Origin of the sequence: Bacteroides luhongzhouii, assembly GCF_009193295.2 — a bacterium.
Lineage (GTDB): Bacteria > Bacteroidota > Bacteroidia > Bacteroidales > Bacteroidaceae > Bacteroides > Bacteroides luhongzhouii.
In genome coordinates, this window is the sequence record NZ_CP059973.1 from 346029 (window position 1) to 807401 (window position 461373).

Below are 461373 nucleotides of genomic sequence, written 5' to 3' on the forward strand. Positions count from 1 at the left end.
CTCTGAACATCGGTGGAGAATATGCCATCACTTGCAGTCCGCGCTCTATCTTCGACCGGGTTGTATTCCAAGCTAATTATAACGCTGCAGGACGTATCTACTGGAGTGAACAAAACGATGTCAGTCAATCTTTCTATGGCACACTCAACTGGAGAACGAATCTGGAAATCGGCGACGCAATGATTAGTTTTTGGGCACGCAACTTCCTGAATAAAGACTATGCCGCCTTCTACTTTGAAACAATGAACAAAGGCTTTATGCAGAAAGGACGCCCAATGCAGTTTGGGGTAGATCTCCGCTGCCGCTTCTAATCATTCTCACTCATAGAGATATTATTTAGTCATTTTATTGTCAGCTAAAGATTTTATCCATATAGAACAATGATTATCAACTCATTGACACCTGACAATAAGTGCTGACAATAACCCAAAAACAGGCTGACAATAAAAGATTCAGACTTTTATTGTCAGCCTGTCTCTTATAGATTGATGGCATAAAATACGTGATAGAAGAACGTATGCCTCTATGAAGTATGTATTATAAAGCCGTTATACTTAATTAATCCAATAAGCATTGTTCTCTTAAACCTACGCTATCTTTACCTTTCCATGGCTGTGGTAACTTCTCTTCACGGCCGTGGAGAGATCTCGTCACGGCTGTGGGAAGAAGTCACCACGGCCGTGGGAAGGTAAAGATAGCGGTACCTTCACACAACTATACCGGCATCTTAACAGAACTATACCGGTGTCTTGGCATTACTTTACCTACAGTTTCCTATTGGGCACACGCATCATCTGATAAGCGATACGCTCTGTCCCGTTCTTTACATAAATGATGCCACAACGTTGAAAGCCATACTTCGTCAATATATGCTGCATGACTTTATTGTCCCGATGAGTATCTACCCGAACATTGGGCCAACGTTCGAAGCACCAGTTCAGGCAAGTTTCCGATACCCCTTTCCGTTTTCCGTTCGTTGCCAACCGGTGAACCACTCCATAAGGTTCATTATTAAGCCATGCTCCTTCATAAATTTGTTGATAAGTAGGATCTTCTCCCAAGATAAAACAAAAAGTCCCCAAGATTTCTCCCTGTTCATCTATGCAGACAAAGCTATGTCTATCCTCAATTTCCCGACGAATCAATCCTTCAGAAGGATAGCCGTCAATCCATTGGGTAGTATTTCCGGTTGCACGCATGAAAGCACGGGCATAGTCATAAATCTCCATCACCAAAGGGAGATCTTTTATTTCGGTAGACCTGATTTCCATCATTTAAAACGTTATTCAGCAATAAAACAGATAATAAAATCACTCATTGATTGCTCCACAATGGGGACATATACCTTTCTCTTTTAATTTCTCCCCACAACGCCCACAACGATACTTATACCCAATGTTCCGATAGACTTTCTTCGCAAAAACCAGCATAAAAAAGGCAAGGAACAGATAACCGATATAAATATGGGTCATCAGGATAAAGAAGAAATAGCAGAAAATACAGCAGGACATCAACCCCAGCAGATAAAAGATAGCTGCAGCGGGAGTCAACTGTCGGAACAAATCATCCAGCACCGCCAAAGCGACTATCAAAAACAACCAGATACTCAACAAAAAGACAGAGAGAATAAAAGGAACTTTGAACGGCGACAAAGTAGGATTGAAATAAAAATGCTCCCACGTTTCCGGCACAAAGACCTGCATCGATTCATAAATCGTTGCACTGAAAGCCATCAACAAACAGAGAAATAATGGATAAACACTATCTATATCATTAAAATAGACCATCTGCAACTGCTTTCGACGAAAAGCACGAAACAGATATACACCGACGAATAAAGCGAAGATGATAATGAAATAAGAAGCATGCGTATCACTGAAAAGATGAATGGCCTGCGAAATACTATCAGTCGGCACAAATGAATTTTTGAGTTCTTTTTCGCGTATCCAGCCTTGTTCTTCCTGTGTATGAGCCAACTTTACCCAAATACTGTCTACACTATCGGCCGGGTGAACCGCAAACTCTGCCACCACTACCCTATCTCCTTTATTCAACTGAATAAAAGTATCTTTTATCGGAAGACATTCCAAAGAGATGGAATCATCGACTACTTCCAGATTGGTATTCCATGTATAATGCCGCTCGTACAAGTAAGCCAACGAGTCTTTCGTCTTCTTCGACAGTTCTTCCGAATCCAAAGCCGGTGCTTTATAATAACAAGACGAAAACAAAAATAAACATAGTAGTAGGTTCATCACTGTTTTCATTGAGCCACTTTTACTTTCATTTGACAATTCTTACAATCAAATTCCAGACGAAAACGTTTGCCGTCATTTGACACCAGATAATAGGGTTCTTTATAAGGTGAACGCACCCGTTGATGGATAGGACACCACCCCATACTATAACGCAAACAATGTTTGCAGAACATCAGTACCGCATCTTCCACCGCTTCTTTTTCGTAAGCCGCCGCTATCTGTTGCACCCCATGTTCCTGATAGAAAGAAGCCGCACGAGTATTCATGACATTCCCCAAATAGGTTAGCGTCGTTTGTGGAAAAGCATGATTGGTTGACTTCCATACCGACAATTCCTGACGGTAATTAATTCGACGGGCAGTTATTAACCGGTCGATTGCCTGCCGGCGGAAATCGGCTAATACCGAAGCCGGCAGAAACCAGTTGTCGGTAAAAGAGATTTTTATTTCTTTTGCTTCGAAAGGCGTATTTCCCAATTTAGACAGTTGCGTTTTCAGGTTGTCCGTCTGTGGAGTTCGGGCCAGCTCTTTCTCACGTGGAAGGGTGATTGTGACGCTATTATTATCTTCGTCAGTCAATGTCAAAGAGAAACCGAAATTATTATCGGCAAGCAACATTCGCACTGCGATTTTCCTTTCGGCAGATTTACGGGAAAGCACTCGTTCAAATTCCTGGTCGAAATTACGATACAATGTGGTACGAGGCTTGATGCGAGGCATTTCCTGTGGATACAGTTTGTTACTGTCCACCCGATTGATGCGGAATCCCTGCAAACGTCCCTGCTCGTCGATATAACAAACACCGTCTCCATTATTAAAGGATTTAAGTCCAGCAACCGTCAGATAGTTGCCCCGAGCCTCTTTCATGGTTCCCATCTCTTCGCCCAACGACTTGGGAGTATCGAAAGAGAAAATCTCTTTGTCACGTCCATGCAGGAAATAATGTGTGAATCCACGACTGAAACTCTTATCCAATTGCGGCTTAAACTCGAAACTGCACGTACCCGAAGAAGCCCGTACATATTCCGGACGACGGGCAAAGATAGCATCCAACTTCTGACGATATGCAGCCGTTACATTCTTCACGTAAGAAACGTCTTTCAGTCGTCCCTCTATCTTGAACGATGAAGCTCCGGCATCCAGCAATTGCTCCAGTTCGTCACTTTGATTCATATCTTTCAGGGAAAGCAGGTGCTTGTCTTTGACAATCACTTTCCCGTCCGCGTCTACCAGACTAAAAGGCAAACGGCAGAATTGCGCACATTCTCCCCGGTTGGCGCTGCGACCGAAACAGGCTTGGCTGACGTAGCACTGCCCGCTATAGCTGACACAAAGTGCCCCATGCACAAATACCTCCAAAGGTACCTCCGGGCAACTTTCATGTATCTTCTTTATTTCACGCAATGATAATTCCCGCGCCAAGACTACTTGTCGGAAACCTGCCTCCCAAAGGAACTTCACTTTTTCCGGTGTACGGTTGTCCATCTGTGTACTGGCATGAAGCGGTATCGGAGGAAGATTCAACTTCGTGATTCCCATGTCCTGCACAATCAGCGCGTCTACGCCAATCCGATAAAGCGCATGAATCATCTCCTCCGTCTCTTTCAACTCTTCTTCTTTCAGAATCGTATTGACCGTGACATAAATACGTGCATTATACAAATGGGCATGCCGCACCAATGATTCAATATCTTCCAATGAGTTCACAGCCGCCGCACGGGCACCGAACTTCGGAGCACCGATATATACTGCATCTGCACCATGGTTGATAGCTTCAATGCCACATTCCAGGTTTTTCGCCGGAGCGAGAAGTTCTATTTTACGCTGCTTTATCATTTAATATCGTTGATGTTGTAAGGTGTTTCCTGATAAACGAAGTAGTTCAGCCAATTGGAGAACAACAAATTGGCATGAGCACGCCAACGTACCAACGGGCCTTTTTCAGGATCATTGTCTATATAATAATTGCGGGGCATCTCTATCGGCAAGCCTTTATCGAGATCGCGACGGTATTCCGTGTCCAGTGTCAGCGGAGAATATTCAGAGTGTCCCGTGACAAAGAATTCACGACCACCCCGTGCCATTGCCATATAGACACCGGCATCTTTCGATTCGGAAAGCAACGTCAGTTCCGGAACTTTCAGAATGTCTTCCCTGCGTACTTCCGTATGACGGCTATGCGGCACATAGAAACAATCATCAAAACCACGGAAGATGGAGTGGAAAGGTTCCAATACCTGATGTTCAAAGATACCGAACATCTTCTCTTTCAACGGATATTTAGGGACTCCATAATGATGGTACAACCCGGCTTGCGCAGCCCAGCATATATATAAGGTAGAAGTGACATGCGTACGTGCCCAATCAAAGATTTCCGTAATCTCATCCCAATAGGTCACCTCCTCGAAGTCCATCTGCTCTACAGGAGCTCCGGTGATAATCATGCCGTCATACTTCTCGTGACGCATCTGTTCGAAATCTGTATAGAACGTTTTCATGTGTTCTATCGGCGTATTCTTTGACGTGTGGCTCTTGATCTTCATAAATGAAATCTCCACTTGAAGAGGTGTATTGGAGAGTAAGCGCACCAAGTCTGTTTCCGTTGTAATCTTCAACGGCATCAGGTTCAGAATCACAATCCGTAGCGGACGAATATCCTGTTGCGTAGCGCGGGAAGCGTCGATCACAAAAATATTTTCTTCCTTCAAAAGCTCTATCGCAGGTAGTTTATCGGGTAAATTTAAAGGCATAATCGCTATATATTAGTAATTTGAGTGCAAAAATACGAAAAATATAGCAGATTATAGGGAGGTAGCTTATTTAGAAGACGTACAAATTAAGTCAATTTAAACATAGAAGCATAACAACCAATCAATAAAAGCCTTATTTTTGCCGAAGAAATTAGTACTAATAATTTAAATCTTAGAAAAATGGCATACGTAATTAGTGACGATTGTATTGCTTGCGGAACTTGCATTGACGAGTGTCCGGTAGAAGCTATCTCTGAAGGTGATATCTATTCTATCAACCCAGATGTATGTACTGACTGTGGTACTTGTGCAGATGTTTGTCCGTCTGAAGCAATTCACCCGGCTGAATAATACAAGTTACAAAAAGAGTATAGGCTGTTTTCTACGGAAGGCAGCCTTTTTTATTCTTCTACATTTTCTTATTTTCTCCACCACAGATGACACGGATGAACACAGACTATTTATATTCAACTAAAAAATGGAATGATGTGTGTCCACCCCCTCTCGAAAACAAAAAAAATTCCCTCACTACATTATGTTGTAGCAAGGGAATCACAAATTAAATAATTCTCAAACAATAAATATTCTTTTAATCTGTGTTCATCCGTGTAATCCACGGTGAACTCTTATTTCAACTTAGCCAATGCTTCTTTGATACGACGGATAGCCTCTACGATATTTTCATCGCTTGTAGCATAACTCATACGGATACATTCAGGAGCACCAAAAGAGGCACCACCTACGCAAGCCACGTGAGCTTCTTCAAGCAAGTACATTGCCAAATCATCTGAATCTGCAATCTTACGTTCACCGTTGCTCTTTCCAAAGAAAGCATCGCATTTCGGGAACAGATAGAAAGCACCTTGCGGAACGTTTACCTCAAATCCCGGAACTTCCTTAGCCAACTTCACAATCAGGTCACGACGGCGTTGGAATGCTTTCTGCATTTCTTTTACCGGTTCTTGTGTTCCTGTATATGCCACTTCAGCAGCTTTTTGAGAAACAGAGCAAGGACCTGAAGTGTACTGACCTTGCAACTTGTTGCAAGCTTTTACAATCCATTCCGGACCGGCAATGAAACCGATTCTCCATCCTGTCATAGCGTAAGCCTTGGATACACCGTTTACAATCACTGTGCGTTCCTTCATTTCAGGGAATTGAGCGATACTCTGATGCGCACCGATATAATTGATATGTTCGTAAATCTCGTCAGCGATTACTATCACCTGCGGATGTTTAGCCAATACTGCAGACAATCCGGCCAATTCTTCTTTTGTATATACAGAACCTGTCGGATTAGACGGAGAACAAAGAATCAATGCTTTCGTCTTCGGAGTAATGGCTGCTTCCAACTGTTCCGGAGTAATCTTGAAATCTTGTTCGATACCTGCCGAAACAATTACGGGAGTACCTTCTGCCATTTTCACCATTTCCGGGTAGCTCACCCAGTAAGGAACCGGCACGATAACTTCGTCACCCGGATTTACCAATACAAGGATTGTATTACAAACAGATTGTTTGGCACCATTTGCACACGAAATCTGAGCGGCTGTATATTCCAGACCGTTTTCTTTTTTCAGTTTCTCAACAATAGCATTGCGCAAAGCCGGATAACCCGGTACTGGAGAGTAACGAGAAAAGTTATCATCTATGGCTTTTTTCGCAGCTTCTTTGATGTGGTCAGGAGTATTAAAATCCGGTTCTCCTACACTTAAGTTAATAACATCAACACCCTGTGCCTTGAGCTCGTTGCTCTTTTGCGACATGGCAAGCGTCGCCGACGGCGACAAGCTGTTCAAACGATCTGATAATTGATTCATTCTGTATCTATTTTATTGTTGTTGAGTGAAATTCGTTGCAAAATAAGCGATAATATTTGATATATGAAAACAAATTGGTAATTTACTTATTAAAATGTAAAGTATGCCCCATTCTTTCTTTCTTTGTTCTCAAGTATCGTTCATTATACGGGTTAGGAACTGTTTCAACAGGTACATTTTCTACTATCTCCAATCCGTATGCTTCCAAACCAACACGTTTCACCGGATTATTTGTCAAAAGTCTCATTTTGTGTACTCCCAGCTCACGAAGGATTTGTGCGCCTACTCCATAATCACGTTCGTCGGCAAGGTGTCCCAAACAAATATTCGCGTCAACAGTATCCATACCGTCTTCCTGCAACTTATATGCTTTCATCTTTTCCATCAGACCGATGCCGCGTCCTTCCTGATTGAGGTAAACCACCACGCCTTTTCCTTCTTTTTCGATCATTTCCATCGCTTTATGCAGCTGCTCGCCACAGTCACAACGTTGTGAGCCAAGGATATCTCCAGTAGCACAAGAGGAATGGACACGTACCAAGATAGGTTCGTCTTCACTCCATGTTCCTTTAAATATAGCCATGTGCTCCAATCCGTTTGATTTCTGGCGGAAAGGAATCAGACGGAACTTTCCGTGTTCGGTAGGCATGTTTACTTCCACTCCTTTTTCTACAATGGATTCCTGTTTCAGGCGATAAACGATCAGATCATGGATAGAAATCAGTTTCAGTCCGTGTTCGTCTGCCATCTGACGGAGTTCGGGCAAACGTGCCATTGTTCCGTCTTCACTCATGATTTCCATCAAGGCACCCGCCGGGTAAAGTCCTGCCAGACGAGCCATATCAATCGTAGCTTCTGTATGTCCGGCACGACGAAGTACTCCTTTTTCTTGCGCGTACAACGGATTGATATGTCCGGGACGACCGAAAGTAGCCGGTGTAGAAGTCGGATCGGCCAACGCTTGAATAGTAGCGGCACGGTCGGAAGCGGAAACACCTGTTGTACAACCTTCCAGTTTGTCAATGGTAACCGTAAAAGGAGTTCCCAACACGGAAGTATTGTCACTTACCTGATGCGGTAAATCCAACTCCTTGCAACGAGACACTGTGACAGGTGCACAAAGTACGCCACGTGCATGTTTCAACATGAAATTTACTTTTTCGGGAGTTATCTTTTCAGCTGCAATAATCAAGTCGCCTTCGTTTTCGCGGTCTTCATCATCCACTACTATGACAAACTTGCCTTCTTTGAAGTCGGCAATCGCGTCTTCTATTCTATCCATTTTAATAGTCTCTTTCATAACACTTATTTATTGATTTTCTGTATGATGAATTGAATTTGTTCATTGTTCTTTATAATCCGTTCCATATCCTTAGCCAGACGAACACGGAACGCCCAGATACGGAAATAGAAAAATAAACCGATAGGGAAAATGACTCCGGCTACCAGATTCAACCAATATATATGGAACGGGCGCACATGAGCAGAAACGGAAATAACCGGATAATTGTTTAATGCACCGATCAAAGTGGCAGATTTCGTATTGGACATTTCTTCAACCAACGCTTCCAACTTTTCATTGATTGCCATCACCTCGTTATCATCCTCACTCGCCATCCACAACTTAAAGTAATTCGGTGCTTTTTCCAATCGTTTCCTGGCGGCATACGCTTTACACTCTGCCGATAGTTGTTCCAAATCACCAGTCAGACGTGCGTAATCAGGATCATGAATAATCACTTCTTTCTTAAATAAATGGCGTACACTACGAATTCCCACAATCTTTTTAAACCAGTTGATATAGGCGTCTGCATTAAGCACCACAGAGTCTTTATTCGATTTATAAGTAAGGAAGATTCCTAATGGGGCAAGAACCGCGCTACTCGTCCACATTCCCATCCAAACAATCCACTTACCATCGCGGGCCATTTTATATCCTGTATTATCAATGATATAGTAAATGATAAACACCAACACTGATACGATTACCGGCATTCCCAAACCTCCTTTACGGATAATACCCCCCAACGGAGCTCCGATAAAGAAGAACAGCAGACAAGAAAGTGAAATCGTTATCTTCTTATGCCATTCCGTCTTATGTTTTCGAATACTATAATCATTGTTCTCCATCGTGAATTTCTTGAACCCAAGATCGTTAGCCACGTTCTCCGCACGACTGACAGCAGAAGAAATCACCTTCTGTTTCTGCGTTAAAGAGGCTACTTCGTAAAGACTGTCTACATTATATTCATGAATATCCGCCTTTTCTATTTTGATCGTATCTTCCTTTGTCAATCCATAAGAAGGACGGAAGTTTCCTTCTGCCACTTCCCTGTAATACTGTCGCCCGATACTGTCGCCCACTACCGTCATTGAATCTATGGAACTCTGCAACTGTGCCATATCCTTAGCACTGGACTGCTTACCCATGATCTCACCGTCAACCATATTGAAATCGGAATTAAACTCAATAATGGTATGTTTTTCCCGGAATTCCTCGCGTCGATAAGGTACATTCTCCGATTTCATACTTTGGGCTTTCAGATTCTCAAATAAATCTCCGCTATACAAATGTAACCAAAGATGCTGTTTATCCGCGGTCATTTCCAAACGCCCGGAATCAGCATATATAATACGTGCTTTCTCAAAGCCATCTTTCATACTATAAATCAGCACATCATATAACATACCGGTCTTCCGGTTCTTTTTAGCTACCTTTAAATTATAGTCTTTGATTTCAGAATAGAAAACCCCTTCCGGAATATCCAGCTCCGGAGATTTTTGTTTCATCGAAAGGATCAGGGTTCCCAGCTTAGCCTGGGCGATAGGACCTACTACATTTTGGAAATAGAATGAGACACCGACAAGCCCACAAACGAAGAAAGCAAGCGGACGCATGATTTTAAGGAGGGAAATACCTGCAGCTTTCATCGCAAGCAATTCATAACGCTCGCCAAAGTTACCGAAAGTAATCAAAGAAGCCAGTAACACCGCCAATGGCAACGATACTGGCACTAGTGTTAATGCGGAATAAAAGAAGAATTGAGCCATTACGCTCATCTCCAATCCCTTCCCGACCAATTCGTCTACATATCTCCACAGGAACTGCATCATGAATATGAACAGACAGATGAAGAATGTACCAATAAAGAGCATCAAAAAGCTCTTTACGATGAATATATCTAATTTCTTTATGCGTAGCATCTTAATAGGTTCGTGCAATTAGGATGCAAAATTAGCACAAAAAAAGGAGCATCGAAAATTTTTAGTTGAAAGTTAACTAAAAACCACAAGTTCTTCTTAATTTAGCTACTTGTGACTCCCACAATTCTTTCATATCATCCACTTCATCCGGCTCTGCGAAATCGGTAATTTCCAACACATAGTCACTAGTCAGCTCATTATAAGTCATCTTGATTTCAAAATAATCACGTTCGTTTTCATCATCCTGCCAACGGAAGCGGATAAAAGAGAAAGAGCGAATGGCAATAATCTCTGCTTTCCTCAGTTCTGTCTTCCCCCAATGGAACTCTACTATTTTATCGTCAGAAACAACTTTGTCGGCAAACCAGTCCTCCAACCCGGTCGGTGTACTAATAGCTCCCCAAAGAATATTTTTAGACGTTGCATTCAACAAATACTCCAAATGAATCTTTTCCTTTTTCATAGCAATTTCGAATTGTTTTTACGTGTGCCAAGATAAATACTTTTTTCTAAATACACCGCATAAATCAGACACTTTATTTAATTATTCTTTCATTATCGAGCCTCAAACTCCCTGTTTATAGGGAAAATCAGGACCCTTCTTAAAGAAAAAACACAAAAAAGTTATGAATTGTTTTGGAGATTATAAAAAATCATCTATCTTTGCACCCGCAATCGAGAAATGATGGCGGGATAGCTCAGCTGGTTAGAGCGCATGATTCATAATCATGAGGTCCCCGGTTCAATCCCGGGTCCCGCTACCAAAGATACCCGTTAAACCTCTGACACAGAGGTTTTTTCATTTAAACAGGTAGCCAAAGGGTAGCCAAAAACAACATAACTACTACTTTTGGTATATAAGAATAACCGTTTGGGAGGCTTCCACTCTTGGGCGGTTTTTTATTTGTAGAACAACCAACAGACGCAAAAAAGAGGCTCACCGATCCGGTTGCCTCTTACTAATTTATCCTTACTTTGATATACCACCTTATTATATTACCGAACAAATAACCGAACCTTTCCCGCTTCCTCTCTATCACCCGGCGTACTTCCAGTTCTTTCCTCACAGAACTTTCTAAACGCTTCGACATTCCCAGATGATAGAATAAACTCGGTCGCAAGTTCCTTCGCTGTCATTTCCTCGATTACTCGCCTACGTAAACGCCTCATCTCTGCATCTTGATTAACCACCCGATAAAACAAACCTTGCGCCTCTATAACGTTATTATATCCCTGTAATATTAGATTGTGTATTTCGTCGTATGGATTATCAAACCCCGCCAACATAATAGGGGTAATGTCACACGCCGCACTCATGCACTCTTTTTGGTGTGCTTTCCGGTTCTTCGTGAAACGTTCTAACCGCTCCTGTTGTAATTCGATTACACTCTCCTTAGTACAACCCATATAGCCGCCGTTTGCTTCGCCTAGATGAATTGTGTTTCTATCAAGTTGCATACCTTTCACTGGGCGACCGTCCGCGTCCAAAATTACTACTTCTTCCATGATTTTATATTTTGTTAGATGTGAATAAATCGAGTTTGTAAGATGAGGCTACACACAACGCAAGCCCCGTTATATTCGGTGCGGCTGTCTCCGCTTCCGTGGCAAATAGCAGGACCGCGCCCGCTATTAATCCGAGTATATAAATCACTTTCATATTGAGTAACTTAATAGTTCGGCTTGTATACTAATTAACTTCATTACATTGGAAGTAAGCAAACCGGAACGAATTACGCCGTTATCTTCCCGTAGACACCCGAATAGATTCTTTATAATTCCCGCATTTGCTAAATTCGCCTCGCAACTAACAGCTATTCGCCACATGCCCGAATCCTGTTTAATACTGATTTCTAGTCCTTTCATTTGAATATGTATTTAGTTCGTTAATAATCAATCACCGCAATAATTTCCCCACCCGCTAAAAGACGAATAATGCTCGCCGCGACCGTAACCGTATGCCAGACATTCAGCCTCAACCTTTGCGGCACGTTCTTCACGTTCACGCTTTGCGGCTTCTACTTCCATTGCGATACGGGCGGCTAGCTCCTGCGCTTCTTGTTTCTTCGCTTCGTGATAAGCGATTGTTTCGGCTCTACGGTCTGCTATTTCTTTGTTGAACTTCGCAACTTTCCAAGCCTTTTTCAGTGCTTCCGAGAAGGTCGGGTACTTTTCCGGTCTAAACTTTCTCATCGTGTGGGCTGATTTCATTATTTCGCTTAAATTGTACCGTTTCATATTATAAATGTTTTATTATTTGTTTTACGATACAAACATAATATATATTATTTGTTTTCGAGCTACAAAATATAAAGTTTAACTTTTGTTTAACTCAAAAAGTAAATGCTATAATATTTGTTTTGTCGCTTTTTAAATATATCTTTGTACCATTAAAATAAATACTATATATTATGGAATTAAGAATCAAAGAATTATGCAAGGCAAAAGGTCTTTTGCAAAAAGAATTAGCCGAGAAGATCGGAGTAACAGATATAGCTCTCCGCGCTTCATTGAAAGGTAATCCAACTATTGGAACATTAGAAAAGGTAGCTAATGCGCTTGACGTGCATATTACGGAGCTATTCGACCAACCAAAGAACAATACAGCCGGAATCACGTGCCCGCACTGCGGAAAGAATATCAATATCAAAGTAGAATAAGGTGGAACAACTCGAAGTAATACAAAGTAAGATTTACGACATACGCGGCTGTAAAGTGATGTTAGATTTTGATTTGGCTGAAATGTACGGAACGGAAACAAAGTATTTAAAGCGGTCGGTAAAGAATAACCTTAAACGTTTTCCTAGTGACTTCATGTTTGAACTAACTAAAGACGAATGGGATTCTTTAAGGTGCAATTTTAGCACCTTAAACGGTGGGCGCGGTCAGCATCCTAAATATATGCCTTATGCTTTCACGGAACTAGGCGTTTCAATGCTTAGTAGTGTGCTCAACTCTGATTTAGCAATTGAGGTTAATATAAATATTATGCGTGCTTTCGTTGCGGTTCGTCAGTTGTTATTATCTCCTTCGACTAATCCAGTACAGGAACTACAAAACGAAGTCAAGGAATTAAAAGAGTACATCGAAGAAGTGTTTGCAGACTATAACGACATTAACGACGACACCCGGACACAGTTAGAGTTAATAAACCAGACGTTAGCCGAACTGCAGGCGCAAAAGGCTTTAGCAGATAAGCCGCGTAATCCTATCGGCTTTCCTATTCCGAATAAGGATAAGAAGAAAAAATAATTTGGGCTGTCTGATTGGCTGTCACATTGGCTATCTGATTGGCTGTAAATTTTACAGTAGTAGACGCTGCAACTATTACGGGCGTACTATCTACCGTAAAATTTACGGTAGTTGTTGCGGTAGTCAGTAGCGAAGTACGAAAAAATCGTAGTGGACTACTTTGGTGCAGGCTATCCGGTCGCCCGTTACTTGCTTCGTTGGTTGATTTGCGTGTCTGTCTGCGTTTCGTTTGTGTTTCCTTGCTGTTTCCTTGCTGTTTCCTCAACGCCTACAAGGTTGATGTTATATGATTGTATGTCATTCGCTTAAGGTGTTTCTTTACTGTTTCCTTTTGCGTATCGTCTGTCTCTTATCCTGTCCCTCGACCTGTCCCGGAATGTTCCATCTTAAAGCGGAAACACGTTGATAAATAGCAGATTAAAACGGCTGCAACCTGTCCCGTTTGCTGTCCCTCGCTTTGTCCCGGTTCGCTTCATGTTGCTACGCAAATACAAGCCCGTAGCGGAATTATCTTTCTTTGTGTGATAACTCGATAGACGGCGAGGCGTTCGGTTGTCTCATGGCTTCGTATTCGGTGATGAACGATACAAAGCGGGTGCGGACGCTTAGAGACATGGCAAAGGGGGTATGATTTTTATTTTTTGACGCGACTCTGTGAAACCCACTTCACCCCATCTTTTTACACGCGGGATATTTTTTCGGGTGGGGGTGACCGTTGGGGGTAGTAAAATTTATCATTACTCATCTTTAATTCAGTAGTTTAGATGTCGTTTCTTGATATAAATTAATAATAAAATATGCGCCTTTTTCCGTCCAATACATGTGCTCTATCGTTTTAATCTCACCTGTTCTTGAATCGGTGCGGGCAAATGTTTGATAACCTTCCAATCCCTTTCCGCGAAGGTCGGAGTAGAGAAAATACAAACCGCTTTGTTTATACTGTATTCCTGATTCACATAGGAATTTATTTAATCTCTGGGCACTTATTCCCAACTTTGCGGCTATCGTGTTAGTAGTAACTAGAGACGAAGAAGATAATACAGTATCGAAATACTCCGCTTTTGGCTGCATCGCTTCGATAGCTTTTGCGTTAGCCTCTCTTTGTGCACGGAGTAAGGCGTTTTGTTCCTGCTCGCTCTTTAGGGTGGTGAGCAACTGTATCAGGGCGTCCGGGTTCTGGAACATCTGCACAACAGTTTCGGGCGTCATATACGCGCCATGTTTGCGAATACTTGGCAATATCTCTTCACATACCCAATCTTGAAAGGCTTCCGCTTGCGGTAATTTGGATCGCATTATTAATCTAAGAACGTCGCCCTCATTGATAAATGACATCTCTACTACCTGATTCGTTACTACGCCGTGTTGATTGGTTGTGTGGGCGACCCCGTCGCGCTTTGTCACTCGCTTGCAATGCTTACTAATTGCATCCCTAGTATTTGCGTATCCCAATGCGCGCGCCACATCTACAGCCGCAAATAAAGGTTCTCCGCTTTCACTTGTTGCGGTTCTTACTTCTCCGAATCTCTCGTTTTTGAAAATAGTAATCTCGTTCATCTTAATTTGATTTTAAATTGTGTTTACTGCTGTTTAAAGAATCGTGATTCATGGAGCGTTTCGGCTTCACATACTCGAAATGCCTTTCAGAGTCGGACAAATCACTGAACATCATTTCGATTTCTTCCGGCACTGGTTCAATCTCCGTATCATTGTCCGGATCGGCAACACGAAGAAAGCAGGATAAAATATACTGCATGATTTCGTAATTGCTTTTAAACTTGAACTTTTTGCGGATTTCGTCGAGTCGCTCCCATTGCTTCGGGTCGATACGTACAGGAACTTTTTTTGTTTCTCCCATTGCTTTGCGCCGTTCGGCTTTCTTTATTGCATCCATAGTTTTAATGTGTTTTATTGAGTGAATATATCGTTTTGATTAATCTTTGGTTGTCTCATCCTGTATCGAATCCTTCCAGATCGGGCGGTTTTCCTCTACATTTTCCGGCGTTTGAATTGGTGTCGTACTTTTTCGCATTGAATAATGGCGGGTTGTTGGCGTTTGGCGGCGGTTCGTTTTCCGGTGATGAAAATGCAACCAAAACGCCCTTTATCTTAATTCCGTTTTGGTTGCACTTTTCACTATTTGATGAGGCATACAAAAACTCCGTTTCGGTTTCACTTTTGGCATTTCGTTCCTGTTGGATATTGTTGCTTTCATTTACTTTATCATCGAATTTTTCCTTTACAAAAACGCCGTTTCGGTTGCATTTTTCGTTATCCATGTCTCGCAGATACTTACATTCTATTGAAATGAGATTTTTTAAATTCTCTTTTATCTGTGTAGCTCCGATCCGTTCGGCTAATGCAATAAACTTCTTTTTCATCCTGCATCGTTTAACCTTGTCAAGTGCTTGCCAATCATCACCAAGAAATAACGCAAATAAATCTCGTTCTTTCTTGCTTAATCCTTCCAATGGTACAGCCTCAACAATTACAACATCTTCCAACGTATCGAGCAAAAGAGCCTCAAACCTTTCCCAAACATCGGCACTAAGCAAGTATCTCAACATTGGCGTATAGATGTGCTTTTTCTTTAAATATGTATTTGTTGCGCTTATCTCAATACGTAGAATACTATCAAAGCCCGATACGCCGCACTGTTTTCCCTTATCGTATATTTTTAGCTTATACGAATCGGCTTCGTAGATAAGCCCTATCTTTCCTATCGGAGTAAATGTATAACCCTTGTACATTCTTATCGCTTTCAATATTCGTTGCGGATCATAGGGTAGTTTTAAATTTACGCCAAATTCGACGCTATAAAGCCGCGTAATATCGGAATTAATCCCGTAGACTTTTTGCAATTCAGTAAATACACGGCACAAGTCAGACAGCCGGAAAGAATCGGCATTATGCAAACCGCCGTTAGCGTACTTATGTAGGCTACCGTGTAAATTACATAATTTGCGGATTTCTCCCGTAGTTACGTCTACTCTGTCAGTGAAACCAAATATCAGCCCCTCAATGTTGATATAAACCGCTTTAGGGCTTATATCAACACCTAGTTTATTGGCTAATTGGTGCACATCAAGGGCTAAACTGCTTGTTTTAAAGCCGTCGATCATTGAATAAAATACGTGTGGTTGTTATACTCTCGCCCGGTGATTCATTGTGTAGGTAGTCGCCTTCATCGCGATTTCTTCCGATGTAGACACGCGATTCTGTAAAAGCCATTCGGATAGCTCATCACGTTTAAAATAAATCATTTTCCCGTTTGGCTTATAGTGTATTACTTTTCCGCCGGACGTTAATTTATAGAGATGTGAACGCGTTACGCCCATAAATACGCACGCTTCATCAAAGGTTAATATTTCCTTTGTTCCTAATCCGGCTAATAAAATAGCCTGTTCTAATTTTGATAATCTTTCTTCTGTCGTCATGTCCTACTAATGTTTTATTTTGGTTCATTAATAGGCGTGCACGCCTTATATTTGGCTGTAATTACATGACAAAGATAGAGGAAGGAAAACAAATGAAATAATGTGTTAGATACTATTTTGTGTATTTTGCATGAATCTTTATAAAAGGGATACGATTACTATTAGCTAACCTTTAAAAATATATTTTTAGGTACCCATTTGTAAAGTTTACTACTATTTATTTTTGTTATACCACTAGTGTACAATAAATTAACTTATTCTATATTCAGTAGGTTATTTTTTATTTCGCCTAAATCATAATAGAATAGGCACATTTTTTCCTTTTTCAGTATTCCGCTCGCATATACATTTACATATTCAACATGCTGCGTAATGATACATATTTCTATAAATCTCAAAAGTGTAGGTTTTGAGATTTTAAGAATTTTCATGATAAAGTCTCTCTCTACTATAAAAGAGTCCATGTCTAATTTAGCTATTTCTTTTTTGGTTTCTTTATCTACTTTAATTATACAACAACTCCTGCGCCCAATCTTTACTCCCGCATGTGTTTCAATATACGATCTGATTTCATGTTTTTCTTTTCCGGCTTTAACATCATTAATGTAGTTAGAAATAGAATCTATCAGATTTTGCCTGTTTTTTATACGGACATTGCAGCCTTTTTCTAATTTTGGTTTTTTCTTTGCTTTTAGGTTTCCTATCTTCTTTTGAAAATCAGAGCGATTTATGAGCCCATTTATATCCTCCGTTTCATACAACAGCCTTAAAACGTCCTCTTTGTCTATATACGCGTTTAGCATAACATTACAATTTAAGTTTCGGTAAACTATTTATAGCTGCTTCTTTCAAGCTGTCAACGGCGCGCGTGTATTTCTCCGTGTGTTTTAATCCGCTATGTCCTAACAAGCTTGCAACGGTTTTAATATTAGCCCCATTATTCAGGATATTCACCGCAAAGGAATGGCGGGCACAATGCCATGTTATATGTTTGGTTATCCCCGCCCGCTTAGTCCAACGCCTTAGCGCTTTAAGGCACATTGTAGCACTTGGCAATCTGAAAATAGTTTCTTCCTCGTATTGTTCCGTATGAGGTTCTCCGATCAACTGTAACAAATCATCATTTAAAGGAATCACAACCCCACTATTTGCACTATGTCCCTTTGTTTTATTCTGCTCGAAACTAAGTATTTTATTTGAGTAGTCTACATTCGAGTATTTCAAATCCTGCACATCACAAAAACGAATACCCGTATATAAACAGAATATAAACGCCCGCCTTATTTCGGGATTCTCGTTATCATAATGCGTACTTATCAAAGCTTGCATTTCCTCTAATGAAAGAACATCCTTTCTTAAGACTTGTTTATCGCACTTGCAAACAACACCTTTGCACGGGTTCTTTGCTATTACATCGTTATCTATTGCGTAATTGATAACCTTTTTAAACTTGCTATAATAATCTAATGCGCCCTCGCCCTTGCTCCTACTCTGCAAGTATTCTACGAAAAGAGACACCATGTCTTTTGTAATTTGTTCGGGCTTAAGGTATGTACTATATTGTGGGTATTCTATTTTCAGGAAGTCAATAAAACGGGTTAATACACCTTTCATCATTCGAACATCTTTCTTTGTGTATCGGTCGTTATATGCTTGAAAATAATCAAGAAAATTAACCTTTCGCTCTTTCCTCAACCTGTATCCGGTAATGTTTTCTAACAATTCTTGACTGCGTTCAAACCGAATCTTTTTTGCCAGTTCTAATGTTTCTTTATTTTGCTGTCTTTCAAGTGGGGTTCTTGGAGCTTGCCAAAGATAAAGTTTTAAAGCCTCTCTCTTTCTGTCTTTCTTGGCTACCGTCTTATCTTTCGACTCATCATATACCATTATATATCCCAAATAATAATCAAGAAACAAGCTTTCTCGACCGTCAGAGAGTATCTTTGCCCCCAATTTCGGATTATCCGTATCGTCCGTGCTTATCATATAAGTATTATCAGACCTTACCACTTTCTTTGCTGCCATGTTTTATAAGTATTCAAGTTGCTTTTAGTTTCCTTTATTTGCAAAGATACATATTATTTTCTATCCGGGTAGCCAAAGGGTAGCCAAAAGAGCGAAAATAGATGAAAAATAAGGGCAACAAAGGAAAATTCAAAAATCATTTCCCATTGATTATCAAATACATACTATCTTTTATTTTCTTTTGTTTATTGGGTTTTGTAGCGGGTCCCGCTACTTGATAAGAATAAGGCATTTGAGAGGCTTCCACTCTTGGGTGCCTTTTTCTTTTATACATCAATTGGTGGCGGTTTACACTATGGTTTACACCAGCGTAAATCTACCCTGTTAGTTTGCATAATCTAAAAATATTTGTCTGCTCGTGTCCTGTCTGTCATTACTTGACGAAACACGGGCATATATTACGGCTGTTTTCATTTTATTCTTTGATTAAATTGATAATACGAAAGAATGTGTTCAAACCACCTTTGCAGGTTTATTTGAATACATTCCTGTTTTGAACACAATAAATAGTTAGTGACGTTTATCCGCTTCCTCATCATCCCATAAGCCAACTATAAAGAACGAGCAAGATTAACGGAACACAATCCTTATTCATAGCTGTACCCAAAAGCAATTTAAATCCGAAATCGGTATATGGATTTACGTATTTATCCTGAATTCCTTCTGTTCTTAATAGTCGTTTAAAAATCAAGTTATGGAAATGCCCTAATAAACTTTCCGCCCAGTTATGTATAAAAAAAACAATAATCAGGTGAAAGTCAAACGGAAAGGGATCTTTTAACAGAAGAATAAAAAATACAGATAGCCTCTTGTTGTATTATATAAAAAATGTAATATTAATTGTCCGTTAAGATGTTATTTAACGTAGGTCCGATATAAATGCATGTATAATCTGAAAACTGCAACATACCCGAAGTGATACAATAATAATTTGCATGATGAATCTCTCATTTTTTCTGGGGTTGTTTTCTTCTGCGGATGATATCTACAATGTGTTCATTTTCAATAATAATCATTCCATGCTTGTCATTAGTAATACCTGTTTCCAAACGGTATGTATAAGTCGGGACTTTCTCCTTCATTATAGTAGGTAAGTAGGAGAATGATACATTATTACATGATTTTGCCAAATCCTGTCCGACTTCTATGATATGTGTTGATATCATAAACGAACAAGTGCGTCTTTTTGCCAATGCGGCGGTCACGGCCAAAGTGGCATCATAGGCGTCTTTCACATTCGTTCCTTTGAACAATTCGTCGAAAATAACAACTAACCGTTTGGAAAGGCTCACTTCTATTGCCACTTTCTTTACCCTTAATACTTCTGCATAAAAATGACTGTATCCCATATTTATATTGTCCGGTACATTGATAGAGGTGTACATCCCGTCCTGCACTGTGAATTGCATGTTTTTTGCCGCTATGGGAAATCCCATGTGAGCCATATAAACCGCTATTCCGAAAGATTTCATTAAGGTCGATTTTCCGGCCATATTCGCTCCCGTCAGGAAAAATATGTTTTTGTTTCTCGTTATTTCCAAGTCGTTGGATATTGCTCCCGGTATGTGAGGATGGAATAATCCGCAAATGTTCACAGATACTTCATGATCAGCGTAAGCTGTTGCAAAACAGAATTTCCGTTCTTTAGCTACTCTACCCACCACGATAGCCACATCCAATTCATAAAACAGCTCCAATAACTTTAACAAAGAATCGTTCAGAGAGTATGACAATACTTTGTCGAGGATAAATAAATCTTTCAAATTCATATTCTCATTGGCATCTACCGATAGCAACCGGCGCATTTGACCGTTCCGCAGCAGGGTTATCCCATACGTTACACGTTCCTCTAAAGAAGTTCCTTTCACCACTTCGGGTAATGTTTCCAGATATGTCGACGCTTTTTTCAAAAAAGCAAGTGTGATGCTCACTTGTTCCTGCCAGATATGTAGGCGCGGATCGTTACTGAGCAACTTCATAGCTTCTAATTTACAAAGGCGAAAGAATGAATTTACCCAATGTCCTCCACCATTGGAGCCAGTAAGGTATTGCTCTACAATCTCAAAATTCTCATGATTTTCCGGAAACGTTGACGTATGGTCGCTAAAGCATTTGAAGACTGCACTTCGTTTATTTATTTCTTCTGCATTCGTTAACGGATGATTAAACATTTGTTCCAGCAACAATTCGCCGCCATGAGTAGTCGTATCGCAAAAAAGGCTATAAATCGAATTGTTTTTATATTTCCCCAGAATGTTTAAGTCATTCAAGGTTTGCTTGTCTATTTCAAAATTCTTATTCATCTTCTTTGCCGTTTATAATATCAATGATTTTCTCGTTATTAATAATTATCATTCCATGACGATCGTTTGTAATACCTTCTGTGAGATGGTAAGTGTATACAGGTTTATTACCGTCCATTGAAGTGGGCAGGTAAACAAAGCGAATGTTGTTGCAGCGCTCTTTCAATGTGGTTCCTACCTCAATGATATGGGTGGAAATGATGAAAGTACAATCCGATACTTCAGCAAAAGCTTCTGTCACAGCTAATGTTGCGTCATAAGCGTCTTTTACGTTTGTTCCTCGAAATAACTCGTCAAAAACAATAAACAGTCTTGCTCCTTGCTCCATTTGTTGCGCTACCTTTTTCAGACGCAGCACCTCTGAATAGAAATGACTGTATCCCATGTTCAGGTTATCCGGCAGGTTGATTGTCGTAAACATGCCGTCATATACAGAGAACTCCATTGATTCCGCAGGAACGGGAAAACCGACATGAGCAAGATATACCGCAATAGAAACGGACTTCATGAATGTTGATTTCCCGGCCATATTAGCACCGGTCAGAAATATTATGCTACTGTCCTTATCTACATAAAGAGTGTTGCCTACCGGATGGGACAGAAAAGGATGGAACACACCCTTCAAACTCAGGATATTACGTTCGGAAGGGTAAACTTGCGGATAAGTGAACTTTCGCTCGCCTGCAATCTGTGCCACTGTGGTATAGACATCTATTAAATAGACATAATATAACATCTTACGGATGCGTCCACCTTCTTCAAATCGCAAAATTTTGTCATAACTCACAGCCTTTTCATAACTAATCTTCTTCTTTCCTTTCTCATCCGGATACCAACTCCATTTTTCGTTTTGTAACAATTGACGCAATGTTGTATGTATCTCTGCTATATTTGTATACGTTTCGTCTTCCGGAGCCCTCAAAAAGTCGTCCAATGTATTGAATAGTTCCAGGCATCCCATGATTCCGCCATGTATCCATGAATATTCAGCATCTGTGGTAATGAAGCTTTTCACTTTGCGTTCCAGTGTATTGTCTTGCATCATCAATTGGCTTCTGCTGTCCGTGTTGTCAAGATAAAACTCAACAGCATCAAATATGCAGCTGCGGAACGGAAAAACTGTCTTATGCTCTCCGTAGTAACGAATCATATTCACTCGTTTCTGTATTGTTTTCACTTCAGCAAGTGGATATAGGAACATTTCCTCCAATAATTTCGCACCTCCCCGAGTCTTCACCCGATTGAATATCTCATATATTGTTTTTGTCCGTCCTGTCCCGAAAACGGCCAAATCATTCAATGTCTGCGTATCTATCTGAAAAACCATAAGTAATTAAATTCAAATGTTATTTTACCTTCCTCGTCTTCTCAGCCAAATAATGATGGAAATAATCAGAAGTATTCCCGGTAAAACCCATGTCAGAAGTAGCTTCCATGTTCCGATCTGGTGTTCGTTCAGATAAATTTCATTATCAGGGACAGCCGGGCGACGGACATCAATGGGCACTTCATTGTCCGACATCCAATAGAATCCTCCCATGAGGACAGAATAGTTGGATGAGGAAATTCCTTTACGGGTCATGCTTAATTCTCCATTACTGAAGCAATCGGCATCGCCCAATATCATTATTTTTTGTTCTTTGTCTTCTACTTTACGTGAAAGGGCCAATGCCGTTGCATGTGATTTCCGTACTTCTCCCTTATTTGCAGACAGCACAGGTTGTTCATCTACGAAGTTGGTTGTTTCCACCTCGTTCCATGCCAACGAGTCGGTTACAAACAAAGGAACAACTGTATATCCTTTGTCTTCGGTATATTCCAGTCCGGCAACACCGGGCATGACAAGGCTTCTTCCACTCTTTTTCATTTCGGAAAAATAGAAGTTCAGGTCTGTCGCTTCTTGGGTTGGATTGGCTACTATCAGGTCAGCCAGGAAATTCTCTGTCGGATTCACCAGAATTCCTTGAGATAATTTAACGCCGAGTTTATCCAATAACACGCTTGTAGCCATCGAACGGCTTGGTTCACATGTAATTAATAGATTTCCACCACGAGCTATATAATGATCCAAACGTTGTTCTTCCGCTTCCGTAAGAGGCTCTTTCATTTCGGCAATGACCATGATGTTTATATCATTAGGAATTTCATTGTCCAAGCTCACATTAGTTACGTCAAAACCTTGATTTATCAATGCATAACGGAATTTCTTATCTAAGGCAAAAGTACTGTAAGCTCTGTCCCCCACAAGGTTTATGTCTCTTTCGCCATGTCCGGTAAGGAAGCCTACGCTAGGCAGTTGCATTGCGATACGCTTAAACGCTGCAGTGATTTCAGATTCTCCCGGAAGGTGTTGCATATCATCAAATACACGCAAGAATGTTTTTTGCCCGTTCTCTCGTTCAAGTACGCGAACAAAAAGATTGCCTTCACCGGACAAATCAATTTGTTTACGGATTTGTGCCGGTGTCAAGAATAGGGTAGAATCCATGTTGTGAATGCGCATGATCTCTTTGGCGCGTTGCTCCGTATTCATGTTGGGGAAACGGTTGTTTTGCGATACGCTTTGGATGGTGTCATAATAGTATATGTATTCTAATTTTATATCCGGTTTGAAACGGACATACTGCCTGAAACGTTCCTGGTCGGTTTTAACCCGCGAAGGAGCCGCCGTCCATATATCCCGCTCATCTAGTGCGTTGAGATAACTTTTTATGGTCAACCCGCCATCCAGACGGCTGATGACATCCTGACTGTTGGGAGTCAAAGTATTTATTTTGGTGGCAGTGGAATCGTAATAACCCATTAACATAGGACGTGAAGATAAATATCCTAAAAAACAAGCTAGCAAGATGACTCCTGTATATTTGCCCAAAGTCAGTAACCATGGACTTTTCTGGCGGCATGCCTGTAGGCGTATGATGGCTAAAGTCAAGAACATGGTTATTACGATGATGAAGTAGAGAAGATCTTCACTGCATATCAACCCACGCACAAATTCGGTTGCGCGTCCTGAAATAGATAACCAATAAGTTATGTCGCGTACAAATTCAATATCCTGCCACATGTCTTTTACATAGTTCAGTGCACCCAGCATGGCCAACGTCAGCATGGCTGCCACTACCTGATATGAAGTCAGACTCGACATAAAAAGACCTACTGCGGCATAGGCGCAAATTAGAAGGTAGATACCCAACAAACCAGCAAAAACTTGTGGAAAATCAAAATCTTTTATCGAAAATGCGCCGAAAATCACAAATATGAGCACTAATGCAATCAACACCAGTCCATAAATCATCATAGACAAGAACTTTCCTAAAATGATTTGTATGTTTGTAACAGGCGATGAGTATAGCAATTTGATGGAACCGCTGCCAAATTCACGGCTCATCAACCCCATTGTTAACAAAGGAATATAAAGGAATAAGTACCCTTGAATAGCTGGAAATACGCCACCCCATAGATTAGCAAATGTATTTGCTGTAACAGCAGTCACTTCGTATCCCAACGATTGATTGCGTACCAACCCATCTATCATATTTGTAAAAGTCATGCCTGTCTGAAATATGAATATGACTATGACAAGCCAGGCCACAGGTGAATAGAACAGAGTTTGCAGCTCTGTTTTTGCTATTTTATATATCGTTCTCATGAATTTTTTGGATAATGATTTATTTCTTGGATAATTTAGCGAATATGTCATTTAGTGAACTTTTTTCTAAATAGATTTCGTTCAAGCGCCAACCTCGTGTGGAACTGATTTCTACTACCTTTTCCAGCATTTCTTGGGCATTGGTAAAATGAAGGCGGAATTTTGTTCCACCCAACTCTTCCACTTTGACAAGTCCCGGTATGGCAGAAAGCTCTTCTGTTGAAGGTCTTGCCAATAACGATACGCATACGGAACTTGGCGTAATGTAATTATCAAATTCGTCCACAGTTCCGACAAACACCAGTTTGCCTTGCTCGATCATACGGATGTGTTTGCAGGTGGCCTGCACTTCCGAAAGAATATGTGTGGAAAGCACAACGGTACGTTCTTCTGCTATTTCTTTTATCAAATGGCGAATTTCCAGAATTTGATTCGGATCCAATCCGTTGGTGGGCTCGTCCAATACTACAAAGTCCGGTTTATGGATAATAGCTTGTGCAATGCCCACTCTTTGCTGGTATCCTCCGGATAAATTGCGAATCAGTCGTTTTTGGAAATGAGAGATTCCGCATTTCCCCATTACCTCTACTACGGCCGCGTGAACCTGTTTAGCAGGAATTTGGCGAAGGCTGGCACTGTATTCAAGATATTCTTCTACAGTTAAATCAATGTGCAAAGGCGGTTGTTGTGGTAAGAAGCCAATATGCCGTTTGGCTTCCACCGGGTTTTCACGAGTGTTGATTCCTTTGATAAAAACATTACCTTGAGTAGGTTTCAAGACACCGCACATGATGTTCATTGTAGTTGACTTGCCGGCTCCGTTAGAGCCGAGCAAACCATAAACACCATTTTTAAGGATCTCAAAATTGATGTCTCTGATTGCCCATTGCACGCTATAGCGATGAGATAAATTTTCGACTTTAACAATAACTTCTTCCATTTTATATTTGTCTATTTTATATATTCTAGTCAGGCTGATTTTTTATTAACCTGTTACTTGCAAACGGTGTCGCCCACCTTTTGGATATCGAAACTATAAGTTTCCGAAATATAATTCCTCAATATATCATATTTCTGTTTTACTAAAGGATATTCCAAATCGGATATCCATTCTTCTGATGTCCGCCCTGCCATACTACCGAGATAAGCTTTCAGATCATTCATTTTATCCAATGACTTGGCTACCCACCATTCATAACCTGAAAGGATAGCCCATTCTTTGCCGTTATTAGCCACAAATCCCCGGGTTCTTGGATAATCAGGAGAATTGGGGTCGCTATTTCCATTTTTTGAATAGTCGCTCAATGTAAAGAAACCATTAGGTATCTCTAACTTATCCGCCCATTTATTCCATAAAGCTTGTTGTATGCTGCGTTTGAAAGTCATCTTGTCTTCCGCAGACATCTCTTTCAAAGCGGCGGAACAGTGGCTGATTGCTATTTGCCCCTGCGACACCCATACGTCTACAGGTTTGGCAGAAGAGCCCTCAAAAAGTTCTTTAGTCAGGAATATCTTGTAAGGCATATATTTTTTATGAAAATCTGCCGGATAAAGCGAAACCCAAGTATCCTCCAACAAATCCAGCATTTCGCCTGCATACTGTGGGTCGGCTTTCGTAAATGTATAATTGCTTGATGAACCTTCCATCTGGCTCCAGTTGAAATCGGTTTCTGTAAATTCGTACAGGACATAAGTTCCGTATTGGTTGTAGAAATCAACGATGCGGTTGTCGGCCGGAGACTTGCCTTGCGGCAAAACATAGTCAGGTTCAAGCGGCTCTATCTTTCCTAAATCATCTTCTTTAGAGCATGACAATAGAGATATGCTCAGTAATAAGGTGAAGTATATATTTTTTCTGTTCATTATATCTGTTTATTTAGGTTTATTTTTATTCATTGCCTTTGCGTGCTGGCTCATAAGCCGATGCATTCTGCTTCAAGCTGTTGTTATTGTTCATTACGATTGTAGAAAGAGGTATCGTGTAGAGCGGATCTTTTTCTTTCAGTGTGAAAGTCAACCAGACATCTTCCTTTTTGGCTTTATATCTATGGGTAATGCTTGGCATTCCGTAGCGGCGCAAGTCAAACCAGCGCTGTTCGTCAAAACAGAGTTCCAGCCTGCGTTCAACTCTGATTTCATCCAACAAGTTGGATATATCCGTGATGTCTTCATATCCCACAATACGGTATCGGCGTAATGTGTTCAAGTCCGCCAATGCTTTGTCTGTTTTACCTTCCATTTGTGCGTATGCTTCTGCACGGTTCAGGTAGGCTTCGGAAATGCGCAAGGTGTTTGTCGGTCCGGAAACCCCTTCGGAATAATCGGGATTTTTTTTAGACGTAGTAGTTCCTGTAAAACCGCCAATACTAAACCAGAATTTTTTCCGGCAATCATTGTCATCATAAAGGTCAAGCAATGTTTGTGAAGGACGATATCCTGTTTTTAATTGCCCTCTGCCATAGCGCCATTCCACTTCCGAATGTTTGTAGGTGGCTATGGTGAGACTGGTCATTGTTGTATAGTTGGTCAAGCCTTCCGCTGTTTCAATAGCCCTGCTTGCTGCTTTGGCTGCATCTTCCCACTGTTCCATATATAAGTAAACGCGTGACAGCATGATATAAGCGGAAGTCAAATTGAACCGGAAATTCTTTCCGCGTTTCGGATGTCTCTCAAACAATTCTGCAGAAACTTTCAAGTCATTTACAATCTGTTTATATACTTCTTCCACCGTGTTTCGTTCAATTCCATTTTCAGTCAGTCCTGCCGTTAACTTCAAAGGTACGCCTAATGCCTGTCGGTTGGAATGATAGGGCTCTCCATACAGGTTGACTAACAGGAAATAATAGAACCCACGCAACCCGTAAGCCTCACCTTTCACATAATCTCTCTCTATGTCAGATCCGGTAGCATCATCAATGCCGTCCAAGGTGGCATTCACACCTTTCAGTTGGCTGTAAATGTCGATGTATATATCGGTTAATTTAAACCACCTTTCCCACATGTCCGGCTGCCAGGTGAAATATCCGTAATAATTGATGGCATTGAGGTTGTCGCCACCGTAATATTGCTTTTCTTCCAACTCCACATCATCATCAAGCAAGTATAGCAGGTCGTAATACCCCATTCCGTAAGCAGAGCCTAATAAGAACTGGCTGTAGTCTGCAACTGTTTGCACAATCACTTCGTCTTGTGATTGTTCTTCCAGAAAATCGGAACAAGCACCCAGCGTCAACATTCCGATTAAACCTATTATTATTTTTTTTATATCAATCATTGTTCTTGTGTTTTTTAGAAAGAAACTTGTAAGGATAAAGACATAACTTTACGAACCGGCCAATTACCGGTTTCCGGATCCAATCCGTCCCATTTTTTATCTGATACCCACATAAATGGGTTCGTCATGCTCGCTTTCACTTGCATACGTCTGATAAATAAACGTTTCAACCAATCTTGCTGAATGAATTCATAAGCTAGAGAGATAGAACGGCAACGGATAAAGTTTGTGTTTGCCACTCTTGCGTCCGACATATTATACATGTGATATAAGTTTGTCGATATTTTTTGTGAAGTAGCTGTGATTGGCAGTTCAATGGTCTCATTGCCGGCTCCTGGCAGGGAAGGAATGTTGGTAAATGCTTCGTCTCCCGGCTTTTTCCAGCGGTTAATCAATTTTTTTGAGACATTTTGTTCCGGACGGGATAATCCCGACTGCGTGTCGGTGGCTCCGGAATAGAGTTTAGGCAAGCGTGCGTGGCCGCCCCATTGAATGGCAAACAATGCATATAGTGAAATGTTCTTATATTTAATCATGGTGTTCAATCCACCGGAAAAATCAGGTGTGAACTTTCCAGATTCGACTAAGAAGTCCATAGGGCTTTTTCCATCTTTTAAATCCATTTTATCGAACATAGGTAAACCGTTTTCCGGATTCAGACCGGTCAGTTTATACGAGTAAAATGTAGAATAAGGTCTGCCGTTTACAATAGCTGCGCCCGATAGAAAATCGTTCAGCGTGTTCACACGGTCGTTCTTGTCTATCTTGTTGCGTGAAACGGCCGTATTCAAAGATAACTGCCAGGTAACATTTTTTGTACGGACAGGAATTACGTCTATCACAAAATCATAGCCGTAATTCTTCATGGTGGAACCTGATACTATGCCGTTGGCAAATCCATTCTCGTAAGGAATGTTGCGAGAAGAAAGTACGTCGCTTACTTTCTGAAAATAGTTCACTGTAAAGTTTAAGCGTCCGTTCAGAAGCGAACCATCCAGACCAAAGTTATAGGTTCTTGTTTTTTCCCATCCCAAGTCAGGATAAGGTAATGATTTAATTTTCAGAATATATTCATTATACCGATTGTCCAAACCACCGTCATAAGCAATCAGATAAGGAGAAACCGCTGTTACGGCATTTCCTTGATAGCCCCAAGAGGCATAAAGATCCAAATTGTTGAGCCACCATGTTTTTTTAGCAAAACGTTCGTTGGCTATTCTCCATTTTAGTCCGGCTGACCATGTGGGCTCAAAACGCTTGTTCTTATCCTGTCCGAAACGATTGGATGCGTCTACACGGCCATTAAAATTAAACACATATAAATCATTGTATGTATAAACGGCTGACATATATTCGCTTAACGAATTGTTTCGTCGGTTAATAACGCTGGCCGCTCCGTTTGCAATCTCATTATTGATTGTTTCATTACCCTGAAATATATAGACAAGCGGTGGGGTGGCAAAAGTTTCACCACGGTCAGGGAGATATCCGTAGCGTTTGTTCGAATCGCCTTTTGTCTTTACCGAATTGGTTTCAATACCCAGCTGAAAGGTAAATCTATGTGTGTTCTTAAACAATTGGTCGTACACAAGACTATTGCGGACCATCACAGTAGACGTATTAGCCAAATCCGTTTCCAGAATACCACCGAAAGGTAATCGTGAAGCATTCATCTCCGGGCTGTTTGTTAAAGCGGTACCATATTCGTATCCGCGAAGTTGCGTAATATAAAAAGAACGTTCGCTTGCATATTTCTTTGAGTCCGAAGATGAACTGGCGTAGGAAACGATACCTTGATATTCCAAATAAGGCAGAATACGCCATTTGAGATCAATCGTTGAGCCAAATGTGCGGGTGTTGCCTTCACTTCCTGTATGGTTCATCTCATTCAAGATGTTGTAATTATACATATTCTTACCATTTTCCGGGTTGTATTCTCCGATCTTTTCATGGTAAAATAAAGTACCGTCGTTATTATAAGCAGGTATGGCGCGTGAAGTATTGTATGCGTAATCGAACGGGTTCACATTGTAGGCAAATCCGTTTACATCACGTACGCTTGCTTTCAATAGCATATTGACTATCAATTTAGAACTGAAGTTTATGGTTGTGTTCGAAGTAGCTGTAAATAAGTTCATATCATTTCCTTTTGCTTCTCCTTTTTCACCTGTATAGCCGAAAGAGGTACGATTCATTATTTTTTCGTTTCCTCCACTGATGCTGATATTATGCGATTGGTTAAATGAATTGCGGAATAATAATTTGAACCAATCCGTGTTCCGTGCGGCCATTGTCTGGTATTCCCGATTCATCTCTTCAAATGTGATTTCTTTGTTAAGCATCTTCTGTACCAATCCTGCGTAGCCGATAGGCAGGATCGGAGTTGTGTATGACCGTCTTTCATCATATATATCTTTCGATAGTTGCATGGATTCCGCTGAATTCATTTGGTCGTACATACCATATCTAGGACGCATGCCTATGGAAAAGTCACTATTATAATTTACAGAGATTCTTCCTTGTGAGGCTTTTTTGGTGGTTACAACAATGACTCCGTTGGCGGCTTTCGAACCGTATATGGCTGTTGCGGATGCGTCTTTCAGTACGGTAATCGTTTCTATATCATTGGGGTTCAGCCATGATATGGCATTTCCGGCCAGCTGGCGTATGTCATCAGCATCAACTGAAAATTTAGTGTTATCTTCCGGGTCGAAAGGCATCGGGTCTATTTGTACTACTCCGTCTACTACCCAAACAGGGTCCTGGCTACCCAGTAGTGTGGAAGTACCTCTTACCCTGATTTTAGGAGAAGCGCCGCTCATGCCTGTTTTGTTCATCACTAGCATTCCCGGAACTACCCCTTGTAACATTTGGTCAATAGATGAAACACTGGGCATTAAAATATCATCTGCCTTTATTGTTGTGGCAGCTCCCGTATAATTCCCTTTAATGACATTACCATAACCGGTAACTACGACTTCTCCTATAGCCTTGCTGTCTTCTTCCAAGACAATAACAGGAATTTCGGCCACATCTGGCTTTATTTTTACCGTTTTTTCTTTCATTCCTATGTAGCGAGTTTTCACAAAGTAGGATTTTCCGGCAGAGAGTTTTACGGTATATTCTCCATTGATGTCGGTTGGAAGCATCTCAACTTGTTTTCCCTGCATATCGGTGATAATTATATGGACACCGGACAAAGGAACGGCTTCCGAATCCGTCACTCTTCCTGTCACAGTCCTTATCTCTGGAACAATAGGCTCACTTGTACGAATAATTGTTATAAACTCCCTGTTTATACTGTATTTGAAAGGTTTATCGCCGATAACTTCTTTCAAGACATCTTCTATCCGTCCGTTTTGAATATTTAGACTGACTTGATAACCTTTTACATCTTCTGTGCTAAAATTAATCTTCATTCCGGCTGCATCTGCTACCTTATCCAATGCTTTGCCCATAGGCTCATTTCTTAGCATTAGAGAAACCCGATTCTGTGCGGATACAGTCAATGTCCCTAAAAGGAGAAATAGCAAAAAAAGAGAAAAAAGTAGTTTAAGAGGTCGCACTCCTTTCTTTCCTGAAGGAGAGATTTTTCGTTCTTTTTGCATAGTTTTGTATTTAAATGTAGTTAATAGTTGTAGAGGTCTTTGTTTATTTTACAATGATGACATTATCTTTTAACTCTGCCTTCACCTTTCCTATTTGGTTTAGCAATTGTAATACATCTTCAACTCCGTTGTCTTGGCGCGCCCAAAAGTTAAAACGTAAATGGGTCTTATCTTTATCGTTGAATTCGACGGTTAGATTATACCAGCGTCCTATAGAACGCATGATTTCACTCAGTTCAACATCTTTGAAATAGAAATATCCTTCACACCAGGCTATAAAACTGCGAATGTCGACAGAATTTACTGTTATCTTATGTTCTTTGTCTATTTGTATATCTTCACCCGGGTGAAGTAAAACTTGCTGTTGGCTGTTGGACTCAGTTACTACAACACTACCATTAATTAATGTAACATGGGTGTTCTCATAATCGTAGGCTCTAAAGTTGAACTTAGTACCTAAGACACGCGTCGTTGCAGTTTTAGTCTTTACAATAAATGGTTGCTTTTTATTGTTAGTAACATGGAAATAAGCTTCTCCTTCCAATTCTACAATACGCTCATTTCCAAAGAATTGATCTGGATAACGTAAACGGCTCTCTGCATTCATCCATACTTCGGTACCATCGCTTAAAACCACTTTAAAGTTCTTTCCCTGCGGGGTACTTAATGTGTGTATCTCAGCCGTTTTATCATTTGAAGGAGCAGGCAAGTAGCTAATTGCATCTTTTTTGATATCAATAGTCTGTGCTTTTTCCAATTCTTTCATAGCTGCTTGAGAGGACAGATTCAGGGAACGACCACTTGCTGTCTGCAAAACAACGTCAGTCTTTTCTGGAATAGCAGTATATACAACTACTTTTTCTGTTGTTAAATCTTGATCGTATATATATAAGAAAGAGAAAGCAATCAATAATGCAATAGTGGCAGCCGCAGCTCCCCACCAAAATGAATGGCGGGACGTTTTAGCAGGCATTACTTTATGGCGGGTATTAAATTGTTTCCATTCAGCTTTTACGTCTATCTTATTTTTATCGTTCGATAAGATAGATTCCCGCATGGCCAAAAGAGAATAATAAAGTTCTTTATGATCTGGATTATCCAACCATTGAACCGCTTCTTTTACGCATAATAATTCTGGTTGATTTAATAAATGAAGAGCATATTCCAGATCTTCATCCAAATATCTTTTTTCTTCCATAACAGTGTCTTTTATCTATAAGACGAGGAAGGGATAAAAAAAGACTATATAAAATGATTTTTTTTTCGAGTTTTCTGTTTCTTTTCGCATTTTACTCAAAGATTGGACGATATGATTCTTCACCGTATTCGGACTGATTCCCATCTGTTCCGCTACTTCTTTATAGTTTTTTCCTTCGACTAAACATGCATAAACCACTTCTCGGGCTTGTTTGGGGAGTGCATTAAGGCGTTTGAAGGCTTCATCCAATAATTCCTGGTATTGTGTATAGTAATCAATATCTTCTTCTGTAAATGCAAACTTTAAATATTGTATGTATTTATCTTCCACATCATAATGGCGAAGATGATCAATGCAGTGGTTACGTACGAGCGTATAAAGAAGAGAAAGGTATAATGTTGAGTTGGAAAAACGATCGAAGTTTTCCCAAAAAAATAGAAATACGTCATTTACTATATCTTTCGCAGTCTCTTCATCTTTCATAAAACTGAGAGCATGCTGATATAATTGCTGATAATGTTTCTCAAATAACATTTTGAATGTTTTCTCTTTTTCTATATCCATTCTGCTATTATGAATGCACCTTTAATTATTGCAAAATAAAGAAATTATTTCTATTTATGTGTAAGGTAATCACATCAAATTTTGAATAATCTTTTGAGATGCTTCATATTATCCAACAACACTAGATAGGATAGACTGCATGGACTTCGGGAGATTTGACTGGTTATTCATAAATATCTGTATATAAATATTGTTTTTAGGATTAAATTCCAACAACTTATCCCTACATCTGTTGGACAAAAGGTACGGTGAGGAGTTATAAAGCTGTTTGAATCTATTATATATTTCATAATCTTGGATAAAAAAAGGGGAATTCAAGATTTTGTGAAATGTATCGCCTTTCAAACCCGTCAGACGATAAGTATCCATGTGAAGCAACATATTCCTATTTAACGCATTATTTACATGACTTAGAAAAGTGCAACTACTTTTTTTGATCGCAGAAGGATAAAAATTACCGCCCTGATTATTATCTCTTTTTATTTTCGGTTCATTTTTCCAAATATTATATAATTGAAAAGATACTAAAGATGACGACAAAGTCAATCTGTCCAAAATCCATTCTACGAAGATATTCAGAAAGCCACTCTTGACGTTCCTTCATCTCGATTATAATATCGTAAACATTGATGTTATGGGCTCTGTTTTCTTTTTTACCCAAAAAGGTATGGGAAAAGTTTCTTGATTTTTTTAACATATATCCCAGTGGTGCATAAAATTTACGAGTAAACTATTCTATATTTTTAAAAGTGGGAAGCTTCGTTACATCTAACCATTGCTGAAACTTAGGATTTTCCAAAACATATTCATCTACAGTTTTTCCCATTCGTTCAACTGCCCAAACAAGATACTAAATGGTGCGCATAAGCTTCAAATAACATAAAACAATTTCCAAGTTGTTCCGAAATCAAATCCAATATAACATAGTTCAACAAAAACTCAATTACATTTCTGTCAGAAGCCAATGTTAAACAATAAAAATAGCCTCAACTTACTATAAATTGAGGCTATCGAAATATCATTTAAAAAATCTCTTTATTCCCATTCTATAGTCGCGTTAGGTTTCGGTGACATATCATAGCAAACGCGATTTACATTCTTCACTTCTTTCAGGATACGGTCTGTTATCTTCATCAGGATAGGCCATTCTATCGGTTCGATAGTAGCCGTCATAGCATCTACCGTGTTGACAGCGCGAATAATCACCGGCCAATCAAAAGAGCGGGCATTATCACGTACACCAACAGATTTAAAATCGGGTACTACCGTAAAGTATTGCCATACCTTTTTATCCAATCCAGCAATCTGAAACTCTTCACGCAAAATAGCATCGGACTCACGTACAGCCTCCAAACGGTCACGCGTAATAGCACCTAAACAACGTACGCCCAAACCTGGACCAGGGAAAGGTTGACGGTAAACCATCTCATAAGGCAATCCCAACTCCAAGCCACAAGCACGAACTTCATCTTTAAATAATTGGCGCAATGGCTCCACAAGCTCGAACTTAAGGTCTTCAGGCAGACCACCTACGTTATGATGAGACTTCACCATTTTAGCTGTTTTCGTTCCACTTTCCACAATATCCGGATAAATAGTACCTTGACCCAAGAAGTCAATACCATTCAGCTTACGTGCTTCTTCTTCGAACACACGAATAAACTCACCACCAATAATTTTACGTTTCTGTTCCGGATCTTCCACACCTGCCAGTTTATTCAGGAAACGATCGGTTACATCTACATAAATAAGATTTGCTTTCAACTGGTTGCTGAATACCTCAACCACATCTTCAGACTCTCCCTTACGCATCAAACCATGATTAACATGTACGCAAACTAGATTGTTACCAATTGCCTTCAGAAGTAAAGCTGCTACCACAGAACTGTCAACTCCGCCCGACAAAGCCAGCAAAACTTTCTTATCACCTACTTGACGCCTAATCAACTCAATCTGGTCATTAACAAAATTCTTCATGTTCCAGTTAGCTTCAGCTTTGCAAGCATCGAAAACAAATGATTTCACTGCTGCCTTTATAGCCTCAATATCATCTGTAAATTCTGCCAACTTCACTTCACAAGTTGCTTTATCGTGACCTGCAGCCATGACGGGAATCCCCAAAGTATAGATAGCCGGATTTACATCAATGGCAACGCCATCAATTACATTATTCGGGCCACCATTGATAATAATACCCTTTACATTGGGTAATGCTTTCAGTTCTTCCACTGTGATATCGTGAGGATAAATCTCACTATAAACTCCTAACGCACGGATGGCACGAGCCAATACCGTATTCTCATGACTACCCAAGTCAAGGATAACAATCATATCCTGCTTCATCTGATTCTGGTTATTTTAAGTTATTGTATTGTTTATTATTAGCTATTGCTTTCAAACTGTCTGCAAAGATAAAAAAATTAGAGAGACTATAATACATTGATTCTCTAAAGTTTCAGAATAGGATAACATTTTTTGCTGTTATGGCATTCCGAAAAAGTACAAGAATAACATATAATATCTCGAGTGGACAACAGAACTATCTTCCTTATCTTCAAAGCAAATAATAATCGTAAAACCACCTTATTTTACATCTACTTATCCCCCAATAGCCCCAATATATTCAGGAGAAACACGATGGCAACCTATGATATCCATAACAATCGAACTTGAGTTCAAGAATAATAACTCACATTTCATTTTTCACAATTCTCCATTAGTACATCAAAATTCCAATTATCATCTTCCTTCAATTTTACACAAGACAGTTTCGTTATACTACTTGTTTTATCAACCTTGATTTTTTGTTCTGTATAGCCTATATAACTAAAACACAACTCAGATCCTATTGGTAATGTTATTTCATAATGACCTTCTATAGTTGTAACTGTGCCAAGAAATGGCTTCCAACAATACACATTAGCCCCCATTAATGGTTCATTATCTGTAGCAGACACAACAACACCTTTTATTCTAATTTCTTCGGAACTAACTCCAGAACCCGAACCAGCTTCAGCTCCCGAGCCTGATCCAGAACCTAGTTTTTTTCCAACAGCAGTAAAATCTTTAATATTATAATTATTTTTATTATTAAGTATAATATTAAATAACTCAGAATAAACATTTCCTTTACGCAACCAATGACAAAATTCATAACCCAATTTAGGACGAGCAATCAATTCATAACTTTCATCATTTTCTTTAATGAGTATAAATGATATACCTTCGCCGCAATTGTCCATTGAAACGTATTCTCTAACGCTAGCACTTGCTCCTCCACTAGGTCTTTCTATTATTACAGAATGCGCAGCGAACTGTTCTGTTGAATTTAATGGTATCCTATAAGGATTACTATATATTTGAATATCATTAGGTCCAACCCACATCTTGAATTTATAGCCATCAATGGGAAAAGCCTCAACTTCTCTGAAATAATTTCCACAACTATCTAATACATCCCTTGTGACAACTTTATCAATACCTTTAGTTCCAACAGGAATAATTGCATTATTCACAAAAATTCTACTTCTCTTTGCATACATAGTTCCCAATCCAATATAGCTGATTTTCAATGTAAACATATTACTATATTTTAAAGGAATATCTAAAGTGAAATAACCATTAATATCAGTTATAACTCCAATTGTTGGAAGTTCCTCTAGTTGGATTGCAGCTCCTATGATTGGCTCTTTTGTATCATATTCTAAAATACGCCCAGATGATGGACCTGTAAATTGTACTTCATAGCTCCCATAAAAAACGTCATCTTCAACCTCTAGAGTCCTTGTACTTGGTTTATTCTCCAACAAAATTTCGTCATTTTCTGATGTGCAAGAAAATAAGCCCATAATCAAAAGATATACGATTAATAATACTTTCTGCATAATAATGTATATTCATTAGTAAAATTACGCTGTTAATAAAAATAGAATCAAGTTATACATATTTCTATTTTTAAGCTATAAATCGCATAATATTAATACAAATCCTTAACACATACAAGTTTTTTTAATAAAATTCACCAATAATATACTATTCCATCCGATTTCATAGTATCCTATCATTTTTTTATTTAAACTGTTTTCTCTATCTTCCATGAAATCGCATAAAATCAAAAATACAAAATTATTCATATTCCATTAAAAACACATTCAGGAAATCTATCAAATTCACCATACTATTATTATATAAACTAAGAAAAATAAGTGCTTGCGAATAGTATAGAGTTTGAAAGGCTTCTTTTATCCTAGATATTTTATACATTTGCTGCATAAAACATAATATTTCACCATGAACGAAGAGAAAAGTTCCTTTATAAAAGGTATAAATGAGCAACGCCCAACCGCTTATCATCAGCTTTATAATGAATATTATAAAGCATTGGTGTTGTACGCCATCAACTTTCTCTCTTCCCAACAAGCTGCCGAAGATATTGTACAGGATCTTTTTGCAACTATGTGGGAAAAGAAAATGAGATTCTTATCATTACCTTCTTTCCGGACTTATCTTTATAATTCTATACGAAACGCCTCTCTTAATTATTTAAAACATCAGAATGTAGAATCTCTCTATCTTGAACGCTTGACAAGCACTTATCGAGAAATCACAGAAGAAGAAGATACCAATGAAGAAGAAGTATACCGGCTACTATTTCGTGCTATCGATAAATTGCCAACACGCTGCCGGGAAATATTCTTATTGCATATGGATGGAAAAAAGAATGAAGAAATAGCTACTGCACTAGGAATTTCGATTGAAACAGTAAAAACACAAAAGAAAAGAGCTATACAATCTATCAAAGAACAGATGGGCACATGCTATTTTTTGCTCCCCTTATGTGACATTTTGTATAGTTCCAAGTTTTTTTCGTAACCAAAATAATCTTTTTTAGAAAGTTTGTACCTCTTTTTAATCTTCATATTGTCTTATTAACAAATGATAAGACAATAGATATATGAAAATAAAATCTGGTACAGAAGAATTAATAGCCAAATATCTCTTCGGTGATATTACAGAGCACGAGAAAAAACAACTTGACAATTGGATCAAGACCTCTCCACAACACGAAGAGTTTTTCAATCGTTTACGAACAAGCGCATCATTTCGTAAGCGCTACGAGGCATATACACAGATTAACTCACATCAGGCATGGAAACATTTCAAAAAGAAATATTGCCAAGTATCAGTCACATCAATTCTCCTGAAATATGCAGCTATTTTAATATTACCTATAATAATAACAACAGGAGGATGGTACTTTTATATTGCTTCCGAAAAACAAATATCTGACAATCTAGCCTTAGGAGATGCCATACAGCCAGGAATTCCTAAAGCTACATTAATTTTAGCCGGGAATGACAAACAATCGCTTACTCCAACATATCCAACACCAGTTAAAGTTAATCATTCCACAACTGCTATAGCTCAAAATGGTGCGCTCATCTATCCATCAACACCCAATATAAATATAGATATATCTCAAAAACAGCAGCCTGAAATAGTAGAAAAAAACACATTAACAACTGAACAGGGAAACGAATTCAGAGTAACCTTTGAAGATGGAACAACCGTACACCTCAATTATAATACAGAAATACGGTATCCTGTAAAGTTTAGTAAGACTAAACGCATGGTTTATCTAAAAGGGGAAGCCTATTTTAAAATAGCCAAAGATGCTCGTCCTTTCTACGTTGTCACTGACCAAGGAATAATCAAACAGTATGGTACAGAATTTAATGTTAATACATTCACCTCTGGACGAACAGAAGTCGCATTAGTGAAAGGGAGTATCAGTATTATTCCTCAAGGAAGTACACAAGAACAACTCATAGAGCCGGGCCAATTGGCACACATTGAACAGAAAGGTAACAATATATCTATATACAATGTAGACCTCACTCCCTACATAGCATGGAATGAAGGACGACTTATTTTCGAAAATCGTACTTTAGAAAATATTGTCGAAATTCTAGAACATTGGTATAATGTTAATATTTCCTTTGGCACTTCCGAGCTTAAACAACTGCGATTTACTGGTAATATGGATCGTTATGCCACAATCAGCCCGATATTAAAAGCAATAGCACGTACTACGAATTTACAAATAAAAATAGAAGGAAGAGAGATTTTAATCACAGACAATTAATTACTAATTAAACAAGAAGAAAGAATGAGAAAGACAAAAAGTAGAGAAAGAATCCGAATACTTTCTCTGGTAGTAGTATTATTACTATTACCCACAATGATGTTTGCCATTCCAGAAAGTGGCAAAAAAGTAACTTTAAATCTGGAATCTGTCACTGTCAAAGATTTTTTCGATGCTTTAAGACAACAAACCGGATTAAGCTTTGTCTACAATACAGAACAGACAAAGTCACTGAAACCCATCACTATCCATGTAAAAGATGAAACTGTGGATAACGTACTACGTACCGTACTCAATGGCACGGGTCTCACTTACAGCATGGAAAGAGATATTGTCACTATCTCTAAAGTGGAACAACAAGGAAGCAAACGTATCGCAACAGGTATCGTTTCGGATGAAGAAGGATATCCTTTGCCCGGTGTTAATGTTGTGATTAGTGATCTTCAACGCTTTGCCATAACAGATAATAATGGTAAATATAATATAGAGATTCCAGCTAATACTGCATGTACTATCACCTTTTCATATATCGGAATGTCTACTCAGCAAGTAATGATTAATAGTGGTCGGAATGATGTACGAAAAAATATTACTCTAAAAAGTGATACTAAATTAGATGAAGTTATCGTTACTGGAATTTATACTCGTAAAGCGGAAAGTTTTACTGGAGCAGCAACTACTATTTCGAGCAAAGATCTGATGCGTGTCGGAAATCAGAATGTGTTCCAGAGTTTGAAAAATCTGGATCCTACAATATACATTGCAGATAATCTCAATATGGGTTCTGACCCTAATACTACCCCAACAATGTCGATGCGTGGTACATCCAGTTTTCCTACGACTGAAGCCAGTTCGTTAAAAAGTAATTATCAAAATCAGCCTAATCAACCACTATTTATATTAGATGGATTTGAAACAACAGCCCAACATATCATGGATATGGATATGAATCGCATTGAAAGTTTAACGATTTTAAAAGACGCTTCTGCAAAAGCGCTGTATGGTTCCAAGGCTGCAAATGGAGTAATTGTTATTGAAACAAAACGCCTATCCGGTAATGAAACACGTATTGAATATAATGGGAGTCTGTCATTTGAGATGCCAGATCTAACCAGTTATGATTTATGTAATTCATCAGAAAAATTAGAAGTAGAAAGAATTGAAGGTGTCTATACCAGTAGTTCTCCCCAAGATCAAGAAAGACTAACCGCTCTTTATAACAGTCGTAAAAAATTGGTTCTTGAGGGATTAGATACCTACTGGATGTCCAAACCTCTCCGTACTGGCATTGGACATAAACATAATCTGAACATAGAACTTGGTGATTCTCAGAGCCTACGTGCAATATTGGATCTTACTTACAACCAAGTAACTGGAGTTATGAAAGGCTCTGATCGAAAAAACATTTCCGGTGATATAAATATCTCCTACCGACGCAAAAAATTTCTATTCAAAAATATACTATCAGTTATATCAAATAATAGCAGTGATTCCCCATATGGTTCATTTAATGATTATGTAAAAATGAATCCTTATTGGCAAGCAACTGATACAAACGGTAGAATTCTCCGCTATGCAGAATCTCCAACAGCCAATTCTTTATATACTGGCAAAAATATAGCCAATCCATTATATGATACAACCATAGGTACTAGTTTTACATCAAGCTATCTATCTTTTATCGACAATTTTTATACCGAATGGATTATTGCTCCAGATTGGAAAGCCACCTTGCGTATAGGAGTATCACAGAAACGGAATGTAGCTGATAGCTTCTACCCTGCAGATCATTCAGAATTTGTCACATATACTACGGCAGAATTAATTCCTCGACGTGGTAAATACATTTTAGAAAATGGCAAAAGTAGTTCTATTTCAAGTGACCTGAATATTAATTATAATAAAGCGTTCAAAAAACATACAATATTTGGAAATGCCGGATTTTTTATTTCTGAAAATCAATATTCCGCATATCAGCATACAGCTGAAGGATTCGCCAATAATCAAAAAGCAGATATTACTTTTGCTCGCCAATATGCAGAAAATAGTACCCCAATAGGCTACGCATCCATAAATCGTGAAGCCAGCTTCTTACTTTCAGCAGCATATGATTACGACAATCGTTATTTGGTAGATGCCACAGTGAGAGAAAGTGCATCTTCGTTATATGGCTCAGATAAGCGGTGGGCTAATAGTTGGTCATTTGGGGTAGGCTGGAATATTCACAATGAGCTGTTCTTTAAAGATAAAGATTGGATAAAACAATTAAAGATACGTGGCTCTATCGGACTTACCGGTAACCAAAATTTCAATACCAATGCAGCTATTGGTACATATAAATATTTTGCAGGTATCACATATCAAGGACTTTCCGGGGCTTACTTGAACAACTTACCTAACCACGGTTTAATGTGGGAACAAAAAAAAGATTATAACATAGGGGTAGATATGCGTATCGCTGGTCTATCTTTATCCTTTGATTACTACACGGCAGACGTAAAAAACATGTTGACAGATGTCACAATTCCCACTTCAACAGGTTTTAACTCTGTAAAAGACAACTTAGGGTTAGTGCGTAACTCAGGAATAGAAGTAAAAGCAACTTATACAGTCTGGCAAAGCAAAGAGGGATTTTTCAATTTATACGGTAGTCTGGTTTATACTAAAAACAGAATTGTTCATCTCTCGGAAAGCATGAGATCATATAATGAGAAAATGCGACAGCAAGCCACCGAAAAGACAAATTCCACACCAGTAGCCCTTTACGAGGACGGACTTTCTATGAATACAATCTGGGCAGTTCCTTCAGCTGGTATCGACCCACAAACCGGTAATGAAATATACATAAAAAAAGATGGTTCTTATACTTATGTCTATGATTCCAACGATATAGTACCGGCAGGTGATGCAACTCCTAAATATAGAGGAACAGCAGGCTTTTCAGCCGAATACAAAGGAGTCGGTTTAAATGCAACATTAAGTTTTCTGGCAGGTAGCCAAATGTACAACACCACACTAGTTAACAGAGTGGAAAACATCAATATGAATTATAATGTTGACCGTAGAGTATTAACAGGAAGATGGCAGACTCCGGGCCAACAGTCGCAGTACAAAAGCTTGTCCGACAAAAATGCAATAGATGCATATGGAAATCCTACAGAAATGACTCGCCCGACAACCAGATTTATACAAGATAGAAATGAACTAAGTATATCTTCCATCAGTGCGTATTATGAATTCCCCAAAACAATATATCAGAAACTTCATATGCAAAGGCTGAGATGCGCAGTTTATCTCAATGACGTTTATACATTCTCTTCTATTAAAATTGAAAGAGGCACCGCTTATCCGTTTGCGAGAACTTTATCATTCTCATTAACAGGAACATTTTAATATCATGCAGTTATGAAAAAGAAAATAGTAACCATATTATCAATAGCATTCTTCTTCACATCATGTAATAGCTGGTTTGATGTAACTTCAAGTGATGAAATCAGAGAAGAAGATCATTATAGTACAGAGATAGGATTTCAGCAATCTCTCATCGGGTGTTACATCGCAATGGCCGAAGACGATTTATACGGAAAAAATCTATCATGGTATGGATTAGAAAGATTGGGGCATCAGTTTTATCCACAAATTTATGCAGGTTCTGATGCAATACCTTTAGACCTGCATAAATTCGCATATAATAGTGTAGATTTACTCCCTTTCATCGAAGGAATCTGGGCTAAAGCGTATAATGTAATAGCAAACGCAAATGAAGCTCTAAAATATATTGATGAAAAACAATCAATAATGGACCCGATCAATTATCATGTAATAAAAGGAGAATTGCTAGCTATTCGTGCCTACATGCATTTTGATCTACTACGATTATACGGATATGGCAATTGGGAACAACGTTCTTCTGAGTTAAATAATAAATACACTATTCCGTATGCATTAGAAATTTCAAAAGAAGCACCGGCCCAAGTTACCGGAAATGAAGCGATACGTTTCATTTTAACCGACTTAACCGATGCAGCCAATTTACTAAGAGAATACGATCCTGTGACTCAAAAACATAATTTCTCAGAGTATGCAAATGTCAATACAGATGGTTTCTATAATACAAGAAATCTTAGACTTAATTACTATGCAGTGAAAGCTTTAGAATCCCGAGTAAGATTATGGGAAGGAAGTGATAGTAATAAAAGTAAAGCATTGGACGCAGCAGAAGAAGTGATAAAGGCTGCAGAAAATGATATTAATATGACTGAAAATAACCAAAACATCTATACTCTGAAATTTTTAACACCTGAAACCATTAACTCAAGCACTTATAATCTAACAGCAGAACAGTTATTTGGTCTCAGCATACAGAATCTAGATACTAAGATAAAAAATTATATAAAGCCATATTACACTAACAACGATTCCGAAGTAATGTATATAGAACCTGAAACGGCCAATCAAGTTTATGAAAATTCTACTACAGATGTACGTTTTACGACTTTATTAGACCAAAGCCTAACTTCTTCAAGTTTAGGATATGTTCCATTAAAAGTTTATCAACCCTCTACCATAAACCAATACTACAAAAATAAAATATCAATGATCCGTTTACCTGAAGTTTACTACATTGCAGCTGAATGTTGCGCAACGGGAACTCCAGCCAATTTAGAAAAAGCAATGACGTATTTAAATCATGTACGTCAAAAACGCGGATTATATGAAGATTTAAAAAATCTGGATGCCCCCCAAATCGTAAACGAAATAAAGAAAGAGTACAGAAAAGAGTTCCTATCAGAAGGAGTAATGTTTTATTACTACAAACGTACTGGTTCCTTAGAAATTCCTTATCGTTCAGAAATAATGGAAGATAAACAATATGTATTACCATATCCTACCTATGAAATCCAATCCGGTCGGGTACAATAAAAGAAAGGGAATAAACAATGAAAAAAATATTAACACAGATTATTTTATTAGCAATAGCATTTACATGTAATGTTAGTTGTGAAAAAAGTGACATACCATACTATAATAGTGAACATGATGCTGTACGATTTAGCAATAACTCCAAATTTGGTTACCAAAGCCAAGATTCATGTTTATATAACAGTTATAGTTTCATCTCTAATCCATTTGCTGAATATACTATTTTTGAGGTTCCACTTGTTCTAATAGGAAATCCTGTTGATGTTAATCGAGAAGTCAACTACACTATTGAAGAAAAATCTACAGCTCCTTCAGGTTCTTATGAGATTCTAGAGTCTATAATTCCAGCAAATAAAAACAGTGGATACATTCGCATCAAGTTATACAATAGCGAAGAACTAGCCAACTCAACATACGAATTATATTTTACATTGAAAAATTCCAAGAGTTTACCTGTTGGCCCTTCACCATATTTACGTGCCCGACTGTCGTGGAATAGCGCGATTGAAGAACCTACTGTAGTTCGACATATCCAAACCTATAACATGTTGATAGCCTCAAAAAAATCATACATAGACAGAACTAAAGCATGTTACAGTTCCAATGCTTTAAAAACAATTGTTGATGCGTTAGGATGGGATGATTGGGATGATCCAGATGTTCATGGAAGATATTATAATCCTCCCGGAACATATAAATCATATAAATACCTGCCAAGATATGATTTTATCTTATCAGACCTATCATATAAAGGATATGCAGCCAAACTAGGAGATTATATCAAAGCTTATAATATCGCTCATCCGGATAGTCCTCTTACACATGATGGTGGTGATCTAAAAGGACAACCTATAGAAGCTAGAAGTTACTAATTTCAAACTTTATTTTAAAAGATTATGAATATAAAAAATATATCAACAATAATAATGGGGATAATATGCTTCACGTCATGTTATGATGATAAAAGTGAATACGCTACTAATCCCATTGATGAAGTCAAAATTGAAGTTTCTGACGGAAAAACAATCTATATAGGTTATTTGGAGGAATTAAATATAGTTCCTACTATAACTCAAGGAGGAAAAACTGATGTAAAAGGACTAAAATATGAATGGGAATTAAGTATTATCGCAGATATGAATGCAGCAGAATACCAATCCATCAGTACAGAGCCAGAGTTACACGAAATTATAAATAGGCCAATAGCCAATGTTCCCTACTCATTACGCCTTACAGTAACAGACACAACTAACAAAGAAGACTTACAATATCAATATTATTGGAGTGTATATGTACAAAGTTCTTTTTTAGATGGTTTGTTAATATCTGAAACGACCAATGATCAAACATCTGATTTTACTTTAATAGAAAATAAAAATCTTACAGTAAACTATGGTAATAAGGAAGAAAGAATTTTTCGTAATATTCTAGAAAAAGCCAATGGAGCTCCTTATACGGGATTAATGAAGGGGTTAAGATACGAAATGATGGGATATGCCAATGTTGGTACACATACCAATCAAATTTGGGCAATAACAGATAATGGCTGTGTTCGGTTCGATACTGAAGCATTTAAAGAAAACGGGAACTTAGAAGATGGCAAAATCTTAACCTACAAACCAGAAGGCTTAAAAGTTTACAACTTCTTCAAAGCACAAACCCTTTTCTACATGAACACTAATAAAGGAATATACTCTTTCAACACTATAAACTCGAATAGTTTTGGTTGGATTGATGCCGCTGCAAGTCAATACACTATTAATAATACAATAGTAGCATGTAATACATCCGGAGCCCAATATTGCACAGGAATGTGGCTTGATAAAGATAAAGGCAAATTTGTATCCTATGAAGGGACTTTTGTATCACCAACTTATCAAGACTCTTATGCAGCAAACAGTCTATTTGATCCATGCGATATGAAAAATAAGTCAGCAATAGCCGGAGGTATGTCCACGGATAGAAAAACGCCGACTTTTCTTTTAAAAGATGATACATCCGGAGAATATGCTATCTATACCTTTAACCGCTATATTGCAGCTGAAGGTGACTATGATGATGACTGGAACTGGCATGAAACTGCACCTGAGATTCCGGCATCTGCCAAAATGAAGTATGACATACCTTCATCAGGAAAAGTTTTAATTGAAAAGGCCGTTTCTATATTCTTCGCACATAAAGAAGCCATTATGTATATCGCAACAAATGACGGGATTTATTGCATAAATTTTGCCGGTAGTACTGCTATTGTTGAAACATCTCCTAAATATACTCCTACTTCCGGAGAAAAAATTGCATTTGCAAAATTATATCAACAGGGGCAATATATCAATGACGAAAGTTCTGTTATCAGTGATTCTCATGTTTACCCAGAACTTGAGCTAAACAACAAGGCTATAATAATTGCCACTCAAAAAGATATATATGAAGGAAAAGTATACGTAGTCCCAATGACACAAATTGGTACAGGAAACCTGGATATTTCTAAAGCCCTAATCTATGATGGTTTTGGTAAAATCCTGGATGTAACAACAACCGGATATTAATCTAATTTCATAAAAATACATTAAAGAACTGATATGAGAAAGAAAATCCTCTTACTTGCAGCAATGGTGGTAGCTTCGTCTACCACCATTGACGCACAGCGTAAATTTCCATTCTTCTGGAAAAAAAAGAAGGCAAAAACAGAACAAACAACTCCTGCTAAAAAAGAAAGTGAATATGACAAACTATTCAAGAAAAAGCATGAAATAGCCAAAGGACTGATTACTCTCCATCTGCTGGATGGAAAAGTATATTTTGAACTTCCTGTGAATTTAATCAATAAAGATATGCTTATTGGTTCCACTGTCACCAGTATCTCTGATAATGGCAATGCAGTAGTCGGTTCTAAACCGACCGATCTTCTTCACGTAGTATTCACACGCAATAAAACACATGTACAGTTACGTCAGGTAAACACTGACTATATTACTGGTAACACACAAATTGATGAAGCTTTACGCAAAAGTACCCTGGGAGCAATTTTAAGCAACCAAAAGATTCAAGCATACAATAATGACTCTACTGCTATCGTTTTTGATATGAGCAGCGTCTTCCTGGGCGACAATAAAAAGATGAGTCCCTTCGACAAAAATTCTATTTATGGAATGTACAATCGTACAGAGAATTATCAATCCGACTGCTCGTACATTTCACAAATCAAGGCTTTCAAAGATAATGTTTCTATTAAAAGCTGTCTGTCATATACATTCTCTGTCAGCAATTCACAAGGGACATCACTCATAAAAGACCGTCCATTCACCGCAGAAATGACACGTTCCATCATGCTGTTAAAAGAAAAACCTTACCGTCCACGTATGGCAGATTACCGGATCGGTGTATTTTTTACCGGACGCGAACAACTAGGCGAAGGAGCTAAAACGACCGCACCCGTTTACTATGCCAATCGATGGGATATACAACCGTCCGACACCGCCGCCTACTTACGTGGAGAGAAAGTGAAACCCACTAAACAGATTGTCTTCTACATCGATAATACTTTCCCGGAAAAATGGAAACCATATCTGCGGGAAGGAGTCACCCAATGGAATGAATTATTTGAACAGATTGGATTCAAAGATGTTGTAGCAGCCAAAGATTTCCCGACAGATGATCCGGAATTCGATCCCGACAATATCAAATATTCATGTGTCCGCTATGCTCCATCAAGCATTGAAAATGCAATGGGACCATCATGGGTAGACCCACGAAGCGGAGAAATCCTGAATGCCTCCGTATATTTATATCACAATGTCATCAAACTTATCAGCAACTGGTTGTTCGTGCAAACAGCACAAGCCGATAAAGATGTACGCACAGTCAATATTCCGGATGAAATGGTTGGAGATGCGTTGCGCTATGTACTTTCACATGAAATCGGGCACTGTTTAGGATTTATGCATAACATGGGAGCTTCTTCCACCTTCCCGGTAGATTCTTTACGTTCACCGGAATTCACGCAGAAGTATGGTACCACTCCTTCCATCATGGACTATGCCCGCTTCAACTATGTAGCACAACCTGGCGATAAAGAACGTGGCGTTAAATTGACTCCTCCCCGCTTTGGTGAATACGACAAATACCTCATTAAATGGACGTATACTCCGGTATTCAATGTTAATTCTGCAGAGGAAGAAGCAATTATAACAGGCAAATGGATCAGTGATGCCATTAAAGAAAATCCTGTGTACCGATATGGAAAACAACAAGTATATGGAGTTGTTGATCCCCGTTCACAAACGGAAGATATTGGTGACAACTCTGTGAAAGCAACTCGATATGGCATCAAGAACCTTAAGTATATCATGAATAATCTGGAAAGTTGGATTTCTGAAGGTGACGATACATACGAATACCGTGAAGATTTATTTATTGGTATCGTAGAACAACTTGCAATGTATGTTACCCATGTAGCAGGCAATGTAGGCGGCTATTTTGTCAACGAAGTTAAGGAAGGAGACACAATGCCACGTTTTGCACAGATTCCGAAGGCACAACAAAAAGAAGCCCTGAATTATCTATTCGAGATTTATAACGATCTGGATTGGCTTGACAACAAAAACTTGTTAACTAAATTCCCGGTTTCCGGTTCCCCTAAACAAACTATTCAAAACTTCATGTTGAGATATATACTGCCTGTACCTTTCCAGGTATCACAATACGAAGGATTAGAAAAAGATTCATTTACTGCTGCCGAGGCTTTCAACATGATATACAATTTTGTATGGAAACCGACCATTTCCGGACGTACATTAACAGAATCCCAAATGAATCTCCAGAAACAATATATATACATGATGATGCAAACTGCCGGTTTCACAATCAAAGGAGCCGGGAAAGCATTGACCGGAGAAAAACCACTTGACATCAATCACCGCCAGTTCGGATACACTTGTTGTCAGGGACATGCTATCAAAGAGGATGTTATACACAACCCTGTAGCAGGTTTTGAATGGAGACCGTTGAATCGTTTTTCTATGACAGCCAAAGTTACCCAGGCAGATGTATACGCATATATAGCTAAAGCGAAACAACTGATGAAGCAAAAGACAGCCAGTGCATCAGGGAAAACTAAAGCTCACTATGAATTATTACTAAAGATGCTCGACATCAACTTAAAATAAAGGAGGGACAAAAGATGAAAAAACTATTTTTATGGTTGATGGCAATTTTGTTGATTATCGGATCAACAAATGAAGCCAATGCCCGCTCCAAAAAGAAAAAAGGAAAAGCAAAAACTGAGCAACAGACTGACAGTGTTCAAAAGAAAAAAAAGAGTGTCTACGACAAGCTTTTCAAAGATAAGAAGAAGCATACAGTCAATAAAGGGACAATCACAGTTCATCAGTACGAGGATAAGATTTATCTGGAACTACCGGTTGAATTAATGGGACGGGATTTTTTAGTAAACTCTGCCATCACTACTGCAAGTGACATTTCGCTGGCGGGCACAAAAGCTGCTCAAAGTAGGTATCTGATTATTGATAAAACCGATTCATTAATATTATTCCGAGATCCGAAATACAATGTTCGCCTCAACGAACAGGACGATAATCAAGAAGCGGCTTTTGCATTATCTCGTAGTAATGCCATTTACAAAGCATTTCCAATTGAAGGATACACCAGCGATTCAACGGCTGTTGTGTTTAATGCCACTTCCTATTTCTCTTGTTCCAATAAAGATGTACTCAATCTTAGCGGACGCAGTTATGGAGGTATGCTCACAATTGTAAGTGCTTCCCCTCAAAGTAAAACATCTTTTGTGGACTCTGCAGATGCATTCGACAATTGTATCAGTATCACTCAAAACTGTACTGCAAAGTTGAGCATCAGCATCATGGGATTCGTCTCCAAAGAACAACCGGAATTAACAATGTCAGTGCAAACAACATTAGCCCTACTGTCGAAAGAAAAGATGAATACCCGCGAAGCCAACCCACGTGTAGGAACAGGTTATATATCATACACAGACTATCGTAATGAAAAACGTTTCAAGAAAGGATACTATGTAACACGCCGTAATATAACGACACAACAACCTGTTGTCTTCTACATCGACACTCTGATTCAAGATAGCTGGGTAAAAGCCATCCAAAAAAGTGCAGATGAATGGAATATAATATTTGAAGACTTAGGAATAGGAAAACCAATCATAATAAAACCGTATGAGAAAGATTCAACTTTCCGTGCTAATAACCCAATGATAAATACGATTGCTTTCCTGAATAACAACAACTCGGAAGTTACCGCATACAATGTCACTGATTTACGCACTGGAGAAATCTTAAGTACCAAGATAGGAGTACCACGCGACCTTGCCGTCAGCGTACGTCGTAATGGAGTATACCAAATGGCAGAGATTGATCCGCGCTTCCGGAGTTATTACATTGCCGATGAGGTGATCTGTGAGAATCTGACAGCACGTATGCTAAAAGCATTTGGTCTTAGTTTGGGATTGGCAACTAATTTGGCTGGTTCTGCAGCATACTCCCCTGAGGAACTGCGTTCTCCTGAATTTACTCAAAAATATGGTATCACAGCTTCAGTCATGGACAACGTATTATACAATTATCTGGCACAGCCCGGTGATAAAGAAAAAGGAGTGGTATTGATTGTCGACAAACCGGGTGTATGTGATGCATTTACGCTCAAATATCTGTATGCCGCCACCAGTGAAAATGAATCAGACATGTTGAAGAAATGGGCTATGGAACACGATGGAGATCCACGCTATTTCTATGGAAAGCGTTCACCAGCTTATGCTACAGACCCGCGTTGCCAAAACTATGATTTAGGTAATGATCCGATAGCCTCTTTAGATGCACAAATCGCTCATGTGAAATATGTAGTTAAAAATAGTCCTGCCTGGTTTCACGACGATAATATCCCCAATGATTACCGGGAGCTATTTCCTGATTTTGTGATTATTGAATTAATCAATAAAACATTGTCACCTGTATCTTCTTATATCGGAGGTATTTATATCAATGAAGCCAACGAAAAAAGCAATGTTCCTTCATATCAACCGGTATCGGCAGATATGCAAAAGAAAGTCTTACAAAAGATATTCAGTACCTTCTATGATTTAAGCTGGCTGGACTCTAATAAGGATTTCTTGCGTTTAGGTGGTGTCAATCCTGATATGTCAACATGGATTTACAATAACGGGTACCCAATGATGTCTTTGATGTTTCGTTTGATGCGTATGGGATTGAGTGTAGAGAAATCAACTAAACCTTATACCCAAGAAGCATATTTGAATGATATAGAGAAACAATTATTCAAAGAAACTTTAAATGGGAAACCTTTAAGTGCTCCAATGATTGCACAACTGTCTGTATATATCAGTTCTTTAAAAGGAATGTGTCCGACATTAAAGGCTATTGACAAGGCTGTATCAACAAGAGTAACTTCCATTGCTCTCAACGAGCAAACTAATCATAAGTTACAATCATTAGGGTTGCTGACAACTTTTGCCTCTATATCTGCAACAGAAGAGCAATCGGGTATGGAACCTATGACTGCTGTCAATTTCTATGTCGGTACGGATATCGAAGCCATTTGCTATGATAAGTTGAAAAGTGCACGCCGCTATCTAATACAAGCCTGCAGTTTAGCTCATAATGATATTGAGCGTGGAAAGTGTAATTATCTGATAAAAATGATAGATCGAGTTTTATAAATAAAATATTAATCTTTTTAAATTATTGAATTATGAAAAAGCACTTGTTATTTTTTTTATTTTTAGTTCTTGGAAGTATGCTTTATGCACAAGGAATGAAAACTGTCACTGGAGTTGTTGTTGACGAATATGGAGAACCAATGCCTGGTGTTAGTGTGGTTGTTAAAGGAACAACTAATGGAACTGTAACAGATCTTGATGGAAAATTTACTATCACAGTACCTATTGGAAGTATATTAGTTTTTTCATTTGTAGGTTATCAAACAATGGAAGTCAAAGTTGGCGCAAATACAGGTAGCATTAGAGTGGAAATGAAGCCTAATTATCAAAATCTAGACAACACATTGGATTAATCACTCTCACATGAGGATTCTAAATTTATAATGTAAGTGTTATGAAAAGATCTATTTCTATAATCATTCTTTCATGTATACCAATACTCTTTTGTAATATACCTATTCTTTCTGCGCAGGAGGTGGCAAGTACAGATTCAATTATAACACCGAACAAGAGTATTAAATATGGAAAAGTAAAGCTGCGCACAAGTATTATGCAAGCAAGTCTTGATGCAGTCAAGGCAAATCTGATATGTGGTAAAGATACATTGAAAGAAGATTATAAAAGTTCAGATTTTTTCTTTTGGAATAAAGTTCCCGTCGGTATCGCACGAGCCATCGTGTGGGCCGACGGATTCATCGCAGATTCCGATACACTTTATGTACACGAGGGGCAAACTACACAAAAAGACTTTTATCTGACCGACCGCGTTATACAATTACAGGCCGTAACAGTAAAAGGTAAAATTCCCGCTATGGTATATCGAGGCGATACTATCCGTTTTAATCCACAAGGAATCAACATATTGGAAGATGATGTGGCACGAAATATTCTGGAACAAATGCCGGGAGTAGAAGTTTCGGAACAGAGTGTAAAAGTTGCTGGAAAAGATGTAGAAAAGGCATACGTTGACGGCAAAAAGATTTTTGGAGAGAATCCAATGAATGCATTGAATCACCTTCCTGCCAATGATGTTGTATATATATCCGCTTATGATGAAGATGAGCATAAAGAGCAAACACGTAAAAACAGAAAAGGTAAGAAACGCAGAGTTCTGAATATTGAGACAAAAAGCAAATTAGTAAACTCGAAGGAAGGGGATCTAATAGCAAGTATCGGAGGAAATATGGAAAAAAAACAACTTGCAGACCATGATGTACGCTATGGCATAGGAGGTACATTTAACTTCTTCTCCGAGAAAATGTTGGTAGCGATCAATGCCATGCACAACAATTTGAATAGAACAACCAATCAACCGCAAATGTTCCTCAGTACCAAGAATCCATCGCAAACTTACAGTGAAAATAGCTTTGGAGGCATCAATCTGTCCCGTCGTTGGGAAAAAGAGACAGGATTTTATAAAGAAATAAAAGGCAGCTATCAGTTTGCACGAAGCGCAACAGAAGCAAATGCCCGAACTGAACAAGAATACTTCGCTACAGATGCCTTCTGGCAAAAGAGCTATCTAAGTCAATATCAGAATACAAATCAGTATAATAAACATACTATGAATACCGGATTCGGTATGAATGATAAGAAATGGGGCAATTTGATTATTGATTATACATTATCGACTAATCATTCAAAACAACATACATTGCAACAAATAGCAAATAGCATAGATGAGATCCAATCTACCGGCATTTTACAACAAAATGGCAATGGTAAATCTCAAGAGATGCAAGGATCAGTTAGTTGGAATAAATTCTTCGGAGACTGGAACTATTCCGTCAACGCGAACTATTCAAATAGCTCGTCCAACGGAGAAGAAAACCGGGAAAACAAAACACAAAATGAGACTAGTGGAAGTCTACAAGAGATCATAGCCATTCCAACAAATGGAAGAGGAAATAAATGGGAAGCCAAAACAGGATTAAAGCGCATGTTATCAAAAGATAAATATTCATTCATCGAATTAATATACAATTTTGTATCGGACAATCGCCATATCAATCAGCTTGCATGGAACAAAATAACAGGAGAAATAGACCCTACAAATACATATAATTACCGAAATTCTCTGATAGAACATACCCCTGAAACGACAGTTATTCTACCTGATTTGGGAATCTTCAATATTGATATTTCAGCAGGGTGGAAACATTCCATTATTAAGGATAGAAAAGAAACGGCACAAACAATATTAAAAAAATCATTTAACGCATTGAAAGGAGAAGTACAAATCTCTTTAGGAGGAAGATTAAGTGAAAAAGCAGAACACACAATCAAATATACCATAAATAGCCAACTCCCCAATATAGCACAACTACGTTCAGAAGTCAACAACTCTAGTCCTTACTTTATCAGCAGTGGAAATCCAAATTTGAAAGCCAGTACCATACATAAAATTTGGTGGAAAGAACAGTATCGCTTTAATGACTACGGACATTTGATAAATTCGGAATTAACACTAGCTTTCATAAAAAACAGTATTTCCAATAGGAGCACTTATTTTAACAAAGCAACTTACTTGCCTGATTTTAACTATACGGCTATTGCAAATAGTACGCTCAGCAGTTACGACAATCTAAACGGAGCATGGAATACAGATTGGGATATTTCCTGGATGTATCCAATCGTAAAAATCAAATCTAATTTAGAGGTTAGTATTAATAATAAGTATGAACATCTGCCTTACTACTATAATGATATACGGGATATAACGAAAATAAGCACAACGAGGATAGGAGCCAGATTCGCTACCAATCTGATTCCTCGATTACGTACATCGGCCTACTGGAGCGTCCACTATCGGCAAGCCTCCAATAAAGTGAATGACCAATCGAACCGGATATTAACAAATCGTTTAACGGTAGACATGACGTGCACTCCCATATTGAAGTACTTCTTTGCAAAGGTATCATATACCTATCAACATCAGAACAACAAAACCTATCATCAAATTGATAAAGAAAATATCTTAAACATTTATGCTGGAGTGAAAGTATTCAATCGACGGGCAGAAGTAAGCATTACAGCATTTGACTTATTAAATTCATATCATAACCGTATTATCCAAATGAAAGATAACTATACCAGTTATATTGACCGAGAGAACTTCGGGCGGTATTTTACCATAAATTTCTCCTGGAAATTCAGAAAGATCAAAGCGAACCGGATGGATATTTCAAGAGGAGTTGCATGGTAATATGAATAAGAAATCTATTAATCATTTAAAATAAAAAATATGAGTAATCCTATTGTCGAAGTTAAACACTTATCTCATCGTTATAGTGTAGATTGGGCCATTCGCGATATCAATTTTTCTATTGAGAAAACAGGAATATTAGGTCTGTTAGGGTCTAATGGAGCAGGTAAGTCCACCACTATGAATATCATCTGTGGAGTTTTAAATCAAACGGAAGGGGATGTATTTATCAATGGCATCGATCTACGAAAAAATCCGGTTGAAGCAAAAAAACATATTGGTTTCTTACCTCAAAAACCACCTCTCCATCCGGACTTGACTGTCGACGAATATCTCATACACTGTGCCACACTGCGGAGAATGGAGAAATCAAAAATTCGTGAAGCTGTAGAAATAGCTAAAGAACGTTGCGCTATTGCCCATTTTAGCAAACGCCTGATAAAGAATCTTTCAGGCGGGTATCAACAAAGAGTAGGAATTGCACAGGCTATTGTACATAATCCTCCATTCGTAGTACTTGATGAACCTACAAACGGGCTTGATCCTAACCAAATTGTCGAAATACGCAATCTGATTAAAGAAATTGCTGAAGATCATTCTGTCCTACTCTCCACTCATATCCTGTCGGAAGTGCAAGCTACCTGCAATGATATTCGTATGATTGAACATGGTAAAGTCGTATTTTCAGGTAGCATGAAAGACTTTGATAACTATGTGGTTCCAAGTAGTTTCACCGTTACATTTGCCCTTCCCCCTTCTATAGAAGAACTAGCAAAGATAGAACATGTGTTGAATATAGAAGAACTCTATCCCGGTACATTCCGGATACGCTTTGATGACGATGACAACATAACTGAACGAGTAGTAGCCTTAAGCATACAAAACGGATGGCGGCTGAAAGAAATCACGATGGAACGCTGCTCTCTTGACATAATCTTTGCACAACTATCGGGAAAACTTAAAAATAATATCTAACATGACGGATTTAAAGATTATAATACGTATTGCCCGAACCGATCTGGCTATTTTATTCTATTCGCCGATTGCATGGTTCATATTGATTGTTTTCTCATTCCTGACAACAGCAAGTTTTACGTCATTGATGGAGAATATAGTGACCGACTATGATCTGTCAGGCGGCAAGGAAGTATCTTTGAGCGGTATCTGCTTCTTAGGTAGTTACGGCTTTTTGTCCTCCGTCGTATCAAACATATACATCTATATTCCATTGTTGACAATGGGACTCATCAGTCGCGAAACGGCATCGGGTTCAATCAAACTGGCATATTCATCCCCAGTCACCAGTGGTCAGATCGTATTGGGTAAATATCTTGCAGCCATCGGATTTGGTTGCTGTCTGATGCTTGTCCCGATAGCCAGTGCTATTTATGGCAGTTTGGTAATCCCTTCTTTTGATTGGGCTCCTGTACTAGTCGCCCTTTTAGGACTCTATTTATTAATATGTGCCTATTGCGCTATCGGACTCTTTATGTCCTCACTCACGACTTATCAAGTAGTAGCAGCAGTTGGGACACTTATTGTATTAGCCATACTGAATTTTGTAGGAAATATCGGCCAGGAATACGATTTTATACGCGAACTGACTTATTGGCTGTCAATAAACGGAAGAACAATTGATATGCTGAATGGAGTAATCCGGAGTGAAGATGTGATTTATTTCGTGGTCGTAGTAACCCTTTTCCTGACATTTACCACTTTCAAACTTACATCCGACCGGCGAACTATCAGTCGTTTCCGGCAAGCAACCAGCTATCTGGGATTTTTTGTCGCAGCAATGGCAATTGGCTATTTCACTTCACGTCCGGGAATGATCAAGGTATGGGATACAACACGCACAAAACTAAACTCACTTACCGAAAATAGCCAACACGTATTAGCAAAATTGACAGGACCGGTAACTATTACCAATTATGTTAACCTACTTGATAACAAATCATATCGCTACCTCCCTATCATGAAGAAAGCGAATGAAACAATCTTCGAACCTTATTGTCTCGCTAAACCGGACCTGCAAGTGAAATATGTCTATTATTATGATTTCGCACCCAACGGCGTTGCAAATAATCCTAAGTTTCAAGGCAAAACAGTAGATGAGATGCGTGATTATATGACCATGATTTATAACTTGAATCCTCATTTATTCAAATCCCCGGAAGAAATCCGCCAAATCATCGACCTGCGTGAAGAACAAAATACATTTGTTCGCATTATGGAAACGCAAGATGGAAAACGTACCTTCATCCGTGATTTTGAAGATATGGATGCAACGCCATCCGAAGCGGAAATTACAGCAGCCATCAAAAAGATGATTTCAACTCCTCCCACTGTTGCCTTTATCAAAGGAGACGGTGAACGTGAGGTGTCCAAATCCGGTGACCGCGATTATAGCAACTTCTCCATTGAGAAATATTCTAGAGCCGCCTTAATTAATCAAGGCTTTGATGTCTGCGAGATCGACATTTCTCACGGAGACACCATTTCTTCCCTAATCAATATCGTCGTCCTTGCAGAAATGAGAACCCCGCTTACAGAAAAAGGAGAAAATCAACTGGAGGCTTACCTGGCTCGTGGAGGTAATTTATTTATTCTCACCGATACAGGCAGGCAAGAAGTTATGAATCCTTTTTTAAGCAAATTCGGTATCAAAATGGAAGAATACCAACTGGCACAATCTTCCGTTGATTTCTCTCCTAATCTGATTCTAGCCAAAGCAACCCGTGAATCGGAAAAACTGACATTCGGATTCAAAGAAGATTTTCTCCAATATGACTTACGCGTCTCTATGCCCGGATGTGTAGCCCTTACATCCTCCGACAACGATTACGGCTTCCAATATACTCCGATTCTTGAAACAAACGCCAAAGGTGTATGGATTGAAAAAGAACAAACAGATTTACAGGAATTGCCAGTAGAATGTAATGCTTCGGCAGGAGAGAAAGAACAAACCTATATCACAGCCTATGCCCTTTCACGCCAACTGAAAGATAAAGAGCAGCGTATTATCATCTCTGGTGATGCAGATTGCATAAGCAACACCGAACTGACTCTTTCACGCGAAGGATATAGATCAGGAAACTTTAATCTGATTATCGAAAGCTTCCGCTGGCTTTCCGGAGGAGAATTTCCGATCGACGTACGCCGTCCCCATTGTACCGATAACAAACTTTCGATCGGAGTGAAAGATATTGGTACAATGAAAACTATTTTCATAATCATTATACCGGCTATCCTCCTATTTATAGGAGTTGGCATCTGGTTTTTCCGCAGAAGAAATTAATAAGAGAAAAAGATGAACTTAAGACTTATACTTAGAATAGCCCGTACCGAACTAGCGGTACTCTTTTACTCACCGGTCGCATGGTTGCTACTGATTGCATTTACATGCCAGGTAGGATTCGATTTTATGAATATCCTGACGGAAATAGTAAAAATAAAAGCATTGGGCAACACGATCACTTTCAGTGTCACAGCCGGTTTTGTCCTTGGTCTCAAAGGAATATATGAAGTAATCCAGGAAACGATCTATCTGTATATTCCTTTATTAACCATGAACTTAATGAGTCGTGAATATTCATCAGGCTCTATCAAACTACTTTATTCATCACCGGTAAATAGTGTCCAAATCATTACCGGCAAGTTTGTATCAATGGTGGTATTCGCCCTGATCTTTGTCATCATCCTTGCCCTACCGACAATCGTAATGTTTATCTCCGTGCCGCATGTCGATATTACACTTATCTTGGCGGGATTGTTATCCATGTTTCTGTTGATACTGACCTATTGTTCTATCGGTCTCTTTATGACCACACTCACATCTTACCAGGTTGTGGCAGCTGTCGCCACCCTTTCCGCATTAGCATTTCTCAATTATGTGGGAGGAATTGGGCAGGAGTCCATATTCTTTAGAGAAATTACTTATTGGCTATCCATTAAAGGACGTGCCAGTGAGATGGTTGGAGGATTGATATGTAGCGATGACGTTATCTATTTCCTTGCCGTAATTTTATTATTCCTCTGGCTATCGGTCATTAAACTGAACAACGAAAAAACACGGCGTTCACTCCTTTCAAAAACAATGCGCTATGCCTTAGCTGTATGTACCATTATAGTTATCGGCTTTGTCAGTTCACGTCCGGCAATGATGGGCTTTTATGATGCTACCCGCAGCAAACAACGTACACTTTCAGAAGAAAGCCAGAAAGTAATGGAGCAATTGTCCGGTCCTATGACAATCACAACTTACGTCAATATTTTCGATAAAGAATTTGATGTCGCTTCTCCAAAAGAGCAAAAAGAGGATATGGCACGCTTCAAAATGTACACACGTTTCAAACCGGAGATAAAGATGGAGTATGTTTACTATTACTCCACACCGAAAGACAGTGCCCTTTATCGCCAATATCCGAATAAGAACATTCGTGAGATAGCTTATGAAGTTGCCAAGAAAAAGAACTTCAATCCCCAAAAGCTGAAAAGTGCCGAAGAACTGAAAGAAAAAATAGACTTGGCAAAAGAAAACTACCGATTTGTGCGTGTTGTTGAGCGTAGATCCGGTGAACAAGCCCGCCTTCGCTTGTTCGACGATATGGAATATCACCCTTCTGAAACAGAAATCTCCGCAGCATTGAAGAAAATGCTTGTTACTCCTGTGAAGGTAGGCGCCATCACAGGACATCAGGAACGTTCCACCACTAAAAAGGGAGATCAGGATTACTCACTTTTTGCCACACATGGACGCTTTCGTTATTCCATGATTAATCAAGGTTTTGATTTGGTGGAACTGAATCTGAAGGATATGAATGATATACCAAGTAATATCAATATATTACTTATCGCTGAAATGCGTTCTTCCATGAGTTCCAAAGAACAAGAAATCATAGATCGTTTTCTTGAACGCGGAGGTAATATGATGATTATGGGAGACGTCGGACGTCAGGAAGTAATGAATCCTTTACTCCGGAAAGTTGGTTTAAAACTGTTGCCGGGAATCATTGCACAACCTTCTGATGTTAATCCCGGAGACCTCGTTCTCGCGAAAGCTACCCAGATAGCCGCCGACAGTATAGGAGGCTTCTACAAACGTATGGTTGACAGGCAGACGCATAGCGCAGTCACCATGCCATCGGCTGTTGCTCTGGAAGTTGTCGATACAACAAAATTCCATCCAATAGTTTTATTACAAAGCAACGCTCAACAAACATGGATTGAGTATCAAACAAAAGATTTTGTGAATGATTCCCTTTCTTTGGACTCTCTTCAAGGTGAAAAGCTAGGAGCCTATCCCACGGCAATAGCGTTAACCCGCAAGATAAAAGGCAAAGATAAAAAACAACGGATCATTGTGTTGGGTGATGCAGACTGTTTCAGCAATGCCGAACTACAAAAAAGCTCAAGGCAGGGTATCTATTCATTCAACTTCAATATGATTCCCGGTTCATTCCGTTGGCTATGCTATAATGAATTTCCGGTATCTTCTTCCAGAGCCCCTTATCTCGACAAAGATATCAGCCTGACTCCTATGGATCTATCCACTATCAAAATTATCTATTGCTATGGCATTCCATTTATTATTGGTCTGTGTGGCATTTGGATATGCTGGAGAAGAAGAAAACGATAAAAAGAAAGAATAGAGAAACTTCCGGCAAGCAGATTTTGTGCCTGTCGGAAGTCTAATTCTTTCATAAACTCCTTCAAAACTATGCCTTCAACCGCATCACAAACCGACTCCCCTTCCCCAATTCGCTCTCTACCGTCAGCGTACCGCCATGAGCTTCCACAAAATCCTTGGAAATAGATAATCCCAAACCACTGCCTTGCACTTTCGTTCCGGGTACACGGAAATAACGGTCGAAGATACTTTTGTGATAACGCGGGTCAATGCCTTTGCCAAAGTCCTGAACATACAGTTCGATCCAGTTTTCATCCTGCCTGGCACCGATAACCACACGCCCGTTTTCTTTTGAATAACGAATAGCGTTACTTAACAGATTCGTCAACACCCAGGCAATCTTCTCACTGTCGACAAAAAGTTTACCGATTTTCTCTTCCGGATATTCCACTTCTATCTGAATATTAAACTTATCCGCTTGCACCTGATTAGCTTTAATTGCATACTCAATCAATTCAATCGGTTTGGTGATCTTTGGCATCAATTGCAGTTTTCCAGCTTCCACCTGCGTCATGTTAAGCAACTCTCCGGTGATGCTTAACAAACGTTCGCTGTTCTCCTTGATACTCTTTGAAAGCTGTTCCTGTTCATCATTCAACGCACCGACACGTTTATCTTCAAGCAGTTGGAGACTCATCATAATAGCAGCAATCGGAGTTTTCAGTTCATGAGAGATGGTTGAGATAAATGTAGTCTTGGCAGAATCCAGTTCTTTGAATTCCGTAATATTCTTTAGTAAAATAACATCACCCAATTTGCGAGGTTCATCCTTTTCAGCCTCCGTATTAATGATGGGAACATAAGATGCCTTAAAGTAACTCTCTTTATCGTCTGCATATATTTTCAACGGTTCCTTCTGTTCGCCCGGTGTCACCAGTTCACGAATCAGCCGCCGCAGCAGATCATTCTTCAAAGCCAGTTCCTCCGCCGATTGACGAATCACATTCTCCCGTTTCAAATTCAGCACATTCAGTGCTTCCTCATTGATAAACAGAATCTCACGTTCCATATTCAGACCAATCACCGGATCATCTATACTATTGACAATGGCTTCAATAAACTTCTTGGCAGAAAGGATATCCGACAAAGTACTGGCACGATATTCGGTCAAACGTTCTGCCATCCGGTTAAAACTATCCGCTACATCCCGGAACTCTTCATTATTATCCATTTGCAGACGCTTCTCATAGTTATGATTGGCTATTTCAAGAATTCCTTCTTTCAACTCCTTAACCGGCTTGCTGATAGAACGGGGCAGCCAATAAAGCAATATCAGTCCAGTCAAGATACAGATTCCCCCCGTTATGGAGATCCAGAGCAATGCACGTTCCAAAGCGGGCATAGCAGCAGGACTATCAGGTTCTGTCGCAGTCAGAGTTTGAAGATTCACTACTGAAAGTGTTACCAACAAAATAATCATTCCGGCCAGCATTCCGATGCCAAGAATCAGTTTCGTTTTAATATTCATAACGTTCATACGATTAATATTATGCAAGTATAATCAAATCGACATTAGCTTGCGACAAATTATTTAAAAACTTTCTATATCCCAGTATAGAACAAATAGCATACGGTAGCCGCAAATTAGGAGTTCCCATACACACTGTCGATATCTGTTTCTCTTTACAAACCTTGACGATGCTTCCCAAAATGTCTTTCGACTGTACCTGGACAACTTCTCCCCCAAGCTCCGCCACAAGTTTAAAATGATTCAACAAATAGCGTTGACTGGCCAAATCAATTCGATCCATACTCTCTTTCGGAGTCTGAACATACAAAGCTATAAACGTAGTATTATACCGGGTTGCCAACTTTGCCGCCTTTCTGATAATCCGCCGGGGTGTTTTCTCGTGACTACTGATACAAGCCATAAACTTCTCATGCCGAAGTCCGACAGCTACTCCCATCACCACCTCATTCTCCACCTTTTTTTCTACCCGCAGCGCAACTTCCTTCAGAGCCAACTCACGCAATTGAAGAATATTCTCGGTTCTGAAAAAATTATCCAATGCTGTCTGAATCTTTTCCGGACGATAGATCTTCCCCGCTTTCAAACGAGCAATCAGTTCCTCTGCCGTCAAGTCAATATTCACCACCTCATCCGCCTCCTGAAGTACGCTGTCGGGCACTCGTTCTTTCACTTCAATGCCCGTGATCTCCTGCACTTCTTCATTCACGCTTTCGATGTGCTGAATATTGATTGCCGAAATCACATTGATCCCCTCATCCAGCAAAGTTATCACATCTTGCCAACGTTTCTCATTCATACTGCCTTCTACATTGGTATGCGCCAGTTCGTCCACAATTACTATTTCCGGATGGATACGGATAATCGCATCCACATCCATTTCTTCCAATTCTTTCCCCTTATAGAAGATTTTGCGGCGCGGAATGACAGGGAGTCCTTGCAGTAACGCTTCCGTCCCGGCACGTCCATGAGTTTCGATATAGCCGATTTGTACGTCCACACCGTTCTCCAGCAGTTCATGTGCCTCCTGAAGCATACGATATGACTTTCCCACACCGGCTATCATACCGATATAAACCTTAAATTTACCCCGGTGGGATCTCTTTATCAGATCCAAAAAATACTGTACACTTTGTTCTCTATCATCCATTATGTCAATCTGTTTTTTTAAACATCCTAACCCGTAGCAATCGTCACGATCACCACGGGTTCACAAAAATTCATGAGTTTATTTTATGGCCTTAAAGTTACGCCAAATACTAGATGGGCATCCTCCAAACGCGGATTCCATATAGCCTGCACAAATATAGGCAATGAAAACTTATCATTAAACTTTATAGCTTTCGTTGCTTTCAAAGCAAGGTTCGTCACTGCAAAACCATTCACATCATACTGCGGAGTTTCATAAGGAACCACTCCACAGGTAGCATTCAAGTCTACCCCTTCTACGTTGAACGGATAATTCAGTTCTACGTAAGAAGAATATGCCTGTTTTTCTTCCCCCTTGTCAGTCATCTTTCTGTCGGCACCGGCAAACATGGTATACCATGCGATGGACAATGGGAATTTCTCAATAGGAAGCGTATAAGCTAATCCTGCTTCAAAATGATGTCCGGTGTCGCCACTCTTAAAATGGAAATAATCATTTGTAAGTTCTCCATTGGCTACATCAGCTTGTCCGTTCCACCAAAGACTGGCCACTGAAAGTGTCGGTCCCGCTTCACCAAACTTATAAGCCGCAGTAAGGTCTATTTCTTTATTACTTTCACTCAAACTGGTTGATCCCCATGCAGTAAGCGAGAAATTTCCTATGCTAAATCCCAAAGTCGGTTGAAAAGAAGCGGCACCACCTTGATAAATACCGCGCCATACATACGAACTTACCAAATCACCTTGTATGGTAAACTCTTGCGCTTGTGCATCGTTAGTTCCCAACATACATACGGCTGCTACAGCCATTGTTCCTAAAATACTCTTTTTACTAAAAAAACTTTTCATACTTTTTATCTTATTCTATTTTATGTTCCTGTAAAAAAGCAGCGCCCCATCCAACCCTGTTAATTTGAACCGCTAGCATAACCCAAACGATTCGGACAGGAACGCTGCTCCTGATCTTCATTTACTTATTACTTTCTTCAAGAGCTATATTCAATTTCAGCACGTTCACCTTTTCTGTTCCCAAAAATCCCAGGAACGGTTTTTCTATGCTTTTATCAACAATCGCTCTTACTTGTTCTTCTGTTAATCCGCGTGCTTGCGCCACTCTCTTCACTTGTACGTACGCACATCGGGGAGTAATATCAGGATCCAGTCCCGAAGCACTGGCTGTAACCATTTCGGCAGGCACATCCGCACGGTCTAAATAAGGATGATGCACAAGGAAAGTATCGATACGCGCTTTCACTTCATCCAGATATTCCTGATTCGTAGGCCCTTTATTACTACCTGCGGAACTCGTAGCATCATATCCGTCTCCGGCAGAAGATGGACGTCCCCAGAAATAAATATCTTTTGTAAACATCTGACCCACATTGGCTGCTCCCACTACTTTCCCATCCAGCGTAGCTACCTCAGCATTTCCCTTATTAGGACCTGCAACCTGTGCAAACAGCCACAAGATAAGGATATAGAATACGGAGAAAAAGACACAAAAAGCAAGCGTTATTTTTAATGACTTCAATAAAGTTTTCATTGCTATTGTTTTTTTAATTAAAAGAATAAACCTACCAATAAATCTATCAACTTGATTCCCACGAAAGGAACAATCACACCACCCAAACCATAGATCAACAGATTACGGCGAAGCAAGGCACTTGCACCTATCGGTTTGTATTGCACACCACGCAAAGCCAGCGGAATCAGAATCGGAATAATAATCGCATTAAAAATAACCGCTGAAAGAATGGCGCTTTCAGGACTATGCAGGTGCATGATATTCAAAGCTGCCAGTTCAGGAATAGCAACCATAAACAAGGCTGGAACGATCGCAAAATACTTCGCTACGTCATTGGCGATAGAGAAAGTGGTCAGTGTACCACGTGTCATCAACAATTGTTTACCGATTTCCACGATCTCGATCAGTTTTGTCGGATCGTTATCCAGATCGACCATATTACCAGCTTCCTTTGCAGCCTGTGTACCGCTATTCATGGCTACACCTACATTGGCTTGCGCCAGAGCAGGGGCATCGTTCGTTCCGTCTCCCATCATTGCAACCAATTTACCGGCCTGCTGCTCCTTCTTGATATATTCCATCTTATCTTCCGGTTTAGCTTCAGCGATAAAATCATCCACACCGGCTTTTTCGGCAATATATTTTGCAGTTAACGGGTTATCTCCTGTCACCATGACCGTCTTCACTCCCATCTTACGCAGACGTTCGAAACGTTCCTGAATACCCGGTTTGATAATATCCTGCAACTCAATGACACCGGTCACTTTCTTGTTTACACATACTACCAACGGCGTACCACCATTGCTGGAGATAGAAGAGATGATCTCTTCCACTTCTTTCGGAAATTCATTTCCTTCTCCTTCCACCATCTTACGGATAGCGTCGAAAGCACCTTTACGAATCTGTGTTCCATCTGCCAGGTCTACTCCCGAACATTTGGTTTCAGCCGTAAATTTAATCATACGTGCTCCTGTTGTATTCAGGTTACGCATACGGATGCCCGACTCACGTCCCAGTTCTACGATAGACTTACCTTCCGGTGTTTCATCGGACAAGGAAGACAACAGACAAGTCTCCACAAAATCATGCAAATTAACACCCGGAGCCGTATGGAAATGAGTTGCCTTACGGTTACCGATTGTGATAGTACCTGTTTTATCCAGCAACAACGTATCAATATCACCGGCAGTCTCTACTGCTTTACCGGATTTAGTAATCACGTTGGCACGAAGCGCGCGGTCCATACCGGCAATACCGATGGCAGAGAGAAGTCCACCGATAGTTGTCGGAATCAGACACACAAACAAAGAAATAAGTGAAGCAATGGTGATGACCGTATTACTATAGTCGGCAAACGGTTTCAAGGTAACACACACTATGACGAAAACAAGCGTAAAACCTGCCAACAGAATAGTCAACGCAATCTCATTCGGGGTTTTCTGGCGGGAAGCACCTTCCACCAGTGCAATCATCTTATCGAGAAAACTTTCTCCCGGTTGAGTAGTCACCATTACTTTTATATGATCGGACAATACCTTCGTACCACCCGTTACAGAACTCTTGTCGCCACCTGCCTCACGAATAACCGGGGCAGACTCGCCGGTGATAGCACTTTCATCAATAGAAGCCAAGCCTTCAATAATCTCACCATCGGAAGGAATCACGTCTCCGGCCTCACAAACAAACACATCTCCTTTCTTCAACTGTGAAGAACTGACGATAACGATTTTATTACCTTCCACCTTCTTTGCCGGTGTCTCTTCACGAGTCTTACGCAAGCTGTCGGCCTGTGCTTTACCACGTGCTTCGGCAATAGCTTCAGCAAAATTGGCAAACAACAAGGTTACAAACAGAATGATAAACACGGCAATATTGTAAGCAAACGAACCTTGTGAAGAGTTTACAATGGAGTAGAGCGTTACAAGCAGCATGACCACTGTAGCCACTTCTACTGTAAACATAATCGGGTTCTTTATCATCATCCGCGGGTTCAGTTTCACGAATGCCTGTTTCAAACTTTCTATAACTTGCTCCTTTGGAAACAAAGAAGCTGATTTATTATCTTTCATATCTTCTCTAATTCAGTATTACAAACTTAAATGTTCAGCAATTGTGCTCAATGCATGTACCGGGAAGAATGACAGCGCAGCAATAATGAAGATAACCACAAATGTCATTACTCCGAAAGTCAATGTATCGGTCTTCAATGTGCCGGCACTTTCCGGAATGAATTTCTTCTGTGCCAATAACCCGGCAATGGCAACCTGTCCGATGATAGGAATAAAACGGCTCAAAATCAGAACGATACCGCACGTGTAATTCCAGAAATAAGTATTATCTCCCAAACCTTCAAAACCGGAACCGTTATTGGCAGCACAAGAAGTGTACTCGTAAAGTTGCTCACTTAAACCGTGGAATCCCAAATTGTTCAACCATCCACCTTCACTTTCCACAAAATCAGGATGGTACACATAAATATAACTTGAGAGTGCCGTAAATACCAAAATTACAAACGGATGAAGCAGAGCTACAATCGTAGCGATTTTCATTTCGCGGGCTTCCACTTTCTTGCCGAGGAATTCCGGCGTACGTCCTACCATCAAACCGCTGATAAACACTGTAATGATAATAAATGTATAGTAATTCATCCATCCTACACCTACACCGCCGAACCAGGTGTTAATCTGCATATTCAGCATCTCCATCATTCCGGACAGCGGCATAGTAGAATCATGCATACCGTTCACAGAACCATTAGAGGTTACAGTAGTTACAATACTCCATAATGCCGTTGCTCCGGCTCCCAAACGAACTTCTTTACCTTCCATCGCACCATTATCCTGCACAATTCCCAGTTCATCAATGCGTGGATTACCGCCCATTTCCTGACTGACATTAATACATACGCCTACCAGAAAAGCGAAAAGCATTACTCCGAATATACTGTAAGCCAACTTCTTTCTGCGGGTATAGAATCCCAGCGCAAATACCATTGCCATCGGGATAATCAAGATAGACCAACATTCTACCATATTAGTAAGATAAGTCGGATTCTCCAACGGATGAGAAGAGTTTACACCAAAGTAACCACCACCATTCGTACCTAATTGCTTGATAGGAACAATTGCAGCCGTAGGACCTTGAGAAACCATTTGTTCTTGGCCTTCCATCGTAGTCACTTTCATCTTACCGTCAAATCCCATCGGAGTTCCCTGGAGAATCAGAATAAAACCTACAATCAGAGAAAGAGGCAATAAAATACGTGTACAGCTTATTACCAGAAATTGCCAGAAGTTACCAATCGTTTTGGTTGTTTTTGCGGCAATACTCTTCATGATACCTGCCATAGCAGCCATACCTGTTGCGGCAGTAATAAACTGGAAGAGCATGATAACAAACAGTTGTGTAAAATAGGTCAAACCACTTTCACCGCTATAATGCTGTAAGTTACAGTTAACCATGAAACTGATACAGGTATTGAATGCCTGATCCGGTGTTTGAGGTCCGTTTCCATCCGGATTCAGAGGCAACCACCCTTGTGAAACCAAAAGTACCATTCCCCAGAAAAACCAAAAAGCATTCAATATTAACAATGCTTTCAAGAACTGTTTCCAGTTCATTTCTTCATTAGGGTCAATTCCACATACTTTATAAATAGCTCTTTCAATAGGAGCCATAAAATCGGACCAGGTCTTTTCTCCTCTGTAGACCTTGGCGATGTATTTTCCCAGTGGATAAGCCAGAATCACCATCAAGGCTATCTGAACAACCACGCCTAAAATTTCTGTATTCATATACTTTTTACCTTAAACTGTGTGTGTTACTTTAAAACTTTTCGGGTTTGACGAGCACGTACATCAAATAACCGAAGATCACAATACCTAATACGAATAATGCTGTGTACATAATCAATTCTCCTTTTTCTTTAAATATTCTCAAACCAGTCTACACATTTCCAAAATAGCCAGAAACAAGCGAAACCGCTTAACAGGCAGAAAATAAATGATAATGTTATTCCCATGTTTTTACCTTTTAAATGATTACTATTATTTTTTTACTTACCACCTTTCATGCCAAATGCGTGCCACAAAAAGCGGATAACAGATAATAAGCTAATATTCAAGAATATACGTATCACAAGGAACTTTCTATCCATCCAACATACCCTTCCATTTTGAAAAAAGGATTCTATTTTGACTCACTCTGCACCCGGCAGAAGCTACAAATTCTACAAAGAAATAAAGTGATTGAAATTAAACCGCCGGGAAGCTGTAGGAGAGGTCCGCAATTGGGATTATCGTTTTTGTTGCCTTCGGGATGCTTCCATGTCCATCGAAACCATGTTTCAGATCGGACACACGGGGGCAGCTAAACGTTTTATGAAATTTATCCAATCCACATTCGTTTCCAAACATGATTATCAAATTATATATGGCATCCGGGCCGAGAAGAAAAGAAAAGAAAAGAAAAGAAAAGAGAAGAGAAGAGAAGAGGTTATCTTCTCTTCTGGTTTAAACACAGAAAGCCCCTTGATTCCTGGTTGAATCAAGGGGCTTCTTAAAAACGGCGGCTACCTACTCTCCCACTGTTACGCAGTACCATCGGCGTGACGAGGCTTAACTTCTCTGTTCGGAATGGGAAGAGGTGGAACCCTCGTGCTATAACCACCTGAATAAGGTTATGACATGATGAAAAGTAAAATCGAAAGTATTACTATTATGTTTCTGTTTGCTGTTTCCAGTTTCCGTATCAGTAATCCGCTAAACGTATATACCCAACCGGTACATATTTGAAAGAAAGTGAACGGGCAATTAGTAATGCTCGGCTTTGATGTTACCACCTTTACACCTGCATCCTATCAACGTCATCGTCTTTGACGACCCTAAGAAATCTAATCTTGTGGCTGGCTTCGTACTTAGATGCTTTCAGCACTTATCCAATCCCGACTTAGATACCCAGCAATGCACCTGGCGGCACAACTGGTAAACCAGCGGTCAGTCCAACACGGTCCTCTCGTACTAGTGTCAGAGCCACGCAAATTTCATACGCCCACGATAGATAGAGACCGAACTGTCTCACGACGTTCTGAACCCAGCTCGCGTGCCACTTTAATGGGCGAACAGCCCAACCCTTGGGACCTTCTCCAGCCCCAGGATGTGACGAGCCGACATCGAGGTGCCAAACCCCTCCGTCGATATGAGCTCTTGGGAGGGATCAGCCTGTTATCCCCGGAGTACCTTTTATCCTTTGAGCGATGTCCCTTCCATACGGAAACACCGGATCACTATGCTCTAGTTTCCTACCTGATCGACTTGTCTGTCTCCCAGTCAAGCGCCCTTATGCCATTACACTCTACGGACGGTTACCAATCGTCCTGAGGGCACCTTTAGAAGCTCCGTTACACTTTTTGGAGGGCGACCACCCCAGTCAAACTACCCACCAAACAGTGTCCCCGCAACCACGGGTTAGAACTCAAATAATCAAAGGGCCGTATTTCAACAGCGACTCCACAAATACTGGCGTACCTGCTTCGAAGTCTCCGGCCTATCCTACACATCAATTACCCAAATTCAATGTTAAGCTATAGTAAAGGTTCACGGGGTCTTTTCGTCCCATCGCGGGTAATCGGCATCTTCACCGATACTACAATTTCACTGAGCTCACGGTTGAGACAGTGTCCAGATCATTACACCATTCGTGCAGGTCGGAACTTACCCGACAAGGAATTTCGCTACCTTAGGACCGTTATAGTTACGGCCGCCGTTTACTGGGGCTTCAATTCAATGCTTCTCTTGCGATGACATCTCCTCTTAACCTTCCAGCACCGGGCAGGTGTCAGGCTGTATACGTAATCTTTCAATTTAGCACAGCCCTGTGTTTTTGTTAAACAGTTGCCTGGACCTATTCTCTGCGCCCAACTCTCGTTGGGACCCTTTATCCCGAAGTTACAGGGTCAATTTGCCTAGTTCCTTAACCGTGAATCACTCAAGCGCCTTAGTATATTCAACCCGACTACGTGTGTCCGTTTGCGGTACGGGTACCTTAAAGATTAAGTTTAGCGGATTTTCTTGGGAGTATGCTTACACGCACTATTACCGTTTCCCGAAGGAATTGGTATACTATCAGGTTCGACTCTCTTTGTGGATTTGCCTGCAAAGATCAACATCTACACCCTTCAACGGACTATTCCGTCAGTCCGCGGCGTTGTCACGACTCCGTCTCCACGTCACTCCTTAAGGTAGTACAGGAATATTAACCTGTTCTGCCATCGGCCTCACCGTTCGGCTGAGCCTTAGGACCCGACTAACCCTGATCCGATTAGCGTTGATCAGGAAACCTTAGTCTTTCGGCGAGGGGGTTTCTCACCCCCTTTATCGTTACTTATACCTACATTTGCTTTTCCACACGCTCCAGCAAAGCTCACGCTTCACCTTCGACGCAGAGTGGAATGCTCCCCTACCGATCATTACTGATCCCATAGCTTCGGTAAATTGCTTGATGCCCGATTATTATCCACGCCAAACTCCTCGACTAGTGAGCTGTTACGCACTCTTTAAATGAATGGCTGCTTCCAAGCCAACATCCTAGCTGTCTTAGCAATCTGACTTCGTTAGTTCAACTTAGCAATTATTTCGGGACCTTAGCTGATGGTCTGGATTCTTCTCCTTTAGGACATGGACCTTAGCACCCATGCCCTCACTCCTGGGATCGAACTACTGCGCATTCGGAGTTTATCAAGACTTGATAGGCGGTGAAGCCCTCGCATCTTATCAGTCGCTCTACCTCACAGTAGTAATTCCCAAGGCTGCACCTAAATGCATTTCGGGGAGTACGAGCTATCTCCAAGTTTGATTAGCCTTTCACCCCCACCCTCAGTTCATCCGGAAGCTTTTCAACGCTTATCGGTTCGGTCCTCCAGTTAGTGTTACCTAACCTTCAACCTGACCAAGGGTAGATCACTTGGTTTCGCGTCTACTCCTTCCGACTAGTCGCCCTGTTCAGACTCGCTTTCGCTTCGGCTACACATTTTGAAATGCTTAACCTTGCCGGAAAAAGTAACTCGTAGGTTCATTATGCAAAAGGCACGCCGTCACTTCTTACGAAGCTCCGACCGCTTGTAGGCGCACGGTTTCAGGGACTATTTCACTCTTCTATTCGAAGTGCTTTTCACCTTTCCTTCACAGTACTGGTTCGCTATCGGTCTCTCGGGAGTATTTAGCCTTACCGGATGGTCCCGGCAGATTCACGCAAGATTCCTCGTGTCCCGCGCTACTCAGGATACCACTACGCTTCGTTTAGCTTCGAATACCGGACTATCACCGTCTATGGTTTCATTTTCCAAAGAATTCTTCTCACTAAATGTCTTGCGATATCGTGGTCCTACAACCCCAATATTGCCGTAACAACATTGGTTTGGGCTAATCCCCGTTCGCTCGCCACTACTAGGGGAATCATTATTATTTTCTTTTCCTGCAGGTACTAAGATGTTTCAGTTCCCTGCGTTAGCCTCTTGCTATGCAAGATGTCATTCCTTCAGAATGACGGGTTGTCCCATTCGGAAATCTTCGGATCAAAGGTTATTTGCACCTACCCGAAGCTTATCGCAGCTTATCACGTCCTTCATCGCCTCCGAGAGCCAAGGCATCCGCCATGCGCCCTTGCTTACTTTCTTTCAAACGTTTTATTCTTGTATTGGTACTGACGTTGGAATTGCTCCCAGCTATCAATATTGCATACTCGAACACGTACGGTTTGATATATACTTTTAGCTCTTACTTTTAATTTTACTTTTTGTACATCATGTCAAAGATCGTTTTCTCTTTTCAGAGAGAGTGGAGAATAACGGATTCGAACCGTTGACCCTCTGCGTGCAAGGCAGATGCTCTAGCCAGCTGAGCTAATCCCCCAAGAGGTTGTTCAAGAATATCGTTTTTTAGCTTTCAGCTTTCAGCTTTCGCTGTTCCTCATTCTTGAGCTTGGTAGTCCCAGGCAGAGTTGAACTGCCGACCTCTACATTATCAGTGTAGCGCTCTAACCAACTGAGCTATAGGACTAGTTCAACCTTGTCTACCTGTGCGTTAGACTCGGCTTCTTTTTTCTCTTGTTTATCTCTATCTATACTTCTATAGATGGTTGATCTATATATTATAAATAAACAAGTACCAGTAGTACAAAAAACAGAACCTTTAAAGTCATTATTTTTAACGATGGCCGTTTTACATTATTCATGTAGAGTTGCATCGTCTTACGACATCACTCCAGAAAGGAGGTGTTCCAGCCGCACCTTCCGGTACGGCTACCTTGTTACGACTTAGCCCCAATTACCAGTTTTACCCTAGGACGCTCCTCGCGGTTACGTACTTCAGGTACCCCCGGCTTTCATGGCTTGACGGGCGGTGTGTACAAGGCCCGGGAACGTATTCACCGCGCCATGGCTGATGCGCGATTACTAGCGAATCCAGCTTCACGAAGTCGGGTTGCAGACTTCGATCCGAACTGAGAGAGGTTTTTGGGATTAGCATCCTGTCACCAGGTAGCTGCCTTCTGTACCCCCCATTGTAACACGTGTGTAGCCCCGGACGTAAGGGCCGTGCTGATTTGACGTCATCCCCACCTTCCTCACATCTTACGACGGCAGTCTCTCTAGAGTCCTCAGCATAACCTGTTAGTAACTAAAGATAAGGGTTGCGCTCGTTATGGCACTTAAGCCGACACCTCACGGCACGAGCTGACGACAACCATGCAGCACCTTCACACCTGCCTTGCGGCTATACTGTTTCCAATATATTCAGGTGCAATTTAAGCCCGGGTAAGGTTCCTCGCGTATCATCGAATTAAACCACATGTTCCTCCGCTTGTGCGGGCCCCCGTCAATTCCTTTGAGTTTCACCGTTGCCGGCGTACTCCCCAGGTGGAATACTTAATGCTTTCGCTTGGCCGCTTGCTGTATATCGCAAACAGCGAGTATTCATCGTTTACTGTGTGGACTACCAGGGTATCTAATCCTGTTTGATACCCACACTTTCGAGCCTCAGTGTCAGTTGCAGTCTAGTGAGCTGCCTTCGCAATCGGAGTTCTTCGTGATATCTAAGCATTTCACCGCTACACCACGAATTCCGCCCACCTCTACTGTACTCAAGACTGCCAGTTTCAACTGCAATTTTACGGTTGAGCCGCAAACTTTCACAACTGACTTAACAATCCACCTACGCTCCCTTTAAACCCAATAAATCCGGATAACGCTCGGATCCTCCGTATTACCGCGGCTGCTGGCACGGAGTTAGCCGATCCTTATTCATATGGTACATACAAAATTCCACACGTGGAATACTTTATTCCCATATAAAAGAAGTTTACAACCCATAGGGCAGTCATCCTTCACGCTACTTGGCTGGTTCAGACTCTCGTCCATTGACCAATATTCCTCACTGCTGCCTCCCGTAGGAGTTTGGACCGTGTCTCAGTTCCAATGTGGGGGACCTTCCTCTCAGAACCCCTATCCATCGTAGTCTTGGTGGGCCGTTACCCCGCCAACAAACTAATGGAACGCATCCCCATCGATAACCGAAATTCTTTAATATCAATCTCATGCGGGACTGATATGCCATCGGATATTAATCTTTCTTTCGAAAGGCTATCCCCGAGTTATCGGCAGGTTGGATACGTGTTACTCACCCGTGCGCCGGTCGCCATCTTTAGTTTGCAAGCAAACTAAAATGCTGCCCCTCGACTTGCATGTGTTAAGCCTGTAGCTAGCGTTCATCCTGAGCCAGGATCAAACTCTTCATTGTAAAAGTATCTTGTCATCCGTTAAGATGATTTTTTGCTCTGTTCAGGACGCCGTAATTTTATTGACCTTATTTCAAATACCTGACATCCTAAATCGTATCGCTACAATCTCGGACAAGTATTGACGGTTCTATTTTTTACTTGTACTACTTGTATTGTTTATCAATATTTCAAAGAACTTGCTGCTTTCGTTTCAAAAGCGGGCGCAAAGGTAAAGACTTTATTTTTAACCACCAAACTTTTTCGGAAGTTTTTTTTCCAACCTTTCTCTTTACTCATTTCTCAGGCTCTCTATGCGAAAGGGAAAGAATGTATAAAAGAAAGGCTCCGGCCTTTTTCTTTGCGAATCGGAGTGCAAAGATAAGAACTTTATTTATTATCCTCCAAAACTTTTCGGAAGTTTTTTTGTTCTTTTCTTCAGGACCAATCACGCCTTTTCAACAAGTCAATTCCGCAAGGCTTTCTTCTCTTGGAAAGCGGGTGCAAAAGTACGCCCTTTTCGTATACCGTCCAAATATATTAAACTCTTTTTTCGAACTTTTTTTGAAGGAATTCCCTAAAGTGCTGATCCATAACGATGTTGTAGAACATATTTTTTAAGAACGAGTGGCTCGTGGTCGGAAACGATAAGGGAAATACACATTATTATATCACACGCGGGCGCATACGGGCGCACAACGGGAAAGTTATCCGCATGAAGAGCTGTCCGATGAAAAAAAAGAGGAAAGAGGGCAATGACTGGTTCCGCTTATTGCAAAAGGGAGACTAAAAGGATGAATTCACGGGGAAGGCCAAAAGGAAAATGAAAAGCGATTGTAGCAAAAAAATGCGCGGCCTGAAAACGATTTTATATTTTCATTTCTCATATTCTCATAGATTGTAGGGTAATTGGTTGTAAATCACTGGAATAGTACTATGAGAAATAAAACATAAAATGGTATTTCTCATAGCATTACCGGAGTTTTATGCTAGAAATGGCGCATTTCTCATTCCTTTTAAAGGTATTTCTCATAGTATTTTGGCTATTTATCCTATAAATTCTCAAGCTAGGTCCTAAACTAAAGACCAAGCTGAATACCAGACTAGACACTGCTTTACAAGATATTATCAGTGCTTATTGAAAGTATATAGAGTAGACATCCGCATATTTTCCTATCTGCATCTGTATCGTTCCACTACAGTGAACAGATCATTGCACTAGAGTAGAAAGAACCGTCTACTCGAGTGAAAAGATCTGTTCACTCGAGTGCAATGATACAGATAGTAGTAGGAAAAAATAGCAATGATTAAGGAAAAGCATAAAGATATAAGGTACATGATACACAGGAAAGCAATAAACAATAGGAAGTTGCTTAATAAACGACATAAAGAAAGGAATAATCGTAAAGTCCGAAGAGAGTCCGGGAAAAGATACAGACATAATGCATGAGAAAGGAGCAAAATAGATAAAAGGAGTATGAGAATAAGATAAGAAACGATTTAAAACCTATGAGAAATGCATCATTTTTAAGGATAAATGATAGAAACAGTATGAGAAATACCATTTTATACTTTATTTCTCATTGTGTTATATTGCTGTTTTACAGGAGATTATTGTATCATTTATGAGAATATGAGAAATGAAAATGAAAAATCGTTTGCAGAGAAAAGTGCGTAAGTAACCTGAATTCGTCTTTTGGAAAGAGCAAAAAAAGAAAAAGATAAATCCAGAAATCCGGTCGAATCCATATATCGTATGCCCACCGAGCAAAATTCCTTTTCAGTTGTTATTCATGCATAAACATATTCTATACAATAAAAATAATATCATGGAGAAAAATATTTTTCAGTTAGATAATGAGCAGCTCAAAGAGATTGCTCGCTCATTTAAAGCAAAAGTAGAAGAAGGTTTGAACACTGAAAATGCAGAGATACAATGCATTCCCACTTTCATCACTCCGAAAGCAAGTGGTATCAATGGCAAATCATTAGTACTCGACTTAGGAGGAACAAATTACCGGGTAGCAATTGTTGACTTTAGTAAAACTCCTCCCGCCATTCATCCTAACAATGGTTGGAAAAAAGACATGTCGATTATGAAAACTCCCGGTTATACCCGAGAGGAGTTGTTCAAAGAAATGGCAGATATGATAACCGGAATAAAACGGGAAAAAGAGATGCCAATTGGATATTGTTTTTCTTATCCGACAGCGTCCGTCCCAGACGGAGATGCCAAACTGCTGCGTTGGACCAAAGGAGTTGACATAAAAGAGATGATCGGAGCAGTTGTTGGAAAACCTTTGCTCGATTATCTGAATGAAAGAAATAAAATCAAGTTTACGAATATAAAAGTGCTCAATGACACTGTTGCCAGTTTATTTGCCGGACTTACCGACAGTAGTTACGATGCGTATATAGGTCTGATTGTAGGAACAGGCACCAATATGGCTACTTTTATTCCGGCTGACAAAATAAAAAAATTAAATCCGTCGCATAAAGTAGATGGATTGATTCCCGTTAATCTGGAATCCGGGAATTTTCATCCGCCGTTCCTCACTGCAGTAGACAATACAGTGGATGGAATCTCCGGAAATCCGGGAAAACAACGCTTCGAGAAAGCTGTATCCGGAATGTATCTGGGAGATATTCTAAAAGCCACTTTCCCATTAGAGGAGTTCGAAGAAAAGTTTGACGCACAAAAGCTTACCTCTATTATGAACTATCCCGATATTTATAAAGAGGTGTATGTAGAAGTGGCACAGTGGATATATAGTAGATCAGCACAGCTAGTTGCGGCTTCACTGACAGGGCTTATCATGTTGCTGAAATCATACAACAAGGATATACGGAAAATTTGCCTGGTTGCCGAAGGCAGCCTTTTCTGGAGTAAAAACAGAAAAGACAAAAACTATAACATGATTGTCATGGAAAAATTACGAGAGCTTTTCAATTTATTCGGCTTAGAAGATGTAGAAGTCGATATCAAAAGCATGAATAATGCCAATTTGATAGGGACAGGCATCGCGGCTTTATCCTGATACCTCCCGCCCATCCTATCATCGTCATTGCAGAGTGATCCTCCCATCGAGTTGTTTATAAAAATTCGACAGGAATGTGTGAAAACTCTCTTTTTAATGTAATAATCCTTATACATGCTCTTATTCAAATAACGGTATGAGAAGCAAGTTGTATATGGTTAGCCCTTGGACTGTACCTAATGGTATATGCCTTGGGCAAAAGAAAGTGGATGAAAAGTCTAACGAGATAAAAGCTATTCCCGAACTTATCAAACAGTCTGATATTGAGAGCAGTAAATCTTCAATAGGCAGAGCAACAACATCATATTACACTTTTCACAATAACAGAAAGACTTTTATTGATAGCCAACAGCAAAAAATGACATTAATACATTGATAATCATTTTTTTTCATATCTTTGTTTGTCAGGAATCAATAAAACATGATTTCTCTACTTATTTTAATCAGAAAAGACACAGGCCTCATCGCTACCCTCTCGCCATTTATTTTTCTACTTTCTGTTTTTCCTTATTCTAAAAATTACAAATTATGCGCAAACAAAAATGTATTTCATTTCCTGCTATACTATTATTGATAGTTGTTTGTAGCCTAACATCCTGCAAGCCAAAAGGTTCCAAAGCCATGCTTGCTGAAAATGCCGCAGTAAAGGTGTATGTAGCACCAGGTAAGTACGACGAATTTTATAATTTTGTCTCTGGTGGTTTCAGCGGCCAGTTGGCTGTATATGGCCTTCCGTCGGGGAGATTGCTTAAAGTGATTCCGGTCTTCACTGCTAATGGTGAAAACGGATACGGATATGATGAAGGTACCAAGGCTATGCTGAACACATCACACGGTTGGCTGCCGTGGGGAGACTCCCATCATACAGATGCCTCACGTACCAACGGAATGTATGACGGGCGCTGGGTTTTCATCAATGAAAATAATACGCCACGAGTGGCAAGAATTGACCTGAAAACATTCCGCACTGTAGAGATCATAGAGTTACCGAACAGTGCAGGCAACCATTCTTCACCCTTCTCTACCGCCAATACCGAATATATGGTCGCCGGTACCCGTTTCAGCGTCCCGGGAGATTACGATAATACGGATGTGCCTATTAGTTCATATAAGAAGAATTTCAAAGGGCACTTAAGCTTCATCAAAGTCGATCCGCAGACGGGGAGAATGAACATCGCTTTCCAAATTGTCACTCCGGGATTGAACTTCGACTTGAGCCGTTCAGGTCAAGGCAAGAGCTCGGACTGGTCGTTTTTCTCCTGCTACAATAGTGAGCAGGCACATACCAACCTCGAAGTAAATGCCTCACAAAATGACAAGGACTTTCTACTGGCCATAAACTGGAAAAAAGCCGAAGAACTAGCAAACACAGGAGCAGGAAAGAAGCAACCTTGCCATTATGCACACAATGTACTTGATGAATCGACCATGACAGCTACATCGGACATGATGAAAGAGGTGCTTGTGCTTGATGCTAAAGAATACCCGGATTTATGCTATCTCATTCCTTGTCCCAAATCACCTCATGGCGTCGATGTTGATCCCACCGGAGAGTATATCATTGCAAGCGGGAAACTTGCGACGAACATTCCCGTGTTCAGCTACGAAAAAATGCTGAAAGCAATAAAAGACAAACAGTTCGACGGCAAGTTCGGCGGCATCAACATACTGAAATACGAGGCTGTGTCTTATGGGGAAGTGCAAGAACCCGGCTTGGGCCCATTGCATACAGAGTTCGATGCAGACGGAAACGCCTATACAAGTTTCTTCATATCATCCGAAATCGTAAAATGGAACATCAAAACCCTTACAGTACTCGACAAGGTTCCTACCTATTATTCTATCGGACATCTTTCTGTAATGGGAGGTAACACTGTCAAACCCTATGGAAAATATATGGTGGCTTACAACAAAATCACCAAAGACAGGTTCCTTCCTACCGGTCCGGAACTGTGCCAAAGTGCCCAGCTGTATGATATAAGCGGCACTAAGATGAAACTACTGCTCGACTTTCCGACCATAGGAGAACCTCATTACGCAACAGCCATCCCCGCCGAGATACTAAAAGAAAAACAAATGAAATATTACAATCTCGCCGAGAATCAAAATCCTTATGCTACCAAGACAGATGCCGATGCCCGTATCGAACGTAAGAATGGAGAGGTTCATGTTTACCTCATCTCGATCCGTTCACGTATCGTTCCCGATAATATAGAAGGTATCAAAGTGGGCGACACGGTCTATTTCCATGTCACCAACATTGAGCAGGAATGGGATATTCCACATGGATTCGCAGTGAAGGGCAATGAAAATGCCCAACTGTTAGTGATGCCGGGTGAAACACAAACACTAAAATGGACTCCTAAAACAACAGGCATTTATCCATTCTATTGTACAGATTTCTGCAGCGCCCTCCATCAGGAAATGCAGGGATATGTACGCGTATCTCCGGCAGACAGTAATGTAAAACTAGTATGCAGTTTCGACGATAAACCTCTTAAAACAATCGTAAAATGATAAACTCTTCTGCACTAAACTTCAAAAACGAGAAGATTTCCTTGCTATCACGCATCCTGTTGGCGATAGCAGGATGCCTTCTTTTCGCCGCACTACTGTTTCCAATCTGGAAAATAGAACTTTCGGCTCCACAGTATCCCGAAGGGCTGAATTTGTATTTACATGCCGACAAGATAGCTGGTGACGTAAACAGTATCAATGACCTGAATCATTATATCGGAATGAAAGAGTTGTACACCGAAGACTTCATTGAGTTTACCGTATTACCCTATATCATTTCATTCTTCGGATTGCTCACATTGGCATGCGCCTTTATCGGCAAAAAGAAATGGGCGATTTTCACCCTGTTCCTCTTCCTCGTCTTCGGTATCGTTTCACTCTTCGATTTCTACAACTGGAACTACAACTACGGGCATGACCTTTCGCCCAAAGCCGCTATCCAAGTGCCGGGCATGGCCTATCAACCACCCATCATCGGATATAAACAACTGCTCAACTTCGGCGTATATTCCATCCCTGCACTGGGAGGTATACTAATGATTCTGTCGGGAGTGCTTATGGCCTTCGTAACGATAAAAGAGTGCAAGATATATAAACTGTTTTCAAAGAAAGCCAATGTTGCGGCACTGGTTGCAGGAATGGTATTCATCACCATGTCCTGCACAGGCAAAGTGGAACCACGCCCCATAAATATGAATAAAGATACGTGCGCCGGTTGCAAAATGACCATTACCGACTTGAAATTCGCAACCGAATTCATTACCGACAAAGGGAAGATTTATGTATTCGACGATTTATCTTGCATGATACATTATCTCACGAAACATTCGGATATAAAAGCAAAAGCCCTGTTCGTACCTGATTATCTGTTATCTAACGAACTGTTGAAACTTCAAACTGCTTTTTTTGTAAAAGGAGATGGAGTCCGAAGCCCTATGGGCGGCAATATAGCCGCATTCAAAACACAGGATGCAGCCGAAATGTATGCAAAAGAATTTCATTCGGAAGTGATGTCATGGACAGATTTAGACTTGCCTGCTGGTGTGCAATAATTCTTTTGTCCGCTGCGACATCCCATGCCCGGGTCATCAGAGTGGGTGCTGCCTATAATTTCAAGACTATAGGCAGTGCTATCATACAGGCTCATCCGGGTGATACTGTCGAAGTGTGGGGCGGGGTATACAATGAAAATGTAATCATTGACAAGTCTATTCAATTGAGAGGAATTCATTCTCCTTCGGTCAATGCACGCAATAAGGGAAACGTAATGCTGATCCAAGCGGATAATGTAATCGTTGAGGGCTTCCGGCTGGAAAATTCCGGTCGGTCATCGTTGCATGAATATTGTGGAATCAGAGCAGTAAACTGTAACGGAACGGTGATTAGAAACAATGTATGCCTGAACAACTCGATCGGGATCAATTTGCAGAAGTGTACCCGTGGCATAATTTCCGGAAATAAAGTGACAACGAATATCAACTATCTGCCCGTACTAGGCAATGCCATTCATTGCTGGAGTTGCGATACGCTGGCCATCATTCAAAATCAGGTGAGCAATCATCGGGACGGAATCTATCTGGAATTTGTTTCCGCCTCACAGATCAACAGGAATGTGGTACACGATTGTATGCGTTATGGCTTGCATTTCATGTTCTCGCATTATGACGAATATCATTATAACACTTTCCGCCGTAACGGCGCAGGGGTAGCAGTGATGTATTCGCATCAGGTGAATATGACATTCAACCTGTTCGAACTGAATGTGAGTGACATTTCCTACGGATTATTATTGAAGGATATTTATGACGGTATGATTGCACACAATACATTTCTGGAAAACAGTGTGGCAATCTATATGGATGATACACACGATGTGCAAATCAGAAACAACCATTTCGAGAAAAACGGAATGGGAATACGTATGCTGGCAAGCAGCTATGAAAACTGTGTCAGCGACAACAACTTCATCAGCAACACGTATGATGTGACAACCAATAGCAGCTCGACAAACAACAATACCTTTTCGGGCAATTATTGGGATAAATACAATGGCTATGATTTGAACAAAGACGGATATGGAGACGTCCCTCACCACCCTTTGAGTCTCTTTTCCATGTTTGTGGAACACAATCCAATGGCAATGCTCTTCTTTCGCAGTATCATCGCCAACATGCTCGACTTGTCCGAGAGAATTTCTCCAACGATGACTCCCGAAAACTTTGTTGATGAAAAACCTGCAATGAGAAGAAAGTTATGATTGAATTCAAGAACATAAGCAAAAGTTTCGGACGTTTACAAGTGCTGAAAGACATCAGCCTCTGTTTTGAGGACGGTGTTTGTGTCATCTTTATCGGTCCCAACGGTTGTGGCAAAACAACTCTTATCAAATGCCTGCTCCACATGGTCATACCAAATAGCGGAACTGTATGGATAGACAACAAAAACGTAAGTTTACATCCCGACAGCAGGAATCATCTTGGTTTCATGCCGCAAATCGGCTCTTTTCCCGAACACATGACTGTGAACGAAGTGATAAAAGCTGTACAGTCTATCCGGAATTACCGGGGAGAGATAGATAAAGACATTTATGAAGCCTACGATATTCCAGCATTGGGAACGAAGAAAATGAACACCCTCTCCGGCGGTACGGTGCAAAAGGTAAGCGCAGCAATCGCTTTTATGTTTCATCCTGATATTGTGGTAATGGACGAGCCCTTCGCCGGATTGGATATACAAGCTTCCTACATTCTAAGAAAGAAAATTATCAAAGAAAGGGAACATGGAAAAACGATATTTATCACTTCACATATATTAAGCGATATAGACAGTATCATTTCACACGTAGTCTTTATGGAAAACGGTTCGGTATTGTTCAATAAATCTTTAACCCAGCTGTATGCCGAGACAGGGGAAAAGAATATCAGTGAAGCTGTGATGCAACTTATTAAATAGTTAGACAGAATGGATATGATAAAAATCTTCAAACTCATTTTCAAAGATATACTGAAGAACAAAACGACTTTAGTCTTTCTGGTTGTTTTAGCGGTGATGTCGTGGGTATCCTTCTCCATGGAGGACGATGTGAACAAAGGTCTGATTACTATCATGAATGAAATCCTGTTTATCGTTCCCCTTATGTCGATATTGTTTTCTACGATATATCTTCATAATTGCAGAGAATGTATTGTACTGTTGCTGGGACACCCTATTCGTCGGGCTACTATCTGGAACGGCATCTATGCCGGGGTAGCTTCCAGTCTCTGTCTCGCGTATTTGCTTGGAGCAGGCATTCCTATCCTGGTGTATTCATTCAACATGGCAGGACTACTTATGATCTTTATGGGGCTCTGTATAACTCTTGTATTCGTGTCACTGGCATTTCTTATCTGTTCTTTTGTGTCTGACAAATCCAAAGGGATTGGTCTCGCATTGATTCTTTGGCTTTTCCTTGCATTGATCTACGACGGTATCATACTTTTCATACTGTTCCAGTTCAGCGACTATCCGATAGATCATTTTATGATCGGCACATTGATGCTCAACCCTATTGATTTGGCACGATTGCAAATGCTGATAAAACTGGATGTTTCAGCAATCATGGGATATGCCGGTGCTGCTTTTAAAGAGTTAGTAGGCAAAAAGGCAGGAATAATCGTATCCTTTCTTGTGCTCGTGTTATGGGTTGTGTTACCTTATCTCTGGTCTGTAAGATTGTTCAGAAAGAAAGATTTATAATTGAATATTAAGTAAGGTCTGAGATTCTTACTATGGAAGAAGAGGAAAACTCGTTCCGGAGCTTTCCTCTTCTTTTATCTCTTATTTCTAAGTGAAATAGAAAAATGTATTACTTTATTTTAAGGGCAAAACCACCTCCGGGTGCCAAATGAATCTTCAACTTAGCGTCATTTTTTATCCGGATGGATTCACATTTATAATCACGCCCGATCCGATGAGCATTTGCGCCATCTTTAAATAACGTAGCGTCATACGTCTTATCACCCAGAAAAGAACAATCCACTTCGATGTCACGTGCCGTCCAATCGGTGATTCCACCTACATACCAGACATTTCCACTCCGGCGTGCTGTTACGATATACTCTCCCATCTTACCATCAAGCACGATACTTTCATCCCATACTGTCGGAATATCAGCAATAAATCCGGTTGATTCCGGTTCGCGCATATAGTTGCTCGGCGTATCACACAACATATTGAAAGGAGATTCAAATACAATATACAGAGCAAGTTGGCGGCAACGACTCCCCTGACTCATCGGTTCAGAATTACAAGGGTAATAGTTACCTTTCGAAGCATTGCGCATCGCCCCTTGAGTGTAGTCCATCGGACCGGATACTTGACGAGCGAAAGGAATCATCACGTCATACTTCACCTGATCTACCGAAGCCGGACTCCATTTCATCTGTTCCAGCCCATTGACACCTTCAAAGTTCAACACATTCGGATAGGTACGATTCAAACCGGCCGGTTTGTGCGTTCCGTGTAAGTCGAGGATCAGTTTATATTTAGCACACATTTCGGCAGCCCGATAATTAAACGCAGTCATAAGCTGATCGTCACGATCCATAAAATCGACCTTAAAACCTTTTACTCCCATGTCGGCATAATGACGGCAAACGTTCTCCATATCACGTTCGAAAGCATAATAACCGGCCCAAAGAATGATGCCCACATTTTTGGAGGCTGCATAATCTACCAATTCTTTCAGATTAATCTCTTTCACCACTTGCATCAAATCCGCTTGCAGATTTACCGCCCAACCTTCATCAAGTATCACATATTCAATACCGTTTGCAGAAGCAAAATCAATGTAGGCTTTATAAGTCGGATTATTTACTCCGGTTACAAAATCAACGCCATCCAAATTCCAGTCATTCCACCAGTCCCATGCTACTTTACCGGGTTTGATCCATGAAAGATCCGTCAGACGGGAAGGGGCAGCCAATAAATAGCTCAAGTTGCTTGCTGCCAAATCCTTATCGGAAGTGGTAACAATGCTCATACGCCACGGGAAATTTCTGGGTTTATCAACTTTGGCAATGTAAGCTTCATGCTCTTTCACCAACATTTGAAGTTGATTGTGTCCGCCTTGCACCATCTTCTTGGGGTATGGCGCGAAACGTCCCGTCAACCGATTTTCTCCTTCAGCAGCAGACAAATAGAGACCGGGATAATTCTCCAAATCGGATTCTGTAATACAAATCTTAACACCTTCGCCGGCATCCACGACTAACGGCAAAAACATCAAACGTTTTTTATTCAGTTTTGACAATGGACCGGTAGTATAAGTATTCTCAAATGAATTGAAATATTGGGAGTCATAATCACCGTCCTTTCCTCCTCTTACGTACGGTACAGAAGCTACCATATCAGATGGGAAATGATAATCTACTATTTCATCTACCACATTGAAAGGTTTCTTCGCACGGCTGACAAAGCGGTAAGCAATACCATCATTGTACGCACGGAACTCTACATTCCAGTCTTTTTTAAACCGAAGAGTCAACTCATTATAGTGGTCTCTTAATTCACTGGCACGATAGAAAGGAGAAGGAATCATCTGATCTACTTTTTTCCCGGAAGTGCCGGACAACTTTGCTTTCTCTCCCCAGACTTCTCCGTTATCCAATGTCATCGAAATTGGAGAAGGAGCAAGGATCTGCCGTCCGTTACAGTAAATATCATAAGTCAACTTATCACCTACGGTAATCGTCGTTTGAAGCTTTCCATCCGGAGAGTTCAAAGTAAATTGTTTTTGCGCCTGTACCGTAAGCGTACATGCGACAACACACAAGAATAATAAAATCTTCAGTTTTTTCATGGTTTTAATTATAGTAGTTATCAAATTATAGAAGAACGATACAAAAATAAAATAATATATCATACTAACCTATATGAAAACTAAAAAACAGAGATAAAAAAGAATACGTGATTCTATCTTTTTCCTGTCAGAGATTGAATGCAATCGACTTCTTCCTGCTGATAAGGTACTCCGGTAGGACGATAAATATCATGAAACCATAATTCCGGTTCTTCCCCCGACGGAATAACGTCATCCCAGGCAAAAATAGTATTTGTCTTCCCTGCAACAAATCCCCAATTGATGGCGCCTACCTTTTCTTTTTTCATCAAAGGAAGAACATTGCAAAAGCGGCTGTCATTGCGACGAGCCATATATTCGGTACAAATCAACGGACGGTTAAGCATCTTCAGAAACTTGATGCATTCGCCATGCCGGACCTCATTATCGTAATTATGATAAGAGATGATGTCCGAATGATTCAACACAAACGCATTCAGAACATTCTTCCGGGGAGAATTATAGTCCCATACACCGGCAGTAATCGGTTGTGACGGATTACAATCCCGCACCCAACGAAAGACATTTGTCAATAAAGACAAAGAAGTTTCCTCGTGTTTACTATTCCCCGGTTCATTATACAAATCCCACATCAATATCCGGTCATCATTGGCATAAGTTCGGACAATATCTTTTACATACTCTTGCAGAAAAGGATACAAAGTCAGTGTGTCTTTACGCAAGCTACATGAAGGGTCCTGCACCCAACCAGAATTATGAACACCCGGCTTCGGTTCCGGTTGTTTACCATAAGCCGACTCCGGATTCCAACAATCATCAAAAAACACAAACATAGGGCGGATTGAATATCTCCCGCAAATATTCAAAAAATCATCCATACGCTTCTTCATTCCTGTCGCATCATTTTGCCATACAACACTGCTCAAGAAAACACGTAAGGTATTAAAGCCCAGTTCATGCGCCCATGATAGTTCTTTGTCTATCTGTTCAGGATCGAAAGTATCCGCACTCCACATTTCTATCTGATTGATTGCCGTTGCCGGAATATAATTGCAACCTACCAGCCAAGCTTGATTGTCATACCATTCCTGTATCTTCTCTTCCGTCCAACGGCTGTTGTTTGAAGAATTAGAATCCTGTGTACAGGCGCATACACATATCCCCACTAAAAAGAATAAAAACACCACATTAACACACCATTTATTTTTCATGCTATTTTCAATTGATTAATATACAAGATTACTTGTTCTTTTAATTCCCGTTTATTTGATTATTTATGCCTGTTGTCTGACTTTTCCTTCCACACCACTACTCCTGCAGGTTCGAGGCGTGCACTGCCGATCAAGATCTCCGCCTTGGCAGGAATGGCAATTTCTTGAATGTCCGATGTATAATTCAAAGCGATATAGAAACCATCTCGCCATTCCTTCACCACTCCATACGGTAAATCTTCAGTCGGTACACCGGCTTCCGCATATACACGGCGTACTACTTCTTTCTCCAATTTGCCGTCATCGGTATCCGTTCCGATATAAGTGACCGTTCCTTTACCCAGCCTACGGTGTATCACGGAAGCAGCTCCCTTATAAAACTGGTCCGCATACACAGCCCAAACATCTGTTCCGGCAGCCGGGGTTAGTACGTCCGCCCAATTGTTCCAAGCGTATTCCATGCCTCCGAAATCTACCTTTCCATACAGATTGTGAGGCAGATGGTCATAGTACAGGCTGGTTATTCCGGCCAGTTGGTGGATGGGAGCAGCCAAAGGAGCCTCCCACAGTTTGGCGTTACGGTCTTTCTGCCCGGTACGGCAGGTCAGAATCAGATGTCCTCCCTCCTTCACGTATTCAGTCCAGCGCTCTACCAAATTGTTGTCAAGCAACTGATAAGCCGGCGCAATCAGGAAAGGATAACCCGAAAAATCCTCCTTCTCCGAGATCACATCAACAGGAGCGGCAAAGGACTTCAACAGGTTGTAATACTTATGTATGTGTGACATCGTCCACCACTGGTTTGTCTGACGCTGGAACTCCATTTCCCAATAGTTGTTCATATCGAAAAGCAGTCCAATGCGCCGGGAAGCCAGCTGTTTGGACATACGGCTTTTCTTATCGTAGGCGGCATGAAGCTTTTTCATCTCCTGCACAATACGTACATATTCTTCACCGCCCGGAGAAAGAGTTACCCCGTCGGTCATTATCATGCCGTAATGGTATTGCTCACTGCCTTTCAGAGGTTGACGGAAACGGTAATTGCACACAAACTTCCCGCCACCTGCAAAAACATGATACACCCACATACGCACGGCACCGGGTAAAGGCTGGGGATTGTACACTCCCCAGTTCACCTGCCCGGGTTGTAGTTCCATCACTCCGAATGTTTTGCCGACACGGTTACGAAACTGGTCATTTGAAAACCCGAGATCTTCGGGAATCCCCATCCGAAAGCCTTGGCTGCCTATTCCCTGATTATGTCCGGTCACCAGATAGCGGGTGTAGGTCAAGAAGTCCGTATGATCGATCCGTACCGGATCAACCGGATTGAAAACAGGAATTAGGTTGGTAGTGATCCATTGATCTCTGCTGATATGCCGCCGGAGTATGTCTGCCTGCATATTAACAAAGCCCGCCAGTTCATCCGCCATGAAACGGTTCAGATCGAGCATGGCATGAGGATTGGGCTTATCGGGTACTTCTTGTTGACTGGGAAGGCGAATCTGGTTGAAGTTCTGATAGGTTTCACTCCAAAAAGAGGTCCCCCAAGTATCATTCAGCTTGTCGATGGTTCCATATTTTTTTTGCAGCCAAACGCGAAATTTCACCTGCGCATTTTCACTGTAATCCACTACTCCGTAATGTCCCGGCTCGTTGTCAATCTGCCAGCCGATAACAGCGGGATGATTGCCATAGTGCATTGCCAGGCGGGAAACGATGTTTTCTACATAACGACGGTATCGGTCGCTACTCCAGGAAGCATGCTGACGCCGTCCGTGTTGAATAGTCACTCCATTATCCCGCTGGATCAATATGTCGGGGTACTTTTTTGACAGCCAGACGGGAGGTGTGGGAGTAGGCGTACACATAATTACTTTCAGACCATATTTCTCCGCCAGGGAAACGGCACGATCCAGCCACTCAAAATCATACTTTCCTTCTTCCGGCTCCATCATAGCCCAGGCAAATTCTGCAAAATGGGTAAACTTGATCCCCATCTCCGACATTTTCTTCAAATCACGTTCCCATTGAGAAGGATTCCATTGCTCGGGGTAATAGTAAGACCCCAAAGCAAACAACTCTTCCGGAGGAAAAGATTTATCGACTGGAGATTGAGCAAAAGATACCAATGAAAACAATAGAGCTAAGACTAATAAGGATTTCTTCATGGATATTATTTTTAGAATCTATTATCTCTTTGTAAACGTGCAGGTATTTGTATCCATATCCAGCTTGACATGATATATACCGGCTCTGAAATTAGCTCCCGGTCCGAAGTTTTCTGTTTCCTGCCATTGATCTCCGTTCCAGTAACCGCCCCGCGCTATCAAATCACCTTCAGATACAATGGTCACATCAAATGAAGTAATTTCATTATTCCAACCTTTTTTCTTATAGAATCTGAACATAAAGTCATTCTTTAAAAATAGATTGGTTTCAAAAATACGCTCCCCAGTCTTCACGCAACAGATAAAATCTTTCGGATTTTCCCATCCCCAATTTCCAATATCATCAGCAAGAAGTCCGCTGATCCTAGGATGTCCGAAGGTAGCCCCAGTGATCCATACAGTTTCGGGGAATTCCGCACTGGCCGTTTTCTCTACATATATAAGTTCCCTATTCTTATTATATGAAATCTTATACTTGCCATCCGGGGCATTAAACTTGTATTGGCCATTTTCATTCGTAAAGTATTCCGGTTGAAGCATATAATCCAAATAACTAAATCCTTCAAAATCGACAGTTTGTCCTTTCGTGAAATTCAACTCTACACCGATATAATTGGGATCATTAGATTGAGTCAGTTCTGTACCGTTTATTTTATAAGATTCTTCTTCAAGCTGTCCTTCATCTACCTTATCAATAAACATACATATATTCTTATTCAAATCTATCCGGACACGGTATACTCCTGGCGTGAAATCCGGTCCGGCCACAAAATCACCGGTAAAATGTCCGCCACCAGTACCGCCCGTTGCCGGATCACTATAAAACCAGCCTTTACCTAATAGATTAATAGGATAAGGATTAACAGTGGTGCTAGCCAGTTCACCTCCCCACGGACGTTGCTTATAAAATTTAAACTGGAAATCTTTAACCAGATAAAGAGTTGTTTCAAAAACATTATCCGATATCTTCACGCACTGGAATGCATCACTCGGCAAATTGAAGGTCCATGTGGCAACAGTCACCCGTCCGGCTTGAGGATGCCCGAAATTAGAACCGCAAACCCATAAGCCATCCGGATAATTCACTGAACGATTTTCTAAATATATCAGTTTGTTTACCGGATCGTAAAACAGTTTATAGTTTCCATCCACCCCTATAAATGTAGCTTTATCCTTTGTTATATCTTCAAAGAAATCCGGTTGAAGCATCTTTCTCACATCACTGAAATTGCCGAAAGTCACTTCATCGCCTTCATGAAGTTCCAAAGCAATACCCAGGTAAGATGAAGCCTCTTCTAATATACCCATTTCATGCCCGTTAACAAGGAAGGTTTGCTCCTGAATATTTTCATCTTTTGCTTCAAAAGTACACGTGTTATTGTTCAAATCAAGCGTAATAAGATATACTCCGGGTTGGAACAACGGTCCAGGAATAAAATCTCCCCCACTCTTTCCTGCAACCAGGAATGGAGTAGTAAGTGTTATATTGTCCTCTGGTAAAGTGGTAATTTCATTATCACCTTCTCCCCAACCTCTATGTTTGAAGAACTTGAATGAGAAGTTATTAGCCAGATATACGGTGAGCTGAAAGACGTTGTCAGCACTTTTATAACAATAAAGTACATTGTTGGCTCCATCCATACTCCAGCCACTTGTAGTAACCACCCTCGCCTGAGGATGCCCCCAATTAGCACCACAGAACCATAATCCTTCCGGATAGGTTGCGCCAGCTTTTTCCACATACAGAAGTTCATTAACGGGATCATAAAGCACACTATAATCATCTGTCTCTCCTTTAAAACGAGCTTTATTTTCGGACAAGTATTCAAAGTAATCCGGTGAGAGAATTGATTCTATTCCGTCGGTTCCCGAGAATTCGATTTCCTGTCCCTTTTCCAAATGAAGCTTCTTCCCCTGAAAATTGGAGTAAATTTCTTCATCCAACACATTACCTCCTACGGAAAGAGGAGAGGCAAGTTTCCACTCCGGCCAATTATCCCATTTCTGTACGTCATCGCTACAGGATGCCGCCAACAGAAGGAGAAGAATCGTATATATATAATATTTCATAATACAGTCATATTAAGATTATACATTTATTTTTTATATGCTTTCAACAAAGCCTGATAAACCGCTTCGTTCACCTTCACAATGCAGCCGTGTCGCGCACCGGGTCTGTCCGTACCATCCTTTACATTAGGGCCGGAGAAGGTACGCTCTTTCCATGGTCCGTCCATAGAGGTCGATTGAAACAAATGATAGCCATAAGGTTTGGCGGCATAAGACTCCGCATAAATAAACCAACCGCTATGATTGGGGCGTTCGATAAAAATAGGTGCTTCACGCATCATATCATTCGGAGTGACAGGTGCTCCCGGATTGGTGTAAGGACCGGTCAGGCTGGAAGAGGTAGCAATACGGACTGTTTTCCCGGTTTCCGGAGCAACAGCCGGATCGCGTTCATCTTTCAAGATTGCATAATAAACACCGTTTACCTTCCGGATAATGGCATCAATAATAGACATGTTCTCATCTGTACCAGTGAAGTTGAACAGTTTCTGTGGTTCTGTATACGTCTCAAAATCTTTTGTCAGCACATAGAGAGTACGCATACTGTCCCAGTCATCCTTATCCGGATCGTTGCAGGCATGCCAACTTATAATGTATTGTCCGCTGTCCTTGTCATAAAACATCTTGGGTGCTCCCCAATAATAGGTAGTATAAAATCCCTGCGCATTACTACGATTAAAAATCATTTCATCCAACGGGGTAGACGTCCATGTCACCAAATCTTCTGACCGCCACAAAGCCAACGGATTGACTGCTATCATATAAAAAGCCCCATCATGTCCCTGACAAATATCAGGATGCCCAATGTAAGCACTATTGATTATCCGACCTTTATTCAGCGTCTCCCAATTTACACCATCCCGGGAAGCAGCATAATACAATTTTCCATAATTAGCATTCGTCATGTGGGCAAATAAATATCCGCCATCTGTTTCCACTGGAATTTCTTCTCTGCATGTTTCTGCCTCATCCGAGCATGCCCAACTCATTAAAAACAATAATAGACCAATTATATAGTAACTCATACGTTTCATATCTTTATATTCAGTTAATAGGTTTAATTTATATTTTGCTGCGCTTTGCTCTTATCTTCCGCCCAACCCGGACGTTCCCAAGTCTGCTTCAGCTCTTTTCCATAAGAAACCGCCTGTTCGACTGCATAATTAGGAATCGGCATGTACTGATGCGTCGGCATTACTCCCTTCGCTTTATACATTTCCTGCGCATATTTATTAAAACGAATCAAGTCAATCTTACGATTACCTTCATAAAAGAGTTCATGTCCCCGTTCAATCAGAATCGCATCCAGAAAAGCATCTTTGGTATTGGTTGCCACACTCGGTAAATCCAACAGTCCGGCTCTTCTTCTCACTTGATTAACTGCATTTATAGCTGCTACAGAAGGAACGGTTCCTGTTTTGCGCACTTCAGCTTCTGCGTACATCAATAATACATCAGCCCATCTTGCCAAAGGAATATCAGTACCCTGGAAAGTTGTCATGGTTTCCTGCGGAAATTTATTCATAATATATCCATTCCATCTCACCCCCAGATTGTCTTTATTGATGATAACACCATTCTTGTCCTTATAACTAGTCACAATCGTTTTCAGACGACCGTCGTTACTTTCGAAAGCATCATAGAATTTCTTATCCATACTGAAAGCCTGGAACCATCCGCCTCCCATTGGGAAAGGATCCCCTTTTGCCACATCGGAAGGTAAAGCCCACATCAGGAAAGGATTCGCATTTCCATGTTTCGGATTACCATCGGCAGTCGGGCTACAACTGACAGCCATAATGATCTCTTTATTGAATTTATTGGCATTCTTAAACAGGTCAACGTATGGTGTACTTCCGGTTTTAAACAAATCATATTTACCTGTATTGAGTTCATCGTACATATCCATTGCTCTCTGATAATAACCTTCCATGTGTTCACCTTCGTTCAGACAGTGTTTCATCAGGCAGAAACGGGCATAATCGCGCGTATAACGTCCCATATCCGGAGCTACCTCGGGAGCATTCTTTGCGGCAAATTCCAGATCATCCGTAATCCATTGAGTCATTTCATCCAAAGAAGGACGCACGGTATTCGACAACGCTTCCGGATCAATTACTTTTTCGGGGTCTAGGATGACCGGTACAGGACCGTAAACATGCAACAGAAAGTACATCATCAATCCACGACACAGACGTGCTTCTCCGAGCAGGTTATTCTTTTTTTCTTCTGTAAGAGCAGTCAGGGGAGCTTTCTCCAAAGTTCCAATGATTTCAGTCATACGGGTTATTTGAGCCGTTTTCGGGAAATGGTTGAGGTTACTGCCATCATCCACATTTCCACGCCAGTAATAAAAGCAATTACTGTAGTCTCCCCTAGTAAAGCGTTCCCAGTCTGCACCTACTGTGGTAGCCGGTGCACATATATCAGAAGCTGAATCAAACATACGTATTGCTCCTCCGGACTGTATATGAATGCCGTGTTGCAAACCGCCCGAACCCATATCATACGTCCAAACCGTGGTGTATGGCAAGTAGCAAATCATCATATAGGAAACATACTCCTGCTCTGTAGAAGGATACTCTCCCTGCAACAAAGCTCCATAAATATAAGGATCAAAATTATTCTCACAACTACCGAATAATAGTTGCAAGGAAACAAGCATCGGTAAAAAAATCTTCTTTTTCATACGACATAATTTGTTAGATTTCATAGCTTGAAGTTTAGAAGGTTAATTTTGCACCTATTGAATAAACTCTCATTTGAGGATATTGCCCTCCGGTCAAATTAGAAGAGGAAGTGTTGATTTCAGGGTCATATCCTTTGTATTTGGTAAAGGTCAAAGGATTCTGAAAATCGACAAACACACGTATTCCTCTAATATATCCTTTAAATACGGACAATTCTTTGGGACCTAAGTTATATCCCAGCGTGATGTTTCTTACACGTATATAAGAGGCATTTTCTCTTGTATAATCAAAGCCCAGATTTTCGGGTAAAGCCACTGACTTACTGATTGCGATACCCGGGAAGTGTCCGTTCGTGTTTGTCTGGGTATTCCAAATGTTATAAGAATAGATACCAACATTGTGCGCATCCACTCCTCTGGAGAGACCTCCGACATCTATACTATTGCCATATGCATCATTCCATTTCTTTACCCCCAATTGACCATACATAAATATATCCAAATCAAAGTTCTTCCATGTAAATGTATTCCCGAAACCAAAATATAATTTAGGTAACGTATTATCCATATAAGAGTCATTCACATCAATGATTCCATCCCCATTTTTATCTTTGACAATAGGATATCCCGGCATACAAGCAGCAGGACCTAACGAACGTTGCGATTCGGGCATATTACTCTTATCCACATTGATGATACCGGTCGTTTTATAATAATAGAATGCATTCATCGGTTCATTTTTCCTTTTCTGATATTTTTGATAATCATAGTTGGGCATACGTTCTATCCATACCGCGTTATAATGGGACATTGTAATTTGAGAGGTCCATTTGAAATCATGTGTCTGAAGATTCTGCGAATTCAAACTCACATCTACTCCAGTACGTTTATAATGTCCTCCATTAATAGGACGTGTTCCGTGCATTCCCAATAATTCTGTAGGTGCTGTACCCAGCAAATGGGTTACGTCATTACGGAATACATCTACACTACCCCAGATTCTATCTCTAAGAATGGAAAAATCCAATCCGATATTTTTCATAACCGTCTTTTGCCAGGTTACATCTTCATAGTTGGCACCGGACAATATGTAAGGAATATAGGTAACTGAATTATTATTGAACTTAACATCTTCACGGGTAGTTGTTACAATACCATATAGTGTTGTACCTAAGTTGTCACTACCAGTTTCACCATAACTGGCTCTTAGTTTCAACATATTAATCCAAGAGATATTCTTTATAAATGATTCTTCGTTCATTTTCCATGCTAGAGAAACAGATGGGAAGAGAGCATATTTCTTACTGGGAAAGAATTTATCCGTACCGTCACGGCGCAATGAAGCAGATACGACATAGCGACCCAATAAGTCGAAATTTCCTCTGACAAACTGTGACCTCTTTTCATTTTTATATTTATAAGAAGTCGGATAGAAAGGACCGTCTGCCATGCCTACACTGCTTCCCTGTATATGATCATTCGCATTTTCGTATGATATATCCGAACCATCGCCACTATCAAGATAACGTCCCATACCGGCCATCAGATTCATATCCAACAGCTCTCCAAATTTATGTTGAAATGTCAACGTACCTTCGAGAGTGCTTTGTTGTCTTTTTCCATATCCTAAGTTTCCTCTGGATTTACGTTGCAATGCGTAGTAAATATCAGAAGGTATGTATGAATCACGAGAGGTATTTTCCTTATTCAATCCATACAACACTTTTGCCGAAAGCATGTTCTTTATGATATCAACATCCAATGAGAAATTCATGTAGTAACCACTTTGCTCGGACTTATCATTAATTTCATGCATGGAAACAGGGTTAGGCGTCCGGCTAAATACATTATATTTCCCTTCGGCATCGTATACAGGAAGATAGGAAGGATAGAAAATTGCTCCGAAAAGTGCTCCGGCTCCCTGATCTCCTAAGTTCCCAACGTCCCCGCCAATAGTAGAGTTCGTGTAATTATTCTGATTCAAGTTGACGATCGTTGTCAGTTTCAAAAAGTTAGTCAGCTGTGAGGTGATATTTGTACGCAAAGAGTATCGCTCCATATCCGAATTATGAACGGTAGCATCTTCTTTATAGTAATTAACACCCAGATAATATTTAAACTTCTCAGAGCCACCGCTGATCGTCAGGTTATGATTGGTCACCGCACCTGTTTTCAACACTTTGTCCAACCAGTCCGTAGTCGGAGCATTGGCTATTTGCGTCGGTGTAAAAATAGGCGTCCACTTATCATCATAGGCAGCATTTCCATAAGGATACTGACCCTTGTCATACAAATAATTCTCTTTACTGAAAACATTGACCATGTTCATCAATTCGGGCCCGTTCAACACATCCAGATAAGGATAATGTTTCTGTATGGAATAGCTTCCTTCATACACTATGCTCGGTTTTCCTTCTTTTCCCTTTTTGGTAGTCACCAAAATAACACCATCGGCAGCTCCTATACCATAAATGGCGGCAGAAGCATCTTTCAGGATTTCAATAGATTCAATATCATTAGGATTTAATCCCGCCAATCCTGCACGGTTGACGGAGGAAGGAAGTGATGTGCTTCCCGTGCCGACTTCAAAAGAGCCGCTAGGCATAACCACTCCATCTACCACATAAATCGGTGTACCACCTCCACGAATGGAGATATTGATGCCTCCTCCCGGCTGGGGGCTGGCGACGGTTGCCTGCAAACCGGCAGCACGCCCCAACAACATCCCGGAAATATTACTGGTAGCTGCTTTCGATATTTTTTCTGTTTTTACCGTAGCAATGGAAGTTGTCAGGTTTTTGCGGGAGGTCGTACCATAGCCCACCACTACCACCTCATCTAATATTTGCTGATTTTCAGCCAAGGTCACGGATAAAGAGGTCCGGTCTCCCACTTTTACTTCCTGTGTCTGATAACCAATATAAGAGACTTCCAATACAGCTCCCGGTGATACTTCCAACGAGAACTTCGCATTCAAATCAGATGCAGTTCCGTTAGCTGTTCCTTTTTCCTTAATGGTAGCACCGATAATCGGTTCACCGTTGGCATCATTCACCACACCTGTAATTTTACGCTTTTTAGTGTCTTTAGAGGTGTTCTGCCGCGCTTGCCCTTTTTGGACAATAATATTCTTACCCTTTACCTCATAAACAACCTCTTGCCCGTACAATATCTGATCAATAGCCTCATTCAACTGTTTTGCCTTTACACTTACAATCTTCCTGGTATCTAGGTCTCCCACTTTATATACGAAAGAATATCCGCTTTTATTCTTCAATTGCGTCATTGCTTCTTTCACTGAAACATTATTCATTTTCAATGAAACGGCCTGGGCTAGCATTGCTATGTTAAGGCAAAAGAGAGCCACGACCATTAATATGGCCTTCTTCCTGTAATTCATAAAATAAACAAATTATTTAATTAAAACTTGAATAACTCGTTTTAAAAGAGATGTATTTTGCTAACTTTGCATAATCTCTTTTGAAAACATGCTCACGTTTGAAAGTTGTTGAAGAAGAGATTCAGGAGCCGGAAGATGTTCGAGATCTTCCGGTTTTTATTTTTCTCTCCTTATCATTCCCTAAAGACTATTCAGTATTATTTCTTTTACTCATATTCTTCAATTATAAGGTTAAACAATCATAGTATTATAATCTCTGGTAACCGGTTAATAGATAGTTATATTGCGCTCTTCAATTTTATATTGTATTTTCTCTGTAGATGCCAACGCATCCAACACTTCCTGAATACTTTGCTCCCGACGGACGAAGTTTCCGTAGAACCGGAAGGTATTTAAAGAATCATTGGCGATGTGAATAGTTACATTGTAGCTACGTTCCAATTCTTTCACGATGTCCGGCAAAAGTTCTTCATCAAAAAACAGATAACCGTCCGTCCATTGGGAGGCATTGGAGGCTGTGACAGTTTCTACTGTCATCAGTCCGTTCGCTTTGTTCAATATCGCTCTCTCGTCGGGTGCAAGGAAGGCTCCTTTCTCTTTTTTTAGTAAATTATTTAATTCTACTTTCCCTTCCAACAAGGATACTACGACTTCATGATCTTCCGGATAATCGCGAAAATTAAATTTGGTTCCCAATACCTGCAATTGCACATCTTTAGTCTTTACAAAGAAAGGGAGTTTTTCATTCCGCCGGACTTCAAAATATCCTTCGCCTTCTAATTCTACTTTACGGTTATCTACTCCGAAGCCTTGTGAGTAGGTTATTCGTGAACCGGCATTCAGCCAAACCAATGTACCGTCAGGCAAATAAAGTTTCGTTCTTGATCCTAAAGGAGCCTCTACGGATATATCTGCAAAAGTGTCTTTTACATTCACTCCCCCCTGCCAATATGAGAAGCATCCTACTGCAAGTATGACTGCGATAATCGCAGCATAACGCCACAACACCGACAAACGGAATTCCTGACGAGGAGCTTTCTCCACTTGCTCCCGGCTCCCGATACGATTCTTAAATGTATCGAATGCCTTGTCTTTATTGTATTTCGACGCAGCTTCACGGCTCACGGCAGAGAACCAGACTTCCCGTTGCTGAATAAAATAATCCTCATTGTCAGGTGATGCAGCTATCCATGCTTTCAGCTCGGCTAAAGCATTTTTGTCCAAACCTTCAGTCAGATAGGTTGAAATCAATTCATCAATATGTTTCTTTTCTTCTTCCATTTTTCTGCGTTCTATAAAGGAGACAGTAGATTTTTAATTGAGGGTAGTCTAAAAATGACTTTTTTTCGTTTTTATCCGAAAAAAAATAAAAGTAGAGTAATCAGATATTTACTTAAATTCGTTTGTAAAGATGCTAATGCATTCTTTATATGATATTTAACCGTATTGACAGAGATGCCCAACTCTTGAGAAATCTCTTCGTATGATTTTCCTTCAAAACGACTTTTATCGAATACACGACGACATTCGCTCGGCAATTTATCAATGGCTTTATATATTTCTTCTTCCAGTTCACGCTCCAGCAATGTCCCCAACGGATGCGAATCGGATATCGTCATTTTATTGTCTGTTATCTCATCAGGCATTAGAGATGAAAACGCGATCTCGCGCTTTTCCCATTCTGAATTAAGATAGTTGATACAACGATTACGGACGGCTCTCAACAAATAGCTACGGATGGAAACGGAAATCTCCAGCGTTTCACGAATCTCCCATAAATGAAAAATAGTATCTCCGACAATGGTTTCCGCCAGGAATTGATCTTTTACATAGCCATTCGCAACATGACACAGCAAAGCATAGTGACGGTCATAGATGTATTGATAGGCATCTTCATTGCCTGTCTTCAACTGCTCTACTATTAAAGTTTCAGTATGCTCCATGGATGTATTAGTCAAGTTAATGGCACAAATTTAAAGAAATTGCAGCAGACTACCTAATATCCATATTAATATCTTCAAGGACATCACAACCCAAAAGAATTATAAAAAAACTTCTCTCACTGATTTACGAAATATAGAATAAAAAGTTATTTTTGCACCGTTTTTTAATTTTTTCTTAAACTAGTATCATGTACAAGATTTTTCATGGCTTCCATCTAGTGGAAGCTTATCAGGATTTAAAGAAAGCCAAACGGTTAGCAAAAAATCAGACAGTGGCCAGATGTATAAAGTTAACCGTAGCTATTACCCTTTCCCTTATTTTATGGCTCCTCCCAATTGACACATTTGGTATAGAAGGGTTAACTGTTATAGAACAAAGACTTATTTCTATCTTTATTTTTGCCACACTTATGTGGGTATTCGAGGCTGTCCCTGCATGGACCACTTCCGTGCTGATTGTCGTTTTATTGTTACTTACCGTTTCCGACAGCAGTTTATGGTTCCTCATTCAAGGGGTTCCAACAGAAGAATTGGGACAGACAGTCAAATATAAGTCCATTATGCACTGCTTTGCCGATCCTATCATTATGTTATTTATTGGTGGTTTCATACTTGCTATCGCAGCAACCAAAAGCGGATTGGACGTATTGTTGGCACGCGTCATGCTAAGACCTTTCGGAACACAATCACGCTATGTACTATTAGGGTTCATTCTTGTTACAGCTGCATTTTCAATGTTTCTTAGCAATACGGCTACAGCAGCCATGATGCTTACTTTCCTTACTCCTGTATTAAAAGCACTTCCGGCAGACGGTAAAGGTAAAATAGGTTTGGCCATGGCTATTCCTGTGGCTGCCAATGTAGGCGGTATGGGAACTCCTATCGGCACACCGCCCAACGCTATCGCTTTAAAATACCTGAATGACCCGGAAGGACTGAACCTGAACATCGGTTTCGGAGAATGGATGAGTTTTATGTTACCCTATACTATTATTGTATTGTTTATCGCCTGGTTTATACTTTTACGATTGTTTCCCTTTAAACAAAAGAATATTGAGTTACAAATTGAAGGTGAAGCCAAAAAAGATTGGCGTTCCATTGTGGTTTATATCACTTTTGCCATCACAGTCATACTTTGGATGTTTGACAAAGTGACAGGAGTAAATTCAAATGTAGTAGCTATGATTCCGGTAGCCGTATTCTGTATAACGGGAGTCATCACTAAACGTGACTTGGAAGAAATCAGTTGGAGCGTACTCTGGATGGTAGCCGGTGGCTTCGCCCTAGGCGTTGCTTTACAGGAAACCGGGCTGGCCAAGCATATGATTGAAGCTATCCCCTTCAACACATGGCCTCCTGTATTAATGATTGTCGGCTCCGGGCTGATTTGTTATGCTATGGCAAACTTCATCTCACATACGGCTACCGCCGCATTGCTTGTCCCCATTCTTGCCATTGCAGGAAGCAGCATGCGCGAAAATCTGTATTCATTAGGTGGAGTCGAAACTTTATTGATCGGGGTAGCAATCGGTTCATCATTAGCAATGATATTGCCTATTAGTACTCCTCCCAACGCATTGGCGCATGCCACAGGCATGATTCAGCAAAAGGATATGGAGAAAGTCGGCATAATCATGGGAATTATCGGATTGATACTGGGATATACTATGTTGATTATACTTGGCTCCAACAAGTTATTATAAATAATCCTCTTCCCGTTAAAATGAGCCCTGTAGGAACAAGTCATTCCCACAGGGCTTTTTTGTTAACCATTCTTGTTTTGAAAACCGGAAAGTATCTTTTTCGACATCGCTATCCGCTGTTCAAGAAACTCCCGGACTTCTTCCCATCGATAATATGGAAAACGAGATGTTACCACGGGAATAGACACTTCTTTCTCATTCAAAAGTACTTTAATCCAAACCTGACTGTTTTCATCATGATAAAGAATCCATTGGACATTGGCAGCCATGGGAGCAATATCATAATCTTTCCAATAAGTGGATACAGAGTCGGAAGACGTTACCTGTATGTCAGTTTTTCCTATACCCATCAGGGCCACAAACGGAATAACAGTTTCCGCATGTGCAAAACGAAGATTTGCCCGGTTGTCCGATTGTCCGTTAATAGCCTTCTCTGTAGTTCGAATGAACTCCGAAAGTAACGGCCATGCTATTGCGACCGGCAACATATTTCCTATCGGCGCCGCACTTTTGGTCATATATTGCCGTAAGTTCTGTGTCTGCCAATAATTGTACCATTCTTCATTTCTAAAAAGATCTTTCATATCAAAAGGCAAGCCCGTATCGGGAAGTATTGCTGCTATTGAAAACAAAGCCATGACAAATTCCCGGCTTTCCTGTTCCGTTTCCTTTCCCGAGGTAAGAAAGATTCTATTCATGACCGGAGCGACCATTATCTTATCCCGGACAAATGATTCATATAATGGAATCCAGCCTCCTTTTTCCTTATAATGAAGATAAGGCTGGTTCAAATCAAAAAAACGAAGAAAAGTATCATATTGTTTTCCTGCATTTCGCTGTATGACCAGTGAAGAATCACGTTTCTTCATACCGGAAAGAAAAGCATCCATGCTGTTAATGCAACGAGGAACATAAGTAGCTATGGCTTCAATCCGAGCTGAATCAGCAAATAGTTCCGGATAACGAAATAACATACGTTCTGCAATTTCCTTTTGCTCTTGTTCACCTATTGGCGACAGTTCTCCCCATTGTCCGTCAAAAGCTTCAGACAGTTGTAATACCGTAGCAAGTAATTCCACCCCTTTTGCCGTCAACCTTTTCTCCTGTTCCGCCAAGACAAGCGCACCTTTAACTTTTTCCAAGGCTTTCCCGGAAGTCGGAAAACGTGCTCCGTGCCTCCCTAAATGGTTGATATAAAAAGGAGTCATACCCTCATGGTTCGAAGTGGACAAAGCTTTTATTAAAGGGTATGGCATAGCTGTACCCGCATATTTCTGAACTCCACTTTGTCCAAGTAGAGAAGTTACCGGGTAAAGCAAAACGGCTAAAAATATCAGTATTACTTTCATCTGGCAGAATCTGTTTCTTTTTATGCAACATAACAACCAGAGATAGAATAATGTTTATTCACCCTACATGCTATTCCATGTTTTTGAAATCGGTTATTGAAGAAGAAATTTCCTTTCCTGACTCCGCATACTTGCTTGGACTTACACCATAATATTTTTTAAATACTTCCCTGAAGTATTTCGCATCCGAGAACCCGACCATATCGGTAATTTCCGCTATTGTATATTCGCCCTGCTTTAGCAATTGCGCGGCATGTTGCAAACGTATCATCCGGATATAATCGGCCGGAGCATAACCTGTCAATGCCTTTAATTTATTGAAAAAGCTCGTACGACTCATATGATGCTGGATGCTAAGCATTTCCACATTAAAATTCGAATTCCCCATGTTCTTCTCTATACATTCTTTGACAGAAGCTATAAATTTCCAGTCCAAGGTATTAGTACAATTAGCCGGGAAACTCGGTTCTTCCTCTTCGATACTATTATAAACCTGGCGGAGCAAAGCACGATTCGTAAGTATATTTTTTATCGTTGCCTTGAGTATCCCTACACTGAAAGGCTTGGTGATATAAGCATCCGCTCCGATTTCCAGTCCTTCGAGCATATTCTTCTCATCTCCCAATGCTGTCAGCAAAACGACCGGAATATGAGACATCTCAAGATCGCCTTTAATCGCTGAACAAAGTTCATCTCCGCTCATTTCAGGCATCATTATATCGGATATAACAAGATCCGGATTAAATTCCCGGATTATGATAAGCGCATCCTTTCCATTCGGACATGCCTGAATATTATAACTCGTCTTAAGCATATCCACCAGATAATTGCGCAAATCATCATTATCCTCCACTATCAAGATACGTTGTAAGGAACTGTTTATCTGGGATATCTCCATAGTCGGCAAATCAGAAATACTACCCGGTATGATAGTCTCCGGACGTTGTTCTAATAGCTTGGGAGAAATAAATTTTGCTTTATGGAGATGAGTATTTCCTTTCGGGAAAGTAAGCCGTACGCAAGTACCCTGATGTTCGGCACTCTGAATCCGGATCTTGCCTTTATGCAACTTGACCAGTTTGTATACCAGCATCAGCCCTATTCCGCTACCTGTCACTTTGAGATTGACAACATTGCTGCCTCGAAAACAATTCCTGAACAATTTTTTCTGTTCACCCAAAGGAATACCGATTCCAGTATCTTTCACCTCGATGCTCCAGGTGTCTCCTTCCTCACAAGCGGAAATACAAACACTACCTTCTTCAGATGTATACTTCAAAGCATTCGACAAGATATTTTTCAATATGGATCCCATCTTGTCACTATCAAACCATACATTCAGATAGTCAAAATTGCTTTCATAAACAAACCTGACATGTTTCATTTCGGCATATTTGCGAAAAGCGGCACAAACATCATTCATAAAGGTATTCAGTTCATACTCGGAAACATAGAGCGTAGATGAATAGACATCTATCCGTTCGAAATTTATCAAGTTGGTCGTCAGTTGAAGTAATGTATTCACATTCTTAAGAGCCATATTCATATGGGGCAACGCCTGTTCAGCCACCATATGATTTTCTACCACTTCCTCCAACGGTGCTTTTATCAATGTAAGCGGTGTACGGATGTCATGAGCCGTATTAATAAAGAACTGTGTCTTTTCATCCGATATTTTCTTTTGTTTATGCAACATGATAATACGGAATATGATAACCATAATCAGCAGCAACAGAATTGCATATCCTACCATCGCCCATACACTGGCCCACACCGGAGGAGTGATAATGATCTGAATACTCCTCGTCTCATAAGTTTTGTATTTCTCTTCATTAGATATGGCACGAATTTGCAAAGTATAATTTCCGGGAGGCAAATTTCGGACAAGAATCCGGTTATCCTGACTCGGACGGCTCCACTCTTTATGATAACCGTCAATCTTCCATGAATAAAGAATATTGGAAGGATAATCATAATTAATGGAAGCGACATCAAAAGAGAAAGTGTTTTGCCCGTAGGTTAGTTCAAGCCGTTCTGTTTCGTCAATGTCCTTCTCCAAAGGAGATCCGTCATCACCCGGATAAACAGGATGATAGGCTATCATAAAATCGCGCAGCAACAGACGTGAGTAATGCGGCTCCGGTATCTGTATGTCTGTCGGAAATCTGATAGCACCGTCATTACCACCAAAAACAAGCGTACCATTGCTGTAAGTTGTAGCAGAGCCTGCATTAAAATTAACACTCATCAGCCCCTGTTCCCGCGTCCAGTTGCGGAAAGAGTGTTCCTTGGGCGAATAGATTGTAATACCGTTCTCCGTCCCCATCAGGAGGCTTTTGTCCTGACGTGGAAGAATCGTATAAATATTGTCGGAAATCAACGCACAATTATCGGTCCGGTACTGATGGATGAAAACCTCCTTATTGATATCATAAACAAGAAGTCCGGCTCCACGGGTACCAATATACAGAATACCGTCTTCTCTTTGGTATAATGCACATATATAAAGAGATTCAATGGGCAGGTCAATATACCGGTACACTCCGGTTTGCTTATCAAGCTGATAGAGTCCCATTCTCGTACCAATCCACATCTGGCGGGCATTTTTCTCCAGAATAGTAGTAATGGAACTTACCCCGGGATATAAACGGACGTTTTTAGTCTCAAGATTGATGCGTTTTAGGTGATAATACCCGCCAGACCATATATCACCACTCGAATCCTTTTTAATATCAAAAATATACTGGTCGGGACGTATTCCTGCCATAGTAGAAGGAGATAGAAGACTTATTTTAAGTCCTTTTTTTTCTATCTTGTAAATATTGGAAGTAAAGCCACCAGCCCATATCACACCGGGAGAAACCTCACACAGTGCTAAAAAGATGTGATTCTCATCATCCGGTACCGGATCAAAAGAACTAAAAAAAGAATGCCACTCTTTTGTATCGGTCTGGTAGAGACTGACACCATTGCTGGTTGCAAACCAAAGATCGCCGTCACTATCCTCCATTACATCATGAACCTGATTATTCACCAATGACCGGTTGTTACCAAGGGAATGCTTTATCAGGTCGTAACTCTGATAACGATTGTTACGGATTGTGATACCGGTTGGATAATTGGCAAGCCAGATACGTTCTTCTTCATCCACATAGATATCATTGATATTGTTTCCGTTCATCTTATTATAACTACTATAATCAGCCGTTATATAAGGTACACTCATGCAGGTATTCACATCCAGTTTGTATACCCCTTTTCCACCTGTAGCTATCAACAGTTCATGGGCATTCAATGAAACGATCCGGTTAATTTCTACATTGTTGGGTGAACTGCAGGAAGTAATTTTTCCCGCTTCACCAATATTATAGATCAGTATTCCCTCTTTATAAGTTCCTACAAACAATTGTTTGGAAACATCATGGTAATAGAGTTCATGCACCGGAGTACTGATATTATTCACCACTTCATCGGATATCAACTTAAATTCTCCCTCTTCTATTCCAACACTAAACAGGCCGCTTCCCGTACCGATAAAAAAATGGTTGCTATCCGTCTGTTCAATGGCAGTTATTTCCCCATGAACCGGCACCGCTTTATGCAACGTTTTTCCAGTACGGATATTATACCAAGTAATAGTGTCTTTATAGCATAACCACACATGGTCATTCTTGTCCAAATAACCGTAATCAAGAAATGCCTGCGACTTATTTCTGATCAGTTCCGGATGTACATAAGCCAGTTCGAATTTATCATGTTGAGAATCATACTTGAAAATACGCCCTTTTTGACCAATCACCCATAATACATCCTTGCTATCCATATAGAATCTGCTCAAGGCAACCCGTGAATCCAACTTCATGTTGTCGTCTGAAAAGGTATAATGCTTAATATATTTGCCGTCATAACGGTCTACTCCTTCCTGAGTCAGAAACCACATATACCCTCGCCGGTCTTTCTGGATATGGTATATTTTCTGATTGTTCAGACCGTTTTCCAGCCCTATATACTTATAAATCTGCCCCTTGCTTACAGTAGCATTAATGAGAAGGAATATAAACAACAAATATCTTCTCATTTTTACAAAACTATTCATGTCTTTCACAAATATTCAAAAAACTTCCTGCAAAAATATGAAAAAATTAATTAAAACACAACCCAACAAATGTATTCATATTTCAACTAATAATTAAAATCATTTTTTATATGCACAATTTTTAGTTTGTTGAATATTCTAAAGAAGAACCAAGAATCCCCGGCAGTTTTCGAAAAGATTAAGGTTTTCCCAAAAAATAAAAAATAGAAAGCTATCCCAATATTCTTAAAATAGCTTTCTATTCATATATCATCTATTAATCAACTCAATTGCTACGCTTTCTTTCCCTAAATAAAAAGCTTTAGCCTTTACCAATGGTGCATCACACTTTATCGGTTCTTTCCATACAACAGAGTTTTCATTTGGCTCACTACCATCAGTAGTATACCTGATTACTGCATTTGGATTGGTTGTATTAGCCAATAATAACCCATCCTTTACAATAATACCGGGAGGAGATACCCGGAAATTAATTCCTCGCCTTGCCAGCCGTGGCAACTCATAATCTACAATAGCGGCATTATATTTCCGTTTGGCATCCGTATATACTTTGCCGTCCGGAGATAAAGCCCACGATGGTTGAGCATTCCAGGCGCGTTCTGCCAATCCGAAAACTTTTGGGAAAAGATAATATTCTATCTGTTCAAAACTACGGATTGTCTCCGACCAGATTTGTCCGGACAGACCTTTGATATTCTGATAACCTTCCTTTGTTAAGAGCTGTTTACCGTTTGAGACTGTTTTCACATCAACAGGTTCACCTCTCAAATTCCGTCGTAAAGACTTATAAATATCAAAAGGCAACATATCAAACGTCACATACTCATCTACGTAACCGCCCCAACGCAATCCCGGTTCTTCCACATGATAGCAATAGGCCATATCCAAATAGAAATTGCCCACATTACAAAGTATAATCGGATAGCCCGCATTAGCTAACTTATACGGTACTTCATCCCCACCCTGCTCCGGGATGGTATTCCAGCAATAATTTAATACCTTACTGTTTCTGAAATGTTCGTTAACGGTATTATCAGGATTCATAACAATGTCCTGCCATCCGACTGCCTGTATGTTACGTTTGTCCAGCATTTCCAATATTTGTTCCAGAAAATAATCCTTCAAATCCCGTATCTTAGCCAGTCCGTTCTCTTGCATAAAAGTGCGGCAGATAGAAGAACCTTCCCAAATACCTTCCGGCACTTCATCTCCACCCACATGGAAAGCAGTCAGTTCTACTCCTGCATCCTGATACATCCGCACGATTTCATCAATTACTTTTTCAAGAAAATGATAAGTGGAGGGCATGGCAACATTAATCACATTGTCTGTGAAATTTTGTGCAGACAGATATTGGGAAGTATCCGCAAAGTCAACCAAAAGATATTCTTCCGCTTTCGGCCGGTCCGTATCTATATATTTCTGATAACGGGCATTCATGGCTTTAATCGCTGCACGAGAATGTCCGGGAATGTCTATTTCGGGAATAACTCTGATATGCCTTTCTTTCGCATATATCAAAATATCCATGAAGTCACTGCGAGAATAATATCCATTGGCCAATGAAGCAGTATCTGTCTCATTCCATCCCCAGGCATACGCAGGATAAAGACATGTCTGTTCATCTGTGGTATGTCCTCTGCGAGAAGCTATTTCTGTCAACTCCTCCAATCCGGGTATTTCCACACGCCAAGCCTCATCGTCACTCAAATGCAAATGCAGTACATTCATCTTATAGAATGACAATATATCGATCAATTTCAGCAGGTCCGCTTTCTTTGTAAAGTTACGGGCTACGTCCAACATAATTCCCCGATGCCCCATGTCCGGATAATCGGTAATATGAAGATTAGGAAGCGGAGAAGAAGTTAGTTCCATGTTATCTAATAAGGCAAGCAATGTCTGACAAGCATTAAATATGCCATGTGTATCATTAGCTTTCAGAGTCAACCGGTTATTCTTTATCACGATTTCGTAATACTCATCGGGATATTGACAAGTAGCAGGTACCTCCATTTTCTTCAATTCAATGATTGTTTCTTCATCCTCATCAGAAACGTTACATCTTAATAGTGAGGTCAATTGACTTTTCAATAAAAGAGCTTCCTCTTTAAATGTATCATCAAACTTCAGACAAACCTTTTGAGAGAAAGAAGAAACACCACCCGTCTTTTCCACTTTTTTAGGAGCAGGAAAAAGAGAAAGCATATCACAATCTACCGGCTTACTGAAATCATCATTCTGCTTATAAAAATAATTTCCATCTGCATAGGGAAAGCTATTCCTCGAGCTAATCCATTGGGCGTCGGGCTTAAAAAGCTCGATCTCAATGGGGACATTTTGCGGTTGTAACGGTTTTCCTTTTTCATCGGTAGTTACCACATAAGCCCCTTCAGGAATCGAGGACACATTAATCACATTTCCTTCACTCAATATAGTAAAAGTAAGTGTTTCACCCGGTGCCAATGCCTGGTAGTGCTCAGTGGGGTACATTTTATAGTAAGTCGAACCCAAACATTCAATTTCCAGCGGTGCATTAATAGGTTGCTGATAATAAATAGGTGTCTGATTAAAATAGATCACCCAATTATTAGTCAGAGATTTATTCCCATTATTCGTCAGGCAGAATGTATTCTTAAAATATCTGGCTTCCACACTATCTTTTTCCAGCTTCCATGTTAAGGATAGCTGTGAGGAAGGGGGTTGTTTACCAACCCCACAACCAAACAGGCATATTCCTACTATCATTACCCATATATTCCTCATAGCCATCATAAGAAAATTATTTAGTTAATGACCGGATACATTCTACTTCCTCTGCCGAATAAGGGGTCCCATCACTGCGGAATATATCGTGGAACCACAATGGAGGTTCAACAACATCAGGCAATGGAGTGTCCCATGCAAAGATCGTATTTGTTTTTCCGGCTACAAGTCCCCAATTGATTGCACCGATATTTTCTTTCTTCAGCAGTGGCATAATATCTTGAAAAGTACTATTTTGAGTACGTGCCATATATTCCGTACAAATCATCGGACGACCGTATTGCTTCAATGTATCAATGAGTTGCTGATGAGAATTCAAACCTTCATACGTGTGGTATGTTATCACATCCGAATTTTCCAATTGGAATTTATTCAGATTAGTCAGGCTCATATCCCAAACTCCGGCCGACAGAGGTTGTGACGGATTCACTGTTCGTCCCCACATAAATATTTTCTGCAATAACGGCAAACTTCTTTCACCGTATCTATATCCTCCCGAACCTCCCGGCTCATTATATAAATCCCATAATACGATTCTCTTATCATCCTTAAAGGTAGTCAGGATATCTTTCACATAGCTTTCCAATACCGGAAGTATCACTGCCGTATCACCTTTATAATACAGATCACCCGGATCACGCGCCCATCCCGAATTGTGTACTCCCGGCTGTGGTTCCGGTTGTTTGCCGGACTGATAAACAGGATTCCAGCAATCATCCAGGAAGACGAAGATGGTAGAAATATGATGCTTGTCGGCAATAGTAAGGTATTCATTGATACGTTTCTTAAAGCCTTCCTTGTCTGTTTCCCAAACCAAGTGATGTAAATATACGCGCATACAGTTCATGCCTATTTCTTCCGCCCAACCCAGTTCACGTTCAATAGTAACCGGATCAAAAGTATCTGCCTGCCACATCTCCATTTGGTTGATTGCCGTACTTGGAATAAAATCGCATCCACGAAGCCATCCCCATTGTTTATACCACTCATTAGCCTGCTCTTTTGTCCAGACTTCACGAACAGAAACTGTTTTCTGACTGCAGGCAATCAACATAATACCAATAAAAAATGAGAGTAATATCTTTTTCATATAATCGTTTTACTTTATCAAATTAAAAATCTTTTTATTTTCTCCATGTAAATATTACCATATCACCCGGTTCGACTGCTATCATAGAACCGTCCGGAGCTGTTGTTGAGCCATTTTTCAACACCCGGCTTACAGCACTATCCACATCAATAGACAGATTCATCACATTACGAAAATCTCTATTTACCACCACAAGATATTGATTACCATCTTTCTCCAGAACAGAGACAACAGCACCTGTATCACTCGTAGTCAATGATTTTATAGGAGTCGGCAGACTTCCCAAAGCTGTCGTTCCTTCAGGTATTTCACTTCCGGTGTGAGATACTGAAATAACCTGTGCTCCCAAGAATATACCCGCAAGTTGTTGTACTTCCTGATTAACTGTCTTGACCAAATCATAAACTTCAGTCGGTTCGTCATGTTGAAGTCCGCGATAGGTAAAATACTGGATTGCCTGCGCACCATAAGCCAAATCACTGAAGACTTGTAATCTCAACTCGGGCAATGTCGGTATCTTATAAAAATGAGTTTCATCAAGCTTATGGGAAAGTGCAAGTGCAAATGCCCAGAACGGCTTATTATTCTCTTTAGCTGCAGCCGATATTTCTTCCAGATTCCGATACCAGTCCGGACGGACAATGCTTGGAGCACCATTTATAGATACAATAGGATAATTGTCAAACGAAATAAACGGAACAGGAACTTGTTCTATAAATGATTTTACATTTTCTGAATAAAGCTCTTTTCCCCATGCCCAGTTAGGGTACAGATTTATATAACAAGGATGATGGCTGTCGATGGTTTTAATCTTCTTCACCAATTCGCCCAAACCCGGCAAATCATTCACTTCCGGTTCATCCTTCAAATGGTAGGCATACAAAGCCGGATGATTCATCATCGCTTTTACGACCTCTTCGGCAGTACCGACAGATAAGAGGTCCTTACAAGAAGTTATCATTTTCACTCCGGTCTTCTGTGCGGCGTCAAGCGCCTTCAATGTTGTCTCCAAATCATCATACCATCCCAGATAAATATTAATGCCGGATGCTTTCATCACCGGAAATTTCTCCAGCGACTTATCTGCTTCCACTCCGGTCCATGCTATAATCGGAAACTCTCCATCAGTTGTAGGAATATAAGAATTACCCTGTATGATCTCAAGTTCCTGTGTCTTCACTCCGTTAGGCACCACACGGAATACAGCTGTACGTCCGGTTCCCGTATTTGCACTTGCAGTAATTGTCACAGTTCCATTTCCGCTCCCTTTGGCCGGAGAAATGGTAACCCAGGACTGATCTGTCTCATTTACAAATTTCCATTCCGTATTAGACTTTATCGAATAAACCTCCGTAAAACCTTCATTACCGATCTGTAACTTCTCCAAATTCCCAGAAATTGAGAAAGAAGCTTTCTCCGGATCCATCGAACAAGACATCAACAACATTGGCAACATCGAGAAAAAGAATGTAACCAGAAATTTTTTACTATATGTTTTCATTGATATATACATAATTCTATTAAATATTAAATTAAAGACTATTAATATTGATTCTCCCTTAATTATAAGGAGACAATCGTATCACTTCTTTGGCTTTATCAATCTGTATCGTATAAAGTCCGGCTTTAAAATCAGGACCGGGAATCAAATCACCGGGAGCACTTCTCGTTATCAAGTTAGCAGGCTCAACTGTATATAAATTCTTTGTATCCTCCTCTTGTGCCCAACCATATCCTCTATAGAATTTAAATCCCATCGTCTGATCAATATACACAACTGCTTCAAAAGCACTTGCTCCTACCTTCTTAAAGAAGAACCATTGGTGAGGATATGCGAAGTCCCAAGCAAGCGTAGCCACATAAGGTTCGCGTGGAAATCCGACTCCAGTACCGACAATATACATCACCTCCGGATAAAAAACATCCCGCGGGCGTTCCATATACATGAAGCCATTTGATGTATTATATTTCAAGTTATAAAGTACCGACGGACCATCGAATTTTGCTTTGCTCCCTGAAACATCTTTAAAGAATTCCGGCCGGAGCATATTGGTGACATCACTACCAAAACCTATAAAATTAATCTTGGCACTTTCCACCAATTCAACATCCAATTGAACATATCCTCCTCCCACATCAAAGAAGCGGGACTTATCAATATCAATGCTGTATGTCAAAGTCTTATCAGCCTGGAAACTCAACATATCAAAAGTGATATTCTCCAATGTATAACTCCCTACCTTAGGAGTAGGAATCGAAGTTGCCGCATCATCAGCCACAACCGCAATCTTATTGTCTGAATATCCCCATACCAACCCGGAATAATCAGGTTTATTATTTATTATCTTTTCGGCAACTTTAAAATGGTCGCCAATCCCTGCCAAATCCGCCGCACTCGTCCGGAAACTATAATCCGTTTCATTCTGACTCTCCTTGTCCATTTCATACACATTTCCCAAATCATCAACAAGGTATAATTTGGAAGGTGTTTCCGGACGGGTCACCGCCACACTTGCGGCCTCATCCAAAGTCAGGGTCGATTCATTGCCACCTAAATCGTTTACAGCCTTTATAGTTACCACAGGACGGCCATTCTGGAAACCAGCAACAAAAGGTAAAGTAGCTTCCTCTTCAATAACCGCAGAACGTCCGCTCAATCCTTTAGACAAATTCAAGATTTCGGCTCCATCCATTGTCACTAATAATTGGAATGAAACCAAATCATTATATTCATCACTTACTTGTGCAGTGAACTTCACTTTATCACCAGCCGCCACAACCGTTTCACCATTCACTCCCCGCAACACGGCATTTTCTATTTTAGGTTTTGAAGGTGTAGGCCACTCCGGCCATTCACTTGGCTTACTAATATCATCTTTTGCACACGAAAGGAGCAGTAACGACGACATGAATAATACATATATCTTTTTCATTTTTCTTAAGATCTCTAGTTTAACAATAATGAATGATGACATTAATTGCGAGCTGCCGCAAGATCCGCTTTCCATCCCTCACGTTCAAATGTCTGTGCCAACACTTTTCCATAAGATTCCGAAGCTTGTTGAACCGCGTAATTAGGAATAGGCACATATTGATGTGTAGGAGCCACTCCTTTGATCTTCGCTGTACGTTGTGCATACTGATTAAAACGGATGAGATCTATTTTACGCATTCCTTCATACAACATTTCATGTCCTCTTTCCGTAAGTAAAGCATCCAGGAAAGCTTCTGCATTCGCTGTTGCCGATGACGGGAGATCTCCCAGTCCGGCACGCTTACGCACCTCATTGACCGCAGCTATAGCATCAGCGGACGGAGCTGCATTGTTTTTACGTACCTCGGCTTCCGCATACATGAGCAATACATCTGCCCAACGGGCTAACGGTATATCAGTCCCCTGAAAAGCCGTAGCTGTTTCAACCGGGAATTTATTAATGATAAAACCGTCCCATGTAGTAGTGTTCCGGTCAATCCAGGTTCCTGCAGTCGTATAATATTTGGTCAGGATAACTTCACGACGTTTGTCCGAAGGATCATATGTATCCCAAAATTTCGGAGACACGTTGAATGTTTGCCCCCATCCCTGCCCTTGCAAGTAGAAAGGAGTCGGATTCCCCTGATCGTCCACTCTGGCTGCATTATCGGGAGTAGCGAGCATCATCAGCGGGTTAAAGTTACCGGACTTATTCGTACCATCCGCCGTTTCATCACAACTGACAGCCATAATCACCTCCGAATTAAAGTTATTGGCATTTTTAAATTGCTCGATATAAGGATTATCCCCTTTTTTGAAAAGACTATACCGTCCCTTCAACTCATTATACATATCAATTGCTTTCTGATAATAACCGGACATATAATAGCCTTCATTCAAGCAATGCCGCATGATGCATACACGTGCATAGTCTTTATTGTAACGTCCCTGTTCCGGCTGCGTATCTGCAATATACTGATAAGCATAATCAAAATCAGCCATAATCCACTCCGTCATTTGCTGCAATGTCGGACGTACCAGATTTTCCAGCTTTGAAGGATTAATCAGATCGTTCGGATCGACAATCAAAGGAACAGGACCATATACATGTAATAAATAATACATCATCAATCCACGACAAAGACGGGCTTCAGCAATAAATTCCCTTTTACGCTCTTCGGAAACCACTTCGGTAGAAGCTTTCTCCAATGTTCCAATCACATTGGTGAAGTAGGAAATCTCACTTACTTTCGGAAAGTGGTTCGGCCTTTCATCATTCAACGCGCCGCTTGTGTAATAAACACACTGACTGAAATCGGCTTTAGAAAGGAAATAATATCCGCCTCCCCAACCATTATTCCACACGGCCATTTCATCTGTCGGATAATCAAAGAACTTCAGTACACCTCCGGCAGGAATATACCAACCGTGCTGATTGCCACTTGTTCCGGCACCGATCCAGTAGGTCCATGTTGTCGTAAAAGGCATATAGCAGGTCATCATAAATGATTCGTATTCGGATTCAGTCACCGGATAATTAGAAACATTCAACGTGCCATACATCTTCGGATCAAAATTATCCTCACAACTGCACATTATAAATGCAATCATGACAAACACCTTAAATAATTTATTCTTATTCATATTTTCAATCTTTTCTTTCGTTACAGGTTTTCTTAGAAACATATTTTTGCTCCGAAGGAGTATGTTCTCGTCATCGGATACTCCGCTTTGGAGCCGTCACCACCCGTCTTTATTTCAGGATCGACACCTACAAACTTGGTAAAAGTAAACGGATTCTGACAGTCGATAAAAACTCTGATAGAACTCACATAATCACCCACTTTTCCCAGCTTCTTTCCTGAAAGGTTATATCCTAAAGTGATATTCCTGACACGTACAAACGAAGCATTCTGATAATCTTCCTCAAAGCCTACGTTACCAGGTAAAGCGACAGCTTTTGTTGAAGCAATACCACGCCGGTTTCCATTCTGATTGGTTTGAGAATTCCAGATAGTATATACATATTTGTTCGAATTCTTGGGACTCGTATAATACACATCTCCGACAAGCGCCCAACGATATGCATAGTTATAGCGTGTACGTCCGAATTGTCCATACATAAATACATCCAGATCAAAATCTTTGTATACAAATGTATTTCCAAAGCCTATGTGAATTTTTGGAAGTGTATTTCGCATCTTTACATCATCAATCGTTATTTTATTATCCCCATTTGCATCCTTAATAATCGGATAACCGGGCTGTTGCGCGTCTGCCGGCAAAGATTTCTGCGATTCGGGCATATTGCTTTTATCTATATTGATAACGCCTTCCGTTTCATAGTAGTAATAAGCATTCACCGGTTCGTTCTTACGGATTCGATATTCTTCATAATAATAGTTGGGCATCCGTTCTTTCCAAACGGCATTATGATGTGATAAGGTCAATTGTGAGGTCCACTTAAACACACGGGGGATTTCAAAGTTAAGTGAGTTAATAGTCGCATCCCATCCGTAACGTACATAATGCCCATAATTCATCGGGACGGAAGATGTCATACTAAGCGGAGAGGCAGAGTCATATCCCAGCAAGTTGGTTACATCATTGCGGAACATATCAAAACTTCCCCAGATTCTATCTTTTAAAACTGAAAAATCTACGCCTATATTTTTCATGGTGGTCTTTTCCCAGGTAACATTCGGGTAATCAGGACCGCTCAGCAAATAGGGTACATAAGTCACTGAATTGTTAGAGAACTTGATATATTGGGCTGCCAGACTGAAAGTGCCATAAAGCGAACTACCCAGATTATCATTACCTGTCTGTCCATAACTGCCCCGAATCTTCAACTGGTCAATCCATGATATATGCTTCATAAACGGCTCGTTAGATAATTTCCAGGCTAATGATACTGAAGGGAAATAGGCATATTTCTTTCCCGGGAAAAACTTATCCGTTCCATCGCGGCGAATAGTGGCGGCAACCACATATCTGTCGAGCACATCCACACTTGCCCTGGCAAATTGAGAACGACGTTCATCGGCAGCTCTGAAAGAAGTCGGGTAGAAAGCGCCTTCCGCAGCTTCCACCTTATCAGCAGCAATGTGATCGTTAATCTGTTCGTAGTCAAGTTCAAGACCATTTGAATCGTTCGTATATCTTCCCATACCGACTACGGCATCGACACGTAACAAGTCTCCAAACTGCTTTTTGAAAGTCAATGTGCCTTCCATGGTCTGATTTCTACGTTCAACATATCCCAAATGCCCTCTTGATTTATACATATCCATAAAATAAATATCAGAAGGAATATACAAGTTACGATTGGCATTCTCCTTATTAATACCATACATCAAGCGGAAAGACAACATATCCTTGATTATATCCACATCGGCAGCAAAGTTTAGATAATAACCGCTTGTTTTAGTCCGGTCACTAACTTTTATCATTTCGGCCGGGTTAGGGTAATTTGAATATAAGGTAGGTTTTCCGTCCTCACCTCTGATCGGTAAATAAGAAGGATAAGTCAGAGCCGATTGTATGGCATCATACCCATTTCCACCACCCCCGCCACCGGAAGTTGAGTTTGTATATTTATTCTCATTTACATTGACAATTGCTGTCAACTTAAGAAATGGAAGCAATTGTGAAGATATGTTTGTCCGAAGAGCGTAACGTTCCATAGCGGAGTTTTCTACCGTACCTTCCTGTTTGTAATAATTTCCGGACAGATAATATTTCAGCAGTTTAGAACCACCCGTGATTGTGATATTATGATTATTGATGCTACCATCCTTTAATACACAATCCAGCCAGTCTGTTGTTTGAGCGGCAGCTATCTGTTGAGGTGAGAATTGAGGCACCCATTTATTATCAAAAGGTTTATCACCGTAAGGATACATACCGTTCGTAAATAAATAGTTTTCTTTATTGAAAATGTTGGCAACATTCATATATTCTTCCCCACTCAAAGGTTCCAGATACGAATAGTTTTTCACGATAGAATAATTTCCTTCATAAGTGATTTGGGGACGAGTCTCAGTACCTTTCTTTGTGGTGATCAATACGACACCATTGGCTGCGCCAATTCCATAAATGGAGGCAGACGCATCCTTTAATACTTCGATAGATTCAATATCTGCAGGATTAAGTCCGGCCAATCCCGAACGATTGATAGAGTTGGGCATAACCTGATTTCCGTTTCCAACTTCTAAAGAAGTGGAAGGCATCATTACTCCATCCACTATAAAGATAGGAGTACCTGCCCCACGAATTGAAAGGTCAACTGCTCCACCCGGTTGCGGGCTCGTCAACGTAGCTTCCAGTCCGGCAGCCCGCCCAAGCAACATCTGTGACATATTACTTGTTGCGGCTCGCGATATTTTTTCCGTTTTTACCGTTGCAATGGAAGTTGTCAGATTCTTACGGGTGGTCGTTCCATACCCTACCACAACAACTTCATCCAACTGTTTTGAATCCTCTTTCATCGTCACATTCAACGTCATTGGCCGGGTAATTTTCTGCGTATATGTAGTGTAACCTATTGAAGTAAATTTCAGTGTCGAGCCTTCCGGAACTTGCAACTGGTAATTGCCATCTATACCGGTAATAGTTCCTTGAGTAGCCCCTTCTATTATAACAGTCACTCCCGGAAGAACCTCGCCGGATTCGTCCACTACTTTGCCTGTCACCTTGACCGGCTGTTTGTTATCCTGTGATTGAGATGAGACTCTGTTTAATACAATCTGACGTTTTTCAATCGTATAAGATACTCCTTCTCCTTTAAAAAGTTTATCCAGTACCAGAGTCATCAGTTCATTTTTCACAGTAATGCTTACTATACGACTTACATCAACAATATCTTTGTTGTATAAGAAACGATATTCTGTCTGATTTTCGATACTAGTCAGGACCTCCTCTACAGTCACATTTTTCAGTCGCAATGTAATTTTGGCAGATTGTGCCAGGATAGGTATACTGATAGCTTGCAAAGCTATACAAAACAACCATATCGCACATATTCTTCCTATTTTTACATTTGCAGGTACATTAATTCTCTTTTTCATTTTTCTAATTGAAATAAGTTTCATACCTTTACATGTTTGGTTATTGGTTCTACAAATAAGTTGATTAACGAATAACTGAATCTTTGGAAAGGAAGGTGAGTCAGACCTTCCTTTTTTATCAGTTGTCGGAAGCTGAATTCACTGATTATGTCTTTCTCATGGCTTGTATTATTTAAAGGTTAATAAATGTGTTTTTCTCTCGTTTCTATCAATAAGACGTTTCTAAAAATAAAAGCCACATTGGATATCACATTATTTTTTCATCTGCACTATTTTTTCTTCAAACTATCGTTTATCCCAAATAATCTTTCTATTTTTACCCCCAACAATAGAACCTTTACTACAATACTATGCCGAATATCAAACAACAGACTTCCGACGACCGTATTCTGGTAATAGCACTGAAACAGGATGATAAACAGGCTTTTACCCGTCTATTCCATGCTTATTATAAAGACTTGGTATTGTTTGGTGGTACTTACATTCCAGAAAAATCTACTTGTGAAGATATTGTGCAAAATATCTTTCTCAAACTATGGAATGACCGGAAGTCATTGGAAATTGAGAACTCACTAAAGTCATATTTACTGAAAGCGGTCAGGAATTACTGTCTGGACGAATTGCGCCATCGCAGAATTATAGATGAACACATTGCTTACGAACTTAAATCAAGTGCTATACATACAGATACGACAGAAAACTACATACTGTATTCTGATTTATGCCGGCACCTTAAAAATGCGTTGGAACAATTGCCTCCTCAAGAAAGAGAAGTGTTCGAGATGAGCCGATTAGAAAATATCAAATATCAGGAAATAGCCAATCGCTTGAATATCTCTGTCAGAACGGTAGAAGTGCGTATCAGTAAAGCATTGAAGCAGCTTCGCATCTTATTAAAAGATTTTTATTTGCTACTTTTTTTCTTTCTTTGGCGCTAATGAATGTGGGATTTTTTTTCTGAAACGTCTATTATATATAAGGTAAAATGCATATGATAAATAAAGATTCAGACATAGAAATTGTAATCTCCAGATATCTCTCAAAAGAGGCTACACCAGAGGACATTAAGGTACTGGAAGATTGGATATCGGCTACTCCCGAAAACTATAAAAGCTTTTTGGCACAAAAAAACATATGGGAGATCAGTCACCCGGCCTTTAATCCGGAAGAGATAGATGTGGACAGTGCGCACAGAAAAGTAATGGAACAGATTCTCCATCAAAACCAACCGGTGTCCGTTCGTCCTAAGTTGTCCTTCCTGCACTATTGGCAGCAAGTGGCAGCTATCTTACTTCTTCCTTTACTGATATTATCTGCTTATCTTTATTTTAAACCCGCCTCTCAAATTGCAGAAACTTATCAGGAGTTATTCACTCCTTACGGGACTTGGTCGGTAGTTAATCTGCCTGACGGTTCTAAGGTTTGGCTAAATGCCGGAAGTTCTTTAAAGTATCCGACTCAATTCAATGATAAGCAAAGAGTTGTTTCGATGCAGGGGGAAGCCTATTTTGAAGTGGAATCCGATAAAGAGCATCCCTTCATCGTAAAAACGAAACAACTGACTGTAGAAGCTACCGGCACTGCATTCAACGTGAACGCATACGCTCCGGATCATGTAGCAGCAGTGACGCTAGTAAAAGGAAAGGTTGCAGTTACTCTTGACCAGAAAAAGACGATTTCCCTTTCACCGGGAGAGAAAATTGACTATAATCTAGCCACTTCTTTATATAACGTCAATAAGACCAATACTTATAAATGGTGCTCATGGAAAGATGGAATACTCATTTTTAGAGATGACCCGCTGGAATATGTATTCAAGCGTTTGGGACAGACTTATAACGTGGAATTTATTCTGAAAGACGCCGAATTAGGGAAGTATTCCTATAAAGCGACTTTTGAAGGTGAATCTTTAAATGAGATTTTGCGCTTGCTTGAAATGAGTGCACCTATTCGCTGTAAAGAGGTTAGCAACCGCCACACTAATAATGAGAAATTTGAAAAGCAGCGTATAGAGGTGAGCAGGACTATACAATAGAGGTAGTTTCAGTCTGTGTAAAAACGCCGTTTCCGTATGCTCTGACAAAGAATGATTCTCATTACTATGAGAATTAATTCTCATAGTAATGAGAAAAAGTTCTCACCGCAATGAGTATTTTTTCTCATTACGGTGAGGATGTTTGAGAATTACTTCATCTTATACACCAGTGTACCACCTTTTACAATATCTTCATGCGGGATTGTTTTCTTCGTATATGGTTCACCATTCAATGTAATACTATCCACATATTTATGTTCTTTCGATAAATTCTCTGCAACAATTGTGAAGGTCTTGCCATCAGCCAAGTACAAAGTCATCTTCGGCAACTGTGGAGCACCGAATACATATTCCGCACTCACCGGATCTACCGGATAGAATCCCATCGCACTAAGCATATACCAGGCAGACATCTGTCCGCAATCATCATTTCCGCAAAGTCCGTCGGGTTTGTTCTTATATTGAGTATCAAATATTTCACGAACTAATTCCTGTGTACGTTCCGGACGACCAGCCAATGCATACAAATAAGTAACATGATGACTTGGTTCATTGCCGTGAGCATACTGTCCGATCAATCCGGTAACATCTGATAAACTCTCGCCTTCTAGCTCAACTGTAAACAATGAGTCTAATTTATTCAGGAAAGGCTTTTCACCGCCAAACAACTGGATTAATCCCGGTACATCATGCTGTACATGCCAAGTATATTGCCATGCGTTTCCTTCCGTATAATCTCCACCAATACTCTCTGAATGCGCCAACGCACTTGGATTAAACGGAGCTTTCCAAGTTCCGTCCGCCTTACGCGGGCGCATGAACTTCGTCTCCGGATCGAATAGATTCTTATAATAGTCAGCACGTTTCGCAAAATAAGCGGCATCTTCCTCTTTGCCCATACGTCGTGCCATATCGGCAGCAGCATAATCATCATATACCGATTCTAAAGTAGAAGATACAGATTCTGCTTTTATCAGGTCTGTCGGGAAATAACCATATTTTGTATAAACTTCCCAATCAGACTTCAACGGATGAGATACGGTCTGCGTCTTCTTTATTATATTGAAAGCACGTTCAGCGTCAAAGCCACGGAAGCCTTTGCGATAAGCCTCGGCTATAACTGATACGCCGTGATTACCAATCATACAGAAATTCTCTTTACCCCACAATCCCCATATAGGTAGGAAACCTTGCACTTCGCCCTGTTCGATGAGAGAATTCACAAAACCGTCCACACGTTCGGGAATCACCAATGTATAAAACGGATGAGCTGCACGGTAAGTATCCCACAAAGAGAATGTAGAATAGAAAGTACCTGTTCCGGCTTTTACAATAGAGTCGGCGGCATTGCGATACATACCATCCACATCTGATATCTGATTGGGTTGAATCAACGCATGATAGAAACAAGTGTAGAAATTCGTTTTTTCATCATCGGTACCCTCTATTTCAATACGGCTCAAATAGTTATTCCATTCATTGTGGGCGGCAGTTCTTACTCCTTCAAAATCCCAAGCAGGAATTTCTGCCTCCAGATTTTTTTTAGCCCCATCTATGCTGGTGGTGGAAAGAGCCACTTTCATCACCAACTCGTCCCCCGGTTGCATGTCAAAAGAGGCAATGATGCGTTTTCCTTTTTCTGTTTCGCCCATCGGAAGATAAAGTGAATCGACTACCGGACGGTTGAATTTCATCACAAAGAAATAATCCTGATTGACCCATACCGTGTTATTGACATGTCCTGTCAGTGTTTGAGCATCTTCCCAGTTTACTTCACAACTGTTGACTTGTGAGTGATATTGCTCTTCTCTCCATGCAGGACCATGTTGCAAGTCAATCAATATAGAGGCAGAATCAGCCTTGTGATAAGTATAGCGGTGAAGGGCAGCATGGATGGAGGCAGTCAGTTCCGCTTTTACTAGTGGATCAGAAAGCTCTGCTGTGTAATATCCCGGAGTAGCCGCTTCTTTATCTTTAGAGAAATGACTGCGATAGGCATCCCACGCACGTACACGTGTACCTGTGACCGGCATCACCAAAATATCACCTAAATCCATACACCCCGTTCCATTCAGATGTGTTTGAGTAAATCCCCAAATCAAGGAATCCTCATAAACATATTCAGAACAATAGCGCCAACCGACCGCTCCCGTCACAGGACTGGTTTGTATCATACCGAAAGGATAGCATGCGCCGGGAAATGTATGACCATTATCAGCAGCCCCAATAAAGGTATTAACGTATTGAGTATAATCCTTTGTTTCCGTCTTTTCAGTCGGAGTACAGGAAGAATAAAAAAACAAGCCTGCTAAAACTGCGGCCATAAAAAGGTTTTTTCTTCTCATTATAATTAGATTGTTAAGTTAATGTCGCATTACATATGCTGATATTTATTTAATTTTTCACGATAATAGCTTTCTACATCTTTCCAATGATAATAAGGAGCTACATCTGTTTTTACCGGTTGCGGTAAGTTTGTTCAGAGAGTCAGCTTTCAATAAGGTCTGTTTTGGAAAACGATAATCATTCGGATCAATCAAATATCGTGAACCATGACGCATATAGGTGCTTATATAAAAAGGCTCGTACCCTTTAGGAGCAGCTGTCTGCTTGGCAGTAGGGGTAGGATATGCATAATAATTATTAGCGGATAAATATCGGTTTACGTTGATCTCTTCACGAGCAGTTTGCGCCTGTACCGTCCATACGAACAAGAGCAGTAAAAGAACAGAGGTGAGTTTTCTCATAATATGATTATTCTATGTATTAATAGTTGTGCCACAAAATTAGAGAATTCTTCTCATTTAAAAGGATTAGATACAGACAAATATACTTAAATCTTACAGAAAAGAAGCTCCTATTTATGTGGATTCGCTGTGATAAAACAAAAATTCGTACGACTTATTGAATAAATATCAACTCAATTATTTATCTTTGTTAGCTTAATAACAAGCTGACGCAAAAACAATAAGTATATAATGAAAGATTTCTTGAAATTTACACTTGCCACGGTGACAGGTATCATTTTGTCAAGTATTGTATTATTTATAATCAGCATGGTAACGCTGTTTGGCATCATGTCCGCTTCGGACACGGAAACAATCGTAAAAAAGAATTCCGTAATGATGCTCGACTTAAACGGAACGTTAGTTGAACGTACGCAAGAAGATCCGCTAGGTATTTTATCACAGTTGTTTGGTGACGAATCTAACACGTACGGGCTGGACGATATTCTCTCTTCCATCCGGAAGGCTAAAGAAAACGAAAACATCAAAGGAATTTATTTGCAAGCAAGTTCATTAGGTACCTCCTATGCTTCCTTACAAGAAATCCGTAACGCACTGCTCGACTTCAAAGAGAGTGGAAAGTTCGTCATTGCTTATGCCGACTCCTATACACAAGGGCTTTATTATCTTTCCAGCGCAGCCGATAAGGTGCTGCTCAATCCCAAAGGAATGATTGAATGGAGAGGTATCGCTTCCGCTCCCCTGTTCTACAAAGACCTGCTACAAAAAATAGGAGTTGAGATGCAGGTATTCAAGGTGGGAACTTACAAATCTGCCGTGGAGCCGTTTATTGCAACAGAGATGAGCCCTGCCAATCGCGAACAAGTGACAGCATTTATCACTTCCATCTGGGGACAGGTGACGGAGGGGGTTTCTGCCTCCCGCAATATTCCAATAGATTCTCTGAATGTTTATGCCGATCGCATGTTAATGTTCTATCCGTCAGAAGAGAGTGTAAAGTGCGGATTGGCTGATACCTTGATTTATCGCAATGATGTGCGCAATTATCTTAAAAAACTGGTAGAGATAGATGAGGATGACAATCTCCCGATAGTAGGATTAAGCGACATGATGAACGTAAAGAAGAATGTGCCAAAAGACAAGAGCGGCAATATCGTGGCCGTTTATTACGCATCCGGTGAAATTACAGACTATCCGGGTTCCGCGACTTCCGAGGACGGGATTGTTGGTTCAAAAGTCATTCGTGACCTGCGCAAATTGAAAGATGACAATGATGTAAAAGCTGTTGTACTCCGTATCAATTCTCCGGGAGGAAGTGCTTTTGCTTCAGAACAAATCTGGCATGCAGTGAAAGAGTTGAAAACAAAGAAGCCGGTCATTGTCTCTATGGGTGATTATGCCGCGTCAGGAGGTTACTATATCTCTTGCGTTGCCGACACGATTGTTGCAGAGCCTACTACCCTGACCGGTTCTATCGGAATCTTCGGTATCATTCCTAATGTAAAAGGGTTGACTGATAAAATCGGTTTAAGTTATGATGTAGTTAAGACGAATAAATATGCTGATTTCGGGAATATCATGCGCCCGTTCAACGAGGATGAAAAATCATTGCTTCAAATGATGATTACCGAAGGATACGACACCTTTGTTAGCCGTTGTGCCGAAGGACGTCACATGACAAAGGAAGCGATCGAAAAGATTGCCGAAGGCCGTGTATGGACCGGGGAAACTGCTAAAAAGTTAGGATTGGTAGACGAGTTAGGCGGCATTGACAAGGCTTTGGATATTGCCGTGGCAAAAGCCGGTATCGAGGGCTACACCGTTGTTTCTTATCCTGCAAAACAAGATTTCTTTTCTTCCCTGCTTGATACGAAACCAACGAATTATGTAGAATCGCAATTGCTGAAAAGTAAGTTAGGTGAGTTCTACCAACAATTCGGTTTACTAAAGAATCTGCAAGAACAATCCATGATTCAGGCGCGTATTCCGTTCGAACTGAATATTAAATAAACTGTCATACATGGACGAACACTTTATAAAGATACATAAGTGGCTCTACCCTGCCTCCTGGCTCTACGGAGCAGCGGTAATGATGAGAAATAAACTCTTTGACTGGGAAGTGCTCCAATCAAAGAGTTTTGATATACCTATCATCAGCGTAGGTAATCTCTCTGTTGGAGGAACAGGGAAAACTCCGCACACTGAATATCTGATAAAGTCTCTCTGTAATCAATATAATGTAGCTGTATTAAGTCGGGGGTACAAACGGCATACGAAAGGTTATGTGCTGGCGACTCCGGAAAGTACGGCAAGAAGCATTGGTGACGAACCCTACCAGATGCATCAGAAATTCCCGTCTGTCACAGTAGCCGTCGACGAAAAGCGTTGTCATGGCATAGAAAAGCTACTTGCATTGCAAAAGCCTTCGATAGATGTTATTCTGTTGGATGATGCTTTCCAGCACCGATATGTCAAACCGGGATTGAGTATTCTGTTAACGGATTATCACCGGCTGTTCTGTGACGACACCTTGCTCCCCGCAGGACGACTTCGTGAACCAATTAACGGCAAAAACCGGGCACAAATCGTTATTGTCACCAAATGTCCACAGGACATCAAACCTATTGATTATAATATTATCACGAAACGACTGAACCTTTATCCATATCAACAGTTATTTTTCTCATCGTTCCGGTATGGCAACCTGCAACCGGTATTTCCTATGATGGTTCCGGACACAGATACCACTTCGGCAAACAATGAAATTGATTTGTCCTCGCTGACAAATACAGATATATTATTGATGACCGGAATTGCCTCACCGGCTCCCATTCTTGAAAGACTGAAAGATTGCACCAAACAAATAGATTTGCTATCGTTTGACGATCATCATAATTTCAGCCATCGGGATATACAGCTTATCAAAGAACGGTTTCATAGGCTGAAAGGAGAACATCGGTTGATTATTACCACCGAAAAAGATGCAACACGCCTGATTAACCATCCGGCTTTGGACAAGGAATTGAAACCATTTATCTATGCCTTGCCTATTGAAATAGAAATATTACAGAATCAACAAGATAAATTTAACCAACATATTATTGACTATGTTAGAGAAAATACAAGAAACCGCAGCTTATCTGAAAGGTAAGATGCATACCAGCCCGGAAACAGCCATTATTCTTGGCACCGGACTTGGCAGTTTGGCAAACGAAATCACCGAGAAGTATGAAATAAAGTATTCGGATATCCCGAACTTCCCGGTATCTACCGTCGAAGGTCATAGCGGTAAGCTGATTTTCGGCAAACTAGGCAATAAGGATATCATGGCTATGCAAGGACGTTTCCACTATTACGAGGGTTATTCGATGAAAGAAGTGACTTTCCCTGTACGTGTAATGCGCGAATTAGGAATCAAAACCTTGTTTGTGTCCAACGCCAGTGGCGGAACAAATGCAGACTTCGAAATCGGCGATTTGATGATTATCACTGACCATATCAACTATTTCCCCGAACATCCGCTTCGTGGAAAAAATATCCCCTATGGTCCTCGTTTCCCGGACATGAGCGAAGCATACAGCAAGGAACTGATCCGTAAAGCCGATGAGATTGCCAAAGAAAAAGGAATTAAAGTACAACACGGAATATACATCGGCACACAAGGTCCTACCTTCGAAACTCCTGCCGAATATAAACTATTCCATATCCTTGGCGCCGACGCTGTTGGTATGTCTACCGTTCCGGAAGTAATTGTAGCCAATCATTGTGGCATCAAAGTATTTGGCATTTCCGTCATTACCGACTTGGGAGTAGAAGGAAAAATCGTAGAAGTAACGCACGAAGAAGTTCAGAAAGCAGCCGATGCCGCTCAACCGAAAATGACAACAATCATGCGCGAACTTATCAACCGTGCCTAAACAATCACCCCGATTTATGAGAACTGAAATAGCATCTCTCGGTGAGTTTGGTCTGATTGACCGCCTCACCGAGGGAATCAAACTAGAAAATGAATCCAGTAAATATGGAGTAGGCGACGATGCCGCCGTTCTCTCCTATCCTTCAGAAAAGCAAGTATTGGTAACAACCGACCTGCTTATGGAAGGCGTACATTTTGACTTGACTTATGTTCCTTTGAAACATTTGGGATATAAATCAGCAGTAGTTAATTTCTCCGATATTTATGCCATGAACGGCACTCCCCGGCAGATTACGGTATCTCTTGGCCTTTCCAAGCGTTTCAGCGTAGAAGATATGGACGAGCTTTATTCCGGTATCCGCCTAGCCTGCCAACAATATAATGTCGACATTGTGGGAGGTGATACTACTTCCTCCCTTACAGGGCTTGCTATCAGCATCACTTGTATCGGCGATGCTGACAAGGATAAAGTGGTTTACCGCAATGGAGCAAAAGAAACTGACTTGATCTGCGTCAGCGGTGATCTGGGAGCATCCTATATGGGTTTACAACTATTGGAGCGCGAGAAAGTCGTACTAAAAGGAGATAAAGACATTCAACCGGATTTCACCGGCAAAGAATACTTGTTAGAACGCCAGTTAAAACCGGAAGCACGTAAGGATATCATAGAGAAACTAGCTGCCGCCAATATTGTCCCAACCTCTATGATGGATATTTCTGATGGTCTATCATCAGAATTGATGCATATCTGCCGACAAAGCAATGCCGGTTGCCGTGTGTACGAAGAACATATTCCGATCGATTATCAGACGGCTGTTATGGCTGAAGAGTTTAACATGAATCTGACGACTTGCGCCTTGAATGGCGGAGAAGATTATGAACTACTCTTTACCGTTTCTATCGCCGATCATGAGAAAGTATCACAAATGGAAGGAGTGCGCCTCATCGGGCATATCACCAAACCTGAACTTGGCTGTGCATTAATTACCCGTGACGGCCAGGAATTCGAACTAAAAGCACAGGGTTGGAATCCATTAAAGGAAGATAAACAATAGATTTCATTATATACTTGAAATATTTTTCATTATATACAACACTGATAATAAGCCAACTAGCTTTTTATCAGTGTTTTTTATTTCCAGAAGGCTTGCAGAATCCAAAAGTTTCACTACCTTTGCAACCGCAAAAGAGATATTACCGGACCAAACAACTACAAGGTGCCATAGCTCAGTTGGTAGAGCAAAGGACTGAAAATCCTTGTGTCCCCGGTTCGATTCCTGGTGGCACCACTTTTCAAGAAAGAAAAACGATGTAAATCCCTGAATTTCAAAGAAGTTCAGGGATTTTTCATTTCCAAGAATAAGCAAAATAAGTGGGATTGAAGCAGGCTATACGTCCTTATTCGGGGTCAATGTAAAAAACAGGTTGAAGTGTTAAAAAACTACCCGAGTGTGAGATTCTTTTTAGGCGCATAGCTTGGAGAGTCTGAACAGAAAGAATGGGATATCAGTAACGCCTCGGAATTGACTTCTGAATGCCTTGACTTTTGCGTTGAAAGATTCAGCGCCGGCATTGGTGGAACGGTTGACAAAGTAATTCAGGATTGTGTCATAGTGGTTGCGGAATGTTTCTGTAACAGTGCGGAATTGGCCTCCGGCCATTTTCTCCACTTTGTCGTACCATCGGGCAAGATTCAGCCGGGCAGTGTCCTTATCAACTTTTTGGTTGAATATGCGGGTGAGGTCCATGGCAAGATCATACGCGTGTTTCAGCTCGGGATAAAATTCAAAAATGATGTCGGCTCTCCATTGCTGGGACTTCGTCCATTTGGAGGCATGTTTTGTCAGAATGTATTTGGCACGTGCAAGGAGCTGTTTCCGGGTGTCGCCGTTGGCATAACGGTAAGGAACATACGGAATGCCCTCCCTGCGACAGCGTGCAATCTCTTCGTTTTCAATATCCCTTGCCATCCACCGCAGAGATATCCGCAGCTCGTCTATGGCATCGTAGTAGAGTTTATGGACATGAAAACGGTCGTTGGTCACGATGGCTTTGGGGAATGACCGACGGGCTATGAGCATCATGGATGACGAAAGGTCGAGCGTTATCTCTCTTACCGTCTTTCGTCTGGCAGAAGATATCTTCTCAAGAACTGCAATGACCGTTTCAGCCCTGGTACCACGTATCGCCGCAACAAGCGCGCCCTTCCCGCCGTGAGCGTCACGGTTGGTGACAAAGGTATAGAGCTCGCCGCAGCTGAGCGAAGACTCGTCGATGGCCAGGTTCGGACCGATGTTCTGCGGATATAGCACGTACCCATCGGCGTGACACAGCTGCTTCCACTGCCTGTAGCCACTGAAAATCTCCTTATACTGCCGCGATAGGTTGGAGCCATTTACACCGTAATGAGCACCGATTGAGCGTATGCTCTCAGGGGTGGATTCAATCCTCCTCTTTTAAAAAAGCAACGAACTCAGGGGTCAGGCGGCTGCCTTCTTCCGTCAGATCGTAGTCATAGGTAAAGATACTCCCGTCTTCCATGTCGCGCCACTTACGCCGTCGCACATGCAAGTATACCGCCTTCCCGCGAATCGGAAAATCCTGTATCACACGTTCTTCGGTAAAGCCATATTCGCGGACAGTACCCTTCTTGTAATCTTCGCGAGACATATAACCACGCTCGTCAAGCCAGTAATCCAGCCGTTCGTACGTTTCCTCGTAGTTGACAAACTCAAAGTTGGCCGTGATAATCTCCGGAAAGATTGTTTTTAATATCTGCCATTGTTTCATACCGCAAAGTTAGCAAGACTATCACATTTTAACAACCTGTTTTTTACATTGACCCCTTATTCGGGGGACGGTTTTAGAAAGCCTCAAATGTTCCACAATAGAATAGCTACTTCATTCTTTTACAACCTGTTGCACTATTTTACATAACAGGGTTTCCGGTTCGATTTCCTAACTTTGTATCATTAAAAATTGGACAGGATGGAAAGAAAAAGATTCAGTGTTTTGTTCTTTATCAAGAGAAGCAAACTGTTAAAAAACGGAGAAGCACCCGTGCGTGTGCGTGTCACTTATGACCGCTTATATGTGGAACTTCAACTAAAACGGAGTATCAAAGTCCCACTTTGGTCGCAAGATAAAGAGAAGTCAATAGGCAAAGACCGTAATTCCGTAGAACTAAACCACTATATTGACGCTTTGCGTGTAAAGTTCTACCAAATTTACCAAGATTTGGAACTGGAGGGAAAGATTATCTCTGCCCGTGCTATAGTAAACCGTTATCAGGGGAAAGACGAGACATCCAAGACATTATACAATGTATTCAAAGAGCATAACGATAACTGCCGGAAGCTAATCGGAACGGACTATGCCGACATCACTGTAAGACGCTACGATAATTGCCTTAAATATCTCATGGAACTGGTTAAACGGGATTACAAGGTAGATGATATGCTACTGCGTGAGGTAAACGGGGAACTGGTGCGCAAATTCGATTTATACCTAAAGACGGAGAAACATTGCGCACAAAATACCGTTATCCGGTACATGAAATGCTTCAAGAAAGTGATAAACCTTGCCATTGCCAACGAGTGGTTAACGAAAAATCCGTTTGCCGGAATCAAGTTTCACGAAGTCGAAGTAAACAAAGAGTTCCTCACCCAAGCCGAGATAAACAAGATTTGGCACAAAGAGTTCAAGATAGAACGATTGGAACTGGTGCGGGATGTCTTTATTTTCTGTGTGTACACCGGGTTGGCGTTCATAGATGTGTATAATTTGCGTTCTGAACATATTTCAGAGGATAGCAACGGTAATTTGTGGATAGTGAAAGCCCGTGAAAAAACAAGCAACCTTTGTAATATTCCGCTTTTGAGCATCCCTAAACAGATACTTGAAAAGTATAGGGATAACCCGTACTGCCTTGACAAAGGGGCTTTACTTCCTGTGCCTTGCAATCAGAAAATGAACAGTTACTTAAAAGAGATTGCCGACCTTTGCGGAATTAAAAAGAATCTGACCACGCACACAGCCCGGCATAGCTTCGCATCCGTCATTGCGCTGGCTAACAACGTGTCGCTGCCGAATGTGGCTAAAATGCTGGGGCATTCATCCACGCGAATGACACAACATTATGCGAAGGTATTAGACCAAACGATATTAAGAGATATGCAAGCCGTTGAAAAGCACCTTTCAGTATAATCACAATCAAAGCCGGCAATACTGTTTTTAAATAAAACGAGATTGCCGGCTTTCAATCAACCTATAAATCAAGAAAACAAGATAGCAATATTTCAAGATGTCAAGCTATCACTATTTTAAACCTGGACTTCGGGAATGTCTATCCAACAATTCCATGATGTCACTTTCCCGGTAGATTATCTTTCCCGGAAGCTGTACATATCCCAGCATCCCCGTATCCCTGTAATCCTGCAAAGTACGTTTGCTGATACACAGCTTTTTGCAGACTTCCTCACCCGTCAGGTAGTGTTCGCCGTTCAACACCGGGCGATAGTTCGTTACCATGTTTTCCACATTTTCCAGCACCCTGTCAAGGGATGAAAACAATACCAGCGTGGCATCGGAATCTTTCGTAATCAAATCCATACGTTTTATTTTTTAGAATTGTTATTCACTTGGTTCTGTATAAAGGCATCCACATCCGAAGCCTTATAGTAAATCTTTCCGTTAATCTGCGAATAAGGCAGTTTCCCAGTATCACGGTAGGTTTGCATCGTTCGGGCTGATACGTTCAGCAAACGGCAGGTGTCGCAGTTATCCAGCCAATTAACCCGTTTCTTACGGGAACAGAGCGCATCCATACGCCGGATAAAGGTTTCAAACTTCTGCTGCCAAAGCTCGAATGTTTTCTTTTCAATGGTTACTATTTCCATATTCTGACTTGTTTTTGTTATTACTTCGTTTTTCTTATTTGATGCAAATATATATGCTTGAATAATAGCTTGTTGCTGCTTGTCCGCTCATGTCTTTTCATTTGTGCCATTGACCGGTATCAGTGTTCCAATGATAACGGAAACTGCAAGAAAATAAGAGAAAGAGCGAAATTTGCCGGTAGCTTTTCATTCTCTTAAAATAAATAAGGTGGAGAACACAAACGAACTTATTATAACCCGATATTAATGTGGTGCAGGGCGCAGCAAAGCGATTCCAAACGCCTGACGCTTTGTTTTTTACCGTTTTTTCTTATTTTATTTGTGGTGCTAATTCAAAAAACAAAGCACTATGAACAATCCATTCGAAGAAATTTTCAAGCGGCTGGAAAACATCGAAAAGATGATTTCTCCCGTAGTCGGCACACAGCCCAACGAACAGGTCGAAAAAGAGCCTGTGTTAGTCAAAATATCTGTTGCCAGCAGCATAACCGGATATTCCGTTAATTACCTCTACCATTTAGCTGCCAGCGGAGCGATACCATGTGTCAAGCGTGGACGTTCCTTGCGTTTTGATATGGACGAGTTGAAAAGGTGGATACAACAGCAATATGTTCCGGCTTCTAACAGGCTTTCCGATGAAAAAGAAAAGAGATAACGAAGCGGAGCGCATTGAGGGCAAACTATCCAAAAACGAGCGTATCGAAAGGCAGCTTAACGTCCTGTATGACTTCCGGTTTAATACCGTGAAAAGCCGGACGGAATACCGGGCAGCAAATACCTCCGGCTTGTACCAGCCTGTTACGAAGTTCGCTTTGAACTCGTTCAGGCGCAGGCTGGATGTTACCGCAGGCGTTTCCACCTCTGCCGACAACATCCGTATGATACTGGAAAGTGATTTTGCCGAGAAAGTGCATCCTATACGGGAATATTTCACTGCCCTGCCCTTACTGAATCCCGCCAAAGATGGATATATCAAAAGACTGCTCGATACGGTACAGGTAGCCAATCCCGATAAATGGGAAGAATATTTCACGAAATGGCTTGTCGGCGTGGTAGCCAATGCGATGAACGACACAGGATGTCAAAACCATACCTGTTTAGTCCTGACCGGTGACAGACAGGGACAGTTCAAAACATGGTGGCTGGATAACCTTTGCCCGCCCCCGTTAAAGAACTACCTCTTTACAGGTAAGATAGACCCGCAAGGCAAGGACATCCTCACACTGATAGCCGAATACCTGTTTATCAACATTGACGACCAGCTAAAGGAACTCAACAAGCAGAATGAAAATACCTTAAAGAACTTGATTACCACCCCGGCAGTCAAGTACCGCAGACCATATGATATTTACATAGAGGAATACCCGCACTTAGCCAGTTTCATGGCTTCGGTGAATGGCAACGAGTTTTTGACCGACCCGACAGGCAGCAGGCGTTTTTTGCCGTTTGAAGTCCTGCACATCGACAAGCCGACAGTGGAAAGCATCTGCATGGATAACGTCTATTCGGAAATCATGTACCTGTACCGGCAGGGTGTGCGTTACTGGTTCAATGATGCGGAGATTGAAAAACTGCATCTAACGAATGCAGCGTTTGAGGTGCAGACAATTGAGTTTGAGATGCTGATGCAGTATTTTGAGAAGCCAAGCGATGAAGAAGAAAGCCTTTTCTTTATGACAACGGCGCAAATCCTCACCCGTTTGCGGGAAGTATGCCCTATGCAGTTATCAGAAAAACGGTTAGGCGAAGCATTGCGTAAAGCCGGATTCAAACGGGTACAAAAACGCATTCATAGCAGCAATTATTCGGTATATGGGTACAGGATAAAGCATGTTTTAGTACCCTACACTGATAACGATTATGGTTAACACAATCGTTTTAAAGTTGGCTGCTACTGCATGCAGTAACTAGCTCAAAACATCTTACTGCGTTCTATTTATTGAATATCAGCAATTTATATAGCACGCAGTAAGCAGTAAGATAAAATCCTGAACTTTTGGGAATTTTTCAGAAAAAAGGAAATAAGAAAACAAAGTAGGTAATATTTCTATCTTTTATAGGGAAATAACTTACTTATCTTACTGCATAGAACATAATCCCTTGAAAAAAAAGAAAATAGGCGTAGTAAGCAGGTTGTTTTTCTTCTTACTCTTTTCTTACTTCATTACTGCAATTTACAAACATTCAAAAAATAAAGATTATGACTTATAAGGAAGCTAACGACATAAGTATCAAGGATTATTTGGAATCACTCGGCATTCTGCCCGTAGTGGACAAGTTTTATTACGGCATGTACCACAGCCCGTTCCGTCAGGATGATACGCCCAGTTTCAAGGTCGATTACGGCGTGAACCTATGGTGTGACTTTGGAACAGGCGAGGGCGGTTCGCTCATCGACCTTGTGATGAAGCAATACGGCTGCAACGCTTACGGGGCTATCTGCCGGCTGGAACAGGGAAACGGCAAATCTTTTTCTTTTCAAGGGAAAGAACTTTCGGAAAGAAATCCAACAGATGAAAGGAAGCGACCCGGCAACCCGGTAGAAATCCGCAAAATCCAGCCGTTGCAGAACCCGGCACTCATAGATTATTTGAAAAGCCGGAATATTCCCCCTGAAATGGCAGCGCACCATGTGCAGGAAATGTATTACCGTATCGGTGACAAATCCTATTTTGCGCTTGCTTTCAAGAACGATGCCGGAGGGTATGAGCTTCGCAATTCCCGTTTCAAGGGCAGCACATCCCCCAAAGACATTACCCACATACGACAGCCGGGGAAATCGAATGATACCTGTTTCGTATTCGAGGGAGTTATGGACTATCTTTCTTTTATAGCCATCCGGCAGAAGACCAACCCTGTCTATCCCTGTCTTGACTGGCAGGATTATGTTATTCTGAACTCGACCGCCAACGTGGATAAAGCTCTATACCCTTTAGCCGACTACGAGAAAATACATTGTCTTTTGGATAATGACGAAGCAGGACGCAAAGCCGTAGAAGCCATACAAAAGGAATACAGTTGGCATGTGCGTGATTCATCCTATCTGTATAGTGAATGCAAGGACTTGAACGATTACCTGTGCGGGAAGAAGTTCAGCCAGCAAACGGATAGGATGCAACAGGTAGCCAAACAATCACAACCGGAGAAGCAAACACAGCCAGTCAAGCATCAACAGCCGGAAGAGAAAAACAGACAATCTCCCGGTGAAAAAAGAAAAAGGGGCAGGCGATTGTAACCGGTAGGACAGGCACAATGTACCAACGACAAGCGGTGTGATTTTGGAGAGCAAGGTTATGTTTCGGTAGACCGAAACCCTTTGCTTTGCTCATCGCAAAGGGAAATTTCTCCCGTTGGTCGCAATTTCTAAGATACTACCTAAAAAGCAAAAACGTATGACAGAGATAAGACACAAGTCAGGAGGTCGCCCGGCAAAGAACCGGATAGACAAACAAAAACGGGTAGTCAGTACAAAGCTGACAGAGTTACAGTATTACGCTATCAAGAAGCGAGCCGGGGAATCCGGTCTGCCTATTAGCGAATACGTCCGGCAAGCGGTTGTTTCGGCAGAGGTAATACCCCGGCTGAACAGACAGGATGCAGACACTATCCGCAAATTGGCAGGAGAAGCCAACAACCTCAACCAGCTTGCACACCGTGCCAATGCAGGAGGGTTTGCGCTCGTGGCTGTGGAGCTTGTGAAACTGAAAAACAGGATTATTGAAATCATAAACCAGTTATCGGATGATTGGAAAAATAAAAAAGGGAAGCGGATTTAAAGGCTGTGTGAACTATGTACTTGGCAAGGAACAGGCAGCTTTGCTTCATGCGGAGGGAGTATTAGCCGAAAGTAAGCAGGACATTATCCGTAGTTTCTGTATGCAAACAGAAATGAATCCCGGTTTGAAGAAGCCAGTCGGACATATTGCGCTAAGTTATTCGGCAGTGGATGCCCCAAAACTAACAGACGAGAAAATGATACAGTTGGCACAGGAGTACATGCGTGAAATGAAAATCACCGATACGCAATATATTATCGTGCGGCATCAAGACCGGGAGCATCCGCATGTGCATATCGTATTCAACCGGATAGATAATAACGGTAAAACCATTTCAGACAGCAACGATATGTACCGGAACGAGCAAGTTTGCAAAAAGCTGAAAGAAAAACACGGACTGTATTTTGCCAAAGGGAAAGAACAGGTGAAACAACATCGTCTAAAAGAGCCGGACAAAACGAAATATAAGATTTACACGGCTGTAAAGAATGAAATCAGAAAATCAAGGAACTGGCAGCAGTTACAGGAGCAGTTAACGGAAAAAGGAATCAGCATTCAGTTCAAACACAAAGGGCAGACGGATGAGATACAGGGTATTTCCTTTTCCAAAGGTGAATACACGTTCAAAGGCTCGGAGATTGACCGCATTTTCAGTTTTTCCAAATTGGATAAATATTTCAGGAATGCAAGGTTGACAACAGCCGGAAGCAACAAGCAAACGATTACCCCACAAACACAGGAACCAGCAATAAACAAAAGTGATAATTCGCTACTGGTAGGTTTAGACGGTTTGTTTTCCGTTTCCTCCTCTCCGGTTGATGAAACGCCTGACAATCCCGATTTGAGAAAGAAGAAGAAAAAAAAGAAACGACAATTTAAGTTATAAGCGTATGGAAGAAAATTTGATTTTAGAGGGGCTTCTCTCTATGGTTACGGAACTGAAAGAGAAGCAGGAACAACAGGTGACACCAGCCAGCCGGGAGGAAACGATAAACCGACTGGATGTTATCGAGCAGCGTATTTTGGAACTACAGAGAAAGCCTGCCATTCCTGAAAACATAGTGCAGGAGATTTTAAGTCAAATCGCCAGTATCAAGCAAGGACAGTCCGAGAACCAAAAACAAGACCTTGAAGATATAAAGGGGCTTATCGTAGCTTCACACAGGTATTTCAAGGAGAAAGTAAAGATATTGTTTCCGGCTAACACACAACAATTGGAAAAGATAGAACCCAGTTCTTTATATGACAAAATTCTAAACCTGATTACTCCCTACTTAAAACCTAAATACTTTCTTTTTTCATCAGGAATACTCATTTGCCTTATATCGTTAGTCCTGAATATCCGCTTTGCGGAACGGATGCAGCAGTTACAAGACAATGATATAAAATACCGTTATCTCCTGATGAAAGGAAAGGCAGACGGAAGCAGCTTCGATTTGCTGGAAATGAATTTCAGCCGGAAACGGGATAATGCTTTTATTCAAAGCGTAACAGATACGGTTATAGATTTTGAATATCGTAGCCGTAAGCAAGCGGAAGCGTTGGAACGTGCAAGGCTGTTGGACGAGCAAGCCAAACAGTTAAAAAAGGAAGCGGATAAGTTAGGAAAACCATAGAAAAAAGAGAGCCGGAGTAAGTGATACCCACCACTCCGGCTTATCTGTCTTACTTCTTTTCCCCGAACTGCTTTTCAAAGTTACGGAGCATGACCGCATTAAACCGTTCCTTGATGAACTTCCGTACATCCGAAGCCCGGTAATAGACTTTTCCACTAATCAACATATAGGGAAGCTCGTTTTTGCTTCGCAGCCGTTGCAATGTTCTGATACTCACTTTGAATAACAGGCATAAATCCTGATTATCCAGCAGGTTATCATCTTCGGGCATCACCTTACCGGCATTACGCAATACCCGTACATCCTTGCAAAGCTCATCCAATTTATCAAATAGCTTTTGCATCCATTCTTTGAAATCGTAGTTTTCTATATACATATTTGCTTCATTTTTCAGATTATACATTCTCGTTTGTCAATCGATTGATGAAGCAAAGTTCAGAAAACCAGCGCAAAGAAATTACGGGGTAGTACATGGAATCCCCTATAAATTGAAACTAAGTCATTGATTATCTATATCCTTTTTTATCATGTTCGTTTCGGATAAGGTCAGCCAATCCATTAAGAAATTCGGTCAGCTTGCCCGGCTTTCGCTTTATTACGTCCTCATGCTTTTGGTGATAGTCTTTCAGTTGAATGTTAAACACCCATTCAAAGGCTTTAGACAAGTCGGACAAGAAAGCTGGTTTTCCATTTTTATAGACGATACGTTTGGAAAGGAATAAACCGCTGATAATTTCCATTATATCAATCAGATTTGTTTTGTCTGCCAAATAAAGAGGGGAAAAAGGTTGTTTGTTAAAGTGTGATTTGAATTGCTCCGGGTACTTGATACGCCATTCCACAAGGCGTATTTCATTGTTCAGTAGCCCAATCGCTTCATCAATAAGATACAAATAAGGCATTTTTTTCTTGCTCAAACCGCACATGATACGATTTAAGTCTATACAATCCGAAAGAAAGGTAGCGTAGTAAAACGCTATTATTCTGTTCATTGATACTAAAATCAGCCAAGTGAATAGCCAATTCCTCAATAGCTTCCATAAACTCTGATACGGAAACTTTACGTTGTGAGCATTCCGATAATAATCGAAAGAAACTCAAATCTGATATTTTGTTCATACAATAGAAATACTAAATGTTTTTTTATTAAGCACATATATTTGTCATCCCATTAAATAGCATTCAAGTGAAGCTATTGAATAAAAAACATTCCCAGCATTGTGAGCTTCTAATTTTTGTGCATCTAAGCAAGAAGTTACCCATGAAGCAGATAAACATCGTATTCCAACTTCCCTACAAGACACAATATCTGAAACTGTATCACCTATATATATCATTTCATCCGGTTGTAATTTATAATCTGCGAGCAGTTCCCTAAAATTCTCTGCTTTATTATTTTTGAAAGGATTTCCAGTTTTTACTTTATCAAAACACGTGTCCATATTAAATTGACGTAATGTTATCGCACAGCTCTTTTCTCCTTTTCCTGTAACCAAAGCAATAAGAATAGATTTCTTTTTTAACTTCTCAATCAGTTCTGTTATACCGTCAAAAGGACGAGGGCACATTATATGCATTTGTTCGTATATCACGTAGAAGTCATCCAAAGCATTTTCCCCATTATAACCAACAAGTTTTTTTATCATCCCTTTTTCATTTAACCCAAAAGTTTCTAAAATATCATTTTCGGATACATCATTAAGAGTAACATAGGGAGTTACTGCCTTTTTTAAGGCTTTGAGGCACATGGGAATTGTATCTCCGATTGTACCGTCTAAATCAAAGGCTACTAATTTAATCATAACCTTACATTTGATTGATTTTCCGTATCACCCGGCAAGGATTTCCTACCGCCAAGCTATTTGCCGGAATATCTTTGGTTACAACACTTCCTGCACCAATCACACATTTTTGCCCTATTGTCACTCCCGGTAAAATAATTACTCCACCGCCAATCCAGCAGCCATCCTCTATCATGACAGGGAGGGCAAAAGTTCGACGGACATATTTACAGCCATCCGGGGTTTCTGTCAATACAAGCCGTTCATTAAACTCTACTGGGTGAGTTGCCGTATAGATTTGCACATTAGGTGCTACCAGTACATTGTTCCCTATGGTAATCTTATTGCAATCGACAAATGTACAACCGGTATTTACAGTGACATTATCACCGATATGTATATTGCATCCATAATCACATATAAACGAATGACCGACAGAAACATTTGCACCTATGCTTCCAAACATTTCCTTTAGTAAGGCATATTTTTCAGTCTTTTGGTCATACGGCAAAGAATTGTATTTCATCAACAAGTGATGAGCTTTACTTTTCAAATCCATAAAAAATGGGTCGTGGCAATCATACCATTCACCAGCCAAACATTTTTCCATTTCAGTTTTCATAAGCTATAATTTTAAATATGTTGCAAAGTTATACCGATTGTTCGGCTGATTTCAGGTATTATTTTTCGTTATTTTGGTATTAATCCGTTTTTTAGGGCTATATTTATGGCATGAAAAGAGAAAACCTACATCAACCATTCGAAATTAGTTTTAGCGAGCTTGACGAATCCTTGCTAAAAGAGCATGAACATACCTTTTTTGAATTAGTATATATTCTTTCAGGAACAGGCATCCAATGGATTAACAACAATATGTTTCCTTATCATGACGGACATTTGTTTATGATTACTCCCGGAGATACGCATTCTTTCGAAATCCATACAACAACTAAGTTTGTCGACATCAAGTTTAACGACATATATATACATTCTTCTGTTTTCGGTGCTGAAAATATTCAAAGACTGGAGTTTATTCTTCAACATGCTAATCATCAACCCGGTTGTATACTAAGAAATAAAGTAGATAAGTTACTGGTGAAACCCATGATTGAAGCTATTATCAGGGAATATATTAACCGAAATTTATACAGTAAGGAGATTATAACACAAATAATTAATACGATTATTATTGTGGTAGCACGCAATATCGCAATGTTCTTGCCTGAACAGGTGGATGAATGCTCTGAGGACAAATCGCTTGACATATTACAGTATATTCAAGCAAACATCTATAAAACAGGTAAAATCAGAGCAAAAGATATAAGCCAACATTTTGGCATTTCGGAGAATTATTTAGGACGATATATCAAAAAACATACTAATGAAACTATGCAGCAATACATTTTAAACTACAAACTAAAGTTAGTAGAAAATAGATTATTGCATAGTCAAATGAGAATTTGTGAAATCGTTGAAGAATTGGGATTTACCGATGAGAGCCATCTTAATAAGTTTTTCAAAAAGTATAGAGGATGCAGCCCCTCTAATTTCAGAAAGAACAATTTGAAGTAAACCATATACATATCCTTGTTTTTAGAGTTATTGAAACAATAGAAATGACTATTTTTGCATTATATTTATAGATGTCTATGACAAATACAGAAACCATACAATCACTCATCGATAGCGGAGAAGGCTATAATGTAGAGTTTAAAGTTCGTGTACCTTCAAAAGTTCGTGAACTAACAGAGGAAATTTGCGCTTTTGCTAATGCGGACGGAGGATATTTACTCATTGGTGTAGATGATAACGGTCAGATTATTGGCACAGATTTAGAGAATGACAAACGTTCAGCCATTCAAGGCTCTATCAGTGAAATATCTCCGGCTTTTCATTGTGATATGTATGCGGTAAATATCGGTGATAAGACAGTTTGGGTAATTGATGTTCCGTCAGGGAAAGATAAACCTTATATATTTTCCGGTTCTATTTTTGTGCGTGAGGGAGCAAACTCACAGAAACTTCGTACTGTCGAAGAAATGCGCAGTTTCTTTCAGGAATGCAACAAAATATTTTTTGATGCTATCCCTTGTTCGTGGTTCAACATTTACACAGATGCGGACGAACAAGCGATAAAAGACTTTCGCACGGAAGCAAAGCTAAGTCCATCGACTGCCAACAAACAGATATTTGAGAATTTGGAACTGTTTACGGATAAAGGAGTAGCCAAGAATGGAGCAGCCATGTTCTTTGGGAAACAACCTGAACGAAAGTTTCCACACGCAGTAACAAGATGTGTCCTTTTCAAAGGAACAACCAAAGTATATATCATTGATGATAAAACCTTTGGCGGTCCACTATACCAACAATATTTGCAGGCTATGGCATGGCTGGAAAGTAAACTGCAAGTAGCTTATAAAATTGAGGGGGCAGGACCAAGAGAAGAAATTTGGGAAATTCCTCTTACTGTGTTCAAAGAAGCCATTATTAACGCTCTCTCACATCGTGATTATTACGAACAGGGAGCAACCATTACAATAGAAATGTTTGATGACCGGGTAGAGGTTTCTAATCCCGGAGGGCTTTTGCCTATCGTAGCTAAAGATTTCGGGCACAAGAGTATGACACGTAATCCCTTAATCTTTGGATTATTTACCCGCATGCATTTGGTGGAAAGGGTTGCATCCGGTATTCCCCGTATGCAGGAAGCCATGAAAGAAGCTAATCTTCCTGAACCTGAATTTCATACGGACGGGATGTTTACGGTTATATTCAAAAGAGGTATCAGTATCAAGAATGATACTGTAAATGATACTGTAAATGATACTGTAAACTCAAAAGAACAAGAAGTACTAAATATCATCAAGCAATATCCGGGACTTAATTCGTCTAAGATTGCAGGATTAATAGGCAAAAGTGTTCCGACTGCTAAACGCTACTTAAATTCTTTGGTTAGATTAGATTTGATAGAGTTTAGAGGGGCACAGAAAAATGGAGGATATTATTGGAATAGCCAAAAGAGATGAAACACCAAGTAAAAATTATCATCATATTTAAAATTAGTATTTACAAATTTGCCCTATGAAAAATGTCAATATTCTATCTATCACAGAAGCTTATCGAAAACTAAGTAATACACTATTCCAAAAACTTATGAATAGTTACGGAATAATCAGTGGAATAAAAGATTACGAGCTTAATGGTATAGAATCTTTTGTGAATGAATTATTAAAAATAAAAAATAACATCACCATTGTTAACAACTATTATTTAGGATATTCAATACCACAAATTGGAAAAGAATTTGATTTACTTAGATTTGGCGATAATTATATTATCAACATAGAAATAAAAACGGAGAGTTCAATAGACAAGATATTCAAACAACAGCAAAAGAATAGATACTACCTCGAGTTCTTGGATAAGGAAGTTTATATTTATACCTATATTTTAAATGAAAATAAGCTTTATAAACTCATAATAAAAGATAGCAATAATGAAATAAAAGAAGCGACTTTTAATGAGTTGTGCAACAAGCTGTTTCTTCAAGAAGTAGTAACATTCAACAATATTGATGATTTATTTAATCCATCCGACTATTTAGTTTCTCCTTTCAATTCTCCTGAAAAATTTATGGCAGAAGGATATTTTCTTACAGTTCAACAAGAACAAATATATAATGAAATCCGAACAAAGTTATCTGACGCAACAACAAAATTCATAGCTTTAACAGGTAGTGCAGGAACAGGCAAAACATTATTGACTTATCATATAGCTAAAGAAAGCATTCGGAAAGGCGAAAAAGTACTTATTTTACATTGTGCTCCACTAAATAGTGGTCACAAAATCTTAATGGAAGAATATGGTTGGAGCATACATATGCCTAAATATGCTCCGAATACGACAGATTTTGACTTAATTATAATTGACGAAGCCCAACGAATGTATCCATATCAATTTGATAAATATATAGAGGAAGTGCGCACTTTCAATAAAAAATGCATATTCTCATACGATGAAAACCAATACTTGCGTGATAATGAGAAAAATTACCATACCAAAGAAAGGATTGAAAAAGAATTATCATGTACCCCCTATAAGCTAACAGATAAAATTAGAACAAATAAAGAAATTGCATATTTTATAAGACAACTTTTCAATCTCAAAAAGAATATATCCAACATAGACTATCCCAACATTGAACTTACATATTGCAAAAATTATTTTTCTGCAAAATCATTGCTGCAAGAATTATCGAAGAAAAACTGGAAAGTGCCTAATTACACACCGGGAACGCGCTCAACCTTCCATTATGAAGCATACTTATCCGGTGATACAGAAAGCGCACATTCTGTAGTTGGTCAAGAGTTCGACAACGTTGTGATAGTCATAGATGACTCTTTTAAATATAATTCTCAAGGAGATTTAATTGCTGATAATACTTATTATTCGCAAAGACAAATGTTATATCAAATAATCACTAGGACAAGAAAAAAACTGCATATTGTAATAATTGACAATGAAGTCATGTTAGATAGATGTATAGATATTCTAAATAAATAATTTCATCGACTTACTAACAAAAATCTAAATTAAAGAATTTAATATCAGAAAATGTACTATCTTCGCATTCAGAAATCGTACCCAAGATACAAACTTGTGTTGAACGGTGCAAAGCTGTGAAAACCTTATTCAAGGGACTTACATCGTAGCAAAGATATAACTTACTGAAAGATAGTGCCATATCAAACCGTTTTCGGTTGCTGGTGGCACCACTATCGATTCGGTAACAAAAAATCCCTTGAACTTTTGAAGTTCAAGGGATTTTTTTATCCTTCTTTTGCATCTACAAGCACCTATACTTTGGAGCTATGTAGTTTTTTATAAACCTCTATACGAGCATCTATTTCTGCTTGAGTTAAATGTGCAGGAAGTTCAATGGTAGTCCGCGGAGTTATTGCTACCAGCACTACATCTCCCAAACCTTTTTTGTACTCCTTGATCACGTTTGCAGTAAACTGACTGGATGAAATAACATCACGCATTATATTACCTTTTTTCATATCTCAAATTATTTTTTTGTTTTTTTTATATACACAAGCAGAATACAGATCTCCTTATACAGGCTCAGCTTGAGCTAAATTTTCCGGCTTAGATTTGTTTTCCAAAGAGATATTGATCGCATTCATACCTTTCACTCCACGTTCAAGGTCAAATGTTACGATATTATTTTCTGCAATATTACCAACGACATTGTTTACATGAAAAAAGTACTTCTCAACACCGGAAAGATCTTTAATAAAACCAAATCCTCTTGACTCATTAAAAAACTCAACCCGTCCTCTCAAAATAGTTGGCTCTTCATCCTCTTTTTTAGGAGTTGCTATAACTATTTCATCCGGGTTAATCTCTTCTTTTCTGACATTCTCTGTCGGAGGAGTTGACGTTATTCTCCCGTTCTCATCAACATAAGCAATCATATCTTCAAAGCTGTTTGAGCTGCCCGATAGTTTCTTACTTTCTTTCTTCTTTAATTTTTCTTCGCGTTTAGCGATTCTTTTCTTTTCATTTTCACGTTTACCTACTGTCATGGATTTTGCCATAGAAATAATATTTAGTTTATACTATATTTTTAATGAATAAATAATGTAATTGCTTACTTTCAAATAGTGAAATCAGCTTTATTGAGTTTCTTACCGGTTAACTTTTGAATATCATTCACCAGTTTACGTTCTTCCTGCGAACAGAATGTAAGTGCAGTTCCCGTATTCCCAGCTCTTCCTGTACGCCCAATACGGTGCACATAGGTTTCGGGAACATCCGGAAGATCATAGTTGATAACCAAAGGCAATTCGTTAATATCAATCCCTCTGGAAGCAATATCAGTAGCAACCATCACCCGAGTCTTTCCCGATTTAAAGTTGCCTAATGCAGACTGTCTTGCCGCCTGGCTCTTATTCCCATGAATAGCCTGGCTGCCAATTCCAGCCTTACCCAGAATCTTCACAATCTTATCAGCATTATGTTTCGTACGCGAGAAGATAAGTACTGACTGATCTTCTGCCTTCGACAATATCGAAATAAGCAACAGACTTTTCTCCTTCTTTTCAACAAAATACACCAGCTGTTTGATAGAATCTACAGTAGACGATTTCGGTGTTATATAAATCTTCACCGGGTTCTTCAACAGAGACTTAGTCAAGGAGATAATAGAATCAGGCATTGTTGCCGAGAAAAACAAAGTCTGCTTTTCTTTCGGAAGTTTGGGCAATATTCGCTTAATGTCATGGATAAATCCCATATCAAGCATACGGTCAGCCTCATCCAATACAAAATATTGGATGGCGTCCAAATGTATATGTCCCTGATTCATCAGGTCAAGCAAACGCCCCGGAGTAGCGACCAGAATATCAATTCCTTTACGCAACAGATCAACCTGCGGGCGTTGATTTACACCACCAAAGATTACTCCATGGCGAATACGAGTATATTTTGAATAATCGTCAATACATTCACTGATTTGCAAGGCAAGTTCACGGGTGGGCGTCAATATCAAAGCTTTGATTCCCTGTCGTCTGGCAGCCTCTTTATCCAGTTGCAAATGCTGTATGATAGGAATAGCAAATGAAGCCGTCTTTCCGGTACCAGTTTGTGCACAGCCTAATATATCTCTTTTTGCCAGTGCAGCCGGAATTGCTTTTTCCTGAATAGGAGTTGGTACTGTATATCCTTTTTCTTCAATTGCTTTTAAAATCGGTTCGGTTATATTTAATTCTTTAAATGTCATAAATGTTATTTTTGCTGTACTCAAACAGCGATTAGTTTTATATATAGTGGGAAACTCAGACAAATTCAATCATGAAAATCCAGATTTTCAATCATTAAGCCAGTTTATGGGTTGCCCAAAAAAACTCGCGTTCCAGTGTAGCCATAACTTCTTTTACGCTACTGATTTTTTCTGCGAGAAAGGCGTTGCTACCAGCAAATGCATAGCCTTTTTTCATATTTCCTCTAGCTGCATTATATAGAGCCTTAATAATGCAATAAGGACTTTTTGTATAATCACATGTTTTTATACAATGGAATGAGCAACTTTTAGGCCTCTCCAAACCATTATTCACATTGTGAATAAATTCTCCATCAATAGCCCTTCCCGGCATCCCGACAGGACTTTCAATAATAAGAACATCTTCGGACTTGGAATGAATATATACTTCTTTGAATGTTTCTGAAGCATCACATTCAAGGGTGGTAACAAAAATACTCCCCATTTGAACACCGGAAGCTCCCAATTCCATAAAATGTGCTATATCCTCACCTGTCGAAATTCCACCAGCAGCAATCACCGGAATTTGTTTCTGTTCTTTATAACTGGATGCAATCATCACCACTTCCGGAATCAATGCTTCCAGAGCATAATGCTGATCCTGTATTTGTTCTTTTTTAAATCCTAAATGCCCGCCGGCTTTAGGTCCTTCCACCACAATTGCATCGGGCAGATAGTTATAGTTTTTTTGCCACTTGTCACAAATAATCTTGGCTGCTCTTGAAGAAGATACAATAGGAACTAACTTGGTTACACTCTCCGGAGTCAGGTATGACGGCAAATCGAGCGGGAGTCCCGCACCGGAAAATACCACATCTATCTTTTCCTCAATCGCAGTACGCACCATATCGGCATAATTAGATAAAGCAACCATGACGTTTACGCCAATAATACCTTCTGTTTTTGTACGTGCCTTGTGAATTTCTTCTCTCAGTCCACTTATACATTTCTCCAGATAAGTGCCTTTCCCTTTGGGGTACAACAATCCCAGACCCGCACATGATATAACGCCTACTCCTCCTTCATTTGCTACTGCTGACGCCAGACCGGACAGTGAGATTCCTACTCCCATTCCACCTTGTATAACAGGTGTTTTAATTTCAATATTTCCTATAAAGAACGATTTCATATGTTTTATTTTGTATCGGCAAAACAGACAGATAGAGGTGAGCATACTTTATTCAAGTGCTCAATATTTGGTTCTGTCACGAATGATTTACCTTGTTGGATAATTTATTAAACTATTAGCTCCTGACTATTTCAAGAGTATTGTATTACAAAAAAGCCTAATAAATCTATTTTCAGAATGGAAAGTACAGGATTAGAAATTCCAAATTTTGCATAGAAGAGCCAGAATTAGCAGAACTTAAATGTAAAATGATTTTTCGTCCTCCCTATTCAGTAGAGACTCCTCCGTTGAATCATGAAACGGAAACAGCTTTTAAATAAAAGCAGAAGACAGTATCTTCTGCTTTCATTCGGATATTAATATCTTCTAGAGTTATTATAACCACCACGGCCTCCACCGTTTGACGGTCTTTCAGTACGAGGGCGTGCAACGCTTACTGAAATAACCTTCTGGTCGTATTCAACTCCATTCAGTTCATCAATTGCTTTTTGTCCTTCTCCATCGTTCGTCATTTCTACGAAAGCGAATCCTCTGGATCTACCAGTTTCTCTATCAAAAATAACTTTGGCTGAAGAAACTTCTCCAAACTCTGCAAATAAATTTGTTAAGTCGGCATCAGTTGTGCCATAGCTTAAACCTGAAATGTAAATGTTCATCTAAAAATTTTATTAAAATAAATACTATTTTGGAGTGAGGAGGATAATTACAGAAGAGGACTACTTACTAATAATATATTAAAAAGAAGAACTACACAATAATGATTCGTAACTCAAACTCTGGGAACAAAGGTAACACAATAAATTAGATAACTATGTTTTTATTCTATATTTTTCAATAGAAGCTCAATTATTATCATTTGTTAGCATGTCAATCACACAAAACAGTCACAATTAGCAATTCTCTCATTCATCCTTGACCATTTCCCATAATATATCTACTTTTGTTCCGGAACAATCATTAAGATACACCCTACAAATATATCCGAGGATGAAACTAAACACTACAACTAGAGAAGAAATGTGGGCAAAACAACATTTATCCGCTGTCGACATTAACTATGCCGTATGGGAACGGGATAAATCCATGCTTCATCAACTCTCGAAAATGGGTCGTAATTGCACATTTGTTGTCGATGTGTATAAATGCAAATATGCTTACGCCTCTCCGAATTTTGTTGATTTACTGGGATACGACAGCCACAAGATAGAAACATTAGAAAAACAGGGTGATTATCTGGAATCGCGCATCCATCCCGATGATCGTGCACAACTGGTAGCATTACAAGTCACACTAAGCCAATTTATCTATAGTCTGCCTTTTGAACAACGGAATAACTATTCTAACATTTACAGCTTTCGTATGCTTAATGCGAAACAACAGTACATACGTGTCACCAGCCGACATCAGGTATTGGAACAGGACCGCAACGGTAAAGCATGGCTTATCATAGGAAACATAGACATATCACCCTACCAAAGAGCCTCTGAAACCATAGATTGTACCGTCCTGAATCTAAAGAATGGAGAAATATTCTCTCCTTCCCTATCGTTAACGCCTTCTACCAATCTTACTAATCGGGAAATAGAAGTATTACGTCTTATTCAAAAAGGCCTGTTAAGTAAAGAAATTGCAGACAAACTATGCATTAGTATTCATACAGTTAATATTCATCGACAAAATCTGTTACGTAAGTTAGATGTACAGAATTCCATTGAAGCCATTCGTTTAGGACAAGAAAATGGATTGCTAGGTTAATACATGCAATCTTTCTCTCCCCGCACAGTTATCCAATCCGGCTAGGGTATCCATTCTACCACGCCCGCAACCGGATGTAATCTTCTCCATTCCTCAAATTCCAGATAACTACGTACACCATCCTGAATCACAGCTTGATAATACTCCACTCCCATAATTTTTTCCGTATCAGGCGTTTCGTATTTTAAATTCAGAATAGCCAGTCTCATTTCATCTGTCAATACTGCAGAAATGCGTTCGGCTACCCTTTCAAAGTAGCCATCATAACGAGAGCCTTCTTGGATATGAATCATATCCATTTGCCAAAGTTCTCCTTCCATATCCTGATACCATGCATGCCACTCTATACACGCTTCTGCTGTATGTAATAAGTTCGTATATTCAATCTTCTTTACGGACGTATTTTCCGCCAATTCAGCCATCGCCCGAAAGCTGGCAGACAAATCCAAAGGAGAAGTGTAAATATGAAAGTCAATATCCCGATGCTTCATCAATAATCCCGTACGCAACGAACCTACCAGATTCACTTTGGCACCAATCCCCTCCCATATCCGGACGACACGGGTATCCTCTATAATCTCCCAAGCTTTCTGCTGGTTACGTTTTGCCAATTCAAGAATGTTCATCTTTCTCCTTTTTAAGCATGCAAAAATAGGAAAAAGGATACATATATAGCTATAAATAACTATTTAATCCTTAAATGGGTTGAGCTAACTTTGCCTGCAATTTCAATTCTTCATCATACAACTAAAAAAAGATTATGATATTCAATCAAACAGAGAAACAGGAAAAAGAGTATTTACAGCAAGTCATAACCACTATAAATGATACGATTAACACCACCAGTACTTCCGTCAAAGAGCATATAGACACCCTGCAAGAGTACAAGGATTATCTATGGTCAAACAAAGATATCGATCCGCACGAAATCCGTTCCATGCGCGAAAGCATATTAAATCATTTTGCATTAGGTGAAAATGTAATTGACAAACGCAGGCGGCTAAGCAAAATACTGGATATCCCCTATTTCGGACGAATCGACTTTCAGGAAAAGAAAGACAAAAGCCAAGTTAGTCCAATCTATATAGGAATACATACTTTCTATGACTTCAATCAAAAAAAGAATCTGATTTACGATTGGCGAGCTCCTATTTCAAGCATGTTCTACGATCATGAATTAGGCAAAGCGTCCTACTCCTCTCCGGCAGGCAAAATTAACGGAACGATCTCACTCAAACGACAATATCGTATTCGTAAAGGAAAAATGGAGTATATGATTGAAAGTTCCGTAACTGTTCATGACGATATTCTGCAAAAAGAACTATGTTCCAATGCCGACAACAAAATGAAAAATATCGTCACGACAATTCAGAGGGAACAAAATCAGATCATCCGTAATGAAAATGCTTCTGTACTTATTATACAAGGTGTTGCCGGTTCAGGAAAAACCTCTATCGCGCTCCATCGTATTGCCTACCTGCTTTATGCACAGAAAGGACAGATTTCCTCCAAAGACATATTAATCATCTCCCCCAATAAAATATTTGCCGATTACATTTCTAATGTACTTCCGGAACTTGGCGAAGAGACCGTCCCCGAAACCAGCATGGAGCAAATTCTCTCGAATGTACTTGATAACAAATATAAATACCAGAATTTCTTCGAACAAGTAACGGAACTATTAGAAAACCCAACACCCGACTTTATCGAACGAATACAATACAAAGCCTCCTTCGAGTTTATATCACTACTTGACAAGTTCATCCTTTACATGGAAAACAACTATTTCAAAGCAACAGACGTAAAACTCACCAAATACATCACCATTCCTGCCGAATTTATTAACGAACAGTTCAAACGATTCCACCGCTATCCCATACGTCAACGATTTGAGACTATGACAGATTACATTCTGGAAATGATGCAACTACAATATAATCTCACTGTCAGCACTCCGGAGAAAAACCAACTAAAGAAAGAGATAAAAAAGATGTTCGCGGGCAATAACGATCTCCAAATCTATAAAGACTTTTTTGAGTGGATCGGAAAACCGGAGATGTTCAAGACACGCAAAAACCGGATACTGGAATATGCAGATTTAGCACCTGTGGCTTATCTGCATATTGCATTAAATGGGAACAACGTCCAATCTTATGTCAAACACCTTCTGATAGACGAAATGCAAGACTACTCTCCCATACAATACAAAGTGATTCAAAAACTTTATCCGTGTCGAAAAACAATTCTTGGAGACGCTTCCCAATCCGTCAATCCTTATGGATCTTCCACTGCCGGTATGATTCAAAAAGCATTTGCAAAAGGAGAAATAATGAAACTTTGCAAAAGTTATCGTTCTACTTTTGAGATTACCAGTTTTGCACAAAAAATTCAACCGAACAATGAATTAGAACCAATTATGAGACATGGAGAGCAGCCCAAGATTCTTCCATTCAGAAATACAAAAGAAGAGATCCGAGGCATTACGGATTTAGTAAACTCCTTCAAAAATTCCCATTATACCTCATTAGGGATCATCTGCAAAACAGAATCCCAAGCAAAAGAACTTGTTCAAAAGCTCCAGATATATGCAAACGACATCTCACTTTTGTCAAATCAAAGTTCTGCTTATGTGAAAGGGATTATCATCACTTCCGCCCATATAGCGAAAGGACTGGAATTTGACGAAGTAATCATTCCACAAACAGATGATAAGAACTATCATTCCAATATTGATAAAAGTATGCTTTATGTGGCAGTAACAAGGGCTATGCACAAGTTGACTTTGACTTATTCTGTTTCTTCACCCGGTTGTCAATTCCTGTAATAGAATATAACATCGAAAATTAATTGAGAGAAAAAGAACAACCAATCTCCTATTATTTTCTATTTTTGTACAATGGAAAATAAAGGAATGAAATACGAGTTTACCGCAAAAGTATGGAACTACTCATCGACTGTTGGAACGGGCGGTTGGCACATAGCCTGCCTGCCGAAAGAGATGTCCAAAGAAATAAGAGAAAATCTCGGTTTTTTAGAGGAAGGCTGGGGACGGTTGAAGATGACGGCCCAAATCGGCAATACCCAATGGGAAACCGCAATTTGGTTTGACACCAAACTTGATACTTATTTACTTCCTCTTAAGGCAGAAATCAGAAAAAAAGAAAAAATCGTAACTGATAAAGAGATAGAGATTATGATTTGGATTTAAAACAAGCAATTTCTAGTTTTTCTAGTGTATTTTGCGATTTAGTCAACACCTCATTAAACCAACAACTATAAAACTAAATGCTTTCTCTTTATTGCCCCTATAATCTACTCCTATTATTCTATTTGCTGATCATTTTTCTAATGTAAGCATTCGATTAAACTCGTCTTCTTAATATAATTCTCTTCTTTTACTAGTTTTTCTATCTTTCTTGGAAAAACTTGCAAAAGATTCAGAAACGACTTAGAGCTTTGTTAGTAAATCTCATATATATATTTGATTGCCTTTCCTTTTTTCATCAACTTGCTGGAAGATTCCTTTCTTTTCTTCATATATATTATAAACTTAATATCCGTGGGAAAAGGATCAAGAAAAAACAGCCAGATTCATTTAAACAAAACACTATTAATCATTTATTAGGACAAAGCTTAATATTACAACTGCTTCAAATCAAACACATAACTACAACCAAGCTATGCTGTTTTTCACTTTGAGGACACGCTTCCTCAGCATGGCTCATTTCTGAAATTTCATTAACCTTACTCTACTCAAGACCCATAACTTATAGCTTGGCATTGTAACCCACTAATACCTTTACCATATTTCTTATAAGATAGAAAATCCGAATAGAATAATAATTTATTTAGTTTGTAAAAACACCCTGTAATGGAGATGCAAAAAAGGTAATAATCCGCTTAACCTTCTTCGAAATTACAGAAACATAACCACTCATGTTTAAACGTAAGAACATATTTGAGAAATATTAACATTAGTCTGAGATATTCAATTCATATCTATTTCCCTACCTTTGCAAAATTAAACATCATAAGAATTATAAAGATATGACGATTCCATGTTAAACTCGAAATATTTTTATTACATTCACAGCATGAAATGCAGAATTATACTTGAACTGTTAGCAATTCTCCTTTTTACAGGATGTTATAATAGAGAACAAATATCCCGGCTCGACGAGGCGGAAGCACTGTTACAAAATAAACCGGACAGCGCCTTAACAATATTACAACAACTAAAACCGGAAGGAAACCAAGCAGAACAGGCCAGATATGCGTTGCTTTATTCAGAGGCTTTAGACAAAAATCACATCAAAGTAACCAATGATTCGCTCATTCGCCGGGCTTGGAGCCATTATAAGCATCATCCCAAAGATTTACGCCGCCAATGCAAAACTCTCTATTATTGGGGACGGGTTAAACTGCGCGTAGGAGACAAGCCGGGGGCGTTACGTCTTTTCCTGGAAATTGAAGAGAAACTGAAGGATACCAATGAACCTTATTATACAGGGCTTTTATACAGTCAAATCGGTGAAGTGTATTATGACCAGATGAACTATAGCCGGGCTTATCATTATTTTCGTGAAGCTCGCAATAACTTCCGGCAGTCTGATAACACTCATGAAGAAACTGAGGCAACTCTCGATATGGCAGCCGCAACTTTCAATTCGAAAGATATGGAGAAAGCCATGCGACTCTATTCTGCCGCACTCGATTTGGCTGATGAGCACAAGTATGACAAGTTAGCCAAAGCCAGTCTCACCAATCTTGCTTCTCTCTACGTGGTGTCAGGCAAGAAACAAATTCCTCATGACCTACTGCAACGTATAGAACTCTCTGCCCGGCAAGATACATTATACGGATACCATACATTAGTAGATGTGAATCTCCTGAAAAACCGTATAGACAGCGCACGCTACTATCTGGCGCTCGCAGAAGCGCATACTACCGATATTCGTGATATGGCAGACCTCCAATACACCGCTTATCGGATTGAAGCGCAAGCCAAAAACTTCGAGAAAGCAACCGAGAAGATACACCACTATATCTATCTGACTGACTCTCTGACACGTTCGAATATGCAATTCTCTGCCGGTATGGTTGAACGTGAGTATTTCAAAGAACAATCGGGTTTTACCGAATACCGGATGAAAAACCGCATTATTTGGGAGACTGCCACAGCAGCCACAGTTCTCCTAATAATAGGGGTGGGCTACTATATCATTCGTCAACGTCTGCGCCTGCAACGTGAACGTACTGACCACTATCTGCTACTCGTCGAAGAAGCCAACTCCGAATACAAAAACCTGATCGAACATCTGGAAGGACAACGCAATGCAGAAAGTCATTTAAAAGGTTTGATAGCTTCGCGATTCGACATCATTGATAAACTGGGAAAGACTTACTATGAACGCGAAAATACCGCTTCTCAACAGGCAGCCATGTTTCAGGAAGTGAAGCAGATAATCACCAATTTTGCAGAAAACAATGAAATGCAGCAAGAACTAGAACTGATCGTAAATACCTGCCACGATAATGCCATGGAAAAACTTCGAAAAGATTTCCCGGCAATGAAAGAAGCTGACATCCGGCTACTTTGTTATATTTTCGTAGGTTTCTCTCCCCAAGTGATAAGCTTGTTTATGAAAGACACGGTCGCCAATGTGTACGCCCGTAAATCACGACTCAAATCGCGTATCAAATCGGCAGAAACCACCAATAAAGGCTTGTTTTTAACACTTTTCGGATAGGTGTTAGACGAGTGTTAGAAATCTTAGCATACAACGAATATAATCACCTGAATATCAACACACTTTAAAATAAAGTGTTAGATTTACAAGACCGCTTCATAACTCAAAAAAGATGTAATCTCACTACTTTTGTATTCGAAAAATTAGAAAAAAAGAAAAGATTATGAAGAAGATTGTTATTCTATTAAGCGCCATACTTTTCATGGTAGCTTGCGAAAAAGGAAACGAAGAAGCGAAAGAAGCAAAAGTAGTAGTATCAGTTTATGATGAAAATGGAAAAATTGCAACGGGCGTTCCCGTAAAAATGTATAATGAAAAAGATTATAAGATTTTTGAAAAAGATAATCTGACCTTGCCTACTGCAAGCGCCCAGACAAATGAAAGCGGTATAGCCACCTTTACCCTGCCACAAGAAGAATGGTTCGCTACGCAATCACAGCGATTCCTGACATTCGTGGTACAAGAAGGAGGTGGACCCGTCAACTACCAGATATGGTCTGCCGGCAAGACCGTAGAAGCCGGAAAAATCATAAAAATAGAAATACGTTTAACCCAATTCCCTAACTAAACTTTTATCACATGAAACAAACCAGACTTCATAGCATTACAGCACTTTGCCTGCAAATGGCTATAACACTTATATTACTAAGTTGCAGCACTGAAAATGACGAGTACAAAAAAGATTCGCCTTTGGAGCAACAACCATCCGCTCCCACAGGAGCCTTACTGGAAGATTTCTCCATCGAACAGTTACCCTCAAAAACAATTTATGCATTAGGAGAAAATATAGACTTAACCGGCCTTAACGTGACAGGCAAATATGATGACGGGAAACAACGGCCTGTAAAAATTACCCTGAAACAGATCAGTGGTTTCTCTTCATCCACGCCTGTCGATAAACAAGAAGTAACCATCACACTGGAAGGAAAACAGAAAAGCTTTTCTGTTCAGGTTTCACCCGTCCGTGTAGAAAACGGAGTATTGACGGAAGTATTGAAAGGATATAATGAAATCAGACTTCCCAATAGCGTGAAATCAATCCCGAAAGCTGCCTTCAGCAACAGCCAAATAGCAAAGGCAGTACTCAATGAAGGACTAAAATCGATTGGAGATATGGCTTTCTTCAATTCAGCTATTCAGGAAATAGTATTTCCATCAAGCCTGGAACAGATGGAGGAAAACATATTCTATTATTGTCATGACCTGAAAAAAGTAGATTTAAGCCAAACTAAGCTTGCCAAACTTCCCGCTAGCACTTTTGTATATGCGGGCGTTGAAGAAGTGCTGCTGCCTTCGACACTGAAAGAAATCGGAGCACAGGCATTCCTTAAGACATCTCAACTGAAAACGATTGAGATTCCGGAAAATGTAAAAACAATCGGATTGGAAGCATTCCGGGAAAGTGGCATTACAACCGTGAAGTTACCGAATGGTGTTACAACCATAGCGCAAAGAGCCTTTTATTACTGTCCGGAATTGGCGGAAGTGACCACCTACGGGAGTGCTTTCAATGATGATCCCGAAGCTATGATTCACCCCTACTGTCTTGAAGGATGTCCGAAATTGGCTCGCTTCGAAATACCTGAAAGTATCCGGATATTGGGACAGGGACTACTGGGTGGTAATAGGAAAGTGACCCAATTAACCATTCCGGCAAACGTCACACAGATTAATTTTTCGGCTTTCAATAATACAGGTATTAAAGAAGTAAAGGTAGAAGGGATAACACCTCCGCAGGTGTTTGAAAAAGTATGGTACGGATTTCCGGATGATATTACCGTCATTCGTGTTCCTGCCGAATCTGTGGAAAAATATAAGAACGCAAATGGTTGGAGGGATTTCACAAACAAGATAACAACGTCCTAACAGTTCTCCAGTTTTTCGATTATAATCGAATAAAGTTGGTTTAATATCGACTTTTCCGGTTATAATCGAAATAACTTAAGAAAAACACTGCATTTTTGATAATAGCCGGAAAAATCAGTACTATTAGATTATCTATTTAAATTTCCCCATTCACCCCTAATCCGAACAAGGCAAAATCGCCCAGACAAGGATCATCCGGAAAGACTTTAGCCAATGCTGCCGTTATCTGGCGGGCATTTTTCAAAGAAAAGGTTTCCGCATCCGTCAATTTAAAATAATGGGCTACCCGGCAGACATGTGTATCCAAGGGAACAATCAAATCCCTGCGATCAAAACTCTCCCAAATACCCAAATCGACCGCCGAGTCCCTGCGAATCATCCAACGCAAAAACATATTAAGTTTCTTTTGAGGACTTTTGGCAGAGACTTCAAGAAATGCACATAGCTTTTCCATCGGTATTCCGGGGTATGTCTTCAAGGCTTCTTCCAGACTTTCAAACTGTGTATAAGCAATGTATAATCGCTGGAAATATCCATAGAAATCAGCATGTGACAGCATCCGATAAAAACTACCGGTTGCCCCTGATGGAAAATCTTTCTCCCACTGACGGGACAATACATACTGATAAGGCGAATCTCCCATTAGCCCGTGCAATTCGTCCGCTTTCTTCAAAATCTGTTTGCGATTGCCAAAACTCATAATTGCCGTCAGCAAACCGCTGACTTCGATATCCTGTTTCAGCGTGTAACGATGGGGAAACTGCACCGGATCACTTTGTATAAAGTCTGCGCAGTGATACATCTCCGCACACATTAAAAGTTTATTCTTTATATCTTCAGTCATTTCGAGAAAGTATCAAGTATTGAGAGTACAAAAATACATATTCTAGTTGGATTTCCTCTTTAAGTAAATGATAGATTGCATCCCCAAGAGAATAACAAACAAATATTCTGCTGTCATAAACACAGTCAGGGAAGCATGAAAATATCCACTCAACAGATACAAATAAACCAGATATATCAAAATAGTGCTTAATTGAAAGACAAAAGCGAGTCTCGTCTTTCCCATACCGGTAACAGCGTTGACATAAACATATCCGGGCAATGCAAAAGCATAATTCAACAGCATGACTATAAAAGGATAAAAAGCCAGTCTCACCAGCTCCTCATTATTCGTATAAAATCCGATAATCCATTGGTTACCCCAAAGAGCTATACCTATCAATGGAAGCCCCACGACATACCCCAGCCTAAGAACTTTACGGCAAACGGGAAAAAGTTCTTTGCCTTCTCCCGCTCCTATCAAATTACTGACCAATGAGCCCGTGGTGGACGCAAAAGAATTGACTATTACAAAAAAGACAGTAGAAACACTACGGGTTATATTGGAAATGGCAAGTTCCGTCTTTCCCAGATGTTCGATAGCAACAAAGAACAAAAACCAGGGAGCAACGCTGATAAAAGCATGAAGCATGCTCCATACAGACAATCGCAATAACTTCATCAACAACTTCCCATCGTAGACGACCTTCAATCCATATTTCACTTTATCTATCTTCACCCACATATATAATAGGAATATGGCAAAAGCTCCAAACTCTGCTAAAGAAGAAGCCATAGCCGCTCCGGATATGCCCAGATTCAGTTTGAATATCAGTAAATAGTTGAAAGGAATATTGATGCAAACAGCCGTAGCAGCAGCTCCGGACAGTGCTTTGGTGGTTGTGATCCCTACCAGGAAAGAGCGGAAAGCTAAAAAAGGGAATGAGAACAACAGCCCGAAACTACGCCAATCCAGATACTGAATCACCGCCTGGTAGATTTCGTCGGAAGTAATCAATTGACACAGGATCAAGGGAGAAGCCCAATGGAGCAACAGGCAAAGAATGATTGCCATTCCCGACAGAAAGTATAACCCTTGAAAAAAAGTGCGTCCTGTCTCTTTATACTGCCGTTCCCCATTTCTCCGGGCAATCATCACCTGCATCCCGATGCTGAATCCGAAACCCAACATATAAACAGCCAAATAATAGATTCCGGCAAGTGCGGAAGCTCCCAGTTCTACCTCTCCCACGTGCCCCAGAAAAACAGCGTCGGTAATATTGATTAATTGTTCCATCAGAATGCTCATCATCACAGGAAAGTTGATGAGCCATATTTGCTTATATGTATAATTCATTGCTCAACTTAAAAATAACACGATACGGCATACCACATTCCCATGGCAGTACACAGTTTCGCAAGTTTATAAAAATGGATATAAAACTCTTTGACAGACGAGTAGTTGCCTGTCAGATAGCTGAATAGACTTATTAGAAATGATGCTATTCGTTGAGCGTAGCTAGATACAGAGTTTCATAAATGGATGAATATTACTGGTTTCTCAATCAATTACGCAACAAAGATAAGAAATCTTATTTTCATATCCCAATGTGGTATGGTATTGGCAGATTACTTATAGTAAGGAAATGCATCAGAAGCATCAATTACGATATTAACAAATTGATTTATAAAGATATACATATTTCGAAAGTAAAAAGAATGATGATAAGATATCTTTCTCTTTTGAAAAAAGCATATCATTTTGAAAAGAGTAGTAACCAATAAATAACCAGATAACAATGAAAATTTGCAAATTCGAGAAAATAAAAGATGAAGATGAAATAAGACAGGTAATCAATTGTATTCAAAACGAACATCCTTATGTAGCTGTAGTTCCTACATTGACACCATTGCAGGAATGGTTACAGTCTATTTCCGCCAGTTGGTTTCACGAAGAAGATGAAGTTTCCCATGCCACAGTCAATATCATCGGGGAGTATTGCTGCACCCTTGCCAATCATCTACTCACAGATCCGCAACTCAATCAGGAAATGAAAACCCGGATTCAAGAATGCATAAAGAAAATACATATACTTGTGGAGGACAAAGCAGATTTCCTGATTGATAAAATGATAAAAGCCAAGGTATACGGATTATCCGGCGATTTACTTACTTATTGCTTACGTCAACAAGGACTTCGGGCCCGGACTTTAGATACCGGCAAATTTATGCAGCTCAATCTGGAAAGAAAACCGGACATTCCATATATCCAGGAATCTATCCAATCATATATCGACGAAAACCGGAATGTAGATATTTTTATCGCCCCACTTTCCATTTGCAGAAACGTGTATGGTGAAATAGACTTCATGAACGAACAACGTAATGATTACTATGCCACAGTGCTTGCTGCCCTGTTCAAAGCCGACGAAATACTTTTATCTACTCCCATCAACCATATTTATGCAAACCTGAACTGCCGGAGGGAGCAACATTCTCTTACTTATACAGAAGCAGAACAACTGATTAACAGCGGAGTACATCTGCTCTATGCAGACTGCGTCACCCTTGCGGCACGCTCCAACATAGTTATCCGCCTGACCGACCCGCACGACCTGACAACGGAACGGCTCTATATCTCTTCTCATGACGCAGGAAACAGTGTCAAAGCCATTCTCTCACAGGATTCGGTTACTTTTGTGCGTTTCACCTCATTGAATGTATTGCCCGGCTATTTGTTTATAGGTAAAATATTGGAAGTTATCAACAAATATCAAATTAATGTCATCTCAATGGCCTCATCCAATGTATCCGTTTCAATGATATTGACAGCCAGTCGGGATACGTTACGAATCATCCAAAAGGAACTATATAAATATGCCGAAATGATTGCGGATGAAAACATGTCTGTAATACACATCATCGGCTCACTTCATTGGGAACGTACCCAAGTAGAAAGCCATATTATGGATACCATCAAAGACATCCCTATATCTCTCATTTCTTATGGGGGAAGCGATCATTGTTTCACACTATCCGTGCACAGCACATATAAAAATAAACTAATCAGTTCGCTATCCAAACAATTTCTCGAAAACCAGTGCGCGGCCTGATTCAAATAAAGTGCATCTCAAAAGTCTTGTTTCCAACTTTTGAGATGCACTTCATCCCCATATAGAGGGTGGTAAAGAGTTGTTTCTTTTTAGTCAACCACTTTATAAGGATCGGCCACCTTATAAGAAAAATATATTCAGATTTTATATTCCTCTATCTTTCGATACAGCGTAGTAAGTCCGATTTTCAACAAGCGGGCAGCTTCCGTTTTATTCCCTTTCGTATATTCCAACACACGCGCAATATGCCTGCGCTCCATTGCAGCCAGTTCAAAACCACCTGTACTATCGTCCGAACATTCATAATGAGTGTTCTGGATTTCCAAAGGAAGGTCGCAGATATCCAGTCGTCCACCTTCGCAAACAATCAGGCTACGCTCAATCACGTTTCTCAACTCACGGATATTCCCTTTCCACGGCTGTTGTTCCAGTGCTTCCAGAAAAGCAGGGGTCATCTCATTGACGGCATACGAGAGCTTTTCAGAGAAACTTTTGACGAAAGCAGTCGCAAGAATCCTGATATCACCGGTACGTTCGCGAAGCGAAGGAAGATGCACCTGAAAAACCGAAAGACGATAAAACAAGTCCTCACGGAAATGTCCGGCTTTGATCTCCTCCTGCAAATTGCGGTTAGTGGCAGCGATGATACGCACATTTACCCGTGTCGGCTTGGTATCACCTATCTTTATATATTCTCCTGTTTCGAGGATACGCAGTAACTTTGCCTGCAATTCGAAAGCCATCTCCCCGATTTCATCCAGAAAGATCGTTCCGTTATTGGCCTCTTCAAAAAGCCCTTTCTTATCTTTCAACGCACCGGTAAACGAACCAGCCTTATGTCCGAACATCTCGCTTTCGAGCAGTTCTTTGCTGAAAGACGAACAGTTGACTGCCACAAAATTCTGTTTGCTCCGCTTACTACTATAATGTATAGCTTGCGCGAAGACTTCCTTGCCCGTTCCGGTTTCTCCCGTCAGCAATACGGGAACATCTGTCACAGACACCTTCTGCGCCAAAGATACCGACTCTTTCAGCACTTTTGACTCCCCCAGGATAGAATCGAACGAATACATCTGCCCGACTTTCTTTTCTAGTTTTTCCAAACGGACATTCATTTTTGCTTTCTCTACGGCACGACTAATGAGAGGGATAATCTTGTTATTATCATCTCCTTTCGTTATATAATCAAACGCACCGTTTTTGATAGCCTGCACTCCGTCGGGGATATTGCCGTGGGCAGTAAGAAGAATCACCTCCACATTGGGAGCTATTTTTTTGATATTCAACACCAGATCCACTCCGTTTCCATCAGGAAGAAAAACATCGCATAAAGCTACATCGGGCGATTGAATTTCCAGTTGTCTGACAGCAGTTTTGCAATCACCTGCCTGACACACTTCATAACCCTCAAGTTCCAGCATACGAGCTAAAAGGCTGCGAATCTGAACTTCATCGTCAATAATAAGAATTTTATTCATACAATTTGTCTACATTAATATAGAAGAATGGAAAACAGGGTGCGCAAATATAGTTTTTTTATCTGAATCCATGAACATTTCTTCCATACAGTTTGTTATTTCCATAGGAAACTATTTACACTATAAACAGATGAAAATAATTATTATTGGGGGAGTTGCAGGAGGAGCCACCACTGCTGCCCGAATCAGACGAGTAGATGAAACAGCAGAAATTATCCTTTTGGAAAAAGGAAAGTATATATCATACGCCAATTGCGGCCTTCCTTATTATATAGGAGGAGTGATAGAGGAACGGGATAAATTGTTCGTGCAAACGCCCGAAGCCTTCTCTACACGCTTCCGCGTGGATGTACGTACAGAAAATGAAGCGATTTTCATTGACCGGAAAAGAAAGACAGTGACCATCCGGCAAAGCAGTGAAGACACTTATGAGGAGAGCTACGATAAATTAGTCATCTCCACCGGAGCTTCCCCGGTACGTCCTCCCCTTCCGGGAATCGACCTTAGCGGAATCTTCACGCTAAGGAATGTTACCGACACAGATCGGATCAAAGAATATATCAAGAGCCACGCTCCGCGAAAAGCCGTTATCGTAGGAGCCGGATTTATTGGTCTGGAAATGGCGGAAAACTTACATACACAGGGAGCGAAAGTGTCGATTGTGGAAATGGGCAATCAAGTGATGGCTCCTATCGACTTCTCGATGGCATCGCTCGTCCACCAGCACTTGATGGATAAAGGAGTCAATCTTTATCTGGAACAAGCTGTCGCCTCTTTTAGCCGGGAGGGAAAAGGGTTGAAAGTAACGTTCAAAAATGGTCAGTCCATTTCTGCCGATATTGTTATCCTGTCGATCGGAGTACGCCCGGAAACCAGTCTGGCACGAGCTGCCGAACTGACTATCGGCCCTGCAGGAGGTATTGCCGTGAATGATTACCTGCAAACGTCTGATGAATCGATTTATGCTATCGGTGACGCAATCGAGTTCCGCCATCCGATCACCGGAAAACCCTGGCTCAACTATCTTGCCGGACCTGCCAACCGTCAGGGACGCATCGTTGCAGACAACGTTCTCGGGGCAAAAATACCTTACGAGGGTTCTATCGGCACTTCAATCGCAAAAGTTTTCGACATGACCGTTGCTTCAACCGGTTTACCCGGCAAGCGCCTGCACCAGGAAGAGATAGACTATATGTCGTCTACCATCCATCCCGCCTCTCATGCCGGCTACTATCCGGATGCCATGCCAATGAGTATCAAGATCACTTTCGATAAAAAGACAGGAAGATTGTACGGCGGGCAAATCGTCGGTTACGACGGAGTGGACAAACGGATTGACGAACTCGCGCTTGTCATCAAACACGAGGGAACGATCTACGACCTGATGAAAGTGGAACAAGCGTATGCTCCTCCGTTCTCTTCGGCCAAAGATCCGGTAGCACTGGCAGGATATGTAGCGGAAGACATCATTACCGGCAAAACCAATCCGGTATATTGGAGAGAGTTGCGGGACATTGAAATGGAAAATAAATTCCTCCTGGATGTCCGCACCCCGGACGAATATTCTTTAGGCAGCTTACCGGGTGCTGTGAATATTCCACTGGATGAGCTTCGTGACCGGCTGGCCGAACTGCCGAAAGATAAAATGATTTATACCTTCTGCGCTGTCGGGCTACGAGGGTATCTTGCTTACCGGATATTGACTCAACATGGATTTAACAAGGTGCGTAATCTCTCGGGAGGGCTGAAAACTTACCGGGCTGCCACTGCTCCGATTATCATACGAGAAAATAATGGAAATGAAATAGACGAATCACCCGCACAACAGGGGAGTGCTCCCCAAGCCAAGCAACCTACGGTTGCTAAGGTTTCAGATACCACGGTTACTGCCGCTGCTGCCGTCACCGCAGACGCCCCTGCAAGCCCCGCTAAAACAGTTCGGGTAGACGCCTGCGGATTACAATGTCCCGGCCCGATTTTGAAAATGAAGAAAACAATGGATACACTGGCATCAGGTGAACGGGTGGAAATCACCTCAACCGATCCAGGATTCCCGCGTGACGCTGCCGCATGGTGCAGTTCAACGGGCAATCAACTGATTTCGAGAGACAGCTCCGGAGGAAAATCTATTGTTGTCATAGAAAAAGGAGAACCAAAATCATGCAATATTGTTACTTCATGTGAGGGCAAAGGAAAAACATTCATCATGTTTAGTGATGATTTAGATAAAGCTTTAGCTACCTTTGTGCTCGCAAATGGCGCAGCTGCTACGGGACAAAAAGTCACCATCTTCTTTACGTTCTGGGGACTGAACGTCATCAAGAAGTTGCACAAACCGGAAACCGAAAAGGATATTTTCGGAAAAATGTTTGGCATGATGCTGCCTTCCAGCTCCAAAAAGCTGAAACTTTCTAAGATGAGTATGGGCGGAATAGGTGGAAAAATGATGCGGTATATCATGAACAAAAAAGGGATTGATTCACTGGAATCCCTGCGCCAGCAAGCGCTGGAAAACGGTGTGGAATTTATTGCTTGCCAGATGTCAATGGACGTGATGGGAGTCAAACAAGAAGAACTCCTGGACGAGGTGACCATTGGCGGCGTAGCAACATATATGGAACGGGCGGATAACGCAAACGTTAATCTATTTATTTAAAAAATGAACGAATGAAATATTTAAATAATGTATGAAAACAATATGTGCAATGCGTGATGTATTCAAAGCAATAGGTAACTTTGAAACAGCATTTGAAAAAATGTACCAGATATCGCTCAATGAAGCAATGATATTGTGTGCCCTCAAAGAGGCTTCGGACAAAGTGACGGCTACCAACCTGTCCAAGCAAACCGAACTAAGCCCCTCACACACATCTAAAATGCTGCGGATACTGGAGGAAAAAGGGCTGATCGTCCGATCACTCGGAAGTGAAGACCGGAGACAGATGTATTTCCATCTGACTCAATTGGGTAAACAACGGGTAACTGAACTGGAACTTGATAAGGTAGAAATACCGGATCTACTAAAACCTCTGTTTTAATAAACGGATTTTTTCAAATAAATATCTGTAAATAATAAACGGTGAGCAAACTCCCTGATAATAGGGCAGAGCGCTCACCGTTTTTCTTTCCGCCGGGCCAAAGAAATATGTTAATTTTCCGGCAAAAGAAATTTCCACGCGAACCTTTTTCCACCTTTCTTGTTGTTTGTATCAAAAGCCCAAGGTACCTGGGCGTGATTTTTATATAACCTAAACATTATAAAAGATATGAAGAAATTAATTCCTATTTTATTGGCGGTCTTTGCACTCGCTTCATGTGAAAAAGACCCGGACATGGGTAAGCTGGATGACAATTATCTGGTATACACTAACTACGACAAGAAAGCCGATTTCAAAGTTCCTACATTCTATCTGGCACCCCAGATTCTGGTTATCAGTGACAGTAAAGAACCGGAATATCTCGAAGGTGAAGGCGCAGAACAAATTCTGGCAGCTTATACAGACAATATGGAAGCTAGAGGTTACGCAGCAGCACCTGACCAGGAAAGCGCAGATCTTGGTATTCAGGTAAGCTACATCGCAAGTACTTATTATTTCACCAGCTACACACAACCTGAATGGTGGTGGGGTTATCCCGGATATTGGGGCCCTGGCTACTGGGGTGGCAACTGGGGTGGTGGATGGTACTACCCGTATGCTGTAACTTATAGTTATAGTACCAATTCCTTCCTGACGGAAATGGTAAACTTGAAAGCTGAACAAGGCGACAATAAAAAACTGCCTGTTGTATGGACAAGTTATCTGACCGGATTTGAGACTGGTTCCAAAGCTGTCAACCGTACTCTTGCAGTAGAAGCTGTCAACCAATCCTTTACTCAGTCACCTTATCTTACTAACAAATAAACAACTACAACTGTTATGAAAACAAGAAAAAATATATACTTCAAGGTAGTAGCCTTAGCGGCTATTGCCATCGCCTTCGCCATGCCGGCTAAGGCACAGCTATCGGACAATGGATATGCGAATATCGACTGGCAGTTCAATGCTCCGCTAAGTAATCATTTTGCAGATAAAGCAAGCGGTTGGGGTATGAACTTCGAAGGTGGTTATTTCGTGACTCCTAACATCGGCTTGGGTCTTTTCCTCAACTATCACAGTAACCACGAATATGTAGGTCGCGAAACCTTCCAGATGGGCGCCGGTGAAGTGACTACCGATCAGCAACATACCATTTTCCAATTGCCTTTCGGTGCTGCCGCACGTTACCAGTGGAATCGTGGTGGATCTTTTCAACCATACGTCAGTGCTAAATTAGGTGCTGAATATGCTAAAATCCGTTCTAATTTCAGCATGCTGGAAGCAAGAGAAAACAGTTGGGGATTCTACGCTTCTCCTGAAGTAGGTATCAATGTATTCCCATGGGTTTACGGACCGGGCTTGCACTTTGCTTTGTACTACAGCTATGGTACCAACAAGGCTGACGTACTGCATTACAGTGTAGATGGATTGAGCAACTTCGGCTTCCGCTTGGGTGTATCCTTCTAAAAAGAACTGCAACTATCAGAATATTACGTTAATAATACAAAGAATGCCCTTCTACTTTTGCAAGTAGAAGGGCATTTCATTTGACATCCCATCCAGTCCGGAATCATTATTTCTTTTTCATCGCATCATAAATAGCTCCTTGTATTCGCTCACGAATGTGCAGTTGATTCAGCTTGCGATTTGTTACATCCGGATAAATCCGGTTGCTAAGAAATACATAGACCAGTTCATTGACCGGGTCTACCCATGCGCATGTACCGGTAAAGCCGGTATGACCGTACACTTCGGCAGGTGCGGCAGGAGCACAATTTCCTTTCTTCGGATCATCAGCATCCGGTTTGTCAAAGCCCAAGCCACGTCGGCTGATTTTTGAGGTTTCAGTAGTAAACAGCTGACAGGTTTCTTTGCTTAGATAGCGTTGACCGTCTATTTCTCCTCCATTCAGCAACATCTGATAAACACGGGCTACATCACGGGCAGTAGAGAAAAGTCCGGCATTTCCGGCCAACCCGCCAAAGAAAGCGGAAGCCTCATCATGCACAAATCCCTGCAAAGTCTCTTTACGCAAGAAACGGTCTTTGTTGGAAGGGACAATTTCCGATTTGGCAAAACGGCGTAAAGGCAAGTAGCCCGTATGCTCCAACCCCATCGGTCCGTAAAACTCACGTTGCAGATAGGCTTCCATAGGCATACCGGCCAGTTGTTCTACCAACATCCCCAACAGAATGAATCCGACATCACTATATACATAGCGTTTCTGCTTTAACGGAGCTTCTGCTATTTTCTCTTCTATCACCTTCCGGAAGGAGCGGTTTAGCCACAAGCTATCGCAGATTTGAACAGTGTAATCACCGGTCTTGACGGGAGAGACGTATTCACTTTTGAATTTGAATTTCGGATTCGCCCATGAAGCCGTTCCCAACTGTAACGGATGATGAGCGTCTTTGCGTGCGCTGAACAATCTTCCGTCATAACTATCTTTATCGATGGCTTCTTGGTAGAAAGGAATCCAAGAAGGTAAACCGGACTGATGATACAGGATTTCCTGAATCGTTATATCTTTCTTATCGGTATGTTGCAAAAACGGCAAATGATCCGAAATCTTATCTGTCAGATTGAAACGTCCCTTATCGTAGAGTTTCATGATGGCAAGCAAAGTGCCCGTCGTCTTCGAGAGGGAAGCCAGATCGTAGATATTCGTAGATTCGACACGCGGACTTCCTTTGCCCGTATAAGTGCCGAAAGACTTGTCGAACATGACATGGCCGTTTTTCAACACTACCACCTGGCAACCGGGATAAGCTCCCTGGCGAATACCGTCTAATGCGATGGAATCGACGCGCTTTAGATGAGTAGAAGAAAGCCCGTATTCTTCCGGCACGAAATGCAATGGCGTCTTGGGGGTAATGGTCACTCCTGCTCCCGTTGGAAACAGTTCTCCCAAGCTTGCCGACAACTGTCCGTCTGCGGATGCCTTGGCAAATAACACATCTGCTACCTGACGCTGCACGTCTCCATTATAACTGTGCCCCAACACGACTGCCGAAGCATGAGACACGGCCCGCTGAATCTGCAACATCATCTTCCCCGGAGTAAAAAACAGATAAATAGCCGGACTTTGAGGAGCAAACTTCGCAAAGAAAGGCTGATAAGAAGCCAACCGCTGTTCGCTAATGGCTACAATGATTCGTTTATAGGTAGACAGAGAATCACGCAACCGTTGATTTTCCTCTTCTGTCTGATTGGCGCGAAGGGGAAAACGTACCAAAGATGTATAACGGGAAAGTTGTTTGGCCAATACATCGGTTTCTCCGGGATCTCCCACTTCGAGCAGTGCAATCGCCTGCTCCTTGTCTGTATGTAGGGGGAGGATATGATTCTTATTGTTCAAAACGGTTATTGCCGCTAGATTCAACCGGCGAACCAAGTCACGTGTCTGCGGACTGTTAATGCGTTGTTCCAAACCGGATAATTGTACATACGATTTCTTCTTAAGTCCCAACACATATTTATAAGTCAAGACTTTGCGGCATTTGCTTTCAATCTCTTCACGGCTTAGTTCCCCTTTTTCAACAGCTTCCAGTACGGCTGGTATCTCTTCCTTTAGGTTCCGGGGAGACAGTACCATGTCATTACCTGCTTTCAAAGCTTGCAAACTGACATTTCCATTTCCTGCCACGCCTTTCATGGCAAGTGCGTCGGTAAATATCAGGCCTTTGAACGCTAGTTCATCGGTCAGCAAATCATACACGACATTGCGGGACAAGGAAGACGGAAGTCCGCCAATAGGTTCAATCACCGGCACTTGCAAATGGCCTACCATCATACCGCCCAGTCCGGCACGGATGGCCTCTTTAAACGGATAAAGCTCCACACTATCCAGACGCTCGCGAGTGAAAGGAAGTACCGGAAGCGCTTTATGCGAATCGACATCGGTATCTCCGTGTCCGGGAAAGTGTTTGCACACAGATAACACCCCTCCACCTTCCAAACCGGAAGCATAAGCGATTACCTTATCAGCCACTTGGATCGGATCTTCTCCAAAAGAACGGGTATTGATGACGGGATTTTTAGGGTTTATATTCACGTCCGCCACCGGAGCGAAGTTTACCTGTACTCCAATCTGCCGGCATTGACGGGCAACTTCACGTCCATACTCATAAAGCAGCCGGTTGTCGCGGATACATCCCAGCACCATATTTCGCGGGAAGACAGGCGTACCACGCAGACGCATGGCCAATCCCCATTCTCCATCAAAGGTAATCATCAAAGGGACTTTGGCTTGTCGCTGCGCCCGGTTCGTCAGTTCGACCTGGTTTTGCATCTTCCCTCCGGAAAAGAGAAGGCCGCCTACTTTATAAGTGTCGATGACTTCGCGCAGCAGTTCCAAGTTTCGTTTGGTGTCTACCGGAGCAATGGTATAGATGAACAACTGACCTACCTTTTCTTTAAAGGAAAGTTTATCCATAACCGAATCAACCCAGTGCTGACAGTCCTTGTCTTGAAGGGCTTTGTACACCAGCAGAGGTTCAACGGTTGTAGCATTCTGCGCCGGACTCGAAACTGTACCGACCGCGATAAGGAATAAAAGCGTTACTATTGAGGGAATTATCTTCATTTATGTTTCAATGTCAAATCGAGACGGCCTACACGAACACCATTTTTTCCTGTGTGCATGACAGGCACCTCCTTTCCGTCCATATTCAAGTATGTTTTGGGGCCTTCCATAAATGTATGGGAGTGTCCACCCAGAATCACGTCGATATTGTGCGTTCCGGCAACCAGCTGTTCATCCATCTGGATGCCCAGATGAGACAGGCATACGACCAGATCACAACCTTCTTCCTCTTTCAACAAGGTAGCTATTTCGTTGGATACACGGATCGGGTCTTCATAAACGACTCCTTCGCATTTATTGGCCTGAATCATTCCTTCCGGCTGGGTTCCGAGACCGAACACGCCGATTCTCAAGCCATATTTCTCCAGAACGACGTAGGGCTTGACTATATCTTTTAATGCCGTAGCATCCAGATTATAGTTGGCACAAACGACCGGAAAATCAGCCATCTTGAAAATGCGGGCCATATTATCCACATCGAAATCAAACTCATGGTTACCGATCGTCATTGCGTCATAGCCCATTTCATTCATCAGTTTGACTTCCACTTCTCCGCGGAACATATTATAATAAGGTGTCCCCTGGGAAATATCTCCGCAATCGAAAAGCAATACATTCTTATGCTCTTTGCGGAACTGTTCGAGAAAAGCCGCCCGACGGACAAAACCACCTTTGTTATAATATCCGTCACCCTTCTGATTGATAGGTTCGATACGGCTATGCACATCGCTTGTTTGTAAAATGATAACTTCTTTGGTATCCTGCGCAAAGATTGAAAAAGTGAAACTCAATGCAAGACATAGCAGGAATAATATCTGAAATCTTTTCATATTCAATATTTTTAGATTCTCCTTTTTTTATTTTATCGTAATACGTCCGTCTAGTTTGGAGGTAATCACTTTGCCTTCGGCTGTTTGTTTGCGTACATAATCAAGAAATAGTCCGCGTAAGGTAGCATTTTCGGGGCATACTCTCTTCTCTGCCTGCAGGAAAGCATCCATTCGTCCGTTTCCGTCTGCCAGATAGTCGATAGTAGCCACTGTGTAAAGCTGGTCATCTTTTAGCGGTTTTCCGGCAATAAATGCGTTCAGCAGCTTTCCGTCTTTTGTGATTTCAAGACGGACACCGCTCACTCCTTCGCCATGCAGAGACGCTATTGCTTCACAAAGATGTCTCAGGTCCGTCCCTTTCATAGTCAATACACAAAGGGAGTTCTCGAAAGGAAGAATTTCAAAAACATCTCCTACCGTGATATCTCCTTCGGGCAAGATACTACGCAAGCCGCCCATATTTACCAATCCCATATCGGCCGGTTTCCCCAATACCTGGGTTGCCGCTTGCTGTAGAACACCCGCGACAAGGTCGGATAGCAAGCTTTCAGGAACTCCTTTATCCATTTTCATCGCACTGGTGCCAATGACTTCATACATCATCGCATCCACCTTTTCCTTATAAGGTTTTAAGATTTCGGTAGCTTTCACGTTGGGATTGGTGTCCCAAACAGAATCAATCGTTATCATGCTACCCTCTACTTTGGTTACTTCATACTGTGCCGTAGTCTCGCGTGCGGTCCGGCAGGAAGTGAACAGGAAACCTCCTGCAAACGCCGCCACCATCAGATACTTTACATAAGTCTGTTTCATGTTCGCTATTTTTAGATATGCCACAAATATACAAAAACATTTGGCTATCTGGCAAATAATTCGTTACTTTGCACCGCTTTCGCGCAATCGCTGTCAAGAGAAGAGATACTTGGTATGTTGCGTTGTAACGATGAAACAATTTAATAATAACAACAATGGATTTAATTAAAATTGCAGAAGAAGCATTTGCTACCGGAAAACAGCACCCGAGCTTCAAAGCAGGAGACACTGTAACAGTGGCATATCGTATTATCGAGGGTAACAAAGAACGTGTACAGTTGTACCGTGGTGTTGTTATCAAAATCGCCGGTCACGGAGACAAGAAACGTTTTACTGTACGTAAAATGTCAGGAACTATAGGCGTAGAAAGAATTTTCCCAATCGAATCACCGGCTATCGATAGCATCGAAGTGAACAAGGTAGGTAAAGTTCGTCGCGCTAAATTGTACTACCTGCGTGCTCTTACTGGTAAGAAAGCTAGAATCAAAGAAAAAAGAGTTAACGGCTAAGCCGAACTTTTCGATTCGAAATAAAAAAGGGAACTTCATTATGAAGTTCCCTTTTTTATTGCTATTATTCCCGCAAACAATTCTCAAAGCATTCCACCATGATGAGAAAAAATACTCATCGCAATGAGTATTTTTTCTCACAGTAATGAGAATTTCTTCTCATTACTGTGAGAAAAAGCCCCTTCCTGAATAGGCTGGCAGCGAGGAAGAATATAAAACAAAGCCCCGAAAGTCATAAACTCCCGAGGCTTCATCACCTTTATTATAATAATGATATATTATTCTTTCAAATCTTTCAGTTCCCAAGCCAATGCACTGGCACCCAGTACAGCAGCATCAGAATCCTTCAATTCGGAAACAAGCAATTTCGTCTTACCTTTATAGATATTCAGGATATTATCATCAATTGCCTTCTGAATCGGTTTCATTATATAGTCACCGGACTTGGCCAAGCCACCGAACAATACAATTGCTTCAGGACTGGAGAATGCAATAGCGTCTGCCAAAGCTTCACCCAAAATATTACCTGTAAATTCGAAGATTTCCTGTGCCAGTTTATCTCCTTGTACAGCTGCATCATACACATCTTTTGAAGTGATGTTTTCTGCAGGAATATTACGAAGCAGGCTAGCATCCGTACGAGCGGCAAGGAATTCGCGAGCTGTGCGAGCCACACCGGTAGCCGAACAGTAAGTTTCCAGACATCCCTTACGGCCACAACCGCAAAGACGACCATCGCGACGAGCGATCACGTGTCCTAATTCACCTGCAAAACCGTCATGTCCATACACCATCTGACCGTTGATAACAATACCACTACCTACACCGGTACCCAGTGTAATCATGATAAAGTCTTTCATACCACGGGCAGCGCCATAAGTCATTTCACCAATAGCTGCAGCATTTGCATCGTTTGTCAAAGCAGTGGGGATACCCAGTCTTTCTTCAAACATGGCAGCCAACGGAAGAATTCCCTTCCAAGGCAAGTTTGGAGCAAACTCAATCGTTCCCGTGTAATAGTTACCATTCGGGGCACCGATACCGATACCTCTGATTTTATCAACGCCACCATTAGCAATAATCAATGGAAGCAGACTTTTACACACTTCATCAGCGTATTCTTCTACTGTGGGATAACCAGATGTTTTAATTGAACTGCTGGCAATAATAGTTCCGCGTGCGTCTACAATTCCAAAGACGGTATTTGTTCCGCCTATGTCAATACCTACTACGTAGGGTTTTTCCATGTTTGAATTCATGATACTTTTATTTAAAAGGGTTAGTTAATTACAAAGTTTACTGCACACAAATTACGTAAAGAAGATTGAGTCTACAAAATGTTTTTTGAAAAAAGTTCAACCTATTTGCAACTTTTCGTATCTTTCGCACGTCTAACAATAGAAAATTATCAGAAAACAAGAACTAAATAAAGAAAATTGTGATACAACTAACGAATATCAACAAGACCTACAACAACGGAGCGCCTCTCCATGTACTTAAGGGTATTAATCTCAACATCGAACAAGGAGAATTTGTTTCCATCATGGGGGCATCCGGGTCTGGGAAATCAACTTTACTCAATATATTGGGAATTCTCGACAACTACGATACCGGAGATTATTATCTGAATAACGTACTCATCAAGAACTTAAGCGAAACCAAAGCTGCCGAATACCGGAACCGTATGATCGGATTTATCTTCCAGTCGTTCAATCTGATTTCCTTTAAAGATGCCGTAGAGAATGTAGCACTTCCTTTATTTTATCAAGGAATAAGCCGCAAGAAACGAAATGCACTTGCCTTGGAATATCTCGACCGTCTGGGTTTAAAAGACTGGGCACATCACATGCCCAACGAAATGAGTGGCGGTCAGAAACAACGTGTGGCAATCGCACGGGCTTTAATCACCCAACCGCAAATCATTCTGGCAGATGAGCCTACGGGGGCTTTGGACAGTAAAACGTCTGTGGAAGTAATGCAGATTCTGAAAGATCTCCATAAACAGGGAATGACGATTGTTGTTGTCACCCACGAAAGCGGAGTTGCCAACCAAACAGACAAGATTATACATATCAAAGACGGAATCATCGAACGCATTGAAGATAATATCGACCACGACGCTTCTCCTTTCGGAAAAGACGGGATCATGAAATAAGTATGAAGTAATAAGTATTAATTCCATGTGGTCGCAGCACAGTCTAATACTTAATACCTAATACTTACCTATCACTTAATACTTAAAAAAATGATTGATATTTGGCAAGAAATATACAGTACCATCAAGCGTAACAAGCTAAGAACTTTTCTCACAGGATTTGCTGTGGCATGGGGTATCTTTATGCTGATCGTCCTGTTAGGCGCAGGCAACGGATTGATCCATGCATTCGAGCAATCGGCTTCCGAACGTGCCATGAACTCCATCAAGATTTTTCCGGGATGGACCAGCAAATCATACGATGGACTGAAAGAAGGAAGACGAGTGCAACTAGATAATAAAGACGTAGATGCCACCGACCATTATTTTCCGGACCATGTCATTAAAGCCGGGGCAACTGTGTGGCAAGGAAGTATTAATTTAAGCTTCGGACAAGAATACGTCAGTTTGAATCTTTCCGGTGTATATCCCAACCATACGGAAGTAGAAGTGGTGAAACTCTTCAAAGGACGTTTCATCAATGAAATCGATATTAAAGAGCGCCGGAAAGTAATTGTGCTCCATAAAAAGACCGCAGAGATTCTTTTCGATAAAACTCATACCGAACCTATCGGGCAGTTTGTCAATGCCGGCAATGTGGTTTATCAGGTAGTAGGGCTTTATAATGATAAAGGAGACAGCGGAGACAGCGACGCTTACATCCCCTTCACCACCCTGCAAACAATTTACAACAAAGGAGACAAGCTGAACAACCTTGTCATGACTACCAAGAACCTGGAAACGGTAGAAGCGAATGAAGCATTTGAGACTCATTACCGCAAGGTACTGGGGGCCAATCATCGCTTTGACCCGACAGACCATAGTGCTATCTGGATTTGGAACCGGTTTACCAACTACTTGCAACAGCAGCAAGGCTCGAACATGCTACGTATCGCTATCTGGGTAATTGGTATCTTCACGCTGTTGAGCGGGATTGTAGGAGTTTCCAACATCATGCTGATTACCGTAAAAGAACGTACCCGTGAATTCGGTATCCGTAAAGCTCTGGGCGCCAAGCCGATTTCTATTCTCTGGCTGATTATCGTAGAGAGTGTCACCATTACCACGATATTCGGATATATAGGTATGGTGGCGGGTATCGGAGTGACCGAATGGATGAATAACGCCTTTGGCAATCAGACAATGGATACCGGAATGTGGACGGAAACTGTTTTCCTGAATCCGACAGTAGATATAAGAGTCGCCATACAGGCTACACTCACATTAATAATAGCTGGTACGTTAGCCGGATTATTCCCTGCCCGAAAAGCAGTCAGCATCCGGCCAATCGAAGCACTTAGAGCAGATTAAGACTATGAGAATAGACATGGATACCTGTGAGGAAATCCTCATTACCATTACAAGAAATAAAACGAGAAGCCTGCTGACTGCATTCGGTGTTTTCTGGGGAATCTTTATGCTCGTCGCCCTGATCGGCGGCGGACAAGGACTGGAAGGCATGATGAAAAAGAACTTTGAAGGATTCGCGACCAACTCCGGCTTCCTTGCCGCACAGAAAACGGGTGAAGCTTACAAAGGGTTCCGCAAAGGCAGGTGGTGGAATCTGGAAGCTATCGACATCGAGCGTCTCCGCTCGAAAGTCAAAGATGTGGAGGTCATTACTCCTTCCATTGCCCGTTGGGGTTCCAAAGCCGTATACGAAGATAAGAAATACGATTGCAGCGTGAAAGGATTATATCCGGACTATCTCCACATCGAATCACAAGAAATGGCCTACGGCAGGTTTATCAACGAAGTGGATATACAGGAAGCGCGTAAAGTGTGCGTTATCGGAAAGCGTATCTATGAAAGCCTGTTCAAACCGGGAGAGGATCCTTGCGGTAAATACATACGTGTGGACGGAATTTATTATCAGGTGATCGGTATGTCTTCTTCCGAGGGGGACATGAACATACAGGGACGGGCTTCGGAAGCTGTCACCCTGCCTTTCACCACGATGCAGCAAACGTATAACTTAGGGGGACGGATCGATGTCATCTGCTTCACCGTGAAGCATGGAATCAAAGTGTCCGACGTACAACCGGAAATGGAACAGATTATCAAAGCTGCGCATTATATCGCTCCCAATGATAAACAAGCACTTATGTACCTGAATGCGGAAGCGATGTTCTCGATGGTAGACAATCTGTTTACCGGTATCAACATACTGGTTTGGATGGTAGGATTGGGAACTCTGCTGGCAGGTGCCATCGGCGTATCTAATATTATGATGGTAACCGTGAAAGAACGTACCACCGAAATTGGTATCCGCCGGGCAATCGGCGCACGCCCCAAAGATATCCTGCAACAGATTCTCTCGGAAAGTATGGTGCTTACCACCATTGCAGGAATGTGTGGAATCTCTTTTGCCGTCATGGTGTTGCAACTGGTAGAGATGGGAGCAAACGCCGACGGAGGAGACGTCCGTTTTCAGGTTACCTTCGGACTGGCAATCGGCACTTGCGCCCTTCTGATCGCATTGGGAATGTTGGCAGGTCTCGCACCAGCTTACCGGGCTATGGCTATCAAACCGATTGAAGCTATCCGCGACGAATAAAGAGGTGCAAGAGATTTCAATCATCAATCGTAAATAATAAAATCATAAATAAAGTCATGAAAAAGTATCTGAAAATCACATTATTGGTAGTCATTGCTATCATTCTTGTCGGAACATTCGTATTTCTGTATCAGAAGTCTAAACCCAAGGTAATCACTTACGAAATAGTAAAACCGGAAATCACTGATCTCCAAAAGACCACAGTAGCTACCGGAAAGGTGGAACCGAGAGACGAAATTTTAATCAAACCGCAGATTTCGGGTATTATCGACGAAGTGTACAAAGAAGCCGGACAAGCGGTGAAGAAAGGGGAAGTTATCGCCAAAGTAAAAGTAATCCCTGAACTCGGTCAACTGAATTCAGCAGAAAGCCGTGTGCGTCTGGCAGAGATTAATGCCACACAGGCAGAAACGGATTTTGCCCGCGTGAAGAAGTTGTACGAAGATAAACTAATCAGCCGGGAAGAATACGAGAAGAGTGAAGTAGCCTTGAAGCAGGCTCGTGAAGAGAGACAAACGGCTAAAGATAATCTGGAAATCGTAAAAGAAGGGATTACCAAAAACAGCGCATCGTTCAGTAGTACGATGATTCGTTCTACCATTGACGGGTTGATTCTGGATGTACCTGTAAAAGCCGGTAATTCCGTGATTATGAGTAACACGTTTAATGATGGAACCACGATTGCTACGGTGGCCAACATGAACGACATGATTTTCCGTGGTAACATTGATGAAACGGAAGTGGGACGTATCCACGAACAAATGCCGATCAAGCTGACAATCGGAGCTTTGCAGAATCTGACTTTCAACGCCATTCTGGAATATATCTCTCCGAAAGGAGTAGAAACCAACGGTGCCAACCAGTTTGAAATCAAGGCTGCGATTACCATTCCGGATTCCGTTCAGATTCGTTCCGGATATTCGGCTAATGCGGAAATCGTGTTGCAAAGGGCAAATCAAGTATTGGCAGTGCCCGAAAGCACTATTGAGTTTAATGGCGACTCTACATTTGTATACATCATGACAGATTCAGTGCCCGAACAAAAGTTCCAGCGTACACAGGTGACTGCCGGTATGAGTGATGGAATCAAGATAGAAATCAAGAAAGGAATAACTGCACAAGACAAAATAAGGGGTGCAGAGAAAAAAGACAAATAATTGAATTCAATGAAAATAATTCGTAAAACCATATCAGCTCTTCTGCTTGCCGGGATCGGAATCACTTCTATCCAAGCGCAGAACAACTCTCCGCAAGCATGGACATTGCGGCAATGTATTGACTATGCCATCGAGCATAATATAGAGATTCGTCAATCGGCCAACAGTGTTGAAGCCAATAAAGTGAGTGTAAACACTAGCAAATGGGCACGCCTTCCGAATTTGAGCGGCAGCGCCAGCCAAAACTGGAGTTGGGGACGTACTGCTTCTCCGATAGATAACTCGTATAGTGACATTAACAGTGCCAATACTAGTTTCAGCTTGGGAACCAACGTACCTATATTTACCGGTTTGCAGTTGTCTAATCAATATTCACTTGCCAAGTTGGATTTAAAAGCCGCTATAGAAGATTTGAATAAAGCCAAAGAAGACATTGCGATTAATGTCACTTCTGCTTATTTGCAGGTTTTATTCAACCAAGAATTAAGTAAGATTGCTCATAATCAGGTAGATTTAAGCAAAGACCAGCTTAAGCGTATCCAAGGACTTCACGGAGTAGGTAAAGCATCCCCTTCTGAAGTGGCTGAAGCGCAAGCCCGTGTTGCGCAAGACGAAATGACTGCTGTACAATCAGACAATACGTACAAGTTGTCATTATTAGACCTCACCCAACTTTTGGAATTACCTACGCCTGAAGGATTCGTGCTTGAAAGTCCTAAGGAAGAACTAGAGTTCGCCCCCCTCACTCCACCGGATGATATATACACACAGGCGCTTGCTTACAAACCAAGTATTAAGGCTGCAGAATACCGTTTACAAGGTAGTCTTAATAGCATTCGTATTGCTCAAAGTGCATTCTATCCACAATTATCCTTCAGCGCCGGCTTAGGTAGTAATTATTATACGGTGAGCGGAAGATCTGAAAACAGCTTCGGCAGTCAGATAAAGAACAACCTGAATAAGTATGTAGGGTTCAACTTGAGCATTCCGATCTTTAATCGTTTTTCTACACGAAACCGGGTACGCACCGCTCGTTTACAACAAATAGACTTATCTTTGAGATTGGATAACAGTAAAAAAATCCTTTATAAAGAAATTCAACAGGCTTGGTACAATGCTCTGGCTGCTGAAAGTAAGTATAACTCCAGTGAAGTGGCAGTGAAAGCCAATGAGGAGTCTTTCCGCTTGATGAGCGAAAAGTTCAATAACGGCAAAGCTACCTTTGTAGAATATAATGAAGCCAAACTTAATCTGACGAAAGCTCTTTCGGATAAGTTGCAAGCGAAATACGACTATCTGTTCCGGACTAAAATTCTGGATTTCTACAAAGGACAAGTCATTGAATAAAAAGAAATATATTTGAGTTTAGTTATAGTAGTTCCTTAAAACATATCCGTTGGTTCATTCGTTATTATAGAAAGAACTAACGGATATGAAGTATTTTATCATCATAGTGATCGTAATGATTAGTAATACATTTTTAGGAGTTGCTAAACCAATGAAAAATCAAGCTGAAATCTATTTTGCAGGAGGATGTTTCTGGGGAACAGAACATTTCCTGAAACAAATTCGAGGAGTAGAAAGTACTCAGGTAGGATATGCCAACAGCAACGTTGCCAATCCGAATTATGAACAGGTCTGTTCAGGAAAAACCAATGCTGCGGAAACAGTAAAGGTGGTTTATGATCCTAAAACGGTAGATTTAAATCTGCTGCTTGATCTGTATTTCAAGACAATTGACCCTACCAGCCTCAACCGTCAGGGTAATGACCGGGGAACACAGTATAGAACCGGAATTTATTATATAAATAAAGAAGATCTTCCTGTTATTAACCAGGCTATTAAACTATTGTCTGCACAATATAAGACTCCTATCGTCCTAGAAGTGAAACCATTGACTAATTTCTATCCCGCAGAGACTTATCATCAGGACTATCTGGATAAAAATCCGGGAGGATACTGCCATATCAATCCTGCTTTATTTGAAATGGCACGCAAAGCCAACGCACCGAAAACAAAAGTGTATCAAAAACCAGATGACTCAACCCTCCGTAAGAAACTGTCGGCAGAACAATATGCCGTAACCCAGAAGAATGCCACCGAACCGGCCTTCCACAATGAATACTGGAATGAGCATCGTCCCGGTATTTATGTTGATATTACCACCGGAGAGCCTTTGTTTGTCTCTACCGACAAGTTCGATTCGGGTTGTGGCTGGCCTAGCTTTTCCAAACCGATTCAAAAAGATATCATCGCAGAGAAGAAAGATACCTCGCATGGTATGATACGTACGGAAGTACGCAGTAAAACCGGGGATGCGCATTTGGGACACGTATTCACAGATGGCCCGAAAGAGAAAGGCGGATTACGTTATTGCATCAATAGCGCCTCCCTTCGTTTTATCCCGAAAGAGAAAATGAAAGAGGAAGGTTATGAAGAATATTTGCCACTCGTTAAATAGGTATCGAAAAGTAATATAAATCAATAAAATAGTTTATCTGAGAAACAAAACGGTGGATTATCCAATGAGGAAATCCACCGTTTTTTAATGCAGTTAAATTAAAAGAGAGAGAAGGAGTTTCACAACTCCTATTTATTTTTATCTGCTGGCGGTCAGCAGAGTTGCTTCATTCGTTGCGGGAGTAGCTACGTTCATAGCCCAATTCACACCGGATTCTTCAATCCACTTATCATTCCATTTATAGTTCATATAAGCTACCGGCATATTAGCGTCGTTCAATTCGTACACGCTCTTTTCAACAGCTGCATCGTAAGCTCTGTGAGAGTCATTCCAACGTGCGTATACCAAAGTGATTTCATTAGAAGAATAAATATAATCAATCTTGAAGTACGGCAGCCATTTGTCAGTGGAAGCATCCCATTTGAAAGCCTCTTTGGTAGCCATTCTCTTCTGATCGTCATAGGTAAAATCATATTTCATGTGACGATAAAGAGAACCATCCAATCTGTAAATCACTTTCGATACAACGAGATCATCTACTTTTTCTTCATTAGTAATGAAGTTATTGTTTTGTGCTTTCACTGTTGCATTAGAAATACCCGCAAATACCATAGCAACTAAAACGATCATTCTGAATAATACTGTAGTTTTCATAATTGTATATTTTTTATTTGTTCAACATTCAGTTTTTTGTTCTTCTGTTTATTAGACGGCTCAAGTGTCTCAAACGGTTGCAGCATTCTGAACTTTTTTCATTTTTCTTCGTTGTCCGCTTGCGACTATAGATATGCAACGAGCGTGCCAAAAAGATAACAAACTAATAATCAGGAAGATTACAAACAGAGTGGTGTACGAAAATGAACAGTTGTACGCTTAGAATCGAACAACTAATAAAAAAAACAGTTTATATACCACGAAACAGAATATTGTCTACCTTTGCACCCGATAAATTATCAAAATCAAACGATGAAAAAGAACAGTAAGAAACATATTCTTCTGCTGTCAGCCAGTGGAGGTATACTCATCTGTCTCATCAGTATTTATTTAAGTCGCAACGCTCTCTTAAGAAGCATAGTCGACAAACGTACATTTCATATTGAACAAACTCACGGGCTACGTATTCATTACGATAATCTGGAAATGAATGGATTGGATGAAATCATCCTCGAAGGTCTATCTGTTGTACCCGAACAACGGGACACATTACTGACACTCACATCCACCCGTGTCAAACTGAACTTCTGGAAATTACTAAGCAGAAAAATAAAAATACGTTATGTAGCCGCAGATGGAATTACACTTGCATTCACTAAGCGGGATTCCATCGCCAACTACGATTTCCTTTTTAGAAAGAGACCAGAGTATCTCACTCGAACGTCGCCACAAACGGACACCCAAACAAATTACGCAGAAAGAATCAACAAAATATTAAATTTATGTTATGGTTTTATGCCCGAAAACGGACAACTAAACAATATCTGTATCACAGAAAGAAAGGACAATAATTTTGTATCTCTCACTCTTCCCTCTTTTATCATTAAAGAAAATCATTTTCAATCCGTCATCACCATACAAGAAGACAGTTTAGCACAGCATTGGATAGCCGATGGTGAACTGCACCAACATTACAACTCATTAAAAGCAACGCTTTATTCATCTGATTCTCTAAAAGTTTCCATACCTTATATAACACGTAGATATGGTGCTAAGATAACCTTTGATACTTTATCGTATAGCCTGAAAAAAGAAATTGGGCCTTCCAAACAAATCTATCTCAAAGGAAAAGCGAGAGTGAACGGACTGGACGTATTTCATAAAGCCCTCTCTCCTGAAATCATTCATCTCGATCGCGGACAGCTCTGTTACGAGATGAATATAAACGGACACTCATTTGAATTGGACAGTACTACCATTGTTGACTTCAACAAACTCCAGTTCCATCCTTATTTACGTGCCGAGAAGGAAAAGGGAAACTGGCATTTCACTGCGGCAGTCAACAAATCCTGGTTTCCGGCAGACGACCTGTTCAGTTCTCTGCCAAAAGGATTATTCAGTAATCTGGAAGGTATCAAGACAAGTGGCAAGCTGGCTTATCATTTTCTGTTAGATATTGATTTTGCGCAACTGGATAGTCTCAAACTGGAATCTGAATTGAAAGAAAAAGATTTCCGTATCATAAGCTACGGAGCTACTTCACTCTCCAAGATGTCCGGTGAGTTCATTTACACAGCTTATGAGAATGGAGTGCCGGTACGAACCTTCCCTATCGGTCCTTCATGTAAACACTTTACCCCTCTGGACAGCATTTCCCCCATTCTAAGAATGTCTGTCATGCAAAGCGAAGATGGAGCATTCTTTTATCATCGCGGTTTCCTGCCCGATGCCTTACGGGAAGCACTGATTTACGACCTGCAAGTGAAACGCTTTGCACGAGGAGGAAGTACGATCACCATGCAATTGGTAAAGAATGTATTCCTGAACCGTAACAAAAACTTTGCGCGTAAGCTGGAAGAGGCATTGATTGTGTGGCTGATAGAGAATGAAAGATTAACTTCCAAAGAACGTATGTACGAAGTATATCTGAATATTGTAGAATGGGGACCGCTCGTTTATGGTATTCAGGAAGCTTCTGCTTACTATTTCAAGAAACGCCCTTCGCAACTGACCACGGAAGAAAGTATTTTCCTGGCTTCCATCATCCCGAAACCCAAACATTTCCGTAGTTCTTTTGCAGAAAGCGGACAATTAAAGGATAATATGGAAGGTTATTACAAGCTGATTGCAAAACGTCTTGCACAGAAAGGAGTAATAAGTGAAATCGAGGCGGATAGTATCCGCCCCGATATCCAAGTTACGGGCGACGCCCGGAATAGTCTAGCCGGTGAAAAACCGGAGTCTAGTTCTCCTTCCGCTGAGGAGCAATGAGATTGATATAAATAATAAAGGAATAGGTTATCTTCTTGAATTGCTGTTTCTTTCAGAGGAACGGGAAGAGCCTTGAGTGCTATTGCTTCTCGTACTTCCGGAAGAAGAACGTCTTTCTGTTTGTCCGCTGGAAACATTGCTCCGGGTAGAGCTACCACTGCTTCGAGTAGAGCTCGAACTACCGCTACTACGGTTAGAGGTAGTACTGCTGCTACGGCTAGAAGTATGGTCACTACTGCGACTGGAATTACTGCGGCTAGAGCTAGAGCTACTACGACCGGAAGAACTATTGTTTCTTTCAGAACTGTTATTTCTATTATAGGAACCACTACTATCGTTTCGTCTACTTGAACTTTCCCTTGAGCTGCTACTTGTTTTTCCACTTTCACGGTTGGAACCAGTACTTGTTGAACTTCCGCTTGTCGGTCTGCGGTTAGAGTTTGAAGAACCGGAACTTGTTTCCGGGCGACGACCTGGATTACGCTCCCCTTCTACTCTATTTGTATTCCCGTTTCTATTAGGAACAACATCTTTATTCGGTCTCCCACTTCCGGACGGTGTAGACGGTCTGACAGAAGTCGAAGGTCTATCTCCTGATTCCGGACGGGGACGAGTCGACGTACCAGGACGTGTTGTCGATGAACCCGGACGGGAAGAATTACCCGGACGTGTCGGTGCATTATGCGGACGAGTAGAAGTATTTGGGCGGAACCGGACAGAGCCGAAATCCGAACGACGATAAGAGTGATATACTCTCTGATCTCTCACCCGGTGCGATGCAGAGTAATGGTTGAAATTAGTATATCTTCCCCGATAGTAGCTTGTATGGTGAAAGTGTGGACGATAATGCGCTCCACAATAAGTACGGTAATGATAAGGCACACCGAAATAAAACAAGCTACGGTTTGGGTAATTGACGTAAACCCTGAAACTCCATTTCCCTCCGGTTACATAAATCGGCCGATAGAAATACTCGGCCCCCAGAAACCGGCGATACTGCGCATCACTCAATACCCATCGAAGATCGTCGTTACGGATATCCAAAGCTTCATAATAATCATCCAATGCCCATTCGTAACCACGCGCTACGTAATCCATTATATTACGGACAGAATAAATAAAATCGTAATTAATCTCATACGCATCATTATATTGCTGTGTACTCAAGCTCAATTCATACGCCATCTTATCGGTAAGAAAACGTGTTTCCTTACGTACCTTGCTAGTGCTCATTCCAGCCATTACGGTCATATTGGCGGTCAGACCGACAGCAAAGACTAAAAACAGTATTCGTTTCATAATTCAATCTCCTATCATTTATTATTCCGATGATATTCCTCAATAAACTTATGCATCTCATCCTTATATGCATTAGAAAATAAAATATCGATCACCTTATTAAAATTCCGTTTATCCCTTACATAAGGGTACAATTTCTTCATCATCTCTACCTGGTCAGGAGTATAAGAAATCTCTTTCACTATTTTCACGCATTGATTTGAAGTGACATCATACGTTCTCAACATCTGATTGATGAGTTTCTTCTGATCTTCATTCATGACCGTGAATTTGAGCTTATTGATGAACTCATCAAACTCCTGGTCCGTCATTAAACGAGGCTCTTCCGCCTGTTCGTGATTAGGATAAACCTCCACGGTAGTGTTTACAGCGGGGGGCACCATAACGGGATGCATCGGTGAAGGTCTGCCATACCCCCTGAACGTATCCATACTGACCACTTCTCTATTTACAAACTGGACGACTATTGTCATAGGCTCCGAGGTGAGTACAGGTGTACCGTTATCACGATGGAACTCCCATTCTTCCATATCACCGTCAAAACGCCGGAAATCAGGTTTTCCCAAAATGGACTCTACTTGTGATTGAGACATTCCCTGATGTATACCCATCACCTGTTTGGTAGATACATAGCTGGTAAAACAGCTACTAACCAATATCCCCAGCACCAAACACAGCATAAGATGTATCTTTTTCATAACCGTATCATTTTTAGTTAATAGTATCAACGCCTACCGTATTCTATCACAAAATCTTTCATCTTTTCCTTACTGGAACTAAATGTCAAGGTATTAATTACCAAAAGGAAAGCTTCTTTATCCACAATCCGGGGATACATCATCTTCATAATCTCCATCCGGTCGTCATCGAATGTATAAAGTTTGGTCAGTTGGAGACATTGGGCAGATGTAAAATCAGAACCGGCCAATGCAGCATTAAGCAACTTTATACGGTCATCTTTAAAAGGCTCCTTCTTCATCTCATTATAAAACGTTTGAAAGAGCTGATCGTTCATGACCCTGTTGTAACCATATCCCGGGCGGTGTTCTCCTTGTCCCGGACGATGTTCCCCCTGTCCGGGGCGGTCGGGTCTTTCCGGGTGCATGTTATCACGTCCGTCCACCCATATCTCTTTCACTCCCCGTCCATCAAAATAAACGTAGTCTTTATACAATTTTTCTCCTTTCCATACTCGCTCTCCCGGACGTGTAAAGCGGGTAGCAAACACTTCAACAGTATAATGTCCGGGATTCAAATTGGCTATAAAGCAGGTAGTAGTAGGCAAACAGATCTGGTTTCCTCCCAAGTAAACAAGAATCGGAGTATTTCCGCCGTCGATACGGATTCCTTTAACAGACTGCGCTTTTAAGGAAAGGGCAGCGAACAGGATGCAGAAACTTATTATAATCTTACGCATAGCTTATCTAGTTTTTATTATTTATATCTTTAATCTGATATCACAAAAATAGGGTGAGGAAACTCCCCACCCCAATGATTCTCTCTATTCGTATGTAGGGAAATCCCTATTCTGTTTAGGAATCCGCCAAAACAATGCCATCCTCGTGCAAGGTAATCAGACGTTTCTTATACAAGTCGCCCACGCCTTTCTTAAAGGTTTTCTTGCTGACACCAAACGTGTCGTAGATATCTTCCGCAGGACTTTTATCATTCAAACTGATTCGTCCCCCGTGCTCTTTGATATAGTCTAGCAGCGTTTTCGAAAAATCATCTATCTTTTCAAAACCGGGTTTCTGAAGAATCAAATCTACCTTACCATCTTCACGCACCTGTTTCACAAAAGCTTTCATCTCCATCCCTGTCTCCAACGGACAGAATATTTCATTTTCATACAATAAACCGCTATACTTGTCATCTATAATTGCTTTAAAGCCTAAGTCCGTCTTCTGCCAGATAAGAATATTCACCTCTGCTCCCGGAGTATATTCCGGCTTTTCTTTCGACAGATAACGTTCCACTTTTGCCGAAGCTACAATACGATAACTCTCTTCATCCACATGCGCATGAACCACATACTTCCGTCCAACCAGCATTTTCATCTTCTGCTCACGGAACGGCACAAACAGATCTTTCATCAATCCCCAGTTCAGGAAAGCTCCGTATTGATTTACCCAGGAGACTTCCAGACAAGCAAACTGTCCGACCTGCACTAACGGAGTCAGTGTCGTAGCAATCAGCCTCTCATCCATATCCAGGTAAAGAAACACATTCAAAAAATCTCCGATCTTACAATCCTCGGGCACATAGCGGGTAGGCAACAAAATTTCACCTTCTTCCCCACCATCGAGATATACGCCGAAATCGACTTCTTTCACGACTTCAAGCTGGTTGAACTTTCCTAATTCAATGCTCATATTCTTATCTATTTATTATATAGAATACAAAGATAATCTATTTTGAATAGATCTCTCAATCAGTCAGCTATAACTTTTCGTTATCGGGCAAAACTATTTGCAATGAACAATTTGCTTTCTAATATGTTAACTTTGTAGCGACAAAAAGAAAGAGTAAATTATTCACCTTTTAAACATATAAGATTATGGAATTTCTAACCAACGAGAAACTTACGATTGTGGGAGCTGCCGGAATGATCGGCTCCAACATGGCACAAACAGCCATGATGATGAAACTCACTCCGAATATTTGTCTCTATGATCCATTCGCACCTGCTTTGGAAGGAGTAGCTGAAGAACTGTATCACTGCGGTTTTGAAGGTGTCAACCTTACCTATACTTCCGACATCAAGGAAGCGCTGACCGGAGCTTCTTATATTGTTTCTTCCGGTGGGGCAGCCCGTAAGGCAGGTATGACCCGCGAAGATCTGTTGAAAGGAAATGCAGAGATTGCCGCTCAATTCGGAAAAGACGTTCATCAATATTGCCCGAACGTAAAACATATCGTTGTTATCTTTAATCCTGCGGATATCACCGGGTTGATTACTTTATTGTATTCAGGTTTGAAACCGTCACAGGTTTCTACATTGGCCGCACTGGATAGCACCCGCCTGCAAAACGAACTGGTGAGATACTTCCATATTCCTGCTTCTGACATTCAGAATTGCCGTACGTATGGCGGTCATGGAGAACAAATGGCTGTATTTGCATCTACCACCAAAATAAAAGGAGAGCCCCTGACCGATTTCATCGGTACTACCCGCCTTCCGTTGACGGAATGGGAAGCACTGAAAGTACGTGTCATCCAAGGTGGAAAACATATCATCGACCTGCGCGGTCGTTCTTCTTTCCAAAGCCCGGCTTATCTGTCTATCGAAATGATTGCCGCAGCTATGGGGGGACAACCATTCCGCTGGCCTGCCGGAACGTATGTTTCCAATGGCAAATTCGACCATATCATGATGGCGATGGAAACTTCAATCACTAAAGAAGGCGTCACTTATAAAGAAGTAGCCGGAACTCCTGCCGAACAGGAAGAATTGGAAAAGAGCTACGAACATTTATGTAAACTTCGTGACGAAGTGATTGAAATGGGGATCATCCCAGCCATTAAGGACTGGCATGCATTGAATCCCAATATTGACTAATCAAACAATATCAGCGAAAGCAGAAGGCCGAAACCTGACGATCTTTTTATCGTTCCGGGTTTCGGCCTTTTTATTTCATTGCCAATGTCATTCCCGCGGAAGAACACTCCGGACAAATGCCTTTCAGCACATAGTTTATACTATGCAAAGTAAATCCTTTAGGCAAATCAATCACCGGGATATGGGTACCTTCCAAGCAGAATGTCCGATGACATTTCTCACAATAAAAATGCGAATGTAAATCCTGCACCACACAATTGCAAGAGTTGTCGCAAACGGCATACTTCAACGAGCCGCTTCCATCGTCTATGCTATGTATGAGGTGATGAGACAAGAAGAGAGCAATGGTACGGGATATAGTCGATTTATCAACAGTGTCGAGTAGTGTTTCGAGGTCCAGCAATGACACTGCACGCTCTGCCTGCATCATCTCTTTTATCACCAAAAGCCTTATCGCAGTTGGCTTGATATCTCTTCTGACCAGCTTATCCAAATAAATATCTTCTTCCATCTTTCTCCTATTTTATCATTTTCTGTATTCTGACGGCATTCATTATAGCAAGTAACGCAACGCCTACGTCTGCGAAGACAGCTTCCCAAAGAGTAGCGATTCCACCGGCTCCCAAAATCAACACAAGCAATTTCACTCCAAATGCCAATGATACATTCTGCCAAATAATTCTTCGTGTCAGCCTTCCTACTTTGATAGCTTCAGCTACTTTCGACGGCTGATCTGTCTGTATCACAACATCGGCTGTCTCAATAGCCGCATCACTGCCCAATCCTCCCATAGCAATACCGACGTGACTTAAAGCAAGCACCGGTGCGTCATTCATTCCATCGCCGACAAATGCAATCTGGTTTGCCTCATCCTGACGCAATTCTTCCAAGTGTTTCACTTTCCCTTCCGGCAGCAAGTCGCCATAGGCTTTCGATATGCCGAGCTTCTCCGCAAAGTTAGTAACAATACTCTGTTTATCACCGGATAATATCTGTATGTTTTCAATATTTAAAGCTTTTAAGCGGTCAATAGCTACCTTTGCGTCTTCTTTCAGGGCATCAGCCAACAACAGATAACCTGCATAACGATTTCCAACAGCACAGACTACAATGGTATCCGTTATCTTCAGTAATTCTTGCGGATAGGCTATATCAAACTTGGACAATAACCGACAATTACCAACCAGAACCGGTATTCCGTCTATCGTTGCTTCCAATCCGAAGCCGGCATATTCTTTCGTACCGGTAACAGCTACACGTTCTATGTTTTGTTCTTTTGCATAGTTTACAATAGCTTTAGCAATCGGATGTGTACTATCACTTTCTACCGAAGCAATCAGTTTCACTAATTCTTCTTCCGAAATATCGCCTGCACTTTTACAGGCCTGCACGTCAAAGGTTCCTTTTGTCAGGGTTCCTGTTTTATCGAATACCACCGTATTGATCTTAGTGATAGCGTCCAGATAATTACCGCCTTTGAATAAAATACCCAATCGGGATGCCGCTCCGATACCACCAAAATAGCCTAATGGAATACTAACCACCAATGCGCATGGACATGAAATCACCAAAAAGACCAAAGCTCTGTATAGCCAATCATTAAATGTGAATACAAATGCAGAATTGATAAGTGAATAAACAAATGGAGATAATACAATTAATACGGCCAGTATGATAACAATCGGTGTGTAAACACGGGCAAACCTGCGAATAAACAATTCTGCCGGGGCTTTACGTTCGGCGGCATTCTGAACAAGTTCCAATATTCGGGCGAGTGCGCTCTTGTCAAAAGGTCTCGTCACTTCGAGTCGGATTACCTTGTCGGTTGCAATCATTCCGGCAAGCACTTCCTCCCCTTTCCGAATATTACGAGGCACGCTTTCGCCCGTTAATGCAGCTGTATTAAAAGCGGCAACCTCATTCTGCATGGTTCCATCAAGTGGCACTCGCTCACCTGCCTTTATTTCTATGATTTCACCGACTTTTATCTTTTTAGGACTTTCAATAACAAAATTACCCTCTCTAAGTACCAATGCTTTTTCGGGTCTTACGTCCAATAAGGCTCCGATATTACGTTTGGCCTTATCTACCGCTTTACCCTGAAACAGTTCTCCTACTGTATAAAATAGCATCACGGCTACTCCTTCCGGATATTCGCCAATATAGAAAGCTCCCAAAGTAGCAATAACCATCAGGGTGAACTCACTGAAATAGTCTTTTTCCCTGATGCTTTCCCAGGCTTCTTTCATCACTGGAATTCCTACCGGAAGATAGGCTGCGATATACCATATCAAAGAAACATGTCCTTCACGGAAGAATGCTAAATCGAGAGCATTCATTATTATTCCACCTGCCAGAAGCAGGAGAGAAAATATCACTTTCCCATATTCATGGAAGTTCGAAACCTTTGCATCAACCTTTTTTTCTGTTGCGCATGAGTGAGCGCCACAACTACAATGTCCCATAACATTCATCATTTAGTTGATGCAAAGGTAGCAAATGATTTATGCAACAAAGTTGCAAAATCGGTTTTAGAACATATATCCCAATGAGATCATCAGGTTTCTGTTCTTCATTCCTACTTCTTTGATTACCTCAACAAGTCCGAAATCGTAGCTTATGGCAACCTGATATTTCTTACTGAACTCAACTCCGGCTTTCAGTCCAAGACCAAAGTCGAAACGTTTCAGACCATCGTCGCCAAATATATCTTCAGATGCTGAATTGCCTCCTATTTCATCAAAATCAAAATAATCACCGTCCACTTTCGCTTTTGCTTTTCCAAACAGTCCGACAGCAATATAAGGACCTACACTACCAAATAATGAGAAATCATCATTCACTGCATATTTATATCCTACACGTACTGGTACTTCCAGATAGTATGGATTAAATGTTATGCTTGCAAGTGATCCGCCATCAACTTTAGCACCTTTCAATGTCAGCAATGCAGCGAAATCCATATAAGCACCACCGCCATTCGGAGCCTGCGACAATCCCACTTCTGCTTTAACTCCTGCGTGAAAACCTATCCTGCTGTCAAAACCTGTAATGGTGTATTTACTAACATTCATACCTGCCATCACACCCCATTTCAGGTTGTCTTGAGCATTGATACTCACTACGCTTATCGCTACTAGAGCGAACAATAACAAAGCCTTTTTCATACGAATAAATAATTTAATTATTGTTTAGAAATTATGTGAGACAAAAATAACAATAATTCGTATAACTCCGAGAGGTTTAGTAAAAATATAAAAAATAAACGATATGAATCTTATGAGATATAGTCATAGCAAGGGAACCAGACTATTTCAAACGACTTTATGGAACATAGAACAAAAACACTCTGTATAGAGAAAGGTAGATGTAAAACAACAAGTTAATAATAACCACAAAGACAAGTCAATTCGGATGGAGCGACACCCGAACGACTGCAAAGTCGAAAACGTAACATTTAGATGTTGCTATTTGCCTTTGAAAATATAAGAGGTAAAGGCTAGCAATACCCTCGAGGGGAACAAATGGATTCATCCAGGAGTTCCCCTCTATTTTTGTAAAGATGTGTACTATTGGAAAGACAGACATTAGATCTACATAGAAATTTGATGATTCTTATTGTCAACCAAAGTTTTTCCCCAATAGTATAATGATTATCATCGGTTTACATGCTGACAATAAGCCATGACAATAGACTGACAATAAAAAATTAGAACTTTTATTGTCAGCCTGTTCTTTGATTGCTTTGGAGCAGGATGCACCCGAAGGACATCATCGCTTGCAGTAACAATACCATCCACATAGAAAGCAGCTTTTTAAAATGAATCCTCCTATAAAATGAATGTTATATAGCCGGTATCTTTCACTTAACAAGTAGGTATTGTTACATTAAAGCATCAGTATTGTTAACTCTCCACGGCCGTGACGAGATCTTTCCACGGCCGTGGTAGGAACTCGTCACGGCTGTGGGAAGAAGTCACCACGGCCGTGACAAAGTAAAGATAGCGGTACTTTAGTAGAACTATACTGGCACTCAAGGGCAACTACATAGGCACGTTAATGGAACTATATAGGTAGATATCACTTTGGGAGGCTGTTATTAAAATGCGACATTGCTTCAGAACATGCTTCTAAGACTATTATTTATCAAGTCATATAAGGATCATAAGAGATAAAAATAAGGCTGACAGTAAAAGTAGAGATATTTTATTGTCAGCCTATTATCAGCATCTATTGTCAGGTGATATAGTATTGATATTCATATACTTGAATATTACCCTGACAGTTTGACAATAAAACAGGTATGTTTCTTTAGATTGAAGGCCATGGCAAATATGCCAAAGTCCATCTGGACCTTGGCAGCTGTCTGGTATCGCCCGAGTGTAGACCTATATCCATACTCGTTCACACTGGTTTTGATTCCAATGAAGCCCATGTGTTTTTCCCATGGGGCAAACATAATAATCCTTTTTGGGGTTATAAAAAAAGCTCTCTATGCGAAAAATCTCTTTCTGGAAGGGACGCTGCCGTTCCTTGTGGAAGTAGTTGTACTTGACAAAAGCCTGTATCCGGTTGGTCTGCAGCAGTTCATAATCCTCCTCACTTCCATATCCGGCATCGGCACAGTACCAGATGGAGCTGTACAATAAAAAAACAGGAAGTACGTGCGTTTCGAAACTTGATGTTGAAAGAAGGGTGCATAGGTGGCACAAAGCTGAAAAACAAAAATAGATTGGGAATCCGTTTTCTTAGGATTCCCAATCTATTTTTTTATGTATTAAGGAGAGACTTATCACAAGTGGGGAACTTTTTCAGTGCCCTCATTTCAATCTTTATCCGTTCTGAACGGACAAGCCGGCAAACCAACACTGTTATATAGATTAATATCCGGATTATTAGACCAGCCATAACGTACTGTAACCGGGTTATTTACTTTATCGCTGATTACTATTATCTTATCTCCTTCCTTATATGCCCGTGCAAAATGGAAAATCTTATCCTGTCCGGCCACAGCAAAGCTGCCAACACAGCCGTATTTACAATCAACCTGTAATCCGCCAGCTATATTATCAAAAGTTATGATAGCTTTGTTACCGGAAACTTCCATACTTTTAAATGTAGGTCCGCTATAGACCACATCTTTTCCATAATCCTTATTAAGAGCTATCAATGCAAGCCTGCGTCCAACATCCTGTTTATTGCGCGGATGGATATCGTCAGCTTCGCCAATATCAACAATTACAGCCTGACCGGTTTTAGGTACCGATAAAGTCATTGTTTGAGCCTCCCGTAATCGTGCCCAGTCGCTATCAACAGGAATAGTATCTTTTGCCATGTAGTTTGCAAGCTGAACCCAGTAAAAAGGAAAATCATATCCCCATTTATTACGCCAGTCGTTTATCATGGTTGGGAAAAACGTTTGATAATTTTTCGCTGCACCTATATTATTTTCGCCCTGATACCAGATGGCACCTTTAATGGCTAAATCTTTTATCGGATTTATCATGGCATTATATAATAGAGAAGGTTGCATATTAGGCCCTGCGTCCACATAATTGAATTGAGTATTGGTTACACCCGGTTTATAGTTCCAATTACCAGCTAATGGTATGTTGTTACCACTAACCGATAAATATAATTCTTCAGGCTTTCCATAAAGTCCGCCACCGTTGCCAGTATCGTGAACACGTACAGTCACAATATTAGTTCCTGATTGTAATACACCTTCCGGAACATTATAAACGCGATTCACAGCATATCCTATGGTTTCACCAATCTTCTGCCCGTTAATCCATGTTATATCGTTATCATCAATAGTGCCAAGAGATAATTTGGCTGCTTTTCCGGCAAACTCCGGATCAACATTAAATTTATAACTGAACCATACATATCCATCCACATTACCTAATACATTTTCCCATATTTGAGGTACATTCATTGTTTCCCATGTTGAAGTATTATGGTCTTTTTTAAACCATCCCTCCTGTAATCCGGGTTCCTGAGACAAAGCCTTGGTATATGCTTCACGGGCAACTGCATTAGTTACCATGAAGGCATCTAAATCTTTTATTTCACTTTTATACCTGCTTTTAAACTGCTGCGGTAATACTGAAAAAGCTTCAGGGCTGATCCATGTTTCAATATCCGTTCCACCCCACGAAGAGTTTATAATACCTATAGACACCTGCAAATCCTCATATAAATTACGGGCAAAAAAGTATGCCACAGCCGAGAAATTACCTACTGTTGCCGGAGAACATACTTCCCAGTTTCCTTTTAAATCATCTTTTGATACAGTACTTATGTCCTTCACAACATTAAATGATCTGATTTGCGGATAGTTAGCATTATTGATTTCTTCATCGGCCGAGTTGGAATTAGATACCACCCATTCCATATTTGATTGTCCGCTGCATAGCCAAACCTCACCAATCAGGATGTTTGTAAGCTGAATATTATTACCTTTTCCTTTAATACTCATAGTATAAGGACCGCCAAAACTCATTGGCTTTAGCTGAACAATCCACTTACCATCCTTACCGGCCTTCGTTTTCTTTTTCTGACCATTAAACGAAACTTCCACTGTTTCGCCCATATCGGCCCACCCCCATACGTTAACTGATTGATCACGTTGAAGAACCATGTTATCAGTAAAAATGCCAGGCATAGTTACTTTTGCTTCTAAAGAATTGAAACCGAACAGGTAGACAACGGCTAATAAAATTCTTAATAGATGTCTTTGCATAGGTATAATTATTTATATTATTTTCTATTGAACCAATATTTTTAATACTTCATCTTTTAACCAGGGTGCTGAAAATCTTACTTTTATTTCATCTTCTTTTCCCATTGCTTGAATATATGCCAAAATACGTCCATGATATACTCGATGCTTATTGTCTGTATAATCACTCATATCCTCATTATTACTAGCCTCCAAGCCTAACAATTTTGCCGGTCCTGCAATATGGCAAGTCACTTCGTTATCGGATAGCATCACAGGTATTCCATTTTCATCCACAATCTGCATAACTATTTGAGCTACTCCTCTATCTTTTGAGATAGCTTTCTCCGCTGATATAATTTTCAAAGCATAAGGAGCTTTGGATGATTGTATTTGATAGGTTGAAACTTGATTACCTGATTTATCCATACCGATTACTTCTAATTTCCCTGCTTTGTAGGGTATATCCCAGTAGATAATTCCCGTATTATCATCATATTCTTTGGTTTGCCCGACTTCGCGTCCATCGAGTAATAGTTTGGCTTTAGCTGCATTGGTATAGCAAACCACCCGGATGCTTTGTTCTTCTTCGTAATTCCATATCGGCCATGCGTCCATTGATGGCGTTTTTTCTTCATAATTTGCACCTTCATTTTCTGCATCCAGTTGCGACCAAACATCTTTCATTTGGCTTTTTGCTCCTTTACCGGGAGTAGGGTAAGTTCCTAAGTAAGCCATTGGTTTGTCCGACCACAAAGACTGTCTAAAATATCCGCGAGGTTTAATGAACCCTCCAAAATCAAGCAATCCTGAATAGAATCCTCTTGAAGGCCATTTGCCTGACTCACCCAAATAATCAATTCCCGTCCAAAGGAATTGTCCAAATACATATTCTTTATCGCGTGTTTGTTTCCATGCGTTCAGCTCGTGGCGATTTTCGCTTCCGTAAATTACACGATTCGGATAGCTTTGATGATCTTTATCATATAGACTTTCGGTATAATTGTAACCTGCAATATCAAGAGCTCCGGGATATTCTGTTTGATTTGACATGGCTACCCCCGCTAATCCGGCTGTTGTTGGACGCGATTTATCGTATTGCTTAACTACGGCAACTAATTTCTTTGCGATTGTACCTAAACGCATAGCATCGGGGGCGTCTTTTTTGTAACCGCCAAAGATGGCTTGTGTGAACCCTGTGTCCTCTCCTCCATCCAAAACCGGATGTGAGTACGGGTCGTTTGGATAATCGACTTCGTTTCCAATACTCCATGCAAAAACCGAAATATGGTTACGGTCGCGACGGACAAAGTCTGCCAAATCTTTTTCGCCCCATTCTTCAAAATAATCAAAGTTTCCTTCGAATCCAGGTGTACCTACATTCCACCCTTCGAGCCATTTGCGTTTAGGAAATTCCCATTCGTCATACATCTCGTTGAGAACCAGCAATCCTAACTCGTCGCACAAATCATATAATTCTGGCGCTTGCGGGTTATGGCTTGTCCGAATAGCATTTACTCCTATTTCTTTCAAGTTTTGCAACCTACGTTTCCATACCTCTTTGGGGACAGCCGAACCTAATACCCCTGCATCGTGATGCAGGCACACCCCTTTAATCTTTAGCCACTCCCTATTGAGAGCAAATCCTTTATTCGGATCAAAAGTGAATGATCTAAACCCTGTCTTTGTAGATGTCTTGTCTATTATTTTTCCATCCTGAATTATTGTCGTATTTAATGTGTATAAATTGGGAAAGTTCAAACTCCATAATTTAGGAACATTTACTTTTAGCTCATTGCTGTATTTGCCTATCGCATTTGCTGCAACATCTAATTTCCCTGACGATTTAGCTACAATTTTTCCATCGGGCGAAACCAATTCGTTCTTTACCATCAATTTACTTGTTGAAGCGTTTTCATTCTTTACATTTACTTCTATACTCAAAACTCCTCGTTTAGCGGTTACGGTTTTGGGATAAGTATAAACTCCCCACTGGTCGATATGTACCGGACTAGAATAAATCACATATACATCGCGATAGATTCCCGACCCGGTATACCAGCGAGAATCTGCCGAACGGCTATGATCGGCACGGACAGCAATCATATTTTCTTTCCCATATTGGATGTATGGCGTAACATCATACATAAATGAAATGTATCCATTAGGTCGTTTGCCAAGTAATTGTCCATTGATATATACTTCACTCCTATTGTAAACCCCTTCGAAATAGAGGAATACTTTTTCTCCTTGTTTTTCTTCCGGAATGATAAGATTTTTACGATACCAACCAATACCAGCTGGTAAATAGCCTTGACAACTTGACAACGTAGGGCTTAACTGCTGTTTTACACTCCAATCGTATGGTAAATCAACTTTTTGCCAGTGGTGGTCGTTATAATCAGCTTGTAAAGCTTTTGGTTCATCCTTCAAAATAAATTTCCAATCATTGTTTATCAAAACAGATTCGCCAAAGGAAACTTGAGCCTTTATTTGAATAAGACATAAATTTGAAAGAAGAAAAATAAGAATAATTGTTTTTATCCGATTCATTTTATTTATTTTTAATTAGAAAAGTGAGCCTGCACAAAAATGATGCAGACTCACTTTAATTCTCAATCTTAAATTAATACTGGTCGATAGGCATCCAGCTCATATACATGAGGTATGTATCGATAACAATGCGCATTTCTGCATTACTTCTTGAATCCTCAACCAAATTGGGGGCTTCACCTGCTTTAGTAAATTGATAAATAGGTCCGCTATATTCCCACCATACCCATTTATCATCAGATGTATCCTGAATTCCATAATAAGCCCCATCATCAAAATTGTTTTGAGCAGCAAATTTAAATATAGCACGTCTCTCCCAGCTTCCATTTATTTGGTCCGGGCCTGTCATTATATCCAAATAGAAACGATGAGGATTTGTAGGATATTTGGTCATTTTCACCATCGGGTCGTTCCATCCATTCAGCTCTTTCCAACCTGTAGCATCCTTATATTTGAAACGATGTCCGAAAATATACATCTCGCTGTGTTTAGGATCTTCACTTACAGTATATTTTGTGGCTGTATATGTCCAATCTACCGGATTGAAAGTCAGTTTGTAATAACCAGCGGTCGAAGGTTTGATAAACTCACTGTCTGCAGATACAAGCTCATTTTTATTATTCAATCCCCAATTGAAATCATTCCATGATTTGGCGGACAGGAATTTAAAACCATCACCTACATTTTCAATCCATGTAATTACCTCAAACTCATTGGGAGTAGAAGAATTTTGTTGCATCGGAATGGCATAACCTTCTTTCTCACGGGCCAAAGTACCTTTCCCGATAATGAACACATCTTTAATTATATGACATTCGCCTTCCCATTCTGTCACTTCTCCACTATTGTTTGTTGCTGTAATCTTCACTGGAATATTACGGGTATAACCTTTGTCAGATGCTACACTGAATTCATCTTCCAGATTAAATTCACTCGTATTCGGCGTATAAGTCTTAGATATAGCAAGATCTGAACATTCTAATTTCACTTCTGTAATTTGGTGTTCATAGTTAGTTACTATATCAAAGTTGAACTTGATCGTACCTCCCGATACTCCACAAATTTCGTGGTCCATAGATTTATAGACGCTCGGTTTTGATGGGATCTTTACTCCTATTATGCGGGTTTCGGTAACAGAATTGTTTTGCGCATCGGTAGCTGTTATAGTAAATGTATATTCACCCGACAGGTCATTCAAAGCTAATTGATCGTCGATAGTAATTGACGACGGATCGGATGGAGAAGGTGTATATGTCTTTGAAAAACTTATCTCTTCACATGTAATTGTCACATCGCCCATTTTCAGATTATCAGTAACCATTATCTTGAACTGGAGTTCGTCCATAGGAGTGAAACTTTGGCCATCAAGAGGTCTGTCAATCACCATTGTCGGTTCTTCCAGATCGTCTTTAGCAAAAACAGTCACTTTATATTCCTTTCTAACCCCTTGATAGTCTTCAATAACAAAAGTTACTATATTGTTGCGCGAAACAGCATCTTCCGGAATAGTAACAACATAGGATAAATCGTAAATTTTAGGACTTCCTTTTACACTTATCATATCTTGTATCTCGGAGTCTCCATCCTTCCACGCCCCTATTGTCACATAAATATCTTTAATTCCATTCTCGGCTGTCACTTTAGCTTTTACATTCACGCTCAAGCCTTTTTCTCCATAGTACTCGTTTGTATTACTACTCACCTCAAAACCTTGATATTGCAATGGTTCGGGATCATTTTGGCAACTGTAAACAAATAGTAGCACCAAAATTGTTATAAAATGAATTATATATTTTTTCATAAATCTATTTTCTTATCTTAATAAAACTAGTTCCAATAAGGATTCTGAACCAACTTATTATTCTTATTCAATTCCCATTGCGGAATAGGGAATAGATAGAAAGATTTTTTGAATACACGTTTTTCGAAAATAGAACGTTGATAGAATTGACTCTCCTGCGCCTGAGTTTTCATTGTATTCATTCCATAGAAGTTTCCTGCATCTTCTTTTTCGGCCATAAAATAGCGTCGTGTATCAAAATAGCGAGTACCCTCCCAGTTTAGTTCTATTTGTCTTTCACGCATAATTGCATCATGAATATCAGCCTGCGAAGTCTTTCCCGGGTATACGTCTTCGTATTTAGGCAGGCCAGCCCTTTCTCTAACCTCATTCAGATAGAAGAGAATATCAGAATCGCCCGGATTGTATTTGTTTAGAGCTTCAGCATAATTCAAGTAGACTTCGGCCAAACGAAACAATACAGGTGTTTTTTGACGACTGTTGTATTTATAGTCATCTTTATCGACATATTTATAACTCGTATAGCCTGTTTTAGGTGAATCGGAATTAGGACGTCCCGATTTTCCATCATAAAAGAATTGAACAGGCTCTACTACACCATTTACTTCTGCTTTTGACGCTTCCCATTTTCTTCCGTTGAAAAATACAGATACATAGAATCTGGCCTCGCGATTCTGATACATATTGTATACTCTGTCTATCTTTGCGATATTGCTAACAACTTTGTTTACAGTAATCTTGTCAGGATTAGTCGTCATGCCAGCCTCGCTGTATAAATCGCTGTCGTCTTTTGTTTTCCCATCGCTCATATAGAAAGCGTCAACTAACTTTTGAGTCACAGCCATAAATCCTCCCGCTTGCCATTGGCGAGGTTGTATTCCCTGCAAATATTCATTGAAGTCGCAAGCAGTGCGGGCAAATAATATCTCGGAATTGCCGGGACTGGTGAACACCTCACGGTAAGAATTGTATCCATCTACAAATGGGTCGCCTGTAGGACTACTCACTTTATGTAATTTATAATCAGGCATATCGATAATCAGTTTCGCCGCATCGGCTGCCCGTTTCCATTTCTTGGCGTCGTATGCTTGCGGAAACAGTCTTTTACCATCGTGGTTGCTCAAAGACCTGAATTCCTCATATCCCTGATAATTGTTAGGAGAATTGAACAAAGGACTAGCTGCATACAATAGCAGACGGGCACGTACGGCTAAGGCTGAAGCTTTTACCGGACGACCTGCCCATTTAGTATCAGGTTCGGTTATTGGCAAAGCCTGGGCTATGTCATACAATTCCTGGTCAAGATAATCTACCACTTCGTCGACACTATTACGTTCCATTTTCAACTGATCGATGGATGATTGTACATCTACCGAATTTTTAATCAATGGGATTGGTCCAAATTGTTCAAACAGCAATACATGAAAATAGGCCAAAAGAAAACGGGCTTCGAGCTTCATTGCATCTACTTTAGCTTGGGTATCTATATAATTCTGATTAGGAACCACTTTTACATTTTCAAGAAATATATGCAAATGTCGCATTTGTTTGTAATATGGATCCCATTTTTCACCAAACCCACCTTCGCTTGGATTCCAGTCACCCAAATTTATACGATACGCCTTTGTTGCTTCATTGTCGATTCCCATATCAACCTCATCAGCCATCGCTATGTATGGATGATACTGATTCCAGCTTGATCTCCAGGCCACAAACGGATCCGGGATAAATGCATAAGAACGGGCTAGCCAACCACGAGTTTCCTGACCATGGCTAAAAACATATTCCAAGTCTCTCATTTCAGTAGGCTCCTCTATATAATCACAAGCACCGAGTCCTAATAAGAATGGAATTATTATGATGAGTTTTTTCAAAGTTTTCATAATTGATTAATTATTTAAAATGTTAATTCTAGACCAATGTTTACATTCTTCATCATCGGATATTTCATTCCGTTATTCGTTCCTAACTCAACATCCCATAGCTTGAATTTGCTGAATGTTAAAATATTGTTTGCCAAAACATAGAAACGTAATTTCTGGATTCCTCTTTTCTGAATCAACGATTGAGGTAATGAATATCCCAATTCAATATCTTTCATGCGAAGAAAAGACATATCTTTTTGCCACCAGGTTGAATTTACATAGTTGTGACTGTCTTTATAGTCTCTCATGCGAGGGAAGAATACATCCTGACGCGGATTTTTTTCGGTCCATCTGTCGAAAATAACATCTTCATACAAATTTCCTTTTTGAATTGTGCGGGCAAAAGGCAGGAAACTATCATCATTAATCATCCGTGTTGTATTTGCCACCCCTTGGAAACGGACTCCAAAATCGAAATTTTTATATGCAACATTGACTCCAAATCCATAGACAATTTCCGGTAACTCAGTATATCCAATTGCAGTTTTGTCATTATCGTTAATATAACCATCTCCGTTGATGTCTACATATTTTATATCACCCGGTTTAAGATCTGAAAAGAATGTAGGAACAGCATATTGCTGCAATAGGTTACCATTGGCGTCGAAATCAGATGCTTCGTACAATCTTTCGGCTACTAACCCATACTGCTGTCCAAAACGATGGCCTGTTTCGTATAAATTATCGAATTGAACTTCGGGTTCATCTATTTCTACCATTTTGTTACGGGCATACGTGAATGTACCTCGTGCGGAAATACGGAAATCTGCGAACTGCTTGTCAAAAGAAAGGCTCAGATCAACTCCTTTGTTTTGCATCTTTCCATAATTGACAAATGGCTGCTCGTTAAATCCTGCCGTTCCAGGAATAGTACGACGGCTGACAAGAATGTCTCGTCTCGAATTGAAGAAATAATCAATATTTAACTCTAACATATTGAATAAGCCGATTTCGAGTCCAATGTCGCGTTTTGTTTCAGTTTCCCATGTAAGATTATTGAATCCAAAGTGTCCTTCCATTAATCCGCCAAATGAGTTGGATGAACCCGGAAGCCCAAAATCATAACCACCATCGTCTCTTATTTCGGTTATGTAAGCAAATCGCCTGCCGCTGGAAAATTGATCATTTCCGACTTCTCCAAACGATCCTCTGATTTTCAATTTATTGACAGCCTTAGCTAATGGTTGCCAGAAGTCTTCTTCTGATACAATCCAACCTAGAGCAAAAGCAGGGAAGAAACCAAAACGTTTACCTTTTGCAAAATTTTCAGACCCGTTGTATCCCATATTAAACTCGGCCAAATAGCGACCTTTATAGCCATAGGTTGCTCTTGCAGCTATGCCTTGATATTTATATGGGATTACACCATATTCGTTACTCCCTTCTTTCACACCCTTAGTGCTATGGCTGTATAGGAATAAACCGCCTATTTGATGGTCGTTGAAAGTACGGTTATAAATCAATGATCCTTCGAGATAGGTACGGTAGGACATGTTGCTGTATACGGATTTATTCAAAAATGGACTTCCCGGATCTACCTGGACTGCTACCAGATCATTGTTCGCATCGCGTGATGTAGCATACCATAGTTCAGGTGTGTATGTCTGCATATACATATGCTCGGTCCAGACATCATATGCGTAAACCACCTTACCTTCAAGCCCTTTGGTAACGAAATCAAGTTTTTGTACAATATTGGCAGTCGCATTGATATCGCTTGTAGTATATTTTTGTGTTCCATATTGTGTCAAAAGATTGTAAGGATTCAATCCTTTTTCTGAACCTGCTCCATAAGCAGCCAATCGTCCGTCAGAATATCTTTTAGGTATAAAATACGGAGGAACTTCCATCATCACATTCCATGCATAATCAGATGAGATATTGGGGCTGTTTTTTATTCTCATCTGCGATCCTAAATAAATGCCGACAGTAGTGGTAGGCGTAATATTAATATCCAGATTACTCCTAAAATTGACCTGATTTTGTGTAATGTTTGAATTCCAGTTACGATCAGTGTCAGTTTTAAATAAGCCACTTTCGTTGTGATACGATGCTGAAACAAAATAACGTACTTTCGGAGCACCTCCTGTTATATTCAGATTGACACGTTGGTGGTGTGCCATTGGTTTCACTAACTCATCTATCCAATTTACATTCGGATATAAATCAGGATCAACATTGTCTATGGTATTGTTTATACGAGAAGGTGTGAACACTTCGCCATGGCCCGTTCTTAGTGATGCTTCATTGGCAATCTTCATATAATCCACAGCATCAACAAACTTAGGAAGCATAGTTGGTGCTTTAAACGATTTTTCAATATTAAAGCTGATTTGAGGTGGCGATACCTTTCCTTTTTTAGTAGTTATTATTATAACACCATTTGCACCTCTCACTCCGTAAATGGCAGTAGCAGATGCATCTTTCAATACCGAGAACGATTCTATTTCCTGCGGATCGATAGAATTAAAGCTACGTTCGACACCATCCACTATAATCAACGGATTACTTCCGCCTGCAAAAGTATTTATACCTCTAATCCAAAAGTCGGCATGATCGTTTCCAACTTCTCCTGAGCGTTGTACAGCTATCACTCCAGCCACATTTCCGGCCAGCGATTGGGTAATAGCTGTTTTGGATGTACGGGCTATCGCTTCCGGCTTAATGGCCGATATAGCTCCAACGACACTTGCCTTCTTTTGTGATCCATAACCGACTACAACCACTTCTGTCAGCTCTGTAGCTACAGGATTTAACTGTAAGTTGATGTCTTTCTTTCCTCCTACTTTTACTTCTTGTGTTTCATATCCTAAGAATCTAAAAACCAAGACGGCATCTTCGCTAGTCAGTTTGATACTGTAGCGACCGTCAAGATCAGTCATAGTTCCATTAGAGGTACCTTTCTCGGCAACGGTAACGCCAGGCATGGGTTCTTTTGCTTCGTCTAGTACGATTCCAAGTACTACTATTCCTTCTTGGGCACTTAGCCGCATGAAAGAAAGAAATACCAATAATAAAAGACATAAATGCTTTCTTTTCATAATATAGACTTTAAATTAATATATGTGACAATAAATGTTTATAATTCCACTCTAGTGTATTGGTCTTTGATTTTAAATATACGTTTCTGCTGCTGAAAATAGATTTCGAGATCGAAATGAATATTACTGGTTATTTCCAATGTCATTTTACCTTTTTCAGATTGGGTGGCTACCAGATCAATCGTTGAGCCCAAGAAGTGAATATTTTTCAACCCGTGTGTGGATTCTTGCGTAATATGCCATTCGATCTTTTTCTCGGGAGCGTTCAATCGTATTCCCAAAACATTCTCAATGAGCATAGAAATAGGAGCCAATCCTGTCCATCCTACAAAATCGGGCTGAACCATATGAATTCCCGAAGCATTCGTTGCCGGGATATACATATCCGGCGAATAAACTTCCCACAGTGTGTGTGTCTTGCCATATACTTCACTTATCGCATTCAGATATTTTTCAACCAGTTCGTTTGCCAAATTCTCATAATTGTTTTTGACTAAACCTTGTACAATCATGTAATTGGTCGGAGCCCAAACCCCACCTTTCCAATATTGCCCGCTAGGGTCATAGAACTCCTGATTGGCAGCCAATGTAGGAACTGGTACTTTTCGCCAGAAAAGATTAGGGTTTCTCAGATTACTTACTAATTTTTCAGTTTGTTCTTTATTACTTAGCTGTGCAAACATGGGCCAGAATGTGGCTACTGTGACCCATTTTGTTTGTACTCCATGCGGGTCCAAATCAAAATATAAGCCTTGTTTCTCATCCCACATCCATTTATTAATACGTTCCGATATAGTATCGGCTTTTAACTCATACATTTTAGTTTTCTTGGCATAGCCTAACTCATTGCAGATATATGCTAAATCTTTGTAGAACACACACATCTGAGAAGACATATCCACCCACCCCACATGGTCGATGGCAGAATGTTGGTCCCACCCGTCTCCCGGATGCGGACGTCCCATATCCCGGGGAGTGTTGTCCATTCCACTGGCTTGTCCATTGCTCCAATATAGCTGGTGAGGTGTATCATTTCCCAGTCGATTGTTATCAATCCATTCTGCATACTTTTCCAAAACCGGGAGTATCAAAGCAAAACGCGATTTGTCGCCTGTCACTTTATAAGTCTCTATTTCGGCCCAACTAAATAATGGGGGGTTACAGGCTCTGGCATTGTCGACACCCAGCCCCCAATGATGATCTTCCCCGTTGTCTTCGTTAATCACCCGGCAAATCATACCATCATCATGCTGTCGACAATAAAAATTGTCGTGTGAATTGATAAATGGAAAAATATGGTGTCCGTAGCGTCCGAATATGGCCATGAAATGTGTATCCCATTGATAAATTTGAGGACTAAGTGCTTCATCTATCCAGTTAGATACTAAAGGTGACCCCAAAGGCGGTTTTTGCAATCTGCTAAAAGCGATTTCCCAGGCCTTCCAATAAAGCTCCAGCCACTCTTTTTTATCTAAAACAGGCTGAGGGAGAAGGTGTTTACTGTCAGCATAAGTTGGCAGTTCTCCTCCTTGGTATGTCTTTTTTGAAAAATATGCTCCCTGTCCAAATATTGTTATGCTGAAAGATAAAGCGGACAATAATAGTAATATTGATTTCATCATACCTCTACTTATTCAGCAAATGTTACTATACTTTTAGCCGGAAGGATATAAACGTCTCCGTCTTTCACCCCTTTAGATGGTCTAAGATCATCTCCTTCCATATCGGATGTAATATATGGAATTAGACTCCGACTCTTATCGTCACTGAATGAAAGCTTTATTTCCCGTTCCTCATCCGAATAGTTAATCATCACTACGACTAATTTCCCATCTTTGTTTAAATAGGCGGAAGACATAACATCTTTCAATTCATTGGTATCACCATTATCTCGAGACATACCTAAACGGATAGCCCCCGGACGTATAAACCGGCTATAATTACCAAAAGCCCACAACAATTTAGGAACATAAACATCGCCATTGTTATAGTCATCGGTCAGATATAATAAACCATCTTTATATTCGAAAGGAGTTGCTCCCAACCACCAATGCCATGCTGATGCATTGGCAAATACCAAATCTGCATGCATAATACGAGCCACGTAAAGAGCTAATTTCATCGAGTAGTCGCGACCGCCGCCACCGACAGGTGTTCCATCGTCGGCAGTACCTAAATCGTAATCGTTGCTCAATATGCAGAACTCTGTCTGCCAATACTTAATTCCTGTTTCTTTAACTTTTTGTCCTACTGCCTCACGAATCTGTCTCAATTCAGAATCTGTATCAACAGACCAATAAGAATGCGTGGCTAAAAGTTTAGCTACATTCGACTGGCCCAAAAGATTAGTTGATGATTTAGGTGAGAAAAAATATTCAGCTTTATTACCATATTTTTCATGATTAGGCATTCCTTCCGGAGCAGAATAAACAAAATGAGGCTTCCCAGACTCAGGTATAACTACTTTTGTATTTAAACCATATTCTACAAACTTTGCATTAACGGCTTTTGCTACATAAGCCACCTCATCGTTATTGGCATGACAACTTTCTGTACCATCTGCTTCCCATTCCGGCTCATTCAACGGACAGACATAATTAAAGTCCACTCCGTGTTTTTCTTTTGTCCGTTTTACCAATTCTGCTAAATAGGTGGCAAAATCGGTAAGGTGTTCATCTTTCAAATTCAACTTATATTGAAGCTCTTGATCTCCTAAAGCATTGGTATAACCTGTTTTTGTCCAGTAATAAGGTGGGGAATTGCAAAATCCAAGAAATTGTTCGCACCCTCTTTCTTTAGCGGCCTTTACAAACCAAAATTGACCACCGACTTCTCCATCCAGTTCCATATCATAATCACCGCTTTCGTTACGAATACAAGGCATATTATTCCACCGGGCCTCCGTCCCCGGATATGGCTTCTCCAAGCTTCCTGCTCCAAAAACCATTCGCCAAAGGGATAACCCTATTCCCTTCGGTTTCCCATTCTCATCTTTCTCCAAACTAAAAAGTAAATCTGCAATCTCATTTCGTTTATCTATCGGCCAATTTTTACCAACATGTCTGAAAGTCCATGCATCAGATGCACCGAAATTGTCAATTTCCTGATTCTTCTGATCGAAATGCACGTAATAAGTTCGCGATGTAGGGACATATTCGTGTACCTTTTTGCCATCATCTTCGCAACTTGTAAATAACACAAATGCAAAAAAATAAAAGAATGTCAATAGTGTTGTTTTCATAAATTATAAATATTTAATGGTGTAATTCACTCTCTACGTAGACAGAGTAATTTATTTAACAGCACAAAGATTGAAATTTATAAGTTAATTGTGATTCTTAAATTAAGCAATCATGGTATATAAATTCGGCAAAGCAACTTTCTGACTATAAAATGACGAAATTATCACTATCTTTGATTCAGAATAAAATCATGAGAAACATATGAAACGCATTTCTATCTTCTTGCTACTTTGTATAATATGTATTGCTTCTTTTGGCCAGTACTCCAATATTAAAAAATTGGGAATGGAACAAGGCTTATCCAGTAATTTTGTAATGGGAATTACCCAAGACGAGAAAGGCTTTATCTGGGTAGCTACCGAATCTGGTTTAAATAAGTTCGATGGTAAAAACTTTAAGGTATACAAAAAGAATATAGATAACGAAAATAGCCTTAGCGGTAATGAACTCAATGGAATATTATGTGATAAAAATACAATTTGGATAGCAACTCAGCGTTCCGGATTGAACGCTTTCGATTGTAATACGATGACATTCAGTCGATATGTAAATGATCCCACAAATCCACAAAGTATAGCCACTAATGACATTACAGATATTGCTCATTCTAAGGACGGCAATTTATGGATTTCTAGTTATTATAATGGGTTCAGTTACTTCAATAAAGAAACAAAAGCATTTAGACACTATAATATAAGTAATATAGAGGGGCTGGGCAGCAATAGAATATTAAGCATACAGGTAGATGTTAATGGTAAAATTTACTTAGGACATGAGAGTAAGGGCTTAAGTATAGTTGATATAAAAAGTAAAAAGGCAAAAAACTTCAAACATGACCCTAAAAATCCTAACTCTTTGCCCGGAGATCAAATAAAAGCAATCAGAATAGACCAAAATGGGTATGTGTGGTTAGGTAGCAATAATGGATTGTGTATGTTCAATCCTGAATCAGAGATGTTTACTACCTTCAAACATAGCCCGACAAAGAGCAACTCATTATTGGCTGATAATATTTTTGATCTGTTAATATCTTCTGACCAAAAGCTTTGGGTTGGTACTGAAAATGGAGGCATAAGTATACTTGATCTAAAAAAAATGATGTTCATAACCCCAGAAACAGCTGTGTTCAGAAATATTAGATATAAAGATAACGAGGAAGGTATTTCTAACTCTACCGTTAGATGCATATTTGAAGATTCCTTTCATAATATTTGGATAGGGACTTATGGCGGAGGTGTAAATTTTATAAGCAATATTGAAAATTATTTCAATAAATGGATTTATTCTCCAATACCGGGAGGAGTCAACAATTTAAGCAACAAAGTGGCATGGGGGATTTGCTCAGATGCTCAAGATAATATATGGATAGGAACCGATGGTGGGGGTATTGATGTATTTGAAAATGGCATAAATGTTAGAAATTTTTCTACCGACAACACTATACTTAAAAGTAATGCTATTCTCTCGGCAATAAAAGATTCAAATAATAACCTATGGTTTGGCACTTATAGAGGGGGGGTATATTTCTATGATTCTAAAAAAAAGCAATTTGAATACATAAACTTAGACAACAATTCTCAATTGGATATCAGGTGTTTATTTGAAGATCGGTCACGGAATCTATTTATCGGGACACATAACGGATTGTTTAAATATAATTTAACTTCAAAAAAAATAGATTCCTATTACGCAGGAAGTTCATCAATACATGAGAACGATATACGGTCGATAACACAAGATGATAAAGGGAATTACTGGATTGGCACATATGGAAACGGAATAGGGGTATATAATCCGGACCTTAAATTAATAAAACTAATAAATAATCAGAATGGCTTATTCTCCAACACAATAAATAATCTATATAAAGCATCGGATCATACTATCTGGGCTGCTACCGGAGAGGGACTAATTAAATTTGAGAATTCCGATTATAATTCTTTTAAAATTTTCTTAGAAAAAGATGGTTTACCTAATAATACAATTAAAGCTATTACTGAGGATAAGAACAATATGCTATGGTTTAGCTCGAATAGAGGGATAACGAGATATGCTATAACAGAAAATCGTTTTTATAACTACAACCATCTTGATGGCGTTCCTATGGGCGATTTTATGGGAGGATCCGTAGTTTCGGGAAAAGACGGAACTATTTTTTTCGGATCGCAAGATGGAATTTGCTATTTCAATCCATCGGCAAATCAATCTGAAATGGTTTTACCTCCAACTGTTATTACCGAATTCATTCTTTTGAATAAACAGAATTTGGCAACCGAAACTTTTACTGAAAAACATGTAGAGGAAAAAATAAGTTTATCATACTCTCAAAATTCGTTTAAAATATCGTTTAATGAGTTGAACTTTGCTTTGAATGATAAAGTAGAATTTGCTTACCAACTAAAAGGGTTAGATAACAACTGGTACAATCTGCATGGCGACAACTCTGCCATTTTCCGCAATCTGGCTCCCGGAACTTACGATTTTGAGGTAAAAGCCCGACTGCGCAATACCGATTGGCCTAAAAATACCTTATCATCCATAACAATTGATATAGCTCCGCCGTTTTGGCTATCATGGTGGGCTAAACTAATCTATTTGGTATTGTGCCTGTTATTATTTTTATATTTGATAAAAGCATACAAACGAAAATTAAAAGAAGAAAACGCTCTCTTTTTAGACAAGCAAAGTTTAAAAAGAGAACAAGACCTCAATAATGAAAAACTGCGATTCTATACCAATGTTACTCACGAACTGAGAACTCCATTAACTCTGATATCGGGGCCATTGGAAGATATAATGAGCGACTCGGAATTGCCCAAGAAATTCACACCTAAGATTAAATTGATCATTCAAAATACTTCAAAATTATTGGATTTAGTAAACCAGATATTGGAATTTAGGAAGATAGAATCTCAAAATAAACGCTTATGTGTTTCACTTGATAATATGAGTGTGTTAATTCGTGAAATAGGGGAAAAATATAAAGATTATGTTGAAAGCAAAGGAATTGCTTTTGAAGTTTATTCAGAAGATCAAGTGATATTCGTTTTTGATGCTGAAGTAGTGATTACCATAGTTGAAAACCTTGTTTCTAATGCTGTTAAATATACAGATAAAGGTTTCATTAAGCTGATTTTAAACACTAGCAATGAGAATGGAATAAAATATGTAAATATAGAAGTAGAGGATACAGGCTATGGTATATCAGAAGAGAATCAACCACGAATTTTTGATCGTTATTATCAAGTGGAAAATAATAAACACACATCCTCCGGAACAGGTATTGGTTTAGCATTAGTGGAGAGTTTGGTCAAATTACACGATGCTGAAATATTTGTATCAAGCACCTTGGATGTTGGTTCTAAGTTCAAAGTTAGATTCAGGTTTGAAAACGAATACCCTGATGCGATATATCTTAATTCAGAGAATAAAGCGAAAGAGATAGAAACAGAATTTGAGCAGAACGAAAAAGATAAAAAGAATAAAATTCTTATTCTGGTGGTAGAAGACAACATTGAAATACAAGAGTATATAAAAGATTCGTTGGCAGATAAATATAATATAGAAACAGCGACAAATGGTAAAAGTGGTATAGATGAAGCATTCAGGTTAATCCCAGATGTAATCATAAGCGATATTACTATGCCGATAAAAGATGGATTTGAACTCTGTAAAACATTGAAGGAAGATATCAGAACCAGCCATATTCCAATAATACTACTTACTGCTAAAGATTCACTACAAGATAAGACAACAGGTTATTCTTTGGGTGCAGATTCGTATATAACCAAACCTTTCAATGGCAAATTATTGCTCAGTAGGGTTGAAAATTTAATTGAAAAGAAGAAAAAAACATCAAAAATCATTTCTCTAAATACTGAAAATAAAAGAAATGAATATATTGAATCATTGAGCAATTTAGATAATAAATTTCTGAAAAAGGTTACTGATATAATCATTAAGAATCTTGATTCTGAAAAAATTGATGTTGTTTTCCTCGCCGACCAAATGAATATGAGTCATTCATCTTTTTATCGTAAAATAAAAGCCTTGACAGGAATGACAGCAAATGAATTTCTCAGAAAAATAAAGATCCGTAATGCTGAGGAATTACTCATCACCGGGAAATATACTATTTCAGAAGTAGCTTACTCTGTAGGTATGAGTAGTATGGCTTATTTTAGGCAATGCTTTAAGGAGGAGTTTGGCATCTCGCCTTCCGAATACCTCAAACAACTAAAAAACTAAATTTAGTACACTTGTTTTTTAAGTTCTATAAATGGCACTGGTTAAAAAGTATAATGGCTGCCAAGGTTCAGACAATAGGCAACTCGTACATCAGGAATAATTGCTGAAAAGGCTTGAATGGTCATATTACGGTAGGGATTAAGTATACTAAATTTGTAAATGTAATGAATTATATTCACACAGGGAAAAGAGAAAGAAGATATTAAAAATAAAAGAAAGGGACTGTGTTCTATGGGAAGGATATAAGCCTAATGAAGATGTAATACTTATTGAGCGTTTGCCCTGGGGAAGGATAAAGAATTTATAAAAAGAAAGAAAAAGTTTGCCGTTCCCTTAAGAATAAATATCTTTGCAACCGTGGTTACAGTAACCACAGTTACTAATATAATTCACTGACTATGAGGTTTTATAATAGAGAAGAAGAACTAAAAGAGCTAAAACGAATTCAGCAATTGGCATTTGAGGAAAGTTCAAGAATGACAGTCGTTACCGGTCGCCGTAGAATTGGGAAGACAAGCCTCATCATGAAAGCCGTTGAACAAACTCCCACTGTCTACTTATTTATAGGGCGCAAAAATGAAGCAACCTTGTGCGAAGAATTCATCCCACTTATCGCACAAGCCCTACAAATCTTTGTTCCGACAGAAATCCGAAGTTTCCGAAACCTATTCCAATACCTAATGCAGCTTTCGACACAACGGACTTTCAACCTGGTTATTGATGAATTTCAGGAATTCTATACTATTAATGAATCCATATTCAGCGATATGCAAAATATTTGGGACCAATATCGGAAGTCCTCACACATGAATTTGATTGTCAGTGGTTCCATCTATTCTCTTATGCAAAAAATTTTCCAAGACAACAAAGAGCCACTCTTCGGAAGAGCTGATAACATAATCAAGCTGTCAGCCTTCAGTCTCTCTGTTCTAAAAGAAATCATGCATGAATATGCCCCGACACATTCGAATGATGATCTTTTAGCACTTTATACTTTTACTGGCGGGGTGCCTAAATACGTGGAACTTTTTTGCGACAACCATACGCTTCACGTGAAAAGCATGATCCATTTTATGGCTCGCGATAATTCTCCCTTTACCGAAGAAGGAAAAAATTTGTTGATAGAAGAATTTGGAAAAAATTACGGAACCTACTTTTCTATTTTAAGTGCAATTGCCGGAGGCAGAAATACACAAGCAGAAATTGAGGCAGCACTAGGAGAAAAAAGCGCAGGTGGCTATCTGAAACGTCTGATAGACGATTATAATATTATCATACGCCAACGCCCCATTTTAGCTAAAGAGAGCTCAACAACTGTCCGATATGAAATATGTGATAATTTTATTAGGTTTTGGTTCAATTACTTCGATCGTAACCGTTCATTGATAGAAATTAAAAACTTTATAGGACTGCGTAATATCATAGAAGCTGATTATCCAACCTACAGCGGAAAGATATTAGAACTTTACTTCAAACAGAAATTCGCAGAAAGTTATCAATTCCGTGCCATCGGGTCATGGTGGGAAGCCAAAGGGAATCAAAACGAAATAGATATTGTTGCACTCGGTCTTGAAAAAAACAAAGCAGTAGTTGCTGAAGTAAAACGCCAACGTAAAAACTTTAAGCCAGAATTGCTGGACCAGAAAGTTGAACATTTGAAGAAAAAGCTATTGCCTCGTTATACTATTGAAACAATGTGTTTGTCATTGGAAGATATGTAGTACATAGTTAGGCACGGATGACAGGTTTTCTATGAGCTCAGTCCCCCATCACCTGTATTCCGTGCCCAATTATCATTGTTGGTTTTCTTCCCGGTCTGTACGGATAAACTCCAAGAGTCGTTCTACCGCCTCTTCTTCAGGAATATTCTTTTCTACGCACACCTTGCCTTTATAAAGACTGATTTTGCCACGTCCTGCTCCTACATAACCGTAGTCAGCATCCGCCATCTCACCGGGACCATTCACGATACAGCCCATAATGCCGATCTTCAAGCCTTTCAAATGTGAAGTAGCTGCCTTGATACGGGCAATTGTTTTCTCCAAGTCGTAAAGCGTACGACCACAACCGGGACAAGATATGTATTCTGTCTTAGAGGTACGGGTACGTCCGGCCTGCAAGATTCCGAAAGCTGTGGCGTCGACAACGGCATGGCTCAAGCTACCCTGATTGAACAGGAAGATACCATCGCAAAGACCGTCAAAGATCAAGGCTCCCATATCGGCTGCGGATTTTATCTGCAGATTCTCCGCATCATCTTCCGCATAATGCTGGAAGAAGACAACCGGATTTTGCAAACCTTCCGTCATTAGCTGATGCACCAATGCACGGTGCTCACCCAAACGGTTCGGATGATTGCTTTGAGAGATGATTACCACTTCCGGGTGGTACTTCAGACAGGTTATCACTTCATCTGTCTGGGCCATATAGGGTATAAACAGGAATTTAAGCGCTGCATCGCATTCCCCCATCAACGGTAGTTGCGCATGATTAAAAGCAGGCCAGGTTCCAGCCTCTCCTTGCCATACGTCCGCATCAAGAATATATTCCACGCCTTCTTCCCGTTGCTCGGGCAAGGCTCTTCCGGCATAAATATAGTCCGGAGTGAATTGCGGATTTACTTCCGTTTTTCCATCCATGCGGTCGGCAATGACTACGGGCACATGTTCGCCTCCAATATTACGGACTGCTTTTGTCTTTCGGCGTTCAGGAGACAGATAGTTGAATTCCGGTGCTTCCAATCCCGGAATATAGGGATGATCCTGCCTCAACAGAACATAATCCACCAATTTACGGGCTACCGGAATTTCAGCTTCGGGGGCTTCACTCAAAGATACCCGGATGGTATCTCCCAACCCGTCGCTCAACAATGCGCCGATGCCGAGAGCCGACTTGATACGCCCGTCCTCTCCGTCTCCGGCTTCTGTCACTCCGAGGTGTAGCGGGAAAGTCATCCCCTCTTTTTCCATGACGTCCACCAACAGACGAACGGTCTTCACCATGACCACTGTATTGGAGGCTTTGATGGAAATCACCACATCTGTGAAGTTTTCCGCTACACAGATACGAAGGAATTCCATACAGGATTCCACCATTCCTTCGGGAGTATCACCATAGCGTGACATGATGCGGTCGGACAAAGAACCATGATTCACACCGATCCGGATCGCAGTGTGATTCTCCTTACAGATATTCAGGAACGGGACAAACCGGTCATGGATTTTCTGTATTTCCTGCGCATACTCCTCGTCTGTATATTCCAGTTTTTTAAAAGTACGCGCAGCATCTACATAGTTTCCCGGATTGATGCGCACCTTTTCCGCATATTGAGCAGCTACATCCGCCACTTTCGGATTGAAATGCACATCGGCAACCAATGGAACCATATATCCCTGACTACGCAGTCCGATATTGATATTCATCAGATTCTCCGCTTCCTTAATACCCTGTGTTGTGAGGCGGACATACTCGCCACCTGCGTCAACAATACGTTTCGCCTGTTCCACACAAGCCTGCGTGTCCTGCGTAGACGTATTGGTCATCGACTGGACACGAATAGAATTGGGGCCGCCCAACGGCACAGCCCCAATATTTACTTCTGTGGTTTCTCTTCGAAAATAATTGAATAGATCAACCATTTTAATTTACGATTTTACGATTTACGATTAAAAATACTTTATGCACAATGTGAAAGACAAGATACCATGTACAAAGACAACATACGATTCACGAAGATATTTCAATCGTCAATCGTAAATTGTCAAATCGTAAATCACATTAGTTTGTTTTATATTCAAACTTAACTTCTTTCAGTTCTTCGTTTGCTTTTACGATTTTCTTTTTCAGCCCTTCTTTGTAAGCAGCAAAAGCTTCTGCCAATTTCTCGTCACTCAATGCCAACATTTGAATGGCAAGGATAGCGGCATTCATCGCTCCGTTTATAGCAACCGTTGCCACAGGAATGCCCGGAGGCATCTGGATGATAGAATAAAGCGCGTCTACACCATCAAGCACGGAACCTTTTACGGGTACTCCGATCACCGGCAGTGTAGTGTTGGCTGCAATTACACCGGGAAGGGCAGCAGCCATTCCGGCAGCGGCAATAATAACTTTAATGCCACGGTTGCGGGCATTCTTGGCAAACTCTTCCACAGCTTCAGGCGTGCGGTGAGCAGAAAGCGCGTTCATTTCGAACGGTACATGCATATCATTCAGCAGTTGCGCAGCCTTCTCCATAACAGGAAGGTCGGACGTGCTACCCATGATAATACTTACAATTGGAGTCATAGAATAAAAATTAAAGAGCCACTTCTCAACCCTCTTCCTAAAAAAAGAGGGTAAAGCCGGCTTCGGATTATAGTATCTTTTACATTATTCGATTGATGTAGTGAAGAAAACCTTACCCATTCACCACCGCTTTATACGCTTCGGCATCCAGCAGGTCCTCCACAGCTTTTATATCTGTCGGTTTCACTTTAATCAGCCAACCTTCGCCATACGGATCTTTATTAACCAGTTCCGGATTTTCTTCCAATGCCTCGTTTTGTTCGAGCACCTCACCTGCTACAGGCAGGAAAAGATCGGAAATTGTTTTCACTACTTCGATGGTTCCGAATGTTTCACCGGCTTCCAACGTTTCACCAACAGTCGGTATGTCTACGAACACAATATCACCCAATTGTTCTTGAGCATAATCAGTGATACCTACGTATGCAATGTCTCCTTCAACGCGAATCCATTCGTGTTCGCTCGTGTACTTCAAATTCTGTGGAAAGTTCATAATAATTAGTTTTTAGGATTTATACTGTTTTAAAATAAAAATACTCGAAATAAGATGTTACTCACCGGATGAAGTACCAAAAGGGCACATATCAAGCCTACCGCAAAACCGGAAAGCACCTCACCCAACGTGTGATGTCCCAAGATAATTCGTGCAGAGCCTAATATACCGGCAATCAATATAAACAAGCATAACCATCCGACCGGATTGTAACCGAACAAAGCGCTGAAAGAAATCAGTCCGCCGATCACTCCGCCCATTCCTGCCATGTGTTCGCTCAATTTCCATTTCAAATTCACTGCGATGCAGATAATAGAAACCACCAAAGAAGCGAGGATGATGCCTGTCATATACCAGGGAATGTTCAGCCTGCGCATCATCAACAGGCAGAACACATACGAGATGATAGTCAGCAGAATCGGTACATAACGTTTCTTACGCTCACTCAACTCCTGACGGGCAAAACCATTTATTTTGCGAAACAGGAAAATGGTAATGGTAGGTGTCAGTATGGTAAAGCAGTAAACAATTCCCAACACGATCAACTTATATTGTATCGGCATGATACGAAGATAAGAAAACAGGAATAACACCAGAAACGATAAAAACGGAATAGAAAATGGAGTAAAGACCATCGAAGTAGCTCTCGCCACCTGCAACATTGTCTTATCCGCTATGATATGTTCTCTCTCTCTGTCCATCAGCACTAATACTTGATACTTTATACTTAATACTTTATATTCGTTCTCATTTTCGAAGTCTCGCAACCGGAATATTCAACTGCTGACGGTATTTGGCTACCGTTCTACGAGCAATGGGATAACCTTTCTCTTTCAAGATGTCCGCCAATTCATCATCTGTCAGCGGTTTCTTCTTGTCCTCCCCATCAATACACTCTTTCAGGATCTTGCGTATCTCACGGACAGACATTTCTTCACCGTCCTCTGTGGTATACCCGTCGCTGAAAAAGAATTTGAGCGGATAAATACCGTAATTTGTCTGCACATATTTACTGTTGCTCACACGGGAGATCGTTGAAATGTCCAGTCCGGTACGTTCAGCCACATCTTTCAAAATCATCGGTTTCAACAGAGATTCGTCTCCTTCAAGGAAGAAAGGACGTTGTAAGTCAATGATAGCCTGCATGGTAGTCATCAGGGTATTCTGACGTTGCCGCACAGCATCGATAAATCCTTGTGCCGCATCCATTTTCTGCTTCAGGAACATCATCGCTTCTTTGGATTCTTTTGATTGATTAGCCCTGTTTTTGGTATGCTCCTCCACCATTTCCGTGAAGTCACGACTCATACGGAGTTCGGGGACATTACGGTTATTGAGGCTTACATTGATGGTTCCGTCATCATACGTTTCCACAATAAAGTCGGGAACTATTTGTTGGAGGTTCCTGCCGATCGCTTCTCCCAAAGAAGCACCCGGACGGGGATTCAGCTTGGTTATCTCATTAAGAGCTTCCTGGAAAGTCTCTTCATCAATATCCAGTTTTCTTATAATCTTCTCCCAGTGTTTACGGGTGAATTCTTCATAACACTCCCTGATGATACGTTCTTCCAGTTCCAATATCGGGTTGGGCTTCTTCTCCTCGTCCTTCTTCCGGCAAATCTGTATCAACAGACATTCCTGAAGGCTACGGGCACCGATACCAGCGGGATCAAAGTCCTGCAAGATACATAGTGCTTCTTCCAGTTCTTCTTCTGTCGATTCAATGCCGGCATAAATCGCCAGTTCATCGCAGATACTCTCCAATGACTTACGGAGCAGTCCGTCATCGTCCAATGAACCGATCAGATATTCCACCAGGTCACGCTGATGTTCAGTCAGGTTGCGTTCACGCAACTGTTCTTTCAGGATTTCATAAAAAGAGGTGGAATCAGAGAACGGAATATCCTCTGCCTGTTCATCTTTCGAGCGATTGTTTTCTTGTAATTTATAATCGGGAATATCATCTTCAGTCAGATAATCACTCAAAGAATCATAATCATTGGCATCGCTATCCATGCCATCTTCCGTAGTATCGGAATCAGAATACTCATCCGCAACGCTTTCTTCTTTACCTTCTTCAAGTGCCGGATTTTCAAGCAGTTCAGCATGGATACGGTCTTCCAGCTCTACTGCGGGAAGCTCCAACAGTTTCACGACCAGAATCTGCTGGGGCGAAAGCGTTTGTACCTGCTGTTGCGCCTGAGATTGTATTTGACGGGAACCTTGTGCCATATTCGTTTTTGCTTTCTACTATTTCTCGCTACAAAAGTAACTTTTTAACGAGAGATTACACAGATTAGGGAGATAATTTTTAATCCTATAACACAAAATTCGTTATCTTTGTTGCACGAACTTAAAAATTAGGACAATATGTTTGCCAAAGAAACGTATATGCAGCGAAGAGCCCTGCTAAAAAAAAATTTAGGCTCCGGGGTATTGTTATTTCTCGGAAATGACGAGTGTGGACTGAACTACGAGGATAACACCTTCCGTTATCGTCAGGATTCCACTTTCCTTTATTATTTCGGACTTTCATGCGCCGGCCTTTCGGCTATTATTGATATTGATGAAGACAAAGAAATCATTTTTGGAGATGAACTGTCTATCGACGCAATCGTATGGATGGGATCGCAACCTACATTACACGAAAAATGTGAACGTGTGGGCGTAAAAAATCTGATGCCGTCCGCAGAAATCACAAGCTATCTCCACAAGTGCGTCCAAAAGGGGAAAGCGGTTCATTATCTGCCGCCTTACCGTCCCGAGCATAAGCTGAAACTGATGGATTGGTTGGGTATTCCCCCTACACGTCAGGAAGGTTCTGTTCCATTCATCCGTGCCGTTATCGCCCAACGTAATTATAAATCTGCTGAAGAAATTGTAGAAATAGAGAAGGCTTGCGATGTAACTGCCGATATGCACATCACCGCCATGAAAGTGCTTCGTCCGGGCATGTATGAATACGAGGTGGTAGCGGAAATGAACCGGGTGGCCGAATCTAACAACTGCCAGCTTTCGTTCGCCACCATTGCCACTATCAACGGACAGACCTTACACAACCATTATCATGGGAATAAAGTAAAATCGGGTGATCTGTTTCTAATTGACGCAGGCGCAGAAGTAGAATCAGGCTATGCAGGCGATATGTCGTCTACCATTCCTGCCGACAAAAAGTTTACAGCCCGTCAGCGCGAAGTATACGAGATCCAGAATGCGATGCATTTGGAATCTGTAAAAGCTCTTCGTCCGGGTATTCCTTATATGGACGTATACGAACTGTCTGCCCGTGTCATGGTAGACGGGATGAAGACACTCGGATTGATGAAAGGAAATACGGAAGATGCGGTCCGCGAAGGTGCCCATGCGCTATTTTATCCTCATGGATTAGGACACATGATGGGACTGGACGTACACGATATGGAAAATCTGGGAGAAATATGGGTAGGATATAATGGCCAGCCGAAGAGCACACAGTTCGGTCGCAAATCGCAACGTCTCGCCATTCCGTTGGAACCGGGATTTGTACACACAGTAGAACCGGGTATTTATTTTATTCCGGAATTGATCGACATATGGAAAGCAGAAAAGAAATTTACTGATTTTATCAACTATGAAGTAGTGGAGACTTATAAGGACTTCGGCGGTATCCGTAATGAGGAAGATTATCTGATTACAGAAACCGGCGCCCGCCGGTTAGGCAAGAAAATTCCTTTGACACCGGAAGAGGTGGAAGCTTTAAGATAAAAACAATGAATAACACCATGAAAAGACTACTTTTATCTGTATGGCTATTGTCACTTACTTTACTGTCCGCCGTAGCTGAAAACTATCCTTATAAAAGCGATGTGCTTTGGGTCACCGTGCCCAATCATGCCGACTGGCTTTATAAAACCGGAGAAAAGGCAACTGTGGAAGTACAATTCTATAAATACGGTATTCCCAGGGATAATGTAACCGTCACTTATGAAATAGGTGGTGATATGATGCCTGTTGCCGATACAAAAGGAAGTGTAACTTTAAAGAATGGCAGGGGGATGATTCCCGTGGGCACAATGAAAGAGCCGGGATTCCGCGACTGTCGCCTGAAAGCAACCGTAGATGGAAAGACCTATTCACATCATATAAAAGTAGGATTTTCACCGGAGAAACTTCGCCCATATACAACCATGCCTTCCGATTTCAAGGAATTTTGGGAAAAGGCAAAAGCGGAACAAAAGGAGTTTCCCCTAACGTATACCAAAGAACATGTCGAAAAATATTCCACTGATAAAATAGACTGTTATCTCGTAAAATTGCAGCTGAACAAACGTGGACAATGCGTCTACGGATATTTATTCTACCCGAAAAAAGAAGGAAAGTTTCCGGTTGTCTTGTGCCCTCCGGGAGCTGGTATCAAAACCATCAAAGAGCCTCTACGCCATAAATATTATGCAGAGCAAGGATGCATCCGTTTTGAGTTCGAGATACACGGCCTGAATCCGGAAATGACTGATGAAGAATTTAAAGAAATCAGCAACGCTTTCAATGGCAGAGAAAACGGCTATCTGACCAATGGGCTCGACAGTCGTGATAATTACTATATGAAGCGGGTATATCTGGCCTGCGTACGCGGTATCGACTTTCTAACGTCCCTACCGGAATGGGATGGCAAAAATGTGATCGCACAAGGAGGTAGCCAGGGAGGCGCCCTGGCATTAATCGCTGCCGGACTGGATGAACGGGTGACAGCCTGTGTCGCCAATCATCCCGCATTAAGCGATATGGCAGGCTATAAAGCCGGACGTGCCGGTGGATATCCGCATTTCTTTAGAAATTCGGTGGATATGGATACCCCCGAGAAAATAAAGACAATGGCCTATTATGATGTAGTGAACTTTGCTAAATTGATAAAAGCAGACACCTATATAACATGGGGATTCAATGATGACACCTGTCCTCCGACCACCAGTTATATTGTATACAATGTACTAAACTGTCCGAAAGAAGCCCTGATTACTCCTATTAATGAGCATTGGACCTCTAACGATACGGAGTATGGACATCTGCTTTGGATAAAGAAGCATTTGAAATAAAGAATCAATCATTCCATCTGGATACGGGCAACTCTTTTTTCCCATAACCTTTCTTCCAGGCATACGCTTTTCTCTTTCGGAGATAAAGCGTATCGCCACAATGTTTTATCGCCTCCCAATTAAATATAGAATGGTGGCAGATGATCTTTTCAAACCAATAAAGCAGGTCATAAGTTATGAATGGTAGTATCATACACCACCATGAAAACAGCAAAGACAAAATCAACGCTGGTATCAGAGTCAAAGAAAAGCATTCCCAATATTGCTTTGCATGTATCCGTAACTCCATATCTTCCCAAACTTCCAGATATTTATACTGGGTAAAGAAAAACCAGCCTAACATAAAATAGTGTTTCTTTCCTTTTCCCAAGAACCACTTTGCTAAAAGACTATTATAAAAAATCATATTCACATTTTTTTTGTTGCATGCAGTCCTTTTATAACAGCAAAAGTAACCAAAGGTTCAATATTATAGTTTAGTATAACAGTCATTATACAGTATTCTCCCCTAAAGAATCCTATTCAAATATTGTTTATTTTGTATTCTCTTGCCTTACTACAACAAAAGGTAATTCATATTTCATGCAAAGAAAACACAAATAACGAATATATCCTAATTTTTATACTTAATATTTAAAGCTACTACCTCCCAAAAATTCACGCAACAAAGAGGTTGGTGGAATCTCCTTATCCTGTACCGGAACAAAATATTTGATAAACTTCAGTAACCGGTATGCTTCGCAATATTCCGGACAGTTGCGCGGGACCCCCATCAGAATAGGTTCGGCATGCAGGCGGAGTACTGCAAACTCAAAAAGCAGCGCTGAATTAAACATTACGTCGGCATTCTCCTGATAGGGAAAAATCCATTTATCTTCACCGGCACGTACACTAGGCCAGCGTGATATGGTTTCACGTGCCGAATATCCCCGATAATTGAAGTCACGGATAATGCGACGCAACAAACGGTTGTCGGTTGTCGGAATCCAGTTATGGTCATCCAAAGAGATGGTGGTCAATGCTGAAACATAAATCTTGAATTTCCGTTCAGCCGGTATATGCGGTGTCAGTTCCGGATTCAGGGCATGAATACCTTCCAGAATCAGAATCGTATTATCTTCTATTTTCAGTTTATCACCTTTATACTCCTTCTTGCCAAGAGAGAAATTAAAACGGGGCAGTTCGACCTCTTCACCGCGCAGGAGTGCCTGCAACTGTTGATTGAACAGTTCCAAATCAAGTGCATACAATGATTCATAATCATAATTTCCGTTTTCATCCAGAGGAGTCTCTTCACGATCCACAAAGTAATTATCCAAAGAGATCGGGAATGGTTTCAGTCCATTGGTCATTAGCTGGATAGAAAGCCGTTTGCTAAAAGTTGTCTTTCCCGAAGAAGACGGTCCGGCAATCAATACCAGTTTTACCCGGTTACCATTTTCACCACGATGGAATATAGTATCGGCTATCTGGGCTATTTTCTTTTCCTGCAGTGCTTCTGCAACATTTATCAGATCGGTTGCATGTCCCTCTTCACAGGCCAGGTTAAAATCTCCGGCATTATTAAGCCCCATGATATAACTCCAGTTCAGATATTCTTTAAAAACATCCAGCATTTTCTCCTGCTTCACCACATCTTCAAGCACATTCGGGTTTTCCCGGCTCGGAATCCGGAGAAGCAATCCATCGTAATATTTCACGATATCGAATAATTTAAGATATCCTGTACTAGGTAGCAGGTTCCCATAATAATAATCAACGGTATCCCCCAATGTATAATAATAGGTATAGAGCGAACCGGAAGTTTCCAGCAATCTCACTTTATCATTCATTCCCCGCTCGCTGAAAACACGCACAGCTTCAGCCGTGTGACATTCAATGCGGTGATAAGAAATATTTTCCGCGATAATCTCCTGCATCCGTTGTTTGATGCGTGTCACATCTTCCAGTTCGATGGGACGTCCAATCCGCAAATTGCAGAAATAGCCTTTTGAAACAGGATGTTCTACAAACAATTTTCCGTCGGGAAACAGTTCCGTGACGGCCTTAAACAATACAAAGCAGAGCGAACGGACATAAGTACGCATACCGGACTGATCTCTCACATCCAGAAACTCTACATCCTTATTATTATAAACTCTGAAATTAAGTCCCTCGGAACGATTATTGACCTTGGCACTTACTACTTGATAAGGAAAATTAAGATTAAAACCGTAATAAATATCCAAAAGTGAGCTTCCGATAGGGAATTCTTTGGAAATATTGTTATTTTTGCAACATATTTGTAACATCTGTTTCATCGAGTTCGTTAAAAGGTGAATAATTTGGGACTAATATACTTATAATCAGATAGAGAACAAATAACCATTAAAAATATTATAGATGGAATATTCTTTTTATGATTTTTTAAAGCTCATAGGCTCATTAGGACTCTTCCTTTACGGAATGAAGATTATGAGCGAGGGCTTACAAAAGGTCGCGGGTGACAGATTGCGAAGTATTCTAACGGCAATGACTACCAATCGGGTAACGGGAGTTTTAACAGGAGTGTTAATAACAGCTCTTATCCAGTCTTCTTCAGCAACGACAGTGATGGTAGTAAGTTTCGTAAACGCCGGATTGCTCACACTTGCCGAATCCATCAGCGTCATTATGGGTGCTAATATCGGTACTACCGTGACTGCCTGGATCATTTCAATTTTCGGATTTAAGGTTGATATGGCAGCCTTCGCTCTCCCGCTCTTAGCCGTCGCCCTTCCGCTCATCTTCTCCGGCAAAAGCAACCGCAAGTCCATCGGTGAATTCATTTTCGGTTTTTCTTTCCTTTTCATGGGTCTTTCTTACCTGAAAGCAAACGCGCCCGACCTGAACGCCAACCCGGAAATGCTTGCCTTCGTACAGAACTACACAGACATGGGATTCTTCTCCATCATTCTGTTCTTACTCATCGGTACTATATTGACGATGATTGTACAGGCCTCCGCAGCCACCATGGCAATTACATTGATTATGTGTGCCAATGGATGGATCAGTCTGGAACTGGGAGCAGCACTCGTTTTGGGAGAAAATATCGGAACCACTATCACGGCCAATCTTGCCGCACTTACAGCCAACACACAGGCTAAGCGGGCAGCATTGGCCCATTTTGTTTTTAATGTGTTCGGTGTTATCTGGGTATTGATTATCTTCCATCCTTTCATGCAGTTGGTAAACTGGGTAGTAGACACCTTTTTCCAAAGTAGTAATCCGGAAGTTGCCATCTCCTACAAGCTATCTGCTTTCCACTCGATTTTCAATATCTGTAACGTATGTATCCTGATATGGGCCGTAAAACTGATTGAACGTACTGTATGCGCTTTAATCCATCCCAAAGAAGAGGACGAAGAACCTCGTTTGCGGTTTATCACTGGTGGTATGCTTTCTACCGCTGAACTCTCTATCCTTCAGGCACGCAAAGAAATCCATCTTTTTGCAGAACGTACACACCGGATGTTCGGTATGGTACAGGATCTGCTACACACAGAAAAGGATGACGATTTCAACAAGCTGTTCAGCCGGATTGAGAAATATGAGAATATCAGCGACAACATGGAGCTTGAAATAGCTAACTACCTGAATCAGGTATCTGAAGGCCGGTTAAGTTCTGAAAGTAAACTACAGATACGCGCTATGCTGCGTGAAGTGACGGAAATTGAAAGTATCGGTGACAGTTGTTATAATCTGGCACGTACCATCAACCGGAAACGTCAGACCAACCAGGATTTTACCGAGAAACAATATGAACATATCCACCTCATGATGAAGCTGACTAACGACGCACTTGCTCAAATGATTGTGGTTGTAGAAAAACCGGAACATCAGAACATTGACATCAATAAGTCCTTCAACATCGAAAATGAAATTAATAACTACCGTAACCAACTGAAAAATCAGAATATTCTGGACGTAAACAACAAAGAATACGATTATCAGATGGGAGTTTATTACATGGATATTATCGCCGAATGTGAAAAACTGGGCGACTATGTAGTAAATGTAGTAGAAGCCAGCAGCGATGTGAAAGAGAAAAAAGCTTCTTGAGAGAGCTTAATTGAATCATAAAAAGGAGAATCAGGTCTGTCATAGCATAACTGATTCTCCTTTTAATAATTCTCTCTCTCTTGGTTTTATCCTTCGTACGGTTCAAAATCTTCTTTGCCGACTCCGCATAATGGACAAGTCCAATCATCTGGAATGTCTTCAAATGCTGTTCCTGGTTCAATTCCGCTTTCCGGATCTCCTTGTTCGGGGTCGTAAATATATTCACAGACCGTGCAAATGTACTTTTTCATAACGTTCGTATTTTTAAATGGTTTTCTGAATAATATAACACAAATAGCAAGATATTTGTTCAACACTATTTCCAAACTAAAGAAAAAAACTATCTTTGTAGTCATATTATCAGGCTAAAACAACAATATAACACTATGCTTATAGCACTATTGTCTACCTTAATAGTTTTATGTGCAATCCTACTAATCAGTTTTTTATGGGAACGTAGGAAATGCCTGCGGATGCAACAACGATTGTTCCGTGAATCCAGAAAGTTGGAACGTACCAGCCATATCGCTGCTGCTATCTTAAAGAATGTGCATGCCTTTATTCTGCTAATAGACAACGATTTTAAAGTGCTGAAGACCAATTATTATCAGAAAACCGGAACCAAGAAAGGAACAGAAGAAAAAAGAGTGGGCGACCTGCTGCAATGCCGTAACGCATTGGCAGCCGAAGGAGGTTGTGGCACACATAGTTTTTGCGGTTCCTGTCCGATACGTACTGCCATACGCCAGGCCTTTGAACAGAGACGGAACTTCACGGATCTCGAAGCAACTTTATCCGTAGTCACATCTGATAATACGACTGTGGAATGTAACGCAGTCATATCCGGCTCCTACTTCCTTCTTAATGAAGAAGAGAATATGGTCATCACCGTACATGACGTCACCCGGCGGAAACAAGCCGAAGAGGAATTGAGACTAGCCAAAGAAAAAGCTGAAAAAGCGGATATTTCAAAATCTGCCTTTTTAGCTAATATGAGCCATGAAATCCGCACCCCTCTCAATGCCATCACCGGATTTGCAGAGGTACTAGGTAGCGCAAATACCGAAGAGGAAAAGGCTCAATACCAGGAAATCATAAAAATGAATGCCGACCTCCTGATGCAGTTGGTCAACGATATTCTGGATATGTCTAAAATCGAAGCCGGAACATTGGAATTTGTACAGACAACGGTTGACGTCAATCTATTACTTTCAGATTTACAACAACTTTTCCAGATGAGAGTCAATGACGCCGGAGGAAAGATACAAATTATAGCGGAATCATCTCGTTCTTCGTGCATGATTCAAACGGATCGCAACCGGGTAGCGCAGGTACTTTCCAACTTTGCCGGCAACGCCATTAAGTTCACCCACGAAGGTAGTATTCGCATCGGATATGAAGCAAGAGATACCGAACTTTACTTTTATGTCAAGGATACCGGAGCAGGAATTCCGGCAGAGAAATTACCGGATGTCTTCGAGCGCTTTGTGAAACTGAACAAAGATAAGAAAGGAGCCGGACTGGGACTCTCTATTTCTCAAACCATTGTCGCCAAACTAGGCGGTCAGATCGGTGCGGATTCCGTAGAAGGTGAAGGTTCTACATTCTGGTTTACAATTCCTTATCGGACATGTGGTAAACCACGGTAACAAATTCGACTTCATAAAAAGTTTTAATTAAACATTTTATCACAATTTTATGTTGTATTTTTGCGGTTCAAACTAAACGCATGTATCTGCATGAGTACAAATAAAAATGACTATTATCATTTAGGACTTACGGATGACGAAGTCCTACAAAGCAGGGAGAAAAACGGTATTAACCTGTTAACACCTCCCAAGCGTCCTTCCCTCTGGAAACTTTATCTGGAAAAATTTGAAGACCCGGTTGTACGCGTACTGTTAGTAGCAGCCGTTTTCTCATTAATCATTTCCATCATCGAGAACGAATACGCTGAAACAATCGGAATTATAGCAGCTATCTTACTGGCCACCGGAATCGGTTTCTTTTTCGAGTATGATGCCAGCAAAAAGTTTGATCTGCTGAATGCAGTCAATGAAGAAACATTGGTAAAAGTGATCCGAAACGGACGTGTCCAGGAAATTCCCCGCAAAGACATAGTGGTAGGTGATATTGTAATTTTGGAAACGGGTGAAGAAATCCCGGCCGATGGAGAATTACTGGAAGCCATTTCTTTGCAAGTAAACGAATCAAATCTGACAGGTGAACCTGTTATTAATAAAACAACTGTAGAAGCTGACTTTGATGAGGAGGCAACTTATGCTTCCAATCTGGTGATGCGTGGAACGACAGTGGTAGACGGTCACGGCACCATGCGCGTTCTACACGTGGGAGATGCTACTGAAATCGGGAAAGTAGCCCGACAAAGCACAGAAGAGACCCTCGAACCTACTCCGCTGAACATACAGTTGACTAAACTTGCAAACCTCATCGGAAAGATTGGTTTTACTGTGGCCGGTCTCGCTTTCCTTATTTTCTTTGTCAAAGACGTATTATTATTCTTTGATTTCGGTTCACTGAACGGATGGCATGAGTGGCTTCCTGTTTTCGAACGAACACTGAAATATTTTATGATGGCAGTTACACTGATTGTAGTAGCTGTGCCTGAAGGATTGCCAATGAGCGTCACTCTTAGCCTGGCATTAAACATGCGTCGCATGCTTTCTACCAACAACCTGGTGCGGAAAATGCACGCCTGCGAAACAATGGGAGCCATCACCGTGATTTGTACGGATAAAACCGGTACACTGACTCAAAACCTGATGCAAGTACACGAGCCTAATTTTTACGGCATCAAAAATGGCAGTGTTTTGTCCGACGATGATATCAGCACACTCATTGCAGAAGGAATAAGCGCTAACTCAACCGCTTTCCTCGAAGAATCAACGAACGGTGAGAAACCGAAAGGAGTAGGAAATCCCACCGAAGTAGCTTTATTGCTTTGGCTTAACAAGCAAGGAAAAAATTATCTGGAACTTCGCGAGAAAGCACACATCCTCGACCAACTCACTTTCTCTACCGAACGGAAATTCATGGCAACCCTTGTTGAGTCACCACTAATCGGCAAAAAAATACTTTATATAAAAGGAGCTCCGGAAATTGTTTTGGGTAAGTGTAAAGAAGTAGTCCTGGATGGACGGCAAGTAGACGCCGTAGAATATCGCTCCACAGTAGAAGCACAACTGTTGAGCTATCAGAATATGGCTATGCGTACACTTGGATTTGCATTCAAGATTGTCGGAGAAAATGAGCCTAATGATTGTACGGAACTGGTTTCAGCCAATGACCTGAATTTCTTGGGAGTAGTTGCCATCTCCGACCCGATTCGTCCGGACGTACCTGCCGCGGTTGCTAAATGTCAGTCTGCAGGTATCGGCATCAAGATCGTGACCGGTGATACTCCGGGAACTGCAACGGAAATCGCACGCCAGATAGGTCTTTGGAACCCCGAAACAGATACCGAGCGGAACCGAATCACCGGTGTTGCATTTGCCGAATTGAGCGATGAAGAAGCACTGGATAGAGTGATGGACTTAAAAATCATGTCCCGAGCCCGCCCGACTGACAAGCAACGCCTGGTGCAACTGCTTCAGCAAAAAGGAGCAGTCGTAGCCGTAACCGGAGACGGAACCAATGACGCCCCGGCTTTGAATCATGCCCAAGTAGGTTTGTCAATGGGTACAGGTACTTCTGTAGCCAAAGAAGCCAGCGATATTACCCTGCTCGATGACTCCTTCAACAGTATCGGAACTGCTGTTATGTGGGGACGTTCCCTGTATAAGAATATCCAGCGTTTCATTGTTTTCCAGCTAACGATCAACTTCGTAGCACTGCTCATAGTTCTATTGGGTTCTGTGATCGGTACGGAACTTCCACTGACTGTCACACAAATGTTATGGGTGAACCTGATTATGGACACTTTTGCCGCTTTGGCTCTTGCTTCCATTCCCCCCAGCGAAACCGTGATGCTTGAGAAACCTCGTCGCGGCACTGATTTTATTATCAGTAAGGCAATGCGGTCTAATATATTAGGTGTGGGTTCCATCTTCCTCATCGTACTACTCGGAATGATTTATTATTTCGACCACAGCACGGAAGGTATGAACATACACAACCTGACCATCTTCTTCACCTTCTTTGTCATGCTGCAATTTTGGAATCTGTTCAATGCCCGTGTATTCGGCACTACCGATTCTGCATTCAAAGGACTTTCCAAGTCGTACGGTATGGAGCTCATTGTACTGGCTATCCTTGCCGGACAATTCCTAATCGTACAGTTCGGTGGAGCTGTATTCCGTACGGAACCGCTTGACTGGCAAACCTGGCTTCTTATTATAGGCGTTTCGTCCACGGTGTTATGGGTTGGAGAACTTATTCGCCTTGTTCAACGTATTATTCACAAAAAAAACAGAAATGAAAAGTAAAGGAATAAAAAACCTTCTTATTGATTTGGGTGGTGTACTTATCAATCTCGACCGCCAACGTTGCATTGAGAACTTTCAGAAATTAGGGCTCCGGAACGTGGAGGACTTACTGGATATCCATAATCCGAACGGGCTCCTGATGCAACAGGAAAAAGGATTAATTACACCCGCCGAATTCCGCGACGGAGTTCGTAAGATGATAGGCAAAGCAGTAAGCGACAAACAAATAGATGCAGCCTGGAATAGTTTTTTGGTAGACATACCGACACACAAACTTGATTTATTATTAAAATTACGTGAGAAATACGTCGTCTATTTATTGAGTAATACCAACCAAATCCATTGGGACTGGACATGTATTCATCTGTTTCCCTACCGCACATTTAAGGTAGAAGACTATTTTGAGAAAACGTATCTCTCTTTTGAAATGAAAATGGCCAAGCCCGAACCGGAGATCTTCAAGACAATCATAGAGGATGCCGGTATCGAGCCGGAAGAAACGCTCTTTATCGATGATTCCGAGATGAACTGTAAGGCAGCACAGGAGTTAGGAATTATCACTTATACTGCAAAAGCAGGCGAAGACTGGAGCCATCTTTTCAACAGCAAATAATTTTAGAGATATGCAGATTATACGTGACACATCGGCTATTAACCCGGAACCCAGTGTAGCTACCATCGGTTTCTTTGATGGAGTACATGCAGGACATCGCTATCTGATTCAGCAAGTGAAGGAGATAGCCGCCGCCAAAGGTCTACGCTCTGCATTGGTTACCTTCCCCGTTCATCCCCGCAAAGTGATGAATGAGGATTACCGTCCGGAACTTCTGACCACCCCGGAAGAAAAAATAAGTCTGCTTGCAGACATCGGGGTAGATTACTGCCTGATGCTTGATTTCACCCCGGAAGTTTCCCGGCTTACCGCCCGGGAATTCATGACACAGTTGTTAAAAGAACGTTATCAGGTAAAATACCTGGTTATCGGCTATGACCATCGTTTCGGGCACAACCGCAGCGAAGGCTTCGAGGATTATGTACGCTACGGGAAAGAAATTGGTATAGAAGTGATCCGCGCCAAAGCATATACCAGCAATATAGAAATAGAGAACGTACCCAACGTTCCGGTAAGTTCTTCCCTGATCCGTAAACTTCTTCATCAAGGAGAAGTGGATCTGGCTGCTGATTGCCTGAAATATGAATATTTCCTTGACGGAATAGTAGTAGGCGGCTATCAGGTAGGGCGGAAAATAGGTTTTCCAACGGCCAATTTAAGCGTGGATGATCCTGATAAACTGATCCCCGCGGACGGTGTATATGCCGTATGGGTGACATTCGACAAAAAAACATATATGGGAATGTTAAACATAGGTGTCCGCCCGACGATTGATAATGGGCCTAACCGAACCATTGAGGTGAATATCCTTCACTTCCATTCGGACATATATGATAAATTCATCCGGCTTACTTTCGTAAAACGGACGCGTCCCGAACTGAAATTCTCCAGTATTGACGAGTTAATAACGCAACTCCATAAAGATGCCGAAGAGACGGAAGCTATTCTTCTTGCCAACAAGGCAGGCAGCAACAGCAGAGAAACAAAATAAATAATACAATAACCGATAATAATAACTTTAAAATAGATTCTTATGCAAAAGTCATTTATGAGCATCTCTTTGGTGGTAATAGCTATCTCAATGTTAGCTATGTTTATCTATAGTTTCTTTACAACTAAATAAAGACCAATGAAAACGGCTATCAAACTGATATTAATTGACCTTCTCATTGCACAGATTGTCGCCCCTATCCTGATTATGATTCCCTGTACGATCTATTTATTAGTCTCCACAGGAAATTTAGACAAGGTTGCTCTGACGCAAATGATCATGATTCCGGCCCAATTAGCCGGTCAGATTATGATGGGTATTTATCTATGGAAAGCCGGCTATATCAGTACACAAAAGACAACATGGTCACTCGTATCAGCGCCATACCTAATTTGTAGCGGTCTAGCTATTCTCACCGCTGGCTTTCTGGTATCTGCACTTATGGGACTGCTAGACTGGATACCCAACATCATGGAGCAATCTTTCGACATTCTCCAATCCGGTTGGGGCGGTATTCTCGCAATAGCTATCATCGGTCCTATACTTGAAGAAATCTTGTTTCGCGGATCCATAACCAAAGCTTTGCTGCAACAATACACCCCGACAAAAGCTATCCTCATTTCAGCGCTTCTATTCGGTGTCTTTCACATTAATCCGGCCCAGATACTTCCCGCATTTCTGATTGGTATCCTACTGGCATGGACATACTATAAAACCGGTAGCCTGATACCTTGCATACTCATGCATATACTGAATAACTCCTTAGCAATATATCTTAGTATCCAATATCCCGAAACAGAAAACATGGATGATTTGATAAACGGCACCCCCTATTTAATTATCTTTTTCTGTGCGATTTTCATACTGGCAGGAGTTATTCTATATATGCAACGCATGACTGCTAATAAGTAGAAGTCATATCTTCAGGAACACAAATATAAAAATCTGCTCTTCCTTTATTCTCTTCGTCAAGTTGGTCTATACTTTCCTGGCGGACCGCACAAACTGTTTTAATTGTTGTACCCGGACGATATTGAAGCAAATAAGGAATGATTCCTTCTTTAAAATCTGAATGATAATTTCCATTAAAATGCAGGAATTTATTTTTTATATTACGGGCTATAAACCATCCCATTGTCGCATCTTTGATAGCTTGGGCCTGTGCCAGATATTCTTGGTTACCTTTACTTTTACCCATCATCTGCATTAATGCAAAAGCTCCTCCGTCCTCTTCTTTATAAGTAAATTGCACAGGAAGCGGCGGTAAATACCGTTTTGCTTCATCAGATAATGAATCCAAATACTGTAAGCCATTATTCTTTACAACATTCGCATAACGCCGAGGTACATTAGTTGCGATAAACGGAATCTTCTTCTCTTTTGCAAAAAAGACAAATGGAGAATAATCTGTACTATAATTATCCCACAAACGAGCTTCCGTTTCAAATCTGTCATAAGAAATGAGCCGACGCATGTATTCATCCAAAATCAATTGGTTGTCTGATTCAAACATTTCAGCTCCCATCATTAACTTATCTTTGTGAATAGCATATAGCGAACGGGTTATTTCATACTCCAGCCAATGAGTGATACAACAATTATGAATCTCACCAATAAACACGACATCCGGCTGTACCAACGCTTCAATAAGCTCGTCATAGCCTATTTCCTTACCATCGGCATCAAACAATGTATATGCTTTTTTATACCCCTTCTGAGCAAAAACGGTCACTCCTCCTACAAAACATAGAAGTAATATACCACAAATTCTTGAAAAAAATAACTTATTCATATTTTTGATGTTTTCCTATATATAACAATACAAATTTATCCGGATTCATTAAATTTCTGAACGCCCTCTGAATATCCACCGTAGAAATACTATTGAGACACCGTTCATACTGCTCAAAATCAGCAACAGATTCACCATTTTTCAATAAATTCACAAGATTGGTGCGCCATTCGGCAGAAGCCTCATCAGAAAGCACTTTTCGCTTAGTAACCAGAAAAGACTTCTTCAAAGCCTCCAATTCATCTTCATCTACTTTATTCGTACGAAGCTCTTTAATTATCTGCTTGATAAGATTTTCCACTTTCTCTGTGTTCTTAAAATCAACAGAAGCCGATAAATCGAAATAGAAAACCTGTTGTGGCAACCCATTGTAAAATAATGAAGCGTATGGAGAATAAACAATATTTTCCCCCTCACGTAAAACGCTCAACAATCGGTTTTGCAATATATCGCGCATCAATTTCAGTATAAGACTATTTTTCAAGGAAGGTTGGTAATTCCCGTAAAAAACATAATCAAATATAGTCTGGGTATCGTTATCATTCGGAAACTCTTCTATATAAGTTTTCCCGGGAAGTTTAAACGGCTTATTGATATAAGCTATCGTGTTTGCTTCCGGTATGCGTCCGAATGTAGAAGCTAACAGTTGTTTAATACTGTCCGTATCAAACTTCCCGGTCACTACGAACGTCATCTGGGACGGATTACTATATAATGAACGATAATAGTTTGCAATTTGATCCAAATCAAGTTTCTCCAAATCTTTTTTTGTCAGGGGTGGACGAGATACGGTATTTCCCATCAATGAATCCAGACGATTCGTCAACATACGGTCAGAGGCACGTTTCATCATTTGCTCAAGCACCGTTTCTTTACCGAAACGCTCTATTTCATCTTTACGTATCTCCTCAAAATCTTCGTAGCAAAGTTCCGGACGATACATTTTCTCGTACATTAAATTAAAAAGCTCTTTTGCTTTATCAGCAGGTGACATACCCATAATATCATGCCAATAATTACTGATGGCAATATTCATTGATATTTCTTCCTGTTGCATAAAAGAAGACAATGTATCGTAAGGCACACAGGCCACTCCTCCCATTTCCATATAACCTCCGGTTCCCTCATAAAGAGGATAATCTGCATCGGACAAGTCCGCTGTTCCCCCTCTTCCAAAAGCTGTCACAAAAATCGATTGATTTTCATCATTTGTCGGACGAAGAAAAACACGTAAACCATTCTTCAAAGTTACTTCCGTCACATTAAGATCCGGGTAGTTTTTCTCACCAACTATATCCGAAGCCCTGAAAGGATGACTTTCTGCCAGACAAACAGGTGTCACTACATTTTCCTCTCCTCTATCTTTTTGCACATACTCAAAATCCTTAAACGGGCTCTTGGCTCCTTTATCCCATGCCTGAACAACTTCTTCTTTCTGCAATGAATTTTGTTTTCCGGCATTATTACGATAGGCTATCAATAATGCTTGTTCTTTATATGAGAGCCATTCAGACAACAGCTGTTGCAAAGCGGCACTTTCAGTCGCACGTATCTTACCGGCCAACTGTTCCATTTCACTGTCAGACTGAATATAACGATCACCGGATATAACATAATCAACAAAATCATCACACCATTTAGAAGATAACTGAATCGAGTTATCAACCTTCAAATGCTTGACATGCTCATTAATGGCATCTTCCATTTCTTCTTGCTTAAAGCCATTTTTCCTGATAGACTCCATTTCATTAGACAGTTCGCTAACCTGTTGCAAAAGATTATCCTTATCTGCTCCGGAAAAGGCAAAAACAAAATGATTCTTGTCAGAAAGAAACCATGCGTCAGAAACATTACACCGGATATTCCGATGTTTCAACCGATTACTGATCGCACGTATCAATAAAGCACCCAGTTCCTTTTGGTAAATACTTTCAATCGTGTTTCCAACCACACAAAGGTGAGGAATCATCAGCTCCAGCTCCGAACTACGTTCCAGATTATCCCCAATCTCATATAATGCGACTCCCGGATCATAGGTCAGCGGATAAGTATGATACCCCTTGATTTCCTTACGCGGAATGGACGAAAACATTTCCTTGATTTGCTTTTCAATAGATACAGGATCTATATTACCAACCACAACTACAGTAGCCATCTGTGGAGAATACCATTGCTGATAAAACTCGATTAATGTTTTACGATCAATATTGCGAATATCTTCGGAACTTCCCAACGGCATACGCTCCGTAAAATGGTTTTTACCAATCTTTAATGCATAGAAGTCATCTCCCAAGTCATATCCACGTAATTCTTCCAAGATAACTCCCCGTTCTTTCTTCGTCCGCTCTTCATCAAAAGTGATTCCACTTAGCCAGTCTTTCAGGATTAACAAAGTCTTACCACTAACTTTATCGTCTGTTTTATCCATTGGTACTGTCAACATAAATATTGTGCGATCATATCCGGTTACCGCATTTATATCACGACCGAATTTCATACCCAAAGTCTCCAGATAATCGACCATTCCTCTGCCGGGAAAATGCTTACTACCGGCAAACGACATATGCTCCAGAAAATGGGCAGCTCCTTTTTGCTTTTCCGACTCTTGTACGGAACCAATACGCATCACTAACCGGAACTCGGTTGTATGAACCGGCGCCTCATTAGAAAGAATTAAATAATGCAGGCCGTTAGCCAAAGTTCCTTCAACTGTATTAGGTGGTAAATTCACCTTTTTCTCCGAATGAAAAACTTGTTGTCGTGCAAGCATATTCATGGTCGTTCCTCCTAATAGAACTACCATGAATAAAATAAATTTAGATCTTGTCTGTTTAAACATGAATGGTTGTTTTATATATTATATTTATTCGTTTAATGTATAAGTTACGCGGATCTGGGTATACCCCAACGAATTGACATGATCCCAAGGAAACTGGAAACTAAAAGTTTTCTCATCATACATACCTTTCGGTTCAATCCAGTCAGAGGGGTCATTCTCCCAATAGTCCTCATCAATATACGCAGACACCAGACAGTTAATCGGATTCAAGGTTATTCCTTCTTTTATCAAATCACTGACACTCGTTTCCACCATATTACCACCTTCTTGAACCACAATCGTACCACCTTCGTCAGCCATTTGCTTCCAACGGTTCCAAGCGGTAAAAGAATATTCAAAAGGTACTGTTTCAACTTCGTCCTCCCAAATATCTAATACCGGTCTGACAAACGAGAAAGCTTTTTCCTCCGGCAATAATTCCAAATCATCTAAAACAACACTAAATATTTCCTTATTAACATCAAAGTCAACCGCTTCCAACATAGAAATATACCTACTTCCTTCATAAATCCAGAATTCACTCTCCACAGTTTCCTTTCTGTATATTTCCCACAAAAAAGAAGTTATACCCATTGGATTATCAATCATTTTAAGTATTGGCCGGTCTGCAGTAGCATTTTCGCTCAATGTTATTATCGTTTTTCCCATAAAAGAACGAGTTTCAGTATCACTGAATATTCCAATCTCATCTGTTGGAAAAGTCACTTCTACACGACAACTTACCTCACCCATAAAACGATTAAGATTAAGCCCGTATTTCTCCATATATCCATGGATTAATTCTATCTGCTGCTCCGTTAATTCGGGTAAAGTCGGGTTTGGCCTTACTGTCAGCCTCAAATCATTCCACGGCTGCATACGTTCATCTGTATAATCCTTTACTTTCAAGGTAATCGTCCTTTGCCTATTCAATAAACTCTGACGATTGGAAAGTACTTTAAAACTTGCCGTTTTTTCGCCTGCTTTCATTTGAACTGTTCCGCCCTCCAAGCGCAAAATATCATCTGTATTATCTGATAATTCAAAATTAATCGTAACATCTTTTTCTACGGCAGTAGCTAAAAGCACATCGACAGAAATAGCACGATCATCGTTCTCCGAAAGTGCCGGGTCATCAGAAGTACTGATCTGTATATAATTGCGTCCTTTATAAGTATAGTCAATATCATTGCTACAAGCTGTAACCATCCAAGACAGCCCAAGCAAAAATATGAATAAAGAATAATATTTGTATTTCATAATCTTCTTTGTTTTTAAGATAGAAAAATTATCTGTTCAGAGGCCATCCCTCATTTTGAGTAATATTCTCATTATATTTATATTCAGAACGGGGAATAGGAAAACACCAACGATAATCGCTGTTCTCTACTTTCGCCTCTTCACTCTTTCCCCATTTTGATAACCGGGACAAGCTTCCCGAATGTAAACGTTTCAAATCAAAATACAAAATGCCTTCACCTGCAAATTCTTTCATTTTCTCCAGATGAACAGCTTGTAGCAGTGCATCCCCTGTCAATCCTTCATCAAGAGTGGTAGCCTGACAAGCTTCCAGATATTCATTCAGTTTCTGAATTGCCAGCCTCTCCTTACCTGATGTCTTACTATAAGCTTCAGCTGCTATGAAATAGGCACCAGCATAACGCATCACATTGATATATTGTATACTTTCCGACTCTTTATTTACTTTATTGTATTTGCCTAATAAGTCCCTTTGCTCTCCTTCCATTTCAAAAGGGTACACATTATATGTTTCCCGTATATCTCCTTCTCCATACACAATTTGAGGATTCAATGCGAAATAGTCTCCATTTGTCGCATCAAACTGTATGTCAGCATAAAAACTTTTTGCTGTATAAAATCCGAAGATACGTTCCTTACAAGAGGCAGTTTCCCACAAGCGCTTATATCCCGAAACGGTAAACATGTCATCCGTTGCCTGCTCCAATACCTTCTCCGCATAAATCGCAGCTTGTCCATACTGCCCCGCATATAATTCCAGTTCAGCAAGTAAATAATATACAGCCGTTTGAGACAACCAACCATTGTTTGCCGGAGCATTCTCTGAAACCACCGCTTCTGTCAATAAGGTACGGATAGCCGACACACAGGTTTCGATAGAAGAACGCTTTGGATATTCAAGCCCCAGATGTTCTTTCAAAACAATACCGTCAGCTTGAGGATTTTTGTCATAAGCCGGTGCAAACAACCTTAGTAAATTGAAATAGCAAAGAGCTTTCAACGCTTTACATTCACTTATTATAGCTGCTTTTTTTCCCTCCTCCGAAGCATTTTCCAATACAATATTATTCACCCGCTCAAGCAAAGTATTACAAGAAGCAATCGTATTATAATATTCCAGCCAAATATTTTCTGCCAGAGAAGTTATAGAATTATCCTGCCACAAATAAAGATTTTTCTGGCTCATATCCTTTCCTGTGGCAGATGTCTGACAAAAGTCATCACCCAAGATAGAAAGTTCATATTCATAATGCGGATAAAGCAAATAAGCAGATGCCAAAAGAGAACGCGCTGTGGCAACATCGGTAATAGCATCAGGATCCGAATACTGGTCGGCAGGAGGAATGTCAAGTGAGCAAGACGACATTCCCGATACAATTCCTGATATGGCTATAAATATATAAATAAAATTCTTTATCATAATCATTAATCGTTAAAAAGTCAGACTCATATTAAATGTATAAATAGGCTGCATACTTCCCGCCAAAGTGCCACTTTCCGGGTCCGACTCCTTATATGAAGTCCACGTAAACAAATTGGAACCTTGGAAAGCCAATGTCGCATATTTCACAAACGGCAATGTCTTTCTTAAGAAATGGGGTGGCACCCGATACCGGAGAGAAACCATAGACAGCTTCAAATAATCACTCTTACCCACTGTCAACGAGTTCGGATATTGGCTCAAATTCTCCTCCGCAGTAGAAGACGTGTAAAAAGGAGTCGGATAAACTTTCCCCTCATCCCCCGGTTTAAACCACATTTTATCAGTCTGTCCGGCAACGGCATTTTTATTTGAGTTATCTTTATCACGCACATACGAATAGTTGAACTGATGAATACCGCCACGTACATAATAGAAATCCATGTCCAAATCGAATGATTTATAAGAAAGAGACAACCCGAAACTTCCGCTATACGGAGGGGTGGAATGCCCCAATGCCACTACGTCATCCGCCGTCAATGCTTCACTTGCCGGCTTCTCCTGATTATCCTTTACCAAAAAAATAGGATAACCTGTCAAAGGATTGATACCCAAAGAAGAAGGACCATAAATCATATCATAAGATTTACCTATTTCATAATCAGGAATCAATGCTTCTTCAGAAGTATATATTCTATCAGCATAATAAAGATCAATAACCTTGTTACGATTATAAGCCATATTCCCCCGCAAACTAAGCAGCCAGTCATTTGTATCCAGCACCTTTACATTCAGCCCCAATTCAATACCCTTATTCTCAAGTATTCCTATATTACGTTTCAATGTTGTATATCCGGTAGAAGAAGGAATCGGAACATCCAGCAACGCCTGTTCTGTACGCCGGTTGTACCAACTTGCCTCCAACGTAATACGGTCAAACAGACCTATACTGATCCCTGCATCAATAGATTTAGTCTGTTCCGGTTTCAAATCTTTATTATAAAGTCCCATTAAATCAAGCGGGCGCTGGTCTTCGTAGCGGTTAGTGGAATAAGCGAAAGTAGCTACCGTAGACGAAACTGAAACACCGTTCAGATTAGCAGTATATCCATAGGAGGCTTTCAGATTCAAGCGAGTCAGAACAGGATTATCTGACAAGAATTCATAATAACTGGGTGTCCAACCAATCCCCACAGCCCAAGCACTGTTCCAACGTTTATCGGAAGGCAAAATAGAAGAGGCATCCGTTTTATAAGTAGCATAAAAGTCATAAATATTATCAAAAGTATACCCGGCAACAGCCCCAAATCCTAATTGCGCATTTTTATCTTTCAACGCTCCCACTTCAGGCTGGCGCATTCCTTGAATAGATTGATTGATAGCAGCTGCCGATTTTATAGTTCCAACTCCATAACCGGTAATAGAGACATTATCCAATTGAGTCAGATAATAATCCATATTAGCCCCTAACGTCACATTATGTTTCCCTGCGTATACATTATTATATGTTACACGAACATTGGTAGAAACATTAGTTGTGGTATTCTTCGATTTTGAATAAATCCCCCGTTTAATCTCCGGAACCCCCTCTGTCATTTCCGAATAAGCAGTAGAAGGGGTAAATTGTTCTGTCTCATCCAACAAAAAGTCCAGACCGGCCACTGCTGCAACATCCAGTCCGGGTAATGGATTCAAAATTAAACTGCCACTAATCCCGGCTGTTTTTGCTGCATCCTCCTGACTGTACTGATTCATCAGATCTTTATAGGTACGTCCCGGATAGGATACCAATTCTCCACTGTTTTTTGTCTCATAAGGATTCAATTCATACACCAGTTGAGTGGGATCTGAAGTTGTACCATTCGGAGTATTTGTTTTAGCATAACCGCCATTCACACTTAATAATGCATAACCGATGTGTCCCAACTTCTGATCCATGTTCATACGCAAGCTCATACGTTGTTTATCGTTACCTGGTAGACGTCCTCCCTGTTTAGTATAGTTAGCAGAAACATAATAAGTCGTCTGTTCACTTCCTCCACGAATACTAACGTTATGCTTTTGATAGAGGCTGTTCCGAATAAGTTCATGAAACCAGTCTGTATTTACATTTTTCAGTTCATCCAATTTTTGTTGTCCGGTCGCTATCAATTGCGGCAGATTCGGATCATCCGCGTGATATTTATTATAATAATCTGCACTATATCGATATCCAGGAGTTTCCGGATTCTGCAAGCGACGTTCCAATTCCAACTTTTCCGCAGAATTCATCATGGAAATTCCCCGGCGTCCACGAGTAGTGACTCCCATGTCCAATGTATAAGTAACCATTGTTTGTCCACTAATTCCGCGCTGGGAGGTTATTTCCAGCACACCGTTAGCAGCCTTAATGCCATATAAAGCACAAGCAGCCGCATCTTTAAGCACCTTGATTTCCTTAATATCTTGAGGATTTAAATTATAGAATGTTTCTGAGCTTATGACCTTACCATCCATTACATAAAGAGGTTCGTTGGTTGTATTTCCTCTTCGTAAAGAGGAATTCCCTCTGATACGTATCTCCGGTGCAGAGCCTAATTCACCTGTATTCGTTACAATCAATCCCGGCACAGATCCTTGCAAAGCCAATCCCATGTCAATCATCGGCTTGCTATTAATACGCCGCATATCGACTTCCTGCACTACACCGGAACGAGCACGAATATCTATCTCATTAATATTAGCTTTAGCAGTCACAACCACTTCATCCATATTGTTAGTATCGTCCGCTAAAGTTACTTCCAGCTTAGTCTGCCCTTTATAAGTAACACTTTTGCGCCGCATGCCAATGAATGAGAACTCAATTGATACGCCTTGCTCCCATTTACCTGTTAATACAAATTCTCCTTTTTCATTGGAGATTGTTCCATAAGGAGTGTTTTTCACTTTGATGTTTGCACCAGCCAAAGGCAGATTTTGAGAATCATATACATGCCCGGTTATTCGGTTTTCCCTTACTTGTGCTTGCACTAACATATAGAAAGCCATACAAAACCAGAGCAAAGCCCCTCTTTTTACATTTTTTTTCATAAGTGCGCATTTTATTCGTCTTTTTACAAAAAAATGAATAAAATATAGAAATATCAAATGAAATTAATTTTATTATATTTTTTTAATCTTTTATCAAATGGACACATTTATCACATTTTTCAAATAAAAATAATAATAAAATTAAGAAAAAGCTTCCACCATCCTACCAACATCATCCCCTGTAGAATGTGTAAATTTATAAAATTTTCACAAACAACTCAACAACATATCTATCATAAAAAAAGGGAAGTTTTTTCACTTCCCCTCTTTTGCTTTAAATGCTAATGCATACATTCGTATTTGTTTGACCATCGACAGCAAACCATTGCTACGCGTTGGCGACAGATGCTCTTTCAACCCAATCTTGTCTATAAAATAAAGATCTGTATTCAAGATTTCATCAGGGGTATGTCCTGAAAGGACTTTAATCAATAAGGCAATAATTCCTTTTACTATCAATGCATCACTTTCCGCTTTAAAAACGATTTTACCATCTACATCATCCGCTTGAAGCCATACCCTGCTCTGGCAGCCCTCAATCAGATTTTGTTCCGTCTTATATTTTTCTTCAAGTGGTTCCTGCTCATTTCCCAAGTCAATAAGTAGTTGATAACGGTCCATCCAATCATCGAAGTCACTGAATTCTGCAATCACTTCGTCTTGTAGTTCATTAATTGACATTATAGTAATTATTTAATTAGACAATATACCAATGTGCGAGTAACAGATGCCGTATTTAAAACCGGCATATCAATATATCAACACCTTAATTATATTATTTCTCAATGCTATTATTTCTCATTATAAATCACTTCCAATACCGTCTGGCCCACTGCTTTCAACGTATTCTTATCTATATGCTCCATATTGTCATTGACGGTATGCCATGTCGGAGTAAAGTCACCCTCCTGATTATATGGAATAATATCGATGGTTTTAATACGTGCCAGACGATTAATGAACAAATGATCGTCTGTTACAAATCCTCCGTTGCCATCCATGAAAGTCTTTCCATTGCCAATCTTCTTCGCCGCTTTCCAGACTTTCTTATTTATATCGGGAGCAAACTCTTCAGAATATCCCTCTTTCATAAACACGCTGCCTTCACCCCCTACCATATCGAGTAGGATGCCAAAACGTGCATTATAACCCTGTACATGAGGATTGCGTGCCCAATACTGTGATCCGAGACACCAGAATTCCTCTTTATGCTGCCCCGTATAAAACTGCGGCGCACCATAATCCTCTGCATCCAGCAAAATAATATCGATTCCTAGTTCCGGCTGTTGCTGATTGACCAGGCGAGCTATTTCTAACAAGGCACCTACACCACTGGCACCATCATTGGCACCCAAAATCGGAGTTTTATGATTCTTCTCGTCAGGATCGTTATCAGCCCATGGACGTGTATCCCAGTGCGCAAACAGAGCAATTCGTTTTTTGCTTTCCGGCTTATAAGAACCGATAATGTTTCTCGCTTTCAGCAACGTTCCGTCATAAGCAATCAAATCTGCATATTGATTAGTCACTTGAGCACCGAAAGCCTCCAACTGACCAGCAAGATAATTACCACAGGCAACATGTTCTTTTGTATTAGGAACACGAGGTCCGAAATCTACCTGATTCTTTACATACAAATAAGCACTATCCGCATCAAATTGAGGTATATTCACTGCTGTCTCTTCGCTTTGTTCACTCGTACTATTTGCCTTATTACCTCCTCCGCAAGAGAATGCTGATAATAACAAAAAGGCACTCATTAATACTATCATAGTTTTCTTTTTCATCGTCCTTTCATCTATTAGGGGTCTCAAAATTAGTCATTTTCATCACAGCATCGTTCAGATGGAATGGTTTATTAACATATAAACTTCAGTTCCACATTTTTCTTTCCGACCACAAGTTCCACTTTTGCGCCGTTTATAAGCGGAAGATTATGAGTCACGTGTCCTACCGGAAAATTAAAGCAGACCGGATAATCATACTCTTTTACTAAATCCGCCAAAGCTGCATACAATTCCTTACCCAGCGAACAGTCTTCTTCATATTCTGTAAATTGCCCGATAATCAGCCCGGACAGTTTCTCAAGTACGCCTCCCAATTTCAAATTATACATCATACGCTCGATGGCATGCGGACGTTCGCTGACATCTTCAATAAACAATATCGTCCCTTCTGCCGGAATATCATAAGGAGTTCCCCGCAAACCGTATGCTACCGCCATATTGCCACCATGCAAAATGCCTTGTGCAATTCCCTGCTTATTCAGTTTGTGCTTCTCGCACGTATAAGAAGGGATATTTCCAAATAAGATATCCTTCAGATAGTTCGTACAAAGATCATCTTCCGGTTCTACCGTAAGATGACGAGCCATCAACGAATGCAGGGAGGCATATCCATTTTTCTGAAACAGATTGTGCAACGCTGTTATATCGCTAAAACCCAGTAACCATTTCGGATGTTCATAAAAAGCCGTAAAATCAATTTTATCGATCAAATGTACCGCCCCGTACCCTCCGCGACTACAAAGAATAGCTTTCACCTCAGGGTCGTCCATCGCATCCTGTAAATCTTTCAGCCGTTGCCTGATTGTTCCGGCATATCTCCCGGATGAACTTCCGGCATATTTTCCCATAGCCACTTTCAAGCCCCATGATTCAATCCGTTTCTTGGCTCCTTTCAAGAATTGTTGGTCTATCTTACTCGAAGGTGATACGATAACCACTTTATCACCTTTCTGCAAAAAGGGAGGAAATTGAATATCCATATATATTCTTATTTAATTGACTTTCATTGATAAAATACCAGACTGCCCGAACACATTTGTTTTCATTTGCAAAAATACAGGAAAAAACGGTTCCATGCACATCCAACAGCCAAAACAAATGAAATATAGCAAAATGTTACATAATGGATGCATTTTTTCGGGTTATAATCGTTATTTTTTCAATCATTTTTCTGATATTTGCTAAAAATCTAACGTTATGGAACCTATTCTAAATTTTGCCCAGCTAACGGCCCATCTCAAAAAGCTAAACCATAGAAAACGAATTGCCGTGGTCTGTGCCAACGATCCTAACACAGAGTATGCCATCTCTCGTGCGCTGGAAGAGGGAATTGCAGAATTTCTAATGATTGGAGATTCTACAATTCTGAAGAAGTATCCCACACTCAAACAATATCCTGAATATGTAAAAACCATCCATATAGAAAATTCGGACGAGGCGGCACGCGAGGCTGTCCGTATCGTTCGCGAAGGGGGAGCCGATATTTTGATGAAAGGGATTATCAATACAGACAATTTACTACATGCTATACTCGACAAGGAAAAAGGGTTGTTGCCAAAAGGTAAAATCCTCACGCATCTGGCAGTGATGGAAATTCCTACTTATCATAAACTGCTTTTCTTCTCGGATGCCGCGGTCATTCCACGGCCTACGTTACAACAACGTATAGAGATGATTTGGTATGCTATCTGTACCTGCCGTCATTTTGGCATCGATCAGCCGCGTATTGCATTGATTCATTGTACAGAAAAAGTGAGTGCCAAGTTCCCTCATTCATTAGATTATGTGAATATCGTAGAGCTTGCCGAAGCGGGAGAATTCGGAAATGTGACTATTGACGGTCCGCTGGACGTACGTACTGCGTGCGAACAGGCAAGTGGTGATATTAAAGGGATTGTATCTCCTATCAACGGACAGGCAGACGTATTGATATTCCCGAACATCGAATCGGGCAACGCATTCTACAAATCTGTCTCCCTGTTTGCAAAGGCAGAAATGGCAGGATTGCTGCAAGGTCCTATTTGTCCTGTAGTACTTCCGTCGCGCAGTGATTCCGGCTTGTCTAAATATTATAGCATTGCGATGGCGTGCTTACAAGTGTCAGGAGATTGCGAGTGCAGAAAACAGGCTAATCAGGTCACGAACTCATCATTCTAAATTCATCACTTAAAACTCACCATTCATGAAAATACTGGTTATCAACCCCGGCTCTACTTCTACAAAGATAGCAGTTTACGAAAACGAGACTCCGCTGTTTATTAGCAATATAAAACATTCCGTAGAAGAACTGTCCGCTTTTCCCGAGGTAATAGATCAGTTTGAATTTCGGAAAAATCTGGTATTACAAGAATTGGAGAACAACAAGATTCCTTTTTCTTTTGACGCAATCATCGGACGCGGAGGTTTGGTGAAACCGATACCGGGCGGAGTGTATGAGGTGAACGATGCTATGAAACGTGATACAGTACATGCCATGCGCACCCATGCTTGCAACTTGGGAGGACTGATTGCCAGCGAACTGGCCGCCACCCTGCCCAACTGCCCGGCATTCATCGCTGATCCGGGAGTGGTGGATGAACTGGAAGATATAGCTCGCATTACAGGTTCTCCTTTAATGCCGAAAATTACCATTTGGCACGCCTTGAACCAAAAAGCAATCGCACGGCGTTTCGCCAAAGAGCAAGGGACGCAATACGAAGAGTTGGATTTAATCATCTGCCATTTAGGAGGAGGCATTTCTGTCGCAGTCCATCATCACGGACGAGCCATCGACGCCAACAATGCGTTGGACGGCGAAGGTCCTTTCTCACCGGAACGCGCCGGCACACTTCCTGCCGGTCAATTGATCGACCTTTGTTTTAGCGGTCAGCATACCAAAGACGAATTGAAGAAACGTATCTCCGGACGTGCCGGATTGACTGCTCATTTAGGCACGACCGATGTACCCGCCATCATCCAATCGATAGAAGAAGGAGATAAAAAGGCGGAATTAATACTGGACGCCATGATTTATAATGTCGCAAAAGCGATAGGAGCCAGTGCTACTGTACTTTGCGGGAAAATAGACGCTATCCTCCTGACAGGAGGAATCGCTTATTCGGACTATGTGGTTTCAAGGCTGAAAAAAAGAATCTCTTTCCTAGCTCCCATCTATGTTTATCCGGGAGAGAATGAAATGGAGTCATTAGCTTTTAATGCAATAGGAGCTTTGAAAGGAGAGTTGCCCATACAAGTTTATAAGTAATGCAAATTATTGATTCATCAGTTCCATCGGCTTCATCTTATTTTACTCCATACTTTTACCTGCTATCTCCTTATTTATCAGTGTTTCAAGAATCAGGTGAAATGGATGAACCACAAACCTTACAGTAACATTTATAATACTTATTTCTTAAGAAAAAATTACTTCCTCCAATAAGGCAAGTTCCCAGCTACGCCAAACAATAGTAATTAACTTCAGCTCACCTTTCGCCTTGGCTTCTGCCACCAGCTCATCTTCACTATAACGAAGTAACTGTTCGCGCGCCTCATCAGCAAGGGCACATATTTCTTTTTCCGAAGCACCGGCTTTTGCATATTTCACCTCAAGCAAATAGGTGAAAGGAGGCAGTACGGGAACCGACGGACTAGGTTTGAAGAAGAAATCTGCAAAACCCTTATTCAATTCGTATTCCGGATAGAGCTGGTAATAACGATACATCCCTAAATAGGCAAGCAAGAAGCCTTTAATGTGCGCTTCACCTTCAATATATTCACGGATACGGCTTTGCTCACGAACAGCATTGGCGATAAAATCGAACAAAGGTTTCCAGTCTCCCCTGAAAGCCATATTCTCAAATAAAGCACTCATCCTGTTCATGTCAATTTTAAAGATATCATGCTTGATGTAGCCTTGTATCAAGAAATTAAACAGCTGTTCTCTTACAACTAAATTCGGTACATGTAAAATGGGCCTTCCCACCATGTCCACACCTTTAATGGAAAGAAGTCCGAAATAGAATAATAAAGACTTGAAATTACTGGGGTCCGTCATCTCCAATGCAGAAAAATGAGTAACAATGTCAGTAACAATCTCTCCTTGCTCGGCTATTTCCTTTATAACAGAAAAATTCTCTCCCAATCCGTGATCTAATTTTATCAAATATGCCAACTTGTTAAAGTCAGTGCGAATGTTAGGGTCTACAATTTCTTTAGGCTTTTTATGATGAAGTACAAAAGATTTCAGAAAATAAAGTGCCATGTCAGAATTAAACATACACTGTTCCAATGTATCTTCACTAAAGCAATAATTGTCATAATTGGGTTTCATCATGGCAACTATTTCATCTATAGATTCTTGAAGCACTCCCTGCCCTTTATAATATTTCAACATCTCACGTAACTCATTCTCACTGAATCCAACCAAATCATTAAACCATGAATCATTTGTGATATTGGTTCCGATGTTAAAGCCACTAGTCACATCATCCATCGTCACCGGACTCACTCCGGTAATAAACAACCGTTCAAGAGCAGCTCCGGTTCCGGTAGTAGCGGATTTTATCACGTTAAAGAAGCCACGAATAAAACCTTCGCCATGCGTTGCTTTCCTGTAAAATTCCGTACCGTAAGTCGAAAGAATGGTATTGGTGAAATTATCATATTCATCAATGAGTAAATAAATACGAATATTTTTCTTACGGGTAGCATAGGAATTAATCGCAGACAGAAAAGCACCGGGTTCTTTTTGTATTTTCTCATCAAGAACATCCCAAATTTCTTTTCCTAACAAATCTTCATACTTAAAGACAAAATCTTTAAGTTTGCTACAACAATGTAGCTTAAATGATAGCTCTACTTCGTTGACATTGGAACTCACTTCCGAAAAATTAAATCGCATGATGAGAAACTGATTGTGGAGCTTCGTCGGATGCTGACCTATATATAGCTGACCAAACAACTCGTCAAACAGTTCAGCATGATTTACGTCATAATAGGCCTCTAACATAGCCAAAGTCAGACTCTTCCCAAATCTACGGGGACGTATCAGAAACAGATAAGGCGGTTGCATCTCTATTTTTTCAATGAACATTGTCTTATCTACATAATAATAATTCTCTTTCTGAATTCGGCTAAAATCAGTTATTCCGTAAGGTATTTGTTTCATCATATTGCGATTCCTTTCAATTTATCTGTCCCTTATTTCTGCAGACTTTTTTCAATATTCTGCAAACGGCGTTCTAATGCTGCATACTTTTCATCCTTTTCTTTTAAAAGACGCTCGTAGAGTTCAGTGATTTTGTCGATAGGATTGAAATTGTTTACCCGATTATCATTACTACTGTCAGTATCTTCGGTATAGGATTTCACAGTACCAATATTAATCTTTGCCCCACCTGTATTTTGTTCCGAATCATTCACCGTATTATTCTCGAACACCACCGTCTGTGCATCCTCCTCCAAAGTCTTGAGATAATCGAAAGGGACATTCAATGCACGTGCAAAACGCTGCAACATCTCATCATCAATCACTTTCATCTTCTCATATTTAGAAACAGCAGGTTGTGAGAGATGTACTAATTCACTCAAACCCTCCTGGTTCATATTCTTTTCAATACGGGTACGACGTATATTGCGTCCGTGATGGACTCTCCCAATTGTCAATTCTTCTGTTTCCATTTTTATTTTCTTTCTTTTTAAAATCCAACAAATATACAAATGAAAAGTTTCGCTCGAAGCAAATATACGAAAAAAACGAATAGATGTGATAATATGGATAAAAGGAATATTACAACCTGACAAATAGAATAAAATGAATACTTCAAACAGCGCATAATGTGTTAAATTATCACGAACTTTACCGCACGAAAGGGCAACAAACAAAAGAGCTTACGAACATGAAAAGAATATTGACAAACAAAGAATACAGGTTCATAAAAGAGCTCAAAGAATTGATGACTAAATACAATACGGTGATCTCTACAGATACACAAGGGAAAATTGAAATTGTGGTGAATGAAGACAACGAATCATTTGATTTTGAAGCAGAAAGCACGATCCACTTAGGAGCTTGTTTTTCAGATTATGAGTTAAATGAATTACTGGAAAAGAACTTCGCACACATAAAACGAATAAAAGAGGAGTATAAAACAAACTTGTAAACGGATTTATATAATTGAAAAATCATTAATCCTAATCTCTATATAAACACCCCACCGGTTTCTTTAAAACCAACGGCCTCTTCCTTTTAAAGGAAGGGGCCGTTCCTTTTAAAGGAATGAAGCTTTGGTTTTAAAGAAAGAAAAACGACCTTATTAACTGGTATATTTGCCTGTACCATAAACTTTTTGAGCAAAAAAGCTCTTTCAAAGAAATTTTTCTCATATCTTTGCGACGTGTTAAGTTAATAAATTGATTAAGGTCGATTTTTGACTGTTTCGAATCGGGAAGTATGGGGGTACTTTCCGATTCTTTTTTGGGGAAAATATAACAAGGTGTCTTTCATCTTTTTAAGGGTTTTAATAAACTGGATAAATCTAATATATACTAACTCTATATATAAAACAGTTCACCCCCGAATGATACTAATAAAAAATAAGGCTGTTTCAAAATTAAATTTGAAACAGCCTTCATTATATATAGAAGCTACGTTTTCTTACTTCTTTTCCGGTCTTGGCAACAAAACCTTTCTAGAAAGTTTGAATTTACCAGTTTTCGGATCGATATCAATCAGTTTTACCTCGATTTCATCACCTTCTTTGATTCCGGCTTCTTCTACTGTTTCCAGACGTTTCCAGTCAATCTCAGAGATGTGCAGCAAACCATCCTTGCCCGGCAAGAATTCGATGAATGCACCATAAGGCATAATAGAACGAACTTTACCTTTATAAACTTCGCCTACTTCAGGAACAGCAACGATTGCTTTAATCATGCGCATTGCATCATCAATACATTTCTTGTTTGTTCCGGAAACTTCGATGCGTCCCATACCATCAATTTCTTCGATAGTAATCACAGCACCAGTTTCTTCCTGCATACCTTGGATGATCTTTCCACCAGGGCCGATCACAGCACCGATAAATTCTTTAGGAATTGTCATCGTTTCGATACGTGGAGCATGTTCTTTCAGGTCGGCACGTGGTTCGGCAATTGTTTCAGTAATCTTATTAAGGATATGCATACGTCCTTCTTTAGCCTGGTTCAAAGCACGTTCCAGAATATCGTAAGACAGACCGTCTACCTTGATATCCATCTGTGTAGCAGTGATACCATCTTTTGTTCCGGTCACCTTGAAGTCCATATCTCCCAAGTGGTCTTCGTCACCCAGAATATCAGACAATACAGCATATTTTTCTTCGCCCGGATTCTTAATCAGTCCCATAGCGATACCCGATACCGGTTTCTTGATCTTCACACCTGCATCCATCAATGCCAATGTGCCGGCACATACGGTAGCCATAGAAGAAGAACCGTTAGATTCGAGGATATCTGAAACCACACGTACTACATACGGATAATCAGCAGGAATCTGTCCCTTCAAAGCACGCCAAGCCAAGTGACCGTGACCGATTTCACGACGGCCCACACCACGTTGTGCTTTTGCTTCGCCTGTAGAGAAAGGAGGGAAGTTATAGTGTAACAAGAAACGTTCTTTTCCGTGTTCCAAAACATCGTCGATAATCTTCTCATCCAGTTTTGTACCCAGAGTAACAGAAGTCAATGACTGTGTTTCACCACGAGTAAAGATAGCAGATCCGTGAGGGCCAGGCAGAGGACCTACCTCACACCAGATCGGGCGGATTTCAGTAGTCTTACGACCATCCAAACGCTTACCTTCGTCAAGAATAGAACGGCGCATGGCTTCTTTTTCTACATCGTGGTAGTAACGGTCGATCAATGCAGCCTTTTCGTCCAACTCTTCTTCAGAGAATTGAGCTTTGAATTCTTCGCGGATCGCTTCGAAAGCAGCAAAACGTTCGTGTTTGTTGTTGTTTCCTGAAGCGGCAACTGCGTAAGCCTTATCGTAACATGCTTCGCGAACAGCCTTGCGCAAGTCTTCGTCATTTACTTCGTGGTTGTATTCGCGTTTTACAGTTTTTCCAACCTCTTCAGTCAACTCCATCTGCGCTTTGCAATGAATCTTGATAGCTTCGTGAGCTACTTTCATTGCTTCCAGCAATTCAGCTTCGGATACTTCATGCATTTCACCTTCTACCATCATGATGTTCTCATAAGTAGCGGCTACCATCAAGTCCATGTCAGCTTTTTCCAGTTGTTCAAAAGTCGGATTGATAACGAACTGTCCGTCGATACGCGCTACACGTACTTCAGAGATCGGTCCGTTGAAAGGAATATCTGAAACGGCAAGTGCTGCAGAAGCGGCAAGTCCTGCCAATGCATCCGGCATGTCCACACCATCAGCAGAAAAGAGGATGATGTTCACATATACCTCTGCGTGATAATTATCGGGGAATAAAGGACGGAGAGCACGGTCGACAAGACGGCAAGTCAGAATTTCATAATCAGAAGCTCTACCTTCTCGCTTGGTGAAACCACCAGGGAAACGGCCGAATGCCGCAAATTTTTCTTTGTACTCTACCTGTAAAGGCATAAAATCTGTTCCGGGAACTGCATCTTTAGCGGCACAAACAGTAGCTAACAACATGGTGTTGCCCATGCGGAGCATTACAGAACCGTCTGCCTGTTTTGCCAACTTTCCCGTCTCGAGTGTGATGGTTCTTCCATCAGGTAACTCGATTGTCTTAACAATTGGGTTAATCATAAAAATTGTTTTATCTATACTTTTTCTTTCAAAATTCCTGCAAAGATATACATTTATCGTGGTAATCAGGTGGAAATGAGGTAAAAAGTTAGTAGTGAACTGATTTTTTTTCAAAATTAGGATGAAGAACACGGCAAAATGCTTTGACTAATCTCGAAAAGAAGTATATTTGCATCTCGTTAATAACACACACTATATGAAAAAGGTTACTTTTGCAGCGCTCGCCGCACTTACTATTACAGCTTGTAGTTCCGGTCCTAAATTCCAGGTGAACGGGGATGTATCAGGAGCCGACGGTAAAATGCTTTATCTCGAAGCTTCCGGTCTGGAAGGTATTGTTCCGCTCGATTCAGTGAAGCTGAAGGGGGAAGGCACATTCAGTTTCAAGCAGCCTCGTCCCGAATCACCCGAATTTTATCGCTTGCGGATTGACGACAAAATCATCAACTTTTCTGTAGATTCTATCGAAACGATTCAGATCAAAGCTCCGTATGTGGATTTCTCCACGACTTACACGGTGGAAGGTTCGGAAAACAGCAACAAGATAAAAGAGCTGACGTTGAAGCAGATCCGCCTTCAAAAAGAGGTGGACGACTTGCTGGCAGCTTTACGCAGTAACAGAATGGGACATGATGTGTTCGAAGACAGTCTGGCAACATTGCTCAACAATTATAAGGAAGATGTCAAAGTGAACTATATTTTCGCTGCTCCCAACACGGCAGCCGCTTACTTTGCCCTGTTCCAAAAACTCAATAATTATCTGATATTCGATCCGTTGAACAATAAAGACGATGTGAAATGTTTCGCTGCTGTTGCTACGAGCCTCAACAATGCGTTCCCTCATGCCGTACGTTCCAAGAACCTTTATAATATTGTAATCAAAGGAATGAAGAACACGCGCCAGCCACAGGCAAAAGCATTGGAGATTCCCCAAGAGAAAATAGTGGAAACCGGAATTATCGACATCGCCCTGCGTGACGTGAAAGGAAATGTGCGCAAGCTGACCGACCTGAAAGGAAAAGTCGTATTGCTCGATTTCTCTGTATTCCAGTCGCCTGCCGGATCTCCTCATAACCTGATGCTTCGCGAACTATATAATGAATACGCAAAACAAGGATTGGAAATATACCAGGTATCTCTCGATGCGGACGAACACTACTGGAAAACTGCGGCAGACAATCTTCCCTGGGTTTGTGTACGCGATGGAAACGGAGTATATTCTACAAACGTAGCTGTATATAATGTTCGTCAGGTTCCATCTATCTTTTTGATTAATCGTAACAACGAATTGAAGCTTCGTGGCGAAGATATCAAGGATTTGGAAGCAGCTGTCAAGTCATTGCTCTAAGTTGTTATAATTTAGCATATTTCATTTAAATATGTTACATAGCATCCTTTTTCGCTTGACACGTATCACTTAAAAGTCTATCTTTGCAAAGAAATAATGATAAGAGGGTTCCAACATGGCTCATGTTGGAATTCTTTTTTGTTTATATGACCATTTAAAACAATTAAAGGAGGAAAACATCATGGCTTATATGTCAGAAGAAGGTTACAAGAAACTGATGGCGGAACTGAAGGAACTGGAAACAGTGGAACGCCCGAAGATCTCTGCGGCAATAGCCGAAGCCAGAGATAAAGGAGACTTGTCTGAAAATGCAGAATACGATGCTGCCAAAGAGGCGCAGGGTATGCTTGAAATGCGCATCAACAAATTGAAAGCTACCATTGCAGACGCAAAAATCATTGATGAATCTAAACTGAAAACAGATTCTGTACAGATTTTAAATAAAGTGGAACTGAAGAATGTAAAGAACGGTATGAAGATGACTTATACCATCGTTTCCGAAAGTGAAGCTAACCTGAAGGAAGGAAAGATTTCCGTTAACACCCCAATTGCACAAGGTCTGCTTGGCAAGAAGGTGGGTGATGTAGCCGAAATCACTGTTCCACAAGGTAAAATTGCATTGGAAGTAGTAAACATATCAATTTAACGTAAAGGCAGGTCTCCTTATGGGGCTTGCCTTAATTTATCAATAAAAGTTATGGCAACAATATTCAGTAGAATCATCGCAGGCGAAATCCCCTGCTACAAGGTGGCGGAAAACGAAAAGTTTTTTGCGTTTCTCGATATCAATCCGTTGGTAAAGGGACACACATTGGTGGTGCCCAAACAGGAAGTAGACTATATTTTCGATTTGAGCGATGAGGACCTGGCTGCTATGCATGTATTTGCAAAGAAAGTGGCCCGTGCCATTGAAAAAGCTTTCCCCTGCAAAAAGGTGGGCGAAGCGGTTATCGGACTGGAAGTTCCTCATGCACATATTCATTTAATTCCTATTCAAAAGGAATCGGATATGTTGTTTTCGAATTCTAAACTGAAATTGTCAGATGAAGAATTCAAATCCATAGCACAAGCGATCAACTCCTCTCTATAAAACATGATGATGAAATAATAAAAGGCATTCTGTGACAGAATGCCTTTTTCTTTTATTTCTCTTTACTCTCGGCTACTTCAACCAGGTAAACTCCGATACAGATAAAAATAATGGCAAACGTTTGCGTCCAGCTAAAACGGTCTTGCCCCAAAGCAAGGGAAGCAATAGTTGCTACAATCAGAATCAGATAACCATAAATGGCAACCACCGTTGTTTTCAGATATTTCAGACCGACAGGCAGTAACATATAACTGATGGTGGTCGGAAAAATCAATACGAACATCAAGATAAGGAAAGGTGTCCAATGGAATGGCATGGAGAATACCGGAGCATCGAATCCTGTAATAAACGTTACGATCATGGCGGATACGGCAGCACCGGAAAAAGTATATCGCAACATTGTTACTGCTCCGATGGCAGTCAGAATACGCTGACTAAGAATCAGATAGACAGCATATACCACAGAACTAAGAAGACAAAGCATATTTCCCGTGAAAGCATCGGACGCCAAATCATCACTTTGCTGGGTTAAGATACAAACCAATGCTCCTATCAGACCGATAGAAATTCCTATGATTTTTTTAGTGGTCGCCTTCTCCTTATAAAAGAATATCATCATAAGAAAAACCCAGATAGGCTGGAGGCTGGTAAAAATGGAACTGGAAACAGGGGTTGTTTTACTCAATCCGGCCAGGTAGAGAAACATAAAGCCGTAAAGCCCCAAGGCTCCCAACAGGAAGAGGAGCCATTTGTCTTTGGCAGATGATTTCTCCGGAGGCATAAACCACCCGATTACCCAAAAGGCTGCTGCCGCAAATGTGCAGCGAAGGGTTGCCCCTGTCAGCGGACTCATCCACAAAGGCAGAAGATACTTCAGGGCATTCATATTTAAACCGCTAAAAACTTTCGAGACGGCCATGCTAAGATTGGCTTCCAGTTTCTTATTCTTCATTTTTTATTTCAATTGGTCGTTAAACAAAAAGGTATGACGGCGCCGGTATGCCCAGAAAAGAGTCACAATGGTAATCAGCAGATTAAGAATAAACGGAAACTCTTGTGATTGGGTATGAAATACCCATTGGAAAAAATCGACGATAAAGGGATAGAGCAAAATAGCCAGGTAGTTCATCATCATCACAAATGCCAAAGCTAACGTGGTCTTTTGCGGCAATGCGGTCTGTGTGGTCTTATCATAGAGCATGGGCTGGATAATGCCATACCCTAAACCGACCAGAATACATCCGGGAATAATCAGCCATTCAATCGGAGCTATCCAAATTAACAATAGGCCTAATGCTATCGACAACAGGCTATATGTCTTCGTACGTTCTTTAAACAAGCCTACAATCTTATCCAGGCAGAAGCCCGGAGCGGTGATGGCCAGGAAGAAAAGCGAAATCATCAGTCCGGAATTACCACTGGAGAAGTGATGCTTTTCCATTAAGAAAGGCAGATTGAAGATCACTACTACCACAATATATGTAATCACTCCATAAAAAAGCATCAGTTCTATCAGATGTTTGATGTGAATACCATATTTGCTGCCTCCTATGTCTATGGCAGACTGCCGGGCAGCTTTGCTGTCTTCTGTCGGACTCGTCTCCGTCGCCGTAGTAGCTGCTGCAGACGAAGAAGATGCTGTAAAAGCGACTTCTCCGGAGCGGTCTTCTTTCAAATGTCCTACCAGCAGGATGGAAACCAACGGGAGGAGATAGACAAGAAAAGGCAGGTGCCAACTGACTTCTGCCAGATAGCCCGTCACGGCAGTTGCTATCACTAACGTGAAATTAGTAATGGCCGAACTCAATCCGAACTGTTTCACCCGATAAGTCCCTACAAAATATTTGGAAACCAAGCCGGTAGATAAAGGGATAATAAGTCCGGAGCCGATACCAAGCAAGGCACTTACCACAATCAACTGCCACATTCGATTGGAAATCAGATACAGAATGCCGCTTGCGGCAAAAAGCCAGAGTCCGACTTTCAATACACGGACATAATCGACTTTCTCTGTCAGCTTACCCCCCAGCAATATAAAAGGAATGATGAGCAATGATGGCAGTGAGGTCAACATCTGTATGTCCAGATCCGTAGCTTTCGGAAATATCTTCGTAAGGTCACCCAATATAGGTGAAACAGCTAGTCCCGGCAATGAAGTCAATGCCGAAATAGACCAGATGGCAATTAAAGTGATAAGAGGAATTGTTCCTCGTCCCGTCTGTATCTTCATAATGCTTATTCGTTAAAAGTTTAGGTTTGAAGAAAACAATAGTCGCTTTATAAAGTTCAAATAGGCAATAAACATACTTCATTTAGAGATATCGGGACTATTCTTATCAAGTCAATTCAGTGATAAGATAAAAAGTAGTCAACCTTAATCAGGGAGTTTACCCGCTACAAGATACTACGAAGAAGGTTATATTCTCAAACTATTCTCACTGTTATGAGAAAAAATTCTCATCGCAGTGAGAAAATTTTCTCATAATATTGAGTATTTTTTCTCATTACGATGAGAATATTCTCTTCTCGAAAGGGAAAAGATACTCCTCATAAGTTCTTCCAAACAAGAAGACTCCCCTCCTTAATAAACGCCAAATAATGTAAAACCCGGAAACTTTCAAAACTATCTGCTGTTGTTGTGGGAAATTCGACGGGGAAAATCCCCATCGCCCTAAACCTTTAAAAAAACAAATTAGTATGGAAGATTTAAATTTCAGAAAAGGTGATGCAAAAACCGATGTATTTGGTTCAGACAGAATGTTACAACCCTCTCCGGTAGAGAAAATACCTGATGGACCTACTACTCCTGAAGTCGCCTATCAAATGGTGAAAGATGAAACATTTGCTCAAACCCAACCACGTCTGAATCTGGCTACTTTCGTTACCACTTATATGGATGAATACGCCACTAAGCTGATGAATGAGGCCATTAACATCAACTACATTGATGAAACAGAATATCCGCGTATCGCAGTGATGAACGGTAAATGTATCAACATCGTTGCCAACTTGTGGAACTCCCCCGAAAAAGACACTTGGAAAACAGGTGCGTTGGCTATCGGTTCTTCAGAAGCATGTATGCTGGGTGGTGTAGCCGCTTGGCTGCGTTGGCGCAAGAAAAGACAAGCACAGGGCAAACCGTTTGATAAACCAAACTTTGTTATTTCTACAGGTTTCCAGGTTGTTTGGGAAAAGTTTGCACAGTTGTGGCAGATTGAAATGCGTGAAGTGCCTTTGACACTCGAAAAAACCACTCTCGACCCCGAAGAAGCTTTAAAAATGTGTGATGAAAACACCATCTGTATCGTACCGATTCAAGGCGTTACATGGACTGGACTGAATGATGACGTCGAAGCATTGGACAAAGCACTGGATGCCTACAATGCCAAGACCGGTTATGACATTCCTATCCACGTAGATGCCGCCAGTGGTGGTTTCATCCTTCCGTTCCTGTATCCGGAAAAGAAATGGGACTTCCGTTTGAAATGGGTACTTTCTATCAGCGTATCCGGTCATAAGTTTGGCTTGGTATATCCGGGACTCGGATGGGTCTGCTGGAAAGGCAAAGAATATCTGCCCGAAGAAATGTCATTCAGCGTAAATTACCTGGGTGCCAACATTACACAGGTAGGTTTGAACTTCTCTCGTCCGGCCGCACAAATCCTGGGACAATATTATCAATTCATCCGTTTAGGATTCCAGGGTTACAAAGAAGTACAGTACAATTCCCTGCAAATTGCTAAATATATCCACAGCGAAATAGCCAAGATGGTTCCGTTTGTCAACTACTCTGAAGATGTTGTGAACCCATTATTCATCTGGTATCTGAAACCGGAATATGCAAAGAAGGCTAAATGGACTTTGTACGATTTGCAAGACAAATTGTCTCAACATGGTTGGATGGTTCCTGCTTACACATTGCCTTCCAAACTGGAAGATTATGTAGTGATGCGTGTCGTTGTCCGTCAGGGATTCAGCCGTGATATGGCAGATATGCTACTGGGCGACATCAACAACGCTATCGCCGAACTCGAAAAACTGGAATATCCTACTCCTACCCGTATGGCTCAAGAAAAGAATCTTCCGGTAGAAGCTAAGATGTTCAACCACGGCGGTCATCGTAAAACCGTGAAAAAATAAAAAGAATCTATGGATAAAAAAGTAACACTCGCTCAATTGAAAGAAGTGGTACAGGAGGCATACGATCAGGTAAAGACTAATACCGGCGGCAAGAACGCCGACTATATCCCCTACCTGGCAAATGTCAACAAAGATCTCTTTGGAATCAGTGTCTGCCTGCTCAACGGGCAGACCATCCATGTGGGAGATACTGACTACCGCTTCGGTATAGAATCCGTATCCAAAGTACATACGGCTATTCTGGCACTGCGCCAATATGGTGCCAAAGAAATCCTGGACAAGATTGGAGCCGACGCAACAGGCTTGCCTTTCAATTCAATTATCGCCATCTTGCTGGAGAACGACCATCCGTCTACTCCGTTGGTAAACGCCGGAGCTATCTCTGCCTGCAGCATGGTGCAGCCCATTGGCGACTCTGCCAAGAAATGGGATGCCATCGTAGGAAACGTGACCGATTTATGCGGCAGCGCCCCACAGTTGATTGATGAATTGTACAAGTCCGAATCGGATACCAACTTCAACAACCGTTCTATCGCATGGTTGCTGAAAAATTATAATCGGATTTATGATGATCCGGATATGTCATTAGACCTCTACACCCGTCAGTGCTCATTGGGAGTGACTGCATTGCAGCTTTCCATTGCAGCCGGCACAATCGCCAACGGTGGCGTAAATCCGGTGACCAAGAAAGAAGTTTTTGATGCCACGCTGGCTCCTAAAATCACTGCCATGATTGCCGCAGTAGGTTTCTACGAACATACCGGCGACTGGATGTACACTTCCGGCATCCCTGCCAAAACAGGTGTGGGCGGTGGTGTGATGGGTGTACTGCCCGGACAGTTCGGTATTGCTGCATTTGCTCCTCCTTTGGATGGATCGGGCAACTCCGTGAAAGCGCAGTTAGCTATTCAATACATCATGAACAAGCTGGAATTAAATGTGTTTAGCAACAACCATATCACCGTTGTTGACTAAAACTCTCTCTCGATCTCTTTTATAAGTAGGTAAAGGTTACTATCTCCCGATAGTAACCTTTTTCTTTAAGAAAAGTAATCTCCTATTGGTTTTCAACATTTTACGCCCGACGTCGCTCCATCAGTCTTTATCCACACACAAGCATATTATGTATTTGCTTTCTGTACGGCAGCTTTTTCTGCCGATTCCTTTTGAGCGGAAGCCTTTTTCTGTTGTTCCTCCTCTTCATAATATTGTTTTCTACGCTTGTTGGATTGCTGAATCAAATTTGTAATATAAACTGTAAAGATAGGGAACATCATCATACCCAAGGCAGCCAGCAAAACAGAAAGCACGCGCCCGGTCACAGTCTGCGCTACGATATTCGACCCTACGGTAGTGACATCCATAAAAGCCCACCACAAGGCATCTCCATAATCATTCACCAATGGATTCACCCGATGTTCGAGCACAAAAAATGCCAGACTGGAGAAATAAACTGTTGCCAGCAGCATCGTCAGATAAGAGACGAACAAACTCGAAGCCCGATTGTAAGTCAGCCAGCCGACCACAATAGCAAGCGCATAACCGCCTCTTAATAAAGGAATGAAACGAAGCATATAGGTGATCTCATCCGAAAACGTCCATCCATAATATGCGATAATATTCTGATAAGGAATGGCCACCAATAAAAAGATAAAATGTGTCCGCAGATAGCGTCCTTTATGTTTTGCCAAGAAGAACTCCAACACAAAATCGAAAAGAAACCAAAGACAGATACATAGCTGTACCTTCATGTAAGAAGACTGTGTATAGAAAGGAATTCCCTTAAAAGTATCCACCGAGATACTGATGACCAGAAACAGGGACATCACTAATATAATAATGTGAAGAATACCGTAGATCCCCTTTTTTCCGAAAATAAAATCTGAAAGTGCTGATTTCATAACTACTTAGTTTATAATAAAATGGTTCATATATAATTTAGATTGTTTAGAAACAATCGAGAAAAGTAATTGTTTCAAAACAGGTAAATCCAAGGTTACAATATCCCGTTCCGACGATGTTAATTAACGAACTTTGAAAGAGATTGCGGAAACATCTCACGCAAAATGTTGTTATAACACTGACTTTAAAATATTTTTCACTTAAAACCTTAACTTATGGCAAATATTAAAAATGCAGTGAAGCTGGGTGTGTTTACCCTTGCTATCATGAATGTTACGGCAGTAGTATCCTTGCGTGGACTACCAGCCGAGGCCGTATATGGAATGAGCTCGGCCTTCTATTATCTTTTTGCGGCTATTGTCTTTCTAATCCCTACATCGCTCGTTGCAGCCGAGCTGGCGGCGATGTTTCAGGATAAGCAGGGTGGTGTGTTCCGGTGGGTAGGCGAGGCCTACGGCAAGAAACTGGGATTCCTCGCCATCTGGGTGCAATGGATTGAAAGTACGATCTGGTATCCGACAGTATTAACGTTTGGTGCCGTATCTATCGCTTTTATCGGGATGAACGACGTACATGACATGTCACTGGCAAACAATAAGTATTATACGCTTATTGTAGTACTGATCATCTACTGGCTGGCCACTTTCATTTCTCTGAAAGGTATGAGCTGGGTAGGTAAAGTAGCCAAAGTCGGTGGTATGGTTGGTACCATTATTCCGGCTGGTCTGTTGATTATCTTAGGAATCATTTACCTGGCAACCGGCGGACAATCCAATATGGATTTCCACAGTAGCTTCATCCCCGACTTTACCAACTTTGATAATGTCGTTCTTGCTGCCAGTATCTTCTTGTTTTATGCTGGTATGGAAATGGGCGGTATCCACGTAAAAGACGTAGAGAACCCTTCTAAAAACTATCCGAAAGCCGTATTCATCGGTGCGCTGATCACAGTGCTGATCTTCGTTCTAGGTACTTTTGCATTAGGTGTGATTATCCCTGCTAAAGATATCAACCTGACTCAAAGCCTGCTCGTCGGTTTCGACAATTATTTCAAATATATTCATGCTTCCTGGTTGTCACCAATCATTGCCGTTGCCCTTGCTTTCGGTGTATTGGCTGGCGTATTGACATGGGTTGCCGGTCCGTCAAAAGGTATATTTGCCGTAGGTAAAGCTGGTTATATGCCTCCGTTCTTTCAGAAAACAAACAAACTGGGTGTACAGAAAAACATCTTACTCGTGCAGGGTATCGCTGTAACCATCTTAAGTTTGCTGTTTGTCGTTATGCCTTCCGTACAGAGTTTCTATCAGATTCTGTCACAGTTGACAGTTATTCTTTATCTGATTATGTATTTGTTGATGTTCTCCGGAGCTATCGCATTGCGTTATAAGATGAAGAAACTTAACCGTCCGTTCCGTATCGGTAAGTCCGGCAACGGTCTGATGTGGTTTGTTGGCGGTCTTGGTTTCTGCGGATCATTGCTTGCTTTCATCCTTAGCTTCATCCCGCCCAGCCAAATCTCTACCGGTAGCAACACCGTTTGGTTCTCCGTACTGATTATCGGTGCAATTATCGTCGTTATTGCTCCGTTCATCATCTACGCTTCCAAGAAACCGTCTTGGGTAGACCCGAATTCCAATTTCGAACCGTTCCATTGGGAAGTTCAGGCTCAACCTGCCACCGCAAACGTTAGTGCAAGCAGCGTTAATGCTCCCCGTCCTGCCAATGCAACTTCTGCACATACAGGAGGAGCAACCGGGGCAAGTACAGCTAAACCCGGCGCAACCGCTTCCGGTGGAAGTTCCTCTGCCAGCAAAGCATCTCCGGGAACCGGAGACAAAGATAAGGATGTACCTAAGTCGTAAAGACTAAACATTCATCTTGTTCATCAAGAAGTTCAAGACAATTCGAAAAGCCTTGAATTTATAAAATCACCCTCACTACAGTCAAGTGAACTGCACCCCAAAAGTCAGATTTAACACTTTTGAGATACACTTTACAACTGTAGTAAGGGCGATTTACTTTATAGGCCGGGCTTAATCAATTCCGGCTTAATCACCCGTGGCAACACAAAGCTGAAAGTGGATCCCCGGTTAATTTCCGAATCGAGTTCAAGATTTCCGCCCAGGTTTTGGATAATTGTTTGCGAAAGAGTCAGTCCAAGTCCCGTCCCCTGCATTTCACGATCGAGTTTTATGAAACGTGAGAATATCTTTTTCTGTTCTTCTTCCGGTATACCAATGCCGGTGTCGGACACAAAAAAGTAAATCTCGTCCGTGCTTTCCAGGCGGCAACCAAAACGAATTTCACCCGACGTGGTGAATTTCATCGCATTATGCAAGAGGTTAGACAATACCTGAATGATGCGTTCCCGTTCCGAATACATCATAATAGGTTCTACATGTGCCTCACAAATCAATTCCACCGACGAGTCATTCAATTTCATCTTAAATATTCCGTCCAACTCTCTCAATAAATCATTGACATCAAACTCCGTATAAACAAAATCAACTGTCCCCGATTCTATTTGAGAAAGATCGAAAATATCATTCACCAAGCGCAACAACCGTTCGTTATTCTCTACAATAATATCAGCATACATTTTTCTCTCCTCTTCACTGGATGCCGACACCATCAAACCGGAAAATCCGACAATAGCATTTAATGGCGTACGAACCTCGTGGCTCATATTAGCGATGAAGGCTGATTTCAATTTATCGGCAGAAATGGAATGTTCTCTTTCAATGGTCAGTAACCTTTGCGCATTCTTCAGTTCCGTCACATTATAAACAGTCAACACCATATAATCTTCGCCATGAATCTTCAGATAAGTACCCGATACCGATACATCGCAAGGAGTTACTGTCGTCTCATCCTCACTCAACAGCTTCATCGAAGCCTCCAGATTTTTAAAGCTTGCTTTCTTGTAAAAAGCCTTACCGATAGACGCACGAATACAACATAGTTTACACTGTTCATGCTGACCACATTCACCGGCTGTAATCGCGTTTCTACAATGCAACAAATCCCCCACTCTTTTTGTAACTCCACCTACCTGAACAGGCAGACGGTTCAAAGAATAATAATTAGTGTCACAGACTACCAAATCCTTATCAATCAATAAGAAGTAGGCATTGATGTTCTGCAAAACCAAAGCCAATTTTTTAAGTTCATTCTCTTTGTTTTCTTTCGAATGTACCTCTTTTTGGAGTGACTGGCACTTTGCCCACACATAAATAAAGGCAGCTAATAGAACTATTATAATAATAATTGCCAGTGATGACATAGGATTAGAGTGTTTATAATGTTTTGATAGTTTCAGTGCGTAAATTTATAAAATATGTTGCATAAATAATGGGTTATCTACATATTTATTCCAACAAAAATACATTTATATTTTCACCGGTCAGAATTTGGCGAAATTTTCCCGCTAAGTTATTGCGGTATTAAAAAATATACTTATCTTTGCACCCGCAAACGAGAAAGGTGCCATAGCTCAGTTGGTAGAGCAAAGGACTGAAAATCCTTGTGTCCCCGGTTCGATTCCTGGTGGCACCACTTCGTAAGCAATCGGAATGTAGCGCAGTTGGTAGCGCACTACGTTCGGGACGTAGGGGTCGGGCGTTCGAGTCGCCTCATTCCGACAAAATAAAGGGTAGCTTTCTGGAATACAGTAAGTTGCCCTTTATTTCTATTTACTCACCGGGACGAAATCGGGACGGCTATACAAAAGAAAACACCAACCTATTATATCATGAAAAACAGTATTTATCTCTTTACAGTAGCAGTAACTTCTTTTATGTGCATCAGCTGCACAAAGACTCAAACCACTCTTTCGGAAAATGAAAAGGCAGTCAATCCTCCTATCATGGGATGGAGTTCATGGAATGCGTTTCGTGTAGACATCAGTGAAGACATTATCAAAAATCAGGCTGACCTGATGGTGAAAAAAGGTCTGAAAGATGCCGGATATCATTATGTCAATATCGATGACGGCTATTTCGGAAAACGTGACGACAACGGAATTATGCTTGGAAATGAAAAACGGTTCCCGAACGGCATGAAACCGGTAGCGGATCATATTCACAGCCTGGGAATGAAAGCCGGCCTTTATACCGATGCAGGTAATAGTACGTGCGGTTCCATGTGGGACAATGACACAGCTGGTATAGGAGCAGGCATCTATGGACACGAACTGCAAGACGCCCAATTATACTTTGGCGATTGGGGGTTCGATTTTATCAAAATTGATTATTGCGGAGGAGACGCGCTGGGACTCAATGAAAAGGAACGCTACACCTCAATCCGGAACAGTATAGACAAAGTAAACAAAGATGTTTCCATCAATATCTGCCGATGGGCCTTCCCGGGCACTTGGGCTAAAGATGCAGCAACCTCCTGGCGTATCAGCGGGGATATTAACGCACATTGGGGCTCATTAAAATATGTAGTCGGCAAGAATCTTTACCTGTCTGCCTATGCCGGCAACGGACATTACAATGACATGGATATGATGGTTATCGGATTCCGTAACGACAGCAAAGTGGGCGGACAAGGTCTTACCCCGACAGAAGAAGAAGCTCATTTCGGTTTATGGTGTATCATGAGCTCTCCTTTGCTTATCGGATGTAACCTGGAAAACATACCAGACTCTTCTCTCGAACTGCTGAAAAATAAAGAATTGATTGCCCTCAACCAAGACCCGCTGGGCTTGCAGGCCTACGTAGCGCAACATGAAAATGAAGGTTATGTACTTGTGAAAGATATTGAGCAGAAACGTGGAAACGTACGTGCTGTGGCTCTCTACAATCCTTCCGATACCGTATGCAGTTTCTCCGTCCCGTTCTCTTCATTGGAATTTGGAGGAAACGTAAAAGTACGTGATCTCGTAAAACACAGCGATTTAGGCAACTTCTCCGATGCTTTCGAACAAACGCTTCCGGCACACAGCGCCATGTTCCTCCGCATGGAAGGCGAAACACGTCTGGAACCGACTTTGTACGAAGCGGAATGGGCTTACTTGCCTCTTTTCAACGACCTTGGTAAAAATCCTAAAGGTATTCTTTATGCCAATGACAAGGAAGCTTCCGGCAAAATGAAAGTAGGTTTCCTGGGTGGACAACCGGAAAATTATGCCGAATGGAAGGAAGTGTACAGCGGAGATGGCGGACGCTATAACATGACTATTCATTACTCCTACGGTAAAGGTCGCCAGATAGAATTGGATGTCAACGGTATTATTACCAAAATCGATTCTTTGGGTGAGGATAATAACCACAACGAAATCACAGTTCCCGTTGAGCTAAAAGCCGGTTACAACACCATTCGCATGGGTAATAGTTACAACTGGGCACCGGATATCGATTGCTTCACTTTGACAAAAGCATTATAATAACCATATAAAAAAGGAGTAAAATATGATAAATACATCTTTACTCCTTTTTTAATCTATATGCTAGTTTATTCTATCATCGTCACACAGGCTTTTTCGGTCAAAGTTACCTGTAATTTGGCATCATCCTTTTCAGGAATCCAAAACATACGTTTGCACTCTCCTTTTTGAAGTTTCACATTCCCATTGTGACCTGTCAAGTATTCCGTATCAATCCGACATTCTTGCACATTTACAGACCAATTATCCATCATATTCAGATTCAAATGCAGATTATTGATCTTACCACTCTGAAATTCCACATTCCTGCCACTCCTAGCAACATGCAAAGCTCTAAGATCGCACGAATCCACTTGCATAGAATTAGAAGTATTAATGGAAAGAGAATCCTTTGTCAAATTTTTAAGAGCTATATCCTGCATGTAAATATCATTGATAATACATTCCACCTCTTGCGTCAGATTCAGTTGCATGTCTCCCGTTATCATCGCCACATATCTGGATTCCTTTAACTCTTGCAGGAGTTTATCCAGCGGATAGTCCAAAAGAATTTTCAACGTATCCCCCATGACGGTCATTTTCAGATAGTCATTTACTTTCTGCGAACAGGAAAATTCATTTTTCTCTCCTTTTGAAGGCAGCACTCGCAAAAAAGAATTTGCCAGCCAGACACTACATTCTTCTGTATGCATCTCCGTTTGAGCAAGCCATATTACCCGGCAAGCCGGGATTTCTTTGGTTAGCTGCTCTCCTTGCAGATTTATTTGATTGGAAAAGTGCGGCCTCCCCAGACAATACATCACAAACATTCCGCCTACCAGCACACAAAGTCCGGCTACAAAAAGCCCAATTAATATATAAGTTGTACGTTTCATAATATTTGTTTTACTTTTCTTTTTTACAAAATTCCCGGTACATATCGGTTATCTCTTTGATAGGAATATCCAGTGTCTTAATCTGCTTGAAAAAATAATCCAGTTCTTCTTTCAAAAAAGTATTCTTTCGCAAAGAATGAATCAGTTCCCTTGCACCGGTAGAGACAAAATAACCAATGCCGCGTTTATTATAAATAATATTCTGTGACTGGAGATAATCAAATGAGCGCATCACTGTATTGGCATTTACTTCCACAATAGCGGCATATTCTCTGACAGAAGGGATGCGTTCCTCTTCCCCAAATTGCCCCAGAAGTATCTCATCACAGATCCTATCAGCGATCTGCAGATAAATAGCTTTACTTTCTTTAAAATTCATAGGCTAGAGTATTACATACGTTGAATAATCTCGGACTCCTTAAAACGAAAAAAGGCAAGTACCCAATTAACCAATGCAAAAAACATAAAGGCTATGGTTCCCAGAGTGAAAACTTGTTGCTCCGTGAAAAAAGAAAAAATATAGCCGTAATCTTTATTGTTGTTTCCATGAAATAGCATATTACCCGTCAACATTCCCATCAATACATAAATCAGAACAATGATTGTAACCGAAACAAAAGTTTTAAGAAAAGAGTTCTTCGGCCAAACAGAACTACCTAATACGAACAATGACTGCACAAAGCAATATATAGAAAGGACTAATATCAACTGATACGTTTCATTGAATAAAAACCACCGTTTCCCGCTACCGACTAAATCTCCCAGATTGACAGGGAGTATCACCTCTTTTACCTCCGGATAGATAAGCGAATAAACCATTACTCTTGTATAATCAGCCAATTTAAAAGCAATCAAAAAAACAACTAAAAATACGATAGTTGATACCAGCCAACGGGAAAAAAACTTCTCGAAAGGAGTGGACGGTGTCATTAATGTGGATAGCCGACTAGTCTTATTCTTCATCTTCTCCATCACCAGCGATGCACTTAAGCACCCGAAAACAAATAGAAACCACAAAAAAGCCATCAATATAAATCCCCATGCAGGATCGGCATTTGCATTTGTATGACGAATAAAATAAGCAGAATCGTGATACCTGTATTGAAAATATCCGTTCCAAACCAATACCACTGCCATCACTCCATACATCAACACCATACGAAGCACATTCGATCTCCAATTCTCTACCATCTCCTTACGGCAAAGATTCATAAAACGAGGCAAACTGAAAAAAGTATCTTTTATCATCGTCTTTTATTTTTGAGTGTGAAACAATCGGGCTATCTCTTCAGGAGCCGCCAGCGTAGCATTAAAAAGAAGTTCCAGGTTTAATTCCGATTCTTCCTGTTCTTCGTTAGGAAGTATCAGGTAATTTCCCTGGATAGTAGGGATTGCGAAAAGAGCACTTTTCGCCAATTCCCGATCGTCACTCTCCACAAAGAAAAGCTTGTCGCAAATATTACTTGTAGATTCATCCAGCAATACACAGCTGTCGTCCATAATCAATACATGATCGAGCACCTTATCGATGTCACGAACCTGATGCGTAGAAATTACAATCGTCTTATCATCCGACATACCCGATGCGATAAACTTACGGAACTGACTTTTGCCGGGAATGTCCAATCCGTTGGTCGGCTCGTCCATCAACAAAAGAGAAGTGTTTGTAGCAAGCGCAAAGCTCATGAATACTTTCTTTTTCTGTCCCATAGAAAGTGATCCGAGATCAATATCTATATCCATCTCAAAATAATGGAGATATTTAATCATCTCTTCCTTGCTGAAACGGGGATAAAAAGGACTGTTCAACTCCACATAGCTGACCAAAGAGACTGAAGGTAATTCAAACTCTTCGGGGACTAAAAACATATCCTGTAAAGTAATCGGTAACCGACGGCGCACATCTGTATCGTGAAACACCACTTTGCCGTTTTTAGGAGTCAATAACCCGGACATCAGATAGAGAAGAGTAGACTTTCCCGCGCCATTCTTTCCCAACAGGCCATATACCCTGCCGGACTCGAATGAAAGCGAAAAATCATGTAGTACCGCACGCTTCGATTTACGATAAGTAAATGAAAGATTTTCTACTGTAATCATAGTATTTCTGTTTAATGAATAATGATCTTTTAGTGTATTAGTGTAATAGTACACCACAAAAGTAGATAATCTTTTGAATATTCCAATAGAAAAGGGAAAAAAAGTGCCAAAAAAAGGAGGAGCTAAGATCACTCTCCACTCCTCCTGTCACGACAAACAACTAAAATTATTCACTATTTGATGCCGTCCAATGCCCTTTTAGCAGTAGCATTAGCGGGGTCTATAGCCAGAATTTTATTCCAGTATTCTATGGATTTATCTTTATTAGCCCTTGCTTCGGCCTTCAATGCCGGATTCTCGATCGCTAACAAATAGTAATATCCAAGATAACTGTAGCATTCAACCAAAGCTGAATTGTAATGAGGATCGTTTTTGCTTTCCAATAAAGCAGCCACTTCCTCATAGAAAGGTTTCGCAAGTCCTTGAGTGGTTTCAGGGTCAAGTGCGGAATTGGCACGTGCTCTCCAGAAGTTACCCAAATAGCTGTCCGGTGCTGCTTCCGCAATTGCATGGAAAACAGAATCAGCGGACATCAATGCCTGCTTGCGTTCTTCAACAGTGATTGTCAATGAATCAGGTTGCGTACCAGCACCGTAATAAAGTCTACCAAACTGGAATTGTAAGTCCGGAGTCTGTTTTTCTTTATCAAGAGATGAATAATATTTCTGGTAAGCACTGATTGCTTTTTTATAATCATTTTTCTGTTCGTAAGCTGAAGAGATATTTTTATATAAATCCGTCTTTGTCGGCTCCATCTTCACCGCTTTCTCATATTGTATTACTGCGTCATCATATTTTTTCAGACTTTCCAACAAGTGTCCATAATACATATAATCCAAATAAGAATAATCGGCTTTTTCACATTCATTGAAGAAGATGTTCGCTGCTTTTATCGCTTCATCAAAACGCTTCAAGTCAGTATAGTTATACATTGCCAGACGATTGAACGCAGCATGATGGACATTCTTTTGTAATCCCATATTAGCCACTTCGAGCGATTTCTCAAAATCATGGTTCAAAAATAAAGCAAACGCATACTTCACTAAGTCTTCTTCTGTGGCAGTAGGTCCCATTGCAAAATTCGCATAAGATTCCACCGCTTTGCTAAAATCATTTTTTAAATAATAAATCTCGGCTAGTTTTTTGTCTACGGCTGTGTTGGACGGTTCCAGGGCCTTCAATTGGTTCAGCTTTTCAATGGCAAGATTTGCATTGGCTGACTTATAAACATCTGCATATTTCAGATAAGCTTCCGTACATTTCGGATCGAAATAAATCGCCTCTTCATATTTTTGAGAAGCAAGACCTCCGTTTTTCTGTTTCATGGCGATATTTCCCTCCAATACAGAAGCAAGAGCTGATTTACCATTCGCTTTTCTGGCAAGAGTTGCATATTCTTGCGCTTCGGGAAGTTTGTCAGCATCCAGATATGCGTTTCCGATAGCTACCAAAAGTTCCACATTCTTTTTATTCTTTCCTTTAATCAGATGTTCGGCTTCTTCAGCAGCCTGTGCCGGATTCGTCTGAATAGTTCCTTTCAATTTTGCAACTTCCGCCTGCCATTCGGCATCGGTTGATTGCGCACAGAGCGACCCTACTGCTATAAACGCTCCAGCTAAAAACATTTGTACTCGTTTCATGATAGTCTCTAATTTTAGTTATTATTCGTCTTTCACGTGGACAATACGCACCGGCTGTGTAGCCGGAACAAGTCCGGATTTTAATATAATCCGCTGCCCCTTGTCGGATGTCATAAAAGAAGCAAATCCCCAAGGCAGCCCACTGCGAGGATCATTCAGTAATGCATAAATAGATCGTGCCAACGGATAATTACCATAGAACAGGTAAGCCTGATAAGGTTTATAACTGTTAGCCGGAGTTGCTATATCCTCTGCACTCACTGACATCACTTTGATCTCTTCGCGAAAAGAAAGATTGGTTGTATCACTGCGGTTCCCCAACCAGTTAACTCCAATAACTCCCATAGCATCGGGATTTTTCGCTACATAATCTATCACTTGCTGGTTGGTTTTCAAGGCACTGACGTTACCTTCTGCCAACGGTTTTCCACTACAGATTGAGTCTATTGCAAAACGTACGGTACTGGAGTTCTTATTATCGAACACCACCTGAATCCCTTTCAACCGGGAATCCGGATTTACATCTTTCCAGTTTTTCACCTCACCGGTGAGGATGCGGCGGAAATCACGTACACTCAACAAAGAATCCGGATTAGCACGATTCACAATCAATGCCAAACCATCCGTAGCCAATTTTATCTCGCGAGGGAAAAATTTACGGCTGTGGAATGAATTCATTTCTTCCTTAGTCAGTGTCCGGGTTGCAATAGCCAACCGGACACTGTCTTTCAGAAGTAAATTTATCGCTTCCACTTCAGTAGTGTAGCGAGGGACAATCCCGGCCAAAGGGTACAGGTTTTCAAACACCTCTATCTCTTCTTGTATGATAGGTTCGAAACTTTCATCCGCCGCGATCGTTACCACGCCGGAAGAATAAGTATCCGTCGGCCCTTTCGATTTCGAGTTACAAGCACTCAACAGCACCAGCGCAACGATTCCTATCAGCCTAAATTGTCTCTTCATCATTTTTTATTGTAGTTTAAACATTACCGGAACGGTGAACTTCACACGTACCGCTTTTCCATTCTGTTTACCAGGGAGCCATTTCGGCATGCTTTTTACCACGCGCACAGCTTCCTTATCCAGATAAGGGTCTACACCACGCGCCACACGTACATCAGAAATAGAACCATCACGTTCAACAACGAACTGTATGATAACGCGACCTTGTGTTCCATTCTCCTGTGCAATAGTCGGATATTTGATGTTCTTACCCAGATATGCCATCAACTCCTGTTGACCACCAGGAAACGTCGGCATCTGTTCTACCATATCGAAAACCTTTTCCGGTTCCGGTGCAGCCTGTGTTACCACCTGCTTAAGGTCAGCGATATCTTTACCATTTGCCTCGTCATTACCTTTTACGTCGGCAATAGAGATAGATACTTTAGTAGCATTCAAATCTTCCTGGCTCTTGATCTCATCATCCTCATGCACCTCTTCATCTTTCTTAATGACAGGGGCAGTAAACTTAATAGAACTTTTCAACGCAGGAGGAGGAGGCGCAACCGGTTCAACCCGTTTCATCTCTTCCTGTTTAATTTCCGGTTCTTCCAATTTCGACAAAGTAGTAACCTCTGTCATCACTTCTTTCTGTTCCGGAGTAGCCAACTTAAGCAACGTAGGGATGCTAAATCCAACTGCTGCTATGATTACCACAATCAACATTGCGACATTGTGTCGTTTTGTCGAATTGGCACGCATTTTATATGCGCCATATGCTTGGTTCTTGCCTTCAAAAATCAGTTGACACCATTCCGAAGAAGCTAAATCTAATTTTGCCATTTTACTTTTCTTTTTTGGGTGTTACATCAATTACCGGCTAAGTTCTGTGACAATTCACCTTTCGCATCGTAATTCTTCATCAAGAATTCATCAGCTTCTGCAATGTCTGTTATCACATATTTACCAATATTACATATCTGCATTTCGTCCAGCGCGTCAATCAGATTCATATAAGAAGCATCATCCGTAGCTTTGATAATTACGGTCGGTGTATCCTTTCCGCTCTTTATCTCAGCAACCTGCTTCTTAAATTCATCCTCCGTTATCTTAAGATCCAGTTTCTGTTGTTTCAATTCTCTTACTTTATTGACAGCAACAGCATTTTTCTGAAGGAGTACGGCACGTAGTCCATCTGCGCCGTAACTAGTTTCTTTCAAGGAGGTATAATCCTTGTAGTTAGGCTCTCCCTCATAATAATAAAGTTTATTATCAGCCCCTAGCAATAATGTAATTGCTTGTGAAGCCTTCACCATACTCTTCTGATTTTCAGTTAAATCTTTGTCATTACTCGGCATACTTATTTCCATCGTCTGAGGTTTGCTCAGTGTGGTACAAAGCATAAAGAAAGTAATCAGCAACATGTTCATATCCACCATCGGTGTAAAGTCCACTCGGACAGATATTTTCTTTTGTTTGCTTTTTCCTCTTTTTCCACCGCTCTCTTGTACTTCAGCACTCATTGTATTTCCTCCTTTTTAATTTTCAGATTCTGCTTTGAGAGAAGTAATCAGATTATACCGATTTTCCCGCAGATCCTGAAGTGAGTTCATAACGTTCTTTATCACTGAGTATGGAGTCTTAGCGTCTGCCTTGATAGCAATACGTAGATCAGCATTGGCAGTACGTGCATTACGCACCCACGACTTAAACTGATTATCAACACTATCACATGGAATGCCTTCATTCTTAAGGATCTTATCCCGTTGATCTTCGGGGAGATCAAGATATTTCTGCATACTTCTGATAGGCACTCCAAAAGTAGAAGACAACATAAATCTCTTCTCTTGCTCCGGAGTAAACTTAATGCCATACTCTTCACCCATGCTCTCCAAGACAGCCTGCATATCCTGCTGCTTGTCGAGGCTCATAAATATTTTTCCTTCCGGATCAACCAGAATCTGGAGTACATTAGTCTCCGGAATCTTGATTTCCGATACGGAAGCCGGAGTGGTAACTTGTACCGGTTCCTTTTTCACAAATGTTGATGTCAACATAAAGAAAGTCAGAAGCAATACAGTAACGTCACTCATAGCGGTCATATCTATGAACGTACTTTTCTTTTTAATTTGCGCTCTACCCATGATTAATAATAGATTTTATAAGGGTTCGCAGAATTAGTGAGTAGCAGCAAAAGTTTGCACGATAGAGAATCCGACTTCGTCAAGTCCGTAAGTCAATTTATCAATTTTGTTAGTGTAATAGTTGTAAGAGATAACAGCCAATGCACCAGTCAAGATACCGAAAGCTGTGTTGATCAAAGCTTCAGAGATACCTTGAGACAAAGCCATAGAGTCAGCACCACCACCAGCAGACAAAGCAGCAAATGAACGGATCATACCGATTACAGTACCAAGCAATCCCATCAATGTACCCAAGGTAGTGATGGTAGCGATAATTGGAAGATTTTGTTGCATCATAGGCATTTCTAAAGCTGTAGCTTCTTCAAGTTCTTTCTGGATAGCTAGCAGCTTCTGTTCTTTAGGAAGAGAGGTATTCTTTTCCATTTCCTCATACTTGCGCAAAGTAGAAGTTACTACGTTAGCAACAGAACCACGTTGTTTATCACAGATCTCCTGTGCTTTCTTCATGTCACCAGCAGCTAAAGCATCTTTGATGTTAGCTACAAACTTAGACAATGAGCCTTTACCGAAAGCAGAACGAAGAGCGAAATAACGCTCAATGCTCAGAGCAAGAACGGTTAACAACAATGTCTGGATAATAGGCACGATAACCCCACCTTTGTAAATAGTACCCAACATATTCAACGGATGATTGTTCGGGTCATTGTTCATAAAGTTGGATGGATTCCCTAATAGGAACTGATAGATACACACAGCTATTACTAAACAGCAGATGATTACGATACCGGCATTCTTTATACCTACAACTTGAGTTTTTTTAGTAGTTTCCATAATAAGTTTTTTGTTAAGAAATTAATTTTAGTTATTTAGGAAGTAAAAATTTCGATTAGACACACTGCGCTACAGACCCTGCAACTTTTAAAAGGAAAAAGTCACACAGTTCATACAGAGTACGAAAAAAAACGGATAATAGGGGAAATAAACTAAATAAGGATACGTCTTAGAGCGAACACGTAGTAGTCGCTACACGTAATGGAGTAATGTGGATCCTTATCCGAATAAAATGATTTACTTTGATCTAATACTAAAGAATTTTCTCTTAACACGAGAAACTTATGTATAACGTCTTTTAAGGAGTCATTGATTTCAATGATTCTACGCAGGCGATAATTATTAGAGTTTGATTCAGTTACTAATTTAAATCCTAATTCTACATCAGAAATAGTTAATGACTGCGAGTTATCATAACTGACCGACTGATTATCTACAAAAGAATTACGATTAACATCAGAAGATGATTCTGACAGTTGACAAGAGGCCTCACTGTTTGAAGCATAAGCCGAAAAATTCATAGCATTTCCACCCATGCTAAAAGATAGCATCAGCAGAACAAAAGCTAATATGAATTTCGGCGAAAGTTTCATTGTATTTTTAGTTGTTTTATTCGTCCATTATAGATTCAGCAACAAATGTAGCAATTAAATGCATACATATATCATTGTTTACATCATTTAAACATAAAAATTTGTCTCTACTATTAAGAACAAGTTGCAAAGTGTTTTGTTCTAGGGAACATTATTTTAATTTGTTAAAAAAAGCATCTCTATTGAACAAACGATTATGAGGTTTGCATCTGCTAAAAAGGACGGTATAAATACCAGAGGTTATCTTCTCTTCTGGTTTAAAAACAGAAAGCCCCTTGATTCTTAGTTGAATCAAGGGGCTTCTTAAAAACGGCGGCTACCTACTCTCCCACTGTTACGCAGTACCATCGGCGTGACGAGGCTTAACTTCTCTGTTCGGAATGGGAAGAGGTGGAACCCTCGTGCTATAACCACCTGAATAAGGTTATGACATGATGAAAAGTAAAATCGAAAGTATTACTATTATGTTTCTGTTTGCTGTTTCCAGTTTCCGTATCAGTAATCCGCTAAACGTATATACCCAACCGGTACATATTTGAAAGAAAGTGAACGGGCAATTAGTAATGCTCGGCTTTGATGTTACCACCTTTACACCTGCATCCTATCAACGTCATCGTCTTTGACGACCCTAAGAAATCTAATCTTGTGGCTGGCTTCGTACTTAGATGCTTTCAGCACTTATCCAATCCCGACTTAGATACCCAGCAATGCACCTGGCGGCACAACTGGTAAACCAGCGGTCAGTCCAACACGGTCCTCTCGTACTAGTGTCAGAGCCACGCAAATTTCATACGCCCACGATAGATAGAGACCGAACTGTCTCACGACGTTCTGAACCCAGCTCGCGTGCCACTTTAATGGGCGAACAGCCCAACCCTTGGGACCTTCTCCAGCCCCAGGATGTGACGAGCCGACATCGAGGTGCCAAACCCCTCCGTCGATATGAGCTCTTGGGAGGGATCAGCCTGTTATCCCCGGAGTACCTTTTATCCTTTGAGCGATGTCCCTTCCATACGGAAACACCGGATCACTATGCTCTAGTTTCCTACCTGATCGACTTGTCTGTCTCCCAGTCAAGCGCCCTTATGCCATTACACTCTACGGACGGTTACCAATCGTCCTGAGGGCACCTTTAGAAGCCTCCGTTACACTTTTGGAGGCGACCACCCCAGTCAAACTACCCACCAAACAGTGTCCCCGCAACCACGGGTTAGAACTCAAATAATCAAAGGGCCGTATTTCAACAGCGACTCCACAAATACTGGCGTACCTGCTTCGAAGTCTCCGGCCTATCCTACACATCAATTACCCAAATTCAATGTTAAGCTATAGTAAAGGTTCACGGGGTCTTTTCGTCCCATCGCGGGTAATCGGCATCTTCACCGATACTACAATTTCACTGAGCTCACGGTTGAGACAGTGTCCAGATCATTACACCATTCGTGCAGGTCGGAACTTACCCGACAAGGAATTTCGCTACCTTAGGACCGTTATAGTTACGGCCGCCGTTTACTGGGGCTTCAATTCAATGCTTCTCTTGCGATGACATCTCCTCTTAACCTTCCAGCACCGGGCAGGTGTCAGGCTGTATACGTAATCTTTCAATTTAGCACAGCCCTGTGTTTTTGTTAAACAGTTGCCTGGACCTATTCTCTGCGCCCAACTCTCGTTGGGACCCTTTATCCCGAAGTTACAGGGTCAATTTGCCTAGTTCCTTAACCGTGAATCACTCAAGCGCCTTAGTATATTCAACCCGACTACGTGTGTCCGTTTGCGGTACGGGTACCTTAAAGATTAAGTTTAGCGGATTTTCTTGGGAGTATGCTTACACGCACTATTACCGTTTCCCGAAGGAATTGGTATACTATCAGGTTCGACTCTCTTTGTGGATTTGCCTGCAAAGATCAACATCTACACCCTTCAACGGACTATTCCGTCAGTCCGCGGCGTTGTCACGACTCCGTCTCCACGTCACTCCTTAAGGTAGTACAGGAATATTAACCTGTTCTGCCATCGGCCTCACCGTTCGGCTGAGCCTTAGGACCCGACTAACCCTGATCCGATTAGCGTTGATCAGGAAACCTTAGTCTTTCGGCGAGGGGGTTTCTCACCCCCTTTATCGTTACTTATACCTACATTTGCTTTTCCACACGCTCCAGCAAAGCTCACGCTTCACCTTCGACGCAGAGTGGAATGCTCCCCTACCGATCATTACTGATCCCATAGCTTCGGTAAATTGCTTGATGCCCGATTATTATCCACGCCAAACTCCTCGACTAGTGAGCTGTTACGCACTCTTTAAATGAATGGCTGCTTCCAAGCCAACATCCTAGCTGTCTTAGCAATCTGACTTCGTTAGTTCAACTTAGCAATTATTTCGGGACCTTAGCTGATGGTCTGGATTCTTCTCCTTTAGGACATGGACCTTAGCACCCATGCCCTCACTCCTGTGATCGAACTACTGCGCATTCGGAGTTTATCAAGACTTGATAGGCGGTGAAGCCCTCGCATCTTATCAGTCGCTCTACCTCACAGTAGTAATTCCCAAGGCTGCACCTAAATGCATTTCGGGGAGTACGAGCTATCTCCAAGTTTGATTAGCCTTTCACCCCCACCCTCAGTTCATCCGGAAGCTTTTCAACGCTTATCGGTTCGGTCCTCCAGTTAGTGTTACCTAACCTTCAACCTGACCAAGGGTAGATCACTTGGTTTCGCGTCTACTCCTTCCGACTAGTCGCCCTGTTCAGACTCGCTTTCGCTTCGGCTACACATTTTGAAATGCTTAACCTTGCCGGAAAAAGTAACTCGTAGGTTCATTATGCAAAAGGCACGCCGTCACTTCTTACGAAGCTCCGACCGCTTGTAGGCGCACGGTTTCAGGGACTATTTCACTCTTCTATTCGAAGTGCTTTTCACCTTTCCTTCACAGTACTGGTTCGCTATCGGTCTCTCGGGAGTATTTAGCCTTACCGGATGGTCCCGGCAGATTCACGCAAGATTCCTCGTGTCCCGCGCTACTCAGGATACCACTACGCTTCGTTTAGCTTCGAATACCGGACTATCACCGTCTATGGTTTCATTTTCCAAAGAATTCTTCTCACTAAATGTCTTGCGATATCGTGGTCCTACAACCCCAATATTGCCGTAACAACATTGGTTTGGGCTAATCCCCGTTCGCTCGCCACTACTAGGGGAATCATTATTATTTTCTTTTCCTGCAGGTACTAAGATGTTTCAGTTCCCTGCGTTAGCCTCTTGCTATGCAAGATGTCATTCCTTCAGAATGACGGGTTGTCCCATTCGGAAATCTTCGGATCAAAGGTTATTTGCACCTACCCGAAGCTTATCGCAGCTTATCACGTCCTTCATCGCCTCCGAGAGCCAAGGCATCCGCCATGCGCCCTTGCTTACTTTCTTTCAAACGTTTTATTCTTGTATTGGTACTGACGTTGGAATTGCTCCCAGCTATCAATATTGCATACTCGAACACGTACGGTTTGATATATACTTTTAGCTCTTACTTTTAATTTTACTTTTTGTACATCATGTCAAAGATCGTTTTCTCTTTTCAGAGAGAGTGGAGAATAACGGATTCGAACCGTTGACCCTCTGCGTGCAAGGCAGATGCTCTAGCCAGCTGAGCTAATCCCCCAAGAGGTTGTTCAAGAATATCGTTTTTTAGCTTTCAGCTTTCAGCTTTCGCTGTTCCTCATTCTTGAGCTTGGTAGTCCCAGGCAGAGTTGAACTGCCGACCTCTACATTATCAGTGTAGCGCTCTAACCAACTGAGCTATAGGACTAGTTCAACCTTGTCTACCTGTGCGTTAGACTCGGCTTCTTTTTTCTCTTGTTTATCTCTATCTATACTTCTATAGATGGTTGATCTATATATTATAAATAAACAAGTACCAGTAGTACAAAAAACAGAACCTTTAAAGTCATTATTTTTAACGATGGCCGTTTTACATTATTCATGTAGAGTTGCATCGTCTTACGACATCACTCCAGAAAGGAGGTGTTCCAGCCGCACCTTCCGGTACGGCTACCTTGTTACGACTTAGCCCCAATTACCAGTTTTACCCTAGGACGCTCCTCGCGGTTACGTACTTCAGGTACCCCCGGCTTTCATGGCTTGACGGGCGGTGTGTACAAGGCCCGGGAACGTATTCACCGCGCCATGGCTGATGCGCGATTACTAGCGAATCCAGCTTCACGAAGTCGGGTTGCAGACTTCGATCCGAACTGAGAGAGGTTTTTGGGATTAGCATCCTGTCACCAGGTAGCTGCCTTCTGTACCCCCCATTGTAACACGTGTGTAGCCCCGGACGTAAGGGCCGTGCTGATTTGACGTCATCCCCACCTTCCTCACATCTTACGACGGCAGTCTCTCTAGAGTCCTCAGCATAACCTGTTAGTAACTAAAGATAAGGGTTGCGCTCGTTATGGCACTTAAGCCGACACCTCACGGCACGAGCTGACGACAACCATGCAGCACCTTCACACCTGCCTTGCGGCTATACTGTTTCCAATATATTCAGGTGCAATTTAAGCCCGGGTAAGGTTCCTCGCGTATCATCGAATTAAACCACATGTTCCTCCGCTTGTGCGGGCCCCCGTCAATTCCTTTGAGTTTCACCGTTGCCGGCGTACTCCCCAGGTGGAATACTTAATGCTTTCGCTTGGCCGCTTGCTGTATATCGCAAACAGCGAGTATTCATCGTTTACTGTGTGGACTACCAGGGTATCTAATCCTGTTTGATACCCACACTTTCGAGCCTCAGTGTCAGTTGCAGTCTAGTGAGCTGCCTTCGCAATCGGAGTTCTTCGTGATAATCTAAGCATTTCACCGCTACACCACGAATTCCGCCCACCTCTACTGTACTCAAGACTGCCAGTTTCAACTGCAATTTTACGGTTGAGCCGCAAACTTTCACAACTGACTTAACAATCCACCTACGCTCCCTTTAAACCCAATAAATCCGGATAACGCTCGGATCCTCCGTATTACCGCGGCTGCTGGCACGGAGTTAGCCGATCCTTATTCATATGGTACATACAAAATTCCACACGTGGAATACTTTATTCCCATATAAAAGAAGTTTACAACCCATAGGGCAGTCATCCTTCACGCTACTTGGCTGGTTCAGACTCTCGTCCATTGACCAATATTCCTCACTGCTGCCTCCCGTAGGAGTTTGGACCGTGTCTCAGTTCCAATGTGGGGGACCTTCCTCTCAGAACCCCTATCCATCGTAGTCTTGGTGGGCCGTTACCCCGCCAACAAACTAATGGAACGCATCCCCATCGATAACCGAAATTCTTTAATATCAATCTCATGCGGGACTGATATGCCATCGGATATTAATCTTTCTTTCGAAAGGCTATCCCCGAGTTATCGGCAGGTTGGATACGTGTTACTCACCCGTGCGCCGGTCGCCATCTTTAGTTTGCAAGCAAACTAAAATGCTGCCCCTCGACTTGCATGTGTTAAGCCTGTAGCTAGCGTTCATCCTGAGCCAGGATCAAACTCTTCATTGTAAAAGTATCTTGTCATCCGTTAAGATGATTTTTTGCTCTGTTCAGGACGCCGTAATTTTATTGACCTTATTTCAAATACCTGACATCCTAAATCGTATCGCTACAATCTCGGACAAGTATTGACGGTTCTATTTTTTACTTGTACTACTTGTATTGTTTATCAATATTTCAAAGAACTTGCTGCTTTCGTTTCAAAAGCGGTGCAAAGGTAAAGACTTTATTTTTAACCACCAAACTTTTTCGGAAGTTTTTTTTCAACCTTTCTCTTTACTCATTTCTCAGGCTCTCTATGCGAAAGGGAAAGAATGTATAAAAGAAAGGCTCCGGCCTTTTTCTTTGCGAATCGGAATGCAAAGATAAGAACTTTATTTATTATCCTCCAAAACTTTTCGGAAGTTTTTTTGTTCTTTTCTTCAGGACCAATCACGCCTTTTCAACAAGTCAATTCCGCAAGGCTTTCTTCTCTTGGAAAGCGGGTGCAAAAGTACGCCCTTTTCGTATACCGTCCAAATATATTAAACTCTTTTTTCGAACTTTTTTTGAAGGAATTCCCTAAAGTGCTGATCCATAACGATGTTGTAGAACATATTTTTTAAGAACGAGTGGCTCGTGGTCGGAAACGATAAGGGAAATACACATTATTATATCACACGCGGGCGCATACGGGCGCACAACGGGAAAGTTATCCGCATGAAGAGCTGTCCGATGAAAAAAAAGAGGAAAGAGGGCAATGACTGGTTCCGCTTATTGCAAAAGGGAGACTAAAAGGATGAATTCACGGGGAAGGCCAAAAGGAAAATGAAAAGCGATTGTAGCAAAAAAATGCGCGGCCTGAAAACGATTTTATATTTTTCATTTCTCATATTCTCATAGATTGTAGGGTAATTGGTTGTAAATCACTGGAATAGTACTATGAGAAATAAAACATAAAATGGTATTTCTCATAGCATTACCGGAGTTTTATGCTAGAAATGGCGCATTTCTCATTCCTTTTAAAGGTATTTCTCATAGTATTTTGGCTATTTATCCTATAAATTCTCGAGCCAGATCCTAAACTAAAGACCAAGCTGAATACCAGACTAGACACTGCTTTACAAGATATTATCAGTGCTTATTGAAAGTATACAGAGTAGACATCCGCATATTTTCCTACCTGCATCTGTATCGTTCCACTACAGTGAACAGATCATTGCACTAGAGTAGAAAGAACCGTCTACTCGAGTGAAAAGATCTGTTCACTCGAGTGCAATGATACAGATAGTAGCAGGAAAAAATAGCAATGATTAAGGAAAAGCATAAAGATATAAGGTACATGATACACAGGAAAGCAATAAACAATAGGAAGTTGCTTAATAAACGACATAAAGAAAGGAATAATCGTAAAGTCCGAAGAGAGTCCGGGAAAAGATACAGACATAATGCATGAGAAAGGAGCAAAATAGATAAAAGGAGTATGAGAATAAGATAAGAAACGATTTAAAACCTATGAGAAATGCATCATTTTTAAGGATAAATGATAGAAATAGTATGAGAAATACCATTTTATACTTTATTTATCATAGTGTTATATTGTTGTTTTACAGGAGATTATTGTATCATTTATGAGAATATGAGAAATGAAAATGAAAAATAAGCCGCAGAGGGAAGTGCGTAAGTAACCTGAATTCCAGGGTGAACGGTTAGTTATTTTCCGTTTTGCCCTACGTTCACAATCCGCACGTATGACATTCAGTTCTTTCAAAAACAGAGAAATACTATTCATATTTTCTTCACTCCAAAAATCCATTTTTCGATTAAGACTACAAATAAGTTTTCACAATAAAATCAAATGAGAAACACTCCAGCAAAAGATCCTAAAAACAAACTTATCTCTATTATTATTGATGTCCTATTTCTTGAATATTTATTTTCAAATGTCGGCCCAATTTGAGCCGATATTCTTAATTTAAAGGTATACGCAATATACAACAACCTACCATTTCCAAGGTAACTTTAATTGGAATTATATTCTAACCACTTTTTTATAGTTTTTTTGGTTGTTTGTTGTAATCCTTCAAGTTGATGTGGATCATCGTTCGCATATCGTATTATCAGATTAGGATTATCTTGTAGATCTTCATACAATCTTATTGCAAAGAAATTATCCTCTTCTGTTACCATCTTCTCAATCAATAATGGAATGATTTCTTTTCCCATAGCCTTTAAATCGGCATATTGAGGTAAATTTCTTGTAGTAGCAGTGTTATTACTAAGCGAGTAATGCCATGCTTCCTTCCATTCATTAAACAGAGATTCAAACCTTGAACCTTCTCTACATATTTTTACTTTTCTAGCAATCATCATCAACTCATCCGGTGAGAAGATTATATTTTCGTGAATATCCTCACTTATTTTTTTCATTGCATTAGCATCCATTTCACTTAGACTACGGGTAGGAGAAACCGTACCATAGGTTTCCACAGGAACTCCATACATTCCATTAGAAAACACACTTACAAGGTGCCACAATAACCACATACGCCCCATCTTAGAATAAGGTGCCTCACAATGGGGAGTACCTCCAAGGGATGCATGCAGAGGGGTATTTCCCCAACCCCAAACTACAGGATAGTATCCTGATATTAAGGTTGCCCCTTTCATGTAATCATAAGCGGCATGATACACGGAACTCGCATTTTCATATCCATATCTTACTTGATCCCAAGTACTAAACTCTATCCACTTATTATCAAACCCCAACGAATAGGCAAAACAATTATCAGGAAAAATATACCCTCCCTCTGGTAGATTTGATCGTGTCTTAGCCATCGGACCAATAATGCTATAAATATAATCCATAATTTCAAGGCTATCAAGCAAATTGACAGTTTGCATAGCCACCTCATTAGCCGGCTTTACAGATTCCTCAACGGTACTTACAACCTCTTCGCTACTACAAGCAAAAATACACAACAGAACGAATACTACAGCTAAGTGCCTCATACCACAAGTATTTAAGGTGAATATTATACGAATGTATATATTCTTTTCGAGCATTCCTAATACTTTTCTGTTTTTTTACCACAATCTAAAATATTCCATTCTCCTCACAAATGTTTATATAAAAAGACTTATACTTATGGAATAATGATTTCCCAGAAGTAAGCAGTCATGTTCAAAATACAAGCAATCGGGCAATGTCTAAATGATAGGATATAATCGCACAGTGAGAAACTTCATTACCATGAGACAAATCAAATTACTATATGTTATTATAGAATATATCCACACTTTTCCCAAAAGTATTTTTGCCTTTGCAGGCACACGCTCTTTTATTACAACAAAAATACTATGAAACTATACAAGATAACCGATATATACACAAAAGTAACCGATATAGTTAAACACAATGCCTTTATATCCATTGGGAATTACATTATTCAACATTGCTCTCATGTACAATCAAGAACTTGGAACAGAAGTTAATTATGAACGGGCCTACTTCTTTGCAAAAATTCAACAAGATGCATAAATAGGAAATTATAAATGTACACAACTGGTCAATGGTAGGATAGAAAGTGGGATTCTCCCTGTTACGGAAAATCACGGACATCATAGATTTAAGGAATACACCGCAATAGTTGTTATACAAAGTTTTACATAACGACTAAAGCAAATATCGGCACTCATTTCTTTTATGGACAGAATCATCCTTAAAATATATGACTTCACCTTATCATTTTCAATAATAAGGCGAAATCAGCATACGATTCAGGCTGAAATTATTCAGGTAAAATCTGTTCGATCTCTTTCAATTCGTCTGCCGTGAACTCCAAATATTCCAGCGCTTTCAAATTGTCGGTCAACTGGTTGACAGAGCTTGCGCCTACAATCACCGAAGTCATCCGTTCGTCTTTCAGCACCCATGCTAGTGCCATTTCAGCGAGTGTTTGTCCACGTCGGAGAGCTATTTCATTCAACCGGCGGGCTGCCTCTACCTTTTCAGGCGTCACTTGCGAAAGCTGAAGAAAACCCGAGGAACGTGCAGCACGAGAGCCCTCCGGAATACCATTCAGGTATTTATCTGTCAACAGTCCTTGCGCCAAAGGAGAAAAGGCAATAAAACCGGAACCAAACTCGGCTGCCAATGGAAGTGTTTCCGCCTCCACTGCACGGTCAAACATATTATACCGATACTGGCTGATGAGACAGGGAACACCGGCTTTCGCCATCATTTCATAGGCAATACGTGCTTGTTCGGGGGGATATTTAGAGATTCCGATATACAGCGCTTTCCCTTGTTTCACGATATCAATCAATGTCTGAATGGTTTCTTCGACCGGAGTAATTCCATCATAACGATGGCTATAAAAGATATCAAAATACTCCAATCCTGTCCGACGGAGACTTTGGTCAATGCTCGCCATCAGATTCTTACGGGAGCTATTTCCACCATAAGGACCAGCCCACATGTCATGACCAGCTTTGGAAGAGATGATCATTTCATCCCGATAACCTTGGAAGTTCTCTCGCAAGATTCGTCCGAAATTAATTTCGGCACTTCCGGGAACAGGACCATAGTTGTTTGCCAGATCGAAATGAGTAATACCGTGATCGAAAGCATACTTAATCATGTCGGTTGCTACATCGAAATTGTCCACACTACCGAAGTTGTGCCACAATCCCAAAGAGATTAAAGGTAACTGCAAGCCGCTCTTACCACAATATTTATAAGGCATCCGTTCGTAGCGTCCGGCTACCGGCTGATAACTGAAAGAGTTTTCCATAAAACAGAATGTTTATATTTTCCTTTCACAAAGTAAGGAAAAATATTCCAAATACAACTTTAGTCGAATATTAAAAAGAACACTCTGATTAAAAGCTGGATGTCACATTAACCATACAACCGATCAGAACTGGAAATAAATAAACGGCTGAATCTCCGAACTCTTCATCTGAATAACCAGGTAAATCAAAGCTACCATCAATACTGCTTTTCCTACGAACGGCAGACGAATTACTCCTCGACAAACTGCATTTTCCCAACTATCGGGAGCAAAATGAAGCAAGAAGCCAAGTAACATCAATGCAAATACTTTCCAATAGCCTTCGAGTAATTGCGGGAACAGTTGCGGACGGAAAGTAGTGAATATCTGCCCCAACATATCCATTGAGTTCTGAAAATCAGCATTACGGAAGAAAATCCAACAGAAACAGACAAAATGGAAAGTAATAATCACTCCAAACACACGTCGCCAACCGTGACTTTCCTCCCCTTTCTTGCGACCGGTGACAGACATCCACATTTTATGTAATGCCAAAGCTACTCCATGAAAAGTTCCCCAAAGTACAAAATTCCAGGAGGCGCCATGCCACAATCCACCCAAGAACATGGTAATGATGAGATTCAGGTATTGACGGAACTTGCCTTTCCGGTTTCCACCTAAAGAGATATACAGATAATCTCGCAACCAACTGGATAAAGAGATGTGCCAACGGCGCCAAAATTCCGTAATAGAGGCAGACTTATAAGGTGAATTAAAGTTGAGATTGAAATGGAAACCTAACAATAAGGCGATGCCGATAGCCATGTCGCTATATCCGGAAAAGTCACAGTAAATCTGCAGAGCATAACCATAGACTCCCATCAGATTTTCAACACCGGAATAGAGAGTGGGATTGTCAAAAATACGTTCTACAAAGTTGATACTGATATAATCGGATATGATGGCTTTCTTGAAAAGACCGGAAACGATCAGAAAGATTCCGCGTCCGAACATTTCCTGCGAGACAAATAAGGGTTTCCGGATTTGCGGAATAAAGTCGCGGGCACGCACAATAGGTCCTGCCACCAACTGAGGGAAGAAAGATACGTAAAAGGCATAATCCAAAAGATTGGTCAATGGTTTTATGTCTCTTCGGTAAACATCAATGGTGTAGCTTAACGATTGGAAAGTGAAAAAGGAGATACCGACCGGCAGGAATATATCGAGAGCGGTAAATTCTCCTCCCATCAATGACGCAATCACTCCACCCAGGAAATTGGTATATTTGAAATAGACAAGAAGTCCTAAATTGATACCCAAACTCAAAGCAACCAATCCTTTACGTTTCCAATAGCCCTCTGAACGGTCCATTAGCTGCGCAAGGAAAAAGTCGGCAACGGTAACTATGGCAAGCAGGAAAAAATAGGTGCCACTACTCTTATAGTAAAAATAATAGGAAAAGAGGGTGACAAACAAGATACGGGCAGTGTATTTGCGTTGCAGCAACACATACACTACCATGAAAGCAGCGAACAACCAAAGGAAGATACCGCTGCTGAATATCATTGGCGCCTGCGGATCGTAGGTAAGTATCTCTTTCAGTCTACTGAAATCTATATCAATGGGAAACATAGTCATTATATGCTTTGATAAGTGCTTGGTATAATAAATTTCCTTGCAGGATGTATCCTTCAGGTAAATAATGTACATGATCGGGACGCATCAGGTTGGCTTCCGTCCAGTTTGTACAGGCACGGCGCTTTCCTCCGACTACATCATACATATCCCACACGAGCAGACGATGGTCTTTTGCATAACGGCGAATAGTTTCCGCCGCTGTTGCTGTACGTGGATTGATGGCATACGTGCGTCTGCGCCTTCGTTGCCGGAAACTTTCATAAGAACCGGGAGGGGTAGTCAGAAGAATTGGTACGTTGGGAAGACTGTCGCGCAACAGTTTCACCAGTTCATCCATCTGATTGTAGTGCGCATTTATATTATAACGCCGATTATGGCTTTCATTGGTTCCGAAAGAGAGAATCAGCAGTTCGGGCTTCAAGGCGGCGATTTCAGCAATACGATCCGGATGGGTAAATGTAAGGCAAGTCGCTCCGTTGACGCCTTTATCAATATAAGAAATAGCACCGAAAGCTTCTGTCAAACGAGTACCGGTGGTTTGAGGGTAGATATGTCCGCGTACATGACTATCGCCAATATGAACGATACGGACTGTATCTTCGGAGAGTCCGGCATGCACCTGGCGGAGATGTTCAAAGACGGGAGCCAGCAGAGCAATACTGTCAATAATCTCATTCCGGCCGGTTTCGCGGAAAGCTGAAGGAAAGGCTATCTGTACGGTGATCGTATCTTTTGCCTTGTTCATTTCCCGCAAAGGTTTTATCAACTTGGCAGTCTTTCCCGGTGGGGGGCATACAGGCATGCGGTCTTGTGCGATTGCTTCTGCAAGGAAACAAGAAACACTCAACATAGCGACGAAAATAAAAATAAAGATAGACTGCAGATTATTCTTGTTCATAAGCACGCCTCCTGTCGTATTGTTCCTTACCATAAATCATCGTTTCATAAAGTAGTCCCGCCAAATGCTTGCCACCACGGAAATTTATATGTGTATAATCGTAATTTGCCATAGAAGGTTTGGCATGTACCAGTTTTGCCATGCTGCCTTCTCCGCCCATTGCTTCAAACATATTCCAAAAGGCAATATTGCTTTCGGCTGCAATGTTCTGCTGATAACGAATCAGATTCTTCACACCGGGCATGGTACGAAGTTCGCCATTATCGTTTTTATAATCACGGTCACCGACGCTCAACAACAGGATTCCTGCTTGTGGGAAACATTCTTTCAAATGCTCGATAGCCGTAAGCAATCCTTTGTGATAGTTATCATAATTGCGCCCCCGTTCGGTAGCTACATTCAAACCATATTCGAGGATAATGAGGTCGTAAGGACGTTGACGGTTAAACTGTTTCAACATCTGTGAAGGAATGCCGCGCAGAGAAAGACCGGAACTGCCACGCAACGAGAAGTTGTCGAGAATGATTCCTTTTTTTCCATCCATTGCTAAACCATAGAACAATGTAGAGTCTGCACGGTCTACTGTCCAACGGATAGAGCCGATACGCCCGCCTACCTGAATTTGCTGCAATCCATCGGAAGGACCTAATGAATAATTCTTGTTTTCTCCTTTGTTCACACGAGCAGAAAGAAGAACAGAATCCTTGTTATAAAAGAAGATGGAGGCCCGCTGACAAGTATCGAGCAGGGAGGCATATTTATTTTGTCCGCGCAGTTCTACATAAGCTCCATTCCGGGGAACGAAATAGTGACCGGATATGCCTTGTTTCTTCTTATCGAAATAGACGCTGTCTGTTACTGCATGACTGGACCATCCGCCAAACGTATGTCGCACCGTAGGACGGTAACCGCTTGTCATGGAAGTGATAGTAACAAAACCTACGCCACAACCGCCGAATTGTTTCTGAAGCATTTCGCGTAAGTCGGCGGTAAAGATATCCGCTTCGATAAAGGAGTCTCCGAATACGGCAATACGTACCTGTTTGTCATCGGAGTCATCTGAATCACTGGAAGAGATACGATTGAGTGCTTCATAAAAAGGAGCCATCCCCCGAAGAGTGGAATCACTGTAATCTTCAATACAAGTCATACCTGTACGACAGGTATCTACAAAGGCCGGCTTTACAACCGGAGGCAAAGGGATGCTGTCCGAATCAGCTGCGGCAGTCTCCGACTCCGGATAACGAAGGTCGCTCAAAAGGTCTACACGCCTCATCGTGTGCCCGTCAATAGTCAGTACCGGAAGCCAATGAAGCCCGAGTAAGGCTGCCAATACAATCAGTACGAACCACAACGAATATTTCAAATAATTCTTTATTATCTCCATAATGTTTCTAAAATCCCAAACGACCGCAAAGATAGAGAAAAGCCACAAAAAGAAAGGAGAATCTACATTATTTATTAGATTCCCCTTTCCTTTCTATTTACCGGATCACTTTTAGATAGTCCGTTCAATGTTCCACACAAATGCCCGCAAGCCTAATTGTTCGGTTTCCAAGTCCATCTTATGCAAAGTGTCCAGCAACGGATCGACTTTGCTATCGTCTACTACCGTCAGGATAGCCGAGCACATACTTGGCCAGGCATGGCTTCCGAAATGCGGATCGCCTGTTTTCGAACCACGTCCCTGCACTTTTTCGAGGTATGTAAAACCACGGCATCCCAAACGGTCGAGCAACGCCATGATTCGTTCGTAATAAGCCTGATCGAATGTTATCAATACTGATTTCATATTTCTTTTCTTGTTATTTCTTAATAATGTTGTCTTTATTCGCCTGGAAGTAAACATCCAATTCACGTTGACGACGAAGTTTACGACGACGGTTCTTGATACCTGTTCCTGCAAATACGCAATACAAAGTAGGGATCAGAATCAATGTCAAAACCGTAGAGATCGTCAAACCACCGATTACGGCAATCGCCATCGGGCTCCACATTTCAGAACCCTGACCGCCACCGATAGCCATCGGAATCATACCAAGAACGGTAGTGGCAGTGGTCATCAATACCGGACGGAGACGGCTCTTACCGGCTGTTACCACAGAGTTCAAAACAGCCAATCCACGTTCTCGACAAAGGGTGATGTAGTCGATAAGCACAATACCGTTCTTCACTACAATACCAATCAACATGATACCTCCCAATAAACTCATGACACTCAATGTACTGTTCGTAAAGAATAGTGCCATCAAGACGCCGCTAAACGCAAACGGCAGGGAGAACATGATAATGAACGGATAGGTCAGTGACTCGAACTGCGCTGCCATTACGATAAATACGAGCACAACAATCAGGATGGCAAGTGTTCCCAAATCACGGAACGAGTCCTGCTGGTCTTCGTACGAACCGGAAATCTGAATGGTGACATCTCCCGGAAGATCCATCTTATCTATCACTTTATTACCGGCAGCCACTACGTCGCCCAGCGGAGCACCGGAGATTACCGCGGAAACGGTCACGATACGTTCACGGTCTTTACGTTCGATGGTTGGAGGCGCAAAACGTTCGACTACCTTTCCTACATCTTTCACACGAACGGGTTGTCCTTGTGCATTGTAAATGAGGATGTTTTCGAGACTTTCCAGACTTGTACGGAATTCGGGCGCGTAACGCACTTTGATATCGTACTCATCTCCGTCTTCACGATATTTAGAGGCTACTGCACCATTGACACGGTTGCGCAGATAGTTACCGGCAGTTGAAAGATTCAAACCATGCATCGCCAGTTTTTCACGGTCGAAGTCTACCTGATATTCCGGCTGGTAGTCACTACGGCTGATGTTTACCTCGGTCACGCCTTTTACTTTCAACAATTCACGTTTCAGACGGGCTGCTACGCTATCGGTTACTGTCATATCGTATCCGTAAACCTCAAAGTCGGCACTTGCCTGTGCGGACATACCCGTGTTACTACCGCCAAGGATTACCTGTGCTTTACTAAATTCCGGATAGGCTTTCAAATCTTCACGCATCTCATCACAAACTGCTTCCAAAGTGATGTCACGATCACCCGGGTCTACCAAACTGATGTTGAACGAGATAATATGCGAACCGTTGTCCTGCATGGACGCCCAAGTATTATCGGAGTCAGCCTGACCAACGGTGTAGTTGCAGACTTTCATGATGTCTTTATACTTCGTCAGCCATTGGTTGGTCAGCTTCTGTGACAATTCTTGCGCTATCTCTTTTCGTGTACCGATCGGAAGTTCCAACTGTACGGCAATACGGGCATTATCTTGTGCCGGGAAGAACTCTGTACCGATGCCCTTTGCACACAGCAAACTGACAACGAAGAAAGCAATACATCCCACAATGACAATCGGACGATGGCGTACAGCCCAGTTCAGCATCTTCGCATACCAGGTATCGAGTCCGTCGAGCACTTTTTCTATCGGAGTAAAGAAGAGCTTGAACATCTTCGACGGTTTCTTCTGCAAACGAAGCAACTGGGAACAAAGCATCGGAGTCAAGGATAGTGCGGCGACCGTAGAAATAAACATGATGGCACACATCATCCAACCCAGCTGTTTGAAAAGTACACCGGACATACCGCTTACCATTGTCAACGGGAAGAACACGGCAATCATGGTCAGCGTAGAAGCGATTACAGAAATTGCCACCTCATTTGTTCCGTGCACAGCTGCCTGTTTCGGATCGGAGCCACGCTCGATATGGGTCGTTACGTTCTCAAGTACTACAATCGCATCATCCACCACCATACCGATAGCGATAGAAAGCGACGAAAGCGAGATAATATTAATCGTATTTCCACTAATAGCCAGGTAAATGAATGAGGCAATCAACGAAAGCGGAATGGTAATACAGATAATCAGCGTTGCACGCCAGCGTCCCAGGAAAAGGAACACGACGATGACAACGAAGAGCAAGGCATACGCAACGGTTTCCGTCAAACTGTCGATAGTGTTCAAAATGTTTTCGGAGGTATCGACGATGACACCGATCTTTACGTCACTCGGCAGGTTCTTCTGAAGCCTCGGCAGTGCGTCGGCTACTTTCTTGGAGATTTCTACCGAATTGGCTCCCGACTGTTTCTGAACAACAATCATAGCACCTTGCACACCATTGTTATAGGTTTCCTGCGCGCGTTCTTCCACGGTATCAACGATTTGGGCTACATCACGCAGAAAGACATTTGCCCCATTATGCGTACCTACCACTACGTCTGCCAATTGGCGGGAATCATCGAACTCACCTTCTACACGCAATGCATAGGTTTCACTACCGATATCGAAGTTACCACCGGGGATGTTTTTGTTCTCGGCACCGATGATGGAACTGATAGTTTCGATGGTCAGGTGATAGGCTTCCAGTTTATTGGGATCGCAATATACCTGAATCTCACGTTGCGGCGCACCACTGATAGACACGGTTCCGACTCCCGGAATACGCGCCAGCGGATTTACCACACGGTCGTCCAATATCTTATAAAGTGCTGACTGACTCTCATTAGCCTGTACGGAAAGCAGCACAATCGGAATCATGTCCGTACTAAATTTGAAGATGATCGGATTCTCGACATCATCGGGAAGCTGCGAACTTACCATGTCGAGTTTATCACGTACATCATTGGTCAGAACGTCAATATCGTTACCAAACTCGAACTCCAATGTAATCAATGACATATTCTCGGAAGAACGGGAGGTAATATGTTTCAGGTTACTCACCGCGTTCAACGTATTTTCGAGCGGGCGAGTCACATTATTTTCTATATCCGAAGCACTTGCTCCGGGATAAGCGGTCATTACCATGATTGTATTCGTGTCAATATCCGGATACAAGTCGATAGGTAACTTCGACAAAGAGAAAAGACCAAAAATCACCACTGCCAGGAAGCAGAGGGAGGTCATAATCGGTTTCTTAACCGCACCTTCGTATAAACTCATGTTGTTTTATTTAAAAGCCTCTCCCCGCTCCTCTCCCAAAAAGAAGGAGCCGGAAGATAGTTTTGAAATCAGGTTAATTAATAAAAGCATTGGGCGAAAGGTACTGAACACCTCTTATTTGGAAGAAGGCCGGGAAGAGGCTTCCACCTCTACTTCCATACCGTTCACCAAACGTGACTGTCCGGCAACTACCACCTGTGAGTTATCCGGTACACCGGATTTCAACTCATACTCCGTACCCATGCGTCTACCCAGTTCGACCTTATTATAAGATACTTTACCGTCTTTATAAACGAATACATAACGGTCGCCGGAACCTGCCTGCTTAACGATTGCCAAATCGGGAACAACTACGTTTTCTGCCGTACCGAAGTTCAATGTCGCGCGGGCAAACATTCCCGGACGCACGCGCCGGTCTTTATTATCCAGTCTGATCTCTACCTGGAATGTACGGGTAGTGGCATCTATGGTAGGATAAATCAGGTTGATGGTTCCTGTAAATACTTCATCTCCATATACATCGAGTTTCACGTCGACAGGAGTACCTTTCTTCACTTTCGTGAAGTAAGTTTCGGACACGTTAATCAGGAGTTTTACGGGAGTGATCTGTTCCACTACAAGTACCGGTTCTCCACCGCTGTACATATCGCCATTATCATAGTTGCGTGCAGTGACTACACCATTGATAGGGCTTTGCAAAGAGGTATTCTCCAGCAGATTCTTATAAGCAGTTTTCTTCACATCGAGTTGCATCTTCGAAGCATCCCACTCTGATTTGGACGCACCGCCCACTTTATATAATTCGTCGATACGGTTGAATTCTATTTCCTGATTATCTAGTTGCAGCTTTGTCTGTTTCAGGTTGGCTGCATCCATCTGCACAAGTTTCTGGCCTTTGGATACGCGGTCGCCCACTTCCACAAAAATCCGGTCGATACGTACGGGAGACGAAGGTGCTATATTATTCTTTACTTCGGCTTCCACCGTCGCTGTGTAATCTTGTATTTGATCTACGGGACGGGCTTTTACGTCTGCCAGCTTCACAATGGGCTTCGCGTCCACGTGTCCCGTAGCCGCTTTGTCTTTTCCACCTGTACATGAGCCCATAAACACAGTTAACAGCAGGGCTACCAATTGGATACTTCTTTTCATATTCCTTATTTGTAATTTTTTAGTTGTCTATCTTTATTCTTTTCCCAGAACCTGATCGAGGTCTGCCTTAGCAACCAGGTAATCGTATATGGACTGATTATAGGTGAGTTGCGCCTGTGTCAGCGACACTTGGGAACTGTTCAGTTCGAGCACTGTACCCTTACCTACATCATAACGTTTTTCAGCAATCACTACCGCTTTCTTTGCCTGCATCACATTTTCCTTGTTGCTGACTACCTGCTCTGTGCTGGCACTCATGTTATTGCGACAACTGACAATCTGCATATTCAACTGTCTTTCCGTATCAATACGGTTCCAATCGAGCTGGCGCATCTGTATACGGGCAGATTTCACTTTCGTAAAGTTACTTGCTTTATATAAAGGTATGCTAAGATTGAACATCAGATTAGAACTGTTGCTCCAGTTGTAATTGAAAAAATTGATATTCGGATTATACAGTGATTGATATTGGTAGGAGAAACTCATTGAAAGAGTCGGTATAAAGTTTGTTTTCAAAGACTTTATGTTCTTTTCAAGCAACTTCATGTTCAGGTCCAACTGCTTCATGGTGGTATTGTTGTCCAGATTTACATTCTCTTCCCTCAACTGGTTGGCAAACATGACCGTTTCATAGTTGGTCAGATTATCGTTAATCCTGATCTCCACATCGGCTGTGATGCCCATCAGGACTTTCAACTGCAACTTAGCCAAAGTCACCGCATTGGCCGCCGAAATCAAGTTCGGTTTAATACTGCGCATCTGCACTTCCGCACTGATCTTGTCATATTCGCTCACAGTTCCCTGCTGATATTTGGCATTCACTACATTGTAATTATCTTCTGCCAGTTTATAACTGCCTTGAAGCACTTCATAGCTGTCCTGCGCAAGCATCAACTGATAATAAGCCTTGCTCACCTGATTCACGAGATCCAGTTTGGAAGCGCGTGACTTCTCTACTGCCAGTTCAATATCTGTCTTTGTCATCGACATAGCACGATAAACACCCGGCACAAAGAGTGGTAGATTAATACTCAATCCGGCATTGGCGGTGTTCGAACCGTCTTGCCCCATCTTGAACGACATATCGTTCAATTTCATTTCAGCCGCTTTAATGGTATGGTCTAATGAACCGGCAATACTAGCCTCCGGTAACAGACTTTGCCAGGCTTCCTTACTGGCAACTTTCTTTAAAGCGATTTCTTCTGCTGCCACTTTTATTGTCGGATTCTCATCCAATGCAATTTCCAGGGCTTTGTCTAAGGTCAAGGTTAGTATATTCTTCTCCACCTGTGTGTCCTGCGCCTTTGCAAAACCAAATGCGCAAAGTGCCACGGCTACCAGAAGAATCTTCTTACCTGCCAATCTTTTCATCTTGTTCATAAACTGAATTTCTAATTTAATCTTACTTGTTTGTCAATAGAACCTCACTCTTGCTCTAATCTGCGATGCGGTTCTTACGATATTCTTGTATAAAGTCTTCCAGTACTTTTGCTCCTTTTTCGGTGGAGATGCCGCGTATATAAGTAAACATGATGGATTCGTACACTTCAATAAAAGGATATTCATTGCAGATATCCGTATTCAGAAGTACATCAAACTGCTCTCGTACCAGCAAATTGACGATGGCGAAGTTCACATCCGGACGAAAAATGCCCTGCTCTACTCCTGTTTTGAAGAAGGACATCGTTTTCTGCGAATCGCTGTCCTGCCGGTTCTTCATCATCTCATACACTTTCGGATATTTCTTGATGTCTTCAAAAAAGCGTTTGTTCGTCTGATGAAACATCTCGATACTTTTCTGAAAGACCGCAAGTATCACTTCCAACACATTGTGCGACTCTTCAAAGACTTTCTGCAAGTACTTATCTCTTTCTGCCTGCGCCTTCAGTATGCATTCTTTCAACAACGATTCTTTATCCGAAAAGACTTCATAGAGCGTACGTTTGGATATTCCTAATGCTGCCGCAATATCGTCCATTGTAATGCTCTTGATGCCTTTTGAAGTAAAAGCTTCTGTTGCCGCCGTTATGATCCGTTCTCTTAACTCTATCCGTTGAGAAGCGTCTTTTCCATGCTCTGTCATCATCCGTTTTTCTATTTTATTAAAATGCAGTTTTCGTTTTCTTTTCATTTCCAAAGGAAAAACGGAACAAAGATATGCAGAAAACTCAATTAACAAATCAAGTTTCCATCTATTTATAATCCATTTGGGAATTATTATCATTCAATAGAGCAAAATGAAAACAAGTGTTAATAGGAAATACGGAACAAACATAGGGCAAAGCTAAAAAGGAAGGCAATACGAAGTAAAGTTTTATCGCCGGCAGAAGGATTACAGTCGACAAATGCCGGATAAATGTCGATAGAATCAACACTTACCCGGCAACAGCAGTCACCATTATTAACGAAAAGCGAAAAAGGGTCAGTTTATTGTCAGTATTCAATCTGTGTCCTCTTCAAGAAGGCAACTGTTTTATGTATCTCCTTGTACATCACGATATCATCTTTCACAAAAGGCACTTCTTTCCGATAAGCATGGAGGAAACGCTCAAGGATTGGGGAAGTTTTCTGCGGACGACGGAAGTCGATGCCTTGTGCGGCATTCATCAGTTCGATGGCAAGGATATGTTCCAGATTGTCCATCACTTTATAGAGTTTGGTAGCGGCGTTGGCGCCCATGCTTACGTGGTCTTCCTGTCCGTTGGAAGAGACGATGGAGTCGCTCGAAGCCGCATAGCAGTACATTTTATTCTGGCTAACCATCGAAGCGGCGGCATATTGCGGAATCATAAAGCCGGAGTTCAGACCGGGGTTGGCAACCAGGAATTCAGGCAGCCCCCGGAGTCCCATAATCAGTTGGGAGACACGGCGTTCGGAGATATTTCCCAATTCGGCCAAAGCGATGGCAAGGAAGTCATAAGAGATGGCAAGCGGTTGTCCGTGGAAATTTCCGCCGGAGATGATCCGGTCTTCATCGGGGAAGATGGTGGGGTTGTCCGTGACGGAATTGATTTCGGTCAGCAATACGGAGGCAACGTAACGGATAGCATCTTTCGTGGCACCGTGTACTTGCGGGATGCAACGGAAGGAGTAGGGATCTTGAACGTGTTCTTTGTGGCGTTCGATAAGTTCGCTGCCGGCCAGTAGTTTACGGAAGGCTTCGCCTGTCTCAATCTGTCCCTGATGGGGGCGGATTTGCTGGATGCAGTCCATAAACGGATCGATACGGCCGTCAAAGGCTTCGAGAGAAAGGGCAGCTATGAGGTCGGCCCTTTTCGAGAGGCGGAAGGCTTTCAGTATGGCAAATACACCGTTGGCGCTCATAAATTGGGTACCGTTAAGCAGGGCCAGTCCTTCTTTGCTCATTAGTTTGACGGGTTCCCAGCCGAATTCGTCGAGTACGCTGATGGCTTCGCACTTTTTTCCTTTATAGTAGACATCGCCGACACCGATCAGGGGGAGGAAAAGATTGGCAAGCGGTGCGAGGTCACCGGAGGCTCCAAGGGAGCCGCGGTCGTAGACGATGGGCATGACGTCATTATTGAAGAAGTCAAGGATGCGTTGTACGGTGATTACTTGTACGCCGCTATGTCCCAATGAGAGGGCGTGGGCTTTGAGAAGCATCATCAGTTTGATGATGACGGGGCGGATTTCCTCGCCTACACTGCAAGCATGGCTTTTTATGAGGTTCTCCTGGAGTATTCCGAGTTCGTCGGGAGAAATATTTTTGGTACATAAAGAGCCGAAACCTGTTGTTATACCGTATAACGGTTCATCGGAAGAAGCTATTTTGTGGTCGAGGTAATCACGGCATTTCTGGATGCGCAACTTGGCTTCAGGAGCTAGTTCCAGTTTCAGGTTTTCGTTGATAATTCGTTCGATGATCTCGAAGGTTAATGCTCCGGAACCGATATGATATACATTCTTACTCATACGCGCAGGTCTTGATTTACGGCATCCAACAATTCTTTTTCTCTCCGACAGGCGGTTTGCTCGATTGTATCGGCTTCGGTTTGTAGCTGGAGGACAAATTCTCTGTCTTTGAGCGAACCGAGGTTGATACGGACGTTCAGCAAGGCTCCCAATACGGCAGAACGGGCGGACATCATGGCTACGCAGGCATCTGTGACGGCATTGCGGTTGCCCAGACGGGCAACATCTGCTATGACGGACATCATATCCAAGGCTTTGCGAGCTACTTCCAATGGAACGAGGGCGGCTTGTTTGGTTGCTTCCTGAATGGCGGCACTTCGGGCGGCTTTCTCTTCTTCGGTTGTTTTAGGGAGTTTGAAGCAGGCAAAAACTTCTTCGTAGGCAGCGGAGTCTTTATCGATAAGCGCAATAAATTCATCCAGCAAACGAAGAGTAATTGTTTGTGCGTGTTGCATTACTTCTTCACTGACTTCGTATCCTTTTTTTCCGACGGTGAGCCGTGCCACCATCGTGGAAAGGGCGGAAGCCAGTGCTCCGTTCAATGCGGCAATACTACCACCACCGGGTACAGGGTCACTGCAAGCAACTTTATCTAAGAAATCTTTTACGGTTAAATCTGCTAACATGATATTCTGTTTTAAGTGATTAATAAATGAGTTGGTCAACTATTAAGCGACGGGGTATAACATACCACCTTTAATAGTCATGATTACACAATTCATACCTATATAATAAGGTAGGATATGATAGTTGTCGGAATTGAGGACGATAAAATCGCCTTGTTTGCCTACTTCGATGCTTCCAATCCGGTCGGCTCGCTGAAGGGCGGCAGCTCCGTTCAGGGTCAGGGCGGTGATGGTTTCTTCGATGCTCATTTTCATATAGATGCAGGCCAGAGCAATGGTCAGTGGGATAGAACCGGAGAAACAACTGCCGGGATTCAAGTCGGTGGCAAGTGCTACCGCACAGCCGGAGTCAATCATTTCACGACCACGTGCGTAGGGTTCTTTCAAGGCAAAAGCGGTCAAGGGTAACAGGGTGGCTACTACTCCGGCATCGGCCATTGCACGGATGCCGGCATCGGATGCGTGCAGGAGATGATCGGCAGACAATGCTGCCAGTTCGGCTGCCAGTTCGGCTCCACCGAGTGAGACGATTTCGTCAGCGTGGAGTTTCAACAGAAAGCCGTGTTCCTTGGCTGCCTGAAGCAGGCGGCGGGACTGTTCGATAGAGAAAACGCCTTGTTCACAAAAGACATCACAACATTCTGCCAGTTCGCCGTCACGAACAAGGGGAAGCATTTCACGAATCAGGAAGTCGATGTATTCGTCACTTCTTCCTGCATATTCTTCGGGAAGGGCATGAGCGCCTAGGAAGGTGGAGACTATATCGACACGTTTATGCTCGGTGTTGTTCAGGCTGCGCATTACCTTTAGTTGTAATAATTCTGTTTCACGATCCAGCCCGTAGCCGCTTTTACCTTCTACGGTGGTCACACCCATTGTGCTCATTCTTTTCAGAAAACCTTCGGCTGCTGAACGTAGTTTTAGGAAGTTCATTTGTCGGGTGGCTTTTACGGTACTTGCAATTCCACCTCCCCGCTCCATGATTGACATATAGCTTTCGCCGTTCAGACGCCATGAGAATTCTTCGGAACGTTCTCCGCCAAACACAAAATGGGTATGGGAATCAACGAAGCCGGGCAAGAGGCAGTGTCCGCGAGCGTTATAATGCCAGTAGTGTTGATAGTAACCATCCCGGTCTTCACCACGGTTCTCACCAACGTAGGTGATGACTCCTTTGGTGACTTCCACGGTTCCGTTCTCTATGACTTGCAGTTGAGACATTTCTTCTCCTTTACGGGCGGAAAAGCCGATGGGGGTTACGATACGGGCATTGAATATGATTAGGTTTTCACTCATAAATTATCCGAATTATCTTTGTTTATTCTTGTTTCATTCATTCTGCTTCCTGTCCCGTTGTTTTTTATCAGGTACGTTCCCCTGTAAAAACATCCGTTCTGATTTGGATTGAATATTCTCTAACATATTTCTTTACCGTCTATTCCATGATGCGGGCCTCCAAGACTTGCTGCATGGAAAAGTTTTCGAGTCCAAGATAGTAGGAAGCTGTATCAATCAGGGCTTCCATCGGTACAAGACCGATGATTTCACTACCAACAATCGTAACACCATAACGGCGGGCTTCGATACGCACCAGTTCGAAGGCGCGGTAAAGTGCAGTACGGGTGTAGTCGGTCATGTTAATGGATACCTGGGTGATGTTTCTCTCCTTTAGCTCCACTCCCATTGCTTTCACATAGCGGAGTCCTCCGTTGATATGACGAATATTCTTTGCTATCTTGGTAGCTATTTCCAGATTATCTGTATTAAGATTGATATTGTAGGCTACGAGCGGCATGCGGGCTCCGATTGCGACTGTACCTGCGGTTGGGTGACGTTCGGCAGGTCCGAAATCAGGTTGCCATTCGGGTAGTTTGATTTTTTCAGCCATTCCTTCAAATTCTCCTTTACGGACGGAAGCGAGATTTTCCCGGTGCGGCGCAGTTGCCGACTTTTCATACAGGAAGACAGGAAGATGATAATTCTCGGCCACTTTTGCGGCCACTTTCTTAGATAGTTCGACGGCTTCTTCCATGCTGGTATTCTTAATCGGGATAAAAGGGATAACATCTACCGCTCCCATACGGGGATGTTGCCCGGTATGCTGATTCAGGTCTATCAAACGGACAGCCACACCGACCGCTTCAACGATTGCTTCGTACAAAGCCTCCGGCTCACCGACAAGGGTTACAACCAGACGGTTATGGTCTTCATCATTACTGTAATCAAGCAGTTTTACTCCGGCCTTAATACGGAAAGGGGCTACTATCTGATCTATTTTCTCTAAATCGCGTCCCTCGCTAAAATTGGGTACGCATTCAATAATTTTATTCCAACTCATATCAAATATCTATTATTATAGAGGTTATATTCAATTGAATAACTATATGTTTTACATCAAACAAGTGCTCTTGCCAAATAGCCCTTATATTATCAGGCACGGATCACACGAGTTTCATATCGAATAACGGCATGGTTTATACTAAACAGCTGCATGTTTAAACAGTTCCATATATTATGGGAATTTATTCCCTCATTTTATGAGAATATTTTCCCTTATTTTGTGAGACTACTTTCCCACAATATGTGGGACTATTTTCTTTATTAGTTCTTCGTCCGCTACATACGGCATTGTTATCTGATAATCTCTTGCATGGGATTCATTAAATGCTTCACTTGTCTCCATCGCATGCGGATTACGCGCCCATGAACGACGGGCTACTCCGCCCATCACATCCCAAAGCATTGCTGAACGGAGTATTTCATCTACCCGTTCGCTACCGTCACATACCATACCGAAGCCGCCATTGATTGCTTTGCCAATACCTACTCCACCGCCATTGTGCAAGGCTACCAGGCTCATTCCACGGGCACAATTTCCGGCAAAACATTGCACAGCCATATCTGCCATCACATTGCTTCCGTCTTTGATATTCGATGTCTCCCGGAAAGGAGAATCCGTTCCGCTTACGTCATGGTGGTCCCGTCCCAGCATGATAGGACCTACTTCGCCCCGGCGGACCATCTCATTGAAACGGAGGGCTATGTTCATTCTCCCGACTGCATCCTGATACAGAATACGTGCCTGTGTCCCCACCACGAGCTGATTCTTCTCGGCATCACGTATCCAGTTGTAGTTGTCAAGATCCTGCCCGCGCCGGTTGACGTCGATACATTCCATAGCCGCGTGATCTGTTTTTATCAGATCTTCATGTTTGCCACTCAAGCAAACCCATCTGAACGGGCCGTAGCCATAATCAAAGAGTTGAGGACCCATAATGTCTTCAACATAGCTTGGCCAGATAAATCCGTCTTTTTCATCAATACCGTTGCGGGAGATTTCTCTTACTCCGGCATCGTATATGGCTTTCATGAAGGAATTGCCATAATCAAAGAAATAAGTTCCACGGGCTACGAGCTTCTCGATAACTTCGAAATGACGGCGCAGGGATACATCGACTAAGTGACGGAATTGTTCCGGTGATTCGTGAAGAAGGCGTGTGCGTTCTTCAAAGGTTAATCCGGCAGGACAATATCCGCCTTCGTAAACAGCATGGCAGGAGGTTTGATCGGATAATAATTCAATAGGAATTCTTTCGCGTTCGGCATATTCGAGCAGGTCTACGACATTGCCATGATAGGCTATCGAGCAAGGTTCACGACGTCGCATTGCTTCAGATGCCATCTGGTATGCTTCGGCTATATCCGCAGTCACGTGTCCCACCCATCCTTGGCGGTGGCGTGTTTCAATGCGCGAGCTATCTACTTCGGCTATGATGGAGACTGCTCCTGCTATCTCCGCCGCTTTAGGTTGTGCGCCGCTCATCCCTCCCAAACCGGAAGATACGAATAAATGTCCCCGCAGATCCTGGTCTTGTGGAATACCCAGTTTCAATCGCCCGGCATTGAGGAGGGTATTGAAAGTTCCATGTACAATTCCTTGAGGGCCGATATACATCCAACCGCCTGCGGTCATTTGCCCGTAATTGGCAACTCCCATCTGAGCAGCAATATGCCAATCATATTGATTGTCGAATTGCCCGATCATCATTGAATTGGTTATTATAACGCGGGGAGCATCGGGACGGGAGCGAAAAAGCCCTAATGGATGTCCGGATTCAATAACCAGCGTCTGTTCTTGGGTAAGTTCTTCGAGGTATTGTTTTATCAGCTGATATTGCATCCAGTTTTGACAGACTTGTCCGGTTTCACCGTAAGTAACTAATTCGTAAGGATACAGTGCTATATCGAAGCAAAGGTTATTATCAATCATTACTTGAAAAGCCTTGCCTTCAATGCATTGTCCCCGGTATTCGTCAATCGGCTTTGCCTTCAAGTCGCCGGCAGGACGGAAACGGTATCCGTAAATCCGTCCGCGAGTGCGTAGCTCTTCCATAAATTCAGGAGCCAGTTGTTCGTGCCACTCGTTAGGAATATAACGCAAAGCATTTTTTAATGCTATGATTGCCTGCGCCGGGGTAAGTGTATAACCACGGTCGGGAGCTCTCCGGATACCTTCTACAAAATCCGGATAAGGAGGTAGTGTGTTGCCAAGAGTTATTCTCATAATAAACAGAATTAAGGATTACAAACTGTAAGCAATACAGTCTTATAACTCTTCGCAAGATAGAAAAAAAGAAGATAAAAGACAAGAGAATTGACAGATTTATTATCAGAAAGGTATTGTTACATTTACAGTTTGATAGTAGGACAAGACACAAGCAATGCCAAAACTCTCTTATGCTTCTATACAAGCACGAAGACAGGCTGTTTTCTCAAAATGGATAGTAACCCACATCTCAATAATATCATTATACAGGTGATTGTATTATTGATAGGGCCTTTCATAGTATGCCAACCGAAATGAATGGAATTACTCCTTTTGTTTATTCTGCAACTCTAACAGATATTTAAAAGTATGCTTTGCCTCCTGACTATCATCTTTCAAATATGCTTGTCTCAGTTCCGGATAATTCTTCAATAATTGCAGCATTCTGTCTTTCCCCAAAAAGTCGACTTTTCCTGTTTCACCATTCAATTCATAGCAAACACGTTTTGTAACCAGACTTGAAGCGGCAAGAGCATCGCCTATATTCCCTCCCAGTTTTACATCATCTTCTTCCACAAAGTTACCTCCGATAACCGAGCCTAAAGGCATTGCACAAAAATAAATGTTTTTACCTAACTGAACAGCAGGAGCATACCATGCTCCAAAACGCAACTTCTTATAGCGCAACTTACGACAGTTCAAATATAAATTTCCTTTTTCGTCACGCACTGCAAAACAACGCTTCTTCAAACGCCGGCACATCGACTCGTCATCACCGGCCGTGATCCGGTAATCAGCCCCTCCTGTTAATACGATCTGATTTTTGGAACGTTTTTCTACACGCAACACAGTAGTGGTATCACCATGTTGAGTCAGTAACTCTTTCAGGTTGGAATAAATAATATTCTGCGCAATTAACGGAAGGCTAATCACGCTTATCAGCAAACATAAGATACATCCTTTCTTCATAAGCATCCTCCTTTCCTGTCTAACGCCTTTTCGAGTGGAAAGTTATAAATTTTAGCGGATAAATGCAAGAATGAGAAAAGAAATATTGAAAATTTCTTCCAGTTAACAACAACATTATCAAGATGAGTTACAATTCAGGGGCACTTCTTCCTACTTCCGTTAATAAACAGTAAATCTACTCTTGACAAAAACAAGCTCCTATCCCGACCGTTATGAATTATATTACCTTTGTGCAAAAGATTTAAATTTGTCATGGAAAAACTAGAACAGGTCATTACCACATATCAGCAAATCATTCAGAAAACAGAGCTGGAGTTACAGAAGGCACGGAAACGTATCTATTATATAAGCCTTCTCCGACTTATCTTATTTGTAGGAGCCGTAGCAAATGCCATTATCTTTTGGTCTGACGGTTGGCTATGTCTCTCTGCAGTGGCTATCCTGCCCTTTATCTTATTCATTTGGTTAGTAAAACGCCATAATTTCTGGTTCTACCGGAAAGACTTTCTGAAAAAGAAAATAGAAATCAATGAGCAGGAACTACGTGCCATGCAATATGATTTTTCTGATTTTGATGATGGAAAAGAGTTCATAAATCCATCTCACCTCTATACTCTTGATTTAGACGTATTTGGCGAATTCTCTCTTTTCCAATACATTAACCGGACCGCAACTCCTATCGGCAAGCAGCATCTCGCAAACTGGTTCAATGTACATCTGGAAAAGAAGGAGGCTATTGAACACCGTCAGGAAGCGATCCGGGAACTCTCCACCGATTTGGAATATCGCCAACAAATCCGCTTACTTGGATTACTCTATAAAGGAAAGCCTGCCGATACCACCGAAATCAAAGAATGGGCAGCCAGTCCGAGTTATTATCGAAAACGCACACTCTTGCGCATCCTTCCAATAGCGGTAACAGTTATTAATTTCTTGTGCATAAGTCTAGCCATTGGGGGAATTATATCGGCTAACATTGCAGGAGGAGTATTTGTCAGCTTTGTATTATTCAGCACTATTTTCTCTAAAGGAATCACGAAACTGCAAACAATCTACGGAGAAAAGCTGCAGATTCTTTCGACATATGCTGACCAAATTCTGCTCACTGAACAAAAAGAAATGCACAGCCATATACTGCAAGAGTTAAAAACGGACCTTACGAGTCAAAATCAAACCGCTTCTCAAGCCGTCCGCCAGCTTTCTAAACTGATGAACGCACTCGACCAACGAAGCAATCTGCTAATGAGCACTATACTCAACGGACTGATATTTTGGGAGCTACGCCAGGTGATGCGAATCGAGAAGTGGAAAGAAATGCACGCATCCGACCTACCCCGCTGGATAGAAACAATCGGAGAAATAGATGCCTATTGCTCCCTGGCAACATTCGCATATAATCATCCGGATTATATCTACCCCACTATCACCGCTCAATCTTTCCACCTACAAGCTGAATCTCTGGGACATCCTTTAATGGATCGCAACAAATGTGTGCGCAACGGAATAGACATTGAGAAACGTCCTTTCTTTATTATAATCACAGGTGCCAATATGGCAGGCAAAAGTACTTATCTACGTACCGTAGGAGTAAACTATCTACTGGCATGTATTGGAGCCCCCGTTTGGGCAAAGCAAATGAAAATATATCCAGCACGCCTCGTTACCAGTCTCCGAACCAGTGATTCCCTAGCTGACAACGAATCTTATTTCTTTGCAGAACTTAAGCGGCTCAAATTAATCATAGACAAACTTGAAGCCGGAGAAGAACTTTTCATCATTCTTGATGAAATACTGAAAGGCACAAACTCCATGGATAAACAAAAAGGCTCTTTCGCCCTTATCAAACAATTCATGCACATGAATGCCAATGGTATCATCGCTACCCATGACTTGTTATTAGGAACCTTAATAGAGTCTTTCCCACAAAATATCCGGAATTACTGTTTCGAAGCTGACATTACAAACAATGAGCTCACCTTCTCATATCAAATGAAAAACGGAGTTGCTCAAAACATGAACGCTTGCTTCTTAATGAAAAAAATGGGAATCGCCGTCATTAACGACTAATCCCCATTTTTGTATGAAAATCAAAGTTATCTTTTACAGCAACATCTAAAACCTGTTTTATTTAGTAGCAGCAAACTCTATATAAAGTTTCAAACTACATGGTTTTTAATGTGTCGAAAAAACAAAATCAAACAGGTCTTATAGATAGACATTTACTGCATTTTACTTTTTGACAGAAAAGCTACTACCGCTGAAGCTTCTTCATTGGTGAAATACTGCACCGATGTTATTGGCTGATACGTGTAAGGTATAAATTGGAATAACTGTACAGCTGCAAACTTTTTATCAGCAGAAAGTATCACGTCCATACGTATATTACCACTAGACTCACTTTTTATTTTCGAATCAACAGAGAATGAGCCCGAATTCACTAGATTCTTCAAAACATCCATATGCTTCAAATCAAAGAAAACACTATGCTCTTTAGCCACACTTTTTGTTGGCAAATAAATAACCTCCTTTGATTTCCAAAAGAGACGGAAAATTCCCATAAGGAATAAACCTGTTCCCAAAACCATTAAAGCCATACTAACCGTAGAAGACCTGTCATCCAATTCGAATGTTGAAGCAAAAGCTAAAATACCGATCAATAACATTACAGAAGAAATTAAAACTCCTGAAACACTTATACGTTTAGCGATATCGGGGTGTGTAGATGCAAATATAGTAGCATCAATCGTTTGAGTAGTTGCCATAATATTTAAAGTTTAATTTATTAGTAAAAATATAAAGATAAAAGAAGTGATGTCACCAGTATACAGAAGATACCAGTAACCACAAAATAAGCAATACCAATAAATATACTTCTAAATAATTATACGCCTCAAAGTGTATACATAGTATTCACTTGATGGCTGGCAGTAATAGGAAGTCGTTGTATCATAAATCCGCCCCCAATGTTGTGTCAGTGAATTCTCACGATCAGCACAACCTTGTAACACATTCTTTAAAGAAAAGAAATATTCTCCAAGCTGCACACGTTGAATACGTGTCACAGATATCTGATGGCTCTGTAAATTGGTCAATTCAGCCACAGGCTTACCCGGAAGGTCCGGTGCACAGATTTCCCCACGCTGTCCCATAGCATATGTAATATCACACTCCTGCTTATCCACCGTTTTTTCGGCAGAAACATTGCCTGCTATGCTATGAAAAGCAACTGTCAGCAACAGAAACAATATCACCTTTACAAATTTTGCCATATTCACTTGCAAATATAACAGATTCTCTCTATGAAAAGTTTAATTAGGATATATTTTAATGTATCTTAGTATTAGTAAACGGCAAACAAACAAAAAAGGCTACCCTCACAGGTAGCCTTTTTTATATCTATAAGAATAATTGTAAAATTATTCAGCTGATTCAGCTTTCGGTTCTTCAGCCTTAGGAGCTTCAGTTGCAGGAGCTTCAACAGCAGCCGGAGCAGCTTCGGCAGCCTTCTTCGAACGACGAGTACGAGTAGCTTTCTTAACAACTTTTTCCTTAGCCATATTTTCATTGTAGTCCACCAACTCAATGAAGCACATTTCTGCGTTGTCACCCAAACGGTTACCAGTCTTGATGATACGAGTATAACCACCCGGACGATCAGCAATCTTAACAGAGATTTCTTTGAATAACTCTGTTACTGCAATCTTATCTTGCAAGTTGCTAAATACAACACGACGAGAGTTCGTTGTATCTTCTTTAGACTTAGTAATCAAAGGCTCAACAAACTTTTTCAAAGCTTTCGCCTTTGCAACAGTCGTAGTGATTCTTTTGTGCTTGATCAAAGAGCAAGCCATGTTAGATAACATAGCGCTTCTATGAGAAGCAGTACGACCTAAATGATTGAATTTTTTATTATGTCTCATTTTTTATTCTTTATCTAATTTATATTTAGAAATGTCGGTTCCAAACGACAGATTCAGACTTTCCAGCAAATCATCAAGCTCGGTAAGCGATTTCTTTCCGAAGTTTCTGAATTTCAGCAAGTCAGTTTTGTTGAACTGTACCAAGTCGCCGAGAGTTTCTACGTCAGCAGCCTTCAAGCAATTGAGGGCACGAACTGACAAGTCCATATCAACGAGTTTAGTTTTCAACAGCTGACGCATATGCAACACTTCTTCATCAAACTCTTCATTGCCATCAGTATCATTACTTTCAAGCGTGATTTTCTCGTCAGAGAACAACATGAAGTGATAAATCAGAATCTTTGCAGCTTCTTTCAGCGCTTCTTTCGGATGTATAGAACCGTCGGTACTAATTTCAAGCACTAGCTTTTCGTAGTCAGTCTTCTGTTCTACACGGAAGTTTTCTACAGCATACTTGACATTACGTATCGGTGTATAAATAGAGTCGATTGGAATTACATTAACATCCGTGCAATACTCGCGATTTTCATCAGCAGGTACATATCCACGGCCTTTGTTAATGGTAATATCAATCTGCATAGTTGACTTAGAATCTAAATGACAAATAACTAATTCCGGATTTAACACTTCAAATCCAGTCAAATACTTACCTATGTCACCTGCTTTAAATTCACTGGAATTCTCGACAGTGATGCTCACTTTTTCGCTCTCGAACTCTTCAACTACTTGCTTGAATCTCACTTGTTTCAGATTCAAGATAATGTTGGTAACATCCTCTTTTACTCCAGGTACACTAGAAAATTCATGCTCCACACCATCGATTCTGATAGTAGTGATAGCAAAACCCTCTAATGAAGAAAGAAGGATACGGCGTAATGCATTACCTACAGTAATACCAAAACCCGGTTCCAACGGACGGAATTCGAATTTACCGAATCTGGAGTCCGCCTCCAACATTAATACTTTATCAGGTTTTTGAAATGCTAATATCGCCATGAAATTAATTATTATTTAGAATACAATTCAACGATCAAATGTTCTTTAATGTTCTCAGGAATGTCTGCTCTTTCAGGTATGTGCAACATTTTACCAACCTTTGAAGCCTCGTCCCATTCCAACCAAGCATACTTGCTGTGATTGAAACCTGCAAGAGAATTAGCAATTACTTCCAAAGACTTAGATCTTTCACGAACACCAATCAATTGTCCTGGTTTTACTGCAAATGAAGGAATGTTTACTACTTCACCATCTACAGTGATGTGCTTGTGACTAACCAACTGACGAGCAGCAGCGCGTGTAGGAGCAATACCCAAACGGAATACTACGTTGTCAAGACGGGCTTCCAGCAATTGAAGGAGTACCTCACCGGTAATACCTTTAGCAGTAGCTGCTTTTTCAAACAAATTGCGGAATTGTTTCTCTAAAACTCCATAGGTGTATTTAGCTTTCTGTTTTTCACGAAGTTGCACACCATATTCAGAAGTTTTTCTTTTTCTTGAATTACCATGTTGTCCGGGAGGATAGTTCTTCTTTGACAAAACTTTGTCAGCTCCAAAGATTCCTTCACCGAATTTACGGGCGATTCTTGATTTTGGTCCAGTATATCTAGCCATTTCTTTTAAATATTTAATTGTTTATTCATGAACTCAATTTGTTGCAGCCGCGATTACAGAGAGAAATTAATGTAATCCAAAAACAAAATCAAGATCATTGTGTAAGTTAAAGGTAAATTAAACTCTACGTCTTTTCGGAGGACGACAACCATTATGTGGAAGCGGAGTCACGTCAATGATTTCAGTAACTTCGATACCAGCACCGTGGATAGTTCTAATAGCAGACTCACGTCCGTTACCTGGACCCTTCACATATGCTTTTACCTTTCTCAGGCCAAGATCGAATGCAATCTTTGCACAATCCTGGGCAGCCATCTGAGCTGCATAAGGAGTATTCTTTTTAGAACCTCTAAATCCCATTTTACCAGCAGATGACCAAGAGATAATCTGCCCTTCACTATTTGCAAGAGAAACAATAATATTGTTGAAAGATGAATGAACATGCAACTGTCCATTAGCGTCTACTTTCACATTTCTCTTTTTAGCTGCAACTGTTTTTTTTGCCATATCAACAATTATTATTTAGTAGCTTTTTTCTTATTAGCAACGGTTTTCTTTCTACCCTTACGAGTACGTGCATTGTTCTTAGTGCTCTGACCTCTAACAGGCAGACCAATACGGTGACGTACACCACGATAGCAACCAATATCCATTAATCGCTTAATGTTCAATTGGATTTCAGAACGAAGATCACCTTCTACTTTATACTCTGCACCGATAATCTCACGAATCTTAGCAGCCTGATCATCTGTCCAGTCTTTAACCTTCAGATCTTTATCTACACCAGCTTTATCTAAAATTTTTGCTGAACTACTGCGACCTATTCCATATACATAGGTCAACGCAATTTCACCTCTTTTGTTCTGAGGTAAATCTACACCAACTATTCTTATAGCCATATACTAAATTATTTTTTTTGCAAAAATAACAAATTATCCTTGACGTTGTTTATACTTAGGATTTTTCTTGTTAATAACATACAAACGGCCATTACGTCTAACGATCTTACATTCTGGCGTGCGTTTCTTTAATGATGCTCTTACTTTCATATCTTATTTTATTTATATCTAAACACAATTCTTCCTTTCGATAAGTCGTAAGGAGACATTTCGACTCTCACTTTATCTCCCGGCAGGATCTTGATGTAATGCATCCTCATCTTACCTGAAATATGTGCAGTAATCTCATGTCCGTTTTCTAATTCAACACGAAACATTGCATTTGACAATGCTTCAACTATAACTCCATCTTGTTCTATTGCAGATTGCTTTGCCATATTATATTGCTTTATCTCCTAAAACTTCTTCTATGAATTTGAATGAAGACAAAATATCAGCTTCACCAGCTCCAACAGCTATCGTATGTTCAAAATGTGCAGCACATTTACGATCTCTGGTCCTCACAGTCCATCCGTCACGTTCCATAATCACTTGTCGGTCTCCCAATGTTATCATCGGCTCTATCGCTATGCAAAGGCCTCTTTTCATCAAAGGTCCATATCCTCTTTTACCATAATTAGGAACCTGAGGATCTTCGTGCATCTCCTTACCAATGCCATGACCAACAAACTCACGCACTACACCATAAGAATGAGATTCACAATATTGCTGAATAGCATATCCGATATCTCCGATTCTTTTGCCTTGCACTGCGTTCTGAATGCCAATATATAACGCTTCTTTAGTTACCTTCAACAAGTTACGAATTTCTTCGTCTACCTCTCCTACACAAAAGGTATAAGCAGAATCACCACAAAAACCATTCATGTAAGTTCCGCAATCCACTGATACGATATCGCCATCTTTCAGTACGATATCCCCCGGGATTCCATGTACCACCTGTTCATTAACAGAAGTACAGAGAGATGCGGGAAACGGTTCTCCGTATTGATTCGGAAATCCTTTGAAAGTTGGAGTTGCCCCATGATCTCTAATGAACTCTTCAGCAACTTTATCCAACTCACGTGTAGTTACACCAGGCTTCACCAATTTGGCAACCTCTGCAAGAGTTTTACCAACAAGCAGGTTACTCTGACGGAGCAATTCTATTTCATCTTCTGTTTTAAGAAATATCATTTCTAATCTAAAGAATTAATATGCCGCTACACCAGCGCGTCCTTTAATACGACCCGATTTCAACAGACCATCATAATGTCTCATCAACAAATGACTTTCAACCTGTTGCAGAGTATCAAGAACAACACCTACAAGAATTAACAAAGATGTACCGCCGAAGAATTGAGCGAATCCTGCTTGCACTCCGAATATACCGGCAAAAGCAGGCATAATAGCAACTAAAGCCAAGAAGAAAGAACCCGGCAAAGTGATACGAGACATTATATCATCAATATACTCTGCTGTTTTCTTTCCCGGTTTAATACCAGGGATGAAACCATTATTTCTCTTCATATCCTCAGCCATCTGAGTCGGATTAATTGTAATTGCAGTATAGAAATACGTAAATAATATAATCATTACCGCAAAGACAAAATTATACCAGAAACTTGTATGATCTGTAAACGCATGCAAGAAACCGCCTGCATCATTTACATTTGAAAAGCCGATAAACGTAATTGGAATAAACATGATTGCCTGAGCAAAGATGATAGGCATAACACCGGCAGCATTCACCTTTAAAGGGATATACTGTCTAGCACCACCATATTGCTTGTTACCAACGATTCTTTTTGCATACTGTACAGGAATCTTTCTTGTACCTTGCACCAAAAGAATAGCAGCACCAATCACTAACAATAAGAATACGATTTCAATTATAAACATAATCAGACCACCACTCTTATTTGCTACTCTGGATACAACTTCCTGCAACAAAGCATCAGGGAAACGAGCGATAATACCAATCAAGATGATAAATGAAATACCGTTACCAATACCTTTATCAGTAATTCTTTCACCAAGCCACAAAATAAACATACTACCTGCTGCCAAAATAATGGTAGAGGTAACCATAAACAGAGTCCAATCTAATGAAGCATTTAAGGAAGGGCCAGCCTGCATTTTAAGATTGAGCAAATAAGAAGGGGCCTGAACTAACAATATAGCAATCGTCAAGTAACGAGTATATTGATTCATCTTTCTTCTGCCGCTCTCACCCTCGCGTTGCAACTTCTGGAAATACGGTACAGCGATTCCCAATAACTGAATTACGATAGATGCAGAGATATAAGGCATGATTCCTAATGCAAAAATAGAGGCATTAGAAAATGCTCCTCCAGAGAACATATTTAACAAGGCTAAAAGGCCTTCACTTGTTTGTTCGTGCAATTTTGCCAGCATTGCCGGATTGATACCCGGTAATACGACATATGATCCGAAACGGTAAATTGCCACAAACAATATGGTGATGAGGATCCGTTGTCTCAGATCCTCAATCTTCCATATATTCTTTAATGTTTCAATAGCTTTTCTCATTGAATCAGAGTTTTACTACAGTTCCACCAGCAGCTTCAATAGCAGCAGTTGCAGTCTTAGAGAATGCATGAGCTTCTACTTCCAGCTTGTTAGTCAGAGTTCCGTTACCCAATACTTTTACCAACTGATTTGAAGAAATAAATCCTGCTTCGATAAAGTCGTTTACACCAACTTTTGCCAAACTCTTAGCTTCAGCAAGTTTCTGGATAGTATCCAGATTGATGGCTTTATATTCTACACGATTGATATTCTTGAAACCAAATTTAGGAACTCGACGTTGAAGAGGCATCTGACCACCTTCAAAACCGATCTTCTTAGAGTATCCAGATCTTGATTTAGCTCCCTTATGACCTCTTGTAGAAGTACCGCCTAAGCCAGAACCAGTTCCACGTCCAATTCTTTTTCTTGTCTTAGTAGATCCCTCTGCAGGTTTTAAATTACTTAAGTTCATATTGTAATTTCGTTTTATTATTCAACAAATAATTACTTAACAATGGCAACCAAGTGTTTTACTTTATCTACCATTCCAAGAATTGAAGGAGTGCTTTCGTGTTCAACCACACGGTTCAGTTTACGAAGTCCCAGTGCATCAAGAGTTCTTTTCTGATCAGCTGGAGCACCAATTCTACTTTTAACTTGTTTAATCTTTATAGTTGACATATCTCCTCCTTATCCTCTAAATACTTTTTCAACACTAATACCTCTGTTCTGAGCAACCATCCTTGCATCACGCATTTCACTCAAAGCTTCGATTGTAGCTTTAACAAGGTTGTGCGGATTTGAAGAACCTTTAGATTTAGCCAAAACGTCAGTAACACCAACACTTTCCAATACAGCACGCATAGCACCACCAGCTACAACACCGGTTCCGTGAGATGCAGGTTTGATGAATACTTCAGCACCACCAAATCTAGCTGATTGTTCATGAGGAACAGTACCTTTCAAAATAGGCACTTTCACCAGGTTCTTTTTAGCTGACTCAACACCTTTAGCGATAGCAGCTGTTACTTCACCTGCTTTACCAAGTCCCCAACCAATGATACCTTCTTCGTTACCTACAACAACGATTGCAGAGAAACTAAAAGTTCTACCACCTTTGGTAACTTTAGTAACACGATTAATAGCAACCAATCTATCTTTCAGTTCTATATCGTTAGTAATCTTAACTCTATTATTAACTCCTGCCATAATGATTAAAATTTAAGTCCACCGTTACGAGCAGCATCAGCCACTTCTTTTACTCTCCCATGATACAAGTAACCATTACGGTCGAAAACAACAGTAGTTATACCTGCTTCCTGAGCCTTTTTAGCAATCATTTCACCAACTTTAGCAGCTTGTTCTTTTTTAGCGACTTTCTCAGTCAAACCTAAAGAAGAAGCAGCAACCAGTGTCTTACCAGAAAGATCATCGATAATCTGGACATAAATTTGCTTGTTACTTCTAAATACACTCATACGCGGACATTCAGTAGTACCTGAAATCTTGTTGCGTACTCTATATTTGATCTTAACTCGTCTTTCTATTTTTGTTGTCATAATAATCTAATTTTATATGAATTACTTAGCGCCGGCTGATTTACCAGACTTTCTACGAATTACTTCGCCAACAAACTTAATACCTTTACCCTTGTATGGTTCAGGCTTACGGAAAGAACGTATTTTAGAGCAAACTTGACCAAGCAATTGTTTGTCACACGATTCCAATATAATAAGAGGGTTCTTATTTCTTTCAGATTTCGTTTCAACTTTTACCTCAGCAGGTAATTGAATGAAAATATTGTGTGTATAACCTAAAGCAAGCTCAATGATGTTACCTTGGTTAGAAGCACGATAACCTACACCAACAAGTTCCAGTTCTTTCTTGTATCCTTCAGATACACCCACAACCATGTTGTGAACCAATGAACGATACAAACCGTGGAAAGCATGTTTTTGCTTCGGGTTATCAAGCATTTCTTTATCGTTTTCTGTTAAAGTTACGTGTCCGTCTTCAATAGCAACATTGATAGCAGGATTCACATATTGGCTCATTTCGCCTTTGGGTCCCTTTACGGTAACCACATTATCCTTCAGAGTGACCGTCACTCCAGCAGGGATACTAATGGGTAATTTTCCTATTCTTGACATTCTAATTCCTCCTAATTAATATACATAACACAAGACTTCACCACCGATCTTCAGTTCTGCAGCCTCTTTGTTAGTCATAACACCTTTGGAAGTAGATATTATAGCAATACCCAGCCCATTAATAACACGCGGCATATCTTTGTAACCAGTATACTTACGCATACCCGGAGAAGATATTCTTTCTAACTTTTTGATTGCGTTAACTTTGTTAACAGAATCATACTTCAAGGCAACCTTAATAGTTCCTTGAGGACCATCTTCTACAAACTTATAATTAAGGATGTAGCCTTTTTCAAAAAGAATCTTAGTGATTTCTTTTTTCAAATTCGAAGCGGGAACTTCAACAACTCTGTGCTTTGCACCAATCGCGTTCCGCAACCTCGTTAAATAATCTGCTATTGGATCAGTCATATAAAAATAAATTAAATTAATCAGGACTACCCTGACAATATTTAAACAATAATTACCAGCTTGCTTTTTTTACGCCTGGGATCAGTCCGTTAGATGCCATCTCACGGAATTGAATTCTCGAAATTCCGAATTGACGAATATAACCTTTAGGACGTCCAGTCAGTTTGCAACGGTTGTGCATACGAATCGGATTAGAATTCTTTGGCAACTCTTGCAACTTCTGTGCAGCTTCAAAAGCATCAGCAGGATCACCTGTTCTTACGATTTGCTTCAAAGCAGCTCTTCTTTCGGCGTATTTGGCTACTAATTTAGCACGTTTTACTTCACGTGCTTTCATTGATTCCTTTGCCATATCTATTAGTCTTTTTTAGCGTTTTTAAAAGGTAAACCGAATTCCTTCAGCAAAGCATAACCTTCTTCATCTGTTTCCGCAGAAGTTACAAAGGTAATATTCATTCCGAGAATTCTTGTAATACTATCGATATTTATTTCAGGGAAAATGATTTGCTCCTGAATACCAAGGGTATAGTTACCTTTACCATCAAACTTACTTTCGATACCTTTGAAGTCACGAATACGAGGAAGAGCTACACGAACCAATTTTTCAAGGAATTCGTACATTCTTTCACGACGTAAAGTTACCATAACACCAATCGGCATTTTTTTACGTAACTTAAAGTTTGCAATATCTTTACGAGAAATGGTAGCTACAGCTTTCTGACCTGTGATAGCTGTCATTTCATTGATTGCAACTTCGATAATCTTCTTATCAGCAACAGCCATACCTAACCCTTGATTGATAACAATCTTCTTAAGTACGGGTACCTGCATTGTAGAAGAATACTGGAACTGTGATTTCAATGCAGGTGCTATACGCTCTGCATATTCTTTCTTAAGACTAGCAGTATTACTCATTACTTAATCTCCTCTCCTGATTTTTTAGAATAACGCACTAAAGTTCCTTCCGAACTCTTTTTTCTCCCAATACGCGTTGCTTTACCAGTTTTTGGATCAACCGGGTTCAAGTTTGAAATGTGGATAGAAGCTTCCTGCTTCACAATACCACCTTGCGGATTCTTAGCATTCGGTTTTGTGCTTTTAGATACCATATTGATACCTTCTACAAACGCACGTCCTTCTTTAACAAGAACCTTCAATACACGACCAGTTTTGCCCTTATCTTCGCCAGCATTTACGTAAACTGTATCGCCTTTTTTAATATGTAATTTACTCATTACTTAAATCTTTTACAAATTAAAGTACCTCAGGCGCAAGTGACACAACTTTCATGTTTGTAGCACGAAGTTCTCTTGCTACAGGACCGAAAATACGACTACCTCTAATTTCACCTGCATTATTCAACAACACGCAAGCATTATCATCAAAACGTATATAAGAACCATCAGGACGACGGATTTCTTTCTTTGTACGTACAATCAAAGCCTTTGATACTGCACCTTTTTTAACATCACTAGAAGGGATAACACTCTTCACTGAAACTACAATGACATCCCCCACTGAAGCATAACGACGGCCTGTACCACCCAAAACGCGGATACACAACGCCTCTTTCGCTCCACTGTTATCACATACTGTAAGTCTGGATTCTACTTGTATCATAATTACTTAGCTCTTTCAATTATTTCTACTAATCTCCATCTTTTAGTCTTGCTCAAAGGACGAGTTTCCATGATGCTTACAGTATCACCGATATTGCATTCATTCTTTTCATCGTGAGCATGGTACTTCTTCGTTTTACTAACGAACTTACCATATATAGGGTGTTTTTCCTTAAATTTGGCAGCAACTGTGATGGTCTTATCCATCTTATTGCTCAATACAACCCCTGTTCTTTCTTTTCTTAAATTTCTTGCTTCCATCAAGCTGATCATTTATTGTTAAGTTCTCTTTCGCGCAATTCTGTTTTCATACGCGCAATAGTCCTGCGTAATTGTTTGATTTGAGCAGGATTTTCCAAAGGAGAAATAGAATGATTAATAACCATTTGGTTATAATTAGCTGTTTCCGCCTCTACTCTTTCTACTAAATCATTAGTAGTCATTTCTTTAATTTCTGCAATTTTCATAACACTTACGCATTTTGATTTTGAATATCATAATCACGTCTTACGACAAACTTCGTTGTAATAGGAAGCTTTTGAGCAGCTAAGCGCAATGCTTCTTTCGCGATTTCGTAAGATACTCCTTCAGCTTCAATAATGATTCTACCCGGAGTCACAGGAGCCACAAATCCCTCTGGAGCACCTTTACCTTTACCCATACGTACATCGGCAGGTTTTCTAGTGATCGGTTTATCCGGGAATATACGGATCCAGATCTGTCCTTGACGTTGCATATATCTTGTTACTGCAATACGAGCAGCTTCGATCTGACGGCCTGTAATCCACTTAGTCTCCAAAGCCTTTATGCCAAAAGAACCAAAGGCCAGCTGGTTACCTCTCTGGGCATTACCTTTCTGACGGCCTTTTTGTTGTCTTCTGAATTTTGTCTTTTTCGGTTGTAACATAGTTTCCTAAAATTCAAATTCGTTTAGCGATTATTTTTCTTTCTTTTGAAGTTCTTTCCGCCGTTGTTTCCACTATTGTTTCCACGACCACTTTCTTTGCTTTGTGTAAAGTTCGGAGCCAATTCTTTCTTACCAAACACTTCACCTCTACAAATCCAAACTTTGATACCAAGAAGACCTACTTTAGTCAATGCTTCTGCATGACAGTAGTCGATATCAGCTCTGAAAGTGTGCAACGGAGTTCTTCCTTCTTTATACATTTCAGAACGAGCCATTTCAGCTCCATTCAAACGTCCTGAAATCTGAATTTTGATACCTTCAGCACCCATACGCATTGTGTTTGCGATAGCCATCTTGATGGCACGGCGATAGGCAATTTTACCTTCAACCTGGCGAGCGATGTTATTAGCAACAATCACAGCATCCAGCTCCGGTCTTTTCACTTCAAAGATATTGATTTGAATATCTTTGTCGGTAACCTTCTTCAACTCCTCTTTTAACTTATCAACTTCTTGGCCACCTTTACCGATAATAATACCCGGGCGAGCAGTACAAACAGTAATAGTAACGAGCTTCAGCGTACGTTCAATTACGATTCTTGATACACTTGCTTTTGCAAGTCTTGCATTAAGATATTTACGGATTTTGCTATCTTCCAGCAAAGAATCACCGTAATCATTTCCACCATACCAGTTAGAATCCCATCCTCTGATAATTCCTAAACGGTTGCTTATTGGATTAACTTTTTGTCCCATCTACCTTAATTTTGATCTTCGTTATTACTTTTAGCACCAACGAACAATGTTACGTGATTTGAACGTTTGCGAATTCTATAACCTCTACCCTGTGGTGCTGGTCTCATTCTTTTGAGTGTAGCTCCACCATCAACAAAAATCTGTGTTACGAACAGCTCACCGCTTTCTGCTTTACGTTCGTTTTTCTGTTCCCAGTTAGCAATTGCAGAGCGAAGCAATTTTTCCACTCTTGCAGCAGCTTCTTTTGAAGAAAATTTCAAAACACCAAGTGCTCTGTTCACTTCCATACCACGGATCATATCTGCAACCAGACGCATCTTACGTGGAGAAGTAGGAACATTTTGCAATTTTGCAAAATACATGGTCTTAAGGGCTTCTTTTCTTTTTTCAGCCGATATTTTTTTTCTTGCTCCCATTATTATTTATTACTTTATTATTTCAAATAAATCCTGTTATTTTTTCTTGTTACCAGCGTGTCCTCTGAATGTACGAGTTGGAGCAAATTCGCCCAACTTGTGTCCTACCATATTCTCGGTAACATAAACAGGAATAAATTTATTTCCATTGTGAACTGCAACTGTATGGCCTACAAAATCAGGCGAAATCATTGAAGCTCTGGCCCAAGTCTTTACTACGACTTTCTTACCTGATTCATTCATGGCAAGAATTCTCTTTTCAAGCTTAACGTTAATATATGGACCTTTTTTTAATGAACGACTCATAGTTTACTCAATTAATCAGATTACTTTTTTCTTCTCTCAATAATGTACTTAGACGATTGTTTCTTAGGAGCTCTAGTCTTAAGTCCCTTAGCGTACAATCCCTTACGTGATCTTGGGTGACCTCCGGAAGCACGTCCTTCACCACCACCCATCGGGTGATCAACCGGGTTCATTACAACACCACGGTTACGAGGACGACGTCCTTGCCAACGAGAACGTCCAGCTTTACCTGAACTTTCCAATCCATGATCAGAGTTACCTACACTACCGATAGTAGCTTTACAAGTGCTAAGAATCTGTCTAACTTCACCTGAAGGCAACTTAATTACACAATACTTACCCTCACGAGAAGTCAACTGAGCAAAGTTTCCAGCTGAACGAACCAGAGCTGCACCCTGTCCCGGACGTAATTCGATATTGTGAATCACAGTACCCACCGGAATGTTTTGAAGAGGAAGAGCATTACCAATCTCTGGCGCTGCTGTTTCACCTGACATCAAAGTCGCACCAACTTGCAATCCATTGGGAGCAATAATATATCTTTTTTCTCCATCAGCATAAAATAACAAAGCGATACGAGCCGAACGATTCGGATCATATTCAATAGTTTTAACTACTGCTGGAACACCGTCCTTATTTCTCTTGAAATCAACAATTCTAATCACCTTTCTATGACCGCCACCAATGTAGCGCATAGTCATCTTACCTTCGTTGTTACGACCACCAGATGATTTCTTACCATATACAAGAGACTTTTCTGGTACTGATGCAGTAATTTCTTCGAAAGTACCAATAATTTTATGTCTTTGCCCCGGTGTTGTGGGCTTAAATTTACGTACTGCCATTTTTATTAAATATTGCTATAAAAATCAATAGTATCTCCTTCTTTCAATGTCACGATTGCTTTTTTGAAAGCATTCGTACGACCATTGATGATACCTGCTTTGGTATAACGGCTCTTATTCTTGCCAGCATACTTCACAGTATTCACATCAACTACAGTAACATTATAAAGAGCTTCAATTTCCTTCTTAATTTCCAGTTTGTTAGCTTCAGGACGTACAACAAAGCCGAAACGATTCAGCTTATCTGTAATTGCAGTCATTTTCTCTGTCACCAACGGTTTAATAATAATTCCCATTATTTAAGCCTCCTTTTTAAATTAAGATATTGTCAATAGCCTTCAAAGAGTTTTCTGTAAGCACAATAACCCCAGCATTCAATACTCTGTAAGTATTTAATCCTGAGATAGTCTGCACATTAGCACCCTCGATGTTACGAGCTGACAAATATACGTTTTTATTTGCTTCCGGTAAAATCACAAGTAGCTTTTTATCGGAAACTTTAAGATTTTTTGTCATTGCAACGAAATCTTTTGTCTTAGGAGCTTCAAATGTGAAATCCTCAACGACAACGATTGCATCGTTTTGAGCTTTATAAGACAAAGCTGACTTACGAGCCAGTGTCTTAACTTTTTTATTCAACTTAAAGAAGTAGTCTCTTGGTTTCGGACCGAAAACGCGGGCACCTCCCACAAGAACCGGTGAATTCATATCACCACGACGTGCTCCACCGCCACCTTTCTGACGACCGATCTTACGAGTTGAACCACTGATTTCACTTCTTTCTTTTGACTTATGAGTACCCTGACGCTGATTAGCCATAAATTGTTTTACGTCCAAATAGATAGCGTGGTCGTTGGGCTCAATTCCGAAGATAGATTCGTTTAACGTAACCTTTCTCCCAGTGTCTTCACCTTTAATGTTATATACGTTAACTTCCATTATTTCTCAATTAATACGATTGAACCTTTGCAACCCGGGATAGAACCTTTAATCAAAAGAAGGTTATGATCCGCGATTACTTTTAATACCTGTAAGTTTTGTACAGTGACTCTGTCACCTCCAAGTTGTCCACCCATGCGCATTCCTTTGAATACTTTTGCAGGGTAAGAACAAGCACCGATAGAACCCGGCTTACGAGCGCGGTTATGCTGACCGTGAGTAGCTTGCCCCACACCACCAAAACCATGTCTTTTTACTACACCCTGAAACCCTTTACCTTTAGAAGTACCAACAACGTCAACAAAGCTAGCGTCGTTAAACAGTTCTACAGTAATGGTATCACCCAGATTCAACTCTGTTTCAAATTCTTTGAACTCAGCCAAGTGTCTCTTCGGCGTTACTCCTGCTCTTTTAAAATGTCCCATCAACGGTTTAGTTGTATGCTTTTCCTTTTTGTCCTGGAAACCCAACTGAACAGCTGCATAGCCATCTTTTTCTACAGTCTTAACTTGAGTAACAACACAAGGACCTGCTTCGATAACAGTGCATGGTACATTTTTACCATCGGCACTGAAAACGGATGTCATTCCGATTTTTTTTCCTAATAATCCTGGCATTTCACTAATTTTTAATTATCAAACTTTAATTTCTACTTCCACACCACTTGGCAATTCCAACTTCATCAGAGCATCTACTGTCTTAGCTGTTGAACTATAGATGTCGATCAATCTCTTATAAGAAGAGAGCTCAAATTGCTCACGAGACTTTTTGTTTACGAAAGTCGAACGGTTCACAGTAAAGATACGCTTATGCGTAGGCAAAGGTATTGGACCGCTAACAATAGCACCTGTAGCCTTTACAGTTCTTACAATTTTCTCAGCTGATTTATCAACCAAGTTGTGGTCGTAAGATTTCAATTTAATTCTAATTTTCTGACTCATTACTTTTTTTTAATTAATACATTTATAATAAGATAAAGCAGCAGACTAAGAGTCATTCGCTAGCCTGCTACTTTAGATATTTTAGAGTAAATCAGCACGTCCTTTTACTTCATCCAATACAGCCTTAGCAATAGAAGAAGAAAGCTGAGCGTGATGAGAGTATGTCATTGATGAAGTTGCACGACCAGAAGTGATAGTACGTAAAGCCGTTACATAACCAAACATTTCTGCCAGTGGAACCATTGCTTTCACAATACGAGCACCAGAACGGCTAGACTCCATACCTTCAACCTGTCCACGACGTTTATTCAAGTCACCGATAACATCACCCATATTTTCTTCCGGAGTTACAACTTCCAGTTTCATGATAGGTTCCATCAAAACAGGACCTGCCTTAGCGCATGCATTCTTATAAGCTTGCATTGCACAGATTTCGAATGACAACTGGTCAGAGTCAACCGGGTGGAATGACCCATCAACCAAAGTAACTTTCAATGAATCAAGCGGATAACCAGCCAAAACACCATTCTTCATGGCATTTGTGAAACCTTTCTGAACTGCAGGAATAAATTCCTTAGGAATATTACCACCCTTCACTTCATCGATAAACTGCAAACCTCCTTCTTTAAAGTCTTCATCAACCGGACCAATCTTAACAATGATATCAGCAAATTTACCACGACCACCAGACTGTTTCTTATACACTTCACGAAGATCAACTGTCTTAGTGATAGCTTCCTTATAATTAACCTGTGGTTTACCTTGATTACACTCTACTTTAAACTCACGCTTCAGACGATCGATGATAATATCCAAGTGCAACTCGCCCATACCAGAAATCACAGTCTGTCCTGTTTGTTCATCAGTTTTCACTGTAAACGTCGGATCCTCTTCAGCCAATTTAGCCAAACCGTTAGACAGTTTATCCATATCTTTCTGAGTCTTGGGTTCTACAGCGATACCAATAACCGGTTCCGGGAAGTCCATAGATTCAAGAACTATCGGAGCTGTTTCATCACACAAAGTATCCCCTGTATGAATATCTTTGAAACCTACACCTGCACCTATATCACCAGCACCGATCACTTCAACCGGATTCTGTTTATTAGAATGCATCTGGAACAGACGAGAAACACGTTCTTTCTTACCAGAACGAGAGTTGTAAATATAAGATCCAGCCTCAATTTTACCTGAATAAACACGGAAGAAAGTCAAACGACCTACATATGGGTCAGTTGCGATCTTAAACGCCAAAGCTGATGTTTTTTCATCATCACTTGGCTTACGATCTTCTTCAGCTCCCGTATTAGGATTTGTACCTATTACGTTCTCTGTATCAAGTGGAGAAGGCAAGAAAGCACAAACATAATCAAGCAATGTCTGAACGCCTTTGTTTTTAAAAGAAGATCCACAAAGCATAGGAACTACAGCCATTTGAACTGTTGCATTGCGAAGAGCTCTCAACACTTCATCTTCAGTAATAGTAGAAGGATCATCGAAATATTTCTCCATCAAAGCATCATCAAATTCAGCTACTTTTTCGAGCATCTTATCTCTCCATTCATTAGCTTCATCGACAAGTTCTGCAGGGATTTCTTCCACAGTATAATCCGCTCCCATTGTTTCGTCATGCCAATAGATAGCTTTCATTTTGATAAGATCAACAAGACCTTTGAAAGACTCTTCAGCACCGATAGGAACAACAATAGGACATGGATTAGCTCCAAGGACATCTTTCATCTGGCGAACGACCTCAAAAAAGTCTGCACCAGAGCGGTCCATCTTATTTACATAAGCAATACGAGGAACATTATATTTATCAGCCTGACGCCATACAGTTTCCGATTGAGGCTCAACGCCACCAACAGCACAGTAAGCAGCCACAGCTCCATCAAGGATGCGCAATGAACGTTCCACCTCTGCAGTAAAGTCAACGTGTCCCGGAGTGTCAATTAAGTTAATTTTATAAGTATCACCAGCATATTTCCACCTTGTTGTTGTAGCAGCAGATGTAATAGTGATACCACGTTCTTGCTCCTGTTCCATCCAGTCCATAGTAGCAGCACCATCATGAACTTCACCAATTTTGTGAGTCAACCCAGTGTAGAACAGGATACGTTCAGAAGTAGTTGTTTTTCCGGCATCAATGTGAGCCATGATACCGATATTACGAGTTAAATGTAAATCATGTTTAGCCATCTTCTAATTCCTTTACTTTAAGTTTATATTAGGTTTCTTACAGTATTAGAATCTAAAATGAGCAAATGCACGGTTAGCTTCTGCCATTCTGTGCATATCTTCTTTACGCTTGTATGCACCGCCTTGTTCATTGAAGGCATCCATAATTTCAGCAGCCAACTTATCAGCCATTGATTTACCACCTCTTTTGCGAGCAAACAGAATCAGATTCTTCATAGAGATTGATTCTTTACGATCCGGACGGATTTCAGTAGGAACTTGGAAAGTAGCACCACCTACACGGCGAGACTTCACTTCCACTTGCGGAGTTACATTATCCAAAGCCTTTTTCCAGATTTCGAGAGCAGATTTTTCTTCGTTAGGAAGTTTTGCTTTCACCGTTTCCAAAGCGGCATAAAAGATTTCATAAGATGTATTTTTCTTTCCATCATACATCAAGTGGTTCACAAACTTGGAAACCTTTTGGTCATTAAACACAGGATCCGGAAGAATCAGGCGTTTTTTTGGTTTTGCTTTTCTCATTTGTTTGAAAAATAATGTTTTTGTTTTTGGTTGTCTACTTCTTGACTTCTTCAACTCTCCCTCCGGAGAATTTACTCAACCTTTAGCATTTCCAACAAACTAAAACGTAAGTTATTACTTTAATTTTAATTAGGTCTTAATCCTTATTTTTTCTTACCTTTAGCAGGAGCAGCGGCTTGTCCCGGTTTCGGACGCTTAGCACCATACTTAGAACGTCTTTGAGTACGACCAGCAACACCAGCTGTATCAAGTGTACCACGTACGATGTGGTAACGTACACCCGGAAGGTCTTTCACACGACCACCACGTACCAAAACGATTGAGTGTTCCTGCAAGTTGTGTCCTTCTCCCGGAATGTATGAGTTCACCTCTTTTTGGTTAGTCAAACGTACACGAGCTACTTTACGCATTGCAGAGTTCGGCTTCTTCGGAGTAGTAGTGTATACTCTCACGCAAACGCCACGTCTTTGAGGACATGAATCCAAGGCTGGAGATTTACTTTTCTCCACCAGCACTTCGCGTCCTTTTCTTACTAATTGCTGAATTGTAGGCATTTTAATTGTTTTTTGATTTATATTATTGTTATATTAATTTCGTAACTATACATTTTGGGCTGCAAAAATACGAATAATATTTGAATATTCAATGCGCTACAACTTTTTTTTCTTTTTTAATGTTTTTATATCATCCTCACGCTTCGCCTTTTACACCTGTCAAAGGAGGAATAGAAGGTTCATCTGAAGTACGAATCGGACCGAATACGCGCTCATACTTTGCTATATTATCTTCTAATGCCCGCAGCAGGCGTTTTGCGTGCTCCGGAGCCACAATAATGCGAGATTGCACACCAGCCTTCGGTATGCCCGGCATTACGCGCACGAAGTCAAGGATGAATTCAGAACTCGAATGGGTGATAATAGCAAGATTTGCATAAGTTCCCTGTGCTACCTCTTCTCTCAATTCAATCTGTAATTGTCCGTTGTTATTTTGTTCTTCCATATTTAATATGATTAAAAAGTTATCCTGCAAAATAACACATTTTTCCTGAAACTAATGGCAATACACGCAAGTAAAAAAGAAATAAAAAAGGAGCAATTGCCCAATCTGGCAACCGCTCCTTCTCATATAGTCAATTGAATTGTATTTATTCTACTTCATTGTAGTCAAGTACTGTTTTCTTGTTAGCCAAGATACGGTCATACTCTTCTTTTGATCCAACGATGAGCTTTTCGAACTCGCGTTGTCCGGTACCGGCAGGAATCAAGTGTCCACAGATCACATTTTCCTTCATACCTTCAAGCTTATCGATCTTACCGTTGATAGCAGCTTCATTCAATACTTTCGTCGTTTCCTGGAAGGAAGCAGCCGACATAAAGCTTGATGTTTGCAAAGCAGCACGCGTGATACCTTGAAGGATCTGAGTAGAGGTAGCAGCAACAGCGTCACGAACCTCAACCGGTTTCAAGTCACGACGTTTCAACATACTGTTCTCATCACGTAACTTGCGGGCAGTTACAATCTGACCAGCTTGCATATTTTGAGAATCACCAGCATCCACTACGACTTTCTTACCCCAGATACGATCATTTTCTTCCATGAATTCCAGTTTGTCTACGACTTGCTGTTCGAGGAAGCGAGTATCTCCCGGTTCATCAATTTGTACTTTGCGCATCATCTGACGAACGATAATCTCAAAGTGTTTATCATTGATCTTCACACCCTGCAAGCGGTATACATCCTGAACTTCATTCACGATATATTCCTGTACAGCTGTAGGCCCCTTGATTGCCAAGATATCTGCCGGAGTAGTAGCACCGTCAGACAACGGAGTACCAGCACGTACATAGTCATTTTCCTGTACCAGAATCTGCTTAGACAGTGCAACCAAATATTTCTTAACCTCACCTGTCTTAGAAGTTACGATGATTTCACGGTTACCACGTTTGATCTTACCCATTGTCACCTCACCATCGATTTCAGAGACGACAGCCGGATTTGACGGGTTACGAGCTTCAAACAATTCTGTAACACGAGGAAGACCACCCGTGATATCACCCGCCTTACCTACGGCACGCGGAATCTTCACGATTACTTCACCAGCTTTTACCTTCTGACCGTTCTCGATGATAACGTGACCACCTACCGGTAAGTTATAAGTACGAATCAAATCACCGTCCTCTGTTAAGATATGAGCTGTAGGAACTTTGGTTTTATCCTTGGATTCAATAATAATAATTTCACGAAGACCTGTTGCTTCATCCGATTCAACCTTATAAGTAACGTTTTCAATCACACCCTCAAATTCGATCTTACCAGTTGCTTCTGTGATAATAACAGCGTTGAACGGGTCCCACTTAGCAATCAGCTTACCTTTTTCTACCAAGTCACCGTCGCTTACATACAGTGTTGAACCATAAGGTACATTATGAGTAGAAAGAACGATACCGGTATTCACATCCACAAAACGTACTTCAGCCAAACGACCTACTACCACTTTTGCTGATTCACCCATCTCGTCAACGATATCTACCGTACGCAATTCTTCAAATTCAAGACGTGCACTGTTTTTAGCAACGATACTTGCATTTGCGGCAATATTCGCAGCAGTACCACCGGCGTGGAATGTACGCAATGTCAACTGTGTACCCGGCTCACCAATAGACTGAGCAGCGATTACACCGACAGCTTCACCCTTCTGAACCATGCGGCTCGTCGCCAGGTTACGTCCGTAACATTTAGCACAAACACCCTTCTTAGCTTCACAAGTCAATACCGAACGGATTTCAACACTCTCGATCGGAGACTCCTGAATCTTCTTGGCAACTTCTTCTGTGATTTCTTCACCACCGGCAACAAGCAATTCACCTGTAGTAGGATGAATAATATCATGCACGGAAACACGCCCTAAGATACGTTCGTACAGAGTAGCAATAACCTCATCGTTATTCTTAAGGTCCGTACAAACCAATCCGCGAAGTGTACCGCAGTCTTCTTCTGTAATAATCACATCGTGTGATACATCCACCAGACGACGAGTCAAATAACCGGCATCGGCAGTCTTCAAAGCGGTATCCGCCAAACCTTTACGAGCACCGTGGGTAGAGATAAAGTACTCCAACACCGAAAGTCCTTCTTTAAAGTTCGACAAAATCGGGTTCTCGATGATCTGACCACCTTCAGCACCTGCTTTCTGCGGTTTTGCCATCAAACCACGCATACCTGACAACTGACGAATCTGTTCTTTAGAACCACGAGCACCAGAATCAAGCATCATATATACAGAGTTGAAACCCTGATCATCCGAAGAAATAGTCTTCATCAGGATATTAGACAACTCGGAGTTCACATGTGTCCAAATATCGATTACCTGATTGTAACGTTCGTTATTGGTAATGAAACCCATGTTATAGTTGTTTACGACCTGTTCAACTTCGTCGTAACCTTTCTGTACCAAAGTTTCTTTCTCCTTCGGAATGATAATATCACCCAAGTTGAATGACAAACCACCCTTGAACGCCATCTGATAACCTAAATTCTTGATTCCATCCAGGAAGTCGGCAGCCTTAGCCACACCACATACCTTAATTACATCACTAATAATATCACGAAGAGATTTCTTAGAGATAATTGTATTGATATAACCAGCTTCAGGCGGAACGATTTCATTCACAATCACACGTCCTACAGAAGTTTCGCGCATTACGTCTACAATGTTACCATTTTCATCAACGTCTTTTACGATAACCTTCACCGGAGCATGAATATCTACCTTGCCTTCATTGTAAGCGATCAACGCTTCTTCCGGTCCGTAGAATGTCAAACCTTCACCTTTTGCACCGGCACGCAACTTGGTAATATAGTACAAACCAAGAACCATATCCTGTGCAGGCACAGTAATAGGAGCGCCGTTTGCCGGATTCAAGATATTATGTGATTGAAGCATCAACATTTGTGCTTCAAGAATTGCTTCATTACTCAAAGGCAAGTGAACAGCCATCTGGTCACCGTCAAAGTCGGCATTGAATGCCGTACATGCCAACGGGTGCAACTGAATAGCTTTACCTTCGATCATTTTAGGCTGGAAAGCCTGAATACCCAAACGGTGCAATGTCGGAGCACGGTTCAACAGTACCGGGTGTCCCTTCATCACATGTTCCAGAATATCCCAAATCACCGGTTCTTTGCGGTCAACGATTTTCTTTGCAGACTTAACAGTCTTTACGATACCACGTTCGATGAGTTTGCGGATAATAAACGGCTTGTACAATTCGGCAGCCATCAATTTAGGAATACCGCATTCACCCATTTTCAATTCCGGACCAACGACGATTACCGAACGAGCAGAGTAGTCAACACGTTTACCCAGCAAGTTCTGACGGAAACGTCCTTGTTTACCTTTCAAACTGTCAGACAATGACTTCAACGGACGGTTGGCGTCTGTCTTCACAGCACTTGACTTACGTGAGTTATCAAACAAAGAATCGACAGATTCCTGAAGCATACGTTTTTCATTACGCAAGATCACTTCGGGAGCCTTGATTTCAATCAGTCGTTTCAGACGGTTGTTACGGATAATCACACGACGATAAAGGTCGTTTAAGTCAGATGTAGCAAAACGGCCACCATCCAACGGAACCAATGGACGAAGTTCGGGCGGAATAACCGGAACAATACGTACGATCATCCATTCCGGTTTGTTACGTCCACGTGATGCACGGAACGATTCTACTACCTGAAGACGTTTCAAAGCTTCGTTCTTACGTTGCTGAGACGCATCGTTACCGGCACGGTGACGCAATTCGTAAGATAAAGCATCCAGATCCAGACGAGCCAGCAAATCATAGATAGCTTCAGCACCCATCTTTGCAACAAATTTGTTCGGATCATTATCTTCAAGATATTGATTGTCTTTCGGAAGTGTATCCAGGATATCCAGATATTCTTCTTCAGAAAGCAAATCATATTCGGCTACGCCATCTTCAGCTTTCACACCCGGCTGAATAACAACATAACGTTCGTAGTATATAATCGAATCCAGTTTCTTTGTCGGTAATCCGAGCAAGTAACCGATTTTATTAGGAAGCGAACGGAAATACCAGATGTGAGCCACCGGCACAACCAGCTGGATATGTCCCATACGTTCACGGCGCACTTTCTTTTCAGTAACTTCCACACCACAACGGTCGCAGACGATACCTTTATAACGGATACGCTTATATTTACCGCAATGACATTCATAATCCTTGATAGGACCAAAGATGCGCTCGCAGAACAAACCGTCGCGTTCGGGTTTGTACGTACGGTAATTAATGGTTTCAGGCTTCAAAACTTCACCACTCGAATTCTCAAGGATTTCTTCCGGAGAAGCCAGACCAATTGAGATCTTCGAGAAATTACTTTTCGTCTTATTTTCTTTTCTAAAAGCCATACTCTATATAATTGAGATTTGATAATTGAATCATTGGAAATTGAAAAAAGTGCGGATGCCAACAGACCTTCATCGGTGTATTGACATCTCACATTCTTTCATTATTTTATTCTAGGTTGATACTCAAACCTAAACCTCTCAACTCGTGTAACAATACGTTCAAGGATTCCGGAATACCAGGTTGCGGCATCGGTTCACCTTTCACAATTGCTTCATAAGCCTTCGAACGTCCTACCACGTCATCAGATTTGATAGTCAAGATCTCTTGCAAGATATGAGCAGCGCCGAAACCTTCGAGTGCCCAAACCTCCATTTCTCCGAAACGCTGACCACCGAACTGAGCTTTACCACCAAGAGGTTGCTGAGTAATCAATGAGTACGGACCGATAGAACGAGCATGCATTTTATCTTCAACCATGTGGCCCAACTTCAACATGTAAGTTACACCCACAGTAGCTGCCTGGTCAAATTGCTCACCTGTACCACCATCACAAAGATAAGTCTTACAGTAACGGGGCAATCCTGCCTTGTCTGTCCACTGATCCAAATCCTCCATGGTAGCACCGTCGAAAATAGGAGTCGCGAATTTCACGCCCAAAGTTTTTCCGGCACGTCCGAGTACAGCTTCAAAAATCTGACCAATGTTCATACGAGAAGGCACACCCAACGGATTCAACACAATGTCAACCGGAGTACCATCTGACAAGAACGGCATATCTTCCTGACGAACAACACGGGATACAATACCCTTGTTACCGTGGCGACCTGCCATCTTATCACCCACACCAATCTTACGTTTCTTAGCAATATATACTTTTGCCATCTGGATAATACCAGCAGGAAGTTCATCACCAATCGTAATAGCAAACTTCTTACGTTTCAATTCAGCATCCAGCTCTTTGTATTTCTTAATGAAATTCATCACCAGATCACGAATCATACCGTTAATATGATCGTCGCTCGTCCAGTTGCTCAACTGAATAGAAGTAAAGTCAAGTGAATCAAAATCAGAAGCACTGAACTTAGATCCTTTAGCAATTACTTCCGCACCCAGATAGTCCTTCACACCTTGAGAAACCTTACCTTCAGTCAAAATCATCAGTTTCTTAACCAGGATACGTTTCAAGTCAGCTACCTTAGATTCAAATTCGTCATCAATCTTAGGCAACAATGCTTTATCGGCGAGTTTAGAGCTACGATTCTTAATCACACGTGAGAAAAGTTTCTTATCAATCACAACACCTTTCAAAGAAGGAGAAGCTTTCAAAGAAGCATCTTTCACGTCACCTGCTTTATCACCGAAGATAGCGCGAAGCAATTTTTCTTCCGGAGAAGGATCAGATTCACCCTTCGGCGTAATCTTACCAATCATGATATCACCCGGCTCGATACGAGCACCGATTCTTACGATACCATTTTCATCCAGATCTTTTGTAGCTTCTTCACTTACATTCGGGATATCAGAAGTCAACTCTTCCATACCACGTTTTGTTTCGCGAACTTCCAGAGAATATTCCTCTACATGAACCGAAGTCAACAAGTCTTCGCGTACCACACGTTCGTTCAATACGATAGCATCCTCATAGTTGTAACCCTTCCAAGGCATGTAAGCAACCAACAGGTTCTTACCCAATGCCAATTCACCTTTTTCAGTAGAATAGCCTTCAGTCAAGATATCACCTTTCTTCACACGCTGGCCCTTGTCACAAATCGGACGCAAGTCAATCGTCATGTTCTGGTTAGTCTTACGGAACTTAGGTATTCTATATTCCTTCAAAGCAGGTTCAAAACTTACAAATTCTTCGTCTTCCGTACGGTCATACAAAATACGGATAGTAGTAGCATCCACATAGTCAACCACACCATCGCCTTCTGCAGTAATCTGCGTACGAGAGTCTCTTACCAACTGACGTTCGATACCTGTACCTACGATCGGAGCTTCACTTCTCAACAAAGGAACCGCCTGGCGCATCATGTTCGATCCCATCAATGCACGGTTAGCATCATCATGTTCCAAGAATGGAATCAAAGAAGCTGCAATAGATGCGATCTGTTGAGGAGCAACGTCCATCAAGTCAACTTCAGATGGTTCTACAACCGGGAAATCTGCATCTTGACGAGACTTAACTCTATTAAGTACGAATGTACCATCGTCATTCAACGGAGCATTTCCCTGCGCAATAACCTTTTCTTCCTCTTCTTCAGCAGTCAGATAAATCAGACCGTTATCAGAAAGATCCACTTTTCCATTTTCCACCTTGCGGTAGGGAGTTTCAATGAATCCTAGCTCATTAATTTTAGCAAATACACACAATGAAGAAATCAAACCGATATTCGGACCTTCAGGAGTCTCAATCGGACAAAGACGACCATAGTGTGTGTAGTGAACGTCACGAACCTCAAATCCGGCACGTTCACGGGAAAGACCACCAGGACCAAGGGCAGACATACGACGTTTGTGCGTAATTTCAGCCAGCGGGTTTGTCTGGTCCATGAACTGAGACAATGCGTTTGTTCCAAAGAATGAGTTGATTACTGAAGAAATCGTCTTCGCATTAATCAAATCAATCGGAGTAAACACTTCATTGTCACGAACATTCATACGTTCACGAATCGTACGAGACATACGAGCCAGACCAACAGCAAACTGATTAGAAAGCTGTTCACCGACAGTACGTACACGACGGTTACTCAAGTGGTCAATATCATCCACATCTGCTTTTGAGTTTATCAACTCAATCAGATATTTGATGATTTCAATAATATCTTCCTTCGTGAGGACACGCACGTCCATATCAGTCGTCAGATTCAACTTTTTGTTGATTCTGTAACGACCTACATCACCAAGGTCATATCGTTTTTCTGAGAAGAACAAGTTGTTGATAACCTCCCTTGCACTTGCGTCATCAGCCGGATCGGCATTACGCAATTGACGGTAGATATACAACACAGCTTCTTTTTCCGAGTTACTCGGGTCCTTCTGCAAGGTATTATATATGATAGAGAAATCGGACTGATTCGGTTCATCCTTATGTAAAAGGATGTTCTGAACTCCCGACTCCAAAATTTCATCAATATGTACCTCTTCCAGTACGGTTTCACGGTCGATAATAACTTCGTTACGCTCAATAGAAACCACTTCACCGGTATCTTCATCAACGAAATCTTCAATCCATGTTTTCAAGACACGTGCAGCCAGTTTACGACCTAACACCTTCTTCAGATTTGTCTTGTTAACCTTCACATCTTCTGCAAGGTTGAAAATCTCAAGAATATCTTTGTCATTCTCGAAGCCAATTGCACGCAACAATGTAGTTACCGGCAATTTCTTCTTACGGTCGATGTATGCGTACATCACATTATTGATGTCAGTAGCAAACTCAATCCACGAACCCTTAAACGGAATAATACGAGCCGAATAAAGTTTCGTACCATTGGCATGTACACTCTGACCGAAGAACACACCCGGAGAACGGTGAAGCTGTGACACAACTACGCGTTCGGCACCGTTAATGACGAAAGTAGCCTTATCAGTCATATAAGGAATCGGGCCGAGGAATACGTCCTGAATCACTGTATCAAAATCCTCATGATCGGGGTCCGTACAGTAAAGCTTAAGTTTCGCTTTTAAGGGAACACTATAAGTAAGCCCACGCTCTATACAATCATCAATGGTATAGCGCGGCGGATCAATATAATAGTCCAGAAACTCAAGAACAAAATTGTTTCTTGTATCGGCAATAGGGAAGTTTTCAGCAAATACTTTATACAATCCCTCATTCTTGCGCTTTTCAGGTGGGGTATCTAATTGTAGAAAGTCTTGGAATGACTTCAATTGTACTTCCAGGAAATCCGGGTATTCTAGCGGATTCTTAGTCGAAGCAAAATTAACTCTTTGATTTACAGTATTTGAAGACATCTGTCAATGAATTTGGAGAACTTAATTTGAAATATATACACAAAAAGGTTAAGAATCCTCTTGTGAAGGATTCCTAACCGAATTACCTGATTACCAGGCCAATGTTATTTAAGTTCAACTTCAGCTCCAGCTTCTTCCAATGTTTTCTTCAATGATTCTGCTTCGTCTTTAGCCAAACCTTCTTTTACTGTGCTAGGAGCACCGTCTACCAAGTCTTTAGCTTCTTTCAAACCAAGACCACAAGCTTCCTTAACGGCCTTAACTACTTGAAGTTTAGCTGCACCAGCGCTCTTCAATACTACGTCGAAAGAAGTTTTTTCTTCTGCGGCAGCAGCACCAGCTGCAGGACCAGCAGCAACAGCTACAGCTGCAGCAGCAGGTTCAATACCGTATTCTTCTTTAAGGATAGTTGCAAGTTCATTAACTTCTTTTACTGTCAAGTTAACTAATTGTTCTGCAAAAGCTTTCAAATCTGCCATTTTTTGTATGATTTTAATTGTTTAAATACTTTGTTGATTTTTGAAAATTATTCGGGACGTTCACCAAGAGTCTTGAGAACTCCGTGAAGGGTGTTACCACCTGATTGAAGAGCAGAAATAACATTCTTGGCCGGAGATTGCAACAGGGCAACGATATCGGCGATAACTTCATTCTTACTCTTGATTGAAACGAGAGCATCCAATTGATCAGCACCAATGTAGAAGCTTTCTTCTGCATATGCAGCTTTCAGTCCGGGAATACCGTCTTTCGCTTTGTCTTTGATTAACTTAGCAGGAACGTTTGCAGTATTGCTAAACATAACAGCAGTAGTACCTTTCAAAGAACCGTAAAGAGGTGAGAAGTCTTCTTCCAAGCTTTCAAGTGCTTTGTGAAGCAGCGTGTTTTTAACCAACATCAATTTGATGTCTGATTTAAAACAATCTCTTCTCAATGCACTGGTAGCAGCAGCGTTCATAGCTGTAACGTCTACCAAGTAGAAGTGACCATATTCCTTTACTGTAGCAGCAATTTGCTCTATAATCGTACTTTTATCTTCCTTTCTCATTATTTCTCTGTTTTATTAGATTTCATCCACTGATTTCGGGTCGATTTTAATACCCGCACTCATTGTACTAGAAAGATAAATACTCTTAATATATGTACCCTTTGCTGCGGTCGGTTTCAGTTTGTTCAGAGTAGAGATGAACTCTTTCGCGTTATCGCGAATCTGATCAGGACTGAATGATACCTTACCGATAGAAGTGTGAACGATACCGCTCTTATCAACTTTAAAGTCAATTTTACCTTGTTTTACTTCTTTTACAGCCTTAGCAACATCCATAGTTACAGTACCACTCTTAGGGTTCGGCATCAATCCACGAGGACCGAGTACACGACCGAGCGCACCAATTTTACCCATGATAGATGGCATAGTGATGATTACATCAATATCAGTCCATCCACCTTTGATCTTTTCAATATATTCGTCAAGACCAACGTAGTCAGCACCAGCTTCTTTTGCAGCAGCTTCAGCATCCGGTGTACAAAGTACCAATACACGTACTTCTTTACCAGTACCATGAGGAAGTGAAACAACACCTCTCACCATCTGGTTAGCTTTACGTGGATCAACACCTAAACGTACATCAATATCCAGTGAAGCATCAAACTTAGTAAAAGTGATTTCTTTTACCAAAGATGCAGCTTCTTTCAGTGAGTATGCTTTCCCTGCTTCAATCTTTTCTGCAGCTAACTTTTGATTTTTTGTCAGTTTACCCATTACAATTGAAGTTTATTAATTATTAACCGGGAACTCCCCTTTTACAGCGATACCCATACTTCTAGCTGTACCTGCAACCATTCTCATGGCAGCTTCCACAGTAAAACAGTTTAAGTCAACCATTTTGTCCTGAGCAATCGTACGAACCTGTTCCCAAGTAAGCTCGGCAACTTTCTTACGGTTAGGCTCAGCAGAACCACTCTTTACCTTAGCTACTTCAAGTAATTGAATAGCAACGGGAGGAGTCTTGATTACAAAATCGAAAGACTTATCTGCGTAGTAAGTAATGATAACAGGTAAAATCTTACCTGCTTTGTCTTGGGTTCTGGCATTGAATTGCTTGCAAAATTCCATGATATTAATACCCTTAGAACCCAAAGCAGGTCCAACGGGAGGTGATGGATTTGCAGCGCCTCCTTTAATCTGTAACTTGATTAGTCCAGCAACTTCTTTAGCCATTTTTTTATTGATTTATATATAAACATTAAACGAAGAACAACAACAGCGTAACAATTCCGCGTTATTCCTTTTCCACTTGCATAAAGCCCAATTCAAGCGGCGTTTTGCGCCCGAATATCTTTACCATGACCTTTAGTTTCTTTTTTTCACTATTCACTTCTTCAATGATGCCACTGAATCCGCTGAAAGGTCCAAAAGTAACTTTTACAGTTTCTCCCACTACATACGGAATATTGAGCTCTTCACCCGTTTCCTGCAGTTCGTCCACTGTACCAAGTATACGATTCACTTCTGATTGTCTGAGAGGCACCGGTTTTTCGGAACCACCTAAAAAGCCTATCACATTCGGAGTATTGCGCAGGTGATGAGCGACCTCACCAACCAAAGCAGCCTCCACTAAAACGTAGCCAGGAAGATAACTTCTTTCCTTCACAATTTTTTTACCATTGCGAACCTGGTAAACTTTTTCAGTAGGAATCAATACCTGAGATACATATTCACCAAGGTCACTGTTCTTAAGATCAGCTTCAAGATATTCCTTTACCTTAGCTTCTTTTCCACTAATAGCACGCAGAACGTACCATTTCTTTTCAATCTCAGCCATTTTCAATTCCTAATTTTTTAATGTGGATAAACGATTTTTTCCATGAAGTTCTGGAAACAGACATCCATACCCCATACTACCAATGCAATAAGCAGGGAAGCATATAAAACAACTACTGCACTGTTAGCAAGTTCAGAATACGTAGGCCACGATACTTTATGTACAAGTTCGTCGTAAGATTCTTTAATATAAGCTATTACCTTTTTCATTTCAATAATATTAGCACGGGAGGAGAGGCTCGAACTCCCGACACCCGGTTTTGGAGACCGGTGCTCTACCAACTGAGCTACTCCCGTGTGTACATAATCAGTTCCCGATGGAAAACCGGGAACTGATTAATTATTGTGTATTAGTCGATAATTTCAGTAATCTGACCAGCACCTACCGTACGTCCACCTTCGCGGATAGCGAAACGAAGACCCGGGTTCAATGCTACTGGGTAGATCAACTCAACTGTAATAGTTACGTTATCACCCGGCATTACCATTTCTGTTCCTTCCGGCAAAGTGATTTCACCTGTACAGTCCATAGTACGCAAGTAGAACTGAGGACGGTATTTGTTGTGGAACGGAGTGTGACGACCACCTTCTTCTTTCTTCAAGATATAAACCTCAGCTTTGAATTTAGAGTGCGGTTTAATCTGACCCGGTTTACAAAGAACCATACCACGTTTGATTTCGTTCTTGTCAATACCACGGAGCAAAAGACCTACGTTATCACCAGCTTCACCTTGATCCAACAGTTTGCGGAACATTTCAACACCAGTTACAACTGATTTCTTATCTTCACCTAAACCAAGGATTTCGATTTCATCACCAACGTGGATAACACCAGTTTCGATACGACCTGTTGCTACAGTACCACGACCTGTGATAGAGAACACGTCTTCAACCGGCATCAAGAATGGTTTATCAACATCGCGCGGAGGCAGTGGAATCCAGTTATCAACTGCATCCATCAGTTCCATAACTTTATCTTCCCATTTTTCAACACCGTTCAATGCGCCAAGAGCAGAACCACGGATGATAGGAGTATTGTCACCATCGAAATCATAGAATGAAAGAAGTTCTCTCATTTCCATTTCAACGAGTTCCAACATTTCTTCGTCGTCTACCATATCGCACTTGTTCAAGAATACAACCAGACGAGGTACGTTTACCTGACGAGCCAACAGGATGTGTTCGCGAGTTTGAGGCATCGGACCATCAGTTGCAGCACAAACGATGATAGCACCGTCCATCTGAGCAGCACCAGTTACCATGTTCTTTACGTAGTCGGCGTGACCCGGGCAGTCTACGTGTGCATAGTGACGGTTAGCTGTTTGATATTCAACGTGAGAAGTATTGATAGTAATACCTCTTTCTTTTTCTTCAGGAGCGTTGTCGATAGAATCGAAAGAACGCAATTCTGAAAGACCTTTCTTTGCCAACACAGTAGTGATAGCAGCTGTCAACGTTGTCTTACCGTGGTCTACGTGACCGATTGTACCAATGTTTACGTGCGGTTTGGTACGTTCAAATTTCTCTTTAGCCATAGCTTTACTTGTTATTTATTTGATTAATAATCAGCATTTACATCCTTTATGAGCTGTTACCGGGATTTGAACCCGGGACCTCTTCCTTACCAAGGAAGTGCTCTACCACTGAGCTATAACAGCAAGAAAAGAGAGCGGAAGACGGGGCTCAAACCCGCGACCCTCAGCTTGGAAGGCTAATGCTCTATCAACTGAGCTACTTCCGCATTCTTGCCAAAGTTGTCACTCTGATTGTGGGCAAAGATGGATTCGAACCACCGAAGGCGTAAGCCAGCAGATTTACAGTCTGCCCCATTTGGCCACTCTGGTATTTGCCCTTTTCTAAATCAAGAAATTGAAGAACTATTTTCAAACAATATGATAAAGACAGATGTTCTATCTTTGTTCTTCGGTTTCTTTTTGAGCCTCTTGTCGGATTCGAACCAACGACCCCGAGATTACAAATCACGTGCTCTGGCCAACTGAGCTAAAGAGGCAAACTTACTAAAAAAATGCAACCGCCACGTTCTAACGCGAGCGAAACGGCTGCAAATTTAGTTATTTATTTCTTTCCCGCAAAATATTTGGGATTTTTTTATTTACTACGTTGCTTTTCCTTGTATTTAACCAGCTGTTTCCCGAGCGCTTCCACATCCAAATCAATTGCTTCTTCAAATGTATCACATACTTTGCTTGCATAAAACTCTCCATTTGGGATCAATATTTTAATGCCCGCTTCCTTGTTTTCAGCAACTTCTGGTTTAACTACCTTTAATGACACCTCTACTTTCTTTATATCTTCGTAATATTTTTCCAACTTGGACACTTTCTTCTGAATAAATGCCTGCAATTGCTCCGACGCATCAAAGTGAATTGATTGAATTCTAATATCCATACTTACCTCCTTTTTTTTAAGCTCTTGGATGAGCTTGTTTATACACTTTTTTAAGTTCTTCAAATGTGGCATGTGTGTAGATCTCGGTAGTTGTTATGCTCTCGTGACCCAAAAGTTCTTTTACCGCCCCCAATTCTGCTTCATTGTTCAGCATTGTGGTAGCAAAAGTATGCCTCAACACGTGAGGACTCTTTTTCTTCAACGTCGCCACCTTTGACAGGTTCCGTTTCACTAAATTATAGACTAGATTCTTGTAAAGCCGTTCACCGTTCTCTCTAATAAAGAAAGCATCCGACCTTTCCGGAATCATTTCGTTTCTTACATTAATATACTCAAGCATCAACTCCCGCAGTTCGTCACCAAACGGAATCAGCCGTTGCTTGTTTCTTTTCCCGGTCACTTTTAGAAGAGAGCCCGAAAAATCTACATCCTTATCGTCCAAGCCTATCAGTTCCGAAAGCCTTATGCCGGTAGCATAAAACACTTCAATAATCAACCGATCCCGACAGCCTTTAAATCCTTCACCAAAGTCCGTTTCATCCAACAACCGATTCATTTCGTTCTCTTTTAAGAACACAGGTAACGGCTTTTTGTTTTTAGGCCCTTTTATTTTACGTAAAGGATCTATAGTCGTTTCTCCCTGCCTCAAGAGATACTTGTAAAACGTTCGGAGTGAACTTAGCTTACGATTTACAGAAGTTGAGGTATATCCTTTATCCATCAATGAAACAATCCATTCACGAATCAGTTCCGCCTCGACCTCTAACGGATTAAATTTTCCATACTCTTCCTGAGCAAACTCCTGCAGTTGCTTTATATCTTCACCGTACGCAAGAACGGTTTTTTCAGAATAGTTCCGCTCATACTGGAGATAATCAAGAAAAGATTCTATCAACATAATATCGCTACATCTAAAATCGTGCAACGAATGTATGAAAAGAATTCAATAATTCAAAGGAATTTACGAATTATTAATCTTCTACTTGCTGAAGTTGTTGTACATAAACTGCACGTTCTTTCTTAAGTCTTTTAGTTACAGACGGTTTGTCAAACTGTTGTCTGCTTCTCAACTCTTTTACAATGCCAGTCTTTTCAAATTTTCTTTTGAACTTCTTCAGCGCTTTTTCAATGTTTTCGCCTTCTTTTACAGGTACTACAATCATTTTGTTACTATTAATATGTTATGATTAAAAAATTCCGCAGTCAAATTGCGCCGCAAAATTACACATACTTTCTTTATTCACAAAACTTTCGGCAAATATTTCTCAAAAACTATTCATAAACAAGTCATTAAACGCAGAAAGTTAGTACCTTTGAAACACTTACATGTCTATAATAATATAATAAAGTATGAAACAGAGCATAAAAGAGCGAGTGCATGCACTGCGCATGACCTTTCATCCCAATTCTATCAAAGCGTTCATTATTCCCAGCACCGACCCTCATCTTAGCGAATATGTGGCTCCCCACTGGATGTCACGCGAGTGGATTTCCGGTTTTACAGGTTCTGCCGGAACAGCGGTTATCCTGATGGACAAAGCAGGATTATGGACCGATTCACGTTACTTTTTACAAGCTACGGAGGAATTGGAGGGCAGCGGCATTACATTATATAAAGAGATGTTGCCGGAAACTCCCAGTATTACAGAATTTCTCTGCCAACACTTAAAACCCGGAGAATCTGTAAGTATTGATGGGAAAATGTTCTCTGTGCAACAGGTCGAACAGATGAAAGAAGAACTGGCAGTACATCAGTTACAGGTCGACATATTTGGAGATCCATTGAGAAGCATTTGGAAAGACCGTCCTGCCATGCCTGATTCTCCTGCCTTTATTCATGATATCAAATATGCAGGAAAAAGCTGTGAAGAGAAAATATCCGCCATCCGTGCGGAGTTAAAAAAGAAAGGTGTCTATGCTTTATTCATATCCGCGCTCGACGAGATCGCATGGACTCTCAATTTACGAGGAAACGATGTACATTGCAATCCGGTTATAGTAAGTTACCTATTAATCACACAGGATGAAGTGACTTATTTTATCTCACCGGAGAAAGTGACGGCAGAGGTAGAGACTTATCTAAAGGAGCGACAGATTGGAGTACAGAAGTATGATGAGGTAGAGATATTCCTAAATTCTTTCCCGGGAAAAAACATTCTGATTGACCCACGAAAAACGAATTATTCTATTTATTCATCCATTAACCCGCAATGTTCTATTCTTCGTGGCGAGTCGCCTGTCGCATTATTGAAAGCGATTCGCAATGAGCAGGAAATTGCCGGCATCCATTCTGCCATGCAACGGGATGGAGTAGCACTTGTTAAATTCCTCAAATGGCTGGAAGAATCCGTACCTACCGAAAAAGAGACAGAATTAAGTATAGATAAAAAGCTGCATGAGTTTAGAGCTGCACAGCCTCTCTACATGGGAGAAAGTTTCGACACGATCGCAGGATATAAAGAGCACGGGGCAATCGTACATTATTCGGCTACCCCGGAAAGCGACGCAACTCTTCAGTCCAGAGGATTTTTACTCTTAGATTCAGGAGCCCAATATCTGGACGGAACCACTGACATCACCCGGACCATTGCCTTAGGTGAACTTACAGAAGAAGAAAAAACGGACTATACTCTTATATTAAAAGGACACATCGCGTTGGCTATGGCTAAATTCCCTGCCGGAACCCGTGGAGCCCAGCTCGATGTACTAGCCCGTATGCCTATCTGGAAACACAGAATGAATTTTCTTCATGGCACAGGACATGGCGTCGGACATTTCCTGAGTGTACACGAAGGTCCACAAAGCATTCGCATGAATGAGAATCCTGTCATTTTGCAGCCCGGTATGGTTACCTCCAATGAGCCTGGCGTTTATAAAGCAGGCAGTCACGGGATACGTACGGAAAACCTGACGTTGGTTTGCAAAGATGGAGAGGGAATGTTTGGAGAATATCTTAAGTTTGAAACTATCACTTTATGCCCAATCTGTAAAAAAGGGATCATCAAGGAGATGCTGACAAATGAAGAAATTGAATGGTTAAACAATTACCATCAGACTGTCTACGAGAAGTTGTCACCGGATCTTAACGAAGAAGAAAAAGTTTGGTTACAAGAGGCAACTGCTTCCCTTTAAAAAGAACTTGTCTGACACCCGGGTGTCAAGCATACCAACACCCGGGTGTCAGACTGCTCAAGACCCGGGTCTCATACATCACGACACCCGGGTGTCGTACAACATAGAACTGCATTAAATAAAAAACTTTATTAGAAACAAATATTATATGGCTTTAATTAAATCAGTACGGGGTTTTACTCCCGAAATCGGAGAAAACTGCTTCCTCGCAGATAATGCAACTATTATAGGAGATGTAAAAATAGGAAATGATTGTAGCATTTGGTTTAATACGGTATTAAGAGGTGACGTCAACTCCATACGAATCGGCAATGGTGTCAACATTCAGGATGGAAGTGTCTTGCATACGTTATATCAGAAATCGACTATTGAAATTGGCGATCACGTATCCGTAGGGCATAATGTTACCATTCATGGGGCGACCATCAAAAATTATGCATTGGTAGGGATGGGGTCAACCGTCCTGGATCACGTCGTAGTTGGCGAAGGAGCAATCGTTGCCGCCGGTTCGCTGGTATTAAGCAATACCATCATTGAGCCGGGAAGCATTTGGGGAGGGGTACCCGCGAAATTCATTAAAAAGGTAGATCCTGAACAAGCCAAAGAACTGAATCAGAAGATTGCTCACAATTATTTGATGTACTCACAATGGTATAAGGAATAACATTAAGTAAAACCGAAAACTAAACTTCGTTCCTCCTTTCTCTTATGTTTTTAAGAAAAAGGGGGAACGTTTTTTTTCAGATCTCCATTGACACTTCAATAGCCACATTAATAAAACAAACCATTTACAAACACTTACCATAAGATTCATACTACTAAAACTAATCATCATTGATTCCTAAAATCTATATTCATATTATTTAACCATCTGAAAATAGATATATTACGAATTATTCGTAGATTTGTAAAGCATTAAATCCGGGCAGTGAACCAACAAACACTTATTCATTATGAAAATTAAACTACTACTTACAATTCTTTTATTGGCAGAAACAATAACCGCCAATGCACAAAACGCAGAAAAAGAATATTTAAAGAAAGTACTTACCAATTTAGAAAAGATTGAATCTGCAACCTACTATGTCACCAACGAAAGCTGGCAACCTGGTGATTCAACCGCATTATCTACCTTGCACGGCTTCATTAAAGAGTACGATAATCCAATGGACTCAACCATAGGAGCAAGTTATGTTTCACTAGATGCCAATGATACAACAAAACTGGAATTTTGTTATGACGGCAACATAAGAGCATTACCTTATCACGAAAATAAGAAATTAGCAATTGATGATTTCACATTCAAACCACTTCCTTTCAGGCTAGTAAGTCCTCCATTCTTCAATCACGCAAAGAATATCATCAGATATGCACTTACCACTAAGGATCATATTGTAACAGAGTTGAAAGATGAGGGTGATAATTATTATTTTAAATTAGTCATTGATGAGAATCAACAGGTTGAGTTCTTTGGAAAAGCTTATCACATGCCACTTCCTCCATTCGATATCGGCAGTACAGCTTCTATTTATGAGTTATGGATCAACAAATCGAATGACCTGCCTTATAAAAAACGGAGAGAGATGTCGCATGATATTTCCGTTTCAACTTGCTCAAATCTTGCAATCAATAGACACACAATTTACGACTTTAACGCGTCTGATTATTTCCCCAAAGATTATGAGATAGTAAAATACAGCGACCTCTACAAGAAAAAAGCAGAACCAACAGCATCCAGTCTTATAGGAAAAAAAGCTCCCGGCTGGATATTAGAAAATATAGAAGCACAGCCGGTATCATTAGCCGACTACAAAAGCAAAATCATACTAATCAACTTCACAGGCATTGGTTGTGGTGCCTGTCAGGCAGCCATCCCCTTCTTGAAACAGCTAAAAGAATCATTCACCAGTGAAGAGTTTGAGCTGATTGCAATAGAATCCTGGAGCCGTAAAGTATCTGCTATCCGAAATTACGCAAAGCGAAAGGAATTGAATTATACCATTCTGAATGCAACAAATGAGGTTATCAAACAATATCAGACCGGTGGTGCCGCACCTTACTTTTTCATAGTAGACCAAGAACGAATCATACGAAAAGTAATCAGAGGTTATAGTAATGAGAATACAGATAAAGAAATAATAAATGCAATAAAAGAACTACTATGAACATGAACAGACTATTTACTTGTCTTTGTTTGTCCTTGTTATTCAACCTGGCACAAGCACAATTACCCATCCCCGAATATCAGAAGGGAAAGGCCATTTTAAGTGGCACAATCGCCAATTACCATCCGAATAATAATCTGATATTCAAGATCGGAGCTCCCAATATCGTGATGGGAACAGCCGAAACTCTTTATCCGACTGTTGAGTCAGACGGAAGCTTTACTATTAATATTCCTCTCTACCATCATACACAAGTACGAATGATGATAGGAAATGCTGATTTAGTCATTCTGCTAAGTCCCGAAAAAGAAACAAATGTAGCTATCAATCTAAGTAATCCACCAGAAAAACAGTTTGTATTTAGCGGTCAATATGCTACCATTAACAATGAATGGTGCCAACCGGAACTGATAACAAAGATACCACCTGTTTATAGTGATGGCGACCTATTGGATTCCATTGTAGGCATTAGTGCCAATGAATTCAAAAAACGATGTATCAACCAATACAAACGATATGTAACGCACAACAACGCACAGTTACAATTCAGCGAAGACACTCGCACACTCGCCAATCTCTCATGCGCATTTGATTGCCTGGAAAATCTACAGGCCACCCACTATTGCTTGCAAACTGCTTATCAAAAGAAGGAAAACATTACGCGGGAACAAGCTTTTGCTGCTTTTCTTGATGTATATTTGCCCGATGATTTCCACAATTATTTGAAGGATTTCCCAGTCAATCACCCTTTAGCACTCTATTGTTATAATTACCGCAATGTAGTCATGGATTTATATGATACCCACAAAGACCCACTTGCTTACGAAAAAAATCTATTGAAAAATGCACCACTCACTAAAGAGGAACAGACACTTATCCATCAATATGAAACGGCTTTCAAAGCAGGTATCTCCTTTCAGCAAGAAAGCGAGCTAATGGCACTTAGTGCAAAATACTTCAAAGAAAATGACCAATTCAGATGGGAGTCATTCTCCAAAGCTAAAGAACGTCTTAGTAATATCATACAAGACAGCACAAGTTTAATAGTTGACTACATACGGGCAATCTATATGCGTTCCAGTTTTTACAATTTACAACCTCTGACACCCCGACAAGAGCTCATGGCTTCGGAAATTACCAATCCTATTTTCTTAGGTATCATTCAAGACATGAACCGCCAGATGCAACCCCGACAGCAAACGATAACAAAGAAATTCACTATTTGCGAAGCACCACAAGTTCCGGAAAAGGAACTGTTGACTGCTCTCATTACCCGCCACAAAGGGAAGGTACAGTTTATCGACTTTTGGGCTACCTGGTGCGGTGGCTGCCGGCAAATCATCAAGGAATATGAACCACTAAAGAAAGAAATAGGTGAAGACAAAGTTGCTTTCATTTACCTCACAGGCCCCAGTTCTATAAAAAAGACTTGGGATATACTAATACAAGACATTGCCGGAGAACATTACTGGCTGAACAAAGAACAGTGGGGTTATCTTTGAAATCATTTTCAGATGACGGGATTACCGATGTACCTGATAATAGATAAAAAAGGAAATATCGCAAAACAATTCACCCACGTAACAGCCAAAGAGTTGAAAGAGTTGCTAGAGTTAGAAGTCAACAGATAAGGTGCCTAGCTACAAATGCAGGAAACAGGTTCTTCGTCAAATCTGGTGAAAAGTTGTCCTCTATTCATTTATATAATTCAGTAGATGCCTGTTTTTTCTTATCAAAGCAATCAAAAAAAAGAATAAATATCAACTTGGAAATAAAAAGATAAAGAATTTATCACCCAATTTGACAAAGAGCCGAAAGCAATGAGAAGTGTGCCAAAACTCCTTAATAAACAAAGAATCACCTTTACCACAGATAATTGTGATAAAGGTGATTCTTTGTTTATTAAGGTTTTGTATTGCCCTCTTATATCGAATTCACATTGATCTACACTACATATTTAGAAATTAATCATGTGCATTATCTTCTCTGTAGCACCGGCATTACTAGTCACATAATAACCTGCATTTGTTCCTGTTTCACGCAAGAACAATTCATCCGTCAGGAAACGATCCAGTAAAGTTTTCAGTTCATCATAATCTTTGATAGAATAAGCGCCTTTTGCTTCGAGCAATTGAACGGCTTCCATAAATTTCTGATACTTCGGTCCGAAAATCACCGGAATACCATATACAGCCGCTTCCAATGTGTTATGAATACCGACTCCGAAGCCACCACCGATATAAGCTATTTCGCCATAACGGTAAATAGAAGACAGCAGTCCGAAGCAGTCTATAATAAGACAATCCGCTTTCAATACATTCCTTTCGTCGGCACGAGTATAGCGCACATACGGACGTTTCAATTTACTGATGATTTCAACCAAGTGATTCTCGTCGATCACATGCGGAGCAATAATCAGTTTCATTTCCGGATGATTATTGAAATATTCGAGGAATAAGTCTTCGTCAGGTCCCCATGAACTTCCGGCAACAAAAGTGAAGGAATTGTTTCCTTTAAATTTCTCCACCAACGGGAGCTCTTTCGCTTCTTCACGGATTTGCAATACGCGGTCAAAGCGGGTATCTCCCACTACGGTCACACGGCTGATACCGATTTTCGACAAATAACGTTTGGATGCCTCATTCTGAACAAACAGATGATCGAAATCTTTCAATACATTGCGATAAGTTCCACCGTACCATTTAAAGAATATTTGCTCGCGGCGGAAGATAGACGATACACTATATACCGGAATACGACGTTTGTGAAGTTCATCCAGATAATTCTTCCAAAACTCATATTTGATAAAGAACGCCATGCAAGGATTTGCAATATCCAGGAACTTCTTCACATTCCGCGGTTTATCAAACGGCAGATAGCAGACAATATCCGCCCCCCGGTAATGCTTACGCACTTCGTAACCGGAAGGAGAGAAAAATGTCAGCAATATCTTATAGTTAGGATACTTCGCACGAATCATTTCTATCAGAGGACGTCCTTGTTCAAACTCCCCCAGTGAAGCAGCGTGAAACCAAATATACTGTTCCCCTTTCTCCACTTGCTGCCGCAGGAGTTCATACACCACCCAATGCCCTTTCATCATCTTTCGAGGCTTACGGCTAAACGGAGCAGCCAAATGGACGATAAAGTCATAAATGACTATTGCCAGGTCGTAAAGCATAGTACTGTGCCGATTACTTCAAAATCTCTACAGCCCGCTTCATACGAGCCACTGTCTCTTCTTTACCCAATACCCAAGAAATGTCGAACATGTGTGGTCCTTTTCCTTCACCGACCAATGTCAGACGGAAAGCATTCATGATATTACCCGTATGGTAACCCATCTTTTCAATCCAGTCCATAACGACTTTTTCCTGTCCTTCAATACTAAAGTCTTCAATGCCGGCAATCACCTCTGCCAATTCGGTCATACATTTTGCAGAGTCTTCTTTCCAACGTTTCTTCACCGTCTTTTCATCATATTCGGTAGGAGCAACGAAGAAGAAGCTACATACGTCCCACAGTTCTTTAATGAAACTTACACGATCTTTCATCATGCCAACCACAGTTACTACCTTTTCAAAAGGAGCTTCCACCCCATGTTCTTTCAGGAAAGGCAAAAACAGTTCCGCAATTTCTTCGTTAGGTTTCTGCTGTATATATTGATGGTTGAACCATATTCCTTTTTTAAAGTCGAACTTGGCACCCGACTTGCTACAACGGTGAAGATCAAACAATTTAATCAATTCGTCCATTGACATCACTTCCTGGTCATTGCCCGGATTCCATCCCAATAAAGCCAGGAAATTAATCACCGCTTCCGGCAAATAACCCGATTCACGATAACCTGAAGAGATTTCTCCCGATTTCGGATCGTGCCATTCCAATGGGAATACAGGGAATCCGAGACGGTCACCGTCACGTTTGCTTAATTTTCCATTGCCTTCCGGTTTCAGCAATAAAGGCAGGTGAGCAAATTCCGGCATTGTATCTTCCCACCCGAAAGCACGGTACAATAACACATGCAAAGGAGCGGAAGGCAACCATTCTTCACCACGAATCACGTGAGAAACTTCCATCAAATGGTCGTCCACTATATTTGCCAGATGGTAAGTAGGCAGTTCATCAGCCGATTTATAAAGCACTTTATCATCCAGAATAGATGAGTTGATAATTACTTCGCCACGAATCATGTCATTCACATGTACGTCTTCATTCGGTTCAATTTTGAAACGAACGACGTATTGTTTGCCTTCAGCAATCAGTGCATCCACTTCTTCCTTCGGCATGGTTAATGAGTTGCGCATCATTCCGCGAGTAGATGCGTCATATTGGAAGTTAGCAATTTCGGCACGCTTAGCGTCCAGTTCCTCCGGAGTATCAAAAGCGATGTATGCTTTTCCATTTTCCAGCAAAATCCGCACATATTTCTTGTAGATTTCGCGGCGCTCCGACTGACGGTACGGACCACACTCACCACCGAAACTCACTCCTTCATCAAAGTGGATACCCAACCACTTAAAAGATTCGAGTATATACTCTTCCGCTCCCGGAACAAACCGGTTAGAGTCAGTATCTTCAATACGAAATATCAAGTCTCCGCCGTGTTGACGTGCAAATAGATAATTATACAAAGCTGTACGCACACCACCGATGTGCAATGCTCCCGTAGGACTTGGAGCAAAACGAACTCTTACTTTTCTTTCTGCCATAATTTGGGTTAGTATAGGTAAATCGTGGCAAAATTAAACCTTTTTTTCCACACTATTGTTTTTTTTTGTACTTTTCGCAAAAATTTCAGTGGATATGGAACATTTGAAGAAGAAAAAAAGTTTTTCATGGAGAGATTTACTATATAAATCACTGCTATTTGTGAGCACTGTGACGCTAATTGTCTATTTCCTGCCACGTGACGGAAAATTCAATTACCAGTTTGATATCAATAAGCCTTGGAAATACGGGCAGCTAATAGCTACTTTCGACTTTCCTATTTATAAAGACGACGCGGTAGTCAAAAGAGAACAGGACAGTCTGATGGCTTTCTTCCAGCCATACTATCAATTGAATAAAGAAATTGAGAAAGACGCAATCGCCAAGTTGAAAGAGAATTACCACACTAATCTGAAAGGTATTCTTCCTTCCATCGATTATTTGCGGTACATCGAGCGTACCTTAAAAGAAATCTATCAGGCTGGTATCGTATCGACAGAGAATATACAGCAACTTCAAAAAGACAGCACTTCATCCGTCATGGTGATTGACGACAAACTAGCCAACCCGCAGGCCACCGGAAACATTTACACGGTAAAGAAAGCGTATGAACACCTGTTGACAGCTGACTCGACCCATTTCAACCGGGAAGTATTAAGACAATGCGCGCTGAACGAATACATTACTCCCAACCTCACTTTTGACGAAGAACGCACCCAGACCGCCAAAGAGGAGATATTAAATAATTATTCTTGGGCAAACGGACTGGTAGTCAGCGGGCAGAAGATTATTGACCGTGGAGAAATCATTAGTCCGCAGACCTATAACATCCTCGAATCATTGCGCAAAGAATCCATCAAACGCAACAAGTCTATGGGACAAAACCGTTTGATTCTCGGTGGTCAGATTCTGTTTGTGGGCATGTTGATGCTTTGTTTCATGCTCTATCTCGATTTATTCCGGAAAGACTATTATCAGCGGAAAGGCAGTCTGTCGCTACTATTCACCCTGATTGTGTTCTACAGCGTCATAACGGCTTTCATGGTGACACATAATATATTTAATGTGTACATCATCCCCTATGCGATGCTACCGATTATCATTCGTGTCTTTCTTGACTCAAGAACCGCTTTCCTGACGCATGTCATCACTATATTGATATGCTCCATCTCCTTGCGCTTCCCTCATGAGTTTATTCTAACGCAGTTAGCGGCCGGATTAGTGGCGATATTCAGCCTAAGGGAACTATCGCAGAGATCCCAGCTTTTCCGAACGGCCTTATTAGTGATACTGACTTATGCAGCCATTTATTTCGCTTTCGAACTGATGACGGAGAATGGTCTTTCCACCGACTTTTCGAAGTTGAACATACGCATGTACACTTACTTCATCATTAACGGAATCCTGTTATTATTCACTTATCCTTTATTATTCTTATTGGAAAAGACTTTCGGATTTACTTCCAATGTAACTTTGGTGGAACTTTCTAATATCAATAACGATCTTTTGCGGCAGATGTCTGAAACGGTTCCCGGAACCTTCCAACATTCCATGCAGGTGGCTAATCTGGCAGCCGAAGCCGCCATCCGGATTGGAGCAAAAAGTCAGTTAGTACGTACGGGAGCTTTATATCACGATATCGGGAAGATGGAAAATCCGGCTTTCTTTACGGAAAATCAGTCGGGAGGGGTTAATCCGCATAAGAATCTGAATTACGAACAAAGTGCACAGGTCGTTATCAGTCATGTGACGGATGGATTGAAGCTGGCGGATAAACACAATCTGCCTAAAGCGGTCAAAGATTTTATTAGTACCCACCACGGACGGGGAAAAACTAAATATTTCTATATTTCCTGGAAAAACGAGCATCCGGACGAAGAGCCGAATGAAGAATTATTCACTTATCCCGGTCCGAATCCGTTTACCAAAGAGCAGGCTATCCTGATGATGGCAGATGCCGTGGAAGCTGCCTCACGCAGTCTTCCGGAATATACGGAAGAAACAATCAGCAACCTGGTCGACAAGATTATCGACTCACAGGTTACTGAAGGTTACTTTAAGGAATGTCCTATCACTTTCAAGGATATAGCAACAGTGAAAGCTGTATTCAAGGAAAAACTAAAGATTGCTTATCATACCCGGATCAGCTATCCGGAGTTAAAGAAGTAAGCAGACCGGCGCAAGCGTCTTCCAAAACATCCAATACATATTCAAATCCTTCGGCCCCTCCATAATAGGGGTCGGGGACATGATCCGCGGGAATACGAGTGCAGTACTCCGTCATGCGATGAATCTTCTTCCATTCTTCGGGAGAAGGCGCTTTGTCTTTCAGATCGTCTATGTTCCGATCATCCATACCGATTATCAAATCAAAATGGTAGAAATCTTCTGTACGGACGGGACGCGAACGATGCACCAGTTGATATCCGCGACGGGCCGCGTGAGCACGCATCCGGCTATCCGGCAGTTCACCCTGATGATAAGACAGGATTCCGGCGGAATCTATCACAAATTCGTTTTCCAGTCCCGCTTCTTTTATCAAATGAAGCATCACGCCTTCAGCCGTAGAACTACGGCAGATATTTCCAAGGCAGACAAACAATATCTTTTTCATAATTTCACTTTTAACAGATTCAAGAATAAGTCAAATGATAATTTAAAAGGCATTCAGTATCTGATTTGCCCGATTCACGGTCACTGCTGCCGGAGTTTCCGGCATACTACCCAAGTTGAATGGAGCAAGCATTTTCTCTATTTTCTTTAATCCGGCTTTATTTCCCTTTTTCTCAAATTCCTGACGGAGGATATTTATTTTCTCATGCGCCTGTATTCCTTCAATCAAACGTTCGAAACGGATACAACTACGAGCTCCCGGATATACAAGATAAGTATCTCCACCTGCCCAACTACGGAAACGGGAATCGAGCAGCGGTTCCAATGGCCAGCTGTTGTATGCCCAACGCAAATAACCATCCAGATGTTTCTTAGAAGAATAATAACTCATCCAGACAGCTTCTGCAGGATCAGAGAAAGTAAATGTATTGGGGTGAGCTTCCGTACAGCAGGTGTAATAGTTGGTACGTTTGTTTTCTGCCACGCGACGGAGACGTACTTCTTCCGGGAAGTTCTGTCCGATTACAATACAGTAATCATATAGATCGGACTCAATCTCCGCATGGTAATTTCCGGCCAAGGAAACTTTAAAATCCGGATCTGCTTTACGAATCACCTTCAAAGTCTTCTGCATCACTTCCATCGGACGCTCATCCATTGCTATAGTACAGATATCGAACCATCCTTTTTCTTTCAGATGCTTGGAGAAAGATGAAAGCATTGCTACCCACATTTCCTCGTAGACCTCTTCACCCGGTGCTGTTTTCACAAATTTCAGAGAGTTGGTTGCCTGGTCGTAATATTGGAATGACAACTCCCAAGGAACCATCGAATAACAGTTAATCTGTTTGTCAATCCCCACACTCATCATAAATTCTACCCAACGGTCGAAAATGGTATAGTCAAAAGACCATGTGCCGTCCGCCCGTTTCATCCAAGTAACCATTGTATCAAAATAATCTTCCGTCTGACCGTTCCAAGGTTTGTGCGTCAAAGTAGCCGTGATAATCTTTTGTCCGGCGTCTGCCAGCATTTTCATCAAAGGACGCATGGCGTCTAAATGCTCCTGACTCCATAAAGGAACCTGATAGTAACGTGCCACTGCATAAGGACTTTGCCACAAATCCAAGTGGTAAGCCCACTCCGAAGGTGGAGGAAGTTCACGGGAAGAAACGGTAATTTCCAGATTCAGGCGTTGCAACAGACGAGAGCCGTCGTTGATAAACAACTCCCCTTTATACGTTCCGGGAACAGCCGATTGAGGAATCCAGCACTGCACCCAGACAGGCTGAACTGTGCGAACAGGCAAAGGCATCGCTTTCAGGTTGGTATCAATAGGGTCGGCCACCAATAATGAATCATAATCTATCGCTTTCCGATATCCGCAGGCACCTCTGCCGTCCTTGTTCAATTCGTCCGTCATCACATAACGCACAAAACCACCGGTAAATGCATCCTGAGGAAGAATGTTTCCTTTCTTGTCTTTGAAATCACCAAAACTAAAATTCAGGTCTTTCAGTTCTACGCCTGTCCATACAACCGCTTGCGCGTTCACACGTTCACCACGCCAGCCTTTCAAAACAACCGTTTGCTGGTTCCTCAACAGGGGAAGCCTATGTTTTGCGTATCGGACGTCTGTTGTGCCCCAAGATACTTGTGTTGTTGTCACTCCCGCCCATTCTTTATCAGAAGGCGCAACAGGATCAGACAATTCCTGATAAGTCAGTAGAGGGAACTTCGGTTGTCCTGTCGGAACGCCACATTGAGTGACTCCTTGCTGGGCAAAAACAGCGCCCACGCTAAAGAGACAAGTCAGGGTAAAAATAGTAAGTCGTTTCATGGTTAGTTAATTAAATGATTAAAGGTTATTATTAGGGGGAAAATTATTGAATCACATAGGGTCTACATCATAATAGACAATCAAAGATTTATAGCGTTCATCTTCCAGCATCTCCCGTTGGATGCGCAACAGCAATTCCCGGGCACGTCCCATCGGAGCGTTCTGTTCAATCTTTACGACAATCTTTTTGATAAACAACGTTTGAATACGGGCAACAGGAGGTTTATCCGGCCCCAACACCCGATTGCCAAATACCGCTCGCAACTTATCCGCCATCACTACCGCCATCTGATCCAGCAACGCTTCATTATGATTTTTCAGATAAACATATACCAACCGGTAATAAGGAGGATAATGGAACATCTGCCGTTCCGCCAATTGACCGCCTACCATATCTTCATAATCATTCGCAATGACTTGATGGATGATAGGATGCTCGATGCTTTTGGTTTGCAGCACTACCCTACCCCGTTTGTTCTTACGACCGGCACGTCCCGCTACCTGCGCCATCAACTGGAAAGCACGTTCATAGGAACGGAAATCCGGATAATTCAGCATCGTATCGGCATTCAGTATACCTACAATACTGACATGATCGAAATCCAATCCTTTCGAAACCATCTGCGTACCAATCAATATATCCGTCTTTCCCTGTTCGAAATCCGCAATAATCTTTTCATAAGCCGAGCGGGTGCGGGTGGTATCCAAGTCCATTCGTGCCACTGCCGCTTCGGGAAAGAGGATTTTAATGTCATCTTCAATCTTTTCCGTACCAAAACCACGGTTCACCAGTTCCGTACCTTCGCAGGCAGGACAGGATTTCGGCAGTTGGTAAGTATAACCGCAATAGTGACAGGTCAGCTGATTAATTCCTTTATGATAGGTAAGGCTTACATCGCAATTCTTACACTTGGGCACCCAACCGCAGGTACGACACTCCACCATCGGAGCAAACCCGCGACGGTTCTGAAAGAGAATCACTTGCTCTTTCTGTTCCAAGGCCTCTTTCATGTATTGTATCAAGAGCGGTGAGAATTGTCCGACCATCCTCTTTTTGCGATGCAATTCCTTTATATCCACCGGAATAATCTCCGGCATTTGAATTACTTTATATCGTTCTTTCAGTTGCACAAAGCCATATTTTCCCTCTCCTGCATTCTGCCACGACTCGATAGAAGGAGTAGCCGTTCCCAACAGGGTTTTAGCTCCATACATGGCAGCCAGCACAATCGCAGCGTTACGGGCATGATAACGGGGGGCGGGATCTTGTTGCTTATATGTATTTTCGTGCTCTTCGTCCACAATCACCAATCCCAGGTTTCGGAAAGGAAGAAACACGGAAGAGCGAACACCCAGGATAATATCGTACCCGTTCTCTCCCAGTTGTTTCCGCCATATTTCAACCCGCTCGGCATCGGGGAATTTAGAATGGTAGATACCCAAACGAGCACCGAAGACACGTTGCAGACGCTCCGTAATTTGAGTAGTCAAAGCAATCTCCGGCAACAAATATAAGACTTGCTTTCCCTGACGAATCGTTTCTTCGATCAGATGAATATACACTTCCGTCTTCCCACTGGATGTTACCCCATGAAGCAGACAAACGTTTTTCTCCTGGAAAGACTGAACTATCTCATCATGTGCCCGTTGCTGAAACTCGTTCAAGCCGTTCAGCTCGACCACTTCTTTCTCCTGTTTATTCAATCGGCCGATTTCGTGATAGTAGATTTCAAAAATTTTCTTATCCACCAGCCCGTTCAGTACCGAAGGAGCTACATTAGCCCGTTGCAACAATTCTTTCTTGGAGACTTCTTTCGGAGTTCCGGCTCCTAAAATGCCTGAATACTCTACATATTTCATGAGCAACGCCAGTTGCTTTGGAGCACGAGACAGAATATCAAACAAGATATGGAGTTGCTTTTCATCTGCCGTACCTGCAAGCCGCACTCGTGCCTCTGTCTTTGGCTTATAAGTACGTTTCAATTCTTCCTTTACAAAAATAGCTTCTTTATCGAGCAGGGACTTGATGGCAGTAAGAATGTTTTTTATGCCACTGTCTTTCTCCAGTTTAGTGACGGACTGCTGCGAGTCTATGGCAAGTAAATCCAAAATACGTTGTTCGCGTTCCGGCAATGGAGCATCCGCTTCAAAGTCAGGATTATATTCAACAATCGTTTCACTCTCCAGCTTCAGACCGGAAGGAAGTGACGCTTTATAAACATCTCCTTGCGTACAGAGATAGTAATCGGCTATCCATTCCCAAAATTTGAATTGAGCAGGTAGTAAAATGGGAGAAGCATCCAGTAATGCAGATATATCTTTCACTTCGTACCCTGTTGGAGCACAATAATGAACGTTAAGGACGATAGCAGTATAAAATTTCTTCCGCCCAAAAGGAACTACCACACGGCAGCCTATCTTCACATCTTCCGCACATTCGTCCGGCAAAGAGTAAGTAAAACTCTTCGGAAGCGGAAGCGGTAATATGACATCTACATATTTTTTCATTGCAGGTACAAAAATACAATAAAAAAATGGGGAATGAAAAAGAAGAAAGAGAGAACACTCAAAAGAAAAACGCTTCTTAAGGCAGGATTGGTCAGAAACAGTTTCGAGACTGCAAGAAGGTAGCCTCCGAACAAAAAAAGAGTCCCCGTTAACCGGAAACTCTTTTTTATATACGATGTAAAGTGACAGACTATTTAAAAAATATAGGCAACAGATACTTGCCAAGTCTTAGTCTTATAAGAAGCGTCTGTTCCTTCAATATCAGCAGTGTCACCCAATGGGATATTGTAGTTAGCACCTACCTGCAGATGGTTCAGCAATTTCAAACCGGCACCGACATTAATACCTACTTGCGCTTTCTTCTTATCGATACCCGACTTCTTTTCAAAATCGAAATAAAAATCAGGACCTGCAGCAAGATAAATACCGGCCATACTTCCCAAACCGATTGTATATTTCAGGTTTACAGGAATATCAATACCGTTTTGCTTGATAGTCAAATCCTCGTTTCCTTCAGAAACCTTTATACCTCTTTGAGCAAAAAGCAAGGCAGCATCTACTCCCAACCCTACGATTGGAATATTAAACTCAGCCATCGGACCAATAAAGAAACCTGTGAAATTATCCTTCTTAAAGTTTTCGCTCACATTAGAGAAACTCGCCTTCGACAAGTTCAAACCTCCTTTTACACCAAAGTGTATTTGCGCCTGGGCAGGCATTGCCATACCGATACATACGGCAATCATTAAAGCACCAAAAATCTTTTTCATAAATTTACGTGTTTATAATTCGGGACAAAGATATATAATTAGAATAAATAAACACAATTTATCTGTTTTTTGTTCGCTCAAAGTCGCTGTTGTTCACTTAATCCGGCGTCCGTACTTTTATATTTGTTCTTTTGGAGATTGAACTTATAATAGAGCATCTGTTTCATCCACCATTCACAGGCTAATAAGAGATTCTTATTAGTTCAATTTTCATCCTATTTATCATTATAGATATTGGGAAAATGATAGTTAATCAAATTTACTTCCTAATTATCATACATAACCTTTTCAGCCAACATGTACGGCAAGTGGTCTGTTCCAATGTAAGTTCTTTTTCAAAGTGCCTCACCCGATCACATTGCTTCAACCATTTGCCCTGCAATGTGTCATACAAGAGTTTAGCTCTTTTATATATGGTGATTTCTTTATCTTGTTTGCCCAAAAGTGATGCGTATATTGAACAGATTTGAGATTTATCCATGCAATATCGTTCCAACTTTTCGATATACATCAATGTACTCCCCTTTTTATTCCGGTTGATAAAATCCTGAATACTTTCATCGTCGATGATGTCGATGTCGGTCCTTTGGTAGTCCACGGTGATTTCTCTTATCTCTATCAAGACCCAGATATATTCTGTCTCGAATCCGTACTTTGCAGCCGCTTCTTCTATACTAATCCATTGTGCCATAGCGTTTGTTTTTTTATGTGTGATACAATAAGGGATGAATAATGTTTTATTCATGTATATTAGCACAACGAGCATCCACTCTTTTTGCAGTCCGCCGGATCGGAATTGGCTAGGTTAAATTGTGGGGTAATTGATAACCGACCGAATACAAGAAAGACGCAGATGCTGCTGTACCATTATCTATGACTGAGGCTAGCAAACCCTTGTAGAAGACAATGATAACAACAGACACCCACGTCAATCGTTTATATATAACACATCATTAACCGATATGTTGAATATATCCGTTCACGTGGAGTATCTGCCGTATCATCTCTCTCTACATCAAGTGCTAATTTCAGTCATGAGAGATAATACGCTTTTACTCCATATTAGGAAATAAAAACCGCTTTCTGCCTATTTCATCACGCTGATGGGCTGAAAGCGTATGACAAAGATATATGTTTTTTTTAAAACGTAGTAGAAATATGGAAATAAATATAGGAAGTTATGTATTAAAACGAATTTGATAAAATATAATCCTGTTTCTTATTCCTGATTACTGAAATTGATTATCGAAATAAAAGTTGTAGCAGGTTTTACTCTCACACCCTCACCCCATAGTTCAACCTCCTTATTCATCGGCATTACAGGTGTGAAGGTAAAGGTGAGGACAGGGTGAGAGTAACTTTTACTCTCACCCTGTGTACCGTCCCCAATAGTACAAATAAAGTTTCATACGCTGATACTAAAAGTTTCATTAGTGTGAAACTATAGTTTCACCGTAGTGAAACTGTTGTTTCCTTATAGAGGAAACTTTAGTTTCAAGGCGCCAAACAGATTGTTTCAAGCCTGCAAACAAAGTGTTCTTCGGTGTGAAACAAACTTAAGCTGCCGTTAATCGATAATTAGCCAGCAAGTAATCATGGAAAAGACACAGCTTAATCAGTCAAATGAAATAATCAGGATAATCCAAACACAGAGTTATTACTAAGTATATTCATTCTTACTACAATGAGAATAAATCATTTAACGCTTCGCTCATACTAGGATGAGTAAAAATGAAGTCACGCAGGAAAGTATAATCCTGCCCTGTTTTCATTGCAACAGCAACTGTATTAATAACTTCGCTGGAATCAGGTGCAAACAACATACAGCCCAATATTTTTCCTGTATTCTTATCAATAACAGCTTTCAACAGGCCGTCCGTTTCTCCCAATGTCTTCGCTCTTGGTATCGCCATAACAGGCAATTTCTTGATAATAATATCCAGATTCTGCTTACGAGCCTCCTCTTCATTCAATCCGATACGTGCTAATGGAGGATCAATAAAAACAGAGTAGCTAACCGGATTGCGATCACTGGTTGTCCGTTCTTTATCTCCAAACAAATCCTCCCGGATAATCCGGTAATCATCCAATGAAATATAAGTGAACTGCAAACCACCTTTCACGTCACCAACAGCACGTATATTCGGATGGGTTGTTTGCAGGTATTCATCCACAATAATCGCTCCGCGTGCATCCGTCTCTACTCCGGCAACTTCCAAATTCAGATCTTTCGTGTTCGGCCGGCGTCCTGTAGCCAAAAAGACAGCATCAGCTTTAAGTTCCACCACCTCACCTGTTTGTGAATCAGAAAAAACAACGAGTGCACTATCTTCGATATGCTTCACAGATTGTACTTTTGCATTCATTCGAAAAATAATGCCTTTTTTCTCCAATGTTTCTTTTACACTTGCAGCAATATCCCGGTCTTCACGCACAATCAGTTCAGGATAACTCTCGAGTACTGTCACTTGTGAACCGAATGAAGCATACATAGACGCAAATTCCAAACCGATGTAACCGCCACCGATAATGACCAGCCGACGGGGAAGCTCGGTCAATTCCATGATTGAGGTACTTGTATAAACCAATGGATTACCCGCAACTCCCTCAATAGGTGGAATAACTGTCTCTGCTCCCGTATTGATAATAATTTGCTTCGATGTCAGCATTATTTCTTCAGTAGATGTACGGACAGAAACCACATCGGAAGAGACAAAAGAGCCTACACCTGTATAGACTGTTACATTGGGATTATCTGCCAGATTATGGTAATTCTTATTTCTCAATGCACTTGTCACAGCTTCTTTCACAGAAATGGCATTGCGATAGAACTCACTCCTTTCTTCAAATGTAGCATCTGTCATACCGGAAGCAATTTTAGCCTGATGAACCAACGTCTTGGTCGGAATACAACCGATATTAATACACGTTCCTCCATACATTTTATCAGAACGTTCAACAATGGCAACTTTTCGCCCACGCTTTGCAAACTCTGCCGCAAGGGTCTTCCCGCCCTTGCCAAAACCGATAATAATAACATCAAATGCATTCATATTTATATACTTTAAATTGGTTCTAAGTTCACTTATTATGCTCACTACGAATGATATTGCAAAGTTCACAACTTTTGAAGTAATGAACAATAACCATTTTACCGGATAAATTAGCAATTATTCCCATATAAGAATAAAATAACAAATACTCAAAATCGCCGGAACAGATCAGTGATCTGCCCGGCGATTTCCCTATTGAATCGATTTCCACTTACTATCTATCAACGGTTGGGGTGAATATCCAGTTTGACTGGTTTAATCATGTTTTCAGGTTCCAGAATGGTATCCAAATCTTTCTTGGAAAGGATATTATGCTCCAAAACGAGTTCATAAACTCCCTTTCCTGTTTCCAATGCTTCTTTAGCTATCTTGGTAGAATTTTTATAACCAATCACCGGATTCAGGGCTGTCACCACTCCAATGCTGTTGTGCACATCTTTCCGGCATTTTTCTTCATTGGCTGTTATGCCGTCGATGCATAACGTACGCAAGGTATCGAAGCCATTCATCAACAAGTCGGCAGACTCGAAACAGCATTGCGCCATCACCGGCTCCATCGCATTCAGCTCCATTTGAGCGGCTTCGCCACTCATAGCCACACAAAGATCATTTCCTATGACCTTATAAGCTACCTGATTCATTACTTCAGGAATCACCGGGTTCACTTTTCCCGGCATGATGGAAGATCCCGGTTGCATAGCCGGCAGATTGATTTCTCCCAATCCGCAACGCGGACCGGAGGCCAGCAACCGCAAGTCATTACATATCTTATTCATTTTGACAGCTATACGCCTCATCGCTCCCGAATAACCTACCATGCAGGAAGTGTCCGAAGTGGCTCCTACCAAATCATCGGCAAGCTTTATATCCAGTCCCGTAATCTTGCGCAAAGCGGCAATACACTTCTCCGCATATTCCGGTTCGGCGGTGATTCCGGTTCCGATGGCCGTCGCTCCCATATTGACTGTCAGAAAGTCCTGTGCGGCAAAATCAAGATTCTTCACTTCATGTTCAAGAATGCTTGCAAACCCGTTGAAGGTCTGTCCGAGAGTCATCGGTACGGCATCTTCCAATTGGGTACGTCCCATTTTGATGACATGCGCAAACTCACTTCCTTTCTTCCGGAAAGCCTCGATCAAAACTTCCAAATGCTTAACCAGTTTCAAATGAGTGTAATACAGCCCAATGTGGATAGCGGTGGGATAAGCATCGTTGGTAGATTGCGAACGGTTGACATGATCGTTAGGCGAACAGTATTGATACTCTCCACGCTGATGTCCCATCAGTTCCAAGGCCCGGTTGGCAATCACTTCATTGGCATTCATGTTCGTGGTAGTACCGGCTCCCCCCTGAATCATATCTACGGGGAACTGTTCATGATGCTTTCCCTCAAGTATTTCTTTACAAGCTCTCAAGATAGCATCCGTTTGTTCTTCGGTTAATAAGTCCAGTTCGCGATTGGCGACGGTGGCTCCCATCTTTGTGATAGCCAATGCCTGAATAAACAATGGGTACTCATTTAAATGAAACTTGCTGATGCGAAAGTTTTCGATACCGCGGAGTGTCTGTACTCCGTACAGTGCACTTTCCGGCACTTCACGACTACCTATCAGGTCACTCTCCGTACGAGTTTTTTTTGATAAATTTTGTTCCATATCGGTTGTTTTATAATAATAACAGTTTCGTTAGTTCTTATAATAACCAATGAGTTTAGTTATTGTTTTAATAAATATGCAAAAACTATTCAATAACTTTTTTGTTGTTAATACAAGAAAAAGAAAATACAAAGAAAGAAATCACTTATCTTTGTTTGGAACTTAAAACAGCATTCTATGATATTACAATTAGCATTTGTTCTGACAGCTATTATTATTGGCGCACGCCTGGGAGGTATCGGTCTCGGCGTGATGGGAGGAGTTGGGTTGGCTATACTTACGTTCGTTTTTGGTTTACAACCCACCGCACCTCCTATCGACGTTATGTTAATGATTGCCGCAGTGATTTCGGCCGCCTCCTGTATGCAAGCAGCCGGCGGACTGGACTATATGGTGAAACTGGCAGAACATTTGCTTCGTAAAAATCCTTCACACGTCACCTTGCTTAGCCCGCTGGTGACTTACCTGTTTACTTTTGTAGCCGGAACGGGACACGTTGCCTATTCTGTGTTGCCGGTCATCGCGGAAGTTGCCACCGAAACAAAAATCCGTCCGGAACGTCCGTTGGGTATTGCCGTCATTGCGTCCCAACAAGCCATTACAGCCAGCCCGATTTCTGCCGCCACCGTAGCACTTCTCGGGCTCTTAGCCGGATTCGATATTACCCTGTTCGACATTCTCAAGATTACGATTCCCGCTACCATTGTCGGAGTCTTGGTCGGGGCTTTATTCTCTATGAAAGTCGGTAAAGAATTGGTGGAAGATCCCGAATATCAGAAACGCCTCAAAGAAGGACTATTCAACAATAAAAAGGTGGAGATTAAAGATGTGAAGAACAAACGTTCGGCTATGCTTTCCGTACTCATATTTATATTGGCAACCGCATTTATCGTACTCTTCGGCTCTTTTGAAGGAATGCGTCCCAGTTTCCTGATCGACGGAGAAATCGTTACATTAGGAATGTCTTCTATCATTGAAATCGTAATGTTATCGGCTGCCGCCATCATCCTGCTAGTGACCAAGACCGACGGAATCAAAGCAACGCAAGGCTCCGTATTTCCGGCAGGTATGCAAGCGGTGATTGCCATCTTCGGCATTGCCTGGATGGGAGATACCTTCCTCCAGGGAAATATGGGACAGCTGACTCTTTCTATTGAAGGGATCGTACAACAAATGCCGTGGCTGTTTGGTGTCGCGCTGTTTGTGATGTCTATTCTGCTGTACAGCCAAGCTGCCACCGTTCGGGCACTCGTACCTCTGGGTATTGCGTTGGGGATTTCTCCTTATATGCTGATAGCCTTGTTCCCGGCTGTGAACGGATATTTCTTTATTCCGAATTATCCTACCGTAGTGGCCGCCATTAATTTCGACCGTACCGGGACAACAAAAATCGGTAGATACGTGTTGAATCATTCGTTCATGATGCCCGGCCTGATATCGACGATTGTTGCCATTGCCCTGGGATTGCTCTTTATACAAATATTTTAATATACATATATTATTAACCTAAACATCATTCAGTTATGAAACAATTCAAAAGCTTTGGACTGGTAGTAGTCACACTACTATTTTCTGTAACAATGGCATTTGCCGCAAAACCGAACATTCATATCCTTGCCACCGGAGGAACGATTGCAGGCACAGGAAGTTCAGCTACCGGAACCAGCTACACAGCAGGACAAGTTGCTATCGGCGCACTGCTCGATGCTGTACCCGAAATTAAGGACATCGCCAACGTGACCGGAGAACAGATTGTCAAAATCGGTTCGCAGGACATGAACGACCAAGTTTGGCTGACACTTGCCAAAAAAATAAATGAACTATTGAAACGCCCGGACATTGACGGCATCGTGATTACTCACGGAACCGATACAATGGAAGAAACTGCCTACTTCTTGAACCTGACCGTTAAAAGTGATAAACCGGTGGTACTGGTAGGTGCCATGCGTCCGTCTACTGCTCTAAGTGCCGACGGCCCGTTGAATCTCTACAACGCCGTAGTTACCGCCGCCGCAAAAGAATCCAAAGACAAAGGTGTACTGGTTGCCATGAACGGACTGATCCTGGGAGCACAAAGTACAGTTAAAATGAACACAGTCGACGTGCAAACTTTCCAAGCTCCCAACTCCGGCGCACTGGGTTATGTGTTGAACGGAAAAGTATTCTATAACCAGGTAACCCTTAAAAAACATACCACCCAATCCGTTTTCGACGTTACTCATCTGAACGCACTTCCTAAAGTAGGTATCGTATACAGCTATTCTAACATTGAAGCAGATATGGTAACTCCCATGCTCAACAACGGCTATAAAGGTATTATCCACGCAGGAGTAGGAAATGGAAATATCCATCAGAATATCTTCCCGGTACTGACAGACGCTCGCCAAAAAGGAATTCTTGTAGTTCGTTCTTCCCGTGTCCCGACAGGTCCTACCACTCTGGATGCAGAGGTAGACGACGCTAAGTATCAATTTGTGGCTTCACAGGAACTGAATCCGCAGAAATCACGTGTTTTGTTAATGCTTGCACTAACCAAAACGACTGACTGGAAACAAATTCAGCAATATTTTAACGAATACTAAAAACCTGACCTGCTTATGAAAAAATGGATATTTATGTTGCTCCTGGCGGGCAGCATACAGGGAGTATATGCTCAAAAAACGGAAAAGAAGGATAAATTCAACCCGAACACTCCCCTGTTTGAAGAACTGACGGACGTGAAAAAGAAGACAGATAAGTTCAATCTTTATCTGAATATGCAAGGAAGCTTTGACGCTCATTTCCAAAATGGTTTTCAAGAGGGTGACTTCAATATGCACCAGCTCCGTATCGAAGCCAAAGGAAATATCAACAACTGGCTTTCTTACCGCTATCGCCAGCGCCTCAACCGCTCGAACGATGCAAACGGCATGATTGACAATCTGCCTACTTCCATCGACTATGCCGGAATCGGTATCAAACTGAATGACCAGTTCAGCCTCTTCGCAGGAAAGCAATGTGCCGCATACGGTGGTATCGAGTTCGATCTCAACCCGATCGACATCTATCAGTACAGCGATATGATCGACTATATGAGTAACTTTATGACCGGACTGAATGTAGGTTATAACATTACTCCCGAACAGCAACTTAACCTGCAAATACTGAACAGCCGCAATAGTTCGTTCGACAGCACTTACGGAATCACGGAAGATGCCGAAGGAAATCTTCCCGATCTGAAATCTGGCAAAATGCCGCTGGTTTACACGTTGAACTGGAATGGTAATTTCAACAATGTATTCAAGACCCGTTGGTCGGCTTCTGTCATGAACGAGGCCAAAAGTCACAATATGTATTATTATGCTTTAGGTAACGAGTTGAATCTCGGCAAATGGAATGCTTTCGTCGATTTCATGTATTCAAAAGAGGATATTGACCGCAAAGGTATTATTACCAGTATCGTAGGCCGTCCGGGCGGACACAATGCTTTTGATGCGAATTATCTTTCCGTGGTTGCTAAATGTAATTATCGCTTTCTGCCGAAATGGAATGTTTTTGTAAAGGGTATGTATGAGACGGCTTCCGTGAGCAAGGCATCCGAAGGAATAGAGAAAGGTAATTACCGTACTTCCTGGGGATATCTGACCGGTATCGAATATTACCCGATGGAAACCAACCTGCATTTCTTTGTGACGTATGTAGGACGTTCGTATGATTTCACCTCCCGCGCCAAAGTGCTGGGGCAGGAGAATTACAGTACCAACCGGATTTCCGTAGGATTCATCTGGCAGATGCCTGTATTCTAAAAAAACAACATCATCATTATATCACAAAAATACCCGATAGCCTTCTTGCAAAGGTTATCGGGTATTCTTATATGTTCGGTCTTTTTAAATCAATACCCTTCCTCATTAAAGAAATTTATCTGTATTGATTATCAGCATATTATGCAATAATCAATGAAATTTGCACAAACAAACTGCACCGTCTGAGACTGTCTGAGGCGATGGGAGGAAATGGTGGACAAACAAATATATGTTATATAAAGAGTAGACTCTTATTCTAAAGGTTTATTCATACCAATGATAACAGCTTCCTTGATTTTATCAAGAAGTTCCTTTAACTTCGTACGTTCACCTTCATCAAGAGCCCCCCAATCACACTCTATCTGATTATCTTGAGTCAGTTGTTTCAACATTTCGATATAATTAAACTCCGACAAAACAGTTCCTGTCTCAATTTGAACTTGGATATTTCCGGTTTCGTTTTTGCAAAAATGTAGTTTCATATTATTCTGTAAATTTTTTAAGATTGTATTTTTTTACTCTTTTCTTAATTGAAGGTTTACCTCCATCAGTTATTGAGGCAATCAAATCAAGAACAGGTGTTCCGTTAATCTCCCCCTCTAAAGGAGCAGAACGAATAACAATCTTTCCTTGACTATTTTCACAATAAATTATTTGTTGAGCGTCTCCCATCATTGGAATTGTTGCATTATGAGAGACCAATATGATCTGCTTATTCTTTTTTACTTTTTTTATAGCCTCTACAAGACCGTCATTAATATACTTCGTAGCTAAATTATCTTCTGGTTGATCAATGATAATAGGCGCAATATCTTTATCGTAACCCAAAATCAAATCCAAAAGAACAGAAGTCTTCCAACCTGCACTAAGGCTTTCAAAATCTTTATCGTCTTTTGTCTTTATCTTATAGACTGTTTTATTCATTGAAACAAACTCATTGTATACCCTGTCAATAAAATCGTTGTAATCTTGTACTTTAGGCTTTTGTTTGCTAAAATTTGATTCATACAAGCATTGCGGACGAATATCATCAAAACAAATAATTTTCTTACCAGATTTCAGCATGTAGTTAAACGCATTTAAAACGACATCTTTATTCATCTTAAATTGATTGCTAATATATAGGTGATGCCCAGATGATACAATTTCCTTTGTTTCAATTTCGTCATGATAAGCAGCTATAGAATTAAGATGCTTCATGAATTTTCTATTTAAATAGATATATTGTTTCGCACTCTCTAATAAATTATTGAATTCCTGTGTTTTTGTTTGATCTTCTTGGCTTTCTGTCCTTAACTGCGTAGCATAATTATCTGAGGCATCTTTTATTTCTTTATATACCATGGCTTCCATTTCACTATAACGATAAATCTCCTGCAGCATAGCAATAAGTCCGTCTATCGTTACATTCTGCTCTTTTACGAATGGATTTCGACTTAACACCTCTTTAATTTCAAGCAAAGCCGTGATGTGTGCTTCTTTCTTGTCTTTGCTGTATCTGATGATATCACGGTTTTCTTCTTGAGGTACAAACCCTGTAATAATGTTTTGTTTAACGGCATTAAAAACCAATAAACGTCCAATTTGAGATGTAGTATTTAATTTATCCTCAATAGATTTAATATCTTTGACAGTTTGAATTAATTGTGTAATATCATTTTTCAATTTAGCCAAACTCGTATTTACTCTATTAACAACCTCTTTATTATCCGGGAATAAACTGCGGATAATATCAATATCTTCAATATTATGTCCTTCTTCATCACCTACTACTTTCATGATATAATTTTGTCCAAGATAATGGGGATGTATTCCTGACGGATTAACAACATTTAAATTCTCGACATCAAAACTATTATAATGAGAATCATCAAAATTTGTATGTGACAACTTACGCCAAATTGAATCAACCAATAGAGTTTTTCCACTTGACGATCCTCCAATAACAACATTTAATCCAGAACAAAATTTTACATCTATATCAATTTTTTCATTTGAGTATTTTACACAATCAATTTTTTCAGACCAAGATTCTGGTTTCTGATTACAATATACCAAACGTGATTTCTCTGACAAAGAAAGGCGGAAGCCATCAAATGTTGGTTTAGAAAACATCCAAGTTGGGATAAGCGGTTCTGCATCTTTAGCTTTTGCATCAGGATAACTACTAGGTATATAATTATCTGAACATGTAATAAGATTCACAAATCCACTAATCCCAAGACGTTGAAAATATTTATCCGTTTCTTCACGACCACTATCGCTTCTTGCTGTAAAACCGTCAAATTGATTATAATAAACACTACGTTCCATCATTGTGTCGAACTTCTTCCCTTTGGGGATAGCTTTGTCGAATGTCGCGTGCGATTGCCCACCATGAGGGAGCAGAACAAAATCATATGAATCAAACTCATTGATAACTTTGTCTAGAGTAGGAATGTTTTTATCTGTCTTTACAACAGTCTTTTGTTCATATAGGCTATCCAGAATTTTATTTATTTCATCTATTTTTTGTTCAGAGATGTTATCCTTAAAAAATATATGGCAATGATAAGCTTCTGTATCTACTGAATAATGAATATGTAGTTCAACACCAAGCAATAAATGTATATCCGTTCCACACTTTGCTATAGCATCAAGATATGCTTTCTTATTTATTGTATTATGATCTGTAAGTGAAATAAGCCCATGTTGCCCTTGTGCTTGTGCTCTTACTTTTTCAAACAGCGTATCTATATCATAATTCTGATTTAGACTATCAGGATTCTCTGATGTATGAATATGTACATCAACATAAACTGGCTCCATATATTTATCTCCTTGGTTTTATTATGGTTGCAAAGATACATTTTTTAGATTAAAATAGGACTAACTACAAACAAATCAAATTGATAACTATTCAAGAAACTGATATTACAAAGGTTTGTAACATCATATAATGTAGATTTTATTAATATGCTAATTATAGTATGTTGATAACTTTGGTTAGCACTAGTACTTTTGTATTAAGTTAATAGAGTACAAAACAATAGTAATTTATCAATGAATAAAGAACCGATTCTGCTCCTATTTGGCAAGAACGTACAGAAATATCGAATAAGCCAAGGCTTATCTCAAGAAAAACTTGCAGAACTTGCTGGAGTGCACCGAACATATATTGGTATGATAGAACGTGCTGAAAAGAATATCACTCTTTGCAACATAGAAAAAATTGCGAAAGCACTGAATATTCAGATACAAGAACTTTTACAACAATAATATGGCTACAAATATCACGCTTAATATTACAGCAACCAATAAAACTTCCTACCGAAAACAACTCATTGAAGAGTTTTTAAATGAGCAACCTGGTACAATAAACTCAGTTACAGAATATTATTACTTTGTGGAAACATTGCAAAATAATAATCGCATTTATCTTAAGCGCCCTACAGCCCTAAACAAAGGTGTTGATTTTGAAGTTAGGATTGAGAATACACAATTTAGATATGGAAAACATGGCAATATCATTTCAACTGGAAATCGTCCAAGCCATGATGATATAGCAAATGATTTAATCAATAAAAAAGCAGAAAATCCTACTGAATTTTCTCATTTAAGAGAATTGTTGAATAAGACTTATACTTGTGACCAAATCAAAGATTCCGAATATTTCCAATTTTCATTTACATCTGGACACTCCATAGAAATTATCTTCAAGTCATTAAAATGGCTTTTCATAGAACAGGATATAACATATTGGAATCGAAGCGGAAGAGCTATGCTATATAATGGGCTAAGTAAGATTTGGGATTAAAACGGTAAGTCCTGCCCATATTCTACAAAAGGTTCATTAAGAACTTGAATTCCGTTATCTTCAAACAGTTGTGCTTGCTTTTGAAGTTTATCCAAATATAATGTTCGTTTTGACACATCGTTAATCTCCTCACGACGAGTCTTGCTCAGTTCTAAGAACTCCTCATTTTGGTCTATGCCAAGGAATCGGCGTCCCAATAGATTTGCAGCAATACCAGTCGTACTACTACCTGTGAATGGATCCAAAATCCATGCGCCAGAAAGAGTCGATGCCTGAATGATACGAGAAAGAACACACAATGGTTTTTGTGTAGGATGTTTCCCACACGACTTTTCCCATGATGCGATTGCTGGCAACCTCCACACATCACGCATTTGAGTGCCGCCATTAATCTTTTTCATTAACTCATAATTGAAAAAATGGGGAACTTTAGGCTCTTTACGAGCCCAAAGAATATACTCAGCTGAATAGGTGAAATATTTACAAGATAAATTTGGAGGAGGATTTGTTTTCTCCCATGTAATACAGTTCAATATCTTGAAACCTAATTCTGTCAAACATCGAGCTACCGAAAAAATATTATGATAAGTACCACTTATCCAAATTGTTCCATTACTTTTTAACTTATTCCGACAAACGGTAATCCATGATTTATCAAACAGATAATCTTCCTCATATCCTTTAGACCTATCCCAATCGCCTTTATTAACAGAGACCATTTTACCGCTTTGAACACTTATGCCTCCATTGGAAAGATGATATGGTGGGTCAGCAAAAATCATATCAAACTTGAAATCAAACGAATTCAGCAGTTTGATACAATTTCCTTTCAAAAGAGTAAAATCCCTGTTTACTGACTTATAATAGGCTGTCGGCATTTAGATAAGTACTTTTGAAATTATTCCATTCTCAAGATCCGCAATATTGTACAAATATTCCAGAACATCAAAGGTTTCTTTCAAATTATTCTTTGCACTGCGCCAGCCACAACCATCGGTGAACCAAACAAATTTGAAATATCCCAATTCTTTGGTTTCCATGGTGATAGTTTTGTAACTACGTGCCGTTTCATTTAACTTGGAACCACTGCTTGTATAAAAGTTTGTTTCTATGCCATAAACAGTATTCTCTCCTTTTACAACAAAATCAAATCTCTTTTCCGCACCACCATTATTGGAAATAGAAGACAAGTCAATTCCCCATTTAGCCTCAATCTCATGGATATACATTTCCTTGAAATATGTTTCTCCTTTCACAAGTCCTGCTTTACAAAGAAAACTCTCTACAAGATTTTCCATTAAATGACCACCACGATTCTTACGTCCGTTCGAGTCAAGACCTGTTTCTATACCTGTCACGTAATCCACAAGATTGTTGACAATATGATTCTCCATCAAATCAAAAAGACCAGTCTTCCGCATGAATTTCACGTAATCTTCATTTGTGCAATTTGGCTTGTCAAAATGAAAGTCAATCTGTCCTTCTTCATCCATAGCCATAATATCAAGCTCACGCTTAGCTAAAAGGATAGGGATACATTTTAGTGTTTCCGGATATTGTACCAAAATATTCCTGAATTCATCCTCGATATTCTTGGAGCCAATGAGCGCATTTAAGATATTGAGTGGAATTTTAATAGCCTCCACATTATTAAATACCTTATCAAAATCAACATAATATTTATAATCGGCAATAGATGGTCTGAAACCAGCAAGCCAAGCATCAAAGTCCCTCATATCAGTAAGCATTAGCAACATTTGAAATCATTATTTCAGAAATAGTACCACGTCCATTTCCCTTTGAATTTATCATCCTTGCAGCAGATACACGTTTAATAGAGAACATCTTATAAAGATGATCAAAAAAATCGTCTTCATTATCCACGTTTAACGGGTCTGAATTACTTGCCACGAATAAAGATTTTTGCTTCGCAATTATATCACAAAAATCGCGCAACCGTATCTGTTCGGCATCATCAAAACCTTCTTTTGCGTAAGATGTAAATGCAGAAGTATCTGTCAGAGGACGATACGGAGGGTCAAAATAAAACAAAACATTATCATGGGCATATTTACCAGTTTGTGCAAAATCACCACAAAGAATTTCAACTCGCTGAAGGACGGCAGAATCTGCCCTTAATGTCTCCTCATCACAAATTTTAGGATTTGCATATCTTCCATGTGGAACATTGAACTTACCTTTAGAGTTTACACGATACAATCCATTGAAACAAGTACGATTCAAAAAAATAAATAGTGCAGCGATTTCAACCTCTGAGGTGTCTCTTTCGTTAAAACGCTCACGTTGAGCAAGAAAATACTTTTTTCTATCAACTTCATTAAGTGGAAGATATTCATTTTGAAGTCGGCTCAATTTGAGAATTAAATTTTCGACATCATATTTTATTACTCGATATGTACAGATCAACTCTGCATTGATATCATTTATAACAGCTCTTGTTATGTTTGGGTATTCTTGTAAAATCCAAAACAATACTGCTCCTCCCCCAACAAATGGTTCGACATACGTCATCTCATCCCTACGTGATAAATCACGAGGTAGAGTTTTTTTTATATCATCAAGAAGTTGAGTTTTCCCTCCAACCCACTTGATAAATGGCCTTGCCGGATATGTGTCTAATCTTTTCATTTAATTCCAAGTATTACTGCTAAGGAAATTCTCGCAGTATTGTGCAAATATAGTGATAACGCTTCACTTCCCCAACAAAATGAGGAAAGAAAACAAGATACTCTTAAGCATTTACATCCGATTATCTCCTATAAGTTTTCCTAGTGCAAGTATTTACGATCTTAAAAGCATGTAACAGGCATCTTCTCCGACACGCTTCTTCCTCCTCGTCAGGTCTTCGTCCGTCCCAACGAAGATTAGAGTCAGGATTTTCACCTCCGCCACCGGAGGCAATCGGTACAGGCTGGCCACCGATGAGTGCATCGGCAACGGCAAAAATCATATTGCGGATTGACGGTACTGCCAGTTGGCTGAGCAAAGTATCCAGTTCGGATTCTAGTTCTTGGTTGATCTCTGAAAGGGATTGGTTCTCTCTTTTCAGCCGGTAGAACTCGCCGTAATCCGCCAGAACATTGCGCTGGGCTGCTTTGACCTGTTGTTCCGCATCATTCTTATATAAAGATTCTATCTTGCGGACAATCTCGGTGAACTGTTTGACGATGTGCCGGTTCTGCCGTTCGACCCACTTGTCCGTACCGAACAAGGGAACTTTTTCAGTAATTCTCGGTGGCGTGAAATCGACTTTATGGTTTCGGAATGGCTGGACAACCGAACGCGCCTTTATCGCATCATTGGTAAGCCGTTCCAGTTCCTGCTCCTTTTCGTTGAGCTTGTCGGCTTTGTCTTCGAGTTTGGCCTGATACTCGGCAATGAGTTTCCCTATATTAGCTTTCTGCGCTTCATACCTGTCGAGGGTTATCCTGCCGGAAGCCAGTTCCTTTTCCGCATCTTCAAGCTGGCGGCTGTAACTGAAAATCTTTGATTCCAAATGAAGCATCATGGTCTGAAGCCCCTTGACCGCTTTCTCTGCCTGTTTCGCCTCTTTGGTCAGTTTGCGGATATACTCGCGCTTGTGGAGGTGCTGCACATTGTGCCCGCCAATACTGTCGCCACGTTCAAGACCGTATTTACTGCCGACATCTTCATATAAGGAGGTGTGCATCTCTTTCAATATACGTCCGTATTCAAATCGGTCTTTCCCGAACTTCGCCGACCACATGACACATTCGCGTTCGCTTTTGGCTCGTTGTCCGACAGGAACGATCAAGGCATGGATATGGGGGCTGCTCTCATCAAGATGAACCTGGAAACCGATTATGTTTTCCTGTCCGTATCGTTTGGCGCACCAATCATAGATATCTTTTGCCCATTGTTCAATTTCCGGACATCGCTGGAGATGGCTGTTGTCTGCACCCTTGTCCAGATTTACGGTTGGGGTTCCAAATGCCATCTCAAGTGTACGGTCATGATTGCCTCCGAAGATAAACTTCGCACAACAGTTTGGTTGAATTTTGCTGTCCGGCTTAAAAGGTTTCCAGCCCAGCTCAGTCAACCGCTCCTGCAAACGGACTTCAAGCGATTTCTCTTGATAGCCCAACGGATGAACTTTCCCATCGGGCCCAATCTCGAAATTCAGTTTCATTCGGGTCTTGTCATAGTGATTGGTCGGATCCTGATTCTTTCTGTCAATCTTGTCGTCATTCCAATGCCTTTCGTTTTCATTCGCCTCTGTTGTGCCGAATGACTTCCCGGCTTCAACATGCATGGCCTGTTTAATATCTGTATTCATATATGGTATTCTTTTGATAAATGATTAATATTTGAGCTTGCTCTTGTGCCAGTCCGCTCTGCTGAACAATGACCGGATTTTATTGCCGCCAGGCAAAAAGTCCTTATTGTGTTAAGGACTTTCTATAAATCCACGGAACAAGTTCCTTTACTATTCAATAAGTTCCAGATCTAGTTCATCAATGAGCAACTGCAATGCTGGATTACGTTGTATCATCTGGTGGAGTATCTGCCTCTTTGATGGTGAATACAGAAAGAAGTCTGCAATGTCCAATCCTTGGCTGCGTTGCTCTTCATCGGATGTACATTCCAAGACATTGGACACAACAACCCGTTTGCATATTCCAGACAACAAAGCAGACTTTTCTTTCCATTGTTCGGTTGCTCCTAAATCAGGGATGAGAGTAACCTCTCTGCCTTTGAGAACCTGCATAGCTTCACTATTGAAACAACCGTTCTTTCCACCTGTTGCCAGCCATATATAATCGGGGATAAAATGGCTCATTACAACAGCGGTCTTTTCACTTTCCACCAGCATTACTGGAGACGATGAGTTTATAAGAAGATGTTCTCCAAACAGGCACTGCTTCAAATGAAAATCCTGCAACTTCAACTCAGAATGTGCCCAGCTGACAAAAGCCTGAGGCTCTTTAACCCGATGGCCAGTTTCGGCGTTATAGCACATTACCTTGCCGGTTCTTACCTGTCCATTTATATCTATCTGCCAGAAAACTGCTGCGCCTCCCCATTTTGAAGATGTTCCTATGCGATACATTTCAAACAATCTGCTTGTCTCATTTTCACCAAATACATGACAGAAATACTGATATAAGGGGTTGATTGAATAATGAGACAGACTCCTTAACACATAAGATGATGGAATATACGAAGGAACAATACAAGACGGAGTTTTTTCTGCCGTCTTATAAGGGGCAGAAAGAAGAGACTTGCAGTTTCCCTCATCCATTTCCAACACATCAGGATTATCCTTGAAGTATTCCTTAGGTGTATAGTGGTAGCCACAACTGTTTTCATGATCACACTTGCCGACATTACCGGGAAAGCTAATGCTGCCTTGTTCATCAATATACCTGACAAAACACCAGCTTTTACCACAGTTCGGACAAGTAGTCTTGCTTCCAGGGCGGTATTTCTGTAAATGGAATCTGTATTCACTCATGGTCCTCTGATTTTAGTGTGGTTGCACTCTGCACTTTTGCACTTTGAGATGATTGCACGGTATCTTGACAAGATGAAAGTGCAATAGTGCAAGGTGCATCAGTATTTTCTGTCATAAGTTTGCGATAGACTCCATGCTGAAGCTTTTCTATAAGAGGGTGCTTAAGCCGGCATAATTGGTCAAGCGCATAATAGACGGTACGTCGGGACATATCAACTTTTCTACCGGCAATAACAGCATCCCCGGAAGTAAATCTCTCTCCTAGCAGGGAGAGCCAGGCTTCTTTCGTTTCGCCAATACTGTTTATGACAATGGTTTCCTGAATCCTCCTGTATGTTTCCTCATAATAATCAATCATACGGATTGCCGATTCTACAGAGTCGCGCTCAATATATTGCATATCTCCACTATCAGTAGCCCATTTCATTACCTGAAACAACAGGGCAAGACGTGCTACATGGCCGTTGAGTTTCATCTTGCGGCTTTCAACATCCGCATCATCCTCAATGGCATTTACAGCATCGATAATTCCATTGTACCATTCATAAAAGTATTCTTCCGCAGCGTCAGACATTGTAAGAATACGGGGATTGACCGTTGTACCCTTGTCATCAAGGATACAGGGGATGCTTAAGATTCTGTTGATTATTGTCCTCCATTGATTCATAATGTCAGGACGGGCTGTATTCCGTTCTTCCCGTCTCCATCCGGATATCTTCCTGTTTTTTGGATAGACAAATAGAAAACGGTCAAGCAATCCGTTGGCAAGGAACTCTGCACGGAAGACTTCCTGCAGCATATTCGTCTGTACTGAACCGATGACATTTATACATGGATTCTTGATTAGAACAGGACGTGATTCTGATTTGCGGATAATCTTTAACGGCTGTCCGCTATAAGCTGTCAGCAGATCTTCAATGAGGTTGTTCTTGCTGTTGTACCTTTTGACGGAATTGAACAAAGCCAGGATTTCATCGACGACCAATGTTATCCCACGCTGATTATGCTGATGAATATTCATCATCGCCTCCGGGGTAGAGTCATAAATAACCGTAGTTACAAAATTCGGTTTCTTGAGCAGTTGTTCTTCCCCGTCACTTCCGTGCTTGCCTGCTGACATGGCTCTTTCATATTCGTCATATTCCTCGTTATATTTCTCATGCAACCGGTCATCATACTCATTAATCGGCTTATAGATAAAACCGAGGGGAGGAGTCTTTCCAAGCCCGGGACGTCCGACCAGCATCATATAAAGGGATGGGCAAGTTTTCCACTCGCCCTTTATACGGATATGACAAGAGTTGCCTATTGCAGTAGCAACGGCAGAAAGAACAATAGACGCAGTATATTCCACATTGAAATTTTCGTACCTGGCAAGATTTAGAATAATCTCCTGTATCTTGTCCGGGAAGGCATCCAACGGAAGACCTGTTTCCGGAATGCCTTCCACTTCCGAACGAAGCATGTTGGTCAAATGAATGGTATCAAACATAGCCACCTCTTTCCTGTTTTGGAAGTTCATCGCCAATAGCGAAAGCTTCATAATGGAAACGACGCAGAAAGCGGTCCACGTCTTCCTGCGTGTACCAGTATTTATCACCTTCATGCGAGTAGCCGAGATAGCCGTTGTCTCGCAACTTTTTCAGATACTTTTCTTTGATGTGCAATTTCTCCATCAAAGACTTATTGTCATATAGACGGTGTCCGCCTTCATGAGCCGGAGGCGGCAGTTTCTCCTGTCTCTCAACTATGCTGAGGATCTTTTCAAGCAGTTCCCGGTCGCATAGTTTCTTTTCTCCATTTAATTTTTGAGCCATAGTTTATCATATTATGGCTTAACCTTCCTTATGCACACTCGGACTGTAAGCCGGGTTTACGTGCTATGATACGACTGTGCACATCGTACCAGAAGCACGGTGCAAAGGTTCAAACTCCTTAGGAATTTTGGTATTAGAATGAATTAGATACTATGTTAGAGGTCGTGTTAGAGTTGTATATAACACGGAGGTGATGAATTTATAACCTGCTGCTTATCAAACAAAAAAAGAGTAGCATATTGGCTACTCAAATAATTTGTCAATTTTCTCGGAGCCTGTAGGCGCAGCTTTGTTTTTTCTTGAATGCCTTGATTGAGTCAGATCTTTCATGTTAAATAACTTATCTAATTCAGTGCCTGGAAATAGTTCCACTCTGCCTGGCATCCAGAACAGCTTATCATCATACTTGGTTTTTTCAGGATAATCTTCGCAATAGATACGTCCACACATATACGCAAAAAGAACTTTGTTCAAAGTCCACTCATAATGGTCACCATCGGCAACGATATATCCCTCCTCAATCGCTTTGGCAAAGATTCTTCTTGCTACTTCAGTATCAAGCCGAGACGGTAATGTCACTTTATGGTGGTCTGGAACCATATCTTCTTGCACAGATTCAGTTTCAGCGATTTTCTTTCCCTTAATTCGCTTCTTTTGATATAAGTCCTCTGCTGCATATATCAACGTTATTGCACATCCGATAGCGGTACTGATTCCCACAATGACAGCCGTACCGGTTTCTGTTCCCCAAGATGGACGAAGCACCCCTAAGCCAAGAAGGATGAGGATACCGATAATGGTAGTGAGTCCCACACCCCAGAACACCTTACGGCTGTTTAACTTGTATATATAGGTTACAGCCAGTACAATAAGGAATCCTGCTATCAGGATACATGCAACTCGAAATGGCAATGATATCATGTTTCTTTATCTTTTCACAGTGATTATATAGTCAAGTTAATTAATTCTCCGCTTAGTTTTGCTACCTCCGCCGACAGCGTTTCCGGCAGGAAACGGGCATAAACCTTCTCTGTAATATCCGTGCTGCTATGTCCGAGCAGACGGCTGACTACCGACATGGAAAGCCCCTTGTTCAGCGCAAAGACAGCAAACGAATGCCGGACAGCGTGCATCGAGAGACTGAACGGAAGGCCGATCTGTTCACCGACAACGGCCAGCGACTGATTGATACATTTCGTGGCATTGTTGCGGGCTTTGTACAGTGCTTCCGCATCATCCAGATCCAAAGTCTCTTTTACAAGATTGAACACATATCGGCATCCCTCACGTTTTTCTCGCCATTGCTGTAATATATGTAATGCCGGTTCAGTAAGCGGTATGACATGCCGTTTGTTTGTCTTTATCATAATCTTCCGCAACTCTTTCCTCGCGAAGTCAATATGTTTCCATTGCAGGGTCATCACATCCACCACACGGAGTCCGCAGGCGTGGAACGCAAAGAAGAACATCTCCAAAAATTCTTTTCTGCGTGGTTCAGTGCAGGTCTTGTAATAATCAAGCAATGCCGCCATCTGTGCCTTACTAAGACTTTTACCATCAAACTCTACCTCTTCTTCAGAAAGCGATACCTTTGTTACAATGCGCATATCCTGAATCCGTGCATTGACGGCAGGCTCCATCATCCCCATTTCACAGGCGTATGCACATGCTTTTAATATCGGAGTAAGAGAATGGTTGATAGTGGCATCACTGTTCTTCTTAATTTCCCTGCGCCACGATATATAACTATCTAACAGCTCCGGAGTCATATCGCCTACATAGATGCAGTCAAGACGATAGGTTCCCTGTTTGGTCGCTCTTAGAAAAGTCTGGAATATATTCATGCAACTCTTGCCGTTCTCGTATCGGCTTCTCCCGATTCTATTCCTTGAATAATCGGAAGCGAGGCGTTCCAATGTGAACTCCACAAAATCTTTTCCCTGGTCTCGTCGGGCAAGAGGCTTGTCAGCAAGAAAACCGGATACAATATCCACCGTTATCTGATTCGGATGCTTTTCGTTGTACTCCGCAAGCAGACTGTCAATCCGTTCAACACGAGCCAATAGAAGTTGATTCAACCGTTTGGCCTCATTGCCATAACTTGCACGAATCTCACCCCGTCCCTGATTTCCGTTCTGATTCCAATCTGCAACTTTAACAAAGATATTTGTAGTCTTACGAATTATTTGCCTGTTCCAAGTATATTCCAACTCAACAGGATAGGCTTTATCTTTATCAACCTCCTTTGGTGTACGAAGTCGATATTTGCCCAACGGATATAATCTTTTCGGTCTTCCCATAGTTTTCCTCCTTTTAGTGATATTCCTGAGGAGAAACAAAGATATGGAATTTTAGACAAACAAACTCCGATTTTGGAAGAAAAAGCCGCAATTTAGACAAACAAACCACACCATTTGAGGCAATAAAACACCAACGCGACAAACAAATTATTTTTGCTTATCGCGTTGATATTTAATTATTTAACCTATTTCAAATCTCTTAATACTCCTCCTCATTAAAGAAGAAATCCTCCTTACTAGGATAATCCGGCCAAATATCTTCGATACTCTCATAGATTTCGCCCTCATCTTCCATCTCTTGGAGGTTCTCAATAACTTCAAGAGGAGCACCCGAACGCATGGCATAATCAATCAATTCATCCTTGGTTGCCGGCCAGGGAGCATCTTCAAGTTTTGATGCTAGTTCCAATGTCCAATACATAATCTTGAGTATTTTAAATGAATACTAAATTTGTCTCGTTTTCTATTTTTCGGCAAAAGTATAATAAAATCTATCATTTCCAACTATTATCCCAAAATATTTCATTATTTTGTTCATCAAAATTAATTTTTCGGGATAATACAAACAAATAATCTGATAATCTGTTGACAAATGCTAATACTTCGGGAGATATTGTACAAGTTTCGGACAAAGCCAAAATGCGTCTTTCAGCTCTCCGGCAAATAGTACGACAAACATGGCAAACGGCTGCTCCACGACTTCCGCCGGGAATGATGAAAGCACAAAGTTCGGGCAATTGCTCGTCCAGCTTATCAATCTCCCTCTCGATACTTTCCACGTGTTCGGAGGTAATGATACTGGCCGGTTTCAATTGTGTTTTCTCCAGGTCAGTGGCCAGGTGTGAACCGATGGCGAATAACTTATGCTGAATACCCAAGATAAAATTTCGGTCGGACTCCTCTTGCAGATATGTGTGCAGCCATCCCAGGTGAGAATTTAATTCATCCACCGTTCCGTAAGCTTCCAGACGGATATGAGTCTTTGGAACACGACTTCCGCCGACAAGACTGGTAGTTCCTTTGTCTCCGGTCTTTGTATATACAAGGCTCTTTTTCATAATTTTCTTTTTTACTATTATTATAAGGTAAACGTACAAAGGTTCTTAGAAGTTGATGATATACTGCTGTTTTATCTTCGTTTTATCAAAAAATAGTAAACCGACGTCATACAGGTCGAAGGTTATGCCGACCCTTTCGTCAGCCAGCCACTTTTTCCAAAGCGCTTTCATCTCTTTGGAATAGCAGATTCCATGAATAACAAATACACTTTTAAGGGTAGTACGGCATACGCAAATCCGAAAGACCTCTTCCAGTAAGTCCGGATTACGGTAATCGTTCAGATACAGAAAATCGACTGAAGTATCCGCATCCAGAAACAGTTCCGACAAGTCGGAAGCAAAGAGATAGGAAGCTGATGGTTTAGCGGACTGCAGATACAGGGCTGTCGCGGTAGGACGCCCAACCTCAATAATCGTATCAGGCTGCACTCTATTTACCAACCGGAACAAAAAACGGTTTACCTTTTGAGAACCTTTGGTCCACCCACGCTCTCTTATCATCTTTTTTTGTTCCTCTTTCAAGGAAGAATAAGCATAATATGGCATCTTTTCATAAATCACATCGGTAATCAGACTGAAAGCAAATGGGGAATGGACACCATATCCGCAACGATGACGGAAGCGGGAAAGCCAGATAAAAGGTCTTTTTATACAGAGTAGAAGATTCATAAAATAATCGTTCATTTTTTATTCTCTTCGCAAAGATATATTTTTTTATTGAAAAAGGGTTGGTTCTTTGCAGGAACCAACCCTTATTCATTTATTCCAAGTTACTACTGCAGTCTGAATGACACAGGTACAGTATATTTCACTCGAACTTTCTTACCATTTTGCACTCCGGGAGTCCATTTCGGCATAGAACTTATCACGCGGATAGCTTCTTTATCCAAATAAGGATCAACCCCTCGTACCACTTCAGGATTAGAAATCGTTCCGTCTCTATCTACTACAAACTGAACAATGACTTTTCCTTGTGAGCCTGTTTCTTGCGAAATCGTCGGATATTTGATATTGCTACCTAAATATTTCATTAAAGCAGCTGTACCTCCAGGAAACTCCGGCATGACTTCAACACTTACGTGAATAATGTCTTCAACTACCGTTTCTGTTTCTACCACTGGTGGTATCCAAATAACGTCATGAACTGCATTCATATCCTCTGACACTGTAGAAACGTTATCCGTCACCTCCATATTGTTTTCCACTATTTCGAACAATTCTGTTACCTTAGTTTCGGGAGGAGGAGGCGGTTCCAGTTTCTCTTCAGGGAATGTGATCGGAACTAGCTCTGTTACAAAGATGGATTCATCATCTGGTGATAGTGCTGCAACCCTGACATCATGTTGTGTCCATTCGAACGAAACGAACATGAAGGCTAGCGCAACAACCAAACCCATCAACAACCAAGAACCCCGTTGATTCTCAATTGCAGCCTTTTTTGATTTCTTGGCTTCCATAAAAAATGTGTTTAAGTAATTAATAATAGAAAATATATAGTATATATACTACTTTTCGTTTTTCCTCTTAAGCATTACTTAAAGTGCTCTCTTGCTGCAATAAATATAATCTTTTTATGGATAGGTTGTTACGACGTCTCTTGTTTATTTTATTCTTTTCTCTTCTTTTGAATAAAATTTATGAATAATTCGTTCGGAATCTACATGGTTCGGACGGATTGCCTTACGATATTCTTTCATATCTTCAAATGTTGAACTTAGGAAAACATCTGGTAAAGGAACATAGATCAACTTATCTATTCTTCCTGTACGAAGCACAGCCGGATCAATTTTGTCAGAATTACATTTATGCACCTATAATAACAGGATTTTCTTTACTCACCACCGGTCTGAAGATTTTAGCTACATTCTCTGAAATATAAGTCCAGAAAATTTTTAATCCCTCTTTTATTCGGGAGATGATATGTAAACCGGAAAAATACTCTATAACCTTATCATAAGCATCACCCAATCCATTCAAGATAGACTCCTCAACATTGTCATAAAGCCAGTTCAGAGCTTTATACATTCCGTATCCACCAATCAACACACCAGCTATGAGGCCAAGCGTTGCCGAACCAATCAGACTACTTAATACAAGACTTACTGTTCCGATTCCCAATAACATAAGATGCAAATTGATCCAAATGAAAAGCCCGATAATAAGTGCTCCGCCAATGCATTTCAATAAGTCAAACGCAGTCTCCCATGAAATCAATCCGCTTTTAGCTTAAGCCACTACTTTACTACGTTCCATGCCTGCAGCTACACTCATCCCCAAAAGTTCTGCATCAATTTCTCCTGTATTTCATAGACATTTTCTATGAATCTTGTTTTAAGCAACTTCTATTTACAATTTCACATTATCCATTGCCTAATAAATTTTCGTTCCACTTAAGTTGAAAACAGACTCATTTAAATGAAACCTATATTCAACTTTAGTAGAACGAAAACGGTAATGTAGATTAAATGAACAATTTATGAAAGAACAGAAAATAAATATAGCTTCATCACAGATTATCTTTTATAGTTCTCTGCATGAAAGGTTTAGCTTAAACTAACAGTACTTATTTTGCTCTTTTCTTTTTATCAGCGTTATCCTTCTTACGCATATCCTGATACTTCTTATATTGCTCATCAGTCAGAATGCTTTTTATTTTAGCATTTACTTCCTTCTTTTTCTTCTGCATTTCTTCTTTCGAAGGTTTTTCATTCGATTTATTTTTTGCAGGTCTCATTTCTTCCATTGCTGCTTTAAAATCTTTAGCCTGCTTTTCATTCAATCCAAGATCGGTAACCATCTGCTCTATACGTTTCTCTCTATCAGCTTTTCCTTTCTGACGATTTTGAGCCATACATACAGTTGAGCCAATCAACAACGCAACTGCTAAACTTAAAATTTGCTTTCTCATAATTTTAATTCTCATATTAAGTTAGTTATGAATGTTAGACCTCACAAATAAGTGAAAGTTAATTCTAACTTGAAACGAAATATGACTTTTTCACATTATTAATAAATAATGTGAATCAGTAGTTGAATTCATCCTTTTCTCACGGTTTTGAACCAAATATAGGTTGTTCAGGATAGATTTCGGAAACGTGGTGGGAAATCAGAAAAAGACGGTTGTTTTTTTTAGATTCCCCGTTATCTTTCATAGAAAGATGTGGGCAAAGTGTGAGGGATGTATTAGAATTACTAATGACTCAGATTCAACTGCTGATTCGCATTAATAAGAAGTTATTCAAGAAAACAGCGATAGCATATAAGAATAATGACGGAATCATTATTATATATCATCACTATTTATGTCGGATAGTGTCACTATTTTATAGCAGATAATCAGAAGAAATTTCGTTATGATCTCCTTTCATCTATAATACTACCTAAACGAAAATCTTACAATTAACAGTTTTGAGGAATCTGTCACAGAATCAAAGGTTTAAAGATATAGAAAAAAGCGCGGCACATTTGATTACGGAGCACACTTTTTCTATCCTTGTAAGATATAATGCACAAAGAAAATGAAATTTATATGAATAAGAAGGCAATAATCGCAATGCTGCTCATCATAATAAGTATGGTAGCTCAAGCACAACAGATTAAAGTGGAATATGAAAACAAAGTAAATTCTCTTCCTGAACTAATGCAACAATATTTTCAAATGCAAGGTGTGCAGCATTTACATCTGACTATTAAAGGAGATTTCAATAGTAAACGTGCCTAAATAAAGAAAATATCATGTAACAACGGAGTTTCCACAGCATGTGAACTTCTCCCCAACTTCATCCATTTCATATTAGTTGACAGCATCGAGACACTTGACTTTATGGCAATACCATATGGAGCAGATAGTTTGCGCATTACCTGTTTCTATCCCACAAACAATAATACACCACTTTTCACAGATACAGTACGTATAGACAAAATGAAGATTCTAATGGAAACATTTACACCTGGCAATGGAGCTGACACTCCTATTATGGCTTATTTTTTACGTTGATCCATGAAAGTTTCAGTAATGTTTCAGCCCAAAACAAATAAAACCTTCATAAAAGCTTTTAATCAGCTATCTATGAAGGTTTCCTTGTACCCAGACCCGGGGTCGAACCGGGATGGAAGTGAATCCACTGGTGTTTGAGACCAGCGCGTCTACCGATTCCGCCATCTGGGCGCATACTTGATTTCTCAATTGCGGTGCAAAGATACGACATTATTTTGATTCTACAATAGTTTGGCAAAAAAAAGGAGAAAAAAATAATAAAACATATCTTAAACACTTCTCTATTCAGAGAATAAACCGTACATTAGCAGAAACTTTAAAATAGAGTCACTATCATGACAAACCAGGATAATTATTGCGTGATTATGGGTGGCGGCATTGGAAGCCGCTTCTGGCCGTTTAGCCGCAAAACATTGCCCAAACAATTTCTAGATTTCTTCGGAACGGGTCGTTCACTTTTGCAACAGACTTTTGACCGGTTCCAAAAGGTTATCCCAACAGAAAATATTCTTATCGTTACCAATGCAATGTATGCGGACTTAGTGAAGGAACAATTGCCCGAAGTCAACGAAGAACAGATTCTGCTGGAGCCCGCAAGACGAAATACCGCTCCATGTATAGCATGGGCCTCTTACCACATCCGAGCACTGAACCCGAACGCCAATATCGTAGTCGCTCCTTCAGACCATTTAATTTTAAAAGAAGATGAGTTTCTTGCCGCTATTGAGAAAGGACTTGATTTTGTTTCACGCTCAGAAAAGTTACTGACATTAGGAATTAAACCCAATCGCCCGGAAACAGGGTACGGATATATACAAATAGACGAACCCGCAGGAGGAAGCTTCTATAAAGTAAAAACATTCACTGAAAAACCGGAACTGGAATTAGCTAAAGTATTCGTAGAGAGTGGAGAATTTTACTGGAATTCCGGCCTGTTTATGTGGAATGTAAATACAATTATCAAAGCAAGTGAAGATTTACTACCTGAATTAGCTTCCAAACTGGCACCGGGAAAAGATATTTATGCCACCGATAAGGAGAAAGCATTTATCGAAGAGAACTTCCCAGCATGTCCTAATGTATCCATCGACTTCGGCATTATGGAGAAAGCGGATAATGTGTATGTATCGTTAGGAGATTTTGGCTGGTCCGATCTTGGAACCTGGGGATCACTTTATGATTTATCGGAAAGAGACCCGGAAGGCAATGTTACTCTGAAGTGCCATTCACTTATATATAATAGTAAAGACAACATGGTAGTACTTCCGAAAGGCAAACTGGCCGTTATCGATGGACTGGAAGGATTTCTGATAGCTGAATCGGAGAACGTTCTTTTGATTTGCCGCAAAGATGAAGAACATGCCATCCGTAAATATGTAAACGATGCCCAAATGCAACTGGGTGATGATTTCATTTAATAATACGCAACCTGACGCCGGAGCAAAAACCGGATAAGATCATACAAATAGCGAACGGTGAACAAACTGCATAATTAATTGCAGAGAGTTCACCGTTCACTGTTTATAATCGAAAAACTTTGTGTGTCTTTAAATAATCATGAGTTTCTAAATAATCTCTATTCCCTGCTCTTTGCAAAGTTGCAGTCCCAGATCTTTCAATTTAAACTTCTGAATCTTTCCACTACCTGTCATCGGGAATTCATTCACAAAGAAGATATATTTCGGAATCTTATAACGAGATATTTTATTTCTGCAGAAATCACGTACATCGGCTTCCTGCATTTGTACTCCTTCCTGCAAAATAATAAATGCTCCGACTGCCTCACCATACTTTTTAGAAGGAATACCTGCCACCTGAACATCTTTTACTCCATCAAGCTTATAAAGAAACTCTTCTATTTCGCGCGGATAAATATTCTCACCACCACGAATAATCATATCCTTGATACGTCCGGTAATCCGGTAATTTCCATCTTCATCCTTGATACCCAAGTCGCCGGAATGCAAAAAGTTGTTTTCATCAAGTACTTCCGCCGTTGCTTCCGGATTCTTATAATATCCTTTCATGGTATTATAACCACGGTTACACATTTCACCTTGTACACCAACCGGACATTCTTCACCTGTTTCAGGATCAATCACCTTCACCTCCGTAAATTCAAAATCACGTCCTACCGTATTACAACGTACATCAAACGGATCATCAATACGAGAAGCTGTCATACCCGGAGCTGCCTCTGTCAATCCATATACACTGGTCACCTTCATATACATCTTCTCTTCTACCTGCTTCATCAGTTCGATAGGACACAGCGAACCCGCCATAATACCTGTACGAAGACAAGACATATCAAAGAGATCGAACATCGGATGATGCAACTCGGCAATAAACATAGTCGGCACACCATAAAGAGCCGTACAACGTTCTTTATGAATAGAAGCCAGCACAACCAACGGGTCGAAACGCTCCACCATCACTTGTGTGCAGCCATGAGTCAAACAGTTCATGGTAGCCAATACTACCCCAAAGCAATGGAACAGCGGAACACAACAACAAAGCTTGTCATCTGCCGTGAACTTCATGTGTTCACCGGTCAGGAATCCATTATTAGCAATATTATAATGTGTCAGCATCACCCCTTTCGGAAAACCGGTAGTGCCCGACGTATATTGCATATTTACCACATCATGACAATCAACCTTGCTTTTGAGTTCGCTCAAACGGTCATCTTCCACATTATTTCCCAACAACAGAATCTCCGCCGTATTATACATACCACGATGCTTTTCCTGACCTACATACACTACATTGCGCATATATGGAAAACGTTCACTCTTCAAATGTCCGCGCTCACAGGTTTTCAATTCAGGAAGCATCGTATAAGTCATTTGTACAAAGTCGCTATCCTTTTCTCCATTCACTATACAAAGCGTATGCATATCCGAGTTCTGACAAAGATACTCTAATTCCGATTGCTTATAATTCGTATTTACTGTAACATATACTGCACCAATTTTCGCGCAAGCATACAATAATGTCAACCAATCAGGAACATTAGCAGCCCAGATACCCACATGGGTACCTCGTTCCACACCAATGGCGATCAGACCTTTCGCCATATCATCTACACGCTGGTTAAACTGGCTCCAGGTAAAACGGAGATTACGGTCGGAATATACAATATATTCCTTATCGGGAGTCTCTTCAGCCCAGTGCTCCAGCCACTGTCCCAAAGTACGATCAAATAATTGCATGTAATTATACTTAAATCTTGTTTCCTACTATTTCAATCAAATCGGTGTGTAAATTACTGCCAGTATTTTTGCAGCCTGTCCCTCATAAGCATGTACATGATGAGGAACAATGGAATCATAATAAATACTATCACCTTCTTCCAGCAGATAGGTGTTCTTGCCATAGCTGATTTCCATGACACCTTCCATAACCATGATAAACTCCTCTCCTTCATGAGAAGAAAGCACGAAGTCAGTATCTTCCGTCGGCATCACATCAATAATAAACGGTTCCATGTGACGGTCCGCCTTCGACTTGGACAACGAATGATATTCCATATGTTTGCGAGAGTGAATCGCATTATTGGAAAAACTGATCGCATCCTTGGCTTCTTTCTTGCGGCATACTACCGGTCCCACTTCATCCTGATCATCAAGGAAAGTACCCAGACGTACTCCCAACACACGCGCAATCTTAATCAGCGGTGCGAGAGAAGGTATATCAATGTTATTCTCAATACGTTCAACCTGTTCGATAGCCAAACCTGAACGTTGCGCCAACTCTTCTATGGTTATTGATTTATCTTCGCGGAGGGCTTTAATTTTCTCGCCAACAATCTTACTTGTATCCATTTTGAAAGCATTTTAGTTATCAAAGGTGATAAATTATAATAATTAAGCTGCAAAAATAGCAAAATCTTTAGATGAATACAATTATAACCGAAGAAAATACGATTGTCAGGAAGAAAAAGAAGAAACTAAAAAAAAGCCGCTCCTCGATAATGAGGAACGGCTTTAAATCTTTTCGCGACAAGTAGATTACTTACGCAAACCGAGCTCTTTAACAATAGCACGATATCTTTCGATATCTCTTGCTTTCAGGTAGTCGAGTAAACGACGACGCTTACCTACCAACATTGTTAACGCTCTTTCAGTACTATAATCTTTTCTGTTGAGCTTCATGTGCTCAGTCAGGTGAGAAATACGGTAGGAAAACAATGCCACTTGGGCCTCAGCTGAGCCGGTGTCAGTGTTAGACTTTCCGTACTTTCCGAAGATTTCTTGCTTTTTAGCAGCGTCTAAATACATAATTCTTAGAATTTTAATTGATAAATTATTCTTTTGAGCGTGCAAAGATAGGCATTATCTTTATATCACACAACGATTTACAAGAAAAAATTGCTATCATTACGCATATTTCTAATCCTATTTTCGTACCTTTGCAGCCAAATAATAGGTATTATATGCAAAATATTCGAAACATTGCAATCATTGCCCATGTTGACCATGGGAAAACAACGCTGGTTGACAAGATGCTATTGGCCGGAAATTTATTCCGCAGCAACCAAAATAGTGGTGAACTTATCTTGGATAACAACGATTTGGAACGCGAACGTGGTATAACGATTCTTTCCAAAAACGTATCCATCAATTACAACGGTACAAAAATTAATATTATTGATACTCCGGGACACAGCGACTTCGGTGGTGAGGTAGAACGTGTATTGAATATGGCCGATGGCTGTATTCTGTTGGTAGATGCCTTCGAAGGTCCGATGCCCCAGACTCGTTTCGTACTGCAAAAGGCGCTCGAAATTGGTCTGAAGCCCATTGTGGTAGTTAATAAGGTAGATAAACCTAATTGCCGCCCGGAAGAAGTTTACGAGATGGTTTTCGACTTGATGTTCAGCTTGAACGCAACGGAAGATCAGCTGGACTTCCCCGTGATTTACGGTTCCGCCAAGAACAACTGGATGAGTACCGACTGGCAGCAACAAACTGACAGCATCACTCCGTTACTGGATTGTATCGTCGAAAACATTCCGGCACCGCAACAATTGGAAGGTACTCCCCAGATGTTGATTACTTCTTTGGATTATTCTTCATATACCGGCCGTATCGCCGTAGGTCGCGTACATCGTGGTACATTAAAAGAAGGTATGAATATAACGCTTGCGAAACGTAACGGTGATATGTTCAAGAGCAAAATTAAGGAACTCCATGTTTTCGAAGGTTTAGGCCGCGTGAAAACAAATGAGGTTTCTTCCGGTGACATCTGCGCACTGGTAGGTATCGACGGATTCGAGATTGGAGATACAGTGTGTGATTTCGACAATCCGGAAGCATTGCCACCAATCGCAATTGACGAACCGACCATGAGTATGTTGTTTGCTATCAACGATTCTCCTTTCTTCGGTAAGGATGGTAAGTTTGTGACTTCACGTCATATCCACGATCGTTTGATGAAGGAACTCGACAAGAACCTGGCTCTCCGCGTAAGAAAGAGTGAAGAAGACGGTAAATGGATTGTTTCCGGCCGTGGCGTACTCCACCTTTCTGTGTTAATTGAAACAATGCGCCGCGAGGGATATGAATTGCAGGTAGGTCAGCCGCAGGTTATCTTCAGAGAAATCGACGGTGTGAAATGCGAACCGATTGAAGAGTTGACCATCAACGTACCGGAAGAATATTCCAGCAAGATTATTGATATGGTTACCCGCCGTAAAGGTGAAATGGTAAAGATGGAAAATACAGGCGAACGCATCAATCTTGAATTCAATATGCCTTCACGCGGTATCATCGGTTTGCGTACCAACGTACTGACAGCTTCTGCCGGCGAAGCCATTATGGCGCACCGTTTCAAAGAATATCAGCCACACAAAGGAGAAATAGAACGCCGTACCAATGGTTCTATGATTGCTATGGAAAGCGGAACAGCTTTTGCTTATGCCATCGACAAATTGCAGGATCGCGGTAAGTTCTTTATTTTCCCGCAGGACGAAGTTTATGCAGGACAAGTAGTAGGCGAGCACTCTCATGACAACGACCTGGTTATCAACGTAACCAAATCGAAAAAATTGACGAATATGCGTGCTTCCGGTTCGGATGACAAGGTACGCCTGATTCCGCCTATCCAGTTCTCACTTGAAGAAGCGCTGGAATATATTAAGGAAGATGAATATGTAGAAGTTACTCCAAAGGCAATGCGTATGCGTAAAGTGATTTTGGACGAAATCGAACGTAAACGTGCCAACAAGAACTAACCATTCTTTCATTATATTATAGTAGAAATCCCGGTGAAACGCTGTGTTTTACCGGGATTCTATTTTTTCTGCAAATATGGCACGCATTACTAATACAACAGCACCCTACCACACCCGCCAGACAAATCAACAGGATAGGATGAAGATTCCATTTCCATGTACCCCAAAAGGCTGCCGCAAAAATACCAATACTTTTATAGTCCATAAAATATTCTCTATTCATCATAAGCAATGCAGCCGAAGCAATCAGAGCAACCGACATAGGAAGCAGTCCGGACGTAGCCGTCTTTAAAAGTAAATAGTCCCGTTTTGACAAATATAGGAAAAAAACTAAAAAGGCGGCATTCCTTTTAATAGAAAGCAAGTATAGCAATAAAAAAGGCGGTTCGAAATCGAACCGCCTTCCATATTATATCTGATTCTCCAATTAGAGTTTCGGACCAGCTGCAACCAAAGCTTTACCAGCTTCGTTACCAGTAAATTTAGCGAAGTTCTTGATGAAACGTCCAGCCAAATCTTTTGCTTTTTCTTCCCATTTGCAAGCACATTCGTAAGTGTCGCGTGGGTCAAGGATCTTCGGATCAACACCCGGAAGTTCTGTAGGAACAACAAAGTCGAAGAAAGGAATAACCTTAGTAGGAGCTTTGTCAATAGAACCATCAAGAATAGCGTCGATGATACCACGAGTATCTTTGATAGAGATACGTTTGCCGGAACCATTCCAACCAGTGTTAACCAAGTATGCTTTAGCACCAGTCATTTCCATCTTCTTAACCAGTTCTTCTGCATATTTAGTTGGGTGCAATGACAAGAAAGCAGCACCGAAGCAAGCAGAGAATGTCGGAGTCGGTTCAGTGATACCACGTTCTGTACCAGCCAATTTAGCAGTAAATCCAGACAAGAAATAGTACTGAGCTTGTTCAGGGTTCAGGATAGATACTGGAGGCAATACACCGAATGCATCAGCAGACAAGAAGATAACTTGTTTAGCGTGAGGACCTTTAGACACCGGTTTAACGATATTTTCGATGTGGTAGATAGGATAAGAAACGCGAGTGTTTTCAGTCACGCTCTTATCTGTAAAATCGATCTTGCCGTTAGCGTCAACTGTTACGTTTTCAAGCAAAGCGTCACGTGTGATAGCATTGTAGATATCCGGTTCGCTTTCTTTATCCAGGTTGATAACCTTAGCGTAGCAACCACCTTCGTAGTTGAATACACCTTCGTTATCCCATCCGTGTTCGTCGTCACCAATCAACTTACGTTTCGGGTCAGTAGACAAAGTAGTCTTACCTGTACCGGACAGACCGAAGAAGATAGCAGAGCTAGTTCCTTCCATATCCGTGTTAGCAGAGCAGTGCATAGAAGCGATACCACGAAGCGGGTTCATGTAGTTCATGATAGAGAACATACCTTTCTTCATTTCACCACCGTACCAAGTATTCAGGATTACTTGTTCTTTAGTCTTCAGGTTGAATACTGTAGCAGTTTCAGAGTTCAAGCCCAGTTCTTTGTAGTTGTCAACTTTTGCTTTAGAAGCGTTGAAACATACGAAATCAGGTTCTCCGTAGTTAGCAAGTTCTTCAGCAGTCGGGCGGATGAACATGTTAGTTACGAAGTGAGCCTGCCAAGCTACTTCCATGATGAAACGTACTTTCATACGAGTAGCTTCGTTAGCACCACAGAAAGTATCAACAACGAACAAACGTTTGCCGGAAAGTTGTTTTACAGCTTTAGCTTTCAAATCAGCCCAAGCTTCTTCAGTACATGGTTTGTTGTCGTTTTTGTAATCTTCAGAAGTCCACCATACAGAATCAGCAGAAGCTTCATTCTTAACGAAGAATTTATCTTTAGGAGAACGACCGGTATAGATACCTGTCATCACGTTCACAGCGCCTAATTCAGTTACTTGACCTTTTTCAAAGCCTTCCAGACTCGGTTTTGTTTCTTCAGCGAACAAAACATCATAAGACGGATTGTGCAAAATCTCGGTCACACCTGTGATGCCGTACTTGCTTAAATCTAAATTTGCCATTTTCTTTGAATTAATTAAAATTGGTATTTTGTTTTCTATCTCTTTTCACCTTAACATAGGGGAGCTTAGAATACCCCCTTGTAAATCCGGCTACAAAAGTAATACTTTCTTTGGAAAGGAAGAAGGTATTAGAGAAATTTTTCCCTAATTGAAACTCTTTTATAAATTCCTAACAATATCTGCAAACTGAATATTGCAATTTGAAAGATTATCGTTTACTTTGCAAGCCAGTATGCTGACAATACTGTGAAAATGAGATTAAAATCTGATTAAAAAATAATATGAAAGTAATTGATTTTGGCCAAACTAATTCGATTCTAAACCAGTACATATCCGAAATTAGAAATGTAGAAGTTCAGAACGACCGCCTGCGTTTCCGCCGTAACATCGAACGGATCGGAGAAATCATGGCTTATGAAATGAGTAAAGAGTTTAAATACTCGGTAAAGAACATCCAGACACCACTGGGAATCGCTCCGGTCAGTACGCCGGACAATAATCTAGTAATCAGCACTATTCTGCGTGCAGGTTTGCCTTTCCATCAAGGTTTCCTTAGTTATTTCGACGGGGCGGAGAATGCGTTTGTTTCCGCTTATCGCAAATATAAAGATACGCTAAAATTCGATATACACATAGAATATATCGCTTCTCCCCGCATTGATGACAAAACGCTGATTATCACCGACCCTATGCTGGCAACTGGGGGTAGTATGGAACTTAGTTACCAGGCAATGCTGACGAAAGGACACCCTGCCGAAATTCATGTTGCTTCGATTATCGCCAGCCAAAAGGCTATCGATCATATAAAGAATGTATTTCCTGAAGACAAGACAACAATCTGGTGCGCAGCCATCGACCCCGAACTCAACGAACATTCTTACATTGTTCCGGGACTGGGCGATGCAGGCGATCTTGCCTACGGTGAAAAAGAATAAACGTTTAAAGATTCTTCCGATATTGCTGCGGTGAAACCCCAACCTGCTTCTTAAAGAACGTACCGAAATAAGAGGCATTGGGGAAGCCGAAGGCATTTGAAATCTCCTGAATATCCTTCTGCGTATTTTTAAGTAACGAAATACTCTTACGAATGATAGCTTTGAATACAAGTTCCTGCACGGTATATCCGCAGATACTTTTAGAAACGGCAGAAAGATATTTAGGAGACAAACACAATTTATCCGCATAAAACTCAACGCTGCGTTCCTGCATATAATATTTTTCGATCAACTGGATCAGATGAATAAAGACTTCGTTTTTGCGTCCTCCCACTTCCCTCCCGCCATTAACGAGTTTGCGATTATAAATGGAACAAATCCTGTACGTCAATGCAAGTAGAAGTAATTTCTGTTCATAAAGTTTAAATGAATTTTCTTCCGACTGTAACACATTGTCCAATAAAGACATATACTTTACTATCTCTTCTTCCTCACCAGTAGACCATACACAAGAAGGTTCTTCGGGAGTAAGGCGAGAATACATATACATGGAAACAACCAGATTCCCCATAATATCCCGGATAGGTTCTATCTGATAGATCAAAATCTGCACCTTCATGTCTTCCGACTCTTGCAAAACCTGAAACTCGCCATCTTCGGGAATAAACAAACTTTCGCCCGCTTCAGCGGAATGCTTTTTCTGATTAAGCGAAAACTGGAAATTACCTTGGTGGCAAATAATCAGCCCCAGTCCTTTCATTTGAAAAGGTTTCTTCAGTGAGGGTGGAAAATTTACAAATATCCCTTCGGAACTACATATATTTTTCCCACTTAACAAATTGCGATCAAACTGCAATAAACGATTTTGTCCGCCATCCATCATACTAATATATTAACAGATCATTATCAAAAACGACACTAAGTTAGCAATTTTCGTTTAGGATAAGGAACAACAAGCACAAATATCATACAAATTAATCCACCATAAATTGTCCATCCCGCCATCTCTTTGAGTGCAGAGAGCGTGGCCTGCACCTGAATACGCCCTTTAGTAGATATAGCAGCCATGTTACGGGCTTCCGTCTCACTCTTTCCCTGATATTTCATACCCTGTACCGTACCGAGGAAGGAAGTGGAAGCATCCGGATTAAGCAGGTCCACATTTTGCGCATAACGGGTGATATAGTGTTGCTGCCGTTCCTGCAAAACATTTGTATAAATTGCTCCGCCAATACTCGGTCCCACAACCATACGTACGGTAAGCATAATACAGATCCAAGTGGAAAGATATTTAAAAGGCATACGTTGATTGGCATAAGCTGCCGTCAACGCATACAGAATCATCATGCCTGTGGCACGGATGATAACTGCATATTTCAGACGCTCGTAAACTCCTGCTGTCTGCACCTCGAAATACATGAAAACAGCTGATAAAGACAGGAAGAAGAATCCCATCGCAAACAGATACTTAAAATGTAATCCTTTACCTCCCAACACCATAGCAATCACGGCACCAACAGCGTAACCTACCATACACCAATTACCTAATGAAGCATTCTGCAGATTATCGAGATGCATCCCCACTCCTGCAAACACATTGACAAACATAGCACTGGAGTTTATCACCATCAATAATAAGTAAAGTAATGCTCCCATACGTATAGTACGCAGTTTGAACGCATCCAGCAAAACATAAGGCGACCGGCGCGTTACGTCCATATAAAGAAAAGCTCCCGCAAAAAGAATACTTACAGCTGTCGCCCAACGGATAGATTCGTCATCATACCAGTCGAGTACTTTTCCATAAACCAGCACATACGTGAGACAAGTCAGCGAGATGCAAAATGCAGTGACATTGCCGAACTTACGGAAATTAATAGGAAACCTTCCGGGAAACTTATAATTCGGCATGGTAATAAACAGGAGCAAAATAGAGATCAAAAGAATCCCCATCATAAAGTAATACACATATTTCCACTCATATTCAAAGGACAGCCAAGCCGTCAATGCTGTGCCTGACTGTCCCAGAATCATAAAAAACAGATAAACAGCCGGCTGACTCACACATCTTTCAATGTCCAATTTATTCCAACCGGCAGTATCTTTCGGCTCCAAGCCCGGAGTTATATTGCGGGTAGCTTCCATTCCACCCGCATACCAAATGAGTGTGAACAGATTGACCATCATCAGTACCATACGCAAGAAACCCGTCAGAAGACTACAAAGCGCCAACAGAAAAACGCTGTCTGTCTTTGCACAGATATAACTGAATATATACATGAACGCAAACCCGACAATACACATCATCTTCTCCCGCCGTACACACACCAACTGATATAGGAAAGGCGCAAAGGCTGCCATACCAATAGAAGTTACAAAATTGGCAAACTGGATATGCTCGGATATAATGCCAAGCCCGCTCATCATTTCGGTGCTATTCACCGAATAAACCCCGCCTACCGTAAGAATCGGCAGAAAGAAGAATAACAGAATGATAATACCCAACGGCTTGGGCATCCAGCTATAGAAAGGATAATTTTTAGGATAAGAGGGCATCGGATTAATTAAAAATTACAAATTAAAAATTATAAGGCAGTGTATATAGACAGAAAGGTCGGAGGGATTAGAGTTTGGCTTTCACTACTACCATCATGCCTGCGGCTAATCGTTCGTTATCTTCTTTCGACAAATCGGTGAAATCGATTCGTACGGGAATACGTTGCTGAATCTTCACAAAGTTACCTGCCGAATTATCCGTCGGCACTAATGAATATTTAGACCCGGTAGCTCCTGATATAGAGGTGACTTTGCCTTTAAACTCTTTATCGCTAATGGCATCTACTGTGACAAATACTTCCTGTCCGATATGCAGATTCTCGATTTGTGTCTCCTTATAATTGGCAACGATCCATTTCTGGGTATCAGGAAGAATATAGGTGACGGTCTGCCCTGCCGAAATAAACTGTCCTTCCTCTAATGAGCGGCGGCCGAGCTTTCCGTTACAAGGAGCTATTACAACCGTATAGGAAAGATTCAACCGGGCCATTTCAAGCGCAGCTGTTGCTCTTTGAATGGCCGCTTCGGTATTCATGCGACGGTAGGACACTTCATCTACACCGGAAAGAGCTGCTTTTTTCTGCCTTTTCGTAGCTTCCAGTTTCTTATGCGTAGCTTCATAATCAGTGACGATCTGTTCAAGTTGGATAGGAGTAGCCGCATTTCGTTTCACGAGGTTCTCATACCGTTTCCGGTCTTTTTCCAGTTTCGCCAACCGTACTTCAATTTCGGCAATAGACGCATCATAAACAGATGCTGTTGTCTGCGTGGTATTGAGTGTTGCATTGATGACTGTCGCACCGGCTTGCGCATCTTTCAAGGCAGCTTCAGCTTCCATTACGCGGATTTTATATTCACGATCATCCAGTATCAGCAAAGTATCTCCTTTATGTACCTCCTGATGTTCTGTAAAGTAGATTTTGTCAATGTAACCCGAGGCACGTAGATTGATAGGAGACACATATTGTTCTATTTGTGCATCGTTACTAGTCTCCGTCTGGCTATAATTCAAAAAAAGGCAGATCACTTCAATCACTCCCCAAACAATAATAGCCACTCCGAGAAGGCTGATAGCAATCTGCCAGCGACGAAGTTTCTTCATTTTTTTTGCTTTCTCCTGATGAGTAGCGGAAGGAATGTTATTTTCCATTGTTTCCATATTTATGATTGTTATTTTGCGTATTATTTGACTAATGATTCTATTTGTCCGGTCAGTTTAAGCAGCATCAGGTTAGTCACCCGATAGTTATAATGTGCGCTGATATAATTGTTTTGAGCTTCACTCATCTGCATTTCATCTTGCAGCACTTCCGTCATGGAAGCGATGCCTTCCCGGTAACGGTCGGAAGTGACTGCGTACACATCTTCGGCAAGCAAGTAGTTATCCTTCTGTTTCTTAAAGTTACGCTGATTGTTCATCAGGTCGTTCACAGCATTCAGATATTGAGTTTGCAAATTCTTCCGGGCATCTTCCCATGCCAGTCTTCTGTTCTCTATATCAATCATCGCCTTTTTTATTTTATAGGTTTTATCCAGTCCGTCAAAAATCGGAATACGCAAGGTTAGCCCCACCCCATAGGAACGAAACCATTGATTGGACGGACCGGAGTGGAACCAATGATAACCCTTATCCGTATATGCAGCATATCGCCAACTGCCTGTCAGACTAAGAGAAGGGATATATCCATTAGTAATGATCTTCTTTTGTCGTTCCGCCAGTTGCACTTGCGATTGTGAGAGTTGAAGTTCATAGATGTTTTCCGACAAGCCGGTCAGGGCTACCGTAGTAATGCTATCGGCATTTACCGGTGTCAGTGCGATTTCCTTTTCAGCCGGATAATCCATAATGTATTTCAGCATATTCAATTGCTGTTTCATCATGGCTTGTGCATTATCATATTGCACCTTCAGATTTTCCAAATTGATATTGACTCTTTTCAGATCGACTTCCATAGACATTCCGTTATCAAAGAAAGCCTGTGTAATATCTCTCAATTCTTCCAAACGAGTGATATTTGCTTTTATCAGCATGATTTGTTCAGCTGTGACCTGTCCGAGATAATACATCTTACTGATTTGAAGAATAACATCTTCCCTGGCTTTTCCATAAGACAGACGACTGATTTCTTCCATCACTTTAGCTATGGACATAGAAGTATAAAGAGTCTGATTGAAAAGCGGCATCTGCATTTCCAGCCCTGCATTAGCAGAATGTTGCAATGTTTTCGTTATATTATAGGGAACTCCGTAAGATGAACCGTCTGTGACTGACACCGGAGGATCAAAATTGTTATTATAACCGGCCATCGCATTAATTTGCGGCAACAGCTTCGAACGGTTTTCAGATACGCCATATTTACTTTTCTGTATTTCTTTACGTTTCCCTTCTAACGACAAGTTATTGTCAATACCAATACGGAGACAATCCTCTAATGTCAGAATCTCTACCTCCTGTGTGTTCCCGTTTAACACGAACAAGAAAAAAAAGGAAAAAATGAATAGTAGTCTTTTCATAACATAATGCTCTATTATTGGCTACAAATTTAGTAGCTTACAGCATAATAAGACTATCCACAAACTATTTGTTTATATTCATATTTTCCTTTTTCAACGAAGAAACAATAAACAACCACTCCCATAGATAAAAACGTAAATCCTCTTTTAATCTATCATCTGCATCTATCACCTATCACCACCTAAAACCTGTGATATGCTCATCGCAGAAAGAAGCGCCAACAAGAGGCTATTTCAGTTTCATACTTGGAAACTTTAGTTTCTATGGCTTGGCACTTTAGTTTCCTCAGTGCGAAACTATAGTTTCTCTAGTGATGAAACTAAAGTTTCACAACTAGGAAACTAAGGTTTCTCACTGGGGAAACACTTGTTTCAAGCCTTGAAACGATTAGTTTCCCTATACGAAACGACTTGTCTCCCTACATACAACTTCTATTCATCCCAAGGCATAATAATATAAAGCCATAGGACGAAGAAAAGTCAGGCTGTTGATAGACAAATCTCCGTCCTTAGTCGATTTTATTTTTATCTATTCCAATATCTGCCTAGTTTTGAAGTATTAAAACCAATAAAAGCATAAGAAAGATGAGAAAAGACATGAAACTGATAGGATTGATAGCCTGCTTACTGTGTTGCGCAGGTTTTGCCAATGCACAAGAAGCCAATAAAACGCAAGAAAGGCGGCAACAAGAAAAGCGTCTTCCACGCGAAGTTCTGAATCCGGAAAAGGTAGCAACCCAGATGACAGACCAAATGAACAAGTCACTTCAACTGACAGATAAACAATATAAAAAAATATATAAGTTAAACTTGAAAGAGCAGAAAGCATTCTTCAAGGCTATGCAAAATTCGGGTGACCAACGTCCGCCAATGGGAGAAGGGCCTGGCATGCGGGGAGGACGTCCGCCAATGGGCGGAGGTCAACCACCCATGATGGGAGAAAGTGGTTTCCCAGGCAGAATGGGAGGCGGTCCGATGATGCGCAGAGATACCAATTCTGCCGACTCACTAAAGAAAGCCGCAGAAGCCAAAGAGAAGAAAATAAAAAAGATTCTAACAAAAGAGCAGTATGAGAAATGGCAGGCTGAACAAAGTGCCGCGCGAAAAAAAGCTTCTCAAAGAAGAATGCATAAAGAGATTCATTCCGACGAAAACCCGGATTTTGAACAGAAAAGTCTATAAATATCACACTTTATATGTTTCTATGAACAGCGTTTGTTTTTCATAATTTTTTAGTGAATGCAAAGTAACGGCTCTCTTCGTGATGAAGAGAGCCGCCCTTATTTAATAACCTTATGATATATACAATAGGTTTATATGCTATTTCATTCAAGACTTCTTCACTATCCTGTTCCGCTGCATCCATGCAAGGACCATAACCCCGATCAGCAACAAAGCCAGCGCTGCATAAGCAATACTTTCTGTAACCTGTATGCTTTGCGGATCAAACCACATTTCGATGGTATGTTCCCCTGCCGGTACATTTATCGCACGTAAGATATAATCTGCACGGGCAATATCAACGGGCTGACCGTCAATAGTCGCCTGCCATCCCGGATAATATATTTCGGAGAAAACAACAACTCCATCTTTAGGAGTGGAAGCTTTATAAACCAGACGATTCGGCTCGTAACTAGTCAATCGGATGGTAGATAGAGAATCTTTATATCCTTCTGTCACACCTTTCAATTGTTCTTTAAACTTCACATCCACTACGGCTGTTTCCGTTGGAAGAATATCATTCAAAGCATCAATTTCTTCATTTGCATTATTTACATACTGCACCTTATCAACAAACCACGCATTACCATATGCATAAGGATTTACCACAGGAACAGCCTGCCCCTGCTCTCCGGCAGGGAAAATGAAGTATTTTGTATTCAGCATATTCAGTACACGGAATTTGGAAGCGTCTACACTGTCCATCTGTCCACCGGCAGTAGCCACCGCCTGATAGGTCTCCTGCATTTCGGGCACGATATGATGATCTATCATTTCCTGATAGCGACGGAGCTTCGCTGCATGATAGCCACCGACACTTTTATGCCAGTATGCTGTATTGTTTTCATTAAACGTATTACCGGGAAAGCCTATAAAGTTCAACACACGATAATTTAAAGTAGTATCCTGAAGGATCATCTCATCCGCCTGTGTTTTAACAAACGCTTCCGTCTGCTTGGATTTTGGCACAAACTGTTCGTCGTTCAAATAGCGTTTATTGACACTCCACATATCTACCAAACACAAAAGCGCAATGCCGGCCAGTGTGAAAGAAGCTTTCAACTTCCGCCGTTGATAGAGGAATAAAAGCACACAACCTATCACGATAATCAAGAAGCTACGCCATGCATCCGAAGCGATAATAGCTTCACGCATTTCAGTCAGGTTTGTCACAAACGGAGTCAAATGTTCGGCTGGAAGTGCTTGTTTCAAAGCAGCCATCTCTTGTGTCGTAATAAAACTGGAGAAAAAAGTACCCGGAGCAACGGCTAAAATCAACGCAACACCGGCAGTCAGTACCAAAGTGGCAATCACCCCTCCGCGGTTCTCTTTCAACTTCAGAGTATCCGGTTTGCTCAAAATCTCTTTCAAGGCAAAAATCGCCAACAAAGGAATGGTAAATTCAGCAATCACCAAGATGGAAGATACGGCACGGAACTTATTGTACATCGGGACGTAATCAATAAAGAAGTCCGTCAATCCCATGAAATTCTTTCCCCATGAAAGCAGAATCGAGAAGATAGTAGCTCCCAGCAATGCCCATTTCAGAGGACCTTTCACAATGAAACAGCCCAATACGAACAGGAACATCACAAATGCCCCGACATATACAGGACCGGCTGTCCACGGTTGCTCACCGAAATATTGCGGCAACTGCGAATAAATACCGCTATACATTGGATTGGCCTTTGCCATAGCAACTTCGCTTTGCGACATCGTAGACCCCGATCCTCCTCCTTTTACGTTCGGAACCAGCAACGTCAATGTCTCGCCGATACCATAACTCCAGTTGGTTATGTAGTCACGGTCCAACCCGCTACTTGTCTGGCTGGCCGCAGCGCCCTCCTGCTTCAATTCGCTCTTGCCGCGCATCGTCTCCTTACTATATTCATAAGTATGATACAGATTGGAGATATTGATGCAAACTCCTACCACGGCAGCCAATGCCAAAATTGCGCTGGCCTTGAAGAAATGGGGCAGTTCTTTCTTTTTATAAGCATCTTCAAAGTACGCTCCCACGAAAAACAGGATCACAAACATGAAATAATAGCTCATCTGAATGTGATTCGACTGAATCTGAAGGGCGATAAACAGCGCCGTAATAATTCCGCCCAACAAGTATTTCTTCCGGTAAGCCAGAACGACACCCGCAATCGTAGGTGGAATATAAGCCAACGTCACAAACTTCCAAATGTGCCCTGCCGGTATCAGAATGAAGAAATAGGAAGAAAATGCCCACATCACTCCGCCCAATCCTGCCAGCCAGGCCGATATACCAAAGGCCCGCAAGAGAATATAGAATCCCAGCATCATAATAAAAGTCAGCACTACATAATCCGGGAGAAAGAGGCGATAAACCTTCTCCACCCCTTTCAGGGATGTTGTCGAGTCGTAACTCGGAGACATCTGATAGGTAGGCATACCTCCAAAAATCGAATTCGTCCAGCGCGTACGTTCTCCGGTACGTTCGAGATACTCTTTCGATTCTTGTCCCGCGCCGACTCCGGCAGCCGTGTCATGCTGAAACAAGATACGACCTTCAATATCAGCCGGAAAAAAATAGGCGAAAGAAAGAATGATAAAAGCCAGAATGGCTATTAAGTCGGGAAGAAACTTTTTCATTTACAATGACACGATTTACTATTTACGATTGAAGTTTGAATATAAAATAAATTACGATCTGACAATCTAACATTTACAATTGATAACGGTAGAATACCGATCTCCCACATTTATCAATCGTAAATAGAAAATCGTCAAATCGTAAATCTAATTAGTATCTATAATGATCTGCTTTATAAGGTCCGTCCACTGACACACCAATATAAGCTGCCTGTTCAGGAGTCAACTTAGTCAGTTTCACGCCGATCTTTTCAAGATGCAGGCGGGCAACTTCTTCGTCCAGATGCTTCGGCAAGCGATATACATTGATATCATATTTCTTGTTGAACAGCTCTATCTGCGCCAATGTCTGATTGGTGAATGAATTACTCATCACAAATGACGGATGGCCGGTTGCACATCCCAGATTTACCAAACGACCGTCAGCAAGCAGAATGATGCTGTGACCATCCGGGAAATAATAACGGTCTACTTGTGGTTTGATGTTCACACATTTGATGCCCGGATAATGTTTCAAGGCTTCCACCTGAATTTCATTATCGAAGTGACCGATGTTGCAAACGATAGACTGATCTTTCATTTTCTCCATGTGGTCGATACGGATAATATCGATATTACCTGTGGTAGTCACGAAAATGTTACCTTCCATGCAAGCTTCTTCCATAGTCACCACTTCAAAGCCTTCCATGGCAGCCTGCAATGCACAGATCGGGTCTACTTCCGTCACGAGTACCCGCGCTCCGTAAGAACGCATAGAATGAGAACAGCCTTTACCCACATCACCATAACCACATACTACCACCACTTTTCCGGCAATCATCACATCCGTTGCACGCTTGATACCGTCAGCCAGCGATTCGCGACAGCCATACAGATTGTCAAACTTAGATTTTGTGACCGAATCATTCACATTGAATGCCGGGAACAACAGCTTGCCTTCTTCCTGCATCTGATACAAACGATGTACGCCTGTCGTAGTTTCTTCAGACACACCACGCACTTCTTCCGCTACACGATGCCAGCGAGTACTGTCTTCCGCCAATACTTTCTTCAAGATTGCATTCAGTTCTATTTCGTCCTCTGCATGTACTTCTTTATCCAATACGGCAGCATTATTCTCCGCATCATAACCTACGTGAATCATCATCGTAGCGTCACCGCCATCATCTACAATCACATTCGGCCCTTTACCACCGGCAAAGTTCAATGCCTGCAATGTACACCACCAGTAATCAGCAAGAGTCTCCCCCTTCCATGCAAACACAGGCACACCCGCAGCAGCTATTGCAGCAGCAGCATGATCCTGCGTTGAATATATATTACAAGAGCACCAACGTACTTCAGCTCCTAAAGCCACTAATGTTTCAATCAGCACAGCCGTCTGAATGGTCATGTGCAACGATCCCATAATGCGGGCACCTTTTAACGGTTTGGATTCTCCATACTTTTCGCGAAGAGCCATCAGGCCGGGCATTTCTTTTTCTGCCAAATCGATTTCCTTGCGTCCGAAATCAGCAAGTGTAATATCTGCCACCTTATAGGGCAGAGTAGAGAATAATTCTGTAGACATATTGTAAATCATTTATATATAATTGGTGCAAAGATAGAACATTCTGATTAGTAGGGCAAAAGCTATCCGTTTTTTTTATGTTATAATAACTTGGGAGGCAATCCGCGTCTCAGAATATTGTCTTATATTTGCAACAGATGAAACAATTTCTACAACATTCTAATGAATAACAATAAATCTTCTATGAGACATTACGAGAGCAAAACGAAGGAGGAACTTTTAGAAATAATCGAACAATTAGAGGAGAAGATTGATTTTCTTTCCTCTCATTCTTCGCCTCCCTCCCAAAAACGTTTTCGCGATAAATATAGCACCCGGATATTGGATGCCCTCCCCGATATGCTCACCGTCTTCGACCATGATGCCAATATTATAGAGCTTGCTTCTTCACCAGCTACCAACCACGTAGAAGGTATCAATGCCAGTAATATCACCACCACTAACGTAAAAGATATCCTGCCGGAAGAAGCTTATGAAAGCGTCCGCAAGAATATGGATAAAGTGATCCTCACGGGAGAAAGCTCCACAGCCAGACATGACCTGATGTTGGACGGTGTTTTACATCACTACGAAAACCGCATCTTTCCTTTGGATAATGAATATCTGTTATGTATGTGCCGTGATATATCCCAACAATGGGAGGCAGAACAGACGAACGCGCAACAACAGAAAGAGCTGAAGGCCGCCAGAGTCAAGGCAGAAGAATCGGACCGGCTGAAATCTGCCTTTCTTGCAAACATGAGCCATGAAATACGCACTCCGCTCAATGCGATTGTCGGATTCTCCAAACTAATCACTAACGCAACATCTACGGAAGAGAAAAATCAATATGCGGAAATCATCGAACGCAATTCGGAAATGTTACTGAATCTATTCAACGATATTCTGGATCTGGCCTCACTGGAGGCCGACTCTTTAAAATTCAACATCCGTCCGATCAAGTTAACAGATATCTGTTTGCAACTGGAGCAACAGTTTTGCCACAAGACGCAAAACGGAGTCAAACTTATTTTAGATGATGTAGATGCGGACATGTATGCCTCCGGTGACTGGAATCGTATTATACAAATCATAAGTAACTTACTTAGTAACGCCACGAAGTTTACCCCCAAAGGAGAAATTCATTTCGGGTATCGGGAAAAAGAGGATTTTGTAGAGTTCTACGTGAAAGATAGCGGCATCGGTATTCCGGCAGAAAGAGTTGCCACTATTTTCCGCCGCTTTGGAAAGGTCAACGATTTTGTTCAGGGAACCGGGTTGGGACTGACTCTTTGCAGAATGTTAGTAGAAAAAATGGGAGGACGTATCTGGCTGCGCTCCCAGGAGGGGCAGGGAAGCAGGTTTTATTTCACTCTCCCTTTGATTCGCCAATGAATATGTCAGTTTGAGAATATAAATGACTGTATCCGAGGATGACACTTATATGACTATTTACAATTAGATACAGATAATACAGAAAACGCGGCCTGCCGATGACAAAGCCGCGTTTTCTGTATTATCTATATTTGAAAAATATTTCTTTATTTCTTAGCAGCCGGGGCACTAAGCATTTCTTTGTATTTCACCGGATCATTCAGTATTTTCATCGCTTCCTTCAAACCGTCATCATCCTTCAACTGCTGGATTATAGTACCACGTTGATAATAATAACGCTTGATGATTTCAGTAGCAATCATTTTCTTTATGTCAGTAGAGAAATAATCCAAGTCACGGTCGAGATTATGATTCAACTTCTTCTCTAGTGCTTTAAACTCCTCTGAAGCGTCATCCATATATCCTTCAAACTCGGCAGCTTCTTTCAACGTTTTCAGAATTTTCTCGCTCTGTTGGTCATACTTGAAGTCAGCTTTCTTCACCAATGCTTTAAAATCGTTATAATCAGCATCTGTCACCTCAAACTTCTCCGGAGCAACGATAGTGGGATGTTTCAAACAATACTGCGTTGCATAATCGAAAATCAGATTATCACGTACCAGATAGAATAGGATGTTCGGTAATTTCTCTTGTTTGATCGTAATATCCGGCATTACACCACCTCCGTCACGAACCTCACGTCCGGCAGCTGTATAGAATACCTTAGTTAAACTGTCGGGAATAGTGCCGACACTTCCGTCTTCATTGCGATGCTTGTAATCAATAGCCTGCACGCAACGGCCGCTCGGAATATAATATTTGGAGGTAGTCACTTTCATCGTTCCGCCATAAGGCAAAGAACGGGGAACCTGTACCAGTCCTTTTCCAAAAGTACGGTTACCAACGATAACAGCACGGTCGAGATCCTGCAAAGAACCTGATAAGATTTCAGAAGCAGAAGCCGTTCCGCTATTTACCAGTACGGCAATCGGAATATCCAAATCCAACGGTTCACGCAACGTTTTATAAGTGTTACTGGCCTGTTTGATTTTTCCTTTGGTCGTCACAATCACTTTTCCACGCGGCAAGAAATAATTCGCAATTTCTACTGCTTCATCCAGCAATCCACCGCCATTACTACGAAGGTCTATCACCAATGAAGTGGCTCCCTGTTTCTTCAAATCCAGCAGTGCTTTCTTAAATTCTTTGGAAGGGTTACCGGAAAAAGTACTAAGGCTGATGTAACCTATATTATTATCCAGTACGGCAGTATAAGGTATTGCCGGATTCTGAATAGACTCACGCACAATTGTGAACTCCATCGGTGTACGTCCGCCTTTCACATTCGGACGTTCAATCTTCAACTTAAAGCTGGTACCCGCCTGTCCGCGCAACATCTGACTGACTTCTGCATTATTCTTACCGGCAAGGTCTTTTCCGTCAATCTCCATCAGGATATCTCCCGCTTTCAGGCCGGCTTTTGCAGCTGGCGTTCCCTCGAAAGGTTCAGAAATCATCGAACGCTTTAGTTTTGTATTATAAGCAATGTAAGAACCTATACCACCAAATGATCCTTTAATCATCTGCTCCAACTCACTCTGGTCTTCTTCCGGATAATATTCCGTATAAGGGTCCAAGGTGTAAAGCATATTATCGATTCCTTCCCGAATCGTTTTATTCGGATCGATGGTATCTACATAGAACATATCCAGTTCTTTCACAATCGCGTTAAATATATCCAGATTCTTTGCAATCTGGAAATTACGGTCGTCTCCGCTCTTGAAACTAAAGAAAGCAACTGTGGCTATCACCGCTACTGCAACAATAGCTATTCGCCCGTTCAGCAATTTTTTCATACCTCTTTTTAATCTAAATGAGTCGTAAAAGTAGCTTAATCCTTTGTTATTCTGCCAGAATCCTGTTAATATTTAACTTAATTTCATCCCAGCGTTCCTGTGGGATCGTTGTTCCGATTACCTGAATAACATTTCCCGAGAGAATAGAACCTATTTTTGCACATTTATCTAACGAGTATCCACAGGTCAATCCATATAAGAATCCGGACGCAAAATAGTCACCTGCACCGGTAGTATCCACCACTTTCTGAACCGGAATGGCCGAAACCTTTATTTCTTCTGTCCCTTTGCGGATATAAGAACCATTTGCCCCGACTTTTACAATAGCAATACTGCATTTCTTGGCAATCACTCTCAAAGCTTCCTCCGGCTCCTTACCGGTAAAGGCTTTTGCTTCTTCTTCGTTCGCAAAGACAATGTCGACATATTTGTTTATTAATAAAGAGAAGAACTCCAGATCATTGGCCACAATATTATAACTAGCCATATCGAGACAAATCTGCAAACCTGCTTCTTTTGCCAGTTCAATGGCATGAAGAATCATTTCATGATCCTGAACGAGGTAGCCCTCTATAAACAGGTATGCGTAACCTTTAAACATATCCAGCGTCAGTTCTTCCGCCCTCAAAGAAGCGGCTGCTCCCAAATAGGTTCCAAAAGTGCGCTCTCCATCCGGCGAGATAAAAGTGGATGCCACACCGGAAGGTAGCCGGTCCGAGGTCAATAATTTGTCTTCAATCTTATTTTTCTGCAGATTTTCACGAAAAAAATCTCCATAATGATCATTTCCTACTTTTCCTATAAACCCGGTTGCGGCTCCCAAACAAGCCAGGCCAAGTATGGCATTTCCTGCCGATCCACCTGTCGCCAAATGGGTTTTCATCTGTGAGAATTTTGCGTTAATCTGCTGTAACTTAGCATCATCGATAAGTTGCATGCTTCCTTTGGGTAAACCCATTTCATTCAAGAGAGCATCATCCTTTAGGGTTGCAAGTACGTCTACCAAGGCGTTGCCTAATCCTATTATTTTGTCCATTACTAATATTTTTTTTGCAAAGATATTGCATATTTCAAAAAAACCTAGTACTTTTGCATCGCAATTGAGAAAAACATTCTTCCTTAGCTCAGTCGGTTAGAGCATCTGACTGTTAATCAGAGGGTCCTTGGTTCAAGTCCAAGAGGAAGAGCAAAGTTGAAAATCTTGATTGCAAACATTCTTCCTTAGCTCAGTCGGTTAGAGCATCTGACTGTTAATCAGAGGGTCCTTGGTTCAAGTCCAAGAGGAAGAGCAAAAAAAGAGGTAAATCGGAAGATTTATCTCTTTTTTATTTTTCTGATCCAATGTTTTTCGGATTATATCGGAATTCTGGGATCATGAATCATATTGAAAGCCTCTTTATTATTTATTCATTGCCTTCATATTTATTCCACCGTTGCCAACGTCAATATACTAATCCGTATATCTTCCACATCTACCAGACAGGAAGCACATGCCAGAGTGGTAGAACCGGTGGTCAACACATCGTCAACTATCAGTATGTGTTTCCCTGCAAGTGTTTCAGGATGTTGAAGTTCGAAGATACCTTCCACATTATCACGACGTTCAAATACCGATTTACGCGTTTGCGTTTCCGTATTTTTCTTACGCAATATAGAATCTGTATCAATAGGGATTCCTGTTACAGCAGCAATACCACGGGCAATCCACTCACTCTGATTATAACCACGGATTTGCTGTTTTTTCTTATGAAGCGGTATGGGGATTATCACATCAATTCCCTGAAAAAAATTGGAAGACAAAAGTTCGGCAGCCATATACCGCCCCATAATCGCGCCTATTTCCTTTTGTCCGCCATATTTCAACCGATGAAGAATCAAGCGGAAGTCACTTCCTTTCTCATAAAAGAAAAAAGATGTAGCCCGTTCCAAAGGAATTTGTCCCCAGAAGAGCCGTTCTACCGGATTATCTTTCCGAAGATGATAATTAGTACGGGGTAGATTGATATTACATACTGTACAGATACATTCTTCACCCTTTGCTAACGGTCGGCCGCAAACAACGCAGCAACGAGGAAATAGCAAAGACAAGAATGAACTAAGCCAGTCTTTTATAAGAAGTGTGTGTTTCATAATAATAGAGATTTTAAGGTTGCAATGGCACTTACATATTCAACGGAGGAACTTCTGACAGGAGTTTCTGAAAGAAAGGATGAAGATCTCCGTTCGTTGCAATAATATGATGTCCTTCTATGAAATGATCTTCGCCATAAAAGTCAGTAACCTTTCCTCCCGCCTCCTGAACAATCAGTGCCGCTGCAGAATAATCCCATTTTCCGAGAAATGCTTCCATCCATGCATCAAAACGCCCAATAGCCACATAGCAGATTGCGGCAGCGGCCGAGCCATTCATGCGCATACCTCCCACTACCCCATAAAGTTGATCGACAAGATGAAGAGCAGTCTGTTTATATTGCAGATGATTATAAGGTAATTCTGTAATGACAAATGCATCTTTGATGTCCTCAACGTTCGACACATGAATTTCTTCGCCATTCATAAAAGCTTTTCCGCCTTTCCAGGCATAGAAGCATTCATTCCGGCAAACTTCATAAACGACCCCCAAAAGAAGTTCGGTACGGTTACGTAAGGCGATGGACACACAATAAGGAGCCTCATCATGAATATAATTCGTGGTTCCATCCAAGGGGTCAATCACCCAGCAGTAGGGTTCATCCTGATAAGTAGCAGAGCCTTCTTCTGTGATGAATCCCGCTTCAGGCAGTAAAGCAGTAAGAGCTTTCACCACTCGCACTTCAGATTCTTTATCCACATAAGACACATAATCATGCGCATGTTTTTCTACCACACGTTCACGACGGAAGTTTTTTCGTTCTTCTTTCAAAAAATGTCCAACCTCTGTAGCAATCCGGCATACATCAGCTGTAAGTTGTTTTAAATCTAACATTCTATCTTTCGTAATTTAGGCAATCTACAAATCAATGCCAAAATTATTACTTTTTTTGATAGAAGTCAGAGTTTTCCCGGAAAAAGATAAGTAATTCCGTAGTATACTCCATTAAATTACTTTTGCACAGAAAATCTATATTCCGTAACGGAATAATATTTCTCATGAGGACGCAACACACAGGATGGAAATTCAGGATGATGTGGCGTGTCCGGATGATGGATGGTTTCCAATATCAGGCCACCATATTTCTGTTGTGGACCACCTTTGGCCACAATCTTTTCTGAAAGCCCGATACCGGTATAGATCAACAAGCCGGGCTCTGTAGTGTAAGTTTCTAATTGACGGCCACTTTGAGGTTCCGTGACAGTTGCAGCATAATGTAAATCTCCGTTATAATCACGAAGTATCCAATTGGCCGAATAGCCACCCATAAGTTTCATGTGTTCATTAGGAAAGTCGGCACGTTCTGCAAAACTGTGAGGAATACGAAAATCCAAAGGCCCTCCTATTACCGGTTCAACCGAAGCCGGCACATACCACGGAGTGTTTACCGTGACTGAATCCGCATTGATTTGTACGATATGACTTAAAACTGAACCTCCGTCATACCCCTGAAGGTTAAAATAGCAATGTTGCGACATATTAACGATAGTCGGCTGGTCGGTAACTGCCTCATATTCTATACGCCAAGTATTATCCGGGGTCCAGTAATAAGTGACTTTACAGTCCAAATTACCAGGATATCCCTCCTCTCCGTCAGGACTGCGACGAGTAAAAACAATGCCAAACGTATCAGAACAATTGACAGGTATCGCTTTCCACATGACACGATCAAATCCCTTCACACCACCGTGCAAATGTCCGGGATGTCCGTTTGGAGATTCATTGCACGAAAGTTGATACCGAACAGAATCAATCATAAAATCCCCGCCGGCAATACGGTTAGCATAACGTCCTAATAAAGCCCCGAAAAACCGCTCGGCTCCAGTCTCATAGTCCTTAAGATTTTCATATCCAAGCACTACATCCGCCATTTTTCCTTCCCGGTCCGGCACCATAATATTCGTCACACGACACCCATAGTCAATGACCTTGAATTGAGCCCCCGAAGCATTGGTCAGGGTATATTGAGTAACGGTATCACCATCTTGAGTAATACCATAAAATGTAGTTTTCACTCCAGGAATGACTTCACATTCCGCACAAGCAGTAACAAACACAGCTAAATACAAACAAGCAAAAAATCTATTCATCTGACATTCAATAGTAAAGAATAAATATTTTATCGAATAAACAGCCACAAAAATGCAAATGCAGAAGAAGATAAGAGCTCTCTTATTCGTTTGAGCGCAATGCTTATTTGTGTTTCTACTGTTTTCACAGAAATCCCGAGACGTTCGGCAATCTGCTTATAAGAAAGCCCCTCCTTCCGACTCAAGGAAAATATCTCCCTACATTTCTCCGGAAGCTGTTCTATTGCCTGATTCACCACCTTTACCAAAGCATCCATATCAAAACAATCTTTATATCTCCTTTCTTCCAGCTGCTGGTTAAACCAACTCTCTAATAACTGATGTCTATTTTCCTCATCACGAAGATAATTTAATACCCGATTTTTGGCAGCCCGGAAAAGGTATGTTTTGATATAAGTAATTTCAATGCAATCTTTATTTTCCCATAGTTTGAGAAATACTTCCTGAATAACATCTTCTATCACAGCTACATCATGCGTATAGAAGTTGAGAAAACAACAAAGTTGTTCATAATACGTATCATAATAATTTCGAAAGGCTTGAATATCCATTGTTCCCGGAGTTGTGTTTATCAGTCTCACAAATCTACAAAAAATAATCTTCTTTCGGAATACATTTTCATAAAGAGCACCATACTTTCAAAACACTTTCTAATACAAAAACCGAAATCACATTCATTACAATAAATAAAAACGCTAGCAATGACGTGAATCATACAGATTCCTTCTAACTGCAAATCCGTATGATTCCACGTCCAAACAAGCTTTACACAATCATTCAAAATTGTCTTTCTGAAAAAATATTCAGAGCATAAGGATCACTTACAGCTGCCTGCTCAATGTATTTCTGTGCCAGCTCTGTATCACCCATGTAGCGATAAGCCAAAGCAAGTAAATAACTATAATAAGCACATCTTTGTTGCACGGCACGATCGCAGTAACTTATAAAAAAAGGAGTAGTGGCAAAATAACCTGCATCAACAGCCTTTATTCCTTCTTTCCAGTCCTTCAATTTATAGTTGACAAGCATATCTCCTTTGAAGGAAATACCCGCTTCACGATAACAAAGCGCTTGATAAAAAGGCAGTTCCGGCAAGTTCATATTACTAAAATAGTCAATCTCAATACCCGTTATAAAATCAAAATTCTCTTTGGCTTTATCTTCTTGTCCCAAAGATTTTAGGCAGATTGCTTCATAATATTTAAATGGAACCAGTCTAACGATATTCCATAAACCTGCTCCCAAATTTTGAGGTAAAGTCTGCGCAGTCTTAAAACAATCAGCCGCTTCTTTCATCTTATTTTCTTTCATTAATCGACGCCCTTTCAGGAAATAAGCAAACATATACTGTTCAGCTACGGCATGTTCTCCGCCTTCAGCCGGAACAAAGTTACGCCCACAAAGAAGTTCTATTGCTTTATCCTCCTGTCCTGCCATATTATAAGCTCGCGCCCACTCAAGCATAATATCATCGCGACTGATTACAGCCTTATGATTATTAAGGAAAGAAATACGTTCAACTGGTGCGACTCCTAGCTTACCCATCACATAAACTGTTTCAAAAATCAGTTGTTCATCATCCGGCTTCAACGATAATGCCCGCTTCAATAACGGCAATACTTCACTTTTACGATTCATGTGTGAATAATAAGCGACAGCCAGATTTCGTGCGGCACGATAATCATTACCGGACAAGCTTTCCCAAAGAGTGACAGCATTTTCATAATGTCCTTTAGCATAAAGGGCACATCCCAACAGGAATTTAGCATTCTGATTACCTTGTTTCGCCCAATGAGATAAACTTTTCATTTCAATCCGCCGACTGGGGAAAGCGATTCCTTCCGTTGCCAAATCATCCGGAGAGCCACCTTTTATATCCGCGTATATAGCAGACAAACTAAAAACAAGAGGTTCCTGTGCTTGTAGCATTTCTATCAGGGAAACAGCCTCTTTTTTCAAATCAGCGACCAGCAAAGTTTCCATCAAATCGAGACACACCTGATTCTTATCCGTTCGTATTTTCTCCATAAAATCCCGGGCACTGATTTTACCAGTCAACACCCCGAAATAACGTGCCAAATGATTAAGTTTATCATTCGCTTCTACAGACAGAAATTGACGTTCAGATGCCTTTTTATCTCCTTGTAAATAAAAAGCATATATCATCAACGCATTGGCAACAACATTATCTTTATGATAAGCAATGGCAGTATTAAGATGCCGGACAGCCTTGTCATATTCTTGTTTACGAATATCAAGCATAGCGACATAAGTCATGGCAGAAGAAACATAAGCACTGCTCCATGCCGCTTTTTGGAAATAATCATAAGCCTTCTCCTGTTCATCGAATGCTAAATAAACATGTCCTAACAAATAGTATAGTTTCCCATTTTCAAGACGTGTATTGAACTGTGTCAACACTTTTTCCGCCCTCAAAAAATAGTCCAAGGCTTCACTATAAAAAGCATTGCGTAATTTAGCCTCTCCTAAAGCGATCAATGCAGGAGCAAAATTAGGATCACGCTCAAGAGCTTCTTTGTAATAGCTCTCTCCCTTAGTGGCCGGATCACGATATTGATCCACATGCAAACCTTCAAGATACAATAAATGCGGACTTTCCACCTTCTTGATATTCGGCATATCCTGCGTTGTATGAGGGATATTGAAAGTATCATGTTTCTTCACTGTATAAGACATTAAAACAGTTCCGTCATTAGCATCAACGTCTATTGAATACCCCAACTTCATTTTTACATCCGCAGGCAATATATATTCTTCTCTAGCTTTGATCGTAGCTTTTCCTGAATACAAAATCTGATTATCACCTTTGACCGTAATCTTCACATTACGAGTCTTATTCAGTTGCACTTTAATCGCATCCTTGACATATATAGCTCCTGTCGTGTTCGCAAAATCCGGAACCCCGATTTCTCCGATTGGGAACCAATATTGCGAGAAGGTTTTAGTCTCCATCGGTTCAAGCCATGTAAAATCCGGCTGATTGTCAGAATAGCTGCCTGCCATTAACTCACAATAGGCTCCATCTGTATCTGTGAGAGCATTTTCCCAAGACTGGGACAACTGATTGTAAGCCCACGTGAACATCTTCTTACCGGGTGATACGTGATGATCTCCGATGTGTACAACCCCACATTTTCTGCCCGTATCATAACCGCCAAAGAAATCATACTGTGATGCCGCACTAAAATAAGAGGTAGGCTGAATCGTATTCTTATGTTTGCTTATATCAACTGCACCGTCATAACGAATACCGTTAAATATTCCTGCCGCATTCGTTGCAACCGGATAAGTAGTAACCGAACGTTTGTAATGGAAAAAGACATGGCTTACATCATGCGGAAAAAATATTTCATAATTCTTATTTGAAGGTACGGCCACATTCTCCCACCATAAAAACGAATGTCTTAACGGTGTGATATTCGACAACTTGACTCTCGTTTCAAAGATAGACTCACCAGGATTAAGCACAATACCAACCATACCTTTCATACGGTCTGTCGGATCATGTTCCGAAACCCAAACGATCACTCCCCCGTCCGGCAATTTTTCTATCTCATAATCAGTAGGCATAAAAGACGAAGCTCGATGATGAAAAGGCCAGTTAAACTCCAGTCCACCCGAAATCCACGAACCCAATGCACCGATAAGAGCAGGTTTTATGACATGGTTCTTATAGAAAAAATCATATCCATTCGTTTTATCTTTGGCTGCATATATCTTTCCTCCAATTTCCGGCAATATTTGTAGTTCCAAATATTCATTCTCTAATTTGATAAGCGTATACTCTTTATCCACTTTTTGTTCCCGATTCACTTTCAGAACAATTTTATTAGGATAAGGATTGCCGCTCGAACGCTGGTGTACCCGATTCTCGGCAAACATCGGCAGTTCTTCACGTTCCGGCTCTGTGTATGTCGGAATAGTGACCTTGCTTACAGACACCTTGACCGATTGCGCTTTTGCGCTTGTAGTGAGAAACAAAATCAAAAACAAAATATTGAAATATTTCATAAGTGCATGTATTATTATGATTAAAAAATATCTTTCATTTTACTCCATCCTGACGCAGCGGACAGATGCTGCCGAAGCACGGTCCATACCTGTAAAATTAAGATTTGCATTATTATAATAGAAGTAATAAGCTCCTGTTGTTCCGGGGTTACTGGTCCACTGATACCCCCGATATTCCTGATAAGCAATTTTATTAGCCCCCTTATCCAGATAGCCTCCTGTCGGAAAGTAAGAAGTTTGTACCCCATCAATCACAAACAGATGACCGTAATTAGTGTCACATTCCGTCTTTGAAGTAAAGGTAAATCCCTGATAACAGTTCTGATCAGGTACACAATAGCCTTCCGGACAGGGGTCATACACAGTCTTTACATTCTTAGTCAAACCATCAGAGTTTCCCCACAGTCCATTATTCCGCCATTCGTTGTGCCAATCATTTGCAGAGAAGATTCTTATATCAGGATTGGATATGGTATAACTCACAGTTCCCACTTCTGCAGAAGTGATTGCATTGGCAGTCAATTCCTTATTATCCACAGTCGTCGCACTCGAACGGACAATATCAAGCGGACGCGGGAACGGATCTTTTCGCCCCCATTGATACCATGTTCCATAAGCATTCTGGTCTTTAGGCGTAACAGAAGTTGCACCCAAATTACGATCCATCATTTTGAACGTTCCGCGTTCCTCATTCATATAGGTAAGATCCGAGACTTCACTCACCCAAACATGGAAGGACCATAAGTTCTTGCCCGATGCATCCTGAATAGCCACAAGTGCATTCCCTTTCACGCCACTTACGGGAACTCTCAAAATCGTTCCTTCCAATGTAGGAACAGCAGAAAGGACATTTCCCGATGAAGACGAATTAGTTTGTGTCCACACAACAGTTGCAGATACAGCTTTATCTACTACTTCCCCAGCGACATTCACTCTTGGACGATTTTCATAGGTATAATCTCCTGCCAACGAATAATAAGGTGTGACATCTATTTCAAGCATTCCGGCAGATGCTGTACAATAACAATTTGCCTTACCATAATACAACGTCACAGGCAATAACTTCATTGGTTTGACAACTCCGGCTTCAATAGCGAACGCCCCCGGAGTCACTTGTTCGTAAATCCGTCCGGCAGCATCAGTTATGACAAAAGTCAGCCCTTTGGTATAATTTACTGCAGGAAGAAATAAAACAAAGTCTGTATGGCCCGAGGGGGTATTATCTGCGGAAAGAGGTACGCTTGTATCACAAGTAATCAATGCAGCAGTCGCAGCAGAAGAAGTGGAAGACTTCCGAAGTGATACGATTCCATCCGCTACATTGACATCAGCTATATCGGCCAGTAGTTCTCCGTCATTACCATGTACAGCTACAGACTTAATGCTAATCCCCATCATTTGATAATCATTTAGTTGTAACCGTACTCCGCCACACAGATTCTTAAAAGAAAAGGCTTCACCATCAGAGGCTGCTACCATCGGCAAAGATGAGATTTCACTGTCAGCATTGAACGCACCCATCCATTTCTGTCCGGCAAGTGCCGAAAAGTCAACAGCAAGTGTCGTACCTTCAAGTTGACTGCTTGACGCAGCTGACGCCGGATAAACGGCATATCGGGCTGCATCATCCACAGAATCGTCTACCGGATCAAAAACAGCTGTACGAACTCCATTAGCTACAGTAGCATAAACAGTACCATTGGGTGTTGAAGCTCCGAATAACCGTATTTCATCATTTTGATTCCAAACCACATTCATTGATGCATTGAGCGATGTGCGTGTTGTGGTGGCAACGGAACAAATTGCCGTAATGGATTTCCCTCCTCCGTTTATAATTGGTTCTGGGGAAAACGCCTCATCATCAGTTTGTATGCAACTACCTAATGATAAACTAACCACCAAAAGAATCTGGATTTTATTTTTTTTCATGGTCTCACAAATTTAAAATGTTATCATTATTTCCATGTACCTTCCGTATCGTCATTATTCCAGGACGGTCCTGTACCGGTATCTCCTTCTCCTGGTAGAGGTTCAGGATCTGTAGCTGCCTTTAGAACAACCGGCAACCATTTTTCATAATTCGTAGCAGTCAGTCCGCTGAAAGTATCGCTGCCATTCTGATCGTATAACGTAGCATTAAACATCAGACGGTCGGCTACCACTCGGAGCAAAGTCCGCGGAATAGCAATCTCAGCTATATATCCCTTATCAGCTGCCGTATCACCAAAAGTTCCATAAACTGCGGTTTTACAAATTACCGAAGAAAGGCTGCATTTAATCGTATGCTGAACAGCATCCGGAATAAGTGAAATTTTAAGAGGCGTACCGGTGGCATCTCCGCCTTGGAAAACTAGTTCCATATTATCCTCTGTGGTCAGATCTTTATCGAGACGTTCCACCAGACAATATACATTCTCTGCATCATACGCGAAACGGAACACAGCTTGTGTAGTGGACACACTACCAATAAATAATGCATCACTAACCGCACTCCAATCCGAATTATCAGCATCTATCACCGGTGTCATTTCGACAGCATTGATCCGGTGATTCAGGACAAACTGTCCAATCTGAATACGGGCAGCATTTTTATTCTCGCTATTGACAAAAGTAGCGGGCATAGCAGCCACCAACGTATGCGGATCAATAATTTCCGTTGCTCCCCAATATCCTTTTCCACTGAACGGCTGATAAATTTCTCCCCATTGTGAAGCCTCCGTATTACCCACTTGCATGGTAAAAAGAGAAGAAGCATTGTACGACAAAACAGTCTCTCCGGAAGGAAATTGCGCCAGATAAGGCGCTGCAGCCTTTTGCACAAAATTGAGTTTACGGTCCGAAGGACCTACTTCATCCCCAGTCAATGGAGCCGAAGCCCAATTGTCTGAATTCCACGCCATTGAAATATGATAAACATCTCCTTCATCCCTGAAACGTGTTTCTGTAGCCACCGCAATCTTCGTTGAATTGTTCAATTCGCGAGCAGAAGGCATCTGATCGGAATAAATTTGCTTACCCGAACCATCTATAGCCAATCCGGTCTTTTGACGAATCACCTTTCCGACAGTAGTCCATGTCCGCCCATTATCCATAGAACGCAGCATAGCAGTTCCTGAGTCCCCAGTGAGAGGCTCACTATCAGTAAAATACAACTGTATTTCACCCGAACGTAGTTGCAATGCATAAGGCTCCCAAGTCGTCCCCTGATAAATAATTTGGGCAGTTGACCAAGAACGTCCGTTATCAGAAGAGCGCCTCATCATAATACCATTACTCTGCGGATCGAACCTGTATCCTTGGTTCAAGCGGAAGGAGGCAAATGCCAAAATATCTTTATTTGCCAAAACCACTGCATCACATGATGAGAAACAGCGAGTATCACTGGCCCCCGAGCTTTGCTGGGCGCTTTCACTCTGGAACAAAGGAGTGGATGCATTCTGCCATGTAATCAGGTTAGTACTCAAAGCATAATAGACATTCCAAGCCTGCGGCCCTTGTTGGTATAATAGCAAATAAGACCCGTCGCCCAGTTTCTTGATACGGGGATAAAGAGCGTTCACAGCCGAGAGTGCCGGACTTTCCAAAGTCAGCAACCGTCGATAATCCAGTTCGAGAGAACTGTTTTCCCATTCGTCCGCATGAGAATTTATAGCTGTATTTTCACTCTTATTGAGTGACTGGATAGAAGTTATTTCTCCTGTGACCGGTTCCGGACCAGGATTTGAATTCGGACGTGGATTAGGCCACTCATCTGTTGAAGTATAAGACGTACAAGCGACAAGAAGTCCCATCGCTGTTACCAAAAGGTATTTATGAGTATTTAGTTTTTTCATCATATTCGTTCTTTTATTATTCAATCCGTTAACGATCCGCTTGAAGTCATACTTTTGATAAAATCAACTTCATGTTGACTATAAGGTGTGCCATCCAAACGAAATATATCATGAAACCACACTGCAGGTTCCGGATCACCAGCCTTGCTTGACCACTGCAAATGGAAATTACATTTACCGGCTGTCAATCCCCAACTGATAGCACCTACCTTCTCACGTTTAAGAATCGGCATAATCTCTTCAAAAGTTGAACGGGGACGTCCCATATACTCTTGGCAAATCACAGGACGGTCAAACTGTTTCATAAAAGCAATAAATTTTTCCATCTCTTCAGGACCATAATAACAATGGAAGGTCATAACGTCACAGTTTTCGCCTAAAAAACTGATAATGGGCAGGTTGCTTCGTGTACCGTGTCCACCGGGGTAAATCCAAATCGGAGATGAAAGTGGTTGTGAAGGATTCACCTCACGCGCCCAACGAAATACTTCGCGCAACAATGGCATACTACGTGCTTTCTGTTTAAAATTTTCCGGTTCATTATACAGGCACCACAATAAGATACGATCATCTGCTTTAAATGTACTCATCACATCCTTGACGTAGCGTTCCAAACGTGGATATGTTGAAGGATCATTGACAGACGGCGCTCCAGGACTCTGTATCCATTGAGAGTTGTGAACACCTTGTACGGAAGCTGGCTGTACACCTAATTTAGGATTTTCAAAACGCCCGCCATTCGTAAAGAAAGTGACAATAGCCTGCATTCCATGTTTCTGACAGATGCCCAAGAATGCATCCAACCGTTGTTTAAACCCATCAGGATCCGCTTCCCATACCATATCATGCAGGAATATACGTACCGTATTGAATCCGAGTTCCTCTGCACGCCCCAGTTCCAGTTCTATGGTCTTCGGATCGAAAGTTTCTTTTTGCCACATCTCAAATTGATTGATGGCCGTAGCAGTGACGTAATTAATGCCTACCGGCCACTTTTGCGATGCGTACCATGCGTTTGCTTTTTCTGTCGACCATCTTTCAACCTGCTGCGCACAACCAGTCGTTGCCAATAAGAAAAAGATTGTTGCAATTAATATATTTAATCTATTCATAAGATATCAAGTTAATAAGTTGTTAATAACCGGGATTCTGATCCTTCGTCGGGTCTAATGCCATATTATAATTAAATTCATCTGTCGGAATGGGCCACCAATAAGCCGCATCTCCTACTTCCGACAGGGACGAAATACGCCCGGCTGCCAAAGCTGCTTCGGCTAGTTTTCCACAACGTTTCAGATCATTATAGCGTTTACCTTCAAAAATCGTTTCATAACCGCGTTCCTGCAATACCAACGCAAGAAAAGCATCTTTACTTGCATAATCGGCCAGTTTGAAGTCTGAAGGAGAAGCCTGTGCCGGCTTCTGCCCGTAAGCACGTCTCCGCACCATATTCAGCTTTTCCATGGCATCGTCAGTGGGAGCCCCCTTCCAACGGCAAACAGCTTCTGCATAATAAAGCAAAATATCAGCATAGCGATACACAGGGTTGTCATTGGGAGTTGCACTGTTTCCTGTCCACTCCGGGTCTCTGAATTTCGAGCAGATCATACCTGTTTTGGTCAACGCATTTAATGTTCCGTTCTGTGTCTGCTTATATAATCCAAACTGATATCGTAAATCATTCTGATCCCAGTTTTGAATAAATTTATTTTTCTGATAGTCGGTATAGATTCCTACAGCCCCCATATTCATAAAAGGATTCGGTTTACAGAGATACATGTAACCTATTGTCGACCCACTATCACGATTGTACTTCATATAAAAAATCTCTTCGGAAGTGGCATTGGCTGTATGACCGTAAAGATCAATGAAATCATCAGCCTTACCAACTTCAACCAGCGAATAACGCTTGGACGAGATAATCAGACCAGCCGCTTCTGCAGCTTCTTCGTAACGACCGGCATAGAGGCAAGCTTCTGTTTTCAAAGCCAATGCAGCATAACGCGAAGGACGTCCGGCAGCCTTGGCCACTTCCGGTAGATTTGCCACTGCATAATCAGCTTCATCAATCACAAATTTCCAGATATCAGCTTCAGGGGTACGAGGCTTATTAAAATCATTCATATTCCGCTCGTCGAAGAAAGGTACGGCTCCCCAGTTCCGTGCCAGCCACGAATAGGCAAATGCACGCAGGAAACGTGTTTCTCCGGTAAGATTGTTATATTCCTGTTGGGAGAGCGTAGCGTTACCTATGCCATCAAGAATATTATTTGCAAAACGGATGGCACGATACAACACAGCCCAGCTATCTTTAGAGAAGCCAACTCCGCCACTAGTGAGTCCTGTGTCATAAGCTGTCGCATAGTTACCTCTTCCTATACAGTAATCTGCCAATCCCTCTTCCAGAACAATCAGATAACGACTGAATCCCGCATCACGACGGAGCTGAAAATAAATGGAGTTGATAACACTCTCTACCTCTCCGGCATTTGCCATAAAAGTCGTCGCATCAACTTTCTTCGGACGCTCTTCCAAAGCGCCCATATCTTCACAAGATGTATTCATTGCCAATATCATAATAAAAGCGGCAATATATATCAATAATTTTTTCATAAGACATCAGTTTTTACATGTTAGAAAGTGAGTCGGCATCCAAGTGTATAAGTACGGGCACTGGGATAACAATACGAATCTACCCCCTGAATCATCGAGCTTCCGCCGCCATTGGCATTAATATCCGGATCCCAGAAAGGATAGCTCGTAATAGTAAATAGGTTTTGGGCACTCACATAGACACGGGCACGTTTGATGAATTTACTACGGGCGCAAGGCACGTCGTAAGCTAACTCTAAATTTTTCAATCTCACGAAACTTCCGTCATAAACAAAGCGATCGGACATTTTATAAGAAGTCTGATCCAAATTAGGATATTTTGCGGTAGGGTTTTCAGGCGTCCAGTGATTATAATATACCTCACGCAACGTATTACCATTATATCCATAATCATAAGCTTGGGCAGCCATACTAAGCGAATATATATCATTACCTATTGAACTTTGCAAAAAGGCACTTAGCGTAAAGCCTTTATAACTGACGGAAGTCGTTAAATTCACCAGAAAATCGGGATTAGGATCACCTATTATGGTCTTATCTGCCGCCGTAATAGCAGGGTCGTCATCCATATTCTTATACACAATATGACCATTCTCGTCATATCCATCTTCAACATATCCATAGAAAACATACATCGGTTCACCGACGCGCATCAGATTAAGCTGATCTTTCAAAATGGTGTTATCCAGTTCACCTCCAAAAATATCCTTATCTTCTGAAAGGACTAACACTTTACTCCGATTGAGCGAGAAATTGACACCTAAATCCCATTTCACGGTACGATCGATAATCCGTCCGTCAAGCTGCAGTTCAAACCCCGAGTTACGAATCGAACCTATATTACGCAAAGCGGTAGTATATCCACTTGAACGGGGCATCTCCACATTATTCAGCAAATCGGTAGTTTTCTTCCGGTAATAATCGGCAGTCATACGCAACCGGTTATTAAATAAGGCAAGATCAATCCCCATATTAAACTGCGAAGTAGTTTCCCATTTCAAATCACCAGTGTAGGTATCGGACGGAACATAAGCCACGACCGTATTTTTATCAAATACAACATTTTCCGTTCGCAGTGTATTCTGGGTAGAATATGGTGAAATGGCAGTACTTCCGGTCACCCCATAACTCATACGCAACTTCAAGTCCGAAAGCCACTCCACATCACGCAGAAAAGACTCTTGCGAAAGTCGCCAGGCAACTGCTGCCGACGGGAAATATCCCCATTTGTTACCTTTACTATAGCGAGACGAACCGTCGGCACGAAGACTGGCTGTCAGCAGATAACGATCAGCATAGTTATAATTGACACGTCCCAAAAATGAAAACAAACGCCAGTTTGAATAACCGGATGTCGGTAAACCCTTGACAGCAGCCGCATCCATATCGTAGCTCTCCGTCACATCACTTAAAAAGCCTTCGGCCGTCCCTGTGCCCGCTGTCTTCGAGGTACTTTGTTCATAAGTAAAACCACCCATAACACTTAAATGATGTTTCTTCAAAAAAGTCTTGTTATAGGTTATGATGTTATTACTCGTTATGTCGACCGTTTCTCCGAATGTAATGGAAGCTGCTCCTTGCGAATTAGGATACAACAATGACTTATAATAATCTTTGCGGTTTTGGTTATTATTAACATTGGCAGACAGTTGAATTGTCAATCCGTCAATCGGCTTTATAGTCAAAGAAGCATTTGCCATAATACGGTTGGCATACCATTTATTATCCACTTCATTCACATACGCCAACGGATTTACCGGCGCAATCGGCTGCGTTTGAAAGTCATTCCAGGTTCCGTCGTCATAATGAGGGGTTGCCGTAGGCGGCAAGATTAGTGTAGAACCAATAACAGATGTTCCACGACTACCTCCCTGCGAGTTCATCTGGTTATGATTCGAACGGCTAAAAATCAAATTACTCGAAACTGTTACATATTTCGAGATATGATAATTCAAGCTGGAACGAATAGACATACGTTTATATCCGCTCTCTTTCACAATTCCCTGCTGATCGAAATAACTGGCCCCTAACGTACCCTGAACTTTCTCCGTACCACCCGAAATATTAATGGAGTGGTCGGTAACAAGTGCATTACGAAACAATTCCCGTTGCCAGTTGGTACTATGCAGAGTCGATTTGATTTCTTCATCGGTATATATCGTGGGCTGGTTATTGATAGCTGCCTTTTCATTCAGATAGTTCATATACTCCCACGCATCCAATAAATCAAGTTCCTTAGCCAGACTCTGTACACCGAAACTTGCATTATATTCTACTGTAATCTTACCTTCTTTGGCTTGTTTAGTTGTAATCAGAATAACTCCATTAGCTCCGCGTGATCCATAAATAGCTGTTGCGGACGCATCTTTCATCACTTCAACCGATTCAATATCGGCGGTATTAATCATATTGATATCTCCGGGAAAACCATTAATAATCCAAAGCGGTTCATTATCTCCCCGGATCGAATTGGAACCGCGCACTCTTACCTGTATTCCGGCTCCCGGTTGACCATTTGTCTGCTGAATCTGTACCCCCGACACACGGCCCTGTAAGGCTGATGCAACGGAAGTATTAGCATATTCAGTAATAATATCACCTTTAACGGAAGCTATAGAACCGGAAAGATCCCGTTTACGCTGTACGCCATAGCCTACCACAACCACTTCGTCCAGCGTCTCCGTATCCTCTTCAAGGATGAAATTCAGCGAACGTGTTCCTCCTGTCACTTTTTTACTTTGCGACACATATCCAATAAATGTCACATCAATGGTCGCATTTTCAGGAATGTTCTGCAGTTCAAATTTCCCATTAAAATCAGTAACTGTACCGTTAGTAGTACCTTTTACCAATACGCTTGCACCGATGACAGCTTCTCCCTGTTCATCTTTCACCACTCCCGAGACAATCCGGCTGGTTTTTGTCTGAATCTTTTGTAAAACAATCTGTTTCCCTACTATTTCATATAAAATATCACTTTTATCAAAAGCCTGTTTCAATATATCGGAAAGATATTGGGAACCTCCTTTCAAGGAAACAACACGTGACAGAGGGATGGAATTGTCAAATACAAAAGTATAATCTGTCTGTTTCTCAACTTCTTGTATCAGATTCTTCAAAGTTATCTGTTTGGCAGCAATATTGACTTTACTGTTTTTTTGTGCCCATAAAGAAGGACAAGAAAGCAGGCTGACCAAAACAAGAATGCTACATAATATTTGTTTCAGCTTTAACATTGTAAACTCATTTAAGGTTAAATAAAGGAATTAATTATTACCTTTGTCTGCGTAAAGCAAGGCTATACCTGTGCTATCCGTTTTACGGACAACATACACACGCAGGTTTTGCTCTTAGGACGTGGAAGATGGCACTCTTCTGCGTCCTTTCTATTCTTCGACTACTTTCTTCCGGTTATGCGCACCTCCTCCCCATTAATAGTGTATGCAATTGGAGTCACCCGGTTAACTATCTCAAGCATCTCTCGTAGAGATTCTGTTTTAATTGTCATCCAGTATCGTTTATTCTCCTGCACATTATGTAATTGAATTTTCACACCGTACCACCTTTCCATTTTCCTGACTACATCCGTTAAACTTTCATTCTCTATTTTCAATTTACCCAAACGCCACACAGACTCTATTTCAGCATCACAAGCCGCCAACTTACATTTCTCTACCCCTTGCATGGGGATGATAGCTTTTTGATTGGGTTTCATATCTGCCAGCAATTTGTCCGTTGCAGCTGAAACAACCGTCACATGCCCTCGAAGCAATACAACTTCCAATTCGGAGTTGTCTCCATATCCATTAATATCGAATGCAGTACCATGAACCAACACTTTTACATCACCAACCGAAACATCAAATAGTTTTTCACTGTCTCGTACTACATCAAAAAAAGCTTGTCCATTCAATTTTACAGAACGGCGATCTTTCGCATAATCCGTCGAATAGCTTAATGTGGAACCTGAATTCAACCAAACCTTGGTACCATCCGGCAGACTAACCTCCGCCTTTTGACCAACAGGAGCTGTAAATGAAACCAATTTTACCTCTTCCTCTTCTTTTGGGAAAAGTGTAGAAAGTGAAAATCCCAGCACTAATGCTAATATAGCTGCAACACCTACAGTACGATATAATAAACGGCGAGTATACATCTTTACAGGTTTTGCCAAACGCAGGTTATCCATAATTTTTCCCCATACCTGTTCTTTATCAGGAATCACCGTATTCAAATCTGCATGAGCGATTTGCCAACTTTCACATAACTCCTGAAACTCTTGTTCATGTCCAATATCGGCATTCCGCCATTTCACGAGTTGTTTCTCCTCCTGCAATGAAGCTGTTCCCGATAAATATTTGGTTATGATAATATAAATGTCTTCCATATCAGTTATGTTTTATAAACTCTTTTATTAAATAGACCCGTAGCTTTTGAATTACCCTGAAAAACATCTGATATTTTTTTATAATGTAGATAAACGAACCTCTTTTTCTGATTTAACCAAGGATGATAATCTACTTAGAGATTGCCCGAAAAGTCCCTAAAAGAAAAATCACCCTTACTACAATATGTTGTAGCAAAGGTGATTTTATCAGATCAAGTCTTTAGGACAACCTCCAATATAGTCAATATTGAGGAGATATCTCAAATTTTGAATCGTTCTATCCTTTTTTCACATAAATATATATCTTTATTCCTCAAATTATAACAACGTTACTTTTGAACCACAATTTTCAACTTGCATGTGCGCCCGTAAAGTAATGCCACACCATCATAGGTGAGTCCGGTTATACCAGCTCCCGAATAGGCTGGTCCCTGGCTTCCTACCACTCCTGTAGGAGTAGCTATTTTACATCCTCCGGCAACTAGCGCATCTGTATCGTTTGCGGCTTCAATAACATGAATGACACCATATTTGCCTGCCGCAGTAACAAAGGCAATATAAGTACCGTCCTTTATCTGCAAACTACAAGGATCATTCGGGTATCCATCAGACGCATTGACCCTTTGCATTAACATATCAGTACCTCCTTTAGCTATACTTTGCAACACATTCAATGCTTCAAAAGTATTAACATCCGAAGCCGCGTTCTCCATCATCACATCAATACCAAGGTCAGTAACCTTATCATCTGGAATAAGAGTAAACAACGTTTTGTTAGTAACAACGCCTGCCGGTTTGATCCAGTTATCCACATCATAACGCCGTCCCACTGGTCCTCCAATAATTCTTGATGCACTGACATAAGAGAAACCTCTATTTTTAACGGCTACAAACTCCGGATTTCTCCATATATTGATGAAAGCAAAGTCTACACTGTTTGCCTTTGAGCCATATCCTTTAATTTCCTTCAGGCTTAATACATGCTTTTGCACACCTTGTATCATTATTCCTTCTATGGAGAAAATATAAGGTTGATCCGGTTCTACCGAATGTTCCCATTCGGGTGCCATTTCGATATCGTTGAAAACAAGCGCAACGTTATTGTCAACACCCTCAAGACCTTCGATATTGATAATCTTTTCCTCTTTCAACCCTTCTATATCTTCCACCACGATCTTGATTCCATTGGTATCTTTATTGTCTACGACAGTTTTCAGGATAAATTCCATTTCCAGCGGATTACCTGATACCGGAATAGTTGTATATTCCTTCAGTTCACCCAGTACCTTATTATACAACGTATGCTTTACAGACTTAATACCTACAGCAGAACGGATCACTACAGACAGAGAAACCTCTTCATCGGGTACTAAAACAGGGAAATCTGATGGTTCGGTGAATATCTGGGATGGAAGTTTAGTTATCTTTTTAATAGGTATTACCTTTTGTGCCGTTTTTGTCAAAACGTCCGTTGATGTTACCAGTATCCCGGCTGCTTCACGCGTATTGACCTTGACATTCAAGTCAAATTCAAGTGTCATATCAGTTTGCAGAGTATCTATCTTTAAACGTTGACGTTCAGTCGCGTTTATCTCTTCATATTCTCCATTTTCATCCATCTTCAACAAGGTAGCATATATACTATGTATACCCACAGCAGAGAAACTTCTGGCAGATACAGTCACCGTCGAGTTATACTCCACCACATCTATTTCGGAAGGAGAAGTGAGTTCTACAGTAGGTGGCGGATACGCGTTGTCGTCCGAATAATCAGACTCACTATCACTACAATTTGTCAACAACAAACCCCATGGAAGGGCAAGTATCAGGATCATTATATTTTTGATATATTGCTTCATGACCGTTCATTTTTTATTTTAAAGATTCGATTTGTAATTGAAAACAATGTAAATCTCCGCTTACACTTGTTTCGGTTACCCCCCTAAAAGCCCATTTGTGTGAAGTCAGGACAAATATACAATACTCGGAGTCTCTATTTCTATTTTCCACTTCTACGAAAGAATAGGTATCAGAAGTTAAGTTAGAAGTAATTACCGACTCAAGATTAGGCAATAACGCACGTTTAACAGTGCCTACCAGAACCGTCTGTTCGTTTACCTTTTTCTTGAAAACGTCGACAGCCGGAGCTATCAGGTCTTCACTATTTAATGATACAGAACAGAAGAGCATATCTATTCCGTTCACTGCTTCTGTTTTTGTTTCAAGATATCTGCAATCGTTTTTTACTACATATTGTGTCATTTCGGAAATAGTAGAAGGAAAAAGAACCGTACTACCGATTATCTTTTTTTCTCCGTTACTATAGCTGACAGGCACAAACACCGGCACTTTCTTACTCTCTCTAGCAGTCTCCGTACCCGTATTTATGATTGCAGTTTGTCCATAGACAGCGTTCGTCCTGTCCAACAATGCCACTGCATGAACCGTGTTTCTGATAGATGACGCCACCTCTTTATAACTACAAGAGCTAAATAAATTTTGCTCTGACAAGTGCGCATAAACCAATACGTTAGTTGTTCTGAACCGGTTCCATTCCGGAATATCTTCTCCCTTGTTATCCTCATCACTACACGAAACGAACAGACAAGAGATGACACATATAAATAGCAGATATAGATAGTTTGATTTCATATTTCATTCATTTTACAAATTCAACTTCAGCAAACAAAGCCCTGTGGTCAGAAACTTCCGGATTAGATAAAACTTTAAACGACTTCACTTTCCACTTATTCTGTGGAAGTCCGAATATATAATCAATCTTGATTGTCGGCTGATCTGCCGGATAGGTGAACGTATCATCGCAGATTCTCTGCCAGTTCTTCATGACTTCACAAATCACATTAGAGTCGGTCCTGGCATTAAAATCTCCCCCCAGCAACGTCGGGGTATCTCCCGTACCAATCCGCTCATTAATCTGTTCGGCCATCGCGCTCCTTATCAGGTCCGTCGAATGATCCAGGTGAGTCGTTCCTATCCTGATTATGTCTGAAGTTCCCGGTTCCTGAATATCTACATACAATAATGTCCGGGGTTCTTTGGCTCCGTCTATACCTTCAAAGGTTTTGTTATTGATATAAACAAAAGGATATTTTGAGAGTATGGCCACTCCATATTCTCCACCACCAGTATCCATCGCTTTCCCGAAGACGGAAAACAATCCCAACTCCGCAGCCAGCTGAGTGGTGAAATCTTGATTTTTATTCCTTTTCGTGTTGTAATCTATCTCTTGCAACATTACAACATCCGGATTGTATTTCCTGATAAATACAGCATACTCCTTCACCGAGTAACCAGTCATCTGTCCGGACATCCGGCAATTATAGCTCATTATTTTAAGAGCCTGCGCATACGTACTTTGATACGCAAAGAAGAAAAGGCATACCCATACAATGGGCTTTAAAAGTGCTTTCATAAATTTGGTTTTGTTATTAGATTAAGTTTACTTATTCAATGGTATATGTATATTCTGATATTTTTTTAAAGCTAACCGGTGTTATGGATTGCATCACCTCCAACACATAGTTCAAGTCGTTTCCTTTACAAACGAAGTTGTACGTAAACGAAGCAATCTTTTCGTTTTTAACTGTAATCTCTATATCAAAATGCCGCGAGAGTGTTGTAAGCACTTCTTTCAGTGACGCATTTCTGAAAATAAGCCGGTTGCTCTTCCAACTCGAAGCATCATCGTGATATCTATCAGTTTTTATCCTTAGTACATTGCTTCTTTTTTCATAAACTGCAGTTTGTCCGGGAAGCACTTGTTGCATAGGTCTACGGCTTTTCACATGTCCGATATTTATACTCCCTTTGTCGAGTGTAGTTTTAATTACCTTATCCGAAGCATATGCTTTTACATTGAAACACGTTCCCGTCACCTGTATTTTTACATTCTCGGCAAACACCTGAAAAGGTGATTTCTTGTTTTCAGCTATCTCAAAATAAGCCTCTCCTTCCAGCGTAACATTCCTGTTGTATTTTGCAAACTGTTCCGGATAGGTCAATTTAGAATCGGCATTTAACCACACCCGGCTACCATCAGGAAGTAATACGAGTAGCTTCTCACCCCTTACAGCACAGACCTCCCGATAAACAAGGTTTGCCTCACTACGACTTTGATAGAAATTATATCCTACACCTATCACTAGCAAAACAATTGCACAAGCTACCGTCCACTTAAAGAACAATGGCATCCTTATTCTCCTGTTCTTTCGTTTTTCTTCCCGCATCACGGCTTCCTGAATATTCTTATAAATGCGATATTCATCAAAAGGAGGCAATTCTCTGTCGCCCAATTCGAGCTGTTTGCCTTCTATTATCCTTTGAATGTCGTCATCCATATATTTCCCGATGCCGTCAACTATTTCAAAGTCCTGACTTGTATGTTTCTTTTTTGATTTCATATTTCAATATCTATTAGTAATACACACTGTTACAAAAAAGTATTATACAGACTACGTTAAACCGTGTTAATTCAAAAGAACGTTCCATATCAACCAAAAGCGATAGCACTACATCATACAATAAATCAACAGCAAGCTAAGCTCTCCCACTGTCGCACGAATCTGCTTCAAAGATTGGCTATATTGAAATTTAATTGTATTGATCGAAAGATTAAGTTTATCGGCAATTTCCTGATTGGAGTATTTTCCCGAAACTTTCATTTCAAAAACTTTACGACGTTGTGGCGAAAGTTGCTCAAGAGCTTGCTGTATGATGTTCATTTGTTCTTGTTTAAGGTTTTCGTTTTGAGAATTGTCTTCCAATTCCAAAACCATTGAAAGGCAATCCTCAAGTAAATAGATATTTTTCTTTGAGTCTCTCAGCGTATTGAGCAGATCGTTCTTCAACATTGTAAAAAGGTATCTGTTTATAGGTTTTGTTTCGTCAATCTCTTCTTTTCTCAGCCAAAGTTTTAAGAATAAGTTCTGCACAGCATCTTCAGCCAATTCTTTATTCAGCAAATATTTAAATGCCAAAGAAAAGGTCTGCGCCGCATACGTCTTGTATACAATACTAAATGCCAGCTGGTTCCCCTCTTTCAGAGCCTTAACCAAAGCTTGGGCTTCATCCTGTGAGTATTTCTGGGACATCTTAATCATTTTAAATATGAAAATAAAAAGCTTATTATATCAAGTCCTCATTTTCAAATATATTAATTCCTTCTGATATAGCATGATTCGCGAGCAACAAATGAAACAGGCCTCTTATTTATTTCACCAGTCTTTGATATTTGCTGAATAAAAAGGTGGAGAATGATAATAATCCGTCAGTTGTTGAATGAACATCTTTTCGAGTATCTTTCCGATCAGTTGCATTTACCCAACCTTCTTCTATTTCTTTTAATTCATCTTCAAGTTGCTTCTGATCCACCTCTACACCTTTCCCGACCGCTTTGGTGAATGTATTGATATACACCTCCCAGCGCTTTGCATAATAATCACTTATCAATCCTGCCCACGAACGACTGGCATAATCGTTCAGGCTTCCCCCCCAAGTAGTAATCAAGTTGCGAGCGTTCTTTTCATAATAGTCTTTCAATTGGGGAGAATCTCCCATCTTCCGCGCATCATCAATCCATTTATCCAACGAACAGTAAGGATGAAAGGCATTCAGTTTATCCAAATCATTCAATATCTCCTTCATTTTCTCGCCGCAAGCTTTCAAAGCCTGATAGTCTTTAGCTTCAACCATCCTGTCAAACTCCATTTTCACGTCAAGAAAGTAGTTTCCAAGCACCTGTCTGCCTACAGTAATCAAATCCAGGCGAAAAGCATCCCTCCGGTCAGAAGGCGCTTCGTTCAGTTTTCTCCAAACCTCTAATAGCTCAACATTACTATATACATTACTTGTCCGTTTTTCACTATTCTTATTCAATGCAGGGCGATATCCGGGTAAAGTGCCCAATGTGCGCGGTACCTGTACATAAATGTCATTGAATAATATTTTCCAAGCATCGCGCACAGGCTGCGACACGCATCCCACATGTCTGTCAGCCAGACATTCAATCCATTTATCATCATCTACATTCAGGTTCCATGCTTTCTCAAGAATGTATTCGTAGGGAAACTGCATCACATCCAATCCTTCCAGCGTAGAGCCGATTCCTTTAAGGTTGCCTCCACCGTTAATGAGAGCATTCTCAAGCCGTGCGCCACTCTCTTTGACGTTACCTGTCAAAGTTGTGTTTCCCCCGAAATTGCCCAGATAACACCAAATATAGGGCTGATCATGAAAATGCTCTGTTCTTTTCCATAATTCAACATTTTCACAATGATAGTCAAGTAATATCATTTTATTCTGTGGCACTCCCGTCAACAAAGCCTTCATCCGCCCGGAAGTCCATTTATCTTTATCAAAATAAAACATCCACGTCATTTGCATCCATTGGGCTTTGGGATCGGCAGCCGTCAATGTGGCGTACATATCCGATGCTATCTTACGCAAATATTCGGGTTCGAAACTGGGCGGATCAACCTCATTGAAAGGATCTAAACCATAAATATGATCGGTTCCGAAAAGTTTTTTTTGTTCATCAAGAAATAGCTTCTGAATTTTCGCAAACAAAGCATCGTCAGGGTTCAGAAAATTACAACGGTATGCATCAGCAAAGCCGGCCCATTTGCCCAAATGTTGAATATCGGCCTCAGGATAGAGCCGTTTTAAATCGGCAGGTACATGTCCGGCAAAGGCTGGCAATACAGGCTTCATATTCAATTCACGCTCACGTGCGAGTATTCTTTTCTGCAAGCTTACCTGATGTTCCAGCCATTCCATCGGCAACGGACCGTTCCAGCGATCTATGTTAGCCATCCGATGCCAGGGCAGATACGGCGGTCCCGTGAAGTAAGAGCGTATTTCGATGTCCGACATTCCCATTTTCGACCAGACTTTATACCACACGGCTTCCTGTCCGGTAATTGCCAAAGGCATATTTATACCATTAAGGGCCATCCAGTCAATAAAGCGCTCCCATTCTCTCCATTGCCACCAAGGCATCGTGTAACCATACGTGCAGTAATTCAGGAAAAAGCGAGTATCCACTCGCGCTTCCGAAACGACCTTCTCACCAACCATTGGCAATTCTTCAGGAATTTCAACGGCTATATCCGCATACCATGACACGGTAGTGAGACAGTAATATTTTAAATAATGGTTCAGTCCCATCGCCATTGAATTGGCGTTGTTTCCACCGATTACAATTTTATCTTTTACAGACTCTATCGTAAAACAGTCTTTCTCTCCTTTCAACTTTTGAAATTGAAAACTCTCGATGTATGACGGCAGCAAACGTTTCAATAATGCTTCCGCAACAGCTACGTCTTTGTCTTTAGCCTGAAGAGCCAACGACATAAACAGCATAACCAGACACGTGTATACACTTTTTCTTTTCATTCTGATTTATAATTTTATATAGATTTTTCTTTTTAACAAAACATACCCCAACAGCCCATTGAACAACAGGAAAAATACACCGTACATAAATGAACCGAAGTAATTTCCGAATAACGGGTTAAGCAAATTACTGAATACAGCCGTATGAATATGCCAATGAACAAGCAATCCGCCGGCTATGCAACTAAACACATAAATTACAAGCGGATTCGCTCCAAATGCTTCGAAAAACGAAAACCACTTTTTATTCTGCTTCACATCAATGATATAGAGCAGCAATGCCAATGACAATGACGCAATCCCACAAGTAAGCAAAACGAACGAAGGAGACCACAAACGTTTATTCAAAGGACAGGCATAACTTAACAAATAGCCGGCAAACAACAGAGTGGTACCTATAAGAAATAGATTCAGCATCCGGCGGTCATTGTCTTTAATGTCGATGATTATCTTTCCGCAAACAAAACCTATCATTACTTGAGATACAGCGGGAATCGTACTAAGTATCCCCTCGGGATCGACAAACTGGCGGCCCTGAAGATACATGTGGTTAGATCCTAAAATAGCCGAATCAATCATGCCGACGATATTATCCGCACTCTTCTCAAATCCGTTTCCAAATAACTGAAGAATAAAGTAGACAGCCAGCAAAATGACGGCTAATGGCATAAACCGCTTATGTGGTATTGTTACAGCCAATAAGGCTGTAATGCCATAACAAATCCCAAGCCGTTGCATAACTCCCATCAACCGGAGCTGACTCAGATCAAAATAGTTACCACTATCGATTGCTGTAATGAACCACTCCATAACCAGACCTATAAATATTAATAAGAGACTTCTTTTTATGATTTTCGCAATGGCCGGTCGACACTGGAAGTTATACTTACACAAGGAGATGTAGGTCGAAATACCCATCAGGAACATAAACATCGGGAATACCAGATCGGCCGGCGAAAAGCCATCCCACTTGGCATGTGCAAAAACAGCAAAGTTATACCCACACTTTCCTGTGTTGTTGACCAAGATCATCCCGGCAACAGTAATACCCCGAAGTACATCAAGCGAAAGCAACCGTTTGTTCGGATTCATAATGTTTGATTCTTTTAATTACTTATTATATATAATATAGTCGTTCCGGCAGCTAACACTATCCCTATAAGCGATTCATAAGGTATCAGCTTCAGACGTTCTTTAAAGTTGAGTTCGCATACGCCTCCTGTCGCATGAAAGAACGAGCCATGTGGCAAATGGTCAAGAACTGTAGCTCCGGAATTAATCATAGCTGCCCCCCAAACCGCAGAAATGCCTATAGCCAATATCGTTTCAGCAAATGAAGAAGAAGCCAGTGTCGCTCCGGCTGTTGTCGATGCGGTAGCCGCTGACATCAATGCGCCTGATATAGGAGCAATCAAGACATCACTCATATGAGCATGCTCCAGTCCTGTAAGAATCCAGTCTTTCAAAGAAGAGTTCTTTATGATGCCGGCAATAGTTCCGGTTCCGATCAACAGAATAGCTACCACAGACATCTTTTGCAGTCCATACTCTATACCCGGAAGAATATTTTTCCATTGTTTCATACAGACAGCACCACATAAGCCACCTACCGGCAAAGCTATCAAAGGATCAATATTAATTCCTGCCGCAGGACGTAATGCCAATAAAACAATCGTAACAACAGGAGCAATCAGACTGGTTCTTAACGACGGCAGATTTCCCTCTTCCTCTTTATTCTCTGTTTGCATCACCGTTTTTTTGTTTTTTACTGTTTGAGGCATCAGACGGACAATAACGAAAACAGTGAAAAACAAACCGATCACTGCCGGTAAAATATTGGCAAACATTACAGCCGATAGATCTGCATTAAAATTTCCGGCCGCTATAATGGTGTTCGGGTTAGGTGATATGATATTTCCACACTTGCCTCCCCCGATCATAGCAATAAGTAACACGGATGGAGACAGGTTTAGACGCTTGCCTATCGAAAGAGCCACCGGTGCAACGGTTATCACAGCCACATCTATAAATACGCCTACAGTACAAAGCAACATCGTTGCGAGTGCCAATGCCATAAATACCCGTTTTTCACCCATTTTGTTTATAATCGCATTGGAGATGACCGTGGTAGCCCCGGTTTGTATTAATATACCTGATAAGACTCCGGCTGTCAGAATCCGCAATATCGCCGGGGTGACCTCTTTCACCCCTTCGGTCATCACCGTTACGGTCTCATTTAAAGATAGTCCTCCCAACAGCCCTCCAACTATCGCTCCGATAATCAGACTGTATGTCGGAGAAAGCTTTCTTATGATTAACAGTATGGATAATGAAAGCCCGATTAATGCGCCTATCGCTGTCATTGAGTATTATTTAGTAAATTGTTTTATGATTCTCACCACCTGTCGCACCGTTCTCTCTATGTTTTCTTTCGTAAACTCCGGTTGCATCGCTTCTTCAAGTGTTACCGGGAAAGGTTGAATAGGCAGTACGGCAGTAAACCCCATCCTATTAAGCGCTTCGGTGGCTTCGACCGCTCCCCCCAACGCTATCACCGGAACCTGACATTTCTCACCGACACGTAAAATTCCGTCCAGCGCCTTTCCCATACCAGTCTGGCGATCCAGTTTCCCCTCTCCGGTCAGTATCAGGTCTGCCTGTCGGACGACCTCTTCGAAACGAAGCGTTTTCAATATAACTTCTATTCCGGAGCGCAATTTTGTATTCAGAAACGGAAGCAGGCCGCCTCCCATTCCTCCGGCCGCTCCAGCACCGGGAAACTGTGATATATCCATATTTGTATATTCCTTTATCAGCTGTGCATAATGCCGCAACCCATTGTCCAACTCTATCACTTGCAACATAGTTGCCCCTTTTTGAGGAGCATATACATAGGCCGCACCCTCTTTTCCAAAAAATGGATTGCTAACATCACAGGCGATCGTAAAGTGACTCTCCTTCAATGCCGGATTTAATTGGGAAATATCTATTTGATGGACTTTTATCAGGCTTTCACCGACAGGCTCCAACTCACCGTTTCCACTATCTAAAAAACGTGCACCTAAAGCCTTCAGCATACCAATTCCCGCATCATTCGTAGCACTTCCGCCGATCCCGATAATGAATTCCCGGCACCCGCGTTTTAATGCGTCAGCAACCATCTCTCCAACTCCATAAGTCGTAGTCTTCATGGGGTTTCTTCGATTTGAGTCAATCAATGGCAAACCGCAGGCTGAAGCCATTTCGATAATAGCCATCGCACCTTTGCTTACGATACCATACGATACTTCAATTGGCTTCATGAATGGATCATGCACCCGACATGACACCGTTTGGGCATGAAGGGCAGAGCATAAAGCTTCTGTAGTCCCTTCGCCGCCATCGGCTATGGGGAAACGTATAATCTGACAGTCGGGTAATTCCTCCTGAATCGCTTTTTCGGCAGCTTTCGCTATCTCGAAAGAACCGACCGAACCTTTAAACGAGTCGAATGCCAATACAATCTTTTTCATAAAAGCTATCACTTATTTGTTTTCTCTATTAAATTCAACGCAGCCTTGACCGGATCATCAAACGGAGTCGTACTGTTGCTCCAGGGAGATGTAATCCATTGCTCCTCCCATTCCCGGATTTTATTCCGGTCTTTTGTGAAATAGAGCTGTATACGAGGGATATAGTAGTCTTTAATCAGCCCGCTCCAGAAACGGGCAGCATAATCCTCCTGAATACCACCCCAACTTGTAATCAGGCGTTTGGCATTTGCTTCATAAGCATCTTTTTCCTGAAGAGTTGTTCCACTATTGCGCGCAAGTTCCACCCATCCTTCTAATCGATATAAAGGATGAGAGGCCAGCAGCCTGTCAACGTCCATCAACAAATCAACAGTTTGTTGCAGATTACGTTGCGCTGCGAGAACACGATTCTCCGAATCATCTTTCAGGGCCTGCTTATAAAAATTTTCAGCTTTAGCCGCTACATAATACGAAACAAACTCTATGAGGTCGTTTCTGTATAATTCAGAGCTTTTCAGTTCGTCAGCGCAACTAGCATACAAACGTATAGCTTGCAAGTAATCATCACTAAGGTCGATTTTACTGATCCGCCGTTGATCGGGTATTACGGTTTGCCAGGTAAAACGGGGGTATGAATATAAAGAACTATATGCTGTTTTCCGAAAAAGTCTCCAGGCTTCCTCCATGGCATCGGGATAACCTCCATAACGGGCCTCGCAGTATATCCTCATCCAGTCGTCCAGGTCGATGCTGTCTGATGACCATCCCATATCGGCTAACAGTTCGTAAACAACCTCATTGTTCTCGAGTCCTTCAGGGGCAGAACCGAACCCAATCAGGTTACCTTTATTTGCGGCACGTAACGCTTTGACCGAGGAGCTTGCATACATGTCCAGATCTCCTGTCATGGTGTTTTTCCCACCAAAGTTGGGTACATAGCTGAATATCCATTTCTTTCCGTAAAACCCATCATGTACTTTCCATGTCTGTTCGGTGTTCCATACCCATTTCGGATAATCATTGCCCAAATCAATGATGATCATTTTATCATCAGGTACATTGCTTAACAAGGCTTTAAGCGATTCTTTATCCCAGAATGAATGTTGATATCCGAATGTCCATCCCTGTGTAACCCAAACGGCATCCGGGTTTCCGGCTGTAATCGATTTATAAATCGTTTCTCCATACTCGGCCAATAACTTATATTTCGCTTCTTTATCCTCCTTATCGATAGGCAGTTCCATCTCATTAAAACTATCCGAGAGATAATACGTATTTTCTCCAAACTCTTTTTCCCACTCTTCGACAAACAGTTTGCCTATTTCTTCAAAGAAAGGTGAATCCGGTGGCAATACATAGGCGTTGTACTCTTCATCAAAACCACCCCACCGCATGTGCCGGAATTGTGTGTCGGGATGTTTCTGCACAAATCCTTCCGGCACGAAACCTGCAAACGCAGGCGCTATGGGCTGCATACCCAACTCGCGCATACGGGTCAGGATTTGATGCTGCAAAGCGATTTGGTTATGTTGCCAGGCATCAGATAAAGGACCGTCCCACTTGTTCAGATTGCCCATGCGATGCCAAGGAAGGTGTGCAGGGGCAGTGAAAAACTCACGGATTTCTTCCTTGGTCAATCCCATACGCAGCCATACCCGTTCCGCAATGGCTTCGCTGGCCACGGTAGCCAACGGCATATTTACACCATAAAGAGCCATCCTGTCAATTTCCTTTTCCCAACGCTCCCAGTCCCAGTAAGGGGTAGTGTAGCCGAATGTACAAACATTAAGGAAATAACGCAACTCATAAGGGGACACCTGTTCATACAATTCATAATCGGGCCACGGCATCACCGACGTTATGTGTTCACCGCTCCATGTTTTCATACTCTTGCAGGCCTCTTTCATGTACGTATGAAAAGCGTAACAGATAGCAACCGAGCTACTTCCCCTTAAGGTAAGCCGACCGTCGCTTGCTATCACTTCGAATATATCTTTACCATCGGATGGTTCGATATATTCAAAGTGGATAGACTGTGCTCTTTCCCCAATCTGACGTTCTATTACCTGTTTGGCGGGGGTGATAATATCCGTCTTAGGCTTGTGGCATGAGCAGAAAAAAAGCGTTGTTGAAATCAGTAAATACTTGATTATTGTATGTATCATAGAAAATCATAAATGTTATAAGTGAGTATCAATATTTTTTCTTTGATGCTTCTTTCACATATTCCAGTTCCGTAATAATCGGTAAATGGTCTGACAAAAGCGACTGAACAGTTTGCGTACTAATCACACGCCATCCTTTTTGCGGGTAAGCAAACAAGTAATCTATCTTAATCACAGGTTTCCATGCCGGCATTCCAAAATCATCGTTACTCGCAGCAAACCAACTATCCATACCACGTATTGCCTCCGAGTAATGACGCGCATTGAAATCGCCTCCCAAAATTACAGGATATTTATAATTCTTGAAATGATCGGTAATAAATTTTATTTGCTCCGCCCGTGTTTCTTTAGAGTTGACGTCCAGATGCGTAGAGGTAAAAACAATGGTATCATTACCCATTTCGAATAATCCCTCCAGCATGGCCCGTCTCTCATGCTCTTTGACCGGATGGGGCAGCATTATCTTTTGGACAGAAATATATGGATATTTACTTAACATCCCAATACCGTAATAACCGGTAGAATAGTCAATCGTTTTTCCGTAAAGCCCAAACATCCCTGTATGATAGGCAAGTTCGGATATAAAATCCTTCCCTTTCTGATGCGGGGCACGCTTACGGTCTGTTTTGCTATCCACTTCTTGAAGCGCCACAAAATCAGGTTTGAAGGATTTGATGTGATGAGCAAGTTCTTCTAAAGATGCCAGTTCGCCAAATCTCAAATTATAGGTCATTACCCGCACCCGTAGAGTATCTTGCGCATAGACAACGCCCAAAGTCAGGCATAAAAACAATAATAAATATTTCTTCATTGAATACATGGTTTCTATTTTTTTAATGATTACTTTTCCCAACCTGGATTTTGTCCTAACAGAGGATTCTTCTGACGCTCGGGATTAGGCACGGGCCACAAATAATGTTTCGTTGCGTCGAAGTAGCGTGCTCCGCCTTCCGCGGTAGACTTTTCGTAGATAACATCACCAAACTCATCTACTCCGGTATCAGGATACGGGTTGGCGCCCAAATCGTTCATACAAACTTTCAGACTGGGACCGGTGATGGCACGTCCAAAACGAAGTTCGCCTTCACGCCAGCGCATCACATCGGCGTATCTTGTTCCTTCACCTGCCAACTCAATGCGACGTTCTCTTCTCAATTCGGTTTCGAGATCCATCCCCCATGCGCTAAGTTCGTCAAGGTTCATACGATGCATATTCACACGATCTCTAAGCCTGTTGATGGAGTAATCAATCTGTGTTTGTGTCAGTTTCTTGCCTTGTAGTTCGAAAGTGGCTTCGGCATAAATCAGCAAGATTTCGGCAAAGCGGATAACATTGAGATTTCCATGTCCGCCTACACTTGAGCCGGCCAAATCAATATCGTTATACTTTTTCAGATAAAAACCTGTACGGCTATTTGCCCCCACACGGTTATTATCTTGCAATGAAGCAAAACGAGGCAGATTAAATATCTCGTTGGCCTTATCCGTATCAGGGTCACCGTCATCTCCTCCCGGCCATTTGTCACCCGGAGCATATAAAGTCATCTTCATTCTAGGATCTCTGTTCTGGAAATAATCCACATAATGCTCTTCAGGCGACTTGTATAACGATGAGGTCTGCACACCGGTCTTTTTATAATATTCCAATCCGGTTTTTGCCGGTTTACCGTCTGTACACAGATAGGCATCCACTAATGACTTCGTTGGATTGAGACGTATATAGTCTGTCGGACTGCAAGTTTCATTGGGCAGACTTTGTGTACGGATTTCGGGTACAAAAAGACTATACACGATGGCTTCGATATTTTTCGGATCATTCTCGACATCCCCTTCGTGATGAAATAGTTTTTCGTATTCATACAGACCATAGGGACTGTTTTCGATAATATATTCACTCGTTTTTGCAGCCAGTTCCCATCTTTCGTTTTGCAAGGCGATACGTGCCAATATGGCTAAAGCGCCCCAGCGGTCGAGTCTTCCCAGTTTATCGCCCGTATACCTTTCTTCAGGCATGCGCTCTGCCGCCCATTTCAAATCCTCGACGAGCTGGTCAATGACTTTCTCTCTGGGAGTACGTTCGATATATGCATCTTCGGGCTGGATGACTTCTCCTACCCAAGGTACATCACCCCAAAATGTCGTGAGGTAAAAGTACATAAGCGCCCGGATGGTTTTTACTTCTGCGGCATAAACGTCCTTCTTATTTTGAGCTACCTGCGCTTTATTATAGTTGTCTAAAAAATTATTGCAGCGATAAATATAACTATACGCTCCTGTCCAATAGGTAGTGAAGGGGAAGCCGTCAGTATAAGAGTGTTTGCCTCCCGAAACCTTACTTAGTCCACTAGTAATATTCCCCCACATAACAGTTTCGGCCGTCGATTCACTCCAATTCACAAGATAGTCTTTTTGTAAAGCTTCGTAACAGGGAGGCAAGGCATTTTTAAGCTGATCTTCATTCACCCAGAATGTTACATTGTCCGGCTCGTTAGGGTTCGTTCTATCCAGAAAATCGCTACATGAGGTAATTATACCAAATAAAGCAATGATTAAAAAGTATTTTGAGTATTTCATCTTTATAGTCGTTTAATAGGTTAGAATGTTATTGATAATCCAAAAACATAGGTTTTTACTTGCGGATAGACATCTCCGCTGGTGGTCCTCACTTCAGGGTCATAAGCCCCGAAGTAATCGGTTTTAGTAAATAAGTTATCTGCCGAAGCATATACTCTAAGACTATTAATGCCAAGAGGTGCCACCATCCGGGCAGGAAAACGATAACCTATCTGAATATTCTTCAGGCGCAAGTACGATGCATCCTCTTTCCAGTAGTCACTGAAGAGCCTGTTGTGCTCCTGCGACTGATAAAGTCTGGGATAAGAAGCATTTGGATTCATAGGCGTCCATCTGTCAAGATGCTCTTTTTTAGGGATTGAGTAGTCATTGATAAACGCATGCCGGGCCTCATCCTCAAGGTAACCGGCAACTTTGCCTACTCCTTGCAAATAGAAACTGAAATCAATGCCTTTCCATTCCAAACCACCCTTGATTGCATAGGTGTAATGGGGCTCTTTCTCGCCAAACACCACTTTGTCGTAGTCATCAATTACCCCATCGGGAGCGCCGTCAGGACCACTAATGTCCCGATACTTAATATCTCCGGGCTGTACAATGCCGTTTTGTGATGCAACAAGAGGGAATTTTGGTTTCTGGTACTTACCTGTAGTTGTATTCACCGATTCGAAGTCATACACTTGCGCCAGTCCATCAGTCAGATAACCATAGAAAGCACCTATCGGATCACCTACCCGACGATACGAACCGGAAGCCGTACTGGTCAGAGACTCCGGAGTTCCACCCAAATCGGTAATCTTATTACGGGCATCCGACAGATTGAACCCGAGATTGTAATTTACACTTCCGATCTTATCACGCCATGACAGATTGAGTTCCCATCCTTTGACATCAATCTTACCAAGATTGACATAACCTACGTTACTACTGGAAACTCCGACAATAGCCGGAACATCGGGACGAACCAATGCGTCAATATTTTCTTTCTTATACCAATCAAAGTCCACATTCAGTCTATTGTTCAAAAAACTAAGATCTACTCCGAAATTAAGCATGCGGATGGTTTCCCACTTGATATCAGGATTACCGATTTTGTTTTGCCAAAGTCCCATAACAGGTGTATTAGAAGCTCCGATAGGATAGGACTCCTCGGTTATGATAGGTGACAAGTAGGGATAGTAATTACCAGGAATATTTTGATTTCCCAACTCACCCCAGGAAGCACGCAGCTTACCCGAACTCAATACCGAAGTAGCGAACTCCATGAATTTTTCACGTGAAAAGTTCCATCCTGCCGAGAAAGATGGAAAATATCCCCAACGATTGCCCTTGGCAAATCTTGAAGTTCCATCAGCACGCAGGTTAGCTTCAAACAGGTATTTACCGTCAAAAGCATAGTTGACACGACCAAAGTAAGAACGCAAAGCCCACTCGTCTTTTGTTCCGCTATTCATAAAATTAATCATTCCGGCACTAATAACGTGAATATCCTCAACCATCACATTATCACGTGTAGCACCCAGTGTGCTTCTGTTTTCCCATTCTTGCGAGAATCCCAACAACGCTCCCAACTCGTGGCGCCCTATGGTTTTATTAAAATTCAGGGTGAATTGCAACGTTTGGGTCATAACGTCAAGATGGCTTTGTGAGATATAGTCCTTGGCATCTTCATTTGCTTTCAACGGGCTACCGTCCGAGTAATAAGACAACATCTTCGGGTTAAATTCATCCACCTGGCGGGTATATATATTAGCAGAGTACTGCATACCTACGTTCAGCCCGTCTATAATTTTGAGATCTGCATTGAAAATACCATTGAGCACACGAGTTTTCCGTTCTTCCATTCCCGACTCATAAGCTACCTGCAAGGGGTTACGTACCGAACCGTACGACCAGTTCTCACTATCTACCATCCGGCCATTCTCGTCAGGAATTTGCCACATGACGGGAAGTAACGGAGACATACGCTGTGACAGGCGGAATACTCCTGATGTGCCACTATAACCTAAGTCCTTTTTATAGAAATCAACATAGCTCATCTGTCCGGTCAGTTTCAGACGATCATACACCTCCGTGTTTACACTGATACGCGCATTATGTCTCTTGGAACTATATCCGTCACCTACAATCAGTCCATCCTGATCCAGGAAACCATACGACATAAAAAATCCGGTTTTCTCGCTTCCACCCCGTGCGCTCACATTATGCCCCGTTTGAAAAGCCCGGCTTTTGTATATTTCGTCAATCCAGTCAGTATTGGAATATTCGTTGGGATACAGTCCCGAATCATATTTATCGAAAGCCTCTTGGGTATAGGGCTTGGAAAATCCGGCCGCACTCATGGCTTCATTGGAGAGTTCCATGTATTCCCTTCCGTTAACAAGTTCGGGCAATGCTGTGGGAGTCTGGAACCCGGCATATCCGTTATATTGGAATACTACCCGTTCTTTCTTTTCTCCCTTTTTAGTCGTTACAAGAATAACACCGTTAGCGGCACGTGCTCCATAAATGGCTGATGAAGCAGCGTCTTTCAGTACTGATACGCTTTCGATATCCGAAGGATTCAATAAATTGATGTCTCCCCCGGCTACCCCATCAATCAAGATTAAAGGCGCTGTACTACTGTTGATGGTTCCCGTACCACGAATGTTGATACTTGGCACAGCACCCGGCTGCCCCGAAGAGGAAACGATACTAACTCCAGGCAACAATCCTTGCAGCCCCGTAGTTACGTTAGTAATAGGTCTGTTCTCAATAGCCTCCGCTTTAACCATAGATACAGCACCTGTTACATTCACTTTCTTTTGCACGCCGTAGCCTACAACTACTACATCTTCCAGACTGACAGCATCCTCTTTCATCACTACGTTTACTGTCGTTTCTTTCGCTATGACGCTTTCTTCACGATAGCCGACGTATGAGTACCTAAGTGTACTTCCATAGGGTACCTTGATGGAATACTGACCATTGACATCAGTGATTGTACCTGTAGTCGATCCTTTTACCGATACGGTGGCTCCGATGATCGGTTCCGCATTCTCATCAGTAACTTTACCTTTCACGTATAGTTCCCTTTTACTTCCTTGCGAATCAACAGGTTCATTTTTATTTTGATATTCTTTATTATAAAATAAAATACTGTCATCCAGGAAACGGAACCCAATGTTAGTCCCTTTTAGCAAAAGAGTTAGTGCTTTGTTTACCTCTGTGTCTTTTACCTCCAATGACACTTTCCTACTCGTATCCACAAATTCTTTGCTATAGGCTACATGCATTGAAGCCTTCTCTGCTATCTGACTGATAGCCTCTTTAAGAGGAAGCTCTTTGATACTAACCGATATTTTTTGCTGTTGTGCATAAACAAAAGCAGTGACAAATATGCACATTAGGGCTACAATACACCTTCTGCCGGTGGATGAAAAAGGAGAATCTTTTTCCATAATATTAGTCTTTAAAGTTAATAGTTCAATATCTATTAGCTAATACACAAGAGATATTAAAAAGTATTACGGCAAATAAGTTAATGAATATTAATTCGGGAAATATAGGAGAACTTGCCGGAAATCAATCCGTACTTGATAAAAAAGAAAGAAAACACTTCAAAGGTATCGTTTTTAAAAGAAAATATAAAGGGGGGGGGATATCGTATTTTCTCATTTAATGCATAAATTAGTGTCTTTACCTGAAATAATTAATACCTTTGAGTACACGAATTAATTCATTTGACTATAGTGTTTCTTTCGATAGACTATAGTCAAATAAAAGAAGCACTATAGTCAACGTTTTAAATGACTATAGTCAAACGAATAAAATCATGTAGCCGGAGACAATATTTACTGAATAACTAAAAACAAAATAAGACATGAGTGTTTATTACGATCTTTATGCCAGTGGCAACCCACAAAAAAAGGATGAGCAGCAACCACTTCACGCACGAGTGATTCCATCAGGAACTCTTGATGCTAAGAAGTTTATAGAATTAGTATCTAAAAGTAACGGCTTCAGTCAGGCCACCATTGAAGGATGCTTGCAAGCAGTCACCGATGAGTTACAACATTGGTTGAAACAAGGCTGGATTGTGGAAGTCGGAGAATTAGGTTATTTCTCCTTATCGCTGAAATGCGACCATCCGGTAATGGAGAAGAAAGAAATCCGCTCTCCATCCATCCACCTGAATAAAGTAAACCTTCGCATCAACAAGAAATTCCGTGAGAGTTTGGAACCATTGCCGCTGGAACGCATGGAATCACCTTACCGAAGCAATGGCAATCCCGATGAAGACAAATGCCGTAGCATCCTTATGCAACATCTGGATGAACAAGGTTGCATCACTTGTGTCGATTTCACGAGACTAGCCGGCATAAGTCGGTACAAAGCAACCGGGCTTTTAAATAGCTATTTAAAAGAGGGAATTATACGAAAATACGGAGGAGGAAAGACGGTGGTATATTTAAAAAGATAGAAGCCAAATACTCTTCGCAGAATATATTAGGAGGTGGAATATTATTCAAACAAAACCATCATATAATAATTTTGCAGCCGCTAATAATTAGCAGCTGCAAAACATCAATCACATTTTTTCATCAATTTGCTGAGATTTGTTTAAGGATATGTTGTGTGTTAAGTATTGTCTTTTCTGCTGTTCGACCACTAGCTATATCTACGCTCTTTAGCGCGGCATCCAAAGCCGGAGCAGATACTATTTTAATTTTCTCATAATCCTGGATACCTTCGCGAAGCATCTCAAAACGTATGCTGGCTATCGCCTTGCTTGAAGCCGTGTTATCCGTACGGTATATCATATGGAAATCTCCGGCAGTATTGGTTCCATCCTGTATATTCAGGGGGTCAGAACTCAACCAATAATCAAAAGCCCACCGGAGATAACCATTTAACCCTTTTGACGCAGCATACCATGACATCCATACCATCTCTGCCGGAGATGTTTCCTTGGATACATAATTGTTAGGGAACATTTGCGAACAACTGGTGTAGAAAGTTGAAACCGGATTGGTTGAGGCTCTCTCATACCCCAGAAGCGTACAATAATCATAGAGTTCATTCTCAATATCAGCAGCAATACGGCTTCCTGCCAGCCCTATTTTCCAATCCTTCCCATTTTGTCTGATGAGATTCACCACTTTCCGGGTTTCTTCGTCACGCGCTTCGTCAAGGAATAGAACTGCTTTATCAAACCAGCCTTTAGCAGTCAGATGTGCACGAAATGAGGTAAGAAATGCTGTCCAGACTTCATTATATTCGTCCGTTCCTATCGGCAGTTCTTTGGTCTTGTAACTCGAAGCCGCTATATCAAAATACCCAATTGAATTGTTCCAACCTACTAAAGAGAAGCAGTCTATCTGTTTATTAATCCCCAAAGAGAACATAAATTCCACGAATTTGTCAAAATTGGCATAGTCAAAACTCCACGTGTTATCCTCATTCAAGCTCCAGTTGACCATCGTTTGCCCTCCCAGAAACGCTCCGTCTTTGATATAGGTCGTGACAGCTTTCTGACCGGCATCCGCCAGCATCTTATAGAACGAAGACATCAGAGATTCGTAAGCCGGAGAAAAAGGTTCTACCTTGCTGCCACTCTTCTCGCACAAAGTAACCAACTGAAAAGGGAATTGCCATATATCCAGGTGATACGTCCAGTCTTTGACATCGGGCAAAGTGTGGTCCGTCACAAGAAGCTGAATATTGAAAGACAGTTTTTCCCCTGTTTCTTCCTGCTTCACGTCGATGCTCCCTTCATATAAGCCGGGCGAGGTATTCTTAGGGACATCAATCGTCACCCACACCTTTGTCGGGTCAGTGGAAGAGATTTGAGTCACCTGCTGTTCCGACAATGCGTCGGCAATATATGCCGACTGGCGTGAAGTCTGCATACCGCAATCCAAGGCTTTCGTATCTCCTAATACATAGGTAGGGAATCGTAAACGAATATTTGAAGAAGATAACGTCTGTGCGCCGCACTTCAAGTCATTCACCTGATAACTTATCTCTTTCACATTCTTTTCCGCCCAGAGAATAAGCTGGGTATGTACACGCTCGTTTCTCCAGACCGTATCCCGCCATTGAGTCACAATCTTGTCGGAAGAACGCTGGCCCTCATGCTTATCCCTCTGCGCATATCGCCTATATTTACTTTCAAAAGAGCCTTTCATGTTTTGGGGCGTTTCCACAGGCGGCTGTCCCCCACCTACGTCCGGAGCATCTTTTTCGTCATCGCCGCAGCCCGGAAATGCGAGCAGCAAACAGAACATTGCAGTTAAAATCATATATTGTTTCATTTCAGTTATTTTATTGTTGAATAAGCAGTTTCCTGGCATTCTCAAAATCCGTAACAGATTTTTGCCGTCCGTCCCGGTTTCTCACAGCCATGTCAATCGCTTCTTTTTTCTGTTTCGAGTCCACTATCTTGAGCAATTCAAAGTCTTCGATACCTTCTTTCAGCAATTCCCAACGAATGGAACTGACAGGTCCGTTTTCTCCCGGATAAATATAATAATCATCCCCTTGAATAAAATTGAAAACAGGTTTGTTGTACGGGTCCTTATCAGACCAACTGTTATATGCCCACCGCAAATATCCGTCAAGTCCGTAATATGCTGCCAGCCAAGGTATCATCCTTGCCTCGATAGCGGGGGAATAGGTCAACGTATTCGGATGCGCAGGGTCGCCGCACAAATAAAAGTTCGTTATCTTGCCCGGGTCTTTTTTCCTTTCCTGCAACCAGGTAGAGATTTCATCGCCTGCAGCCAGTTCTTCGGGTAAGAAGGAGTAAAACAGCGAGAACGACTTTGCTAATGAAGAAGCCTCTTTCCTGCCTGCTATTGAAAATTGCTGCAAGAATACAGGCGCACTATCACCCACTATATCCAAAATCGACTCAATTACCTCATGCGGACTTTCATCAAAGCTCAGATAAGTTTTACTCAGCCAGTCCTTTGAAGCCAAGTGAGTTTCAAAGTCACGCAAGAAAGCTTTCCATACTTCTTTGTATTCAGGAGCAAACTGGTCGTAATACAATGTATCCGAAGCGTTAGTCTCCTTATGGCGGTAAACAATCTCGCGACGGTCCGTCTTATGATTGAAAGGAGACAACGAAAACGCGTCAATACGCCGGTCAATTCCATGCTTGAAACAAGCCTCTACAAAGCGGTCGAAGACCGTGTAATCAAAACTCCATTTTCCCGAACCGTCCAATAACCAAGTAATCATGGCGGGATAGCCCATATAAGTCTGCGAACGCTGGCTGCCCGCCAGCCAGTCTACTTTCCAAGGGTAAGGCACGATAGTGGTCGTAATGGTTTTCGCCCCTCTTGACGCTAAATCCGCCAAATACGGGTCTATCAGCTTCCAGTGTTCTTCGGACCATGCTTCCACCCCTTTCTCCACAGCTACCGCATTGGGATTGAACCACAAATCCAGAAAGAAACTATAATTTTCGGGTGTCGGCAATGTAGGAGCCAGCACATTCACAGCCAGATTAAGGGCAACTTCCTGATACTGGTCCGTATGAATCACAAGCTTCCCGCGATAAATATCGGGAACGGCAGATTCCGGTATCTCTACCGTGAACCAGACAGGCTGCGCCCTGTAAGCAGGCACATCTACCGCCGGCAATTCCATCAAAGGGTCGGCTACGACATCGGGCACTCCTGTCCCACTCACTTCCTGACCATAGACATCTTCCTGACGGGCAGTCCATGTATATTCGCTACGAGCACGCTCCACGGGTACATAACGGACATACCTGACTTTCACACAGTCGGCATCCAGCGTATCCCCCTTTTCCGAGATTAAATCTTCCACCCTGACAGAAAGCCCTGTTAGTTCGTGAACCGCTGCAACCGAGAGTTGAAAAGACTGCTGCTCGTTACGCACTCCCGTGATTGAATGAATGGCTGAAAAGTCAACAGGCAGGATATCGAACGGTGACGGCTGCTTGTCATTCTCATGCTTGGGCGCAGGAAATCTGGGAACCCGTATCAATGACGATGTGGCAAGTTCCCCGGTAGGTATCCATACATTCAATGAATCTGAAGGCAATGCCGACTCCACCGTCACTTTCAACCATTCGGGGATTTCGGTGACAGGGTCCATTACCTGATTACGGACCGTTCCTTCTGACTGCGCCTGTCCGCAGCCGCATAAGGCAGCGGACATACAAAGCGCATATATACTCAAACTAATACTATTTTTCATCTATTCAATAACTTTTATTAATACTCATTCTGGTCGAGAATACCCGGGATTATTTCCGTACCCGGTTTGGGCAGCAACCTGGCAGTTTCTTTCACATTCGGCAAACGTTCCACATTGGCCGTGACTACCATCTCTCTTCTGACAAGGTCATGCCACCTGTCCCCTTCGCAAGCAAACTCCCATGCCCTTTCCTCCAGAACAGCCCTGTCAAATTCATTTTGGGATGTCCGGAGTGTATATGGGGAACTTTCACCCCGTCCCCTCTTATACACCCGGTCGAATGCGTCCAATGCTGCCTGATCCGGGCCATTATTCACATAGTTAGCCGCTTCCGCATAAATCAACAGAACATCGGCAAAACGCAGAATAGGTCGGAAACCTTCACTGGAAGTATTCACCCGGCGACCACCGTCACGATATTTGGCGATAAAAGGTTCAACGCCCGCTTCTGTAAAAGTCGTACCGTCAGCAAATACGGAAGTGAAAGTGGCATCTTTCCGGGAACCTTCGGGAAAAGCATCGAAGAACCGGGTTTCACTGAAATAGTCTCCCCATCCCCCTTCGCCATTTCCAAAGTATCTTGTAGCCAAATCCATGTGGCTTCCGGCCACTCCGTCTTCTGCAACCGAACCGTAGAAAGTGAAAATAAACTCTTTTGACTTCAACTTATTAGCTTGTTTCCACAAATCGGCGAAATCGTCTTCGAGATCATATCCATACTTTTCATCCATTACTTCCGCAGCCTTGTCTCTAGCCAACACGTAATAAGACTTATCATTCAACGGCCATCCCGTCATAGTCAAATACACTTTAGCCATCAAAGTCTTCGCCGCCCCTCTTGTCGGCCTGCCTTTCTCCGCAAATGAGAGAGGCAGTTTGACTTCAGCTATTGAGAGGTCTTCAAGAATTGCGTCGTACACTTCGGCTACGCTCGACTGTTTTACGGTTTCAATATTATTTTGATTCTCATAAGTCGTCACCTGCACAGGACCGAAAAAACGCACCAGATAAAAATAGGTGAAAGCACGCAGGAACCTTGCCTGTCCTTCAAGCGCATCCAGTTTTTCCGCCGAAACGTCTTTGGCATTCTGAAGTTTGCTAATCAACGTATTGGCATTGGAGATAGCCTGATAGCATTTCATCCAGAAATCATGAATGACAAGTTCACGGTCATTGGGAACCAACCGGTCGAAATTTTTAAACAGGTCTGCGTCGGAACGAATATCCTCTGCCCCGGACGCCAGGATGAGGTCATATCCATAATCAAATCCCGACCAGTCGGAGTAAAGGGCTTTGATAATACCCGTCAAGGCGGCGTTATACTCGCTTTCCGAAGTATAAAAGTTTTGTGGTGATAAGTCTGACGGCGGATTCTCGTCCAAATCCACGCACGAAACAATCAAAGGCATTGCCAGGCACAACAGGGAAAGTCGTGCAATGTTTTTTATAAGTTTCATAATGTATATCTTTTTGATTATCATTCTTTAATTCTTTTTGCCAACACTATCAGAAAGTAATATCCAGACCGATTGCATACTGTTTCTGGGAAGGATAGGAAGCCATATCAAATCCGGTAAACGGTCCCGAATTATTGCCGGAAGCAATGCTGGAAGCATTATTGGCCTCGGGGTCAAATCCCGAGTAGTTGGTGAAAGTCAGCAGGTTCGTCCCGGTCACATATACCTTTACTGCATTAATCTTGAATTTCTTCAGAAATTTGGAAGGCAGATTATAGCCGAGAGTGATGTTTTTCACCCGGAGATAGGAACCGTTCTCGACCCACTGGCTGGAGTTTCGTTGATTTCCAAGTACATCATGTCCCGCAACGGTCGTATTTTCATTTTCTGGCGTCCAGCGGTTCAGAAGATTCCTGCCGACTCCGTCCGCGCCTCCCTCCAACATAAACTTTCCAAGGTTCACGATATCATTTCCCTGTACTCCGACAATGAGTACATTCAGAAACAGGTCTTTATAACGGAAACTATTACTCCAGCTATACGTGAAGTCCGGCAGTGTTTTGGCGATTGTCACCATGTCTTCACTGTCTATCACTCCGTTATTGTCCTTGTCGAAATATTTCGGAGAGCCGGGAGTGACCCCATACGCGCCCGCCAAAATCTTCTCACTGCTTTTCCATACTCCGTCATACCTGAAACCTTTTACCAAGCCGATAGGCTGCCCCACTTCCAGGCGGACTGCATCCGAGAATCCGGGCATACCGGCTCCTCCAAGAATCATTTCGTCCACTCCCTCATTGAGTGCCAGCACTTCACTACGGTTGGCGGCGTAAGTCAAGTTGGTAGTCCACTCGAAGTTCTTCGTCCGCACAGGTGTTCCGCCCACAACCAACTCAATTCCCTGGTTGCGGATTTTTCCGGCGTTCACCAATTGAGTGGCTTGTCCAGAAGCCATTTTCAGTTGCTTTTCAAACAATAAATCCGAAGTTATTTTCCGGTAGGCATCGGCAGTGAGGTTGAACCTGCCCTTAAATAAAGAAAGGTCGATACCTGCATTCCACTGTTTAGTAGTCTCCCATTTCAAATTCGGATTTCCCGCCAAAGTAGACAATGAAACGCCCTGATGAAGTTTCTCACCGTCAAATGCATAAGCCGCTTTAGAGCCTGTCACCAGCAAGTCCAATGACTGATAGGGAGAAATTGCCTGATTGCCGACCACTCCGTAACTCAATCTCAATTTTAGGTTATCTATGACGGAGACATTTTTCAAGAACTTTTCGTTTGAAATATTCCACGCCAGTCCGGCGGAAGGGAAATATCCCCATTTATTGTTCTTCGCAAATACCGACGAACCGTCTGCACGCATGGTCAACGTAGCCGAGTAACGGTCTGAATAGGTATAACTGATTCGTCCCATATAGGATAAGAGCGTCTGATCGGCCCTGTAAGAACCGGGCTGAATGGTTTCGTTTCCGAGACCCAGATTATTATATAATTTCTCGTTCGTGAAAAATCCTTTGGAAGAAGCATAGCTGGAAGTCGATTTCGACAATTGCTGTTCCAGAACCGCAGTGGCAATCAGATGATGTTTGCCTGCAAAGGTATGGTCGTATGTCAGCATATTCGTATTCTGGAATTGTATCCACTTGTCATTGCTTATGCTGGCTGTCCGTGTCGCTTCGTCCCCATTAATCACTTTCTCGGTGTAATACCAGTCACTCTCCCCGTCTGTCATCTGCCAGGAGACGGACGACTGGAAGTTGAGGTCTTTGAATAACTGGACAACGATTTCAGGATTAATGATATTCATTTTCTGGCGATATACATTCGTCTGTTCATTGGCAAGCGCCACCGGATTATATTCCGTATTCGAGCCGTAACCACCTCCCGGCTGCGAATAAGTACCGTCACTCTCATACACAGGCCTTGTAGGCGCAAAATTCAAAGCGGCATAGATAGGGCTTCCGTAAGCGTCCCGCGCATTCTGAACCGTCGGATTATCTTTAGACGAAGAAAAGAAGGTGTTCAAGTTCAGCTTGATTCTTTTGTTCAAGTCGATAGAGAGGTTCGAGCGCAGCGACATTTTCTGGAATTTCGAGTTGATGACAATTCCTTTGGTTCCCAAGTAATCTCCGGCAATATTATAAGAGATAATCCCTGACCTCCCGCTGATGCTAAGATGATGATTCTGGGTTGTCCCGGTTCTGAATATCTCGTCCTGCCAGTCGGTACTATTATTTTGAAAAACAGATACGTCGTCAAATACGGCAGGCAGTTTTCTCGCTTCCCTGTTCGTATTAATATATTGCGCATATTCCGAAGCATTCATTATATCCAGCTTTTTGCGTACTTGCTGAAGGGCACCAAATACATTGTAAGTGATAACCGGCTTTTGGCTGCCTCCCTTTTTAGTCGTAATCAGGATAACCCCGCCGGCTCCCCGCGAGCCATAAATGGCAGTGGCCGAGGCATCTTTCAGAATTTCAATCGATTCGATATCATTCGGGTGTACATTCGACATCGAGCCGCCCTGCATTCCGTCGATGATAACCAGCGGGTCACTTGCGGCATTGATTGAATTTACCCCACGAATCCGAATGGAGATACTGGAATTGGGAGAGGCATCATTATTGACTACCTGCACCCCGGCTATCTGCCCCTGAAGCGCCTCATCGGTACGTGTAAAGGCCGCGTTCCGTATGTTTTCTGACTTAACGGAACTTACCGAACCGGTAATATCACTCTTTTTCTGGATACCATAGCCCACTACGACCACCTCATCCAGTAAAGCGACATCTTCTTCCAGCAGAATATCCATTTTCGTCCGGTTGCCCACCGGTATTTCCTGCGTTTTATAGCCTATAAAGCTGGCTACAAGTATATCTCCGGACTTCACATTGATAGAGAAGTTACCGTCCAAATCGGTGATTCCACCTGTCAGCGTCCCTTTTATTGCAACAGATACCCCCGGAAGCGGCTGCTTATCGGCTTTCGACCGTATCGTACCTTTCAATGTCTGCTGTGCAAAGGCTGAAAAAGAAACAATCAGCCCAAGCATGATTAATAACACTATTTTCTTCATATTTTTCATATTATCCGATTATTAGTTTAGTCCGTAATCTCCACGTCAAAGTCCTTGACGGTACCAAATCTCACGCTGCCGCACGGTTCGAAAACAGAAAGGTCGACACCCCATGAGTCCACAGTAGCCGCCCGCATACGCACAACACCAAGCGACGCATCTGCCGGAACATGCACGGATATGCTATACGGCCCATTGTTCGTTCCTTCAAACTCGCCGAACACTGCAATACGTTCTCCGTCATTTGTGAAATTCCTGTCACCGTTCCAGTCTATCCACACAGCACTGCATGACCAGTTGTTCGATTGTACCAGATGAAGTGTAAAGTCACTGCCTCTTTTCACGATAAGGCGGTCTTCGGGATAGTACTTATAATTATTAGTCGGTATGGCGATATTCACATGCGACAGATTTTGCGCAGCTCCCTCGGTGCGTACTTCATCCGGGCAATAGTCGCCATAACCTGTTATCGTACAATATTCTTTGCCGAACACCGGCGGATTACCGCTTACAAATACCTCGACGGACGCGCTTCGTCCACCTTCTACCGTAGTGGCTGTTATGATGGAAGAACCTCGCGAGAACGCTGTCACCACGCCATTATCGACACTGGCTACTTCGGGGTCACTCGAAGTCCAAATCAAGTCCTGAATAGAAGCATCCGCCGGTGTGAAAAGGACATCATACCGTATTTTCCCCGGAGCTATGGGAGCTTCAGGCGATAACTTTATTCCCGTCACTTTTACAATCACCCTGACCGGAAGCGACTGTTTCACTTTTCCGTCCGCAGTAGAGGCGGTTATGATAGTGGTTCCCACTTTCAGCCCGATAATGCCGGATACCAACCCCGGTTCATTGGATTGTACCTGCGCTATTTCGGGATTGGCAGATTCCCACTTCAGCTTATCCGTCATATCGTCCGGAGACGCAACAGCTACAACAGACTGTATTTCATCAATACCTATCAATATATCCGACGTATTTAACGTGAAACTTTCGAGTGCAATATCCTGCTCTTCTTCTTTACAGCTGTACTGCAACAAAGGAGTTGCAAGTAACAAAAAATAAAGGATTTTTTTGTAAACTAGTTTTCTCATAAGCATTTTGATTTTTAATTATTATTCAGTTAACTAATAAAATGACAGCCGTTGTGTGATTTCGATTCGCTAAATACGGCAATAGTGGGCTATAAAGGGGGATACAAATTCGTACAATAGATGCTGTAAATTCGTAAACAGGGGATTCCGAGGGATATTCGGGCAAATAAAAACAGGAAATTCAGAAAAAATATTGTAGTTTTGCTATCATCATTCCTTAAAAAGAAAATCCAATTATAGATGATTCTTATGAAAAACAACACACTGCTTACAGGATTCCTGCTCCTGTTCTTCCTTACACTGACAAACGCCCAAGCGCAACTCCGGCATACCGAGTTTCTAAACATAGGTGTCGAGAACGGTCTTTCGCACAGCAGTGTCACCAGCATTGCCCAGGACAGCATCGGATTTATCTGGGTGGGAACCAAGCACGGATTAAACAGGTATGACGGAACCAACTTCAAAGTCTACTCCCAACACGAACCTTATCAAATAGGAAACGATATTTCCGTTCTGAACATTGACAGCCGGAACCGTCTTTGGGTAGGAACCAACGGCGACGGTCTTTTCCTATATAATCCTCTCAACGATACCTTCCTGCCTATATCCCTGGACTCCTCTCCCGGTAGAAGCAATCACTACATGGAAATCCACGCACTGTTGGAAGATAAGGACGGGATTATGTGGATTGCTACCGAAAAGGGAATTTACTCGTATGATGCATCAGGTAAATCCAGGCATTACCAACTGAAAGAGGACAAATCCGATTCATCAAACAAGAATGATATCAGAGCCATGCTCGAAGCACCTGCCGACCGGATTTGGATTGGCACATTCGGCTCGGGGCTTTATCTTTTCGATAAGAAATCAGGTGAGTTCACGCATTTCGACACAAAGCCATTCGACGGATTAAAGGACAATACCGATTATATCAATGCATTATTTACGGACGAGAAAGGGAACTTACTTGTCGGAACTAACGGGCAGGGACTGAAATATTTCGATTTCCAACAAAATAGAATTTCAAACTACCTGGCAGGTACTCCGTATGACGACCTGCTCATCGTCAGATGCATCTGGCAGGACAAGCTCGACAACCTGTGGATAGGCACGGACGGGCTAGGCATACTGCACATCACAAGAAAGCCCGGTCAACCGCTCGCAATTAAAAACTATCAAAACAACCACAACGTACATAATTCTCTTTCCTCAAATACAATTAATGTATTTTTCGAGGACCGGCAAGCTAATCTATGGATAGGCAGCGCGAAAAAAGGTATCAACCTGATAAAAAAGGAAACTACAAATATCGAGCAGTATTATAGCGACGGCAAAGGGGAATACAAGATACCTGTCCTTTCTGTTTTTCACGACAAGCATGGGCTCTGGCTGGGAACTGACGGGGAAGGACTGACTTTATTGAAGCCTCAACATGAGAAATCCCCTTACGAGATTTCCCGTTTTTTCTGTAAAGCGACCAACAACGGATATGTAGGCGATTTTATCCAATGTATCAAACCTGCCAATGACGGAAGTTTCTGGATAGCCATTTATGCCCAGGGACTGCACCGTTTCTATCCTGAGATGCAAAATACCCGCGATGAAACGGGGAAATCCATTCCCCGGCATTTTATTTCCCATAATAACGTCCAGGACATTCTGGTCTTGCCTTCCGGAGATTTATGGATAGCGACTTGGGGCGGCGGACTTGTCTATTTCGACACCAAGGTTCAAATGAGCTGGCCATATAAGCACGAACCGGGAAATCCGACATCACTCGGCGGGGACAATGTGCTGGCACTAAGTCCCGATAGTGACGGGTGTCTATGGTTGGCAACTTACGGTGACGGGCTGTCAATGTATAATCCGGTCACCAAGAAATTCAAGAATTACAAAGCTGAAGATTATCCCGGACTAGCCAGCAACTACATTTTCGCCTTACTGCGTGGAGACGACAACTGTCTATGGCTGGCTACGAAAGAGGGACCTGTCCGTTTCAATCCCAAGACTTCGGAGTTTGCAACGATTCCGATGAATGGAGCCGACATGCAACGCCGGAGCATCGTAAGCCTGCTGAAAGACAAAGACGGAAACATTTGGGCAGGTACCCAGAAAGGAATCATGCGTATTCAAAAGGATAATAACCAGATAAGTTTTATCCCCGGTCTTTATGATAACTTTTGTCTCAAATCTGCCTTTAAAGATGAAGACGGGAAACTGTACTTCGGTAGCAACGAACGGGTAGTAGCTTTTTATCCTTCCCAAATACAATTTGAAACGCCTGTTCCCGCAATGTGTCTCACCGGCTTCAAACTGTTCAGCAAGCCTGTAGCCATAAATGCCCAAAGTGTGCTGAAACAACAGATATGTTTTGAGAAGAAAATAGTTCTCAAACACAACCAGAGCGTATTTTCCATAGAATATGCCGCTTTGGACTATTCTTTCTCTAAGAATATAAACTATGAGTTCAAGTTGGCCGGCAGGGATGAGGACTGGCAAAGCGTGGGTACTCAGAATACAGTTACTTTCACTAATCTTCCGTCCGGCAAATATACCTTTATGGTACGTCCCGTCGGTGAGCCTTCTTATCAACAGGCAACACCCGCACAAATTGAAATCCAGGTGCTCCCCCCCTTCTGGCTTACCTGGTGGGCTTATCTTATCTATTTTGCTCTTATCATAATCACCCTGTATCTATTCCGTAGATATACCTTAAAATGGTCGGAAATCAAAAATGAATTGAAACTTGAGAAATTCAAGCGTGAACAGGAAGAACATATCTACGAACTGAAACAGCATTTTTTCACGAATATCTCACATGATATCCGAACGCCGCTCACTTTGATTGCAGGCTCTATCAACAAACTTTTCAACAGAGAAAACATGGATGCAACCGAACAGAAATACCTGAAACTGATAAGAACCAATACCAACCGTCTACTGAACCTCACCGGAGAATTACTGAATTTCAGAAAACTGGAAACGGGAAACGTCACCCTTCGGGTATCCAAGGAAAATCTGGTTGAGTTTGTGCAAGAAATCTACATCAGTTATACCCAGTTTGCCATCAACAAGCATATTGAGTATAAATTCGAATATTCACAACCGGAAATCAGCGTTTGGATAGATAAAGTGCAATTTGAGAGAGCCGTTTGCAACCTCATCTCCAACGCGTTCAAATACACTCCCGAAAAAGGAGAAATTTCAGTGAAAGTCAATTATGCCAATGACGGGGAAACGACCGTTTCAGTCGCCGACACAGGAGAAGGGATCGAAGCCGGGGAAATCAGCCATATCTTCAATCGTTTCTATCAGGTGGACAAGCAGGCTGAAGGCAACGGTTTCGGTGTAGGGTTAGCCATTACACGTGAAATCGTACTGTTGCATGGCGGAAATATCCAGGTGAAAAGCGCCAGAGGGAAAGGTTCTGAATTTACCATTCATCTCCAACCGGGAAAAGAACATTTAAAGAACGCTGAGTTTATATCGTCTCCTTCAAAAGCCAGTATTCTGTCGGAGTATTTCACGGATGACGAGGTAAAAGTATCTCCCGACCGCCTACCGGAACAGGATTTAAAAGAGTTCTCCGTATTACTGATTGAAGACAATCCCGACATCAGAACTTATCTGACCGACCTGCTATCGCCACAATATTCGATATACGAGGCTTCAAACGGGCAGGAAGGCTTCGAAAGGGCTTTGGAACTCGTTCCCGACATTATTATAAGTGACATTATGATGCCCGTCATGGACGGCATCACTTTCTGCCGAAAACTAAAAAGTGACATGAGAATCAGTCATATTCCTGTTATTTTATTAACAGCCAGAACTTTGGTCAATTCTATTATCGAGGGATTTGAAACCGGAGCCGATGAATATCTGACCAAGCCATTCAACGAACGTATCCTGTTGACCAGAGTCAACAACTTATTGCAAAACAGGAAAAGAATCAGGGAACAAATTAGTAAGGAAGCGATCATCAATCCGCAGGAGATAAGCCTGACGTCACAGGACAGTATCTTTCTTTCCAAGTTAGTCAGCTATATTGAAGAACATATTGAAGAACCTGAACTAAATATCGCTCAAATGGCAAGTACGATGGCAATGAGCCATTCCAACCTGTATAAAAAGATAAAAGCGCTCACAGGCATGACAGTTATTGGATTCATAAAGGATTTCCGATTGAAAAGAGCCGCACAACTGCTTGTCCAAAACCAACTGAATATTACCGAAATCGCTTATATGGTAGGTTATTCGGAACGACGCTATTTCAGCGATGATTTCAAAAAGAGGTTTGGGCAGAGTCCTAAAGAGTATATGGAGAAACATAAAAAACCGGAACTATAAATATGTAATTTCCCAAGATATTTTTAACCTCATTCATATGCACATAACCAAACAACTAACATACATTCACTATCAACATCAGCGCCTACACCAATGTAAACATTTTAAAACATTCAATCAGTTATAAATCAAAGCATTACTTAAATATTAATTATTTTATTAACGCACTTCTTCAAAATCGCTTGCACAGCAAATTCCGATACCATATCTTTGCAACGTGATCACAAAATAATAACTAGATTTACTAACGATTAAAACTATTAAGAATTATGGCACTGAAATATGTAGTCAAGAAAACAACCTTTGGCTTTGATAAGGAAAAAGCTGAAAAATATGTAGCAAGACCATTCAACGTAGTTACTGTTGATTTTAAAATGCTATGCGATCAGGTAACAAAAGTAGGATTCGTTCCACGCGGTACTGTAAAATCAGTACTCGACGGATTGATAGATTCGTTGATAACCTATATGGAAATCGGGGCTTCAGTAAGCCTTGGAGAATTCGGAACATTTCGTCCTTCTTTCGGGTGTAAAAGTCA

The 461373-nt window shown here is 41.1% G+C and carries 357 protein-coding genes, 16 tRNA genes, 6 rRNA genes and 5 pseudogenes (2 of these 384 running past the window's edge); 108 read left to right on the plus strand and 276 right to left on the minus strand.

The genetic code is table 11. The annotated features are described in order from the left end of the window. A protein-coding gene (locus GD631_RS01260) for a TonB-dependent receptor (protein WP_185911550.1) crosses the window boundary here: on the plus strand, window positions 1–311 show its final stretch. 2152 nt of this gene lie to the left of the window's left edge; only the last 311 of its 2463 coding nucleotides appear in the window; its start codon lies beyond the left edge, outside the window; the stop codon is at window positions 309–311. Between the two features lie 453 nt (window positions 312–764). On the opposite strand, the gene GD631_RS01265 is transcribed toward GD631_RS01260, so the two are convergent. From GD631_RS01265 to metA, 4 genes are read right to left on the minus strand one after another with little or no spacing between them, the layout of a single operon-like run. Continuing rightward, window positions 765–1271: a GNAT family N-acetyltransferase gene (locus GD631_RS01265; RefSeq protein WP_185911627.1), complete on the minus strand. Its 507-nt coding sequence runs from the start codon at window positions 1269–1271 to the stop codon at window positions 765–767. Window positions 1272–1310: 39 nt separating this feature from the next. Then, window positions 1311–2267, minus strand: coding sequence for a zinc ribbon domain-containing protein (locus GD631_RS01270; RefSeq protein WP_143260007.1), 957 nt, complete (start codon window positions 2265–2267; stop codon window positions 1311–1313). Beyond that, window positions 2264–4093, minus strand: a complete 1830-nt coding sequence (locus tag GD631_RS01275; protein WP_143260008.1) for a peptidase U32 family protein — start codon at window positions 4091–4093, stop codon at window positions 2264–2266. The genes GD631_RS01270 and GD631_RS01275 overlap by 4 nt, the downstream gene beginning before the upstream one ends. Beyond that, a complete protein-coding gene (gene metA, locus GD631_RS01280; protein WP_143260009.1) occupies window positions 4090–5007 on the minus strand; it encodes a homoserine O-acetyltransferase MetA in 918 nt (305 codons plus the stop codon). Before metA ends, GD631_RS01275 begins: the two co-directional genes overlap by 4 nt. 180 nt (window positions 5008–5187) lie before the next feature. Between metA and GD631_RS01285 the strand changes: the two genes are divergently transcribed. Then, on the plus strand, window positions 5188–5358 hold the full coding sequence (locus GD631_RS01285) for a 4Fe-4S ferredoxin (protein ID WP_002559159.1): 171 nt from the start codon (window positions 5188–5190) through the stop codon (window positions 5356–5358). Between the two features lie 275 nt (window positions 5359–5633). On the opposite strand, the gene GD631_RS01290 is transcribed toward GD631_RS01285, so the two are convergent. The 4 genes from GD631_RS01290 to GD631_RS01305 all read right to left on the minus strand — a co-directional run bounded on the left by GD631_RS01290 (window position 5634) and on the right by GD631_RS01305 (window position 10494). Further along, entirely contained in the window at window positions 5634–6827 is a 1194-nt protein-coding gene (locus tag GD631_RS01290) for a pyridoxal phosphate-dependent aminotransferase (RefSeq protein ID WP_143260010.1), read from the minus strand. 82 nt (window positions 6828–6909) lie between these two features. Then, entirely contained in the window at window positions 6910–8127 is a 1218-nt protein-coding gene (locus GD631_RS01295) for a bifunctional 3,4-dihydroxy-2-butanone-4-phosphate synthase/GTP cyclohydrolase II (protein ID WP_004309056.1), read from the minus strand. A gap of 5 nt (window positions 8128–8132) precedes the next feature. Further along, entirely contained in the window at window positions 8133–10031 is a 1899-nt protein-coding gene (locus GD631_RS01300) for an LptF/LptG family permease (protein WP_143260011.1), read from the minus strand. Between the two features lie 76 nt (window positions 10032–10107). Further along, on the minus strand, window positions 10108–10494 hold the full coding sequence (locus GD631_RS01305; protein ID WP_143260012.1) for an START-like domain-containing protein: 387 nt from the start codon (window positions 10492–10494) through the stop codon (window positions 10108–10110). 224 nt (window positions 10495–10718) lie between these two features. Between GD631_RS01305 and GD631_RS01310 the strand changes: the two genes are divergently transcribed. Continuing rightward, window positions 10719–10795 (plus strand) — tRNA-Met (locus tag GD631_RS01310). Window positions 10796–11027: 232 nt separating this feature from the next. On the opposite strand, the gene GD631_RS01315 is transcribed toward GD631_RS01310, so the two are convergent. The 3 genes from GD631_RS01315 to GD631_RS01325 form a co-directional block, all read right to left on the minus strand. Next, entirely contained in the window at window positions 11028–11537 is a 510-nt protein-coding gene (locus GD631_RS01315) for a basic helix-loop-helix domain-containing protein (RefSeq protein ID WP_117937846.1), read from the minus strand. A 150-nt stretch (window positions 11538–11687) separates the two neighbouring features. Further along, entirely contained in the window at window positions 11688–11897 is a 210-nt protein-coding gene (locus tag GD631_RS01320) for a hypothetical protein (protein ID WP_087319069.1), read from the minus strand. A 27-nt stretch (window positions 11898–11924) separates the two neighbouring features. Next, a complete protein-coding gene (locus GD631_RS01325) occupies window positions 11925–12224 on the minus strand; it encodes a hypothetical protein (protein WP_223225911.1) in 300 nt (99 codons plus the stop codon). A gap of 218 nt (window positions 12225–12442) precedes the next feature. Between GD631_RS01325 and GD631_RS01330 the strand changes: the two genes are divergently transcribed. Together GD631_RS01330 and GD631_RS01335 are read left to right on the plus strand one after the other, a co-directional pair. Next, window positions 12443–12691, plus strand: a complete 249-nt coding sequence (locus tag GD631_RS01330; RefSeq protein ID WP_049701862.1) for a helix-turn-helix domain-containing protein — start codon at window positions 12443–12445, stop codon at window positions 12689–12691. A gap of 1 nt (window position 12692) precedes the next feature. Further along, entirely contained in the window at window positions 12693–13283 is a 591-nt protein-coding gene (locus GD631_RS01335; RefSeq protein ID WP_143260014.1) for an ORF6N domain-containing protein, read from the plus strand. Here the strand turns inward: GD631_RS01335 and GD631_RS01340 are convergent. The 19 genes and pseudogenes from GD631_RS01340 to GD631_RS01430 form a co-directional block, all read right to left on the minus strand. Then, window positions 13252–13548 (minus strand): hypothetical protein, encoded by a 297-nt coding sequence (locus GD631_RS01340; protein WP_143260015.1) that lies wholly within the window; start codon window positions 13546–13548, stop codon window positions 13252–13254. The two genes, GD631_RS01335 and GD631_RS01340, sit on opposite strands and share 32 nt — an antisense overlap. Before the next feature lie 482 nt (window positions 13549–14030). Then, window positions 14031–14840 (minus strand): phage antirepressor, encoded by an 810-nt coding sequence (locus GD631_RS01345; protein ID WP_143260016.1) that lies wholly within the window; start codon window positions 14838–14840, stop codon window positions 14031–14033. Between the two features lies 1 nt (window position 14841). Further along, window positions 14842–15177 (minus strand): hypothetical protein, encoded by a 336-nt coding sequence (locus GD631_RS01350; protein ID WP_004299051.1) that lies wholly within the window; start codon window positions 15175–15177, stop codon window positions 14842–14844. Between the two features lie 55 nt (window positions 15178–15232). Beyond that, the gene (locus tag GD631_RS01355; RefSeq protein ID WP_143260017.1) at window positions 15233–16405 is read right to left on the minus strand and encodes a hypothetical protein; all 1173 of its coding nucleotides are present in this window, start codon (window positions 16403–16405) and stop codon (window positions 15233–15235) included. Between the two features lie 21 nt (window positions 16406–16426). Next, window positions 16427–16720 carry a helix-turn-helix domain-containing protein gene (locus tag GD631_RS01360; RefSeq protein ID WP_143260018.1) on the minus strand — a complete coding sequence of 98 codons (294 nt, stop codon included), beginning with the start codon at window positions 16718–16720 and terminating at the stop codon, window positions 16427–16429. A 254-nt stretch (window positions 16721–16974) separates the two neighbouring features. Beyond that, the gene (locus GD631_RS01365) at window positions 16975–17523 is read right to left on the minus strand and encodes a hypothetical protein (protein WP_143260019.1); all 549 of its coding nucleotides are present in this window, start codon (window positions 17521–17523) and stop codon (window positions 16975–16977) included. Between the two features lie 4 nt (window positions 17524–17527). Next, the gene (locus tag GD631_RS01370) at window positions 17528–18745 is read right to left on the minus strand and encodes a tyrosine-type recombinase/integrase (protein WP_185911551.1); all 1218 of its coding nucleotides are present in this window, start codon (window positions 18743–18745) and stop codon (window positions 17528–17530) included. Between the two features lie 345 nt (window positions 18746–19090). Further along, window positions 19091–19159: pseudogene (locus GD631_RS01375) on the minus strand (recombinase family protein); the annotation flags it as partial. Between the two features lie 533 nt (window positions 19160–19692). Further along, the gene (locus GD631_RS01380) at window positions 19693–21048 is read right to left on the minus strand and encodes a MutS-related protein (RefSeq protein ID WP_143260020.1); all 1356 of its coding nucleotides are present in this window, start codon (window positions 21046–21048) and stop codon (window positions 19693–19695) included. Beyond that, entirely contained in the window at window positions 21041–22375 is a 1335-nt protein-coding gene (locus GD631_RS01385; protein ID WP_143260021.1) for a MutS-related protein, read from the minus strand. The genes GD631_RS01380 and GD631_RS01385 overlap by 8 nt, the downstream gene beginning before the upstream one ends. Window positions 22376–22399: 24 nt before the next feature. Then, a complete protein-coding gene (locus GD631_RS01390) occupies window positions 22400–24697 on the minus strand; it encodes a Gldg family protein (protein WP_143260022.1) in 2298 nt (765 codons plus the stop codon). A 19-nt stretch (window positions 24698–24716) separates the two neighbouring features. Continuing rightward, window positions 24717–25637, minus strand: coding sequence for an ABC transporter ATP-binding protein (locus GD631_RS01395; RefSeq protein WP_143260023.1), 921 nt, complete (start codon window positions 25635–25637; stop codon window positions 24717–24719). Window positions 25638–25690: 53 nt separating this feature from the next. Beyond that, the gene (locus GD631_RS01400; RefSeq protein ID WP_143260024.1) at window positions 25691–26560 is read right to left on the minus strand and encodes a hypothetical protein; all 870 of its coding nucleotides are present in this window, start codon (window positions 26558–26560) and stop codon (window positions 25691–25693) included. 25 nt (window positions 26561–26585) lie between these two features. Then, entirely contained in the window at window positions 26586–27971 is a 1386-nt protein-coding gene (locus tag GD631_RS01405) for a RagB/SusD family nutrient uptake outer membrane protein (protein ID WP_143260025.1), read from the minus strand. 14 nt (window positions 27972–27985) lie between these two features. After that, window positions 27986–31429, minus strand: a complete 3444-nt coding sequence (locus GD631_RS01410) for a SusC/RagA family TonB-linked outer membrane protein (RefSeq protein WP_223225910.1) — start codon at window positions 31427–31429, stop codon at window positions 27986–27988. A gap of 193 nt (window positions 31430–31622) precedes the next feature. Then, entirely contained in the window at window positions 31623–32777 is a 1155-nt protein-coding gene (locus tag GD631_RS01415) for a FecR family protein (RefSeq protein WP_143260027.1), read from the minus strand. A 15-nt stretch (window positions 32778–32792) separates the two neighbouring features. Beyond that, entirely contained in the window at window positions 32793–33341 is a 549-nt protein-coding gene (locus GD631_RS01420; RefSeq protein WP_143260028.1) for an RNA polymerase sigma-70 factor, read from the minus strand. Between the two features lie 1035 nt (window positions 33342–34376). After that, window positions 34377–35684, minus strand: coding sequence for a glutamine-hydrolyzing GMP synthase (gene guaA / locus GD631_RS01425; RefSeq protein WP_143260029.1), 1308 nt, complete (start codon window positions 35682–35684; stop codon window positions 34377–34379). 353 nt (window positions 35685–36037) lie between these two features. After that, window positions 36038–37225 carry a carboxypeptidase-like regulatory domain-containing protein gene (locus GD631_RS01430; protein WP_143260030.1) on the minus strand — a complete coding sequence of 396 codons (1188 nt, stop codon included), beginning with the start codon at window positions 37223–37225 and terminating at the stop codon, window positions 36038–36040. A gap of 406 nt (window positions 37226–37631) precedes the next feature. On the opposite strand from GD631_RS01430, the gene GD631_RS01435 reads away from it, so the two are divergent. The 13 genes from GD631_RS01435 (at window position 37632) to GD631_RS01495 (ending at window position 60975) form a co-directional block, all read left to right on the plus strand. Next, window positions 37632–38213, plus strand: a complete 582-nt coding sequence (locus GD631_RS01435; protein ID WP_143260031.1) for an RNA polymerase sigma-70 factor — start codon at window positions 37632–37634, stop codon at window positions 38211–38213. 82 nt (window positions 38214–38295) lie between these two features. Further along, window positions 38296–39486, plus strand: a complete 1191-nt coding sequence (locus GD631_RS01440) for a FecR family protein (protein WP_143260032.1) — start codon at window positions 38296–38298, stop codon at window positions 39484–39486. Between the two features lie 24 nt (window positions 39487–39510). Beyond that, complete coding sequence (locus GD631_RS01445) at window positions 39511–42879, plus strand: SusC/RagA family TonB-linked outer membrane protein (protein ID WP_143260033.1); 3369 nt, start codon at window positions 39511–39513, stop codon at window positions 42877–42879. A gap of 12 nt (window positions 42880–42891) precedes the next feature. Continuing rightward, a complete protein-coding gene (locus GD631_RS01450; RefSeq protein ID WP_143260034.1) occupies window positions 42892–44409 on the plus strand; it encodes a RagB/SusD family nutrient uptake outer membrane protein in 1518 nt (505 codons plus the stop codon). A gap of 17 nt (window positions 44410–44426) precedes the next feature. Continuing rightward, window positions 44427–45281 carry a DUF4843 domain-containing protein gene (locus tag GD631_RS01455; RefSeq protein WP_143260035.1) on the plus strand — a complete coding sequence of 285 codons (855 nt, stop codon included), beginning with the start codon at window positions 44427–44429 and terminating at the stop codon, window positions 45279–45281. Between the two features lie 24 nt (window positions 45282–45305). Beyond that, window positions 45306–46955 (plus strand): PKD-like family lipoprotein, encoded by a 1650-nt coding sequence (locus tag GD631_RS01460; RefSeq protein WP_223225909.1) that lies wholly within the window; start codon window positions 45306–45308, stop codon window positions 46953–46955. Between the two features lie 33 nt (window positions 46956–46988). Beyond that, the gene (locus tag GD631_RS01465) at window positions 46989–49574 is read left to right on the plus strand and encodes a zinc-dependent metalloprotease (protein WP_143260036.1); all 2586 of its coding nucleotides are present in this window, start codon (window positions 46989–46991) and stop codon (window positions 49572–49574) included. A 14-nt stretch (window positions 49575–49588) separates the two neighbouring features. After that, window positions 49589–52132: a zinc-dependent metalloprotease gene (locus GD631_RS01470; RefSeq protein WP_143260037.1), complete on the plus strand. Its 2544-nt coding sequence runs from the start codon at window positions 49589–49591 to the stop codon at window positions 52130–52132. A gap of 32 nt (window positions 52133–52164) precedes the next feature. Beyond that, window positions 52165–52485, plus strand: coding sequence for a carboxypeptidase-like regulatory domain-containing protein (locus tag GD631_RS01475; protein WP_143260038.1), 321 nt, complete (start codon window positions 52165–52167; stop codon window positions 52483–52485). A 41-nt stretch (window positions 52486–52526) separates the two neighbouring features. Then, window positions 52527–55337: an outer membrane beta-barrel protein gene (locus GD631_RS01480; protein ID WP_143260039.1), complete on the plus strand. Its 2811-nt coding sequence runs from the start codon at window positions 52527–52529 to the stop codon at window positions 55335–55337. Window positions 55338–55376: 39 nt separating this feature from the next. Then, on the plus strand, window positions 55377–56312 hold the full coding sequence (locus GD631_RS01485; protein ID WP_143260040.1) for an ABC transporter ATP-binding protein: 936 nt from the start codon (window positions 55377–55379) through the stop codon (window positions 56310–56312). A gap of 1 nt (window position 56313) precedes the next feature. Beyond that, window positions 56314–58635 carry a Gldg family protein gene (locus GD631_RS01490; RefSeq protein ID WP_143260041.1) on the plus strand — a complete coding sequence of 774 codons (2322 nt, stop codon included), beginning with the start codon at window positions 56314–56316 and terminating at the stop codon, window positions 58633–58635. Window positions 58636–58647: 12 nt separating this feature from the next. Next, complete coding sequence (locus GD631_RS01495) at window positions 58648–60975, plus strand: Gldg family protein (RefSeq protein WP_143260042.1); 2328 nt, start codon at window positions 58648–58650, stop codon at window positions 60973–60975. Between the two features lie 79 nt (window positions 60976–61054). On the opposite strand, the gene GD631_RS01500 is transcribed toward GD631_RS01495, so the two are convergent. The 7 genes from GD631_RS01500 to GD631_RS22395 form a co-directional block, all read right to left on the minus strand. Beyond that, complete coding sequence (locus GD631_RS01500) at window positions 61055–62494, minus strand: sensor histidine kinase (RefSeq protein WP_143260043.1); 1440 nt, start codon at window positions 62492–62494, stop codon at window positions 61055–61057. Between the two features lie 19 nt (window positions 62495–62513). Beyond that, window positions 62514–63644 carry a sensor protein KdpD gene (locus GD631_RS01505; RefSeq protein WP_143260044.1) on the minus strand — a complete coding sequence of 377 codons (1131 nt, stop codon included), beginning with the start codon at window positions 63642–63644 and terminating at the stop codon, window positions 62514–62516. Window positions 63645–63727: 83 nt separating this feature from the next. Then, window positions 63728–64492, minus strand: coding sequence for a TorF family putative porin (locus GD631_RS01510; protein ID WP_143260045.1), 765 nt, complete (start codon window positions 64490–64492; stop codon window positions 63728–63730). A gap of 121 nt (window positions 64493–64613) precedes the next feature. After that, a complete protein-coding gene (locus tag GD631_RS01515; protein WP_143260046.1) occupies window positions 64614–65186 on the minus strand; it encodes a K(+)-transporting ATPase subunit C in 573 nt (190 codons plus the stop codon). A 17-nt stretch (window positions 65187–65203) separates the two neighbouring features. Beyond that, window positions 65204–67237: a potassium-transporting ATPase subunit KdpB gene (gene kdpB, locus GD631_RS01520; RefSeq protein ID WP_143260047.1), complete on the minus strand. Its 2034-nt coding sequence runs from the start codon at window positions 67235–67237 to the stop codon at window positions 65204–65206. An 18-nt stretch (window positions 67238–67255) separates the two neighbouring features. Continuing rightward, entirely contained in the window at window positions 67256–68962 is a 1707-nt protein-coding gene (gene kdpA / locus GD631_RS01525) for a potassium-transporting ATPase subunit KdpA (RefSeq protein WP_143260048.1), read from the minus strand. A gap of 31 nt (window positions 68963–68993) precedes the next feature. Beyond that, window positions 68994–69074 carry a potassium-transporting ATPase subunit F gene (locus tag GD631_RS22395; protein WP_143260060.1) on the minus strand — a complete coding sequence of 27 codons (81 nt, stop codon included), beginning with the start codon at window positions 69072–69074 and terminating at the stop codon, window positions 68994–68996. Window positions 69075–69433: 359 nt separating this feature from the next. Here GD631_RS22395 and GD631_RS01535 point away from each other — a divergent pair. After that, a pseudogene (locus tag GD631_RS01535) lies at window positions 69434–69631 on the plus strand (glycoside hydrolase family 15 protein); the annotation flags it as partial. A gap of 98 nt (window positions 69632–69729) precedes the next feature. Here GD631_RS01535 and rrf (GD631_RS01540) read toward each other — a convergent pair. The 5 genes from rrf (GD631_RS01540) to GD631_RS01560 form a co-directional block, all read right to left on the minus strand. Beyond that, a 5S ribosomal RNA gene (gene rrf, locus GD631_RS01540) occupies window positions 69730–69840 on the minus strand. A 119-nt stretch (window positions 69841–69959) separates the two neighbouring features. Continuing rightward, window positions 69960–72840: ribosomal RNA gene (locus GD631_RS01545) — 23S ribosomal RNA — on the minus strand. Between the two features lie 161 nt (window positions 72841–73001). Beyond that, a tRNA-Ala gene (locus GD631_RS01550) sits at window positions 73002–73075 on the minus strand. A gap of 70 nt (window positions 73076–73145) precedes the next feature. Next, window positions 73146–73222 (minus strand) — tRNA-Ile (locus GD631_RS01555). Between the two features lie 208 nt (window positions 73223–73430). Then, window positions 73431–74959 (minus strand): 16S ribosomal RNA (locus GD631_RS01560). Together the 16S, 23S and 5S rRNA genes with 2 tRNA genes alongside form the textbook arrangement of a ribosomal RNA operon. A gap of 1806 nt (window positions 74960–76765) precedes the next feature. On the opposite strand from GD631_RS01560, the gene GD631_RS01565 reads away from it, so the two are divergent. From GD631_RS01565 to GD631_RS01595, 7 genes and pseudogenes are all read left to right on the plus strand, one after another. Next, on the plus strand, window positions 76766–77974 hold the full coding sequence (locus tag GD631_RS01565; protein WP_143260437.1) for a hexokinase family protein: 1209 nt from the start codon (window positions 76766–76768) through the stop codon (window positions 77972–77974). 97 nt (window positions 77975–78071) lie between these two features. Beyond that, window positions 78072–78245 (plus strand): annotated as a pseudogene (locus tag GD631_RS01570) (ISAs1 family transposase); the annotation flags it as partial. Between the two features lie 257 nt (window positions 78246–78502). Then, a complete protein-coding gene (gene nosZ / locus GD631_RS01575; RefSeq protein WP_143260438.1) occupies window positions 78503–80491 on the plus strand; it encodes a Sec-dependent nitrous-oxide reductase in 1989 nt (662 codons plus the stop codon). Continuing rightward, entirely contained in the window at window positions 80488–81543 is a 1056-nt protein-coding gene (locus tag GD631_RS01580; RefSeq protein WP_185911552.1) for a nitrous oxide reductase accessory protein NosL, read from the plus strand. The genes nosZ and GD631_RS01580 overlap by 4 nt, the downstream gene beginning before the upstream one ends. Further along, window positions 81507–82748 (plus strand): nitrous oxide reductase family maturation protein NosD, encoded by a 1242-nt coding sequence (nosD, locus tag GD631_RS01585; protein ID WP_143260439.1) that lies wholly within the window; start codon window positions 81507–81509, stop codon window positions 82746–82748. Before GD631_RS01580 ends, nosD begins: the two co-directional genes overlap by 37 nt. Then, a complete protein-coding gene (locus GD631_RS01590; protein WP_143260440.1) occupies window positions 82745–83443 on the plus strand; it encodes an ABC transporter ATP-binding protein in 699 nt (232 codons plus the stop codon). The genes nosD and GD631_RS01590 overlap by 4 nt, the downstream gene beginning before the upstream one ends. 9 nt (window positions 83444–83452) lie before the next feature. After that, window positions 83453–84226 carry an ABC transporter permease subunit gene (locus GD631_RS01595; RefSeq protein WP_211200534.1) on the plus strand — a complete coding sequence of 258 codons (774 nt, stop codon included), beginning with the start codon at window positions 83453–83455 and terminating at the stop codon, window positions 84224–84226. A 109-nt stretch (window positions 84227–84335) separates the two neighbouring features. Here GD631_RS01595 and GD631_RS01600 read toward each other — a convergent pair whose 3' ends face one another. The 9 genes from GD631_RS01600 to GD631_RS01640 form a co-directional block, all read right to left on the minus strand. Next, on the minus strand, window positions 84336–86330 hold the full coding sequence (locus tag GD631_RS01600) for a retaining alpha-galactosidase (RefSeq protein WP_143260441.1): 1995 nt from the start codon (window positions 86328–86330) through the stop codon (window positions 84336–84338). 113 nt (window positions 86331–86443) lie between these two features. Further along, window positions 86444–87541, minus strand: a complete 1098-nt coding sequence (locus GD631_RS01605; protein ID WP_143260442.1) for a cellulase family glycosylhydrolase — start codon at window positions 87539–87541, stop codon at window positions 86444–86446. Between the two features lie 59 nt (window positions 87542–87600). Next, the gene (locus tag GD631_RS01610; RefSeq protein ID WP_143260443.1) at window positions 87601–89712 is read right to left on the minus strand and encodes a beta-galactosidase; all 2112 of its coding nucleotides are present in this window, start codon (window positions 89710–89712) and stop codon (window positions 87601–87603) included. Window positions 89713–89733: 21 nt separating this feature from the next. Beyond that, the gene (locus tag GD631_RS01615; protein ID WP_143260444.1) at window positions 89734–91782 is read right to left on the minus strand and encodes a hypothetical protein; all 2049 of its coding nucleotides are present in this window, start codon (window positions 91780–91782) and stop codon (window positions 89734–89736) included. Between the two features lie 26 nt (window positions 91783–91808). Continuing rightward, window positions 91809–92807 (minus strand): glycoside hydrolase family 43 protein, encoded by a 999-nt coding sequence (locus tag GD631_RS01620; protein ID WP_143260445.1) that lies wholly within the window; start codon window positions 92805–92807, stop codon window positions 91809–91811. 32 nt (window positions 92808–92839) lie between these two features. Next, window positions 92840–94495 (minus strand): RagB/SusD family nutrient uptake outer membrane protein, encoded by a 1656-nt coding sequence (locus tag GD631_RS01625; RefSeq protein ID WP_143260447.1) that lies wholly within the window; start codon window positions 94493–94495, stop codon window positions 92840–92842. 10 nt (window positions 94496–94505) lie between these two features. Then, complete coding sequence (locus GD631_RS01630; protein WP_143260448.1) at window positions 94506–97871, minus strand: SusC/RagA family TonB-linked outer membrane protein; 3366 nt, start codon at window positions 97869–97871, stop codon at window positions 94506–94508. A 267-nt stretch (window positions 97872–98138) separates the two neighbouring features. After that, complete coding sequence (locus GD631_RS01635; RefSeq protein WP_143260452.1) at window positions 98139–99152, minus strand: FecR family protein; 1014 nt, start codon at window positions 99150–99152, stop codon at window positions 98139–98141. 71 nt (window positions 99153–99223) lie between these two features. Next, window positions 99224–99814, minus strand: a complete 591-nt coding sequence (locus GD631_RS01640; protein ID WP_143260455.1) for an RNA polymerase sigma-70 factor — start codon at window positions 99812–99814, stop codon at window positions 99224–99226. 188 nt (window positions 99815–100002) lie between these two features. Here GD631_RS01640 and GD631_RS01645 point away from each other — a divergent pair, with 188 nt between their 5' ends. Next, complete coding sequence (locus tag GD631_RS01645; RefSeq protein ID WP_143260456.1) at window positions 100003–101517, plus strand: SLC13 family permease; 1515 nt, start codon at window positions 100003–100005, stop codon at window positions 101515–101517. Between the two features lie 62 nt (window positions 101518–101579). On the opposite strand, the gene GD631_RS01650 is transcribed toward GD631_RS01645, so the two are convergent. The 8 genes from GD631_RS01650 to GD631_RS01685 all read right to left on the minus strand — a co-directional run bounded on the left by GD631_RS01650 (window position 101580) and on the right by GD631_RS01685 (window position 118885). Further along, a complete protein-coding gene (locus GD631_RS01650; protein WP_143260457.1) occupies window positions 101580–102866 on the minus strand; it encodes a histidine-type phosphatase in 1287 nt (428 codons plus the stop codon). 70 nt (window positions 102867–102936) lie between these two features. Continuing rightward, window positions 102937–106962: a hybrid sensor histidine kinase/response regulator transcription factor gene (locus tag GD631_RS01655; RefSeq protein WP_143260458.1), complete on the minus strand. Its 4026-nt coding sequence runs from the start codon at window positions 106960–106962 to the stop codon at window positions 102937–102939. A 249-nt stretch (window positions 106963–107211) separates the two neighbouring features. Continuing rightward, the gene (locus GD631_RS01660; protein WP_143260459.1) at window positions 107212–109737 is read right to left on the minus strand and encodes a family 20 glycosylhydrolase; all 2526 of its coding nucleotides are present in this window, start codon (window positions 109735–109737) and stop codon (window positions 107212–107214) included. A 7-nt stretch (window positions 109738–109744) separates the two neighbouring features. Continuing rightward, window positions 109745–110818, minus strand: coding sequence for a cellulase family glycosylhydrolase (locus tag GD631_RS01665; RefSeq protein ID WP_143260464.1), 1074 nt, complete (start codon window positions 110816–110818; stop codon window positions 109745–109747). Window positions 110819–110852: 34 nt separating this feature from the next. Then, the gene (locus GD631_RS01670; RefSeq protein WP_143260468.1) at window positions 110853–112331 is read right to left on the minus strand and encodes a BACON domain-containing protein; all 1479 of its coding nucleotides are present in this window, start codon (window positions 112329–112331) and stop codon (window positions 110853–110855) included. Between the two features lie 46 nt (window positions 112332–112377). Beyond that, entirely contained in the window at window positions 112378–113793 is a 1416-nt protein-coding gene (locus tag GD631_RS01675) for a DUF5125 domain-containing protein (protein WP_143260473.1), read from the minus strand. Then, a complete protein-coding gene (locus GD631_RS01680) occupies window positions 113793–115436 on the minus strand; it encodes a RagB/SusD family nutrient uptake outer membrane protein (RefSeq protein WP_223225946.1) in 1644 nt (547 codons plus the stop codon). The genes GD631_RS01675 and GD631_RS01680 overlap by 1 nt, the downstream gene beginning before the upstream one ends. Window positions 115437–115468: 32 nt before the next feature. Further along, on the minus strand, window positions 115469–118885 hold the full coding sequence (locus GD631_RS01685) for a SusC/RagA family TonB-linked outer membrane protein (RefSeq protein WP_143260483.1): 3417 nt from the start codon (window positions 118883–118885) through the stop codon (window positions 115469–115471). 326 nt (window positions 118886–119211) lie between these two features. Between GD631_RS01685 and GD631_RS01690 the strand changes: the two genes are divergently transcribed. Further along, window positions 119212–119799 carry an RNA polymerase sigma-70 factor gene (locus GD631_RS01690; RefSeq protein ID WP_143260489.1) on the plus strand — a complete coding sequence of 196 codons (588 nt, stop codon included), beginning with the start codon at window positions 119212–119214 and terminating at the stop codon, window positions 119797–119799. A gap of 53 nt (window positions 119800–119852) precedes the next feature. Continuing rightward, window positions 119853–120896 (plus strand): FecR family protein, encoded by a 1044-nt coding sequence (locus GD631_RS01695; RefSeq protein ID WP_143260493.1) that lies wholly within the window; start codon window positions 119853–119855, stop codon window positions 120894–120896. Between the two features lie 149 nt (window positions 120897–121045). On the opposite strand, the gene GD631_RS01700 is transcribed toward GD631_RS01695, so the two are convergent. Continuing rightward, window positions 121046–123241, minus strand: coding sequence for a GH92 family glycosyl hydrolase (locus GD631_RS01700; protein ID WP_143260499.1), 2196 nt, complete (start codon window positions 123239–123241; stop codon window positions 121046–121048). A 57-nt stretch (window positions 123242–123298) separates the two neighbouring features. Then, on the minus strand, window positions 123299–123643 hold the full coding sequence (locus tag GD631_RS01705; RefSeq protein WP_223225947.1) for a hypothetical protein: 345 nt from the start codon (window positions 123641–123643) through the stop codon (window positions 123299–123301). A gap of 231 nt (window positions 123644–123874) precedes the next feature. Between GD631_RS01705 and sppA the strand changes: the two genes are divergently transcribed. From sppA to GD631_RS01730, 5 genes are all read left to right on the plus strand, one after another. Continuing rightward, window positions 123875–125653: a signal peptide peptidase SppA gene (gene sppA, locus GD631_RS01710; protein ID WP_143260503.1), complete on the plus strand. Its 1779-nt coding sequence runs from the start codon at window positions 123875–123877 to the stop codon at window positions 125651–125653. A gap of 10 nt (window positions 125654–125663) precedes the next feature. Then, window positions 125664–126794 carry a tetraacyldisaccharide 4'-kinase gene (gene lpxK, locus GD631_RS01715; RefSeq protein WP_143260508.1) on the plus strand — a complete coding sequence of 377 codons (1131 nt, stop codon included), beginning with the start codon at window positions 125664–125666 and terminating at the stop codon, window positions 126792–126794. Next, complete coding sequence (locus GD631_RS01720) at window positions 126751–127560, plus strand: purine-nucleoside phosphorylase (RefSeq protein WP_087323630.1); 810 nt, start codon at window positions 126751–126753, stop codon at window positions 127558–127560. Before lpxK ends, GD631_RS01720 begins: the two co-directional genes overlap by 44 nt. 16 nt (window positions 127561–127576) lie before the next feature. Further along, complete coding sequence (gene thiL, locus GD631_RS01725; RefSeq protein ID WP_143260512.1) at window positions 127577–128614, plus strand: thiamine-phosphate kinase; 1038 nt, start codon at window positions 127577–127579, stop codon at window positions 128612–128614. Between the two features lie 161 nt (window positions 128615–128775). After that, a tRNA-Phe gene (locus GD631_RS01730) sits at window positions 128776–128848 on the plus strand. 174 nt (window positions 128849–129022) lie between these two features. Here the strand turns inward: GD631_RS01730 and GD631_RS01735 are convergent. Next, entirely contained in the window at window positions 129023–130006 is a 984-nt protein-coding gene (locus GD631_RS01735) for an ISAon1 family transposase (protein ID WP_425321961.1), read from the minus strand. Next, window positions 130002–130349: an ISAon1 family transposase N-terminal region protein gene (locus GD631_RS01740; RefSeq protein ID WP_143260734.1), complete on the minus strand. Its 348-nt coding sequence runs from the start codon at window positions 130347–130349 to the stop codon at window positions 130002–130004. The genes GD631_RS01735 and GD631_RS01740 overlap by 5 nt, the downstream gene beginning before the upstream one ends. A 198-nt stretch (window positions 130350–130547) precedes the next feature. On the opposite strand from GD631_RS01740, the gene GD631_RS01745 reads away from it, so the two are divergent. Further along, window positions 130548–131765 (plus strand): site-specific integrase, encoded by a 1218-nt coding sequence (locus GD631_RS01745; protein ID WP_143260272.1) that lies wholly within the window; start codon window positions 130548–130550, stop codon window positions 131763–131765. A 111-nt stretch (window positions 131766–131876) separates the two neighbouring features. On the opposite strand, the gene GD631_RS01750 is transcribed toward GD631_RS01745, so the two are convergent. Together GD631_RS01750 and GD631_RS01755 are read right to left on the minus strand one after the other, a co-directional pair. Continuing rightward, on the minus strand, window positions 131877–132170 hold the full coding sequence (locus tag GD631_RS01750) for a helix-turn-helix domain-containing protein (protein ID WP_143260271.1): 294 nt from the start codon (window positions 132168–132170) through the stop codon (window positions 131877–131879). Window positions 132171–132175: 5 nt separating this feature from the next. Next, window positions 132176–132457 carry a helix-turn-helix domain-containing protein gene (locus GD631_RS01755; protein WP_143260270.1) on the minus strand — a complete coding sequence of 94 codons (282 nt, stop codon included), beginning with the start codon at window positions 132455–132457 and terminating at the stop codon, window positions 132176–132178. 349 nt (window positions 132458–132806) lie between these two features. On the opposite strand from GD631_RS01755, the gene GD631_RS01760 reads away from it, so the two are divergent. The 6 genes from GD631_RS01760 to GD631_RS01785 all read left to right on the plus strand — a co-directional run bounded on the left by GD631_RS01760 (window position 132807) and on the right by GD631_RS01785 (window position 137849). After that, window positions 132807–133112, plus strand: a complete 306-nt coding sequence (locus tag GD631_RS01760; RefSeq protein WP_143260269.1) for a helix-turn-helix domain-containing protein — start codon at window positions 132807–132809, stop codon at window positions 133110–133112. Then, window positions 133093–134325, plus strand: coding sequence for a virulence-associated E family protein (locus tag GD631_RS01765; RefSeq protein ID WP_143260268.1), 1233 nt, complete (start codon window positions 133093–133095; stop codon window positions 134323–134325). The genes GD631_RS01760 and GD631_RS01765 overlap by 20 nt, the downstream gene beginning before the upstream one ends. A 332-nt stretch (window positions 134326–134657) precedes the next feature. Further along, the gene (locus tag GD631_RS01770) at window positions 134658–135692 is read left to right on the plus strand and encodes a DUF8464 domain-containing protein (RefSeq protein WP_143260267.1); all 1035 of its coding nucleotides are present in this window, start codon (window positions 134658–134660) and stop codon (window positions 135690–135692) included. Between the two features lie 157 nt (window positions 135693–135849). After that, window positions 135850–136233 carry a MobC family plasmid mobilization relaxosome protein gene (locus GD631_RS01775; protein ID WP_143260266.1) on the plus strand — a complete coding sequence of 128 codons (384 nt, stop codon included), beginning with the start codon at window positions 135850–135852 and terminating at the stop codon, window positions 136231–136233. Further along, the gene (locus GD631_RS01780; RefSeq protein WP_143260265.1) at window positions 136199–137119 is read left to right on the plus strand and encodes a relaxase/mobilization nuclease domain-containing protein; all 921 of its coding nucleotides are present in this window, start codon (window positions 136199–136201) and stop codon (window positions 137117–137119) included. Before GD631_RS01775 ends, GD631_RS01780 begins: the two co-directional genes overlap by 35 nt. A 4-nt stretch (window positions 137120–137123) precedes the next feature. Then, on the plus strand, window positions 137124–137849 hold the full coding sequence (locus tag GD631_RS01785) for a hypothetical protein (protein WP_143260264.1): 726 nt from the start codon (window positions 137124–137126) through the stop codon (window positions 137847–137849). Window positions 137850–137898: 49 nt separating this feature from the next. Here the strand turns inward: GD631_RS01785 and GD631_RS01790 are convergent, their stop codons facing one another. The 5 genes from GD631_RS01790 to GD631_RS01805 form a co-directional block, all read right to left on the minus strand. Then, window positions 137899–138225, minus strand: coding sequence for a helix-turn-helix domain-containing protein (locus tag GD631_RS01790; RefSeq protein ID WP_143260263.1), 327 nt, complete (start codon window positions 138223–138225; stop codon window positions 137899–137901). A gap of 130 nt (window positions 138226–138355) precedes the next feature. After that, the gene (locus tag GD631_RS01795; protein ID WP_143260262.1) at window positions 138356–138775 is read right to left on the minus strand and encodes an RteC domain-containing protein; all 420 of its coding nucleotides are present in this window, start codon (window positions 138773–138775) and stop codon (window positions 138356–138358) included. Further along, complete coding sequence (locus tag GD631_RS22095) at window positions 138729–138968, minus strand: hypothetical protein (protein ID WP_143260261.1); 240 nt, start codon at window positions 138966–138968, stop codon at window positions 138729–138731. The genes GD631_RS01795 and GD631_RS22095 overlap by 47 nt, the downstream gene beginning before the upstream one ends. A 44-nt stretch (window positions 138969–139012) precedes the next feature. Further along, window positions 139013–139651 carry an HAD family hydrolase gene (locus GD631_RS01800; protein ID WP_143260260.1) on the minus strand — a complete coding sequence of 213 codons (639 nt, stop codon included), beginning with the start codon at window positions 139649–139651 and terminating at the stop codon, window positions 139013–139015. A 4-nt stretch (window positions 139652–139655) separates the two neighbouring features. Then, window positions 139656–140252, minus strand: a complete 597-nt coding sequence (locus GD631_RS01805) for a sugar O-acetyltransferase (protein WP_143260259.1) — start codon at window positions 140250–140252, stop codon at window positions 139656–139658. Window positions 140253–140362: 110 nt separating this feature from the next. Between GD631_RS01805 and GD631_RS01810 the strand changes: the two genes are divergently transcribed. The 3 genes from GD631_RS01810 (at window position 140363) to GD631_RS01820 (ending at window position 144193) form a co-directional block, all read left to right on the plus strand. Further along, window positions 140363–141202 (plus strand): AraC family transcriptional regulator, encoded by an 840-nt coding sequence (locus tag GD631_RS01810; RefSeq protein WP_008656803.1) that lies wholly within the window; start codon window positions 140363–140365, stop codon window positions 141200–141202. 77 nt (window positions 141203–141279) lie between these two features. After that, complete coding sequence (locus GD631_RS01815) at window positions 141280–142656, plus strand: AlbA family DNA-binding domain-containing protein (protein ID WP_143260258.1); 1377 nt, start codon at window positions 141280–141282, stop codon at window positions 142654–142656. 55 nt (window positions 142657–142711) lie between these two features. Beyond that, window positions 142712–144193 carry a DNA/RNA helicase domain-containing protein gene (locus GD631_RS01820; RefSeq protein ID WP_143260257.1) on the plus strand — a complete coding sequence of 494 codons (1482 nt, stop codon included), beginning with the start codon at window positions 142712–142714 and terminating at the stop codon, window positions 144191–144193. Window positions 144194–144486: 293 nt separating this feature from the next. On the opposite strand, the gene GD631_RS01825 is transcribed toward GD631_RS01820, so the two are convergent. From GD631_RS01825 to GD631_RS01845, 5 genes are all read right to left on the minus strand, one after another. After that, a complete protein-coding gene (locus GD631_RS01825) occupies window positions 144487–144693 on the minus strand; it encodes a hypothetical protein (RefSeq protein WP_143260256.1) in 207 nt (68 codons plus the stop codon). A 54-nt stretch (window positions 144694–144747) separates the two neighbouring features. After that, the gene (locus GD631_RS01830; protein ID WP_143260255.1) at window positions 144748–145233 is read right to left on the minus strand and encodes a cold-shock protein; all 486 of its coding nucleotides are present in this window, start codon (window positions 145231–145233) and stop codon (window positions 144748–144750) included. Between the two features lie 59 nt (window positions 145234–145292). Further along, window positions 145293–146417 (minus strand): DEAD/DEAH box helicase, encoded by a 1125-nt coding sequence (locus GD631_RS01835; protein ID WP_143260254.1) that lies wholly within the window; start codon window positions 146415–146417, stop codon window positions 145293–145295. Window positions 146418–146511: 94 nt separating this feature from the next. Then, entirely contained in the window at window positions 146512–147585 is a 1074-nt protein-coding gene (locus tag GD631_RS01840; RefSeq protein WP_143260253.1) for an NAD(P)H-dependent flavin oxidoreductase, read from the minus strand. Window positions 147586–147941: 356 nt separating this feature from the next. Beyond that, window positions 147942–148241, minus strand: coding sequence for an RNA-binding regulator (locus GD631_RS01845; protein WP_004315028.1), 300 nt, complete (start codon window positions 148239–148241; stop codon window positions 147942–147944). A gap of 331 nt (window positions 148242–148572) precedes the next feature. On the opposite strand from GD631_RS01845, the gene GD631_RS01850 reads away from it, so the two are divergent. Further along, the gene (locus GD631_RS01850; protein ID WP_143260252.1) at window positions 148573–149340 is read left to right on the plus strand and encodes a LuxR C-terminal-related transcriptional regulator; all 768 of its coding nucleotides are present in this window, start codon (window positions 148573–148575) and stop codon (window positions 149338–149340) included. 41 nt (window positions 149341–149381) lie between these two features. Here the strand turns inward: GD631_RS01850 and GD631_RS01855 are convergent, their stop codons facing one another. Then, a complete protein-coding gene (locus tag GD631_RS01855; protein ID WP_143260251.1) occupies window positions 149382–149966 on the minus strand; it encodes a phosphoglycerate mutase family protein in 585 nt (194 codons plus the stop codon). 134 nt (window positions 149967–150100) lie between these two features. Between GD631_RS01855 and GD631_RS01860 the strand changes: the two genes are divergently transcribed. Together GD631_RS01860 and GD631_RS01865 are read left to right on the plus strand one after the other, a co-directional pair. Next, window positions 150101–152164, plus strand: coding sequence for a HelD family protein (locus GD631_RS01860; protein ID WP_143260250.1), 2064 nt, complete (start codon window positions 150101–150103; stop codon window positions 152162–152164). A gap of 87 nt (window positions 152165–152251) precedes the next feature. After that, a complete protein-coding gene (locus GD631_RS01865) occupies window positions 152252–152548 on the plus strand; it encodes a DUF1905 domain-containing protein (RefSeq protein ID WP_143260277.1) in 297 nt (98 codons plus the stop codon). Between the two features lie 545 nt (window positions 152549–153093). On the opposite strand, the gene GD631_RS22400 is transcribed toward GD631_RS01865, so the two are convergent. Then, window positions 153094–153219: a type II toxin-antitoxin system antitoxin SocA domain-containing protein gene (locus GD631_RS22400; RefSeq protein ID WP_425321962.1), complete on the minus strand. Its 126-nt coding sequence runs from the start codon at window positions 153217–153219 to the stop codon at window positions 153094–153096. Window positions 153220–153434: 215 nt separating this feature from the next. Between GD631_RS22400 and GD631_RS01875 the strand changes: the two genes are divergently transcribed. From GD631_RS01875 to GD631_RS01885, 3 genes are all read left to right on the plus strand, one after another. Continuing rightward, a complete protein-coding gene (locus GD631_RS01875) occupies window positions 153435–155090 on the plus strand; it encodes a tetratricopeptide repeat protein (RefSeq protein ID WP_143260249.1) in 1656 nt (551 codons plus the stop codon). A gap of 163 nt (window positions 155091–155253) precedes the next feature. Next, window positions 155254–155658 (plus strand): Ig-like domain-containing protein, encoded by a 405-nt coding sequence (locus GD631_RS01880; protein WP_143260248.1) that lies wholly within the window; start codon window positions 155254–155256, stop codon window positions 155656–155658. 11 nt (window positions 155659–155669) lie between these two features. Beyond that, a complete protein-coding gene (locus GD631_RS01885) occupies window positions 155670–156956 on the plus strand; it encodes a leucine-rich repeat protein (RefSeq protein WP_185911553.1) in 1287 nt (428 codons plus the stop codon). 136 nt (window positions 156957–157092) lie between these two features. On the opposite strand, the gene GD631_RS01890 is transcribed toward GD631_RS01885, so the two are convergent. Together GD631_RS01890 and GD631_RS01895 are read right to left on the minus strand one after the other, a co-directional pair. Next, the gene (locus GD631_RS01890) at window positions 157093–157800 is read right to left on the minus strand and encodes a TIGR02757 family protein (protein WP_143260247.1); all 708 of its coding nucleotides are present in this window, start codon (window positions 157798–157800) and stop codon (window positions 157093–157095) included. Between the two features lie 42 nt (window positions 157801–157842). Continuing rightward, window positions 157843–159135 carry an MATE family efflux transporter gene (locus GD631_RS01895; protein WP_143260246.1) on the minus strand — a complete coding sequence of 431 codons (1293 nt, stop codon included), beginning with the start codon at window positions 159133–159135 and terminating at the stop codon, window positions 157843–157845. 442 nt (window positions 159136–159577) lie between these two features. Here GD631_RS01895 and GD631_RS01900 point away from each other — a divergent pair, with 442 nt between their 5' ends. After that, the gene (locus GD631_RS01900) at window positions 159578–160891 is read left to right on the plus strand and encodes an amino acid kinase family protein (protein WP_143260244.1); all 1314 of its coding nucleotides are present in this window, start codon (window positions 159578–159580) and stop codon (window positions 160889–160891) included. 137 nt (window positions 160892–161028) lie between these two features. On the opposite strand, the gene GD631_RS01905 is transcribed toward GD631_RS01900, so the two are convergent. After that, entirely contained in the window at window positions 161029–162369 is a 1341-nt protein-coding gene (locus GD631_RS01905; RefSeq protein WP_143260243.1) for a sigma-54-dependent transcriptional regulator, read from the minus strand. A gap of 130 nt (window positions 162370–162499) precedes the next feature. Between GD631_RS01905 and GD631_RS01910 the strand changes: the two genes are divergently transcribed. From GD631_RS01910 to GD631_RS01925, 4 genes are all read left to right on the plus strand, one after another. Continuing rightward, window positions 162500–165025 (plus strand): FAD-dependent oxidoreductase, encoded by a 2526-nt coding sequence (locus GD631_RS01910; RefSeq protein WP_143260242.1) that lies wholly within the window; start codon window positions 162500–162502, stop codon window positions 165023–165025. Between the two features lie 31 nt (window positions 165026–165056). Beyond that, a complete protein-coding gene (locus GD631_RS01915) occupies window positions 165057–165407 on the plus strand; it encodes a MarR family winged helix-turn-helix transcriptional regulator (protein WP_143260241.1) in 351 nt (116 codons plus the stop codon). A 228-nt stretch (window positions 165408–165635) separates the two neighbouring features. Continuing rightward, window positions 165636–166271, plus strand: a complete 636-nt coding sequence (locus GD631_RS01920) for a DUF4136 domain-containing protein (protein ID WP_143260240.1) — start codon at window positions 165636–165638, stop codon at window positions 166269–166271. A gap of 15 nt (window positions 166272–166286) precedes the next feature. Continuing rightward, window positions 166287–166913: an outer membrane beta-barrel protein gene (locus GD631_RS01925; RefSeq protein WP_004296194.1), complete on the plus strand. Its 627-nt coding sequence runs from the start codon at window positions 166287–166289 to the stop codon at window positions 166911–166913. Between the two features lie 106 nt (window positions 166914–167019). Here the strand turns inward: GD631_RS01925 and GD631_RS01930 are convergent, their stop codons facing one another. From GD631_RS01930 to GD631_RS01940, 3 genes are read right to left on the minus strand one after another with little or no spacing between them, the layout of a single operon-like run. Beyond that, window positions 167020–170031: a serine hydrolase domain-containing protein gene (locus GD631_RS01930; RefSeq protein WP_143260239.1), complete on the minus strand. Its 3012-nt coding sequence runs from the start codon at window positions 170029–170031 to the stop codon at window positions 167020–167022. Further along, a complete protein-coding gene (locus GD631_RS01935) occupies window positions 170028–170861 on the minus strand; it encodes a bifunctional metallophosphatase/5'-nucleotidase (RefSeq protein ID WP_074558605.1) in 834 nt (277 codons plus the stop codon). The genes GD631_RS01930 and GD631_RS01935 overlap by 4 nt, the downstream gene beginning before the upstream one ends. Window positions 170862–170888: 27 nt before the next feature. Continuing rightward, window positions 170889–171674, minus strand: coding sequence for a 5'-nucleotidase C-terminal domain-containing protein (locus GD631_RS01940; RefSeq protein ID WP_143260238.1), 786 nt, complete (start codon window positions 171672–171674; stop codon window positions 170889–170891). Between the two features lie 155 nt (window positions 171675–171829). Here GD631_RS01940 and rplS point away from each other — a divergent pair, with 155 nt between their 5' ends. After that, window positions 171830–172183 carry a 50S ribosomal protein L19 gene (rplS, locus tag GD631_RS01945; RefSeq protein WP_008026232.1) on the plus strand — a complete coding sequence of 118 codons (354 nt, stop codon included), beginning with the start codon at window positions 171830–171832 and terminating at the stop codon, window positions 172181–172183. Window positions 172184–172461: 278 nt separating this feature from the next. On the opposite strand, the gene GD631_RS01950 is transcribed toward rplS, so the two are convergent. Continuing rightward, entirely contained in the window at window positions 172462–173442 is a 981-nt protein-coding gene (locus tag GD631_RS01950; protein WP_004315007.1) for an ROK family protein, read from the minus strand. A gap of 179 nt (window positions 173443–173621) precedes the next feature. Here GD631_RS01950 and GD631_RS01955 point away from each other — a divergent pair, with 179 nt between their 5' ends. From GD631_RS01955 to msrB, 6 genes are all read left to right on the plus strand, one after another. Beyond that, entirely contained in the window at window positions 173622–174338 is a 717-nt protein-coding gene (locus GD631_RS01955) for an ABC transporter ATP-binding protein (RefSeq protein WP_143260237.1), read from the plus strand. 90 nt (window positions 174339–174428) lie between these two features. Then, window positions 174429–175688 (plus strand): ABC transporter permease, encoded by a 1260-nt coding sequence (locus GD631_RS01960; RefSeq protein WP_143260236.1) that lies wholly within the window; start codon window positions 174429–174431, stop codon window positions 175686–175688. 4 nt (window positions 175689–175692) lie between these two features. Further along, window positions 175693–176934, plus strand: a complete 1242-nt coding sequence (locus tag GD631_RS01965; protein ID WP_004315004.1) for an ABC transporter permease — start codon at window positions 175693–175695, stop codon at window positions 176932–176934. 56 nt (window positions 176935–176990) lie between these two features. Continuing rightward, complete coding sequence (locus GD631_RS01970; protein ID WP_143260235.1) at window positions 176991–178091, plus strand: efflux RND transporter periplasmic adaptor subunit; 1101 nt, start codon at window positions 176991–176993, stop codon at window positions 178089–178091. A gap of 9 nt (window positions 178092–178100) precedes the next feature. Then, on the plus strand, window positions 178101–179438 hold the full coding sequence (locus GD631_RS01975) for a TolC family protein (protein ID WP_143260234.1): 1338 nt from the start codon (window positions 178101–178103) through the stop codon (window positions 179436–179438). 85 nt (window positions 179439–179523) lie between these two features. Then, window positions 179524–180552, plus strand: a complete 1029-nt coding sequence (gene msrB / locus GD631_RS01980) for a peptide-methionine (R)-S-oxide reductase MsrB (protein WP_143260233.1) — start codon at window positions 179524–179526, stop codon at window positions 180550–180552. A gap of 138 nt (window positions 180553–180690) precedes the next feature. Here msrB and GD631_RS01985 read toward each other — a convergent pair whose 3' ends face one another. Next, complete coding sequence (locus tag GD631_RS01985) at window positions 180691–181206, minus strand: DUF3836 domain-containing protein (RefSeq protein WP_143260232.1); 516 nt, start codon at window positions 181204–181206, stop codon at window positions 180691–180693. Between the two features lie 312 nt (window positions 181207–181518). On the opposite strand from GD631_RS01985, the gene GD631_RS01990 reads away from it, so the two are divergent. Next, window positions 181519–183477 carry a biosynthetic peptidoglycan transglycosylase gene (locus GD631_RS01990; protein WP_143260231.1) on the plus strand — a complete coding sequence of 653 codons (1959 nt, stop codon included), beginning with the start codon at window positions 181519–181521 and terminating at the stop codon, window positions 183475–183477. Window positions 183478–183504: 27 nt separating this feature from the next. On the opposite strand, the gene GD631_RS01995 is transcribed toward GD631_RS01990, so the two are convergent. From GD631_RS01995 to GD631_RS02010, 4 genes are all read right to left on the minus strand, one after another. Continuing rightward, complete coding sequence (locus GD631_RS01995) at window positions 183505–184776, minus strand: hypothetical protein (protein WP_143260230.1); 1272 nt, start codon at window positions 184774–184776, stop codon at window positions 183505–183507. Window positions 184777–184790: 14 nt separating this feature from the next. Continuing rightward, window positions 184791–185474, minus strand: coding sequence for a DUF4476 domain-containing protein (locus GD631_RS02000; RefSeq protein WP_143260229.1), 684 nt, complete (start codon window positions 185472–185474; stop codon window positions 184791–184793). Window positions 185475–185500: 26 nt separating this feature from the next. Further along, entirely contained in the window at window positions 185501–186193 is a 693-nt protein-coding gene (locus tag GD631_RS02005) for a proline and serine-rich protein 1 family protein (protein ID WP_143260228.1), read from the minus strand. A gap of 115 nt (window positions 186194–186308) precedes the next feature. Continuing rightward, a complete protein-coding gene (locus GD631_RS02010) occupies window positions 186309–187148 on the minus strand; it encodes a CvfB family protein (protein WP_143260227.1) in 840 nt (279 codons plus the stop codon). A gap of 185 nt (window positions 187149–187333) precedes the next feature. Here GD631_RS02010 and GD631_RS02015 point away from each other — a divergent pair, with 185 nt between their 5' ends. Next, window positions 187334–188335, plus strand: a complete 1002-nt coding sequence (locus tag GD631_RS02015) for a malate dehydrogenase (RefSeq protein WP_143260226.1) — start codon at window positions 187334–187336, stop codon at window positions 188333–188335. Between the two features lie 70 nt (window positions 188336–188405). Here the strand turns inward: GD631_RS02015 and GD631_RS02020 are convergent, their stop codons facing one another. From GD631_RS02020 to GD631_RS02065, 10 genes are all read right to left on the minus strand, one after another. After that, window positions 188406–188846, minus strand: coding sequence for a Fur family transcriptional regulator (locus tag GD631_RS02020; RefSeq protein ID WP_143260225.1), 441 nt, complete (start codon window positions 188844–188846; stop codon window positions 188406–188408). Between the two features lie 7 nt (window positions 188847–188853). Beyond that, complete coding sequence (locus GD631_RS02025) at window positions 188854–190800, minus strand: heavy metal translocating P-type ATPase (protein ID WP_185911554.1); 1947 nt, start codon at window positions 190798–190800, stop codon at window positions 188854–188856. A 66-nt stretch (window positions 190801–190866) separates the two neighbouring features. Beyond that, window positions 190867–191502 (minus strand): porin family protein, encoded by a 636-nt coding sequence (locus GD631_RS02030; protein WP_143260223.1) that lies wholly within the window; start codon window positions 191500–191502, stop codon window positions 190867–190869. Between the two features lie 1658 nt (window positions 191503–193160). Beyond that, window positions 193161–195080, minus strand: coding sequence for a sialate O-acetylesterase (locus GD631_RS02035; protein ID WP_143260222.1), 1920 nt, complete (start codon window positions 195078–195080; stop codon window positions 193161–193163). A 24-nt stretch (window positions 195081–195104) separates the two neighbouring features. Continuing rightward, window positions 195105–197612 carry a glycoside hydrolase family 2 TIM barrel-domain containing protein gene (locus GD631_RS02040; protein WP_143260221.1) on the minus strand — a complete coding sequence of 836 codons (2508 nt, stop codon included), beginning with the start codon at window positions 197610–197612 and terminating at the stop codon, window positions 195105–195107. Between the two features lie 73 nt (window positions 197613–197685). Further along, the gene (locus GD631_RS02045; protein ID WP_143260220.1) at window positions 197686–199413 is read right to left on the minus strand and encodes a cadherin repeat domain-containing protein; all 1728 of its coding nucleotides are present in this window, start codon (window positions 199411–199413) and stop codon (window positions 197686–197688) included. Between the two features lie 26 nt (window positions 199414–199439). Beyond that, entirely contained in the window at window positions 199440–201296 is a 1857-nt protein-coding gene (locus tag GD631_RS02050; RefSeq protein WP_143260219.1) for a RagB/SusD family nutrient uptake outer membrane protein, read from the minus strand. 14 nt (window positions 201297–201310) lie between these two features. Continuing rightward, the gene (locus tag GD631_RS02055; RefSeq protein WP_143260218.1) at window positions 201311–204379 is read right to left on the minus strand and encodes a SusC/RagA family TonB-linked outer membrane protein; all 3069 of its coding nucleotides are present in this window, start codon (window positions 204377–204379) and stop codon (window positions 201311–201313) included. Window positions 204380–204417: 38 nt separating this feature from the next. Beyond that, the gene (locus GD631_RS02060; RefSeq protein WP_143260217.1) at window positions 204418–206001 is read right to left on the minus strand and encodes an MGH1-like glycoside hydrolase domain-containing protein; all 1584 of its coding nucleotides are present in this window, start codon (window positions 205999–206001) and stop codon (window positions 204418–204420) included. An 8-nt stretch (window positions 206002–206009) separates the two neighbouring features. Beyond that, the gene (locus GD631_RS02065; RefSeq protein WP_143260216.1) at window positions 206010–207620 is read right to left on the minus strand and encodes a glycoside hydrolase family 30 protein; all 1611 of its coding nucleotides are present in this window, start codon (window positions 207618–207620) and stop codon (window positions 206010–206012) included. Between the two features lie 286 nt (window positions 207621–207906). Between GD631_RS02065 and GD631_RS02070 the strand changes: the two genes are divergently transcribed. Together GD631_RS02070 and GD631_RS02075 are read left to right on the plus strand one after the other, a co-directional pair. Then, the gene (locus GD631_RS02070; protein ID WP_223225931.1) at window positions 207907–211869 is read left to right on the plus strand and encodes a hybrid sensor histidine kinase/response regulator transcription factor; all 3963 of its coding nucleotides are present in this window, start codon (window positions 207907–207909) and stop codon (window positions 211867–211869) included. 398 nt (window positions 211870–212267) lie between these two features. Then, window positions 212268–213590: an ATP-binding protein gene (locus GD631_RS02075; protein WP_143260215.1), complete on the plus strand. Its 1323-nt coding sequence runs from the start codon at window positions 212268–212270 to the stop codon at window positions 213588–213590. A 72-nt stretch (window positions 213591–213662) separates the two neighbouring features. On the opposite strand, the gene GD631_RS02080 is transcribed toward GD631_RS02075, so the two are convergent. The 5 genes from GD631_RS02080 to rpoN form a co-directional block, all read right to left on the minus strand. After that, window positions 213663–215507 (minus strand): 4-hydroxy-3-methylbut-2-en-1-yl diphosphate synthase, encoded by a 1845-nt coding sequence (locus GD631_RS02080; protein WP_143260214.1) that lies wholly within the window; start codon window positions 215505–215507, stop codon window positions 213663–213665. A gap of 139 nt (window positions 215508–215646) precedes the next feature. Continuing rightward, on the minus strand, window positions 215647–216156 hold the full coding sequence (gene purE / locus GD631_RS02085; RefSeq protein WP_004296231.1) for a 5-(carboxyamino)imidazole ribonucleotide mutase: 510 nt from the start codon (window positions 216154–216156) through the stop codon (window positions 215647–215649). Between the two features lie 112 nt (window positions 216157–216268). Then, window positions 216269–216649, minus strand: coding sequence for a glycine cleavage system protein GcvH (gcvH, locus tag GD631_RS02090; RefSeq protein ID WP_143260213.1), 381 nt, complete (start codon window positions 216647–216649; stop codon window positions 216269–216271). Between the two features lie 29 nt (window positions 216650–216678). Further along, on the minus strand, window positions 216679–217350 hold the full coding sequence (locus GD631_RS02095; RefSeq protein ID WP_143260212.1) for a phosphatase PAP2 family protein: 672 nt from the start codon (window positions 217348–217350) through the stop codon (window positions 216679–216681). Between the two features lie 46 nt (window positions 217351–217396). Continuing rightward, window positions 217397–218881: an RNA polymerase factor sigma-54 gene (rpoN, locus tag GD631_RS02100; RefSeq protein ID WP_143260211.1), complete on the minus strand. Its 1485-nt coding sequence runs from the start codon at window positions 218879–218881 to the stop codon at window positions 217397–217399. A gap of 138 nt (window positions 218882–219019) precedes the next feature. Here rpoN and GD631_RS02105 point away from each other — a divergent pair, with 138 nt between their 5' ends. Then, on the plus strand, window positions 219020–220393 hold the full coding sequence (locus GD631_RS02105) for an aminopeptidase P family protein (RefSeq protein ID WP_143260210.1): 1374 nt from the start codon (window positions 219020–219022) through the stop codon (window positions 220391–220393). Window positions 220394–220410: 17 nt separating this feature from the next. Beyond that, window positions 220411–221721 carry an acetylxylan esterase gene (locus GD631_RS02110; RefSeq protein WP_143260209.1) on the plus strand — a complete coding sequence of 437 codons (1311 nt, stop codon included), beginning with the start codon at window positions 220411–220413 and terminating at the stop codon, window positions 221719–221721. Between the two features lie 4 nt (window positions 221722–221725). Here the strand turns inward: GD631_RS02110 and GD631_RS02115 are convergent, their stop codons facing one another. Continuing rightward, window positions 221726–222127, minus strand: a complete 402-nt coding sequence (locus tag GD631_RS02115) for a hypothetical protein (protein ID WP_143260208.1) — start codon at window positions 222125–222127, stop codon at window positions 221726–221728. Between the two features lie 220 nt (window positions 222128–222347). Next, window positions 222348–224021 (minus strand): nucleoside kinase, encoded by a 1674-nt coding sequence (locus GD631_RS02120; RefSeq protein WP_143260207.1) that lies wholly within the window; start codon window positions 224019–224021, stop codon window positions 222348–222350. Window positions 224022–224103: 82 nt separating this feature from the next. Here GD631_RS02120 and GD631_RS02125 point away from each other — a divergent pair, with 82 nt between their 5' ends. Further along, a complete protein-coding gene (locus tag GD631_RS02125) occupies window positions 224104–225801 on the plus strand; it encodes a Na/Pi cotransporter family protein (protein WP_143260206.1) in 1698 nt (565 codons plus the stop codon). Window positions 225802–225887: 86 nt separating this feature from the next. Here GD631_RS02125 and rd read toward each other — a convergent pair whose 3' ends face one another. After that, the gene (gene rd / locus GD631_RS02130; RefSeq protein ID WP_004306971.1) at window positions 225888–226052 is read right to left on the minus strand and encodes a rubredoxin; all 165 of its coding nucleotides are present in this window, start codon (window positions 226050–226052) and stop codon (window positions 225888–225890) included. Between the two features lie 222 nt (window positions 226053–226274). Here rd and GD631_RS02135 point away from each other — a divergent pair, with 222 nt between their 5' ends. From GD631_RS02135 to GD631_RS02155, 5 genes are all read left to right on the plus strand, one after another. Beyond that, window positions 226275–227450 (plus strand): sensor histidine kinase, encoded by a 1176-nt coding sequence (locus GD631_RS02135; protein WP_143260205.1) that lies wholly within the window; start codon window positions 226275–226277, stop codon window positions 227448–227450. Between the two features lie 90 nt (window positions 227451–227540). Continuing rightward, complete coding sequence (locus tag GD631_RS02140; RefSeq protein WP_143260204.1) at window positions 227541–230246, plus strand: calcium-translocating P-type ATPase, PMCA-type; 2706 nt, start codon at window positions 227541–227543, stop codon at window positions 230244–230246. Beyond that, entirely contained in the window at window positions 230236–230859 is a 624-nt protein-coding gene (locus GD631_RS02145) for an HAD family hydrolase (RefSeq protein WP_143260203.1), read from the plus strand. Before GD631_RS02140 ends, GD631_RS02145 begins: the two co-directional genes overlap by 11 nt. A gap of 10 nt (window positions 230860–230869) precedes the next feature. After that, window positions 230870–231850: a bifunctional riboflavin kinase/FAD synthetase gene (locus tag GD631_RS02150; protein WP_143260202.1), complete on the plus strand. Its 981-nt coding sequence runs from the start codon at window positions 230870–230872 to the stop codon at window positions 231848–231850. 138 nt (window positions 231851–231988) lie between these two features. Beyond that, window positions 231989–232762 carry a CPBP family intramembrane glutamic endopeptidase gene (locus GD631_RS02155; protein ID WP_143260201.1) on the plus strand — a complete coding sequence of 258 codons (774 nt, stop codon included), beginning with the start codon at window positions 231989–231991 and terminating at the stop codon, window positions 232760–232762. Here GD631_RS02155 and GD631_RS02160 read toward each other — a convergent pair. The 8 genes from GD631_RS02160 to GD631_RS02195 form a co-directional block, all read right to left on the minus strand. After that, entirely contained in the window at window positions 232752–233642 is an 891-nt protein-coding gene (locus GD631_RS02160; protein ID WP_143260200.1) for a ChaN family lipoprotein, read from the minus strand. The genes GD631_RS02155 and GD631_RS02160 overlap by 11 nt on opposite strands. Beyond that, complete coding sequence (locus GD631_RS02165) at window positions 233635–236445, minus strand: M16 family metallopeptidase (protein WP_223225930.1); 2811 nt, start codon at window positions 236443–236445, stop codon at window positions 233635–233637. The genes GD631_RS02160 and GD631_RS02165 overlap by 8 nt, the downstream gene beginning before the upstream one ends. Window positions 236446–236505: 60 nt before the next feature. Continuing rightward, window positions 236506–237720 carry a DUF4929 family protein gene (locus GD631_RS02170; protein WP_143260198.1) on the minus strand — a complete coding sequence of 405 codons (1215 nt, stop codon included), beginning with the start codon at window positions 237718–237720 and terminating at the stop codon, window positions 236506–236508. A 28-nt stretch (window positions 237721–237748) separates the two neighbouring features. Then, window positions 237749–239140 carry a RagB/SusD family nutrient uptake outer membrane protein gene (locus GD631_RS02175; RefSeq protein ID WP_143260197.1) on the minus strand — a complete coding sequence of 464 codons (1392 nt, stop codon included), beginning with the start codon at window positions 239138–239140 and terminating at the stop codon, window positions 237749–237751. Between the two features lie 12 nt (window positions 239141–239152). Further along, window positions 239153–242209: a SusC/RagA family TonB-linked outer membrane protein gene (locus GD631_RS02180; protein WP_185911555.1), complete on the minus strand. Its 3057-nt coding sequence runs from the start codon at window positions 242207–242209 to the stop codon at window positions 239153–239155. Between the two features lie 255 nt (window positions 242210–242464). Further along, entirely contained in the window at window positions 242465–242890 is a 426-nt protein-coding gene (locus GD631_RS02185) for a SufE family protein (protein ID WP_004316653.1), read from the minus strand. A 110-nt stretch (window positions 242891–243000) separates the two neighbouring features. Continuing rightward, window positions 243001–243996 (minus strand): M20 family metallopeptidase, encoded by a 996-nt coding sequence (locus GD631_RS02190; protein WP_143260196.1) that lies wholly within the window; start codon window positions 243994–243996, stop codon window positions 243001–243003. A 71-nt stretch (window positions 243997–244067) separates the two neighbouring features. After that, window positions 244068–244976, minus strand: a complete 909-nt coding sequence (locus tag GD631_RS02195) for a S66 peptidase family protein (RefSeq protein ID WP_143260195.1) — start codon at window positions 244974–244976, stop codon at window positions 244068–244070. Between the two features lie 217 nt (window positions 244977–245193). Between GD631_RS02195 and GD631_RS02200 the strand changes: the two genes are divergently transcribed. Further along, window positions 245194–246153 (plus strand): phosphate acyltransferase, encoded by a 960-nt coding sequence (locus GD631_RS02200; RefSeq protein WP_143260194.1) that lies wholly within the window; start codon window positions 245194–245196, stop codon window positions 246151–246153. Window positions 246154–246178: 25 nt separating this feature from the next. Then, entirely contained in the window at window positions 246179–247240 is a 1062-nt protein-coding gene (gene buk / locus GD631_RS02205) for a butyrate kinase (protein WP_143260193.1), read from the plus strand. A 147-nt stretch (window positions 247241–247387) separates the two neighbouring features. Here the strand turns inward: buk and GD631_RS02210 are convergent, their stop codons facing one another. Together GD631_RS02210 and GD631_RS02215 are read right to left on the minus strand one after the other, a co-directional pair. Then, window positions 247388–249145 carry an ATP-binding protein gene (locus GD631_RS02210; RefSeq protein ID WP_143260192.1) on the minus strand — a complete coding sequence of 586 codons (1758 nt, stop codon included), beginning with the start codon at window positions 249143–249145 and terminating at the stop codon, window positions 247388–247390. Window positions 249146–249174: 29 nt separating this feature from the next. Continuing rightward, entirely contained in the window at window positions 249175–249654 is a 480-nt protein-coding gene (locus GD631_RS02215; RefSeq protein WP_009040168.1) for a helix-turn-helix domain-containing protein, read from the minus strand. Between the two features lie 218 nt (window positions 249655–249872). Here GD631_RS02215 and GD631_RS02220 point away from each other — a divergent pair, with 218 nt between their 5' ends. Further along, window positions 249873–250136 carry a hypothetical protein gene (locus GD631_RS02220; RefSeq protein WP_143260191.1) on the plus strand — a complete coding sequence of 88 codons (264 nt, stop codon included), beginning with the start codon at window positions 249873–249875 and terminating at the stop codon, window positions 250134–250136. 494 nt (window positions 250137–250630) lie between these two features. Here GD631_RS02220 and pnp read toward each other — a convergent pair whose 3' ends face one another. Then, entirely contained in the window at window positions 250631–252757 is a 2127-nt protein-coding gene (gene pnp, locus GD631_RS02225) for a polyribonucleotide nucleotidyltransferase (protein ID WP_004311937.1), read from the minus strand. A 196-nt stretch (window positions 252758–252953) separates the two neighbouring features. On the opposite strand from pnp, the gene GD631_RS02230 reads away from it, so the two are divergent. The 3 genes from GD631_RS02230 to GD631_RS02240 all read left to right on the plus strand — a co-directional run bounded on the left by GD631_RS02230 (window position 252954) and on the right by GD631_RS02240 (window position 255195). After that, window positions 252954–254105: a TlpA disulfide reductase family protein gene (locus GD631_RS02230; protein WP_004316642.1), complete on the plus strand. Its 1152-nt coding sequence runs from the start codon at window positions 252954–252956 to the stop codon at window positions 254103–254105. 181 nt (window positions 254106–254286) lie between these two features. Continuing rightward, the gene (gene greA, locus GD631_RS02235) at window positions 254287–254751 is read left to right on the plus strand and encodes a transcription elongation factor GreA (protein WP_032811363.1); all 465 of its coding nucleotides are present in this window, start codon (window positions 254287–254289) and stop codon (window positions 254749–254751) included. 51 nt (window positions 254752–254802) lie between these two features. Beyond that, window positions 254803–255195 carry an HIT family protein gene (locus tag GD631_RS02240; protein ID WP_143260190.1) on the plus strand — a complete coding sequence of 131 codons (393 nt, stop codon included), beginning with the start codon at window positions 254803–254805 and terminating at the stop codon, window positions 255193–255195. A 52-nt stretch (window positions 255196–255247) separates the two neighbouring features. On the opposite strand, the gene GD631_RS02245 is transcribed toward GD631_RS02240, so the two are convergent. Both GD631_RS02245 and GD631_RS02250 read right to left on the minus strand, forming a co-directional pair. Further along, window positions 255248–256147, minus strand: coding sequence for a DMT family transporter (locus tag GD631_RS02245; RefSeq protein WP_143260189.1), 900 nt, complete (start codon window positions 256145–256147; stop codon window positions 255248–255250). 3 nt (window positions 256148–256150) lie between these two features. Further along, window positions 256151–257425 carry an MFS transporter gene (locus GD631_RS02250; RefSeq protein ID WP_143260188.1) on the minus strand — a complete coding sequence of 425 codons (1275 nt, stop codon included), beginning with the start codon at window positions 257423–257425 and terminating at the stop codon, window positions 256151–256153. A gap of 467 nt (window positions 257426–257892) precedes the next feature. Here GD631_RS02250 and gad point away from each other — a divergent pair, with 467 nt between their 5' ends. Further along, a complete protein-coding gene (gene gad, locus GD631_RS02255; RefSeq protein ID WP_143260187.1) occupies window positions 257893–259335 on the plus strand; it encodes a glutamate decarboxylase in 1443 nt (480 codons plus the stop codon). Window positions 259336–259344: 9 nt separating this feature from the next. Then, window positions 259345–260310 carry a glutaminase A gene (glsA, locus tag GD631_RS02260; RefSeq protein ID WP_008026136.1) on the plus strand — a complete coding sequence of 322 codons (966 nt, stop codon included), beginning with the start codon at window positions 259345–259347 and terminating at the stop codon, window positions 260308–260310. 146 nt (window positions 260311–260456) lie between these two features. Here glsA and GD631_RS02265 read toward each other — a convergent pair whose 3' ends face one another. Further along, complete coding sequence (locus GD631_RS02265; RefSeq protein WP_143260186.1) at window positions 260457–261236, minus strand: potassium channel family protein; 780 nt, start codon at window positions 261234–261236, stop codon at window positions 260457–260459. A 216-nt stretch (window positions 261237–261452) separates the two neighbouring features. Between GD631_RS02265 and gadC the strand changes: the two genes are divergently transcribed. Beyond that, on the plus strand, window positions 261453–263102 hold the full coding sequence (gene gadC, locus GD631_RS02270; RefSeq protein WP_143260185.1) for a glutamine/gamma-aminobutyrate antiporter GadC: 1650 nt from the start codon (window positions 261453–261455) through the stop codon (window positions 263100–263102). Between the two features lie 158 nt (window positions 263103–263260). Here gadC and GD631_RS02275 read toward each other — a convergent pair whose 3' ends face one another. Further along, the gene (locus GD631_RS02275; protein WP_143260184.1) at window positions 263261–264523 is read right to left on the minus strand and encodes a sensor histidine kinase; all 1263 of its coding nucleotides are present in this window, start codon (window positions 264521–264523) and stop codon (window positions 263261–263263) included. A 199-nt stretch (window positions 264524–264722) separates the two neighbouring features. Here GD631_RS02275 and GD631_RS02280 point away from each other — a divergent pair. The 3 genes from GD631_RS02280 (at window position 264723) to GD631_RS02290 (ending at window position 266629) form a co-directional block, all read left to right on the plus strand. Further along, window positions 264723–264795 (plus strand) — tRNA-Phe (locus tag GD631_RS02280). A gap of 13 nt (window positions 264796–264808) precedes the next feature. After that, a tRNA-Pro gene (locus GD631_RS02285) sits at window positions 264809–264881 on the plus strand. Window positions 264882–264991: 110 nt separating this feature from the next. Further along, window positions 264992–266629, plus strand: coding sequence for an alpha-galactosidase D (locus GD631_RS02290; RefSeq protein ID WP_143260183.1), 1638 nt, complete (start codon window positions 264992–264994; stop codon window positions 266627–266629). Between the two features lie 68 nt (window positions 266630–266697). Here GD631_RS02290 and GD631_RS02295 read toward each other — a convergent pair whose 3' ends face one another. The 32 genes from GD631_RS02295 to GD631_RS02450 all read right to left on the minus strand — a co-directional run bounded on the left by GD631_RS02295 (window position 266698) and on the right by GD631_RS02450 (window position 304762). Beyond that, window positions 266698–267504, minus strand: a complete 807-nt coding sequence (locus GD631_RS02295; RefSeq protein WP_143260182.1) for a hypothetical protein — start codon at window positions 267502–267504, stop codon at window positions 266698–266700. Between the two features lie 10 nt (window positions 267505–267514). Then, entirely contained in the window at window positions 267515–267883 is a 369-nt protein-coding gene (locus GD631_RS02300) for a GntR family transcriptional regulator (RefSeq protein ID WP_008026532.1), read from the minus strand. A gap of 11 nt (window positions 267884–267894) precedes the next feature. After that, window positions 267895–268752, minus strand: a complete 858-nt coding sequence (locus GD631_RS02305) for a hypothetical protein (protein WP_143260181.1) — start codon at window positions 268750–268752, stop codon at window positions 267895–267897. A gap of 6 nt (window positions 268753–268758) precedes the next feature. Further along, entirely contained in the window at window positions 268759–269604 is an 846-nt protein-coding gene (locus GD631_RS02310) for an ABC transporter ATP-binding protein (RefSeq protein ID WP_143260180.1), read from the minus strand. A gap of 173 nt (window positions 269605–269777) precedes the next feature. Further along, complete coding sequence (locus tag GD631_RS02315; RefSeq protein WP_185911556.1) at window positions 269778–271244, minus strand: tetratricopeptide repeat protein; 1467 nt, start codon at window positions 271242–271244, stop codon at window positions 269778–269780. A 21-nt stretch (window positions 271245–271265) separates the two neighbouring features. Continuing rightward, window positions 271266–272210 carry a PstS family phosphate ABC transporter substrate-binding protein gene (locus GD631_RS02320; protein WP_143260179.1) on the minus strand — a complete coding sequence of 315 codons (945 nt, stop codon included), beginning with the start codon at window positions 272208–272210 and terminating at the stop codon, window positions 271266–271268. 3 nt (window positions 272211–272213) lie between these two features. After that, window positions 272214–273029 (minus strand): energy transducer TonB, encoded by an 816-nt coding sequence (locus tag GD631_RS02325; RefSeq protein ID WP_143260178.1) that lies wholly within the window; start codon window positions 273027–273029, stop codon window positions 272214–272216. A gap of 26 nt (window positions 273030–273055) precedes the next feature. Next, window positions 273056–273709, minus strand: coding sequence for an ExbD/TolR family protein (locus GD631_RS02330; protein ID WP_143260177.1), 654 nt, complete (start codon window positions 273707–273709; stop codon window positions 273056–273058). A 15-nt stretch (window positions 273710–273724) separates the two neighbouring features. Then, window positions 273725–274330, minus strand: a complete 606-nt coding sequence (locus tag GD631_RS02335) for an ExbD/TolR family protein (protein ID WP_143260176.1) — start codon at window positions 274328–274330, stop codon at window positions 273725–273727. 33 nt (window positions 274331–274363) lie between these two features. Beyond that, complete coding sequence (locus GD631_RS02340) at window positions 274364–275161, minus strand: MotA/TolQ/ExbB proton channel family protein (protein WP_143260175.1); 798 nt, start codon at window positions 275159–275161, stop codon at window positions 274364–274366. Window positions 275162–275313: 152 nt separating this feature from the next. Then, on the minus strand, window positions 275314–275754 hold the full coding sequence (locus tag GD631_RS02345; RefSeq protein WP_143260174.1) for a DUF8440 family protein: 441 nt from the start codon (window positions 275752–275754) through the stop codon (window positions 275314–275316). A gap of 307 nt (window positions 275755–276061) precedes the next feature. Beyond that, window positions 276062–276172, minus strand: a 5S ribosomal RNA gene (gene rrf / locus GD631_RS02350). A gap of 119 nt (window positions 276173–276291) precedes the next feature. Further along, window positions 276292–279171 (minus strand): 23S ribosomal RNA (locus tag GD631_RS02355). Window positions 279172–279332: 161 nt separating this feature from the next. Next, window positions 279333–279406 (minus strand) — tRNA-Ala (locus GD631_RS02360). A 70-nt stretch (window positions 279407–279476) separates the two neighbouring features. Next, window positions 279477–279553: transfer RNA gene (locus GD631_RS02365), tRNA-Ile, on the minus strand. Between the two features lie 208 nt (window positions 279554–279761). After that, a 16S ribosomal RNA gene (locus tag GD631_RS02370) occupies window positions 279762–281291 on the minus strand. A 1992-nt stretch (window positions 281292–283283) separates the two neighbouring features. Beyond that, window positions 283284–284273, minus strand: coding sequence for a DUF7689 domain-containing protein (locus GD631_RS02375; protein ID WP_244983355.1), 990 nt, complete (start codon window positions 284271–284273; stop codon window positions 283284–283286). A gap of 779 nt (window positions 284274–285052) precedes the next feature. Continuing rightward, a complete protein-coding gene (locus tag GD631_RS02380; protein WP_143259163.1) occupies window positions 285053–286057 on the minus strand; it encodes an aldo/keto reductase in 1005 nt (334 codons plus the stop codon). A 123-nt stretch (window positions 286058–286180) separates the two neighbouring features. Further along, window positions 286181–287668, minus strand: a complete 1488-nt coding sequence (locus tag GD631_RS02385) for an MBOAT family O-acyltransferase (protein WP_143259164.1) — start codon at window positions 287666–287668, stop codon at window positions 286181–286183. Then, a complete protein-coding gene (locus tag GD631_RS02390; protein WP_185911557.1) occupies window positions 287655–288605 on the minus strand; it encodes an SGNH/GDSL hydrolase family protein in 951 nt (316 codons plus the stop codon). The genes GD631_RS02385 and GD631_RS02390 overlap by 14 nt, the downstream gene beginning before the upstream one ends. After that, window positions 288559–289959 carry an SGNH/GDSL hydrolase family protein gene (locus GD631_RS02395; RefSeq protein WP_143259165.1) on the minus strand — a complete coding sequence of 467 codons (1401 nt, stop codon included), beginning with the start codon at window positions 289957–289959 and terminating at the stop codon, window positions 288559–288561. Before GD631_RS02395 ends, GD631_RS02390 begins: the two co-directional genes overlap by 47 nt. Before the next feature lie 111 nt (window positions 289960–290070). Then, complete coding sequence (locus GD631_RS02400; protein ID WP_049701227.1) at window positions 290071–290364, minus strand: PG0541 family transporter-associated protein; 294 nt, start codon at window positions 290362–290364, stop codon at window positions 290071–290073. 13 nt (window positions 290365–290377) lie between these two features. Next, complete coding sequence (locus GD631_RS02405) at window positions 290378–293536, minus strand: efflux RND transporter permease subunit (RefSeq protein ID WP_143259166.1); 3159 nt, start codon at window positions 293534–293536, stop codon at window positions 290378–290380. Between the two features lie 114 nt (window positions 293537–293650). After that, entirely contained in the window at window positions 293651–294688 is a 1038-nt protein-coding gene (locus GD631_RS02410) for an efflux RND transporter periplasmic adaptor subunit (protein WP_143259167.1), read from the minus strand. A 33-nt stretch (window positions 294689–294721) separates the two neighbouring features. Beyond that, window positions 294722–296068 (minus strand): TolC family protein, encoded by a 1347-nt coding sequence (locus GD631_RS02415; protein ID WP_143259168.1) that lies wholly within the window; start codon window positions 296066–296068, stop codon window positions 294722–294724. 55 nt (window positions 296069–296123) lie between these two features. Next, window positions 296124–296774 carry a TetR/AcrR family transcriptional regulator gene (locus tag GD631_RS02420; RefSeq protein ID WP_143259169.1) on the minus strand — a complete coding sequence of 217 codons (651 nt, stop codon included), beginning with the start codon at window positions 296772–296774 and terminating at the stop codon, window positions 296124–296126. 347 nt (window positions 296775–297121) lie between these two features. Then, on the minus strand, window positions 297122–298621 hold the full coding sequence (gene hutH / locus GD631_RS02425; protein WP_143259170.1) for a histidine ammonia-lyase: 1500 nt from the start codon (window positions 298619–298621) through the stop codon (window positions 297122–297124). Next, on the minus strand, window positions 298618–299247 hold the full coding sequence (locus GD631_RS02430; RefSeq protein ID WP_143259171.1) for a cyclodeaminase/cyclohydrolase family protein: 630 nt from the start codon (window positions 299245–299247) through the stop codon (window positions 298618–298620). Before GD631_RS02430 ends, hutH begins: the two co-directional genes overlap by 4 nt. Before the next feature lie 42 nt (window positions 299248–299289). Beyond that, window positions 299290–300543, minus strand: a complete 1254-nt coding sequence (hutI, locus tag GD631_RS02435) for an imidazolonepropionase (RefSeq protein WP_143259172.1) — start codon at window positions 300541–300543, stop codon at window positions 299290–299292. 139 nt (window positions 300544–300682) lie between these two features. Next, window positions 300683–301585 (minus strand): glutamate formimidoyltransferase, encoded by a 903-nt coding sequence (ftcD, locus tag GD631_RS02440; protein WP_143259173.1) that lies wholly within the window; start codon window positions 301583–301585, stop codon window positions 300683–300685. 228 nt (window positions 301586–301813) lie between these two features. Next, window positions 301814–303811 (minus strand): urocanate hydratase, encoded by a 1998-nt coding sequence (locus GD631_RS02445; protein WP_143259174.1) that lies wholly within the window; start codon window positions 303809–303811, stop codon window positions 301814–301816. 306 nt (window positions 303812–304117) lie between these two features. Next, window positions 304118–304762 carry a DUF6563 family protein gene (locus GD631_RS02450; RefSeq protein WP_185911558.1) on the minus strand — a complete coding sequence of 215 codons (645 nt, stop codon included), beginning with the start codon at window positions 304760–304762 and terminating at the stop codon, window positions 304118–304120. 252 nt (window positions 304763–305014) lie between these two features. On the opposite strand from GD631_RS02450, the gene GD631_RS02455 reads away from it, so the two are divergent. Continuing rightward, window positions 305015–306829: a MutS family DNA mismatch repair protein gene (locus GD631_RS02455; protein WP_143259176.1), complete on the plus strand. Its 1815-nt coding sequence runs from the start codon at window positions 305015–305017 to the stop codon at window positions 306827–306829. A 152-nt stretch (window positions 306830–306981) separates the two neighbouring features. Here the strand turns inward: GD631_RS02455 and GD631_RS02460 are convergent, their stop codons facing one another. The 53 genes from GD631_RS02460 to rpsU form a co-directional block, all read right to left on the minus strand. Next, a complete protein-coding gene (locus GD631_RS02460) occupies window positions 306982–307524 on the minus strand; it encodes a DUF8460 domain-containing protein (RefSeq protein WP_143259177.1) in 543 nt (180 codons plus the stop codon). A gap of 111 nt (window positions 307525–307635) precedes the next feature. Beyond that, window positions 307636–308031: a DUF8440 family protein gene (locus GD631_RS02465; RefSeq protein WP_143259178.1), complete on the minus strand. Its 396-nt coding sequence runs from the start codon at window positions 308029–308031 to the stop codon at window positions 307636–307638. A 147-nt stretch (window positions 308032–308178) separates the two neighbouring features. Continuing rightward, on the minus strand, window positions 308179–308682 hold the full coding sequence (gene rplQ / locus GD631_RS02470; RefSeq protein WP_143259179.1) for a 50S ribosomal protein L17: 504 nt from the start codon (window positions 308680–308682) through the stop codon (window positions 308179–308181). Window positions 308683–308685: 3 nt separating this feature from the next. After that, on the minus strand, window positions 308686–309678 hold the full coding sequence (locus tag GD631_RS02475) for a DNA-directed RNA polymerase subunit alpha (RefSeq protein WP_004296325.1): 993 nt from the start codon (window positions 309676–309678) through the stop codon (window positions 308686–308688). A gap of 11 nt (window positions 309679–309689) precedes the next feature. Continuing rightward, a complete protein-coding gene (gene rpsD / locus GD631_RS02480; RefSeq protein ID WP_143259180.1) occupies window positions 309690–310295 on the minus strand; it encodes a 30S ribosomal protein S4 in 606 nt (201 codons plus the stop codon). A gap of 117 nt (window positions 310296–310412) precedes the next feature. Then, complete coding sequence (rpsK, locus tag GD631_RS02485) at window positions 310413–310802, minus strand: 30S ribosomal protein S11 (RefSeq protein ID WP_004296327.1); 390 nt, start codon at window positions 310800–310802, stop codon at window positions 310413–310415. A gap of 11 nt (window positions 310803–310813) precedes the next feature. Continuing rightward, entirely contained in the window at window positions 310814–311194 is a 381-nt protein-coding gene (rpsM, locus tag GD631_RS02490; RefSeq protein WP_004296328.1) for a 30S ribosomal protein S13, read from the minus strand. 33 nt (window positions 311195–311227) lie between these two features. Beyond that, a complete protein-coding gene (gene ykgO / locus GD631_RS02495; RefSeq protein ID WP_002558051.1) occupies window positions 311228–311344 on the minus strand; it encodes a type B 50S ribosomal protein L36 in 117 nt (38 codons plus the stop codon). Window positions 311345–311352: 8 nt separating this feature from the next. After that, a complete protein-coding gene (infA, locus tag GD631_RS02500) occupies window positions 311353–311571 on the minus strand; it encodes a translation initiation factor IF-1 (RefSeq protein ID WP_002558052.1) in 219 nt (72 codons plus the stop codon). A 1-nt stretch (window position 311572) separates the two neighbouring features. Further along, a complete protein-coding gene (map, locus tag GD631_RS02505) occupies window positions 311573–312370 on the minus strand; it encodes a type I methionyl aminopeptidase (protein WP_004296329.1) in 798 nt (265 codons plus the stop codon). A 15-nt stretch (window positions 312371–312385) separates the two neighbouring features. Beyond that, window positions 312386–313726, minus strand: a complete 1341-nt coding sequence (secY, locus tag GD631_RS02510) for a preprotein translocase subunit SecY (protein ID WP_004296330.1) — start codon at window positions 313724–313726, stop codon at window positions 312386–312388. A 4-nt stretch (window positions 313727–313730) separates the two neighbouring features. Next, complete coding sequence (gene rplO / locus GD631_RS02515; protein ID WP_044655423.1) at window positions 313731–314177, minus strand: 50S ribosomal protein L15; 447 nt, start codon at window positions 314175–314177, stop codon at window positions 313731–313733. A 32-nt stretch (window positions 314178–314209) separates the two neighbouring features. After that, entirely contained in the window at window positions 314210–314386 is a 177-nt protein-coding gene (gene rpmD, locus GD631_RS02520; RefSeq protein ID WP_004296332.1) for a 50S ribosomal protein L30, read from the minus strand. A 9-nt stretch (window positions 314387–314395) separates the two neighbouring features. Beyond that, complete coding sequence (rpsE, locus tag GD631_RS02525; protein ID WP_004296333.1) at window positions 314396–314914, minus strand: 30S ribosomal protein S5; 519 nt, start codon at window positions 314912–314914, stop codon at window positions 314396–314398. A gap of 5 nt (window positions 314915–314919) precedes the next feature. Further along, window positions 314920–315264, minus strand: a complete 345-nt coding sequence (gene rplR / locus GD631_RS02530) for a 50S ribosomal protein L18 (protein ID WP_143259181.1) — start codon at window positions 315262–315264, stop codon at window positions 314920–314922. A 21-nt stretch (window positions 315265–315285) separates the two neighbouring features. Next, complete coding sequence (rplF, locus tag GD631_RS02535; protein WP_004296335.1) at window positions 315286–315855, minus strand: 50S ribosomal protein L6; 570 nt, start codon at window positions 315853–315855, stop codon at window positions 315286–315288. A 15-nt stretch (window positions 315856–315870) separates the two neighbouring features. Next, on the minus strand, window positions 315871–316266 hold the full coding sequence (rpsH, locus tag GD631_RS02540; protein ID WP_004296336.1) for a 30S ribosomal protein S8: 396 nt from the start codon (window positions 316264–316266) through the stop codon (window positions 315871–315873). 52 nt (window positions 316267–316318) lie between these two features. Further along, window positions 316319–316618, minus strand: a complete 300-nt coding sequence (rpsN, locus tag GD631_RS02545) for a 30S ribosomal protein S14 (protein ID WP_004296337.1) — start codon at window positions 316616–316618, stop codon at window positions 316319–316321. Window positions 316619–316623: 5 nt separating this feature from the next. Then, on the minus strand, window positions 316624–317181 hold the full coding sequence (gene rplE / locus GD631_RS02550) for a 50S ribosomal protein L5 (RefSeq protein WP_004296338.1): 558 nt from the start codon (window positions 317179–317181) through the stop codon (window positions 316624–316626). After that, window positions 317181–317501 carry a 50S ribosomal protein L24 gene (gene rplX / locus GD631_RS02555; RefSeq protein WP_004296339.1) on the minus strand — a complete coding sequence of 107 codons (321 nt, stop codon included), beginning with the start codon at window positions 317499–317501 and terminating at the stop codon, window positions 317181–317183. Before rplX ends, rplE begins: the two co-directional genes overlap by 1 nt. A 19-nt stretch (window positions 317502–317520) precedes the next feature. Further along, window positions 317521–317886 carry a 50S ribosomal protein L14 gene (gene rplN / locus GD631_RS02560; RefSeq protein WP_004296340.1) on the minus strand — a complete coding sequence of 122 codons (366 nt, stop codon included), beginning with the start codon at window positions 317884–317886 and terminating at the stop codon, window positions 317521–317523. Window positions 317887–317888: 2 nt separating this feature from the next. Continuing rightward, complete coding sequence (gene rpsQ, locus GD631_RS02565) at window positions 317889–318158, minus strand: 30S ribosomal protein S17 (protein WP_004296341.1); 270 nt, start codon at window positions 318156–318158, stop codon at window positions 317889–317891. Next, complete coding sequence (gene rpmC, locus GD631_RS02570) at window positions 318155–318352, minus strand: 50S ribosomal protein L29 (RefSeq protein WP_004296342.1); 198 nt, start codon at window positions 318350–318352, stop codon at window positions 318155–318157. The genes rpsQ and rpmC overlap by 4 nt, the downstream gene beginning before the upstream one ends. Window positions 318353–318357: 5 nt before the next feature. Beyond that, window positions 318358–318792, minus strand: a complete 435-nt coding sequence (rplP, locus tag GD631_RS02575; protein WP_004291234.1) for a 50S ribosomal protein L16 — start codon at window positions 318790–318792, stop codon at window positions 318358–318360. A gap of 23 nt (window positions 318793–318815) precedes the next feature. Beyond that, complete coding sequence (gene rpsC / locus GD631_RS02580; RefSeq protein ID WP_004296343.1) at window positions 318816–319547, minus strand: 30S ribosomal protein S3; 732 nt, start codon at window positions 319545–319547, stop codon at window positions 318816–318818. 5 nt (window positions 319548–319552) lie between these two features. Continuing rightward, on the minus strand, window positions 319553–319963 hold the full coding sequence (gene rplV, locus GD631_RS02585; protein ID WP_004296344.1) for a 50S ribosomal protein L22: 411 nt from the start codon (window positions 319961–319963) through the stop codon (window positions 319553–319555). 36 nt (window positions 319964–319999) lie between these two features. Next, window positions 320000–320269, minus strand: a complete 270-nt coding sequence (gene rpsS / locus GD631_RS02590) for a 30S ribosomal protein S19 (protein WP_007747939.1) — start codon at window positions 320267–320269, stop codon at window positions 320000–320002. 20 nt (window positions 320270–320289) lie between these two features. Then, window positions 320290–321114, minus strand: a complete 825-nt coding sequence (gene rplB, locus GD631_RS02595; RefSeq protein WP_007747936.1) for a 50S ribosomal protein L2 — start codon at window positions 321112–321114, stop codon at window positions 320290–320292. Between the two features lie 5 nt (window positions 321115–321119). Then, window positions 321120–321410, minus strand: a complete 291-nt coding sequence (gene rplW, locus GD631_RS02600) for a 50S ribosomal protein L23 (RefSeq protein WP_004296347.1) — start codon at window positions 321408–321410, stop codon at window positions 321120–321122. A 16-nt stretch (window positions 321411–321426) separates the two neighbouring features. Beyond that, entirely contained in the window at window positions 321427–322053 is a 627-nt protein-coding gene (rplD, locus tag GD631_RS02605; protein WP_004313456.1) for a 50S ribosomal protein L4, read from the minus strand. Then, on the minus strand, window positions 322053–322670 hold the full coding sequence (gene rplC, locus GD631_RS02610; protein ID WP_143259182.1) for a 50S ribosomal protein L3: 618 nt from the start codon (window positions 322668–322670) through the stop codon (window positions 322053–322055). Before rplC ends, rplD begins: the two co-directional genes overlap by 1 nt. Before the next feature lie 18 nt (window positions 322671–322688). After that, window positions 322689–322994, minus strand: a complete 306-nt coding sequence (gene rpsJ / locus GD631_RS02615; protein WP_002558075.1) for a 30S ribosomal protein S10 — start codon at window positions 322992–322994, stop codon at window positions 322689–322691. A gap of 81 nt (window positions 322995–323075) precedes the next feature. Then, window positions 323076–325193, minus strand: coding sequence for an elongation factor G (gene fusA, locus GD631_RS02620; protein WP_143259183.1), 2118 nt, complete (start codon window positions 325191–325193; stop codon window positions 323076–323078). A gap of 45 nt (window positions 325194–325238) precedes the next feature. Further along, on the minus strand, window positions 325239–325715 hold the full coding sequence (gene rpsG, locus GD631_RS02625; RefSeq protein WP_004296352.1) for a 30S ribosomal protein S7: 477 nt from the start codon (window positions 325713–325715) through the stop codon (window positions 325239–325241). Window positions 325716–325858: 143 nt separating this feature from the next. Next, a complete protein-coding gene (gene rpsL, locus GD631_RS02630; protein ID WP_002558078.1) occupies window positions 325859–326269 on the minus strand; it encodes a 30S ribosomal protein S12 in 411 nt (136 codons plus the stop codon). A 136-nt stretch (window positions 326270–326405) separates the two neighbouring features. Next, the gene (locus tag GD631_RS02635; RefSeq protein ID WP_143259184.1) at window positions 326406–326714 is read right to left on the minus strand and encodes a DUF3467 domain-containing protein; all 309 of its coding nucleotides are present in this window, start codon (window positions 326712–326714) and stop codon (window positions 326406–326408) included. 145 nt (window positions 326715–326859) lie between these two features. After that, complete coding sequence (gene rpoC / locus GD631_RS02640; protein ID WP_143259185.1) at window positions 326860–331143, minus strand: DNA-directed RNA polymerase subunit beta'; 4284 nt, start codon at window positions 331141–331143, stop codon at window positions 326860–326862. A 106-nt stretch (window positions 331144–331249) separates the two neighbouring features. Continuing rightward, a complete protein-coding gene (rpoB, locus tag GD631_RS02645) occupies window positions 331250–335062 on the minus strand; it encodes a DNA-directed RNA polymerase subunit beta (protein ID WP_143259186.1) in 3813 nt (1270 codons plus the stop codon). A gap of 104 nt (window positions 335063–335166) precedes the next feature. Continuing rightward, window positions 335167–335541 carry a 50S ribosomal protein L7/L12 gene (gene rplL / locus GD631_RS02650; RefSeq protein ID WP_004296358.1) on the minus strand — a complete coding sequence of 125 codons (375 nt, stop codon included), beginning with the start codon at window positions 335539–335541 and terminating at the stop codon, window positions 335167–335169. 47 nt (window positions 335542–335588) lie between these two features. Beyond that, entirely contained in the window at window positions 335589–336107 is a 519-nt protein-coding gene (gene rplJ / locus GD631_RS02655) for a 50S ribosomal protein L10 (protein ID WP_004310893.1), read from the minus strand. 15 nt (window positions 336108–336122) lie between these two features. Then, window positions 336123–336821 (minus strand): 50S ribosomal protein L1, encoded by a 699-nt coding sequence (gene rplA / locus GD631_RS02660; RefSeq protein ID WP_004310894.1) that lies wholly within the window; start codon window positions 336819–336821, stop codon window positions 336123–336125. Between the two features lie 15 nt (window positions 336822–336836). Next, window positions 336837–337280, minus strand: a complete 444-nt coding sequence (gene rplK / locus GD631_RS02665) for a 50S ribosomal protein L11 (protein WP_004296361.1) — start codon at window positions 337278–337280, stop codon at window positions 336837–336839. Window positions 337281–337341: 61 nt separating this feature from the next. After that, window positions 337342–337884, minus strand: a complete 543-nt coding sequence (gene nusG, locus GD631_RS02670) for a transcription termination/antitermination protein NusG (protein WP_004296362.1) — start codon at window positions 337882–337884, stop codon at window positions 337342–337344. A gap of 17 nt (window positions 337885–337901) precedes the next feature. Beyond that, window positions 337902–338093 (minus strand): preprotein translocase subunit SecE, encoded by a 192-nt coding sequence (secE, locus tag GD631_RS02675; protein ID WP_004296363.1) that lies wholly within the window; start codon window positions 338091–338093, stop codon window positions 337902–337904. Window positions 338094–338107: 14 nt separating this feature from the next. Continuing rightward, a tRNA-Trp gene (locus GD631_RS02680) sits at window positions 338108–338180 on the minus strand. Between the two features lie 53 nt (window positions 338181–338233). Continuing rightward, on the minus strand, window positions 338234–339418 hold the full coding sequence (gene tuf, locus GD631_RS02685; protein ID WP_004307553.1) for an elongation factor Tu: 1185 nt from the start codon (window positions 339416–339418) through the stop codon (window positions 338234–338236). A gap of 51 nt (window positions 339419–339469) precedes the next feature. Then, window positions 339470–339541: transfer RNA gene (locus GD631_RS02690), tRNA-Thr, on the minus strand. Between the two features lie 10 nt (window positions 339542–339551). Next, window positions 339552–339624 (minus strand) — tRNA-Gly (locus tag GD631_RS02695). A 28-nt stretch (window positions 339625–339652) separates the two neighbouring features. Further along, window positions 339653–339735, minus strand: a tRNA-Tyr gene (locus GD631_RS02700). Between the two features lie 85 nt (window positions 339736–339820). Beyond that, window positions 339821–339894 (minus strand) — tRNA-Thr (locus GD631_RS02705). A 98-nt stretch (window positions 339895–339992) separates the two neighbouring features. Next, window positions 339993–340292 carry a ribosome hibernation-promoting factor, HPF/YfiA family gene (hpf, locus tag GD631_RS02710; RefSeq protein WP_117936364.1) on the minus strand — a complete coding sequence of 100 codons (300 nt, stop codon included), beginning with the start codon at window positions 340290–340292 and terminating at the stop codon, window positions 339993–339995. A 16-nt stretch (window positions 340293–340308) separates the two neighbouring features. Then, entirely contained in the window at window positions 340309–341190 is an 882-nt protein-coding gene (xerC, locus tag GD631_RS02715) for a tyrosine recombinase XerC (protein WP_143259187.1), read from the minus strand. A gap of 73 nt (window positions 341191–341263) precedes the next feature. Beyond that, window positions 341264–341455, minus strand: a complete 192-nt coding sequence (gene rpsU / locus GD631_RS02720) for a 30S ribosomal protein S21 (RefSeq protein WP_002558090.1) — start codon at window positions 341453–341455, stop codon at window positions 341264–341266. A 187-nt stretch (window positions 341456–341642) separates the two neighbouring features. Here rpsU and GD631_RS02725 point away from each other — a divergent pair, with 187 nt between their 5' ends. From GD631_RS02725 to GD631_RS02740, 4 genes and pseudogenes are all read left to right on the plus strand, one after another. Further along, a complete protein-coding gene (locus GD631_RS02725; RefSeq protein ID WP_143259188.1) occupies window positions 341643–343424 on the plus strand; it encodes an aminopeptidase P family protein in 1782 nt (593 codons plus the stop codon). 148 nt (window positions 343425–343572) lie between these two features. Further along, window positions 343573–344088, plus strand: coding sequence for a gamma carbonic anhydrase family protein (locus GD631_RS02730; RefSeq protein WP_143259189.1), 516 nt, complete (start codon window positions 343573–343575; stop codon window positions 344086–344088). Window positions 344089–344377: 289 nt separating this feature from the next. Next, window positions 344378–345589 (plus strand): peroxiredoxin family protein, encoded by a 1212-nt coding sequence (locus GD631_RS02735; RefSeq protein WP_143259190.1) that lies wholly within the window; start codon window positions 344378–344380, stop codon window positions 345587–345589. Then, window positions 345586–347220: pseudogene (locus GD631_RS02740) on the plus strand (TlpA family protein disulfide reductase). Before GD631_RS02735 ends, GD631_RS02740 begins: the two are co-directional and overlap by 4 nt. A 326-nt stretch (window positions 347221–347546) precedes the next feature. On the opposite strand, the gene GD631_RS02745 reads toward GD631_RS02740, so the two are convergent. Further along, complete coding sequence (locus GD631_RS02745; protein ID WP_143259191.1) at window positions 347547–348770, minus strand: 3-deoxy-D-manno-octulosonic acid transferase; 1224 nt, start codon at window positions 348768–348770, stop codon at window positions 347547–347549. Between the two features lie 13 nt (window positions 348771–348783). Continuing rightward, the gene (gene gltX, locus GD631_RS02750; RefSeq protein WP_143259192.1) at window positions 348784–350301 is read right to left on the minus strand and encodes a glutamate--tRNA ligase; all 1518 of its coding nucleotides are present in this window, start codon (window positions 350299–350301) and stop codon (window positions 348784–348786) included. A gap of 94 nt (window positions 350302–350395) precedes the next feature. Between gltX and GD631_RS02755 the strand changes: the two genes are divergently transcribed. Next, a complete protein-coding gene (locus GD631_RS02755; protein ID WP_143259193.1) occupies window positions 350396–352468 on the plus strand; it encodes an HD family phosphohydrolase in 2073 nt (690 codons plus the stop codon). On the opposite strand, the gene GD631_RS02760 is transcribed toward GD631_RS02755, so the two are convergent. The 7 genes from GD631_RS02760 to GD631_RS02790 all read right to left on the minus strand — a co-directional run bounded on the left by GD631_RS02760 (window position 352443) and on the right by GD631_RS02790 (window position 362738). Next, window positions 352443–352913 carry a low molecular weight protein-tyrosine-phosphatase gene (locus GD631_RS02760; protein ID WP_143259194.1) on the minus strand — a complete coding sequence of 157 codons (471 nt, stop codon included), beginning with the start codon at window positions 352911–352913 and terminating at the stop codon, window positions 352443–352445. The two genes, GD631_RS02755 and GD631_RS02760, sit on opposite strands and share 26 nt — an antisense overlap. Window positions 352914–352955: 42 nt before the next feature. Further along, window positions 352956–354752, minus strand: coding sequence for a DUF4091 domain-containing protein (locus tag GD631_RS02765; protein ID WP_143259195.1), 1797 nt, complete (start codon window positions 354750–354752; stop codon window positions 352956–352958). A 51-nt stretch (window positions 354753–354803) separates the two neighbouring features. Further along, on the minus strand, window positions 354804–357260 hold the full coding sequence (priA, locus tag GD631_RS02770; protein WP_143259196.1) for a replication restart helicase PriA: 2457 nt from the start codon (window positions 357258–357260) through the stop codon (window positions 354804–354806). Between the two features lie 194 nt (window positions 357261–357454). Further along, window positions 357455–358030, minus strand: a complete 576-nt coding sequence (locus tag GD631_RS02775; RefSeq protein ID WP_143259197.1) for a porin family protein — start codon at window positions 358028–358030, stop codon at window positions 357455–357457. Between the two features lie 259 nt (window positions 358031–358289). Beyond that, a complete protein-coding gene (locus GD631_RS02780) occupies window positions 358290–358721 on the minus strand; it encodes a hypothetical protein (RefSeq protein WP_143259198.1) in 432 nt (143 codons plus the stop codon). Window positions 358722–359709: 988 nt separating this feature from the next. Further along, window positions 359710–361083 (minus strand): FAD-dependent oxidoreductase, encoded by a 1374-nt coding sequence (locus GD631_RS02785; protein WP_143259199.1) that lies wholly within the window; start codon window positions 361081–361083, stop codon window positions 359710–359712. Window positions 361084–361304: 221 nt separating this feature from the next. Then, complete coding sequence (locus GD631_RS02790) at window positions 361305–362738, minus strand: aspartate ammonia-lyase (RefSeq protein ID WP_143259200.1); 1434 nt, start codon at window positions 362736–362738, stop codon at window positions 361305–361307. Between the two features lie 177 nt (window positions 362739–362915). Between GD631_RS02790 and GD631_RS02795 the strand changes: the two genes are divergently transcribed. Genes GD631_RS02795 through GD631_RS02805 form a run of 3 tightly spaced genes read left to right on the plus strand, consistent with a single transcriptional unit; the run spans window position 362916 to window position 366523 of the window. Further along, entirely contained in the window at window positions 362916–364226 is a 1311-nt protein-coding gene (locus GD631_RS02795) for an anaerobic C4-dicarboxylate transporter family protein (protein ID WP_143259201.1), read from the plus strand. 35 nt (window positions 364227–364261) lie between these two features. Beyond that, a complete protein-coding gene (gene ansB, locus GD631_RS02800; protein ID WP_008023076.1) occupies window positions 364262–365320 on the plus strand; it encodes an L-asparaginase 2 in 1059 nt (352 codons plus the stop codon). Between the two features lie 15 nt (window positions 365321–365335). Further along, on the plus strand, window positions 365336–366523 hold the full coding sequence (locus tag GD631_RS02805) for a porin (RefSeq protein ID WP_008023077.1): 1188 nt from the start codon (window positions 365336–365338) through the stop codon (window positions 366521–366523). Between the two features lie 251 nt (window positions 366524–366774). Here the strand turns inward: GD631_RS02805 and GD631_RS02810 are convergent, their stop codons facing one another. Next, window positions 366775–367005, minus strand: coding sequence for a hypothetical protein (locus tag GD631_RS02810; protein WP_143259202.1), 231 nt, complete (start codon window positions 367003–367005; stop codon window positions 366775–366777). Window position 367006: 1 nt separating this feature from the next. Beyond that, window positions 367007–369331, minus strand: a complete 2325-nt coding sequence (locus GD631_RS02815; protein ID WP_143259203.1) for a PHP domain-containing protein — start codon at window positions 369329–369331, stop codon at window positions 367007–367009. A 234-nt stretch (window positions 369332–369565) separates the two neighbouring features. On the opposite strand from GD631_RS02815, the gene GD631_RS02820 reads away from it, so the two are divergent. Together GD631_RS02820 and GD631_RS02825 are read left to right on the plus strand one after the other, a co-directional pair. Then, entirely contained in the window at window positions 369566–369781 is a 216-nt protein-coding gene (locus GD631_RS02820; protein ID WP_117809656.1) for a helix-turn-helix domain-containing protein, read from the plus strand. 1 nt (window position 369782) lies between these two features. After that, the gene (locus tag GD631_RS02825; protein ID WP_143259204.1) at window positions 369783–370319 is read left to right on the plus strand and encodes a hypothetical protein; all 537 of its coding nucleotides are present in this window, start codon (window positions 369783–369785) and stop codon (window positions 370317–370319) included. Here GD631_RS02825 and GD631_RS02830 read toward each other — a convergent pair. The 15 genes from GD631_RS02830 to GD631_RS02900 all read right to left on the minus strand — a co-directional run bounded on the left by GD631_RS02830 (window position 370316) and on the right by GD631_RS02900 (window position 383899). Further along, entirely contained in the window at window positions 370316–371197 is an 882-nt protein-coding gene (locus GD631_RS02830) for a DNA-methyltransferase (protein ID WP_117809654.1), read from the minus strand. The two genes, GD631_RS02825 and GD631_RS02830, sit on opposite strands and share 4 nt — an antisense overlap. Continuing rightward, complete coding sequence (locus tag GD631_RS02835; RefSeq protein ID WP_143259205.1) at window positions 371198–372055, minus strand: type II restriction endonuclease; 858 nt, start codon at window positions 372053–372055, stop codon at window positions 371198–371200. It abuts the gene before it with no gap. 1 nt (window position 372056) lies between these two features. Further along, window positions 372057–372968, minus strand: a complete 912-nt coding sequence (locus GD631_RS02840; protein ID WP_143259206.1) for a DNA adenine methylase — start codon at window positions 372966–372968, stop codon at window positions 372057–372059. A gap of 121 nt (window positions 372969–373089) precedes the next feature. Continuing rightward, window positions 373090–374637, minus strand: a complete 1548-nt coding sequence (mobV, locus tag GD631_RS02845) for a MobV family relaxase (protein WP_143259207.1) — start codon at window positions 374635–374637, stop codon at window positions 373090–373092. A 150-nt stretch (window positions 374638–374787) separates the two neighbouring features. Continuing rightward, complete coding sequence (locus GD631_RS02850; RefSeq protein WP_143259208.1) at window positions 374788–375816, minus strand: DUF6371 domain-containing protein; 1029 nt, start codon at window positions 375814–375816, stop codon at window positions 374788–374790. After that, entirely contained in the window at window positions 375809–377308 is a 1500-nt protein-coding gene (locus GD631_RS02855) for a DUF3987 domain-containing protein (RefSeq protein WP_117809651.1), read from the minus strand. Before GD631_RS02855 ends, GD631_RS02850 begins: the two co-directional genes overlap by 8 nt. Then, window positions 377301–377633 carry a helix-turn-helix domain-containing protein gene (locus tag GD631_RS02860; RefSeq protein WP_117809650.1) on the minus strand — a complete coding sequence of 111 codons (333 nt, stop codon included), beginning with the start codon at window positions 377631–377633 and terminating at the stop codon, window positions 377301–377303. The genes GD631_RS02855 and GD631_RS02860 overlap by 8 nt, the downstream gene beginning before the upstream one ends. A gap of 243 nt (window positions 377634–377876) precedes the next feature. Next, a complete protein-coding gene (locus GD631_RS02865) occupies window positions 377877–378554 on the minus strand; it encodes a hypothetical protein (RefSeq protein WP_143259209.1) in 678 nt (225 codons plus the stop codon). A 23-nt stretch (window positions 378555–378577) separates the two neighbouring features. Continuing rightward, window positions 378578–379933 carry a tyrosine-type recombinase/integrase gene (locus GD631_RS02870; protein WP_143259210.1) on the minus strand — a complete coding sequence of 452 codons (1356 nt, stop codon included), beginning with the start codon at window positions 379931–379933 and terminating at the stop codon, window positions 378578–378580. A 199-nt stretch (window positions 379934–380132) separates the two neighbouring features. Then, window positions 380133–380354 (minus strand): DUF2795 domain-containing protein, encoded by a 222-nt coding sequence (locus tag GD631_RS02875; protein ID WP_002558131.1) that lies wholly within the window; start codon window positions 380352–380354, stop codon window positions 380133–380135. Window positions 380355–380427: 73 nt separating this feature from the next. After that, the gene (locus GD631_RS02880; RefSeq protein WP_143259211.1) at window positions 380428–380991 is read right to left on the minus strand and encodes a cob(I)yrinic acid a,c-diamide adenosyltransferase; all 564 of its coding nucleotides are present in this window, start codon (window positions 380989–380991) and stop codon (window positions 380428–380430) included. A gap of 45 nt (window positions 380992–381036) precedes the next feature. After that, window positions 381037–381660 (minus strand): hypothetical protein, encoded by a 624-nt coding sequence (locus GD631_RS02885; protein WP_185911628.1) that lies wholly within the window; start codon window positions 381658–381660, stop codon window positions 381037–381039. Between the two features lie 104 nt (window positions 381661–381764). Further along, a complete protein-coding gene (locus tag GD631_RS02890; protein WP_008023080.1) occupies window positions 381765–382448 on the minus strand; it encodes an energy transducer TonB in 684 nt (227 codons plus the stop codon). 346 nt (window positions 382449–382794) lie between these two features. After that, complete coding sequence (locus tag GD631_RS02895; RefSeq protein ID WP_185911559.1) at window positions 382795–383115, minus strand: hypothetical protein; 321 nt, start codon at window positions 383113–383115, stop codon at window positions 382795–382797. A gap of 439 nt (window positions 383116–383554) precedes the next feature. After that, window positions 383555–383899, minus strand: coding sequence for a DUF4890 domain-containing protein (locus GD631_RS02900; RefSeq protein WP_143259214.1), 345 nt, complete (start codon window positions 383897–383899; stop codon window positions 383555–383557). Window positions 383900–384520: 621 nt separating this feature from the next. On the opposite strand from GD631_RS02900, the gene GD631_RS02905 reads away from it, so the two are divergent. Next, entirely contained in the window at window positions 384521–384712 is a 192-nt protein-coding gene (locus tag GD631_RS02905; protein ID WP_143259215.1) for a hypothetical protein, read from the plus strand. Between the two features lie 363 nt (window positions 384713–385075). Here GD631_RS02905 and GD631_RS02910 read toward each other — a convergent pair. Continuing rightward, a tRNA-Leu gene (locus GD631_RS02910) sits at window positions 385076–385159 on the minus strand. A 164-nt stretch (window positions 385160–385323) separates the two neighbouring features. Here GD631_RS02910 and GD631_RS02915 point away from each other — a divergent pair. Then, window positions 385324–386406 (plus strand): mannose-1-phosphate guanylyltransferase, encoded by a 1083-nt coding sequence (locus GD631_RS02915; protein ID WP_143259216.1) that lies wholly within the window; start codon window positions 385324–385326, stop codon window positions 386404–386406. A gap of 147 nt (window positions 386407–386553) precedes the next feature. Here GD631_RS02915 and GD631_RS02920 read toward each other — a convergent pair whose 3' ends face one another. The 3 genes from GD631_RS02920 to rpsO all read right to left on the minus strand — a co-directional run bounded on the left by GD631_RS02920 (window position 386554) and on the right by rpsO (window position 389271). Then, a complete protein-coding gene (locus GD631_RS02920) occupies window positions 386554–388203 on the minus strand; it encodes an AMP-binding protein (RefSeq protein WP_143259217.1) in 1650 nt (549 codons plus the stop codon). A 36-nt stretch (window positions 388204–388239) separates the two neighbouring features. Next, entirely contained in the window at window positions 388240–388815 is a 576-nt protein-coding gene (locus GD631_RS02925; RefSeq protein WP_143259218.1) for a helix-turn-helix domain-containing protein, read from the minus strand. A 186-nt stretch (window positions 388816–389001) separates the two neighbouring features. Next, the gene (rpsO, locus tag GD631_RS02930; protein ID WP_004296393.1) at window positions 389002–389271 is read right to left on the minus strand and encodes a 30S ribosomal protein S15; all 270 of its coding nucleotides are present in this window, start codon (window positions 389269–389271) and stop codon (window positions 389002–389004) included. Between the two features lie 155 nt (window positions 389272–389426). Here rpsO and typA point away from each other — a divergent pair, with 155 nt between their 5' ends. Further along, window positions 389427–391226 (plus strand): translational GTPase TypA, encoded by a 1800-nt coding sequence (gene typA / locus GD631_RS02935; RefSeq protein WP_143259219.1) that lies wholly within the window; start codon window positions 389427–389429, stop codon window positions 391224–391226. Window positions 391227–391329: 103 nt separating this feature from the next. Here typA and GD631_RS02940 read toward each other — a convergent pair. Continuing rightward, window positions 391330–391515: pseudogene (locus GD631_RS02940) on the minus strand (chromate transporter); the annotation flags it as partial. A 138-nt stretch (window positions 391516–391653) separates the two neighbouring features. Further along, entirely contained in the window at window positions 391654–393261 is a 1608-nt protein-coding gene (pckA, locus tag GD631_RS02945; RefSeq protein ID WP_143259220.1) for a phosphoenolpyruvate carboxykinase (ATP), read from the minus strand. Between the two features lie 281 nt (window positions 393262–393542). On the opposite strand from pckA, the gene upp reads away from it, so the two are divergent. Beyond that, entirely contained in the window at window positions 393543–394196 is a 654-nt protein-coding gene (gene upp, locus GD631_RS02950; protein ID WP_004296418.1) for a uracil phosphoribosyltransferase, read from the plus strand. Window positions 394197–394200: 4 nt separating this feature from the next. Here the strand turns inward: upp and GD631_RS02955 are convergent, their stop codons facing one another. The 4 genes from GD631_RS02955 to GD631_RS02970 form a co-directional block, all read right to left on the minus strand. Beyond that, entirely contained in the window at window positions 394201–395076 is an 876-nt protein-coding gene (locus GD631_RS02955) for a helix-turn-helix domain-containing protein (protein WP_143259307.1), read from the minus strand. A gap of 38 nt (window positions 395077–395114) precedes the next feature. Next, a complete protein-coding gene (locus tag GD631_RS02960; RefSeq protein ID WP_143259221.1) occupies window positions 395115–396752 on the minus strand; it encodes an efflux MFS transporter permease in 1638 nt (545 codons plus the stop codon). 67 nt (window positions 396753–396819) lie between these two features. Beyond that, window positions 396820–397911, minus strand: a complete 1092-nt coding sequence (locus GD631_RS02965) for an HlyD family secretion protein (RefSeq protein WP_143259222.1) — start codon at window positions 397909–397911, stop codon at window positions 396820–396822. A 23-nt stretch (window positions 397912–397934) separates the two neighbouring features. Next, window positions 397935–399266 carry a TolC family protein gene (locus GD631_RS02970; RefSeq protein ID WP_143259223.1) on the minus strand — a complete coding sequence of 444 codons (1332 nt, stop codon included), beginning with the start codon at window positions 399264–399266 and terminating at the stop codon, window positions 397935–397937. A 585-nt stretch (window positions 399267–399851) separates the two neighbouring features. Here GD631_RS02970 and GD631_RS02975 point away from each other — a divergent pair. Further along, a complete protein-coding gene (locus GD631_RS02975) occupies window positions 399852–400448 on the plus strand; it encodes a DUF4890 domain-containing protein (protein WP_143259224.1) in 597 nt (198 codons plus the stop codon). Window positions 400449–400595: 147 nt separating this feature from the next. Here the strand turns inward: GD631_RS02975 and GD631_RS02980 are convergent, their stop codons facing one another. Next, entirely contained in the window at window positions 400596–403109 is a 2514-nt protein-coding gene (locus GD631_RS02980; RefSeq protein ID WP_143259225.1) for a YfhO family protein, read from the minus strand. 151 nt (window positions 403110–403260) lie between these two features. Then, window positions 403261–404691 (minus strand): adenosylhomocysteinase, encoded by a 1431-nt coding sequence (gene ahcY, locus GD631_RS02985; RefSeq protein ID WP_143259226.1) that lies wholly within the window; start codon window positions 404689–404691, stop codon window positions 403261–403263. A gap of 171 nt (window positions 404692–404862) precedes the next feature. On the opposite strand from ahcY, the gene GD631_RS02990 reads away from it, so the two are divergent. Then, window positions 404863–406053, plus strand: a complete 1191-nt coding sequence (locus GD631_RS02990) for a sensor histidine kinase (protein WP_143259227.1) — start codon at window positions 404863–404865, stop codon at window positions 406051–406053. A gap of 146 nt (window positions 406054–406199) precedes the next feature. Here the strand turns inward: GD631_RS02990 and GD631_RS02995 are convergent, their stop codons facing one another. Continuing rightward, on the minus strand, window positions 406200–407888 hold the full coding sequence (locus GD631_RS02995; RefSeq protein ID WP_143259228.1) for a S41 family peptidase: 1689 nt from the start codon (window positions 407886–407888) through the stop codon (window positions 406200–406202). 46 nt (window positions 407889–407934) lie between these two features. Next, the gene (locus tag GD631_RS03000; RefSeq protein ID WP_143259229.1) at window positions 407935–408924 is read right to left on the minus strand and encodes an adenosine kinase; all 990 of its coding nucleotides are present in this window, start codon (window positions 408922–408924) and stop codon (window positions 407935–407937) included. Between the two features lie 77 nt (window positions 408925–409001). Here GD631_RS03000 and GD631_RS03005 point away from each other — a divergent pair. Both GD631_RS03005 and GD631_RS03010 read left to right on the plus strand, forming a co-directional pair. Beyond that, window positions 409002–409075, plus strand: a tRNA-Asn gene (locus GD631_RS03005). A gap of 28 nt (window positions 409076–409103) precedes the next feature. Beyond that, window positions 409104–409177: transfer RNA gene (locus tag GD631_RS03010), tRNA-Asn, on the plus strand. 133 nt (window positions 409178–409310) lie between these two features. Here the strand turns inward: GD631_RS03010 and GD631_RS03015 are convergent. The 24 genes from GD631_RS03015 to GD631_RS03130 form a co-directional block, all read right to left on the minus strand. Next, window positions 409311–410018, minus strand: coding sequence for a ComF family protein (locus tag GD631_RS03015; RefSeq protein WP_143259230.1), 708 nt, complete (start codon window positions 410016–410018; stop codon window positions 409311–409313). Window positions 410019–410049: 31 nt separating this feature from the next. Beyond that, complete coding sequence (locus GD631_RS03020; protein ID WP_143259231.1) at window positions 410050–410853, minus strand: inositol monophosphatase family protein; 804 nt, start codon at window positions 410851–410853, stop codon at window positions 410050–410052. A 116-nt stretch (window positions 410854–410969) separates the two neighbouring features. Continuing rightward, window positions 410970–412109: an aldose epimerase family protein gene (locus tag GD631_RS03025; protein WP_143259232.1), complete on the minus strand. Its 1140-nt coding sequence runs from the start codon at window positions 412107–412109 to the stop codon at window positions 410970–410972. Window positions 412110–412138: 29 nt separating this feature from the next. Then, a complete protein-coding gene (locus tag GD631_RS03030; RefSeq protein ID WP_143259308.1) occupies window positions 412139–412660 on the minus strand; it encodes an RNA polymerase sigma-70 factor in 522 nt (173 codons plus the stop codon). Between the two features lie 226 nt (window positions 412661–412886). After that, the gene (locus tag GD631_RS03035; RefSeq protein WP_143259233.1) at window positions 412887–416141 is read right to left on the minus strand and encodes a DUF5107 domain-containing protein; all 3255 of its coding nucleotides are present in this window, start codon (window positions 416139–416141) and stop codon (window positions 412887–412889) included. A 39-nt stretch (window positions 416142–416180) separates the two neighbouring features. Then, a complete protein-coding gene (locus GD631_RS03040) occupies window positions 416181–418070 on the minus strand; it encodes a fibrobacter succinogenes major paralogous domain-containing protein (RefSeq protein ID WP_143259234.1) in 1890 nt (629 codons plus the stop codon). A 26-nt stretch (window positions 418071–418096) separates the two neighbouring features. Beyond that, on the minus strand, window positions 418097–419974 hold the full coding sequence (locus GD631_RS03045; protein WP_143259309.1) for a hypothetical protein: 1878 nt from the start codon (window positions 419972–419974) through the stop codon (window positions 418097–418099). A gap of 20 nt (window positions 419975–419994) precedes the next feature. Next, window positions 419995–421086: a cellulase family glycosylhydrolase gene (locus GD631_RS03050; protein WP_143259235.1), complete on the minus strand. Its 1092-nt coding sequence runs from the start codon at window positions 421084–421086 to the stop codon at window positions 419995–419997. A gap of 22 nt (window positions 421087–421108) precedes the next feature. Further along, on the minus strand, window positions 421109–422587 hold the full coding sequence (locus tag GD631_RS03055) for a RagB/SusD family nutrient uptake outer membrane protein (protein WP_143259236.1): 1479 nt from the start codon (window positions 422585–422587) through the stop codon (window positions 421109–421111). 20 nt (window positions 422588–422607) lie between these two features. Beyond that, window positions 422608–425823: a SusC/RagA family TonB-linked outer membrane protein gene (locus GD631_RS03060; protein WP_143259237.1), complete on the minus strand. Its 3216-nt coding sequence runs from the start codon at window positions 425821–425823 to the stop codon at window positions 422608–422610. 161 nt (window positions 425824–425984) lie between these two features. Next, window positions 425985–426974 carry a FecR family protein gene (locus GD631_RS03065; RefSeq protein WP_143259238.1) on the minus strand — a complete coding sequence of 330 codons (990 nt, stop codon included), beginning with the start codon at window positions 426972–426974 and terminating at the stop codon, window positions 425985–425987. 329 nt (window positions 426975–427303) lie between these two features. After that, the gene (locus GD631_RS03070; protein WP_143259239.1) at window positions 427304–428833 is read right to left on the minus strand and encodes a hypothetical protein; all 1530 of its coding nucleotides are present in this window, start codon (window positions 428831–428833) and stop codon (window positions 427304–427306) included. A 13-nt stretch (window positions 428834–428846) separates the two neighbouring features. After that, complete coding sequence (locus tag GD631_RS03075; protein WP_143259240.1) at window positions 428847–429626, minus strand: hypothetical protein; 780 nt, start codon at window positions 429624–429626, stop codon at window positions 428847–428849. 7 nt (window positions 429627–429633) lie between these two features. Continuing rightward, window positions 429634–430407, minus strand: a complete 774-nt coding sequence (locus GD631_RS03080) for an endonuclease/exonuclease/phosphatase family protein (RefSeq protein ID WP_143259241.1) — start codon at window positions 430405–430407, stop codon at window positions 429634–429636. A gap of 31 nt (window positions 430408–430438) precedes the next feature. Next, on the minus strand, window positions 430439–431395 hold the full coding sequence (locus GD631_RS03085; protein WP_143259242.1) for a FecR family protein: 957 nt from the start codon (window positions 431393–431395) through the stop codon (window positions 430439–430441). 108 nt (window positions 431396–431503) lie between these two features. Continuing rightward, the gene (locus GD631_RS03090) at window positions 431504–432085 is read right to left on the minus strand and encodes an RNA polymerase sigma factor (RefSeq protein ID WP_143259243.1); all 582 of its coding nucleotides are present in this window, start codon (window positions 432083–432085) and stop codon (window positions 431504–431506) included. Between the two features lie 118 nt (window positions 432086–432203). Next, the gene (locus tag GD631_RS03095; RefSeq protein WP_143259244.1) at window positions 432204–434387 is read right to left on the minus strand and encodes an alpha-N-acetylglucosaminidase; all 2184 of its coding nucleotides are present in this window, start codon (window positions 434385–434387) and stop codon (window positions 432204–432206) included. 6 nt (window positions 434388–434393) lie between these two features. After that, entirely contained in the window at window positions 434394–435479 is a 1086-nt protein-coding gene (locus tag GD631_RS03100) for an acyltransferase family protein (RefSeq protein ID WP_143259245.1), read from the minus strand. 14 nt (window positions 435480–435493) lie between these two features. Next, window positions 435494–436750 (minus strand): GntP family permease, encoded by a 1257-nt coding sequence (locus tag GD631_RS03105; protein WP_143259246.1) that lies wholly within the window; start codon window positions 436748–436750, stop codon window positions 435494–435496. 6 nt (window positions 436751–436756) lie between these two features. Next, window positions 436757–437899 (minus strand): glycerate kinase family protein, encoded by a 1143-nt coding sequence (locus GD631_RS03110; RefSeq protein ID WP_143259247.1) that lies wholly within the window; start codon window positions 437897–437899, stop codon window positions 436757–436759. 8 nt (window positions 437900–437907) lie between these two features. Then, complete coding sequence (locus tag GD631_RS03115; RefSeq protein WP_143259248.1) at window positions 437908–440064, minus strand: alpha-N-acetylglucosaminidase; 2157 nt, start codon at window positions 440062–440064, stop codon at window positions 437908–437910. A 28-nt stretch (window positions 440065–440092) separates the two neighbouring features. After that, window positions 440093–440884 (minus strand): endonuclease/exonuclease/phosphatase family protein, encoded by a 792-nt coding sequence (locus GD631_RS03120; protein WP_143259249.1) that lies wholly within the window; start codon window positions 440882–440884, stop codon window positions 440093–440095. Between the two features lie 20 nt (window positions 440885–440904). After that, the gene (locus GD631_RS03125; RefSeq protein ID WP_143259250.1) at window positions 440905–442638 is read right to left on the minus strand and encodes a RagB/SusD family nutrient uptake outer membrane protein; all 1734 of its coding nucleotides are present in this window, start codon (window positions 442636–442638) and stop codon (window positions 440905–440907) included. A 20-nt stretch (window positions 442639–442658) separates the two neighbouring features. Further along, a complete protein-coding gene (locus tag GD631_RS03130) occupies window positions 442659–446078 on the minus strand; it encodes a TonB-dependent receptor (protein WP_143259251.1) in 3420 nt (1139 codons plus the stop codon). A gap of 422 nt (window positions 446079–446500) precedes the next feature. Between GD631_RS03130 and GD631_RS03135 the strand changes: the two genes are divergently transcribed. Further along, a complete protein-coding gene (locus tag GD631_RS03135; protein WP_143259252.1) occupies window positions 446501–447100 on the plus strand; it encodes an HU family DNA-binding protein in 600 nt (199 codons plus the stop codon). 121 nt (window positions 447101–447221) lie between these two features. Here the strand turns inward: GD631_RS03135 and GD631_RS03140 are convergent, their stop codons facing one another. From GD631_RS03140 to GD631_RS03160, 5 genes are read right to left on the minus strand one after another with little or no spacing between them, the layout of a single operon-like run. Further along, window positions 447222–448934: a DUF4091 domain-containing protein gene (locus GD631_RS03140; RefSeq protein WP_143259253.1), complete on the minus strand. Its 1713-nt coding sequence runs from the start codon at window positions 448932–448934 to the stop codon at window positions 447222–447224. 10 nt (window positions 448935–448944) lie between these two features. Beyond that, window positions 448945–450852: a DUF4091 domain-containing protein gene (locus GD631_RS03145; RefSeq protein WP_143259254.1), complete on the minus strand. Its 1908-nt coding sequence runs from the start codon at window positions 450850–450852 to the stop codon at window positions 448945–448947. A gap of 17 nt (window positions 450853–450869) precedes the next feature. Further along, window positions 450870–452309, minus strand: a complete 1440-nt coding sequence (locus GD631_RS03150; protein WP_185911561.1) for a RagB/SusD family nutrient uptake outer membrane protein — start codon at window positions 452307–452309, stop codon at window positions 450870–450872. Window positions 452310–452358: 49 nt separating this feature from the next. Continuing rightward, entirely contained in the window at window positions 452359–455391 is a 3033-nt protein-coding gene (locus GD631_RS03155; protein WP_185972661.1) for a SusC/RagA family TonB-linked outer membrane protein, read from the minus strand. Between the two features lie 26 nt (window positions 455392–455417). Beyond that, on the minus strand, window positions 455418–456488 hold the full coding sequence (locus tag GD631_RS03160; protein WP_185911562.1) for an Ig-like domain-containing protein: 1071 nt from the start codon (window positions 456486–456488) through the stop codon (window positions 455418–455420). A 249-nt stretch (window positions 456489–456737) separates the two neighbouring features. Here GD631_RS03160 and GD631_RS03165 point away from each other — a divergent pair, with 249 nt between their 5' ends. Both GD631_RS03165 and GD631_RS03170 read left to right on the plus strand, forming a co-directional pair. Further along, entirely contained in the window at window positions 456738–460835 is a 4098-nt protein-coding gene (locus tag GD631_RS03165) for a hybrid sensor histidine kinase/response regulator transcription factor (RefSeq protein WP_185911563.1), read from the plus strand. Window positions 460836–461104: 269 nt separating this feature from the next. Next, window positions 461105–461373, plus strand: the 5' portion of a protein-coding gene (locus GD631_RS03170; RefSeq protein ID WP_117810229.1) for an HU family DNA-binding protein. It continues 214 nt past the right edge of the window; only the first 269 of its 483 coding nucleotides appear in the window; its start codon is at window positions 461105–461107; its stop codon lies off the right edge, out of view.

Excerpts from the sequence above, each read along its gene's own strand:
- rplQ (WP_143259179.1), bottom strand. The coding sequence starts at position 308,682 with ATGAGACATAATAAAAAATTCAATCATTTAGGTCGTACTGCTTCTCAT.
- kdpA (WP_143260048.1), bottom strand. The coding sequence starts at position 68,962 with ATGAATACAGAAATTTTAGGCGTGGTTGTTCAGATAGCCTTGATGGTG.
- GD631_RS02245 (WP_143260189.1), bottom strand. The coding sequence starts at position 256,147 with ATGAAGAATAAGAAACTGGAAGCCAATCTTAGCATGGCCGTCTCGAAA.
- GD631_RS02200 (WP_143260194.1), top strand. The coding sequence starts at position 245,194 with ATGGAACCTATTCTAAATTTTGCCCAGCTAACGGCCCATCTCAAAAAG.
- GD631_RS02730 (WP_143259189.1), top strand. The coding sequence starts at position 343,573 with ATGGCTTTAATTAAATCAGTACGGGGTTTTACTCCCGAAATCGGAGAA.
- GD631_RS03160 (WP_185911562.1), bottom strand. The coding sequence starts at position 456,488 with ATGAGAAAACTAGTTTACAAAAAAATCCTTTATTTTTTGTTACTTGCA.
- GD631_RS01275 (WP_143260008.1), bottom strand. The coding sequence starts at position 4,093 with ATGATAAAGCAGCGTAAAATAGAACTTCTCGCTCCGGCGAAAAACCTG.
- GD631_RS02170 (WP_143260198.1), bottom strand. The coding sequence starts at position 237,720 with ATGAAATACAAATATTATTCTTTATTCATATTTTTGCTTGGGCTGTCT.
- GD631_RS01415 (WP_143260027.1), bottom strand. The coding sequence starts at position 32,777 with ATGGAAGAAAAAAGATATTTGGATGAAGATCTGGAATATGCTCTTCAT.
- GD631_RS02815 (WP_143259203.1), bottom strand. The coding sequence starts at position 369,331 with ATGGAGCCAGTTTATGTTGATGTACATATTCATACATCAGAGAATCCT.
- GD631_RS02960 (WP_143259221.1), bottom strand. The coding sequence starts at position 396,752 with ATGCCCTCTTATCCTAAAAATTATCCTTTCTATAGCTGGATGCCCAAG.
- GD631_RS02145 (WP_143260203.1), top strand. The coding sequence starts at position 230,236 with ATGAAAAGTAAAGGAATAAAAAACCTTCTTATTGATTTGGGTGGTGTA.
- GD631_RS02110 (WP_143260209.1), top strand. The coding sequence starts at position 220,411 with ATGAAAAGACTACTTTTATCTGTATGGCTATTGTCACTTACTTTACTG.
- GD631_RS01890 (WP_143260247.1), bottom strand. The coding sequence starts at position 157,800 with ATGACTGAAGATATAAAGAATAAACTTTTAATGTGTGCGGAGATGTAT.
- GD631_RS02380 (WP_143259163.1), bottom strand. The coding sequence starts at position 286,057 with ATGGAAAACTCTTTCAGTTATCAGCCGGTAGCCGGACGCTACGAACGG.
- GD631_RS01470 (WP_143260037.1), top strand. The coding sequence starts at position 49,589 with ATGAAAAAACTATTTTTATGGTTGATGGCAATTTTGTTGATTATCGGA.
- GD631_RS01590 (WP_143260440.1), top strand. The coding sequence starts at position 82,745 with ATGATTGAATTCAAGAACATAAGCAAAAGTTTCGGACGTTTACAAGTG.
- GD631_RS01300 (WP_143260011.1), bottom strand. The coding sequence starts at position 10,031 with ATGCTACGCATAAAGAAATTAGATATATTCATCGTAAAGAGCTTTTTG.
- GD631_RS02450 (WP_185911558.1), bottom strand. The coding sequence starts at position 304,762 with ATGAAGAAAGGATGTATCTTATGTTTGCTGATAAGCGTGATTAGCCTT.
- gadC (WP_143260185.1), top strand. The coding sequence starts at position 261,453 with ATGGCAAATATTAAAAATGCAGTGAAGCTGGGTGTGTTTACCCTTGCT.
- map (WP_004296329.1), bottom strand. The coding sequence starts at position 312,370 with ATGATATTTCTTAAAACAGAAGATGAAATAGAATTGCTCCGTCAGAGT.
- GD631_RS02885 (WP_185911628.1), bottom strand. The coding sequence starts at position 381,660 with ATGAATCTTCTACTCTGTATAAAAAGACCTTTTATCTGGCTTTCCCGC.
- GD631_RS01315 (WP_117937846.1), bottom strand. The coding sequence starts at position 11,537 with ATGGAAGAAGTAGTAATTTTGGACGCGGACGGTCGCCCAGTGAAAGGT.
- GD631_RS01670 (WP_143260468.1), bottom strand. The coding sequence starts at position 112,331 with ATGTATATATCAATGAAAACATATAGTAAAAAATTTCTGGTTACATTC.
- pnp (WP_004311937.1), bottom strand. The coding sequence starts at position 252,757 with ATGATTAACCCAATTGTTAAGACAATCGAGTTACCTGATGGAAGAACC.
- GD631_RS02295 (WP_143260182.1), bottom strand. The coding sequence starts at position 267,504 with ATGAAACGTACAACTTATATATTAATTGGGCTTTTTGTAGCCGGACTT.
- GD631_RS02430 (WP_143259171.1), bottom strand. The coding sequence starts at position 299,247 with ATGTTAGCAGATTTAACCGTAAAAGATTTCTTAGATAAAGTTGCTTGC.
- GD631_RS02290 (WP_143260183.1), top strand. The coding sequence starts at position 264,992 with ATGAAAAACAGTATTTATCTCTTTACAGTAGCAGTAACTTCTTTTATG.
- rpsJ (WP_002558075.1), bottom strand. The coding sequence starts at position 322,994 with ATGAGTCAGAAAATTAGAATTAAATTGAAATCTTACGACCACAACTTG.
- GD631_RS02015 (WP_143260226.1), top strand. The coding sequence starts at position 187,334 with ATGGAATTTCTAACCAACGAGAAACTTACGATTGTGGGAGCTGCCGGA.
- GD631_RS02185 (WP_004316653.1), bottom strand. The coding sequence starts at position 242,890 with ATGTCAATTAATGAACTACAAGACGAAGTGATTGCAGAATTCAGTGAC.
- GD631_RS02190 (WP_143260196.1), bottom strand. The coding sequence starts at position 243,996 with ATGAAAAAGAAAACTATGATAGTATTAATGAGTGCCTTTTTGTTATTA.
- rpsQ (WP_004296341.1), bottom strand. The coding sequence starts at position 318,158 with ATGATCAGCTTGATGGAAGCAAGAAATTTAAGAAAAGAAAGAACAGGG.
- rd (WP_004306971.1), bottom strand. The coding sequence starts at position 226,052 with ATGAAAAAGTACATTTGCACGGTCTGTGAATATATTTACGACCCCGAA.
- GD631_RS01650 (WP_143260457.1), bottom strand. The coding sequence starts at position 102,866 with ATGAAAGTAATACTGATATTTTTAGCCGTTTTGCTTTACCCGGTAACT.
- ftcD (WP_143259173.1), bottom strand. The coding sequence starts at position 301,585 with ATGAGTTGGAATAAAATTATTGAATGCGTACCCAATTTTAGCGAGGGA.
- rpmD (WP_004296332.1), bottom strand. The coding sequence starts at position 314,386 with ATGTCAACTATAAAGATTAAACAAGTTAAAAGTAGAATTGGTGCTCCA.
- GD631_RS01790 (WP_143260263.1), bottom strand. The coding sequence starts at position 138,225 with ATGTATATAGAAAACTACGATTTCAAAGAATGGATGCAAAAGCTATTT.
- GD631_RS01345 (WP_143260016.1), bottom strand. The coding sequence starts at position 14,840 with ATGAACGAGATTACTATTTTCAAAAACGAGAGATTCGGAGAAGTAAGA.
- GD631_RS01780 (WP_143260265.1), top strand. The coding sequence starts at position 136,199 with ATGATTGGAAAAATAAAAAAGGGAAGCGGATTTAAAGGCTGTGTGAAC.
- GD631_RS02895 (WP_185911559.1), bottom strand. The coding sequence starts at position 383,115 with ATGTTATTGGGAATCGGAACAGTAAGTCTTGTATTAAGTAGTCTGATT.
- GD631_RS01920 (WP_143260240.1), top strand. The coding sequence starts at position 165,636 with ATGAAGAAATTAATTCCTATTTTATTGGCGGTCTTTGCACTCGCTTCA.
- rpoB (WP_143259186.1), bottom strand. The coding sequence starts at position 335,062 with ATGTCTTCAAATACTGTAAATCAAAGAGTTAATTTTGCTTCGACTAAG.
- GD631_RS03100 (WP_143259245.1), bottom strand. The coding sequence starts at position 435,479 with ATGAATCCGAACAAACGGTTGCTTTCGCTTGATGTACTTCGGGGTATT.
- GD631_RS02445 (WP_143259174.1), bottom strand. The coding sequence starts at position 303,811 with ATGAGAATAACTCTTGGCAACACACTACCTCCTTATCCGGATTTTGTA.
- mobV (WP_143259207.1), bottom strand. The coding sequence starts at position 374,637 with ATGAATACAGATATTAAACAGGCCATGCATGTTGAAGCCGGGAAGTCA.
- GD631_RS02240 (WP_143260190.1), top strand. The coding sequence starts at position 254,803 with ATGGCAACAATATTCAGTAGAATCATCGCAGGCGAAATCCCCTGCTAC.
- rpoN (WP_143260211.1), bottom strand. The coding sequence starts at position 218,881 with ATGGCACAAGGTTCCCGTCAAATACAATCTCAGGCGCAACAGCAGGTA.
- GD631_RS01995 (WP_143260230.1), bottom strand. The coding sequence starts at position 184,776 with ATGAAACGAATACTGTTTTTAGTCTTTGCTGTCGGTCTGACCGCCAAT.
- GD631_RS02900 (WP_143259214.1), bottom strand. The coding sequence starts at position 383,899 with ATGAGAAAGCAAATTTTAAGTTTAGCAGTTGCGTTGTTGATTGGCTCA.
- GD631_RS02975 (WP_143259224.1), top strand. The coding sequence starts at position 399,852 with ATGAGAAAAGACATGAAACTGATAGGATTGATAGCCTGCTTACTGTGT.
- rpsC (WP_004296343.1), bottom strand. The coding sequence starts at position 319,547 with ATGGGACAAAAAGTTAATCCAATAAGCAACCGTTTAGGAATTATCAGA.
- GD631_RS02325 (WP_143260178.1), bottom strand. The coding sequence starts at position 273,029 with ATGGCAAAATTAGATTTAGCTTCTTCGGAATGGTGTCAACTGATTTTT.
- rplC (WP_143259182.1), bottom strand. The coding sequence starts at position 322,670 with ATGCCAGGATTATTAGGAAAAAAAATCGGAATGACATCCGTTTTCAGT.
- GD631_RS02175 (WP_143260197.1), bottom strand. The coding sequence starts at position 239,140 with ATGATAAAGAATTTTATTTATATATTTATAGCCATATCAGGAATTGTA.
- GD631_RS03075 (WP_143259240.1), bottom strand. The coding sequence starts at position 429,626 with ATGAAATCAAACTATCTATATCTGCTATTTATATGTGTCATCTCTTGT.
- GD631_RS01925 (WP_004296194.1), top strand. The coding sequence starts at position 166,287 with ATGAAAACAAGAAAAAATATATACTTCAAGGTAGTAGCCTTAGCGGCT.
- GD631_RS02865 (WP_143259209.1), bottom strand. The coding sequence starts at position 378,554 with ATGATATCATTGCCATTTCGAGTTGCATGTATCCTGATAGCAGGATTC.
- GD631_RS02925 (WP_143259218.1), bottom strand. The coding sequence starts at position 388,815 with ATGGATACAAGTAAGATTGTTGGCGAGAAAATTAAAGCCCTCCGCGAA.
- rpsN (WP_004296337.1), bottom strand. The coding sequence starts at position 316,618 with ATGGCAAAGGAATCAATGAAAGCACGTGAAGTAAAACGTGCTAAATTA.
- GD631_RS01485 (WP_143260040.1), top strand. The coding sequence starts at position 55,377 with ATGAGTAATCCTATTGTCGAAGTTAAACACTTATCTCATCGTTATAGT.
- GD631_RS02785 (WP_143259199.1), bottom strand. The coding sequence starts at position 361,083 with ATGAATGCATTTGATGTTATTATTATCGGTTTTGGCAAGGGCGGGAAG.
- GD631_RS01440 (WP_143260032.1), top strand. The coding sequence starts at position 38,296 with ATGAAAATAAAATCTGGTACAGAAGAATTAATAGCCAAATATCTCTTC.
- GD631_RS01765 (WP_143260268.1), top strand. The coding sequence starts at position 133,093 with ATGAAAAAGAAAAGAGATAACGAAGCGGAGCGCATTGAGGGCAAACTA.
- GD631_RS01810 (WP_008656803.1), top strand. The coding sequence starts at position 140,363 with ATGAAAAGAGAAAACCTACATCAACCATTCGAAATTAGTTTTAGCGAG.
- GD631_RS02870 (WP_143259210.1), bottom strand. The coding sequence starts at position 379,933 with ATGGGAAGACCGAAAAGATTATATCCGTTGGGCAAATATCGACTTCGT.
- GD631_RS02805 (WP_008023077.1), top strand. The coding sequence starts at position 365,336 with ATGAAAAAATGGATATTTATGTTGCTCCTGGCGGGCAGCATACAGGGA.
- GD631_RS02390 (WP_185911557.1), bottom strand. The coding sequence starts at position 288,605 with ATGGTAAGGAACAATACGACAGGAGGCGTGCTTATGAACAAGAATAAT.
- GD631_RS01580 (WP_185911552.1), top strand. The coding sequence starts at position 80,488 with ATGATAAACTCTTCTGCACTAAACTTCAAAAACGAGAAGATTTCCTTG.
- GD631_RS01445 (WP_143260033.1), top strand. The coding sequence starts at position 39,511 with ATGAGAAAGACAAAAAGTAGAGAAAGAATCCGAATACTTTCTCTGGTA.
- GD631_RS01895 (WP_143260246.1), bottom strand. The coding sequence starts at position 159,135 with ATGAATTATACATATAAGCAAATATGGCTCATCAACTTTCCTGTGATG.
- GD631_RS01505 (WP_143260044.1), bottom strand. The coding sequence starts at position 63,644 with ATGGATGATAGAGAACAAAGTGTACAGTATTTTTTGGATCTGATAAAG.
- gltX (WP_143259192.1), bottom strand. The coding sequence starts at position 350,301 with ATGGCAGAAAGAAAAGTAAGAGTTCGTTTTGCTCCAAGTCCTACGGGA.
- GD631_RS03110 (WP_143259247.1), bottom strand. The coding sequence starts at position 437,899 with ATGAAAAAGATTGTATTGGCATTCGACTCGTTTAAAGGTTCGGTCGGT.
- GD631_RS01900 (WP_143260244.1), top strand. The coding sequence starts at position 159,578 with ATGAAAATTTGCAAATTCGAGAAAATAAAAGATGAAGATGAAATAAGA.
- rplB (WP_007747936.1), bottom strand. The coding sequence starts at position 321,114 with ATGGCAGTACGTAAATTTAAGCCCACAACACCGGGGCAAAGACATAAA.
- GD631_RS01825 (WP_143260256.1), bottom strand. The coding sequence starts at position 144,693 with ATGAAAAAAGGTAATATAATGCGTGATGTTATTTCATCCAGTCAGTTT.
- GD631_RS01675 (WP_143260473.1), bottom strand. The coding sequence starts at position 113,793 with ATGTCATCATTCATTATTGTTAAACTAGAGATCTTAAGAAAAATGAAA.
- GD631_RS02455 (WP_143259176.1), top strand. The coding sequence starts at position 305,015 with ATGGAAAAACTAGAACAGGTCATTACCACATATCAGCAAATCATTCAG.
- rplA (WP_004310894.1), bottom strand. The coding sequence starts at position 336,821 with ATGGGTAAACTGACAAAAAATCAAAAGTTAGCTGCAGAAAAGATTGAA.
- GD631_RS02000 (WP_143260229.1), bottom strand. The coding sequence starts at position 185,474 with ATGAAAAAGATACATCTTATGCTGTGTTTGGTGCTGGGGATATTGGTT.
- GD631_RS02820 (WP_117809656.1), top strand. The coding sequence starts at position 369,566 with ATGAATAAAGAACCGATTCTGCTCCTATTTGGCAAGAACGTACAGAAA.
- GD631_RS01660 (WP_143260459.1), bottom strand. The coding sequence starts at position 109,737 with ATGATGGCTATGAGGAATATATGGGTAATGATAGTAGGAATATGCCTG.
- GD631_RS01270 (WP_143260007.1), bottom strand. The coding sequence starts at position 2,267 with ATGAAAACAGTGATGAACCTACTACTATGTTTATTTTTGTTTTCGTCT.
- GD631_RS03140 (WP_143259253.1), bottom strand. The coding sequence starts at position 448,934 with ATGAAACAATATATGATTTTAACTGCAATGTTCTGTTTGCTGCTCGCA.
- GD631_RS01435 (WP_143260031.1), top strand. The coding sequence starts at position 37,632 with ATGAACGAAGAGAAAAGTTCCTTTATAAAAGGTATAAATGAGCAACGC.
- rplP (WP_004291234.1), bottom strand. The coding sequence starts at position 318,792 with ATGTTACAACCGAAAAAGACAAAATTCAGAAGACAACAAAAAGGCCGT.
- GD631_RS03105 (WP_143259246.1), bottom strand. The coding sequence starts at position 436,750 with ATGACAGCGATAGGCGCATTAATCGGGCTTTCATTATCCATACTGTTA.
- GD631_RS03065 (WP_143259238.1), bottom strand. The coding sequence starts at position 426,974 with ATGGAAGACATTTATATTATCATAACCAAATATTTATCGGGAACAGCT.
- typA (WP_143259219.1), top strand. The coding sequence starts at position 389,427 with ATGCAAAATATTCGAAACATTGCAATCATTGCCCATGTTGACCATGGG.
- GD631_RS02460 (WP_143259177.1), bottom strand. The coding sequence starts at position 307,524 with ATGGCAACTACTCAAACGATTGATGCTACTATATTTGCATCTACACAC.
- GD631_RS01875 (WP_143260249.1), top strand. The coding sequence starts at position 153,435 with ATGAAATGCAGAATTATACTTGAACTGTTAGCAATTCTCCTTTTTACA.
- GD631_RS01830 (WP_143260255.1), bottom strand. The coding sequence starts at position 145,233 with ATGGCAAAATCCATGACAGTAGGTAAACGTGAAAATGAAAAGAAAAGA.
- GD631_RS03030 (WP_143259308.1), bottom strand. The coding sequence starts at position 412,660 with ATGGATATTCAAGCCTTTCGAAATTATTATGATACGTATTATGAACAA.
- GD631_RS02055 (WP_143260218.1), bottom strand. The coding sequence starts at position 204,379 with ATGAAAAGAAAGCATTTATGTCTTTTATTATTGGTATTTCTTTCTTTC.
- rpsU (WP_002558090.1), bottom strand. The coding sequence starts at position 341,455 with ATGATTGTAGTACCTGTAAAAGAAGGCGAAAACATTGAAAAAGCGCTG.
- xerC (WP_143259187.1), bottom strand. The coding sequence starts at position 341,190 with ATGTTGATAGAATCTTTTCTTGATTATCTCCAGTATGAGCGGAACTAT.
- GD631_RS02080 (WP_143260214.1), bottom strand. The coding sequence starts at position 215,507 with ATGGTTGATCTATTCAATTATTTTCGAAGAGAAACCACAGAAGTAAAT.
- GD631_RS02980 (WP_143259225.1), bottom strand. The coding sequence starts at position 403,109 with ATGAAAAAGTTTCTTCCCGACTTAATAGCCATTCTGGCTTTTATCATT.
- GD631_RS01685 (WP_143260483.1), bottom strand. The coding sequence starts at position 118,885 with ATGAAACTTATTTCAATTAGAAAAATGAAAAAGAGAATTAATGTACCT.
- GD631_RS01620 (WP_143260445.1), bottom strand. The coding sequence starts at position 92,807 with ATGAGTTACTATATAATTGGTCTATTATTGTTTTTAATGAGTTGGGCA.
- GD631_RS03125 (WP_143259250.1), bottom strand. The coding sequence starts at position 442,638 with ATGAAATACTCAAAATACTTTTTAATCATTGCTTTATTTGGTATAATT.
- GD631_RS03045 (WP_143259309.1), bottom strand. The coding sequence starts at position 419,974 with ATGAAAAAACTAAATACTCATAAATACCTTTTGGTAACAGCGATGGGA.
- GD631_RS02810 (WP_143259202.1), bottom strand. The coding sequence starts at position 367,005 with ATGAAACTACATTTTTGCAAAAACGAAACCGGAAATATCCAAGTTCAA.
- GD631_RS03150 (WP_185911561.1), bottom strand. The coding sequence starts at position 452,309 with ATGAAACTTATAAAAAACATTGCACGACTTTCCCTGTTGTGCCTGGCA.
- GD631_RS01905 (WP_143260243.1), bottom strand. The coding sequence starts at position 162,369 with ATGAATAAAATTCTTATTATTGACGATGAAGTTCAGATTCGCAGCCTT.
- GD631_RS01290 (WP_143260010.1), bottom strand. The coding sequence starts at position 6,827 with ATGAATCAATTATCAGATCGTTTGAACAGCTTGTCGCCGTCGGCGACG.
- GD631_RS02340 (WP_143260175.1), bottom strand. The coding sequence starts at position 275,161 with ATGGAAACTACTAAAAAAACTCAAGTTGTAGGTATAAAGAATGCCGGT.
- GD631_RS01950 (WP_004315007.1), bottom strand. The coding sequence starts at position 173,442 with ATGAATTCAAACATGGAAAAACCCTACGTAGTAGGTATTGACATAGGC.
- GD631_RS03000 (WP_143259229.1), bottom strand. The coding sequence starts at position 408,924 with ATGGACAAAATAATAGGATTAGGCAACGCCTTGGTAGACGTACTTGCA.
- GD631_RS01940 (WP_143260238.1), bottom strand. The coding sequence starts at position 171,674 with ATGAAACAGACTTATGTAAAGTATCTGATGGTGGCGGCGTTTGCAGGA.
- GD631_RS03085 (WP_143259242.1), bottom strand. The coding sequence starts at position 431,395 with ATGAAATCAAAAAAGAAACATACAAGTCAGGACTTTGAAATAGTTGAC.
- GD631_RS01975 (WP_143260234.1), top strand. The coding sequence starts at position 178,101 with ATGAAAATAATTCGTAAAACCATATCAGCTCTTCTGCTTGCCGGGATC.
- GD631_RS01990 (WP_143260231.1), top strand. The coding sequence starts at position 181,519 with ATGAAAAAGAACAGTAAGAAACATATTCTTCTGCTGTCAGCCAGTGGA.
- GD631_RS02875 (WP_002558131.1), bottom strand. The coding sequence starts at position 380,354 with ATGTATTGGACATTGGAACTAGCATCAAAACTTGAAGATGCTCCCTGG.
- GD631_RS02005 (WP_143260228.1), bottom strand. The coding sequence starts at position 186,193 with ATGCGTAAGATTATAATAAGTTTCTGCATCCTGTTCGCTGCCCTTTCC.
- GD631_RS01365 (WP_143260019.1), bottom strand. The coding sequence starts at position 17,523 with ATGCTAAACGCGTATATAGACAAAGAGGACGTTTTAAGGCTGTTGTAT.
- GD631_RS01495 (WP_143260042.1), top strand. The coding sequence starts at position 58,648 with ATGAACTTAAGACTTATACTTAGAATAGCCCGTACCGAACTAGCGGTA.
- GD631_RS02135 (WP_143260205.1), top strand. The coding sequence starts at position 226,275 with ATGCAACAACGATTGTTCCGTGAATCCAGAAAGTTGGAACGTACCAGC.
- pckA (WP_143259220.1), bottom strand. The coding sequence starts at position 393,261 with ATGGCAAATTTAGATTTAAGCAAGTACGGCATCACAGGTGTGACCGAG.
- GD631_RS01865 (WP_143260277.1), top strand. The coding sequence starts at position 152,252 with ATGAAATACGAGTTTACCGCAAAAGTATGGAACTACTCATCGACTGTT.
- GD631_RS02230 (WP_004316642.1), top strand. The coding sequence starts at position 252,954 with ATGAAAAAGGTTACTTTTGCAGCGCTCGCCGCACTTACTATTACAGCT.
- GD631_RS03095 (WP_143259244.1), bottom strand. The coding sequence starts at position 434,387 with ATGAAAAGAAAAAGTGTATACACGTGTCTGGTTATGCTGTTTATGTCG.
- GD631_RS02405 (WP_143259166.1), bottom strand. The coding sequence starts at position 293,536 with ATGAGTTTATACGAAGGTGCGGTTAAGAAACCGATTATGACCTCCCTC.
- GD631_RS02115 (WP_143260208.1), bottom strand. The coding sequence starts at position 222,127 with ATGATTTTTTATAATAGTCTTTTAGCAAAGTGGTTCTTGGGAAAAGGA.
- GD631_RS02220 (WP_143260191.1), top strand. The coding sequence starts at position 249,873 with ATGAAAAGAATATTGACAAACAAAGAATACAGGTTCATAAAAGAGCTC.
- GD631_RS01400 (WP_143260024.1), bottom strand. The coding sequence starts at position 26,560 with ATGAACAGAAAAAATATATACTTCACCTTATTACTGAGCATATCTCTA.
- ykgO (WP_002558051.1), bottom strand. The coding sequence starts at position 311,344 with ATGAAAGTAAGAGCATCATTAAAGAAACGCACGCCAGAATGTAAGATC.
- GD631_RS02150 (WP_143260202.1), top strand. The coding sequence starts at position 230,870 with ATGCAGATTATACGTGACACATCGGCTATTAACCCGGAACCCAGTGTA.
- GD631_RS02095 (WP_143260212.1), bottom strand. The coding sequence starts at position 217,350 with ATGGACAGAGAGAGAGAACATATCATAGCGGATAAGACAATGTTGCAG.
- GD631_RS01490 (WP_143260041.1), top strand. The coding sequence starts at position 56,314 with ATGACGGATTTAAAGATTATAATACGTATTGCCCGAACCGATCTGGCT.
- GD631_RS01605 (WP_143260442.1), bottom strand. The coding sequence starts at position 87,541 with ATGAAAAATAAATGGTGTGTTAATGTGGTGTTTTTATTCTTTTTAGTG.
- infA (WP_002558052.1), bottom strand. The coding sequence starts at position 311,571 with ATGGCAAAGCAATCTGCAATAGAACAAGATGGAGTTATAGTTGAAGCA.
- GD631_RS01285 (WP_002559159.1), top strand. The coding sequence starts at position 5,188 with ATGGCATACGTAATTAGTGACGATTGTATTGCTTGCGGAACTTGCATT.
- GD631_RS01760 (WP_143260269.1), top strand. The coding sequence starts at position 132,807 with ATGAACAATCCATTCGAAGAAATTTTCAAGCGGCTGGAAAACATCGAA.
- GD631_RS02025 (WP_185911554.1), bottom strand. The coding sequence starts at position 190,800 with ATGGGACATTGTAGTTGTGGCGCTCACTCATGCGCAACAGAAAAAAAG.
- GD631_RS01480 (WP_143260039.1), top strand. The coding sequence starts at position 52,527 with ATGAAAAGATCTATTTCTATAATCATTCTTTCATGTATACCAATACTC.
- GD631_RS01465 (WP_143260036.1), top strand. The coding sequence starts at position 46,989 with ATGAGAAAGAAAATCCTCTTACTTGCAGCAATGGTGGTAGCTTCGTCT.
- rplO (WP_044655423.1), bottom strand. The coding sequence starts at position 314,177 with ATGAACTTAAGTAATTTAAAACCTGCAGAGGGATCTACTAAGACAAGA.
- GD631_RS02955 (WP_143259307.1), bottom strand. The coding sequence starts at position 395,076 with ATGGATGGCGGACAAAATCGTTTATTGCAGTTTGATCGCAATTTGTTA.
- rpsS (WP_007747939.1), bottom strand. The coding sequence starts at position 320,269 with ATGAGTCGTTCATTAAAAAAAGGTCCATATATTAACGTTAAGCTTGAA.
- GD631_RS02780 (WP_143259198.1), bottom strand. The coding sequence starts at position 358,721 with ATGGCACAATGGATTAGTATAGAAGAAGCGGCTGCAAAGTACGGATTC.
- rpsM (WP_004296328.1), bottom strand. The coding sequence starts at position 311,194 with ATGGCTATAAGAATAGTTGGTGTAGATTTACCTCAGAACAAAAGAGGT.
- GD631_RS02850 (WP_143259208.1), bottom strand. The coding sequence starts at position 375,816 with ATGAGTGAATACAGATTCCATTTACAGAAATACCGCCCTGGAAGCAAG.
- rplR (WP_143259181.1), bottom strand. The coding sequence starts at position 315,264 with ATGACAACAAAAATAGAAAGACGAGTTAAGATCAAATATAGAGTACGC.
- GD631_RS01930 (WP_143260239.1), bottom strand. The coding sequence starts at position 170,031 with ATGAAGATAATTCCCTCAATAGTAACGCTTTTATTCCTTATCGCGGTC.
- GD631_RS03130 (WP_143259251.1), bottom strand. The coding sequence starts at position 446,078 with ATGGAAAAAGATTCTCCTTTTTCATCCACCGGCAGAAGGTGTATTGTA.
- GD631_RS01820 (WP_143260257.1), top strand. The coding sequence starts at position 142,712 with ATGAAAAATGTCAATATTCTATCTATCACAGAAGCTTATCGAAAACTA.
- GD631_RS22095 (WP_143260261.1), bottom strand. The coding sequence starts at position 138,968 with ATGAACAAAATATCAGATTTGAGTTTCTTTCGATTATTATCGGAATGC.
- GD631_RS03070 (WP_143259239.1), bottom strand. The coding sequence starts at position 428,833 with ATGAAGCAATATATCAAAAATATAATGATCCTGATACTTGCCCTTCCA.
- GD631_RS03050 (WP_143259235.1), bottom strand. The coding sequence starts at position 421,086 with ATGAATAGATTAAATATATTAATTGCAACAATCTTTTTCTTATTGGCA.
- GD631_RS03115 (WP_143259248.1), bottom strand. The coding sequence starts at position 440,064 with ATGATACATACAATAATCAAGTATTTACTGATTTCAACAACGCTTTTT.
- GD631_RS02965 (WP_143259222.1), bottom strand. The coding sequence starts at position 397,911 with ATGGAAACAATGGAAAATAACATTCCTTCCGCTACTCATCAGGAGAAA.
- GD631_RS02065 (WP_143260216.1), bottom strand. The coding sequence starts at position 207,620 with ATGAAAACAACACTATTGACATTCTTTTATTTTTTTGCATTTGTGTTA.
- rplK (WP_004296361.1), bottom strand. The coding sequence starts at position 337,280 with ATGGCTAAAGAAGTTGCTGGACTAATCAAGTTACAGATTAAAGGAGGC.
- GD631_RS02755 (WP_143259193.1), top strand. The coding sequence starts at position 350,396 with ATGGAACATTTGAAGAAGAAAAAAAGTTTTTCATGGAGAGATTTACTA.
- GD631_RS01745 (WP_143260272.1), top strand. The coding sequence starts at position 130,548 with ATGGAAAGAAAAAGATTCAGTGTTTTGTTCTTTATCAAGAGAAGCAAA.
- GD631_RS01720 (WP_087323630.1), top strand. The coding sequence starts at position 126,751 with ATGTTAGAGAAAATACAAGAAACCGCAGCTTATCTGAAAGGTAAGATG.
- rpsH (WP_004296336.1), bottom strand. The coding sequence starts at position 316,266 with ATGACTGATCCAATAGCAGATTATTTAACGAGGTTGCGGAACGCGATT.
- rplD (WP_004313456.1), bottom strand. The coding sequence starts at position 322,053 with ATGGAAGTTAACGTATATAACATTAAAGGTGAAGACACTGGGAGAAAG.
- kdpB (WP_143260047.1), bottom strand. The coding sequence starts at position 67,237 with ATGAAAGATAATAAATCAGCTTCTTTGTTTCCAAAGGAGCAAGTTATA.
- GD631_RS02905 (WP_143259215.1), top strand. The coding sequence starts at position 384,521 with ATGAATAAGAAGGCAATAATCGCAATGCTGCTCATCATAATAAGTATG.
- GD631_RS02835 (WP_143259205.1), bottom strand. The coding sequence starts at position 372,055 with ATGAGGGACTTTGATGCTTGGCTTGCTGGTTTCAGACCATCTATTGCC.
- GD631_RS02995 (WP_143259228.1), bottom strand. The coding sequence starts at position 407,888 with ATGAAAAAATTGCTGAACGGGCGAATAGCTATTGTTGCAGTAGCGGTG.
- GD631_RS01600 (WP_143260441.1), bottom strand. The coding sequence starts at position 86,330 with ATGAAAAAACTGAAGATTTTATTATTCTTGTGTGTTGTCGCATGTACG.
- GD631_RS02050 (WP_143260219.1), bottom strand. The coding sequence starts at position 201,296 with ATGAAAACTTTGAAAAAACTCATCATAATAATTCCATTCTTATTAGGA.
- rpsK (WP_004296327.1), bottom strand. The coding sequence starts at position 310,802 with ATGGCAAAAAAAACAGTTGCAGCTAAAAAGAGAAATGTGAAAGTAGAC.
- GD631_RS02305 (WP_143260181.1), bottom strand. The coding sequence starts at position 268,752 with ATGATAAAAGATACTTTTTTCAGTTTGCCTCGTTTTATGAATCTTTGC.
- GD631_RS02915 (WP_143259216.1), top strand. The coding sequence starts at position 385,324 with ATGACAAACCAGGATAATTATTGCGTGATTATGGGTGGCGGCATTGGA.
- GD631_RS02410 (WP_143259167.1), bottom strand. The coding sequence starts at position 294,688 with ATGAAAAGAAGTATCCAATTGGTAGCCCTGCTGTTAACTGTGTTTATG.
- GD631_RS02320 (WP_143260179.1), bottom strand. The coding sequence starts at position 272,210 with ATGATGAAGAGACAATTTAGGCTGATAGGAATCGTTGCGCTGGTGCTG.
- rpsL (WP_002558078.1), bottom strand. The coding sequence starts at position 326,269 with ATGCCTACAATTCAGCAATTAGTAAGAAAAGGACGCGAAGTGCTGGTG.
- GD631_RS02415 (WP_143259168.1), bottom strand. The coding sequence starts at position 296,068 with ATGAACAAGATGAAAAGATTGGCAGGTAAGAAGATTCTTCTGGTAGCC.
- rpsO (WP_004296393.1), bottom strand. The coding sequence starts at position 389,271 with ATGTATTTAGACGCTGCTAAAAAGCAAGAAATCTTCGGAAAGTACGGA.
- GD631_RS02345 (WP_143260174.1), bottom strand. The coding sequence starts at position 275,754 with ATGAAACTTTCGCCGAAATTCATATTAGCTTTTGTTCTGCTGATGCTA.
- lpxK (WP_143260508.1), top strand. The coding sequence starts at position 125,664 with ATGGACGAACACTTTATAAAGATACATAAGTGGCTCTACCCTGCCTCC.
- nosD (WP_143260439.1), top strand. The coding sequence starts at position 81,507 with ATGGACAGATTTAGACTTGCCTGCTGGTGTGCAATAATTCTTTTGTCC.
- ansB (WP_008023076.1), top strand. The coding sequence starts at position 364,262 with ATGAAACAATTCAAAAGCTTTGGACTGGTAGTAGTCACACTACTATTT.
- GD631_RS01385 (WP_143260021.1), bottom strand. The coding sequence starts at position 22,375 with ATGGTTTTTCAGATAGATACGCAGACATTGAATGATTTGGCCGTTTTC.
- GD631_RS02030 (WP_143260223.1), bottom strand. The coding sequence starts at position 191,502 with ATGAAAAAGGCTTTGTTATTGTTCGCTCTAGTAGCGATAAGCGTAGTG.
- GD631_RS02120 (WP_143260207.1), bottom strand. The coding sequence starts at position 224,021 with ATGAAACAGATGTTACAAATATGTTGCAAAAATAACAATATTTCCAAA.
- GD631_RS02860 (WP_117809650.1), bottom strand. The coding sequence starts at position 377,633 with ATGGCTCAAAAATTAAATGGAGAAAAGAAACTATGCGACCGGGAACTG.
- GD631_RS02045 (WP_143260220.1), bottom strand. The coding sequence starts at position 199,413 with ATGAAAAAATATATAATTCATTTTATAACAATTTTGGTGCTACTATTT.
- GD631_RS02840 (WP_143259206.1), bottom strand. The coding sequence starts at position 372,968 with ATGAAAAGATTAGACACATATCCGGCAAGGCCATTTATCAAGTGGGTT.
- GD631_RS02335 (WP_143260176.1), bottom strand. The coding sequence starts at position 274,330 with ATGGGTAGAGCGCAAATTAAAAAGAAAAGTACGTTCATAGATATGACC.
- GD631_RS03035 (WP_143259233.1), bottom strand. The coding sequence starts at position 416,141 with ATGAAATATTTCAATATTTTGTTTTTGATTTTGTTTCTCACTACAAGC.
- thiL (WP_143260512.1), top strand. The coding sequence starts at position 127,577 with ATGAGAACTGAAATAGCATCTCTCGGTGAGTTTGGTCTGATTGACCGC.
- GD631_RS01565 (WP_143260437.1), top strand. The coding sequence starts at position 76,766 with ATGGAGAAAAATATTTTTCAGTTAGATAATGAGCAGCTCAAAGAGATT.
- GD631_RS01630 (WP_143260448.1), bottom strand. The coding sequence starts at position 97,871 with ATGAATTACAGGAAGAAGGCCATATTAATGGTCGTGGCTCTCTTTTGC.
- GD631_RS02790 (WP_143259200.1), bottom strand. The coding sequence starts at position 362,738 with ATGGAACAAAATTTATCAAAAAAAACTCGTACGGAGAGTGACCTGATA.
- GD631_RS01755 (WP_143260270.1), bottom strand. The coding sequence starts at position 132,457 with ATGGAAATAGTAACCATTGAAAAGAAAACATTCGAGCTTTGGCAGCAG.
- GD631_RS01970 (WP_143260235.1), top strand. The coding sequence starts at position 176,991 with ATGAAAAAGTATCTGAAAATCACATTATTGGTAGTCATTGCTATCATT.
- GD631_RS01855 (WP_143260251.1), bottom strand. The coding sequence starts at position 149,966 with ATGAACATTCTTGAATTGGCAAAACGTAACCAGCAGAAAGCTTGGGAG.
- GD631_RS02760 (WP_143259194.1), bottom strand. The coding sequence starts at position 352,913 with ATGAAAAAGATATTGTTTGTCTGCCTTGGAAATATCTGCCGTAGTTCT.
- GD631_RS02385 (WP_143259164.1), bottom strand. The coding sequence starts at position 287,668 with ATGTTTCCCATTGATATAGATTTCAGTAGACTGAAAGAGATACTTACC.
- GD631_RS02970 (WP_143259223.1), bottom strand. The coding sequence starts at position 399,266 with ATGAAAAGACTACTATTCATTTTTTCCTTTTTTTTCTTGTTCGTGTTA.
- GD631_RS02825 (WP_143259204.1), top strand. The coding sequence starts at position 369,783 with ATGGCTACAAATATCACGCTTAATATTACAGCAACCAATAAAACTTCC.
- GD631_RS02075 (WP_143260215.1), top strand. The coding sequence starts at position 212,268 with ATGAGGTTTTATAATAGAGAAGAAGAACTAAAAGAGCTAAAACGAATT.
- GD631_RS01370 (WP_185911551.1), bottom strand. The coding sequence starts at position 18,745 with ATGGCAGCAAAGAAAGTGGTAAGGTCTGATAATACTTATATGATAAGC.
- GD631_RS02880 (WP_143259211.1), bottom strand. The coding sequence starts at position 380,991 with ATGAAAAAGAGCCTTGTATATACAAAGACCGGAGACAAAGGAACTACC.
- GD631_RS01615 (WP_143260444.1), bottom strand. The coding sequence starts at position 91,782 with ATGAAATATTATATATATACGATTCTTCTCCTTCTGTTGGCGGCATCC.
- GD631_RS02920 (WP_143259217.1), bottom strand. The coding sequence starts at position 388,203 with ATGCAATTATTTGATCGTACTTTGGGACAGTGGCTGGAGCACTGGGCT.
- GD631_RS01595 (WP_211200534.1), top strand. The coding sequence starts at position 83,453 with ATGGATATGATAAAAATCTTCAAACTCATTTTCAAAGATATACTGAAG.
- GD631_RS01740 (WP_143260734.1), bottom strand. The coding sequence starts at position 130,349 with ATGAAACAATGGCAGATATTAAAAACAATCTTTCCGGAGATTATCACG.
- GD631_RS02300 (WP_008026532.1), bottom strand. The coding sequence starts at position 267,883 with ATGAATTTTAAAGAAAGTAAAGCTATTTATCTGCAGATCGCTGATAGG.
- priA (WP_143259196.1), bottom strand. The coding sequence starts at position 357,260 with ATGAAAAAATATGTAGATGTCATATTACCGCTTCCGCTTCCGAAGAGT.
- GD631_RS01295 (WP_004309056.1), bottom strand. The coding sequence starts at position 8,127 with ATGAAAGAGACTATTAAAATGGATAGAATAGAAGACGCGATTGCCGAC.
- greA (WP_032811363.1), top strand. The coding sequence starts at position 254,287 with ATGGCTTATATGTCAGAAGAAGGTTACAAGAAACTGATGGCGGAACTG.
- GD631_RS02855 (WP_117809651.1), bottom strand. The coding sequence starts at position 377,308 with ATGTTTGATACCATTCATTTGACCAACATGCTTCGTTCGGAAGTGGAA.
- hutI (WP_143259172.1), bottom strand. The coding sequence starts at position 300,543 with ATGAGTGAAAACCTAATCATATTCAATGCCCGTATCGTAACCCCCATC.
- GD631_RS02795 (WP_143259201.1), top strand. The coding sequence starts at position 362,916 with ATGATATTACAATTAGCATTTGTTCTGACAGCTATTATTATTGGCGCA.
- GD631_RS03165 (WP_185911563.1), top strand. The coding sequence starts at position 456,738 with ATGAAAAACAACACACTGCTTACAGGATTCCTGCTCCTGTTCTTCCTT.
- GD631_RS01510 (WP_143260045.1), bottom strand. The coding sequence starts at position 64,492 with ATGAAAAGTTTTTTTAGTAAAAAGAGTATTTTAGGAACAATGGCTGTA.
- GD631_RS02035 (WP_143260222.1), bottom strand. The coding sequence starts at position 195,080 with ATGCAAAGACATCTATTAAGAATTTTATTAGCCGTTGTCTACCTGTTC.
- rpsD (WP_143259180.1), bottom strand. The coding sequence starts at position 310,295 with ATGGCTAGATATACTGGACCAAAATCAAGAATCGCCCGTAAATTCGGT.
- GD631_RS01475 (WP_143260038.1), top strand. The coding sequence starts at position 52,165 with ATGAAAAAGCACTTGTTATTTTTTTTATTTTTAGTTCTTGGAAGTATG.
- GD631_RS02165 (WP_223225930.1), bottom strand. The coding sequence starts at position 236,445 with ATGGTAGTTCTATTAGGAGGAACGACCATGAATATGCTTGCACGACAA.
- GD631_RS01815 (WP_143260258.1), top strand. The coding sequence starts at position 141,280 with ATGACAAATACAGAAACCATACAATCACTCATCGATAGCGGAGAAGGC.
- tuf (WP_004307553.1), bottom strand. The coding sequence starts at position 339,418 with ATGGCTAAAGAGAAATTTGAACGTACCAAACCGCACGTAAACATTGGT.
- GD631_RS02465 (WP_143259178.1), bottom strand. The coding sequence starts at position 308,031 with ATGGCAAAATTTGTAAAGGTGATATTGTTTCTGTTGCTGACAGTTGCT.
- GD631_RS01835 (WP_143260254.1), bottom strand. The coding sequence starts at position 146,417 with ATGACATTTAAAGAATTAAATATAACCGAACCGATTTTAAAAGCAATT.
- rplX (WP_004296339.1), bottom strand. The coding sequence starts at position 317,501 with ATGAGTAAATTACATATTAAAAAAGGCGATACAGTTTACGTAAATGCT.
- rplF (WP_004296335.1), bottom strand. The coding sequence starts at position 315,855 with ATGTCAAGAATAGGAAAATTACCCATTAGTATCCCTGCTGGAGTGACG.
- GD631_RS01965 (WP_004315004.1), top strand. The coding sequence starts at position 175,693 with ATGAGAATAGACATGGATACCTGTGAGGAAATCCTCATTACCATTACA.
- rpsG (WP_004296352.1), bottom strand. The coding sequence starts at position 325,715 with ATGAGAAAAGCAAAACCAAAAAAACGCCTGATTCTTCCGGATCCTGTG.
- GD631_RS02060 (WP_143260217.1), bottom strand. The coding sequence starts at position 206,001 with ATGATGAAATCAATATTACTATTATTGTCCGCTTTATCTTTCAGCATA.
- GD631_RS03020 (WP_143259231.1), bottom strand. The coding sequence starts at position 410,853 with ATGTTAGATTTAAAACAACTTACAGCTGATGTATGCCGGATTGCTACA.
- GD631_RS02070 (WP_223225931.1), top strand. The coding sequence starts at position 207,907 with ATGGAACAAGGCTTATCCAGTAATTTTGTAATGGGAATTACCCAAGAC.
- GD631_RS02890 (WP_008023080.1), bottom strand. The coding sequence starts at position 382,448 with ATGGAAGCCAAGAAATCAAAAAAGGCTGCAATTGAGAATCAACGGGGT.
- glsA (WP_008026136.1), top strand. The coding sequence starts at position 259,345 with ATGGATAAAAAAGTAACACTCGCTCAATTGAAAGAAGTGGTACAGGAG.
- GD631_RS02395 (WP_143259165.1), bottom strand. The coding sequence starts at position 289,959 with ATGGAGATAATAAAGAATTATTTGAAATATTCGTTGTGGTTCGTACTG.
- GD631_RS02375 (WP_244983355.1), bottom strand. The coding sequence starts at position 284,273 with ATGAGGCACTTAGCTGTAGTATTCGTTCTGTTGTGTATTTTTGCTTGT.
- guaA (WP_143260029.1), bottom strand. The coding sequence starts at position 35,684 with ATGAAGCAGGATATGATTGTTATCCTTGACTTGGGTAGTCATGAGAAT.
- GD631_RS03060 (WP_143259237.1), bottom strand. The coding sequence starts at position 425,823 with ATGTTAAAGCTGAAACAAATATTATGTAGCATTCTTGTTTTGGTCAGC.
- rplJ (WP_004310893.1), bottom strand. The coding sequence starts at position 336,107 with ATGAGAAAGGAAGATAAAAGTACGATTATAGAGCAAATTGCTGCTACA.
- GD631_RS03055 (WP_143259236.1), bottom strand. The coding sequence starts at position 422,587 with ATGAAAAAATTATTGATATATATTGCCGCTTTTATTATGATATTGGCA.
- GD631_RS02990 (WP_143259227.1), top strand. The coding sequence starts at position 404,863 with ATGAGACATTACGAGAGCAAAACGAAGGAGGAACTTTTAGAAATAATC.
- GD631_RS02020 (WP_143260225.1), bottom strand. The coding sequence starts at position 188,846 with ATGGAAGAAGATATTTATTTGGATAAGCTGGTCAGAAGAGATATCAAG.
- GD631_RS01750 (WP_143260271.1), bottom strand. The coding sequence starts at position 132,170 with ATGGATTTGATTACGAAAGATTCCGATGCCACGCTGGTATTGTTTTCA.
- GD631_RS02210 (WP_143260192.1), bottom strand. The coding sequence starts at position 249,145 with ATGATGAAACAAATACCTTACGGAATAACTGATTTTAGCCGAATTCAG.
- hutH (WP_143259170.1), bottom strand. The coding sequence starts at position 298,621 with ATGAGTAAGAATGTATATCATATCGGTTCCGGAGCATTAACCTTCGAG.
- GD631_RS03040 (WP_143259234.1), bottom strand. The coding sequence starts at position 418,070 with ATGAAAAAAAATAAAATCCAGATTCTTTTGGTGGTTAGTTTATCATTA.
- GD631_RS01640 (WP_143260455.1), bottom strand. The coding sequence starts at position 99,814 with ATGGAGCATACTGAAACTTTAATAGTAGAGCAGTTGAAGACAGGCAAT.
- nusG (WP_004296362.1), bottom strand. The coding sequence starts at position 337,884 with ATGGCTGAGATTGAAAAGAAATGGTACGTTCTGCGTGCTATTAGTGGA.
- rpoC (WP_143259185.1), bottom strand. The coding sequence starts at position 331,143 with ATGGCTTTTAGAAAAGAAAATAAGACGAAAAGTAATTTCTCGAAGATC.
- GD631_RS01700 (WP_143260499.1), bottom strand. The coding sequence starts at position 123,241 with ATGAGAAGAAAAAACCTTTTTATGGCCGCAGTTTTAGCAGGCTTGTTT.
- buk (WP_143260193.1), top strand. The coding sequence starts at position 246,179 with ATGAAAATACTGGTTATCAACCCCGGCTCTACTTCTACAAAGATAGCA.
- GD631_RS01500 (WP_143260043.1), bottom strand. The coding sequence starts at position 62,494 with ATGAATATTAAAACGAAACTGATTCTTGGCATCGGAATGCTGGCCGGA.
- GD631_RS02155 (WP_143260201.1), top strand. The coding sequence starts at position 231,989 with ATGAAAACGGCTATCAAACTGATATTAATTGACCTTCTCATTGCACAG.
- GD631_RS02635 (WP_143259184.1), bottom strand. The coding sequence starts at position 326,714 with ATGGAAGAACAAAATAACAACGGACAATTACAGATTGAATTGAGAGAA.
- GD631_RS01625 (WP_143260447.1), bottom strand. The coding sequence starts at position 94,495 with ATGAAATCTAACAAATTATGTCGTATGAAAAAGAAGATTTTTTTACCG.
- rplL (WP_004296358.1), bottom strand. The coding sequence starts at position 335,541 with ATGGCAGATTTGAAAGCTTTTGCAGAACAATTAGTTAACTTGACAGTA.
- GD631_RS01935 (WP_074558605.1), bottom strand. The coding sequence starts at position 170,861 with ATGAAAAGATTTCAGATATTATTCCTGCTATGTCTTGCATTGAGTTTC.
- GD631_RS01460 (WP_223225909.1), top strand. The coding sequence starts at position 45,306 with ATGAATATAAAAAATATATCAACAATAATAATGGGGATAATATGCTTC.
- GD631_RS01450 (WP_143260034.1), top strand. The coding sequence starts at position 42,892 with ATGAAAAAGAAAATAGTAACCATATTATCAATAGCATTCTTCTTCACA.
- GD631_RS02330 (WP_143260177.1), bottom strand. The coding sequence starts at position 273,709 with ATGAGTGCTGAAGTACAAGAGAGCGGTGGAAAAAGAGGAAAAAGCAAA.
- secY (WP_004296330.1), bottom strand. The coding sequence starts at position 313,726 with ATGAGAAAAGCTATTGAAACATTAAAGAATATATGGAAGATTGAGGAT.
- GD631_RS01325 (WP_223225911.1), bottom strand. The coding sequence starts at position 12,224 with ATGAGAAAGTTTAGACCGGAAAAGTACCCGACCTTCTCGGAAGCACTG.
- GD631_RS01350 (WP_004299051.1), bottom strand. The coding sequence starts at position 15,177 with ATGGATGCAATAAAGAAAGCCGAACGGCGCAAAGCAATGGGAGAAACA.
- GD631_RS01800 (WP_143260260.1), bottom strand. The coding sequence starts at position 139,651 with ATGATTAAATTAGTAGCCTTTGATTTAGACGGTACAATCGGAGATACA.
- GD631_RS01320 (WP_087319069.1), bottom strand. The coding sequence starts at position 11,897 with ATGAAAGGACTAGAAATCAGTATTAAACAGGATTCGGGCATGTGGCGA.
- GD631_RS02125 (WP_143260206.1), top strand. The coding sequence starts at position 224,104 with ATGGAATATTCTTTTTATGATTTTTTAAAGCTCATAGGCTCATTAGGA.
- purE (WP_004296231.1), bottom strand. The coding sequence starts at position 216,156 with ATGACTCCAATTGTAAGTATTATCATGGGTAGCACGTCCGACCTTCCT.
- GD631_RS01645 (WP_143260456.1), top strand. The coding sequence starts at position 100,003 with ATGTACAAGATTTTTCATGGCTTCCATCTAGTGGAAGCTTATCAGGAT.
- ahcY (WP_143259226.1), bottom strand. The coding sequence starts at position 404,691 with ATGATTTACAATATGTCTACAGAATTATTCTCTACTCTGCCCTATAAG.
- GD631_RS01850 (WP_143260252.1), top strand. The coding sequence starts at position 148,573 with ATGAAACTAAACACTACAACTAGAGAAGAAATGTGGGCAAAACAACAT.
- GD631_RS01860 (WP_143260250.1), top strand. The coding sequence starts at position 150,101 with ATGATATTCAATCAAACAGAGAAACAGGAAAAAGAGTATTTACAGCAA.
- GD631_RS01355 (WP_143260017.1), bottom strand. The coding sequence starts at position 16,405 with ATGATCGACGGCTTTAAAACAAGCAGTTTAGCCCTTGATGTGCACCAA.
- GD631_RS02215 (WP_009040168.1), bottom strand. The coding sequence starts at position 249,654 with ATGGAAACAGAAGAATTGACAATTGGGAGAGTCCATCACGGACGCAAT.
- metA (WP_143260009.1), bottom strand. The coding sequence starts at position 5,007 with ATGCCTTTAAATTTACCCGATAAACTACCTGCGATAGAGCTTTTGAAG.
- GD631_RS01695 (WP_143260493.1), top strand. The coding sequence starts at position 119,853 with ATGATAAATAAAGATTCAGACATAGAAATTGTAATCTCCAGATATCTC.
- GD631_RS01785 (WP_143260264.1), top strand. The coding sequence starts at position 137,124 with ATGGAAGAAAATTTGATTTTAGAGGGGCTTCTCTCTATGGTTACGGAA.
- GD631_RS02765 (WP_143259195.1), bottom strand. The coding sequence starts at position 354,752 with ATGAAACGACTTACTATTTTTACCCTGACTTGTCTCTTTAGCGTGGGC.
- GD631_RS01515 (WP_143260046.1), bottom strand. The coding sequence starts at position 65,186 with ATGAAAACTTTATTGAAGTCATTAAAAATAACGCTTGCTTTTTGTGTC.
- secE (WP_004296363.1), bottom strand. The coding sequence starts at position 338,093 with ATGAAAAAGGTAATAGCTTATATTAAAGAATCTTACGACGAACTTGTA.
- upp (WP_004296418.1), top strand. The coding sequence starts at position 393,543 with ATGAAAGTAATTGATTTTGGCCAAACTAATTCGATTCTAAACCAGTAC.
- GD631_RS02195 (WP_143260195.1), bottom strand. The coding sequence starts at position 244,976 with ATGGATATTCAATTTCCTCCCTTTTTGCAGAAAGGTGATAAAGTGGTT.
- GD631_RS02725 (WP_143259188.1), top strand. The coding sequence starts at position 341,643 with ATGAAACAGAGCATAAAAGAGCGAGTGCATGCACTGCGCATGACCTTT.
- GD631_RS01635 (WP_143260452.1), bottom strand. The coding sequence starts at position 99,152 with ATGGAAGAAGAAAAGAAACATATTGATGAATTGATTTCAACCTATCTG.
- GD631_RS02315 (WP_185911556.1), bottom strand. The coding sequence starts at position 271,244 with ATGAAACGAGTACAAATGTTTTTAGCTGGAGCGTTTATAGCAGTAGGG.
- GD631_RS02775 (WP_143259197.1), bottom strand. The coding sequence starts at position 358,030 with ATGAAAAAGATTTTTGGTGCTTTAATGATTGCCGTATGTATCGGTATG.
- fusA (WP_143259183.1), bottom strand. The coding sequence starts at position 325,193 with ATGGCTAAACATGATTTACATTTAACTCGTAATATCGGTATCATGGCT.
- rplN (WP_004296340.1), bottom strand. The coding sequence starts at position 317,886 with ATGATACAAGTAGAATCCAGACTTACAGTATGTGATAACAGTGGAGCG.
- GD631_RS01845 (WP_004315028.1), bottom strand. The coding sequence starts at position 148,241 with ATGAACATTTACATTTCAGGTTTAAGCTATGGCACAACTGATGCCGAC.
- GD631_RS03135 (WP_143259252.1), top strand. The coding sequence starts at position 446,501 with ATGAGTGTTTATTACGATCTTTATGCCAGTGGCAACCCACAAAAAAAG.
- GD631_RS01795 (WP_143260262.1), bottom strand. The coding sequence starts at position 138,775 with ATGTGCGGTTTGAGCAAGAAAAAAATGCCTTATTTGTATCTTATTGAT.
- GD631_RS01665 (WP_143260464.1), bottom strand. The coding sequence starts at position 110,818 with ATGAAAAAGATATTACTCTCATTTTTTATTGGTATTATGTTGATTGCC.
- GD631_RS02250 (WP_143260188.1), bottom strand. The coding sequence starts at position 257,425 with ATGAAGATACAGACGGGACGAGGAACAATTCCTCTTATCACTTTAATT.
- GD631_RS02475 (WP_004296325.1), bottom strand. The coding sequence starts at position 309,678 with ATGGCGATATTAGCATTTCAAAAACCTGATAAAGTATTAATGTTGGAG.
- rplW (WP_004296347.1), bottom strand. The coding sequence starts at position 321,410 with ATGGGAATTATTATTAAACCGTTGGTGACAGAGAAAATGACTGCAATT.
- GD631_RS02040 (WP_143260221.1), bottom strand. The coding sequence starts at position 197,612 with ATGAATCGGATAAAAACAATTATTCTTATTTTTCTTCTTTCAAATTTA.
- GD631_RS03155 (WP_185972661.1), bottom strand. The coding sequence starts at position 455,391 with ATGAAGAAAATAGTGTTATTAATCATGCTTGGGCTGATTGTTTCTTTT.
- hpf (WP_117936364.1), bottom strand. The coding sequence starts at position 340,292 with ATGGATATTAGAATTCAATCAATTCACTTTGATGCGTCGGAGCAATTG.
- GD631_RS01420 (WP_143260028.1), bottom strand. The coding sequence starts at position 33,341 with ATGGATATAGAAAAAGAGAAAACATTCAAAATGTTATTTGAGAAACAT.
- GD631_RS01390 (WP_143260022.1), bottom strand. The coding sequence starts at position 24,697 with ATGAGAACGATATATAAAATAGCAAAAACAGAGCTGCAAACTCTGTTC.
- GD631_RS02105 (WP_143260210.1), top strand. The coding sequence starts at position 219,020 with ATGTTTGCCAAAGAAACGTATATGCAGCGAAGAGCCCTGCTAAAAAAA.
- GD631_RS03015 (WP_143259230.1), bottom strand. The coding sequence starts at position 410,018 with ATGAAACACACACTTCTTATAAAAGACTGGCTTAGTTCATTCTTGTCT.
- GD631_RS03145 (WP_143259254.1), bottom strand. The coding sequence starts at position 450,852 with ATGAAAAATAGTATTAGTTTGAGTATATATGCGCTTTGTATGTCCGCT.
- GD631_RS01430 (WP_143260030.1), bottom strand. The coding sequence starts at position 37,225 with ATGCAGAAAGTATTATTAATCGTATATCTTTTGATTATGGGCTTATTT.
- GD631_RS01985 (WP_143260232.1), bottom strand. The coding sequence starts at position 181,206 with ATGAAAACTACAGTATTATTCAGAATGATCGTTTTAGTTGCTATGGTA.
- rplS (WP_008026232.1), top strand. The coding sequence starts at position 171,830 with ATGGATTTAATTAAAATTGCAGAAGAAGCATTTGCTACCGGAAAACAG.
- GD631_RS01405 (WP_143260025.1), bottom strand. The coding sequence starts at position 27,971 with ATGATTGATATAAAAAAAATAATAATAGGTTTAATCGGAATGTTGACG.
- rplE (WP_004296338.1), bottom strand. The coding sequence starts at position 317,181 with ATGAGTAATACTGCTAGTCTTAAGAAAGAATATGCAGAGCGTATAGCA.
- GD631_RS01305 (WP_143260012.1), bottom strand. The coding sequence starts at position 10,494 with ATGAAAAAGGAAAAGATTCATTTGGAGTATTTGTTGAATGCAACGTCT.
- GD631_RS01885 (WP_185911553.1), top strand. The coding sequence starts at position 155,670 with ATGAAACAAACCAGACTTCATAGCATTACAGCACTTTGCCTGCAAATG.
- rpsE (WP_004296333.1), bottom strand. The coding sequence starts at position 314,914 with ATGGCAGGAGTTAATAATAGAGTTAAGATTACTAACGATATAGAACTG.
- GD631_RS02310 (WP_143260180.1), bottom strand. The coding sequence starts at position 269,604 with ATGATTACAGTAGAAAATCTTTCATTTACTTATCGTAAATCGAAGCGT.
- GD631_RS01770 (WP_143260267.1), top strand. The coding sequence starts at position 134,658 with ATGACTTATAAGGAAGCTAACGACATAAGTATCAAGGATTATTTGGAA.
- GD631_RS03025 (WP_143259232.1), bottom strand. The coding sequence starts at position 412,109 with ATGAATAGATTTTTTGCTTGTTTGTATTTAGCTGTGTTTGTTACTGCT.
- rplV (WP_004296344.1), bottom strand. The coding sequence starts at position 319,963 with ATGGGAGCAAGAAAAAAAATATCGGCTGAAAAAAGAAAAGAAGCCCTT.
- gad (WP_143260187.1), top strand. The coding sequence starts at position 257,893 with ATGGAAGATTTAAATTTCAGAAAAGGTGATGCAAAAACCGATGTATTT.
- GD631_RS01380 (WP_143260020.1), bottom strand. The coding sequence starts at position 21,048 with ATGAATAAGAATTTTGAAATAGACAAGCAAACCTTGAATGACTTAAAC.
- GD631_RS02830 (WP_117809654.1), bottom strand. The coding sequence starts at position 371,197 with ATGCCGACAGCCTATTATAAGTCAGTAAACAGGGATTTTACTCTTTTG.
- msrB (WP_143260233.1), top strand. The coding sequence starts at position 179,524 with ATGAAGTATTTTATCATCATAGTGATCGTAATGATTAGTAATACATTT.
- GD631_RS03080 (WP_143259241.1), bottom strand. The coding sequence starts at position 430,407 with ATGAAAGCACTTTTAAAGCCCATTGTATGGGTATGCCTTTTCTTCTTT.
- GD631_RS01680 (WP_223225946.1), bottom strand. The coding sequence starts at position 115,436 with ATGAATAAGAATAAATTATTTAAGGTGTTTGTCATGATTGCATTTATA.
- GD631_RS01455 (WP_143260035.1), top strand. The coding sequence starts at position 44,427 with ATGAAAAAAATATTAACACAGATTATTTTATTAGCAATAGCATTTACA.
- GD631_RS01330 (WP_049701862.1), top strand. The coding sequence starts at position 12,443 with ATGGAATTAAGAATCAAAGAATTATGCAAGGCAAAAGGTCTTTTGCAA.
- GD631_RS02420 (WP_143259169.1), bottom strand. The coding sequence starts at position 296,774 with ATGATGACAGAGCATGGAAAAGACGCTTCTCAACGGATAGAGTTAAGA.
- GD631_RS01705 (WP_223225947.1), bottom strand. The coding sequence starts at position 123,643 with ATGAGAAAACTCACCTCTGTTCTTTTACTGCTCTTGTTCGTATGGACG.
- GD631_RS01805 (WP_143260259.1), bottom strand. The coding sequence starts at position 140,252 with ATGAAAACTGAAATGGAAAAATGTTTGGCTGGTGAATGGTATGATTGC.
- GD631_RS01910 (WP_143260242.1), top strand. The coding sequence starts at position 162,500 with ATGAAAATAATTATTATTGGGGGAGTTGCAGGAGGAGCCACCACTGCT.
- GD631_RS01395 (WP_143260023.1), bottom strand. The coding sequence starts at position 25,637 with ATGGAAGAAGTTATTGTTAAAGTCGAAAATTTATCTCATCGCTATAGC.
- GD631_RS02265 (WP_143260186.1), bottom strand. The coding sequence starts at position 261,236 with ATGAAATCAGCACTTTCAGATTTTATTTTCGGAAAAAAGGGGATCTAC.
- GD631_RS01690 (WP_143260489.1), top strand. The coding sequence starts at position 119,212 with ATGCCGAATATCAAACAACAGACTTCCGACGACCGTATTCTGGTAATA.
- GD631_RS02745 (WP_143259191.1), bottom strand. The coding sequence starts at position 348,770 with ATGCTTTACGACCTGGCAATAGTCATTTATGACTTTATCGTCCATTTG.
- GD631_RS01655 (WP_143260458.1), bottom strand. The coding sequence starts at position 106,962 with ATGAATAGTTTTGTAAAAATGAGAAGATATTTGTTGTTTATATTCCTT.
- rpmC (WP_004296342.1), bottom strand. The coding sequence starts at position 318,352 with ATGAAAATTGCAGAAATTAAAGAAATGACTACTAATGATTTAGTAGAA.
- nosZ (WP_143260438.1), top strand. The coding sequence starts at position 78,503 with ATGCGCAAACAAAAATGTATTTCATTTCCTGCTATACTATTATTGATA.
- GD631_RS01410 (WP_223225910.1), bottom strand. The coding sequence starts at position 31,429 with ATGGGCAAAGCATTGGATAAGGTAGCAGATGCAGCCGGAATGAAGATT.
- GD631_RS01880 (WP_143260248.1), top strand. The coding sequence starts at position 155,254 with ATGAAGAAGATTGTTATTCTATTAAGCGCCATACTTTTCATGGTAGCT.
- GD631_RS02180 (WP_185911555.1), bottom strand. The coding sequence starts at position 242,209 with ATGAAAAAAAATGTAAAAAGAGGGGCTTTGCTCTGGTTTTGTATGGCT.
- GD631_RS01265 (WP_185911627.1), bottom strand. The coding sequence starts at position 1,271 with ATGGAAATCAGGTCTACCGAAATAAAAGATCTCCCTTTGGTGATGGAG.
- GD631_RS03090 (WP_143259243.1), bottom strand. The coding sequence starts at position 432,085 with ATGTCCCAGAAATACTCACAGGATGAAGCCCAAGCTTTGGTTAAGGCT.
- sppA (WP_143260503.1), top strand. The coding sequence starts at position 123,875 with ATGAAAGATTTCTTGAAATTTACACTTGCCACGGTGACAGGTATCATT.
- gcvH (WP_143260213.1), bottom strand. The coding sequence starts at position 216,649 with ATGAACTTTCCACAGAATTTGAAGTACACGAGCGAACACGAATGGATT.
- GD631_RS02010 (WP_143260227.1), bottom strand. The coding sequence starts at position 187,148 with ATGAGCATTGAATTAGGAAAGTTCAACCAGCTTGAAGTCGTGAAAGAA.
- GD631_RS02735 (WP_143259190.1), top strand. The coding sequence starts at position 344,378 with ATGAAAATTAAACTACTACTTACAATTCTTTTATTGGCAGAAACAATA.
- GD631_RS02160 (WP_143260200.1), bottom strand. The coding sequence starts at position 233,642 with ATGAATAAGTTATTTTTTTCAAGAATTTGTGGTATATTACTTCTATGT.
- GD631_RS01840 (WP_143260253.1), bottom strand. The coding sequence starts at position 147,585 with ATGAAATCGTTCTTTATAGGAAATATTGAAATTAAAACACCTGTTATA.
- GD631_RS01775 (WP_143260266.1), top strand. The coding sequence starts at position 135,850 with ATGACAGAGATAAGACACAAGTCAGGAGGTCGCCCGGCAAAGAACCGG.
- GD631_RS01915 (WP_143260241.1), top strand. The coding sequence starts at position 165,057 with ATGAAAACAATATGTGCAATGCGTGATGTATTCAAAGCAATAGGTAAC.
- GD631_RS02400 (WP_049701227.1), bottom strand. The coding sequence starts at position 290,364 with ATGAAATCAGTATTGATAACATTCGATCAGGCTTATTACGAACGAATC.
- GD631_RS01960 (WP_143260236.1), top strand. The coding sequence starts at position 174,429 with ATGATTGATATTTGGCAAGAAATATACAGTACCATCAAGCGTAACAAG.
- GD631_RS01610 (WP_143260443.1), bottom strand. The coding sequence starts at position 89,712 with ATGAAGAAATCCTTATTAGTCTTAGCTCTATTGTTTTCATTGGTATCT.
- GD631_RS02275 (WP_143260184.1), bottom strand. The coding sequence starts at position 264,523 with ATGTCATCACTGGCAATTATTATTATAATAGTTCTATTAGCTGCCTTT.
- GD631_RS03120 (WP_143259249.1), bottom strand. The coding sequence starts at position 440,884 with ATGTATTCAATGAAGAAATATTTATTATTGTTTTTATGCCTGACTTTG.
- GD631_RS02140 (WP_143260204.1), top strand. The coding sequence starts at position 227,541 with ATGAGTACAAATAAAAATGACTATTATCATTTAGGACTTACGGATGAC.
- GD631_RS01360 (WP_143260018.1), bottom strand. The coding sequence starts at position 16,720 with ATGACGACAGAAGAAAGATTATCAAAATTAGAACAGGCTATTTTATTA.
- GD631_RS22395 (WP_143260060.1), bottom strand. The coding sequence starts at position 69,074 with ATGTACACAGCATTATTCGTATTAGGTATTGTGATCTTCGGTTATTTG.